At 70.4% G+C, this 445,456-nt stretch carries 434 protein-coding genes, 5 tRNA genes and 3 pseudogenes (2 of these 442 running past the window's edge); 275 read left to right on the forward strand and 167 right to left on the reverse strand.

Translation table 11 applies throughout. The features are described from left to right. The 4 genes in view from AC3ANN_RS02375 to AC3ANN_RS02390 are tightly spaced (at most 57 nt apart) and all read right to left on the reverse strand, a layout consistent with a single transcriptional unit that may run on beyond the window. Positions 1–91, reverse strand: partial view of a winged helix DNA-binding domain-containing protein gene (locus AC3ANN_RS02375; protein ID WP_488339415.1) — the 5' end (the start) only. Its footprint begins 983 nt before the window's first position; 91 of the gene's 1,074 nt are visible here — the first part of the coding sequence; it begins with the start codon at positions 89–91; the stop codon falls past the left edge of the window. A 57-nt stretch (positions 92–148) separates the two neighbouring features. Then, positions 149–712 carry a dihydrofolate reductase family protein gene (locus AC3ANN_RS02380; RefSeq protein WP_488339416.1) on the reverse strand — a complete coding sequence of 188 codons (564 nt, stop codon included), beginning with the start codon at positions 710–712 and terminating at the stop codon, positions 149–151. Position 713: 1 nt separating this feature from the next. Continuing rightward, the gene (locus AC3ANN_RS02385) at positions 714–1,532 is read right to left on the reverse strand and encodes an alpha/beta fold hydrolase (RefSeq protein ID WP_488339417.1); all 819 of its coding nucleotides are present in this window, start codon (positions 1,530–1,532) and stop codon (positions 714–716) included. A gap of 55 nt (positions 1,533–1,587) precedes the next feature. Further along, positions 1,588–2,307: an AraC family transcriptional regulator gene (locus tag AC3ANN_RS02390; RefSeq protein WP_488339418.1), complete on the reverse strand. Its 720-nt coding sequence runs from the start codon at positions 2,305–2,307 to the stop codon at positions 1,588–1,590. A gap of 180 nt (positions 2,308–2,487) precedes the next feature. Here AC3ANN_RS02390 and AC3ANN_RS02395 point away from each other — a divergent pair, with 180 nt between their 5' ends. Then, a complete protein-coding gene (locus AC3ANN_RS02395) occupies positions 2,488–2,805 on the forward strand; it encodes a hypothetical protein (RefSeq protein WP_488339419.1) in 318 nt (105 codons plus the stop codon). A gap of 178 nt (positions 2,806–2,983) precedes the next feature. Here the strand turns inward: AC3ANN_RS02395 and AC3ANN_RS02400 are convergent, their stop codons facing one another. Beyond that, the gene (locus AC3ANN_RS02400; RefSeq protein ID WP_488339420.1) at positions 2,984–4,336 is read right to left on the reverse strand and encodes an ApeA N-terminal domain 1-containing protein; all 1,353 of its coding nucleotides are present in this window, start codon (positions 4,334–4,336) and stop codon (positions 2,984–2,986) included. A 717-nt stretch (positions 4,337–5,053) separates the two neighbouring features. Next, positions 5,054–7,747 carry a LamG-like jellyroll fold domain-containing protein gene (locus AC3ANN_RS02405; RefSeq protein ID WP_488339421.1) on the reverse strand — a complete coding sequence of 898 codons (2,694 nt, stop codon included), beginning with the start codon at positions 7,745–7,747 and terminating at the stop codon, positions 5,054–5,056. 218 nt (positions 7,748–7,965) lie between these two features. Here AC3ANN_RS02405 and AC3ANN_RS02410 point away from each other — a divergent pair, with 218 nt between their 5' ends. From AC3ANN_RS02410 to AC3ANN_RS02480, 15 genes are all read left to right on the forward strand, one after another. After that, entirely contained in the window at positions 7,966–12,114 is a 4,149-nt protein-coding gene (locus AC3ANN_RS02410) for a beta-L-arabinofuranosidase domain-containing protein (protein ID WP_488339422.1), read from the forward strand. 211 nt (positions 12,115–12,325) lie between these two features. Beyond that, on the forward strand, positions 12,326–12,952 hold the full coding sequence (locus AC3ANN_RS02415) for a hypothetical protein (protein ID WP_488339423.1): 627 nt from the start codon (positions 12,326–12,328) through the stop codon (positions 12,950–12,952). 78 nt (positions 12,953–13,030) lie between these two features. Beyond that, positions 13,031–14,101, forward strand: coding sequence for a hypothetical protein (locus AC3ANN_RS02420; RefSeq protein WP_488339424.1), 1,071 nt, complete (start codon positions 13,031–13,033; stop codon positions 14,099–14,101). Continuing rightward, positions 14,098–14,685 (forward strand): hypothetical protein, encoded by a 588-nt coding sequence (locus AC3ANN_RS02425; protein ID WP_488339425.1) that lies wholly within the window; start codon positions 14,098–14,100, stop codon positions 14,683–14,685. Before AC3ANN_RS02420 ends, AC3ANN_RS02425 begins: the two co-directional genes overlap by 4 nt. A 54-nt stretch (positions 14,686–14,739) precedes the next feature. Beyond that, the gene (locus tag AC3ANN_RS02430) at positions 14,740–15,711 is read left to right on the forward strand and encodes a LacI family DNA-binding transcriptional regulator (protein WP_488339426.1); all 972 of its coding nucleotides are present in this window, start codon (positions 14,740–14,742) and stop codon (positions 15,709–15,711) included. 249 nt (positions 15,712–15,960) lie between these two features. Beyond that, positions 15,961–16,968, forward strand: a complete 1,008-nt coding sequence (locus AC3ANN_RS02435) for a substrate-binding domain-containing protein (RefSeq protein WP_488339427.1) — start codon at positions 15,961–15,963, stop codon at positions 16,966–16,968. A gap of 117 nt (positions 16,969–17,085) precedes the next feature. Further along, the gene (locus AC3ANN_RS02440) at positions 17,086–18,693 is read left to right on the forward strand and encodes a sugar ABC transporter ATP-binding protein (protein WP_488339428.1); all 1,608 of its coding nucleotides are present in this window, start codon (positions 17,086–17,088) and stop codon (positions 18,691–18,693) included. After that, a complete protein-coding gene (locus AC3ANN_RS02445) occupies positions 18,690–19,766 on the forward strand; it encodes an ABC transporter permease (RefSeq protein ID WP_488339429.1) in 1,077 nt (358 codons plus the stop codon). The genes AC3ANN_RS02440 and AC3ANN_RS02445 overlap by 4 nt, the downstream gene beginning before the upstream one ends. After that, positions 19,763–20,836, forward strand: a complete 1,074-nt coding sequence (locus AC3ANN_RS02450; protein WP_488339430.1) for an ABC transporter permease — start codon at positions 19,763–19,765, stop codon at positions 20,834–20,836. The genes AC3ANN_RS02445 and AC3ANN_RS02450 overlap by 4 nt, the downstream gene beginning before the upstream one ends. Beyond that, a complete protein-coding gene (locus AC3ANN_RS02455) occupies positions 20,833–21,540 on the forward strand; it encodes an L-ribulose-5-phosphate 4-epimerase (protein ID WP_488339431.1) in 708 nt (235 codons plus the stop codon). Before AC3ANN_RS02450 ends, AC3ANN_RS02455 begins: the two co-directional genes overlap by 4 nt. Continuing rightward, positions 21,537–23,144, forward strand: coding sequence for a xylulokinase (locus tag AC3ANN_RS02460; protein ID WP_488339432.1), 1,608 nt, complete (start codon positions 21,537–21,539; stop codon positions 23,142–23,144). Before AC3ANN_RS02455 ends, AC3ANN_RS02460 begins: the two co-directional genes overlap by 4 nt. 31 nt (positions 23,145–23,175) lie before the next feature. Continuing rightward, entirely contained in the window at positions 23,176–24,687 is a 1,512-nt protein-coding gene (araA, locus tag AC3ANN_RS02465) for an L-arabinose isomerase (RefSeq protein WP_488339433.1), read from the forward strand. Between the two features lie 31 nt (positions 24,688–24,718). Further along, complete coding sequence (locus tag AC3ANN_RS02470; protein WP_488339434.1) at positions 24,719–27,685, forward strand: immunoglobulin-like domain-containing protein; 2,967 nt, start codon at positions 24,719–24,721, stop codon at positions 27,683–27,685. Positions 27,686–27,827: 142 nt separating this feature from the next. Continuing rightward, the gene (locus AC3ANN_RS02475) at positions 27,828–28,772 is read left to right on the forward strand and encodes an aldose 1-epimerase family protein (RefSeq protein ID WP_488339435.1); all 945 of its coding nucleotides are present in this window, start codon (positions 27,828–27,830) and stop codon (positions 28,770–28,772) included. Positions 28,773–28,915: 143 nt separating this feature from the next. Then, positions 28,916–29,806: an RNA polymerase sigma-70 factor gene (locus tag AC3ANN_RS02480; RefSeq protein WP_488339436.1), complete on the forward strand. Its 891-nt coding sequence runs from the start codon at positions 28,916–28,918 to the stop codon at positions 29,804–29,806. Between the two features lie 21 nt (positions 29,807–29,827). Here AC3ANN_RS02480 and AC3ANN_RS02485 read toward each other — a convergent pair whose 3' ends face one another. The 4 genes from AC3ANN_RS02485 to AC3ANN_RS02500 all read right to left on the reverse strand — a co-directional run bounded on the left by AC3ANN_RS02485 (position 29,828) and on the right by AC3ANN_RS02500 (position 32,117). Next, positions 29,828–30,355 (reverse strand): hypothetical protein, encoded by a 528-nt coding sequence (locus AC3ANN_RS02485; RefSeq protein WP_488339437.1) that lies wholly within the window; start codon positions 30,353–30,355, stop codon positions 29,828–29,830. Between the two features lie 16 nt (positions 30,356–30,371). Then, positions 30,372–30,794: a DUF4383 domain-containing protein gene (locus AC3ANN_RS02490; RefSeq protein ID WP_488339438.1), complete on the reverse strand. Its 423-nt coding sequence runs from the start codon at positions 30,792–30,794 to the stop codon at positions 30,372–30,374. Positions 30,795–30,940: 146 nt separating this feature from the next. Continuing rightward, the gene (locus tag AC3ANN_RS02495; protein ID WP_488339439.1) at positions 30,941–31,141 is read right to left on the reverse strand and encodes a hypothetical protein; all 201 of its coding nucleotides are present in this window, start codon (positions 31,139–31,141) and stop codon (positions 30,941–30,943) included. A 127-nt stretch (positions 31,142–31,268) separates the two neighbouring features. Beyond that, a complete protein-coding gene (locus tag AC3ANN_RS02500) occupies positions 31,269–32,117 on the reverse strand; it encodes an SDR family NAD(P)-dependent oxidoreductase (RefSeq protein ID WP_488339440.1) in 849 nt (282 codons plus the stop codon). 102 nt (positions 32,118–32,219) lie between these two features. On the opposite strand from AC3ANN_RS02500, the gene AC3ANN_RS02505 reads away from it, so the two are divergent. From AC3ANN_RS02505 to AC3ANN_RS02515, 3 genes are all read left to right on the forward strand, one after another. Beyond that, positions 32,220–32,855, forward strand: a complete 636-nt coding sequence (locus AC3ANN_RS02505; RefSeq protein WP_488339441.1) for an asparagine synthase — start codon at positions 32,220–32,222, stop codon at positions 32,853–32,855. Positions 32,856–32,892: 37 nt separating this feature from the next. Beyond that, the gene (locus tag AC3ANN_RS02510) at positions 32,893–33,321 is read left to right on the forward strand and encodes an MmcQ/YjbR family DNA-binding protein (protein WP_488340893.1); all 429 of its coding nucleotides are present in this window, start codon (positions 32,893–32,895) and stop codon (positions 33,319–33,321) included. 39 nt (positions 33,322–33,360) lie between these two features. After that, positions 33,361–33,433 (forward strand) — tRNA-Arg (locus AC3ANN_RS02515). A gap of 507 nt (positions 33,434–33,940) precedes the next feature. Here AC3ANN_RS02515 and AC3ANN_RS02520 read toward each other — a convergent pair. After that, the gene (locus AC3ANN_RS02520) at positions 33,941–34,504 is read right to left on the reverse strand and encodes a TetR/AcrR family transcriptional regulator (protein WP_488339442.1); all 564 of its coding nucleotides are present in this window, start codon (positions 34,502–34,504) and stop codon (positions 33,941–33,943) included. Positions 34,505–34,797: 293 nt separating this feature from the next. Here AC3ANN_RS02520 and AC3ANN_RS02525 point away from each other — a divergent pair, with 293 nt between their 5' ends. From AC3ANN_RS02525 to AC3ANN_RS02565, 9 genes are all read left to right on the forward strand, one after another. Next, entirely contained in the window at positions 34,798–35,535 is a 738-nt protein-coding gene (locus AC3ANN_RS02525; RefSeq protein ID WP_488339443.1) for an enoyl-CoA hydratase/isomerase family protein, read from the forward strand. Next, positions 35,532–36,383 (forward strand): 3-hydroxyacyl-CoA dehydrogenase family protein, encoded by an 852-nt coding sequence (locus AC3ANN_RS02530; RefSeq protein ID WP_488339444.1) that lies wholly within the window; start codon positions 35,532–35,534, stop codon positions 36,381–36,383. Before AC3ANN_RS02525 ends, AC3ANN_RS02530 begins: the two co-directional genes overlap by 4 nt. Next, positions 36,383–38,470: a phenylacetic acid degradation bifunctional protein PaaZ gene (paaZ, locus tag AC3ANN_RS02535; protein WP_488339445.1), complete on the forward strand. Its 2,088-nt coding sequence runs from the start codon at positions 36,383–36,385 to the stop codon at positions 38,468–38,470. The genes AC3ANN_RS02530 and paaZ overlap by 1 nt, the downstream gene beginning before the upstream one ends. Positions 38,471–38,544: 74 nt before the next feature. Next, a complete protein-coding gene (paaA, locus tag AC3ANN_RS02540) occupies positions 38,545–39,516 on the forward strand; it encodes a 1,2-phenylacetyl-CoA epoxidase subunit PaaA (protein WP_488339446.1) in 972 nt (323 codons plus the stop codon). Then, complete coding sequence (gene paaB / locus AC3ANN_RS02545; RefSeq protein WP_488339447.1) at positions 39,513–39,818, forward strand: 1,2-phenylacetyl-CoA epoxidase subunit PaaB; 306 nt, start codon at positions 39,513–39,515, stop codon at positions 39,816–39,818. The genes paaA and paaB overlap by 4 nt, the downstream gene beginning before the upstream one ends. After that, positions 39,815–40,654 carry a 1,2-phenylacetyl-CoA epoxidase subunit PaaC gene (paaC, locus tag AC3ANN_RS02550; protein ID WP_488339448.1) on the forward strand — a complete coding sequence of 280 codons (840 nt, stop codon included), beginning with the start codon at positions 39,815–39,817 and terminating at the stop codon, positions 40,652–40,654. Before paaB ends, paaC begins: the two co-directional genes overlap by 4 nt. Beyond that, positions 40,648–41,139, forward strand: a complete 492-nt coding sequence (gene paaD, locus AC3ANN_RS02555; protein ID WP_488339449.1) for a 1,2-phenylacetyl-CoA epoxidase subunit PaaD — start codon at positions 40,648–40,650, stop codon at positions 41,137–41,139. The genes paaC and paaD overlap by 7 nt, the downstream gene beginning before the upstream one ends. Continuing rightward, positions 41,139–42,329 (forward strand): 1,2-phenylacetyl-CoA epoxidase subunit PaaE, encoded by a 1,191-nt coding sequence (gene paaE, locus AC3ANN_RS02560; protein WP_488339450.1) that lies wholly within the window; start codon positions 41,139–41,141, stop codon positions 42,327–42,329. The genes paaD and paaE overlap by 1 nt, the downstream gene beginning before the upstream one ends. An 8-nt stretch (positions 42,330–42,337) precedes the next feature. Then, complete coding sequence (locus AC3ANN_RS02565; RefSeq protein ID WP_488339451.1) at positions 42,338–43,108, forward strand: enoyl-CoA hydratase/isomerase family protein; 771 nt, start codon at positions 42,338–42,340, stop codon at positions 43,106–43,108. A gap of 28 nt (positions 43,109–43,136) precedes the next feature. Here AC3ANN_RS02565 and AC3ANN_RS02570 read toward each other — a convergent pair whose 3' ends face one another. From AC3ANN_RS02570 to AC3ANN_RS02585, 4 genes are all read right to left on the reverse strand, one after another. After that, positions 43,137–44,024, reverse strand: coding sequence for a zinc-ribbon domain-containing protein (locus AC3ANN_RS02570; protein ID WP_488339452.1), 888 nt, complete (start codon positions 44,022–44,024; stop codon positions 43,137–43,139). Between the two features lie 28 nt (positions 44,025–44,052). After that, the gene (gene dinB, locus AC3ANN_RS02575; RefSeq protein ID WP_488339453.1) at positions 44,053–45,249 is read right to left on the reverse strand and encodes a DNA polymerase IV; all 1,197 of its coding nucleotides are present in this window, start codon (positions 45,247–45,249) and stop codon (positions 44,053–44,055) included. 70 nt (positions 45,250–45,319) lie between these two features. Further along, complete coding sequence (locus AC3ANN_RS02580) at positions 45,320–45,706, reverse strand: MmcQ/YjbR family DNA-binding protein (RefSeq protein ID WP_488339454.1); 387 nt, start codon at positions 45,704–45,706, stop codon at positions 45,320–45,322. Between the two features lie 64 nt (positions 45,707–45,770). Further along, the gene (locus tag AC3ANN_RS02585; RefSeq protein WP_488339455.1) at positions 45,771–46,622 is read right to left on the reverse strand and encodes an SMP-30/gluconolactonase/LRE family protein; all 852 of its coding nucleotides are present in this window, start codon (positions 46,620–46,622) and stop codon (positions 45,771–45,773) included. Positions 46,623–46,753: 131 nt separating this feature from the next. Here AC3ANN_RS02585 and AC3ANN_RS02590 point away from each other — a divergent pair, with 131 nt between their 5' ends. From AC3ANN_RS02590 to AC3ANN_RS02615, 6 genes are read left to right on the forward strand one after another with little or no spacing between them, the layout of a single operon-like run. After that, complete coding sequence (locus tag AC3ANN_RS02590; protein ID WP_488339456.1) at positions 46,754–49,093, forward strand: glycoside hydrolase family 3 N-terminal domain-containing protein; 2,340 nt, start codon at positions 46,754–46,756, stop codon at positions 49,091–49,093. After that, on the forward strand, positions 49,090–50,076 hold the full coding sequence (locus AC3ANN_RS02595; RefSeq protein WP_488339457.1) for a sugar phosphate isomerase/epimerase family protein: 987 nt from the start codon (positions 49,090–49,092) through the stop codon (positions 50,074–50,076). The genes AC3ANN_RS02590 and AC3ANN_RS02595 overlap by 4 nt, the downstream gene beginning before the upstream one ends. Continuing rightward, positions 50,073–51,785 carry a dihydroxyacetone kinase family protein gene (locus AC3ANN_RS02600; protein ID WP_488339458.1) on the forward strand — a complete coding sequence of 571 codons (1,713 nt, stop codon included), beginning with the start codon at positions 50,073–50,075 and terminating at the stop codon, positions 51,783–51,785. The genes AC3ANN_RS02595 and AC3ANN_RS02600 overlap by 4 nt, the downstream gene beginning before the upstream one ends. Continuing rightward, complete coding sequence (locus tag AC3ANN_RS02605) at positions 51,782–52,276, forward strand: ribose-5-phosphate isomerase (protein WP_488339459.1); 495 nt, start codon at positions 51,782–51,784, stop codon at positions 52,274–52,276. Before AC3ANN_RS02600 ends, AC3ANN_RS02605 begins: the two co-directional genes overlap by 4 nt. Next, entirely contained in the window at positions 52,276–53,229 is a 954-nt protein-coding gene (locus tag AC3ANN_RS02610) for a 3-hydroxyacyl-CoA dehydrogenase family protein (RefSeq protein ID WP_488339460.1), read from the forward strand. Before AC3ANN_RS02605 ends, AC3ANN_RS02610 begins: the two co-directional genes overlap by 1 nt. Positions 53,230–53,240: 11 nt before the next feature. Continuing rightward, entirely contained in the window at positions 53,241–54,518 is a 1,278-nt protein-coding gene (locus AC3ANN_RS02615; RefSeq protein ID WP_488339461.1) for a D-arabinono-1,4-lactone oxidase, read from the forward strand. Between the two features lie 21 nt (positions 54,519–54,539). Here AC3ANN_RS02615 and AC3ANN_RS02620 read toward each other — a convergent pair whose 3' ends face one another. Beyond that, positions 54,540–54,725: a hypothetical protein gene (locus tag AC3ANN_RS02620; RefSeq protein ID WP_488339462.1), complete on the reverse strand. Its 186-nt coding sequence runs from the start codon at positions 54,723–54,725 to the stop codon at positions 54,540–54,542. A gap of 130 nt (positions 54,726–54,855) precedes the next feature. Here AC3ANN_RS02620 and AC3ANN_RS02625 point away from each other — a divergent pair, with 130 nt between their 5' ends. The 3 genes from AC3ANN_RS02625 to AC3ANN_RS02635 all read left to right on the forward strand — a co-directional run bounded on the left by AC3ANN_RS02625 (position 54,856) and on the right by AC3ANN_RS02635 (position 58,257). Next, complete coding sequence (locus tag AC3ANN_RS02625) at positions 54,856–55,218, forward strand: VOC family protein (protein ID WP_488339463.1); 363 nt, start codon at positions 54,856–54,858, stop codon at positions 55,216–55,218. Positions 55,219–55,314: 96 nt separating this feature from the next. Then, positions 55,315–56,550, forward strand: a complete 1,236-nt coding sequence (locus AC3ANN_RS02630; protein WP_488339464.1) for a HupE/UreJ family protein — start codon at positions 55,315–55,317, stop codon at positions 56,548–56,550. A gap of 108 nt (positions 56,551–56,658) precedes the next feature. Continuing rightward, entirely contained in the window at positions 56,659–58,257 is a 1,599-nt protein-coding gene (locus tag AC3ANN_RS02635) for an L-serine ammonia-lyase, iron-sulfur-dependent, subunit alpha (protein ID WP_488339465.1), read from the forward strand. 725 nt (positions 58,258–58,982) lie between these two features. On the opposite strand, the gene AC3ANN_RS02640 is transcribed toward AC3ANN_RS02635, so the two are convergent. After that, positions 58,983–59,951 (reverse strand): hypothetical protein, encoded by a 969-nt coding sequence (locus tag AC3ANN_RS02640; RefSeq protein WP_488339466.1) that lies wholly within the window; start codon positions 59,949–59,951, stop codon positions 58,983–58,985. A gap of 552 nt (positions 59,952–60,503) precedes the next feature. Between AC3ANN_RS02640 and AC3ANN_RS02645 the strand changes: the two genes are divergently transcribed. Continuing rightward, positions 60,504–60,959 (forward strand): Hsp20/alpha crystallin family protein, encoded by a 456-nt coding sequence (locus AC3ANN_RS02645; protein WP_488339467.1) that lies wholly within the window; start codon positions 60,504–60,506, stop codon positions 60,957–60,959. A gap of 52 nt (positions 60,960–61,011) precedes the next feature. Here the strand turns inward: AC3ANN_RS02645 and AC3ANN_RS02650 are convergent, their stop codons facing one another. Then, positions 61,012–61,602, reverse strand: a complete 591-nt coding sequence (locus AC3ANN_RS02650; protein ID WP_488339468.1) for a thymidine kinase — start codon at positions 61,600–61,602, stop codon at positions 61,012–61,014. A gap of 123 nt (positions 61,603–61,725) precedes the next feature. Further along, positions 61,726–62,166 (reverse strand): MarR family winged helix-turn-helix transcriptional regulator, encoded by a 441-nt coding sequence (locus AC3ANN_RS02655; RefSeq protein ID WP_488339469.1) that lies wholly within the window; start codon positions 62,164–62,166, stop codon positions 61,726–61,728. 42 nt (positions 62,167–62,208) lie between these two features. Between AC3ANN_RS02655 and AC3ANN_RS02660 the strand changes: the two genes are divergently transcribed. From AC3ANN_RS02660 to AC3ANN_RS02675, 4 genes are all read left to right on the forward strand, one after another. Then, the gene (locus AC3ANN_RS02660) at positions 62,209–64,023 is read left to right on the forward strand and encodes a DUF2207 domain-containing protein (RefSeq protein ID WP_488339470.1); all 1,815 of its coding nucleotides are present in this window, start codon (positions 62,209–62,211) and stop codon (positions 64,021–64,023) included. A gap of 162 nt (positions 64,024–64,185) precedes the next feature. Next, the gene (locus AC3ANN_RS02665; RefSeq protein WP_488339471.1) at positions 64,186–65,853 is read left to right on the forward strand and encodes an alpha-amylase family protein; all 1,668 of its coding nucleotides are present in this window, start codon (positions 64,186–64,188) and stop codon (positions 65,851–65,853) included. A 249-nt stretch (positions 65,854–66,102) separates the two neighbouring features. Further along, entirely contained in the window at positions 66,103–66,810 is a 708-nt protein-coding gene (locus AC3ANN_RS02670) for a DUF899 domain-containing protein (RefSeq protein ID WP_488339472.1), read from the forward strand. A gap of 28 nt (positions 66,811–66,838) precedes the next feature. Then, positions 66,839–67,969 carry a DUF4232 domain-containing protein gene (locus tag AC3ANN_RS02675; protein WP_488339473.1) on the forward strand — a complete coding sequence of 377 codons (1,131 nt, stop codon included), beginning with the start codon at positions 66,839–66,841 and terminating at the stop codon, positions 67,967–67,969. A gap of 49 nt (positions 67,970–68,018) precedes the next feature. On the opposite strand, the gene AC3ANN_RS02680 is transcribed toward AC3ANN_RS02675, so the two are convergent. Continuing rightward, on the reverse strand, positions 68,019–68,948 hold the full coding sequence (locus AC3ANN_RS02680) for an aggregation-promoting factor C-terminal-like domain-containing protein (protein WP_488339474.1): 930 nt from the start codon (positions 68,946–68,948) through the stop codon (positions 68,019–68,021). A gap of 260 nt (positions 68,949–69,208) precedes the next feature. Next, positions 69,209–70,891: a glucose-6-phosphate isomerase gene (gene pgi / locus AC3ANN_RS02685; RefSeq protein ID WP_488339475.1), complete on the reverse strand. Its 1,683-nt coding sequence runs from the start codon at positions 70,889–70,891 to the stop codon at positions 69,209–69,211. Between the two features lie 115 nt (positions 70,892–71,006). On the opposite strand from pgi, the gene AC3ANN_RS02690 reads away from it, so the two are divergent. The 3 genes from AC3ANN_RS02690 to AC3ANN_RS02700 are packed head-to-tail and all read left to right on the forward strand — an operon-like array spanning position 71,007 to position 72,046. Continuing rightward, positions 71,007–71,159, forward strand: coding sequence for a hypothetical protein (locus AC3ANN_RS02690; protein ID WP_488339476.1), 153 nt, complete (start codon positions 71,007–71,009; stop codon positions 71,157–71,159). Positions 71,160–71,210: 51 nt separating this feature from the next. Beyond that, a complete protein-coding gene (locus tag AC3ANN_RS02695) occupies positions 71,211–71,567 on the forward strand; it encodes an HNH endonuclease (protein WP_488339477.1) in 357 nt (118 codons plus the stop codon). 5 nt (positions 71,568–71,572) lie between these two features. Further along, complete coding sequence (locus AC3ANN_RS02700) at positions 71,573–72,046, forward strand: GNAT family N-acetyltransferase (protein ID WP_488339478.1); 474 nt, start codon at positions 71,573–71,575, stop codon at positions 72,044–72,046. Between the two features lie 44 nt (positions 72,047–72,090). On the opposite strand, the gene AC3ANN_RS02705 is transcribed toward AC3ANN_RS02700, so the two are convergent. Both AC3ANN_RS02705 and AC3ANN_RS02710 read right to left on the reverse strand, forming a co-directional pair. Then, positions 72,091–72,921, reverse strand: a complete 831-nt coding sequence (locus tag AC3ANN_RS02705; protein WP_488339479.1) for an esterase/lipase family protein — start codon at positions 72,919–72,921, stop codon at positions 72,091–72,093. A 47-nt stretch (positions 72,922–72,968) separates the two neighbouring features. Further along, positions 72,969–73,631: a TetR/AcrR family transcriptional regulator gene (locus tag AC3ANN_RS02710; RefSeq protein WP_488339480.1), complete on the reverse strand. Its 663-nt coding sequence runs from the start codon at positions 73,629–73,631 to the stop codon at positions 72,969–72,971. Between the two features lie 112 nt (positions 73,632–73,743). Between AC3ANN_RS02710 and AC3ANN_RS02715 the strand changes: the two genes are divergently transcribed. Further along, on the forward strand, positions 73,744–75,252 hold the full coding sequence (locus AC3ANN_RS02715) for an MFS transporter (protein WP_488339481.1): 1,509 nt from the start codon (positions 73,744–73,746) through the stop codon (positions 75,250–75,252). Positions 75,253–75,260: 8 nt separating this feature from the next. On the opposite strand, the gene AC3ANN_RS02720 is transcribed toward AC3ANN_RS02715, so the two are convergent. Together AC3ANN_RS02720 and AC3ANN_RS02725 are read right to left on the reverse strand one after the other, a co-directional pair. After that, entirely contained in the window at positions 75,261–76,994 is a 1,734-nt protein-coding gene (locus tag AC3ANN_RS02720; RefSeq protein WP_488339482.1) for an amidase, read from the reverse strand. Beyond that, positions 76,991–78,025: an agmatine deiminase family protein gene (locus AC3ANN_RS02725; RefSeq protein ID WP_488339483.1), complete on the reverse strand. Its 1,035-nt coding sequence runs from the start codon at positions 78,023–78,025 to the stop codon at positions 76,991–76,993. The genes AC3ANN_RS02720 and AC3ANN_RS02725 overlap by 4 nt, the downstream gene beginning before the upstream one ends. 74 nt (positions 78,026–78,099) lie before the next feature. Here AC3ANN_RS02725 and AC3ANN_RS02730 point away from each other — a divergent pair, with 74 nt between their 5' ends. From AC3ANN_RS02730 to AC3ANN_RS02750, 5 genes are all read left to right on the forward strand, one after another. Then, positions 78,100–78,744 carry a TetR/AcrR family transcriptional regulator gene (locus AC3ANN_RS02730; RefSeq protein WP_488339484.1) on the forward strand — a complete coding sequence of 215 codons (645 nt, stop codon included), beginning with the start codon at positions 78,100–78,102 and terminating at the stop codon, positions 78,742–78,744. Continuing rightward, positions 78,741–79,676, forward strand: a complete 936-nt coding sequence (locus tag AC3ANN_RS02735) for a phosphotransferase (protein WP_488339485.1) — start codon at positions 78,741–78,743, stop codon at positions 79,674–79,676. Before AC3ANN_RS02730 ends, AC3ANN_RS02735 begins: the two co-directional genes overlap by 4 nt. A 3-nt stretch (positions 79,677–79,679) precedes the next feature. Further along, the gene (locus tag AC3ANN_RS02740) at positions 79,680–80,387 is read left to right on the forward strand and encodes a M23 family metallopeptidase (protein WP_488339486.1); all 708 of its coding nucleotides are present in this window, start codon (positions 79,680–79,682) and stop codon (positions 80,385–80,387) included. A gap of 80 nt (positions 80,388–80,467) precedes the next feature. Beyond that, on the forward strand, positions 80,468–80,677 hold the full coding sequence (locus AC3ANN_RS02745; protein WP_488339487.1) for a hypothetical protein: 210 nt from the start codon (positions 80,468–80,470) through the stop codon (positions 80,675–80,677). 44 nt (positions 80,678–80,721) lie between these two features. Then, on the forward strand, positions 80,722–81,555 hold the full coding sequence (locus AC3ANN_RS02750) for an aldo/keto reductase (RefSeq protein WP_488339488.1): 834 nt from the start codon (positions 80,722–80,724) through the stop codon (positions 81,553–81,555). Positions 81,556–81,564: 9 nt separating this feature from the next. On the opposite strand, the gene AC3ANN_RS02755 is transcribed toward AC3ANN_RS02750, so the two are convergent. Further along, positions 81,565–82,311: an SDR family oxidoreductase gene (locus AC3ANN_RS02755; protein ID WP_488339489.1), complete on the reverse strand. Its 747-nt coding sequence runs from the start codon at positions 82,309–82,311 to the stop codon at positions 81,565–81,567. Positions 82,312–82,396: 85 nt separating this feature from the next. Beyond that, a complete protein-coding gene (locus tag AC3ANN_RS02760) occupies positions 82,397–83,170 on the reverse strand; it encodes an SDR family oxidoreductase (RefSeq protein WP_488339490.1) in 774 nt (257 codons plus the stop codon). Positions 83,171–83,259: 89 nt separating this feature from the next. On the opposite strand from AC3ANN_RS02760, the gene sigJ reads away from it, so the two are divergent. Next, positions 83,260–84,141: an RNA polymerase sigma factor SigJ gene (gene sigJ, locus AC3ANN_RS02765; RefSeq protein ID WP_488339491.1), complete on the forward strand. Its 882-nt coding sequence runs from the start codon at positions 83,260–83,262 to the stop codon at positions 84,139–84,141. Between the two features lie 15 nt (positions 84,142–84,156). Here the strand turns inward: sigJ and AC3ANN_RS02770 are convergent, their stop codons facing one another. The 7 genes from AC3ANN_RS02770 to AC3ANN_RS02800 form a co-directional block, all read right to left on the reverse strand. Continuing rightward, positions 84,157–84,942: a siderophore-interacting protein gene (locus AC3ANN_RS02770; protein ID WP_488339492.1), complete on the reverse strand. Its 786-nt coding sequence runs from the start codon at positions 84,940–84,942 to the stop codon at positions 84,157–84,159. A 29-nt stretch (positions 84,943–84,971) separates the two neighbouring features. After that, a complete protein-coding gene (locus AC3ANN_RS02775; RefSeq protein WP_488339493.1) occupies positions 84,972–85,724 on the reverse strand; it encodes an iron ABC transporter ATP-binding protein in 753 nt (250 codons plus the stop codon). Then, complete coding sequence (locus AC3ANN_RS02780; protein ID WP_488339494.1) at positions 85,724–86,716, reverse strand: iron chelate uptake ABC transporter family permease subunit; 993 nt, start codon at positions 86,714–86,716, stop codon at positions 85,724–85,726. Before AC3ANN_RS02780 ends, AC3ANN_RS02775 begins: the two co-directional genes overlap by 1 nt. After that, entirely contained in the window at positions 86,713–87,666 is a 954-nt protein-coding gene (locus AC3ANN_RS02785) for an ABC transporter permease (RefSeq protein WP_488339495.1), read from the reverse strand. The genes AC3ANN_RS02780 and AC3ANN_RS02785 overlap by 4 nt, the downstream gene beginning before the upstream one ends. An 86-nt stretch (positions 87,667–87,752) precedes the next feature. Further along, positions 87,753–88,793 (reverse strand): siderophore ABC transporter substrate-binding protein, encoded by a 1,041-nt coding sequence (locus AC3ANN_RS02790; RefSeq protein WP_488339496.1) that lies wholly within the window; start codon positions 88,791–88,793, stop codon positions 87,753–87,755. A 69-nt stretch (positions 88,794–88,862) separates the two neighbouring features. Next, on the reverse strand, positions 88,863–89,048 hold the full coding sequence (locus AC3ANN_RS02795) for a DUF1918 domain-containing protein (RefSeq protein ID WP_488340894.1): 186 nt from the start codon (positions 89,046–89,048) through the stop codon (positions 88,863–88,865). Between the two features lie 61 nt (positions 89,049–89,109). After that, entirely contained in the window at positions 89,110–89,334 is a 225-nt protein-coding gene (locus AC3ANN_RS02800) for a hypothetical protein (RefSeq protein WP_488339497.1), read from the reverse strand. Between the two features lie 88 nt (positions 89,335–89,422). Between AC3ANN_RS02800 and AC3ANN_RS02805 the strand changes: the two genes are divergently transcribed. Continuing rightward, entirely contained in the window at positions 89,423–90,340 is a 918-nt protein-coding gene (locus AC3ANN_RS02805) for an aldo/keto reductase (RefSeq protein ID WP_488339498.1), read from the forward strand. Positions 90,341–90,400: 60 nt separating this feature from the next. Here AC3ANN_RS02805 and AC3ANN_RS02810 read toward each other — a convergent pair whose 3' ends face one another. From AC3ANN_RS02810 to AC3ANN_RS02820, 3 genes are all read right to left on the reverse strand, one after another. Next, positions 90,401–90,817, reverse strand: coding sequence for a VOC family protein (locus AC3ANN_RS02810; protein ID WP_488339499.1), 417 nt, complete (start codon positions 90,815–90,817; stop codon positions 90,401–90,403). Positions 90,818–90,947: 130 nt separating this feature from the next. Beyond that, positions 90,948–91,958, reverse strand: a complete 1,011-nt coding sequence (locus AC3ANN_RS02815) for a DNA-3-methyladenine glycosylase family protein (RefSeq protein WP_488339500.1) — start codon at positions 91,956–91,958, stop codon at positions 90,948–90,950. A gap of 211 nt (positions 91,959–92,169) precedes the next feature. Next, a complete protein-coding gene (locus AC3ANN_RS02820; protein WP_488339501.1) occupies positions 92,170–92,922 on the reverse strand; it encodes a winged helix-turn-helix domain-containing protein in 753 nt (250 codons plus the stop codon). A gap of 557 nt (positions 92,923–93,479) precedes the next feature. Between AC3ANN_RS02820 and AC3ANN_RS02825 the strand changes: the two genes are divergently transcribed. Further along, positions 93,480–93,776 carry a GNAT family N-acetyltransferase gene (locus AC3ANN_RS02825; protein ID WP_488339502.1) on the forward strand — a complete coding sequence of 99 codons (297 nt, stop codon included), beginning with the start codon at positions 93,480–93,482 and terminating at the stop codon, positions 93,774–93,776. On the opposite strand, the gene AC3ANN_RS02830 is transcribed toward AC3ANN_RS02825, so the two are convergent. Beyond that, positions 93,773–94,900, reverse strand: a complete 1,128-nt coding sequence (locus AC3ANN_RS02830) for a serine hydrolase domain-containing protein (RefSeq protein WP_488339503.1) — start codon at positions 94,898–94,900, stop codon at positions 93,773–93,775. The two genes, AC3ANN_RS02825 and AC3ANN_RS02830, sit on opposite strands and share 4 nt — an antisense overlap. Positions 94,901–95,039: 139 nt before the next feature. On the opposite strand from AC3ANN_RS02830, the gene AC3ANN_RS02835 reads away from it, so the two are divergent. Together AC3ANN_RS02835 and AC3ANN_RS02840 are read left to right on the forward strand one after the other, a co-directional pair. Further along, positions 95,040–95,264, forward strand: coding sequence for a hypothetical protein (locus tag AC3ANN_RS02835; RefSeq protein WP_488339504.1), 225 nt, complete (start codon positions 95,040–95,042; stop codon positions 95,262–95,264). Positions 95,265–95,278: 14 nt separating this feature from the next. Further along, the gene (locus AC3ANN_RS02840) at positions 95,279–95,866 is read left to right on the forward strand and encodes a hypothetical protein (RefSeq protein ID WP_488339505.1); all 588 of its coding nucleotides are present in this window, start codon (positions 95,279–95,281) and stop codon (positions 95,864–95,866) included. A gap of 48 nt (positions 95,867–95,914) precedes the next feature. Here the strand turns inward: AC3ANN_RS02840 and AC3ANN_RS02845 are convergent, their stop codons facing one another. From AC3ANN_RS02845 to AC3ANN_RS02860, 4 genes are all read right to left on the reverse strand, one after another. Continuing rightward, complete coding sequence (locus AC3ANN_RS02845) at positions 95,915–96,148, reverse strand: hypothetical protein (RefSeq protein WP_488339506.1); 234 nt, start codon at positions 96,146–96,148, stop codon at positions 95,915–95,917. Positions 96,149–96,561: 413 nt separating this feature from the next. Further along, entirely contained in the window at positions 96,562–97,314 is a 753-nt protein-coding gene (locus AC3ANN_RS02850) for an alpha/beta fold hydrolase (RefSeq protein ID WP_488339507.1), read from the reverse strand. Then, positions 97,295–97,855: a hypothetical protein gene (locus tag AC3ANN_RS02855; RefSeq protein ID WP_488339508.1), complete on the reverse strand. Its 561-nt coding sequence runs from the start codon at positions 97,853–97,855 to the stop codon at positions 97,295–97,297. Before AC3ANN_RS02855 ends, AC3ANN_RS02850 begins: the two co-directional genes overlap by 20 nt. Before the next feature lie 59 nt (positions 97,856–97,914). Further along, positions 97,915–98,388 carry an 8-oxo-dGTP diphosphatase gene (locus AC3ANN_RS02860; RefSeq protein WP_488339509.1) on the reverse strand — a complete coding sequence of 158 codons (474 nt, stop codon included), beginning with the start codon at positions 98,386–98,388 and terminating at the stop codon, positions 97,915–97,917. Between the two features lie 85 nt (positions 98,389–98,473). Here AC3ANN_RS02860 and AC3ANN_RS02865 point away from each other — a divergent pair, with 85 nt between their 5' ends. Both AC3ANN_RS02865 and AC3ANN_RS02870 read left to right on the forward strand, forming a co-directional pair. Then, on the forward strand, positions 98,474–99,622 hold the full coding sequence (locus AC3ANN_RS02865) for an exonuclease SbcCD subunit D (protein ID WP_488339510.1): 1,149 nt from the start codon (positions 98,474–98,476) through the stop codon (positions 99,620–99,622). Further along, positions 99,619–102,651 carry an AAA family ATPase gene (locus tag AC3ANN_RS02870; RefSeq protein WP_488339511.1) on the forward strand — a complete coding sequence of 1,011 codons (3,033 nt, stop codon included), beginning with the start codon at positions 99,619–99,621 and terminating at the stop codon, positions 102,649–102,651. The genes AC3ANN_RS02865 and AC3ANN_RS02870 overlap by 4 nt, the downstream gene beginning before the upstream one ends. A gap of 22 nt (positions 102,652–102,673) precedes the next feature. Here the strand turns inward: AC3ANN_RS02870 and AC3ANN_RS02875 are convergent, their stop codons facing one another. Further along, entirely contained in the window at positions 102,674–103,231 is a 558-nt protein-coding gene (locus AC3ANN_RS02875; RefSeq protein ID WP_488339512.1) for a phosphorylase family protein, read from the reverse strand. 136 nt (positions 103,232–103,367) lie between these two features. Between AC3ANN_RS02875 and AC3ANN_RS02880 the strand changes: the two genes are divergently transcribed. Continuing rightward, a complete protein-coding gene (locus AC3ANN_RS02880; RefSeq protein ID WP_488339513.1) occupies positions 103,368–104,915 on the forward strand; it encodes an MFS transporter in 1,548 nt (515 codons plus the stop codon). 202 nt (positions 104,916–105,117) lie between these two features. On the opposite strand, the gene AC3ANN_RS02885 is transcribed toward AC3ANN_RS02880, so the two are convergent. Continuing rightward, entirely contained in the window at positions 105,118–106,611 is a 1,494-nt protein-coding gene (locus AC3ANN_RS02885) for a lipase maturation factor family protein (protein ID WP_488339514.1), read from the reverse strand. Between the two features lie 131 nt (positions 106,612–106,742). On the opposite strand from AC3ANN_RS02885, the gene AC3ANN_RS02890 reads away from it, so the two are divergent. Continuing rightward, on the forward strand, positions 106,743–107,321 hold the full coding sequence (locus tag AC3ANN_RS02890) for a hypothetical protein (RefSeq protein ID WP_488339515.1): 579 nt from the start codon (positions 106,743–106,745) through the stop codon (positions 107,319–107,321). 102 nt (positions 107,322–107,423) lie between these two features. Here the strand turns inward: AC3ANN_RS02890 and AC3ANN_RS02895 are convergent, their stop codons facing one another. After that, complete coding sequence (locus tag AC3ANN_RS02895) at positions 107,424–109,505, reverse strand: NAD(+) synthase (RefSeq protein WP_488339516.1); 2,082 nt, start codon at positions 109,503–109,505, stop codon at positions 107,424–107,426. 185 nt (positions 109,506–109,690) lie between these two features. Between AC3ANN_RS02895 and AC3ANN_RS02900 the strand changes: the two genes are divergently transcribed. Beyond that, entirely contained in the window at positions 109,691–113,383 is a 3,693-nt protein-coding gene (locus AC3ANN_RS02900) for a TM0106 family RecB-like putative nuclease (RefSeq protein ID WP_488339517.1), read from the forward strand. A gap of 142 nt (positions 113,384–113,525) precedes the next feature. After that, positions 113,526–113,846, forward strand: coding sequence for a DUF3467 domain-containing protein (locus AC3ANN_RS02905; RefSeq protein WP_488339518.1), 321 nt, complete (start codon positions 113,526–113,528; stop codon positions 113,844–113,846). A 219-nt stretch (positions 113,847–114,065) separates the two neighbouring features. On the opposite strand, the gene upp is transcribed toward AC3ANN_RS02905, so the two are convergent. Next, complete coding sequence (upp, locus tag AC3ANN_RS02910; RefSeq protein WP_488339519.1) at positions 114,066–114,698, reverse strand: uracil phosphoribosyltransferase; 633 nt, start codon at positions 114,696–114,698, stop codon at positions 114,066–114,068. Positions 114,699–114,785: 87 nt separating this feature from the next. Between upp and AC3ANN_RS02915 the strand changes: the two genes are divergently transcribed. Beyond that, the gene (locus tag AC3ANN_RS02915) at positions 114,786–115,217 is read left to right on the forward strand and encodes a nucleoside deaminase (protein ID WP_488340895.1); all 432 of its coding nucleotides are present in this window, start codon (positions 114,786–114,788) and stop codon (positions 115,215–115,217) included. Positions 115,218–115,300: 83 nt separating this feature from the next. Then, on the forward strand, positions 115,301–116,026 hold the full coding sequence (locus tag AC3ANN_RS02920) for a DUF2306 domain-containing protein (RefSeq protein ID WP_488339520.1): 726 nt from the start codon (positions 115,301–115,303) through the stop codon (positions 116,024–116,026). A gap of 1 nt (position 116,027) precedes the next feature. Here the strand turns inward: AC3ANN_RS02920 and AC3ANN_RS02925 are convergent, their stop codons facing one another. The 5 genes from AC3ANN_RS02925 to AC3ANN_RS02945 form a co-directional block, all read right to left on the reverse strand. Next, positions 116,028–116,957: an LLM class F420-dependent oxidoreductase gene (locus AC3ANN_RS02925; protein WP_488339521.1), complete on the reverse strand. Its 930-nt coding sequence runs from the start codon at positions 116,955–116,957 to the stop codon at positions 116,028–116,030. A 100-nt stretch (positions 116,958–117,057) separates the two neighbouring features. After that, positions 117,058–118,023: a cation diffusion facilitator family transporter gene (locus tag AC3ANN_RS02930; protein WP_488339522.1), complete on the reverse strand. Its 966-nt coding sequence runs from the start codon at positions 118,021–118,023 to the stop codon at positions 117,058–117,060. 104 nt (positions 118,024–118,127) lie between these two features. Next, complete coding sequence (locus AC3ANN_RS02935) at positions 118,128–119,240, reverse strand: alpha/beta fold hydrolase (protein WP_488339523.1); 1,113 nt, start codon at positions 119,238–119,240, stop codon at positions 118,128–118,130. A gap of 195 nt (positions 119,241–119,435) precedes the next feature. Then, complete coding sequence (locus AC3ANN_RS02940) at positions 119,436–120,110, reverse strand: SRPBCC domain-containing protein (protein ID WP_488339524.1); 675 nt, start codon at positions 120,108–120,110, stop codon at positions 119,436–119,438. A 1-nt stretch (position 120,111) separates the two neighbouring features. After that, entirely contained in the window at positions 120,112–120,525 is a 414-nt protein-coding gene (locus tag AC3ANN_RS02945; RefSeq protein WP_488339525.1) for an ArsR/SmtB family transcription factor, read from the reverse strand. A gap of 70 nt (positions 120,526–120,595) precedes the next feature. Between AC3ANN_RS02945 and proC the strand changes: the two genes are divergently transcribed. Continuing rightward, entirely contained in the window at positions 120,596–121,441 is an 846-nt protein-coding gene (gene proC, locus AC3ANN_RS02950; protein ID WP_488339526.1) for a pyrroline-5-carboxylate reductase, read from the forward strand. Between the two features lie 2 nt (positions 121,442–121,443). Here proC and AC3ANN_RS02955 read toward each other — a convergent pair whose 3' ends face one another. After that, a complete protein-coding gene (locus tag AC3ANN_RS02955) occupies positions 121,444–122,115 on the reverse strand; it encodes a potassium channel family protein (RefSeq protein ID WP_488339527.1) in 672 nt (223 codons plus the stop codon). Further along, positions 122,108–123,547, reverse strand: a complete 1,440-nt coding sequence (locus tag AC3ANN_RS02960; RefSeq protein WP_488339528.1) for a TrkH family potassium uptake protein — start codon at positions 123,545–123,547, stop codon at positions 122,108–122,110. The genes AC3ANN_RS02955 and AC3ANN_RS02960 overlap by 8 nt, the downstream gene beginning before the upstream one ends. A gap of 68 nt (positions 123,548–123,615) precedes the next feature. Between AC3ANN_RS02960 and AC3ANN_RS02965 the strand changes: the two genes are divergently transcribed. Next, on the forward strand, positions 123,616–124,023 hold the full coding sequence (locus AC3ANN_RS02965; RefSeq protein WP_488339529.1) for an ArsR/SmtB family transcription factor: 408 nt from the start codon (positions 123,616–123,618) through the stop codon (positions 124,021–124,023). Positions 124,024–124,127: 104 nt separating this feature from the next. On the opposite strand, the gene AC3ANN_RS02970 is transcribed toward AC3ANN_RS02965, so the two are convergent. Further along, on the reverse strand, positions 124,128–124,934 hold the full coding sequence (locus AC3ANN_RS02970) for an ABC transporter permease (RefSeq protein WP_488339530.1): 807 nt from the start codon (positions 124,932–124,934) through the stop codon (positions 124,128–124,130). Then, complete coding sequence (locus tag AC3ANN_RS02975) at positions 124,931–125,869, reverse strand: ATP-binding cassette domain-containing protein (RefSeq protein WP_488339531.1); 939 nt, start codon at positions 125,867–125,869, stop codon at positions 124,931–124,933. The genes AC3ANN_RS02970 and AC3ANN_RS02975 overlap by 4 nt, the downstream gene beginning before the upstream one ends. 110 nt (positions 125,870–125,979) lie before the next feature. Between AC3ANN_RS02975 and AC3ANN_RS02980 the strand changes: the two genes are divergently transcribed. From AC3ANN_RS02980 to AC3ANN_RS03000, 5 genes are all read left to right on the forward strand, one after another. Beyond that, on the forward strand, positions 125,980–126,909 hold the full coding sequence (locus tag AC3ANN_RS02980) for a TetR/AcrR family transcriptional regulator (RefSeq protein ID WP_488339532.1): 930 nt from the start codon (positions 125,980–125,982) through the stop codon (positions 126,907–126,909). 96 nt (positions 126,910–127,005) lie between these two features. Beyond that, positions 127,006–127,197 (forward strand): helix-turn-helix domain-containing protein, encoded by a 192-nt coding sequence (locus AC3ANN_RS02985; RefSeq protein WP_019182077.1) that lies wholly within the window; start codon positions 127,006–127,008, stop codon positions 127,195–127,197. 80 nt (positions 127,198–127,277) lie between these two features. Further along, positions 127,278–127,376 carry a 30S ribosomal protein bS22 gene (locus AC3ANN_RS02990; protein WP_003792170.1) on the forward strand — a complete coding sequence of 33 codons (99 nt, stop codon included), beginning with the start codon at positions 127,278–127,280 and terminating at the stop codon, positions 127,374–127,376. Positions 127,377–127,491: 115 nt separating this feature from the next. Further along, positions 127,492–127,791 carry a rhodanese-like domain-containing protein gene (locus AC3ANN_RS02995; protein WP_488339533.1) on the forward strand — a complete coding sequence of 100 codons (300 nt, stop codon included), beginning with the start codon at positions 127,492–127,494 and terminating at the stop codon, positions 127,789–127,791. Beyond that, the gene (locus AC3ANN_RS03000) at positions 127,788–128,033 is read left to right on the forward strand and encodes a glutaredoxin family protein (protein WP_488339534.1); all 246 of its coding nucleotides are present in this window, start codon (positions 127,788–127,790) and stop codon (positions 128,031–128,033) included. Before AC3ANN_RS02995 ends, AC3ANN_RS03000 begins: the two co-directional genes overlap by 4 nt. 190 nt (positions 128,034–128,223) lie before the next feature. Here AC3ANN_RS03000 and aspS read toward each other — a convergent pair whose 3' ends face one another. Further along, positions 128,224–129,567: an aspartate--tRNA(Asn) ligase gene (gene aspS / locus AC3ANN_RS03005; RefSeq protein ID WP_488339535.1), complete on the reverse strand. Its 1,344-nt coding sequence runs from the start codon at positions 129,565–129,567 to the stop codon at positions 128,224–128,226. Positions 129,568–129,601: 34 nt separating this feature from the next. Between aspS and AC3ANN_RS03010 the strand changes: the two genes are divergently transcribed. The 7 genes from AC3ANN_RS03010 to ccsB all read left to right on the forward strand — a co-directional run bounded on the left by AC3ANN_RS03010 (position 129,602) and on the right by ccsB (position 135,730). Beyond that, a complete protein-coding gene (locus AC3ANN_RS03010; protein WP_488339536.1) occupies positions 129,602–130,006 on the forward strand; it encodes a DUF6264 family protein in 405 nt (134 codons plus the stop codon). A gap of 158 nt (positions 130,007–130,164) precedes the next feature. Beyond that, a complete protein-coding gene (locus tag AC3ANN_RS03015) occupies positions 130,165–130,776 on the forward strand; it encodes a DedA family protein (protein ID WP_488340896.1) in 612 nt (203 codons plus the stop codon). A gap of 42 nt (positions 130,777–130,818) precedes the next feature. Further along, positions 130,819–131,448 (forward strand): histidine phosphatase family protein, encoded by a 630-nt coding sequence (locus AC3ANN_RS03020; RefSeq protein ID WP_488339537.1) that lies wholly within the window; start codon positions 130,819–130,821, stop codon positions 131,446–131,448. Next, positions 131,445–132,083 carry a TlpA family protein disulfide reductase gene (locus tag AC3ANN_RS03025; protein ID WP_488339538.1) on the forward strand — a complete coding sequence of 213 codons (639 nt, stop codon included), beginning with the start codon at positions 131,445–131,447 and terminating at the stop codon, positions 132,081–132,083. Before AC3ANN_RS03020 ends, AC3ANN_RS03025 begins: the two co-directional genes overlap by 4 nt. Before the next feature lie 35 nt (positions 132,084–132,118). Further along, positions 132,119–132,907, forward strand: a complete 789-nt coding sequence (locus AC3ANN_RS03030) for a cytochrome c biogenesis CcdA family protein (protein WP_488340897.1) — start codon at positions 132,119–132,121, stop codon at positions 132,905–132,907. Beyond that, positions 132,888–134,639, forward strand: coding sequence for a cytochrome c biogenesis protein ResB (gene resB, locus AC3ANN_RS03035; RefSeq protein ID WP_488339539.1), 1,752 nt, complete (start codon positions 132,888–132,890; stop codon positions 134,637–134,639). The genes AC3ANN_RS03030 and resB overlap by 20 nt, the downstream gene beginning before the upstream one ends. 5 nt (positions 134,640–134,644) lie before the next feature. Next, positions 134,645–135,730, forward strand: a complete 1,086-nt coding sequence (ccsB, locus tag AC3ANN_RS03040; RefSeq protein WP_488339540.1) for a c-type cytochrome biogenesis protein CcsB — start codon at positions 134,645–134,647, stop codon at positions 135,728–135,730. A gap of 31 nt (positions 135,731–135,761) precedes the next feature. Here the strand turns inward: ccsB and AC3ANN_RS03045 are convergent, their stop codons facing one another. The 3 genes from AC3ANN_RS03045 to AC3ANN_RS03055 all read right to left on the reverse strand — a co-directional run bounded on the left by AC3ANN_RS03045 (position 135,762) and on the right by AC3ANN_RS03055 (position 141,523). Continuing rightward, positions 135,762–136,265 carry a nitroreductase/quinone reductase family protein gene (locus tag AC3ANN_RS03045; protein WP_488339541.1) on the reverse strand — a complete coding sequence of 168 codons (504 nt, stop codon included), beginning with the start codon at positions 136,263–136,265 and terminating at the stop codon, positions 135,762–135,764. Positions 136,266–136,442: 177 nt separating this feature from the next. Beyond that, positions 136,443–138,473, reverse strand: coding sequence for a YhgE/Pip family protein (locus tag AC3ANN_RS03050; RefSeq protein ID WP_488339542.1), 2,031 nt, complete (start codon positions 138,471–138,473; stop codon positions 136,443–136,445). Further along, on the reverse strand, positions 138,470–141,523 hold the full coding sequence (locus AC3ANN_RS03055) for an MMPL family transporter (protein ID WP_488339543.1): 3,054 nt from the start codon (positions 141,521–141,523) through the stop codon (positions 138,470–138,472). The genes AC3ANN_RS03050 and AC3ANN_RS03055 overlap by 4 nt, the downstream gene beginning before the upstream one ends. Positions 141,524–141,660: 137 nt before the next feature. On the opposite strand from AC3ANN_RS03055, the gene AC3ANN_RS03060 reads away from it, so the two are divergent. Then, positions 141,661–142,302, forward strand: coding sequence for a TetR/AcrR family transcriptional regulator (locus tag AC3ANN_RS03060; RefSeq protein ID WP_488339544.1), 642 nt, complete (start codon positions 141,661–141,663; stop codon positions 142,300–142,302). Here the strand turns inward: AC3ANN_RS03060 and AC3ANN_RS03065 are convergent. Next, on the reverse strand, positions 142,280–143,287 hold the full coding sequence (locus tag AC3ANN_RS03065; protein ID WP_488339545.1) for an o-succinylbenzoate synthase: 1,008 nt from the start codon (positions 143,285–143,287) through the stop codon (positions 142,280–142,282). The genes AC3ANN_RS03060 and AC3ANN_RS03065 overlap by 23 nt on opposite strands. 135 nt (positions 143,288–143,422) lie before the next feature. On the opposite strand from AC3ANN_RS03065, the gene AC3ANN_RS03070 reads away from it, so the two are divergent. The 5 genes from AC3ANN_RS03070 (at position 143,423) to AC3ANN_RS03090 (ending at position 150,781) form a co-directional block, all read left to right on the forward strand. Next, positions 143,423–143,758, forward strand: coding sequence for a PadR family transcriptional regulator (locus tag AC3ANN_RS03070; RefSeq protein ID WP_488339546.1), 336 nt, complete (start codon positions 143,423–143,425; stop codon positions 143,756–143,758). Between the two features lies 1 nt (position 143,759). Next, a complete protein-coding gene (locus AC3ANN_RS03075) occupies positions 143,760–144,713 on the forward strand; it encodes a permease prefix domain 1-containing protein (protein WP_488339547.1) in 954 nt (317 codons plus the stop codon). A 42-nt stretch (positions 144,714–144,755) separates the two neighbouring features. After that, positions 144,756–145,700, forward strand: a complete 945-nt coding sequence (locus tag AC3ANN_RS03080; RefSeq protein ID WP_488339548.1) for a hypothetical protein — start codon at positions 144,756–144,758, stop codon at positions 145,698–145,700. 69 nt (positions 145,701–145,769) lie between these two features. Beyond that, complete coding sequence (locus tag AC3ANN_RS03085) at positions 145,770–146,570, forward strand: LLM class F420-dependent oxidoreductase (RefSeq protein WP_488339549.1); 801 nt, start codon at positions 145,770–145,772, stop codon at positions 146,568–146,570. A 482-nt stretch (positions 146,571–147,052) separates the two neighbouring features. After that, positions 147,053–150,781: a methionine synthase gene (locus AC3ANN_RS03090; protein ID WP_488339550.1), complete on the forward strand. Its 3,729-nt coding sequence runs from the start codon at positions 147,053–147,055 to the stop codon at positions 150,779–150,781. Between the two features lie 224 nt (positions 150,782–151,005). On the opposite strand, the gene AC3ANN_RS03095 is transcribed toward AC3ANN_RS03090, so the two are convergent. The 4 genes from AC3ANN_RS03095 to AC3ANN_RS03110 are packed head-to-tail and all read right to left on the reverse strand — an operon-like array spanning position 151,006 to position 155,685. Next, complete coding sequence (locus AC3ANN_RS03095) at positions 151,006–151,482, reverse strand: DUF6578 domain-containing protein (protein WP_488339551.1); 477 nt, start codon at positions 151,480–151,482, stop codon at positions 151,006–151,008. Positions 151,483–151,516: 34 nt separating this feature from the next. After that, complete coding sequence (locus AC3ANN_RS03100; protein WP_488339552.1) at positions 151,517–151,945, reverse strand: hypothetical protein; 429 nt, start codon at positions 151,943–151,945, stop codon at positions 151,517–151,519. Positions 151,946–151,970: 25 nt separating this feature from the next. Beyond that, positions 151,971–155,135 (reverse strand): ATP-binding cassette domain-containing protein, encoded by a 3,165-nt coding sequence (locus tag AC3ANN_RS03105; protein ID WP_488339553.1) that lies wholly within the window; start codon positions 155,133–155,135, stop codon positions 151,971–151,973. Position 155,136: 1 nt separating this feature from the next. Continuing rightward, positions 155,137–155,685: a hypothetical protein gene (locus AC3ANN_RS03110; RefSeq protein WP_488339554.1), complete on the reverse strand. Its 549-nt coding sequence runs from the start codon at positions 155,683–155,685 to the stop codon at positions 155,137–155,139. Positions 155,686–155,761: 76 nt separating this feature from the next. On the opposite strand from AC3ANN_RS03110, the gene AC3ANN_RS03115 reads away from it, so the two are divergent. Beyond that, positions 155,762–156,670 (forward strand): 1,4-dihydroxy-2-naphthoyl-CoA synthase, encoded by a 909-nt coding sequence (locus AC3ANN_RS03115; RefSeq protein ID WP_488339555.1) that lies wholly within the window; start codon positions 155,762–155,764, stop codon positions 156,668–156,670. 88 nt (positions 156,671–156,758) lie between these two features. Next, positions 156,759–157,913 carry an AMP-binding protein gene (locus AC3ANN_RS03120; RefSeq protein WP_488339556.1) on the forward strand — a complete coding sequence of 385 codons (1,155 nt, stop codon included), beginning with the start codon at positions 156,759–156,761 and terminating at the stop codon, positions 157,911–157,913. A 19-nt stretch (positions 157,914–157,932) separates the two neighbouring features. Here the strand turns inward: AC3ANN_RS03120 and AC3ANN_RS03125 are convergent, their stop codons facing one another. Together AC3ANN_RS03125 and AC3ANN_RS03130 are read right to left on the reverse strand one after the other, a co-directional pair. Next, the gene (locus AC3ANN_RS03125) at positions 157,933–158,208 is read right to left on the reverse strand and encodes a VOC family protein (protein WP_488340898.1); all 276 of its coding nucleotides are present in this window, start codon (positions 158,206–158,208) and stop codon (positions 157,933–157,935) included. Further along, a complete protein-coding gene (locus tag AC3ANN_RS03130; RefSeq protein WP_488340915.1) occupies positions 158,139–158,315 on the reverse strand; it encodes a VOC family protein in 177 nt (58 codons plus the stop codon). Before AC3ANN_RS03130 ends, AC3ANN_RS03125 begins: the two co-directional genes overlap by 70 nt. Positions 158,316–158,509: 194 nt before the next feature. Between AC3ANN_RS03130 and AC3ANN_RS03135 the strand changes: the two genes are divergently transcribed. Beyond that, positions 158,510–159,490 carry a 1,4-dihydroxy-2-naphthoate polyprenyltransferase gene (locus tag AC3ANN_RS03135; protein ID WP_488339557.1) on the forward strand — a complete coding sequence of 327 codons (981 nt, stop codon included), beginning with the start codon at positions 158,510–158,512 and terminating at the stop codon, positions 159,488–159,490. Positions 159,491–159,724: 234 nt separating this feature from the next. Here the strand turns inward: AC3ANN_RS03135 and AC3ANN_RS03140 are convergent, their stop codons facing one another. Continuing rightward, entirely contained in the window at positions 159,725–160,015 is a 291-nt protein-coding gene (locus tag AC3ANN_RS03140; protein WP_488339558.1) for a DUF4229 domain-containing protein, read from the reverse strand. A gap of 99 nt (positions 160,016–160,114) precedes the next feature. On the opposite strand from AC3ANN_RS03140, the gene AC3ANN_RS03145 reads away from it, so the two are divergent. The 3 genes from AC3ANN_RS03145 to AC3ANN_RS03155 all read left to right on the forward strand — a co-directional run bounded on the left by AC3ANN_RS03145 (position 160,115) and on the right by AC3ANN_RS03155 (position 163,379). Beyond that, positions 160,115–160,600: a PLDc N-terminal domain-containing protein gene (locus AC3ANN_RS03145; protein WP_488339559.1), complete on the forward strand. Its 486-nt coding sequence runs from the start codon at positions 160,115–160,117 to the stop codon at positions 160,598–160,600. 67 nt (positions 160,601–160,667) lie between these two features. Beyond that, a complete protein-coding gene (gene menD, locus AC3ANN_RS03150) occupies positions 160,668–162,476 on the forward strand; it encodes a 2-succinyl-5-enolpyruvyl-6-hydroxy-3-cyclohexene-1-carboxylic-acid synthase (RefSeq protein ID WP_488340899.1) in 1,809 nt (602 codons plus the stop codon). Positions 162,477–162,515: 39 nt separating this feature from the next. Then, entirely contained in the window at positions 162,516–163,379 is an 864-nt protein-coding gene (locus AC3ANN_RS03155) for a PPK2 family polyphosphate kinase (protein WP_488339560.1), read from the forward strand. 6 nt (positions 163,380–163,385) lie between these two features. On the opposite strand, the gene AC3ANN_RS03160 is transcribed toward AC3ANN_RS03155, so the two are convergent. Further along, positions 163,386–164,147, reverse strand: a complete 762-nt coding sequence (locus tag AC3ANN_RS03160) for a class I SAM-dependent methyltransferase (RefSeq protein WP_488339561.1) — start codon at positions 164,145–164,147, stop codon at positions 163,386–163,388. A 79-nt stretch (positions 164,148–164,226) separates the two neighbouring features. On the opposite strand from AC3ANN_RS03160, the gene AC3ANN_RS03165 reads away from it, so the two are divergent. From AC3ANN_RS03165 to AC3ANN_RS03215, 11 genes are all read left to right on the forward strand, one after another. Then, on the forward strand, positions 164,227–164,598 hold the full coding sequence (locus tag AC3ANN_RS03165) for a PadR family transcriptional regulator (RefSeq protein ID WP_488339562.1): 372 nt from the start codon (positions 164,227–164,229) through the stop codon (positions 164,596–164,598). Further along, the gene (locus tag AC3ANN_RS03170) at positions 164,595–165,521 is read left to right on the forward strand and encodes a permease prefix domain 1-containing protein (RefSeq protein WP_488339563.1); all 927 of its coding nucleotides are present in this window, start codon (positions 164,595–164,597) and stop codon (positions 165,519–165,521) included. Before AC3ANN_RS03165 ends, AC3ANN_RS03170 begins: the two co-directional genes overlap by 4 nt. A 54-nt stretch (positions 165,522–165,575) precedes the next feature. Continuing rightward, positions 165,576–166,604, forward strand: a complete 1,029-nt coding sequence (locus AC3ANN_RS03175) for an ABC transporter ATP-binding protein (RefSeq protein ID WP_488339564.1) — start codon at positions 165,576–165,578, stop codon at positions 166,602–166,604. After that, positions 166,601–167,413, forward strand: a complete 813-nt coding sequence (locus AC3ANN_RS03180) for an ABC transporter permease (RefSeq protein WP_488339565.1) — start codon at positions 166,601–166,603, stop codon at positions 167,411–167,413. The genes AC3ANN_RS03175 and AC3ANN_RS03180 overlap by 4 nt, the downstream gene beginning before the upstream one ends. Positions 167,414–167,591: 178 nt before the next feature. After that, positions 167,592–168,614, forward strand: a complete 1,023-nt coding sequence (locus AC3ANN_RS03185) for a LacI family DNA-binding transcriptional regulator (RefSeq protein ID WP_488339566.1) — start codon at positions 167,592–167,594, stop codon at positions 168,612–168,614. Positions 168,615–168,721: 107 nt separating this feature from the next. Further along, the gene (locus AC3ANN_RS03190) at positions 168,722–170,026 is read left to right on the forward strand and encodes an ABC transporter substrate-binding protein (RefSeq protein WP_488339567.1); all 1,305 of its coding nucleotides are present in this window, start codon (positions 168,722–168,724) and stop codon (positions 170,024–170,026) included. 71 nt (positions 170,027–170,097) lie between these two features. Next, entirely contained in the window at positions 170,098–171,081 is a 984-nt protein-coding gene (locus AC3ANN_RS03195; protein ID WP_488339568.1) for a carbohydrate ABC transporter permease, read from the forward strand. Further along, entirely contained in the window at positions 171,081–171,974 is an 894-nt protein-coding gene (locus tag AC3ANN_RS03200) for a carbohydrate ABC transporter permease (RefSeq protein WP_488340900.1), read from the forward strand. Before AC3ANN_RS03195 ends, AC3ANN_RS03200 begins: the two co-directional genes overlap by 1 nt. Further along, positions 171,975–174,212 (forward strand): alpha-xylosidase, encoded by a 2,238-nt coding sequence (yicI, locus tag AC3ANN_RS03205; protein ID WP_488339569.1) that lies wholly within the window; start codon positions 171,975–171,977, stop codon positions 174,210–174,212. A gap of 5 nt (positions 174,213–174,217) precedes the next feature. Next, positions 174,218–175,660: a GH1 family beta-glucosidase gene (locus tag AC3ANN_RS03210; RefSeq protein ID WP_488339570.1), complete on the forward strand. Its 1,443-nt coding sequence runs from the start codon at positions 174,218–174,220 to the stop codon at positions 175,658–175,660. A 36-nt stretch (positions 175,661–175,696) separates the two neighbouring features. Further along, positions 175,697–177,358: a DUF885 domain-containing protein gene (locus AC3ANN_RS03215; RefSeq protein WP_488339571.1), complete on the forward strand. Its 1,662-nt coding sequence runs from the start codon at positions 175,697–175,699 to the stop codon at positions 177,356–177,358. Here AC3ANN_RS03215 and AC3ANN_RS03220 read toward each other — a convergent pair whose 3' ends face one another. After that, positions 177,359–178,600, reverse strand: a complete 1,242-nt coding sequence (locus tag AC3ANN_RS03220) for an amidohydrolase family protein (RefSeq protein WP_488339572.1) — start codon at positions 178,598–178,600, stop codon at positions 177,359–177,361. It abuts the gene before it with no gap. A 76-nt stretch (positions 178,601–178,676) separates the two neighbouring features. Then, positions 178,677–179,975: an isochorismate synthase gene (locus AC3ANN_RS03225; protein ID WP_488339573.1), complete on the reverse strand. Its 1,299-nt coding sequence runs from the start codon at positions 179,973–179,975 to the stop codon at positions 178,677–178,679. Positions 179,976–179,997: 22 nt separating this feature from the next. Between AC3ANN_RS03225 and AC3ANN_RS03230 the strand changes: the two genes are divergently transcribed. From AC3ANN_RS03230 to AC3ANN_RS03260, 7 genes are all read left to right on the forward strand, one after another. Beyond that, positions 179,998–180,573: a DUF402 domain-containing protein gene (locus AC3ANN_RS03230; protein WP_488339574.1), complete on the forward strand. Its 576-nt coding sequence runs from the start codon at positions 179,998–180,000 to the stop codon at positions 180,571–180,573. Between the two features lie 253 nt (positions 180,574–180,826). Then, complete coding sequence (locus tag AC3ANN_RS03235) at positions 180,827–182,077, forward strand: hypothetical protein (RefSeq protein ID WP_488339575.1); 1,251 nt, start codon at positions 180,827–180,829, stop codon at positions 182,075–182,077. Between the two features lie 63 nt (positions 182,078–182,140). Continuing rightward, entirely contained in the window at positions 182,141–182,914 is a 774-nt protein-coding gene (gene ubiE, locus AC3ANN_RS03240; protein WP_488339576.1) for a bifunctional demethylmenaquinone methyltransferase/2-methoxy-6-polyprenyl-1,4-benzoquinol methylase UbiE, read from the forward strand. A 9-nt stretch (positions 182,915–182,923) separates the two neighbouring features. Continuing rightward, positions 182,924–183,979 (forward strand): polyprenyl synthetase family protein, encoded by a 1,056-nt coding sequence (locus tag AC3ANN_RS03245; RefSeq protein ID WP_488339577.1) that lies wholly within the window; start codon positions 182,924–182,926, stop codon positions 183,977–183,979. A gap of 81 nt (positions 183,980–184,060) precedes the next feature. After that, positions 184,061–185,434 carry an FAD-dependent oxidoreductase gene (locus tag AC3ANN_RS03250; protein WP_488339578.1) on the forward strand — a complete coding sequence of 458 codons (1,374 nt, stop codon included), beginning with the start codon at positions 184,061–184,063 and terminating at the stop codon, positions 185,432–185,434. Between the two features lie 56 nt (positions 185,435–185,490). Continuing rightward, a complete protein-coding gene (locus tag AC3ANN_RS03255; RefSeq protein WP_488339579.1) occupies positions 185,491–186,489 on the forward strand; it encodes an alpha/beta hydrolase in 999 nt (332 codons plus the stop codon). Between the two features lie 316 nt (positions 186,490–186,805). Beyond that, the gene (locus AC3ANN_RS03260; RefSeq protein WP_488339580.1) at positions 186,806–187,348 is read left to right on the forward strand and encodes a hypothetical protein; all 543 of its coding nucleotides are present in this window, start codon (positions 186,806–186,808) and stop codon (positions 187,346–187,348) included. A gap of 742 nt (positions 187,349–188,090) precedes the next feature. Here AC3ANN_RS03260 and AC3ANN_RS03265 read toward each other — a convergent pair. Beyond that, complete coding sequence (locus AC3ANN_RS03265) at positions 188,091–188,555, reverse strand: winged helix-turn-helix transcriptional regulator (protein ID WP_488339581.1); 465 nt, start codon at positions 188,553–188,555, stop codon at positions 188,091–188,093. A gap of 137 nt (positions 188,556–188,692) precedes the next feature. Between AC3ANN_RS03265 and AC3ANN_RS03270 the strand changes: the two genes are divergently transcribed. The 5 genes from AC3ANN_RS03270 to AC3ANN_RS03290 all read left to right on the forward strand — a co-directional run bounded on the left by AC3ANN_RS03270 (position 188,693) and on the right by AC3ANN_RS03290 (position 192,787). Further along, positions 188,693–189,568 (forward strand): nitrilase family protein, encoded by an 876-nt coding sequence (locus tag AC3ANN_RS03270; RefSeq protein ID WP_488339582.1) that lies wholly within the window; start codon positions 188,693–188,695, stop codon positions 189,566–189,568. A gap of 16 nt (positions 189,569–189,584) precedes the next feature. Then, positions 189,585–190,736: a hypothetical protein gene (locus tag AC3ANN_RS03275; RefSeq protein ID WP_488339583.1), complete on the forward strand. Its 1,152-nt coding sequence runs from the start codon at positions 189,585–189,587 to the stop codon at positions 190,734–190,736. After that, on the forward strand, positions 190,733–192,076 hold the full coding sequence (locus tag AC3ANN_RS03280) for an amidase (protein WP_488339584.1): 1,344 nt from the start codon (positions 190,733–190,735) through the stop codon (positions 192,074–192,076). The genes AC3ANN_RS03275 and AC3ANN_RS03280 overlap by 4 nt, the downstream gene beginning before the upstream one ends. A gap of 5 nt (positions 192,077–192,081) precedes the next feature. Beyond that, positions 192,082–192,480, forward strand: a complete 399-nt coding sequence (locus AC3ANN_RS03285) for a tautomerase family protein (protein WP_488339585.1) — start codon at positions 192,082–192,084, stop codon at positions 192,478–192,480. Positions 192,481–192,559: 79 nt separating this feature from the next. Beyond that, on the forward strand, positions 192,560–192,787 hold the full coding sequence (locus AC3ANN_RS03290; protein WP_488339586.1) for a hypothetical protein: 228 nt from the start codon (positions 192,560–192,562) through the stop codon (positions 192,785–192,787). 19 nt (positions 192,788–192,806) lie between these two features. Here AC3ANN_RS03290 and AC3ANN_RS03295 read toward each other — a convergent pair. The 6 genes and pseudogenes from AC3ANN_RS03295 to AC3ANN_RS03320 form a co-directional block, all read right to left on the reverse strand. Further along, positions 192,807–193,639: pseudogene (locus AC3ANN_RS03295) on the reverse strand (IS5 family transposase). A 382-nt stretch (positions 193,640–194,021) separates the two neighbouring features. Further along, positions 194,022–195,449 carry an MFS transporter gene (locus AC3ANN_RS03300; RefSeq protein WP_488339587.1) on the reverse strand — a complete coding sequence of 476 codons (1,428 nt, stop codon included), beginning with the start codon at positions 195,447–195,449 and terminating at the stop codon, positions 194,022–194,024. Positions 195,450–195,553: 104 nt separating this feature from the next. Beyond that, positions 195,554–196,006 (reverse strand): RrF2 family transcriptional regulator, encoded by a 453-nt coding sequence (locus AC3ANN_RS03305; RefSeq protein WP_488339588.1) that lies wholly within the window; start codon positions 196,004–196,006, stop codon positions 195,554–195,556. Positions 196,007–196,452: 446 nt separating this feature from the next. Beyond that, the gene (locus AC3ANN_RS03310) at positions 196,453–197,250 is read right to left on the reverse strand and encodes a hypothetical protein (RefSeq protein WP_488339589.1); all 798 of its coding nucleotides are present in this window, start codon (positions 197,248–197,250) and stop codon (positions 196,453–196,455) included. 466 nt (positions 197,251–197,716) lie between these two features. Continuing rightward, positions 197,717–198,280 (reverse strand): hypothetical protein, encoded by a 564-nt coding sequence (locus tag AC3ANN_RS03315; protein ID WP_488339590.1) that lies wholly within the window; start codon positions 198,278–198,280, stop codon positions 197,717–197,719. 183 nt (positions 198,281–198,463) lie between these two features. Continuing rightward, positions 198,464–199,339: an NAD(P)-dependent oxidoreductase gene (locus AC3ANN_RS03320; RefSeq protein ID WP_488339591.1), complete on the reverse strand. Its 876-nt coding sequence runs from the start codon at positions 199,337–199,339 to the stop codon at positions 198,464–198,466. 115 nt (positions 199,340–199,454) lie between these two features. Here AC3ANN_RS03320 and AC3ANN_RS03325 point away from each other — a divergent pair, with 115 nt between their 5' ends. Both AC3ANN_RS03325 and AC3ANN_RS03330 read left to right on the forward strand, forming a co-directional pair. After that, entirely contained in the window at positions 199,455–199,838 is a 384-nt protein-coding gene (locus AC3ANN_RS03325) for a winged helix-turn-helix transcriptional regulator (RefSeq protein ID WP_488339592.1), read from the forward strand. A 245-nt stretch (positions 199,839–200,083) separates the two neighbouring features. Continuing rightward, complete coding sequence (locus AC3ANN_RS03330) at positions 200,084–200,584, forward strand: imine reductase family protein (RefSeq protein ID WP_488340901.1); 501 nt, start codon at positions 200,084–200,086, stop codon at positions 200,582–200,584. 246 nt (positions 200,585–200,830) lie between these two features. Here AC3ANN_RS03330 and AC3ANN_RS03335 read toward each other — a convergent pair whose 3' ends face one another. Then, on the reverse strand, positions 200,831–201,460 hold the full coding sequence (locus tag AC3ANN_RS03335; protein WP_488339593.1) for a flavodoxin family protein: 630 nt from the start codon (positions 201,458–201,460) through the stop codon (positions 200,831–200,833). A gap of 80 nt (positions 201,461–201,540) precedes the next feature. Here AC3ANN_RS03335 and AC3ANN_RS03340 point away from each other — a divergent pair, with 80 nt between their 5' ends. Both AC3ANN_RS03340 and AC3ANN_RS03345 read left to right on the forward strand, forming a co-directional pair. Continuing rightward, positions 201,541–201,888 (forward strand): winged helix-turn-helix transcriptional regulator, encoded by a 348-nt coding sequence (locus AC3ANN_RS03340; RefSeq protein ID WP_488339594.1) that lies wholly within the window; start codon positions 201,541–201,543, stop codon positions 201,886–201,888. A gap of 714 nt (positions 201,889–202,602) precedes the next feature. Further along, on the forward strand, positions 202,603–203,256 hold the full coding sequence (locus AC3ANN_RS03345; RefSeq protein WP_488339595.1) for a phosphotransferase: 654 nt from the start codon (positions 202,603–202,605) through the stop codon (positions 203,254–203,256). A 51-nt stretch (positions 203,257–203,307) separates the two neighbouring features. On the opposite strand, the gene AC3ANN_RS03350 is transcribed toward AC3ANN_RS03345, so the two are convergent. Beyond that, the gene (locus tag AC3ANN_RS03350; protein ID WP_488339596.1) at positions 203,308–203,961 is read right to left on the reverse strand and encodes an SRPBCC family protein; all 654 of its coding nucleotides are present in this window, start codon (positions 203,959–203,961) and stop codon (positions 203,308–203,310) included. Between the two features lie 492 nt (positions 203,962–204,453). Continuing rightward, on the reverse strand, positions 204,454–204,870 hold the full coding sequence (locus tag AC3ANN_RS03355) for an ImmA/IrrE family metallo-endopeptidase (protein ID WP_488339597.1): 417 nt from the start codon (positions 204,868–204,870) through the stop codon (positions 204,454–204,456). A gap of 318 nt (positions 204,871–205,188) precedes the next feature. Here AC3ANN_RS03355 and AC3ANN_RS03360 point away from each other — a divergent pair, with 318 nt between their 5' ends. From AC3ANN_RS03360 to AC3ANN_RS03370, 3 genes and pseudogenes are all read left to right on the forward strand, one after another. Continuing rightward, positions 205,189–205,788, forward strand: a complete 600-nt coding sequence (locus AC3ANN_RS03360; RefSeq protein ID WP_488339598.1) for a helix-turn-helix domain-containing protein — start codon at positions 205,189–205,191, stop codon at positions 205,786–205,788. Then, entirely contained in the window at positions 205,763–206,455 is a 693-nt protein-coding gene (locus AC3ANN_RS03365; RefSeq protein ID WP_488339599.1) for a site-specific integrase, read from the forward strand. Before AC3ANN_RS03360 ends, AC3ANN_RS03365 begins: the two co-directional genes overlap by 26 nt. A 13-nt stretch (positions 206,456–206,468) precedes the next feature. Next, positions 206,469–206,900 (forward strand): annotated as a pseudogene (locus AC3ANN_RS03370) (tyrosine-type recombinase/integrase); the annotation flags it as partial. Here AC3ANN_RS03370 and AC3ANN_RS03375 read toward each other — a convergent pair. Further along, positions 206,887–207,375 (reverse strand): YajQ family cyclic di-GMP-binding protein, encoded by a 489-nt coding sequence (locus AC3ANN_RS03375; RefSeq protein WP_194410685.1) that lies wholly within the window; start codon positions 207,373–207,375, stop codon positions 206,887–206,889. The pseudogene AC3ANN_RS03370 and the gene AC3ANN_RS03375 overlap by 14 nt on opposite strands. 81 nt (positions 207,376–207,456) lie before the next feature. After that, positions 207,457–207,813, reverse strand: a complete 357-nt coding sequence (locus AC3ANN_RS03380) for a hypothetical protein (protein ID WP_488339600.1) — start codon at positions 207,811–207,813, stop codon at positions 207,457–207,459. A gap of 405 nt (positions 207,814–208,218) precedes the next feature. Here AC3ANN_RS03380 and AC3ANN_RS03385 point away from each other — a divergent pair, with 405 nt between their 5' ends. From AC3ANN_RS03385 to AC3ANN_RS03400, 4 genes are all read left to right on the forward strand, one after another. Continuing rightward, positions 208,219–209,460: a sugar ABC transporter substrate-binding protein gene (locus tag AC3ANN_RS03385; RefSeq protein WP_488339601.1), complete on the forward strand. Its 1,242-nt coding sequence runs from the start codon at positions 208,219–208,221 to the stop codon at positions 209,458–209,460. Positions 209,461–209,546: 86 nt separating this feature from the next. Continuing rightward, on the forward strand, positions 209,547–211,142 hold the full coding sequence (locus AC3ANN_RS03390) for an ABC transporter permease subunit (protein WP_488339602.1): 1,596 nt from the start codon (positions 209,547–209,549) through the stop codon (positions 211,140–211,142). Then, positions 211,142–212,092, forward strand: a complete 951-nt coding sequence (locus AC3ANN_RS03395) for a sugar ABC transporter permease (RefSeq protein ID WP_488339603.1) — start codon at positions 211,142–211,144, stop codon at positions 212,090–212,092. Before AC3ANN_RS03390 ends, AC3ANN_RS03395 begins: the two co-directional genes overlap by 1 nt. Positions 212,093–212,215: 123 nt before the next feature. Next, on the forward strand, positions 212,216–214,117 hold the full coding sequence (locus AC3ANN_RS03400; RefSeq protein WP_488339604.1) for an alpha-amylase family glycosyl hydrolase: 1,902 nt from the start codon (positions 212,216–212,218) through the stop codon (positions 214,115–214,117). A gap of 13 nt (positions 214,118–214,130) precedes the next feature. Here the strand turns inward: AC3ANN_RS03400 and AC3ANN_RS03405 are convergent, their stop codons facing one another. After that, entirely contained in the window at positions 214,131–214,877 is a 747-nt protein-coding gene (locus AC3ANN_RS03405) for a class I SAM-dependent methyltransferase (RefSeq protein ID WP_488339605.1), read from the reverse strand. 81 nt (positions 214,878–214,958) lie between these two features. Between AC3ANN_RS03405 and AC3ANN_RS03410 the strand changes: the two genes are divergently transcribed. From AC3ANN_RS03410 to AC3ANN_RS03425, 4 genes are all read left to right on the forward strand, one after another. Continuing rightward, complete coding sequence (locus AC3ANN_RS03410) at positions 214,959–215,870, forward strand: bile acid:sodium symporter family protein (RefSeq protein ID WP_488339606.1); 912 nt, start codon at positions 214,959–214,961, stop codon at positions 215,868–215,870. A 96-nt stretch (positions 215,871–215,966) separates the two neighbouring features. Further along, the gene (locus AC3ANN_RS03415) at positions 215,967–216,467 is read left to right on the forward strand and encodes an FBP domain-containing protein (RefSeq protein WP_488339607.1); all 501 of its coding nucleotides are present in this window, start codon (positions 215,967–215,969) and stop codon (positions 216,465–216,467) included. Further along, positions 216,464–217,375 carry a PfkB family carbohydrate kinase gene (locus AC3ANN_RS03420; RefSeq protein WP_488339608.1) on the forward strand — a complete coding sequence of 304 codons (912 nt, stop codon included), beginning with the start codon at positions 216,464–216,466 and terminating at the stop codon, positions 217,373–217,375. The genes AC3ANN_RS03415 and AC3ANN_RS03420 overlap by 4 nt, the downstream gene beginning before the upstream one ends. An 87-nt stretch (positions 217,376–217,462) precedes the next feature. Next, positions 217,463–217,544 (forward strand) — tRNA-Tyr (locus AC3ANN_RS03425). Between the two features lie 68 nt (positions 217,545–217,612). Here AC3ANN_RS03425 and AC3ANN_RS03430 read toward each other — a convergent pair. Continuing rightward, positions 217,613–218,026, reverse strand: coding sequence for an META domain-containing protein (locus tag AC3ANN_RS03430; RefSeq protein ID WP_488339609.1), 414 nt, complete (start codon positions 218,024–218,026; stop codon positions 217,613–217,615). A gap of 61 nt (positions 218,027–218,087) precedes the next feature. On the opposite strand from AC3ANN_RS03430, the gene AC3ANN_RS03435 reads away from it, so the two are divergent. After that, a complete protein-coding gene (locus tag AC3ANN_RS03435; protein WP_488339610.1) occupies positions 218,088–218,645 on the forward strand; it encodes a YbaK/EbsC family protein in 558 nt (185 codons plus the stop codon). 15 nt (positions 218,646–218,660) lie between these two features. Here the strand turns inward: AC3ANN_RS03435 and aztA are convergent, their stop codons facing one another. Then, on the reverse strand, positions 218,661–219,323 hold the full coding sequence (gene aztA / locus AC3ANN_RS03440; RefSeq protein ID WP_488339611.1) for a zinc ABC transporter ATP-binding protein AztA: 663 nt from the start codon (positions 219,321–219,323) through the stop codon (positions 218,661–218,663). 55 nt (positions 219,324–219,378) lie between these two features. Between aztA and aztB the strand changes: the two genes are divergently transcribed. The 5 genes from aztB to AC3ANN_RS03465 all read left to right on the forward strand — a co-directional run bounded on the left by aztB (position 219,379) and on the right by AC3ANN_RS03465 (position 224,808). After that, on the forward strand, positions 219,379–220,221 hold the full coding sequence (aztB, locus tag AC3ANN_RS03445; RefSeq protein ID WP_488339612.1) for a zinc ABC transporter permease AztB: 843 nt from the start codon (positions 219,379–219,381) through the stop codon (positions 220,219–220,221). Between the two features lie 34 nt (positions 220,222–220,255). Beyond that, positions 220,256–221,488: an ABC transporter gene (locus AC3ANN_RS03450; protein WP_488339613.1), complete on the forward strand. Its 1,233-nt coding sequence runs from the start codon at positions 220,256–220,258 to the stop codon at positions 221,486–221,488. After that, positions 221,488–222,396: a zinc ABC transporter substrate-binding protein AztC gene (aztC, locus tag AC3ANN_RS03455; protein WP_488340902.1), complete on the forward strand. Its 909-nt coding sequence runs from the start codon at positions 221,488–221,490 to the stop codon at positions 222,394–222,396. The genes AC3ANN_RS03450 and aztC overlap by 1 nt, the downstream gene beginning before the upstream one ends. Before the next feature lie 28 nt (positions 222,397–222,424). Beyond that, a complete protein-coding gene (gene aztD, locus AC3ANN_RS03460) occupies positions 222,425–223,636 on the forward strand; it encodes a zinc metallochaperone AztD (RefSeq protein ID WP_488339614.1) in 1,212 nt (403 codons plus the stop codon). Between the two features lie 158 nt (positions 223,637–223,794). Further along, a complete protein-coding gene (locus tag AC3ANN_RS03465) occupies positions 223,795–224,808 on the forward strand; it encodes a hypothetical protein (RefSeq protein ID WP_488339615.1) in 1,014 nt (337 codons plus the stop codon). 21 nt (positions 224,809–224,829) lie between these two features. On the opposite strand, the gene AC3ANN_RS03470 is transcribed toward AC3ANN_RS03465, so the two are convergent. Continuing rightward, complete coding sequence (locus tag AC3ANN_RS03470; RefSeq protein ID WP_488339616.1) at positions 224,830–226,428, reverse strand: phytoene desaturase family protein; 1,599 nt, start codon at positions 226,426–226,428, stop codon at positions 224,830–224,832. Positions 226,429–226,481: 53 nt separating this feature from the next. On the opposite strand from AC3ANN_RS03470, the gene AC3ANN_RS03475 reads away from it, so the two are divergent. The 7 genes from AC3ANN_RS03475 to AC3ANN_RS03505 all read left to right on the forward strand — a co-directional run bounded on the left by AC3ANN_RS03475 (position 226,482) and on the right by AC3ANN_RS03505 (position 232,616). Further along, complete coding sequence (locus AC3ANN_RS03475; RefSeq protein WP_488339617.1) at positions 226,482–227,282, forward strand: inositol monophosphatase family protein; 801 nt, start codon at positions 226,482–226,484, stop codon at positions 227,280–227,282. Positions 227,283–227,488: 206 nt separating this feature from the next. Beyond that, the gene (locus tag AC3ANN_RS03480) at positions 227,489–229,402 is read left to right on the forward strand and encodes a M23 family metallopeptidase (RefSeq protein WP_488339618.1); all 1,914 of its coding nucleotides are present in this window, start codon (positions 227,489–227,491) and stop codon (positions 229,400–229,402) included. 63 nt (positions 229,403–229,465) lie between these two features. Beyond that, a tRNA-Thr gene (locus AC3ANN_RS03485) sits at positions 229,466–229,537 on the forward strand. Positions 229,538–229,571: 34 nt separating this feature from the next. Continuing rightward, positions 229,572–229,645: transfer RNA gene (locus AC3ANN_RS03490), tRNA-Met, on the forward strand. Positions 229,646–229,791: 146 nt separating this feature from the next. Next, positions 229,792–229,989 (forward strand): hypothetical protein, encoded by a 198-nt coding sequence (locus AC3ANN_RS03495; protein WP_488339619.1) that lies wholly within the window; start codon positions 229,792–229,794, stop codon positions 229,987–229,989. Between the two features lie 124 nt (positions 229,990–230,113). Continuing rightward, positions 230,114–230,272: a hypothetical protein gene (locus AC3ANN_RS03500; protein ID WP_488339620.1), complete on the forward strand. Its 159-nt coding sequence runs from the start codon at positions 230,114–230,116 to the stop codon at positions 230,270–230,272. Between the two features lie 145 nt (positions 230,273–230,417). Then, complete coding sequence (locus AC3ANN_RS03505) at positions 230,418–232,616, forward strand: winged helix-turn-helix domain-containing protein (protein ID WP_488339621.1); 2,199 nt, start codon at positions 230,418–230,420, stop codon at positions 232,614–232,616. Here the strand turns inward: AC3ANN_RS03505 and AC3ANN_RS03510 are convergent, their stop codons facing one another. Next, positions 232,617–233,237 (reverse strand): rhomboid family intramembrane serine protease, encoded by a 621-nt coding sequence (locus AC3ANN_RS03510; protein WP_488339622.1) that lies wholly within the window; start codon positions 233,235–233,237, stop codon positions 232,617–232,619. Between the two features lie 96 nt (positions 233,238–233,333). Here AC3ANN_RS03510 and AC3ANN_RS03515 point away from each other — a divergent pair, with 96 nt between their 5' ends. From AC3ANN_RS03515 to AC3ANN_RS03545, 7 genes are all read left to right on the forward strand, one after another. Next, the gene (locus AC3ANN_RS03515; RefSeq protein ID WP_488339623.1) at positions 233,334–234,371 is read left to right on the forward strand and encodes an alpha/beta hydrolase; all 1,038 of its coding nucleotides are present in this window, start codon (positions 233,334–233,336) and stop codon (positions 234,369–234,371) included. A gap of 186 nt (positions 234,372–234,557) precedes the next feature. Then, on the forward strand, positions 234,558–236,804 hold the full coding sequence (locus AC3ANN_RS03520) for a heavy metal translocating P-type ATPase (protein ID WP_488339624.1): 2,247 nt from the start codon (positions 234,558–234,560) through the stop codon (positions 236,802–236,804). A 31-nt stretch (positions 236,805–236,835) separates the two neighbouring features. Then, complete coding sequence (locus AC3ANN_RS03525; RefSeq protein ID WP_488339625.1) at positions 236,836–237,741, forward strand: DUF2510 domain-containing protein; 906 nt, start codon at positions 236,836–236,838, stop codon at positions 237,739–237,741. 3 nt (positions 237,742–237,744) lie between these two features. After that, the gene (locus tag AC3ANN_RS03530; protein ID WP_488339626.1) at positions 237,745–238,539 is read left to right on the forward strand and encodes a sulfite exporter TauE/SafE family protein; all 795 of its coding nucleotides are present in this window, start codon (positions 237,745–237,747) and stop codon (positions 238,537–238,539) included. A gap of 50 nt (positions 238,540–238,589) precedes the next feature. Then, positions 238,590–239,039 (forward strand): FAS1-like dehydratase domain-containing protein, encoded by a 450-nt coding sequence (locus tag AC3ANN_RS03535; RefSeq protein WP_488339627.1) that lies wholly within the window; start codon positions 238,590–238,592, stop codon positions 239,037–239,039. Further along, a complete protein-coding gene (locus AC3ANN_RS03540; RefSeq protein WP_488339628.1) occupies positions 239,036–239,449 on the forward strand; it encodes a MaoC/PaaZ C-terminal domain-containing protein in 414 nt (137 codons plus the stop codon). The genes AC3ANN_RS03535 and AC3ANN_RS03540 overlap by 4 nt, the downstream gene beginning before the upstream one ends. Before the next feature lie 3 nt (positions 239,450–239,452). Then, the gene (locus AC3ANN_RS03545; RefSeq protein WP_488339629.1) at positions 239,453–240,589 is read left to right on the forward strand and encodes a UDP-N-acetylmuramate dehydrogenase; all 1,137 of its coding nucleotides are present in this window, start codon (positions 239,453–239,455) and stop codon (positions 240,587–240,589) included. Positions 240,590–240,598: 9 nt separating this feature from the next. Here the strand turns inward: AC3ANN_RS03545 and AC3ANN_RS03550 are convergent, their stop codons facing one another. Next, positions 240,599–241,819 (reverse strand): pyridoxal phosphate-dependent aminotransferase, encoded by a 1,221-nt coding sequence (locus tag AC3ANN_RS03550; RefSeq protein ID WP_488339630.1) that lies wholly within the window; start codon positions 241,817–241,819, stop codon positions 240,599–240,601. Between the two features lie 109 nt (positions 241,820–241,928). On the opposite strand from AC3ANN_RS03550, the gene AC3ANN_RS03555 reads away from it, so the two are divergent. The 5 genes from AC3ANN_RS03555 to AC3ANN_RS03575 all read left to right on the forward strand — a co-directional run bounded on the left by AC3ANN_RS03555 (position 241,929) and on the right by AC3ANN_RS03575 (position 245,914). Next, positions 241,929–242,255 (forward strand): hypothetical protein, encoded by a 327-nt coding sequence (locus AC3ANN_RS03555; protein ID WP_488339631.1) that lies wholly within the window; start codon positions 241,929–241,931, stop codon positions 242,253–242,255. A 100-nt stretch (positions 242,256–242,355) separates the two neighbouring features. Beyond that, positions 242,356–243,243 (forward strand): ABC transporter ATP-binding protein, encoded by an 888-nt coding sequence (locus tag AC3ANN_RS03560; RefSeq protein WP_488339632.1) that lies wholly within the window; start codon positions 242,356–242,358, stop codon positions 243,241–243,243. Further along, positions 243,240–244,073 (forward strand): ABC transporter permease, encoded by an 834-nt coding sequence (locus AC3ANN_RS03565; RefSeq protein ID WP_488339633.1) that lies wholly within the window; start codon positions 243,240–243,242, stop codon positions 244,071–244,073. Before AC3ANN_RS03560 ends, AC3ANN_RS03565 begins: the two co-directional genes overlap by 4 nt. Positions 244,074–244,100: 27 nt before the next feature. Next, on the forward strand, positions 244,101–245,285 hold the full coding sequence (locus AC3ANN_RS03570; protein ID WP_488339634.1) for a sensor histidine kinase: 1,185 nt from the start codon (positions 244,101–244,103) through the stop codon (positions 245,283–245,285). Further along, a complete protein-coding gene (locus AC3ANN_RS03575) occupies positions 245,282–245,914 on the forward strand; it encodes a response regulator (RefSeq protein ID WP_488339635.1) in 633 nt (210 codons plus the stop codon). The genes AC3ANN_RS03570 and AC3ANN_RS03575 overlap by 4 nt, the downstream gene beginning before the upstream one ends. Before the next feature lie 60 nt (positions 245,915–245,974). On the opposite strand, the gene AC3ANN_RS03580 is transcribed toward AC3ANN_RS03575, so the two are convergent. Continuing rightward, complete coding sequence (locus AC3ANN_RS03580; RefSeq protein WP_488339636.1) at positions 245,975–247,570, reverse strand: isocitrate lyase; 1,596 nt, start codon at positions 247,568–247,570, stop codon at positions 245,975–245,977. A 112-nt stretch (positions 247,571–247,682) separates the two neighbouring features. Beyond that, positions 247,683–249,323: a malate synthase A gene (gene aceB / locus AC3ANN_RS03585; protein WP_488340903.1), complete on the reverse strand. Its 1,641-nt coding sequence runs from the start codon at positions 249,321–249,323 to the stop codon at positions 247,683–247,685. A gap of 222 nt (positions 249,324–249,545) precedes the next feature. On the opposite strand from aceB, the gene AC3ANN_RS03590 reads away from it, so the two are divergent. From AC3ANN_RS03590 to AC3ANN_RS03600, 3 genes are all read left to right on the forward strand, one after another. After that, the gene (locus AC3ANN_RS03590) at positions 249,546–251,024 is read left to right on the forward strand and encodes a helix-turn-helix domain-containing protein (RefSeq protein WP_488339637.1); all 1,479 of its coding nucleotides are present in this window, start codon (positions 249,546–249,548) and stop codon (positions 251,022–251,024) included. A gap of 129 nt (positions 251,025–251,153) precedes the next feature. Beyond that, on the forward strand, positions 251,154–252,710 hold the full coding sequence (locus AC3ANN_RS03595; RefSeq protein WP_488339638.1) for a glucoamylase family protein: 1,557 nt from the start codon (positions 251,154–251,156) through the stop codon (positions 252,708–252,710). A 36-nt stretch (positions 252,711–252,746) separates the two neighbouring features. Beyond that, complete coding sequence (locus AC3ANN_RS03600) at positions 252,747–253,367, forward strand: TetR/AcrR family transcriptional regulator (RefSeq protein WP_488339639.1); 621 nt, start codon at positions 252,747–252,749, stop codon at positions 253,365–253,367. A gap of 126 nt (positions 253,368–253,493) precedes the next feature. On the opposite strand, the gene AC3ANN_RS03605 is transcribed toward AC3ANN_RS03600, so the two are convergent. The 6 genes from AC3ANN_RS03605 to AC3ANN_RS03630 all read right to left on the reverse strand — a co-directional run bounded on the left by AC3ANN_RS03605 (position 253,494) and on the right by AC3ANN_RS03630 (position 261,240). Next, positions 253,494–254,645 carry a glycoside hydrolase family 1 protein gene (locus AC3ANN_RS03605; protein ID WP_488339640.1) on the reverse strand — a complete coding sequence of 384 codons (1,152 nt, stop codon included), beginning with the start codon at positions 254,643–254,645 and terminating at the stop codon, positions 253,494–253,496. A 70-nt stretch (positions 254,646–254,715) separates the two neighbouring features. Beyond that, complete coding sequence (locus AC3ANN_RS03610) at positions 254,716–255,603, reverse strand: carbohydrate ABC transporter permease (protein WP_488339641.1); 888 nt, start codon at positions 255,601–255,603, stop codon at positions 254,716–254,718. A gap of 1 nt (position 255,604) precedes the next feature. After that, the gene (locus AC3ANN_RS03615; RefSeq protein WP_488339642.1) at positions 255,605–256,465 is read right to left on the reverse strand and encodes a carbohydrate ABC transporter permease; all 861 of its coding nucleotides are present in this window, start codon (positions 256,463–256,465) and stop codon (positions 255,605–255,607) included. Positions 256,466–256,551: 86 nt separating this feature from the next. Then, complete coding sequence (locus tag AC3ANN_RS03620; protein WP_488339643.1) at positions 256,552–257,853, reverse strand: sugar ABC transporter substrate-binding protein; 1,302 nt, start codon at positions 257,851–257,853, stop codon at positions 256,552–256,554. 373 nt (positions 257,854–258,226) lie between these two features. Continuing rightward, a complete protein-coding gene (locus tag AC3ANN_RS03625; RefSeq protein ID WP_488339644.1) occupies positions 258,227–259,618 on the reverse strand; it encodes an NAD(P)/FAD-dependent oxidoreductase in 1,392 nt (463 codons plus the stop codon). 77 nt (positions 259,619–259,695) lie between these two features. Further along, complete coding sequence (locus tag AC3ANN_RS03630) at positions 259,696–261,240, reverse strand: PucR family transcriptional regulator (RefSeq protein WP_488339645.1); 1,545 nt, start codon at positions 261,238–261,240, stop codon at positions 259,696–259,698. Positions 261,241–261,332: 92 nt separating this feature from the next. Here AC3ANN_RS03630 and gabT point away from each other — a divergent pair, with 92 nt between their 5' ends. From gabT to AC3ANN_RS03655, 5 genes are all read left to right on the forward strand, one after another. Then, a complete protein-coding gene (gene gabT, locus AC3ANN_RS03635; protein WP_488339646.1) occupies positions 261,333–262,709 on the forward strand; it encodes a 4-aminobutyrate--2-oxoglutarate transaminase in 1,377 nt (458 codons plus the stop codon). Between the two features lie 166 nt (positions 262,710–262,875). Continuing rightward, on the forward strand, positions 262,876–264,237 hold the full coding sequence (locus AC3ANN_RS03640) for a flavin monoamine oxidase family protein (RefSeq protein ID WP_488339647.1): 1,362 nt from the start codon (positions 262,876–262,878) through the stop codon (positions 264,235–264,237). Further along, complete coding sequence (locus tag AC3ANN_RS03645; protein ID WP_488339648.1) at positions 264,234–265,130, forward strand: universal stress protein; 897 nt, start codon at positions 264,234–264,236, stop codon at positions 265,128–265,130. Before AC3ANN_RS03640 ends, AC3ANN_RS03645 begins: the two co-directional genes overlap by 4 nt. Beyond that, a complete protein-coding gene (locus AC3ANN_RS03650; protein ID WP_488339649.1) occupies positions 265,127–266,704 on the forward strand; it encodes an APC family permease in 1,578 nt (525 codons plus the stop codon). Before AC3ANN_RS03645 ends, AC3ANN_RS03650 begins: the two co-directional genes overlap by 4 nt. Positions 266,705–266,733: 29 nt before the next feature. Further along, positions 266,734–268,098, forward strand: a complete 1,365-nt coding sequence (locus tag AC3ANN_RS03655; RefSeq protein ID WP_488339650.1) for an NAD-dependent succinate-semialdehyde dehydrogenase — start codon at positions 266,734–266,736, stop codon at positions 268,096–268,098. A 95-nt stretch (positions 268,099–268,193) separates the two neighbouring features. Here AC3ANN_RS03655 and AC3ANN_RS03660 read toward each other — a convergent pair whose 3' ends face one another. Then, on the reverse strand, positions 268,194–268,808 hold the full coding sequence (locus AC3ANN_RS03660) for a hypothetical protein (RefSeq protein ID WP_488339651.1): 615 nt from the start codon (positions 268,806–268,808) through the stop codon (positions 268,194–268,196). A 169-nt stretch (positions 268,809–268,977) separates the two neighbouring features. Between AC3ANN_RS03660 and AC3ANN_RS03665 the strand changes: the two genes are divergently transcribed. The 9 genes from AC3ANN_RS03665 to AC3ANN_RS03705 all read left to right on the forward strand — a co-directional run bounded on the left by AC3ANN_RS03665 (position 268,978) and on the right by AC3ANN_RS03705 (position 275,405). After that, a tRNA-Trp gene (locus AC3ANN_RS03665) sits at positions 268,978–269,050 on the forward strand. Positions 269,051–269,141: 91 nt separating this feature from the next. Beyond that, entirely contained in the window at positions 269,142–269,414 is a 273-nt protein-coding gene (secE, locus tag AC3ANN_RS03670) for a preprotein translocase subunit SecE (RefSeq protein WP_488340904.1), read from the forward strand. An 85-nt stretch (positions 269,415–269,499) separates the two neighbouring features. Further along, positions 269,500–270,528 (forward strand): transcription termination/antitermination protein NusG, encoded by a 1,029-nt coding sequence (gene nusG, locus AC3ANN_RS03675; protein WP_488339652.1) that lies wholly within the window; start codon positions 269,500–269,502, stop codon positions 270,526–270,528. A gap of 122 nt (positions 270,529–270,650) precedes the next feature. Then, positions 270,651–271,082 (forward strand): 50S ribosomal protein L11, encoded by a 432-nt coding sequence (gene rplK, locus AC3ANN_RS03680; protein ID WP_488339653.1) that lies wholly within the window; start codon positions 270,651–270,653, stop codon positions 271,080–271,082. A 14-nt stretch (positions 271,083–271,096) separates the two neighbouring features. Beyond that, on the forward strand, positions 271,097–271,789 hold the full coding sequence (rplA, locus tag AC3ANN_RS03685; RefSeq protein WP_488339654.1) for a 50S ribosomal protein L1: 693 nt from the start codon (positions 271,097–271,099) through the stop codon (positions 271,787–271,789). 92 nt (positions 271,790–271,881) lie between these two features. Beyond that, on the forward strand, positions 271,882–272,928 hold the full coding sequence (locus AC3ANN_RS03690) for an NAD(P)H-dependent flavin oxidoreductase (RefSeq protein ID WP_488339655.1): 1,047 nt from the start codon (positions 271,882–271,884) through the stop codon (positions 272,926–272,928). A 128-nt stretch (positions 272,929–273,056) separates the two neighbouring features. Then, on the forward strand, positions 273,057–273,863 hold the full coding sequence (locus tag AC3ANN_RS03695) for an amino acid ABC transporter substrate-binding protein (protein ID WP_488339656.1): 807 nt from the start codon (positions 273,057–273,059) through the stop codon (positions 273,861–273,863). A 68-nt stretch (positions 273,864–273,931) separates the two neighbouring features. Then, a complete protein-coding gene (locus tag AC3ANN_RS03700) occupies positions 273,932–274,600 on the forward strand; it encodes an amino acid ABC transporter permease (RefSeq protein ID WP_488339657.1) in 669 nt (222 codons plus the stop codon). Continuing rightward, the gene (locus tag AC3ANN_RS03705; protein WP_488339658.1) at positions 274,587–275,405 is read left to right on the forward strand and encodes an amino acid ABC transporter ATP-binding protein; all 819 of its coding nucleotides are present in this window, start codon (positions 274,587–274,589) and stop codon (positions 275,403–275,405) included. Before AC3ANN_RS03700 ends, AC3ANN_RS03705 begins: the two co-directional genes overlap by 14 nt. A gap of 4 nt (positions 275,406–275,409) precedes the next feature. On the opposite strand, the gene AC3ANN_RS03710 is transcribed toward AC3ANN_RS03705, so the two are convergent. Further along, positions 275,410–275,685, reverse strand: a complete 276-nt coding sequence (locus tag AC3ANN_RS03710; protein WP_488339659.1) for an acylphosphatase — start codon at positions 275,683–275,685, stop codon at positions 275,410–275,412. A gap of 59 nt (positions 275,686–275,744) precedes the next feature. On the opposite strand from AC3ANN_RS03710, the gene AC3ANN_RS03715 reads away from it, so the two are divergent. Next, positions 275,745–276,098 carry an iron chaperone gene (locus AC3ANN_RS03715; RefSeq protein ID WP_488339660.1) on the forward strand — a complete coding sequence of 118 codons (354 nt, stop codon included), beginning with the start codon at positions 275,745–275,747 and terminating at the stop codon, positions 276,096–276,098. A 13-nt stretch (positions 276,099–276,111) separates the two neighbouring features. Here AC3ANN_RS03715 and lysE read toward each other — a convergent pair whose 3' ends face one another. Continuing rightward, entirely contained in the window at positions 276,112–276,786 is a 675-nt protein-coding gene (gene lysE / locus AC3ANN_RS03720) for an L-lysine exporter (RefSeq protein WP_488340905.1), read from the reverse strand. Between the two features lie 74 nt (positions 276,787–276,860). Here lysE and AC3ANN_RS03725 point away from each other — a divergent pair, with 74 nt between their 5' ends. After that, positions 276,861–277,751, forward strand: coding sequence for a LysR family transcriptional regulator ArgP (locus tag AC3ANN_RS03725; protein ID WP_488339661.1), 891 nt, complete (start codon positions 276,861–276,863; stop codon positions 277,749–277,751). Between the two features lie 8 nt (positions 277,752–277,759). On the opposite strand, the gene AC3ANN_RS03730 is transcribed toward AC3ANN_RS03725, so the two are convergent. The 4 genes from AC3ANN_RS03730 to AC3ANN_RS03745 all read right to left on the reverse strand — a co-directional run bounded on the left by AC3ANN_RS03730 (position 277,760) and on the right by AC3ANN_RS03745 (position 282,753). Beyond that, complete coding sequence (locus AC3ANN_RS03730) at positions 277,760–278,791, reverse strand: NADP-dependent oxidoreductase (protein ID WP_488339662.1); 1,032 nt, start codon at positions 278,789–278,791, stop codon at positions 277,760–277,762. Positions 278,792–278,934: 143 nt separating this feature from the next. Next, positions 278,935–280,110, reverse strand: a complete 1,176-nt coding sequence (locus AC3ANN_RS03735; RefSeq protein ID WP_488339663.1) for an ROK family transcriptional regulator — start codon at positions 280,108–280,110, stop codon at positions 278,935–278,937. Between the two features lie 112 nt (positions 280,111–280,222). Further along, entirely contained in the window at positions 280,223–281,281 is a 1,059-nt protein-coding gene (locus tag AC3ANN_RS03740; RefSeq protein ID WP_488339664.1) for an ABC transporter permease, read from the reverse strand. Further along, complete coding sequence (locus AC3ANN_RS03745) at positions 281,278–282,753, reverse strand: sugar ABC transporter ATP-binding protein (protein ID WP_488339665.1); 1,476 nt, start codon at positions 282,751–282,753, stop codon at positions 281,278–281,280. The genes AC3ANN_RS03740 and AC3ANN_RS03745 overlap by 4 nt, the downstream gene beginning before the upstream one ends. 330 nt (positions 282,754–283,083) lie before the next feature. On the opposite strand from AC3ANN_RS03745, the gene AC3ANN_RS03750 reads away from it, so the two are divergent. From AC3ANN_RS03750 to AC3ANN_RS03760, 3 genes are all read left to right on the forward strand, one after another. Beyond that, positions 283,084–284,130 (forward strand): substrate-binding domain-containing protein, encoded by a 1,047-nt coding sequence (locus AC3ANN_RS03750; RefSeq protein ID WP_488339666.1) that lies wholly within the window; start codon positions 283,084–283,086, stop codon positions 284,128–284,130. Between the two features lie 102 nt (positions 284,131–284,232). Continuing rightward, on the forward strand, positions 284,233–285,378 hold the full coding sequence (locus AC3ANN_RS03755) for a Gfo/Idh/MocA family protein (RefSeq protein WP_488340906.1): 1,146 nt from the start codon (positions 284,233–284,235) through the stop codon (positions 285,376–285,378). A gap of 33 nt (positions 285,379–285,411) precedes the next feature. Beyond that, positions 285,412–286,413 (forward strand): sugar phosphate isomerase/epimerase family protein, encoded by a 1,002-nt coding sequence (locus AC3ANN_RS03760; RefSeq protein WP_488339667.1) that lies wholly within the window; start codon positions 285,412–285,414, stop codon positions 286,411–286,413. A 40-nt stretch (positions 286,414–286,453) separates the two neighbouring features. Here AC3ANN_RS03760 and AC3ANN_RS03765 read toward each other — a convergent pair whose 3' ends face one another. Both AC3ANN_RS03765 and AC3ANN_RS03770 read right to left on the reverse strand, forming a co-directional pair. After that, on the reverse strand, positions 286,454–286,918 hold the full coding sequence (locus AC3ANN_RS03765; protein ID WP_488339668.1) for a MarR family winged helix-turn-helix transcriptional regulator: 465 nt from the start codon (positions 286,916–286,918) through the stop codon (positions 286,454–286,456). Positions 286,919–286,929: 11 nt separating this feature from the next. Continuing rightward, on the reverse strand, positions 286,930–288,654 hold the full coding sequence (locus AC3ANN_RS03770) for an MDR family MFS transporter (RefSeq protein ID WP_488339669.1): 1,725 nt from the start codon (positions 288,652–288,654) through the stop codon (positions 286,930–286,932). A gap of 173 nt (positions 288,655–288,827) precedes the next feature. On the opposite strand from AC3ANN_RS03770, the gene AC3ANN_RS03775 reads away from it, so the two are divergent. Then, positions 288,828–289,331 carry a 2'-5' RNA ligase family protein gene (locus tag AC3ANN_RS03775; RefSeq protein ID WP_488339670.1) on the forward strand — a complete coding sequence of 168 codons (504 nt, stop codon included), beginning with the start codon at positions 288,828–288,830 and terminating at the stop codon, positions 289,329–289,331. Positions 289,332–289,363: 32 nt separating this feature from the next. Here AC3ANN_RS03775 and AC3ANN_RS03780 read toward each other — a convergent pair whose 3' ends face one another. Further along, a complete protein-coding gene (locus AC3ANN_RS03780; RefSeq protein WP_488339671.1) occupies positions 289,364–290,044 on the reverse strand; it encodes a YqaJ viral recombinase family protein in 681 nt (226 codons plus the stop codon). Positions 290,045–290,150: 106 nt separating this feature from the next. Here AC3ANN_RS03780 and AC3ANN_RS03785 point away from each other — a divergent pair, with 106 nt between their 5' ends. The 8 genes from AC3ANN_RS03785 to AC3ANN_RS03820 all read left to right on the forward strand — a co-directional run bounded on the left by AC3ANN_RS03785 (position 290,151) and on the right by AC3ANN_RS03820 (position 298,389). Continuing rightward, complete coding sequence (locus AC3ANN_RS03785; RefSeq protein WP_488339672.1) at positions 290,151–290,474, forward strand: 4a-hydroxytetrahydrobiopterin dehydratase; 324 nt, start codon at positions 290,151–290,153, stop codon at positions 290,472–290,474. A gap of 276 nt (positions 290,475–290,750) precedes the next feature. Beyond that, the gene (rplJ, locus tag AC3ANN_RS03790) at positions 290,751–291,266 is read left to right on the forward strand and encodes a 50S ribosomal protein L10 (RefSeq protein ID WP_488339673.1); all 516 of its coding nucleotides are present in this window, start codon (positions 290,751–290,753) and stop codon (positions 291,264–291,266) included. 44 nt (positions 291,267–291,310) lie between these two features. Beyond that, positions 291,311–291,700: a 50S ribosomal protein L7/L12 gene (gene rplL / locus AC3ANN_RS03795; protein WP_109211492.1), complete on the forward strand. Its 390-nt coding sequence runs from the start codon at positions 291,311–291,313 to the stop codon at positions 291,698–291,700. A 277-nt stretch (positions 291,701–291,977) separates the two neighbouring features. Continuing rightward, complete coding sequence (locus AC3ANN_RS03800) at positions 291,978–292,904, forward strand: carbohydrate ABC transporter permease (RefSeq protein WP_488339674.1); 927 nt, start codon at positions 291,978–291,980, stop codon at positions 292,902–292,904. Continuing rightward, the gene (locus AC3ANN_RS03805) at positions 292,891–293,814 is read left to right on the forward strand and encodes a carbohydrate ABC transporter permease (protein ID WP_488339675.1); all 924 of its coding nucleotides are present in this window, start codon (positions 292,891–292,893) and stop codon (positions 293,812–293,814) included. The genes AC3ANN_RS03800 and AC3ANN_RS03805 overlap by 14 nt, the downstream gene beginning before the upstream one ends. A gap of 92 nt (positions 293,815–293,906) precedes the next feature. Further along, the gene (locus tag AC3ANN_RS03810; protein WP_488339676.1) at positions 293,907–295,241 is read left to right on the forward strand and encodes an ABC transporter substrate-binding protein; all 1,335 of its coding nucleotides are present in this window, start codon (positions 293,907–293,909) and stop codon (positions 295,239–295,241) included. Positions 295,242–295,426: 185 nt separating this feature from the next. Next, positions 295,427–297,283 (forward strand): DUF6807 family protein, encoded by a 1,857-nt coding sequence (locus AC3ANN_RS03815; RefSeq protein WP_488339677.1) that lies wholly within the window; start codon positions 295,427–295,429, stop codon positions 297,281–297,283. Further along, positions 297,280–298,389 carry a Gfo/Idh/MocA family protein gene (locus AC3ANN_RS03820; protein WP_488339678.1) on the forward strand — a complete coding sequence of 370 codons (1,110 nt, stop codon included), beginning with the start codon at positions 297,280–297,282 and terminating at the stop codon, positions 298,387–298,389. The genes AC3ANN_RS03815 and AC3ANN_RS03820 overlap by 4 nt, the downstream gene beginning before the upstream one ends. Positions 298,390–298,474: 85 nt before the next feature. Here AC3ANN_RS03820 and AC3ANN_RS03825 read toward each other — a convergent pair whose 3' ends face one another. Next, positions 298,475–299,521: a LacI family DNA-binding transcriptional regulator gene (locus tag AC3ANN_RS03825; protein WP_488339679.1), complete on the reverse strand. Its 1,047-nt coding sequence runs from the start codon at positions 299,519–299,521 to the stop codon at positions 298,475–298,477. A gap of 233 nt (positions 299,522–299,754) precedes the next feature. On the opposite strand from AC3ANN_RS03825, the gene AC3ANN_RS03830 reads away from it, so the two are divergent. The 3 genes from AC3ANN_RS03830 (at position 299,755) to AC3ANN_RS03840 (ending at position 303,175) form a co-directional block, all read left to right on the forward strand. Continuing rightward, a complete protein-coding gene (locus AC3ANN_RS03830; RefSeq protein ID WP_488339680.1) occupies positions 299,755–301,110 on the forward strand; it encodes an ABC transporter substrate-binding protein in 1,356 nt (451 codons plus the stop codon). 116 nt (positions 301,111–301,226) lie between these two features. Then, on the forward strand, positions 301,227–302,195 hold the full coding sequence (locus AC3ANN_RS03835; protein WP_488339681.1) for a carbohydrate ABC transporter permease: 969 nt from the start codon (positions 301,227–301,229) through the stop codon (positions 302,193–302,195). Further along, complete coding sequence (locus AC3ANN_RS03840) at positions 302,192–303,175, forward strand: carbohydrate ABC transporter permease (protein WP_488339682.1); 984 nt, start codon at positions 302,192–302,194, stop codon at positions 303,173–303,175. The genes AC3ANN_RS03835 and AC3ANN_RS03840 overlap by 4 nt, the downstream gene beginning before the upstream one ends. Positions 303,176–303,182: 7 nt before the next feature. Here AC3ANN_RS03840 and AC3ANN_RS03845 read toward each other — a convergent pair whose 3' ends face one another. Together AC3ANN_RS03845 and AC3ANN_RS03850 are read right to left on the reverse strand one after the other, a co-directional pair. After that, positions 303,183–303,857 (reverse strand): DUF305 domain-containing protein, encoded by a 675-nt coding sequence (locus AC3ANN_RS03845; protein ID WP_488339683.1) that lies wholly within the window; start codon positions 303,855–303,857, stop codon positions 303,183–303,185. A 5-nt stretch (positions 303,858–303,862) separates the two neighbouring features. After that, complete coding sequence (locus AC3ANN_RS03850) at positions 303,863–304,570, reverse strand: thioredoxin-like domain-containing protein (protein ID WP_488339684.1); 708 nt, start codon at positions 304,568–304,570, stop codon at positions 303,863–303,865. Positions 304,571–304,703: 133 nt separating this feature from the next. Here AC3ANN_RS03850 and AC3ANN_RS03855 point away from each other — a divergent pair, with 133 nt between their 5' ends. Beyond that, positions 304,704–306,080 (forward strand): multidrug effflux MFS transporter, encoded by a 1,377-nt coding sequence (locus tag AC3ANN_RS03855; RefSeq protein WP_488339685.1) that lies wholly within the window; start codon positions 304,704–304,706, stop codon positions 306,078–306,080. Position 306,081: 1 nt separating this feature from the next. Here the strand turns inward: AC3ANN_RS03855 and AC3ANN_RS03860 are convergent, their stop codons facing one another. Continuing rightward, positions 306,082–306,579, reverse strand: coding sequence for a nitroreductase family deazaflavin-dependent oxidoreductase (locus tag AC3ANN_RS03860; RefSeq protein WP_488339686.1), 498 nt, complete (start codon positions 306,577–306,579; stop codon positions 306,082–306,084). Between the two features lie 46 nt (positions 306,580–306,625). Between AC3ANN_RS03860 and AC3ANN_RS03865 the strand changes: the two genes are divergently transcribed. From AC3ANN_RS03865 to AC3ANN_RS03875, 3 genes are read left to right on the forward strand one after another with little or no spacing between them, the layout of a single operon-like run. Continuing rightward, a complete protein-coding gene (locus tag AC3ANN_RS03865) occupies positions 306,626–307,291 on the forward strand; it encodes a phosphatase PAP2 family protein (RefSeq protein WP_488339687.1) in 666 nt (221 codons plus the stop codon). Positions 307,292–307,295: 4 nt separating this feature from the next. Beyond that, positions 307,296–309,287, forward strand: coding sequence for a helicase HerA-like domain-containing protein (locus AC3ANN_RS03870; protein ID WP_488339688.1), 1,992 nt, complete (start codon positions 307,296–307,298; stop codon positions 309,285–309,287). A gap of 43 nt (positions 309,288–309,330) precedes the next feature. Then, on the forward strand, positions 309,331–309,957 hold the full coding sequence (locus AC3ANN_RS03875) for a DUF305 domain-containing protein (RefSeq protein ID WP_488339689.1): 627 nt from the start codon (positions 309,331–309,333) through the stop codon (positions 309,955–309,957). 7 nt (positions 309,958–309,964) lie between these two features. Here the strand turns inward: AC3ANN_RS03875 and AC3ANN_RS03880 are convergent, their stop codons facing one another. After that, the gene (locus AC3ANN_RS03880) at positions 309,965–310,711 is read right to left on the reverse strand and encodes an IclR family transcriptional regulator (protein ID WP_488339690.1); all 747 of its coding nucleotides are present in this window, start codon (positions 310,709–310,711) and stop codon (positions 309,965–309,967) included. Continuing rightward, positions 310,708–312,147, reverse strand: a complete 1,440-nt coding sequence (locus AC3ANN_RS03885) for an APC family permease (protein WP_488339691.1) — start codon at positions 312,145–312,147, stop codon at positions 310,708–310,710. The genes AC3ANN_RS03880 and AC3ANN_RS03885 overlap by 4 nt, the downstream gene beginning before the upstream one ends. Positions 312,148–312,396: 249 nt before the next feature. Here AC3ANN_RS03885 and AC3ANN_RS03890 point away from each other — a divergent pair, with 249 nt between their 5' ends. From AC3ANN_RS03890 to AC3ANN_RS03920, 7 genes are all read left to right on the forward strand, one after another. After that, positions 312,397–313,239 (forward strand): hypothetical protein, encoded by an 843-nt coding sequence (locus AC3ANN_RS03890; protein ID WP_488339692.1) that lies wholly within the window; start codon positions 312,397–312,399, stop codon positions 313,237–313,239. 17 nt (positions 313,240–313,256) lie between these two features. Beyond that, positions 313,257–315,149 (forward strand): copper amine oxidase, encoded by a 1,893-nt coding sequence (locus AC3ANN_RS03895; protein WP_488339693.1) that lies wholly within the window; start codon positions 313,257–313,259, stop codon positions 315,147–315,149. Positions 315,150–315,216: 67 nt separating this feature from the next. Beyond that, positions 315,217–315,897 (forward strand): DUF305 domain-containing protein, encoded by a 681-nt coding sequence (locus AC3ANN_RS03900; protein ID WP_488339694.1) that lies wholly within the window; start codon positions 315,217–315,219, stop codon positions 315,895–315,897. Between the two features lie 86 nt (positions 315,898–315,983). After that, the gene (gene lepB / locus AC3ANN_RS03905; protein ID WP_488339695.1) at positions 315,984–316,478 is read left to right on the forward strand and encodes a signal peptidase I; all 495 of its coding nucleotides are present in this window, start codon (positions 315,984–315,986) and stop codon (positions 316,476–316,478) included. Positions 316,479–316,665: 187 nt separating this feature from the next. After that, on the forward strand, positions 316,666–318,981 hold the full coding sequence (locus AC3ANN_RS03910) for an FdhF/YdeP family oxidoreductase (RefSeq protein ID WP_488339696.1): 2,316 nt from the start codon (positions 316,666–316,668) through the stop codon (positions 318,979–318,981). A gap of 23 nt (positions 318,982–319,004) precedes the next feature. Further along, positions 319,005–319,484: a MogA/MoaB family molybdenum cofactor biosynthesis protein gene (locus AC3ANN_RS03915; RefSeq protein ID WP_488339697.1), complete on the forward strand. Its 480-nt coding sequence runs from the start codon at positions 319,005–319,007 to the stop codon at positions 319,482–319,484. Beyond that, on the forward strand, positions 319,484–319,924 hold the full coding sequence (locus AC3ANN_RS03920) for a molybdenum cofactor biosynthesis protein MoaE (RefSeq protein ID WP_488339698.1): 441 nt from the start codon (positions 319,484–319,486) through the stop codon (positions 319,922–319,924). Before AC3ANN_RS03915 ends, AC3ANN_RS03920 begins: the two co-directional genes overlap by 1 nt. A 1-nt stretch (position 319,925) precedes the next feature. Here AC3ANN_RS03920 and AC3ANN_RS03925 read toward each other — a convergent pair whose 3' ends face one another. The 7 genes and pseudogenes from AC3ANN_RS03925 to AC3ANN_RS03955 all read right to left on the reverse strand — a co-directional run. Further along, positions 319,926–320,159 carry a MoaD/ThiS family protein gene (locus AC3ANN_RS03925; protein WP_488339699.1) on the reverse strand — a complete coding sequence of 78 codons (234 nt, stop codon included), beginning with the start codon at positions 320,157–320,159 and terminating at the stop codon, positions 319,926–319,928. Next, the gene (locus AC3ANN_RS03930; RefSeq protein ID WP_488339700.1) at positions 320,159–320,428 is read right to left on the reverse strand and encodes a DUF6457 domain-containing protein; all 270 of its coding nucleotides are present in this window, start codon (positions 320,426–320,428) and stop codon (positions 320,159–320,161) included. The genes AC3ANN_RS03925 and AC3ANN_RS03930 overlap by 1 nt, the downstream gene beginning before the upstream one ends. Further along, positions 320,425–321,084, reverse strand: a complete 660-nt coding sequence (gene mobA, locus AC3ANN_RS03935; protein WP_488339701.1) for a molybdenum cofactor guanylyltransferase — start codon at positions 321,082–321,084, stop codon at positions 320,425–320,427. Before mobA ends, AC3ANN_RS03930 begins: the two co-directional genes overlap by 4 nt. Further along, positions 321,081–321,575 carry a cyclic pyranopterin monophosphate synthase MoaC gene (moaC, locus tag AC3ANN_RS03940; protein ID WP_488339702.1) on the reverse strand — a complete coding sequence of 165 codons (495 nt, stop codon included), beginning with the start codon at positions 321,573–321,575 and terminating at the stop codon, positions 321,081–321,083. The genes mobA and moaC overlap by 4 nt, the downstream gene beginning before the upstream one ends. Next, complete coding sequence (locus AC3ANN_RS03945) at positions 321,572–322,816, reverse strand: molybdopterin molybdotransferase MoeA (protein WP_488339703.1); 1,245 nt, start codon at positions 322,814–322,816, stop codon at positions 321,572–321,574. Before AC3ANN_RS03945 ends, moaC begins: the two co-directional genes overlap by 4 nt. Continuing rightward, on the reverse strand, positions 322,813–323,235 hold the full coding sequence (locus AC3ANN_RS03950; RefSeq protein WP_488340907.1) for a rhodanese-like domain-containing protein: 423 nt from the start codon (positions 323,233–323,235) through the stop codon (positions 322,813–322,815). Before AC3ANN_RS03950 ends, AC3ANN_RS03945 begins: the two co-directional genes overlap by 4 nt. Before the next feature lie 45 nt (positions 323,236–323,280). After that, positions 323,281–323,982, reverse strand: a pseudogene (locus AC3ANN_RS03955) (HesA/MoeB/ThiF family protein); the annotation flags it as partial. Positions 323,983–324,030: 48 nt separating this feature from the next. On the opposite strand from AC3ANN_RS03955, the gene pip reads away from it, so the two are divergent. Then, a complete protein-coding gene (gene pip, locus AC3ANN_RS03960) occupies positions 324,031–325,050 on the forward strand; it encodes a prolyl aminopeptidase (protein WP_488339704.1) in 1,020 nt (339 codons plus the stop codon). Between the two features lie 105 nt (positions 325,051–325,155). Here pip and AC3ANN_RS03965 read toward each other — a convergent pair whose 3' ends face one another. From AC3ANN_RS03965 to AC3ANN_RS03975, 3 genes are all read right to left on the reverse strand, one after another. Next, on the reverse strand, positions 325,156–326,589 hold the full coding sequence (locus tag AC3ANN_RS03965; RefSeq protein WP_488339705.1) for a DUF222 domain-containing protein: 1,434 nt from the start codon (positions 326,587–326,589) through the stop codon (positions 325,156–325,158). A gap of 119 nt (positions 326,590–326,708) precedes the next feature. Then, positions 326,709–326,954 (reverse strand): hypothetical protein, encoded by a 246-nt coding sequence (locus AC3ANN_RS03970; protein ID WP_488340908.1) that lies wholly within the window; start codon positions 326,952–326,954, stop codon positions 326,709–326,711. Between the two features lie 126 nt (positions 326,955–327,080). Further along, positions 327,081–327,554 carry a hypothetical protein gene (locus tag AC3ANN_RS03975; RefSeq protein WP_488339706.1) on the reverse strand — a complete coding sequence of 158 codons (474 nt, stop codon included), beginning with the start codon at positions 327,552–327,554 and terminating at the stop codon, positions 327,081–327,083. Positions 327,555–328,244: 690 nt separating this feature from the next. Between AC3ANN_RS03975 and AC3ANN_RS03980 the strand changes: the two genes are divergently transcribed. From AC3ANN_RS03980 to AC3ANN_RS04000, 5 genes are read left to right on the forward strand one after another with little or no spacing between them, the layout of a single operon-like run. Then, positions 328,245–328,637, forward strand: a complete 393-nt coding sequence (locus AC3ANN_RS03980; protein WP_488339707.1) for a TOBE domain-containing protein — start codon at positions 328,245–328,247, stop codon at positions 328,635–328,637. Between the two features lie 2 nt (positions 328,638–328,639). Next, on the forward strand, positions 328,640–329,467 hold the full coding sequence (gene modA, locus AC3ANN_RS03985) for a molybdate ABC transporter substrate-binding protein (protein WP_488339708.1): 828 nt from the start codon (positions 328,640–328,642) through the stop codon (positions 329,465–329,467). Beyond that, on the forward strand, positions 329,464–330,300 hold the full coding sequence (locus tag AC3ANN_RS03990; RefSeq protein WP_488339709.1) for an ABC transporter permease: 837 nt from the start codon (positions 329,464–329,466) through the stop codon (positions 330,298–330,300). The genes modA and AC3ANN_RS03990 overlap by 4 nt, the downstream gene beginning before the upstream one ends. Beyond that, a complete protein-coding gene (locus AC3ANN_RS03995; RefSeq protein ID WP_488339710.1) occupies positions 330,297–331,382 on the forward strand; it encodes a sulfate/molybdate ABC transporter ATP-binding protein in 1,086 nt (361 codons plus the stop codon). Before AC3ANN_RS03990 ends, AC3ANN_RS03995 begins: the two co-directional genes overlap by 4 nt. A 9-nt stretch (positions 331,383–331,391) precedes the next feature. Beyond that, positions 331,392–331,988 (forward strand): GNAT family N-acetyltransferase, encoded by a 597-nt coding sequence (locus AC3ANN_RS04000; protein ID WP_488339711.1) that lies wholly within the window; start codon positions 331,392–331,394, stop codon positions 331,986–331,988. Positions 331,989–331,998: 10 nt separating this feature from the next. Here the strand turns inward: AC3ANN_RS04000 and AC3ANN_RS04005 are convergent, their stop codons facing one another. The 5 genes from AC3ANN_RS04005 to AC3ANN_RS04025 form a co-directional block, all read right to left on the reverse strand. Beyond that, positions 331,999–332,559, reverse strand: coding sequence for a GNAT family N-acetyltransferase (locus AC3ANN_RS04005; RefSeq protein ID WP_488339712.1), 561 nt, complete (start codon positions 332,557–332,559; stop codon positions 331,999–332,001). Between the two features lie 29 nt (positions 332,560–332,588). Beyond that, complete coding sequence (gene cydC, locus AC3ANN_RS04010; RefSeq protein WP_488340909.1) at positions 332,589–334,271, reverse strand: thiol reductant ABC exporter subunit CydC; 1,683 nt, start codon at positions 334,269–334,271, stop codon at positions 332,589–332,591. Positions 334,272–334,357: 86 nt separating this feature from the next. Beyond that, on the reverse strand, positions 334,358–336,040 hold the full coding sequence (gene cydD / locus AC3ANN_RS04015) for a thiol reductant ABC exporter subunit CydD (protein WP_488339713.1): 1,683 nt from the start codon (positions 336,038–336,040) through the stop codon (positions 334,358–334,360). Positions 336,041–336,063: 23 nt separating this feature from the next. Beyond that, a complete protein-coding gene (gene cydB, locus AC3ANN_RS04020; RefSeq protein WP_488339714.1) occupies positions 336,064–337,089 on the reverse strand; it encodes a cytochrome d ubiquinol oxidase subunit II in 1,026 nt (341 codons plus the stop codon). A gap of 18 nt (positions 337,090–337,107) precedes the next feature. Then, positions 337,108–338,553 carry a cytochrome ubiquinol oxidase subunit I gene (locus tag AC3ANN_RS04025; RefSeq protein WP_488340910.1) on the reverse strand — a complete coding sequence of 482 codons (1,446 nt, stop codon included), beginning with the start codon at positions 338,551–338,553 and terminating at the stop codon, positions 337,108–337,110. Positions 338,554–338,742: 189 nt separating this feature from the next. Between AC3ANN_RS04025 and moaA the strand changes: the two genes are divergently transcribed. Beyond that, positions 338,743–339,780 (forward strand): GTP 3',8-cyclase MoaA, encoded by a 1,038-nt coding sequence (moaA, locus tag AC3ANN_RS04030; RefSeq protein ID WP_488340911.1) that lies wholly within the window; start codon positions 338,743–338,745, stop codon positions 339,778–339,780. Positions 339,781–339,783: 3 nt separating this feature from the next. Then, positions 339,784–340,698: a formate dehydrogenase accessory sulfurtransferase FdhD gene (gene fdhD, locus AC3ANN_RS04035; RefSeq protein ID WP_488339715.1), complete on the forward strand. Its 915-nt coding sequence runs from the start codon at positions 339,784–339,786 to the stop codon at positions 340,696–340,698. Here the strand turns inward: fdhD and AC3ANN_RS04040 are convergent. Continuing rightward, a complete protein-coding gene (locus tag AC3ANN_RS04040; RefSeq protein WP_488339716.1) occupies positions 340,686–341,063 on the reverse strand; it encodes a hypothetical protein in 378 nt (125 codons plus the stop codon). The two genes, fdhD and AC3ANN_RS04040, sit on opposite strands and share 13 nt — an antisense overlap. Positions 341,064–341,189: 126 nt before the next feature. Further along, on the reverse strand, positions 341,190–341,780 hold the full coding sequence (locus AC3ANN_RS04045) for a Dps family protein (protein ID WP_488339717.1): 591 nt from the start codon (positions 341,778–341,780) through the stop codon (positions 341,190–341,192). A gap of 147 nt (positions 341,781–341,927) precedes the next feature. On the opposite strand from AC3ANN_RS04045, the gene AC3ANN_RS04050 reads away from it, so the two are divergent. Both AC3ANN_RS04050 and AC3ANN_RS04055 read left to right on the forward strand, forming a co-directional pair. Further along, positions 341,928–343,334 (forward strand): amidase, encoded by a 1,407-nt coding sequence (locus AC3ANN_RS04050; protein ID WP_488339718.1) that lies wholly within the window; start codon positions 341,928–341,930, stop codon positions 343,332–343,334. An 87-nt stretch (positions 343,335–343,421) separates the two neighbouring features. Beyond that, positions 343,422–343,805, forward strand: coding sequence for a hypothetical protein (locus AC3ANN_RS04055; RefSeq protein ID WP_488339719.1), 384 nt, complete (start codon positions 343,422–343,424; stop codon positions 343,803–343,805). Between the two features lie 113 nt (positions 343,806–343,918). On the opposite strand, the gene AC3ANN_RS04060 is transcribed toward AC3ANN_RS04055, so the two are convergent. Next, complete coding sequence (locus AC3ANN_RS04060; RefSeq protein ID WP_488339720.1) at positions 343,919–344,146, reverse strand: hypothetical protein; 228 nt, start codon at positions 344,144–344,146, stop codon at positions 343,919–343,921. A 124-nt stretch (positions 344,147–344,270) separates the two neighbouring features. Between AC3ANN_RS04060 and AC3ANN_RS04065 the strand changes: the two genes are divergently transcribed. Next, the gene (locus AC3ANN_RS04065; protein ID WP_488339721.1) at positions 344,271–345,014 is read left to right on the forward strand and encodes a sulfurtransferase; all 744 of its coding nucleotides are present in this window, start codon (positions 344,271–344,273) and stop codon (positions 345,012–345,014) included. Further along, the gene (locus tag AC3ANN_RS04070; protein ID WP_488339722.1) at positions 345,011–345,586 is read left to right on the forward strand and encodes a DUF3054 domain-containing protein; all 576 of its coding nucleotides are present in this window, start codon (positions 345,011–345,013) and stop codon (positions 345,584–345,586) included. Before AC3ANN_RS04065 ends, AC3ANN_RS04070 begins: the two co-directional genes overlap by 4 nt. Here AC3ANN_RS04070 and AC3ANN_RS04075 read toward each other — a convergent pair. The 3 genes from AC3ANN_RS04075 to AC3ANN_RS04085 are packed head-to-tail and all read right to left on the reverse strand — an operon-like array spanning position 345,518 to position 347,126. Beyond that, positions 345,518–345,712, reverse strand: coding sequence for a hypothetical protein (locus AC3ANN_RS04075; RefSeq protein ID WP_488339723.1), 195 nt, complete (start codon positions 345,710–345,712; stop codon positions 345,518–345,520). The genes AC3ANN_RS04070 and AC3ANN_RS04075 overlap by 69 nt on opposite strands. Positions 345,713–345,767: 55 nt before the next feature. Then, complete coding sequence (locus tag AC3ANN_RS04080) at positions 345,768–346,562, reverse strand: hypothetical protein (RefSeq protein ID WP_488339724.1); 795 nt, start codon at positions 346,560–346,562, stop codon at positions 345,768–345,770. A 60-nt stretch (positions 346,563–346,622) separates the two neighbouring features. Then, on the reverse strand, positions 346,623–347,126 hold the full coding sequence (locus AC3ANN_RS04085) for a hypothetical protein (protein WP_488339725.1): 504 nt from the start codon (positions 347,124–347,126) through the stop codon (positions 346,623–346,625). Between AC3ANN_RS04085 and AC3ANN_RS04090 the strand changes: the two genes are divergently transcribed. Together AC3ANN_RS04090 and AC3ANN_RS04095 are read left to right on the forward strand one after the other, a co-directional pair. Beyond that, positions 347,125–347,472, forward strand: coding sequence for an OsmC family protein (locus AC3ANN_RS04090; protein ID WP_488340912.1), 348 nt, complete (start codon positions 347,125–347,127; stop codon positions 347,470–347,472). The two genes, AC3ANN_RS04085 and AC3ANN_RS04090, sit on opposite strands and share 2 nt — an antisense overlap. After that, positions 347,469–347,888: a hypothetical protein gene (locus AC3ANN_RS04095; RefSeq protein WP_488339726.1), complete on the forward strand. Its 420-nt coding sequence runs from the start codon at positions 347,469–347,471 to the stop codon at positions 347,886–347,888. The genes AC3ANN_RS04090 and AC3ANN_RS04095 overlap by 4 nt, the downstream gene beginning before the upstream one ends. 20 nt (positions 347,889–347,908) lie before the next feature. On the opposite strand, the gene AC3ANN_RS04100 is transcribed toward AC3ANN_RS04095, so the two are convergent. Both AC3ANN_RS04100 and AC3ANN_RS04105 read right to left on the reverse strand, forming a co-directional pair. Next, positions 347,909–348,364: an SRPBCC family protein gene (locus AC3ANN_RS04100; protein ID WP_488339727.1), complete on the reverse strand. Its 456-nt coding sequence runs from the start codon at positions 348,362–348,364 to the stop codon at positions 347,909–347,911. A 63-nt stretch (positions 348,365–348,427) separates the two neighbouring features. Then, positions 348,428–348,982 carry an AAA family ATPase gene (locus AC3ANN_RS04105; RefSeq protein WP_488339728.1) on the reverse strand — a complete coding sequence of 185 codons (555 nt, stop codon included), beginning with the start codon at positions 348,980–348,982 and terminating at the stop codon, positions 348,428–348,430. Positions 348,983–349,114: 132 nt separating this feature from the next. On the opposite strand from AC3ANN_RS04105, the gene AC3ANN_RS04110 reads away from it, so the two are divergent. The 4 genes from AC3ANN_RS04110 to gnd all read left to right on the forward strand — a co-directional run bounded on the left by AC3ANN_RS04110 (position 349,115) and on the right by gnd (position 353,308). Beyond that, on the forward strand, positions 349,115–349,678 hold the full coding sequence (locus AC3ANN_RS04110; RefSeq protein ID WP_488339729.1) for a PadR family transcriptional regulator: 564 nt from the start codon (positions 349,115–349,117) through the stop codon (positions 349,676–349,678). Positions 349,679–349,746: 68 nt separating this feature from the next. Further along, positions 349,747–351,441 (forward strand): ABC1 kinase family protein, encoded by a 1,695-nt coding sequence (locus AC3ANN_RS04115; RefSeq protein ID WP_488339730.1) that lies wholly within the window; start codon positions 349,747–349,749, stop codon positions 351,439–351,441. A 2-nt stretch (positions 351,442–351,443) separates the two neighbouring features. After that, entirely contained in the window at positions 351,444–352,196 is a 753-nt protein-coding gene (locus tag AC3ANN_RS04120; RefSeq protein ID WP_488339731.1) for a DUF1345 domain-containing protein, read from the forward strand. Between the two features lie 26 nt (positions 352,197–352,222). Continuing rightward, entirely contained in the window at positions 352,223–353,308 is a 1,086-nt protein-coding gene (gene gnd, locus AC3ANN_RS04125; RefSeq protein ID WP_488339732.1) for a phosphogluconate dehydrogenase (NAD(+)-dependent, decarboxylating), read from the forward strand. Between the two features lie 74 nt (positions 353,309–353,382). Here the strand turns inward: gnd and AC3ANN_RS04130 are convergent, their stop codons facing one another. The 4 genes from AC3ANN_RS04130 to AC3ANN_RS04145 all read right to left on the reverse strand — a co-directional run bounded on the left by AC3ANN_RS04130 (position 353,383) and on the right by AC3ANN_RS04145 (position 357,241). Next, a complete protein-coding gene (locus tag AC3ANN_RS04130; RefSeq protein ID WP_488339733.1) occupies positions 353,383–355,035 on the reverse strand; it encodes an MDR family MFS transporter in 1,653 nt (550 codons plus the stop codon). Further along, the gene (locus AC3ANN_RS04135; protein ID WP_488339734.1) at positions 355,032–355,706 is read right to left on the reverse strand and encodes a TetR/AcrR family transcriptional regulator; all 675 of its coding nucleotides are present in this window, start codon (positions 355,704–355,706) and stop codon (positions 355,032–355,034) included. Before AC3ANN_RS04135 ends, AC3ANN_RS04130 begins: the two co-directional genes overlap by 4 nt. 52 nt (positions 355,707–355,758) lie before the next feature. Further along, on the reverse strand, positions 355,759–356,886 hold the full coding sequence (locus AC3ANN_RS04140) for a fatty acid desaturase family protein (protein WP_488340913.1): 1,128 nt from the start codon (positions 356,884–356,886) through the stop codon (positions 355,759–355,761). Positions 356,887–357,037: 151 nt separating this feature from the next. Beyond that, entirely contained in the window at positions 357,038–357,241 is a 204-nt protein-coding gene (locus AC3ANN_RS04145) for a cold-shock protein (RefSeq protein WP_127818853.1), read from the reverse strand. 538 nt (positions 357,242–357,779) lie between these two features. On the opposite strand from AC3ANN_RS04145, the gene AC3ANN_RS04150 reads away from it, so the two are divergent. Continuing rightward, a complete protein-coding gene (locus AC3ANN_RS04150) occupies positions 357,780–358,400 on the forward strand; it encodes a GyrI-like domain-containing protein (RefSeq protein ID WP_488339735.1) in 621 nt (206 codons plus the stop codon). 7 nt (positions 358,401–358,407) lie between these two features. On the opposite strand, the gene AC3ANN_RS04155 is transcribed toward AC3ANN_RS04150, so the two are convergent. Next, the gene (locus AC3ANN_RS04155) at positions 358,408–360,204 is read right to left on the reverse strand and encodes a glycoside hydrolase family 2 protein (protein ID WP_488339736.1); all 1,797 of its coding nucleotides are present in this window, start codon (positions 360,202–360,204) and stop codon (positions 358,408–358,410) included. Further along, positions 360,201–361,205 carry a LacI family DNA-binding transcriptional regulator gene (locus tag AC3ANN_RS04160; RefSeq protein ID WP_488339737.1) on the reverse strand — a complete coding sequence of 335 codons (1,005 nt, stop codon included), beginning with the start codon at positions 361,203–361,205 and terminating at the stop codon, positions 360,201–360,203. Before AC3ANN_RS04160 ends, AC3ANN_RS04155 begins: the two co-directional genes overlap by 4 nt. 138 nt (positions 361,206–361,343) lie before the next feature. On the opposite strand from AC3ANN_RS04160, the gene AC3ANN_RS04165 reads away from it, so the two are divergent. The 4 genes from AC3ANN_RS04165 to AC3ANN_RS04180 are packed head-to-tail and all read left to right on the forward strand — an operon-like array spanning position 361,344 to position 365,819. Further along, entirely contained in the window at positions 361,344–362,666 is a 1,323-nt protein-coding gene (locus tag AC3ANN_RS04165; RefSeq protein WP_488339738.1) for an ABC transporter substrate-binding protein, read from the forward strand. Positions 362,667–362,717: 51 nt separating this feature from the next. After that, complete coding sequence (locus AC3ANN_RS04170) at positions 362,718–363,665, forward strand: carbohydrate ABC transporter permease (RefSeq protein ID WP_488339739.1); 948 nt, start codon at positions 362,718–362,720, stop codon at positions 363,663–363,665. After that, positions 363,665–364,555, forward strand: a complete 891-nt coding sequence (locus tag AC3ANN_RS04175) for a carbohydrate ABC transporter permease (RefSeq protein ID WP_488339740.1) — start codon at positions 363,665–363,667, stop codon at positions 364,553–364,555. The genes AC3ANN_RS04170 and AC3ANN_RS04175 overlap by 1 nt, the downstream gene beginning before the upstream one ends. 46 nt (positions 364,556–364,601) lie before the next feature. Continuing rightward, positions 364,602–365,819 carry a family 1 glycosylhydrolase gene (locus AC3ANN_RS04180; protein ID WP_488339741.1) on the forward strand — a complete coding sequence of 406 codons (1,218 nt, stop codon included), beginning with the start codon at positions 364,602–364,604 and terminating at the stop codon, positions 365,817–365,819. Positions 365,820–365,870: 51 nt separating this feature from the next. Here the strand turns inward: AC3ANN_RS04180 and msrA are convergent, their stop codons facing one another. Both msrA and msrB read right to left on the reverse strand, forming a co-directional pair. Next, positions 365,871–366,425, reverse strand: coding sequence for a peptide-methionine (S)-S-oxide reductase MsrA (gene msrA / locus AC3ANN_RS04185; protein WP_488339742.1), 555 nt, complete (start codon positions 366,423–366,425; stop codon positions 365,871–365,873). Then, positions 366,422–366,892, reverse strand: a complete 471-nt coding sequence (gene msrB, locus AC3ANN_RS04190) for a peptide-methionine (R)-S-oxide reductase MsrB (RefSeq protein WP_488339743.1) — start codon at positions 366,890–366,892, stop codon at positions 366,422–366,424. The genes msrA and msrB overlap by 4 nt, the downstream gene beginning before the upstream one ends. Before the next feature lie 160 nt (positions 366,893–367,052). Between msrB and AC3ANN_RS04195 the strand changes: the two genes are divergently transcribed. From AC3ANN_RS04195 to AC3ANN_RS04205, 3 genes are all read left to right on the forward strand, one after another. Further along, positions 367,053–368,015, forward strand: a complete 963-nt coding sequence (locus tag AC3ANN_RS04195) for an NAD(P)-dependent alcohol dehydrogenase (RefSeq protein ID WP_488339744.1) — start codon at positions 367,053–367,055, stop codon at positions 368,013–368,015. Between the two features lie 121 nt (positions 368,016–368,136). Then, entirely contained in the window at positions 368,137–369,282 is a 1,146-nt protein-coding gene (locus AC3ANN_RS04200; protein WP_488339745.1) for a zinc-dependent alcohol dehydrogenase, read from the forward strand. A gap of 19 nt (positions 369,283–369,301) precedes the next feature. Further along, the gene (locus AC3ANN_RS04205) at positions 369,302–369,880 is read left to right on the forward strand and encodes a hypothetical protein (RefSeq protein ID WP_488339746.1); all 579 of its coding nucleotides are present in this window, start codon (positions 369,302–369,304) and stop codon (positions 369,878–369,880) included. Here the strand turns inward: AC3ANN_RS04205 and AC3ANN_RS04210 are convergent. Then, positions 369,852–370,646, reverse strand: a complete 795-nt coding sequence (locus AC3ANN_RS04210; RefSeq protein ID WP_488339747.1) for a cytochrome c oxidase assembly protein — start codon at positions 370,644–370,646, stop codon at positions 369,852–369,854. The two genes, AC3ANN_RS04205 and AC3ANN_RS04210, sit on opposite strands and share 29 nt — an antisense overlap. An 11-nt stretch (positions 370,647–370,657) precedes the next feature. Continuing rightward, entirely contained in the window at positions 370,658–371,143 is a 486-nt protein-coding gene (locus tag AC3ANN_RS04215; protein ID WP_488339748.1) for a DUF2243 domain-containing protein, read from the reverse strand. Positions 371,144–371,310: 167 nt separating this feature from the next. Here AC3ANN_RS04215 and AC3ANN_RS04220 point away from each other — a divergent pair, with 167 nt between their 5' ends. Both AC3ANN_RS04220 and AC3ANN_RS04225 read left to right on the forward strand, forming a co-directional pair. Next, positions 371,311–373,326 (forward strand): acyltransferase family protein, encoded by a 2,016-nt coding sequence (locus AC3ANN_RS04220; RefSeq protein ID WP_488339749.1) that lies wholly within the window; start codon positions 371,311–371,313, stop codon positions 373,324–373,326. Between the two features lie 191 nt (positions 373,327–373,517). Next, positions 373,518–374,003, forward strand: a complete 486-nt coding sequence (locus AC3ANN_RS04225; RefSeq protein WP_488339750.1) for a VanZ family protein — start codon at positions 373,518–373,520, stop codon at positions 374,001–374,003. A gap of 134 nt (positions 374,004–374,137) precedes the next feature. On the opposite strand, the gene AC3ANN_RS04230 is transcribed toward AC3ANN_RS04225, so the two are convergent. Continuing rightward, positions 374,138–375,250, reverse strand: coding sequence for a sensor histidine kinase (locus tag AC3ANN_RS04230; RefSeq protein ID WP_488339751.1), 1,113 nt, complete (start codon positions 375,248–375,250; stop codon positions 374,138–374,140). After that, positions 375,247–375,906: a response regulator transcription factor gene (locus AC3ANN_RS04235; protein WP_488339752.1), complete on the reverse strand. Its 660-nt coding sequence runs from the start codon at positions 375,904–375,906 to the stop codon at positions 375,247–375,249. The genes AC3ANN_RS04230 and AC3ANN_RS04235 overlap by 4 nt, the downstream gene beginning before the upstream one ends. 87 nt (positions 375,907–375,993) lie before the next feature. Between AC3ANN_RS04235 and AC3ANN_RS04240 the strand changes: the two genes are divergently transcribed. From AC3ANN_RS04240 to AC3ANN_RS04255, 4 genes are all read left to right on the forward strand, one after another. Next, positions 375,994–376,686: a M15 family metallopeptidase gene (locus AC3ANN_RS04240; protein ID WP_488339753.1), complete on the forward strand. Its 693-nt coding sequence runs from the start codon at positions 375,994–375,996 to the stop codon at positions 376,684–376,686. Between the two features lie 64 nt (positions 376,687–376,750). Then, complete coding sequence (locus AC3ANN_RS04245; RefSeq protein WP_488339754.1) at positions 376,751–376,924, forward strand: hypothetical protein; 174 nt, start codon at positions 376,751–376,753, stop codon at positions 376,922–376,924. Between the two features lie 93 nt (positions 376,925–377,017). Further along, positions 377,018–377,509: a hypothetical protein gene (locus tag AC3ANN_RS04250; protein ID WP_488339755.1), complete on the forward strand. Its 492-nt coding sequence runs from the start codon at positions 377,018–377,020 to the stop codon at positions 377,507–377,509. Between the two features lie 38 nt (positions 377,510–377,547). Next, positions 377,548–378,042: a metallophosphoesterase family protein gene (locus AC3ANN_RS04255; RefSeq protein ID WP_488339756.1), complete on the forward strand. Its 495-nt coding sequence runs from the start codon at positions 377,548–377,550 to the stop codon at positions 378,040–378,042. A gap of 6 nt (positions 378,043–378,048) precedes the next feature. Here the strand turns inward: AC3ANN_RS04255 and AC3ANN_RS04260 are convergent, their stop codons facing one another. Next, positions 378,049–378,993: a LysR family transcriptional regulator gene (locus tag AC3ANN_RS04260; RefSeq protein ID WP_488339757.1), complete on the reverse strand. Its 945-nt coding sequence runs from the start codon at positions 378,991–378,993 to the stop codon at positions 378,049–378,051. 92 nt (positions 378,994–379,085) lie between these two features. On the opposite strand from AC3ANN_RS04260, the gene AC3ANN_RS04265 reads away from it, so the two are divergent. After that, positions 379,086–379,772, forward strand: a complete 687-nt coding sequence (locus tag AC3ANN_RS04265) for a type 1 glutamine amidotransferase domain-containing protein (RefSeq protein ID WP_488339758.1) — start codon at positions 379,086–379,088, stop codon at positions 379,770–379,772. On the opposite strand, the gene AC3ANN_RS04270 is transcribed toward AC3ANN_RS04265, so the two are convergent. Further along, a complete protein-coding gene (locus AC3ANN_RS04270) occupies positions 379,721–380,029 on the reverse strand; it encodes a hypothetical protein (protein WP_488339759.1) in 309 nt (102 codons plus the stop codon). The genes AC3ANN_RS04265 and AC3ANN_RS04270 overlap by 52 nt on opposite strands. 242 nt (positions 380,030–380,271) lie before the next feature. Here AC3ANN_RS04270 and AC3ANN_RS04275 point away from each other — a divergent pair, with 242 nt between their 5' ends. Together AC3ANN_RS04275 and AC3ANN_RS04280 are read left to right on the forward strand one after the other, a co-directional pair. Next, positions 380,272–381,240 carry an alpha/beta hydrolase gene (locus AC3ANN_RS04275; RefSeq protein WP_488339760.1) on the forward strand — a complete coding sequence of 323 codons (969 nt, stop codon included), beginning with the start codon at positions 380,272–380,274 and terminating at the stop codon, positions 381,238–381,240. Positions 381,241–381,321: 81 nt separating this feature from the next. Beyond that, a complete protein-coding gene (locus AC3ANN_RS04280; RefSeq protein WP_488339761.1) occupies positions 381,322–382,284 on the forward strand; it encodes a hypothetical protein in 963 nt (320 codons plus the stop codon). Positions 382,285–382,313: 29 nt separating this feature from the next. Here AC3ANN_RS04280 and AC3ANN_RS04285 read toward each other — a convergent pair whose 3' ends face one another. Then, positions 382,314–382,898 (reverse strand): helix-turn-helix domain-containing protein, encoded by a 585-nt coding sequence (locus tag AC3ANN_RS04285; RefSeq protein WP_488339762.1) that lies wholly within the window; start codon positions 382,896–382,898, stop codon positions 382,314–382,316. A 94-nt stretch (positions 382,899–382,992) separates the two neighbouring features. On the opposite strand from AC3ANN_RS04285, the gene speB reads away from it, so the two are divergent. Genes speB through AC3ANN_RS04310 form a run of 5 tightly spaced genes read left to right on the forward strand, consistent with a single transcriptional unit; the run spans position 382,993 to position 387,659 of the window. Next, positions 382,993–384,003, forward strand: coding sequence for an agmatinase (gene speB / locus AC3ANN_RS04290; RefSeq protein ID WP_488339763.1), 1,011 nt, complete (start codon positions 382,993–382,995; stop codon positions 384,001–384,003). Positions 384,004–384,035: 32 nt separating this feature from the next. After that, entirely contained in the window at positions 384,036–384,428 is a 393-nt protein-coding gene (locus AC3ANN_RS04295; RefSeq protein ID WP_488339764.1) for a nuclear transport factor 2 family protein, read from the forward strand. A 51-nt stretch (positions 384,429–384,479) separates the two neighbouring features. Further along, positions 384,480–385,931, forward strand: coding sequence for a purine-cytosine permease family protein (locus AC3ANN_RS04300; protein ID WP_488339765.1), 1,452 nt, complete (start codon positions 384,480–384,482; stop codon positions 385,929–385,931). A gap of 7 nt (positions 385,932–385,938) precedes the next feature. Next, the gene (locus tag AC3ANN_RS04305) at positions 385,939–386,571 is read left to right on the forward strand and encodes a cyclase family protein (RefSeq protein ID WP_488339766.1); all 633 of its coding nucleotides are present in this window, start codon (positions 385,939–385,941) and stop codon (positions 386,569–386,571) included. Positions 386,572–386,630: 59 nt separating this feature from the next. Next, positions 386,631–387,659 carry an NADPH:quinone reductase gene (locus AC3ANN_RS04310; RefSeq protein WP_488339767.1) on the forward strand — a complete coding sequence of 343 codons (1,029 nt, stop codon included), beginning with the start codon at positions 386,631–386,633 and terminating at the stop codon, positions 387,657–387,659. A 91-nt stretch (positions 387,660–387,750) separates the two neighbouring features. On the opposite strand, the gene AC3ANN_RS04315 is transcribed toward AC3ANN_RS04310, so the two are convergent. After that, positions 387,751–388,146 (reverse strand): VOC family protein, encoded by a 396-nt coding sequence (locus tag AC3ANN_RS04315; RefSeq protein WP_488339768.1) that lies wholly within the window; start codon positions 388,144–388,146, stop codon positions 387,751–387,753. Positions 388,147–388,244: 98 nt separating this feature from the next. Here AC3ANN_RS04315 and AC3ANN_RS04320 point away from each other — a divergent pair, with 98 nt between their 5' ends. Beyond that, positions 388,245–389,012, forward strand: a complete 768-nt coding sequence (locus AC3ANN_RS04320; RefSeq protein WP_488339769.1) for a TetR/AcrR family transcriptional regulator C-terminal domain-containing protein — start codon at positions 388,245–388,247, stop codon at positions 389,010–389,012. Positions 389,013–389,046: 34 nt separating this feature from the next. On the opposite strand, the gene AC3ANN_RS04325 is transcribed toward AC3ANN_RS04320, so the two are convergent. Together AC3ANN_RS04325 and AC3ANN_RS04330 are read right to left on the reverse strand one after the other, a co-directional pair. Continuing rightward, positions 389,047–390,288, reverse strand: a complete 1,242-nt coding sequence (locus AC3ANN_RS04325) for an RNA polymerase sigma factor (protein WP_488339770.1) — start codon at positions 390,286–390,288, stop codon at positions 389,047–389,049. 25 nt (positions 390,289–390,313) lie between these two features. Further along, entirely contained in the window at positions 390,314–390,733 is a 420-nt protein-coding gene (locus tag AC3ANN_RS04330) for a YciI family protein (protein WP_488339771.1), read from the reverse strand. A 161-nt stretch (positions 390,734–390,894) separates the two neighbouring features. On the opposite strand from AC3ANN_RS04330, the gene AC3ANN_RS04335 reads away from it, so the two are divergent. Then, entirely contained in the window at positions 390,895–391,383 is a 489-nt protein-coding gene (locus AC3ANN_RS04335) for a hypothetical protein (RefSeq protein ID WP_488339772.1), read from the forward strand. On the opposite strand, the gene AC3ANN_RS04340 is transcribed toward AC3ANN_RS04335, so the two are convergent. Then, positions 391,365–392,105: a GntR family transcriptional regulator gene (locus AC3ANN_RS04340; protein WP_488339773.1), complete on the reverse strand. Its 741-nt coding sequence runs from the start codon at positions 392,103–392,105 to the stop codon at positions 391,365–391,367. The genes AC3ANN_RS04335 and AC3ANN_RS04340 overlap by 19 nt on opposite strands. Positions 392,106–392,302: 197 nt before the next feature. On the opposite strand from AC3ANN_RS04340, the gene AC3ANN_RS04345 reads away from it, so the two are divergent. Genes AC3ANN_RS04345 through AC3ANN_RS04380 form a run of 8 tightly spaced genes read left to right on the forward strand, consistent with a single transcriptional unit; the run spans position 392,303 to position 403,017 of the window. Beyond that, positions 392,303–393,388, forward strand: a complete 1,086-nt coding sequence (locus AC3ANN_RS04345; protein ID WP_488339774.1) for a substrate-binding domain-containing protein — start codon at positions 392,303–392,305, stop codon at positions 393,386–393,388. A gap of 35 nt (positions 393,389–393,423) precedes the next feature. After that, entirely contained in the window at positions 393,424–394,920 is a 1,497-nt protein-coding gene (locus AC3ANN_RS04350; RefSeq protein WP_488339775.1) for a sugar ABC transporter ATP-binding protein, read from the forward strand. Then, positions 394,917–395,888, forward strand: a complete 972-nt coding sequence (locus AC3ANN_RS04355) for an ABC transporter permease (RefSeq protein WP_488339776.1) — start codon at positions 394,917–394,919, stop codon at positions 395,886–395,888. The genes AC3ANN_RS04350 and AC3ANN_RS04355 overlap by 4 nt, the downstream gene beginning before the upstream one ends. Further along, entirely contained in the window at positions 395,885–396,976 is a 1,092-nt protein-coding gene (locus AC3ANN_RS04360) for an ABC transporter permease (RefSeq protein ID WP_488339777.1), read from the forward strand. Before AC3ANN_RS04355 ends, AC3ANN_RS04360 begins: the two co-directional genes overlap by 4 nt. After that, complete coding sequence (lsrF, locus tag AC3ANN_RS04365; protein WP_488339778.1) at positions 396,969–397,841, forward strand: 3-hydroxy-5-phosphonooxypentane-2,4-dione thiolase; 873 nt, start codon at positions 396,969–396,971, stop codon at positions 397,839–397,841. The genes AC3ANN_RS04360 and lsrF overlap by 8 nt, the downstream gene beginning before the upstream one ends. Before the next feature lie 49 nt (positions 397,842–397,890). Then, positions 397,891–399,534: a glycerol-3-phosphate dehydrogenase/oxidase gene (locus tag AC3ANN_RS04370; RefSeq protein WP_488339779.1), complete on the forward strand. Its 1,644-nt coding sequence runs from the start codon at positions 397,891–397,893 to the stop codon at positions 399,532–399,534. A 49-nt stretch (positions 399,535–399,583) separates the two neighbouring features. Beyond that, positions 399,584–401,074: an FGGY-family carbohydrate kinase gene (locus AC3ANN_RS04375; protein ID WP_488339780.1), complete on the forward strand. Its 1,491-nt coding sequence runs from the start codon at positions 399,584–399,586 to the stop codon at positions 401,072–401,074. After that, on the forward strand, positions 401,071–403,017 hold the full coding sequence (locus AC3ANN_RS04380; RefSeq protein ID WP_488339781.1) for an SDR family NAD(P)-dependent oxidoreductase: 1,947 nt from the start codon (positions 401,071–401,073) through the stop codon (positions 403,015–403,017). The genes AC3ANN_RS04375 and AC3ANN_RS04380 overlap by 4 nt, the downstream gene beginning before the upstream one ends. Positions 403,018–403,220: 203 nt before the next feature. Here AC3ANN_RS04380 and AC3ANN_RS04385 read toward each other — a convergent pair whose 3' ends face one another. The 3 genes from AC3ANN_RS04385 to AC3ANN_RS04395 form a co-directional block, all read right to left on the reverse strand. After that, positions 403,221–403,748, reverse strand: coding sequence for a DUF1697 domain-containing protein (locus AC3ANN_RS04385; protein WP_488339782.1), 528 nt, complete (start codon positions 403,746–403,748; stop codon positions 403,221–403,223). Between the two features lie 67 nt (positions 403,749–403,815). Next, a complete protein-coding gene (locus tag AC3ANN_RS04390) occupies positions 403,816–404,175 on the reverse strand; it encodes a nuclear transport factor 2 family protein (RefSeq protein ID WP_488339783.1) in 360 nt (119 codons plus the stop codon). 30 nt (positions 404,176–404,205) lie between these two features. Then, a complete protein-coding gene (locus tag AC3ANN_RS04395) occupies positions 404,206–404,973 on the reverse strand; it encodes an SDR family oxidoreductase (protein WP_488339784.1) in 768 nt (255 codons plus the stop codon). A gap of 100 nt (positions 404,974–405,073) precedes the next feature. Between AC3ANN_RS04395 and AC3ANN_RS04400 the strand changes: the two genes are divergently transcribed. From AC3ANN_RS04400 to AC3ANN_RS04410, 3 genes are all read left to right on the forward strand, one after another. After that, complete coding sequence (locus AC3ANN_RS04400) at positions 405,074–405,925, forward strand: helix-turn-helix transcriptional regulator (protein WP_488339785.1); 852 nt, start codon at positions 405,074–405,076, stop codon at positions 405,923–405,925. A 388-nt stretch (positions 405,926–406,313) separates the two neighbouring features. After that, entirely contained in the window at positions 406,314–407,582 is a 1,269-nt protein-coding gene (locus tag AC3ANN_RS04405; protein ID WP_488339786.1) for an HNH endonuclease signature motif containing protein, read from the forward strand. 102 nt (positions 407,583–407,684) lie between these two features. Further along, positions 407,685–408,062, forward strand: a complete 378-nt coding sequence (locus AC3ANN_RS04410; protein WP_488339787.1) for a nuclear transport factor 2 family protein — start codon at positions 407,685–407,687, stop codon at positions 408,060–408,062. A 38-nt stretch (positions 408,063–408,100) separates the two neighbouring features. Here the strand turns inward: AC3ANN_RS04410 and AC3ANN_RS04415 are convergent, their stop codons facing one another. After that, positions 408,101–409,084 carry an aggregation-promoting factor C-terminal-like domain-containing protein gene (locus AC3ANN_RS04415; RefSeq protein ID WP_488339788.1) on the reverse strand — a complete coding sequence of 328 codons (984 nt, stop codon included), beginning with the start codon at positions 409,082–409,084 and terminating at the stop codon, positions 408,101–408,103. Positions 409,085–409,303: 219 nt separating this feature from the next. Between AC3ANN_RS04415 and AC3ANN_RS04420 the strand changes: the two genes are divergently transcribed. From AC3ANN_RS04420 to AC3ANN_RS04435, 4 genes are read left to right on the forward strand one after another with little or no spacing between them, the layout of a single operon-like run. Then, the gene (locus AC3ANN_RS04420; RefSeq protein ID WP_488339789.1) at positions 409,304–409,648 is read left to right on the forward strand and encodes a DUF2200 domain-containing protein; all 345 of its coding nucleotides are present in this window, start codon (positions 409,304–409,306) and stop codon (positions 409,646–409,648) included. A 55-nt stretch (positions 409,649–409,703) separates the two neighbouring features. Then, complete coding sequence (locus AC3ANN_RS04425; protein WP_488339790.1) at positions 409,704–411,017, forward strand: M18 family aminopeptidase; 1,314 nt, start codon at positions 409,704–409,706, stop codon at positions 411,015–411,017. A gap of 54 nt (positions 411,018–411,071) precedes the next feature. Further along, positions 411,072–411,809, forward strand: a complete 738-nt coding sequence (locus AC3ANN_RS04430; RefSeq protein ID WP_488339791.1) for an NUDIX hydrolase — start codon at positions 411,072–411,074, stop codon at positions 411,807–411,809. Positions 411,810–411,855: 46 nt separating this feature from the next. Next, positions 411,856–412,257: a PPOX class F420-dependent oxidoreductase gene (locus AC3ANN_RS04435; RefSeq protein WP_488339792.1), complete on the forward strand. Its 402-nt coding sequence runs from the start codon at positions 411,856–411,858 to the stop codon at positions 412,255–412,257. Positions 412,258–412,260: 3 nt separating this feature from the next. Here the strand turns inward: AC3ANN_RS04435 and AC3ANN_RS04440 are convergent, their stop codons facing one another. Then, on the reverse strand, positions 412,261–412,836 hold the full coding sequence (locus AC3ANN_RS04440; RefSeq protein ID WP_488339793.1) for a DUF2510 domain-containing protein: 576 nt from the start codon (positions 412,834–412,836) through the stop codon (positions 412,261–412,263). Positions 412,837–412,838: 2 nt separating this feature from the next. Further along, positions 412,839–413,966: a helix-turn-helix transcriptional regulator gene (locus tag AC3ANN_RS04445; protein ID WP_488339794.1), complete on the reverse strand. Its 1,128-nt coding sequence runs from the start codon at positions 413,964–413,966 to the stop codon at positions 412,839–412,841. Between the two features lie 143 nt (positions 413,967–414,109). Between AC3ANN_RS04445 and AC3ANN_RS04450 the strand changes: the two genes are divergently transcribed. Further along, the gene (locus tag AC3ANN_RS04450) at positions 414,110–415,489 is read left to right on the forward strand and encodes an FAD-binding oxidoreductase (RefSeq protein WP_488339795.1); all 1,380 of its coding nucleotides are present in this window, start codon (positions 414,110–414,112) and stop codon (positions 415,487–415,489) included. Positions 415,490–415,492: 3 nt separating this feature from the next. Here the strand turns inward: AC3ANN_RS04450 and AC3ANN_RS04455 are convergent, their stop codons facing one another. Together AC3ANN_RS04455 and AC3ANN_RS04460 are read right to left on the reverse strand one after the other, a co-directional pair. Continuing rightward, entirely contained in the window at positions 415,493–416,134 is a 642-nt protein-coding gene (locus tag AC3ANN_RS04455; protein WP_488339796.1) for a response regulator, read from the reverse strand. Further along, positions 416,131–417,342 carry a sensor histidine kinase gene (locus AC3ANN_RS04460; RefSeq protein WP_488339797.1) on the reverse strand — a complete coding sequence of 404 codons (1,212 nt, stop codon included), beginning with the start codon at positions 417,340–417,342 and terminating at the stop codon, positions 416,131–416,133. The genes AC3ANN_RS04455 and AC3ANN_RS04460 overlap by 4 nt, the downstream gene beginning before the upstream one ends. 122 nt (positions 417,343–417,464) lie before the next feature. Here AC3ANN_RS04460 and AC3ANN_RS04465 point away from each other — a divergent pair, with 122 nt between their 5' ends. From AC3ANN_RS04465 to AC3ANN_RS04475, 3 genes are read left to right on the forward strand one after another with little or no spacing between them, the layout of a single operon-like run. After that, positions 417,465–418,259 (forward strand): ABC transporter ATP-binding protein, encoded by a 795-nt coding sequence (locus tag AC3ANN_RS04465; RefSeq protein WP_488339798.1) that lies wholly within the window; start codon positions 417,465–417,467, stop codon positions 418,257–418,259. Continuing rightward, positions 418,244–419,950 carry a hypothetical protein gene (locus tag AC3ANN_RS04470; RefSeq protein WP_488339799.1) on the forward strand — a complete coding sequence of 569 codons (1,707 nt, stop codon included), beginning with the start codon at positions 418,244–418,246 and terminating at the stop codon, positions 419,948–419,950. Before AC3ANN_RS04465 ends, AC3ANN_RS04470 begins: the two co-directional genes overlap by 16 nt. Positions 419,951–419,959: 9 nt before the next feature. Next, positions 419,960–420,913, forward strand: a complete 954-nt coding sequence (locus AC3ANN_RS04475; RefSeq protein WP_488339800.1) for an alpha/beta hydrolase — start codon at positions 419,960–419,962, stop codon at positions 420,911–420,913. Between the two features lie 36 nt (positions 420,914–420,949). On the opposite strand, the gene AC3ANN_RS04480 is transcribed toward AC3ANN_RS04475, so the two are convergent. After that, complete coding sequence (locus tag AC3ANN_RS04480; RefSeq protein WP_488339801.1) at positions 420,950–423,685, reverse strand: ATP-binding protein; 2,736 nt, start codon at positions 423,683–423,685, stop codon at positions 420,950–420,952. A 110-nt stretch (positions 423,686–423,795) separates the two neighbouring features. On the opposite strand from AC3ANN_RS04480, the gene AC3ANN_RS04485 reads away from it, so the two are divergent. Together AC3ANN_RS04485 and erm are read left to right on the forward strand one after the other, a co-directional pair. Then, a complete protein-coding gene (locus tag AC3ANN_RS04485; RefSeq protein WP_488339802.1) occupies positions 423,796–424,923 on the forward strand; it encodes a class I SAM-dependent methyltransferase in 1,128 nt (375 codons plus the stop codon). 283 nt (positions 424,924–425,206) lie between these two features. After that, a complete protein-coding gene (gene erm, locus AC3ANN_RS04490) occupies positions 425,207–426,037 on the forward strand; it encodes a 23S ribosomal RNA methyltransferase Erm (RefSeq protein ID WP_488339803.1) in 831 nt (276 codons plus the stop codon). On the opposite strand, the gene AC3ANN_RS04495 is transcribed toward erm, so the two are convergent. Next, positions 425,985–427,142, reverse strand: coding sequence for a DUF5005 domain-containing protein (locus AC3ANN_RS04495; RefSeq protein WP_488339804.1), 1,158 nt, complete (start codon positions 427,140–427,142; stop codon positions 425,985–425,987). The two genes, erm and AC3ANN_RS04495, sit on opposite strands and share 53 nt — an antisense overlap. 43 nt (positions 427,143–427,185) lie before the next feature. On the opposite strand from AC3ANN_RS04495, the gene AC3ANN_RS04500 reads away from it, so the two are divergent. The 9 genes from AC3ANN_RS04500 to AC3ANN_RS04540 all read left to right on the forward strand — a co-directional run bounded on the left by AC3ANN_RS04500 (position 427,186) and on the right by AC3ANN_RS04540 (position 438,866). Further along, the gene (locus tag AC3ANN_RS04500) at positions 427,186–428,286 is read left to right on the forward strand and encodes a LacI family DNA-binding transcriptional regulator (protein ID WP_488339805.1); all 1,101 of its coding nucleotides are present in this window, start codon (positions 427,186–427,188) and stop codon (positions 428,284–428,286) included. Positions 428,287–428,373: 87 nt separating this feature from the next. Continuing rightward, positions 428,374–429,315 (forward strand): ROK family protein, encoded by a 942-nt coding sequence (locus tag AC3ANN_RS04505; RefSeq protein ID WP_488339806.1) that lies wholly within the window; start codon positions 428,374–428,376, stop codon positions 429,313–429,315. Between the two features lie 76 nt (positions 429,316–429,391). Further along, on the forward strand, positions 429,392–431,200 hold the full coding sequence (locus tag AC3ANN_RS04510) for a class I mannose-6-phosphate isomerase (RefSeq protein WP_488339807.1): 1,809 nt from the start codon (positions 429,392–429,394) through the stop codon (positions 431,198–431,200). A gap of 58 nt (positions 431,201–431,258) precedes the next feature. Further along, the gene (locus tag AC3ANN_RS04515) at positions 431,259–432,527 is read left to right on the forward strand and encodes an ABC transporter substrate-binding protein (protein ID WP_488339808.1); all 1,269 of its coding nucleotides are present in this window, start codon (positions 431,259–431,261) and stop codon (positions 432,525–432,527) included. Positions 432,528–432,535: 8 nt separating this feature from the next. Then, positions 432,536–433,414 carry a carbohydrate ABC transporter permease gene (locus tag AC3ANN_RS04520; RefSeq protein WP_488339809.1) on the forward strand — a complete coding sequence of 293 codons (879 nt, stop codon included), beginning with the start codon at positions 432,536–432,538 and terminating at the stop codon, positions 433,412–433,414. Positions 433,415–433,424: 10 nt separating this feature from the next. Next, positions 433,425–434,240, forward strand: a complete 816-nt coding sequence (locus AC3ANN_RS04525) for a carbohydrate ABC transporter permease (protein ID WP_488339810.1) — start codon at positions 433,425–433,427, stop codon at positions 434,238–434,240. A 13-nt stretch (positions 434,241–434,253) separates the two neighbouring features. After that, positions 434,254–436,407, forward strand: a complete 2,154-nt coding sequence (locus tag AC3ANN_RS04530) for a glucosidase family protein (RefSeq protein WP_488339811.1) — start codon at positions 434,254–434,256, stop codon at positions 436,405–436,407. Continuing rightward, positions 436,404–437,597, forward strand: a complete 1,194-nt coding sequence (locus tag AC3ANN_RS04535) for an SGNH/GDSL hydrolase family protein (protein WP_488339812.1) — start codon at positions 436,404–436,406, stop codon at positions 437,595–437,597. The genes AC3ANN_RS04530 and AC3ANN_RS04535 overlap by 4 nt, the downstream gene beginning before the upstream one ends. A gap of 42 nt (positions 437,598–437,639) precedes the next feature. Further along, entirely contained in the window at positions 437,640–438,866 is a 1,227-nt protein-coding gene (locus AC3ANN_RS04540) for a glycosyltransferase (RefSeq protein WP_488339813.1), read from the forward strand. 12 nt (positions 438,867–438,878) lie between these two features. Here AC3ANN_RS04540 and AC3ANN_RS04545 read toward each other — a convergent pair whose 3' ends face one another. Next, complete coding sequence (locus tag AC3ANN_RS04545) at positions 438,879–439,391, reverse strand: winged helix-turn-helix transcriptional regulator (protein WP_488339814.1); 513 nt, start codon at positions 439,389–439,391, stop codon at positions 438,879–438,881. Positions 439,392–439,464: 73 nt separating this feature from the next. On the opposite strand from AC3ANN_RS04545, the gene AC3ANN_RS04550 reads away from it, so the two are divergent. Next, positions 439,465–440,073: a dihydrofolate reductase family protein gene (locus AC3ANN_RS04550; protein ID WP_488339815.1), complete on the forward strand. Its 609-nt coding sequence runs from the start codon at positions 439,465–439,467 to the stop codon at positions 440,071–440,073. A gap of 52 nt (positions 440,074–440,125) precedes the next feature. After that, a complete protein-coding gene (locus AC3ANN_RS04555) occupies positions 440,126–441,214 on the forward strand; it encodes a DNA glycosylase AlkZ-like family protein (RefSeq protein ID WP_488339816.1) in 1,089 nt (362 codons plus the stop codon). A 6-nt stretch (positions 441,215–441,220) separates the two neighbouring features. On the opposite strand, the gene AC3ANN_RS04560 is transcribed toward AC3ANN_RS04555, so the two are convergent. Both AC3ANN_RS04560 and AC3ANN_RS04565 read right to left on the reverse strand, forming a co-directional pair. Next, a complete protein-coding gene (locus tag AC3ANN_RS04560) occupies positions 441,221–441,547 on the reverse strand; it encodes a DUF7882 family protein (protein WP_488339817.1) in 327 nt (108 codons plus the stop codon). 122 nt (positions 441,548–441,669) lie between these two features. Next, a complete protein-coding gene (locus AC3ANN_RS04565; protein ID WP_488339818.1) occupies positions 441,670–442,608 on the reverse strand; it encodes a helix-turn-helix domain-containing protein in 939 nt (312 codons plus the stop codon). Between the two features lie 164 nt (positions 442,609–442,772). Between AC3ANN_RS04565 and AC3ANN_RS04570 the strand changes: the two genes are divergently transcribed. The 3 genes in view from AC3ANN_RS04570 to AC3ANN_RS04580 are tightly spaced (each overlapping or abutting the next) and all read left to right on the forward strand, a layout consistent with a single transcriptional unit that may run on beyond the window. Further along, entirely contained in the window at positions 442,773–443,981 is a 1,209-nt protein-coding gene (locus AC3ANN_RS04570; RefSeq protein ID WP_488339819.1) for an ROK family protein, read from the forward strand. Continuing rightward, the gene (locus AC3ANN_RS04575) at positions 443,978–444,934 is read left to right on the forward strand and encodes a carbohydrate ABC transporter permease (protein WP_488339820.1); all 957 of its coding nucleotides are present in this window, start codon (positions 443,978–443,980) and stop codon (positions 444,932–444,934) included. Before AC3ANN_RS04570 ends, AC3ANN_RS04575 begins: the two co-directional genes overlap by 4 nt. Beyond that, a protein-coding gene (locus AC3ANN_RS04580) for a carbohydrate ABC transporter permease (RefSeq protein WP_488339821.1) crosses the window boundary here: on the forward strand, positions 444,927–445,456 show its 5' portion. It continues 286 nt past the right edge of the window; the window shows 530 of its 816 coding nt (coding positions 1–530); it begins with the start codon at positions 444,927–444,929; its stop codon lies off the right edge, out of view. Before AC3ANN_RS04575 ends, AC3ANN_RS04580 begins: the two co-directional genes overlap by 8 nt.

The following is a 445,456-nucleotide window of genomic DNA, read 5'->3' on the forward strand; positions in this document are numbered from 1 at the left end:
GGGACCGGACGACCTGCTCGGCTCCGTCGACCGGGGCAGCAAGGTGCTGCGAGCGCAGGCGCCAGCGGGCGATGTCACGATCGGTGAGCACACGACGAGCGTAGGGGGTGGCTCCGACGCCGAGGCGTGGTGGGCTCGGCTCGACCGGTCACCGCCGCCGCTGGTAGATGGTGACGAGGACGCCGTCGCCGTACGTCGTCGCCTCGGTGAGGTTCCAGGCGCTCTTGTCGGGCGTCTCACCCCAGAGGATGCGGCCGTACCCGAGAGTGACGGGGAAGGTCATCAGATGGAGTTCGTCGACCAGGTCCGCGGCGAGAAGGCTCTGGACGAGTCGGATGCTGCCGGCCACCGAGATCTCGCCCTCGATCTCGTGCGTGAGCCACGACACCTCCTCGCGCAGGTCGCCCCGAAGCACCGTCGTGTTCGTCCAGTCCGGGTTCTCGAGCGTGCTCGAGAAGACGAACTTCGGCATGCTGTTGTACTTGTCGGCGAGCTCGCCCTCGTACTGCGGCCACGCGCTTGCGAAACCCTCATAGGTGACCCGCCCGAGCAGCAGCGCCGAGGCCTGGAGCGATTCGAGTTCCTTGAAGCGCTCGCCCTCTGCGCCTCTGTCGAATTCGAAGCTCCAGTTCGGGTAGCGGAACTCTTCGCCTCCGGGCGCCTCCACGACGCCGTCGAGCGAGATGAATTCGGTGACGACGATCTTGCCCATGTCAGTTCTCCCGGATGAAGTCGCGCAACGCCTCGGCGAGGACGTCGGGGGTGGTGCTGTGGTTCTTGCCCGGCACCGCGCGCAGGGTCGCGGTCGGCAGCGCTTCCGCGACGGCACGTGCTCCCGCCTTGAGCGCCGGCCAGGTGGCGTCGCCGTGCATCACCAGGACGGGGACGTCGATACGCCCCCACAGGTCACGCGCGAGCGGATTGCCCGACATAGTGTCGCCCACCTGGCGGCCGTCGTACGCGATGGTCGGCGCGATCGCCTCGAGCTTCGCCCAGGCGTCGCGATCCTGCTGCACGCCCGGCACCATGTCTTCGGGCAGGCCGACGGCGGCCGTCAGGAACAGCGCGACCGCGTCGCCCGGCCGTCCGGCCGCGACCGCGGCATCCAGGCGTTCGACGTAGTCCGTCGGCAGGGGAGGGCGCGAGTCGTCCACCACGACGGGCGGCTCGAACACGGCCAGGCGCGCGACAGGAACGCCGGACTGAGCGGCGTTCAGCGCGAGCAGCCCGCCAGACGACCACCCGAACACGGTGGCCGGCCGGCCGCCGCCGGCCTGCTCGATGATCGCGGTCAGGTCCTCGAACTCGCGCTCGACGGCGTACGGAGCGGTGTCGCCGCTCTCACCACGACCTCGGCGGTCGTAGTTGATGACGCGGTACTCGTCGGCGAGCAGCTCCGCCGTGGCCGAGTTCTCGGGAGTGGTCGCGCGGTACGCGGTCGCGCCGTCGATGATGATGATCGGGTCGCCCTCGCCCCACGCGCTGTAGGCGATCTCGGTGCCGTCTGCCGACGTGACTGTGCCATCGAACATGGCGTCGGTTCCTTTCGGTGTGGTTCGCGCGGTGTTCCACCGCGTCGCGACCACGCTACGAAGAGGGCAGATCGCGGGTCTTGTACAGAAGCGACAGTGGGTCCGCGGCATCCGGCTTCTGCAGCTGCGTCGCGGTGCGACCGATGAATCGCTGCAGCGCCTTGGCCAGATGCGGCTGATCGAAGAACCCGAGTTCGTGCGCCACGTGCGCCGCTGGAATCCCCTCGCCGATCAGCAGCGCGGCTTGGCGTGCGCGCTCGATCTGCCGGATCGCCCCCGCCGTGAGGCCCGTCGACGCCGCGACCCGCCGCTGGACGGAGCGGGTTCCGACCCTGGCAACGCCACCCCAGACGACGTCGTCGACGAGGGGATCGCGCACGATAACGCCGGCGCGCACGAGCTTCTGCACCAGCTGCTCGGCGTTGTCGAAGTCGGGGATCTCCCACTCCGCACCCCGGAGCACGAAATGGCGCCCGTGCGTGTAGGGGCTCTCGGCTCCGGAGTCGACGAGCCCGCGGGCCGGCAGGTGCGGCATGGACGTGCCGTGGGCGAAGGTGATCCCGAACGACTCGGAGTCGCCCTCGATTTCCACCGACGTGGGCCCCGTCTCGGGGCCGCGCGCCGCGGCGTGCATGACGCCACGGTCCTCCCAGAACACCAGCTCCCACGTGGACGTCGCGACCGACGTCATCAGACCGGACCCGCTGGTGCGGCCTCGCCAGATTCGCGAGACGTACGGGGAGTCGGACTCGCGATGCTCGCTCTCGATCGCCATCCGCACCCCCTACCTCGCGAACAGCCTGCCACCACCCCCGCGAGGGTGGGGCGCTTTCGGGGAGCGTTGCGCGGTGAAGCCCCCATGCGCCCACTGGCACGATGAGGGACCCGAACGGGGGCGGCGGGGTGCGAGTTGTGGCCTCTCGCGCTCGGCCACGGCGGACACGAGGATGTCGGTATGAGCGATGAGCAGAACGTCGTCCGAATGTGGCGCGGAGTCGTCCGCACTGCGGATCGCGACGAGTATGTCGACTATGTCGAGCGCACCGGCGTCGAAGAGTACCGCTCGACGCCGGGCAATCGTGACGCGTGGACACTGACGCGCGAACTCCCGGACGGGCTGACCGAGATCATGACGGTCTCGCGCTGGGACAGTCTCGAGAGCATCCGGGGCTTCGCGGGAGACGACATCGAGAAGGCGGTGTACTACCCCGAAGACGATCGCTTCCTGGTCGAGCGGGACGACACCGTGCGCCACTACGTGCAGCGCAGCTGACCGGCGCCTCTATCGAGGATCCCGTTGCGGGCGACGCACGGAAGGGAGAGAGTGGGCTCGCCTGAGCGGCGGAGACCGGCGCCTCGACGGAGTCGAACGTTAGAGGGTCCCTGAACGAGCTAGCTGAGCCTCGACGGCGCGCGAGCGCGGCCCCCGTAGGGAAACCGTCACTGCTCGCTCAAGCGGTCACCAAGTCACCCCTCAGCGGGTCGCGGGCGAGTCGCCGACTCAGGGTCTCCGCCGCACAGCCGAGCCGCCCTGCAATCCAATATCGCAAGACGAGCGCATTCTCGCGATAGGCATTGACGAGCGTCACGATGTCGGGAGTCGGGTTGTCGGCGTGCTTCACTCCCATATAGGAGAGGCGGGATCGCTCCTTCCAGGCGTCGACGTCGGGAACTGGCACGAAGGGCATGTCAGCGAGAATCGCCTCCATCGCATCGTTGTAGGTGATCTGTCCTCGCGCGTTCAGCTTGGAGCCATTCGCACCGTCGCTGGCAAGCTGAAAACCGAGCGCCTCCAGGGCGATACCGGTCTGAGCGACACGCGTCTCCACGAATAGGCCCCTCTCGTCGATGATCCCTATGAGCGGCAGCAGAGCGCGCTCATACTTGGACCGCAGGCGCAACCAGCGCTGCACGCCGGCTGCGCCAATATCTGCGAATTTGAACAGGAATGTGACGTCCGGTGGCGCGGTCTCGGCGAGGCGAAGGCGGTGGGTGACGACCTCCGACCACACCATGATCTCGTTCCCACCGTCTGCCGGTTTTTCGTGGCGATTCGGCTGCTCTGCGACTCCAACTTCGATGCGAGAGAATCCGAACTGTTTCCACGCGGACAGCGACAGCAGGTCTTGAAGGGCCCGGTGGGGGGCAAGGAGCCCGTCCCACGCCTCGGGTCGTCTGGAGGTCGTCGCGATCTGGATGACGTCGTGGGTCGCGATGGTTCCTGGTGCTGGGACGCTGGACCGCCAACTGGGCTCGAGGGTCAGGTTCTTGTTTCTCGCGAGTGGCTGCGCCGCTGGCGAGCGCATGGTGATGGTGTACTCGAGCGTGCGATTCGCCTCGTCGCTCTTCACCTCGGCTCTGCGACTACTGATCCCAGTCCACTCAGCTAGCCCAGTCAACTCGGTGCGGACGCCGTTGACCCTCTCGAAGTTGGCCCAGCTTCGGCCTCCCAACACGGCGTACTCTGCAACGACTCGCCCGAAACCTGCCCCGTTCGAGCTGAACGATGCCGCGTCCTGTCGACACCCGATGAGGCTGACGTGTCCGCGGTGGTCGTTGAACAGCAGGCTGGAGGGCGGCGTGTAGCGAAAGCGAGTGCGGTCGGGATCGTCCCCGTACTCCACGCCCGAGGAGAACCATCGACCGTATGGGTCGTCACGCTCGAACATCCCCTTCGTCGGGATGGTGAGCTGGATCGCCTCGTCGGTGCGCTCGAGCATGACTGCAATCTCTGGAGTGTCCGGATCACCGTCCACCATCCACCCGATGCGCGGTGTCCCCTCGACGAGAATGTTGCTACTCACGAGTATCCCCTTGCTCCAGCAATCAATGACGTGAATACGGTAGCGAGCAGGGCTGACGCAACACGTCGCAGAACGACTTGGCCGCCACGAGCGGAGCGGCCAAGTCCATACCACTACTCGTATCGACCCAAGGTTTCGGTCGCTAGCGGAAAGATGTCCGTCGAGGGCATGAGCCGTCCAGTAAGAGTCCGGTTGCTCCCTACCAGCGTGCGACGGAGCATCGTCGGATCTTGGAAAGGCTGGGACGGTAAGACGATCGTGGCGTTCACAGACGGTAGTCGATGGCAGCAGTCGGAATACCACTATGAGTACCACTACGCCTACCGACCGCAAGCATTCCTTGTCGATGAAACCGTCTTCGTTGAGGAGATGTCGAAGCCGGTCCGGGTACGCCGACTCCGTTGACGCCACCCAGGCGCGTACATTGCTTTCGTGCCAGCGCTGGCGCACGAGGGACGGTGCCCAACCGCGCGGCATTCGCGTAGGCCGCTCTCGGCCAGCACGCCGCTGAACGGGATGCTCGTTTACCCCGCGCGATGGTTCCGTACTCGTCGGCGCCACAAACGAGCAGGCTCACGGACCTAGCCAACGCTGTTCGACTGATGCGACAACCCGTGACCACCTGCGAGCCCGCGGCGACCGCACCGCAAGCACAAGGAAGCGCCCCGCCGGTTCGGGTCCGGCGGGGCGCTCCTCAACGCGATGCGACCACCTCGGTCAGCCGCAGCTGGCCCCCGCGTACGACGCGGAGGCCTCGGCTGACTCCTCACCCGCGGTCGCGACCAGGTTCACGGTCCCAGCGGGAATCGACGCCATACGCGTCGCGAACGCAGCGGACGAGGTCTTCCCGGGCTGCACAGCTCCGACGTTCTTCGTGCCGTACGGCGTTGTCAGCGTCACGCTCACCGGCACGTCGGCGTCGTTCGTCGTGCGCACCACGAGCGTGACCGTGCCGGCCACGCACCGCGTGTCGACGGTCACCGTTACCGGCGGGGCAGCGGCGGTCACGACCACGTCGGCCGTCACGGTGACCGCGGTCGAGCTGTAGAGCTGCCGGTCCGGCGCATTCCACGCGGTGGATCCGCCTGCGCCCACCCACTGGTTGAGGTTCGCGCCGATCGTGCGCACCGTGCCGGTGGCCTGGTACGTGCCCGGCGCCGCGGTGTTGACGTCCGACAGGTTCCACGTGACCGGCTGCGACGAAGTGCCACGGCCGTACGCCAGCACCACCTCTGCTTCCGTGGGAAGCGCCGAGCGCACAGCGTCCTCGGTGGCACCCGCCTCGACCTCGACCGCCCCGAGGTCGCCCGAGACGGCGGACGCGGCATCCGCTGTTCTGATCTCGTCGTACTGCGCCTTCGTGAGCCCGACGATGCCGCCGTGTTTGGTGCTCGGCGCCATGAGGAAGCTGCTCGAGACCAGCTGCGTGAAGCCGGCGTCGAGGTTCGTCGTCTGCATCGGCCGGTAGCCGGTCGACGGGATGACATCGACGTAGAGGTACCACTTGTCTTCACCGTGGCGCTGGAAGATCGCAGGACCCTCGACTCCACCGGCGTTGCCGCCGGCCCACTCCGCGCCGATGCGCGTCTGCAGCTGCGTCCACGTCGCGGCGGGCTTCCACCACTCCGTTGCCGCGGTCGACTCCAGGTAGATGCCCTTGCCGGCCGAGTTGTCCTTCGTGATGCGGTACGTCTTGCCGTCGTTCTGGATGATCGTGGTGTCGATGGTGTTGCCGCCGGCGTCGATGAAGACCCCGCCGTACTCGTACGTCTCCTGGGTGAAGTCGGGCGTGGCGCCCCACAGGATGCGCGAGTACGACGAACCGGTGTGCTCGGCGTTCGTGTACAGGTTCGAGGACCAGTACACGACGAAACCGCCCTGCCCGGGACCGTAGTAGTCGGGCACCCAAGTCGCCTCGGGAGCCCACGCCATGCCGAACTCGCCGACCTTCGCGCCGCCCGAGAGGGCGACGTCGAACTGACGTAGGTCGCTCCACGTCACGAGGTCCTTCGACTCCCACACGTTCAGCTTCGTGCTGCCCTTCGAGCTCCAGTAGCACCACTCCATGCAGCCGGTGACGCCGCGGTCGCCGCCGAAGACGCGCAGGTCGGTCGCGATGATGTAGTACGTCTGGGTCTCGGGGTTGTACGTCAGGTAGGGGTCGCGGACGCCGGTCGTGCCGAGGTCGGACGCGAGGATCGGCTTGCCGCCGTTGAGCGGGTCCCACTGCTCGGGGTTGTCGCCGCGCGATACGTCGAGGTAGATCTTCTCGGCGTAGCCCGCCGAGTCCTCGATGAAGTGCACCATCGCGTAGCCGAACGCGTCGCCCGGAGCCGCCTCGGGCTTCACGGTCACGGGCACCTGGCGGGTGGCCGTCGCGCCGCGCACGGTGGCGGTGGCCGTCAGCGTAGTCTGCAGCGGCGCCTCACCCGCGGCGGGCTGCTCGGCGGTCGCGGTGACGCCGTCGGCGCCGATCGTGATCGCGGGATCGCTCGACGACCACGACACGCGGCCGCCATACGTGGGCAGGGTCGTCGTCGCCTCGTCGAACGTGATCGCTGCGACGCCGTCGGCGAGGGCCTCGGCGGCCTGCTGGTGCGAGGACGCGTGGATCGCGGCATCCGTCATCGAAACATCGTTCACCTCGGCGGCCGTGAGCGCGCGGTCGTACACGCGGAACGTCGACACCTCGCCCTTGTACATCGGGTCGGGGTAGGGGGCGCGGCCGATCGCGTTGAGCGTCTGGTTGGTGATGGATGCCGGGGTCAGGGCTGTGTTCGAACGCGCGACCTGCACGCCATCGACGTAGAACGTGATGTGCCCTGCGGCGCCGTCGATCACCGACGTCAGGCTGTACCAGCGATCGGCGTCGAGCGCCGTGCCCGAGCGGGCGTTGACCTCGCCGCCGCCACCCGTCGCAGTGATGCTCGTGCGCGGATTGTCGCGCACGGAGGCGAAGTAGTACTGGGTCGTCGAGTCGCTGCCGATGTTCCAGAGGAAGTTCCAGTTGTTCTTCATCGACGCGTCGAGCTTCGTCTCGATCGTGACGGTCGCCGACGTCTTGCCGCTGAGCACGTTGTCGGGCAGGCGCACCCAGTTCGCGGTCGTGCTGGTCTTGGCGCCGCCCGCGAAGACGAGCGACGAGCCCGTCCACTGGGCGTCTGTGCCGTTGACGACCGTGGCGGCGGCACCGCCCCCGACGCGGTTCGGGATGCTGGCGCCCGAGGTCTGATCGAAGATGTACTCGGCGAGCAGCCCGTCGGTGGGGGCGGAGGTGGTGGCGCCCGCCGCCGCGGAGCCGCCGAGTGGGACGAGGCCTGCCGCGATGAGGGCCGCGCCGACGAGCGTCGCGAGCACGCGGCGGCCGCGCGGAACGGTTTCAGCGGGTGTCGAACGAGGGGTGGGAATCACTCCAGCTCCTTTGCTGTGCGCGTCCGGATCGGTGCGCGGGGAAGCGCGGACGTCGCGCCGTTCGGTGATGTTAGCGCTCACGTAGTCGTTCCGACAAGCGTCTCTTGTCGATAACGAAGCCTTGACACGACTTCCCGGTTCGCGCTAACAATGGTCGCGACCTGATAGCGCTAACAGCATGAGCGCGGCCGGGAGCAGGACGAAGGAGCCCTGACGCCATGAAGAATCTCCGCAGAGCACTCGCGCTCGCGACCGTGGCCGCTGTGGCTGCCACCGGCCTCGCGGTCGCCACGCCGGCGGCAGCATCCGCCGCCCCTCTCTCGATCGAGTCCGCCAAGGTGCTCGACCTGCGTTTCGACGGCGATCTGACCGATGCCGGGCCCCATGCCGCAACGGTCACGATGCAGAAGGGCTCCGCCGCGTACGGCACGGGCATAGACGGGCAGGCCTTCGACCTCAACGGATCCAACGCCCTCCGACTCGGCACCGCCGCCTACCTGCAGCCCGCCGACCTCACGGTGTCGTTCTGGTTCAAGCCCCACGCGACCATGACGGGCGAGCAGGTCTTCGCCTGGAGCAAGCTCGCCTACAACTCTCCGGGGTGGTACCTCACGAGCGAGAGCGACGGCTCGCCGCTCGTGCTGTCGGTGGGCCCGGCCTCGGGCCAGCCGTACAAGGTCGCCGTCGACACCGCTCGCGCCGGGTTCTTCCCCGCCGGGCAGTGGACCCACGTCGTCGTGACCTACGACCAGGCCACGAAGGACGTGCACTTCTACCGCAACGGCGTGCGCCAGATCTCGACGGTGAAGTACCCGGCCACCGGCACGGCGACGGGCGCGATCGTCGGAGAGAGCACGACCGTGAAGACGCTCGGCTACAACGGTCCGCAGTACAACGGTGCCCACGCCAACGGCCTGCTCGACGACTACACGCTCTACAACGGCGTCGCCACGATCGCGGACGTGGTCTCGCTGACGCAGTCGAACGACCCGTCGTTCGACCCGAAGACCGTGGCGCAGAACGCACTCGACGCCGTGTCGGTGCCGACGACGGTGACCGCCGACTTCGGAGTGCCGACGGATGCCGCGAACGGCGCGACGATCTCGTGGACGTCGTCCGACCCCGACGTCATCTCGCTCGATGGTGGCGCGGCGACGGTGACCCGGCCGTCGGGGGCTGCCGCGACTGTCACGCTCACGGCCACGGCTGTGTACGGCGGGAGCGACCCGGTGACGAAGACGTTCGAGGTGGAGGTGCCGCAGGAAGGGGCATCCACCTCCATCTATCTCGAGGCGACCGAGCTCGACCAGGTGCTGCTCGAAGACCCCTACCTGGTCAACGGCAACCAGAAGATGATCGAGTACCTCCTCAGCCTCGAGCCCGAGCGCTTCCTGCACGCGTTCTACACGAACGCCGGGCTCACCTCGACGGCGACGCCCTACGGCGGATGGGAGCGCACGAGCGGCACCCGCTTCCAAGGTCACTTCTTCGGGCACTACATGTCGGCGCTGTCGCAGGCGTACGCGACGACGACGGAGCCGGCCACGAAGGCGGCGCTACTCGCGAAGCTCACGACCGCCGTCGACGGGCTCAAGCAGGCCCAGACCGCGTATGCGGCCAAGGACCCCGCCAACGCCGGGTACGTCTCGCCGTTCGCGACCACCGTGCTGCCCAGCGGCGGCGGCGGACTGCTCGTGCCGTTCTACAACCTCCACAAGGTGCTCGCCGGCCTGCTCGATGCCCACGAGTACGCACCGGCGGATGTCTCGGCCAAGGCGCTCTCGGTGGCCGGCGGCTTCGGCACGTGGGTGCGGGACTGGGCGGGACGTCAGGCGAACCCCGCGACGATCCTGGGCACCGAGTACGGCGGCATGAACGAGGCGCTCTACGAGCTGTACTCGATCACCGAGAACCCGGCGCACAAGCGCGCGGCCGAGTACTTCGACGAGACCACGCTCTTCCAGGCGCTCGCGGCGGGGCAGGACGTGCTCGACGGCAAGCACGCGAACACGACGATCCCCAAGCTCGTCGGTGCGCTCAAGCGCTACACGGTGTTCACCGACAACCCGCACCTGTACGCCACGCTGACGGCGGCAGAGAAGGCGAACCTCGGGATGTACCGCGCGGCTGCCGAGAACTTCTGGCAGATCGTCGTCGACGATCACACCTACGCCAACGGCGGCAACAGTCAGTCGGAGCACTTCCACGGGCCCGACGAGCTGCATGAGCACGCGACCAACGGCACCACCTCGGGCTACGGCGAGAACTCCACGTCCGAGATCTGCAACGAGTACAACATGCTCAAGCTGACCAAGGCGCTGTTCCAGGTCGCGCCCGATGTGAAGTACGCCGACTTCTACGAGCACGCGTACATCAACGCGATCGTCGCGCAGCAGAACCCCGAGACCGGCATGATGACGTACTTCCAGCCGATGCAGGCCGGGTACGCGAAGGTCTTCGGCCGTCCCTACGACGAGTTCTGGTGCGACCACGGCACCGCGACCGAGAGCTTCACGAAGCTCGGCGACTCGATCTACTTCCGCAAGGGCGACTCGGTCTACGTGAACATGTTCCGTTCGTCGGTCTACACCGACGAGGCGCACAACCTGCGGCTGACCCAGACGGCCGACGTCCCCGCCGATGAGACGGTCACCTACACGGTCGAGGCCATCGACGGGCAGTCGCTCGCCGGCGGCACGACGCTGCGGCTGCGCGTGCCCGGATGGGTCGCCGGCACGCCGACCCTCGAGGTGAACGGCGTCGCGCAGGACGTGGCGGCCCTGACCGAAGACGGCTACGTCGTCGTCGAGGTCGCCGCGGGCGACGAGCTCACCTACGTGCTGCCGGCCGAGGTGCGGGTGATCGACGACACCGAGAACCCGAACTGGGTGGCCTTCGCCTACGGTCCTGTGCTGCTGGCAACCGAGCTCAACCGCGAGAACGTCGACGCGACCTACGTCGCCGGCGTGCTGGTGCGCATGAGCGTCGCCGACAAGACGGTGAGCAACGACATCGTCACGGCCGACGCCGAGGGGTTCAAGTCGAACATCGCCGAGAACCTGGTGCGGATCGAGGACGGACCGAACGCGAACGGCATCGAGACGATGCGCTTCAGATTCCAGAATGCGGATGCCGCAACGAACGCGCTGACCTTCGAGCCCTGGTACTCGCTGTACGGCGCGCGCTACGCGATCTACATGGACCTCATCGAGCCGGACTCGCCGCAGGCGCAGGAGCTCATCCTCAAGCGCAAGCAGCAGCAGCGCATCGAGGAGACCACGATCGACTCGCTGACGTCGTTCGACAACAACAACAGCGAGGCCGACAAGAACCACAAGTTCAACAAGTCCGCCGTCGGCGTCTGGCTCGGCGAGCCGTACCGCGACGCCCAGACCGCGGCGGACGCGTTCTTCCAGTACGACATGATCGTCGACCCGTCGCTGCCGAAGAACCTCCTCGGGGTGCGCTACTTCGGCGGCGACAACGGCCGCACATTCGACGTCTACGTCAACGACGTGCTCCTCAAGCACGAGCGGATCACGAATGCGGCGGGGTCGAACACCTGGTACATCCAGTACGACGAGATCCCGGCATCCGTCATCGCCGGAATCGAGGCGCGCGACAGCTACAAGCGCAACCAGGCGGGGGAGTACGTGCTCGACGAGGACGGGCAGAAGATCCCGGTCGTGACGGTGCGCTTCCAGAGCAACGGCACCAGCTACGTCGGAGGCGTCTACGGCGTCTACATCGCGTCGAAGACGACATTCGACACCGAGGCGGAGCTCTCGAAGCTCGAATTCGCGGATGCCGAGCTCGAGCCGCAGCTGACCCCCGGGGTGTACGAGTACACGGCCACTGTCGCCGCCGACGCGACGACGGTGACGTTCGACGCCGATCCCGCCGTCCCGAGCGGGCTCGTGCACGTCGGCGAGGTGCTCATCGACGACACGCTGCCCCGAACGGTGGCGCTCGACGAGGGGAGCGAGCCGACGGTGCTGACGCTCCGCACGACGGCCCAGGACCACACCACGAGCGCGACGTATCGCATCGAGGTCGTGCGCGCGGCGCCGGAGCCCGCGCTCGAGGTGACCGCGACGGCGACCACGCGGTGCGTGGCGGGGAAGGCGACCCTCGTGGTGAAGACGCACAACGCGTCGGAGCACCAGGTCGCGCTGTCGATCGCGACGCCTTACGGCTCCAAGCAGGTCGGCGCCCTGGCTGCGGGTGCGACCACATCGAGCGCGTTTGCGACACGTCTCGCTCAGATCGAGGCGGGAGAAGCGTCGGTGACGGCGACCGCTGTCGTCGGCGGTCAGCAGATCGAGGCGGTCTCGACGGTCGCGTTCGCCGCCGCCTCGTGTCAGTGAAATCAACCTTGTTTCCGCTAACAGTTCTCGGTAACATCAAGCGGGAGAGCCCGTCGATCCGCAGTCGGATCCGTATGCGAAGGTGCAAGATGCTCGAGCAGATTCCCCTTTCGGCTGGGGCTGGGAAGCGTGCGAGACCCGAAGGCCGGACGGTCCGGTCGCTCGCGAATTCGGACGGCGCTGCTGCCGGCCGGGGATTGGAGAGGAACGCATGAACAAGAAGGGCCTGCTGGTCCGCACGGCGGTCGGCGTCGTCGGAAGCGTGATGCTGATCGGCGTCGCGGGTGCCGCGATCGCGGAGGAGATCGGTGAGGGCGAGGATGTCGCCGTCAACGTCGAGATCACTCCCGAGGAGCCTGTCGGCGCGCTGACCATGTCGGTCGCGAGCGACTCGACGACGCTGACCGAGGGAGAGGCGCCGGCCGAGGGCGTGCGCCAGTTCAACGGCGCGCTCCCGACCGTCACCGTCACCGACGACCGCGAGACCGTGCCCGAAGGCGTCTTCTGGTACGTGACCGGCCAGTCGTCGTCGTTCTCGACGACCGCCGGCGACACCATCACCGCGGACCACCTCGGGTGGGCGCCGCGCCTGCTCACCGAGGCCCCCGAGGGCGAGGTCGCCGAGGGTCCGGTGGTCGACACCGTGATCGACGGCGGTGCCAACGGCGTCGGCCTCACCGGCGAGGAACTCCTCGCACTGAGCCTCGACTCCGGCGACGCACGCCCGACGGGCTCCTGGTCGGCGAACGCGGACCTGTTCCTGAAGACGCCGTCCGACGTCGCGCCGGGCAGCTACTCGGCCACGCTGACGCTGACCCTGTGGGAGGACGCGTACTGACGCGCCAGCGACGGAATCGTGTTGAATCGGGTCGGGGCCGCGCACGCACGGCCCCGACCCTGACGTCTGGACCCGCACTTGCCCCAACTGCCGAACCGCACCTCTGCGATCAGCCGGCTGCTGCTCGCGGCAGCGCTCGTGACGACGCTCGCGTCGGCGAGCGCTCCGGCGTTCGCCGACGACACCGAGGGCGCCGGAGATCAGCCGACCGTCCGCTGGTCGGTCACGCCGGCCGACGAGAGTGGACCTGACGGCCGCACCGCCGTCGAGGTCGACGTCGACCCGGGCGAGACGGTGTCGGACCACTTCGCCGTGCGCAATGTCAGCGACGACGAGGTGACCTTCCAGCTGACCGCGGCGGACGGCTTCTACACCCGAACCGGCCGCTTCGACATCCTGCCCGCCGACCAGGAGTCGGTGGACTCCGGCACGTGGATCTCGATCCCCGACGAGGTCACCGTCGGCCCAGGCGCGACAGTCGTGGTGCCGTTCGAGATCGCCGTGCCCGACACCGCCGAGCCTGGTGACCACGCGGCCGGGATCACGGCGTCGGTGCTGTCGGTGCAGACCGGCGAAGGCGGCACGAGCGTCGGCGTCGAGAGTCGCGTCGGCTTCCGTGTGCTCACCCGCGTGACCGGCGAGATCGCGCCGGCGGCCGCCGTGACCGATCTCACCGCGTCGTATGCGCTGTCGTGGAACCCGTTCCGGCCCGGCGAGGTCACGGTGACCTTCGACGTCGTCAATGAGGGCAACACCCGGCTGATCGCCGAGGGCGTCGTCGAGGCCGGCGGACAGAACGTCGTCTTCCCGGCCGAGGACGGCATCCGTCAAGAACTCCTCCCCGGTGACACGCGCACGCTGACCGCCGTCGTCGAGGACGTGTGGCCCCTGTTCGTCGTGCCGGCCACCGTCACCCTCGCGCCGACCGTCGTGACGATGGACGGCGAGAGTTCGACGCTCGCCCCTGTCGTGGCGAGCGTTCCGGTGTGGGCGGTGCCGTGGCCGCAGCTCATCATCCTGGCGGGCATCGCGCTCGTGATCTGGGCCGTGCTGCGCGGGCGCGCACGCTCGCGCCGCCGGGTCGAGGCGCTCGTGGCGGAGGCGCGGGAGGCCGGTCGCCGCGAGGCCGAGAAGGTGGACGCGCCATGACGCGTCCGCGCACGTCCTTCGCGGCTCTCGTCACCGCCCTCGCCCTGGCCGGCACCACGCTCTTCGCCCCCGGGCTTCCCGCCGCCGCCGTCGAGCCCGATCCCGACCCCGACTCCGACGTGGCGATCTCGGTCGAGATCGCCCCCCTCGACTGCACGTGGCCCCCGGGCAAGCCGGACAAGCCCGGAAAGCCGGACAAGCCCGGTAAGCCGGACAAGCCGGGTAAGCCGGACAAGCCCGGCCACGCCGGCCAGCCCGGCCCGCCGACCGATCCGTGCCACCCGGGCAATCCCGACAACCACCCCGGCAAGCCGGACAAGCCCGGTAAGCCGGACAGGCCCGGTAAACCGGATAAGCCCGGAAAGCCGGATAAGCCCGGAAAGCCGGACAAGCCCGGCAAGTCCGACGCCTCGGCATCGAGGGCCGCCGCGGGAACTGCGCCCAGCGACACCTTCGTCCACGGGGCTGTCGCGGTCGGTTCGGCGCTGGCCGGTCCGTACTGGCTGCTTCTGGGTCCCGCCGTGGCGTCGTCGTTCTCGGGCGAGCCCGCCCTCTACGATGTGCACAGCGAGAGAGCGAGGTGATCGGCCGTGTCAGATCAGGCGACACGAGGCTGGCAGCGTCCCAGCATCTATGACGTGGCCAAGCAGGCCGGCGTCTCGCACATGACCGTCTCGCGGGTGCTGAACGGGCACCCGAACATCCGCGAATCGACGCGCGAGCGGGTGCTGCGCGCCATCGACGAGATGAACTACACGCGCAGCTCGATCGCTCGCGCCTTGGCCACGCGGCGCGCGATGCGCATCGGCGTGCTCGTCGACAGCCCCGTGCAGTGGGGGCCCAACAGCACGCTGCGCGCCATCGAGAGCGCCGCGCGCGACGCCGGGTATGCGATCAGCGCGTTCTCGATCTCGGACGACGAGGAGTCGCAGATCGACACCGGCGTGGTCGAGCTCGTGACGCAGGGCGTCGACGCGCTGTGCGTCATCGCACCTCGCGCGTCGTCGCTCGACCTGCTGCGCCAGCAGAGCACGGGCCTTCCGACCCTCGTCATCAAGGCGGAGCCGGATGCCGAGATGCACACGGCCGCCGTCGACCAGCGCGCCGGCGCCATGGCCGCCGTGATGCACCTCATCGAGCTCGGCCACCGCTCGATCGCGCACCTGTCGGGTCCGCTGGACTGGTACGACGCGCGAGCGCGCGAACAGGGCTGGCGCGACGCGCTCGCCGACGCCGGCCTGTCGATCGCGCCGCCGGTGGTGGGGGACTGGACATCGGACTACGGCTACACCTTCGGCAAGACGCACGACTTCTCCGACGTCACGGCGGTGTTCGCCGCGAACGACCAGATGGCGCTCGGCGTCGTCCACGGGCTGGCCGAGCGAGGCCTGCGCGTGCCCGACGACATCAGTGTCGTCGGCTTCGACGACCTGCCCGACGCCCGCCACTTCCTGCCGCCGCTGACCACCGTCCGGCAGGACTTCGCCGCCCTCGGCGCGCTCGCACTGCAGATCATCATCGCGGCGATCGAGGGCGAGGACGTCACGGAGCACGACATCATCGAGCCCCGCCTCGTCGTGCGGCGCTCCACCGCCGCGCCCCGCTCCTGAGCAGCTGTCAACAGGCCCGGCCGTTCAGGCCAGGGGCCACGATCCGCTGCGCTCCGCGGCATCCGATGTTGCCGCTCACGGAGCCGTGTAATGTTCGCGGTAACGGTGACGTAACGAATCTGAAAATGGAAGTTGCGCGCAAGGATGTTAGCGCGCACAATGGACGAGCACACCCGAGAGTGTCCCGCCTGGGGCACAGGGACTTCTCTCCGACCGGGAATGGTCGGGGAGTCTCAAGGAGGAGAAGAGATGGCAAACAAGAAGCGGATGCTCGGCCTGATCGGCTTCGTCGGTGCGGGAGCCCTCGCGCTCGGCCTGTCCGGCTGCGCCGGCGGCGACGCAGGCGGCGACTCTGGCGACGGGGGCTCGGGCGACGAGCTGACCACGGTCGGCTTCGTGGCCGTCGGCCCCGAGGGCGGCTGGCGCGACGCCAACGAGCAGGCGATCAAGGACGCGTTCAGCGAGGAGGCCGGCTTCGACCTGAAGTACGCCCCCGCAGCGAGCCCGACCGACCAGAAGTCGCAGCTCGACGCGTTCGCGACGTTCGTGAACGACGAGGTCGACGTGATCCTCCTCACCGCGACCGAGGCTTCCGGCTGGGAGGACTCGCTCGAGCTGGCTCAGGAGGCCGAGATCCCCGTCATCCTGCTCGACCGCGGTGTCGACGCCAGCGAGGACCTCTACGTCACCCGCATCGCCCCCGACAACGTGAACGTCGCCGGCACCGTGGGCGAGTGGGCCGTCGAGACGTTCCCTGAGGGCGCGAACTACTACACGCTCGAGGGTGTCCCCGGCCTCTCGGTCGTCAACGAGCGCAACGAGGGCTTCGAGGCGGCGATCGAGGGCAAGGACGGCTGGAACAAGATCGGCGCGCAGACCGCCAACTGGACCGCCGATGAGGGCAAGTCGGTCATCGAGACCGTGCTGAAGGAGAACCCCGACCTCCAGTTCATCTTCGCCCAGAACGACGAGATGGGCATCGGCGCGGCCGCTGCCGTGACCGCTGCGGGTCTGGTCCCGGGCACCGACGTCAAGATCGCCACGATCGACGGCACCACGCCGGCCCTCGAGGCGCTCGCCGCGGGTGAGCTGAGCTTCGTCGCTCAGTACAACCCCTTCTTCGGCGACCTCGCCGTCCAGGCGGTCAACGACGCCCTCGCGGGTGAGGACGTCGAGAAGACCATCATCGTCGAGGGTGAGACCTTCAACTCGCCCGAGGCCGCCCAGGCCGCGATCGAAGAGGGCAAGGGCTTCTGACCCGACCCGTCGATCGGACGAGAAGTGATGCGAGCGGGGGTTGCCGTTCCGGCGGCCCCCGCTCGTGCTCGTGTCCACCCCGTACGAGCCACGCAGTGACGAAAGAATCCAGCAGCCATGATTGAACCGATCGCGATCGTCGAGGTCCGAAACGCGTCCATCACCTTCCCGGGAGTGAAGGCGCTCGACGACGTCAGATTCCGGCTGCTTCCCGGCGAGGTCCACACCCTCATGGGCGAGAACGGCGCCGGAAAGTCCACCCTCATCAAGGCGCTGACCGGCGTCTACCAGATCGACTCCGGTGAGATCGTCGTCGCCGGAAAGGTGCGGCACTTCAACGGCACGGCGTCCGCGCAGGCCGCGGGGATCTCCACCGTCTACCAAGAGGTCAATCTGTGCACGAACCTCACCATCGGTGAGAACGTGATGCTCGGGCACGAAGTGCACGACTGGACGGGCATCAGCTGGCGCAAGACCTACGCTCGCGCCACGGAAGCCCTCGCCCGGATGGGCCTCGGCGACCTCGACCCCCGCGCCCCGCTGTCGTCGATCTCGATCGCGATGCAGCAGCTCGTCGCGATCAGCCGCGCCATGGTCACGAATTCGAAGGTGCTCATCCTCGACGAGCCCACCTCGAGCCTCGACGCGAACGAGGTCGAGGTGCTCTTCGGCGTCATTCGCCGGCTTCGCGACCAGGGCGTCGCGATCCTCTTCGTCTCGCACTTCCTCGACCAGGTCTACGCGATCAGCGACCGCATCACGGTCCTGCGCAACGGCAAGTTCGTCGGCGAGTACCTCAAGCGCGATCTCGACCGCACGCAGCTCATCTCGAAGATGATCGGCAAGGACTTCGAGGCGCTCCGTGCCCTCGGCTCCAACCGGCAGACCCAGCAGCGCGATCGCAGCGTCACCCCGCTCTTCGCCGCGGAGGACCTCGGCCGCAAGGGTGCAATCGAGCCCACCGATCTCGAGATCCACGCCGGCGAGGTCGTCGGCTTCGCGGGGCTCCTGGGTGCCGGCCGCACCGAACTCGCGAGGCTCATCGCCGGCGCCGACAAGGCCGACACCGGAACCACGCGGATCCGCGGCAAGAAGGTCTCGCTGAACTCTCCCGTCGCCGGCCTCGCGAACGGCATCGCCTACTCGACCGAGAGCCGTCGCGACGATGGCATCGTCGGCGATCTGAGCGTGCGCGAGAACATCATGCTCGCCGTGCAGGCCCGCCGAGGCTGGTTCCGCCGGGTGCCCGCTCGCGAGGTCGACCAGCTGGTGAAGACGTACATGGAGCGCTTCAGCGTCCGCCCGAACGACCCCGACCGTCCCATTCGCCTCCTCTCGGGCGGCAACCAGCAGAAGGTGCTGCTCGGCCGGTGGCTGGCCACCGACCCCGACCTGCTCCTCCTCGACGAGCCGACCCGCGGCATCGACGTCGGCGCCAAGGCCGACATCCAGGAGACCGTCGCCGAGCTCGCCGAAGGCGGGATGAGCGTCGTCTTCATCTCCTCCGAGCTGGAGGAGGTCGTTCGGCTCTCCGAGCGCGTCGTCATCCTCAAGGACCACCAGAAGGTGGGCGAGGTCGTCAACGGACCCGAAGTCACCGCCGAGAGCATCGTCTCGGTCATCGCCACCGAGTCGGGCGATGAGGCGGAGAAGACCGCGGAGGCGCTCGCCGAAGAGGTCGCCGCGGGAGAAACCGCCGCCAACCACGAAGGGAGCGCGTCATGAACCGCGTCAAGACCGCGCTGCGAACGCCCTGGTTCTGGGCGATCGTCGGCATCGCGGTGCTGCTGGTGATCAACTCGATCAAGAACCCGGCCTACCTCGCGATCAGCGTCAATCCCACGACCGGGATGCTCACGGGCAACGTGCTCGACATCCTGCGCGTCTCGGCGCCGATCATCATGATCGCGCTGGGCATGACCTTCGTCATCGCCACGGGAGGAATCGACCTCTCCGTCGGCTCGATGATGGCTGTCGGCGGTGCCGTCGCCATGCAGACCCTCTCGGGGCTGGAGGCTTCTTCGCCGGTCGGGGCGATGTTCACGGCGATCGGCCTCGCGCTCGTCCTCGCGATCGTCCTCGGCGCCATCAACGGCTTTCTCGTCGCCGTCGTCGGGCTCCAGCCATTCATCACGACGCTGATCATGATGCTCGCCGCACGCGGCATCGCCCGCGTCATCACGAGCGGACAGAACACCGACGCCACCAACGAGCCGTTCCGGCTCCTCGCGAACGGGCAGATCTTCGGCATCCCGACGAGCTTCGTGCTCGCGATCGCCATCGTCGTCCTCATCGCCCTGGCGATGCGCCGCACGGCGCTGGGACTCATGATCGAGTCGATCGGCATCAACCCTCACGCGAGCCGGCTGGCCGGCATCCGCCCTCGTCCCATCCTGATCGGCGTCTACATCCTCTCGGCCGCACTCGCTGCAGTCGGCGGCCTGTTCAGCGTCTCGGAAGTGATGACGGTGAGCGTCGGCGGCACGGGCAACCTGATGGAGCTCGACGCGATCCTCGCCGTGGTCATCGGCGGCACCTCGCTCGCCGGCGGAAAGTTCTCGATCGTGGGGTCCACGGTCGGCGCGCTCCTCATCGCGACCCTGAACAAGACCGTGCTGTTCCTCGGCATCCCCGCCGCGGCCACGCCGGCGTTCAAGGCCCTCGTCATCATCGTCCTCGTCCTGCTGCAGTCCGAGCGCGTGCGCTCGTGGGCCCTGGGTCGCGCGAAGTCGCCTGGCGCGCCCACCGCACCCGGCGCCGAGCAGGCCGCACCCGTCTCGAAGGAGGCCGTCGCATGAGCTCGTCGTCTACGCTCGCCGACGCGGTTCCCCCCGTCCCCGACCTGCCCGAGAGCAGGAACACCGCCGGCGCCGCTCGCCTGGCGCGGCTGTGGGAGCGCAATCAGACGCTCATTCCGACGCTCGCGGCGCTCGTGCTGCTGTTCGGCATGCTCATCTACGCCGAGGTCGCGTACGGCCGCGTGTTCCACGCGGGCACGATGTCGAACCTCCTCATCAGCTTCGCGCCCACGATCATCCTGGCCGTCGGCATGACGATCGTGATCGTGTCGGGCGGTATCGACCTGTCGGTCGGCGCCGTCGTCGCGTTCAGCTCGGTCGCAGGCGTGATGCTCATGGACATCGGCATCGACGGCTGGGCATCGATGCTGCTGATGATCCTGTTCGGCGCCGTCTTCGGCGTGATCGCGGGCGTCATGATCCAGTACTTCAACGTGCAGCCCTTCATCGCGACGCTCGCGATGATGTTCCTCGCGCGGGGGCTGGCGTCCATGCTCTCGACCACGCCCGTGCAGGCGCCCGAGGATTCCCCGATCCACCTGCTCGCCACGGACTGGAAGATCCTCGACGGCCCGAAGGTCAACGACCTCACCGTCACGCCGGGCCTGCTCATCGCCGTGCTCGTCGTGCTCGGCGGCATGTTCTTCATGCACCGCAGCCGCAGCGGCCGCACGGTCTACGCGATCGGTGGCAGCGAGTCCTCGGCGGGGCTCATGGGTCTGCCGGTCGCGCGGACGCGGATCGGGATCTACATCATCTCGGGCGCGCTGTCGGGCCTGGCGGCGATCGTGTACACCGCCGAGGTCGGCGGCAAGGCGCAGAACGTCACCGGCATCGGCTGGGAGCTCGACGCGATCGCGGCCGTCGTCATCGGCGGGACGCTGCTCACCGGCGGCTACGGCTATGTGCTGGGCTCGGTCGTCGGCGTGTTCGTGATCGCGGCGCTGCGGCTCATCATCACGAAGGACGGGACGATCAACCCCGAGTACCTCACGATCATCACCGGCGCCGTGCTGCTCGTCTTCGTGCTGCTGCAACGTGTTCTGACGCGACGGAGGGCGAACTCGTGACCGCGCTCACACCTGAGATCCAGGCATCCGTCGACGCCGTCCGCGCGGACGTCGCGAAGCTGCACGGCGAGCTGGTCCGGTACGGACTGGTCGTCTGGACCGGCGGCAACGTGTCGGGCCGTGTGCCCGGCGCCGACCTGTTCGTCATCAAGCCGTCGGGCGTCTCGTACGACGACCTCGCGCCCGAGAACATGATCCTGTGCGACCTGGACGGCAACGTCATCCCGGGCACGCCGGGGAGCGAGCGGTCGCCCTCGAGCGACACCGCGGCCCACGCGTACGTGTACCGGAACATGCCCGACGTCGGGGGAGTCGTCCACACGCACTCGACCTACGCGGTCGCGTGGGCGGCGCGCGGCGAGGAGATCCCGTGCGTCATCACGGCGATGGCCGACGAGTTCGGCGGACCGATCCCGATCGGCCCGTTCGCGATCATCGGCGACGACTCGATCGGGCGCGGCATCGTCGAGACGCTCCGCGGCCACCGCTCGCGCGCGGTGCTGATGCAGAACCACGGCCCGTTCACGATCGGCGTCTCGGCGAAGGACGCGGTCAAGGCCGCGGTCATGGTCGAGGACGTCGCCCGCACCGTGCACCTCGCGCGTGAGGCGGGTCCGCTCATCCCGATCCCGCAGGACGCGATCGACCGCCTGTACGACCGGTATCAGAACGTGTACGGGCAGAGCGGGGACGCGCGACGATGACCGTGATGCTGCAGAGCGATGCCGCCGCCGCGATCCGGGAGGGTCGCGCCGTGCTCGGGATCGAGCTGGGCTCGACCCGGATCAAGGCGTGCCTCGTGCTCGCCGACGACCCGTCGACCGTGCTCGCCGTCGGCAGTCACGCGTGGGAGAACCAGTTCGTCGGGCGCCTCTGGACGTATTCGCTCGAGGACGTGTGGACGGGCCTTCAGGCGGCGTACGCCGACCTCGTGTCCGACGTGCGCCGCCGCTACGAGGTCGGGCTCGAGAGGCTGGGCGCGATCGGCGTCTCGGCGATGATGCACGGCTACCTCGCCTTCGGCGAGGACGGCGAGCTGCTCACCCCGTTCCGCACGTGGCGCAACACCAACACCGACCGCGCGTCGGCTGTGCTGTCGGAGCTGTTCGGCGTCAACATCCCGCTGCGGTGGTCGATCGCGCACCTCTACCAGGCGGTGCTCGACGAGGAGCCGCACGTCGCCGACGTCCGCTTCTTCACGACGCTGGCCGGCTACGTCCACTTCATGCTCACCGGCCGCAAGGTGCTCGGCATCGGCGACGCGTCGGGCATGTTCCCGATCGATGCGGCGACACGCGACTACGACGCCGCGATGATCGGGAAGTTCGACCGGCTCGTGGCGGAGCGGGCGTACGGCCTGCAGGTATCGGAGCTGCTGCCCGAGGTGCTGGTGGCGGGACAGAGCGCCGGCGAGCTCACCGCCGAGGGCGCCGCGCTGCTCGACCCGAGCGGCGCGCTGCAGCCGGGTGCCATCTTCTGCCCGCCCGAGGGCGACGCCGGCACGGGCATGGTCGCGACGTGCTCAGTTGCCCCGCGCACCGGGAACGTGAGCGCCGGCACGAGCATCTTCGCGATGGTCGTGCTCGAGCGTCCGCTGCAGCGCGTGCACCACGAGCTGGACCTCGTGACCACGCCTGCGGGCGACCCGGTGGCGATGGTGCACTGCAACAACGGCGCGAGCGAGCTGGCGGCGTGGGTCGGCCTGTTCGAGCGGTTCGCCGGCGTGGCCGGCGGAGAGCTCGGCGCCGACGAGGTCTTCGAGGCCCTGTTCCGCGAGGCGCTGGACGGGGACCCGGATGCCGGCGGCCTGCTGGCCTACAACCACCTGGCCGGCGAGCCCATCGCGGGCCTCACCGAGGGCCGGCCGCTGTTCGTGCGCACGCCCGACAGCCGCTTCACCCTCGCCAACTTCATGCGGGCGCAGCTGTACGGCGTGTTCGGCACGCTCGCCCTCGGCATGCGCGTGCTCGATGCGGAGGGCGTCGCGCTCGACCGCATGTTCGCCCACGGCGGGATCTTCCGCACCGAAGGGGTCGCGCAGCGCTTCCTCGCGGGGGCGATCGGCGCACCGGTCGCCGTCGGCGAGACCGCCTCGGAAGGCGGCGCGTGGGGCATCGCGGTGCTCGCGGCCTACCTCCGCGCGGCGGGCGACCTCGATCTCGACGCGTATCTGCGCGAGCGCGTGTTCGGCGGCGCGGACTTCGACATCGTCGAGCCCGACCCCGAGGACGTGCCCGGCTTCGCCGCGTACCTCGCTCGCTACCGTGCCGGCCTCGCGGTCGAGGCATCCGCCGTCACGGCCCTCTGACTCTCCACCAAACCGAAGAAGGACTCCCCGCATGACCCGTCAGCCCCTTGCCACCTCCCTCGACTCGTATGAGGTGTGGTTCGTCACCGGCAGCCAGAGCCTCTACGGAGAGGAGACGCTGCGCCAGGTCGCGGAGCAGTCGCAGGCCGTCGTCGAGGGCCTGTCGGGGCTTCCCGTGAAGGTGGTGTGGAAGCCGGTCCTCAAGGACAGCGATTCGATCCGTCGCCTCGCCCTCGACGTGAACGCGCGTGACGACGTGATCGGCGTGATCGCGTGGATGCACACGTTCAGCCCGGCGAAGATGTGGATCTCGGGACTCGATGCGCTGCAGAAGCCGCTGCTGCACCTGCACACGCAGGCGAACGTCGAGCTGCCGTGGGCCGACATCGACTTCGACTTCATGAACCTGAACCAGGCGGCGCACGGCGACCGCGAGTTCGGCTACATCCAGACGCGTCTCGGCGTCGCACGCAAGACCGTCGTCGGCCACGTGTCGAACCCGGCCGTGCGGCAGCAGGTCGAGGACTGGCAGCGCGCCGCCGCCGGCTGGACGGCGGCCCGCACCCTCAAGCTCGCCCGCTTCGGCGACAACATGCGCTACGTCGCGGTCACCGAGGGCGACAAGACCGAGGCCGAGCTGCGCTTCGGCGTGCAGGTGAACACGTGGGGCGTGAACGAGCTGGTGGAGGCGGTGGATGCCGCGACCGACGCCGACATCGACGCCCTGGTCGACGAGTACGTGGCCGCGTACGACGTCGCTGCCGAGCTGCTGCCGGGCGGGGAGCGGCACCAGTCGCTGCGCGACGGCGCGGCGATCGAGCTCGGGCTGCGGTCCTTCCTCGAGGAGGGCGGATTCGGCGCCTTCACGACCTCGTTCGAAGACCTCGGCGGCCTGAAGCAGCTGCCCGGGCTCGCGGTGCAGCGGCTCATGGCCGAGGGGTACGGGTTCGGCGCCGAGGGCGACTGGAAGACCGCGATCCTGGTGCGCGTGGCGAACGTCATGGGCTCGGGCCTCCCGGGTGGTGCGAGCCTCATGGAGGACTACACCTACGACCTGGTGGCCGGCGACGAGAAGATCCTCGGCGCGCACATGCTCGAGGTCTCGCCGTCGCTGACCTCGGCGAAGCCGCGTCTCGAGATCCACCCGCTCGGCATCGGCGGCAAGGAGGACCCGGTGCGCCTGGTGTTCACCGCCGATCCCGGCCCCGCGGTCGTGGTCGCGATGAGCGACATGCGCGACCGGTTCCGGCTGGTCGCCAACGTCGTCGAGAACGTCGACGCCCCCGACCTGCCCAAGCTCCCCGTCGGCCGCGCGGTGTGGAAGCCGCAGCCCGACTTCGCCACGTCGGCCGCGTGCTGGCTGGCGGCAGGCGCCGCGCACCACACCGTCATGTCGACCGCGGTCGGCGTCGAGGTGTTCCGCGACTTCGCCGAGATCGCCGGCACCGAGCTCGTCGTGATCGACGACGACACCACGGTGCGCGGATTCCAGCGCGAGCTGCGGTGGAACCAGGCGTACTACCGACTCGCTCAGGGCCTCTGAGCGCGCGACCCCACCCGAGGAGCTCTCACCGATGAGAACGCAACTGCCCTCCCTCTCACGCGCAGCGCGCCGACGCGGCATCGCCGCCGGTGTCGCGGCATCCGTCGCCGTGTCGCTGCTGGGCGTCACGGCGCCCTTCGCGGCGAACGCGGCCGACGTCCCGGCGCCGACGGCGCACTACGACATGTCGCACGCGGGCGCCTCGCTGCTGGACGTCTCGGGCAACGGGCGGCACGCGACGCTCTCGGGGCTCACCGACGGGTCGTTCGCCGACGCGGCCGGCGATGACGTGCTGCGCTTCCGGGCCGACGGCTACGCATCGCTGCCGCAGGGGCTCGTGACCGGCGCCGACAACGACTTCACGGTCGAGTACACGGTGTCGACGCAGACCGCGGCGAACCACTTCGGCTGGGTCATCGGCGACGGCGTCGGGCCGTGGAACACCACCCAGCTCGGCAACCACATCTTCCTGAGTCCGCGGTCGGCGCAGGGCGGGTACACCAACCAGGTGCTCGCCGCGATCCGGGTGAAGTCGGGCACCGACAACGGCGAGTCGCGCATGCCCGCGGGCGGCGGCCTCAACCCGGGCTTCACGACGCTCACGATGGTCGGCTCGGGCAATACGCTGACGCTGTACCGCGACGGTGCCGTGATCTCGACTCTCACCCACACGCGCTCGCTCAGCTCGATCATCCCGAGCGGCAGCGTGCTGGGCTATCTCGGCCGGTCGCTGTATCAGGGCGATCCGCTCCTGCGCGCCGACGTCGCCGACGTGAAGGTGTGGGACGTCGCTCTCACCGCCGAGGAGGTCACCGCCAGCATGCCGACCGCCGCCGAGAAGACCGCCGCCACCGCGGCGCTGCTGCGCGGCGACGTGCTCGCCGTCATGCTGGCAGCCAACCCCTCGCTCGACAGCGTGTCGAGCAACCTCACGCTCCCGGCATCCGTCAACGGCGTCAGCCTCACGTGGGCCTCGTCGGCCCCGGACGTCGTGTCGACCACCGGCGTCGTCACCCGCGCCATCACCGAGAACGCCACCGCGACGCTCACCGCGACCACGTCGCTCGGCTCGACCCTGACGTACGAGGTCACCGTGCTCGCGCCGACGGTCTCGGCCGACCTCGACGCGATCTCGCTCGCGGCGCGCACCACCGAGAACCTGCCGCTCGCGACGACCGGCGCGGTCAACGGCGCCGCGATCACGTGGACGTCGTCCGACCCGGCGCTGGTCACGCCGACGGATGCCTCGTACACGGCGCCGGCCGCCGGTTCGGCCGATCCCTTCCGCGGCGGCGGAATCGTCTCGCGCCCGGCGTACGGCGAGGGCGACCGCGACGTGACGCTCACGGCGACGGCCACGCTCAACGGCACGACCGAGCAGCGCACGTTCGCGGTGACCGTCGCCGAGAAGGGCCGCTGGGCGCCCGACGCGGGCTACGCGGCGGCGTACTTCAAGTCCGACAGCGACGAGAAGATCTACCAGGCCGCGACGTCGGGCAACGACTTCTTCACGTTCTCGCCCGTCAACGGCGGCAACGCCGTCATCACGTCGACCACCGACACCAAGGGCCTCCGCGATCCCTACATCCTGCGCTCCAAGGACGGCGACAAGTACTACATGGTCGCCACCGACCTGTGCATCGGGTGCGGCACCGGATGGGGCCCCGCGCAGTCCAACGGCAGTCTCAAGATCGAGGTGTGGGAGTCGACCGACCTCGTGAACTGGACGCGGACCAACGGCGAGAACACCGGCATCACGGTGAACCAGCCGGCCGCGGGCATGACGTGGGCGCCCGAGGCGTACTGGGACGACGAGCTGCAGTCGTACGTGGTGTTCTTCGCGTCGCGCCTTTACTCCGACGCCACGCACACCAACACCGACAAGCTCTACGCGCGCATGTTCGCCGTGCTGACACGCGACTTCACGACATTCACGTACCCGCCGGCGACCTGGCAGGACACCGGGTACGCCCGCATCGACTCGACCGTCACGAAGATCGGCGACTACTACTACCGGTTCACCAAGAACGAGGAGAGCGGCGCAGCCGGCGTGCTCGAGGCGGGCAAGGACATCTTCCTGGAGCGGTCGAAGGTGCTCACCGCGCCGACCACCCAGTCGAGCTGGACCGCCGATCCCGAGACGACATGGCAGCTCACCGACACCCGCATGACCGGCCTCGAGACAGGTCAGGCCGGTGAGGGCCCCGAGATCGTCAAGCTCAACGAGGGCGACCCGAGCAACAGTGGCGACGGCTACGTGTTCCTCGTCGACAACTACGGCGCCGGCGGCTATCGCGCGTTCCTGACGACCGGCGAGGCGATCGCCTCGAGCCACCAGGGCGACCGGCTCTCGAAGCGCGCCGAGTGGACGGTGCGACCGGCGGGAGGCCTGCCCGCCAGCCCGCGGCACGGCGCCTTCGTGAGCGTGACGCAGTCCGTGCTCGACGCGATGCACGGCTGGACCGCGGTCGAGGCCGTGGACTCCGTCGCGGAGCTCACCGTCGACGGGCGCACCGCGACAGCACGGGTGACCGCCGCCGACGAGGGCGAGGTCGTCGGCACGGTCACGTTCTCGGGCGGCGAGTGGAGCGCCACGGTCGACCTCGAGGACCGCTCCGCGACGGTCGAGGTGCCCGAGGGCGTCTCGTCGGTCACGGCCCGCTACGACGGCTACCGCGACGGGCTCGTGGGCGCGTCGGCCTCCGAGGCGGTGTCGCTCGGTCTCGAACTCACGGCGACGGCTGCGACGCGCTGCGTCGCGGGCAAGATCGTCGAGGTCGTGAGCGTCTCGAACGCCGACGATGTGACCGCCTCCGTGACGGTCGCAGGCCGCTACGGCAGCAAGACGGTGCCGGTCGCAGCGGGCAAGACCGCCTCGGTCAGCTTCGCCACTCGCACCGCGACGATCGCCGCCGACACCGTGACGATCACCGCCACGGCAGCGGACGGCCGCACCCACGCCTCAACGGTGACGGTCGCGGCCGCCACCTGCCAATAGGCCTTCGGCAGCGTCGCGCGGCGCGGGTTCCGGTCACGGAACCGCGCCGCGCTCGCCGCCTTCTGCCGCACGGACCTCTGGGAGCGATCCCGGTAGCCTGATCTGCGGCGTACTTCACCCGATCTCCAGAGGACTCCCCGACATGGCTCGCACCCCCGCATCCGGAACCCAGCACGCGCTCCGCGCCGGAGACTACGAGGCCGTCATCGCGAGCGTCGGAGCGACGCTCCGCTCGCTCACGCACCGCGGCCGCGACCTCGTCGTGCCGTTCGACGCCGACGAGGTGCGCCCGGCGCACCGCGGGGCGACGCTGGCTCCGTGGCCGAACCGCATCGTCGATGGGAAGTACTCGTTCGGCGGGCGCGAGTTCGAGCTGGCGCTCACCGAACCTGCGCGCTCGCACGCGCTGCACGGCCTCGCGACCTGGCTCGACTTCGAGGCCGTCGACAAGGGGCCCGACCACGTCACGCTCGCGGCGGTCGTCCAGCCGCAGACGGCGTACCCGTGGCGGATCATCGTCACCACGCGCTTCGAGCTCGGCCCCGACGGGCTCACCCAGTCGGTGACCGCCCGCAACGAGAGCACCGAGCCGGCTCCCTGGGGTACCGGCCCGCACCCGTACCTCGTCGCGGGCGAGGGCCGCGTGGACGACTGGACGCTCGAACTCCCGGCGGAGCAGGTGCTCGCCGTGACGCCCGACCGCCTGATCCCGACCGAGCTCGTCGCGGTCGATGCCGACGACCCCGAGCGGTTCGACTTCCGCGCCGCGCGTCGCATCGGCACGGCCGAGATCGACCACGCCTACAGCGGGATCGCGCGCGACGCCGATGGCTTCGCCACGGTGCGGCTGACGGATGCCGGGGGCACGGGCGTCGCGATGTCGTGGGACTCCGCCTGCCCCTGGGTGCAGGTTCACACCGCCGACAAGCCCGAGCCCGCGCAGAGCCGGCTGGGCCTCGCGGTCGAGCCGATGACGTGCGCCCCCGACGCGTTCAACGCCTCCCGCTATGCGTACGACGCGGGTCTCATCGTGATCGAGCCCGAGGCATCCGCCACGGCCTCCTGGCGCATCGCCGCGATCGCCTGAGACCCGTTTCGCCGGCGGGTGTCACACCGCCGGTCCGGCCGGTGTCTCCATGTTCAAGGAACCATCTTGGAGGAGACGTGACCGGAAGCACCCCGCGCTCCGGGGGCAGAGACCGACACCCCGACCGTCGTAGGCTCGGCGGCATGAGCACTCCCGCGAGCGCCGTCGACCCCTTCGTCGAGCACCGCGGCCTGCTGTTCACGGTCGCTTACGAGATGCTGGGGTCGGCGGCCGACGCCGAAGACGTGCTGCAGGAGTCATGGCTGCGCTGGGCCGACGTCGACCGCGACACGGTGCGCGACGAGCGTGCGTACCTCGTGCGCATCGTCACGCGGCAGGCGCTCAACCACCTCCGCTCGGTGTCTCGCCGTCGCGAGGACTATGTGGGGGAGTGGCTCCCTGAGCCGCTCCTCACGAGTCCCGACGTCGCCGAGGATGTCGAGCTCGCCGAGAGCGTGTCGATCGCGATGCTCACCGTGCTCGAGACGCTGGCGCCCACCGAGCGCGCGGTGTTCGTGCTGCGGGAGGTCTTCGACGTGCCGTACGACGAGATCGCCGAAGCCGTCGACAAGTCGCCAGCCTCGGTGCGGCAGATCGCGCACCGCGCGCGCGACCACGTCGCCGCCCGGCGCCCACGCGTGCAGGTGGCGCGGTCGGAGCATGCGGAAGTGGTCGCGAAGCTGGCGCAAGCCGTCAACACGGGCGACCTGCAGGCGCTGATGGACGTGCTCGCACCCGATGTCGTCTCGGTCGCCGACGGCGGCGGTCGCGTGCGCGGAGCGGCGCGCCGGCCGGTCGTGGGCGCGGAGAAGCTCGCGAGGTACCTGATGCACGGGGTGGCGAAGTACGCCGGCCGCATGACGCTGTCGCCCATGCTCGTGAACGGGCAGCCCGGACTGCGCGTGGAGGTCGACGGCGAGATCGCCGGCGCCGTGACCGTCACGGTCGAGGACGGCAAGGTGAGCCGCATCTACTCGATCGCGAACCCCGAGAAGCTCGACCACCTCGACGCCGAGACGTTCCTCAGCCGCTGAGCCCGGTGCGTCGCCGGCGCATCACGGCTCGTGGTGTCGCGGCTCGGTGACGCCGTGGGTGCCGTGGTGCGGTGAATGCCGCGCGACCTCGGTCGCGGCGAGCGCGGGCGACGCGATCGCCGCGACGACCACCGCTGCGGCGAACAGCGCCGTGAGGCGGAGGGGCGCCTCATCCGTCGTCGTCTCCCGCGCGCGCAGGCGCATGGCGCACGCCAGTGCAGCGACGACGAGGAGAGCCGATGCCGCGGCCACCGCCACCGCGCTGATCCGGGCCGGGTCGATCGCCAGCGTCACTGCTGCCGCCCCCATCCCGGCGAGCGCCCCACCGACGCCCAGCCGCGGCACGACGGGTCGTCCGCGTGCGAGTGACGAGACGCCCCAGGCAAGGGCGCCGGCGCCGAAGGCGACGAGCGCGAGGCCGGCCCCCCGGGCGACCCCGTCGCTGTTCAGCATCCCGGCGCCGAGCGCGATCTGCAGGAGCCCCGCGCCCCACGCAGCGACCGCACCGACCGGGGTGGCGGTGGCGGCGAGCGCAGGGGCGGGGGTCACGACATCCCGCAGATGCTCAGACGGTGCGCGTGTCGCGCGTCGTCGCGCGCTCGCCGCGCTCCGCGCCCAGTCCGACACCGAGCAGCACGAGGGCGCTGACCAGATGCAGGAAGTGGTCGGCGGTGTTCAGCGCGAGGATGTTGAGCGCCGATCCTTCGATGAAGAACCCGACAATGCCGACCAGCAGGTACACGGCGCCTACCACGATGTTGACCATCTTCGCGGCCCTGACCGACCTCAGCCCTCCGATCAGCAGCGCCGCGCCGATCAGCAGATGCACGATGTTGTGCAGCGGGTTCACCTCGAAGATGCCCAGCAGCAGGCCGCCGTCGGTCGCGGCGAAGTCCACGCCGGCGCTGGCGAGGAATCCGAGTAGGCCGACGAGGAGGTAGACCGCGCCGAAGATGACTGCGACGAGGCGGTTGGGTGACGAGCTCATAAGAGTTCTCCTGTTCTGTGTGCGGCGGATGCCGCGTGCATGTGTCGATTCGGACACGTCTTCTGCGATACGCCCCGAGCGCGAAGGGCCCCGACGTATCGGAGCCCTTCGCGCTCACGGCGGTGGTCACGCCATGAGATGCGGGCTCATGTCTCGTCCCGCAGGTCTTCCTTGAGGTCGTTGCGCGCCTTCACCGAGTCGCGCTCGGCCTCGGCCTTCTTGACCTCGGACTCGGCCTTCATCTCGTCGACCTTGTCGCCGATGCGGTCGGTGGTGTCTTCCCACGTGTCCTTGACCTTCTCGCCCATGGCCTTGGCTGTCTCCTTGGCGTCGTCCATGAATCCCATGCGGTCTCTCCTCTCGTGAGGGGCGTGAGGGTGACGCTACGGAACACGCTGTCTCGCGACACGGGGCTTGCGCCGGGCGGATCCGCTTGCTAGGCGCCATCGGCCCGGCTCGGCGAGCACGCCCGCGTCAGCGGACGGGCGTCGTCGTGTCGATCGCGTCGCGCAGCGGGCGTCGCATCGCCGCCCAGTAGCGCGTCGGCGCCAGGCGCACGAGCACATCGACGAGCCGCGACTCGCGCCCGATCATGGTGCGGGGACGGCGCCGGACCGTCGCGTCGACGATCCGGGCCGCGGCATCCGTCGGTTCCGTGTGGTACATCGCCGCCTGTGCAGCGGCTGCCCGCTGCGCGATGGCGGGATCGATCGCAGCGGCGTAGCGGCCGTGCAGGATGATGCCCGTCTTGACGCCGGCGGGATAGATCGCGCCGACGGTCACCGTCGAGCGCTCCAGCTCGTGGCGCAGCGACTCGGTGAACCCGCGCACCGCGAACTTGCTCATCGCGTACGGGATGCGGCCCGCCGGCGCGGCGAGACCGTAGATCGACACGAGGTGGGTGATGTGCGCGGCGGGCGCTCGCCGCAGTGCCGGCAGGAGCGCCTGGGTGATGCTGACGGTCCCCCACAGGTTGACGTCCATCAGCCAGCGCATCTCTTCCAGGGTGAGCTGGTCGATGCTTCCGAGCATGGACGATCCGGCGCACGTGATGAGGGCCTGGAGGTGGGGGTGGGATGCCTCGAGCTCGGCGGCGACGGCGGCCACGGCGTCGTCTTCCGTGAGGTCGACGACGTGCGTCGTGTGGCCCGAACCGTCGAGCACCGCAGCGACGGCCGCGAGGCCCTCCGCGTTGCGGTCCACGAGCGCGACGCGGGCGCCCCGGGCCGCGAGCTGCTTCGCGACCTCGGCGCCCATGCCGGCCGCTGCGCCCGTGACGACGGTCGTCTTTCCGCGGACATCCAGCCGCTGCATCCTCGCCATGTCCTGCCTCTCGTCGCCCCGCGCGCCCTCGCGCCGGCCGCCGTTCGATTCTCGCCGACTCGGGAGAGCCCCGCGGACGCTAGCCTTTTCGAGGGAGGTGCGATGGGCAAGACCGCGGAGGCGATCGCCGAAGGCGTGTCCATCGCGTCCGCCGCCGCGCGCCTCACGATCCGCAACCGCATCCTCGTCGACACGATCGCCAACGACGAGCCGTTCGACGTCGCCGGGTTCGGGCCGTTCGCGCGCGAGACGCTCCTCTCGCTCGCCGAGGAGCAGGAGGCGGCGGCCGAGCTCGCCAAGCGCCAGCGCAAGAAGGCGTGGGGCAAGTTCAGCGATCCCGACGGCACCCACGATTACCGCGACCGCGACACGCGCAACCTCCGCAAGCGCCACCGGCAGTACATCGGCGTCGCCAAGGAGCTGCGCCGCATGGCCGACGACCCCCACGTGGTGCGCACCCTCGTGGAGCAGTCGCGCGACGCGGCGTGGGGCGACGTCGAGGCGAACCTGCAGCGCCGTCTGCGGGTCGAGGGCATGCGCCCCGAGCTCGATCCCGACTACGAGCGGATGCGCGCGGCCCGCATGCAGTCGATCCGCCTCGTCGACCTGCCCCGCCTCGCCTCGCACCGGCGCCGTGCGGGCGAGGGCGCTGAGACGACGGATGCCGAGCCCGCCGTGGTCGACGAGGCGCCGGCGCGTCGCGTCTCGGGCATCGACGCGAGCGAGCTCGATTCCTGACAGCGTCGGCGGTGCGGGCTACGCTCGCGGCGTGGACATGGACGCCGCCTCGGGGCACGCGATGCTGTTCCCACCCGAGCATCCGCTCGCGGTGCGGGTGCGCGAGCTCTGCGCGTCGTATCCCGAGGTTGCCGAGGTGATCTCGCACGGCCGGTGCACGTTCCGTGCCGGCAAGCGGCAGTTCGCAATCGTCGGCGCCGCGCACGACGACGCGGGGGCTGTCCTGTTCATCCCCGACGACCTCGAGCGCCCCGTGCTGCTCGACCGCGACGACGTGTTCGTGCCGCCGTACGAGGGCGCCTACGGCTGGCTCGCGTTGCGCGTGGAGGCCGACTCCGGGGACTGGGAGCTGCTCGCCGAGCTCATCGACACGTCGTACCGCCGGGTCGCGCTGCAGCGCCAGCTGCGCGCACTCGACGCCGCTGCCGGAGGCAGCGGTCCCGATTCGCGCCGGGGCCGGGCGTGAGGTATTCTGGACGACGTTGTGCGCGCGAGCGAGCAACATGCGCCCGTAGCTCAATGGATAGAGCATCTGACTACGGATCAGAAGGTTAGGGGTTCGAGTCCCTTCGGGCGCGCACTGTGTTGAGACAGTAACCGGAAGAAGCCCCCGATCGGGGGCTTCTTCTATTTCTGGGGCAGGACGTCTCGGACGACGACTCCTGCCGCTGCCGCTGCCGCCCGACCCCGGTCTCTCGCTGCTCAAGACAGTTCGCACGACGGCGAGAAATGGGATCAGGGCGACATCGTCACCTTCGGCTTCACGCGCCCCAACTCGGGCAACGTCACCGAGACCGGCGTCGTGATCACGGGCCCGATCACGAAGACACCGAGTGGCCCTGAGCCCCTCGTCGTCACGGGCGGCACGGTCGCGGCCTGGGTGCTTGTGGCAGCCGGAGGTCTCGTCGTCGTCGGCCTGAGTCCGATGGCGGTCCCACGTTGCCGGTCCAGTGGCCGAAGATGGGAGTCGACTCGCGCCGAGCCGGGGGAGCAGGGGAAGCCCGACGGCGGGCCACCACTGCGGCAGCGTCACGGGAGCGAACTCGTGCGGCCCCTCGAGACCGAGCCGCCGTCGATCGCGTCGCTCAGGTCGCCGCCGGCACCTCGGGTGAACGCAGTCCGTCCATCGCTGTCGCGAGCACGATCGAGGCCATCGCCTCGATGCCCACTTCGCCTTCGGGCCGGTACCACTCCGCGACGGAGTTCACCATTCCGAAGATCAGTCGCGTCGCGACAGCGGCGTCGATGTCGTCCCGGAGGAGATTCGCCTGCTGCGCTGTCCTGACCACTTCGGTCACCCGGTGGTCGAAAATCCTTCGTCGTTCGAGCGCCCGCATCTCGACAGGGCTGTTTCCGCGTACCCGCAGCAGCAGCGTGACATACGGAAGTTTCTCGATCAGGACGGTGACACCCCCGCGGATGACGAGCGCCAGGCGGTCGGCCGGTGACTCCGAGACGGCGTGGGAATGCTCGAGCACCCGTTCCAGCCCGGTCAGCGCCTCATCCAGTGCAAGGTCGAGGATCTGCTCCTTCGATTCGAAGTGATGGTAGAGCGCCGATTTGGTCAATCCGAGACGCTCCGCCAGATCGGCGACGGATGTCGCGTCGTACCCCTTCTCGTTGAAGAGCTGAACCGCGACGTCGAGCACCTGCGCGCGCTCGTAGCCCGGGCGTCCCCGACGCGCGCGCCCCGCGCTCACGTCATTCTGCGCAGCGGTCGTCATCGCAATCCTTCCGCCGCCCGATCGCGTGTCGGGCCGCTCGTCGGACTCCAGTCTGCCCGACGACATTGCATTGCACCCGGAGGCGTGGCATATTACTGAACGATCGGTCGGCAAAGCGGATCGATGCGTTCCTGCTCTGCGAAGCGAGAGGATGACGATGTCGGACGCGGATCTCGTCGGCGTCGGTCGAAGCGCCGCGATGCTCGTGGAGCACGCCGGTGCCTGAGCCGGTGCGCGTCGAGCGCCTGAAGGACCGGGTCGTGGTGACCCTCGACCGCCCCGAGGTGCGCAACGCGATCGACCAGGCGATGATCGACGGACTGCACCGGGTGTGCGCCGAGCTCGAAGCCTCGCCGCGCACGCTCATCCTCACGGGCGCCGGGGGCGTCTTCGCCTCGGGCGCCGACATCGCGCAGCTGCGCGACCGCACCTCGGATGATGCGCGCAGGGGCATCAACACCACCGCTTTCCGCCGCATCCGCATGCTCCCGATGCCTGTCATCGCCGCCGTCGACGGGTACGCACTCGGGGGCGGCGCCGAGCTCGCCTACGCGGCCGACATCCGCATCGGCACTCCGTCGGTCAGGTTCGGCAATCCCGAGACGGGTCTCGGAATCATCGCGGCGGCGGGCGCGACGTGGCGACTGCCCGAGATCGTCGGTGATGCCCGGGCCGCGGAGCTGCTCTTGACAGGGCGCCTGATCGGCGCTGACGAAGCCCTCGCCTGGGGGCTGCTGTCTTCCATCCACGCCTCCGACGAGGTGCTCGGTGCGGCGCACGCGATCGCCGACCGCATCGCGGCGAACGATCCCCGTGCCGTTCGATACACCAAGCGAGCCCTTCTCGCGGGCGCCGACGCGCATCCGCGCATCGAGCTGGAGCTGCAGGCCGAGCTGTTCGACTCGCCGGAGAAGCACCGTCGCATGACGGCGTTCCTCGAGAGGAAGAAGCCATGAGCGCTCCCCGGTCCGTCGGAGTCATCGGCGGGGGACGCATGGGTGCGGGGATCGCGCACGCGTTCGCGCTGGCCGGCTCGCGCGTCACGGTCATCGAGCGCGACGCCGACAGCGCAGCGGCCGCGACGGCCCGGGTACGGACGTCGCTCGCGCGCGCGGTGGAGAAGGGTGCGGCCGTGCGACCGCTGACCGCATTGACGGATGCCGTCACCACCGGGACCGATCTCGCAGCGCTGAGCGGCTCCGACCTCGTCATCGAAGCCGTCTTCGAAGACCGTGACGTCAAGATGGATGCCCTCAGCCGGGCGGAAGCGGTGCTCGACGCCGACAGCGTGCTCGCCAGCAACACCTCGTCGATCTCGATCGACGATCTCGCCTCGGCGCTCCAACGCCCGCACCGATTCCTCGGCCTGCACTTCTTCAACCCGGTCCCGGCCTCCGCCCTCGTCGAGATCGTCATCGGCTCGCGCACCGATCCCGAACTCGAGCAGGAGGCGCGGCGCTGGGTCGCCGCGCTCGAGAAGACGCCCGTCGTGGTGCGCGACTCGCCGGGCTTCGCGTCGAGCCGCCTCGGCCTCGCGCTCGCTCTCGAAGCGATCCGGATGGTGGAGGACGGTGTGGCGAGCGCGAACGACATCGACACGGCGATGGAGCTCGGCTATCGGCATCCCGTCGGCCCGCTGCGCACCACCGACATCGTCGGGCTCGACGTCCGGCTGGGGATCGCCGAGGAGCTTCACGCGACGCTCGGCGACCGCTTCGCGCCGCCGGAGCTGCTGCGGCGCATGGTCGCCGACGGTCGCCTGGGACGCAAGAGCGGCCATGGATTCTACGAATGGAGCCAGTGATGCACGACATCCTTCCCAGCTACGTGCAAGGCCGGTGGTGGAGCCCGGCCGAGGGGGCGAACGCGGTGGAGGTGCGCGACGCCTCCACGGGTGAGATCGTCACGCGCCTCAGCACCGAGGGCCTCGACCTGGGCGGGGCGCTGGACTATGCGCGCTCCGTCGGCCAGCGCAGCCTCGGCGCGCTCTCCTTCCACCAGCGCGCGGTGCTGCTCAAGCAGTTCGCCCTGGCGCTCACGGAACGCAAGGACGAGCTCTACGCACTCTCCAAGCACTCGGGTTCGACGGTTCGCGACTCGCTGAGCGACGTCGACGGCGGGATCGGCGTGCTGTTCACCTACTCCTCGAAAGGCCGCCGGGAGCTGCCGAACGGACAGGTCTACGTCGACGGTCCACCCGAGCCGCTCTCGAAGGACGGGAGCTTCCTCGGTCAGCACGTCTACACCCGCCTGCCGGGCGTGGTCGTGCAGATCAACGCGTTCAACTTCCCGATGTGGGGCGCGCTGGAGAAGTTCGCACCGGCGTTCCTCGCCGGCATGCCGACGCTCGTCAAACCCGCGAGCCCGACCGCGTACATCGCCGAGGCGTGGGTGCGCATCCTCGTGGAGACGGGCCTGCTCCCCGACGGGGCGGTGCAGCTGGTGGCAGGCGGCGTGCCCGACCTGTTCGAGAACCTCCGCCTGGGCGACCTCGTCGGCTTCACCGGCAGCGCGGCGACGGCTGAGCGACTTCAGGCACAGTGCCCCGACGGCGTCCGCTTCACGCGCGAGACCGATTCGATCAACGCCTCCATCCTCGGCACCGACGCCGTGGCGGGAACCCCCGAGTTCGATGCGTACGTCAAGCAGCTCTTCGTCGAGCTGACCACGAAGGCCGGACAGAAGTGCACGGCCATCCGTCGCGCGATCGTGCCCTCCGGTGCGGTGGAGGCGCTCGTCGCGGCTGTCGGCCAGATGATCGCCGATCGAGTGGTGCTCGGCGACCCGCACTCCGACACGGTGACCATGGGACCGCTCGTGTCCATCGCGCAGCGCGACGAGGTGCTCAGCCAGGTGGCCAGGCTCCAGGAGGCGGGCGGACGAATCCTCCTCGGCTCGACCGAGGCGCCGGAGATCACCCGAGCGGACGACTCGACCGGTCCCGCCCCCGACGGTGCTTTCGTGGCGCCGATCCTCGTCGGCTTCGACGACCCGACCGCCGCGGCGGTGCACGAGGTGGAGGCCTTCGGCCCGGTCGCGAGCATCCTGGCCTACGACACGCTCGCGGAGGCGGCCGATCTCGTCGGCCGGGGTGGCGGCTCACTCGTGACGAGTGTCGCGACGCATGATCCTGCCGTCGCGGTGGACCTGCTCGCCCGTATCGGGGCGTACAACGGCCGCGTGCTGTTCCTGAGCCGCGAGAACGCCCGCACCTCGACCGGACACGGGGCGCCCGTTCCGCACCTCGTGCACGGCGGGCCGGGACGCGCCGGCGGCGGGGAGGAGCTCGGCGGCATCCGTGCTGTGCTGCATCACATGCAGCGCACCGCGGTGCAGGGCTCGCCCGAGATGCTGACCGCTATCACCGGGGTCTGGCACGCCGGCGCCGCGGCCGACTCCACGAGTGTGCACCCGTTCCGCAAGTCGCTGGCCGACCTGCGCATCGGCGACCAGGTGCGCTCCGAGACGCGGGAAGTCACCCTGGCCGACATCGAGACGTTCGCGAACTTCACGGGCGACCTGTTCTATGCGCATATGGACGAGGAGGCGGCCGCGGCCAACCCGTTCTTCCCCGGACGCGTCGCCCACGGATACCTCCTCGTCTCGTGGGCCGCGGGCCTGTTCGTCGATCCGGCTCCGGGTCCGGTGCTGGCGAACTACGGGCTCGAGAACCTGCGATTCCTCACTCCGGTGTCGCCGGGGGATCGCATCCGCGTGACCCTGACGGCGAAGGAGATCACACCTCGTGAGACCGACGAGTACGGCGAGGTGCGGTGGGACGCGGTGATCCACAATCAGCGCGACGAGATCGTCGCGCAGTACGACGTGCTGACCCTCGTGGCGAAGCAGCCTGTCGACCGCGCCGGCGCCACCGAGCCCGTCGGTGCGTGACCGCGTGTCATTGCGACCGCGATCCGAGCGAGGTAGACTAACTGAACGAACGGTCTGTAATTGAGGAGTCGAGGATGACTGCAGCACCCGACCTCTCCGCGCCGGCGGAGGATGCCGAAGGTCAGGCCGCATTCGACGCCCTGATCGCCGCCGATCAACGCGTCGAGCCGCGGGACTGGATGCCGCCGGCCTATCGCAAGACGCTGATCCGGCAGATCTCGCAGCACGCGCATTCCGAGATCATCGGCATGCAGCCCGAGGGCAACTGGATCACGCGTGCCCCGAGCCTCAAGCGCAAGGCGATCCTGATGGCGAAGGTCCAGGACGAAGCAGGGCACGGGCTGTACCTGTACTCGGCCGCGCAGACCCTCGGCATCACGCGTGACGAGATGACGGAGCAGCTCATCGAGGGCCGTGCGAAGTACTCGTCGATCTTCAACTATCCGGCGCCGACGTGGGCCGACATGGGCGCGATCGGCTGGCTCGTCGACGGCGCCGCGATCTGCAACCAGGTGCCCCTGTGCCGCGCGTCGTACGGTCCGTACGGCCGGGCTATGGTGCGGATCTGCAAGGAGGAGTCGTTCCACCAGCGGCAGGGCTTCGAGATCCTCCTGACCCTCATGCGCGGGACGCCTGCGCAGCAGAAGATGGCTCAGGATGCCGTGAACCGCTGGTACTGGCCGAGCCTCATGATGTTCGGGCCGCCCGACGACCAGTCGCCGAACTCGGCGCAGTCCACCGCGTGGAAGATCAAGCGCTTCTCGAACGACGAGCTGCGTCAGCGCTTCGTCGGCATGCTGGTGCCGCAGGCCGAGGTGCTCGGTGTCACGCTCCCCGACCCGAACCTGCGGTGGAACGACGCCACCGGGCAGTACGAGATGAGTGAGATCGACTGGACCGAGTTCCATGACGTGCTCGCAGGACGGGGCCCCATGAACGCCGAGCGAATCCGTCATCGTCGCACCGCGCACGAGGACGGTGCGTGGGTGCGCGAGGCAGCGGCGGCGTACGCGCGCAAGCAGAGCGCCAAGGCGGTGGCGGCATGACGACGCCCGGAGCATCCGACCGCGAGACGTGGCCGCTGTACGAAGTGTTCGTGCGCCCGGGCCGCGGGCTCAGTCACGTCCACGCTGGGTCGCTGCACGCACCCGACGCCGAACTGGCGCTCCGCAACGCCCGCGACCTCTACACGCGGCGCGGCGAAGGCACTTCGGTGTGGGTCGTCCCCGCGGCCGCGATCACGACGAGCGACCCCGACGCGAAGGGCGCGTTCTTCGAGTCCCCGGCCGGCAAGAACTACCGTCACGCGAGGTACTACACCGCATCCGAGGGGGTGCCTCACCTGTGAGCACGCACCTCGAGACGGATTCCGATCCGCACGGCGACGTCACCGTCGACAGTGTCGAGCTGTCGGAGGAGCTCGCCGGCGCAGAGGGGCGCGCCACCAGCGCGGACGTGGCCGAGTACGCCCTGTGGCTCGGTGACGACGCCCTCATCCTCGCCCAGCAGCTCTCGTGGTGGATCGCCCGGGCCCCCGAGCTCGAAGAGGACCTCGCGTTGGCCAACATCGCGCTCGACATCCTGGGGCATGCCCGCTCGCTTCTGCGATACGCGGGCACCTACGACGGCCGCACCGAGGACGACCTCGCCTACTTCCGGGACGAGCCGGAGTTCCGCACCGCCTGGCTGTTCCAGCAGCCCAACGGCGACTTCGCGCAGACGATCGCGCGCCAGCTGGCGGCATCCGTCTACCAATTCGAGTTGTACACGGCGCTGCAGGCCTCCGGCGACGCCACGCTCGCAGCCATCGCGGCCAAGGCGGTGAAGGAGGTCGAGTACCACCGCGACCATGCCGTCCAATGGACGCTGCGCCTCGCCGGCGGGACGAGCGAATCGCGCGAGCGAATCATCCGCGCATTCGGCGACGTGTGGCCGTACGTGGACGAGCTCTTCCGCGACGAGGAGCTCATCGACGCGCTCGATGGCATCGCGGTACGCCCCTCATCGCTTCGAACGGCGTTCGACGCCGTCATCGACGCGGTCTTCGCCGAGGCCGAGCTCGAGCGGCCGACCGTCCCGCCCTCGATCGGCGGCGGCCGCCACGGCAGGCACTTCTCCACTCTCGGCTACATCCTCGCCGAGATGCAGGTGCTCGCCCGACAGCATCCCGGTGCGACATGGTGACCGGCATCACGACGTCTCAGCGCGCGTGGGATGTCGTCGCGGCGGTGACCGACCCGGAGGTCCCGGTCCTCACGATCGAGGACCTCGGCATCCTCCGAGACGTGGCCACGAATGAGGGACACGTCACCGTCACGATCACGCCCACCTACTCCGGGTGCCCCGCGATGGCGACGATCCGCGACGACATCACCCTCGCACTCACCGCCGCCGGATACGAGCACGTCGACGTGCTGATGACGCTCACCCCGGCGTGGACCACCGACTGGATGACCGACCAGGGCAAGCGCAAGCTGGAGCGGTACGGCATCGCTCCGCCGACCGGCACGCGTCCTGCGGGTCCGATCAAGCTGCAGCTGGCGGTCCGCTGCCCGCGATGCGGATCGCTGGAGACACGGGAGGTCTCGCGCTTCGGGTCGACGTCGTGCAAGGCGCTGTACGAGTGCCGAGCCTGCCTCGAGCCGTTCGACCACTTCAAGGTGCACTGATGCCCGCGGTGAACATCGGCCGACCCGCCGCGTCCGATTCGGCGACGCAGATCGCCGAGGCGTTCCTTCAGAGCACCGTGGGCGGTCCGGCGGGCGCGGAGCGCAAGCGCGCCGCGTTCCACTCCCTGCGTGTGGCGGAGGTGAGATCGCTGACGCCGGACTCCGTCGAGGTGACCTTCGACGTTCCCATCGAGCTGCACGACGACTACCGCTACCTCCCGGGCCAGTACGTGGCGCTGCGCACCCGGCTGGACGGTCAGGAGGTGCGCCGCTCCTATTCGCTGTGCCGGCCACCGGGGCAAGGATCGATCAGCGTCGCCATCAAGCGCGACATCGGCGGGCGGTTCTCCACGTGGGCGCAGACCGAGCTCCGGCCCGGCCAGACCCTCGACGTGATGAGCCCGCAGGGCACCTTCACCTCGTCGTTGGAGGCACTCGAGGGCGCCCGCGTCGCCGGGATCGCCGCGGGCTCGGGGATCACCCCGGTGATGGCGCTGGCGTCGACGATCCTCGCCCGCTCGGAGACGTCGATCTTCACGCTGGTCTACACGAACCGGTCGGCGCTCGACGTGATGTTCCTGGACGACTTGTCGGATCTCAAGGACCGCCACCCGACGCGGCTGGTCGTTCACCACGTGCTCTCGCGCGAGCAGCGTTCGTCGCCCGTGCTCTCCGGACGCATCGACGAGGAGAAGCTCCGGACGATCCTCGATCGCCTGGTGCTGCCCGAGACGATCGACGAATGGTTCCTGTGCGGCCCGTTCGAGCTCGTGCAGCTGTGCCGCGACACCCTCGAGGACATCGGCGTCTCGAAGGATCACGTCCGATACGAGCTCTTCACGACGGGCGCGGAGAACCGCCCGCGCGGCAACGACGGCCGACCCGTGGTGGTGCGCGCCGACGAGCCGGTCTTCACGATCGACTTCACGCTCGACGGTCAGGCGGGAACCGTGAGGAGCCCCGTGAGCGCGCGCGAGACCATCCTCAACGCCGCTCTGCGGATCCGTCCGGATGTCCCGTTCGCCTGCGCCGGCGGGGTCTGCGGCACCTGCCGAGCCCGCCTCGTCGCCGGCTCGGTGAACATGACGGAGAACTACGCGCTCGAGCCCGATGAGCTCGAACGCGGGTATGTGCTCACGTGTCAGTCACACCCGACGTCCGACAGGGTCGTCGTCGATTACGACGTCTAGGAGAACAGGTGATCGAGCTGCTCATCGACGACGCGGTCGCGCACGTCACGCTGAACAACCCCGACAAGCTCAACGCTCTCGACGAGCAGGCGGTTCGCGACCTCGGCGCCGCTTACACGGAGGCCGAGAACGCCGGCGTCCGCGCGCTCGTCCTCCGAGGCGAGGGTCGCGCGTTCTGCGCCGGCCGGGACATCTCGGGCGTGGATCCGCGCGACGACGACGTCATCGGCTACCTCGACGGGCTGGTCACCCCTGTGCTCAAGCAGATGTCCGCGTTCCCCGCGCCCACGTTCGCCGCGGCGCACGGGGCGTGTCTGGGCGTCGGCCTGGGGCTGCTCATCGCCACCGACGTCGTGTACGTCGCCGAGAACGCGAAGATCGGCTCCCCGTTCGCGGCACTGGGCGCGACCCTCGATTCCGGCGGGCACGCGCTCTTCTACGAGCGCCTCGGCGCTCACAAGACGCTCGACCTCATCTACACCGGTCGGCTGATGACCGGCGGCGAAGCCGTCCAGTCCGGGCTCTTCTCCGCTGTCTACCCCGCGGACGAGGTGAGGTCGGCCGCAGAACAGGCGGCGGCGCGCGCCGCCACCGGGGCGACGGTCGCGTTCCGGGCGAGCAAGGCGCTGATCGCACGCCTCCGGGATGAGCGGCTCGGGCTGTGGTCGTCCATGTCCGCGGAGAATGCTCTGCAAGCGCGTCTGTGCGCCACCGACGACTACCGCGAAGGATTCGCCGCGTTCCAGGAGAAGCGGACTCCCACATTCCGCGGGGTGTAGCCGACGTCTGGCCGGACGGTCGCGGAGATCACGTCAGGTACGGATCGACGAGCAGCCGGCCGCGGATACCGCGCAGCGTGTCGATGACACGCCCGAGCTGCGTGCGACTCCAGGCTGTCATCTGCAGGTCGTAGGGGCCGAGCGGTTCGAGCCTGCCGGTGCGGATGCGGATCACCTCCCACTTCGCGGCCCGCAGCACGCGGTCCTTGCGGCGATCGGCGGCCTCGCGCTTGCCGACGTGCTCGAGACCGTGGCGGCCCGTGCTGTCGTACTCGATCGCGACGCGCAGCTCCGGGAGCAGGATGTCGGGCCACACCTCGACGTGATCGAAGAACGGGCGCGCCACCCGCACCGCGTTGAGGCCCTGCGTCACCGAAAGACGTGCGAACAGGTCGGCGCGCAGCTGCGTCTCGATCGCGGAGGCGGGCTTCGGCGCGCACTCCGACACGAACGCTTCTCCGACAGGCAGATCGGGGGTCTTGGGGCACAGCTCCCGCTTCTGCCGCGGCTTCCTCGGCCTCAGAACCGTGCGCTCGATCGGGGATGCGATCGCGGCCGGGACGGGGGAGCCGGCGGGGGTTACGACGTCGCGCATCGGCAGAGCCCGGACGGGCCGCGCGAGGTCGGCGCACTCGGGGCACCACGCCGAGCGGCGGCGCTCCCGCCCCGGCCGGTTGCGCTGCTCGCCGGGAGTGGCCGCGAACTTGTGTCCTGCTTCGCACTGCCACAGCAGGAGCACGTCGGCCGCGGGCGGGATCTGACTCAGGACGATGCCGGCGTTGAGCTCGGGGTGGTACTGGCGGATCAGCGCGGGGAACGGCGCCCACGCCTCCCGATAGCTCCCGACCGGGTAGGGCACCTCGGCGCCCTTGGAGAACTGGCGGCGCGCCCACCACAGTTCCACACGCTCCGGCATGCGAGCAGGGTAAGCGTGGCCGGCGACATCACTCGTGCTCGGGCAGGACGGGCGTCGACCATCCCGGGTCGCGGCCGAGCTGCGCGGCCCGGGCGACGGAAGCGGCGCCGAACCGATCGCGCACCGCATCGAGCACTGTGTCGAGGCGGGCTCCGTCATCCCAGTCGATCGGAAGCTCCGGCTGGATGCTGTCGGCCCGACCGAGCTGCGACAGCGAGACGCCGATCAGCGTGATGCCGCGCTCCACGATCTCGGGCTGCGCGGCGGCGAGCAGCACGCGCGCGACCTCCAGCAGCATCGCCGTGCGGTCGGTCGGGAAGCGCAGGGTTCGAGACCGCGTGGCCTTCGCGTAGTCGCCATAGCGCAGGCGCAGCACGACGGTGCGGCAGACGCGGTCTCGCTCGCGCAGACGGCGGCCGAGTCGGTCGACGATCTGCGTGAGGAAGAGATCGAGCTCTTCGGCCGTGCGCGGCCGATTGCCGAGCGCCCGCTGAGAGCCGATCGATCCTCGGCGTTTCGTGGTGTCGACCGGGCGCGGATCTCGCAGTCGCGCGAGCGCGTGCAGGTGGGCGCCCGTCGCCTTTCCGAGCAGCCGTTCGGCGGTCGCTGCTTCGAGCTCGGCCAACTGACCGACGGTGCGGATGCCGAGCCCGTGCAGTTTCTCGGCGGTCGCGGCGCCCACGCCCCAGAGCCGTTCGACCGGCAGCGGGAGCAGGAACGACTCCTCCTGCTCGGGTTCGACGACGAGCAGACCGTCGGGCTTGCTCACCGCGCTCGCGACCTTGGCGAGGAACTTCGTGCGGGCGACGCCGACCGAGATGGGCAGGCCGACGTCGGCGCGGACTCTTTCACGCAGCCGCACGGCGATCTGCTCGGGCGATCCCGCGATGCGGCGGAGACCTCCGACCTCGAGGAACGCCTCATCGATGGAGAGCCCCTCCACCAGCGGCGTCGTATCGCGGAAGACCTCGAACACGGCACGGCTCGCTTCGGAGTACGCCTCCATCCGGGGCGGCACGATCACGGCATCCGGGCACAGTTCACGCGCCTGCCGGCCGCCCATCGCGGTGCGCACCCCGCGTGCCTTCGCCTCGTAGCTCGCCGCCAGCACCACGCCCCCGCCGACGATGACGGGCCGTCCACGCAGGGCCGGGGCATCCCGCTGCTCCACCGACGCGTAGAAAGAGTCGAGGTCTGCGTGCAGCACGGTCGCCTCAGCCCGCATGCCGCCCTCCCGCCGGTCCCCGTTCCCCGCGAGGATCGTCGCACGCACCACGGACACACCGGCCGCTGCGTCACCACCTGTCGCGGGCGAAGATCGCGGGATCGACAGGCCGGATGCCGCGGGGGAGTCGCTCGACGACGAGCAGGTACGAATCGGTGACCAGGTCCTCGAGGAGCGCTTCGTCGGTCGGTCCGCCGGGCCTGACGGTGATCCAGTGCCTCTTGTTCATGTGGTACCCCGGCGTGATGTCGGCGTAGGCCTCGCGGAGGGCCTTGGAATCCTCCGGGTCCGCTTTGAGCGTCACGATCGGCTCGCCGGCGAGGACCGTCAACAGCATGAAGACCCGGCCCCGCACCTTGTAGACGTCCCACTCGGGGCCGAACGGGTGCTCCAGCCCGGCACCGGGCAGTTCGTCGGCTCGCGCGCGTGCGCGGTCCTGCAACGCGTCGCCTTCCACCGGCCACCTCCGGCTCTCACGCTACCCGGCAGCGGTGGAGCGTCGTCGGCCGCGGGATGCCGTGTCAGCCGCCGAACGCGTGCACCGGCGCGCCGCGCACCCCGGTCGCGACAGCGAACAGGCCACCCGCCTCGGGCTCCGGGTCGGCGAGACCCTGGCGCGACGTCGTGATGTAGAGGGTGCGGCGGGCGGGGCCTCCGAACGCGCACGACGTGACGTTCACCGTGGGCAGGGGGATCGTGACGTCGAGCGCGCCCGACGCCGTGTACCTGCGCACCGCGCCACCGCCCCACATCGCGACCCAGACGCCGTCGTCCTCGTCGATCGACATGCCGTCCGGCATGCCACCCGTGCCGCTGAAGCGGACGAACGGGCGGCGCTCGCCGAACCGTCCCGTCGCGAGGTCGAAGTCGTAGGCCCAGATCACCCCCTCGCGGGTGTCGGCGTGGAGTGCGGTCTCGCCGGAAGCTGTCCAGACGAGCCCGTTCGGGATCGTCACGCGCTCCATGGCCACATGGATCGTGAGATCGGGATCGAGGCGGTACACACGCCCGCCGTCCGGACGGGTGTCGTACGCCATGCTCCCGCAGTAGAAGCGGCCGGCCGCGTCGCACGCGCCCTCGTTCATGCGGAAGCCGGAGTCCGAGAAGGCCGGGATCTCCTTCGTGATCGCCAGCACGTCGTCGGTGAGCGCGAAGCCGCGCTCGGTCGCGACCACGTAGCCGCCGCCCCCGCGGGCACGGATCACGGCCGCCACATCGGAGACGTGCGAGCGTCGCAGCGCGGTGCCATCCCACGACATCACGTCGCCGCGCAGCATGTCGACGAAGCGGATGCCGCCGGTCGCGGCATCCCAGAATGCGCCTTCTCCGTGGAACACACCCGCCGTGTCGTCCGACACCAGCTCGGCCTTCATGCAGTCCTCCCGGGTTGCCGCCCGAGACTCGCACGAGCCTGGTCGGGCGAGGCTTGGCAACGTTGTAAATCGAAGCTACCCTGAACTCCAGAATTGTTGCTACAGAAAACAAATAAATCGGAAGGTCGAGGATGACACAGCCGACCGAGGTCGTCACCGCGCCGGTGTGGGCCGATCCCACGGCAGACATCGAGTCTCGCGTCGAGGCGCTGATGGCTGAGATGACGGATGCCGAGAAACGGGCGCAGCTCGGCAGCCACTGGGCAGACAAGCGCGACTCGACGCAGATCATCGCGCCCATGCAGGACGTGCTGTCGAAGGGCCGGCCGCCGTTCGAGGAGGCGGTATCGGACGGCATCGGGCACCTGACCCGCGTGTTCGGCACGGCCCCGGTGACCGCGCGGGAGGGCATGGAGAAGGTGCGTGATTCGCAGCGGCACCTGCTGTCGGGCACGCGCCTCGGGATCCCGGCGATCGTGCACGAGGAGTGCCTGACCGGCTTCACGACGCTCGGCGCGACCGTCTACCCGACGCCGATGGCATGGGCGGCGACCTTCGATGCCGAGCTGGTACGCGAGATGGCGCACGCGATCGGCTCCGACATGGGCGCGGTCGGCGTGCACCACGGGCTCTCGCCCGTGCTCGACGTCGTGACGGACTACCGCTGGGGGCGCGTCGAGGAGACCCTCGGCGAAGACCCGTACGTGGTCGGCACTCTCGCCACCGCGTATGTCGAGGGCTTGCAGGACGCCGGCGTCATCGCCACCCTCAAGCATTTCGCAGGCCACGCCACCTCGCGTGGGGGTCGCAACCACGCGCCGGTGTCGATGGGGGAACGGGAACTCCGCGACCTCGTGCTGCCGCCGTTCGAGATGGCTGTGCGCGTCGGCGGCGCCAAGAGCGTCATGAACTCCTACACCGAGCTCGATCGCGTGCCCGCAGCGGCCGACCGCCGGCTGCTCACCGATCTGCTGCGCGGCGAATGGGGGTTCGACGGCACGGTCGTGTCGGATTACTGGGCGGTCGCGTTCCTCAAGTCCAAGCACGGCGTGGCCGAGACGATGGCGGATGCCGGACGTCTGGCGCTGCACGCGGGCATCGATGTCGAACTCCCCGACATCGCGGCCTACCGACTCCTCGCCGAGGCCGACCCCGACCCGGCGCGCACGCGCGCCGACATCGACACGGCTGTGCGGCGGGTGCTGCGGCAGAAGATCGAACTGGGCCTGCTCGACGATGGCTGGAGCCCGGCCGAGCCCGTCGACGTCGATCTCGACAGTGCGCACAACCGCGACATCGCCCGCCGTCTGGCCGAGGAGTCGATCGTCCTGCTCGACAATCGGCGCGGCATCCTGCCCCTCGCGCCCGGCATGAGGCGGATCGCGGTGATCGGGCCCTGCGCGGACGATCCCGGAGCGCTGATGGGCGCGTACTCGTACCCGATCCACGTGATGCCCCGTCATCCCGAAATGGGCCTCGGCATCGACGCGACGACCATCCCGGATGCGCTGCGTGCGGCCGTTCCCGGGACCGAGGTCGTCGTAGAGCACGGCTGTCCTCTCGTCGGGCCTGCGCATGAGCGGCAGATCGCGCACGCGGTCGTGGCCGCGGGATCCAGCGATGTCGTGGTCGCCGTCGTCGGAGACCGCGCGGGGATGTTCGGCAAGGGCACGTCGGGGGAGGGCTCGGACGCGCCGAGCCTCGACCTGCCGGGTGACCAGGGCCGCCTGATCGAGGCGCTGCTGGCGACGGGGAAGCCGCTCGTGCTCGTCGTGCTGTCGGGCCGCCCGTACGCCCTCGGCGCCTACGCCGGCCGTGCCGCGGCGATCGTGCAGGCGTTCCTTCCGGGCGTCGAGGGCGCGGCCGCCATCGCCGGCGTCCTCACCGGCGTGGTCAACCCGAGCGGGCATCTGCCGGTGCAGATCCCGCGCACGAACGGGGCGCTGCCGCACACCTACCTCGCTCCGCCGCTCGGTCAGGACGGCGATCGCATCAGCAGCCTGTCGATCGCGCCGGCTTTCCCGTTCGGGCACGGCCTGTCGTACACGACGTTCGAGCTCGGCGACGTCCGGGTCGACCGGCACGAGCTCCGCAGCGACGGCACGGTCGTCGCGTCGGTCACCGTTGCCAACACCGGCGATCGGGCCGGCGCGACCGTGGTGCAGCTGTACAGCGCCGACCCGGTGGCCCAGGTCACGCGTCCCGTGCAGCAGCTCGTCGGCTACGCCCGGGTGTCGCTCGAGCCGGGGGCCGAGGCATCCGTCTCGTTCGAACTGCACGCCGACCGCTTCTCGTTCACGGGACTCGCACGCCGCCGGATCGTCGAGCCCGGCATCGTGCACCTCACGGCGGGACTCTCGCTGACGGACGTGACCGCGCCGGCTTCCCTGAAGATCCTCGGGCCGGAGCGCGTGGTGGACGAACCCGTGCTGGTGACCGGGGTGCGTGTCGAACGGGGGGATGCCGCATGACCGGCCTCACCGCGGACGACTGGCCCATCGCGGCCGCCGCCCTGCCCTTCGCCGGCCGCACGCCCGACGGGCGCACGATCGCACAAGCCGGACCGGACGAGTGGGCGCGCACGCTGACCGAGATCGCCGATGCCGGCTTCGACCGCGTCGACCTCACCGACTCGTGGCTGCGGGTCGCCGACCTGGACGACGAGGGTCTGCGCGATCTCGCGGCCGTCGCCGGCGAGGCGGGAGTGACACCGACGTCGATCTCGGCGATCCGCTGCAGCGTCATCGATCACGCCCACGGCGACGAGAACCTCGCCTACAGTCACCGGACACTCGATGCCGCCGCGGCGCTCGGCATCGAGACGGTGTCGTTCGGCCTGCACCAGGCGCTGACCCCGCAGCAGCAGGAGCAGCTGTGGTTCTGGACGGTGCCCGGCCACCAGGACGACCCCGCCGACTGGGACCTCGCGGTGAGCCGGCTGCAGGAGCTCGGTCGTCACGCGGCCGAGCTCGGCATCCTCGTCTCGCTCGAGATGTACGAGGACACCTTCCTCGGCACCGCAGACTCCGCCGTCCGCCTCGTCGAGGACATCGGCCGTGACAACGTCGGGCTGAACCCCGACATCGGCAACCTCGTGCGGCTCCACCGGCCGATCGAGCCCTGGTGGGAGCTGGTCGAGAAGACCCTGCCGTACGCCAACTTCTGGCACGTGAAGAACTACGCGCGCGACGAGGACGCCGCGCGCAGCGCGTACTTCGCGGTGCCGGCGCCCATGCAGTACGGGCTGATCGACTACCGTCGCGCTTTCCGGTACGCGATCGGGCACGGGTTCCAGGGCGTCATCTGCGTCGAGAACTACGGCGGCGACGGCCTCAGCGTGTGCGCCGACAACCGGGAGTACCTGCGCCGGCACGTGCTGCCCAAGCGGGAGGGATACGCGCTCGGCACGAGCAGGGTGCGTCAGCCCCGGCACGTTCGGGGAGGGGCACGATGACGCGCCTCCACAACGACCCCGTCGACTTCGTGCCGCAGGCGCTCGCGGGCTTCGTCGCCGCGCACGGCGACCTCGTGCGCGCCGTCGACGGCGGCGTGGTGCGTGCGGCCCCCGCGGCACGAGGGGCGGTCGCCCTCGTCGTCGGCGGCGGGTCGGGCCATTACCCGGCGTTCGCGGGCGTCGTGGGCACGGGCATGGCGGCCGGGGCGGTGTGCGGCAACGTCTTCACGTCGCCGTCGGCCGGGCAGGCGTACCGCGTCGCGAAGGCGGCCCATCGGGGCGGCGGAGTGCTGTTCAGCTACGGCAACTACGCGGGCGACGTGCTGCACTTCGGAGAGGCCGAGACTCGGCTGCGCGACGAGGGCATCGATGCGCGCACGGTGCTGTGCACCGACGACATCGCGAGCGCACCTCTCGACGAGCTCGATCGGCGCCGCGGCATCGCGGGCGATTTCGTCGTCTTCAAGATCGCGGGCGCCGCGGCCGAGCGCGGCGATCCGATCGACGAGGTCGAGCGACTCGCCCGTCTCGCGAACCATCGCACGCGCACCCTCGGGGTGGCGTTCGGCGGCTGCACGTTCCCCGGCGCCGACGAGCCGCTGTTCACGGTCCCCGACGGCATGATGTCGATCGGTCTCGGCATCCATGGCGAGCCCGGCATCCGCGACGTGCCGCGCACGGACTCCGCCGAGCTCGCCGCGACGCTCGTCGGCTCGCTCCTCGCCGACGTGCCCGAGCAGCGCGGCGATCGCGTCGCCGTCATCGTCAACGGCCTCGGCACGGTCAAGTACGAGGAGCTGTTCGTGCTGTACGGGGATGTCGCGGCCGAGCTGCAGTCGGCGGGCGTCACCGTCGTGCAGCCGGAGGTCGGCGAGCTCGTGACGAGTCTCGACATGGCCGGGGCATCCGTCACCCTCTTCTGGCTCGACGACGAGCTGGAGCCCCTGTGGGCCGCCCCCGCGTACACGCCTGCCTACCGCAAGGGCTCGGTCGAGGTCACCGCCGTGGCGGATGCCGGCGGCGAGGCGTTCTCGGCCGAGCAGGTCGAGAAGGCGCCGGAGGCGACGGTGTGGTCGAAGGACGCGGCGGCGATGGCGCTCGTCTACCTCGACGCAGCTCAGGCCGCGGTCCACGAGCACGAGGCCGAGCTCGGGCGCATCGACGCCATCGCCGGCGACGGCGACCACGGGGTCGGCATGCGCACGGGCATCGACGCGGCGCGCGAGGCGGCAGACCCCGACGCGGGCCTGCGCGAGATGTTCGCCGCCGCCGGTGACGCGTGGAGCGAGCGCGCCGGCGGCACCTCCGGGGCGCTGTGGGGCTCGATGCTGGTCGCGATCGGGCGCGCGCTCGACCGCGAGGGCGACGAGCTGCGCATCACCGCCGCCGATGCCGCCCGGGCGGCGCTCGAGGCGGTGACCTCCCGCGGCGGCGCCCACGTGGGCGACAAGACCATGGTCGACGCGCTCGACCCCTTCGTGCGGACGCTCGATGAGCACCTCGCCTCGGGCGACGGGCTCGCCGACGCGCTCGCCGCGGCAGCCCGCGCCGCCACCGACGCGGCTGCGGCCACGTCCGCCCTTCGGCCCGCCCTCGGCCGCGCCCGTCCCCTGGCCGAGAAGAGCCTCGGCCACCCCGACGCCGGCGCCACGTCGCTGGCGCTGATCGCCACGGCGATCGCCGAAACCACGCGAAAGGAAGCTCGATGACCGACCTCCTGCGCATCGTCGTCGGAAGCGACGATGCCGGCTACGAGTACAAGACGGCCCTGAAGGCCCTGCTCGAGAGCGACCCGCGCGTCGCGGCGGTGTCGGACGTCGGCGTCGCCGGCGACGAGCACACCGACTATCCGCACGTCGCCGTCGAAGCCGCGCGCCGGGTCGCCGCCGGTGAGGCCGACCGCGCGCTGCTCATCTGCGGCACTGGGCTCGGCGTGGCCATCTCGGCCAACAAGGTTCCCGGCATCCGTGCCGTCACGGCGCACGACAGCTACTCGGTCGAGCGCTCGGTGCTCAGCAACAACGCGCAGGTGCTCACGATGGGGCAGCGTGTGATCGGCCTCGAGCTGGCGAAGCGTCTCGTCTCGGAGTGGCTCGGCTACCGGTTCGACCCGGCCTCGTCATCGGCCCCGAAGGTCGCGGCCATCGAGTCGTACGACCGCGCGGCCGGTGCCGGCGACGGCGACGGGGAGGCCTGCTGATGGCGCGGATCGCCGTCGTCGGCAGCGGGTACATGGGCGGCGGCATGGCGCAGGTGTTCGCACTCGCCGGGCACTCCGTCACCCTGGCGGACGTCACCGCCGAGGTCGCCGCCGCGAACCTCGACCGGGTGCGCGCCGAGACCGAGCAGTTCGAGCAGCAGGGGCTGTTCCCCGCGGGCGCCGCCGAAATGGTCGCCCGGAACCTCACCGCCGCAGCGAGCATCGAAGAGGCGGCGACGGATGCCGAGTTCATCGAAGAGGCTGTGCCCGAGCGCATCGAGATCAAGCATCAGACGCTCCGGCGCATCTCGGAGGCCAATGCCGACGCGATCATCGGCAGCAACACGTCGACCATCTCGATCACGCGCCTCGCCGAGCCCGTGGTGAAGCCCGAGCGGTTCCTCGGCGTGCACTTCTCGAACCCCGCGCCGTTCGTGCCGGGCGTCGAGATCATCCCGCACCCCACGACCGCCGAGACGGCCATCGCCGCGGTGGAGCAGCTGCTCGAGGAGAGCGGCAAGATCGGCGCCCGTGTGAAGGACGCGACCGGGTTCGTGCTCAATCGGCTGCAGTACGCGCTGTTCCACGAGGCGACGCAGCTCGTCGACGAGGGCGTCGCCACTCCGGAGGACATCGACGCGATCGTGCGCTCGACCTTCGGGTTCCGCCTGCCCTTCTTCGGGCCGTTCGCGATCGCCGACATGGCGGGGCTCGACGTCTACGCGTTCTGCTACGCGTCGCTCCAGGAGGAGTTCCCCGAGCGGTTCGCGACGCCCGCGATCCTCGCAGAGCGGGTCGAACGGGGCGAGCTGGGCACGAAGACCGGCGGGGGATTCCGTGCGATCGACCCGGCGCGGATCCCCGAGCTCGTCGCCTACCGCAACCGTGCATACGCGAAGATGAAGGAGCTCCTCGAGGAGCTCGGACCTTCACCTTTCGACGAGCCGGTATAGGAGACTCGCCTGTGACCTCGACACCGCCCGACGTGGTCGCCGCCCGCAACTGGGCGTCGAACCTGGCGTACGGCGCCACGCGCGTGGTAGCGCCGCGCTCGCTCGCGGAACTCGCCGAGATCGTGGGCTCGTCCGACCGCGTGAAGGCTCTCGGCAGCCGCCACTGCTTCAACACCATCGCCGACACCGACGGTGTGCACATCCTCTCGCACGAGCTGCCGGCCGAGATCTCGATCGACCCGGCACGCCGCGTCGTACGCGCCTCGGCTGGACTGCGGTACGGCGACCTCGCGCCGGTGCTCGACCGCGAGGGGTGGGCGCTGGCGAACCTCGCCTCGCTGCCGCACATCTCGCTCGCCGGCGCCGTCGCGACGGGAACCCACGGCTCGGGCGACGCGGTGGCCTCTCTCGCCGCCGCCGTCGCGGGCGTCGAGCTGCTGACCGCCGACGGCGACCTCCTCGCCGTCCGCCGAGGCGACCCCGCATTCGAGGGCGTCGTCGTCTCGCTGGGCGCGCTCGGCTTCGTGACCGCCCTCGAGCTCGACATCGTCCCGGCGTTCCGGATCGCCCAGACGGTGTATGAGCGCCTGCCGCTGGAGGCCGTGCTCGACGACCTCGATGCGGTCACCGGGCTCGGCTACAGCGTCTCGATGTTCCACACCTGGCGCGAGCCCGACGTCATCGACCAGCTGTGGGTGAAGCGGCGTGCTGATGCCGTCGGCCCGCTGCCGAGCGACGTGCTGGGTGCCGCGAAGGCCTCGGCCAAGCGGCATCCGCTCCCTGACGTGTCGGCCGAGAGCTGCACCGACCAGCTCGGAGCACCGGGGGCGTGGTTCGACCGTCTTCCGCACTTCAAGCTCGAGTTCACGCCGTCCAACGGCGACGAGCTGCAGTCGGAGTTCCTGGTGCCCCGGCGCCATGCGGTCGCCGCGGTCCGGGCCGTCCGCGAGCTCGCCGGGGCGGTCGCGCCGCTGCTGCAGGTGTGCGAGCTGCGCACCGTCGCCCGCGACGACCTGTGGCTGTCGCCCGCCTCCGGCACCGACGTCGTCGGCATCCATTTCACGTGGCTGCCCGATCAGCCCGGCGTCGAGCGGCTGCTGCCCGTCATCGAGGGCGCCCTCGAGCCGATGGGGGCACGCCCGCACTGGGGAAAGCTGTTCACCCTCGACGGCGCGGCCGAGCGGATGCCGAAGCTCTATCCTCGCTGGGACGACTTCGCCGCGCTGCGCCGCCGCCTCGACCCGCGCAGCGTGTTCGGCAACGACTTCCTCTCGCGGCTCGGCCTCTGATCCCGAGTGCGCGTGGCGGCGTCAGCGCCGGGCGTGCTCGTTCGGCTCGTGCTCGAGCCGCTGCGCGGCGATCGGCACCGCGACCGCCGCGGCGATGCACAGCACGCCGCCGATGAAGACGAGCCCGGGCAGGATCGGCGATGCGAACGAGATGCCGACCAGCCACATGCCGCCGATCAGCAGGATGCCGTAGAGAACGAAGAGCATGGTCCACCTCCGGTGGGATCGGTTCTTCTCCGTGATACACCCGGTTGCCGCCGACGTCGCGGGGGTTGACTTCACCCCGCGTGCCGGACTCGCCCTCGCCGAGGCATCCCGTTCGCGTCACAATGTCGGCATGAGACTCGTGCAGGTGGCCCAGCACGCCGACGACCTCGGCCGCGCGGCGGCGTTCTACTCGCGGCTGCTGGGCAGCGAGCCGACCGCCGTCTTCGACCCGCCGGGGCTGCTGTTCTTCGATCTCGAGGGCGTCCGTCTGCTGCTCGATCGCAACGCGCCGTCGTCACTCGTGTACCTCCGAGTCGACGACGTCCACCGGACGCTTGCGCGGCTCGACGACGTCGAGGTCGTCTCGCAGCCGCACGTGATCTTCCACCACGACGACGACCGCCTCGGGCCCTCGGGGCACGACGAGTGGCATGCGTTCGTCAAGGACTCCGAGGGCAACACGGTCGGGCTGATCGCGTTCCAGCCCTCCTGAGCCGGCAAGAGCGCCGGACGTCGTCGCCGGTCGTTCGCCTGGACGACCGCTCTCGTTCACACGCATTGCCGAGCATCGAGTGCCCGAAGGAGCTCGATGCCATCCCGACACCCCCGCCGTCGCACCGACCGCGTGCTCGTCCGACTCGTCTTCGCCGCCCTCGCGCTCCTCGCGGGCCTCGCCGCCCCGTCGCTCGCGGCGACACCACCCGCCGCGGCTCACGGATTCACGAGCGTGGTCTACGTACATGCCTCGGCACAGGGCGGCGACACGGTCCGCACGGTCGTCGCGCTCGAATACGACCTCCTGGTGTCGTCGGTGTCGCAGTACGCGGACGCACCCGCGTTCTACCAGGACGGCATGGACGTCTGGCAGACGGGGGAGGAGGCATCCGCTCTCAACGCGTACGCCGACCCGATCGTCGACTACGTCACCGAGCGGTTCGCCGTCACAGCCGACGGGGAGCACTGCGATCCGCGGCAGGCGCGCGAGCTCACCGCGACCGAGCGCGACGGCGTGCCCTACGCGGTCCTCACGCTGGACCACGGCTGCCCGCCGTCGGGCGTGCACGAGATCCGCAGCGCACTGTTCCCCGACGACGAGAACTACGTGCGCGACACCGTCACGGTCGTCGAGTACGAGCTCGACACGCAGGCGGGCACCGCGACGATCGACGAGGCGGCTCCGGTCTTCAGCACCGAGCAGTCGCTCGCCGAGCGGCTCGGCCACTTCTTCGTGCTCGGCGCCGAGCATCTGCTCTTCGGCATCGACCACGTGCTGTTCCTCCTGGCGCTGATCGTCGGCTCGCGGCGCCTGCGTGACATCGTGCTCGCCGCCACCGCGTTCACGCTCGCGCACTCGGTGACGTTCATCCTCGCCGCGCTGCGTGTGGTCGCGGTGCCTGCGGCGATCGTCGAGCCGGTCATCGCGCTGTCGATCGCCGTCGTCGCGAGCTGGTACCTGTGGCGCGTGTGGCGCGAGCGCGGTGCTCTTTTCGCGGAGACGCTCGTCCCCGAGAAGCGGGGCTTCACGACGACGGATGCCGCACGCCTGACAGTCGTGTTCCTCTTCGGCCTGCTGCACGGGGTCGGGTTCGCCGGAGCCCTCGGCATCGACGAGCCCTTCTCCTGGCCGCTGCTGGGATCGCTGCTCGTCTTCAACGTCGGCATCGAGGCGGTCCAGGTCGCGATCATCCTCGCGGTGTTCCCGCTCCTGCTCCTGCTGCGCCGGCGCGCTCCCCGCACGGGGCTCGTCGTGGGCGTCGCCGTCGCGGCCGGGGTGGCCGCGATGGGGCTCGTGTGGTTCGTCGAGCGCCTGCTCGGCTTCGGCTGAGACTCCGCAGCAGAGTGCCTCGCGACGGGCGATGCTGAGAGGCATCCTGCTGCTATCGAGTCGATAACGGCGCGCAGACTGCCCACCGACACCGCGTAGCCTGGACAGGTGAGCGCCTACGTCTCGGCGTTCGAGCTGTTCTCCATCGGTGTAGGACCCTCGAGCTCCCACACGGTCGGCCCCATGCGGGCCGCCCATGACTTCGTCGTGCGTCTGCGCGAGTCGGGTGTGCTGCCGCGCGTCGGCCGCGTCACCTGCACGCTGTACGGATCGCTCGGCGCCACCGGCATCGGCCACGGCACGCCCGACGCCGTGGTCGCGGGGCTGCAGGGCCTCGAGCCAGAGACGGTGGATCCGGATGCCGTGCGCGCCGCGTGGAGCGGCTGGCCCGAAGGCTCTGCGCTCGGGCTGGGCGGTGAGCGGCCGATCCCGTTCGACCGGGGCGACATCGTGTTCGCGCCGCGCACGCGCCTGCCCGGTCACCCGAACGCGATGACGCTCGAGGCGTGGGCCTCACCGGACGACGGGCCCGTGCGCGCCATCGCCGGCGCGGCGGGTGTGCGCGACACGGGTGCGGCGCTCGCCCCCGTTGCGGCTGACGCGGTCGCGACGACGGATGCCGGCCTCCTCGCCCGCGAGACCTACTACTCCGTCGGCGGAGGGTTCATCCGCCGCGAGGGCGACCCGACGACCGCGGCCGGCGCTCGGCCGTACCCGCTCGCGTTCGCGAGCGCCGAAGAGCTGCTCGCGCTGTGCGACGAGCGCAGGCTCACGATCGCCGAGGCGGCGAGGCTCAACGAGGCGACAATGCGCCGTGACGAGGAGATCGCCGAAGGACTCGACGCGATCTGGGACGCGATGGCGGGGTGCGTGAACGCCGGACTGCATGCCGAGGGCGTGCTGCCCGGGATGCTGGCGGTCAAGCGCCGCGCCGCAGCGATCCGCGTGCAGCTCGAGGCCGCCGAAGCCGACGGCCGGCGCGAGCTGCCCGGCGAGTGGCTCGGCGCGTTCGCGCTCGCCGTCAACGAGGAGAACGCCGCGGGCGGGCGCGTCGTCACCGCGCCGACGAACGGCGCCGCCGGCATCGTTCCGGCGGTGGCGATGTACTGGTGGCGGTTCCTCGCCGACTCCGGACTCGGAGCCGGCAACGCCGTGACGCCCTACGGCGAGCTCGTCGGAAGCGCCCTGCTCGGCTACCACGGTCACGCCGTCGCGCCCGAGGAGGCTGCGCACTGGGATGAGGAGCAGGTGGCCGAGGCGAACCGCCGCCGAGGCATCCGTCGCTTCCTGCTCACGGCGACCGCGCTGGGTTCGCTGTTCAAGGCGAACGCCTCGATCTCGGGCGCCGAGGGCGGATGCCAGGCCGAGGTGGGCTCGGCGTGCGCGATGGCGGCCGGCGGGCTGACCGCGGTCATGGGCGGCACCAACCGGCAGATCGAGAACGCCGCCGAGATCGCGATGGAGCACCACCTCGGTCTCACGTGCGACCCGGTCGGCGGCCTCGTGCAGATCCCCTGCATCGAGCGAAACGCCATCGCCGCGTCGACCGCCGTCACGGCCGCGCGCCTCGCGCTGCGCGGCGACGGCAGCCACTACGTCTCGCTCGACGCGGTCGTCGAGACCATGCGCCAGACCGGCATCGACATGTCGCACAAGTACAAGGAGACGAGCGAGGGCGGCCTCGCGGTGAACGTCATCGAGTGCTGACCGTCGCGTCGGACGCCGGTCGCTCAGGTGGCGCAACACGCGGAATGGTGAGATGGATGCCGCGCGTCGTGCCCCCCGGAGTCTGCGCCGTCGTGTGGGTCGGCGTGCCGAGCGTGTGTTCGAGTGGCGCAACACGCGGGGTGATGCGAGGGATGCCGCGTGTCGTGCCACCCGAGTGTGGAGCGGCGCGCCGAGGGTGTGTTCAGGTTGCGCAACATGCGGAATGGCGGGACGGATGCCGCGTGTCGTGCCCCCCGAGTGTGCGCTGTCGTGTGGGTCGGCGCGCCTAGCGTGAGTTCAGGTGGCGCAACACGCGGAATGGTGGGATGGATGCCGCGTGTCGTGCCACCCGAGTGTGCGCCGTCGTGTGGGTCGGCGTGCCTAGCGTGAGTTCGGGTGGCGCAACACGCGGAATGGCGGGGCGGATGCCGCGTGTCGTGCCCCCCGAGTGTGCGCTGTCGTGTGGGTCGGCGCGCCTAGCGTGAGTTCGGGTGGCGCAACACGCGGGGTGATGCGTTGGATGCCGCGTGTCGTGCCCCCGAGTGTGAGCGGCGTGTCTGGCGTGTGTTCGGGTGGCGCAACACGCGGAATGGCGGGGCGGATGCCGCGTGTTGTGCCACCCGAGTGTGGAGCGGCGTGTCTGGCGTGTGTTCGGGTGGCGCAACACGCGGAATGGTGGGATGGATGCCGCGTGTCGTGTCACCGGAAGCCGGGACGGGGGGCGGTCAGGGGTGCCAGCCGCGTCGTCGCAGCACCGACCGCACGATGGCGACCCCGCGTCGATCGGCACTCCGCACGTGGGCCGACGTGAGCCGGACTACCTCCCAACCCTCGGCGGTGTACGCGGCGTACTTCTCGATGTCGCGGTTCCACTGCGCGCGGTCGGTGCGGTGGTGATCGCCCTCGATCTCGACGACGGTCCGATACTCGGGAAACACGAACTCGGTGATACCCAGAAGAACTCCGCGGCCGTCGCGGATCTCGACGTCGAGCTCGGGGATCGGTAGCCCGCCAGCAGCGGCATCCAGTCGGAAATCGGTCTCGAGTGGCGAAGCACTGCCCTCCCGGACGAGCGGGAGCGCCTCGACGAGGCGTCCGATGCCGCGGCGTCTGCCGGCCGACGCGATCGCCGTGAGATCGTCGATCGTGCCGAGGCGCTCACGCGGCACGAGCCTCCCGCGCCCGTCCCGGGGGATGCGGACGATCTGGTCACCGAGTGCGATGAGCTCTCGCACGCTGAGTTCCGGGGCGAGCATCGCCCACGTCGAGGCCGCGTCAGTCGTGCGGATCCCGGCGTGCACGTGTACGTTCGCGAGCTGCGGCGAGACCTTGATGCCGCGGATGCCTCGAGCACGAGGCGCTCGAGCCGGTGCGAAGACAGCGACCTCCAGACGGGCGCCCGGGTTGATGGAAAGGCCGAGATGCACGGCGGCGCTGCGTCCCGCGAGGAACACGTGCGGACGCATCGCAGTCGCGTAGGCCCGGATCTTCCGCTGCTCTCGGCGCCGCGCGATGTCGTCGATGGACAGATCCTGGTCGGGTTCGGGATCATCCAGCGACTGCCGCACGCCGTGGAACGGAGCATCCAAGTCGCTCGCTTGCAGCCGGCCGGATGACACGCCACGGGCGCGGGCGTCGGAGACGGAGAACGCGCTTCCGAGGCGCTCGGGCAGCGGTGTCGGACGAGCAGACATCCGTCGACGATGGCGTGCGCCGAGGTCGCCAGCGGTGCGCCATCCCGAATCTGTGAGCGCTGAACGTGAGACGTCGCTTGTGGAGGAGCCGCCGCCGAGGTGCTCGACGCGCCCGGTCCCGGGTTCGGGTGGCGCGACACGCGGAGTGGTGGGGTCGATTCCGCGTGTTGCGCCACTTGAAGTAGCGGTGGCGTGGGGTTCCCGCGTGGTCGTGGGGTGGTGCATGGTTCGGGTGGCGCGACACGCGGGGTGGTGGGGTCGATTCCGCGTGTTGCGCCACTTGAAGTAGCGGTGGCGTGGGGTTCCTGCGTGGTCGTGGGGTGGTGCATGGGTTCGGGTGGCGCGACACGCGGGGTAGTGGGGTCGATTCCGCGTGTTGTGCCACCTGAAGCCAGCAGCGGCGGCGGTGGGAGGGAGTGCGTGGCGCGGAATGGGTGGATGCGTTCGTCCACAGCGAACAGCGGACCTATTAGCACTCGCCCACCGAGAGTGCTAATCTGAGCGTAGTTGAGTCGAGTGGGCTCAACTCCATGACACAGAGAGGAGATATCCATGGCCACGTACGACCCGTTCCGTGACCTCGACCGCCTCGCGTCTAGTCTCTTCGACACGCGCCGCGGCCCGCGCCGCATGCCGATGGACCTCTACCGCGACGGCGACCACTACGTGCTGACCGCCGACCTGCCGGGCGTCGACCCGGGTTCGGTCGACATCGACGTCGACGGCCAGCTACTGACGATCCGCGCTGAGCGCACGCTCACCACGGGCGAAGGCGTCAAGTGGATCACGCGCGAGCGCGAGGCCGCGAGCTTCCTGCGGCAGCTCAACCTCGGCCAGGGCATCGACACCGACCGCATCTCTGCGAGCTACAACAACGGCGTGCTCAGCGTCACGATCCCGGTGAGCGAGCAGGCCAAGCCGCGCAAGATCGAGGTGACGGCAGAGAGCAGCGCTCCGACGATCCGGGCGCACGAGTCCAGCGAGACCCCGCAGCCGATCGAGCAGTAGCGATCGACCGCGAACGGATGCCTCGTCCCTCAGGGGACGGGGCATCCGTCGTTCATGCGGCGGACGCCCGGTCGCCCGTGAAATGACGGCGGCAGCGCGCCTGGTACGACTCGATGCCGCCGACCTGCTCGCGTGTCGGGACGTTCGGGTCGCCGGCGGCTCCTGCAGCGAGACGCTGATGGAATGCGGCATCCGCTCCGCACACCGCGCACACGGCCGTGAGTTTGAGCACGTCCTCGGCCATGGCCATGAGCGATGGCATCGGCTCGAACGGGCGGCCGTCGAACGTGACGCACAGGCCTGCGACGATGACGTTCAGCCCTCCGGCGACGAGTGCGCCCACGGCAGGGACGAGCCCCGCACCGAAGAACTGCGCCTCGTCGACCGCGACGAGGTCGAGCCCCCGATCCCGCACGTGCGACACCAGCTCATCGACGTCGGCCACCGACTGCGACTCGACGCTGAGCCCCGAGTGCGAGCTCACCTGCCCCGCGCCCCTTCGGTCGTCGAGTGCATGGCTGATGACGTCGACCGACAGGCCGGCGATGCGTGCGCGACGCACACGGCGCAGGAGCTCTTCGGACTTGCCGGCGAACATCGGTCCGGCGACGACCTGCAGCCGCGCCGGCGTAGGCGTATGCATGGCGCCCACCCTACGGCGCCCTAGGATCGAATGACCCGAAAACACGGGTCAGCACAACCGCTGGTGACGACGGATGCCGCGACCGGGGACCGGTCGGGGCGCCCGCGCAGGCATCCCGACGCCTCAGCAGCCGGGCTGCTTCTTGCGGAGCTTCGCGGTGAGCTCACGGAGCTGAGCCAGCTCGTGGTCGTCGAGCACCGACATCCGCTCGGCGATGGCCCTGCCGTGCGCGCTCGCGATGCGGCGGAACAGGCCGGCTCCGGCCTCCGTCGCCCTCACGAGCGACCCGCGGCCGTCGTCGGGATCCGCGCACTTCGTGATGAGGCCACGCGCGACCATGCGGTCGACGAGCCGCGAGACGCTCGGCTGGCTGATCAGCATGTTCGCCGTGACGTCGCGCAGGCGCGCGGTCATGTCGTCGCCGCGCGTGACGGTGAGGAGCACGTCGTACTCGGCTTGGCTGAGGATGTCGTCGTGGAAGTCCTCGTTGATGTCGCCGAAGATCTCGTGCTGCGCGCGGAACAGGCTCTCCCACGTGTCGATGGCGAGACGACGATCGGTCATAGCGACAAGATTACGGTGAACGGGCACCCCTAGGCTGACCGCATGGCGACTTCTGCGATCGCCCGGTCGCGCGGGCGGATCCGCTCCGCGGCGACGCGGGTTCTGGTGGCGCTGCTCGGCGGGCTCCTGATCACGGGAGTGGGCTTCGGCGCGACACCGGCGCACGCCGATGTCGAGGACTTCGCGTTCGAGAGCCTCGACGTCGAGTATCAGCTCGGACGCACGGATGAGGGCACGAGCACCGTGACCGTCGTCGAGACGTTCGTGGCGGTGTTCCCGGAGTACGACCAGAACCGCGGCATGCGCCGTACGGTGCCCGACTCGTACCAGGGTGCGCCGCTGAACCCCGAGCTGGTCTCGATCACCGACGAGGACGGCGCGCCGCGCAACGCCGAGGTCGAGACCGACGACGGCGCGTACATGATGACTTCGCGCGCCGACGAGTACGTGCACGGGCGGCAGACCTACGTCTTCACGTACACGCTCGAGAACGTCACGCGGTTCTTCACCGACACCGACTCCGACGAGTTCTACTGGGACGTCAACGGCACCGTCTGGCCGCAGTCGTTCGGGCGCGTGACGGCGCGCGTGACGATGCCGTCGGAGCTCGAGCGGGCACGCACCGGAGAACAGGCCTGCTACGCCGGCTACCAGGACTCGACATCGCAGGATTGCACGATCGCCGACGTGGGCGGCGCGGTCGAGGCCTCCGCCGGACCGCTCGAGCCGTACCAGACCCTGACGATCGCGATCGGCTTCGAGGCCGACACGTTCACCGAGTTCGACTCGACGTATCTGGCGTCGCCGTGGGGCTGGCTGCAGGGCGCGGTCGCGCTGCTCGGCCTCGGCGGTGCCGTGACTCTCGCGGGCGTCTCGCGCCGCAGGTACCTCCGCGACGAGCCGGGCCGCCCCGTCATCATCGCCGAGTACACGCCGCCGCGCGAGATCGACGCGCTGGAGAGCGCGGTGCTGCTGGGCCTGCCGACGAAGGCGATCCCGGCCGAGGTGCTCGAGCAGGCCGTGACCGGAAGCATCCGCATCGAAGAGGGCCACCGCAAGCTGTTCGGCGGGGTGAAGCTGAAGGCCGTGCTCGTGGACCCCGCGCGCGCCGACGGCGACGGACGGATGCTGCTGGAAGGACTCTTCCCGATCGGCTCGCCGGGCGAGGAATTCGAGTTCGGCCGCTCCGACACCCGGTTCTCGGCGGCCGCGCAGAAGATCCTCAAGGCCGCGAACCAGGAGCTCGTGACGCGCGGACTGCGCCGGCCCGTTCCGGGCAAGGCGCGCCTGTGGCCGCTGCTCCTCGCGATCCTGTCGGCCGTCCTGGTCTTCCTCCTCGGGTTCGGAGCGCTGGCCGCATTCGTGGCGCCCCTGATCCCGATCGCGCTCATCTTCGTGTCGGTCGTGACGGTGTTCGTCGTGGTGGGGCTCGTCGCACGCAAGCCCCTCACCGCCGCAGGCGCGGAGGTGCGTGACCACCTCGCGGGGCTCAAGCAGTTCATCGAGTGGGCCGAGGCCGACCGCATCCGCATGCTGCAGTCACCGCAGGGAGCCGAGCGCGTTCCCGTCGACGTGTCGGATCCGCGCGTGAAGCTCAAGCTCTACGAGGCGCTGCTGCCGTATGCCGTCGTGTTCGGCCAGGAGAAGGAGTGGGCGCGCGAGCTCGCCGTGCTCTACGGCGACGGCGACTCCCCGGGCTGGTACTCCGGTGGCTCGGGGTTCAACGCCGCGGTCTTCTCGGCGGGCATCTCGAACCTGTCGTCGTCGACGGCCTCGTCGTCGTCCACGTCGGGCGGCTCGTCAGGCGGCGGCTCGGCCGGCGGCGGTGGCGGCGGAGGAGGCGGCGGCGGGGTGTGAGACGGTCCCCACGCCCCCTCAAGGCGCCGCTGACGCGTCGCCCGGAGCCTCCGGGCGCGTGGGCCCAGCCGTGCAGCACAGCACGCCCGCGCGGCTAGCGGATCGCATGCCGCGGCGGAAGGGGCTGTCGCCCCGCACGCTCGCACGGCACACTCGGACCCCATGAGGATCACCGACACCAGTGACCTGTGGTGGAAGTCGGCCGTCGTCTACTGCCTCGACGTCGAGACGTACCTCGACTCGAACGGCGACGGCGTGGGCGACCTGCAGGGCCTCGCGGCGCGCATCGACTACCTCGCGCAGCTCGGCGTGACGTGCCTGTGGCTGATGCCCTTCTACCCTTCGCCCGATCGCGACGACGGCTACGACGTCACCGACTTCTACGGCATCGACCCACGGCTCGGCAACCACGGCGCCTTCGTCGAGATGGTGCGCACGGCGAACGACCGAGGCATGCGTGTGATCGTCGACCTGGTCGTCAATCACACGTCGGATCGGCATCCGTGGTTCGTCGCCGCGAAGCGGAGCGTGAACTCGCCGTACCGCGACTTCTACGTGTGGCGCGACGACCCACCGCCCAAGGGGCAGAAGAACACCGTGTTCCCGGGAGAGGCCGACGGAATCTGGACGAAGGACGAGAAGTCGGGGCAGTGGTACCTTCACAGCTTCTACGAGCACCAGCCCGACCTCAACATCGCGAACCCGGTGGTGCGCGACGAGATCGCGCGGACGATCGGGTTCTGGCTGCAGGTGGGGGTCGCGGGCTTCCGCGTGGACGCGGTGCCGTTCCTGCTCGAGGTGCCGGAGGGCGCCGAGATGGCGAACCCGCACGACTTCCTGCGCGACGTCCGGCGGTTCATGCAGCGGCGGTCGAGCGAGGCGGTGCTGCTCGGGGAGGTCAATCTTCCGTACGAGCAGCAGGTCGCGTACTTCGGGGCGAACGACGATGGCCAGGAACTGACCATGCAGTTCGATTTCCTCGCGATGCAGCGACTGTACCTGTCGCTGGTGCGCCAGGATCCGACGCCGTTGATCGAGGCGCTGACGAAGCGGCCGAAGCTGCCGATCGAGTCTCAGTGGGCCAACTTCCTGCGCAACCACGACGAGCTCACGCTCGACCAGCTCAGCGAAGACGAACGGCAGGAGGTGTTCGAGGCGCTCGCCCCCGATGAGCGGCAGCGCGTGTTCGGGCGCGGCATCGTGCGTCGCCTCCCGACGATGCTGCAGGGCGACCCGCGCCGCATCCGCATGGCGTACAGCATGCTGTTCACCCTCCCCGGAACGCCGGTGCTCTTCTACGGAGAGGAGATCGGCATGGGCGAGAACGCCGAGATTCCGGGGCGCCAGGCCGTGCGTACGCCCATGCAGTGGTCGGCCGACCGTAACGGCGGGTTCTCGGATGCCCCGCCCTCGCGTCTCGTGTCGAAGCCACCGTCGGACGGATATGCGCCGGAGCACGTCAACGTGGCGGATCAGATCGAGGAGCGCGGATCCCTGCTGCACTTCTTCCGCGACCTCATCTCGCGCTACCGCATCTCGCCCGAGCTCGGGTGGGGCGAGTTCGAGGTGCTCTCGGAGGAGGGGTCGCGGGTGCTGGTCCACTCGCTTCGCGCCGATGTGGGGCGGATGGTGGCGGTGCACAACTTCGCCGACGTTCCTGCGCTCGTGCGGTTCGAGGTCGATGACGAGCCGGAGGGGGCGGCGCTCGTCGATCTGCTCGGAGCGCACCGGATCGACCTGACCGACGGCGGGTCGGTGGAGCTCGAGGTCGCACCGTACGGGTACCGCTGGTTCCGCGTGTCGCGTCCGGGGGACGGCCGCGTGACGTGACGGCAAGAGTAAGGGCCGGTCGGAGAGGCTTACCGACCGGCCCTTGTCCCTTGCACCAAGAGTGTCCTGCAATCACATGCCGGTAGCTGCCACAGCAAAACAACTACCGTGCATGCACTCTATAACGGCCAGGTAACGACGGCAAGGGTTTGCCGTTATCTTTTTGTGATTCGGTCCGTGGCGGCTCCCTTGACCTTCCCGTCGCGATGTGTACAGTGTGAACATATCGCCGCAGATCCGGAGGACCTCATGGGGACCACGACCAAGAACGCACTCCCGCCCGTCGTCGACGCCTCCGAGTGGCGGCGTGAGCTCGACGCCCTGCGCGTGCGCGAGAAGGCGGCGACACGCGAGCTCGATGCCATCGCCGCGCAGCGCAGGCGGCTTCCGATGGTCGAGCTGCCGGAGTACACGCTCGTCGGCAAGGACGGTCCCCTCCGCCTCGCGGAGATCTTCGAGGGAAGGTCGCAGCTCATCACGTACCACCACATGTGGTTCGAGGGGAAGGAATGGCACTGCCCCGGGTGCACCGGGTTCACGTCGCAGTTCACCCGCCTGGAGTTCCTCGAGCCGTACGACGCACGCTTCGTGATCGTCACGCAGGGCCCCATCGACGAGGCGCTCGAGTACAAGGAGCGCACCGGCAACCGGATGGAGTGGTACTCGACCGCCGGCAGCCCCTTCGGCGAAGACATGGATGCGCCCGAGGGTGGCGGCTTCGCGGTCAACGTCTTCCTGCGCGACGGCGACACGGTCTACCGCACGTGGCACACGGATGGCCGCGGCACCGAACAGCTCGCGCACACGTTCCCGCTGATCGACCTGCTGCCCTATGGGCGCCGCGAGGCGTGGCAGGACTCGCCCGAGGGCTGGCCGCAGGCCGACACGTTCGACGGGTGGCTCGGCTCCCACGATGTCGCGCGCCTCTACGGCCCGCTTTCCGCGCACGTCGACTGAGCCGCGGCCCATCCGCCAGGATGGATCGATGAGCATCAGCCGCCCCCGCCTCATCGCCTCGAGTGTCGTCGCGGGCACGCTCTGGCTCGTGATCGCCGGTATCGACGGCACGCTCCGGCAGATCCGCGGAGGACTCGGACAGGCCGCCATCGTCGTCCCGGATGTCGTCCCTGCCGGTTTGTGGATCTGGCCGGATGCGTTACCCGCGGTCGCCGTGGTCGTGGGAGCGATAGCCGTCGCGGCCTGCCACGCGCTGTACTCGACGCTGGCCGCACGCGGGGCCGGGGCATCCGTCGTCGGCGTGTGGTTCGCAGCCGTCGCCGCGGGCGCGACCGTCGGCCTCGCGATGGACGTCGCTGCCTCGTGGGACCCGCTGCTCGACTACGGACTGCGCGGGATCGTGGTCGGCGAGCCGGGTGCGACGGCGGCCGCAGGCGCCCTGTGGGGACTCGTGGTCGGGTGGATGCCGGGACTCCTGGCGGCCCGCCCGGCGCGGGGCGACGCGACCCGCCCCGTCGGTCGCGCGTGGCTCATCGGAGCCGCCGCCGTCGCGGTGGCAGCGGTCATCGTGATCGGCGTCGCCGGCGAGGAGGCGTCGCGCGCCGACATCGCCGCACGGGCGGAAGCGGCGTGGCAGGAGCAGGCCGGCACCGGCCATGGGTCGCCGCCCGACCCCGACGCGCAGGGCGATCCGGTGCCTTCGGCAGCTGCGGGCTCAGCGGAACTGGACGCGCAGTGGTGCACCGCCGACAAAGCGACGATTCTCAAGGGGGAGCCCGATGCGGCGACCGGGCACCGAGGGATGCCCATCACGTTGATGAACTTCTCGACCTCGCCGTGCGTCATCGAAGGCTACCCCGACGTCGCGTTCGGGGATCAGAACGGCCATCTGCTCGCGGTCTCGATCGAGCACTCGAGCTCCTTCATGGCTCAGGACCCCGGTCCGCAGCGCATCGAGGTGCCGCCCGGCGGGTATGCGATCACGTACCTGGGCTGGGACGCCGCCTCGACGCACAGCGGCCTCGTCACGACGACCGTCCATGCCGCGCCGACACACGGGATGCAGCGCGGTTCCTGGCCGATCGATCTCGACATCGTCGAGGGGTCGACGGTGGAGGTCACCGCCTGGCAGCTCGCGCCCGACCCGGCTGCTCAGTAACGCGGATGCCTCGGCCGCCGTTCGCACGCCGGGCCGAGGCATCCGTCGATCAGTACCAGTTCGTCGCCTGCGAGTGGCCCCACGCGGCGCACGGCGTGCCGTAGGCGCGGGCGATGTAGTCGAGGCCCCAGCGGATCTGCGTCGTGGCATTGGTCTGCCAGTCGGCGCCGGCGCTTGCCATCTTGTCGCCGGGAAGCGACTGCGGGATGCCGGTGGCACCGCTCGACGGGTTGTACGCCTGGTAATCCCAATCCGATTCCTTCGTCCACAGCGACTCGAGGCAGGAGAACTGGCCGTCGCCCCAGCCGTGGTCGGCCGCCGCGAGCTGGCGCGCGGTGGCCTTGGCTCCTTCGGGCGTGTTGGCGGCTGCGGCTGCGGCGGCTGCTGCGGCTGCCTCGGCCTCGCGCTGCGCCTGCGCCTGCGCTGCGGCCTCGGCGGCGGCGACGGCCGCCGCGGTCTCGGCAGCGCGCTGGGTGAGTCCGGCGTTGAGCCGCTCGCGCACGTCGGCCGCGCTCGCCGCGACCTTCTTCGCTGCTGTCGCGACCTCAGCGGTCGCTTCGGGGGCGAGCATGAGCGGGATGACGTCGAGGTCGGCGAGCCGCTCGACGGCGTCGCGCAGGTCGCGCGTGTGGATCTCGGTCGGCTCGGGGCCGAGGTCGAGACCGGAGTCGGTCACGGCGGCTGTCACCGCCTCGGCCTCGGCCAGCGCGATGCGCGCCTGCGCGAGCGTGGTGCGTGCCGTCGAGGTCGCATCGTCGATCGGCTCGGCCATGATGGCCTCGGCGGCCAGTGACGCGACCGACGCGGGCGAGAGCGCGGGCTCGACGGCGGCAGCGACGCTCGGCGTGGCGACGACGAAACCGGTCGTCGCGATCGTCACGGCGACCGCTCCTGCGGCGACGAGCGGGGCGAAGCGGCGGCGGGCGCGACGAGTGCGCTGGGCGCGGCGAGTGGGGGCGATCTGGGGGGAGTCCTGCATAGGGGTTGCGTTCCTTCGGGTGTTCGCGCGCACGTCAGCGCGCCCTGCGCGCACGGCGGCGGCGCAGCGCGCCCTCGGGTCGGGCGCGGCACAAGGCACACCGAGTCTGCGCGGCTCTTCTGGACGAAACCTCCGTCCTCCCTGGCAGAACCGTGTACGCGGTTCGTGCGAGAAGCCTTCGATGCGCGGCGGCGCACGCCGAAGACGACGGATGCCGTCACCCGGCGTGAGCGCCAGGTGACGGCATCCGCCGACTGCCGTCAGACCCGCCGATGTGCGGAGTAGTACGCGAGGAGAGCCCGGGTCGAGGCATCCTGCGCGCCGATCGCGTCGGGGTCCCCCTCGACCGCCGGTGCGATCTGCAGCGCGAGCTGCTTGCCGAGCTCGACACCCCACTGGTCGAACGAGTTGACGCCCCACACGACGCCCTGCGTGAAGGTGATGTGCTCGTACAGCGCGATGAGCTGGCCGAGCACCGCAGGGGTGAGCGCCGGTCCGAAGATCGAGGTGGTCGGCTTGTTGCCGGCGAACGTGCGCGCCGCCACGAGGGGCCCGGTGGTGCCCTCGGCCTCGACCTCCGACGCGGTCTTGCCGAAGGCCAGCGCCTTCGTCTGCGCGAGGAAGTTGGACAGGAACAGGCCGTGGACGTCGGTCTCGCCGTCGCGCAGCGGATAGGCCGGGTTCGCGAACGCGATGAAGTCGGCCGGGATCAGGCGCGTGCCCTGGTGGATGAGCTGGTAGAACGCGTGCTGGCCGTTCGTGCCCGGCTCGCCCCAGAACACCTCGCCGGTGTCGGTCGTCACGGGCGAGCCGTCCCAGCGGACGGACTTGCCGTTGGACTCCATGGTCAGCTGCTGCAGGTACGCGGGAAAGCGGTCCAGCTGCTGCGCGTACGGCAGCACGGCGTGCGACTGCGCGCCGAGGAGGTTGGAGTACCAGATGTTGAGGAGGCCCATGAGCACCGGGACGTTGCGCTCTAGAGGCGTCATGCGCACGTGCTCGTCGACGGCGTGGAATCCCGCGAGGAGCTCGCGGAAGACGTCCGGGCCGAGCTCGATCATGACCGACAGGCCGATCGCGGAGTCCACCGAGTAGCGGCCCCCCACCCAGTCCCAGAACCCGAACGCGTTCACGGGGTCGATGCCGAAGGCCGCGACCTTGTCGATCGCCGTCGAGACGGCGACGAAGTGGTGGGCGACGGCATCCGTCCTCTGCGCATCCGTGTCGTCGATCGCGCCGGCGGACTGTAGGCCCGACCACAGCCACTCACGGGCGAGGCGTGCGTTCGTCAGGGTCTCGAGCGTCGTGAACGTCTTGGACGCCACGATGAAAAGCGTCGTCTCGGGGTCCAGGCCCTTCGTCTTCTGTGCGATGTCGGTGGGGTCGATGTTCGAGACGAAGCGGGCCTCGATCCCTGCGGTCGAGTACGGTTCGAGCGCGGCCGACACCATCACCGGGCCGAGATCGGAGCCGCCGATCCCGATGTTGACGATGTGAGTGACATTCTTGCCCGTCACGCCCGTCCACTCGCCCGAGCGCACCCGGTCGGCGAACGCGCTCATCGCCGACAGCACCGCCTGCACGTCGTCGTCGATGTCCTGCCCGTCGACGACGAGGGCCGGTTCGGCGGCAGCCGGGCGGCGCAGCGCGGTGTGGAGCACGGCGCGGTCCTCGGTGGTGTTGATGTGCTCGCCCGAGATCATGGCGGCGTAGCGCTCCGCGACGCCGGTCTGCTCGGCCAGGCGAACGAGAGACGCGAGGATCTCATCGGTGATCAGGTTCTTCGAGAGGTCGACGTGCAGGTCGGCCAGCGGGAACGACAGCCGCTCGGCCCGGCGCGGGTCGATCGAGAACCACTCGCGGAGGTCGGGGGCGAAGCCGTCGCGGTGTGCGACGAGCTCCGCCCAGGCGGGCGTGGCGGTGGCATCGACGGGCGCAGTCATGACACCACGCTAGCGCCGGCCGCGTGCACGTTACGGGGTGAGTCGTCGGCGCGCGACCATCCACAGCCGGGGCGGGAGCGTCCCGTCGCCTCTCGCCGCTCCGTAGGGTGAGCTCATGTTCATGGGCTTCAACGGCTGGTTCGTCGTCATCCTCGTCTACGCGCTGTTCGCGGCGATCGCGTTCGGCCTCGTGTACGCGGCCGTCCGCCTCGCGGTGCTGCATGCCCTCAAGTCGCACACCCGCTGGGTGGACCGCGGCAAGCTCTGAACCCGGGCGTGCCGACGCGCCGCTGCCGGTCCCGGGCTCTAGGTTGTCGTCATGCCCGTGAGTCAGACCCGGCGCGCGCGCGCCGCACGCCGGCGGGCGCGACGCGTCGCCGCCGCCGACAACGACCTCACGGTCGACGAGTGGGAGGCGCTCGTCGAGGCGTGGGCCGCGTGCGCGTACTGCGGCGCGGCGGCCGGGCCGTTCCAGAAGGACTGCGTCCTGCCGATCTCGCGCGGAGGCCGCTACACGTTCGAGAACGTCGTTCCGGCGTGCCGCTCGTGCAACGCCAGCAAGAGCAACGACGAAGTCACGGGGTGGCTGCGGCGCAAGCGACTGGACGAGCGGGCGTTCCTCCTCCGCCACGTCGAGATCCTCGCGGCGTGGAGGGGCGCCGGCCCGGCAGAATGAGGCGCATGGCCACCGACATCCGTCCGTACGAGCCGCGCGACTGGGACGACATCTGCCGCATCCACGATGCGGCACGACTCGACGAGCTGCGCGGCGCGGGTCTGCTGGACGCGTACCTCGATCTCGCGGCCACGTATGAGAACGAGGGACTCTTCGACGACGAGGTGTGGGTGGCCGAACTCGACGGTCGCGTCGCCGGGTTCATCGCCGGCTCGGTGGGGCACGAGGGTGGCGAGATCACCTGGATCTACGTCGACCCCGAGCTGTACCGCAGAGGCGTCGGGCGAGCGCTCGTCGAGCATTTCACCGCGCGCTCCGGCGGCCCCGTCCACCTCGAGATGCTCGACGGCAACGGTGCGCTGGCGTTCTACGAGGCGCTCGGCTTCGTGCTCGAATCCACCACGACGGGCAAGCTGGCCGGCAACGAGGCGTTCGACGCGACCGGTCACACCCTGGTCTGGCGGCCGGACCCGTCGTAGCGTCCGGTCTGGCCAGGCCGCGGCATCCGTCCGCCCCTCCAGGCTCAGGATCCGTCGCTGCGGGACAGCAGCGCGACGCCGTCGATCACCGCGCGGTGGGTCGCGGACGGGCCGAGCACGCGGAAGTGCCCGGCCGTGGGCACCAGGACGTTCGTCGCCCCTTCGAGGGCGCTGCCCTCGGGGATGTGAGGGTCCCACGGTCCGAACACCGACACGATCCGGCCGTTGACCGACGTCTCGCGCCCGAGCATCACGATGATCTCGTCGTCGGGCACGAACGCGCGGATGCTCGGCACGATGAACAGGCGTGCGAGCCGCGAGCCGCCGAACGGCGTCGCCACGGCGACGAGGCCGAGGAGTCCCGACGCACGACCGCCGGAGGGAGGTGTCGCGGTGGCGGCGGCATCCGCGGGATCGCCGCCCGCCGCCGCCTCTGCGGCTGCCTCGACGGCGGCGCCCGAGGTGATGAGCGCGTGCTTGCCGATGAGCCCGCCCTTGCTGTGCGCGACGAGCACGCGTCCTGCCGCCGGCGCGGGGGTCTCGCCGAGCAGGCGCACCAGCCTCGCCGCGGTCGCGGGGATGCTCCGGCGGTTGACGCCGAGCCCGTGCACGACGCGCACGCGGTGACCGGCCGCGGCGAGGGCGTCGCCCAGCGGACGAAGGAAGGTCCAGTGTTCGTACACGCCGGGCAGCAGGAACACCTCGGGCAGGCTCGCGTCGCCGCGGTGCCAGGACGGCGGCGTCGGCCGCCGGGCGCCGATCGCCCACGGGAGGGACAGCACCGCGAGCTGGCGTCGAGCCGCGTAGGCGTAGTCCGTCGCCCACCACAGCGCCCGTCGCAGCGCGCTCGGCCGCGCCGCGGCGTCGGGTTTCATGCGTGCAGTCTAGGGGCGTCCCTCGCGAGGGCGAGCCCGCAGCGCGATCACGCGGTTCGTCCGGCCGGCGCGGCGGCCGGTGCGCCGCGCACGCCGGTGATCGCCGATTCCACGACGGCGGCGGCGAGCGCGTCGATGACGGATGCCGGCTGCCACCGCACCGGGCCGTGCACGGCGATCTCGGCGAAGCCGTGGACGGCCGACCAGCATGCCCACTCCGCGTACGGGCGGCGCTCGCTCGCGAGCGCCCCGGCCTCGACCATCGCGTCGAGCGTGTCCATGAGCACCTGGAACGGCGCGACGATCTCGTCGTCCAGCGTGACGATGCCCTCGCTGGCGTTCGCGTCCTGCGTGAAGAACGCCGTCTCGAACCAGCCGCGCTCCGCGCGCGCGAAGTCGATGTACCCGAGCCCCACGCGGCGCAGCCGCTCGATCGCGGCGTCGGCGTCGGAGAGGCCTGGGGGTGCGGCGGCGACGCGCTCGCCGATCGCCCGCGCGAGAGCGAGCTGCGCTTCGCGTGCGACGGCGCGCACGAGGTCTTCGCGGTCGGCGAAGTGCCGGTAGGCGGCATTGGGCGATACGCCGGCGGCGCGGGTCGCTTCGCGGAGAGTCACGGCCGACGGACCGCCGGTGCGGGCGAGTCCCAGGCCCACCTCGATGAGGGCACGTCGGAGGTCCCCGTGATGATAGGTGCGAACCGCGCTGGTCATTGCGTCACCCCCGGCGAGTGTGTACGGTGTGAACATCGATGTGAACGGTGTCCACATCGAGCCTACCCCTCGCCACCGCACGGTCGTCGACCCCACACGCAGAAGGAAGTCCATGAGCCACTCGTCGCCCGCTCAGGGCGCTCCGACCTCGGCCGACGAGGCCGTCCAGTACCGCCCTGACGCGCGCACGCTGCGCGCCTTCCACCAGGTGCTCGTCAACACCGCCGTCGCCAACGTCACGTCGAGCTACCTCTGGTGGGCGCTGACGTTCTGGGCGTATCTCGAGACGCGGTCGGTGCTCGCGACCGCCATCATCGGCGGGTCGTACATGCTCCTGGTCGCGCTGCTGGGCGTCGTCTTCGGCGCGATCGTCGACCACATGAAGAAGAAGGCCGTCATGGTGCTCTCGAGCGTCGTGACACTGTCGACGTATCTGATGGCCGGGGCGCTGTACCTGGCGTTCCCCGAGAGCGTGCTCGTGAACTGGGGCGGGCCGTGGTTCTGGGTGTTCGCGGGCGTGATCCTCATCGGCGGAGTGGTCGAGAACATGCGCAACATCGCGCTGTCGACGACGGTGACCCTGCTGGTGCCGGCGGATCGCCGCGACAAGGCGAACGGCCTCGTGGGCACCGTGCACGGCATCGCGTTCATGGTGACGAGCGTCTTCTCGGGACTGTCCGTCGGCCTCCTCGGCATGGGCTGGACCGTGGTGATCGCGATCGCGGCGACCGCGATCGCGCTCATCCACCTGCTGTTCGTCCCGATCCCCGAGCGCGGCGTCGCGCACGTGGAGGGCGAGGCGCCCAAGGGCTTCGGCTTCCGCGAGGTGATCCCGGCGGTCATGGTGGTGCCGGGACTGCTCGCGCTCATCCTCTTCTCGACGTTCAACAACCTCGTCGGCGGCGTCTTCATGGCGCTCATGGATCCCTACGGTCTGACCCTCTTCTCGGTCGAGATGTGGGGCATCATCCTGGGCATCACCAGCTTCGGGTTCATCATCGGTGGCGGGCTCGTCGCGAAGTTCGGTCTCGGCAGGAACCCGGTGCGCACGATGCTGCTCGTGAACATCGGCATCGCCCTGCTCGGAATGACGTTCGCCATCCGCGAGGTCTGGTGGCTCTACGCCGTGGGCATCCTCGTCTTCATGTGCCTGATGCCGATCGCCGAGGCATCCGAGCAGACGATCGTGCAGCGCGTCGTGCCCTACGAGAAGCAGGGCCGCGTGTTCGGATTCGCCGCGAGCGTGGAGTCGGCGGCGGCGCCGATCTCGGCGTTCCTCGTCGGTCCGCTCGCGCAGTTCTGGCTGATCCCGTTCATGGACTCGCAGGCCGGGCAGGACTCGCTCGGGTGGCTGCTGGGCGAGGGCGAGGCCCGAGGCATCGCCCTGGCGTTCGTCGGCGCGAGCCTGCTGCTGCTGCTCGTGGTGCTGCTCGCGTTCGTCTCGAAGCCGTACCGCGAGCTCTCAGACGCGTACGCGGCGGCGCCGCCCTCGCTCCACACCGACGACGGCGCGTCCGAAGCCGCGCCTGATGCGCCCGGTGAGGAGCCGGGCGAGACGGAGGACGGCGCCCTCGACGCGATCGACGACCCCGGCGAGGATCTGCGCTCCAGCGTTCGCTGAGGACCCGCTCAGTCCAGCTCGGGCGTGCGGGGCGGGGGAGTGCGGCGTGGCCGCAGCGCCTCGAACGCCGAGCCCCACGCGAGGAGGTCCGCGTCGGAGTATGCGCGCCCGGCGATGGTCAGGCCGACCGGCATGGCGATGTCGGCCATCGTTCCCATCGGCACGGTGACGGTCGGGATGCCGAGGTGCCGGATCGCCAGGTTGCCGTTCGCGACCCACACGCCGTTGCGCCATGCCTCCACCGCGGACTCCTCGTTCACGTCGGCGTCCGCCGGACCCACATCGGCCACCGCGGGGAAGACGACCGCGTCGAGTCCGAGCCGGGACATCCATTCGTCCAGATCGAGGCGTCGCGTCTCCTCGAGCCCGTGCACGCCGCCTTCGAGCTCGGGGATGTCGGTGAAGGAGGCGTACGGGTGCTCGCGCACCTGCGCGGGATACGTGGCGATGTCGTCGTCGAAGCCGGTGTACCGGTCGGGCAGCGCGCCATCGGGGTGGGGGAAGATCGCCGCCCCGTCGACATCGGCCAGCCCGTCGAGGGCGGGATCGCCGTTGGCGCGCAGGAAGTCGTCCCACGCCCACGCCGACAGGTCGACGATCTCCCGCCGCAGGAACTCCCGGGTCACGAGCCCGCGCGTCTTGATGGTCGGCGCGCCGGGACGATCGCCCTCATAGTTCGTCACGACGGGGAAGTCGACCTCGATCACCTCGGCTCCCGCAGCCTCGAGGTCGCGGCGGGCAGCTCGCCAGAGGTCGAGTACCGAGCCGCGCGTCTCGATGCGCGTCCCGGTCGGGCCCCCGATGCCGCCGTCCGGGTTGGTCCCGGCATCCGCGTCGGCGCCGATGTACATGCGCGGCACCCCGAAGCGGCGGCCGGCAAGGGTGGCACGTGCGCCGTCGGTGTCGTGCGAGGCCAGCGCCGGAAATGAAGCGGGGCGCGTGGCCGAGGCATCCGGGATCTCGATCCAGGGCTGCGCGCGCCAGAAGTCGCCGCGCGTCTCGGGGTCGTCGGCGACGAGCACGTCGAGGATCTCGAGCAGGTCGGCCATCGTGCGCGTGTGCGGGACGACGACGTCCATGGTCGGCACGAGCGGCCAGTTGCCGCGCACCGAGATCACCCCGCGTGACGGCGTGTACGCGCACAGGCCGTTGTTCGACGCCGGAGCGCGGCCGCTCGACCAGGTCTCCTCGCCGAGGCCGAACGCCGCGAAGGATGCCGCGGTGGCGGTTCCCGAGCCGTTGGAGGATCCCGAGCCGAAGGCCGACGTGAGGTAGCCGGCGTTGTACGGACTCTCGGCTCGGCCGTACACGCCGCGCTGCATGCCGCCGTTCGCCATCGGCGGCATGTTCGTCAGGCCGAGGAGGACGCAGCCCGCCTCGCGCAGCCGCTCGATCGAGAACGCATCGCGCTGGGCGACGAGGTCGGCGAACGCCGGCGACCCCGCGGCGACGGTGAGACCGCGCGCCATGAACGAGTCCTTGGCCGTGTAGGGGATGCCGTCGAGAGGGCCCCGCGCGCGCCCCTCGGCGCGACGGCGATCGGATGCCTCGGCCTCGGCCCGCGCGTCGGGATTGCGCACGACCACCGAGTTGAGCGCCGTCCGCGTTCCCGGCGCGTCGTACGCATCGATCCGGGCCGAATACGCGTCCACCAGCTCGACGGCGGTCACGGCCCCGGACTCGAGTGCCGCGCGGAGCTCGGCGATCGACTTCTCCACGACGGGAAAGCGGCGCGCGCTCATCGCGCCACCGCCGGCTGCTGCTGGGTGATGCAGTGGATGCCGCCACCGCCGGCGAAGATCTGTCGCGCGTCGATCGTCACGGCGCGGCGCCCGGGGTAGGCGGCCTCGAGGATCTCGCGTGCACGTGCGTCCGCGCGCTCCTCGCCGAACCCGCACGCGATGATGCCGCCGTTGACGGGCAGGTGGTTGACGTAGCTGTAGTCGACGAACCCCTCGTCGTCGCGGAGCGCCTCGGGCGCGGGCAGGTCGATGATCTCGAAGCGGCGGCCCGCGGCATCCGTCTGCCCGGCGAGGAACTCGCGCAGCGCGCGCGTCACCTCGAAGTCGGGGTGTTCGGGGTTCTGCTGCGCGTGCAGGAGCAGGCGGCCCGGGGTCGCGATGGTGGCGACGATGTCGACATGGCCGTTCGTGCCCAGATCGTCGTAGTCCCGGGTCAAGCCGCGGGGGAGCCAGACCGCCTTCGACGCGCCGATCGTGCGGAGCATCTCGGCCTCGACGCGCTCCTTGTCGGCGAACGGGTTTCGGCGCGGGTCGAGCTGCACGGTCTCGGTGAGCAGCACCGTTCCTTCGCCGTCGACGTGGATGCCGCCGCCCTCGTTCACGAGGAGGGAGCTGACCACCTCGGCGCCCACGAGGTCGGCGACGAGCCGCGCGTGCGCGGCGGACTTGCGCCACTCCGCCCAGTCCGGCGCGCCCCAGCCGTTGAAGACCCAGTCGACCGCGCCGAGCACGCCGGGGCGCTCGTCGTCGACCACGAACGTCGGGCCGTGGTCGCGGAACCAGAACTCGTCGACCGGCGCCTCGACCAGCTCGATCCCGGACGCGAGCGTGCGACGGGCACGGTCGATCTGGGAAGGGTCGATGACCATGGTGACCGGCTCGAACTCGACGATCGCGTTGGCGACCGCGCTCCACGCCGCGTAGAAGCGCTCCTGCTCGGCAGGGTCGTCGCCGAGCGTGGGGCCTTCGGTGGGGAAGGCCATCCACGTGCGCTCGTGAGGGTCGCCCTCGTGCGGCATCCTCCAGGACATTGTCGCTCCTCTGCTGCGCCGTTCTCTTATTGACCTTGCGATCAATAAGCGAACGTACCTACACTGGCGAAGTCATGTCAAGCACCGCTTCGCGTCCGCGCACCCGAATGGCACCGGCCGAGCGCGCCGCCGAGATCGTCGCGGCCGCGACCGCACTCGCCCGGGAGAACGGGCTCAGTGCGCTGACCTTGCGCGCGGTCGCAGACCGCGCGGGCGTCGCCCCCGCTCTCGTCGCCCACTACCAGCCGTCGATGGACGATCTCGTCGCGCGCGTCTACACCGACCTCGTCGACGCCGAGGTCCGCGACGTCGAGCGCGTCGTGGCATCCGTCGGGGGACCTGCCGCCCAGCTGGGCGCCCTCATCAGCACGCTCATGGACGGCGCGCGCGACGACCTGACCGTGGTGTGGGTCGAGGGCTGGGCGATGGCGCGGCGCAGCGACCCGCTCGCCGCCGCGGTGCGGGCGCAGATGGAGCGCTGGCAGGGCCTCGTGGAAGGGATCGTGATCGACGGATGCCGAGCCGGCGTCTTCGCGACCCTCGAACCTGCCGAGGTCGCGTGGGAGCTCATCGGGCTCATCGACGGGCTGAACGCGCAGTCGCTGGCGCGTGGCGCCGACACCTCCCGCTTCGCACCGCGCATGGCGCGCGCGGCGGAGGCGCTCGTGGGCGCGGCAGCCGGATCGATCGCCGGGGACCCGTGGGACTCCGCGCGATGACGCGCCTCGGGTGGCACGACCTCCCCGCGGCAGTGCGAGACCGCATCGGGGAGGTCCTGGGCAGTCCGGTCGTCGGGGCGGTGTCGCAGGCGGGCGGGTACTCGCCGGGCTCGGCCGATCGCGTCGTCACCACGGACGGGCGGCGGGCGTTCGTCAAGGCCGCCAGCCCCGCCGTCAACTCCGATACTCCGACGATCCATCGCCGCGAGGGTGCGATCACGGCCCGGCTGCCGGCCGCCGTCCCCGCACCCGCCCTGATCGGAGTGGTCGACGACGGGGAGTGGATCGCCCTGGTGCTCGAAGACGTCGAGGCGCGGCATCCGTCGACGCCCTGGCGGGCTCGCGAACTGGCGGCCGTCTTCGATGCACTGCAGCAGGTGGCCGCGGTCGACCTGCCCGCCGACGTCCCCGTGGTCGACCTCGCGGATGCGGTCGCCCGAGACACCCTGGCGCGATGGCGGGCTCTCGACCCCGATGCGATCCCGGCACTGCCGGGCGGACTCGACGCGTGGGTGCGCACGCGCCATCACGAGCTGACGGATGCAGCGGCCCAGGCCGTCGCGGACGTCCGGGGCGATCGGCTCGTCCACTTCGACACGCGCGCCGACAACATCCTGCTGCGTCCGGACGGAACCGTCGTGCTTGTCGACTGGCCGTGGGCCGCGCGTGGCGCCGGGTGGTTCGATGCGCTGACGCTGCTGATCAACGTGCTGTACTACGACCCCTCGGCGAACGTCGAAGCGCTCATCACCTGCGACGTGTTCGACGGCATGCCTCGCGATGCCGCGACCAACGTGCTGGCGGCGCTCGGCGGCATGTTCCTCGAAGCGTCCCTGCGGCCCGACCCGCCGCGCATGCCGACCTTGCGGACCTTCCAGCGCGACCAGGCCATCGTCACGCTGGACTGGGTGCGGCGACGCTGGGAAGGCTGACCGATGGGTGAGCTCGACGATCCGGTCGTGGTGGAGTTCCCGCTGCGGGGCGCCGGCTGGGTGGCGGTCACGACGCCGGCCGCCCGGGTGCCGAGCCACGGCGTCGACGTCCTCGGCCAGCGCTACGCGTTCGACTTCGTGAAGGTCGACGACCGGCCGGGCCTTCGCGTGCACCCCGCGTCGACCCTCGTCGCCTCGACGATCGGCGGCCGCACGGCCGGCTGCTACGCGCTGGGCGCAGACGTGCATGCGCCGTTCGACGGCGAGGTCGTCGCCGCATCGGACGGCATGCCCGAGCGGCGCTGGATCAACCCCTTCCGCGAGGCGGCGCGCATGATCTGGAACGGCTTCACGTTCCACCCCGGGAAGATCCCCGCGATCCTCGGCAACCACGTCATCCTGCGGACAGGCGGCGTCCACGCCGGCTTCGCGCACCTCGTCCCCGGCAGCATACGCGTGCGCGCCGGGGACCGCGTCGCGGTGGGCGAGGTCATCGGTCGGGTCGGGCACACCGGCAACTCGACGTCGCCGCACCTGCACTTCCAGCTCATGGACTCCGCAGACCTCATGACAGCGAACGGCATCCCTTGCGCGTTCGCCCGGTACGACGTGCGCGCGGGCGATGGGACGTGGTCGCCCGTCGAACGCGGCATCCCGGGCCCACGTGAGCGGATCCGATCACTCGCCGGCGGAGCCTCCACGAGCGGCTAACGCTCCGATCCGCTCTGCGCAACCCCCGTGCCGGTCGCCGCCGGACGCCTTACGTTCGCGGTGACCGAACGGAGGACACCATGTCGAACAACCCCATGCCGCCCATCGTGCCGCCGACAGGCGATGACGACGACGCCGTCGCCGACGAGGTGCTCGACACCGACGAGACCGTGATGGGTGACGACGACCACCCGCTCGACACCGACCTCGACGACGACCGCATCGACAGTGCCGCGGCCGACGAACGTGCGGCGACCGAGGGCACGATCGGCGATCAGCGCGAGACGTGACGGCACCCGGGCCCCACGTCGGCCGGCTGCACCAGGATGGAACCATGACCCCGATCCCCACCGTGAAGCTCAACGACGACACATGGTTCCCCGAGCTGGGCCTCGGAACGTACGACCTGCGCGGCGAGGAGGGGATCGAGGCGATGGTCGCCGCGATCGACTCCGGATACCGGCTGCTCGACACCGCCGTGAACTACGAGAACGAGCGCGAGGTCGGCGAGGCCGTGCGCCGCAGCGGCGTGCCGCGGGACGACATCCTCGTCGCCTCCAAGATCCCCGGCCGCCACCACGGCCGTGACCAGGCGATCGACAGCATCAAGGGGTCCCTCGACATGCTGGGCCTCGACCGCATCGACCTTCACCTGATCCACTGGCCCAACCCGAGCGTCGGCCGGTACGTCGACACCTGGCGCGGCATGATCGAGGCGCGGGACCAGGGACTCGTGCGCTCGATAGGTGTGTCGAACTTCACCGAGGACATGATCACCGAGCTCATCGAAGAGACCGGCGTCGCACCCGCGGTGAACCAGGTCGAGCTGCATCCTTACTTCCCGCAGGAGCCGCTGCGCATGTTCCACGCGCAGCACGACATCCGCACCGAGAGCTGGAGCCCGCTCGCCAAGCGCAGCGAGCTGCTCACCGAGCAGATCCTCGTCGAGCTCGCGGCCGTGTACGACGCCACGCCCACGCAGATCGTGCTGCGGTGGCACACGCAGCTCGGCAGCACGCCCATCCCGAAGTCGGCCGACGCCGATCGTCAGCGCGAGAACGCCGACGTCTTCGGGTTCACTCTGACCGACGATCAGCTCCACGCGATCAGCGCTCTCGAGCGCGGCCGGCTGTGGGGCGGCGACCCGCTCACCCACGAAGAGATGTAGGCCCCGCCGTCACGCGTCGGGAAGCGCGTCGAGCCATTCGGTGAACGTCTGCTCGCCGAGCACGGCACCCTGCCGCGGAAGCAGCGCACCGCCTCGCAGCGCGTGCCCCCAGGCGCCCGGTGCGTTCACTGCGGGGACCGGCCCGCGGTAGCCGATCGCGTGCGCGTAGCGGCGCACCATGTCGGAGAGGTCCTCCTCGCGCGGTCCGGCGAGCTCGGGCGCCCGGCCCGCCGGCGCGCGCTCGGCGAGATGGACGAGGTACGCCGCGACCTCGCGTGCGGCGACCGGCTGCACGCGCCCGCGTGGGGCGACGTGCGCGCCGGCCCGTCCGCGATGGAACACCAGCGCCGCGTACTCGTGGAACTGCGTCGCGCGCAGCACCGTCCACGGCACGTCGCCCGTGGCGATCAGTCGTTCCTGGACGAGCTTGCCGGCGTAGTAGCCGTCGGGCGCGGCATCCGCCCCCACGATCGTGAGCGCGAGGTGGTGCGGCACGTGCGCCGCGCGCTCGGCGGCGAGCAGGCTCTTCGTCGCGCCGGCGAAGAACGACACCGACACATCGGGCTTGTTCGTCGTGACGTTGGTGACGTCCACGACGGCGTCGACCCCGTCGAGCGTGCCCGCGAGTCCGGCCCCGCTCAGCAGCTCGACGCCCGTGCGTCGTGAGAGGACGACCACCTCATGCCCGTGGGCGCGGGCGATGTCTACGAGGTGGGCGCCGGTGAGCCCGGTGCCGCCGGCGACCGCGAGCTTCACGTCGTCCTCTCATCGAAGTCGTGTGCGGACCTCCATCGTCGCGGACCGCCACCGGCGAGGGAAGCGCCCGGGCGCGGATCTCGTGTCAGCCGAGTGCGTCGAGCCACTCCGCGAACGTCTGCGTCCCGAGCGTCGCGTCACGCCCCGGCAGCGCGTAACCGGCGCGCATGCCTTTCATCTGCCCGCCGGGAAGGTTGACGGAGGGGATCCAGCCGCGGTGGCCGATGTGCCGCGCGTACGCCTTCACCATGTCGTCGAGGCGTTCCTCGCGCGGTCCGCCGAGGTCGGCAGTACGGCCCTGTGCCGGGCCGGCCGCCAGCTCCGCCAGGCGCGCGCCGACCTCGCGGGCGGCGACGGGCTGCACGCGCGCACGCGGTGCCACGTGCAGCGGACCGAGCTTGGCGCGCTCGAACAGCTGCGCCGCGAACTCGTGGAACTGCGTCGCGCGCAGGATCGTCCAGGGCAAGCGCGACGCCTCGATCACGCGCTCCTGCGCGACCTTGCCGGCGTAGTAGTCGTGCGGCATCCGGTCGATCCCCACGATCGACAGCAGCACGACATGGCCGACGCCGGACCGTTCGGCGGCCACGACGAGGTTCCCGGTGGCGGTCGTGAAGAATCGCGTGGCCTCGTCGGCCGAGAGGGTCGACACGTTCGCGGTGTCGACGACGGCGTCGACGCCCTCGAGCGCGGTGTCGAGGCCTGCGCCGGTCGTGAGGTCGACGCCGGCGCGCCGGCTGAGGACGACGGCCCGGTGACCGGCGTCCCGGACGGCCTGGACGACGTGGTGGCCGACGACGCCGGTTCCGCCGGCGACGGCGATGGTGAGGGGATTCGAAGGGCTCTGCGGGATGGTCATGCTCATCCGACGACGTGGCTCGCCAGAATGTGAGGTGACGGCTCACATCCGCGCCCGCGGCGTCGTCGAACACTGCGAGGAGGCGGCGCATGGACGAGATCGACGTGCTCGAGGGCGAGCGGCGCACCCTGCTGGCCCTCGCCTACCGCATGCTCGGGACGGTCGTCGACGCCGAGGACGCCGTCCAGGAGACGTACGTCCGCTGGTATCGCATGACGGATGCCGAGCGCGCCGGGATCGAGAATCCCGGCGCGTGGCTCACCAGGGTGGCGAGCCGGGTGTGCCTCGACATGCTGGGATCGGCGCGGGCGCGCCGCGAGCGGTACGTCGGCGAGTGGCTGCCGGAGCCCGTGCCGGGGGACTCGCCGATCGCGGCATCCGTCGCCGTCGACCCCCTCGATCGCGTGACGCTCGATGATGCCGTGTCGACGGCGCTGCTCGTCGTGCTCGAGTCGCTCACTCCGGCCGAGCGTGTCGCTTTCGTGATGCACGACGTCTTCGGTGTGCCGTTCGCCGAGATCGCCGAGACGGTCGGGCGCAGTCCGGATGCCGCGCGCCAGCTGGCCTCGCAGGCTCGGCGCCACGTGCGCGAGCGTCGCGCGGGCGCCGCGAGCCGTGAGGAGCATGACGCGGTCGCGCAGGCGTTCGCCGCCGCCACCGCGACAGGTGACCTCGACGCCCTCGTGGCCCTGCTCGACCCGGGCGTCGTCGCACGCAGCGACGGCGGCGGCCGCGTGTCGGCCGCGCGGCGTCCGGTCGTCGGTGCGGACCGCGTCGCGCGGTTCCTGCTCGGACTGCCGCGGCTCGAGCCCGACGCCGTGCTCGAGCCGGTCGAGACCGCCGACGGTCTCGCATTCCTCGCGACCGTGGGAGGCCGTCCCGACACCGTCATCTCGGTCGCGGTCGCGAACGGACTCATCACCGATGTGTTCCTCGTGCGCAACCCCGACAAGCTCACCCAGTGGCGCTAGTCCGGCGATCGACGATCAGTGGGGTGCGTGGTACTCCGTCTCGCCGCGCTTCCAGTAGCCCTTGACGATGATCTGATCGGCGTCGAGGTCCCAGCGGTCGAGCAGCAGGGCGCGCCCGGGCTTGACGATCGACTGCTCCGCCGCGACGAAGCCGAACACCGACCCGTCCGGCCGTTCGTCCGCGGTGATCGCGTCCAGGCGCGCGGCGAGTGCGGACCCGGCCGCCGCGTCACCGCGGTGCACCTGCTCGACCACGATCCCCGCCGGGGCGTCGATCGGCAGCTCGTGCGCGGCATCCGTCACCTCCACGATCACGCGACCGACCGCGTCGGCGTCCATCGCGCGCGTGGAGCGGCGCATCGCGGGCACCGCGGTCTCGTCGCCGGCGAGGAACCAGGCGTCGGGACGGCCGTGCAGCACCTTCGACCCGCGGGGGCCTCCGATTCCCGCCGTCGCGCCGAGCTGCGCGGTGGCCGCCCACGCGGCGGCGACACCGGCCGTGCCTGTTGCGGGGTCCCCGTGGATCGCGAACTCCAGCTCGAGCCAGTCCTCGCCCCACGCGAGCGGCGTGTACTCGCGACTGGGCGCGGCCCGCAGCTCGTCGACCGTCTGCGGATCGCCGTCCGGGAAGAAGATGCGGAGGTGATCGTCGGCGCCGAGCGACGTGAACCCCGCCAGCTCGGCACCCTCGAGGCGCACGCGCACGTACGAATCCGTCAGCCAGTCTCGGGCCGCCAGGGTCACGCGGCGGAATCGCAGCTCGAGGCCCGCGGGCTCGAGCGTGAACGTGGAAGTGGTCATTGTGGTGTTCCTTCGGTGAGAGGTGGGAGTCATTCCCACAGCACGACGGGGCGGCGCTCGATCTCGACGACGCGCGCCGGGGTGTCGTACAGGGCGGCGAGGCGCTCCTCGGTGACGACCTCGGCGACCGGGCCGTGGTGCTCGACCCGTCCGTCGCGCATCGCCACGATGTCGTCGGCGTACTGCGCGGCGACGTTGATGTCGTGCAGCACCACGACCACCGTCATCCGTCGTTCGTGGGCAAGTCGGCGCAGCAGCCGCATGAGCGTCACCGCGTGACGCGGATCGAGGTTGTTGAGCGGCTCGTCGAGCAGCAGGTGGTCGGTGTGCTGGGCGAGCGCCATCGCGACGAACGCCCGCTGGCGCTGACCGCCCGACAGCTCGTCGAGGAACCGGCCGCGCACCGCCTCGAGGTCCAGCAACTCGATCGCGTGCTCGATCTGCGCGCGATCCTCGGCGCTGCGCCCCGATCCGCCGTGCGGGAACCGGCCGTAGGCGACGAGGTCGTCGACGCTGAGCCGGATCGCAAGGTGGTTGTCCTGCCGCAGGATCGCGAGGCGGCGCGCGAGCTCGCGCGTGCTCGTGGAGTGCACATCCCGGCCGTCTACCGAGATCGCACCGTGGTCCACGCCGACGAGCCGCCCGATCGCCGACAGCAGCGTGGACTTGCCCGCGCCGTTGGGGCCGATGATGGCGGTGAGGCCGGGACGGATGTCGAGGGTGACGTCGTCGACGGCGACGACGGCGCCGTGGCGCTTGACCACCGAGTCGATGCGGATCATCAGCGGGCCTTCCCGGACAGCACGAGGACGATGAAGAACAGGCCGCCGACGAACTCGATCACGATCGGCAGCTCGGTGCCGAACCCGAGCAGCCGGTCGAGGATGAGCTGACCGCCCACGAGCGCGATCACCCCGATCGCGATCGCGGCGGGCACGCTGCGCACGTGCCGGTGGCCGACGGCGCCGTAGGCCAGGTTCGCGACGATCAGCCCGAAGAAGGTCACCGGGCCGACGAGGGCGGTGGATGCCGCGACCATCGCGGCGATCGCCACGACGACGTGCATCACCACGCGCCGGTGTGCGACGCCCAGCGAGATCGCGGTGCTCTCGCCGAGCGAGAGCACGTCGAGCTGCCGGCGGATCGGCCACAGCGACGCGAGCGCGACCGCGACCAGCACGCCGGTGGGAACGATCAGCTCACGGTCGACCGAGGTGAAGCTGGCGAACGTCAGGTCCTGCAGGATCGCGAACGTGTCGGGGTCGAGCAGGCGCTGCAGGAACCCGGTCACCGATCGGAACAGCACGCCGAGCACGAGCCCCGCGAGCACGATCACATGCAGGTCGAGCCGGCGTCGAAGGAACAGCCACCAGTAGAGCAGGACGATCGATCCGCCCATCAGGGCCAGCTCGACGAGCCACGATGCGAGCGGGGGAGCGGACACGAGGAGGACCGGCCCGATCGCGAACGCCACGACCGTCTGGATCGCGAGGAACACCGCGTCGAAACCCATGATGCCCGGCGTGAGGATCCGGTTCGACGTGATGGTCTGGAAGAGCACGGTCGCCGCGCCGACGGCGGCCGCGGCGATGACCATGCCCGCGATGGTCCGCACGCGGAGGCCGAGCGCGTACTCCCAGCTGCCGGGCAGGCCGGTGAGCAGGTACACCATGACGATCACCACGGCGAGCGCCGTGAGGACGAGCAGGGCGCCCACGGGATGCCGGAGCGTCCGGCTCGCGACGCGTGCGCCGTCGAGGAACGTCATGGTCATCGGACCGCCTCCTGCCGCTCACGCACAGGGCGGCGACGCACCCGTGCCGCGTCGGAGGGGCGCGCGGTGCCGAGCAGCAGCCAGAGGAAGACCACGCCGCCGATCACGCCCATGACGACCGAGAGGGGAAGCTCGAATGGGAAGCGCACGACCCGCCCGATGACATCGCACAGCAGCACGATCGCCGCGCCGAGGAGCGCGACCAGCGGAACCGCGCGGCGCATGTTGTCGCCGATGAGTCGGCTGACGATGTTCGGGGCGATGAGGCCCAGGAACGGCAGCGTGCCGGTGATGACCATGAGAATGCCGGTGACCACCGCGATGATCGTCACGCCCAGGCCCATCACCGCGCGGGTGTCGAGCCCGAGCCCCCGTGCCGCGCTGTCGCCGAGACCCGCGACCGTGAAGCGGTCCGCGGCGATCCATGCGACCAGGGCCGCCGCCGCGGCGAAGAAGAGGATCTCGTAGCGACCGCGGAGGATGCCGGAGAAGTCGCCCACGCTCCAGCTCAGCAGCTCCTGCAGCATGTTCGTCCGGTACGCGATGAAAGTCGTGACCGCCGCGATGACGCCGCCGTAGAGGATCCCGACGATCGGCACGAGCACGCTCGAGCGCGAGGGGATCCGGCGTACCAGGGCGAGGAAGCCGAAGACGCCGACGAGCGCCCCGAGCGCCGCAAAGATCGCCTTTCCCCAGATCGGCAGCCCGGGGACGGACAAGAGGACGGCGAGCAGCGCCAGGCTCGCGGCATCCGTCGCCCCCGTCGTGCCCGGCTCGACGAACCGGTTGCGCACCAGCAGCTGCATGATGAGGCCGGTGATCGCGAAGGCGGCGCCCGCGAGGATGAGGGCGACGGTGCGCGGGATCCGGCTCGCGAACAGGATGAAGCCGTCGAGCTCGGCGACGCCGACGAACAGCGAGACCGTCGCGAGGGCGGCCACGGCGGCCACCCCCGCGACGATCCACGCGGTGGGTGAGAGGGAGACCCGGGTCAGTGCTCGGCGCTCCCCTCGGGGCGGACGTGCGGCATGGCGGATCAGCCCGCGATGGCGTCGGAGACCGAGGTCAGCACGTTCTCGATCGCCGTCAGGCCATTGATCACGATGTACAGCTCACCGGCGGGGAGGTACACGATGTGGTCCTCCTGCGCGGCGGTGGTCTGCGCGACGAGCTCGTTGTCGAGTGTCTCCTCGGCGCTTGAGCCTTCACCGACAGCCGCACCGCGGTCGAAGGCGAAGATCCAGTCGGGGTTCGCGGTGAGGATGAACTCGTTGGTCACCGTGTCGCCGTGCGGCGACCCTTCGGCTCCGGGCAGGTCGGCGGCGGCGACGGCGGGGGTCCATCCGAGCTCGTCGTAGAAGTACCCGAAGCGCGATCCCTCGCCGAACGCCCCGTATTCGCCGCCTGAGACCGACAGCACGAGCGCCGTGCCCTCCGCCTCCGATTCGATGGTCGAGGCGAGCTCTTCGATCTCGGCGGTGAGCGTCGCGACCTCGTCCTGCTTGCCGAAGACCTCGCCCAGCTGCGCGGCCCGCTCGAGGCCGGCGCTCGGGTCGAAGGTACCGGCGTAGGCGCCGGTGAGATCGATCGTCGTGGCGATCTCGGACAGCTCGTCGTACTGACCCGTGCTGCGAGCCGCCGTGACGATGAGGTCGGGTTCGAGCTCTGCGACCGCCTCGAAGTCGGGCTCGAACAGCGTCCCGACCTTCGGCAGGTCGGCGTACTCCGAGTGGTAGTCGGGGAGGACGACGTCCGGGACGCCGACCACGGCGTCGCCCGCGCCGATCGCGTCGAGCGTGTCGAGGGTCGCGATGTCGAACGTGACGACCGCGGTGGGGTTCGCCGCGACCTCGACGGACTCGCGTGCGGTCTCGAGGTCCTCCTGGTAGGAGGACTCGCCGCCCTCCTCGACGAGAGTGAGCGTCGGCTTGGCGTTCTCGACGACGACGGTCGCGGTCTCGCTCGTCTCGGCAGGCGTGTCGCCCGACGCAGCGGGGGACGCGCACGCGGTCAGGGCGAGAGCGGTGACGCTCAGGGCGGCGGCAGAGGGCAGGAGCAGGCGAGTTCTCTTCGGCATGTAGGTAAGCCTAACCTAATGCTCGAATCGCTCGAGAATCACGACGTCATGTGACGCCGGCTGCGGCGGTCAGGACGCGTGCCGGACTTCGCAGTCGCTGCCTGGCGACAGGATCGCCTCGTGCCCGTCGTCGTAACGGACGACCAGGAGCGGGTTGTCGGCGCTCCCGCGCACCTCGATCACCTCGCCTGCACGCTCGGCCGCTCCCACGACGCGACCGTGGATGACCACCCGGTCACCGACGCTAGCTTGCATGCGGACCACCTCCTTGGCGCTCACGATACGACGCGCGCGTGCCGAGGAACAGAGGCGTCCGTCAGAGCTGCGCGCCGTCGTCGTCGCGGTTCTCGAGTCCGACGTTGCGGCCGCGCCAGGATTCGTAGGCCATGAGCCACCCGATCGACACCGCCGCCGCCAGCACGAGGCCGAGCAGCACGTTGTTCCAGATGAGCCCGAAGACGATGCCGAGCGTGAAGATCAGCGCCGTGCCGAAGGCCCAGCCGGTGTGGCCGCGGGTCCAGCCCTTGCGAGTCGTGGTCATGGCGAAAGCCTAGGGCCGTGGCGGCCAGGTGGCGACGAGCCGGCGTCGATAGGTTGGAATCCTCGACCCGCGACACGGAACGGAAGCCATGGCACTCAACGTCAGCCCGCTCACCCTCGGATCGTCCGGTCTCGGCCGTGACACCGAACCGGGCTCGCCCGAAGAGGAGGCGGCGGTCGCGGTCGCGGTCGACCTGCTCTCGAGCAGCCATCGCTTCGTCGACACCTCGAACAACTACGCCGCAGGCCGGTCCGAGGCCGTCCTCGGCCTCGCCATCGCCCGCCTCGGCGAGGATGCCGCGACCCGCGTGATCTCGAAGGTCGACTGCGAGCCGGGAACGGGTGTCTTCGACCGCGATCGCGTCATGCGGTCGTTCGACGAGACGACGGCGCGCCTGGGCGTCGAGCGCCTGCCGCTGCTGCACCTCCACGATCCGTACACCATCACGTTCGAGGAGGCGATGGCGCCGGGCGGAGCCGTCGAGGGGCTGATCGAGCTTCGCGAGTCCGGCAGGGTCGACGCGATCGGCGTCGCGGCGGCGCCCGTGCCGCTCGTGGGCCGCTACGTCGCGACGGGCGTCTTCGACGCGGTGCTCATCCACAACCGCTTCACGGTCGTGGACCAGTCCGCAGCCTCCGTGTTCGCCGACGCGCACGAGCGAGGCATGACGGTGTTCAACGCCGCTCCGTTCGGCTCCGGCATCCTGGTCACCGGTCCTCGTCCGGGCGCGATCTACGACTACCGCCCGGCGACTCCCGAGCTCATCGGCTGGGTGGAGCGGCTCGAGCGGGTGTGCGTCGCGCACGGGATCACGCTCCCCGCCGTCGCGCTGCACTACTCCCTTCGCTCGCCGCTGGTCGACTCGACGATCGTGGGGGTGGCGACGCCAGGGCGCCGGGCGCAGCTCGACGAACTGGCGGCGACGCCGGTGCCCGACGACCTCTGGGAAGAGCTGGAGCGCCTCGGTCCCGCGCCCTCTCCGGTCGACGACTCGTCCCACGCCTGAAACCATCCGGGTCCGGGCCCACCGCCACCACGGCGGCCGGCCCGCACCCGGAGCCGGTCGCTAGCCTTCCTGCGGGTCGATCGAGATCATCCAGTCGACGCCGAACCTGTCGGTCAGCATGCCGAACTTGCCGCCCCACGGCGGGGTGTCCAGCGGCATCGTGACGGTGCCGCCCTCGGCGAGCTTGTCCCAGTAGCCCTGCAGCGACGCCTCGTCATCGCCGCTGACCGAGACCGCGAAGCCGGCCGGCTTCTCATACTCCATGCCGGTGGGTGTGTCGGCGCCCATCAGCACGAAGCCGTCGGGCGTCGACAGCTGCGCATGCATGATGAGGTCGTTCTCGGAGGGGTCCTGAACCATGCCCTCGTACTCGCCGAACGTGTTGACGTCGAGGTCGCCCCCGAACACGCTCTGGTAGAAGGTCATGGCTTCACGGGCCTCGTTCTTGAACGACAGATAGGGGTTGAGGCTGGGCATATCGATCTCCTGTATCTGGACGACGGATGCCGCGCCCGGCCGCGTGGCGCGTCCCAGTGTCGTCCTGGCCTCCGACATCCGCAACGGCCGAGGGAGGCTCCGCCGCGCCGCACGACCCGTGCGCCGACGCTTAGCGGTCGCGGTGGTCCTCGGGGTGCAGCCGCGGGCCGCGACGGGGCTCACGGACCCCGCTCGCGCCGATCAGCCGGATGACGCGCTGACGGTGCCCCGCCCAGGGCGCCAGGAGCCGCAGCATCCCGTCGTCGTCCGTCCGCCTGCCGGTCAGCGCATACCCGACCTCGTGGGCGACGTGGTAGTCGCCGACGCTCACCGCGTCCGGGTCGCCGAGCGCACGGATGCGGGTCTCGGCGGAGGTCCAGGGGCCGATGCCGGGCTGGCTCACCAGTACGCGGTCGACCGCTTCGCCGTCCTCGGCGGCCAGGACCGCACGCACGATCGCGTCGCCCCGACGCGCCGCGCGCACGACGGTCTTCGACTGCGGCGGCTCGAGGCCGGCGCGATGCCACACCCACGACGGGACGCGCTGCCAGCCCTCGATAGTCGGCGGGGCGAACATCGGCGTCGGCGTGGGCCCCGGCGCGCGGTCGCCCGCCCACGTCACCACGCGCCGCCACGCTGCGAACGCCTGCATGCCGGTGACCTTCTGCTCGAAGATCGCGCTCGCGAGGGCGTCGAAGACGAGATCGGTGCGCGAGAGCCGCAGGCCGGGGTTGCGGCGGTGCGCTTCGGCGATGAGCGGATGACGCGATGCGTCGAAGTCGCGCGGGTCGTCGGCGTCGCCGCACAGCGCCGGCACCTGGGTCAGCGCCCAATCGCGTCCCGGGCCCCATGCCGCAGCACGGATGACGCCGGGCCGGGTCTCGCGGATCGCGAGCGTCGCGACGCCGATCGGAGTGCGGCTCGCACGCCAGATGACCGAGCCCGCGACCGTCATCGTGGGGTCGCCGGCACCCCGCCGCTGGTACAGCACGGTGCGCCGCAGGTCGAGCGGGTGCCGCGGCCGGTACTCGGTCTCGAGCGGCCGTTCGTGCGCGGGCCGGGGATCGCGGGCCGGTGGGGTCCGCGCGGCGAAGCGCTCGGCATCCCTCGTCCGGGGTATGCGCGAGAGCGACGTCGTCATGCCCTCACCCTACGCGCCGGCCTCCGACATCCGCCGCCCGCGCGACTGCTCGTCGCCCGTCATCGTTCCGCAGTCGGTTTCAGCGACCCCGCGCCGGTTCACTCCCACCGTTCTGCCTGCGGAACCGAGTCCCTCGTCCCTCCGCGGTCATGAATCGCGGGTAGAGAGCGCTGAGATCCACGACTTCTGACTGCGGAACCGAGCCCCCGGGTCAGAAGCGGTCGGGCGACGGGGTGCCGTGGCCGTAGCGGATGACGACGTCGGCGTGCCGGTCGAAGCGGTAGCCGACGCCGCGCACGGTGCGGACGATGTCTTCGTACCGCCCGAGCTTGGCGCGCAGACGCCGCACGTGGACGTCGATCGTGCGCTCGCCGGGTGCCTCGTCCTCGGTGGCACCCTGCCACAGCGACGTGACGAGCTCGGTGCGCTCGATGGTGCGGCCTTCGCGCAGCACCAGGTACTGCAGCAGCTCGAACTCTTTGAACGTGAACGACGCGGACTCGCCGTCGATCAGCACCCGCTTGCGCGAGATGTCGACCACGACGCCGCCGGCGCCGCGATCCTCGTCCTCGGGCTCGTCCTGCTTCGTGCGGGCGATCGCCGACGGCTCGTGGAGGGCGAGCCGCACGACGTCGACGTCGCGGCCGCCCGCGCCGACCGGGGCGAGCGCCACGGTGGCGTACGTCTCGGCGGCGGGGGCGAGGTCGGCGAGCGTGCGGCGCAGCGCGTCGACGAGGACGCCGAGGCTCACGCCGGAGGCGGCGGCCTTCGCCTCGTCGATGCCGACGTAGAGGGCGAAGCCGCGCGGCGCGGTTCCGGCCGGAAGCGCGCGAGCCGGCTGCGCCTGCTGCGGAGCGGGGGCGGGAGTGGGTGCCGCGGGTGCCTGGACGGGCGTCGGCGCCGTGACGGCTCGGAGGTGACGGGCGGGGGCGGCGGGGCGGTCGAGAAGAGCGGAGGTCGACATGATGATGGTCCTTGCGGAAGGAACCCGGTGAACACGCGGGTTCGGGGTGTGCTGCGGCCCGATCGGCCGGGAGCCCTGTGAGGGCTGGTGCCCGACGGTGGGCGGTGTGCGAAGCAGATCCGGGTGCGCGTGATCGACGCACGAAACCGGTGCTTCGGGGGACCCCGTGCTTGCCGAGTTCAGAAGCGGAAGCGGGATCCGACGGGGGTCACCGTGCTAGTGGCACATTCGACAACACATGACAACGCGACCGGCCATCATCATGCCGGCAGTCCCGTTCGCCTCCCAGGCGGACAGAGAGCGTGCGTTGTCAGTCATGTGGCCGATTATGACGGAGTTGGTCGTAATGCGTCAAATCGCACGGATGCCGTGGCCCGATCATTGCGGAATGTGACAGATTGCTCAATCTCCGTGTGGGATCCCCGTCCGCAGGCGCGGGTGGGCGCACGCCGGGGGCAGAGCACGCGGCTGAGCGGACTCTGAAGCTCCGCCGGGCGATCGCCGCGACATCCGGTGCGCTGCGTCCTGGCGGGGGAGGCCGGGCGTACCCTGACGGGGTGAATGAGCTGCGTTTCACCCACGAGACGGATGCCTCGCGCTACACGCTCCACCGAGGCGACGACCTGGTGAGCGTCCTGGACTACCGTGACGACGGCCGCACGGTGGCGATGACGCGCGCCTACACGGTGCCGACGTTCCGCGGCCAGGGGTATGCCGGGCAGATGGTCGATCGCGCCGTCGCAGAGCTCGAGCGCCGTGGAGACCGCAAGGTGATCCCGGTGTGCTGGTACGTCGCCGACTGGTTCGACGCGAACCCCGACCGCGGCACCATCCTGGCGGAGCGACGCGGCTAGCCGGCGACGCCCTGGAGCTCGCCGAGCAGGCCCAGGATCTGCTCGTCCATCTCGACCTGTGTCATGACGATGCAGATCGTCCCGTCCGGGTCGACGTAGTAGTCGGTCCCGAAGCCGCCCGACCACCCGAAGCGCCCACGATGCGGTCCCTCGGTCGTCACGGAGACACCGAGACCCCATCCCGTGCCTTCCCAGAACCCCGGGTAGAAGCTGTCGGAGGTCTTCGCCGACGCCTCGACCTGATCGGTGCGCATCTGCGTCACCAGGTCGGGATCGATCAGCCGGCCGTCGAGGAGGGCGCGGAGGAACGCGTGGTAGTCCGCGACGGTGGAGACGAGCTCGGAGTGACTCTCGTCGAAGGGCTCCGGGCCGACGTGGAACCCGCCGCCCGCGGGCTCGACCTCGACGAGGGCGCCGTGATCACGGCGGTACGCCGGGAGGAGCCGCTCCGCGCGGTCCTCCGGCACGCGGTACGCCGTGTCGGGCATGCCCGCGGGCTCGAAGACGGCGGTTTTCAGCAGATCGGGCGTGCGCGTGCCCGCGACGCGACCCAAGAGGATCCCCAGCACGCCGAACGACAGGTGGTACCGCCAGCCGCGCCCCGGCTGATGCACGAGCGGCAGCCCTCCCAGCGCATCGAGCCAGTCCTGCGCGCCGCGATCGGCTGACGCGTTCGTCGGTTCGAGGCCGGCCGCCGTCATCGCACGCTGCAGCGGCGAGTCCACCGGGATCACCCCGTAGCCGGACTGATTGCTGAGGAGGTCGCGGAGCGTGATCGGCCGGCTCGCGGGCACAGTGTCGTCGAGAGCCGCCCCGGGGTGTCGCAGCACGCGACGATCTGCCAGCTCGGGCAGCCACGACTCGACGGACTCGTCGAGGCCGATCCTGCCGTCCTGCACGAGCTGCAGGGCTGCCACGGCGGTGACGGTCTTCGTCATGGACTGGATCCGGAAGATCGCATCGGCCCGGAGCGGCGCGCCGTCGACGGAGGCCGCTCCGACGACGATCGGGTCGAGCTCCGCGCCGATCGTCGCGACGGCTCCCGGCATGGTGCCGGATTCGACGTGGCGGGCGAGGACATCGTGGAGGCGTGCGGCAGGCGAGGAGCCTTCGTGGGTCGACACGACAACCAGCGTGCCATCTCCGGGACCGCGGCGCTCGTTCCGGACGGCGCGGCGCCCGGCATCCCCCCGTCGTCTTGTCAACCCCGTGTCGGCGGCACGTGTCGCGGGGCACGCTGGAAGCCGACGAGAGGAGCCCGCGATGGATCGCGATCTGCCCGACGGCGTCATCGACGCCGACCCGGCCGGCGGCTGGGATGAGAACGACGATTCCGAGGCGCGCGAGCGCAGCGCCGAGGCCGCCGATGCCGAGACGCTGCTGACCGATGCGGCCCTGAGCCCCGACGACCCCATCGAGGGGGAGGCGGTGCGACGAGGTGCCGACCCCGACCTCGCGACCGACGCCGAGCGGGGCGAGGAGCCCTGAGAGGAGATGCCACGATGAGCACGACGGGCAACGAGTACGAGCGGCCGGGAGTGAACTATCCCGACCGCGAGGACGCCGAGGGAGCCACCGGAACCCCCGGCGCCGACGACCCGAAGCGCGGCGAGGCACCGGCGGCGCCGCCCACCATGGGCGAGCCGAGTGCGGACGCCGGCGAGCCTCCGGCGGCGACCGAGGGCTCTTCGCAGGGCCCTGTCGCGACCGAGGGGGTCGCGCCGGCCGCCGCCGAGCCGTCGCACGAGGCGGTCGGCATCGGGGTCGTGGACGACGGCGACCACCACGGCCACGACGACGGACGCGACACGCTCACCGTGAGCGAGGCGCAGCACACGCCGGGTGCGCTCGGCACCGAGCAGGAGCAGCGCCTGCCGGCGATGGCGCAGAACAACGCGTCCGAGCTCGACAAGGTCTCGGGCATCGTCGCGCAGACGCGCGCCGATGTGGGCACCGAGCCGGTGGAGCGGATCGCCGAGGTGCTGCATCAGCGCCTGGAGCAGGCGGGCGTCGATCTGCCCGACGGCGACGTCCAGGAGCTTGCGAGGCAGGTGTCGACGGGCGACGCCGACAGTCCCGCAGGCTCCTGAACAGCGGTCACGTCGCCCCGCCCCGCGCGGGCGGGGCGACGTAAGTGTTCAGGCCGTTGCGCAGACCGTGGTGCACTCCGCCGACGAGTGCAGGCCGATCGGGCGCGCCCACGCGCGACGTGCACGCGGGGCGACCCGCTCGAGGGGTGCGGCGACGGACGCGGCGACGACCGGCTCGGGCGCGAGGCGCTCGCGGATCGAGGCCATGACGGCGATCTCGCGATCGCGCGTCCAGACGTCGTGGCGGTACTGGTGTTCGGCGGCGGTGACGAGCGAGAGCATTGTTTCCTCCGTTGGTTCCGACAGAGAGAACCTACGCGGGGGCTCCGACATTGCCGCCCGTCCCTCACATGGCAGAAATCCGCCGCGCCGCGTCAGTCTCGAGCCCGTCCCGCGTCACCGATGCTCGACGAGGGTCGCACTGCCCGTGTCGTCCGCAGGATGAATCGCGTTCCACCGGATGATGTCGCGCGAACCTCCCTGCGGAGGGCCATTCTTCCTGCCGAGCGCATGTGCGGCGTGCCGGCGCAGCCAGGTGGGGAAGCGGATGCCGCGGTTCGCGGCATCCGCTCGTCCGATGCTGCGTGAGGTCAAGGCGCCCGGTGCCGTCCGCAGGAGTATTCGCGTCCCGCAGGCCGGATCACGCCCGAACCCCCTGCGGAGGGGCGTTCCTCCCGCGGAAGGCACGCCTCCGGTCACGACGTGCGGGCGAACTCGCGGATGAGACGGGCCGCGGGCGCGGCATCCCGGATCATCGTCTCGTGACCGTGCCCCTCGACCTCCTCGAGCCGCCCTCGGGGCATCGCCGCGGCCACCTGCCGGCACCACTCCCGCGGGGCGACGACATCGTCCTCGCCGCGCAGCACGAGTGCGGGCACGTCGACGCGGGCGAACACGTCCTCGGGCCGGTGGACGAGCATCGCGCGCAGCTTCGCGCGCAGGTGCGGCCCGGCACGCAGGTACTCGCGCGCGCCGAGCGCGATCACGCGGGGATGCTCGACGGCGATGTCGCGCAGGAGCCGCCACAGCTGTCGCGGCCCGGTGCGGGCCGACGGCTCGACCGTGGGTCCGACGAGCACGATACCGCGGACCGTCTCCGGGTGGCGGGCCGCGATCTCGAGCGCCACCTGGGCGCCCATGGAATGCCCGACGACCACGGCCGGCGTCCTGACCCGCGCACGCAGGTACGCCGCGACGAGGTCGGCGTTGCGCTCGATCGTCAACACTCGCGGCGGCTCGGGCGCCTCGCCGTAGCCCGGCAGGTCGAGGGCGATCACCTCGCCGTCGTGGAGGTGCTTCGCGAGGTCGGCGAACACGGTGCGCCCCATGCCGATGCCGTGGACGAGGACGTACACCGGCGTTCCCGTTCCGCGGCGCTCGGCGACGAGCGTCGCGCCGGCGTGGCGGAACTGCTCCGGGGCCGCCACGTCAGGCGGCGCCGGGCTCATCGCGCAGGCCGACGCGGTCGGGGATGTCGAACTGCACCCTCGGCAGCCACGTCCCGGGCTCCGGCCAGGGCCGCGAGGCGGGGAGCGTCCGCAGCCGCGCGCGCAGCGCGGCACCGGATGCCTCGACCGGCAGCACGCGTGAAGGGGCGTGGTGGGCCAGGGCCCCGAGCCACCAGTGACGCCAGGTCCCCTCGATCGCCTCGGGGCCGGCGACGACGTAGTAGTCGGGCATGACCGCCTCGCCGGCGGCGAACTGTCCGAGCAGGGTCTCTACCTCGACCTCGAGCGATCCGAGGGTCGCGCGCTCCTCGTACAGCTCGACCCAGGCCGCGGCGACGTGCTCGAGCGGGTCCGCGTCATGGACGACGTAGGGCATCGGTACCGATGCCACGAGGTGGGCCGCGACCGCGGGCTCGGCCTCGCGCAGCGAGAGCGCGACGAGCGCCGGGACGTCGGCGAGAGCGGTGAGCAGCTCGTCGCTCTCGGCGCCGACGAGCGCCACGATCGTGGATCGCGGGGCGGATTCTGTGTGGTGCGCCATATTCCACGATATGCCGGACGAGCCCGACACGGCCCGACACGCCGCGGCGCGGCATCCGTCTAGTGGGCGCCCAGCACCACCGTCGTGAGGTCCGCGCCGAAGGTGTAGCGCGCATCGACGGTGCCGCCGCGCAGCACACCCGGAAGCCAGCGCGACGCGTCGTCCCACATGCGCGCGTACGGCACGGCGTCGAGCGTGTACCAGCAGGGCGTGATCTCGGGCGTCTCGACCGGCTCGCCGCGCCATCTGCGGCACACGAACACGGTGGACCGCTGAGACCACTCCGGCTTCGTCGGGAAGTGATAGTCGACCGCGCCGGCCTCGTGGAGGTCGGATGCCTCGACCCGCACGCCGATCTCTTCCGCCACTTCGCGGACCGCCGCCTCGCGGGGCGTCTCGCCGGGATCGAGCTTTCCGCCGATGCCGACGACCTTGCCTCGCCCGAGGCCGGTCCGCTTGTCGCCGAGGAGCACTTCGAGGCCGTGCGGTCCGCGCCGGAGCAGATAGACGACGCAGACCTCGGGCAAGGGCATGGCACGAGGGTACGCCGGTGCGCGGCCTGGGGCTTGCTCGGCCTGTCTCTGCCGCGATGTCGGGAGGCGAACGTAGCGTGTGAGCATGCGGATCCTGCACACGTCGGACTGGCACATCGGGCGGTCGTTCCACGGCCACGCCACGCTCGATGCGCTCCGCGGCGTGCTGGAGGCCCTCGTCGCGCAGGTGAAGGAGCATGACGTCGACGTCGTCATCGTCGCCGGCGACGTGTTCGACTCCGCGACCCCCGCCGCAGGGGCGTACACGCTGCTGTCCGACGTGCTGCGGGCCCTGGCAGACACCGGGGCGACGGTGATCGTCACGAGCGGCAACCACGACTCGGCCGCGCGGCTCGGATTCCAGGCGAGGCTGCTGCGCGACGGCGTGCACGTGATGACGGATGCGGCGGCCGTGGGCACGCCCGTGACCGTCGCGGACGAGCACGGGCCGGTCCACTTCTACGGCATCCCCTTCCTCGAGCCGGTGCTGCTGCGCAGCGAGTGGCCGGGCGTCCGGTCCCAGGCCGACGTGCTCGCACACGCGATGGACCTCGTGCGCGACGACCTCCGCGCGCGCGGAGGTCGGTCGGTCGCCATCGCGCACTGCTTCGCGGCGGGAGTGGAGCCCACGCCGCAGCTCGAGCGCGACATCCAGCAGGGCGGCCTCGACGTGGTGCCGCTGTCGACGTTCGACGACGTGGACTACATGGCGCTCGGGCACATCCACGGCCGCCAGCAGCTGTCGCCGCGCGTGCGGTACGCCGGAGCGCCGCTGCACTACAGCTTCGGCGAGGGCGACAAGCCTCGCGGCGCCTGGCTCGTCGAGCTCGACGCCGGCGGGCTGGGCGCGGTCGAGTGGCTGCCGCTGCCGGTGCCCCGAGTGCTCACGACGATCACGGGCCCCCTCGACGAGCTCCTGCACGACGAGCGCTTCGCCGAGTTCGAGGCGCACTGGGTCCGCGCGGAGTACACCGATACCCTGCCGCAGCGCGACCCGATGCGGCGGCTGCTCGCGCGCTTCCCGCACTGCGCGCAGGTCTCGCACGCACCGGCGTCGGCGCAGGCCGCCGACGCCCGCACGTACGCGCAGCGGGTGCGATCGGCGCAGAGCGAGGCGGAGCTCGTCGACGCGTTCCTCTCTCATGTGCGCGAGGGCGAAGGCGCCAGCGCCCGCGAGGCGGAGCTGATCGCCGAGCTGCTCGACGAGCGTTCACGCGTGGAGGCGACGGCGTGAGGCTGCACCGGCTCGAGCTCGCCGGATTCGGACCCTTCCGCGAGCGTCAGAGCGTCGACTTCGAGGCGTTCGAACGCGACGGGATCTTCCTCATCTCGGGACGCACCGGTGCCGGCAAGTCCAGCATCCTCGACGGCGTGTGCTTCGCGCTGTACGGCTCGGTGCCGCGCTACGACACCGGCGAGAAGCGCCTCCGCAGCGACTACTGCGAACCCGACGAGCCGACCGAGGTGCGCCTGGAGTTCACGGTGGGCGAGCGCCGGTGGCGCGTGACGCGCGCTCCCGAGTACCAGCGTCCCGCGCGGCGGGGCGGCGGGCTCACGACCGAGCCGACGCGCGCCGAGCTCGAAGAGCTCGTCGACGGCTCCTGGGTCGGCCGCGCCGCGCGGCCGCGCGACGTCGGACTGCTGCTCGACGAGGTGCTGGGCCTCAACGCCCAGCAGTTCCAGCAGGTGATCCTGCTCGCCCAGAACAAGTTCTCGCGGTTCCTCCTGGCGTCGGGCACCGAGCGGCAGTCGCTGCTGCGTGCGCTGTTCGGCACGCGGCGCTACGAGGAGTACGCCCGTGAGCTCGGCGACCGCAGCAAGGTGGCGCAGCGCGAGGTCGACGCGCTCGGCGAACGCGCTCGCACGCTTCTCGAGCAGGCCGAGCGCCTGCTCCCCGCGCTCGAGCCGGGCGACGCGACGGCCGGTGATGCCGCCGTCGACAGCGGCGACGCCGGAGGGACGCAGCAGCCCGGCGATCTCGCCTCGCGGCGCGCGGCCGTCGAGCTGGGCGAGCAGCGCGCGGCGTACCGCCTCGACACGCTCGTCCACGCACGGGAAGAGGCCGAGCGCGCCCGGGCGGCGGCCGACGCCGAGCATGCCGCCCGTGTGGCGCTCGCGAAGTCGCACGGCGAGCTGCTGCGGGCGCGAGAGCGGCTGACCGCGCTCGACGACGCGGCGGAGCGGATCGATGCGGACCGTGCGCGCGTCGAGAGGGCACGAGCGGCCGAGTCGCTGCGTGCCTCCCTCGATGCCGTGCGGCGCGCCTCCGCGGCCGCCGACGCAGCACGCGAGGCGGCCCGTGCCGCCGAGACGGCATGGGACACCGCCGCGCGTTCGGCCGGCATCGATCCCGCGCAGGATCTCGACGCGCTGATCGAGCGCCTCACCGGCGAGCTCGCGGTGTGGACGGCGGCCGCCGCGAAGGAGGCCGACCTCGCCGCGCGCGAGGTCGAGCTCGCCGAGGCATCCGCACGCGTGAGCGAACTCGAGCACGACGTCGCGACGCTCGATGCGCAGCGCCAGGGCGTCCCCGCCGAGCTCGCGCGGCTCGACGACGACCTGGTGCGCGTGCGGGACGACGCGTCGCGCGCCGGCGATGCGCGCGAGCGCCGTGACGAGCTCTCGTCGCGCCTCGCCGCCGCGCGCGAGGCCGACACGCTCGCTCTCGCCCTGCGCGACGCCGAGGCTGCGCACCGCGACGCCGCGAACGACGCCGCCGTCGCGGCCGCCGCCGTCGCGCAGCTGCTGCAGCGGCGACTCGACGGCTATGCCGGGGAGCTCGCCTCGACGCTCGTCGAGGGCGAGCCGTGCGCGGTGTGCGGATCGATCGACCACCCGCATCCCGCCCCTGCCGCAGCCGATCCGGTGACCGATGACGACCTCGCCGCCGCCGAGGCCCGCCGCGACGACGCCATCGCGCGCGAGCGGGTCGCGGCGGATGCCGCACGCGGCGCGCGCGAGCGCCACGCCGCGGCCGCCGCCCGTGCGGGAGGCGACGGCGTCGCGGCGCTCGAGGAGCAGCTCGCCGCCGCCGAGGCCCAGCATGCGGCGGCGACGGAGGCCGTGACGCGCCGCGATGCGCTCGCCGCCCAGCGAGCGCAGCTCGCGGCACTCGACGCCGAGGCGGAGGCAGCGCGCACCGCGCTCGCCGACACGCTGAACGACGCGCGCATGCGGATGTCGGCGCTGACCGCGGGCATCGAGGAATCGCGAGCCGCGGTCGACGAGGCGCGCGGCCCGTACGCGAGTGTCGCCGAACGCGTGGCCGAGGTCGTGGTGCTGCGCGACACCGCGCGCGCGTGCGCTCGGGCGGGGGCAGAGGCGCAGCGGGCGGACGCCGGCCTCGCCGAGGCTGTGGCAGACGCGGATGCGCGGCTCGAGGCATCCGTCTTCGACGACGCGTCGGAGGCGTCTGCGGCCCTGCTCGGCCCGCGCGAGGTCGACGAGCTCGCGGCCCGCATCGCCGAGCACGACGCCCAGCTGGCCGCCACCCGGAGTCGCCTGCTCGAGCTCGAGCTCGAACTGGCGGGCACCCCCGACGAGCCGGTCGACCTCGTCGCGTCGCAGGCGGCGCTCGACGCCGCCGATGCCGCACGCACGGCCGCACTCGAGGCCGAGCGAGATGCCCGGCATCTCGCCGCGGGCCTGCGTGATCTCGCGCTTCAGATCGACGAGGCATACGCCGGCGTCGCGGCGCGCGCGGCGGACGTCGCTGCGCTCACGCGCCTCGCCGACACCGTCGCGGGGCGTGCCCCCAACACGATGAAGATGGATCTCGAGACGTTCGTGCTCGCCGCCGAGCTCGAAGAGATCGTCGTGAGGGCGAACCTCCGCCTCGCCGACATGTCATCGGGGCGCTACCGCCTGCAGCACACCGACGCGCGCGCCGCGCGCGGCGCGGCATCCGGCCTCGGTCTCGAGGTGTTCGACGCCTACACGGGTCAGGCGCGTCCCGCCCAGTCGCTCTCGGGCGGTGAGACCTTCCTCGCATCGCTCGCGCTCGCGCTGGGGCTCGCCGAGGTCGTCACTTCACGAGCGGGCGGCGTGCGACTCGACACCCTGTTCATCGACGAGGGCTTCGGCTCGCTCGACGAAGAGACGCTCGAGCTCGCGATGCGCACGCTCGACGAGCTGCGTGCCGGCGGGCGCACGGTGGGTGTCATCAGCCACGTCGCCGCGATGAAGGAGCAGCTTCCGGCGCAGCTGAGCGTCGAGGCGGCCGCTCACGGGCCGAGCGTCGTCCGTCAGTTCGCGATCGTGTGATCGGGCGCAGCGGCGCCCCGGCTCACACGCCGTAGTCGGCGCGGACCCGGTCCCGCAGCTGCCTGCTGCATGCCGCGACGGTCGCATGCCAGTCCGTGATGGCGCCGTCCTGCGCGCGGTCCGACACCGCCTTGAGCACGCGGATCGGCACCCCGAACTGCTGTGCGACCCAGATGTACGCGTAGGTCTCCATGTCGACGAGTCCTGCCCCGAGCGGCCGGATCACCTCGACGGCCTCGGCGTCGTCGACGAAGTGGTCGCCGGTGGCGATCGTGACGCCGTCGCGCTCGAGGTCGACGCGCGGCGGCAGGGACACGTGCTGGCCGACGATCCCGTCGATGTCGGTGACGTCGTGCTGGATGGCCCCGTCGATCTCGTAGACGGATGCCTCCAGCAGCGGGTCGATCGCCCCCGCGGTGCCGACCACCACCACCTCGTCGTACGCCGCGGCGTCCAGCGCGCGGGTCAGGGCGTAGGCGGCCTGCAGCTTGCCGGGGCCTGTCACGAGGCGGTCGAACCCCTCGAGCTCGAGGGGGAAGGCGACCAGCTCGCTCTCGAGCGCTGCGACGAGGAGTCTCACCCCTCCATCATGTCCCGCTTTTCGCCGAACTTGTCCCGGAACCGCTCGCTCGGGCGGCCTCGTGCGGGCGAAAGCGGGACATGGATGCCGCTGCCCGCCCGCGCGAGAACCCACCGGCGGCGTTAGCCTGGGCGGGATGCCTGAGTCCGAGTCGCGATCGCCGCAGGCGACGGGAACGGTTCGCGCCGTGCCTCCGCACACGGCCGTCATTCCGTTGACGCACGCCGCGCGGTGGCGCGCCTTCTGGGTGTGCGTGTCAGTCGCCGCCATCACGATCCTCGACATGACGAAGGTCAATGTCGCGCTGCCGTCCATCGGCGAGGTGCTGGGCGCGGGCTCCACCGAGCTGCAGCTCATCGTGTCGGGCTTCGTCCTGACGTTCGGGCTCGCGCTCGTCCCGAGCGGCCGGCTCGGCGATCAGCGGTCGCGCCGCACGCTCTTCATCGTCGGACTGTCGCTGTACACCGCGACGAGCGTCCTGTGCGCGCTCGCCCCGACCGCGACCGTGCTGCTGGTCGGTCGCCTGCTGCAGGGCGTGGCCGCCGGCATCCAGATGCCCCAGGTGCTCGGCATGGCGCAGGAGCTCTTCCAGGGCAAGGAGCGCGGCCGGGCGTTCGGCCTCTTCGGTGCCACGATCGGCGTGGCCACCGCCTTCGGCCCGACGCTCGGCGGGCTCCTCATCGCCCTGGGTGGGCCGACCGACGGGTGGCGGCTCATCTTCTGGATGAACGTGCCGCTGTGCCTCGCGGCGATCGCACTGGCGCTGTGGCTGCTGCCCGACACCCGCACTCCTTCACGGCGGCCGGTGCAGCTCGACCCGGTCGGCCTCCTGCTGTTCGCCGCGAGTGTCGTATCGCTCATGTGGCCGTTCCTGTTCACGACCGGCGCGCCGACCGACGATCCCGCCCGCTGGTGGCTGCTGATCGCCTTCGCACTGTTCGTCTCCGCGTTCATCGCGTGGGAGCGGCGCTACGCGGCGCGCGGGCGCAGTCCGCTGGTGCCGCTGGCGCTCTTCCGTATCGCGTCGTATCGCAACGGCACGCTCCTGCAGACCGCGTACTTCACGGCGATGCCCGCGATGTTCCTGGTCACGACCCTGTTCCTGCAGATCGGGCTGGGCCTGGCTCCGGTCTATGCGGGCATGGTCTCGATCGGCTTCGCCCTCGCGAGCGCCGTCACGTCCTGGGTCGGCGGCAACCTCGTCGGCAGTCACGGACGCTCCGTCGTGGTCTGGGGGCTCATCGCGATGCTGGCGTGCGTGGGCGGGCTCGTGCTCGCGGCGCTCTACGCCGATCCGGCATGGACCCCGTACCTCATGGCTGCGATCATGACGCTCGGCGGGGCAGGGGGTGGGCTCGTCATCGCACCGAACCAGACGCTGACGCTCGCCGACGTCGCCGTCAAGCAGGGCGGCGTCGCCGGCTCGGTGGGCCAGCTCGGCCAGCGGGTCGGTGCGGCGGTCGGCACCGCGGTGGCGCTGTCGCTCTTCTACGCCGCGATCTACCGAGAGTCCGGCACGCACGACGACCTGGTCGTCTACCACGACGCGTACGCGTTCGGGATGCTGTCGGTCGGGGTGTTCGTGGGGCTCGCGTTCCTCGTGTCGATCATCGACCTCACAGCGCGCCGCAGGGGCCGTCTCGGCGCGGACCGCAGCGACGCGGCGGGCGCGCCCGCGCCCTGACGGCGCCGGTACGGGGTCAGGGGCGCGGGTCTGCCGGGCACCCGAAGGTCCGGCAGACCCGCCCACGCGGACCTGGACTGGGGTTGGGTCGCGTGTCCTTCACGGGCCCGCGGTAGCTGGGGACCTCGACGAGCCCGTCTGAACGCTATGGCCATCCGACTGCGGATGCGTCGTCGATTCTGCGTGATTTCGCGGATCGCGCTCAGCCCCGCAGCGTGACCGGCCCCAGGACCGGCCGCCGCCGGTCGCGCACCCAGCGCGCCCGCGTGGCCCGGAACTCGGCCCTCGTCGCGAACCGGTACCGGTACGACACCGCCCGCACCCACCGCGGCCGCTCGCCGTGGAACGGGTCCTCGGCGAGCAGGCGCAGGGTCGCGGAATCCGCCTCCAGCAGCTTTGCGAGGAATGCCGTGAACCACTCGTCGAGCGATCGGCCGAGCGGCAGGAACCACATCAGCCAGTCGAGCCGCAGGTGATAGGGCGCATACTGCCGCGGGATGCGGCGCACGTCGCCGGGCTTGCCCTTGAAGCCGTACTCGCGCCACGTCGCGGCATGAGGATCCTCGTCGGTGGTGCCTTCGACGACGATCTCGATGCGCTCCTTGGTGACCGTGCCGAACGCGCCGTACGCGTTGGCGAGCTGCCACCGGTTGAAGCTCGCGTTCATGAGCTGCCGGTGGGCGAAAAGGTTCCGCAGCGGCGCCCAGCTGATCGCCGCGTAGAGCACGCCGACCGCCCCCGTGACGACGACCCAGTACAGCGGCATCCCGTCGATGATCCCCGGCGGGTCCGAGCGCGGCCCCGAGGGTGCGGCGCCGATGCCGGGCAGCCCGATCGCCGAGCAGGCGAGCACGACCGTGATCCAGTTGAGCCACGCGAAGTTGCCGGTGACGATGAGCCACAGCTGCGTCGCGATGACGATGGCGGCGGCGACGGCGCCCACGATGGCGGGGACGGGCCCCGCCACCCACAGCCCGAGCAGCGGCGCGAAGAGGAACCACGGCACGACCAGCTGCGCGAAATGGTTGCCGACCACCTCGGCCTTGTGGAACCAGCGGGGGAGGAGATGCGCCTGGCGGCTCAGCGGGCCCGGCATCGGCTGCGTCTCGTGGTGGTAGGTCAGCGCCGTGAGGTCGCGCCACTCCCGCCCGCCGCGGATCTTGATCATCCCGGCCCCGAACTCCAGCCGGAACACGAGCCACCAGAACAGCACGACGACCACGGTCGACGGGGGCTGGTCGTCCGAGCCGAGGAACGCCGCGAGGAACCCCGCCTCGAGCAGCAGCATCTCCCACCCGAAGCCGTAGAAGGTCTGGCCGATGCTCGTGATCGACATGTATCCGACCCACAGGGCGAGGAAGCACAGCATCGGCACCCAGGGAGGTCCGAGCTGCGGGATGCCGCACACGAGCGCGGCCGCGACCACGATGCCCGCGACGCACAGGGCCACCAGGCGGCGGTCGGTGTAGCGCACGAGCCGGAACAGTGTCGGCCGGAGCAGCCGCCGGCGCGACGCCGACGAGGCGGCCCAGCCGAGCAGCTCGGGCGCCGGAAGCAGCCCCCGTTCACCGAGGAGCGGCCGGAACTGGTTCAGGGTGGACACGAAGGCGACGACGAACAGCGCGGCTATACCGCGCTGCAGCACCTGCCGCGCGAACTCGAAGTCGACCGCTGCGAAGCCGTCCACGCGCCACATCCTCGCATCGGGGCCGATGCAGGGCGAACGGGCTTGACAGCGTCCCGGTGCCGCACGGCGCACGCTCTTCCTCGTTCGGGTGCGCTTCGACAGGATGGGGGTGCGGGGCGGCCGCGGAAGAGGTGGGGACCATGGAATCGGTGCTTCTCGATACTCCGAGCGGAATCACGGCCCGGCTGGGCTGGGATCCGAAGATGGCCGAGCACGACCGCAAGCGCGCGCTCGCGCGGGAGATCGTCGCGGCGCAGCTGGGCGTCGACGCCAGGGACGTGCGTGTCGAGCGGGAGGCGCCCCGGACGTTCGGGTTCCACACGCAGCTCTTCGCCGAGGTCGGCGGCGAGGAGGTGCCGCTGAAGATCCGCAACGTCAGCTTCCGCGCGGCGACGGTCGTGGCGGTGGCAGACCCGGCGGTGCCGCTCGGCATCGATCTGCGCGACGCGCACCCCGACGAGGCGGAGCTTCATCACATGACGCGCCACTCGCACCTGCTCGAGGAGCACGATCTCGGAAAGCTCCTCGCGCACTGGACGCGGGTGCAGGCCGTCCGCGACGCTGACGGGCGCGGCGCACGGGTCGCCGCCGATCACGTGCGGCTGAACAGCCCGCTCACCAAGGGCTGGATCCCCGATCGCCGCGTGCAGTACGACCTCGCCGACCTGTCGCGTGACGGCTGGATCATCACGCTCGCCTACGGCGCGACCCCCGCGTGACGCCGGAGATGACGGATGCCTCGGGCCGAGGCTGGGCCCACGCGGCCGGAGGCTCCGCTCGACGCGCCAGCGGCGAGTGGAGGGGCCGTGAGGACCGGGATCTCACTCCTCGACGAGCTCGGGAAGGGCGGCCTTGAGCTCTGCGATCCACGCGCGGGCGTTGCCGTCCGAGGGTGCGCGCCAGTCGCCGCGGGGTGACAGCGATCCCGCCGGAGACACCTTCGGCCCGTTCGGGATCGCGGAGCGCTTGAACTGGGCGAACGCGAAATAGCGCTGCAGGAACACCTGCAGCCAGGTCACGACGGTCGGCAGGTCGTACGCGTAGCGGTCTTCGTCGGGGAAGCCGGGGGGCCAGGCTCCGGCATCCTTGTCGCCCCACGCGTGCGCCGCGAGGTAGGCGATCTTCGACGGACGGAACCCGAAGCGCAGCACGTGGTACAGCGCGAAGTCGTGCAGGGCGTACGGGCCGATGCGGTCCTCGGTGGACTGCATCCTGCCGTCCTGCCCCGCGGGGACGAGCTCAGGCGAGATCTCGGTGTCGAGCACCGACTGCAGCACCGCAGCCTCGGCGTCGTCGACGCCCTCGCGGTGCGCGATCACCCAGCGGATGACGTGCTGGATCAGCGTCTTCGGCACGCCGGCGTTGACGGCGTAGTGGCTCATGTGGTCGCCGACCCCGTAGGTCGCCCAGCCCAGCGCCAGCTCTGAGAGGTCGGACGTGCCGATCACCATGCCGCCGTTGTGGTTGGCGAGGCGGAAGAGGTAGTCGGTGCGCAGGCCGGCCTGCACGTTCTCGAACGTGACGTCGTGCACCGGCTCGCCGTCGGCGAACGGGTGCCCGATTCGTTCGAGCATCTCGGTGGCGGCGGGACGGATGTCGATCGTCTCGATCGACGCGCCGACCGACTCCGCGAGCGCGATCGCGTTGGATTTCGTATGCTCGCTGGTCGCGAAGCCGGGCATCGTGTACGCGAGGATGTCGCGACGCGGGCGGCCCATGCGGTCCATCGCGCGCGCGACCACGAGCAGCGCGTGCGTCGAGTCGAGGCCGCCGCTCAGGCCGATGACGGGCTTCGGATCGCCGATCGCGCGCAGGCGCTGCACGAGGCCAGACACCTGGATGTTGAACGCCTCGTAGCAGTCCTGCGCGAGGCGCTCGGGATCGTCGGGCACGAACGGGAAGCGGTCGAGCGCGCGGCGCAGCCCGATGTCGGCCGCCGGCGGGTCGAGCTCGAAGTGCACGGTGCGGAAGGCGCCGGGGTCGAGCTTGGTCGCGCCATGGATGGCCTCCGCGCGCCGGTTGTCGTCGAACGTTCCCTGGCGCAGGCGGTCCTGGCGCAGGCGGTCGAGGTCGACGTCGGCGACCGAGCGGCGCGGTCCGTCGGGGAAGCGCTCGGTCTCGGCGAGCAGGTTGCCGCCCTCGTAGATCATCGTCTGCCCGTCCCACGAGACGTCGTTCGTGGACTCGCCCATGCCGGCCGCCGCGTACGCGTACGCCGCGAGGCAGCGCAGCGATTGCGACTGGCACAGGTCCTTGCGGTCCTCCGCACGCGCGATGGTGATGGGGCTGCCGCTGAGGTTCAGCAGCACGGTGGCGCCGGCGAGCGCGGCGCGCGACGACGGCGGGATCGGCACCCACACGTCTTCGCAGACCTCGGCGTGCACCACGAGGCCGGGAACGTCCAGCGCCTCGAACACCAGATCGGGGCCGAACGGCGCCTCGAGCTCGCCCACGCGGATGTCCTGCCCGGCCTGGTCGTCGCCCGGCGCGTACCACCGGCGCTCGTAGAACTCGCGGTACGTCGGCAGGTACGACTTCGGCACGACGCCCAGCAGCTCGCCGCGGTGGATCACGACCGCGCAGTTGTAGAGGCGGTTGCGGTGGCGCAGCGGCGCGCCCACGACGAGCATCGGGAACAGACCGACGGATGCCTCGACCAGGCGCTCGATCGCCGCCACGACGGCGTCGATCACCGGGTCCTGCATCACGAGGTCTTCGATCGCGTACCCGGTGAGGCACAGCTCGGGGAAGAGGGCGACGGCGACCGCCTCGGCGTCGCACTCGCGCGCCGCCTCGAGGACGGCTGCGGCATTGGTCGCGGGATCGGCCACCGAGACCGGGATCGTGCAGGCCGCGACGCGGGCGAACCCGTGGCGGTACGCGCTCTCGAAGGGCAGGCTCATGCACTCCAGTCTGGCAGGTGGGTGTCGGGTGCGCGCCGATGCGATCGTCGCCGCAGGATGGTCGAGCCCTCGCACACGGTCGCATGAGCGCGCTGCGGGCGGCCACTCGTGACGGTTCGCGGGCGGCGGGGCGAGGAGGCGGGGTGTCGGATGCCGCGGCTAGGGTCGTGGGAGAAGGGCAGGGCATGCGATACATCGAGGACGAAGGCCGGATCGTCTGGAGCGCGAGCGACCTCAAGGCCGCCGCGGAATGCGAGTTCGCGTGGCTGCGCGGGATCGACGCGCGTCTCGGCCGCGTCGCCGCGGTCGAGGAACCGGAAGACCTGACGCTGGAACGCGCCGGCCGCCTCGGCACCGTGCACGAGCGTCGCGTGCTCGCCGAATACGTGGAGCGCTTCGGCGACCGTGTGGTGCAGATCCCCGAGACGCGATCGTCGGATGCCGCGGCCCTCGCAGAGGCGGTGGCGATGACGAACGCCGCCCTCGCGTCGGACGCCGAGGTGATCTATCAGGCGGCCTTCTCGACCGGCGACTTCGTCGGCTTCGCTGACTTCCTGGTGCGCGACCGCTCGGCGGACGCGAGCGCCGGCGCTCCATGGGTCGTGCAGGACACCAAGCTCGCACGACGTGCGCGCGTGACCGCGCTCATGCAGCTCGCGGCATACGTCGACCAGCTCGACCGGCTGCAGGTGCCGCGCGCCGACCGGGTCGAGCTGCTCCTGGGCGACGGCAGCGTCAGCGTGCACGAGGTCGCCGATCTGCTGCCGGTGTTCGGGCTCCGGCGCGAGCGGCTCGCGGCCCTCATCGCCGACCGGCGCCTCGAGCTCGGCGCCGCCGGCGACCCCATCGCGTGGGGCGATCCCCGCGGAGAGCTCGGCGTCATGGCGTGCGGCCGGTGCGCGACGTGCGACGCCGAGGTCGTCGCGTCCCGCGATCTGCTCCTCGTCGCGGGCATGCGGCCGGTGCAGCGCGAGCGGCTGCGCGCCGCCGGAATCCACACGATCGAGCAGCTCGCGGAGGCACCCGCCGGCCCGGCGGGGATGAACCCCGATGTGTTCGCGTCGCTGCGGACGCAGGCGCGCCTGCAGCTCGAGAGCCCGGCCGGCACGCCACCGCTCATCGCCTCCCCGCAGGCCGCGCCCGAGCTGGTGGCTGCGCAGAGCCTCGTCGCCGAGACGGCCGTTGTCGCGAGCGGTGCCGTCGCCGCACAGGCGTCGGCCGCCGTGGTCGAGACCGCGATGCCCGCTGCGCCGCCCGTGCCCGTGTACGAGGTGGTCGCGCCGACCGCGCTGGGCGCCCTGCCGCGGCCCGATCACGGCGACCTGTTCTTCGACTTCGAGGGCGACCCGCTGCACACCGAGCCGCCCGCCCCGGGCGAGCCCACTCAGTGGGGCATCGACTACCTCTTCGGCTGGGTCGACGCCAAGGAACGGTACACCGCTCTGTGGGCGCACTCGTTCGCCGACGAGAAGCGCGCGCTCGAGACGTTCCTCGACATCGTGAACCTCCGCCGTCAGCAGTTCCCGGGCATGCACATCTACCACTACGCGCCGTACGAGCCGACGCACCTTCTCGCGATGGCGGCGCGGCACGGCGTGCGCGAGACCGACGTCGACCGGCTGCTGCGCGACGGCGTGTTCGTCGACCTCTACCCGATCGTGCGGCGCGCGCTGCGCGTCGGGTCGCGCTCGTACTCGATCAAGAAGCTCGAGCCGCTCTACATGGGCGACGAGGTGCGCACGAGCGACGTGCAGAAGGGCGACGACTCGATCGTCCGATATGTCGAGGCCCGCGCGATCCGCGACGAAGGCGACGCCACCGGGGCCCAGCTCATCCTCGACGATCTCGCGGACTACAACCGTTACGACTGCGTGTCGACACGGCGACTGCGCGACTGGCTCGTCGACCGCGCGCGCGAAGCCGACCTCCGTCCTTCGCCCAACCCAGAGCCCGACGAGCAGGCCTACGAGCCGTCGCCCCGGGCGACGGTCCTCGACACGCTCGCGCTGCAGTGGCCCGACGAGTCGGTCGAGGCGCGTGCCCTCCGACTCGGCGCCGCGGCCATCGACTACTACCCGCGCGAGGCGAAGTCGTTCTGGGCGACGCACTTCCTGCGGCTGCGCGAGCCGGTGTCGCTGTGGGAGGAGACGCGCGACGTCATGGTGATCGACCCTGCCCGCAGCCGCGTGCGCGAGGACTGGCACTTCGCCGACAGCGGTCGCGGCGGCGAGCGTCGCATCGTCGAGCTGCGGGGCGAGCTCGCGCCCGGCACGAGGCTCAGCGAGGGCGCAAACCCGTTCGCACTGTACGAGCTGCCGGCGCCGTACTCGTTCGACGCGTCGCCGCGCTGGATCCACTCGTACCGCTCGGTCACGGTGCTCGAGGTGCTCGACGACGGCGCGGTCATCGAAGAGACCGCGGTCGACGGCGAGACGTGGTCGCGACTCCCGCTCGCGCTCACGCCACCCGCACCGCCGCGAGCCGGCAACCAGCAGGCGGCGATCGACGCGTGGGCGGATGCCGTGATCGAGGCGTCGCCCGAGCTTCCGGCGGACCCCGCGACCGACATCCTGTGCCGCCGCGCGCCGCGCCTGCTTCGACCGGTTGTCGAGCCCGCAGCACAGCAGCCGCGGGAAGGCGCGTTGCCGCAGGAGCCGGGCGGCGATCTCGTCGGTGCGATCTCCCGCGCCGTGCGCGACCTCGACCGCAGCTACCTCGCCGTGCAGGGTCCGCCCGGCACCGGCAAGACCTACGTCGGATCCCACGTCATCGCGCAGCTCGTACGCGACCACGGGTACAAGGTCGGCGTGGTCGCGCAGGGGCATGCCACCGTGGAGCATCTGCTCGACCGGGTCATCGCCGCCGGTGTCCCCGCGGCGCAGGTCGGCAAGGCCCCCAAGGATCCGTCGGCGACGCACTCCTTCACCGTGCTGCCCAAGAACGGCGTGGCGGCGTTCACGGCGGAGCACGAGGCATCCGGATACGTCCTCGGCGGCACCGCGTGGGACTTCAGCCACGAAGGACGCGTCCCTCGCGGCAGCCTCGACCTCCTCGTGGTCGACGAGGCCGGGCAGTTCTCACTGGCGTCGACGATCGCGGTGTCGCTTGCGGCGTCTCGGCTGCTGCTGCTGGGCGACCCGCAGCAGCTCCCGCAGGTCAGCCAGGGGACCCATCCCGCCCCGGTCGACACCTCCGCGCTCGGGTGGGTCATGGACGGCGCCGACGTCATCCCGGCCGAGCTCGGCTACTTCCTCGCCGAGACGCGGCGCATGCGCCCGGAGGTCGCCGCGCCGGTGTCGGAGCTGTCGTACCGCGGCGAGCTCGAGGCGCACGCGTCGACGCGGCTGCGCCGGATCGACGGCATCCGTCCCGGTCTCGTGCCCGTCGCGCTCCGCCATCACGGCAACGCGACGCAGTCCCTCGAAGAGGCGACCGAGGTCGCGCGGCTGGTCACCGACCTGATCGGGCGCGAGTGGACGGATGTCGAGGTCGGCGCCGACGGCGCCCCCGCGCTCGTGCCGCCCCGCCCGCTCGAGCAGAGCGACCTCATCGTCGTCACGCCGTACAACGCGCAGCAGGTGGCCGTGGAGGCGGCCCTCGCTGAAGCGGGGTTCCCGGACGTGCCGGTCGGCACGGTCGACAGGTTCCAGGGCAAGGAAGCGGCCGTGGCGATCGTCTCGCTCGCCGCGTCGAGCGGGCGGGACGCGCCGCGGGGCCTGGAGTTCCTGCTGCTGCGCAACCGGCTCAACGTCGCGATCTCGCGCGCGATGCACACGGCGTACGTCGTGTACTCGCCGGGCCTGCTCGACGACCTTCCCCACACGCCGGAAGGCGTCGCCCGGCTGAGCGGCTTCGCGCGACTCGTCGGTCACGTCTGACCCCGCGCAGACGCCGGGGCGGGCCGCACGCGAGAGGCGCCGCGTAGACTCGCGCCGAGACCCCTCGTACGACCCGCGCCGGCCGCGCGACCGCACCGCACACCCGCGTTCGCCCCCGCCGAGCGCATGGACAGGAGGCACCATGACCGACGAGGCACCGCGCCAGTTCGAGATCGACCTGCCTCCGGAGCTCATCGGCGGCTCGTATGCCGACTTCGCCAACGTGTGGCACACGCCGACGGTGTTCGTGATGGACTTCCTCACGCTCGCCCAGCCGCCGCGCGAACAGGTCGACGCCGACACCGGGCAGCGTCACACGGTGGTCCCGGCCCGCGTGGTGAGCCGCATCCGCATCCCTCCCGAGCAGGTGTTCGAGCTCGCCAAGGCGCTCACGCAGCAGCTCGAGTTCTGGGAGCAGGAGACGGGACGCCGCAATCCTCAGGGTCCGCCGCTCGCCGAGTGAGAGCGCGTCCTAGACAACCCCGCGAAGCATGTCAACCCCGTGTGGCGTGCGCTCGCCGGCTCGTAGCCTGACAGCGCGTCCGAGGGACGCGGGCGCGGCATCCGTTCGGCGAGGGGCGGGTGTCGCGCCTGAGCCCCTCGGACGCGTCACGGCTCGGGCCGCGCTCACCCGGCGGATCCGTCGCAGCGGGCGGGTGCCGTGGGATGGCGACCGTCGCCGTCAGACCGTGCCGTAGAGACGGTCGCCCGCGTCGCCGAGGCCCGGGACGATATAGCCCTTCTCGTTGAGCCGCTCGTCGAGCGCCCCGAGCACCAGCGTCACATCGCGGCCGTCGACCTGCCGTTCGATCGCCGCCACGCCCTCGGGTGCGCCCAGCAGGCAGATGGCGGTGACGTCCTGGGCCCCGCGGCGGAACAGGAACTCGATCGCCGCGCCGAGCGACCCGCCGGTCGCGAGCATCGGGTCGAGCACGAAGCACTGCCGGTCGCTCAGGTCGTCGGGCAGGCGCTCGGCGTAGGTCGTCGGCTCGAAGGTCTCCTCGTCGCGGACCATCCCGAGGAACCCGACTTCGGCGGTGGGGATGAGCTTGACCATGCCCTCGAGCATCCCGAGGCCCGCACGCAGGATCGGCACGACGATCGGCCGCGGCTCGCTGATCTTGACGCCGGTGGTCGTGGTGACCGGCGTCTGGATCTCGATCGGCGAGACGCGTACGTTGCGGGTCGCTTCGTACGCGAGGAGCGTGACCAGCTCCTCGGTGAGCTGGCGGAACACCGGTGACGACGTGCGCTGGTCGCGCAGCACCGTGAGCTTGTGGGTGATGAGGGGGTGATCGGCGACGTGCAGGCGCATACGCCCAAGGGTAGTGCGTGCAAGGCTCCGCGCCGGGGCGGAGACTACGCTCGTGCTGTGAACCTCGACCCCGCCGACCTCGCAGCGATGGAGCGCGCGCTCGCGCTCGCCGCCGCAGCGGGAGCGGCGGGGGATGTGCCGGTGGGCGCGGTGGTGACGGATGCCGCAGGGTCGGTGATCGGCGAGGGTCGCAACCTGCGCGAGGTCACGCACGACCCGACCGCGCATGCCGAGGTGGTCGCGCTCCGTGAGGCGGCGGCCGCGATCGGCTCATGGAACCTCGACGGCTGCACGCTGGTGGTGACCCTCGAACCGTGCGTCATGTGCGCAGGGGCCGTGCTGCAGTCTCGCATCTCACGACTCGTCTTCGGGGCGTGGGACGAGAAGGCCGGCGCCTCGGGGTCTGTGTACGACGTCGTGCGCGATCGGCGCCTGCCGTATCGCGCCGAGGTGGTTCCGGGCGTGCGCGAGGCCGAGGCATCCGCCCTCCTGCGGGACTTCTTCGACGCACGCCGCTGAGACTTCCGCGGGGGGCAGCCACCGCGGAAGCGGGGGGCCTGCACCCTCCCGGGCGGTGAGGCGCCAGGCCTAGCGTGACTCGCGTGACCCGCCTCATCGAACCGGTACGCACCGCGCCGGCCGTGGCGCGGCCGGGTGGCATCCGGTCCCGCATCGGCTGGACCTTCGTCCTGCTCACGGCGCTCGCGATCGTGGCGTACGCTGTCACGCCGTACCTCACGGCGTCTCTGAGCACGCTCGCGGACGACGGTGTGGGGCTCGCGTCGACGTATGCCGACGCCGGCCCGCTCGTGCAGGGCGCGTTCTACGCTCACATCGTCGGCGGCGCCGTGGCGCTCGCAGTGGGCCCGCTGCAGTTCTGGCGCCGCCTGCGCGACCGGCTGCCGCGCGTGCACCGCTGGCTCGGACGCACCTACCTGCTCGGCGTCGCCGTCGGAGCGGTCGCGGGACTGATCATCGCTCCGTCGAGCCGCGCCGGCTACGTGGGGCTGTTCGGGTTCGGGGCGCTCGCCGTGCTGTGGCTCATCACGGGGTGGCGCGCGTACCGCGCGATCCGCCGCCACGACGTTCCGAGTCACCGCGCGTGGATGATCCGCAACTACGCCCTCACGTACTCGGCCGTGACGCTGCGGATCTGGCTGCCACTGCTGCTGCTGGCCCCGCTCCTGTTCGGGCAGCCGTGGGACATGGAGAGCGCGTTCGCGAACGCGTACGCCGCGGTGCCCTTCCTCGCGTGGCTGCCCAACCTCGTGTTCGCGGAGTGGCTCATCCGCCGCCGCGGTCTTCCCTCCTACCGGCTGCCCGTCTGAGTCAGCGAGGCAGGTGGGGCAGCACCTCGGTGCCCAGGTACTCGACGTGTGCGACGTCCTGCAGGTCCATGAGCTGGAAGTACACCCGCTGCGCGCCGAGGGCCACGAGCCGCTCGACCTTCGCGACGATCTCGTCGCGTCCTCCCACGATGTTCGTGTCGCCCCGCAGCTCCGAGACGGTACGTCCGATGTTCGCGGCGCGCCGGTCGAGCTCGGCCTCGGATGCCCCGGCCAGCGTCGGCAGCGCGACCGACAGCTTGAGCGACCGGGGGTCGCGGCCCACGCGTTCGCACGCGGCGCGCACGCCCGCAAACTTCTCGGCGATCACGTCCTCGGGCTGGAAGCCGATGTTGAACTCGGTCGCGTACCGCGCCGCGAGTTCGGGCGTGCGCCTCGGCCCGGCGCCGCCCACGATCACGGGAAGCCGTGACTGGACGGGCTTGGGGAGAGCCGGGGCATCCGTCAGCTCGTAGTGCGCGCCGGCGAAGCTGTACGACTCGCCGACGGGCGTCGCCCACAGTCCGGTGACGAGCTCGAGCTGCTCCTCGAGGAGGTCGAACCGCTTCTCGGGGAACGGAATGCCGTACGCCCGGTGCTCGCGCTCGAACCACCCGGTGCCGAGGCCGAGCTCGGCCCGCCCGCCCGACATCGCGTCGACCTGGGCGACCTGGATCGCGAGGAGCCCCGGCACCCGGTACGTGACGGACGAGACGAGCGTGCCGAGCCGGATGCGCGACGTCTCGCGGGCGAGGCCGGCGAGCGTCGTCCAGGCGTCGGTCGGCCCCGGCAGCCCGTCGCCGTCTCCCATGCGCAGGTAGTGGTCGGAGCGGAAGTAGCCGTCGAATCCGAGCAGCTCGCCGGTCTGGGCGAACGCCAGCTGATCGTCGTAGCTCGCCCCCTGCTGCGGCTCGGTGAACAGGCAGTACTCCATGCGATTCCTTCCATCGTGATGGCGCTTCGACAGGCTCAGCGACCGGGACCTCGGGTCTCCGGGCCGATCGAAGCGGCGGGTCCCTGAGCTTGTCGAAGGGTCAGTCGGTGGACTTGATGACGAACTCCTCCGTCGGGGGAGTCCGGTCGGCGCCCGGACGATAGATGTCGGGTTCCAGGTAGATCACGCGCGCCGTCGGAACCGCCGCCCGGATCCGCGCCTCGATGCGGTCGATGTCGGACGCGACGTGCACGAGCGGCGAGTCCGACGAGAACCCCAGTTTGGCGGCGACGAGGAGCTCATCGGGGCCGAGGTACAGCGTCTTGATGTGGATGAGCTTCTCGACCTCGGGTCCGTCGTTGATGGCGTCGACGATGCGCTCGCGATCGGCATCCGTCGCCCCCTCCCCGACGAGGAGGCTCTTCGTCTCGATGCCGAGCGTGATCGCGACCAGGATCAGCAGCGTGCCGATCAGGAGCGTGCCGATCGCGTCGAAGAAGGGGTTGTGCGTGATCGCCGTCAGGCTCACGGCGATGAGCGCGAACACGAGACCGAGGAGCGCCGCGATGTCTTCGAGCAGCACGACCGGCAGCTCGGGCGCCTTCGCGTGCCGGACGAACGACACCCACGACTGCCCCTTCGTGCGCACGTGGTTGCTCTCGCGGATCGCGGTGCGCAGCGAGAACGACTCGAGCACGATCGCGATCAGGAGCACCGCGATCGGGATCCACACGTTCTCGAGCTCGTGCGGATGGGTGAGCTTGTCGATGCCTTCGTAGATCGAGAACAGGCCGCCGACCGAGAACAGGATGATCGAGACGACGAACGCGTACACGTAGCGCTCGCGGCCGTAGCCGAACGGGTGCTCGCGATCGGCCGCACGCTTGGCCCGCCGGCCGCCGAGCAGCAGGAGCAGCTGATTGCCGGAGTCCGCGACCGAGTGGATCGCCTCCGCGAGCATCGAGGCCGAGCCCGAGATGAACCATGCGATGAACTTCGCGATCGCGATGCCCATGTTCGCCAGGAACGCTGCGATGATCGCCTTGCCGCCGCCGGAAGCACTCATGCGTCGAGTCTACGGATCCGCGTTGACGTTCCGCGGCCACTCCTGGTGGGTGAGCCGGCACCCGGTCGCAGGGCCGGCACCCGGTCGCTGAGACCGCCGGAGCGTCAGTCGGACGACCGGATGATGATGGCCTCGGTGGGCGGCGAGGGGTTCTGCGGGTGGCCGACGTAGCCGATCACTTCGAGCAGCGCGTGACGGAACTCGACCGGGCGCTCCAGGTGCGGCGAGTGGCCTGCGCCCTCGAGGGCGAGCTCGCGGACCTGGCCGCCGGCGTCGGCGTAGCGCGCGAGCACGTCGCGGGTCTGCGACACCATCTCCTGCGGCGGCGCGACGTCGTCGCCCGGCCAGCCCGGGATGACCCCGAGCTTGCCGAGGTTGTTGAGGTCGTAGAACGACGAGTCCGACACGATCGCGTCGGCAGTGCCGTGCACCCACAGGATCGCGGGCTTGTCGGCGAGGTCGACGATGCCCGAGACGTCGAAATGCCCCGGCGTCATCGTGTTGAGGACGCCGACGGTTCCGGCGCCGAAGCCCGGCCAGCTCTCGCTGGCCACGGAGTCGCCGGGGTAGTTGCCGGTGGCGGTGGAGGTCGTCAGCATCGACTCGACCCACACGTCCTCGTGCGCGGTCTCGTAGCCCGCCGCGACGTAGCCCGAGCGGAACACGCTCCGCGGTGATGTCGGGGCGTCGGCCGAGGTGTCGCGGTCGGTCAGTCGCTGCACGAAGTCGGGATTGGCGCCGCCACCGCCGCATCCGGCGTCGTCATCGGTGAGGCGACTGCCGTCGCGCCGGGTGCCGCCGAATCCGTACGGTGAGACCGGCGCCTGAAGGGTCAGGCTCAGCGCCGCGTGGTCGATCGCGTACTGCATGATGACGCCGCCGCCCATCGACCAGCCCACGAAGTGCGCCGTCGGGATGCCGAGCGCCTCGAGCGTGGCGTGCACGTCATCGCTGAAGTCGCGGACGCCGCGGGTCGCGTCGATCGGAACGTGCTCGGTCCCGCCGAAGCCGCGCAGGTCGATCGCGAGCACGCGCAGGTCCGACGGCAGGTCGAGCATCGTCTCCTGCCAGAAGAGGGATGACGAGACGTTGCCGTGGACGAACACCACGGTGCGCTCGGGTGGTGTCGCGGCCGAGTCGCCCGCGCGCTCGAGCACGTTGACCGCGAGGCGCGGGGTTTCGACGAGTCGGGCGGTGATGCCGTCGAAGAGGGTCATTCGGGGTGCCTCCAGGATCGACGCGGGAGCCGCGTCGCCCCCGCTGCTCCGAGCATAGACCGCTCGGGGCGCGATGTGAACGACCTTTCAGGTTCAGGAGCGGAGGCCCCGGCACGCGCGCGCGGCCGTTTCCTGCTCGCGCGGCCGTGTGAACGGGTGCGCGAGCAGGAAACGACCGCGCGAGGCGGCCTTCGGTCACGCGTCGGGCATCTCCACGGCGGCCTGGCCGGTGTAGAACGCGTAGGTGTTGTCGGCGGCACGCTTCGCCGCGTCGGGGTCGGCGCCGCTCTCCGCGTGCGCGCGGCCCCACGCCGTGGCCGCGGCGCGGTGGAATGCCTTGCCCTCTTCCGAGATCGCCCACGCCTCGCTGGTCTCGGGGGTCAGGTCGCCGCTGCCCGCGAGATGCAGGGCGAGGCCGAGCAGGCCGCCGTCCCAGCCGACGCCGGTCGCGCCCGGTCCGAACTGCTCCCAGAACCCGGGCGGCACGTCGGCCGCGCGGGCGGTGTGCTCGAGTTCGAGGCGGGTCGCGTCGGCACCGACCGAGGCGAGCCGCACCACGACCCAGCTCGCGCCGCCGCCGTACTCCCACGTGATCCGGTACTGCGCCGCGCCGCCTGCCGGCGGTGCGCACTCGAGCACCTCGCCGCCCGCGTTGCCCTCGAGCTGGTAGCGCCCGCCGAGCCGCAGATCGCCGCTGACCGGAAGGAACCACCGGGGGATCCTCTCGGGGTTGGTGACGGCGTCCCACACATCGTCGATCGGGCTGGGGTACTCCTGTGCGAGCGTCTGGACGTACGACTCCTCGCCGTCCAGCTCCACGGTGTCGACGCTGCGCGTCACGGCGTCGACCTGGGCATTCACATCGACCATGTCAGTTCTCCTCTGGTTCGTCGGGGTCGGATGGGTCTTCGGGGGAGGGTGCGGCATCCGTCTGGGCCGCCTCGGCCGCCTCCGCGGCGAGCCGTCGCGCGCGTCGTCCGCGGGCGAGCTCGGTTCCCAGCGCGTCGAGGTGCGGCTGCCAGAAGCGGCGGAACGGGTCGAACCACGAAGCCGCCGTCTCGAGCGGCTCGGGGTCGATCGCGTACAGCCGGCGGGTGCCCTCGGGGCGCACGGTGGCGAAGCCGGACTCCCGCAGCACGCGCAGGTGCTGCGACACGGCGGGTTGCGAGATGCCGAACTCGCGCTGCACGACATCGCCGATCTCGCCGGCGCTGCGCTCGCCCTCCGCGAGGAGTTCGAGGATGCGTCGGCGGACCGGGTCGCCGAGGATGTCGAGCGCGTGCATGGATTGATACTTGCACCGGTGCTTATATAAGTCAAGTACGAATTACTGAGCCGCTCGTAAGATGAGCGGCATGCCTGAGACGAACGCTCCGCTCCCATCCATCGCGATCCTCGGCGCAGGCTCGATGGGCGGTGCGATCGCGCGGGGCGTGGCTCGCTCCGGCCTCGCGAGCGCGGGGGTGACGGCGACCAACCGCTCGGCGGCGAAGGCGGCCGAGCTCGCGGGCCTCGACGGCGTGACGAGCGTCGCTCTCGAAGACGCGCCGGACGGGAACACGGATGCCGCGGCCCGCGCGGACGTCGTCCTCATCGGCGTGAAGCCGGCCATGGTGCCCGACCTGCTGCGCGAGATCCGGCACGCACTGCGACCGGGAACGATCGTCGTGAGCCTCGCGGCCGGTGTCACCATCGCGACGTTCGAGCAGATCCTCGGTCCCGGCGCCGTGGTGCTGCGATCGATGCCGAACACGCCGTCGCTCGTCGGCCGCGGGGTCACCGGGCTGGCCGCAGGCACCGGCGCGGACGCCGCCGCGGTCGCGGTGGTGCGGCGCCTGTTCGAGACCGTGGGCACGGTCGTCGAGGTTCCGGAGTCGCAGATCGACGCGCTGTCGACCATCTCGGGCTCCGGGCCGGCGTACTTCTTCCTCGTCGTGGAGGAGTTCACCAAGGCCGCCATCGGCAAGGGGTTCGGCGAGGCCGAGGCGCGGCTCATGGCCGAGCAGACCTTCATCGGCGCCGCCGCGCTGCTCGAGGCATCCGGTGACGACCCCGCCGAGCTCCGCCGCCGGGTGACGAGTCCGAAGGGCACCACGGAGCGGGCCGTCGCGGTGCTGCACGAGGCCCGCCTCGACGACGTCTTCGCGCGTGCCACCGACGCGGCGCTCGCGCGGGCGAGGGAGCTGGCTTCCGGCGTCTAGCCTCAGCGGTCGAGGGCGGCGAAGCGCTCGATGTCGGAGTTCGTGCCCGACACGATGATGAGGTCGTGGTTGGTGACGACCGTGTTGGCCTCGGCGTAGCGGAACGGCTTGCCCGGGCTCTTCACGCCCACCACCGTGACGTTGTACTTCGTGCGGACGCCGGATTCGTTGAGGCCGACCCCGCGGATGAACTTCGGCGGGTAGAGCTTGGCGAGTGCGAAGTCGTCGTCGAAGCGGATGAAGTCGAGCATGCGCCCGCTCACGAGATGCGCGACGCGCTCGCCGGCCTCGCGTTCGGGGTAGATGACGTGGTTCGCGCCCACGCGGGCGAGGATCTTGCCGTGCGACTGCGAGACCGCCTTCGCCCAGATCTGCGGCACCTTCAGGTCGACGAGGTTGGCCGTGATGAGGACGGATGCCTCGATCGACGAGCCCACCGCCACCACCGCGACCTGGAAGTCCTGGGCGCCGATCTGCCGGAGCGCGTCGATGTTGCGCGCGTCGGACTGCACGGTGTGGGTCACCCGCTCCGACCACTTCTGCACCAGCTCGAGGTTCTCGTCGATCGCGAGCACCTCCCGATCGAGCCGATCGAGCTCTCCCGCACAGGCCGCGCCGAAGCGCCCCAGTCCGATCACCAGGACAGGGGCGTCGCTTCTGATCCGCTCAACCAACGATGGGCCTTTCCACGGGCAGCGAGTAGAGCTGCGAACGGGATGTCGCGGCCACGGCCGCGGCGAGTGTCACTGTACCAATGCGGCCCATGAAGATCGTCAGGGCCATGACATAGACCGCGGGGTCGGTGAGCTCCGCCGTGAGACCGGTCGAGAGGCCCACGGTGCCGAACGCCGAGATCACGTCGAACAGCACGTCGGCGATGGGCTCCTGGCTGATCTGCGCGATGACGATCGTCGACAGCGCGACGATCGTCGCGCCCCACGCGACGACCGACAGCGCGACGCGCTGGACATCGCTGGGGATGCGCCGGCCGAACGCCTCGACCGACTGACGGCCCTTCGCCTCGGACCACACGGCCAGCGCGAGCACGGCCAGCGTCGTGACCTTGATGCCGCCGGCCGTCGACGCCGAGCCGCCGCCGACGAACATGAGCATGCACCCGACGATCAGCGACGAGCCGTACAGCTCGCCGATGTCGACCACGGCGAACCCGCCCGACCTCGTCATCGCGGACAGGAAGAACGCCTGGAACGTCGTGTCCCACGCGTCCATCGATCCGAAGGTCTTCGGGTTGTTGTACTCGAGTGCGAGGAAGGCGGCCGCGCCCGCGAAGAACAGCAGCACCGTGGTGATGATCGTGAGCTTCGTGTGCAGCGGCCACCGGCGCACGTGCCAGTAGTGCTTGAAGAGGGCGTAGATCACGGGGAAGCCGATGCTTCCTAGGAACACCGCGATCATGAGGATCGTCAGCAGCACGTAGTCGTCGGCGAACGGCTCGAGGCCGCCCGGGTTCGGGGTGAATCCGGTGTTGGTGAACGCCATCGCCGCGTAGAACGGCGCCTCCCACAGCGCTTCGAGGGGGCCGATGCCGGCCAGCACCAGCGACGGATAGAGTGCGACCGCGACCACGCCCTCGATGAGCAGCGTCGAGAGGGCGACCGTGCGCAGCAGCTGGCCCACCTCGCCGAGGCGCACCGTCTGGCCCTCGTTCACCGGTCCGCCGTGGCTGCGCAGCGGGTTGGTGTCGCTGGCCGCGATGAGCTTCGCCCGCAGACCGAGGCGCTTCGAGATCACCAGGCCGAGGATCGACGCCAGCGTCAGCACGCCCATGCCGCCGATGTTCACGCCGATGAAGATCACGACCTTGCCGAACGGCGAGAACGTCGTCGCGACGTCGACGGTCGACAGTCCCGTGACGCAGATCGTCGAGACCGCCGTGAACATCGCATCGGCGAGCGGCAGGCGCCGCCCGTCCATCGAGGCGGCCGGCAGCGACAGCAGCGCGGTGAAGAGCAGGATCAGCGACACGAAGACGAGGACGGCGAATCGCGCCGGTGACGTCGTCGTCAGGTTGCGCAGTCCGTCCCACGCCTCCCGCAGCGCCGAGGGCACGCGCCGCATGAGCGACCCAGCCGGGTCCGTCGCCATGCGTCGCCCCCTTCGTTTGACAGACCCGAGTCATGGTACTCCGCAAGGGTCCCGACTAATCTGAGCACATGGCGGACATCTTCGACGTGATCGCGGACGGCACGCGTCGCGACATCCTGCGATTCCTGCTCGACCGGTCCACCGCCGGAGAACGCGGCACGAGCGTGTCGCACATCGTGCACGAGCTGGGCGCCAGCCAGCCCACCGTCTCGAAGCACCTGAAGGTTCTGCGCGACGCACACCTCGTGTCGGTGCGCGAGGAGGGGCAGCACCGCTACTACAGCCTGTCGGCCGCGCCTCTCGACGAAGTCGACGACTGGCTCGTGCCGTTCCTGGACGGCGCGACCGACGAAGGGGTCGCCGTCCCGGTGTCGCTCCCCGATTCCGCGGCGCATGCGGCCGAGGTGGTCGGCCGTGCCGCGGCATCCGCCAAGCACGCCCTCGAGAACGCCCTCAAGAAGCTTCCCGGTCGCTGAGCGAGCGCCCTTCGACAGACGCAGGAACGGCGAGCGCGACGAAACGCGCCGAGCCCACGTCGTACGCAGGCCCGGCGCGTTTTCGTCTCGCTCGATGAGGGAAGTCAGCGCCGTCCGGCCTTGCGGCGGAACAGCCAGGCGCCCCAGACGAACGACACCACGAGGATGCCGACGCACCAGGCGACCGCCCACACCGCCGTGTCGGCGACGGACGTCCCCATGAGGAGTCCGCGGATCGTCTCGATCAGCGGAGTCACGGGCTGGTACTCGGCGACGCCCTGAAGCCACTCCGGCATCGTCGAGACCGGGACGTAGGCGCTCGACAGGTACGGCAGGAACAGGATGATGAAGCCGTACCCGTTCGCGCCTTCGGGGCTGCCCGAAGCGAGCCCGATGGCTGCGAACAGGTACGTGATCGCGAGGATCCACAGCGCGATGACGGCGACGGCGCCGATCCAGCCCCACACGTCCGCGGTCGGGCGGAACCCGACGAGCAGCGCGACCCCGATGACGATCGCCGTGGCGAAGAGGTTGCGGATCAGGCTCGCCACGACGTGGCCGGTGAGCACGGCGCTCGCGCGCAGCGGCATGGTGCGGAACCGGTCGATGATGCCGGCCTTCATGTCGCCGGCGACGTACACGGCCGTCGACGCCGCGCCGAATCCGGCGCACGTGAGGATCACGCCGGGCACGACGTAGTTCACGTAGTCGCCGGATGGATCGATCGCTCCGCCGAACACCCACGTGAACATCAGCATGAGCATCACCGGGAGCAGGATCGCCATCAGCAGGGACTCGCCGTCGCGCATCGAGTGCCGCAGGCTCCGGCCGACGAAGACGCTCTCGGCGGTGAGGCCCGAGATGCGCGGGCGCAGCGCCGGGGCGGCGTTGGGTGCGGTCATGGTGGTCATGCGATCTCCTTCAGAGCGGAGGCCTGGGCATCGCGCGCGCCGGCGCGGCCGCCGCGGCCGTCGGATGAGGTGAGGGCCAGGAACACGTCGTCCAGGCTCGGGCGCCGCAGCGTCACGACGCCTTCGGCGCCGGACTCGTCGAGCACGTCCAGCGCGCGGCGGAGCCCGGTCACGGTGCCGTCGGTGGGTACCTCGCGCAGCAGATCGCCGTGGGCGTCGTGCAGCTCGACGGCGTCGCCGCCGACGCGCGCCTTCAGTGCGGAGGGGGTTCCGCTCGCCACGACGCGTCCGCCGTCGAGCACCGCGATGCGGTCGGCGAGCTGGTCGGCCTCCTCGAGGTACTGCGTGGTGAGGAACACGGTCGTGCCCGCGTCCGCGAGCGAGCGGATGACGTCCCACAGCTCGCGGCGGCTGCGTGTGTCGAGTCCTGTCGTGGGCTCGTCGAGGAAGAGCACCTCGGGCGTCACGACGAAGCTGAGCGCGAGGTCGAGCCGGCGCCGCATGCCACCGGAGTACGTGCCGACGCGCTTGGCTCCGGCATCCGTCAATGCGAAGCGCTCGAGCAGCTCGGCGGCGCGTACGCGGGCGGCACGCTTCGGCAGGCCCGAGAGGCGGGCGAGCATCACGAGGTTCTCGGTGCCGGTGAGGACGTCGTCGACCGCGGCCGACTGGCCGGTGAGGCTGATGCGCTGCTTCACCTGCTCCGGTGCACGAACGACGTCGATGCCGGCGACCGCCGCCGTGCCGGCGTCGGGCCGCACGAGGGTCGTGACGATGTTGATCGTGGTGGTCTTGCCGGCGCCGTTCGGGCCGAGGAGGGCGAAGACCTCGCCGCGCTCGACGGTGAGATCGAGGCCGTCCAGCACGGTGTGGTGTCCGAAGCCCTTGCGGAGGCCACGGACCTCGACGGCCGGTGGAGTGGGGCGACTGCTCATCGAGGCATCCCTTCATGAGTCGATGTGTGTACAACAGAAACTGTTTACGCCAGTAACTGTTTATGACGGTAACACACTGTTTACGTAATAAACAGTCCTAGACTGACGGAATGACCGACGTCGTCGAACCCGAGCTCCCGCGCGGCATCGCCCTCGCGTGGGGCGTGGCCGCCAATCCCCAGCGCGGCCCCAAGCGCGAGATGAGCGTCGAACGCATCGTCGAGGCGGCCGTCGAGATCGCCGATGCCGAGGGCCTGGGCGCCGTGTCGATGGCCGCTGTCGCCGCCAAGCTGGGCTTCACGCCGATGTCGCTCTACCGCTACGTCACCGCGAAGGACGACCTGATCCTCCTCATGCAGGAGGAGGCGACCGGACTGCCGTCGGAGGAGACCCTCGCTGCCGGCGATTGGCGCGAGCGTCTCACGGCGCTCTACCGCCAGCAGGTGCAGCACTACATCGAGCACCCCTGGGTGCTCGAGGTGCCGATCACCGGCTCACCCGCCACGCCCAACAGCGCCGCATGGATGGATGCCGGACTCGCCGCCCTCGCCGACACCCCGCTCAGCCACGAGGAGCGGCTCTCGGTGCTGCTGCTGGTCACGGGTGCGGCGAGATGGACGGGTATCGTCCTCGCCGGGTATCAGCGCGCCGAACGGGACGGCGGACTCAGCGGCGGCGACATCACCGTGCGCGAGGACGCGATGTACCGCGCGCTCATCACCGAAGACGCGTACCCCCACCTGCGCGCCGCGATCGACGCAGGGGTGTTCCTCGACGAGTCCGACCCGTTCGAGTTCGGGCTCGACCGGAGCCTGGACGGCGTCGCGGCATACATGGATGCCGTCGCCCAGGGCCGCACTCCGCAGCGGGAGCCGTGGGTGCGGCTGGAGGACGCCGACATCGTCGACGACAAGAAGTTCCGCGAGGCGCGCAAAGCGGTGCGCGAGGCCGAGAAGGCGCTGCGGGACGCCCGCAAGATCGAACGCCAAGTCGCTCGCGACGCCCGCGAGCGCCGCGCGCGCCTTCGCGGGGAAGCCTGACGCGTCCGTACCAGGTGTCTCACAGGCCACACAGGTTTACACGCGCCCCTCGCCGGTCCTAGAGTGTGGACAGCACTTCTGGGGAAGGGGATGGACATGGCGGAATTGCCGGACGTGCGCTTCCTCACCGTCGCCGAGGTCGCCGAGCTGATGCGCGTCTCGAAGATGACGGTCTATCGGCTCGTGCACTCCGGCGAGCTCCCGGCGGTCCGGTTCGGCCGCAGCTATCGCGTGCCCGAGTCCGCGGTGACCGAGGCTCTGCAACGGCCGATCGCCGACGTCGGCTAGACTGATCCGAGGCATTTTTCGAAATCTGCCGGTTCCCGGGCGCGCACACGCGTCCAGACCCCGACATAGTGAGGTTTTCCGTGGGTTCTGTCATCAAGAAGCGCCGCAAGCGCATGGCGAAGAAGAAGCACCGCAAGCTGCTTCGCAAGACTCGCCACCAGCGCCGCAACAAGAAGTAAGCGGCATCCGCACCAAGCGTCCCCCGACCGGCGCCCGCCTTCTCAGGCGCGGCACCCGGTCGAAGGGGGCGCTTCGTGTTCGGGTGCGCGCGCCGTTCCCCCGGAGAGGCGGATCATGAAGTCCATCACCGTCCACGACCTGCGAGAGCGTGCCGGAACCCCGCTCATCGACGTGCGCGAGGAGTGGGAGTTCGAGTCGGGGCACGTTCCCGGGGCCGTGAACCTGCCGATGTCGGTCATCGGCGAACGGCTCGGCGAACTCCCCGACGGCGCGTTCGATGTCATCTGCAAAGTCGGCGGACGCTCGGGGCGCGTCGTCGAGGCGCTCGTCGCGCGCGGCTACGACGCGACGAACGTCGACGGCGGCACCGACGAGTGGATCGCCGCAGGGTACCCGGTCGAGGGCGCCGCGTGACGACCCTCACGCTCATCGGCAAGCCCGACTGCCACCTCTGTGACGTGGCCCGCGAGGTCGTCGAGACCGTCGTCGCCGAGCTTCCCGAAGACGCGGTCGAGGTCGAGGAGCTCTCGATCGCCGACGATCCTGCGCTCTATGCGCAGTGGTGGGAGAAGATCCCGGTCGTGCTGATCGACGGCGAGCTGCACGGCCACTGGCGCGTGTCGCCGGACCGGCTGCGCGCTGCACTCTCCGTCTGAGCCGGGGCATCCGCCGGCGCTTCCGGCCTCGGGCCGCGAAAACACCAGTCGAATACGGTGACACGCCGGTGACGGATGCCTCAGCCCGGCGTGTCACGTCACGGACTGGTGTTTTCGCACCTCAGCCCGACCATCGGACCCCGCCTGAGCGCAGCGTCAGCGCGAGGCGCGTGGGGCCTCTGAAGAGAGGTCAGGGGGCGAGGCGCGTGGGGCCTCTGAAGAGATAAGTGACCTCGCGGATCGAGTCCTGCCCAAGCAGCAGCATCAGCAGACGGGCGAGACCCATGCCGAACCCGCCGTGGGGCGGGGCGCCGTAGCGGAAGAAGTCGAGGTAGAAGTCGAGGTGCTCGGGTTCGAGCCCCTTCTCCTTCGCCTGCTCGATGAGCACGTCGACGCGGTGCTCGCGCTGCGCGCCCGTCGTGATCTCGACGCCCTTGAACAGGAGGTCGTAGCTCTTGGTGAGCCCGGTCTCCTCGTCGCGCATGTGGTAGAACGCGCGGATCTCGGGGTGGTAGTCGGTGATGAAGACGAACTGGTGGCCGTAGGTCTCCTCGACATGGGCCGAGATCTGACGCTCGCCCTCGGGGTCGAGGTCGCCGTCGGTGCGAGGGATGTCGTAGCCGCGGCTCTTGACGATCTCGCGCGCCTCGGCGAGCGGGATGCGCGGGAACGGGATCGCCGGCACCTGAACCTCGATGCCGAACAGCTCCTCGATCTCGGCGCCGTGCTTCGCCTTGACGGCGGCGATGGCGGTGGCCAGCAGCTCCTCCTGCATGCGCGCGACGTCTTCGTGCGAGTCGATCCAGCTGATCTCGGCGTCGATCGAGGTGAACTCGGTGGCGTGGCGGCTCGTGAACGAGGGGTCTGCGCGGAAGGCCGGCGCGATCTCGAAGATCTTGCCGAAGCCGGCGACCTGCGCCATCTGCTTGAAGAACTGCGGCGACTGCGCGAGGTACGCGGTCTGGTCGCCGAAGTACTCCAGCGAGAACAGCTCGGCGTTCGACTCGGAGGCCGAGGCCATGAGCTTCGGCGAGTGCACTTCGATGTAGTCGCGCTCGATCCAGTACGAGCGCATCGCGTGCTCGAGCGTGGTCTGCACGCGGAAGATGAGGTTGTTGCGGCGCTGACGGAGATCGAGGAAGCGCCAGTCCATGCGCTTGTCGAGACCGGAGTCGGCGGCGATGGGCGTCTCGGGGAGTGCGGCGGCAGCGATCTCGAGCGAGCCGATCTTGATCTCGACGCCGCCGAGCTTGACGCGCTCGTCGTGCTTGAGCTCGCCGTGCACGGTGAGGAACGTGCCGGTGGCGAGCTCCGAGATGGTGCTGGTGAGGGCGAGGGATGCCTCGGCCTCGGCAGTTGCGTCGTCGGGCAGCTCGCGCGTGGCCGGGTTGACCAGCTGCACGGCGCCCGTCTCGTCCCGCAGGATGACGAACTGCACCTTCTTCTGATCGCGAACGGTCTCGACCCATCCGGACACCGAGACGGGTCCGTCGGAGAGACCCTGCAGCTGCTGGACGAGAACGCGTTGACTCACGAGGGACAAGTCTAGGCCCGGTACGATTCGGGGCATGACGACGCCTCAGCCCGAACCGCCGCCCACGGCGTGGCCGCCGGCGCCGCCGGCGCCGCCGGCGAAGCGGCCGGTGCGGACGCTCGACGTGGTCGTCACGATCGTGCTGCTGGTCGCCGACGGCGTGCTCGCGGCGCTCGCCTCGATGATGGGCATGTTCCTCGTGATGGCCTCCGACCCGTGCGGCGTCGTCGCGTGCAGCAGCGAGCTCATCATGATCGGGTGGCTGATGGGCATGATCCTGCCCTGGCTGGCGTTCGTGGCGACGGCGATCGTGGCGATCGTCTTCATGGTGAAGCGGCGACTGGCCTTCTGGGTGGCGCTCGTGGGCGCGGCCGTGATCGTGCTGGCGCTCGTGCTCGCGTTCGCGGTGACCGCGGCGGGCGTGCCGGGCTCGTCGTGACGCGTCCGAGCCGCTGACCCCCGGATCTGATTCGGGGGTCTGCACCCAGGAACGGTTCACGTCGCACGCCTAGCGTGGAAGGCGTGACAGAGATCAGTGCGACTGCCACCTCCGACGGCTCCTGGCTCAGCTCCCTCGCGGACTGGGCCGTCTCCCTGATGGAGGTGATCGGCCCCGCGGGCGCCGGCCTCGCCATCGCGATGGAGAACCTCTTCCCGCCCTTGCCGAGCGAGGTGATCCTGCCGATGGCGGGCCTCGCGTCGAGCCGCGGCTCGTTCACGCTCTTCGAGGCGCTGTTCTGGACGACGGCCGGCTCCATCGTCGGCGCGATGCTGCTGTACGGCCTGGGCGCGTGGCTCGGCGTGGCGCGTCTGCGGTCGTTCGCCGCGAAGATGCCGCTGCTGCGCCCCGACGACATCGACCGCACCGTCGCGTGGTTCTCGCGCCACGGCGGCAAGGCGGTGTTCTTCGGTCGCATGATCCCGATCTTCCGCAGTCTCATCTCGATCCCCGCGGGCATCACGCGCATGCCCCTGTGGCGCTTCGCGCTGCTGACGGCGGCGGGCAGCCTCATCTGGAACTCGATCTTCGTGCTGTCGGGCTTCTTCCTCGGCGAGTCGTGGCACATCGTCGAGCGCTATGCCGACATCCTCCAGTACGTCGTGATCGCTGCCGCCGCGCTCGCGGTCGCCTGGTTCGTATATGCGCGCATCCGCGCACTGCTCGCCGATCGCGGCTCGGGCTCGCGCACCGAGCCCGAGCTGGACTGACGCTCAGCGGCCCCACAGAACGAGCCGCCGTAGACTGGTCGGGTGCCCGCAGACCGCCTCCATCTCGTGCGCCACGGGGAGGTCCACAATCCTCGTCGCGTGCTCTATGGGCGACTCCCGGGTTACGGTCTGAGCGCCGACGGACGCCGCATGGCGCGACAGGCGGCGGAGTTCATCCATGCGATGCAGCGCCCGGTGTCGTCGCTCGTGTGCTCTCCGCTGCAGCGCACGCGCGAGTCGGCGGAGCCGTTCGTCGAGGTCTTCGGCATCGAGGCCGTCGTCGACGAGCGCGTGATCGAGCCGACCAACGTCTTCGAGGGCAAGCGGATGGTGCGCGCTCTCGTGAACCCGTGGAACTGGAGACACCTGCGCAAGCCGGCGCTGCCCAGCTGGGGCGAGCCGTATGCGGACGTCGTCGGTCGCATGAACGCGGCGATGACGCACGCGTGGGATGCCGCCGACTCGGGCGACGTCGTGATCGTGTCGCATCAGCTCCCGATCTGGATCACCCATCTCGCGGTGGCGGGTCTGCCGTTGCGGCACGACCCGCGCGATCGGCGCTGCGCGCTGTCGAGCGTGACGAGCTTCGAGATGGTCGACGGCAAATGGACCGAGACCGCCTACGCCGAGCCGGCGTCGACGGCGGGTGCACTGGACGTGGGGGCGGTATGACGGGGCGCGGGACGCTGAGCGGGCGAGGCAGGACGCGGCGCGGGCTGCGGGCCGCGGCATCCGTCGTCTTCGCCGCCTCCCTGATCGCCGGACTCGCGGCGTGCACGAGCGACCCGCTCGCGGAGCAGTACCGCGAGGGCGACAACAAGGGCTTCATCGCGGCGAGCGGCGTGCGCTACGTCGAGATCCCCGAGGACGAGCGCACCGAGCCGATCGCGTTCGAGGGCGTGCTCGACACCGGCGGCACGGTGACCGACGCGGACTTCGCGGGCGATGTCGTGGTCGTGAACTTCTGGTACGCGGCCTGCGCGCCGTGCCGTGTCGAAGCGCCCGAGCTGGACGAGGCGCAGGCGGCGCTCGAGGGCGAGGCGGTGTCGTTCCTCGGCGTCAACCTGTACGACGGCGCCGAGGCATCGCGGTCGTTCGCCGAGACCTACGGCATCCGGTATCCGAGTGCCCTGGCGACCGAGGACGGATCGATCAAGCTCGCCTTCGCCGGTCAGACCCCGCTCAACGCCGTGCCCTCGACGCTCGTGCTCGACAGCCAGGGCCGCGTCGCCGTGCGCATCATCGGACAGCTCGAGGACGCCTCGATCCTCGAGACGCTCGTGCGCGAGACGCTGGAGGAGGCGTGAGTCTCACCGACCTCGTCGCGGACGGGTCGCTCCTCGTGGCGATCCCGATCGCCGTGCTGGCCGGCGTCCTGTCGTTCCTCTCGCCGTGCGTGCTGCCTCTCGTGCCCGGGTACCTCGGGTTCATCGGGGGAGCGGTGGCGCCTCGCCCGGCCGCGGTCGGCGCCCGAGGCGAGCCCGTTCCGACAGCCTCCACCACCGCGGGCCAGGCAGATCGTGCCGTGGCGACGGATGCCGCACCCGAAGCCGGCCGCGGCCGCCTGGTGCTCGGGGTGCTGCTGTTCATCGCGGGGTTCACGGTGGTGTTCGTCAGCATCGCGATGCTGGGCGGAACGCTCGGCCGCTTCCTGCTGGAGTATGCCGACATCATCACGCGGGTGCTCGGGGTGGTCATCATCGCGATGGGCTTCGTGTTCATGGGATGGTTTGGCATCGCGCAGCGCATCGCGCGCCCGCAGGTGCGGAGCAGCCTCGGACTCATCGGCGCGCCGCTGCTGGGCGTCGCGCTCGGCATCGGATGGGCGCCCTGCATCGGTCCGACCCTCGGCGTGATCCTGACGATGGCGTTCGACTCGGCATCGACGGGCCGAGCCGCCCTGTTGGGTGTCGCGTACTCGCTGGGCCTCGGCATCCCGTTCCTGCTGCTCACGCTCGGGTTCGGATGGGCGACGCGTTCGGTGTCGTTCGTGCGGCGGCACATCCGCGTCGTCAACCTCATCGGCGGCGCGCTGCTGATCGTGCTCGGCCTCCTGATGGTGACCGGCGTGTGGACCGAGATCATGGCGCAGCTCCAGGGGGTGTTCCGCAGTGTCCCGACCCCGCTCTGACGCTTCGACCGCCGAACCGGTCGAAGGGACGCTGCGTCCCTCCGACCACGCCGACGCCGCCGACACTCCGGACATCTCGCAGCCGGCCCTCGGCTTCACGGGCTGGCTGCGCTGGGGCTGGCGGCAGCTGACCTCGATGCGCACCGCGCTCGTGCTGCTGCTGCTGCTCGCGATCGCGGCGGTGCCAGGCTCGCTGGTGCCCCAGCGCAGCGCCGACCCGAACGGCGTCACGCAGTACTTCCAGGACAACCCCGACCTGGCGCCGATCCTCGACAACGTCAGCATGTTCGACGTGTACACGTCGCCGTGGTTCTCGGCGATCTACATCCTGCTGTTCGTGTCGCTCGTCGGCTGCATCATCCCGCGCACCCGCCACCACTACAAGGCGCTGCGCGCGAAGCCTCCGCGCACGCCCGCGCGGCTGTCGCGCCTGGAGGCCCACCGGTCCGAGACCCTCGAGTACGCGGACGAGACGAATGCCGCGGCTGCGGCATCCGTCGCCATCGATGCCGCCCGCCAGCAGCTGCGGAAGGCGGGGTATCGCGTCGAGCGCTACGACACCCGCACGGCGCTGTCGGTCTCGGGTGAGCGCGGCTATCTGCGCGAGACGGGCAACCTCGTCTTCCACGCGTCGCTGGTCGGGGTGCTCGTCGCGGTCGGCATCGGCGGCGGCCTCACCTACACCGGCCAGACGGTGATCATCGAGGGCCGCACGTGGGTGAACACCCTGCTGGACTACACGTCGTTCAACCCGGGCCGCTTCGTCGACGAGGACACGGCCCTCACGCCCTACTCGCTCACGCTTGACCGGTTCGACGTGACCTACCAGCCGCTCGGCAGCCAGGGCCAGGGGCAGGCCGGCGACTTCGTCGCGAACCTCACCACGCAGCTCGCGGGCGGCGAGCCGTCGGCGGGCGAGGTGCGGGTCAACCAGCCGCTCGAGATGGCGGGCGACCGCATCTATCTCATGGGCAACGGCTATGCGCCGACGCTCACCGTCCGCGACGCGGATGGCGAGATCGTCTTCTCGGAGTCCGTGCCGTTCCTGCCGCAGGACACCAACATGACCTCGCTCGGCGTCGTCAAGGTGCCCGACGGGCTCGACGAGCAGATGGGCCTCGTGGGCTTCTTCTACCCGACGCAGGTGAAACGGGCGGACGGCGCCTTCGCGTCGGCGTACCCGGCCCTGACGAACCCGGTCGTGACGCTCGACGTGTACGAGGGCGATCTCGGGATCGACGGGGGCGTCCCGCGTTCGGTGTACACGCTCGACACGAGCGAGATGGACAAGCTCACCGGCCGGGGAACCGATGCCGAGTCGATCGAGCTCGCGCCCGGCGAGACCGCCGAGCTGCCCGGCGGCCGCGGCACGGTCACGTTCGAGAACGAGGCGCCGGAGGGCGCCGCCGGCTACGACGAGTCGGTGAAGCGGTATGTCTCGCTCTCGATCCATCGCGATGCCGCGGCGGCGTGGGTGCTGCTGTTCGCGATCCTCGCGACGGCGGGCCTGCTCGCGGGCCTGTTCGTCCCCCGTCGCCGCATGTGGGTCAAGGCGACCACGCGGGGCCACGTCGTGGAGGTCGAGTACGCGGGGCTCGCTCGCGGCGAGGATCCGGCGCTCGGAGCCGCCGTCGACCAGTTCGCCGAGCGCCACCTCGCATCGCTCGCCCACGGCCGGCCGGCGCCCGACCAGGCCCCGTCGGGGCCTCGATCGCGCCCCGACGTAGACTGAGAGCCATGCCCGAAGCATCCGTGTTCAGCGCTGCCGTCGTCGAGCCTCAGGGTCTCGGCCTGGAGTCGATCTCGGTGCTGCTGGTCTGGACGGCCATCGCCATCTACGCCCTCGCGTTCGCAGCGTACGCCGTCGACCTGGCGCGGCGCGGGGCGGCGGCGGCGGACGCGAAGGATGCCGCGACCCAGCGTTCGCGCGAGCTCGTGGCCGCCGGCATCGGCTACGCCGGCACGGTCGACACGATGCGCGCCGAGGAGGTCGCGTCGGAGTCCGCGCTCAACGCGCCGATCGGGCGACGCCGGCGGTTCGTGTGGGCGCGCATCGGCACGTCGCTGACGGTGCTCGCCTTCCTCTTCCACCTCGGCGCCGACGTGACGCGCGGCATCGCCGCGGGACGCGTGCCGTGGTCGAACATGTACGAGTTCGCCCTCACCGGCACCCTCCTCATCGTCGCGGTGTATCTGGCCGTGCTTCTCCGCTACGACCTGCGCTTTCTCGGCACGTTCATCACCGGGCTCGTCGCCGTGCTGCTGGGAGGGACCGCGATCTGGTTCTACACCGAGATCGTGCCCTTGATGGACCCGCTGAAGTCCGTATGGCTCGTCATCCACGTCTTCGTCGCGTCACTGTCGACGGCGCTGTTCGCCCTCGCGTTCGGCCTGTCGGTGCTGCAGCTCATGCAGGCGCGGCGCGAGCGCAAGACGACGGCAGCGACCGACCTGGCCGACGGGGGAACGGCTGTCAAGACGGGGCCGACCTTCCTGCGGACGCTCCCGAGCGCCGACGCGCTCGAGTCGCTCGCGTACCGCTTCGCGATCATCGGGTTCATCTTCTGGACCTTCACCCTGATCGCAGGATCGATCTGGGCGAACGACGCGTGGGGTCGTTACTGGGGCTTCGACACCAAGGAAGTCTGGACCTTCGTCATCTGGGTGCTGTACGCCGGCTACATCCACGCGCGCGCGACGCGCGGCTGGCGCGGCGCCCGATCGGCGTGGCTGTCGATCATCGGGTTCACCGCGGTGATCTTCAACTTCACGATCGTCAACATGTTCTTCAAGGGCCTCCACGCCTACTCCGGACTGAGCTGACCGCTGCCGGACGATCAGGCCGCCGCGGCGGTCAGCGCGCGTCGTCCGCCGGCTCGAGCACGACGATCGGGGTCTCGCGCGTGCGTCGTGCCGCGTTGGCGTCGAGGTCGTCGCCGCCTCCGAGCGTGCGGTAGACGTCCCACAGGCGTTCGCGTTCGCTCCCGTGCGCTTCTCGGGCGCGCACGCGGCGACGGCCTTCGGGCAGGTCGACGGATGCCTCGGGATGGGCCTGGAGGTTCAGCCGCCACGCCGGCGGGGGATCGCCCCAGCCGTTCATCGCCATCGTGACGACGTTTCGGCCGTCTTCGATGTACGCGACGATCGCCTGGCGGGGCTCGCCCGATCTGCGGCCGACCGTGTGCAGGCGCATCATGCCCCACACCTTCTCGGTCGGCGGGCGCAGGCCCATGCGCCCGCCCGAGACGTTGTAGATCGCGCGGTGCACCACCCACGCGGTGCGGATGAACCAGCGCGGCGGAAGACGGGTGGAACCCGCGGACGAGGATGCCGGAGTGTGGGGCGATGACGTGCTCACGTGCCGATCATGTCGGTCTCGCGGCGCGGGCGCCATCAGCCGATCGGCCGATCTTCGCGCGGCCCCGGCGCCCAGGGCTGCTCGCCCGCCGCGCGCTCCGCAGGAGAAATGCGCTTCCGCCGGAGCCTGGTGCGAAATCCGTCCTGCGGAACGCGGCTTCTCCTGCGGAACGAACGTCTACGCCGTGACGGGAGTGGCCTCCAGCAGCGCGCGAGCCGACGTGGTGCGACGGCGTACGACCGCGATCATCGTGGCCGCGAGGGCGATCAGGGTCCAGATGACGAGCCCTGCGAACGCGGTGCCGAGTCCCGACGCCGAAGTGAGCGCGGCCAGCATTCCCGCGTACGCCGGCGCGGTGGGCATGAACCCGGCGATGTCGCTCAGCGCACCCGGTGCGGTCGACACGACGCCGGTGGCGACCGCGAGCACGCCGACGAGTGCGGCGATCCAGCGACCCGCGCCGCCGAAGACCGCGACGAGCGCCTGGTTCACCGCCGCGAACGCGATGCCCGCCACGACGCTCACCGCCGCGAACGCCGACCACTCCGCCCACGAGTACGACGCAGCCAGCTGCACGACGCCCGCGACGAGCAGGCCCTGCACGGCGCCGAGCGCGGCGGCCGGAAGGTACGAGCGGAGTGCGAGCAGCGCCGACGGTGCGCGCGACGTGAGCGCTCGCCGCGACACCGCCTGCAGTGCGATGAACGTGCCCAGGCCGCCGAACCACAGCGCGAGCGTCGCGAGCAGCGGAACCGCCGACGCGCCGAAGAGCGACGTGCCGACGCCTGTCGCCTCGACCGGGTCGGCGACGACGGTGGCGAGGTCGGTCGCCTCCTCATCGGTGTACGACGGGAGGGATCCGGATGCCGTGGCCAGCCCGCTCGCGAGCTCCTGGTTGCCCGTCGCGAGCTCGGCGATGCCGTCCGCGAGGGTCGTCGCGCCGTCTGCCGCCTGGCCCGCGCCGGACGCGAGCTGCGAGGCGCCGGACGACAAGCCGCTGGCGCCATCGGAGGACTGCGTCGTCGCCGTCGCGAGCTGGTCGAGACCGGTCGCGAGCCCGCGCGCGCCGTTCGCGGCTTCGGTGAGGCCCGCGCTGGTCTCGGTCATGAGACTGCCGACCCCGCTGGCCGTCGGGACCGCGTAGCCGGCAGCGGTTCCGGCGCTCAGGGCGGCGACTCCTGCGTCCTTCGCGGCGGCCCCGACGCCGGTGGCGAGCACGCCCAGCTGATCGCAGAACTCCTTCCCCGAGACGGCGGGGTTGCACTGGGCGTAGAGCACGCCGAGCTTCTGGGCGAGCCCGGGATTCTTCTCGTCGGGGTTCCCGAGCAGCTGTGCGAGAGCCTGAGTCTGCCGCGCGGCCGCTCCGGCGTTCAGGGCCGACGCGTTCGCGGCGTCGAGCAGCTCCTGGTTCGTCACGCGGGCGGCCGCTCCATCGAGCGCGGCCCCGAGGTCGCGCGCGCCCTGGGCCGCCCCGCCGATCCCGCCAGCGATCCTTCCCAGACCGTTCGCGAGCTCGGTCGCTCCACTCGAAAGCTGCCCCGCCCCGTCGCCCAGCTGCGCGATGCCGCCGGGCAGCGCGGCCGCGCCGTCCGCTGCCTGCTGCGCACCGTCGGCGAGCTGCTGCGCGCCGTCGGCCGCGGTGCCGAGCTCGTCGCCGAGCGTCGTGAAGCCGAGGAGCACGTTCTCGAGGTAGACGCTCGAGAGCTCGGTCCCCATCGCCGAGGCGGCCGCGTTCGCGACCTGCGCCGTGATGGCGTCGTCGACGATGAGGCTGTCGGGAGGTGTCTGGACCTCGATCGTCGCCTTCTCGGGCACTTCGCCCGGCTGCGTCGAGGTCGCCGCGGCCGAGAAGTTCTCGGGGATCGTGATGACCGCGGCGTAGGTCCCGTCCGCGAGGCCGGATGCCGCGTCATCCGCGTTCGAGATCCTCCAGGTGAGGTTGCTGTCGAGGTCTTCCGAGCCCTCGACGAGGCCCGCGGTGAGCTGGCGGCCGAGCGGCACGGTCTGGCCGTCGATGGTGACCGGCTCGTCCTCGTTCACGACGGCGGCGGTCAGGCTGTCGAGGCGCTCGACGGGGTTGTAGAGCGCGGCGACGAGGATGCCGCCGATCACGACGGGCAGCAGCAGCACGCCGATGATCGTCAGCCATGTGACGGGACGGCGTGAGCGGGCGCGCTCTATGGCCAGGGCGAAGCGGTTCGTGGTCATGCGGACACCTCTGCGGTGGTGGCGGTCTGTGAGCTGCCGGAGCGCAGGCGGAGCGAGGTGAGATCCGAACGGTGCGCATCGGCGAGGAGTGCGAGGGCAGCGCCCTCAGTGCGGGCGGTGACGACGAGCGTCAGCTCGGTGCCGTCGCCGGAGCGTTCGCGGGATGTGGCGGTGGCGTCCCGCAGGACTGCGGCGGCCTGGTCTCGCTCGGCGGCGTCCAGCGCGTCGATGCCGTCCACGACGACGAGCGATGCGCGCCCGCCGAGAGCCCGGCGAAGCGCCTGCACGCGGTCCTCGGCATCCGTCAGCAGAGCGAGGCCGACGTGCGCGCGCACCCACACCGCACGCTCGGGCAGCAGGTGCCCGGCCACGCGCAGCCGGCCGTCGCTGATCGGCACGCGGCCCGCGATCGCGAGGGCGAAGGCGCGCGCGGCACGAGGGTCGCCGGTGGCGACGAGGGTGCCACCCGGCTCGACGCGGAACGCGGCATCTTCGAACAGCGTGACGTCGCCCACGGCCCGGCCGCCTTCGGCGCGCACTGCGACGCCCTCTGCCACGACGACGGCGGTCGTCGACGGCTCGGGCCAGTCGGCGAGCGACAGCTCGCGCTCGACCGCCTCACCCTCGATGTCGAAGTGCGGGAGGGTCCGCTCGAGCCAGCGCGGGATCCACCACGCCTTGTCGCCGAGCAGCGCCATGACCGCGGGCACGAGGGTCATGCGCACGAGGAACGCGTCGACCGCGATGCCGACGGCGAGGCCGAGGGCGATCGGCTTGATCGACGAGTCGCCCTCCGGCACGAACGCGGCGAACACCGCGAACATGATGACCGCCGCGGCCGTGACGACGCGCGCCGATGCCGTGAAGCCCGATCGCACCGCAGCGAGCGCGATGTCACGCGCCGAGCGCGTGCGGTGCCCGGCGGCCGCACGGCGGGCGTGGACGTAGTCCTCGCGCATGCGGCTGACGAGGAACACCTGGTAGTCCATCGCGAGCCCGAACAGCACGCCCATCAGGATGATCGGCATGAAGCTGATGACAGGGCCCGTGCGCGTCACATGCAGCAGATCGGCGAACCAGCCCCACTCGAACACGGCCGCGACGACGCCGAACGACGCCGCCACTGAGAGGAGGTAGCCCAGCGCCGCCGTGATCGGCACCCAGATCGAGCGGAACACGATCATCAGCAGGATCAGCGACAGGCCGACGACGAAGATGCCGAACGGCAGCAGTGCGGCGCCGAGCCGGTCCGAGATGTCGATGCCGACCGCCGTGAACCCGGTGACCTTGAGGTCGACGCCGTACTCGTCCTCCAGCTCGGGCGCGAGTGCGCGCAGCTCTCGCACCAGGTCCGCGGTCGCCGGGTCGTCCGGCGCGGTCTCGGGCACGATCTGGATGAGCCCCGTGTCGGCCGTCTCGTTCGGCGTCGCGAGCGCGATCTCCTTCACGCCCGGCACCTGCTCGATCTCGTCGGCCAGGTCGGCCATCAGCCCGAGCGGATCCGTCGAGGTCACGATCGTGCCGGTCATGATGAGCGGCCCGTTGGCTCCCGGACCGAAGTGCTCGGCCGTGAGATCGTACGCCTGACGCGCTTGGCTCGACTCAGGCTGGACCCCCGCGTTCGGCAGCGCGAGAGCGAGGCTCGCGGCGGGGATCGCCATGATGCCGAGGGTCAGGACGACGGCGATGGTGGTGACGAGCGGGTGGCTGGTGACGAGATTCACCCACTTGTTGGATTTCGTCTTCTTCTTCGGTTGCGTGGGTCGCGTCGGTTGAGCTGTGAGGGTGTGGTTCGGTTCGTGCGTCTCTGCGGCATCCGTCGGCGCTCCCGCGCGACCAGTGAGTTCTGCGGGGCCGGAGCCGCCCGCCGTCGGTTCCTCAGCGGGTTTGCTCGCGATTGACGGTTCATCGGACTCGGTCGTTGAGCGCCCTTCGACAAGCTCAGGGGCCGCTCCGCGAGACGAAACGTCCTGAGCCTTCGCAGACACCCGGGGGAGAGGCATCCCTCGACGCTTCCTGCCGTGGCCCCAGCCGGCCACGCGGGCCTTCGCGAAACCGAGGAGGGCGGGCGTCAGGGTGACCGCGACGACCACGGCGATCGCGACGGCCACGGCGGCGGCGACGCCCATCGTGGTCAGGAACGGGATGCCGGCGAAGCCGAGACCGATGAGCGCGATCAGCACCGTGACGCCCGCGAACACGACCGCCGAGCCCGCGGTGCCGGTCGCGCGCGCGGCGGACTCCTCCGGGCCGACGCCGGCGCGCACCTGGTCCTGATGCCGAGCCACGATGAACAGCGCGTAGTCGATGCCGACGGCGAGGCCCAGCATGATCGCGAGCATCGGCGTCGTCGACGAGATCGAGGCGAACGCGGTCGCGACGTAGATGAGCGCGATCGACAGCCCGACGCCGATGAGCGCCGACACCAGCGGGAACCACGCGACGGCGAACGAGCGGAACGTCACGATCAGGACGAAGAGGGCGATCAGCACGCCGACGGCCTCGATGAGCGACAGCGCCGGCACCGACGTCGAGAAGAGATCGCCGCCCATCGCGACCTGCGCCCCGTCGGGAAGCGATTCGCGCAGGTCGTCCGCGACGTCCTCGAGCGCGGCCTTGGTGTCGTCCGAGACGTCCGTCGCCTGGCCGTCGAACTGCAGACGGATGATGGCGGCGCTCTCGTCGTCCGACACCATGCCGGTGACCATGTCGTCGAACGGGTCGGTGACCGCGATGACACCGTCGAGGTCTTCGAGCTCGGCGACGACGTCGCCGATGCCCGACGCGTACGGGTCGACGTCGATCGCGTCGCCGCCGCCCGCGACCACGACGAGCTGCGCGCTCGTGCCGCTCGCCTGCGGGAAGCTGCGGTCGAGCAGCTCGATGCCCTCCTGTGCCTCGGTGCCGGGGATCGAGAACGAGTTGTCGGTGCCCTTCATGAACACCAGCGCGCCGCCGCCGGCGATGCCGAGCAGCAGCAGCCACGTCACCAGGACCCGCCACGGGTGGCGGTACGACCAGCGGCCGAGCGCATACAGAAGAGTCGACACAGCGCCTCCGGTTTCACGGGTGGGGGGTTCGGGAACCTTCGATACAGCGCTGTATCGGATACATGAGTGTATCGTAAAGCGGGTTGCGCTCCCGAAACTGTGTACCTCGTGTGAGACTGGCCGAAAGGAGAGACCCCATGACCGACGCCGTCGTCACAACGCGCCGCCGCGAGGCGACGCGGCAGAAGCTGCTCGATGCCGCGGCGCAGGTCTTCGCCGAGGTCGGGCTGGACGCGGCATCCGTCGAGGCGATCTGCGAACGCGCCGGGTTCACGCGGGGTGCTTTCTACTCGAACTTCGAGACCAAGGACGAGCTCTTCCTCGAGCTCGCCGCGAACGTCGCTCGCGAGCGCGTCGATGCGGTGCGCACGCGCGTGGCCGAGCTCGAGCGCGCCGGAGCGTTCAGCGGCGCACCCGATAACGCGTTCGAGATCATCCAGCAGGTGCTCGACATCTCGGCCGACGACCGCCTGGGCGTGCTGCTCATGAGCGAGATCCGCATCCACGCGCTGCGCAGCGAGACACTGGCTGCGGCGTACCTCGCGCAGGACGACGAGATGCGGCGCAGCGTCGCGCAGATCATCGACGACATCGGCCGGGCGAAGGTGCTGCGCTTCCGGCTGCCGTCGGACGAGGCCGCGCGCCTCATGCTCACCGTGTGGGAGAGCTCGGCCGTGCGGGCCGCGATGGCCGGCCTCGACTACGAGGAGATGTGCCGCCGCACCAACGCCGAGCTCGCGCGTGTGGCCGAGCTCATCATCGAGCCTCCGGCCGGCTGAGCACCGCGTAGCAGCGGGCCAGCCGCTCGAGCCACCATTCACGGCGGTCGGCGGATGCCGCGTGCGCGTCCAGCAGCGCAGGCTCCGGGCTCACGCGGCCCACGGCCAGCGCCCCGCCGTGTGGCCGCAGCGGCGGCTCGGCGACGTCGGCCGTGAACAGCGACGCGGTCCCGAGTCCGCAGTCGTAGTCGAGCTCCGGGAGCGCGGCGGCCAGCGCCACGCCCATCGCGAGGCCGACCGACGTGTCGAGCGCGCTCGAGACCACCGCCGGCAGCCCGGCCTGGGCGACGATCTCGAGCGCCCGCCGTACGCCTCCGAGCGGCTGCGCCTTCACGACCAGCAGGTCAGCCGCGCCGGCGCGCGCGACCGCGAGGGGATCGGTCGCCCTGCGCACGCTCTCGTCCGCGGCGATCGGGATTCCCATGTACTTCACGCGCCGCCGGAGTTCGGCGAGCTCGTCGACGCTCGCGCACGGCTGCTCGGCGTACTCCAGGTCGAACTCGGCGAGGGCGTGGAGCGCGCGCTCGGCCTCGTCCACGTTCCAGGCGCCGTTCGCATCGATGCGGATGCGCCCTTCGGGACCCATCGCGTCACGTACCGCGTGCACGCGATCGACGTCGTCGTTCAGCCGCTGCCCGGCCTCGGCGACTTTGACCTTCGCGGTGCGGCAGCCGTCGAAGCGCGCCAGCACGGCAGGAACGGATGCCGCGGCCACCGCCGGCACGGTGGCGTTGACGCCGATGGCCTCACGGCGGGCCGCGGGCTGCGGCATCCACCCCCAGTCGATGGCCGCGCCCAGCCACGCCGACGCCTCCGGGTCGCCGTATTCGACGAACGGCGAGAACTCCGTCCAGCCCTCCGGCCCTTCGAACAGCAGGGCTTCGCGCACGTCGACGCCGCGGAACCGCGTCGCGAGCGGCAGTGCCACGACCCGCGTCGTCTCGAGGATGTCGCTGAGCGGGGGCAGGGGCGCGTCGTTGCTCACACGCCCATCCTGCCGCTTCCCCCTGCTCACCTGTCACAAGCGCGGGGACAGCAGTGCTTCGCCACAAGCCGGCCCGAGCGGCGAACGACAATGTGCGGTTGACTATAGTGTGTGACACACAGTAACGTGTAAGGCATGAGCGAATCCGACATCCTCGAGACGCATCTGCAGGAGCTGCGGCGCGGCACCATCGTGCTCGCATGTCTCCGACTTCTCGAGAAGCCGGGCTACGGGTACGGGCTGCTCGAAGAGCTGGGGGAGCGCGGCTTCCCCACCGACGCGAACACCCTGTACCCGCTGCTGCGGCGCCTCGAGAAGCAGGGCTTCCTGACGAGCGAGTGGAACACCGACGAGGCGCGGCCCCGCAAGTTCTACCGCACCAGCACGGCCGGCGTGCAGCTGGCCGTCGCACTCACCGACGACTTCCGCGCGATCGCCACGGCGATCGACGCCCTCCCCGAGGAGAACTGACATGACTTTCCAGACCACGATGACCGACCGCTACGTCGACGCCGCGATGCGCACCGTCCCCGAGGCGCAGCGGGCCGACCTCGCCTCCGAGTTGCGCGCCTCGATCGACGACCAGATCGAGGCCCGCGTCGAACAGGGCGAGGCGCGCGATGCCGCGGAGTACGCCGTGCTCACGGATCTCGGCGATCCCGACAGGCTCGCCGCCCAGTACACGGATCGCCCGCTGTGGCTCGTCGGCCCGCGCTACTTCCTCGACTGGTGGCGGCTGCTGAAGCTGCTGCTGTGGATCGTGATCCCGTTGGCGTCGCTGGCCGTTGCGCTCGCCCAGTTGCTGTCGGGCGCCGACATCGGCGAGATCATCGCCGAGGTCGTCGTCGTCGCGATGAACGTCGCACTCCACGTGTTCTTCTGGGTGACCCTGATCTTCGTCATCCTCGAGCGCAGCGGACAGGAGTCCATGACCGCCGGCCGGTGGACGCCGGATCGCCTGCCCGAGCCGCGCCAGCGCGGGGCCGGCCTGACCGACCTCGTGGCCACACTCGTGTTCCTCGCGGCCGCCGCGGGCGCCATCCTGTGGGACCGCTTCGTCGGCGTCGTGCACGTGGACGGCGAGTGGATGTCGTTTCTCGCGCCGGGACTGTGGCCCTGGTGGATCATCGCGCTCTTCGTGCTGATGGCGCTCGAGGCGCTGCTGGCCATCTCGGTCTACGCCAAGGGTCGCTGGGACCTCGGATCCGCGACCGTCAACCTGTTCCTCAACCTCACGATCGCCGGGGGAGCGCTGCTGCTGCTCACGCAGCACCAGCTGGTGAACCGCGAGTTCCTCGCCGCCCTCGCCACGCAGACGGGAGAGACGGTCGCGACGGTCACCGCCACGATCCTCGGCTTCGTCATCGTGGCAGTCGCGGTGTGGGACACCATCGACGCCTACCTCAAGGCCGCCCGGGCACGCTGACCCCGGCCACGACGAACGCCCTCGCACGAGAAGGACACCGACATGGAACCCCTCACGAAGAACGACTACACCAACCGTTACGTGGACGCGTCGACGCAGTGGCTGCCGCGCGCCCAGCGTGGCGACCACGCCGCCGAGCTGCGCGCGTCGATCCGCGATCAGATCGAAGCCCGCATCGAACTCGGCGATGAGCCGGCCGCCGCCGAGGTCGCCGTGCTGAACGGCATGGGCGACCCTGCGGTGCTCGCCGCCGGGTATGCGGACCGGCCCCTGCAACTCCTCGGTCCGCGCTGGTACCCGGTCTACAGCCGGATCCTGCGGATCGTGCTGTGGAGCACGCTGCCGTTCGTCGCGCTCGGCGTCATCATCGCGATGGTCCTCGAGGGGCGGTCATGGTGGGGCGTGGTCGGGCCCACGCTCGGCATCACGTTCACCGCCGGCACGTGGATCTTCACGATCATGACGATCGTGTTCGTGCGGCTCGAACGCGGCGGTGCACCGCTGGGACCGTGGACGGTCGACCAGCTGCCGATCGGCGACCCGAACGAAGGCCTCCCCGCCGGTCGCGTCGAGAAGGTCGTCGGCGTCGTCGCGGTGCTGCTCGCGATCGCCGCACTCGTCTTCGTCACGGTGCCGTGGAGCGTGCCGGGGGAGGGCACGATGTCGGTGCTCAACCCCGCACTGTGGCCCTGGAGCCTCGTCGTCGGACTGGTGCTGATCCTCGTCGGATCCGTGGTGTCCTTCCTCGCCAGGACAGCCGGACGGTGGAGTCTGAGCAGCGCGCTCGCGAGCGCCGTCATCGCGATCGTCTGGGCCGGGCTCGTCGTCGGTCTGACGCTCGCTGGCATGCTCTTCGATCCGGCATTCGTCGCGCTTCTCGACCTCGACCGGGATGCCGAGCGCGTGATCGGCACCTGCCTCGTCGTGGGCACGATCGGGCTCGCCGCGTGGAGCGTCTACAACACGTTCCGCCAGGCGCTTCGGTAGCGCTGATACCGGGTGGGCGGATGCCGCGGTTCGGAGCCGCGGCATCCGCCCGCCCCTAGGCTGAAAAGCATGCCGCTTCTCGAGACACCCGTACGCCTCGGCGTGCAGTTGCAGCCCCAACACGCGACGTACCCCGCGTTCCGCGATGCCGTCCGCCGCCTCGAAGACATGGGTGTCGACATCCTGTTCAACTGGGACCACTTCTTCCCGCTGTCGGGCGACCCCGACGGGATGCACTTCGAGTCCTGGACGATGCTCGCCGCGTGGGCGGAGCAGACCGAGCGCGTCGAGTTCGGGGCTCTCGTGAACTGCAACAGCTACCGCAACCCCGACCTGCAGGCCGACATGGCGCGCACCGTCGACCACATCTCGGCCAAGGGAAGCGGGCAGGGCAGGTTCATCTTCGCGACCGGCGCCGGATGGTTCGCACGGGACTACGAGGAGTACGGCTACGAGTTCGGCACGGCGGGTTCGCGGCTCGACGACCTCGCGGCCGGTCTCGAGCGCATCGAAGCCCGGTGGGCGAAGCTCAACCCGGCCCCGACCCGCGACATCCCGGTCATGATCGGCGGAAAGGGCGAGCAGAAGACGCTCCGCCTGGTCGCACGTCACGCCGACATCTGGCACAGCTTCGTGCGTCCCGAGGAGCTGCCGCACAAGCTCGACGTGATCGAGCGCTGGGCCGAGCGTGAGCAGCGCGACACGTCCGACCTCGTGATCTCGAACGAGCTGCATCAGCGCGGCGAGGACCACGCCGACGAGCTTCACGCCGCCGGCGTGCGGCTGTTCACGCTCGCGTTCCACGGCCCCGACTGGGACTACCACCTGGTCCGCCGGTGGTTGCGCTGGCGCGACGCCAAGAACGCCTGACACCCTTCGCGCCGCGTGACCGTTCGGGTGGCGCAACACGCCGGATCGCCGGAGGGATGCCGCGTGTCGTGACACCTGAAGCGCGATGCGCTCGCGGGGTCGGGGCCTCGGGTGGCGCAACACGCCGGTTCGGACGGCGGATGCCGCGTGTTGTGACACCTGAGCGCGGTCCGCGCGCGCGTGGGGTTCGGGTCGCCGACGGATGCCGCGGGGCGTGGCCCGTTCGGGTGGCGCAACACGCCGGATCGCCGGAGGGATGCCGCGTGTCGTGACACCTGAAGCGCGGCCCGCTCGCGGGCGAGGGGTTCGGGTCGCCGACGGATGCCGCGGGGCGTGACGGTTCGGGTGGCGCAACACGCCGGATCGCCGGGCGGATGCCGCGTGTCGCGACACCCGAAGCGCCAAGGGCCGGGCTCGGGGTGAAGAGTCACGGTCGGTCACGGACGACGGCGGGGACGGATGCCGCGACTAAACTCGCGCGGGTGACCGCCGCCCCGCCGACCGCCCGCTTCGCCCTCGACATCGAGGGCGTGCCGCGCCCCACGCGCGCGCAGGCGCTGCTCGACGCGGTGCACGAGCGCGTCGTCATCGCCGACGGGGCGATGGGCACGATGCTGCAGCGGCACGACCTGTCGATCCAGGACGACTTCGCCGGGCTCGAGGGCTGCAACGAGATCCTCAACGTCACGCGGCCCGATGTGGTGGGCGCGATCCACGACGCGTACCTCGAGGTGGGCGTCGATGCGGTCGAGACGAACACGTTCGGCGCGAACTGGTCGAACCTCGGCGACTACGGCATCGACGACCGCATCGCCGAGCTCGCCGAAGCCGGTGCCCGCATCGCGCGCGAGCGCGTCGAGGCGGCTGAGACCGCCGACGGGCGGATGCGCTGGGTGCTCGGGTCGATGGGTCCCGGCACGAAGCTCCCGAGCCTCGGCCATACGACGTACGACCACCTCAAGCAGACGTTCGCGCTGCAGGCCGAGGGACTCATCGACGGCGGTGCCGACGCCTTCCTCGTCGAGACCTCGCAGGACCTGCTGCAGACCAAGGCCGCGATCAACGGGTGCCGGCAGGCGATCGTGAGCCGCGGCATCCGTCTGCCGATCTTCGTCGAGGTGACGGTCGAGACGACCGGGACCATGCTCATGGGGTCCGAGATCGGCGCCGCGCTCACCGCCCTCGAGCCGCTCGGCGTCGACGCGATCGGGCTGAACTGCGCGACAGGCCCGACCGAGATGAGCGAGCACCTGCGGCACCTGTCCAAGCACGCGTCCGTGCCGATCGCGTGCATGCCGAACGCGGGGCTGCCGGTGCTGACCTCCGACGGCGCGCACTATCCGCTGTCGCCTGCCGAGCTCGCGACGGCGCACGAGCAGTTCGTGCGCGAGTTCGGGCTGAGCCTCGTGGGCGGATGCTGCGGCACGACGCCCGAGCATCTGGCCGCGGTCGTCGAGCGGCTGCACGGCGGCGGCGTCCCTGTCGTCTCACGAGCGATTCGCGACGATCTGCCGCAGGACGACTCGATGCGGTGGACGTCGCTGGCCTCGCGCTCCCGCTCACGGATCGCCGGGGCGCCGGCCCCCGTCGTCGACCCCGACCCCGGGGTGGCGTCGCTCTACCAGCACGTGCCGTTCCGGCAGGATGCCTCGCACCTCGCGATCGGCGAGCGCACGAACGCGAACGGCTCGAAGGCGTTCCGCGAGGCGATGCTCGAGGAGCGGTGGGACGACTGCGTCGAGATCGCGCGCAATCAGATCCGCGTCGGCGCGCACCTGCTCGACGTGTGCGTCGACTATGTCGGCCGCGACGGCGCAGCCGACATCCGCGAGGTGGTCTCGCGCCTCGCCTCCGCCTCGACGCTGCCGCTCGTGATCGACTCGACCGAGCCCGCCGTGATCCAGGCGGGCCTCGAGCTCATCGGCGGGCGTCCGATCGTGAACTCGGTGAACTACGAGGACGGCGACGGCCCGGCATCCCGATTCGGCCGCATCATGCCGCTCGTGAAGGAGCACGGGACCGCCGTCATCGCCCTGACGATCGACGAGCACGGCCAGGCGCGCACGACCGAGGACAAGGTGCGCATCGCCTCGCGCCTCGTCGACGAGCTGACCAGCGCGTGGGGCATGCGCGTCGAGGACATCGTCGTCGACTGCCTGACGTTCCCGATCGCGACCGGGCAGGAGGAGACCCGCCGCGACGCGATCGAGACGATCGAGGCGATCCGCCGGATCAGCGCGAAGTACCCCGGCATCAACACGACGCTCGGCGTCTCGAACGTGTCGTTCGGGCTCAACCCGGCCGCGCGCAGCGTGCTGAACTCGGCGTTCCTGCACGAGGCTGTCGCCGCGGGCCTGACCTCGGCGATCGTCGACGCCGCCAAGATCGTGCCGCTCGCCTCGATCTCGGACGAGCAGCGCAAGGTCGCGCTCGACCTGGTGTGGGATCGCCGCGAGTACGACGCCGACGGCAACGTCACGTACGACCCGCTCGCGCGCATGCTCGACCTCTTCGCCGGCGTCGACACCGCCGCGCTGCGCGACCAGCGCGCTGCCGAGCTCGCGGCACTGCCCGTCGGCGAACGGCTGGAGCGCCGCATCATCGACGGCGAGGGCAAAGGTCTCGAGGCCGACCTCGACCTCGCCCGCGCCGGGGGCCTCGCGCCCCTGCAGATCATCAACGACCACCTGCTCGAGGGCATGAAGGTCGTCGGCGAGCGGTTCGGCGCCGGCGAGATGCAGCTGCCGTTCGTGCTGCAGTCCGCCGAGGTCATGAAGACGGCGGTCGCCCTCCTCGAGCCGCACATGGAGAAGACGGATGCCTCGGGCAAGGGCCGCATCGTCCTGGCGACGGTCCGCGGCGACGTGCACGACATCGGCAAGAACCTCGTCGACATCATCCTCACCAACAACGGCTACGACGTCATCAACCTCGGTATCAAGCAGCCGATCGCCGACATCATCGCGGCGGCGGAGGAGCACGACGCCGACGTGATCGGCATGTCGGGGCTGCTCGTGAAGTCCACCGTCGTGATGAAGGAGAACCTCGAGGAGCTGCAGTCCCGCGGCCTCGCGAAGAGGTGGCCCGTGATCCTGGGTGGCGCCGCGCTCACCCGCGCCTACGTCGAGGACGACCTCGCCTCGCTCTTCGACGGCGAGGTGCGGTACGCCCGTGACGCGTTCGAAGGGCTCGCGCTGATGGAGCCGCTCGTGAAGATCGCCCGCGGCGCGTCGCCCGACGAGGTCGGCCTGCCCGCGCTCAAGAAGCGCCGTCACGCGGCGGGCTCCAAGCTCACGCTGACCGAGCCCGAGGCCATGCCGGCGCGCTCGGACGTGGCATCCGACAATCCCGTGCCCGCCCCGCCGTTCTGGGGAACGCGCATCGTCCGCGGCATCGCTCTGCACGACTACGCCGCGTTCCTCGACGAGCGGGCGACGTTCATGGGGCAGTGGGGTCTCAAGCCCGGCCGCGGCGCGGACGGCGCGTCGTACGAGGAGCTCGTCGAGACCGAGGGCCGGCCGCGGCTGCGGTACTGGCTCGATCGCATCCTCGCCGAGGGCATGCTCGACGCTTCGGTGGCGTACGGCTACTTCCCGGTGGTGTCGGAGGGGAACGACGTCGTCGTGCTGCACCACGGCGACGACCCGGCCGGCGTGCTCGGCGCCGGCGGGCTGCTCGCGCCGGACGGTGGGTCGGGAGGCGCCGTGGGAACGGAACGACTGCGGTTCCACTTCCCGCGCCAGCGCCGCGACCGGCACCTGTGTCTCGCCGACTTCGTGCGCTCGCGCGAGTCCGGGGCGGTCGATGTCCTTCCGGTGCAGCTGGTGACCGCCGGCGCCCACATCGACTCCGTCACCGCGAAGCTCTTCGCCGAGGACCGGTACCGCGACTACTACGAGCTCAACGGGCTCGTGATGCAGCTGACCGAGGCGCTCGCCGAGTTCTGGCACGCGCGCATCCGGTCCGAGCTCGGGTTCTCGGGCGAAGACCCGACAGAGACCGCGGGTCTCTTCAAGCTCGAGTACCGCGGCGCCCGCTTCTCGCTCGGATATCCCGCGTGCCCCGACATGGAGGATCGACGCAAGGTCGTCGAGCTCCTCCGGCCCGAGCGCATGGGCGTCGAGCTCAGCGAGGAGCTGCAGCTGCACCCCGAGCAGTCCACCGACGCCTTCGTCTTCCACCACCCCGAGGCGAAGTACTTCTCGGTCTGAGCGTCCCACCCTGGGACAGCGAGTTCACGAGTACGCTCCGCAGGAGATATGCGGTCCGGCAGGACGGCTCGGGCGGGTGCGTCCTGTGGAGGGCGGGTTCTCCTGTGAGAGCGGGACAGTGAACTCGTGACGGTCCCCACGGCCCGTCCACTCGCCGCTGGCGCGTCGAGCGGAGCCTCCGGTCGCGTGGGCCCAGCCGCAAGCCGCGGCATCCGGCATCCGTCTCAGTCGGTCTCGACGTCGACCAGGTAACCGCTGAGTCCGCGTGGCGGCGGTGGGGTGGCGGGCGACTCGTCGCGCGGCCGCCACGGTACGTGCGGCGCCGGGTGCAGGCGCGCGGTGCCCGGGATGCGCTCGAAGATCGTGACGTACGGATCGCGCGCGCCCGCCGTTGCCCAGACGCCGTTGCCGAGCGAGAGCCGCTCGGGCGGCTGGTGATGGGCACGCGGCTCGCGCCGCTCCGAATGATCGATCGTGACGCCGTGGACCGCGGTCACGACGCCGGTGAGCTGCTCCGGACCGGGCTCGTCGTGGTGCGACTCGACCGCGGCGACGCTGTCCACGAGTTCGGGACCGAGCATCTCCTGAAGCCACGGGCCGGCATCCCGCCAGACGTTCAGGGTCACGTGGTCGCCGGCGGCGAGCGTGTCGCCGCAGCAGTCCCATTCCCACGAGCTGAGCCACACGCGCGTCGCGGTCATGCGGTCACGCTACGGCACTCGGCCGCGGCATCCGTCATTCCGGGGTGATCTGCACGGTGACGTTCGGCGGCGGTGCCCCGTGGACCCATGCGTCGGGCGAGCTCGTGAAGAACGCCCAGATGCTGACGATGGCCACCGCGAGCGGGAGCACCCACATCGCCGTGGCGGCGCGCGACAGGATTCGCGTGATGACTGCGGTGTCGGTCGACTTCGCCGCCCGTCCGACGGCGACGACGAACACCACCGCCATCGCGAGCCACACCAGAGGTGACGGATTCAGTGCGGCGGTGTAGCAGACGGAGTCCCCAGCGGGATCGGGGGCGAGGCATCCGCCTGCGCTGCCTCGTGCGAACAGGCCGTAGAGCACCGCCCACAGCAGCCCTCGCTTGGCGAGCGACCGGATCTCTGGCACGTAGTGCCCGATGAGGGGCGGGGGTGCTGCGACTGCGGTCGTCGTCGTCATGGTGCCCTCCGTGCCTGCTCGACTGTCACTGTAGAGCGTGCGCGTGCTGCGACGCGAGCGCGCGGCCCGCCCTGGCGAGCGGCTTCGCGCGGCGCAGCGCCGCGAGCACCGGACGGCCGACGGCCAGGATGCCGATGACCGAGGTGATCGCGCGGAGGGTGTCCCACGTCAGGGTCGAGGTCACGAGCGAGTAGAGCAGGAAGCTCGAGAGGTTCGTGCCGATCGCTCCGCCGGGCTCGTACGAGATGCCCGTGCCGTAGCCGACCGCGAAGGGCCAGAACCACAGGTTCATCAGGAGCCCGAAGGCGTACGACGCGATGACGCCGTAGACGCACAGCATCGCGATCTCGGCGTGCGGTCCGATGCGGCGGGGGAGCAGGCCGGCCCCCGCGCCCACCCACGCGCACGCGAACATCTGGAACGGCGTCCAGGGCCCGAAGGTTCCGGTGACCAGCGTCGAGAGCGCGATCGTCGCGATGCCGAGCAGCAGCCCGAACCGGGCGCCGAAGGCGCGGCCGGCCAGGATCAGCAGGATGAAGACCGCCTCGACGCCGCCGACCCCCGTGCTCGCGACCCTGACCGCCGCGCCGATCGCCGCGAGTGTGCCGAGTAGGGCGAGCATATGGGCGCTCCGCACGGTCTCGTCGAGGGTCGCGACGACGACGAGGGCGGCGAGGGGTGCGAGCGCGAGTGCGGCGACCGGCACGGCGGCGTACGCCTGCGCGGGCACCGCTGATGCGACGAGCGGCCAGCAGAACGCCGCGAGGGTCACGAGGTTGGCGGCACCCAGGGCAAGCGGCGCCAGCCCGCTCGTGGTGGCCCGCGCGCGAGCGTGCCACAGCTCCGCCCCGACTCGGCGTGCACGCGCCGTTTCTGAGGCGCTCCCGTGCGCCGCGGGGGCGTCAGCAGGAGCTGATGAAGGCCTGCTGACGGATGCCGCGTCCGACAGCGGCTGCGCCGCCACCCGCTCGCGCGGCGCCACACCTTCCGGCGGCGGCGCGACCGCGCGGCCTGGGGCGGTCCACGACTCCGCCTCAGCGTGAGGCGCGCTCGGGCGGATGCCCGGAGCCGTGGAGGTGACGGAACGGTCAGGCGGAGTTGTGGCACGAGGCGTGGCGGTACGCGCGACCGAGAGCACGCCCGCCTCCATCCGCAGGGTGCGGTCGCCCAGTGCGGCGACCTCGGGCTCGTGCGAGGCGACGAGCACCGCGGTTCCCGAGGCGGTCAGGCCGCGGAGCGCCTGCCACACGACGGCGCGCGCTGCCGGGTCGAGACCGCGCGTCGGCTCGTCCACGAGCAGCACGGCGGGGTCGCCCGCGAGCTGGAGCGCGAGTGCCAGGCACCGCCGCTCGCCGACGGAGAGATCGCGCGGATGCCGGGCCAGGCGCGCCGCGAACTGACGGCTTCCGGGGTCGAGCCCGAGGAATCCGGCGAACCGCGCCGCCGTTGCTCCCCGTCCGACGGCCTTCGACAGAGCGGGTCCCCCGAGCTGAGGAGCCGAACGGGTGGATCGGGCGTCAGCCCGGCGAGTGCCCTCGTCCGGGGGTACGCGGTGTGTCTTGGCGGCCCGGTGATCGGCCCGGCGGCATTCCGCGGCGACCGTGTCGTACACGAACAGGTCGTCCGAGGCATCCGGAACCAGCGCCACGCGCCCGGACGCCTCGATCGCCGCGTCGCGCGGAGGAAGCGCAAGCGCGGTGAGCAGACTCGACTTGCCGGCGCCGTTGTGACCGACGAGGGTGACGAGCTCGCCCGCGCTGAGGTCGAACGTGACGGATGCCACGGCCACCGTCCCCCCGTGCCGCACGGTGACGTCGCGCGCGGTGAGCACCGGTCCGGCGCCGGCGCCGGCGCCGGCGTCGGCGCGCAGGGGCATGCGCCCGGACGTGGGGGTGCCGGCCTCGACGTTCGCCCACCGCGCGTGGTGGCCCGCGGTCGGGACGGCGTCGCCTCGTTCGTCGACGTGGCGCAGCCCGAGGCTCGGCACCTCGATGACCACGCCGTCCTCGATCCGCAGCCAGCCGTCGGCGAGGGGCGCCAGGGCGTCGATGCGGTGCTCGGCGACCACGACGCACAGGCCGGCCTCGTGCGCGAGCCGGTCGAGGAGTCCGGCGACGCGGACGCGCGCGTCGGCATCGAGGTCGGCCAGCGGCTCGTCGACGAGCAGCAGGATCGGGTGCTCGACGATCGCCGCGGCGATCGCGACCAGGGTCGCCTCGCCCGCCGACAGCCCGCGTGTCGGCCGGTCGAGCAGTCCGCCCACGCCCACGCGATCCGCGATCTCGGCCACCCGGGCGGCCACGATCACGGGCGCGACGCCCCGCAGCTCGAGCGCGAGCCCGATCTCTTCGCGCACGCGCTCGGTCGCGAAGGCGTCGCGGGGATGCTGCAGCACGACGCCCACGCGCTGCGCGAGGTCCCGCGGCGGGACGGAGCCCCGGTCGTGTCCGACGACCCGCAGCGATCCGGTCGCCCACCCGCCGTCGACATGGTCGTGCAGACCGGCGATCGCGCGCAGCACCGTCGATTTTCCCGAGCCGGTCGGCCCCGACAGCAGCGTGAGCGCGCCCGGCGCGAGCAGCAGCGACGGCACGCGGACGAGGGACGCGGCATCCGTCCCTTCGAACGCCAGCTCGACGTCGTGCGCCTCGACTGCCGTCCGGCAGTCCCCGTCGAGCCCGCGCCCGGCGAAGCCCCGCAGCTCGAGGGCAGCGGCGACGTTCGCGGCCCGCTCGAGGGTGCGCTGCAGCAGCGGCATCAGCATCCGGATGCCGCCGCGCTCACCGCGCAGACGCTGGGCGAACCGCACGGCCCGGGCGCCCTCGGCGAGCGAGGGGAGCGTCGCCCACGCGATCGCCAGCGCCCGGGCGAGTCCCCGCAGCGCTCCGCGCCGCGCCGCCCGCGCGAACAGCCGCGCCACGTCGACGACCGAGTTCACCAGCCCGAACGCGAGGATGCCGAGCGCGATCGGCAGCGCGCTCGCCGCGGCATCCCACAGTCCGTCCGTCGTGACGGGCCCGAGCATCACGACGTGCGCGAAGGGCGGCGGCAGCCGCAGCTCGGGCAGCGGCAGCAGCACCGCGCCGGCGCCGTCGGCGCCGTGGAAGAGCACGCGGTACACGACCCGGACCACCACGAACCCCGCGGCGAGCACCGCCGCGGCGCGCAGGGGACCGGGCCGGAACGTCATGTCACGACGTCGGTGCGGCGGGCTCGCCGTGCAGCGTGAAGAGCAGCTCGACGGCGTCGCCGGGCTCGAGCGGCAGGGTGGGCAGGCCCTCCTGCGCGTACTCCCATTCACCGCCCGCGGGCATGACCCACAGCGACCAGTATGCGAACGCGGCCGGCATCGCCGCGCACGTCTCGAAGTAGTCCGAGCCGTCCTCGGCGGGGATCGCGGTGTCTTCGGCCGGCACGCCGTCGACCCGGCACACGACCTGGTCGCCGTACTCCTCGGTACCCTCGGTCTCGACGCCGGCGAGCAGCAGCGCGTCGGCGCCGGTGATCGGCTCGGCGGTCACGACGCACTTCTCGCTCGGTTCGCCTTCGAGCGCCGAGGCGTCGACCACCACGGTCACGCCCTCGTCACCCGTGCAGGCGCCGTCCGTGGTGACGCCGGCGCGCGCTTCGCCGGTCGGGGTGGGGCTCGGCGTCGGCGCGGGCGAGGCGCATGCGGCGAGCGAGAGCAGCAGGACGAGGGACGCCGCCGCGGCGGCGACGGTGCGAAGCTTCGAGGTCACCGATCCAGGGTAGGTCCGGGCGCGTCGCGACCGTGGCCAGATGACGCTGTCTGTCGCCTCGCCGTAGGCTGGCGGCGTGAGCGTTTCGGAGCTGTTCGACGAAGACGAGTGGGCGCCGGCGCCCGGACAGCCCGAGGGCGGCTACACCGACATCACCTCCCACGTGTCGAAGGACGGCCGCATCGCGCGCATCGCCTTCGACCGGCCGGAGGTGCGCAACGCCTTCCGCCCGCACACGGTCGACGAGCTGTACCGCGCCCTCGACCTCGCTCGGCAGGATCCCCGCATCGGCGTCGTGCTGCTGACCGGCAACGGCCCGAGCCCGAAGGACGGCGGGTGGGCGTTCTGCTCGGGCGGCGACCAGCGCATCCGCGGCCGCGACGGGTACAAGTACTCCGAGGACGAGGGATCCGTCGCCGACCCGGCGCGGGCCGGTCGCCTGCACATCCTCGAGGTGCAGCGCCTCATCCGCTTCATGCCGAAGGTCGTGATCGCGGCGATCCCGGGGTGGGCGGCCGGGGGAGGACACTCTCTGCACGTCGTGTGCGACCTGTCGATCGCGTCCGCCGAGCACGGACGGTTCAAGCAGACCGACGCCGACGTCGGCTCGTTCGACGCCGGGTACGGGTCGGCGTATTTCGCACGGCAGATCGGGCAGAAGTTCGCGCGCGAGGTGTTCTTCCTCGCGGAGGAGTACTCGGCGCAGCGCGCGTACGAGATGGGCGCGGTCAACCGCGTCGTGCCGCACGCCGGGCTCGAGCGCGAGGCCGTCGCGATGGCCCGCACGATCCTCACGAAGTCGCCCACCGCGATCCGCATGCTGAAGTTCGCGTTCAATGCCGTCGACGACGGCATGGTCGGGCAGCAGGTGTTCGCCGGCGAGGCGACGCGCCTCGCGTACGGCACAGACGAGGCGGTCGAGGGTCGCGACGCGTTCCTCGAGAAGCGCGACCCGGACTGGTCGCCCTACCCCTGGCACTTCTGATGCACACGCTCCGCGAGACTTCACGATTGTCACCGGATCCGCCGCGAAACGTCACAAACGTGAAGTCTCGCGCGCACTGGGGTCGGCGATGAAGCTCCAACCGGTGCTCGGCGACGACCCCCGCGAGATCCTGCGAGGGCTGCGCGGCGCACTGCACGGCGCCGGACCCGCGCTCGGGCTGGGGCTCGTGAGCGACCTGCCCGGGGAGGTTCGCGCCGGCACCGCGGTGGTGGTCACGACGTCGGGCTCGACGGGGATTCCCAAGAGCGTCGTCCTCAGTCGCGACGCGCTCATCGCGAGCGCGCTCGCGACCGCCGAGCGCATCGGCGACGGCGCGTGGCTGCTCGCGCTGCCGGCGAGCTACGTCGCCGGGCTCCAGGTGCTCGTGCGGTCGCTCGTGGCCGATCGAGAGCCCGCGATCCTCTCGGGTGCCTTCACGCCGCAGGCGTTCGCGGCGGCTGCGCTCATGATGGTCTCGACCGAGCACGGGGAGCGCGTGCCCACCTATACGTCTCTGGTGCCTGCGCAGTTGTCGAAGCTGCTCGACGCGGCCGAGCACGACTCGACGGTCGGGGCCGCGCTGCGCTCGTTCGAGACGATCCTGGTGGGCGGCCAGGCGCTCCCGGCGGCGACGCTCGACCGCGCCGAGGCCGCGGGCGCCCGCATCGTCCGCACCTACGGATCCACCGAGACGTGCGGCGGCTGCGTGTACGACGGCAGTCCGCTGCGCGGCGTGCGGGTGCGCATCTCGCGGGGCGAGGTGCAGATCTCGGGGCCCGTGCTCGCCGACGGCTACTTCGGCGACGCCGAGAGAACGGATGCCGCGTTCCCGCGCGATCCCGACGGCACCCGGTGGTACCGCACGGGTGACGCCGGGCTCTTCGAGGACGGCGTGCTGCGCGTGCGCGGGCGGATCGACAACGTCATCGTCTCGGGCGGCGTCAACATCTCGCTCGATCGCGTCGAGCGAATCGTCCGCACGATTCCGGGACTCGACGAGGCCGTCGTGGTCGGGGTTCCCGACGCGCGCTGGGGCGAGGCATCCGTCATCGTCGCCAGCCGTGGTGAGGCACTGCGCCGCAGCGAGGCGGTGCAGCTGGAGGAGGCGCGCGCCGCGGTGCAGCACGAGATCGGCCCGCACGCTCGCCCGTCGCGCCTCGTGCTCGTCGACGAGCTCGAGACGCTGCCCTCGGGCAAGCCCGACCGCGAGGCCATCCGCCGCGCGGTGATCGCGCTGCACTGACTCCGCGCGGACGCGCTGCTCAGGTCTGCGGGTACGGGCCCGTCTGCACGACGCAGAACCGGTTGCCCTCGGTGTCTTCGAGCACGACCCAGTCGGCGTCTTCGGGGTAGTCGTCCCAGTCGACGTCGCGCGCGCCGAGTCCACGCAGCCGCTCGATCTCGGCCGCCTGATCCTCGGCGTAGAGGTCGAGGTGGATGCGCGGCGGGTAGTGCTGCGGGTACCCCGTCACCGACAGCGCGAGGCTCGCTCCCGGCGCCGCCCAGTTCGCTTTGCCGGGGGATCGAGGATCACCCAGTCGTCGCTCGGCTCGCTGCGGTTGACGTACCCGAGTGCCGCGCGCCAGAACGCGCCCGCGCGGTCGATGTCTTCGACGGTCAGCACGATCGATCCGATGCTCAGCATGGCGTCCATCCTGCGCGGTGCCGCCGACATCCGCCACGGGGTTGTGCGTGTCCCGATCTCGCTTACTAAGGCGGTCGGAAAGCGCCTGCATCGGGACACGATCGCGAGAAACCGGGACACGGGACGGATGCCGAGGCCGGCTCTGCGCTCGCGTGATCGGGGCGCCATCGGCGCGGCGCCTATGATGTGCATTCGTGGCAGGAACCTCGAGCAAGAAGCGCAAGAACACGGGCCCCAAGAAGCAGGCTCCGCGCGGCAACCCGCAGAAGGCGCACGTGCCGCGCGACCCGGCACGAGTCCAGAAGGCGACCGCGCGCGACTGGGTCGCGGCCGCGCGGCTGCGCACGCTGCCGCTCGCGGTCACTCCCGTGCTGATCGGCACCGGCGCGGCGATCCTCGTCGAGGACCTGTTCCACTGGGTGATCGCGCTGTTCTGCCTCATCGTGTCGGTGTCGCTGCAGATCGGCGTGAACTACGCCAACGACTACAGCGACGGCATCCGCGGGACCGACGACTTCCGCGTCGGACCCGCGCGCCTCACCGCGTCGCGCAAGGCGAAGCCCCGCGCGGTGCTGTTCGTCGCGCTCGCGTTCTTCGCGATCGCCGCGCTCGCGGGGCTGGCCCTCACGGTCCGCACCCAGCAGTGGTGGCTGCTCGCGGTCGGCGCGGTCTGCATCCTGGCGGCGTGGTTCTACACCGGCGGCAAGCGGCCGTATGGCTACTACGGGCTCGGCGAGCTGTTCGTGTTCGTGTTCTTCGGGCTCGTCGCGACGCTCGGCACCACGTGGGTGCAGGCGCTCGCCCTGCCTCAGGAGGCGTGGTTCGGCGGGATCGGAGCGGGTCTCCTCGCGTGCGCGGTGCTGCTCGCCAACAACCTGCGCGACATCGATCAGGACCGCGCCGCCCGCAAGCGCACCCTCACCGTGCTGATCGGCCGCACCGCGACGCGCTGGCTGTTCACGGTGTTCGTGCTCGGTGCGTTCGGCATCGCCGTCTTCCTCGCGCTGTTCTACCCCATCGCGTGGCTGACCCTGCTGGCGCTCCTGGCCGGTCTCCCCGCGATCCTCATCGTGTGGACCTACCGCGACCCGAAGGAGCTCGTGGTCGCCCTCGGTCTCACATCGCTGACGTCGGTCGCGTACGGCGCGTTCCTCATGTGGGCCTTCATCGGCTGATCTCGCCGTCCGCCCTCCCACCCGATCGAGTCGGGGTTCCGCAGTCGCTTTCCGCGCCTCCGCGCCTACTCGCGTCGCCGTTCACGACTGCGGAAGCAAGAGCGCTTTCGTTCCGCAGTCAGGAGGTACGGGTCGCTGGACGCGCGGGTCACCGCAGGCGACTGCGGAAGCAAGAGCGCAGCGGGTGCCGTGGACGGAGGCGAGCGGATGCCTCGGCCGGCGCGCGGCGCGCGGTCAGGCCTTGTCGGGCTCGTCGTTCGCCGCGGCGTCGGCGGCGGCATCCTCGGCCTCTTCGTCGCTCGCGGCGGCGCGCGACTTCGCGCGGCGGTCGGCGAGGCCGGCCGTCACCTCGTCGAGGGGCTTGCGCAGGAAGAGGATCGACAGGCTCAGCCCGATGAGCGCGGCGAAGATCGCGGCGAGCCAGTAGTACGTCTGCATGACCGGGAACAGCATGAGGATGCCGAACGGCACGAGGAACGCCAGCAGCCGCAGCACCGAGTAGACCAGGGCCGAGCGCGCTTTCACCCGACAATCCTACGTTCACGCGGGGCCGTCCCGGCTTCGGTTCGGTCACGAGACGTCCGCGGGCGCCCGGAGGCCGCGCCCCGCGCCTAGGATGGATGAATGGCGAGGGGACTGCTGATACTGGCCCTGGTGGCGGCCGTCTTCTGGGTCTTCACCATCGTCGACTGCGCCGTGCAGCCCCCGTCGCGCCACCGCGGCGTAAGCAAGCCGGTGTGGCTCCTCATCGTCGTGCTGCTGCCGGTGCTCGGCGGCATCCTCTGGCTCGTGGTGGGCCGGACCCGCAAGTCCGCGGTCGTGGCGCGCCGGGCTCCCGACGACGACCCCGAGTTCCTCGGGCGCATCGGCACGATCAGCGATCAGGACGAGCGCATCCGCCGCCTCGAAGAGGAGCTCGCGCAGCTCGACGCCGAGGACGACGACCCGCGGAACACCCCGGGCGGCATCGGCGCATCGAACGACGCCCCGACCGACGCCGCCGCAGGTCCCGCCGCCGACGGACCCGGCACCGCTCCGCGACCCGAGCCCCCGGCGCACCCCGCCGACGGGGAGGACGACAGCCGCGGTCAGCGCGGAGCCGTCGGCTGACGTGACGTCCGAGGCGAGCGCCGACCCGAGCGGCGCGACCGATCCCGAGGGCGCGCCCGGCGCGCCGATCGACGCCGCACTGCCCGGCGGTGCTCCCGCGACCGATGCGGCCGCGGCCCTGCTGTGCCGCCTCGTGGAGCTGGGTGTGCGACACGTCGTGCTGAGCCCCGGATCTCGCTCCCAGGCCCTCGCGCTCGTCGCGGCCGAATTCGAGCGGCGCGGCTCGCTGCGCCTGCATGTCCGCGTCGACGAGCGCGTCGCGGGCTTCACAGCCCTCGGCATCGGACGAGAGACCCGGATGCCGGCTGCCGTGGTGTGCACGTCGGGCACTGCGGTCGCGAACCTGCTGCCGGCGGTGCTCGAGGCGTATCACGCCGGGGTGCCGCTGCTGCTTCTCACCGCCGACCGCCCGCCGGAGCTGCGCGGAGTGGGCGCGAACCAGACCACGCGCCAGCCGGGGATGTTCGCGCCAAACGTGCGCTGGGAGGCCGATCTTCCCGTGCCCGAAAGCCTCGACCCCGACGGGGACGCGGAGCAGAGCGCGATGCTGCGCGTCGTCGCCGAGGAGGCGGTCGCGGCCGCCCTCGGCTCGGGGCTCCGCTCGGCAGGACCCGTCCACCTCAACCTGCCGTACCGCGAGCCCCTGTCGGGCGCGCTCCCGGCGTGGATCGGCGTCCCGGCGGCGGAGCTCGCGGCGACGGCCGACGAACATCCCGACGGACCCCCCGCCGACGCACCCGGTGAGGTAGAGCCGTCCGGCGCGCTGTATCAGGGCGGCGGAGGGATCGGCGAAGCCGACGTCGCCTCCGAGCCCGACGAGGCGCCTCTGATCCTCTCGCGAGGGCCCCGCACGGTGGTGCTCGCCGGTGCCGATGCGGGCGCTGACGCCGAGGTCCTCGCCCACGCCGGCGGTTGGCCGCTCATCGCCGAGATCGTCAGCGGCGCACGGTTCGGGCGTCACCTCGTGCACGGGTACCGCGAGCTGCTGCGCGACCCTGGACTCGGCGGCCGCATCGAGCGGGTCGTCGCGCTCGGCCACCCGACCCTCAGTCGTGAGGCGGCGGCGCTGCTGTCCGACCCGGATGTCGAGATCGTGGCGCTGCGCGGGCCGGGAGAACCCCTGAACCTCAACGGCACGACGATCGCCGCCGACGCCGTCGCGGTGGCGCCGGGCGACCCTGATCGCGAATGGCTCGGCGCGTGGATGCAGGCCTCGCGTGAGGCATCCGTCGACCTGGCCCCTCCCGCGCCCGACGCCGAGGGGCTCGCGTCGGCGGTGCCGGGCGAGCGGCTCGGCGCGATCGCGAACGAGCTCGCCGCGATCCGCGCGCCCCTTGACCGCGTCGCCGTCGTCGACGCGGTGTGGCGGGCCACATGGCCGCACGACCGCCTCGTGTTCGGGTCGTCCCGGCTCGTGCGCGTGGCCGACACGGTGTTGCCGGGCAAGAAGGTGCCGGTGCACGCGAACCGCGGGCTCGCGGGGATCGATGGCACGGTCGCCACGGCGACCGGGATCGCGGCGGCGAGCCAGGCGGGCGGGCGCCCCGGGGTCACCCGGGTGCTGCTCGGCGATCTCGCGCTTCTGCACGATGTCGGCGCGCTGCTGCTGCCGCCGGACGAGGAGGAGCCGCGCCTGCAGGTGATCGTCGGCAACGACGGCGGCGGCACGATCTTCGACGCGCTCGAGGTGGCTGCCGTCGCGGGCCGCGCCGCGATGGACCGCGTGCTGTACACGCCGCAGACCGTGCGCCTCGAGCAGCTCGCGCTCGCGTACGGCTGGCAGTACCACCGGGTGACGACACGTTCCGCCCTCGACCAGGTCCTGACGTCGCCGGTCTCGGGGCGCCAGCTCATCGAGGTCCCGCTCGAACGCTGATTCCCGCGCCGGGCGCCGGGCGTCCGCCATGATGGCTCCATGATCGCCAAGAGCCAGAAGCATTGGACCGGAGACGTGCGCGACCTGCTGCGCGTCGCGGAGGGGTTCGCGCTCGCCGACGTCGACCCGCGCGCGACGCCCGGGTACGAGAGAGACAAGGTGCACGCCGCCGACGACCTCGCCGCCGGTGCGCTCCAGCTCGACGAGTACCAGGAGCGCCTCTACGCCCGCAGCCGGGTCGATGCCACGCACGCGTCCGTCCTGCTGGTGCTGCAGGCGATGGACTCGGCCGGCAAGGGCGGCATCATCCGCCACGTCGTCGGGTCGGTCGATCCGCAGGGCATCGACCTGGCGGCGTTCAAGAAGCCCACGCCGGAAGAGCTCGAGCACGACTTCCTGTGGCGCGTCGAGCGCCGGCTTCCCGAGCCCGGGATCATCGGGGTCTTCGACCGCTCCCACTACGAGGACGTGCTGATCGGCCGCGTGCGGGAGCTCGCGCCGGCCGACGAGATCGAGCGCCGCTATGGTGCGATCAACGAGTTCGAGAAGCGCGTGACGGATGCCGGAACCCGGATCGTGAAGGTGATGCTGCACATCTCGCCCGAGGAGCAGAAGGAGCGGCTCATGGAGCGGCTCGAGCGCCCCGACAAGCACTGGAAGTACAACCCGGGCGACGTCGACGAGCGGGAGCTGTGGCCGCGGTACATGGCCGCGTACCAGACCGTGTTCGAGCGCACGTCGACCGAGCACGCGCCGTGGTTCGTGGTGCCGGCCGACCGCAAGTGGTACGCGCGTCTGGCTGTGCAGCACCTGCTGCTGGAGGCCCTCGAAGACATCGACCCGCAGTGGCCGGCCGCGACGTTCGATGTCGAGGCCGAGAAGCAGCGCCTCGCCGCGAGCTGACGTCGTCTACGGCGCGACGCCGCGGGCCGCCCAGGCGGTTGCGGTCACGTCGAACGGCCCGGCCGGCAGCAGCTCGGCGCACCGCGCCCGCACGCGCTCGCGGTCGTCGGGAGAGAGCGCGGCGAGCTGGCGGCCCGCGGGGGCGACGCCGAGGGTGTACGGCTCCCACCATTCGTCGAACCCGGCGTGTGCCACGGTGACGCTGAGCTCAGTCTCGCTGACGTCGAGGCACCCGGCGTCGCGCAGCAGCTGCGCGAGATCGCCGCGGCGGGCGCCGACCCGATGGGTCTCGTCGTCGATGCCGTCGACGGTCGAGGTCAGGGCGTCGAAGAACGTGCTCTGCGGGGCCCGGTGCCCGGCGAAGTCCCACACGCACGCGGCGACCACGCCGGCGGGACGCGTGACCCGCACCATCTCGCGGGCTCCGGCCGCGGCATCCGTCATGAAATGTACGACGAGCTCGGCGAGCGCGGCCGTGAACAGGTCGTCGTCGAAGGGGAGGGCCTCGGCGGTGCCGTGACGGATGTCAGCCCACGGGAAGCGTGCGCTCGTCGCCGCGACGAACGACGCCGACGGGTCGACGCCGGCGACCTCCGTCTCGCCGTAGCGGCGGGCGAGGACGGCGGTCATCGCGCCCGTCCCGCAGCCGACGTCGAGAGCGCGTCCGCCCTCGGGCGGGGCGGCCCACTCGACGAACCGCTCGGCGAGCGGCTGCGAGAAGCGGCCCATGAATCGGTCGTACGACTCTGCGGCGACGTCGAACGTCATGCCGAGAGTGTACGCGCGGGCAGTCGATGCGGTATAGATGCTTGCGCCGTGTAGTACTTGATGTGATACAGTACTTGCCATGACACAGGACGACGCGTTCGCAGCCGATCTGCTGCGCGGCCACACCGACACGATCGTGCTCGGGCTGCTGCGTCGCGGCGACGCCTATGGGTTCGAGATCTACAAGGCCATCCGCGACGCGACCGGCGGCGAGCACGAGATCAAGGAGGCCACGCTCTACGCGACCTACCGCCGCCTCGAGAAGGACGGGCTCGTCGAGTCCTACTGGGGTGACGAGACGCAGGGCGGCCGGCGCAAGTACTACCGCATCACCGACGCCGGCCGCGCCGTCTTCCGCGGCAACGTCGCGGCCTGGGTCGCGACGCGGCGCATCATCGACTCCCTCTTGGCGGTCAAGAGCACAGACCTGAAGGGCACACAGGACCAATGACCGAGAACACCCACATCCACCGCCTCCTCGACGAGGCGTTCCTGGGCGTCCAGATGACGCCCGACGCGCAGGACCTGAAGGAGGAGGTGCGCGCCAACCTCATGGCGCGCGCCGCCGAGCTCGAGGCGTCCGGCCTGCCGCCGACCGACGCCGCGATCGAGGCCGTCGCCGAGCTGGGCGACGTGCGCGACCTCCTGTCGGACGAGACGACGGATGCCTCGGCGGCCCCCTCCTCGTCGGTCCGGGGCGCTGCGCGCCGAGACGACTTCGCCGCTCTGTACGAGCGCTACCGCGTGCGGCCCAAGCCGGGCTTCGTCGTCCGCACCGTGGTCTGGGCCGGGGTCGCCGTGCTCGGCATCACGCTCTGCGTCCTCAGCGCGGTGGGCGTCCCGCCGATCGTCCTCGGCGGGCAGATCGCCTTCCTCGGCTTCGCGTCGACGGCGCTCGGCCTGCTCGTGGGTGACTCGCTCTCGCAGGAGACGACGACGAACCATCCCATGCCCCAGCAGCGCGCGGGCGGCTACGCCCTCGCGACGTTCCTCGCCGCGTTCGGCCTGGGCATCGGCGGTCTCGTATGGGCCGGATCCATGCCGGTGTGGGGAATCGTCTTCGTCGCGCTCGGCGTGATCGCGTCGATCCTGCTCTTCGCGTTCCTGGGCTCCACCCAGACGAACCGCCACAAGGCCTGGACGCGGCACGCGCACGCGCACGAGCCGCCCAACCGGTTCGAGCGGGAGCCCGAGGCCGCCGCGCGCTTCGGCATCTACACGGTCGCGATCTGGATCCTGGCGTTCGCCGCGATCGCGGCGCTCGTCTTCACCGTCGGATGGTGGTGGGCACCGGTGGCCTTCGCTGCCGCGTTCGCGCTCTGGATGTTCGTCCTCGCGCGCATGCTCTTCGGCCCCGACAAGCGGGCGCGCTGAGCCTCCGGCTCGAACCGACTGACAACGACCCATTGAAGGAAGGGATGCTTCGCCATGCCTGAAAACCCCCTGGCCGACGGCTACGCGATCGTCGCCCGCGACCTCGTCAAGGTCTACCCGGGCCGCGGCAAGCGGCCGGCCGTGCACGCCCTCGACGGGCTCGGGTTCCGCGTCCCCGCCGGGCGCGTGTTCGGTCTCCTCGGTCCCAACGGCGCCGGGAAGTCGACCACCACGAAGATCCTCACGACCCTCTCGCGCCCCACCAGCGGCACGGCGAGCGTCGCGGGCTTCGACGTCGCCCGTGATGCCTCGTCGGTGCGCACCGCCATCGGCTACGTGTCGCAGGGCGCGAGCACCGATCCGCTCCTCACGGCGAGTGAGAACCTCGAGATCGCGGGCCGCATCCGCGGCGCCAACCGCCTCGACGCGCGGGCGAGAGCGGTGCGGCTGCTCGCCGAGTTCGGTCTGACCGACGCGGCCCACCGCCCGGTGGGCGCATTCTCGGGCGGCATGCGCCGACGGCTCGATGTCGCCGCAGCGCTCGTGCACCGGCCCCGCGTGCTGTTCCTCGACGAGCCGACGACCGGCCTCGACCCCGAGGCCCGTGCGGCGATGTGGGCCGAGATCCGGCGCCTGTCGGGCGAGGAGGCGCTGACCGTGGTCCTCACGACGCACTACATGGAGGAGGCCGACCGCCTCGCCGACGAGCTCCTGCTCGTCAACCGCGGACGCGCGGTCGTGCAGGGAACGCCCGACGATCTCAAGGCGCGGCTGCACGGCGACTCTATCCGCGTGAGCCTCATCGAACCCGATCCCGTCGTGGTGCGGGCGGCCGTCGCACGCGTCGCCGGACTCCGCGACGTCGTGATCGAGGCGTCGGGCGTCGATGGGGTGCTCGCCGCGCGCACCGACGACGCGTCGGCGGCCGTCGGCGCCGTCATCGGCGCGCTGGATGCCGCGGGCGTCCGCTACGGACAGGTCGCGGCATCCCACCCCACCCTCGACGACGTGTACCTGCACTTCGTCGGTCACACCTTCGGCGACGCACCCGCGGACGCCCCGATGACAGGAGCAGCAGCATGACGGCGCTCGCGCTTTCCACGACACCCGCCCCGTCGCCCGCGGGATGGTTCACCCAGACCGGGCAGGTGCTGCGACGATGGCTCATCGGGTCGATCCGCCAGGTGTGGGGACCCGCGATGTCGCTCATCCAGCCGGTGATCTGGATCGTGCTCTTCGGCCAGGTCTTCGCCTCGCTGGGCATGCTGCCGCAGTTCGGCGGCGCCGGCTACATCGACTACCTCGTCCCCGGGATCCTCATGATGACCGTGCTCTACTCCGGGGCATGGGCGGGAACCGGCTTCATCGACGACATGAACTCGGGCGTCATGGACCAGTACCTGACGTCGCCGGTCTCGCGGTCTGCGATCATCACGGGCCAGCTCGTGCAGCAGCTCGTGCTGAATCTCGCGCAGTCGCTCGTGGTGCTCGGCATCGGGTGGCTGGCCGGCGCCCGCTATCCGGGCGGAGTGGGAGGAGTGCTGGCAGCGCTCGGCGTCGCGACGGTGCTGGCGACGATCTTCTGCTGCGCCTCGACGGCGGTGGCTCTCATCGCCCGCAGCCAGATCGCGCTCATCAGCCTGTCGCAGCTCATCGTGCTGCCGGCGACGTTCCTCTCGACGACCATGATGCCCGCCGACCTCATGCCGCAGTGGGTGCAGGACGTCGCGCGCTGGAACCCCATGACGTGGGCGGTCGAACTCGGTCGGGGCGGTCTCTCGGGGGACTACCCCGCGGCGGGCTGGTGGCAGCTGGCGGGGCTCGTGGCGCTCGCCGCGCTCGCATTCGCGTGGGCGCTGCGGTCGATCCGGGCGTATCAGCGCTCCGTGTGAGAGAGGGCGGGCGAGCGGCGCCGGATTTGTTGGGAAAAACCACGAACCGCTTGCGCCGCTCGTCCGCATCTGCTTATCATCTTCGTCGAAGCGCTTCGCGAAGCGCTTCGACTCCTCCCGTCGGGGGAGTCCGCCAGGACAGGCGGCAACGACTGCCGCCGCGAGCGACGGAGTCGACGTGGTGAAGATCAACGAGGTGGCCAAGGCCGCCGGCGTCTCGATCAGTACCGTGTCGTACGCCCTCAGCGGCAAGCGCCCGATCTCGGCGGCGACGCGCGAGCGCATCGAGCGCGCCGTCCGCGAGCTCGGCTACAGCCCCAACGCCGGTGCCCGCATGCTCGCAGGAAGCCGTACCCACATCTTCGCCCTCACCGAGCCGCTCCGGCGCGACAGCCACGCTCCGACGCACATGTCGTTCGTGCTCGCGACCACCGTCGCGGCGCGCCGCAGCGAGTACGACATCCTCCTCCTCACCGAGGAGGACGCCTCGGCCGGCATGGCGCGCGTCGCGGCGAGCGGCCTCGTCGACGCGATCCTCGTGCTCGACGTGGCTCCCGACGACGAGCGCGTCGCACTGGCGCGATCGATCGACACGCCGACGGTGTTCATCGGCGTGCCCGATGACCACGAAGGGCTCGTGTGCGTCGACCTCGACTTCGACGCGGCCGCCGCGCGCGCGGTCGACCGTGCCGTCGAGGCCGGACACCGTTCGATCGGGCTCATCGGCCAGTCCCAGGTCGCGTACGAGAAGTCGAACTTCCCGCCGCGCGTCCGCCGGGCGTTCGAGCGTCGCGCCGACGAGCGCCGCGTCGCGCATGACTTCCGCGTGTCGGGCGACCGAGTGACCAGCGCCGAGACGACGCGCGCCGCGGTCGCCGAGCTCCTCGACGGGGGAGCGACCGCGCTCCTGGTGCATGCGGCCGACGACGTCCATGCCGTGGTGCTGGCCGAGCTGGACGAGCGGGGGCGGTCGATCCCCCACGACGTGTCGGTCATCTCGGTCGCGGCGTCGTTCGACACGTCCCGCCTCGCGCACCCGATCGACGTCATCCCGCTCGATCCCGAGCCGTCGTGCGATCTCGCCGTGTCGCTCGCAGTGCGCAGTCTGACCCCGGAGCGCCCCGAGCCGGGGCTGCACCTCATCTCGCCCACGTACGTCGATCGCGGCTCGGTCGCACCACCGCCCCGATCCGCCCACTGAACCCTCCCGACGAAGTCGCTTCCGCATACCCGTTATCGAAGCGCTTCGACAATTTCATATCGATCCCACCCTTCCCCGTCACGGGGACCGAGAAAGGAGTGCCGACGATGGCACGCATCACCCCCAGAAAGACTCTCGCGGTCGTCGGCACGCTGTCGGCCGCGGCCCTCGCGCTCGCGGCCTGCTCGGGCGGGTCCGGCGACTCGGCCGAGGACGCGAACACGCTGACGCTCTGGCACTACGAGGGCGAGGACAGCGCGATGGGCAAGGCCTGGGACGAGGCGATCAAGATCTTCGAGGAGGAGACCGGCGCGACAGTCGAGTTCGAGGCCAAGGGCTTCGAGCAGATCCGCTCGACGGCCAGCCAGGTGCTCAACTCCGACGAGGCGCCCGACCTGCTCGAGTACAACAAGGGCAACGCGACCGCAGGTCTGCTCGCGAGCCAGGGCCTTCTGTCGAGCCTCGACGACGCCGTCGAGGAGTACGGCTGGGACGACCTGCTCGCCCCGTCGCTGCAGACGACCGCGCGCTACGACGAGGACGGCATCATGGGCTCGGGCTCGTGGTACGGCATCCCGAACTACGGCGAGTTCGTCACCGTCTACTACAACAAGGACATGTTCGCGGCCGCCGGTCTCGAGGTGCCCACGACGTACGACGAGTTCGTCGGCGTGCTCGACGCGTTCGCCGCGCAGGGCATCACGCCGCTCGCCGAGGCGGGCGCCGAGTACCCGCTCGGGCAGCTCTGGTACCAGCTGGCGCTGACGCAGGCCGACCGGCAGTTCGTGAACGACTACCAGCTGTACGAGAACCCGGTCGACTGGCAGGGCGACGAGGTCACCTACGCGACCGAGACGCTCAAGGAGTACGTCGACGCGGGCTACCTCTCGCCGGACGTGTCGGGCATGAAGGCCGAGGACGCCGGCACGGCGTTCATCGCCGGCGACTACCCGATGTTCGTCTCGGGCAGCTGGTGGTACGGACGCTTCAACACCGAGATCACCGACTTCGAGTGGGGGATCTTCCCGTTCCCCGGATCGGAGCTGAGCCTCGGTTCCTCGGGCAACCTGTGGGTGGTCCCCGAGAACGCGCAGAACAAGGAGCTCGCGTACGAGTTCATCGACATCACGATGCGCCCCGAGATCCAGGCGATCATCGGCAACAACGGCGGGGTGCCCGTCGCCGCCGATCCCGCCGACATCTCCGATCCCAAGAGCCAGGAGCTCATCGGGGCGTTCAACGCGATCACCGAGCAGGACGGCCTGTCGTTCTACCCGGACTGGCCCACGCCGACGTTCTACGACGCGCTGGTCGCCGAGCTCCAGGAGCTCGTGAACGGAACGAAGCAGCCGGCCGACGTGCAGACCTCGCTCGGCGACGAGTACGAGTCGTACGTCTCGAGCATCCGCTGACGGACGTGTGACGGGGGATGCCGCGGGCGCGCGGCATCCCCCACCGAACCACCCCATGTGAGGAACCGGTCATGACCGCAGTACCCTTCGTGCGCCCCGCGCGGGCGCGCCGGGCCAAGCTCCCTCCCGAGGAGCCGCTCATCCCGCAGCGCGGGCGTGGCGGTTCGGGCGGCTACTGGCTCTATCTGATCCCGGGCCTCGTGCTGCTGACGGCGGTCGTGGTCATCCCGCTCGTGTGGAACGTGTACCTGACGTTCACCGAGTACCGCGGCATCCGCCCGCCGGAATGGATCGGCCTCGAGAACTGGAACGCGCTGTTCCAGGACGAGAAGTTCTGGACGTCGTTCGTCAACTCGGTCTGGATGATCGTGGCGATGGTCATCGTGCCGACCCTCATCGGGCTGCTGCTGGCGGCGTTCCTGTTCGACATCATCGGCACCAAGTTCGGCGGTCGCACGGCGAGCTTCCTGCGCGCCTCGTACTACCTGCCGCAGATCCTCCCCGCGGCGATCGCGGGCATCGTGATCGGCTGGATCCTGCGCCCGGAGGACGGCGCGCTGAACGAGATGCTGACGAACATCGGCCTCGGCGGCCTCACGCACAACTGGCTCGGCAGTCCCGACACCGCGCTGATCAGCATCATGGTGGTGCTGGTGTGGATCCAGATCGGCTACCCCGTCGTGATCTTCATGGCGGCCCTGCAGCGCGTCGACCCGGAGCTCTACGAAGCCGCCGAGCTCGACGGCGCGGACTGGTGGCAGCGGTTCCGCGCGATCACGGTGCCGAGCATCCGCCCGGAGGTGTACGTCGTGACCCTCACGTGCACGATCGCGGCGCTCAAGGTCTTCGGACCCGTCTACGTCCTGACGCGCGGCGGACCCGGCACGTCGACGATCGTGCCCGCCTACTACGCGTACAGCGAGTTCTTCCAGGCCCAGCAGGTGGGCTACGGCGCCACGATCGCGACAGCCCTGACCGTGGTGATCGCGATCGTCGCCGTCTTCTTCATCCGGGCGCAGAACGCCTCGGAGCGCAAGGAAAGGGCAGGTCTGTGATGGTCGCCCCCGCCGTCATCTCCGAAACGGCTCCCGCGCCCGCGCGCGCGCCGCGCAAGAACACGAGGAAGCGCCCCGGTGGCGTGGACTGGCTCGTGCTCGCCTTCGCGATCGTCGCGGCGATCCTCATCGTCGCGCCGTTCTACCTGATCGTCGTCAACTCGTTCAAATCGCCGGCGGACTACTCCAACAGCGGCCCTCTGAGCCTTCCGACGTCGTTCTACACCGACGGTCTCGTCGCATTCTGGAACCGCGTCAACTTCCCCGAGAAGGTGTGGAACTCGTTCTTCATCGCCGGCATGACCGCGGTGCTCGCCGTGCTCATCTCGGTGCTCAACGCGTTCGCGATCGGCATCGGGCGGGTGAAGGGGCGCACGTGGATCGTGCTGCTCTTCCTGCTGGCGAACCTGCTGCCGCAGGAGGCGCTGCTGTACCCGCTCTACTTCATGGCGAAGGCGGTGGGGCTCTACAACAACGTGTGGTCGGTCATCATCATCTTCACCGTCATCCAGGCGGCGTTCGGCACGTACCTGCTGTCGGCGGTCTACGGCACGTTCCCCAAGGAGGTGCTCGAGGCGGCGGCCATGGACGGGGCGTCGCGCTGGCAGATCCTGTGGCGCGTCATCTTCCCGATCAGCCGCCCGACGCTGTCGGTGCTGCTCATCTTCTTCTTCATCTGGACGTGGAACGAGTTCCTCATCCCGCTGACGTTCCTGGTGTCGAACTCGACGCAGACGGTGCCGGTCGCCATCAGCGTGCTGCAGGGCGATCGCCTCATGGACGTCACCACCACGAGCGCGTCGGCCCTGTTGGGCCTCATCCCGACGCTGCTGTTCTTCCTCATCTTCCAGCGCACACTCACACGCGGCATCACGGCAGGAGCGGTCAAGTAAATGAAGTTCACCGACGGGTTCTGGCAGCTCCGACCGGGCGTCACGGCGCTGTACGCGCAGGAGGCGTACGACATCGAGACCACGGACGCCACGGCCGACGGTCCCGGGCTCGTGGTCACGGCACCGACGAGCGTGATCGCCAAGCGCGGTGACACGCTCAACCGCCCCGTGCTCACGGTCACGCTCTCGTCGCCCCTCGAGGGGGTCGTGCGCGTGCACATCTCGCACCACCGTGGTCGAGCCTGGCACGGCGGGTTCCCGCTGCCGGGCGCCGTCGCCGGCGGAGCGGGCGAGGCATCGCTCGCCGCCGACGGCGGGGCGCTCACCACCGGTGCTCTCACCGCCCGCGTCGCGCCGGGCGCGCCGTGGTCGCTGTCGTTCGAAGCAGACGGTGTGCGGCTCACGGGGAGCGGGAGCAAGGCGCAGGGCTACATCCAGCTGGCCGAGGCGACGGATGCCGCGCACGGCGTCGCCGGCAACGCCCGCGGAGGGCTCGGCGCGCCGCGCTCGGCGACGTATGTCCACGAGCAGCTCGACCTCGGAGTGGGCGAGCTCGTCTACGGCCTCGGAGAGCGGTTCGGGCCCCTCGTCAAGAACGGGCAGACGGTCGAGATCTGGAACGCCGACGGCGGCACGTCGAGCGAGCAGGCATACAAGAACGTGCCGTTCTATCTCTCGAACCGCGGGTACGGTGTGCTCGTCAACGATCCGGGCCACGTTTCGTTCGAGATCGGATCGGAGGCCGTCGAGCGCGTGCAGTTCTCGGTCTCCGGCGAGGAGCTCGAGTACTTCGTGATCGCGGGGCCGACGCCCAAGGACGTGCTGACGCGCTACACGGCGCTCACCGGACGGCCGCCGGTCGTCCCGGCGTGGTCGTACGGGCTGTGGCTGTCGACCTCCTTCACGACCGACTACGACGAGGCGACGGTCACGTCGTTCATCGACGAGATGGCCCGGCACGAGCTGCCGGTGTCGGTGTTCCACTTCGACTGCTTCTGGATGCGCGAGTTCAACTGGTGCGACTTCGAGTGGGACCCGCGCGTCTTCCCCGATCCCGACGGCATGCTCGCGCGCCTGCACGAGAAGGATCTGCGGGTGTGCGTGTGGATCAACCCGTACATCGGGCAGCGCTCGCCGCTGTTCGATGAGGCTGCGTCGCAGGGCTTCCTCGTGAAGCGCCCCGACGGATCGGTGTGGCAGTGGGACCTGTGGCAGGCCGGCATGGGCCTCGTGGACTTCACGAACCCCGACGCGACGGCGTGGTACCAGGGCAAGCTGCGAGCCCTCGTGGCCCAAGGCGTCGACTGCTTCAAGACCGACTTCGGCGAGCGGATCCCGCTCGACGTCGCCTACTTCGACGGCTCGGACCCCGAGCGCATGCACAACCTCTACACGCAGCTGTACAACCAGGCCGTCTACGACGTGCTGGTCGAGGCCCGCGGCGAAGGCGACGCAGTGCTCTTCGCGCGCTCCGCGACCGCCGGCGGGCAGACCATGCCGGTGCACTGGGGCGGCGACTCGACGTCGACGTTCGAGTCGATGGCCGAGACGCTGCGCGGCGGCCTGTCGCTCGCGCTGTCGGGCTTCGCGCACTGGAGCCACGACATCGGCGGCTTCGAGGGGACGCCGGATGCCGCGGTCTTCAAGCGCTGGACGGCCTTCGGTCTGCTCGGCTCGCACTCGCGCTTCCACGGCTCGGGCTCGTACCGGGTGCCGTGGGCGTTCGACGAGGAGGCGGTCGAGGTCACGCGCGTCTTCACCCACCTGAAGATGCAGCTCATGCCGTACCTGTTCCAGACGGGGGTGGATGCCGCGGCCACCGGACTGCCGACGCTCCGGCCGATGCAGCTCGAGTTCCCCGACGACCCTGCTGTGGCGTACCTCGACCGGCAGTACATGCTCGGCCGCGACGTCCTGGTCGCTCCGGTGTTCACCGAGTCGGGCGACGTCGAGTTCTACCTCCCCGCGGGAACCTGGACGAACCTGCTGACCGGCGAGGAGGTGCAGGGCGGCGCGTGGCGGCGCGAGAACCACGGCTTCGATTCGCTGCCGCTGTACGTGCGTCCCGGTGCCGTCATCCCATGGGGAGCGCGCACCGACCGGCCCGACTACGACTACCTGGAGGGTCTGCGGCTGCGGGTGTTCCCGGGCGGCGAGGGCGAGGCATCCGTCACCGTCACGAACCCCGACGGGCGCTCCCAGACGTTCGCGGTCGACCTCTCGGAGGTGACAAAGTGAAGAGCGTGACTTCGATCCAGACGCAGGGGAGCTCCGACTACCGCGACTCCGGTCTCGAGTTCCCGACCGGGTTCACGTTCGGGTCGGCGACGGCCTCGTACCAGGTGGAGGGCGCGTTCGACGAGGACGGCCGCGGTCCCTCGATCTGGGACACGTTCTCGAAGACCCCGGGCAAGGTGTGGAACGGCGACACCGGCGACGTCGCGTGCGACCACTACCACCGCTGGGAGAGCGACCTCGATCTCATGAAGGAGCTCGGGCTCGGGGCCTACCGCTTCTCGATCGCGTGGCCCCGCATCCAGCCGACGGGCACCGGTGCGGCGAACCAGGCCGGCATCGACTTCTACTCGCGTCTCGTGGACGGGCTGCTCGAGCGCGGCATCCGTCCCGTCGCGACGCTGTACCACTGGGATCTTCCGCAGGCGCTCGAGGATGCCGGCGGCTGGCCGTCGCGCGCGACCGCCGACGCGTTCGAGCGCTACGCCGAGATCATGGGCGCCGCGCTCGGCGATCGCGTGCACACGTGGACGACGCTCAACGAGCCGTGGTGCTCGGCGTACCTCGGCTACGGCCAGGGCGGGCACGCGCCGGGCCGCCACGAGCCCGCAGCGGCGCTCGCCGCGGTGCACCACCTGAACCTCGCGCACGGCCGGGCGCTGCAGGCGCTGCGTGCCACGTCGACCGGCGACCCGCAGTACTCCGTCACGCTCAACTTCCACGTGCTGCGCGGGGTCGGCGACGGGGCGGACGAGGCGATGCGCCGCATCGACGGCCTCGCGAACCGCGCGTTCACGCACCCGATGCTGCGGGGCGAGTACCCGGCCGATCTGCTCGAGGACACGGCATCCGTCACCGACTGGTCGTTCGTGCAGGACGGCGACCTCGCCACGATCCACCAGCCGATCGACGTGCTCGGGGTCAACTACTACTCGACCGCGACCGTGCGGCTGTGGGACGGCGTGTCGCCCAAGCAGATGAACGACGGCCACAAGGGCGCCGCGGGAGGCACGGCGTGGCCGGGCAGCGACCAGGTCGTCGAGTTCGTCGAACAGCCCGGCCCGTACACCGCGATGGGCTGGAACATCGCGCCGGAGGGACTCGAAGAGCTGCTCGTGTCGCTGTCGGAGCAGTTCCCGGGGCAGCCGCTCATGGTGACCGAGAACGGCGCAGCCTTCGACGACGTCGTGACCGAGGACGGGTCGGTGCCCGACCCCGAGCGGCTCGACTACCTCCGCCGTCACTTCACGGCGGCCCATCGAGCGATCGAGCGCGGCGTCGACCTGCGCGGCTACTTCGTGTGGTCGCTCCTCGACAACTTCGAATGGGGCTACGGGTACGCCAAGCGGTTCGGCATCGTGCGTGTCGACTTCGACACCCTGGAACGCGCCGTCAAGGACAGCGGGCGCTGGTACAGCCGCCTCGCGCGCACCGGCGTCGTCCCGGAGTGACCGGGTCCCGACGCCCGGCGCGCCTAGGCTGAATCGGTGAGCGTTCCCGATCCCGTCCGCGTCGTCGCCGACGCCTACGTCCGCGAGCTGGCCGAGCACGAACCCGACGCTGCGATGGCCCTCGGTCTCGACGGCCCGCCACTGCCCGACCTGTCGCCGGAGTGGCTGCAGCGCAAGTACGAGCTCCAGGGCGAGACCCTCGCGGCGCTGCGGTCCGCCGGCCCCGGCGACGAGGTGCTTCGCGCAGCGCTCGGCGAGCGGCTCGAACGCGAGCGGCTGCTGTTCGACACGGGGTTCACATCGCGGCTCGCGGCGGGGCTCGCGACGCCTGTGCACCTGGTGCGGTACGCGTTCGAGGGCTTGACGGTGACTCCGGATGCCGCGGGCGCGGCGCTCGTGCGCCGGCTCGAGGCGGCGCCGGCCGCGGTGCGCCAGTACATCGCCGCGCTGCGGTGGTCGCGTGAGAACGCCGGGCGCTTCACCGGCACAGGGGTCGCCCCCGTGCGACAGCTCGACACCCTCGCCGGTCAGGTCGAGGCATGGATCTCGGCGGACTGGTTCGGATCGGTGCCCGTGGCTCCAGGCGTCGCGGAATCGGAGGCCGCGCGCGTGCGTGCCGCCGGCGAGGCCACGGCCCTGGCACTCGCGGAACTGGTCGTGGTGCTGCGTGACGAGCTGCGGCCGGCCGCGCCCGAGGCCGACGGCGTGGGCGACGCGGTGTACCCCGACCTGGCGGCGGCGATGCTCGGCGCCCGCATCGATGTCGACGACACGTACGCGTACGGCTGGGCGGAACTGGAGCGGCTCGTCGCCGAAGCCCGCGCGCTCGCGGTCGAGCTCGGCGGCGCCGGGGACGATCCGGTGCGGGCTGCGGCATCCGCTCTCGATTCCGATCCGCGGTACCGGCTCGACGGGGTCGACGCGATCCGCTCCTGGCTGACGCGACGGGTGTTCGAGACGATCGACGCGGTCGAGCCCGCGTTCGACCTGCCCGCGTCGGTGCGGGACGTCGAGTGCCTCGTGTCGGAGGCCGCGTCGGGCGTCGTGTACTACACGCCGGGAGCGCCCGACGGATCGACGCCCGGCAGGGTCGTCTGGACCATCCCGAGCGGCGTCCCCGTCGCCGCCAGCTGGCAGGAGGTGACGAGCGTCCACCACGAGGGCGTGCCCGGGCACCACCTGCAGTTCGTGCTCACCGCCGCCTACCCCGAGCTGCACCCGTGGCAGCGCCACCTCTGCCATATCCACGGGTACGCCGAGGGATGGGCGCATTACGCCGAGCAGCTCGCCGACGAGCTCGGGCTGCTCCGCGACCCCGCCGAGCGGCTCGGGCTGCTGCTCGGCCAGATCTGGCGGTCGGTGCGCATCGTCGCCGATATCGGGCTGCACACCGGCCGGGCGATCCCGCCCAACGCGCTCGTGGCCGCGGGGGCGTGGACGCCGGAGCTCGCGCGCCGCATGCTCGTCGATCTCGCACTCGTCGAGCCCACGCTCGCCGGCTTCGAGGTGGACCGCTACCTCGGCTGGCCGGGGCAGGCGCTCGCCTTCAAGGTCGGCGCCCGGCTGTGGCTCGAGGCCCGCGCCGCGCGCGAGCGCGAGCTCGGCGACGCCTTCTCGCTGCGCGACTTCCACCGCGACGCGCTGGCGCTCGGCCCGATGGGCCTCGACCCCTTGCGGGCACTCCTCACGACGACCTGATCAGTGCCCCGCCAGGCCCCGGTCGTCGCGCACCACGACGCCGGACTTCATCACGAACTCCAGCGTTCGCAGTGCGCCGATTCCCGCCGTCGGGTCTTCGCGCATCGCGATGAGGTCCGCGGCGAGGCCAGGGAGCAGCATCCCGTACCGCCCCTCGTCGCCGAGCCATCGCGCCGGAGCAGCGGTCGCCGCTTGGATGAGGTCGGCTCCCGCGAGACCGCCGGCCTCCATGTGCTCGAGCTCGCGCACGATCGCGGTGGTGCCCTCGAACGCCCAGTACGGCGGCATGTCGCTGCCGAGCAGCACCTCGACGCCGGCGTCGAGCGCGTACCGGAACGACTCGCGGTGACGCTCGCCCGCCCCCAGTGAGCGCTCCTGCATCCAGGGCGGCACGCCGAGGTCGTCGAAGAACGCCTGCGCGCGGGTGACGACGAGCGTCGGCACGAGCGCCGTCCCGTGTGCGGCCATGAGCTGCGCGACATCGGGCGTGAGCTCGTAGCCGTGCTCGACGCAGTCGAGGCCCAGCCGGACGGCCTCCGCGATGACCGGCGCGGGCCCCGCGTGCGCCGTGACCTTGCGACCCCACGCGTGGGCCGTCGTGATCGCCGCCTCCATCTCGTCCCGCGTCAGCTGCGCTGTGGCGATCTGCTCGTGCTCCCCGGCGATGCCGCCCGAGATCATCAGCTTGATGAGATCGGCGCCCAGTGCCACCTGGCTGCGCACGCCGCGGGCGAACGCGTCCGCGCCGTCGCACTCGATGGTGTCGTCGGTGTCGTGGCCGTGCCCGCCGGTGCAGCACAGCGCGCGCCCGGCGGTTCTGACCCGCGGGCCGGGCACCAGGCCGGCGTCGATCGCGCGCCGCAGCGCGAAATCGGCACCCGACTTCTCGGCGACGCATCGCACGGTCGTCACGCCGGCCAGCAGCGTCCGGCGCGCGGCATCCGCCATGTACAGCGCGAGGTCGTGCGGCCCGAGCGCGCTCACGGCGTCGCCGCCGGGTCCCGGCAGCGACAGCGAGAAGTGGTTGTGCATGTTGACGAGCCCGGGCATGACGAACGCGCCGCCCAGGTCGATCGCGCCGGTCGACACCTCTCCGGATGCCGCGGCCACGACATCGGCGATGACGCCGTCTTCGATGACCAGCGCCAGTCCCTCCTGCGGCTCCGGCGCGACGCCGTCGACGAGCCGCAGGTTCGTGAGCACCGCGCTCCCGCGCGTCGGCAGCGACGTGGGCACGCTCATGCGATCGCGTCCACGATCGGCCGGTGTCTCGATACGCGCGCAGAGCGCGCTACTCGACAACCGCCTCGCACGGCGTTCATGCGATCGCATCCACTATCGGTCGGAACTTGACACGGGTCTCGAGCAGCTCGGCCTCGGGGTCGCTGGCGGCGACGATGCCGGCTCCGGCATGTGCGACGACGGGGATCGTGTCGCGGAACTCGGCATAGCCCCGGGTCGGACCGGCGCCGATCTGCGCGCAGCGCAGCGCGATGGCCCATTCGCCGTCGCCGTCGCCGTCGACCCAGCCGACCGGCCCGGCGTAGCGGCCTCGGTCGAACGGCTCGAGCCGTCGGATCGCGTCGAGCGCGGCATCCGTCGGGGTGCCCGCCACCGCCGCGGTGGGATGCAACGCCGCGACGAGGTCGAGCGACGAGGCGTGGTCGGCGATCTCTCCCGCCACATCGGTCGCCAGGTGCCACAGGTTCGGCAGCTCGAGCGTGAACGGCTCTGCGTCGGCGCGCAGGCCCGTCACGTGCGGGCCGAGCGTGTCGAGCACGCTCTGCACGGCGTAGCGGTGCTCCTCGATGTCCTTCGCGCTGTGCGCGAGGGCCGCGGATGCCTCGACATCGTCGGCCGCGTCGGTTCCGCGCGGGATCGTCCCGGCGAGCACGCGCGCCGTCACGGCGCCGCGCGCGACCGTCACGAGCGTCTCGGGGCTCGCTCCGATGAGGCCGTCCACGGCGTACGTCCAGGTGTCGGGGTAGTCGTGCGCGAGCGCGCGGACGAGTCGCCGCAGATCAGCGCCGGCGGGGATCGTGCCGACAAGGTCGCGCGCGAGCACGACCTTGTCGAGCTCGCCTCGGACGATCGCGTCGACCGCTGCGCGCACGGCCGCCTGATACCCAGCGGGGTCGAGCGCGCCGGGGCCGAGCGTGCCCGACCAGTAGGGCCCGTACGGGATCGGCGACAGCTCGGGTTCCTCGAGTTCGGCAAGGGTCGAGCGGATGCGGGTCACCCATGAGCGGCCCTCATGCCGGCCGACGACGAGCTGCGGGATCACGAGCCGGCTCGTGGCCGTGGAGTGCGGGTCGAAGGCGAGCGTGCCGAACGCGACCAGGCCCGTGCCGGGGAGGTCCACCGGATCGTCCACCTCGGCGCCTTCGGCCAGCCATCGCCACGTATCGGCGGGCGACGGCATCCGTTCCCGGTCGAGTCCGGGCGGGAGCCGCGGGCCGTTCTCGTAGCCGCCGACCGTGCCGAGCCCGACGATGCCGTCGCCGCGGCGCAGCCACGCGAGCGGCTCGTCGGGAGACGTGAATGCGAGCAGGTCGTCGACAGGTTCGATCTCGCGAGTCTCGACCACCAGCTGAGGCGGGCGGTGCGAAGATGTCACCCTTCAACCCTAGACTCGCCGGGTGACCGCCGCCGCCGCCGACGCCGCCCCCGAACGACCACAGCCGGGCGCTCCGGTGCAGTTCCGCTGGCGCAAGTGGGACGGCAGCCCGCACTGGGTCAACGACTGCATCTACCTCGGCGACGACCGCTGGGGCGACTGGCTCGGGCAGCCCGTCGGCTGGGCGAATGTGAGGCCCGGGCGCGTGTACCCCGCCGAGACGCCGGCCGTGATGCTCGTGCCGCCGAGCGGCGATCACGTGGTCACGGTCAACAGCGGCTCGCACCGCGTGCGCATCTACATCGACCTCGCGTGGGACGTCCGCTGGGAGGCGGGCGCACCCGCCGGCATCGACATGGATCTCGACGTCGTCAAGGCGCTCGACGGTCGCGGCCTCTTCATCGACGACCGCGACGAGTGGGATGAGCATCGCGTCGCCTACGGCTACCCTCCCGAGATCGTCGAGCGGCTCGAGGCCCTCGCCGTCGACCTCGAGCGCAGGGTGGGCGCCGGCGAGGCGCCCTTCGACGACGCCACGGCGAACGCGTGGCTCGATCGGCTCGCCACGTTCGACGACTCACTCCGCCGCCGCCCGTGAACTCCCCTTCCGCCGCCAGCGAGTGATCGGCTCGCTGCCGTACCGAAGAGCGTGCCACTAAGGCCGGCGGTGCAAGCTGTCATGCAGCACTGCAGTCCGGACGGAATCAGGAAGAACGACACGTCCCTGAACCGGTGCAACTCGATCCGCAACGCCCCCGGGGAGCCGCTTGACCCGTTCACGCGCGGCGGAGGCACCTCAAGGGGCGCGGTGGCGGTATCCGCCGATCCTTCCTCTAGTGTCTGGACTGACGATGGATGAACTCGCGCTGACAGAGCCATTCGATGACGCCGCGAAGTATTGGGCGCTTCGCGATTGGGGCGTGCCTGAAGAGCTGATCCCGTTTGCGACGTGGCGAGCCACGACAGTCGATGATGTGAAGCTGCCCCCTCAGCTTGAGCTTTCGTCCGGATGGGACCCGGAGCAGGAACCACGCCTGGCCTCAATTCGGCCGCTTCTTCACGCCGGCGCGGGACTATCTGTTCGCACGGCAGCGCCGTTTCGTCTGAGTTGGTTTGCAGATGTATTGCCGCGGATATCCAGTTTGTGGTTGTACAGCGACGATCCCAGCAACTTTGTGGATCCCGAGCTGATCGAAGAAATGAGCGCGGTACGCAGCCTCATCTTGCCCAAGACAGACAGAACGCTGCGGCTCGCTCAACTGCCTGCTCTCGAGGACGTCTCCATCCAGTCGCCGAGTCAATTCGATGCGATCGGGGCACCTCGACTTCGCCGTCTGGATCTGGATGCGGGGGTGCTCCCCACCCGCTTCACCGTCCCGGAAGGGGTGGAGTTCCTGATCATCAGCGCTCGCCGGGTCGACCTCACCGCGATTGGAGACCTGACCGGACTGCGAAAGTTGATTCTGGACGGCGTCTCGACGGTGGATCTTCAACCTCTTGCGGGATCCCAGCACCTGGAATTCCTGCGCGTGTGGCGTGCCCGCTCGGTTATCGGATTGGCGGCGCTCACCACGTGCACGAATCTTGAGTCGATCGACTTCCACAACATCACCGAGGTCGACGATCTGGATGCGCTGAGACGGGTTCGCACCACCCGTCTCAGCGCGGTCGGCGCAGCTTTCGACGAGACGTTCGCAGCTGCGGTCAAGGGAACTCCCGGCTGGTGGGTCCAACCACGCCGCGGCCGAGGGCGCGCCCGGCGAAGGGAGATTTTCGAGATCAGCGAGGCCGGTGAGGAAGTGGAGGTGACGTTACGCGACTTCGGCTGGATCCAGGCCCAGCTCGGCGCCGAGGACATCGAACTGACCAGCGAAGACATCGAATCCCTGATCGCGTTCGAGCTCCGTGGACTCGGCGAACGGTGGCTGGGAGACAGCGGACTGGCGGAATTCGACTCCGAAGCGGAAGCCGTCATCATCAAGCTGCCGAACTCCAAGACCGCGAAGGAGCTGATCAGCATCCTCGACCCATTCTTCTCAAGCCGACGGCGGGTGCGCGCTGTCGCGAAGAAGCTGAGTCTGTGCGAGACGCCCGCTGGCTGAAGGTGGCGTCACCGAGCGGTGTAACCACGGCTCCCGCCGAACCTGCGGCCTAGACTCGGAGCCGTGGCATCCCACCCCTCCGCTGACGAGCCGAACCGCGCCGACCTCCGCAAGGACCCGTCGCGCGTGAGTGGCATGTTCGACCAGGTGGCGGCCGGATACGACCGCACGAACACCGTGCTCAGCATGGGCAACGACCGGTTCTGGCGGGCAGCCATGACGCGGGCCGTCGGTCCGCGGCGCGGGCAGCGCATCCTCGACCTCGCCGCGGGTACCGGCGCCTCCAGCGTCGCGCTCGCCCGCAGCGGCGCGTATGTCGTCGCAGCCGACTTCTCGCCGGGAATGATCGCCGAGGGCAGGCGCCGTCATCGCGGCGTCCCGAATCTGTCGTTCGTCGAGGCCGACGCCACCGCGCTGCCGTTCGGTGACGAGGAGTTCGACGCGGTCACGATGTCGTTCGGGCTGCGCAACGTCGACGAGCCGAAGAAGGCGCTGCGAGAGCTGCTTCGGGTGACCAAGGCCGGCGGGCGCCTGGTGATCTGCGAGTTCTCGCACCCGCCGTCGAAGGCCTTCAACAGCCTCTACCGGTTCTACAACGACCGCGTGCTGCCGGTCGTCGCCAAGACCGTGAGCTCCAACGCCGACGCCTACGACTACCTCAACGAGTCCATCCGCGACTGGCCCGACCAGCCCACGCTCTCCGCCTGGATCCGCGACGCCGGCTGGACCGACGTCGCCTACCGCAACCTCTCGATGGGCATCGTCGCCCTGCACCGCGGCACCAAGCCCCGCGTCGGCCCCGGCACCGAGCCCGGCGCGCCACCGCACCCCCGGTAGGCTGGGCACGTGACTCCGACCGCGCCGGGCTCGCATATCGCGGGCAAGCTGGGCCTCACCGACCGTGTCTTCGGGGGGCCGCGTTCGCGCAAGCTCCAGGCGACGGTCGAGGCGGGCCTCAAGCGCGTCGACAGCGCCCTCGAGCGCGAGCTGCGCGTCACCGACGCGCTCGCCGACGCCACCAGCCGCTACCTCTACGAAGCCGGCGGCAAGCGCGTGCGCCCGATGCTGGCGCTGCTGACCGCGCAGCTCGGCGACGGCATCACCGACGACGTCATCGAAGGCGCCACCGCGCTCGAGATGACGCATCTCGGCTCGCTGTACCACGACGACGTGATGGACGCGGCAGACAAGCGCCGCGGTGTGCCCAGCGCCCACGCGGTGTGGGGCAACAGCGTCGCGATCCTCACCGGCGACCTGCTCTTCTCGCGCGCCAGCCAGATCATGGCCCGCCACGGCGACCGAGCGATCCACCTGCAGGCCGACACGTTCGAGCGCCTCGTGCTGGGGCAGATGCACGAGACCGTCGGCCCTGCCGAAGGCGACGACCCAGTCGAGTTCTACCTCAAGGTGCTGTCCGACAAGACCGGCTCGCTCATCGCGGCGGCGGCGCAGGCGGGCATCATCTTCTCGAACGGCTCCAAGGAGCTCGAGGAGCCCATGATGACGTTCGGCGAGAAGGCCGGCGTCGCCTTCCAGCTCCTGGACGACGTCATCGACCTGTCGGCGGACCCCGACGAGACCGGGAAGGTGCCCGGCACCGACCTGCGTGCCGGCGTCCCGACCATGCCCTACCTCGTGCTCGGACGAAGAACGGACGCCTCGTCCCAAGACCTGCATGCGCGCATCGACGAGGGCGTCGCACGGATCGCCGACGGCGCCGATCCGGCGATCCTCGACGAGCCGCTCGCGCGGCTGCGCGAGCACGAGGCCACCGAAGCCACCCGCGAGCTCGCCCACGCGTGGTCGCAGGAGGCGATCGACGCCCTCGCCCCCGTACCCGACGGGCCCGTGCGCGAAGGGCTCACCCGGTTCGCGCAGGCCGTCGCCGACCGCTCCAGTTAGACACCGACCCTTCCGGTCGCGTTCGCCGCTGCGTTTCGACTCGCTTCGCTCGCTCCACGACCGGTGTTCGAGAGGATCCATATGACCAAGCTCCGGCTGGCGATCGTCGGCGCGGGACCGGCGGGCATCTACGCCGCCGACATCCTGCTCAAGGCCGAACGCAAATTCGACGTCTCGATCGACCTGTTCGAGCAGCTGCCGGCCCCATATGGACTCGTCCGATACGGCGTGGCGCCGGACCATCCGCGCATCAAGGGCATCATCACGGCGCTGCGCGAGGTGCTCGACCGCGGCGACATCCGGCTCTTCGGCAACGTGCGCTTCGGCGAGGACATCACCCTCGAAGACCTGAAGCGCCACTACAACGCGGTGATCTTCGCGACCGGCGCGGTCCGCGACTCCGGTCTGGACATCCCCGGCATCGACGCCCTCGGCTCGTACGGTGCCGCGGACTTCGTCAGCTGGTTCGACGGCCACCCCGACGTTCCCCGCGAGTGGCCGCTGGATGCGGCATCCGTCGCCGTCATCGGCAACGGCAACGTGGCGCTCGACATCTCGCGGATGCTCGCCAAGCACGCCGAGGACCTGCTGCCGACCGAGATCCCCGACAACGTCTACGAGGGCCTCGCCGCGTCGAAGGTCACGGACGTGCACGTGTTCGGCCGCCGAGGGCCGGCGAACGTCAAGTTCACGCCGCTCGAGCTGCGCGAGCTCGGCGAGCTGCGCGACGTCGACATGGTCGTGTACGACGAGGACTTCGACTACGACGAGGCGTCGAAGGCCGCGATCGCGAGCAACAAGCAGGTCATGGTGATCGACCGGGTGCTGCAGTCGTGGCGCAAGCGCGACTCGGTCAACAACGCCGGCGGCACGGCGTCCCGCCGCCTGCACCTGCACTTCTACGCCAAGCCCATCGAGGTGAGGACGGATGCCGAGGGCCGGGTGTCGTCGTTCGTGTACGAGCGCACGCGTCCCGACGGCGAGGGCGGCGTGGTCGGCACCGGCGAGATCCGCGAGGTGCCGATCCAGGCGCTGTACCGCGCGGTCGGGTACTTCGGCTCGCCGCTGCCGGGCGTGCCGTTCGACAAGCGGCACGGCGTGATCCCCAACCGCGAGGGCCAGGTGCTGAGCAAGGACTCGAACCAGCGCGTGAACGGCGTCTACGCGACCGGCTGGATCAAGCGCGGCCCGGTCGGCCTCATCGGCCACACCAAGTCCGACGCGATGGAGACGATCCGCCACCTCATCAACGACCAGGGCACGTGGTGGCAGCCGGCCGACCCCTCGGAGGAGGCGATCCCCGAGCTGCTCGCGTCCCGCGGCGTCGCGTGGACCGACCTCGAGGGGTGGCACCGCCTCGACGAGCACGAGATGGCCCTCGGCTCGCCGCACGAGCGGGCTCGGATCAAGGTCGTGCCGCGCGACGAGATGGTGAGCATCTCGCGCGGCGAGTGATCCGTGGCCGCTGAGCCCGGTCGCTGAGCTGGTCGAAGCGCCCCTAGGCTGAGGCCATGGCCGGGCAGCTCCGACAGTGGGTCCCCGACATCCTCGGGGCCCCGTTCGAGCAGCTGACGCTGCCGCTCGGTGTGGAGGACGACTCGGGACCGCTCGTCGCGACGCTGGTGCGCAGCATCCCGAACCCTCTCACGACGCTGTTCGCGCCGCTGCGCGACGTCGACGTGCTGGCCGTGCACGGCTGGTCTGATTACTTCTTCCAGCGCGAGGTCGCGCAGTTCTGGACGCGGCGTGGCGCGCGCTTCTACGCCCTCGACCTGCGCAGGTACGGGCGCAGCCTGCGCGACGGCGATGCGCCCGGCTACATCGACGAACTCGACGACTACGACGCCGACATCGAGGCGGCGCTCGAGGCGATGGGACAGACGGATGCCGGCACCCGGCGCCGCCTGGTGCTCCTCGGCCATTCGACCGGCGGCCTGACGCTCACGCTGTGGTCCGCCCGGCACCCGGGGCGCGCCGCCGCGCTCGTGCTCAACAGTCCGTGGCTCGAGCTGCAGCTGGGGGCGATCGGCCGTCAGGCCCTTGCGCCGCTCGTCGAGATGCGCGCGCGGCTCGACCCGCGCGGGTCGCAGCCCGCGGTCGACCTGGGCTTCTATACGCGCGCGCAGGCCGAGATCGGCAGTCTTCCGACGGGGGAGGAGCGGGCGGTGTGGCGGCCCGACCGCGGGTTCCCGACCGCCCCGGGATGGCTCGCAGCCGTGCTGGACGGTCATCGCCGGATCGCGCGGGGCGTCGAGGTCGCGTGCCCGGCCCTCGTGCTGCTGTCGGCCGAGTCGACGCCGCCGCTCGCGTGGCGGGACTCGATGACCTCGACCGACACCGTGCTGTGGGTCGACGACATCGCTCGGGCATCCACCCGCATCGGCGATCTCGTGACCATCTCGCGCATCGAGGGCGCCATCCACGACGTGTTCCTGTCCCGGCCCGAGCCCCGCGCGGCAGCGTTCGCGGCGCTGGACGGGTGGCTGCGGGGTTATGTCGCCAAGGGCTGACGGATGTCCCCCGAAGAGGGGACAGCGATGGTTCTACCAATCGGGTTATGCTTCTACACGAGGCGTCCCCAGCGCCTCAGGGAAGGCCCTCCCCAAGATCCTTCCCAATCACGTCGTCTGGTGCCGTTCGCCGGGGGGTGGATGAGCGATTTATCGACGACGACAGGCCCCGGGTGTCCCCAGCACCCGGGGCCTTTGCCTTCCACGGCCGCGTCCACACGTATCACTGCGCCCCGCCCCGGCTCAGGATCAGTGAGCGCCGAGAGCCGTCCTCACTCGGATGGACCGCTCGTCCCGGTGCGGAACGGGAGCAGTCATGACCACCATCGCTCGAACGGCGACGAAGACCTGGACCGGTGCGCAGTCCGCATCGACCGTCCTCATCTCGGTTCCCAGACAGCTGTGGTCGGGTCGCGCGTCGCTCGTCGCGCTGCGCGGAAGCGGATGGGCGCGCGTGCTCGACGGCCGATCGGCCGAGTTCTGGACACGCCCCGCCGAGTTCGCCGACCACCCCACGATGCGGGCGTTCACCGACATGCTCGTCGTCCAGTTCATGTCGGAGGACGATGCGGTCGGGTCGGCGCTGGGCGTCTTCGAATCCCAAGGCGATGTGATGTCGCCGTATCGCCCGGGCATCGCCGAAGTCCTTCGCGCGGCGACGGAATCCGCGTGGATCGGCCGTGGCGGTCCCGGCGAGGGCGTCGTCCACCGTCACGTCGTGATGGAGGGAGCGGAGCCGCCGACCGAGGAGGAGCTCGACCGCTACCTCGACCGCGTCACCGAGGGCCGAGGCGGCGTCGAGCGGCTCTCGCTCGACCCCGATGCCGTCGCACGGCGGGAGCAGTCACGCCGGCAGTGATCCTCGAGCGCGTCAGCGGTAGTTGACGGACGGCATTGAGCGGATTGAGTAGAGTGGGGCGTGGCGGTGATTCGCGGAATTACGCGGATCTCGGGTTGGCTGTGGATGCTCGCGAGAGTCCTGGAATGGGGATTCTGCGGACTTTCTGCGGACTGGACGCGACCTCGCCGGCGCGAGCGACAGCCCAGCCCTAGGCGGTTGCCTCGATTCCGTCCATTGCGTTCATTCCGTTCATTCCGGTCCACGTGCATTCCGGTGAACGTGGACTCCGGTCACGCGCATTCCGGTCAACGCGCCCGGCTTGTCATGCTTCTCCGGGGTGCACGCTCGCTGTTGCACACGTCAATGCGACGCGGCTTGTTCCCTCGGCAAGGCGCGAGCACTGTGTGGACCGTCGAGGCGGGCACCCCAGACTCGCGCCGCTCGACTCCAAGCCCAACCACTTCTTCCACCGCGATGCACGACGTGCGCACCAGCGTCACCAGCGACCCATTCGGGCGAAAATCCGGGCGAGAGGTACAACTTCGATTCTCTTCCTCAGCCGACACGACGTAACGCCGCACTCAGCGCTCGGCGGTGCGCCACGACACCGGATAGTGGTCGGCAGCCACTGGGATATCCAACAGCCATGAGACCGCTTGCGCGAGATACTGTCGTGGCCAGGGCGTCAATGCAGACTCACGCACAAATGAGAACACGCGTGGCGTGCTGGCATCCGGCCCAGTGGCGTTCCGCGCAGTTGCTACGGTCCGACCGGCTGGCTGACCTTCCGCACTCGGGTTCCCTCGGCCGTGACGGGCTTACCCTGTTCGTCAAGCACAGTCAGCTTCCGCAGTGGCCGATCGTGCAGGTTGTCGAGCAGCACGGAATGCGGCTCCTCCGGCTCGAAAAGGTTACCTTCGCCCCATTGCCGTAGAGCAACGAGCACGGTGAAGAGCTCGGCTCCGCGCGGCGTGATCGCGTACTCGTGGTACTGCGTGCCATCCGACGCAGGACGCACCTCGAGAACGCCGTTGTCAACTAGCAGCCTCAGCCGGTCGGCAAGGGTGCTCTTCGGCACCCCGAGGTTTCGCTGAAGCCCTCGAAATCGCGTGATGCCGTCGAAGATGTCGCGAACGATGAGCAGCGTCCACCGGTCACCAAGGATGTCGACCGATCGCGCGACTGGGCATTGCGCCGCGGCCAGAGCACTACGGCTTGAGGTCATCGAACCATTCCAATCATTGAGGTGGTTGCGATTTTAGACCAGTTCACCTACTCTGATCCATGCGGTTCAAAAGTTGGACCGGTATGCCAGGAGCGGAGACAATGATGTCGAATTCTGTCGGACCCGAGGACGACCGGGTGAGCCCCGTTCGAGTCGCTGTGGTGCAGTTCGAACCACGAGTCGGCGTCGAGAACCTCGGCGCCAACGCCGCGGCGGTGGAGGAAAGGATCACCGCAGCCGCGGACAACGGAGCGGACCTGATCGTCCTTCCCGAGCTGGCGACCACCGGCTACGTGTTCCTCAACCGAGCGGAAGCTTTCGCGCACGCTGAGACGGTTCCGGACGGCCCCACCGTCGACATGCTCGAGCGCCTGGCGCGCGCGCGAGGTCTCTACCTCGTTGCGTGCGTAGTCGAGCGCGACGGCGATCGTCTGTTCGACACGGCCGTACTGGTGGGGCCTGAGGGGTACATCGGTCGATACCGGAAGACGCACCTCTGGAACACCGAGAAATTGTGGTTCACACCCGGCGACGAGGGTTACGTCGTCTTCGACACGCCGATCGGGCGAATCGGTCTTCTCGTGTGCTGGGACATCTGGTTCCCCGAGACGGCCCGGATCGTGTCGCAGATGGGCGCCGACATCATCTGCATCCCGACGGGCTGGGTGTGGACACCGCCGCCGCTCTACGATGCCAGCGGCGTCTGCATGGCTGCCCACCTGACGATCACCGCCGCACACGCGAACAACGTCTTCATCGCCACCGCAGACCGCATCGGTGAAGAGCGCGGCGCAGGCTTCATGGGCAACTCGCTGATCGCGAGTACGACCGGTTGGCCCATCGATCGAATCGCCGGCCCAGATGAGGACACGATCATCTACGCCGATGTCGATCTGACCGCGGCTCGCACCGCGCCGATCTGGAATCAGCTGAACGATCTGCATCGCGACCGCCGCACCGATCTCTATGACCAGATGCTCGGCTACCGCGGCGCCTCCCCACTCCCGCGGTGATCTCATGAGCTCCCCCGTGAGCGCTCCTCGACGGAGCGCCGTAAGCCCCGCGGAGATCACGACATTCATCACGGCAGCGGTGGTGCTGGTCACCGCGACGATCTGGACCATGTCGACGCCGATGTGGCAGGGCGACTTCCGCGATGTACGCGGGTTCGTTGCCTGGACGCTGCAATCCGTTGCAGAACCACAGTTCTACGTCGCCGGCGCAGCCGGCACGGGTCTGGTTCTCGGTGGGTGGTTCGCGCACCTTGCCCACAAGGGCGTCCGCCCGTGGCGAGGGTTCCTACAGGCATGTGGCACTGGCATCTGGCCGTCAGTCGCCGGCGTCTCCCTGCTGAGCCTGGCGCTGAGCAATGTTCTCTTCGGATGGACGCTTTCCGGCGGTATGTGGCAACCCCTTTTCGTGTCGCTCGCTTCCGTGGCCCCCGCCATCACCGTCCTCTACGGACCAGGCTGGAAGACATCCGCCACGGCGGTCGTTCTCGGCACGGTGTTGGCGCCGCCGATCGCGTTGGCGCTGGTCAACCTGATGTGCCGGCCTCTCGGATTGCCGCTTGTGATCGGCGTCACGGGGGGTATGGCGATATCAGCTGTACCCGCCTTCCTCCTGTGTCGCGTCTTGCCGTGGCTTCCCGCACCGTGGGCATGGATGCCGACGCCACGAGAGGCCGACGGCGACCGCAGGTCTCGGCGCGGACTGCTGTGGGTCGTGCGGCGCGCCCTGGCCGACTTCTCGGAGGCGCAGTTTTTCGGGAACGAGTGGGCGAGCCTGGCGGTCATAGCGGGCGCCGTTGCGGCGTACCTCATTGCGCCGGCGACGCTCTCGTACGGGTCGGGTCTCTTTCCGGTGATTCTCGCCGCCCAGACGCTCACGGCGGTTGCCGCTGTCATGATCTGGCGCTCACGTTGGGAAAGGGGTTTCTATCCGACCTTCGTCCCGATCGTGTCCACGACCCCGGCCGCGGTCCTCGCGTTCGACGGCGCGTGGATACCAATTCTCGTCGTCGTCGTGCTGGGCGTCCTGATAGCTCCGCCGCTCGCAGCGTGGATCTCTGGACGTCTGCCTGCTGATTTCCATCCCTTCATCGGCAACGTCGCGTCGATGGCCTTCTCGACCCTCGTCCTGGTGCCTCCGGTAGGCCTGATCCTGGGCGGCATCGCATGATCGACACCAGCCTCGAGACCGCTGAAGCCATGTCACGTGCGCTCAGAGCCGGCGACATCACCGCGGCCGCCCTGCTGTCACGTTCCCTGGAACGCATCCGAAAGAACAACGGGCGACTGAACGCGTTCGTGTTGGTCGACACTGCCGGAGCCACCACCGCTGCGCTGGAAGCGGATGCGGAGCTCGCGGCCGGCGTAGACCGTGGCCCGCTCCATGGCGTACCCATCGCTGTCAAGGACATCTTCGACGTTCGAGGATTGCCCACCGGATGCGGTACCGCCGCCGACTTCGGCATTCCTCGTGCTCATGCGGATGCCGATGTCGTCAAGGCACTGCGAGAAGCCGGCGCGGTGATCGTCGGGAAGACGACGATGCACGAGTTCGCCTACGGAGCAACCGGCGACCGCTCCGCGCAGGGCCCGTCCCGCAACCCGGTCGATCCGGCCCGCATGTCCGGCGGAAGCAGCGGTGGCAGCGCCGTCGCCGTCGCGTCGGGAATGGTTCCACTGGCGCTGGGTACCGACACCGCGGGCTCGGTGCGCGTGCCGGCGGCGTTGTGCGGGGTGGTCGGCCTTAAGCCCACCTTGGACGAGCTCTCCACCGACGGCGTCTTTCCGCTCGCTCCATCGCTCGATCACGTCGGCCTGTTCGCACGCACGCCACGGGACGCAAGAGCGCTCTACCGGGCACTGCGACCTCGCGTCGACGAATCCGCTGCACCGGCGTCCGCGAACGGCGTTGCTTGGGTCTCGCCGGAAGTATTCGTCCGAACAGATCCTCGGGTGACGGCCACTGCCTACAACGCGGTCGCAGGCTCGGGTCTGCACATTCGGGAATGCGACGCGCTCGACGGACTTCAGCTGAGAAGCGAGCTCTTCGCCCTCTTCTCCACCATCCAGAGCCACGAGGCATACCGCGTACACGCGAATCATCTGGAGACCGACGCACACCTCATCGACGCCGAGGTCCTTGCTCGCCTTCGAGCAGGCGAGCAAGTGAGCGCGGCGGCGTACGATTCCGCAATCGCAGGGCGTGCCCGCTTCTGCGACCTCGTTGACCGTCTTCTCGGCGAGGCAGACGTGATCGCCCTGCCCACCGTGCCGGTCGCAGCGCCGCTGATCGGCGAGCGAGCGCTGCAGGTCGCTGGCGAAGCGTTGGAAGTCCGAGCCACTCTTCTCGCTCTCACCAGCCCCTGGAATCTCGCAGGAGTGCCGGCACTCTCCGTTCCCGCCGGCACGGTCGACGACCTCCCAGTCGGAGTGCAACTCGTCACCCGTCCTGGGAAGGAAGATCTGCTGTTCGATGTCGCGCGGGCAATCACCGCGCCAACAGAAGGGTGAAGAACATGCCATCCATTCAGGTCGACCTACCGCTGACGGCTACTGTCAGCGAGAAGCAGGAGCTAGCACGCCGATTCGGGCGGATCTACGCTGACATCATGCAGGTGAACGCGGATCTGCTCACCGTGTCCGTGCACGATGTCGGAGAGGGCGGCGTTTGGCGATGCCACCAAGAGACAGACCCCACCCCGTCGGCACTCATCATGTGCGATATTCGACAAGGCCGTTCGGTGGAAACGCGGGCGACATTGGCTGCAGCCCTCATCACAACATGTGCCGAGCTGTTTCCGCTCGACGACACCTGGCTGAAGGTTGAATTCACCCAGCACACCGGCGACGAGATGTACCACCCGCACCTTGGTGGCTTCAACAAGGACTGGAGTGGAGACGAACGGGATGGCTAACCGTTGTCGCAATGACATGCCCGGGGAGCTAGGACGTGTCTCCCAAAGACAGACGCAGCCGCATCGGTAACCTGGAGGTATGGCGAAGAAGATCGGACTCGCGCTCAGCGGCATCCTCCTGATTGGGCTCTTCCTTGCCTGGATGCTGTTCAAGGGGACCAGCGCGATTCAAGCGTGGATCGATCCGAACCCGCTGCTCGGCTTTGTTGCCTGGGGAATCGCATGGCTCTGCGTCCTTGGCGGAGCCGCTCTCCTCGCGCGAGTTGTGTTCCGTCGGGAGCCTGATCCGGCTGACGAGATTGATTAGCCGGTGAGGGCGGGGCTCGTCACATGAATGCCTTCAGCCAGACGGTGATCGCCCGCAACACGACACCGCCACGATAAGTGAGCGAGAGCTTGTCATAGCGGGTTGCGTTCCGCGCCACTGCTTGATTTCGTTGAAGCTTCGCGCGACGACGTCGCGGCCCTTGTAATCGTCTTGGTCGTAGCTGACAGGTCGGCCGACTCTCGCGCCGCGACGCTTACGGTGCCCCCGCTGATCTGCGGGTTCCGGGATGACCGCGACGATTCCGCGGATACGAAGATGTTGACGGATTACGCGAGAAGAACACGCCTTGTCGCCTCGCACCCGGTCGGGTCGTGAGCGGGGCCTCCCAGGGCCGCGCCGTGCGACACGCAGATGCCCCATCAAGATGGGGAACATGGGAGAGTCGCCCGCCTGCCCGGCTCCGACTAGGACCACGAGCGGCCAACCCCGGCCGTCTACAAGTTCATGGATCTTTGTGCTCAGCCCGCCACGGGAGCGTCCGACCCCGTGATCAGACGGTTCCTCGCGCAGATTCTTGTAACTCGATAGTGCCCCCTATGTCGCGCGGAAGGTTCGTCGCGTGCTGATGAGCGCGGTTGACCGTCGAATCGACGCTGACAGCCCAGTCGATCTCGGACACGAGTCCGCTTCAGAGAGCAACTCGGCATGAATCCGGTCCCACGTGCCGTCACCGGAGTAGCGGCGGTGTCGCTTCCACAATGTCTGCCACGGCCCGAATGCGCTCGGCACGTCCCGCCAGGGCGCCCCGACTCGATACCGCCAGATAATCCCTTCGATCACCTGGCGATCATCTCGAAACGGCCGTCCCCGACGCCCCGCCGAAGAGGGCAGTAACGGCCGAACTCAACCCCACTGGGCGTCCGTCAATACCGCTTCGCGAGCCACTCGCAAATCATCCCGCTGCGCCGGCCCACATGAAGGAGACACGCCCTAGACGGTATGTAGTGGCCGGCTCTGTTGAGGGGGTCCCGGGATTGGGCCTCACACAAAGCTCGTGGATTACCGGGCGGAGGTGGTCTGCCCGGTCAGTTCAAAGGCGATGCGAGCTGACGACCATGTGCGCGCGCGGCGGAGCTCCTCGACCTTGGCCACGATCTCCCGGGAGCTGCGGTCGGCAGCGTATCTCTGCCGCGACGTGGCTGATCGGGCGGGTTCTGCAGCGCTCAACGAAGGCGTCGAAGACCTTCGACAGAGCGTGGCGCGTTCGAGTGAGTCATGACGCGCCGTCGCTTGCCTGGTTGACGGCTTTGCGGAGTTGAGCGGCTGTCAGGAGGGCAAGTCCAGTGACAGCCGTAAGTGCGAGGAAAGCGACAGAGAACGCAGCGGCCGCGCCGATGTGGGAGAGACTGAGCGCCTCGTGGCCGGCGGCTTGAAGGGCCGAGAGCAGGGCGCCGAACACTACTGGGCCCGTGCCCGCGCCGAGGAACTGCGCGCCCTGGAAGATGCCGACGCCGACGCCGATCTGGTCGGATGGCAGGAGCTGGCTGGCTGCGCTGGTGGTGGCTGTGACGACGAGGGCGAAGCCAGCACCGAGCACAAGGACCGCGAGCCCCGCCACCCACGGTGACATCCCAGCGGTCGCCGACAACAGGAGGGCCGCCGCAGCGATGAGTGTGAGACCAGCAAGACTGATGCTGCCCGCGTTCACGCCGCGCTGTACGAGTCGCCCGGCCAGCGGTGCGGTCACCGCGAGGGCCAGCCCACCGGGGATCATCACCAGGCTGCCTTCGCCGGGGGTCAGGCCGTTGACCTCGATCACCAGAATCGGGACCAGTACCAGGATGGCGAGGTTGACCGTCATGGCGAGGAATATCCCCGCGACCGCGGCCACGTAACCTCGATTACCGAACAGCGCGGGCGGGACGAATGGATACGCCGTCGCACCAGTGCGCCATCCGAACAGGACCGCGGCGATCAGCCCGGCCAGCATGCCTCCCCATGAGGCCGGAGAACCGAAGCCCGACGTTATCGACTGAGTGAACCCGAACAGCACCAAGCCTGCGGCCGCCCCGAGCAACAGGCCGCCGAGTAGATCGAACGGGCGCCGGTTGTCGGGGGCGTGGCCCGGGATGACTCGCCGGATCGCCGGGATTAGGACGAGAGCGGCGGCGGTCATTAGCCAGAACAGCGAAGGCCAGCCCAGCATCTGGCCGAAGACGCCGCCCACCACTGGACCGGCCGCAGCGCCGACGCCACCGGCCGCACCGAGAAAACCGATCGCGACAGGAGCCCTATCCCCGGGGGCGAGGCTTGCGGCGGCGACGATCGCGAGCACCGGGATGGCTGCCCCTCCCGCGCCCATCAGCATCCGCCCCGCGACCAGTACAACGATGTTCGGGGCCAACGCACTCAGCAGGCTTCCGGCGGCGAACATCGCCAGCGCGATGGTGAAGAGCTTCCGGGTGCTGAAGCGGTCGGCGAACCGGCCATAGATCGGGATTCCGACCGAGCAGACCAGCAGAAAGCCGGTCACGACCCATGCCACTTGCGCCGTCGAGGCGGTGAACTGTTCGGCGATGAGTGGGAGGACGAGGGAGACCATGTCGGCCGCGATTGGGACCAGCAGCATGGCCGGAACCAACACCGCAAGCAGCTGCGGAAAGGAAACCGTGCTCGTCTCCGGTGCCGGTGAGTCGTTCATCAATAGGCCTCCAATCGTCGAAACAATGGCAACTGTGACTGCGCTGGTGACAGTTAATACCGCGCAGATCGTCGACCCGGCACTGAACCCGGGCCCGGGCTGGGCTACGTGGCGGTATCCGCGCCGGAAGGCTCGCGTTGATGGATCCGGTGCAGGATTGCGGCGATGCTCGTCGCGGCCAACCGAGCCTCCATCGCCTGCTGGGCGGCGAAGAACTCGTCCTCCAGCAGGGGTTGCATGTGTCGCCCGATCACGCAGTTTTGGTTGGGTGGATGGGCGTGGGTGGGCAGCACGGTGGGGTCGTCCTCGACGGCGGCGTAGACATCGAGGAGGGTGATCTCCTCGGCGGGCCTGGCGAGCTGCCATCCCCCGCCGCTGCCCTCCAGAGCGGTCACCAAACCTCTATCCCGCAGCAGACCGAGGACGCGCCGGACCAGGACTGGGTTGCTCTCCAGGCTTTCTGCGATCTTCGCCGAGGACTGCACGCCACCGGCCTCCCAGTAGGCGAGGAAGGTGAGGGCGTGCACACCGACCGCGGCGCGGGTGCTGACTGCCATCAAAACCTCCGCAACCCCGCGTAAGGAACGCCGATCATTCTTGAACCCCGATCATCGAGAACCCCCCGGCGCTGCGTTGCCCAATGTCTCATGGGTGAGATCCAAGAGTCGACGTGTGCCCTTAGCCTCACACCGGCCTAGCGTAAGGACCCGACCACCCGCGCGCAGACACGAGACCGCCAACGCTCGGCCGATCCCGTCAGTGCCACCCTTGACCACGGTGTTTCGCACATTTACGCCTTTCGGTGACCGCGATCAACAACTGCAACAATAGTAGTTGCAGTTTCCGAACCACGCAAACGAGGTGAGCGCGTCACTAACGTACTGACCCGCAACATCTAGGCCTCGAGCATCGCCAGATCTGACTCTCTAGCCAGGGCGGAGTGCTTCCGTTCTTCGCAAGCCGGACTCGAGTGCCCCGGGCCTGCGGCAAATATTTGATCAGGTCAGTGGAGTTGGCGATGAATCTTCGATGACTCTGTTGAGCTCGCTGGGGAGGCGTCCGAAGGTGCATCCAGCCGACCTCGGCTGCGGTTCAGGGCGGAGAGGCCGAGCCATGTTGCTGCGGGTGTGGCGAGAAGCGTCACGGCAACCAGTGTGATGTTGATGGTCGCGTCCTGGGCCAGGAGAAGCAACGTCGGACCCTGCACTGCCGCCGTGGAGCAGCCGATCCATCCCAGAACCCATCGCACGCGCGGCCGCGAGGCCTCCGTTTTGAGGAGCGCAGCGCAGCCCATGACGCTGAGAAGTGCGACGACGACCAGCACGGTACGTTGCGCAAGGGAATCCCACCCGGCGAGGCCGCGTGAGGATGGACCCAACGCCCAGACCAGCACCAACGCTGAGAATGAGCCGATTGCAGCGGCCGGGAGAGCGCGCCCCAATACTGGCTGCGGTGGTCGCGGGGCGGCAGCCAAGAGTGCCCGCCAGCGACGGTGGGCATAGTCGGCGAACAACAGCGCAAGCGCGAGGCCGTAAATTGCAAAGCCGCCGTACACAACAGCGAAGACGGCCGGCATCAGGTCGCCCTCCCCTCCAGAGGTCACCAAACCTGTGACAACGGCCTGCAACAGCAGTCCCATCGGAAGGCCGAGCGCAATAGGCGCAAGGGCTCCGGTTGCCGCGGCCGCCGGTAGGACCAGGAACCACCATGGCAGACGCTCGCCCCAGCGCTGAGCAAGGGCCAGCACAAGGATGACGCCAACACCGGCAAGACCGACGGTGACGATATTGCCGATCTCCATCCGAGCATCCTGCATGTGGGAGGTGTTTGCACCCGGAACCATCCCGATGTCCGAACCGCTGAGCCAGAGAACCTTTAGCCCTACGTAGGGGAGGAGGCTGAGTGCCGCTATCACCATGACGATCCGGCGAATAGCCGGCGACAGCATTCCATGTTGTTTAGGTCGACGCCTAGTCACGTCTTGTCATCCTTCGGTTCCGCCCGAGACGTTCATCTGCGTGCCCTCTAGTATGCGATGGCAACCCCTCGCTATTCGTCCATTTCGATCCTCGGTGTCTCCGCGCATCGGACCGGTTGCCGCTTCGGCAAGCGGATCGACCGCGCACGGTACGCTCATCACGAGTCCCTATTCGATCCCTTCTTGCTTGCCAGCGCGCCGCGACCGGTGGTCTACCGGTCGTTTTGGATGGCAGGCCGCAACGGCTGTCCCAGCACTCCATCCTTCGGGCAGCGGTCGCCGGGCAGTCCTATTGGCCGTGAGGGACGGCAATCTTGGGCAGTTCGGGGAACATGATTCGGGCGTGGTCGATGATGCACTTCTCGGCTTCAGCGCGTTGCCGACCCCCGTCTTTGAGGGGTTCTCCGACGAAGTCGGCAACGTCCTCCGCTTCAGCCGAGATGCTGTAACCCTTTCTCTCCATGCAGTTGGCAACTACGTCCGCGAGGTCGGGGTCCATCCAAGTACTTTTCAGCGAAGCCGCCACTACCACCGGAGCCCATTGACCGTCACATGCGTCGAGTTGATGTGCGGTCTTGCCTGCCGCAGTTCGAGCTTCTTCCGGGTAGGCCCACTCGAGGGTGAGATTGTCGACCGGACTCAGGACCGGCGCGGGAAGGGTGATTCCGGCTGCCGAGTAGCACTCCTGATAGCGGCGTGACGCTTCGTAGTACTCGATCACTGTCAACTCACCGTCAGAAAGTGCAGCAGCGTTCTCTTCCGAGCCCGCCGCCCTTGCCGCGTCCGCTGCCGACCGGACATCCGCACTCAGGTCAGCTTGCTGGCCAGCTGAGCAGCCGAGGAAGAGCAGCATGCCAACACTAAGGATGCCTAAAGGCACGACAGCGCGAAATCTCATGTTCCCAAGTCTCTCCACGTGTGTGCCGCCCTATGCGCGACGAGGTGCAGACCAGACCGGATCCCTCTGCGCCGCGGCAGGCGCGGGCTCGGTACGGATCCGGAGCCCTCGACCAGCGCGGCGACGCCCAAACCACGCTCAGGGCAGCGGGCGCAGCTGCTCGATGATCCGGTTGAAGTCTTCACCGCCGTGACCCGCGTCGATCTCGCGGCGCACGAGAGCGGCGACCATGTCGATCGGGACGGCGTCGACGTTAAGCTCGCGACTCGCTCGAGCGATGGTCCCGAGGGCAGTGCGAGTCCAATCGAGGGTCTGCAGAGGAGTCTCGTATGTGCGGCCGTCGACTGTGATTGCGGTAGCGGGGAAGGATGCGGTCATTGCGGAAAGAAAGGGAGCGGCGCGTTTGGCGAACTCGGCAGCCGTGATGCCCGCGGACTGGACCATCGCCGCCCCGTGGAGAAAGCCGGCGAACAAGGGATACATTCCAGCGAGAATCGCGAGATCAAACAGCGACGCCAGACCCGCGTCCTCCCCGTCATATGTGCTCGTCGCCCAAAGGTCCAAAGTCGGGCGGTGCTCGTCAAATACGGCCTGCGATCCGCTATAGAGAATGTGGCTGCCCGGTCCGCCGATCATCGGTGGTGTCGCCATAATGGCCCCATCGAGATATGCAATGCCGTGCCGCCCGGCCCACCCCGCTAGCTCCCGAGCCTCATCTGGCGTCGTTGTTGTGAGGTTGACGACGGTCCTTCCGCTCAGGCGTTCGACCAACGGATCGAGTGTTTGGTGCACCGATGCGAAATCGAAGAGGCAAACGAAGACCGGGCCGCCGGCGCCTACCGCTTCGCCTACGGTCACGGCTTCAGATGCCCCCCGCTCCACGAGGCGGTCTGCGCGCCCTGGTGTTCGGTTCCAAACCGTTACAGTTTTGCCCGCATCCAGTGCAGTCGAGGCGAGGGCGTGCCCCATCGCGCCAAGTCCGAGCAAGCTGCCAATGTGCGGAGTAGATGCCATATTCACGTTCCTTGAGCTGTAACGGGTGATGGATCCATGTTGTACATGGCCATCGAAACTCGGAAGTACCCACTATTTTCTGCGCTACGTACCTTTTGGTAAGTAGGGTGGAGGGATGAAGGAGTCTCCGCGCACCGGCCCATATATCTGCGGTATCGACGCCGCGATGGATGTGATTGGCGGCAAGTGGAAGGGGTTGATCCTCTGGGAGCTCGACGCTCATGGCACGCGGCGCTTCGCCGAATTGAGGCGAGGCCTGCCGGGGGTGAGCGAGAAGATGCTGACACAGCACCTCCGCGAGATGGAGAGCGACGGACTGCTTATCCGCACCGTGTTCGCGGAAGTACCGCCACGTGTGGAATACCGCCTCACCGACCACGGCCGAACCCTCAACCAGGCGTTGCAACCGCTCGGCCAGTGGGGGATTGGCCGGATTGCACGAGAACGCTCCGAGCTCATCGAACACGCTGAAGCCCTCAGCCTCCCGCGCCCGCGCTGACACACCTCAGCAGTGCGCGTTCACGGACATCTGAGAGATGCTTGCCTCACCGCATTGCTCAGAGTGCACGGCAGCACCGTGCCAGCCTGGCGTGAGTAGCCGGGCTATGAGAAAGACCGCTCGTGATGATCGACGCCAGATCCTGATCAGCGTCGAGCGCAGTGCCGGAGGCGAGCAGCCTGTGAATGACCAGCGCCTCGCAACTGCGTAGCGCGTCGGCACACGCCTGCTGGATTCCGGACTCAATGCCACCGGCCGCGATCCGGCGTTGGCCAGCCGGCCGCGCCAGCTTTCTACAGCGTCCTCGCGAAGTACGTGAGAAGCACCTTCCGATACTTGAGGTGGTGACCGGGCGAAAGGAGTATCGCGGAGGGGATCCAGGCTTTGCGGCCATCTCCTACCAGATCGGCATGGTGATGTTCTGGACCTCGATACTGAGCTACTGGCAGGCAATCGCACTCGCCCGGGCGAACGGCCTCACGGGGGCCGACATCCTTCCGCGCGCGACCGGTACCGTGAATTCCCTTCCTGGCCTCTTGGTGTTCTATCCCAAACGAATTGACCGCGGCGAGCACTCCGGGGACGTGGACCGCCTGCCTATGGGGTGGCCACCGTCAGCATGTCCTGCACAACAAACGTTGATGCGGGCGTCAGCACGCTCCTCCCGGCAACGGTCGGTGACCTCCTCCAACGCGGAATGGATGCCGGCCGCGGGTGCGACAGCTCCTCCACCTCTGTCGGGCTGATCGACACGCCGGCCGACAGGTACAGGTTGAGCCCTGGAAGTAGTGGACAAACCCTGGCAGAGCGAGAGCCGTGGCTTGCCACTTGACACGACCGCTGCTCTCTTTGCAGGCTCGGACTTCGTTCGGCGATGGTTGGACATCGTCGCCGCACGCCTCGGGTCACAAACGATCGTGCAGATCGTCAGAGGTTCCAACCGCCGCGAACCTGGCGCGACTGGGCTCACTAGGACGGTCAGTGCCCCGAGCTCACCACACAGCGCCGGAACGTGGGGATGCAACGGTGTAGTCGCTGACGTGCCTGGTGAATATCTCGGTCCCAAGGCGGCGAGCGGCACCAAGTGGGTCCGTGGGGTCGTTCACGATCTCGCCGCGCCGGTTACCAACGCCGTGGACGACGTCGACGAAGTCTTGTTGCAGATAGCGTGACATCTCCTGAAGCTGTGTCTTCACGCCAGCCAGTAGTCCTGGATAGCGCTCCTCACTCGAGATTAGAAGCGCTGACCGTTGGCCCTTGAGAGCTTCGATCACCTCAGTTGACCGCGGATACCCCGCGCTCACATAGCAGACCAAACGGTCGAAAAAGTTCTTGAGGCTGGCGGCGACGCCGTAGAAGTAGAGGGGGGTTACATAGACAACGGCGTCGGCGGGAAGAAGGGCTTCGTGAATCACCTTCTCGTACAAATCCTCGATTGTGCATAGCCCGTCCGAGCCGCGGCAGGCGCGGCAGTCTCGTAAGAATCCGCCCGCGGTGGTCCCGTTCAGATCGACCATCTCCACACGGTGCCCTTTGCTCAGCGCGCCCTCCCGAAACGACACAGCGAGCTTCATCGAGTTTCCATCGGGGCGGGGGCTTGCTGCCAGCATCGCGATCTTCACAAGTCTATGCTTTCCGAGATTTGACGAGCTCGGAAGTACGGTCATCCGGGGCACATACTGGCCTTATGTATAGTGCCTGTATGAGCACGACGCCCGAGATTTGTACGGTTGAGGTCGCCGTCGCGATCGTAGGCGGTAAGTGGAAGCTCGCAGCAGTGAAGGTCCTTCTTGAAGGCACTCACCGATTCAACGAACTGCATCGCAGACTGCCTGGCGTCACTCCACGCATGCTCGCTCGCCAGCTTCGAGAGCTGGAAAGTGACGGACTCATCCATCGCGAGGTGTACGCGGAAGTGCCACCCCGCGTGGAGTACTCGCTCACGCCACTGGGAGTCTCGCTCCGCGAGATCGTGCATCTCATGGAGGGCTGGGGCCATCTCTTCAACTCCGCACGTCGGGGAAGCGCAGCGCCGCGGACTCTTGATTGATTGAGCGCTGACAAACGCGCTTCATCGCGCGATCTAGGTGCCCATCAGCCTGCTGCGCGCGCAGCGGATCGTCGTACGAGGGTTGATTGCTCCATGGCGTAGCCCCGATGCAAGAGAGCGACGACTCTGCGTTCGTCCCAGAGTCCGATCGGCAATCCGGTCGACACGGATCTCGGGGCTCCATGAATACACCACCGCACCGGGCGACTTCCTCGCTCAGATCCGGCGCTGATGGACCGAGTGATTTGCTGAACCCGTGAGCGGTCAGCTGCGGCCTTAGATTTGCATGGTGACGCCCGCGAGGACGTTAGCATCCGGCCAGATCACCAACTCGACATCCCAGGGCGCCCCCATCCTCATCGAGCATCTGAACGGATACGACGCTCGGCTGGCTGTCCTCACCCCTACCAAGAGAGCCTCACGCCAAAGCCTCATCGAGGCGTCCACGGAAGGCACGGAAGAGCAGCGCGACGTAGGGCGTACGCTGGATCTCGCTAGAGAGGCATGGGGTTTATGGCGATTAGCAAATACGGCGACGGCGAGGTTCTAGTTGGCGGCGCAGCGAACGCTGGACGGATATTCCGGCACGGTGATACAGTCCGCCGACCACTGCCTCCAAATGCAGCGACATTGCATGCGCTGCTACGCCACCTCCGGGCAACCTCGACGGTTGAAGCGCCGCTGCCCAGGGGCATTGAGGGAGATCGAGAAATCGTGGAGTTCGTTCACGGCGATGTGGCGCTCGCCCCTTTCCCTGCGTGGGCGAACACTGACAAGGCGCTCGTAACGGTGGCGGTTCTGCTGCGCCAACTCCACGATGCCACCGCTTCATGGACTCCCCCCAAGAACGCAACCTGGTCCACGGCGTTCGCCGACCCTGAAGGCGGCACCATCATCTGCCACAACGACGTATGTGTTGAAAACGTCGTGTTCCGTGACGGCGCGGCGGCAGCGCTCATTGACTTCGACTTCGCCGCCCCCGGTCGGCGGATTTGGGATGTGGTGATGGCGGCGCGGTACTGGATTCCGCTCACCGCCCCGGACATGCGGGCGGCTGTTGACCGCGGCATCCAGGACCCAATCGCCCGTCTGCGCACCTTCATCGACGCATACAACCTCGAAGACGCCGAACGGCCGAGCATCGTAGAAGTGCTCCTTCAAGCAGAAGACGTCGCTCGGCGCTACGTCGAAAAACAGGCATCAAAAGGAGAGCCGGGCTTCGTTGCGGTGTGGGATGAGGATGCCCGCGTACGCTTCGACCGCAAGCTCGCGTGGATCGACCGAAACGCTACGGTGATCACCGAGGCGATGGTTCCACCAACAACCTCGACGACTAGTGAAACGTCGCGGCCCGAATCTGGTGTTTGAGCGGCTCTAGAAGCTCCGGAGACGCGCGCTGGAAAGAGCGCCTTCGAAGGGCTAGCTGCGGAGCGCTCGGGAGATGTTGTCAGCCTTGCCGCGGAGATAAGCCCGAGCCACTACCGGGAAGAGGAGCTTCCTACCCGACCGTAAGAACCAGTACGTGAGGGGCTTTGAGGCCGGCGGCGTCGCGTTGCGCACGAATGTGAGATTGACGTCGGTACCGGCCGTCTTTGGCGAGAGAGTAACCCGAAGGCTCGGAGTCGCTGGCATTCCTGTGCCCGTGAACGAACGTTCCCACTGGATGAGGTGGGGCGGCTCAAACCGGCTGACAATGTACTCCGCGATCATGAGGCGCGATTTGACGTTTCTCGGCTTCCCGGCCAAGTCCCGCGTTCGTGCGTATGCCCGAGTCACACCAGAGTCGGTGATCTCGGCTCGTTCGAATTCGAAGGAGTTCCATTCCACCCATCGGTCCGGGTCTGAGACGAGCGCCCATACCTGGTCGAGCGGGGAGGCGACAAAGCGACGGTAATCAGGCGGTCGCTCGTTCTGCGCGGGATCTTCGATTGGGTTGCCAACGACCGACGCAAGCGAGTAGGGGCTGACGGCGAGTTCCCTCAGGACTTCTCGAATGTGCCCCGAGGGTTCGCCGACCAGCGCCTCGAGGAGTGCAACGTCCTGCTCAGGACGGTTGGCAGCATCCTCAAGCATTTTGCGCACTCCGTCTCGGTACACGAGCCCACCACGGGGGGATTGCGCTCTCAGCCGCCCGACTCGATGAAGGGCCACGTCGCGATATCGGCAATTTGACGCCGCGAGCGATGTCGACCGACGACGCACCCGCGAACAAGCGGGTTTCCCGCAATGCACGCAGGCACCAACAGCAATTGTTAGTGGCGAATGACTATCGATGACAGTAGCCTCATGACATGAGAGGTGGGCTCGAACGGTGGAAGCGGGGGAGTGACTCCCGCGGTGTTCGGCAAGCCATCGGCTACGCCCTTGGTGGTACTTGCGATGCTCACCTTCAGCCCGCGGAAGGGGTGGGAGCGCTTGGCGCGTACAGCGAGACCGATCAACACGCGACGGCCGCGAGGTTCGTCGTAGAAGACGGCGAGATCCGTTCTGACGAGTTGTCGGCGGGTGGGCTTCGGCTCTGGCTGACCGGTCATGACCCGCAAACTGGGGCGGAGCGGGGTGTGGTCAGGTACCGCGATACTTCTTTGTCGCGCGTGCGGCGACCACGCGTGGACCTTTCATCTGCATCTGCGCGAACTGCTCGCTGACGCCGTAGGCGTGCGCGATCTGGGCGTTGGTCCACTTCGCGTATGCGGCCTTGAAAGCCGCGGCATCAGGGACCAGCAGCTCACCGGTCATAAAGGTCGCCTCCTTCTCCTTCGTCGGGTCGAAGAGCCGCGCGTGGTCGCCACCCATCAGAGTCGCATCGATTGCGTGCTCCAGCAGGTGATGCCCGAGCTCGTGGGCGACGCTGGCCCGACGGCGCACGTTGGTGTGGGCATCGTTGTCGATGATGATGCTTCGCTGCGAGCTCCGCTTAGCAACCGCGCTCTGCCGCGACTGCGCCACCGGCGTCCGCTTGTTGTGCTGATTGTCGGGCAAAGCTCGAAACCGGCTGTGGAGGTGCGACGTTGTGCCGCGCTCAGCCCTGCGAGTCTGCGAACGCGTCCGCGATGAACTTCTCGACATCCGACTCTCGCCAGCACCGACTGCCGGCGATCATGGCTGACTTCGGCGCCGAGCCTGTGTGCAGCATCCACCTCAACTGCGCAGGAGTGCGTCGGAGGCGCTCGGCTACTTCGTCCAGGAACAGAATGCGATCCATGTCTCACCCGCCTTGCTAGTTGAAGTCAACTGGACAGCTTAGTGAACAACATTCTCTAGTCGCTGACAATAGCGATGCGTAGTAGCATCCGAATCATGGCGACAGACGAACAGATCGGCGCGAACCTCATCCGCATCAGAAACGGCATGAGCCAGAAGGGTCTCGCCGACGCCATGCGGGCACGCGGCTTCAAGTGGTCACAGGCGACGGTGTGGGCGGTCGAGAAGGGCGAGCGACCCCTGCGCCTCACCGAAGCGGAAGGCCTCGGTGCAGTGCTGGCTATCAATCCTGATCTCCTCCTCGCGACCTCGGAGGAGTTGGACCTCCACGCCGACGTCGTCGACTTCGCCAACCTCCTCGACGAGATCGCCGAACTCGTCGATGTGGCGTTCAATGCTCAGCTGAGGCTCGCCCGTGCCATCGACGACCGACCGGAGTCCGAACGACCGAAAGACTCACTCACGATCGTCACCCGAAGCGCAATCGACGCAGCGTTGGACGGGCTCGCCCGCGCGGAGGCGAACCACCGCGGCATCAGTGAGGCAGGAGGCTGGTTGACCAGAACCCACGCCGCCTCCACCGTCCACACCGACGCCTTCCTTGCGCGCATACGCGAGGAGCTGGAGGCGGCCAAGCGCGCCCGAGGTGACCGAGCCGAAGGACAAGACGATGGCGTCGATCAAGCAGAGAGCTGACGGCGTCTGGCGAGCCCGCTATCGCGACGACGCCGGGCGCGAACACGCGCGCCACTTCACCCTCAAACGCGACGCTCAGCGGTGGCTCGACGAGATCGCTGCGGCCGTCGTCACCGGGCAGTACGTCGATCCCAAAGCGGGGCGCATCACCTGGGACGAATGGACCACGCGATGGATGGAGCGACAGTCCTGGGCGATGGGAACTCATGAGGCCGCTGCCGTAGCTGTTCAGAGCGTCCCATGGCGCGACAGCCCCATCGCCAGCGTCGAGTCGTCGCAGGTCCAAGCTTGGGTGGCCGCCGAGTCGAAGCGCGGGCTTGCGGCATCGACCATCAAGACGCGCCTCAACTACGTGCAGATGTCATTTCGCGCCGCTGTCGCCGACAAGGTCATCGCCTCCAGCCCAGCCGTCGGCATCAAAGCACCGCGGGGTCGAAAGGCCGAAGCCGCCATGCGGATCATGTCGGCGGAGGAGGTCAACGCCGCGCTGGAAGCGGCCGGCGACTTTCGCGGCTTCGTCGAGGTTTGCGTCTTCGCAGGCCTCCGCCTGGGCGAAGCCGCGGGGCTGCAGCTTCGTGACGTGAACTTCCTCGGACGGTCCATCACCGTGGCCCGTCAGGTGCAGGGCGCCACGAACAAGAGCGCTCAGATCGTGCCGCCCAAGTAACGAGTCGGAGCGCACTGTCTACGTCCCCGACGAGCTCATGGCATCACTTGCCGCGCACATCCGACGCCAGAGCATCACCGCCCACGATGAGCAGCCTTTCGTCACCCCGCTCGGCCGGCTCTGGCACCGGAACAACGCGGCGGAGGAGTGGCGCCGAATTCGCGAGACCGCCGAGCTCTCCGACGAGGTCACCCTCCACACCCTCCGGCACACGTTCGCATCGAATTTGATCGCGCGGGAATGCGACGTCGTGACCGTGCAACGCGCCCTGGGCCACTCCACTCCGTCCATCACGCTGAACGTCTACAGCCACCTCTGGCCGTCCGCCGAGGACAAGACCAGGTCTGCAATCGCGTCCTTCATGACGGAAACCCGCAATTCTGCGGACTCTGTGCGGACTGAATCAAAAAACCCCAGGTCAGAGGCTGGCGTCAGCGGTAGTTGACGAACTGCAAGTCGACGTCGAGGTCGGCGGCCTTCAGCAGGCGCTGCACCTCCTGGAGGTCGTCGCGGGACTTCGACTGCACGCGCAGCTCGTCGCCCTGGATCTGCGACTTCACCGACTTCGGGCCCTCGTCGCGGATGATCTTCGAGATCTTCTTCGCGTTCTCGGACGAGATGCCGTCCTTGATCGTCGACGTGATCCGGTACTCCTTGCCGCTGGCGACGGGCTCGCCGGACTCCAGGCTCTTCAGCGAGATGCCGCGCTTGATGAGCTTGGACTGGAACACGTCGAGCACGGCCTTCGCGCGCTCCTCCGAGTTGGCCTTGATGAGCACGGCCTCGCCGCTCCACTCGATCGAGGCGCCGGTGCCCTTGAAGTCGTAGCGCTGCTCGACCTCCTTGCGGGCCTGGTTGAGCGCGTTGTCGGCCTCCTGGTGGTCGACCTTGCTGACGATGTCGAAGGAGGAATCTGCCATGCGCGGCAGTCTATCCGCGTGCCACGCCAGATGCGGGGGACGGATGCCGCGGCTGCGGTCGTCGCCAGAACTCTCGACTGCCTACTTGTCGGCGGGGAACACCCAGGTGTGAACGGCTGGGTCGTAATGCTCGGCGCCCTTGGGCAACACGGCCCCGGGTTCGCCGAACCAAGCGCGGTAGTCGTTCGGGCAGCCCTCGGTGCCGCTACACATGAATCCTTCCGGGTAGACGATCCAGACCGTGCCGTCGCGCGCCCACTCGGGAAGCTCGGTCAACGGCGTCTCAGTCACGTTGCCCGAAGTGGGCGTCGGCACGGGGTCGGCCACAGGTGCTGGCGAGGACTCGCTGAGCTTGGAGGGAGACACGCACGCCGCGAGTGCCGCGACCGCGAGCGCGAGGCCCGCCAGTGCCGCGGTCGTCCTCGGGGCGAGATTCATGTTGGTCAGCTTGGCATGGCGCGCTGGTCCTACTCCAGTCGGCTCAGTCGTGACGTACGTGCGCCGGCTACTGGGTGAGGTCGCCGACGAGACCCCGGCAGATCCCGCTCTCGGACGCGAGATCGTGGTCCCTGATCGGTTCTGATCGTGGCGAGGTTCACGCTGGACAGTTTCGCATCGCCGCAGCCGCCGCGAGACGCGACGTGCACCGTGCAAGCGGTTCCACGACGAGGGTTAGATCACGGCCGCGTATCGAAATGTGGCGCCGTGTTGCCAGATGAGCTGGCCTGGGTCACAATGTAAGCGCTTGCAGTTTCACTGCGAGCCGAAGAACGACCTTCAACGGTGCGCTGCGCCGGCCAAGGTCGGTCGGATTCCATCAGCACTTCAGAGAGGCACACACCGATGAAGGTGAACAAGAAGGGCGTGCTGGCGATCAGCGCGCTCATCGCGGGCGGCGCGCTCGTGCTCTCCGGCTGCGCAGGCGGCGGCGGAGACAACGGCGACAACGGCGGCGACGACAACTCGACCCCCATCACCGTCTGGGTCGACATCGAGCGCAAGCCTGCGCTCGAGGAGGTCGCGGCTTCCTTCACCGAGGAGACCGGCGTCGAGGTGAAGCTCGTCACGAAAGACTTCGGCACCGTCGACCAGGACTTCATCAGCCAGGTCCCGACCGGCAAGGGCCCCGACATCATCGTCAGCCCTCACGACAAGCTCGGCGCGTACGTGTCGGCCGGCGTCGTGGCCCCGCTCGAGCTGGGCGACGTGGCCGACGGGTTCGCCGAGGCGGCCCTGCAGGCGATGACGTACGACGGCGACGTGTACGGCGTGCCGTACTCGATCGAGAACGTGGCGCTCGTGCGCAACGTCGACCTCGTGGCCGAGCCCGTCGCGACCTTCGACGAGGTCATCGCGAACGGTCGCGCCGCGGGCACGGAGTACCCCTTCCTCGTGGGTCTGTCGCCCGAGCAGGGTGACCCGTACCACCTGTACCCGCTTCAGACGTCGTTCGGCTCGCAGGTCTTCGCGCAGAACGCCGACGGCTCGTACGATCCGTCGCAGCTCGTGCTCGGTGACGCCGCGGGCGTCGAGTTCGCCACCGCGCTCAAGCAGTGGGGCGCCGAGGGCATCCTCAACGCCAACATCGACGGAGACAAGGCGCGCGAGTTCTTCGTCGCCGGCCAGTCGCCGTACTACCTCACCGGTCCGTGGAACATCCCCGCGATCGCCGAGGCCGGCATCAACTACGCCATCGACCCGCTTCCCAGCGCCGGTGGCGAGGAGGCCCGCCCGTTCGTCGGCGTCAACGGCTTCTTCCTCTCGAGCAAGTCGACCAACGCGCTGGCCGCGACCGACTTCATCGTCAACTACCTCAGCACCGAGGACGCTCAGATGAGCCTCTTCGAGGTCGGCGGACGCCCGCCGGCACTGCTCGCGGCGTACGAGACGGCTGCGGCGGAGGACCCCGACGTCGAGGCCTTCGGCAAGATCGGTCAGACCGGTGCGCCGATGCCGGCGATCCCGGAGATGGGCGCCGTGTGGTCCGACTGGGGCAACGCCGAGCTCCAGCTCATCAAGGGCGAGGGTGACCCGCAGCAGGTCTGGGAGACCGCTGCGACCAACATCCAGTCGAAGATCGGCTGACAGCCGATCCGACGGGCGGGTGGAGCCCATGCGGCTCCACCCGCCTCTTCTCCCACCGACGACCCGCGATGAAGGAGCGCCCTTCGATGGCCGATGTGAAGACCGCCGCCCCCACGGGTGCGACACCCAGCCGCTGGGGCGATGACCCGTTCCACGCACCGGCTCGGCGCCTCACCGCAGGCGGCATCCTCGCCCTCGTGGTGAAGATCGCGCTCCTCGGCATCATCGACGCGCTGACGGTCTTCGGCGTATGGGTCCTCATCGCCAAGGGCGACTGGATCGCGGCGGGCGCGCTCGCGCTCGTCGTGGCGGGAGTCAACTACGTCTACCTGCGCGCGGGGCTCCTTCCCGGCAAGTACCTGACGCCGGGGCTGGCGTTCCTCGCGGTCTTCCAGGTGTTCGTCATCGTCTACACCGGCTACATCGCGTTCACCAACGCGGGGGACCAGCACAACAGCACCAAGGAAGACGCGATCGCGCAGATCGTGCGCACGTCTCAGGACCGAGTGCCCGATTCCCCGGAGTACACCGTCGAGGTCTACAAGCAGGCCGACCAGTTCGGTCTGCTTGTGGCGGAACCCGGCGGCGACACGTCCTTCGGGACGAACGAGCAGCCGCTCCAGGACGCCGACGGCGCGCCCGCCGGCTGGGAGCAGCTGAACCTCAACCAGATCATCCGCTTCCAGGATGAGGTGCTCGCTCTCAACGTCCCAGTGAGCGACGACATCAACGACGGCACGCTGCGCACGTCCGACGGCCGCAAGGCGTTCGTCTTCGTCTCGAGCCTCCAGTACGACGAGGCCGCCGACACCTTCACCGACACGCAGACCGGTGAGATATACGTCGACGACGGCGAGGGCAACTTCCGCGCCGAGGACGGCCAGACGCTGACGCCGGGCTGGCGCGAGGTGATCGGCTTCGAGAACTTCGCATACGCGTTCACCAACGAGCAGATCCGCGACCCGCTGCTGCGCGTCACCCTCTGGACGTTCGCCTTCGCATTCTTCTCGACCGTCCTCTGCTTCGCGCTCGGGCTCTTCCTCGCACTCGTGCTCAACCATCCGACGCTGCGCGGCAAGAAGATCTACCGCGTGCTCGTCATCCTTCCGTACGCCTTCCCCGCGTACCTCACCGGACTGGTCTGGTCCGGCATGCTCAACCAGGAGTTCGGCTTCATCAACGAGGTGCTGCTGGGCGGTGCGAACATCCCGTGGCTCGCGGATCCCTGGCTGGCGCGATTCAGCGTGATCTTCGTGAACATGTGGCTCGGCTACGCGTACATGTTCCTGGTGTGCACGGGCGCGCTCCAATCCCTGCCCGACGACATCGTCGAGGCCGCCAAGATGGACGGCGCCGGGGCCTGGCGTGTCTTCCGCTCGGTGAAGCTGCCGCTGCTGTTCGTCGCCGTCGCGCCGCTGCTGATCGCGACCTTCGCCTACAACTTCAACAACTTCGGCGTGATCTACATGCTGACCGAGGGTGCACCGCGGTTCACCGACACGACCCTCGACATCGGCGCCACCGACATCATGATCACCATGGTCTACAAGGTCGCCTTCGGCGGCGGTGGTGGTCGTGACCTCGGCCTCGCCTCGGCGCTGTCGATCCTCATCTTCATCATCGTGGCGATCGTCTCGGTGATCAGCTTCCGGCAGACCAAGGCACTGGAGGACCTGAACTGATGGCCGACCTCACCGTGTCACCCGTCCCGCAGTCCGCGGCCAGGGCGCCGGGCACTGCCCGAGAGCGCACCGCGCCGCCCCCAGCTCGCCGTCGTCGCTCGTTCCGCGCGTGGTTCCTCGACACCGGGTGGAGGCACGTCATCGCGTGGGCGATGATCGTGTTCGCGCTCTTCCCGCTGCTGTACATCCTGTCGGTCTCGCTGAACCCGATCGGCACCCTCACCGGTTCGAACCAGCTGTTCCGCGCCATCGACTTCACGAACTACGCGCGGCTGTTCACCGACCCCGACATCGCGTACGCGCAGTGGTACGCCAATTCGCTCGTCATCGCGATCATCACGAGCGTGTTCACGGTGCTGCTGTGCGCGCTGGGCGCGTACGCGTTCTCGCGTATGCGCTTCACGGGCCGGCGATTCGGTCTGGTGACGCTGCTCGTGCTCCAGATGTTCCCGCAGCTGCTGGCGATCACCGCGATCTTCCTGCTGATGATCCAGATCAGCGATGTGTTCCCGGCGATCGGCCTCGGCACTCACGCGGGTCTCATCATGATCTACCTCGGCGGCGCACTGGGCGTGAACACGTTCCTCATGTACGGGTTCTTCAACACCGTCCCGACCGCGATCGACGAGGCGGCCAAGATCGACGGCGCCGGTCACGCGCGCGTGTTCTTCACGATCATGCTGCCGCTGGTCACCCCGATCCTCGTCGTCATCGGACTGCTCACGTTCATCGGGATCATCGGTGAGTTCGCGATCGCGAGCGTCATCCTCAACGACCCCAACCAGCAGACCGTCGCGATCGGCCTGTATCAGCTGGTGTCGACCTTCCAGTCGCAGAACTGGGGCGTCTTCGCGGCCGGCGCCGTGCTGGCGGCGATCCCGGTCATGGTGCTGTTCCTGTTCTCGCAGCGGTACATCGCCGGCGGCCTGGTCGCCGGCAGCGTGAAGTAGACAGGATGCCGCGGATCGCGGCATCCTGTCTCTCGTACAACTGAAGGGCTCTGTCAGGGCTTCGGCCGTGCAACCACGTCGCATCCGGCGGCGCTGCCGCCTGTCCATGGAAAGGCCAGAGCAATGACAACCCTTCTTCCTCACCACGACGGCTCGCCGCTGTACGTGTCGGATCTCGCGCCGTCGCTCGGAGACGTCGTCACCGTGCGGCTGCGGGTGCGGGCGGGGTACGGCCCGCTCGCGGCGGTCCGCACGCGCTCGAACCCCGACCACGAGCCGGAATGGACGGATGCCGTGCGCCTCGGCACGACCGACGGCTGGGAGTGGTGGGAGGCGCCGGTTACGGTGCGCAACCCGCGCCACGGCTACCGGTGGCTGCTCGTCCACGAGGACGGATGCGTGGAGTGGCTCAACCAGACCGGGCTGCACGCTCTCGAGACGCTCGACGCCGAGGACTTCGCGCTCCTCACCTACTCGCCGCCGCCGGCGTGGCTGGCGGATGCCGTGATGTACCAGGTCTTCCCCGACCGTTTCGCCCGCTCGGCGCACGCCGACGCGCATCCGACGCCGGAGTGGGCGATCGCGGCGAGCTGGGACACCCCGGTCGACCCGGTCATGCCGGGACGCTCGCGGCAGTTCTACGGCGGCGACCTCGACGGCGTCACCGAGAAGCTCGACCACCTGGTGTCGCTCGGGGTGAACCTGCTCTACCTCACGCCGATCTTCCCGGCAGCCTCCAACCACCGCTACGACGCCTCGAGCTTCGACAGCGTCGACCCCCTGCTCGGCGGGGATGAGGCCTACATCCGGCTCGTCGAGGCGGCCCATGCCCGCGGCATCCGTGTCATCGGCGATTTGACGAGCAACCACTCGGGAGATCGGCACGAGTGGTTCCAGGCGGCCTTCGGCCACCCCGGCGCGCCGGAGGAGGAGTTCTACTACTTCACCGACGATGCGAACACGCAGTACGTGTCGTGGCTCGGGACGCCGACACTGCCGAAGTTCAACTGGGCTTCGGAGGAGCTGCGCCGCCGATTCATCGACGGTCCGGACTCGGTGGTCGCCAAGTGGCTGAAGCCTCCGTACTCGACCGACGGCTGGCGCATCGACGTCGCGAACATGACCGGCCGCCTCGGCGAGATCGACCTCAACGCGGACGTGCGGCAGCTGCTGCGCAAGACGATGATCGAGATCAACCCCGACACGATCCTGCTCGGGGAGTCCACCAACGACGCGACGAGCGACCTGCAGGGCGACGGCTGGCACGGTGCCATGACGTACCCGTCGTTCACGCGTCCGCTGTGGGGTTGGCTGTCCGAGCCGACTGGAACGCCCTACCTCACGGCCGAAGGTGACGAGAAGACCGAGCCGTGGTTCTTCGGGCAGCCGATCGGCGGCATCCCGCGCTACACCGCGCGGCAGTTCGTCGACGCCGTGGTCCGCTTCACGGCCGGCATCCCGTGGCGTGTGCGTCTCGGCAACATGCAGCCGCTCGACACGCACGACACCGGGCGGTTCGCGACCAACGCGGCCCCCGGCACGATCCCGGTCGCGGTCGGTCTCATGATGACGATGCCGGGGCTGCCGGTGGTGTTCGCGGGCGACGAGTTCGGACTCGTCGGTGCCGAGGGCGAGGACAGCCGCACGCCGATCCCGTGGGGCACCGAGGCCGAGCCCGAGACGGCCGCACGCATCGCGCTGTATCGCGAACTCATCGCCCTCCGCCACGCGCACCCTGTGCTCGCGACCGGTGGCCTGCGCTGGGTGCACGTAGACGATGACACCGTGGCCTTCGTGCGCGAGTCGGCCGACGAGACGCTGCTCGTGCTCGCATCGAAGGGCGATGCGGATGCCGAGATCCCCGCGGGCGCGCTTCCAGGGGCGACCGATGCAGAGGCGCTCTTCGGCGACGCGACGCTCGCGGTCGCCGGTGACGGCGCGGTGCTGCTGTCGGCCGACGGCCCGGCCTTCGCGGTGTGGCGCCTCGCGGGTGTCGAGGTGCCCGCGCGCGGCCTCGGCACCTGACCGGGAGACGGGCTCAGCGCGGGCGCGCGGCGGCCCAGCGGAAGGCGTTGTGCAGCACGTACCCGCCCTCCGGACTGCGGAACGGGGCGGCAGCCTCGACGACGACGGCGTGCAGCTCGGCCATCGTCGCGGCGTCCTCGCCGAGCAGGATGCCGCGCACCAGCGCGGCGTCACCGGAGGCATGCCAGGGGACGTCGACGATGCCCGACGACACCACCTCGAGCCCGGCATCCGTCATCGCCTCTTCGAGCCCGCCCGCCGGGCGCAGCGGGCCGTCCGGAAGCTGCTCGTCATCGAGCGCCGCCGCGACGGCCCGCTCGATGACGTCGATGTCGTTGCGCGCGGCCTCAGCCCAGTTGGCGATCGCGATCCGCCCGCCGGGAGTGAGCACGCGCGCGAACTCCGTGAGGGCGGCGCGGGTGTCGGCGGCGAACTGGAGCGCGTTGACCGCGGTGACGACGTCGAACCGGCCGGAGTCGAAGGGCAGGTGCTCGGCGTCGGCGAGCACGACATCGGCGTGGGCGGATGCCGCGGCAACCATGAGCGGCGCGGGATCGGCGCCGACCGGCTCCGCGCCGAGCGCGCGCAGGCGGGAGAGGAACTCCCCGCTGCCGCACCCGACGTCGAGCACTGCTGTGCCGGGGCCGATGCCGCTCGCGGCGATCAGCGCGTCCTGTGCGGGCTCCGCGAACGATCCCCACAGCTCGGCCCACCCGGCGGCGACCTCCGACCAGCCGTCGGCATCCGCTCCATCCACCATCCGGCAACGATAGCGGCGCGTGCACAACGATTCGCTCTCGGCCGATGACACGGGGTCGCAGCGTCGGGCACACTGAGTCCCATGTCAGCGTTGACCACCATCGGGCTGCCCGTAGCCCTCGGCATCATCATGCTCGGCCTCGGCCTGAGCCTCACCGTGGGCGACTTCGCCCGCGTCCTCAAGCAGCCGAAGGCGGTGATCGTCGCCCTGCTGTGCCAGCTCATCCTGCTTCCTGCGATCTGCTTCGGCCTCGTCCTCGCGTTCCAGCTCCCGCCCGTGCTCGCGGTCGGCATGATGATGCTCGCCGCGTCGCCCGGCGGCACCACGGCGAACCTCTACAGCCACCTCTTCCGCGGCGACGTCGCCCTGAACATCTCGCTCACTGCGGTGAACTCGGTCATCGCCGTGTTCACGCTGCCGATCATCACGAACCTCGCGATCCTGTATTTCGACCCGTTCGACGACCAGCTCGGCCTGCAGTGGGCGAAGACCCTCGAGGTGTTCGCGATCGTCCTCCTGCCCGTGGCGGCGGGAATGGTCGTGCGCCGCTTCTGGCCGCGCTTCGCGAAGGCGATGGACAAGCCGGTCCGCATCGCCTCGGTCGTCATCCTCGTCATCGTGATCGTGGGCGCGGTCGCGCAGAACTGGACCCTGCTGATCGAGAACTTCGGACGCCTCTCGCTCATCACGATCCTGTTCTGCGTCATCAGCCTCACCGTCGGGTACTTCGCGCCGCGGCTCATCAAGGTGGGGAAGCGGCAGTCCATCGCGTCCTCGTTCGAGATCGGCATCCACAACGCGACGCTCGCGATCGTGATCGCGCAGACCGTGCTCGGCTCGGTGGAGCTGTCGCTGCCGGCCGCCGTGTACGGCGTGCTGATGTTCTTCATCGCGTTCGGCTTCGGATTCCTCATCCGCGATCGCTCCGGCACTCCGGACGACGCGGTGCAGGATCGCGCCGACGGACCTGCGGAACCCGCGATCCCCGCGTGACGCGAGGCGCCGACGGATGCCTCCGCCGCCCCGGCCGTTGTGCAAGGGGTGGCGGAGGCATCCGTCGTTCGTAGACTGGGCGGGCGAGGAGGTGCCATGCGCCCGCTGACCGAAGAGGACGTGCGTTCGTCGTTCGTGAACGCGTCGCCCGACGAGCTCCGGCTCATCACGCTGCCCGCCGATTTCGTGCTCACCGACTGGGACCACCTGGACTTCCTGGCATGGCGCGACCCGCGCACCCGAAGCCGCGGCTATCTGGTCGCCGAGCTCGATGGCGAGCCGACGGGGATCGTGCTGCGCGCCGCGGACGGCTCGTCGCGCGCGCGAGCCGCGATGTGCAACCTGTGCCACACCATGCAGCCGGCCGACCAGGTCGTGCTCTACACCGCGCGCAAGGCGGGGGAGGCCGGCGCGCACGGCGACAGCGTCGGCACGTACATCTGCGCCGACCTGTCGTGCCACGAGATGGTGCGCCTCGCCGCTCCGCTCGCGCCGAACGAGGTGCGCGCGAGCGTCGACCGGAAGATCGACGGCACGAAGCGCCGCACCGAGGCGTTCGTCGGGCGCGTGCTCGAGACGGCGGGGGTGCCGCGATGACGGTCGTCGTCGTCGGCGACGCGCTCATCGACGAGCTGCGCGACGACGTCGGCGTGCGCGAGTTCGTCGGCGGTGCCGCGCTGAACGTCGCAGTCGGCCTCACTCGTCTCGGAGTGCCGGCGACGCTCGTCGCGATGCTCGGCGACGACGAGCCCGCGTCGCGCGTGCGGCACTATCTCGAGGACTACGGCGCCGGCCTCATCGCGACGCCGTCGCTGTACGGCACCGCGCGCGCGGTGAGCACCCGCACCGGCGGCGGCGAGCCGACCTACGTCTTCAACGAGGCGGCGCAGCGGCGACGTATCCGGTTCGGCGACGCCGAGCGGGCGGCGATGACGGATGCCGACCTCGTCGTCGTCAGCTGCTTCGCGTTCGACGACGCCGAGCAGACGGCCGAGCTGGCCGATGCGATCGCCGCGGCCGAGGCATCCGTCGCCGTCGACCCCAATCCGCGGACCGGGATGCTGCACGACAAGGACGAGTTCGTGCGCGGCTTCGAGCGCCTCGCCGCCGGCGCTGCGCTGGTCAAGGTCGGCGAGGACGACGCGGCGCTGCTGTACGAGGATCGCCTCGACGCGCTGCGTTCCCGCCTCATCGACCTCGGAGCCCGCGCCGTGCTGGCGACCGAGGGTGCCGCAGGCGCGACCATCGAAGCGGACGGCGTGGTGGTGACCAGGCCCATCTCCAACCTGCCCGGACGCATCGTCGACACGATGGGAGCCGGCGACGCGGCCCTCGCGGCGACGGTCGCCGCACTCGTCACCGACGAGCCGTCCGGGGCGGATTACTGGGGCGCCGTGCTGCAGGCCGCTATGGACGCGGCGGCCGCGACCTGCCGGTTCGAAGGGGCGCTGCTGCGGACGCCGAGCTCCCTGGCTGCGGTCGATCCCGACAGCGTCGGCACGTAGTCCGGCTCGATTTTCGACCTCGCGAAAGACAGCGTAAGATTGTGGATCGCGCCTCCGGTCGACTGTACAAGCCGGGCGGGTGCGCCTGGCGAGTTACCCAAGCGGCCAAAGGGATCTGACTGTAAATCAGCTGTCATCGACTTCGGGGGTTCGAATCCCTCACTCGCCACCGGATTTCGACGAAGGGCTCCCGCGACGCGGGAGCCCTTCGTCGTTCGCAGGGTGCGTGGCTCATGCTCATTCATCGACGACGCGGGGGAGCGTCCCGCCGACCTCACCGTTCTCATCGAAGACCACCAGCGTGTCAGCGTGGACGACCGCGGTGGCGGGTCGCAGCCACCCGTCGTGGCCCGGGCATGCCATCAGGGTCATGAGGACGTCGTCGAACTCCACGACTCCCTGCTCGACGTGCCACGTCCCGCCCATGCCGTTGCAGCCGTCGTGGGCGCGCATCGTCCCGTCGGGCAGGATGGTGATGTACGTGCTGCGGTCGGCGATCTCGCCCCATTGGCCGACCGGGTCGCCTCCCGCGAAGGCGGGCGCGCCCGGTCCGATGACTCCGCCGACCGGTGCGCAAGCGGTGAGCGCGAGGCTCAGAGCTCCCGCGAGCGCGAGCGCGAGCGGAACTGTCCGTGTGCGGCGACCTGGCATGGGACATGATGGCACGACACCTCGGTGCATGCCCGCGACCCGCTCCGGTTAGTCTGGGCCGATGATGTGGACCGCGACCGGCACCCTGACCGCCCAGCCCGCGACACAGCATCCCGAACTCGTCGCAGCGCCCGTCTCAGAGGCCCTTGCCAGGCTCGCGCCCGACGTGGGCGCGACTGTGGGCGTGGCCGCGATCGACCCGGCGCTCGCCGATACGGCGGCGTTCTGCGAACGCTACGACGTGGCGCCGGACGCCTCTGCCAACTGCGTGATCGTGAAGGGGAAGCGCGGCGTTGACGTGCGGTTCGCCGCGTGCCTCGTGCTCGCCACCACGCGCGCCGACGTCAACGGCGTGGTGCGCCGGCGTCTGGACGTCCGCAGCGCGTCGTTCGCGCCGATGGACGAGGCGGTCGCGCTCACCGGCATGGAGTACGGCGGGATCACGCCGGTCGGGCTTCCCGAGGGCTGGCCGATCCTCGTGGACCCGGCGGTCGCCGACGCGTCCGAGGTGGTGATCGGCGGGGGAGTGCGCGGCAGCAAGCTGTTCCTGCCCGGCGCGACGCTGCTGGCGCTGCCGGGAGCCGAGCTCGTGGAGGGACTCGGGCGGCCGCTCGGCTGAGGCATCCGCCTGCCCTCACATCGACCTTACGGCGGCGACGATGCGGCCGGCGTCGAGCCGGATCACTCGATCCGCCCTCGCGATCACGTCCTCGTCGTGCGTCACGCACACGACGGCTGCGCCCCGCCGGGCCTCGGCGCTGATCGCCGCGTGGATGCGCTCACCGCTCTCGGTGTCGAGCGCGGCGGTGGGCTCGTCGAGCAGGAGCAAGTCGGCCCCGCGAGCGAGGCCTTGCGCCAGCAGCGCGCGCTGTCGTTGACCTCCTGACAGCTCCGAGAACGGCCGCCGCTGCAGCGTCGTGAGCGCGAGCCTCTCGAGCGCGTGGTCGACGGCGCGCCGGGCGCTCTCATCCATGCGGCGCCACGGCCCCAGCCGGCCCCACGCGCCGACGGTGACGACGTCGCGGACCGTGACGGGCAGCCGCTCCGCCACCGCCGCCCGCTGGGGAACGAAGCTCGAAGATCCGGCGGCGCGCACGACGCTACCCGCAGAGGGCCGAAGCGTGCCGGCGAGGACCTCGAGCAGTGTGGACTTGCCCGCCCCGTTGGCGCCCGTCACGACGATGAGCTGCGACCTGTGAACGACGGCGTCGACGTGGCACAGCACGTCGCGACCGCCGAGCTGGACGTGGACGCCCTCGAGTTCGGCGATCGGGGGACCGGGGGTGGCGATGCTCACCGGTTCACCCTATCGAGTTTGAGAATCGTTCTCAATAACGCTACGGTCGTCCCTCGTGACCTGGCTCGCCGAACCCTTCTCGCTCGACTTCGTGCAGCGCGCCCTCGCCGGCGGTGCACTCGTCGCGGTGCTGTGCGGCGTCGTCGGAACGTGGGTGGTCGTCCGCGGCATGGCCTTCCTGGGCGAGGCGCTCGCGCACGGAATGCTCCCCGGAGTCGCGCTCGCGACGGTGCTCGGCTTCCCGGTCGTGCTCGGCGCGACCGTGAGCGCTGTCGCGATGAGCCTCGGCATCGGGGCGCTCCAGCGCCGGGGCCGCCTGTCGTACGACACGAGCATCGGAATGCTGTTCGTCGCGATGCTCGCGCTCGGGGTCATCGTGATCTCGCATTCGGGGAGTTTCGCGACGGATGCCACGGCCATCCTCTTCGGCGACATCCTGGCGATCTCCGCAGCCGATCTCGTCATGCTCGCCGTGGCGACCGTCGCGGGTCTCGCGCTCGCAGCCGCGGCGCATCGACCGCTCGTCGCGCTCGCCATCGACCCTCGGACGGCCGCGGTGCTGGGACTCGCTCCGGGCGCGGCACAGGCGGCCCTCGTCGCGCTCGTGACGCTCGCGATCGTCGCCTCGTACCAGGCCGTGGGATCGCTGCTCGTGGTCGGGCTGCTCCTCGCACCGGCCGTCGCGGCCGCGCAGTGGACCGCCCGCATCCCGTCGAGGATGCTCCTCGCCGCCGTGCTGGGAGTGGTCGCCGTCACCGCCGGCCTACTGCTGTCGTGGCATGCGGGCACCGCGGCGGGTGCCTCCATCGCGCTCGCCGCGATCGTCCTGGCCGGCCTGTCATGGGCATTGCGCGCCACCCGCGACGCCCTCCGCGCAACCGCGCCCGCCGTGGCCTGAGTCGCACGTCCGACTGCCCGAACGAAAGGAACCTGTGCTCCGCTCCGCCCCCGCCGCCCCTGCCCTCGGGCTGCTACTCCTCGTCCTCGCCGGGTGCGCCGCCCCCGCGGCCGATGCGCCACCGGCCGCGCCCGCGGCCGATGACGGTCATGGCCACATCGACGGCGCGGCGGAGGTGAGCGAGCCGCCGCTCGGGCTGATGACCGTCGACGCGGACGGCGCCGTGCGCCATCTCGATCTGCTCGATGAGGAGCTCGCCGACCTCGGCGCGATCGCGCGGCCCTCGGCGGCGACCGGGGACGGTCGCTACCTCTTCGCTGCGGGCGTCGAAGGCGTCACGGTCGTCGACAGCGGGCGCTGGACGTGGGACCACGTCGACCACTTCCACTACTACGTCGCCGAGCCGCGCGTCGTCGGGGAGGTGTCCGGTCGCGGGCCGACGACCGTCGTCACGACCAACTCGTCGACGACCGGCGGGACCGGCGTGTTCTTCGCCGGCACCGGCGAGGCGGTGCTGCTCGACACCGAGGCGCTGTCGAAGGGCGAGATCGCCGAGCTGTTCCGCCTCGAGGTCGAGCCGCACGACGGACTGGTCGTGCCCGTTGGTTCGTTCGCGCTCGTGACCGAGCCGCGGGGAGTGGCCCCCGCGACCGTCGTCGTCCACGACCGCGACGGGATGCCGGTGCCCGGGGCGTCGGCGGAGTGCGCCGAGGCCCGCGGAACCATCGTCACCCGCGTCGGCGCGGTGATCGGCTGCGCCGACGGGGCACTGCTCGCGACGCTCGACGACGGCGAGGTCGCGATCGAGCGGATCCCCTACCCCGCAGGCACGACGGCACCACGCGCGACCGCGTTCGCCAACCGCGAGGGGCGACCGACGGTCGCGGCCCTTGCCGGAGACGCGGGCATCTGGCTGCTCGACACGCGCGAGCGCTCGTGGACGCTGCTGCCGGCGCCGGGCCCGCTCGTGCAGGTGACCGCGGTCGACGACGACGCGCAGCACGTCCTGGCTCTCGCTGCGGACGGTCGCGTGCTCGTGCTGGACGGCAGGACCGGCACGGTGCTCGCCGAGACGGCGCCGCTCGTCGCGGAATCGCTCGCCGCCGCAGCCGGCGCGCCGCTGCTCATCGCCGACCAGCAGCGCGCGTACCTCAACGCGCCGGCGGAGGGGCGCCTGTACGAGATCGACTTCGCCGACGGGGCGCGGATCGCCCGCGAGTTCGAGACTCCGACGGCGCCGGCGTTCGTCGTGGGGACGGGGCGATGATGCGACGGCTGATCGCGGCGCTCGCGACGGCGATGCTCGTGGCGACGCTCGCGGCGTGCGCCCCGGCATCCGGCGACCGGCCTCTCGTCGTGGTATCGACCAACATCCTCGGCGACGTGACGGCAGAGCTCGTCGGTGAGGAGGCCGAGGTGATGACGCTGATGCGTCCGGGCGCTGATCCGCATTCGTTCGAGATCTCGGCGAAGGAGGCGGCGCGGATGCGTTCGGCCGACCTCGTCGTCTCGAACGGGCTCGGGCTCGAGGAGGGTCTGCAGCAGCACCTCGACGCGGCGGCCGCCGACGGCGTCGACACGTTCGTCGCCGGCGAAGTGATCGACGTGCTGGACTACCAGGAGGGCGACGGCGCGGGCCTGCCCGACCCGCACTTCTGGACCGACCCGGCGCGGATGACCGACGTCGTGGAGGCGCTCGTCCCTGTCCTGTCGCGGCTGCCCGGAGTGGACGGTGACGCGATCGCCGCGAACGCCGCCGCCTACGACGACGAGCTCGCCGCGCTCGACGCCGACATGACCGAGGCGTTCGCCGCCATCCCCGACGCACGTCGAGCCCTGGTCACTAACCACCACGTCTTCGGATACCTCGCGGAGCGGTTCGGCTTCCGCGTGATCGGCGCGGTGATCCCGGGCGGCACGACCCTCGCCGCGCCGAGCGCGTCCGACCTCGCCGGTCTCGTCGCCGCGATCGAGCAGAACGGAGTGCCCGCGATCTTCGCCGAGTCGTCGTCGCCGGACCGCCTCATGCGTGCGCTCGCCGAGGAGGCCGACGTCCACGTGGACGTCGTCGAGCTGTACACCGAGTCGCTCACCGAGCCGGGCGGCGGCGCCGACACCTACCTGACCATGATGCGCGTCAACACGGAGCGCATCGCCACCGGGCTCTCGTCGTGAGGCCCCACACCAAGAAAGAGGACACCCCATGCGCATACGCACGTTGCGCCGCGCCGGTCTGACGATCGCCGCCGCCGGTGCCGTCGCCGCACTCGCGGCCTGCTCATCCACGCCCGCCGGATCGACGGATGCCGCACCGTCGGCATCGGCGGAGGCCGCGGCCGGTCCGCGAGTGGCCGTCTCGTACGAGGGCGGCATCCTCGTGCTCGACGGCGACACGCTCGAGACCGTCGCCGACCTCGACAGCGAGGAGTTCACGCGGCTCAACCCCGCCGGTGACGGGCGTCACGTGATGGTGACGATGAGCGAGGGCTTCCAAGTGCTCGACACAGCGGCGGGCACCGCTGAGGAGCCCGCGCTGACCGACCTCGTCTTCGAGGCCGACGCCCCCGGGCATGTCGTCCGTCATGGCGGCAAGACGATCCTGTACGCCGACGGCACGAGCGACACCACCATCTTCGAGACGTCCGACCTCGACACGAGCGACGGCGGACTGCCTGAGACCGAGACGATCGAGGGAGTCGAGGCACACCACGGCGTATCGGTCGTGCTGGAGGACGGCACGTTCCTCACCACGGTCGGCAATGCCGACGGGCGCACCGGGATCGTCGTGCAGGACGAGGCGGGCGAAGTGATCGCCGAGAGCGACCAGTGCCCGGGCGTGCACGGCGAGGGGACGGCCGCCGACGAGGCCGTCGTCTTCGGATGCGAGAACGGCGCGCTGCTGTACCGCGACGGCGAGATCGTGAAGCTCGACGCTCCCGACCAGCCGTACGGCCGGATGGGCAACGCGTACGTCAGCGAGACGAGCCCGCTGGTGGTCGGTGACTACAAGAGCGACCCGGATGCCGAGGGCTACCTCCTCGAAGCCGTCACGGTGATCGACACCGAAGCCGCCACGCTCGAGGTCGTCGACCTCCCCGAAGGCGTCGAGTACACGTTCCGTGACATCGCGCGGGGTCCGGGAGACCTCGCGTACATCCTCTCGGCGGACGGATCAGTCCACGTGTTCGACCCCGAGACACGTGAGCTCGTCGACGCCTTCCCGGTCGTGGAGCCGTGGGAGAGCCCCGTCGAATGGCAGGACCCGCACCCCGCGATCGTGGTCGACGGGGACATCGCCTACGTGACCGAGCCCGCGTCGAACGAGATCCATGCCGTCGATCTGACGACCGGTGAGGTCCTCGCCTCGGCGACGCTCGAGGTCACGCCCAACGAGATCGCCGTCGCGGCCGGCTGACCTGGGGGGAGGCAGGGCCGACAGGCGCCCTGCCTCCGCTCCTCCCCGTCAGGGCGCCTCGCGGCCCGTTCCCCGGCGCGCGCCGGGGAGACTCCGGCGAGCCGTGGTCGCATGCCAGGATGGGCGTGCGGATTCATCCGCCACACGAGAGGAACGCCATGACCGCGCCCGACCCGTACGCACCCACCCAGTCCCCACGCGCCGCCTCATGGCTTCGCGCCGCCATCTGGGTGGCCATCGGCGCACTGATCGCCGCGGCGATCGTCTGCGTCATCTGGGTGCTGGTCGGCGATCAGAACGACATCGTCGGGCGGGCGTTCCTCACGATCCTGCTGCTCGCGGCGTTCGCGGGCGCGGCGATCCTCGACGCGCACCTCGCGCCCCGCCGTCCCGCCTGGTTCGCGTTGGCGAGCATGGCGACGTGGATCGTGACGCTCCTTCTCGGTGCCGTCATGATCTGGATGCCGGAGCGCTACCACTGGATCGGATTCTCGCGCTTCATCCAGTTCCTGGTGATCGTCCTCGTCCTGCAGCTCGCGCTGCTGCACGTGCGGCTCTACATGAAGGCGTTCCAGCGATACGACACGGCCTTCACCCGCGTCGTCGCGATCGTCACGATCACCCTCGTGGTCGCGCTCGCCGCGCTGCTGGTCATCCCGCTCGCGTTCGGCGAGTGGCTCGACCTCCCCGACATCTACTGGCGCATCGTGGTCGCCGTGGCGATCCTCGCCGCCGTCGGCACCGCTGTGATCCCGCTGGTGAACCTGCTCTTCGCGCCGAAGAAGCCGGAGCCCGCGCCCGCGCCTTACGGCTACGGCCAGACCGCGATCCCGGCCGGCCCCTACGCGCACAACGTCGCTCAGGCCCAGGCGCCCGCCTTCGCGCAGGCGCCGGCCGCTCCCGAGCCCGCGACGCAGGAACTGCTGCCGTGGCCGACATACGTCGACGGCGCCACCCCCCTGCCGATGCTCCCCGACGGCTCGCCGGACTGGAACGCCTACTACACCGGGTACCCGTCGCCGGGCGCCCACGTGTTCGCTCCGGCGGAGGGTGCCGCTCATCCGCAGTCACGCGAGCAGACACCGGAGCCGCCCGCGGCACCGCAGGCGCCGACCGCTCCGTCCGGATACGAGGGCTACCCGCCGCCTCCGCCGCTCCCGCCGCGCGGCTGACGCCTACGCCGCACCGGGTCGTCAGCGGGCGAGGAGCTCCAGCGCCGCCATCGCGGCGTTGTGGCCGCCCAGCCCGCTGACGGCGCCACCGCGACGGGCGCCCGATCCGCACATCAGCACGTTCGCGTGCGCGGTGGCGACACCCCATCGTTCAGCCGCCGACCCGAGCGGCTCGTCGTCCTCCGCCCACGGCCACGCGAGCGCGCCGTGAAAGATGTCACCGCCCACCATCCCCAGCGAGGCTTCCAGGTCGGCGGTCGTGCGCGCCTCGATGCACGGAGCTCCCTCGGGAGTCTCGTAGAGGACGTCGGCGATGGGCTCGGCCAGCACCGCGTCGAGCGAGGCCTGGGCCGCGGCGAGGAGCGCCTGGCGCGCGGCATCCGGATCCCGCTCCGCGACGAGGCGGTGCGGCACCTGCAGACCGAACAGCGTCAGCGTGTGCGCACCCGACGCCCGAAGGTCGGGCCCGAGGATCGACGGATCGGTCAGGGAATGGCAGTAGATCTCGGCGGGAAGCGGATCCGGTATGCCACCGCCCATGGCGGTCTCATGCGCACGGTCGAGCTGCGACATCGTCTCGTTCACGTGGAAGGTCCCCGCGAACGCGGCCTCGGGCGAGACGTGCGGGTCGCGCAGCCGAGGGAGGCGGCGCACGAGCATGTTGACCTTCAGCTGCGCACCCTCCGGCACCTCCGCCTCGGGGACAGCCGTGTCGGCCCCACCTGCCGCGAGGAGGCGTGCGAGGACGGCCGGTCCGACGCCGCTCAGCACGAGCCGCCCGTGCACGGACTCCGGTGCGTCGCCGGCGATGTCCACCCGTCCGTCGGGCGACACCGCCACCACCTCGGCGCCGGCGCGCAGCACGGCTCCGGCGTCTCGGGCCGCGCGCGCGAGCTCATCGGTGACGCGGCCCATGCCGCCGACCGGCACGTCCCAGTCGCCGGTGCCGCCGCCGATCACGTGGTACAGCAGACAGCGGTTCTGGCGCAGGCTCTCGTCGTCGGCGGTGGCGAATGTGCCGATCAGCCCGTCGGTGAGCGCGATGCCCCGCGCGATGTCGGTCTCGAGCGATGCCCGCAGCATCGCGCCGAGCGGGCGTTCGACGAGGTCCCCCCACAGCCCGTCGTCGGCGAGGAGACCCCGCACCTCGCTCCGGCGCCGCAGCGGCTCGGTCATCGTCGGGAACAGCAGCCGGGCGGCCGGGCCGAGGCGCCCGGAGAAGGCCCTGAAGCGCTCGGCCTCGGCGCCGCCCCCGGTGACCCGGGCGAACGAGGCCGCGGTGGCCGCGGCATCCGCCGTGTCGACGAGGATGCCGCGCGACGGGTCGGACGGGTCGGGCGTATAGGAGGAGTAGCGCCGCCGGCGCAGCCGGATGTCGAGGCCGAGGTCGTCGACGATGCGCCGGGGCAGGAGGCTCACGAGGTACGAATAGCGCGACAGCCGTGCGTCGACGCCCGCCCACGGCCGCTCCGAGACGGCCGCGCCGCCGACGTGGTCGAGTCGCTCGAGGACGAGCACCGAGCGGCCGGCGCGCCCGAGGTAGGCGGCCGCGACGAGGGCGTTGTGTCCGCCGCCCACGATGACGACGTCGTAGGTGTGAAGACGGTCTGCGCTGGCCATGGCCCCACGGTACCGGCCGGTCCGGGGCAGCGAGTGGCGGATAGCGTGGGAGCATGAGCCTCGCACACGACCTCGAAGCCATCGCCATCGACATCGCGCGCGAGGCCGGTGACCTGGCCCGCGCCCGCCGCGACGTCGGGGTTGCGATCGCCGCGACGAAGTCGGCGCTCGCCGACATCGTCACCGAGGCCGACCGCGAGGTGGAGGCGCTGATCCGAGCGCGGCTGAAGGCCGAACGCCCTGACGACGGGTTCCTCGGCGAGGAGTCCGGCGCCGAGATCGGAGGGAGCGGCATCACGTGGGTCGTCGATCCCATCGACGGAACCGTCAACTACGCGTACGGCATCCCGACGTACGCCGTCAGCATCGCGGCCGTGAGCGGTGACCCGGCACCCGAGGCCTGGGAGGCGCTCGCCGGCGCCGTCCACAATCCCGTGACGGGAGAGATGTTCCACGCAGCGCGGGGCGAGGGCGCGTGGCTGGGCGACGTGCGGCTGGCGGTCAACACCGACGTGGGCGGTGCGGGCGCCCTCATCGGCACCGGCTTCGGCTACGACCCGGCGACGCACGCCGGCGATCTCGCCCTCGTCGAGCGCGTCATGCCGATCGCGCGCGACCTGCGTCGCGCGGGCGCCGCGTCGCTCGACCTCGCGTTCGTCGCGTCGGGGCGGCTCGACGCCTATTACGAGCGGGGTCTCCAGCCGTGGGATCTCGCCGCCGGATCGCTGCTCGTGACGGAGGCCGGCGGTCGCTTCGGGCGGGCGGCGCCCGACGGATCCCGCCGCGCACCGCTGGTGGTCGCGGCGTCGCCGGCCGTGTTCGACGAGCTCGCGGCGATCACGGGACTGGTCTGACCACGATTTCTCACGCAGACCTCACGAAACGCCCGGGCAAAACCCGAGCCGCACATGGCATTCCCAGGGCGCCCGGGGTAGGGTTTACCCGATCGTTACCTTCGTCACCCGAACGACGAGGGTCGTCATAGCCCCAGTGACCGATTCGTCGCACCCCCCGCGACACGAGCTGAAAGCCCCCAGCCGCATTGCCTTTCGACGCCCCGATGGCTGAGCCTGCGCCCACGCGCCGATCCAGCCGCACCTCCGCGACGCCCGTTCAGGCGACCTCGGAGACCGCAGGGGCCTCGCGCGCGGCGGTCCGTCGTCAGGCGGCGAGCACGGCTCCCGAGCGTCCGTCGGTCGTATGGGGCCGTCCCGCCGCGAAGACGACTCCGGATGCCGCGCCGCTCGCCCCGCGCAGCGCTGAGGCGGCTGCGGCGCCCGAGACCGTGGCGACGCCGTCCGCCACTCCCGTGACCCCCGCCGCGCCCGAGCCGCCGCGCCGTCGCCGCGCCGCGTCCGCTGCGCCCGTCGCGCACGAGACGGCGGCTCCCACCCCCGAGCCTTCCCCTCGCGACGCCGCCCCCGCCCCCGCGTCGGTCGACCTCCCCGCTGTCGTCGGGCACGTGATCGAGCCCGTCGTCCCCGCGTCGCCCGCTCCGGCGGTGGCCTCTGCCTCTGTTGCGCCGGCGGCGGCGCCGTCCGCCCCGATGAGCCGCCGTGCGCGCCGCGTGCAGACCGGCGAGCAGCCCGTGGTCGCGGTGCCGCCCATCGCTCCGATCGCTCCCGCCGAGGTGCAGCGAGCCGCGACGTCGTTCGAGGCCTCGCTGCCGACGCGGGACGAGCCCGCCCCGCTGCTCGAGACCGTCCTCGCGCCCGCAGAGCCCTTCGAGCTCCTCGAGCCCGCTCCCGAGGCGGCCGCCGAGCGGCCGGCGTTCGAGGCGCCCGCCGTCGACGCGTCGGGCGGAGCCTCTCGTCACGAAGACCCGGCCGAGCAGGCCGTCGAGGCCATCGCGAAGATCGTCGCAGCAGAGGCCGTCGCCGCAGCAGCGACGACCGCGCCGCTGGCTGAGCGCCGGCAGACCCCCGTCGCCCCGCAGCCGGAACCGCACGTCTCCTACGACGAGCGCCCGCGCACCGTGCGCGTCGAGCCCCTGACCGGCCCGATTCCCGCAGCCGCGGCATCCGACGTCGACGAGTTCGAGGCCGCGGCCCGCCTGTTCTCGTTCACGGCTGAGACTCCGGTGCAGGAAGCGGCAGCCGCCGAGGTCCCCGCCGCCGAGACCCCCGCAGCCGAGACTCCCGCGGCCGAGACCCCCACGGAGGAGTCCCCCCAGGCCACGGCCTCGAAGCCGCATGTCGCGCCGCGTCGCACCAAGGGCATCCGCGGAGCGTCGTTCAAGAGGGTCGCGACCACGTCGTTCTCGTTCGGCGTCTTCGGCATCGTCGGTCTCATGGCCGTCGGCATGACCACGCCCGTCGAGGCGGTCGCCGCCGCGAGCGGCGTCGACGCATCGATGTCGGTCGTCGCGCCGGCCGAGGGCACGGTCGTGCCCGAGATCGACGAGGACGAGATCCAGGCCTACGTCGCACCGGCGAGCGCGCAGAACGACACCCTCCAGCGCACCGAGAACTACGCCACCACGACGATGGCGGAGCTCGCCTCCGAAGCCGGCATCAAGAACTTCTCGAACCTCTTCCACAACGACCCGAACTCGAACATCCAGTGGCCCTTCGCGGTCGGTGTGACGATGTCGTACGGGTTCGGGATGCGCTCGGGCCGCATGCACCAGGGCATCGACTTCACGCCGGGTGCCGGCGCCCCGATCCAGGCCATCGCCGACGGCACCGTGCGGGTCGCGTCGGAGGCGGGCGGTGCCTACGGCGTGCACGTCATCATCGACCACATGATCGACGGTCAGCTGGTCTCGAGCCACTACGCGCACATGCAGTACGGCTCGATGCAGGTCACACCCGGTCAGCACGTCACGGTCGGCACGGTTCTCGGTCGGACCGGCAACACCGGACGCTCGTACGGTGCCCACACGCACTTCGAGATCCTGGCGAACGGCACCACCGCCATCGACCCGATGCCGTGGCTCCGCGAGCACACCGACGGCACTCACATCGTGGGCTGACCAGTTCGGAAGGATGCCGCGGCTCTGGTATCCTCTTGTAGTTGCCTGCGAGCAGGCAGCAACGCCCCGATAGCTCAGTGGCAGAGCACTTCCATGGTAAGGAAGGGGTCGTCAGTTCAATCCTGACTCGGGGCTCGCAGCATCCGTCTCAGTGACCGCGGATGAGTGCGGCAGGGTAGCTCAGTTGGTGAGAGCGCACGACTCATAATCGTGAGGTCGCGGGTTCAAGCCCCGCTCCTGCTACGGATGGCCCCGGAATCTCGCCGATTCTCCGGGGCCTTCTTCATTTCCCGCGCTCGCGCGAGCGCGGTCGTCCGAGACGACCGACGTCGGGCCTTCGAAGTTGCCCGTGGCGGGTGGAGTCCGCTTGTCCGGCGTAGCCTGGGACGATGGAACGCGACGACGTCTACACTGCTCAGTTCGACGTCGTGACCGCGGGCGGCGGACGCCGGTTCACGGTGGGCACCGAGGCGCGTGACCGCGAAGCGGACGGCGCGATCCCGACCGAGGCCTGGTTCCACGGTGAGGAGTACCGGCTCGACGTCGAGGATGACCAGGGCATCGCCATCTACGTCCGTCGGCTCTGACCTGCGCCCCGGCGTGCAGCCGGTCGACGACGTCCCGTCCCCCGTCCCGGCGGCTCTCCGGACATCTTGCGTCCCTCGTGTCAATCCCCGGTGCCGCGGAGCGGTCAGGACGTACCGTGATGCCATGTGGACTGTTCTTGTCATCCTCCTGGTCGTCTGGGCCGTGCTCGCCGTCGTGGGCTTCGCCCTCGAGGGGCTCTTGTGGCTCGGCGTCATCGGCGTCATCCTGCTGGTGGGGACGTTGATCTTCGGCCTGATCCGGCAGCGCCGTCGCAAGGCGTAGGCACTCCGGGTCTTCGCCGCGCTCATCGAGCGCCGACCGTCGGCGGACGCGCCACGCCGACGTCACACGCAGGCCGCACGCCACCCTGGGCCAATAGGATGCCGTCGTGGGGGTAGAGCTCCGCGATGACTCATCGCGTCGCGACGTGGAGAGGATTCTGCTCGCGAGCAAGACGCGCACCCCACAGCCCCGCACGGCTGCCGTCAGCCGCCGCGACATCATCGATCGGGCGCGGAGGAGCGGCGCTCCCGTGGTGTCGATCAGCGCTCCCGCGGGGTACGGCAAGTCGACGATGCTGGCCGAGTGGGCGGCGACCGAGAAGCGTGCAGTCGCGTGGGTGTCGCTCGATCGCTCCGACGACGATCCGGCGGCCCTGCTCTCGGTGATCGCAGCGGCGTGCGCCGCCTTCAACCCGCTCGCCGAAGACCTCGTGGCCGAGATGCGAGGCATCGGGTCGACGTCGCTGAGCCGGTCGGCCCCGCTGCTCGCGGACGTTCTCGCGAGCACGCCGACGAACTTCGTGCTGTTCATCGATGACCTCCATCAGGCCCAGTCGCCGGCGTGCCTGGACGCGGTCGACGTGCTGCTCGCACGCGTGCCCGGCGGCTCGCAGGTCGTGATCTCGAGCAGGCACGAGTCGCTGCTCGTCGCCCACCAGCGGGCCGCCGGGCGGTGGTGGCATGTCTCGGCGCGAGATCTCGCCCTCGACTCGCGTGCGGCGCAGGCGATCTTCGATCATGCCGGCGTTCCCGTGGATGCCGGTGACATGCACGACATCGTGGAGCGCTGCGAGGGATGGCCGACGGGGATCTTCCTGTGCGCACTGGTGGCCCGCAGCGGCGGCGAGGCCGGAGCGGTCACGGGGGAGGACCGCTTTCTCTCGGACTATCTCTACCGCGAGTGCCTGACCCGGCTTCCGGAGTCGCTGCAGTCGTTCCTGCGCCGGACGGCCGTGCTGGAGCAGCTGTCGGCCGAGAGCTGCGACGCACTGCTGGGCACCCACGACTCCGCCGATCGGCTGCGTGAGATCGAGGCGCTGAACCTCTTCCTCGTTCCGCTTGACCGGGATCGAGGCTGGTTCCGGTTCCACGCGCTCTTCCGCGAGTTCCTGCTCGCCGAGTTCGAGCGTGCGGAGGGCGCGGATGCCGTCGCAGACATGCACGCGCGAGCAGCGGCGTGGTACGAAGACCACGGCCTCCGCGTCGAGGCCGTCGAGCACTTGCTGCGCGGCGGCCGCTCCATCGACGCGGCGCGGCTCATCGGCGAGGTCGCCGTGCCGCTGTACCAAGTCGGTCAGGTGCTGACGGTCGACCGCTGGCTGTCGGCGCTCGGCGAGAGGTTCGTCCGGTCGAGCCCGCCGCTCGCGCTCTTCGCCGCCTGGATCGCGATCCTCCACGGCCGGACGCGTACGGCCGAGTCGTGGGTCCGGATCGTCGACGAGGTCGACGCCTCGTTGTTCCCCCCGGAGGCGCGCGACGTGTTCGCGTCGTCGCGGGCCATGCTGCATGCCGCGATGTGCGCGGGTGGGTATCTGCAGGTCCTCGCCGACGCGACGTTCGCCTATGAGCACGAGCCTGCCGATGGCGACTGGCGAAGCCTCGCGATCTACCTGTACGGCTCGGCGCTCCTGCTCACCGGCGACGTCGCCGCCGCCGAACCCGTGCTCGCCGAGGCCGTGGCCACACCGACGACCGCCGGCGCGTCGGACCGCGCCATCCTCGCGGAGGCGGAGCTCGCGATCCTCGCGATCGGAGAACAGGACTGGCCGGATGCCGCCGCGCATGCCCGCCGGGGAGTCGCGCTGATCGACGAGCTCCATGTCGACGGCTACGCGACCACGGCGCTGGCCCTCGCCGTCGCTGCCCGCGTAGCGTTCCATGAAGGCAGGCGCACCGACGGCGACCGCTTGCTCGCGCGGGCGATGCGAGCGCGGGTCGGGTGCACCTACCTGATGCCCTACTTGTCGATGCGGGTGCGCCTGCAGCTCGCGAAGGCGCATCTCGCGATCGACGACCGCTCCGCAACGAACCACCTGATGCGCGAGATCGACGATCTCCTTCACCGGTGTCCCGACGTGGGAGTGCTCGCCGACGAGATCGACGCGTTCCGGCGCACGCTCGAGTCGCATCCTGCCCTGGGTGGCTCGGTACCGCTCACTCCGGCGGAGCTGCGCCTGCTTCCGTACCTGCAGACGCACCTCACCGTCGCCGAGATCGGCGAGCGGCTGTTCGTCTCGCGCAACACCGTGAGCTCGCAGCTCGGATCGATCTACCGCAAGCTGGGCGCGACGACTCGCAGCGGCGCGGTCGACAGCGCGATCGCCGCGGGGCTGCTCGGTCGCTGATCAGGCGGACGTCGACGGCGGAGCGTCCCGCCTCGGGCGGGTGACGACCGCCGCGAGGCCCCCGCCGATCGCGCCGAAGAGGTGGCCTTGCCATGAGATCCCCTCGGCGGCGCCGAAGATGCCGGCCAGCATCGTGCTGCCGTAGAGCACGGCGACACCGACGGCGATTAAGGCGTACAGGATGCCGTGACCCAGCGACCGCGCGACGAACGCCCGCACGAGCAGATACCCGAAGTAGCCGAACACCAGGCCTGAGGCGCCCACCGTGACGGCGCCCGGTGCGTTGAAGACCCACGTCCCGAGCCCGCCGACGACCGCGATGACGGCGGTGACCGCCCAGAACCGGCCGATCCCGTCGAGCGCGACCAGTACGCCGAGAATGAGGAACGGCACCGTGTTCGACAGCAGGTGGGGCCACCCGCTGTGCAGGCCGGGCGCCAGCACCACGCCATCGAGACCGTCAAGCGTCCAAGACTCGATGCCGTAGGTGTGGTTCCAGCTGCCGGGGACCACGTCGTCGAGCACGCGCACCACCCACATGATCGCGAGGAGGATGAGCGGCTGGATGACGCGGGCGAGGAATCCGCCGCCCCGGCGCACCGGTGGGGTCGTACTCGTCATATGCCCATCGTCGCATTCATCGAGGTGGCGTGAGCGTTGCCGAGGATTCCAGCCGATAGCCTCATCGAGGGTGACCGCGCAGAACGGGGGACAGCGATGACGTCGGAGACCGGTGAGAAGCACAAGCGCACGCACAGGCATCGTGGACTGCTCATTACGCTCGGGGTGGTGCTGTCGGTCGTGCTGGCCGTCGTCATCGTCACCTCGCTGACCCCGTGGCCGTCGGCGATGCTCATCCGGGCCGTGTTCGAGCAGGGCGGGGCCTCGACCGCCGCCGAGATGGAGCGCCACGTGCCCGACGCGCCGTTGCGCGAGATGACGGACGTCGCGTACACCGAGGACGACGCCAGTCTGACGCTCGACGTCTATACCGCGGCGGACGAAGGGGAGGTGCGTCCCACCGTCGTGTGGATCCACGGCGGCGCGTGGATCGCGGGATCCACGGCCGACGTCGACCCGTACATGCGGATCCTCGCCGACGCCGGATACACCGCGATCGCGGTGAGCTACACGCTCGGCCCAGAGGCGACCTACCCCACGGCCGTGATCGAGATCAACGAGGCGATGGGGTACATCGACGACCACGCCGACGAGCTCTCGGTCGACTCGAGTCAGCTGGTGATCGCGGGCGACTCGGCCGGTGGCCAGCTCGCGAGCCAGATGGCCACGCTCGTGACGAACCCCGAGTATGCCGAGGTGATGGACATCGATCCCGCCTGGTCGCCCGATCAGCTCGTCGGCGCGATCCTCAACTGCGGCGTCTACGACATGAGGGCCATGACGGATCTGCCGGGGATCGCCGGGTGGGGCTTCAAGGTCGCGCTGTGGGCGTACACCGGCACCAAGGACTGGGCGGCCGAGTCGCCGGGCGCCACGATGTCGACGATCGAGTTCGTCACGTCGGACTTCCCGCCGACATACATCAGCGGCGGCAACGGCGACGGGCTGACGTGGCTCGAGGGCATTCCGATGGCGCAGCGGCTGCGCAGTCTCGACGTGCCCGTCACGGACGTGTTCTGGCCCGCCGATCACGAGCCTGCACTGCCGCACGAGTACCAGTTCCATCTCGACCTGGACGAGGCGCAGCACGCGCTCGACGAGACGCTCGCGTACCTGGACTCCGTCACCGACTGACGTCGCCCCTCGGGTGCGACGGTCCTGCTCGACCTTCATCGACACGAGCTCGGGTGAAGCTCGAGTGAGGCGCGCCCCTTCGCGGTCTCGTGGCACGCGCGACGCACGGAATAGGCGAAGACGCAAGCGGGTTGCACCGTCATACCCCCAGGGGGTACCACGGGAGTAGCGCGACAGGAGATCACGATGAGCGACCCGCACGATCACGGCACGCACGGCGTCACCCACGCCCACGACGCCCCCGACGGCGATGACCACGTCGCCATCGGCCACGCGGGCCACGCACAGGACGATCACGCCACGCACGATCACGCGGGCCACGCCCACGCCGCCCACGATCACGCCGCGCACGAGCACGCGGGCCACGATCACGTCGCGATGGAACACAGCACCCATGAGGCGGCAGGCGCTCATGCCGCCCACGGCACCCACGGTGCGCACGCGGGTCACGGCGCCGACCATGTGGGCCAGTTTCGCCGTCTGTTCTGGATCAATCTCGCGCTCGCGGTCCCGGTGGTGGCGTTCTCGGGCATGTTCGCGATGCTGCTGGCCTACTCGATCCCGGACGTTCCGCTGCTGGCATGGGTCTCGCCCGTGCTCGGCACCGTCATGTACGTGTGGGGCGGCCGGCCGTTCCTCACCGGCGCCGTCTCGGAACTCCGGTCGCGCACTCCCGGCATGATGCTGCTGATCGGGCTCGCGATCACGGTCGCGTTCGTCGCGTCGTGGGGTGCGACTCTCGGGTTGCTCGACCACCAGCTCGACTTCTGGTGGGAGCTCGCGCTGCTGATCGTGATCATGCTCCTCGGGCACTGGCTCGAGATGCGCTCACTCGCGCAGACCACGTCGGCGCTCGATTCGCTCGCGGCGCTGCTGCCCGACGAGGCCGAGCGCGTCGACGGGGACCGCACGGTCTCGGTCGCGCCTGCCGACCTCCGTGTGGGCGACGTCGTCGTGGTCCGCCCCGGCGGCAGCGTTCCCGCCGACGGCCGCATCGTCGACGGGCGCGCCGACATGGACGAGTCGATGATCACCGGCGAGTCGCGCCCGGTGGCACGGTCCGTCGGCGACGCGGTCACGGCCGGGACCGTCGCGACCGACTCGGGGCTGCGCGTCGAGGTGACCGCGACCGGCGACGACACCGCGATCGCCGGCATCCGGCGCCTGGTCGCAGAGGCGCAGAGCTCGACCTCGCGCGCGCAGCGGCTGGCCGACCGCGCCGCGGGCTGGCTGTTCTGGTTCGCGCTCGGCGCGGCGGCGATCACCGCGATCGTGTGGACGGCGTTCGGCCTGCCCGACGAGGCGGTGGTGCGCACGATCACGGTGCTCGTGATCGCGTGCCCCCACGCCCTCGGTCTCGCGATCCCGCTCGTCGTGTCGATCGCGACCGAGCGCGCCGCGCGCGGCGGCGTGCTCGTGAAGGATCGCCTGGCCCTCGAGAGCATGCGCACGATCGACGCGGTGCTCTTCGACAAGACCGGCACGCTCACCAAGGGCGAGCCGACCGTGGTCGATGTCGCCGCCGCGCCCGGCTTCGACGCCGACGCGGTGCTCGCACTGGCGGCGGCTGCCGAGGCCGACAGCGAGCACCCGCTCGCCCGGGCGATCGTGCGCGACGCCGAGAGCCGAGGCATCCGTCGCCCCGCGGCGAGCGGCTTCACGTCGTCGCCCGCGATAGGCGTGGCCGCGACGGTGGACGGACGCGAAGTGCGCGTCGGCGGCCCGCGGCTGCTCGAAGAGGTCGGCTCGACGGACGTCCCCGAAGCGGACGCGTGGCGCGCGCAGGGCTCGATCGTCCTGCATGTCGTGCGCGACGGCGCCGTCGTCGGAGGTCTCGCGCTCGCCGACGAGATCCGTCCCGAGTCGCGCGAGGCGGTCGCGGCGCTGGACGAGCTCGGTGTCGAGGTGGTCATGATCACAGGGGATGCCGAGCCTGTCGCCCGCTCCGTGGCCGAGGCCCTCGGCATCCGTCGCGTCTTCGCCGGCGTGCGTCCCGAAGACAAGGCCGCGAAGGTCGCCGAGCTGCAGGCCGAGGGCAAGAAGGTGGCGATGGTCGGCGACGGAGTGAACGACGCACCCGCTCTCGCGCGTGCCGACGTGGGGATCGCGATCGGCGCCGGAACCGACGTCGCCATCGGATCCGCCGGCGTGATCCTCGCCTCGAGCGATCCGCGGTCGGTGCTGTCGGTCATCGAGCTGTCTCGCGCGAGCTACCGCAAGATGACGCAGAACCTGTGGTGGGCCGCCGGGTACAACCTCATCTCGGTGCCGCTCGCGGCGGGCGTGCTCGCACCGATCGGCTTCGTGCTGCCGATGTCGGTCGGCGCGATCCTGATGTCGCTGTCGACGATCGTGGTCGCCCTCAACGCACAGCTGCTGCGCCGCCTCGACCTCGCTCCCGAGCGGAGCGCCCGGGCGGTGCTCGATCGCTGACCCGGCGGCGACGCGGGAGTAGGGTGTGATGGTGACGACGACTCCTCCCGGTTGGTATGACGACGGCCACGGCGCGATGCGCTGGTGGGACGGCAGCCAGTGGACGGAGCACGTCGCGCAGCCCGACCCCGAGCCGTCGGCGGATGCGCCGACCGAGGCCGAGATCGTCGCCGCCTCCGAGGCGGCCGCAACCGCCGACCACCAGGCCTACGCCGCGACCGGCGCACCCGCGCAGCCGGTGACGGATGCCGCACCCGTGGCGCACCCGGCTCAGCCTGGATACCAGGCTCAGCCCGGGTACCCGGCTCAGCCCGGCGAGGCCGCGGCCTACCCGCCGCACCCCGGCGACCCGGCGGCCTATCTCGCGGCGCACCCCGGGTACGAGACGCCGGGGTATCCGGACGGCGTTGCGCAGGCAGGCGGCTTCTCAGCCGCCACCGAGCCGCGTCGCAGCTCGAAGCTGTGGATCCTCTGGCTCGTGCTCGGACTCGTGCTGCTCGGCATCGTCATCGCGGCGGCCGTGCTGATCCCGATCCTCCTTCTGAGCGGGGCGACCTCCGGCGCGGCCGGCGGGTCGGATGACGAGCGCTCGGCGGTCGCCGCCGTCGAGCTGTACGACGAGGCGTGGCAGGACGCCGACTGCGACGCGTTCGAGACGTCGACGACCGAGGATTTCCGCGCCTCGAGCGGCATCGGCGACTGCGCGTCGTTCGAGGCCGAGGCCGAGCTGTTCGACGACTCCGTCGAGGACTATGAAGTGCGCGTCGACGACGTCGCGAGCGAGCAGGGCACGATCACCGTCACCACCACCGAGACGTACCTCACCGTCGTCGACGACGCGGGGGAGCCGCTCGAGACGCCGGAGCCGATGTCGGTGACGTTCACCTACACCGTGGTCGCGGTCGACGGCGAGTGGGCCATCGACGCGATCGACTGATCGGTGCCGGAGCTCGAGAGTCGCCCGCGCGACGCCCGCTTCTTCCTGACCTGCGTGGGCATCGGCCTCGTCGCCGGGCTGCTGTCGGGGCTGTTCGGCGTGGGCGGCGGCACGGTCATCGTGCCGTTCCTCGTGCTGTTCCTGACGTTCAACCAGCGTCTGGCCGCAGGCACGTCGCTCGCGGCGATCGTGCCGACGGCGGCGGTCGGTGTGATCTCGTACGCACTGCATGACTCCGTGGCGTGGATCCCTGCGCTGCTGCTGGCTGCGGGCGCCGTCGTCGGCGCCCAGATCGGCACGTGGATGCTGCCTCGCGTCTCGCTCACCGTGCTGCGCTGGGCGTTCGTGGGCTTTCTCGTCGCGGTGATCGTGAGCCTGTTCCTCGTGATCCCCTCGCGCGAGGCGGAGCTCGCGCTCACGTGGCTCAGCGGCAGCGGCCTCGTCGTGCTGGGAGTGGTGACCGGAGTCATCTCGGGCCTCATCGGCGTCGGCGGCGGCATCGTCGTCGTCCCGGCGCTCATGGTGCTGTTCGGAACGAGCGATCTCGTGGCCAAGGGCACGTCGCTGCTCATGATGATCCCGACGGCGGTGTCGGGCACGATCGGCAACCTGCGCCGCGGCAACGTGGATCTGACCGCAGCAGCCGTGGTCGGTGTCGCCGCGTGCACGACCACCGCGCTCGGCGCGTGGGTGGCGACGCTCGTGGACCCGTTCGTGGCGAACGTGCTGTTCGCCGCGTACCTCGTCGTGATCGCGGTGCAGCTGGCGCTGCGCGCGCTGCGCGGCCGCCGAGCCTGACGGTCGGGCCGCCCGGCGGGCGCCCGGTACCCGCTCGGTAGGATGGCCTGGTGCCAGTGAACCCCGAGCTCGTCGGACGTGAGTTCCCGCCGACGGCCCCCTACCTCGTGGGTCGCGAGAAGGTGCGCGAGTTCGCGCGCGCCGTCTTCGCCGACGACCCGCAGCACCACGACACCGGCGTCGCGCGGACGCTCGGCTATGCCGACGTGGTCGCGCCGCCGACGTTCGCGATCGTCGTCACCGACGCGACGCTGCAGCAGCTGCTGTCGGAGCCCGACTCGGGCATCGTGCTGAAGAACGTGCTGCACGCCGAGCAGAAGTTCCGCTACTCGCGCCCGATCGTCGCGGGCGACGAGCTCACCGCGAAGCTCGCCGTCACCGGCATCCGCGCGATGGGCGCCGCCGCGATGGTGACCAGCGAGTCCGAGATCACGGATGCCGCGGGTGAGCACGTCGTGACCACGACGTCCATCCTGCTCGTGGGGGAGGGTGAGGCATGAGCGGCTTCGCGGATCTCGCCGTGGGCGACGTCGTCGCCGAGCGTACGGTGCATCTCACCCGGGAGTCGCTCGTGCGCTATGCCGGGGCATCCGGGGATTTCAACCCGATCCACTACCGTGACGACGTCGCCGCCGCCGTCGGCCTGCCGGGCGTGCTGGCGCACGGCATGCTCACGATGGGGCTCGCGATCGGCACGATCGAGCCATGGCTCGGCGACACCGGCCGCATCCTCGAGTACGGGGTCCGCTTCACCAAGCCCGTCGTCGTCGATGCCGACGCGGGGGCCGCCGTCACGGTGGTCGCGAAGGTGGGCGCCGTCGACGACGAGGCCGCCCGCATCGATCTGACCGTGTCGTTCGAGGGTGCCACTGTGCTGGTCAAGGCGCAGGTGCGCGTGCGGACCGTCTGACGCATGCCCGATGTGACTCCCGTCCCGCTCGCGCGGCTGACGACGCTGCGCACCGGCGGCGCCCCGACCCGCATGATCGAGGCCGCGACGACCGACGAGCTGGTCTCGGCGCTGCGCGACGTGTGGGCGACCGGCGAGCCGTGGCTCGTGCTCGGCGGCGGGTCGAACCTGTTCGTCGGCGACGAGCCGTTCGACGGCACGGTCCTGCGCATCCTCACCGAGGGCATCGAACGGATGCCGTCACCGGTGCCGGGCCGCGCGCGGCTGAAGGTCCAGGCAGGCCACGACTGGGACGCGCTCGTCGCCTATGCCGTGAGCGAGGGCCTCGCCGGTATCGAGGCGATGTCGGGCATCCCGGGCACGGTCGGCGCGGCGCCGGTGCAGAACGTCGGCGCGTACGGGCAGGAGATCGTGCAGACGCTCGCCGAGGTCGAGCTCCTCGACGAGACGACCGGCGAGGTCTCGACGGTTCCCGCAGCCGAGCTGGGGCTCGGATTCCGCACGTCGGTGCTCAAGCACCACTACGGCTCGGCGCCCGCGCGTCGTGCCGTGATCCTCACCGTCACGCTCGATCTCGCCGAGATCGGCCATGGCGGGCGTCGTATCGCCGGCGACCAGCTGCGCACGGCGCTGCGCCTCGGCCCCGATGACGAAGTGCCGCTCGCGTGGGTGCGCGAGCGCATCCTCGACATCCGCCGCAGCAAAGGCATGGTGCTCGATCCCGACGACCCCGACACGTACAGCGCCGGGTCGTTCTTCCAGAACGCGGTGGTCTCGGCATCCTTCGCCCGTACGCTGCCCGATGAATGCCCGCGGTGGCCCGTCGCCCCCGACCTCGACCCGGTGCTGGTCATCCCGCTCGCCGCGTACGACGGCTACGTGCCGCCGCCGGCGGCCGGTGAGCCCGACGTCAAGGTGAGCGCGGGGTGGCTGATCGAGCACTCGGGACTGCGCAAGGGCTTCAAGCTGCCGCGCTCGCGTGCGGCGCTGTCGAGCAAGCACGCGCTCGCGTTGACGAACCGCGGGGCGGCGACCGCCGCCGAGCTCGCCGAGCTCGCCCGGTTCATCCAAGGGCGCGTGCAGTCCGAGTTCGGGCTGATCCTGCAGCCCGAGCCCGTGCTCGTGAACGTCGAGCTCTAGTCGGGGGTCTCAGCTCGCGAAGAGGCGCTGCAGGCGCTGCACGCCTTCGAGCAGCGCGTCGTCGCCGAGGGCGTACGACAGCCGCAGATAGCCCGAGGGGCCGAACGCCTCGCCCGGGACGACTGCGACCTCGGCCTTCTCGAGGATGAGGTCGGCGAGCTCGAGCGTCGTGGTCGGCGTGACACCCGCCCACTCGCGGCCGAGGAGGCCGCGCACGTCGGGGTAGGCGTAGAACGCGCCGAGCGGCGTCGGCACGGTCACGCCGTCGATCTTCGACAGTTCGCCCACGATCACGCGGCGGCGGCGGTCGAAGGCCTGACGCATCTGCTCGGCCTCGTCCTGCGGACCGTTCAGTGCCGCAACGGCCGCGCGCTGCGCGATGTTGTTGACGTTCGAGCAGAGGTGCGACTGCAGGTTGCCGGCGAGCTTGATCGCGTCCTTCGGGCCCACCATCCACCCCAGGCGCCAGCCGGTCATGGCGTAGGTCTTCGCGACACCGTTGACGAGGATCGTCTGGGCCGCGGCATCCGGAACCGCCTCCACGATCGAGACGGCCTTGACGGGCGCGTCCGACCCGTCGGGGGCGTAGACGAGGTTCTGGTAGATCTCGTCGGTGATGATCCAGATGCCGTGCTCGACGGCCCACTCGCCGATCGCGCGCGTCTCGTCGGCGGTGTACACCGAGCCGGTCGGGTTCGACGGCGACACGAACACGAGCGCCGTGGTCTTGCCGGTGCGCGCCGACTCGAGCTGCTCGACGGTCACCTTGTAGTCCTGGTCGGCTCCCGCGAAAACCTCGACCGGGATGCCGTCGGCCAGGGCGATCGCCTCGGGATACGTCGTCCAGTACGGGGCCGGCAGCAGCACCTCGTCGCCGGGGTTCACCACCGTCTGGAACGCCTGGTACACGGCCTGCTTGCCGCCGTTGGTCACGATGATCTGGGACGGGTCGACCTCGAGGCCGGAGTCCCGGAGCGTCTTCGCGGCGATCGCCTCGCGCAGCACGGGAAGGCCCGCCGCCGGCGTGTAGCGGAAGTTCGCCGGGTCGCGGAGCGCCTCGGCCGCGGCGTCGACGATGAACTGGGGCGTCGCGAAGTCGGGCTCGCCCGCGGCGTACGAGATGACGGGACGGCCGGCGGCCTGCAGCGACTTCGCCTTGGCGTCGACCTTGAGAGTCGCGGACTCGGCGATGGCGGAGAGTTTGCGGGAGAGCGGTGCGCGTTCGGTCACGCTTCGAGCGTAGTCGGCCGCGTCCCGGCGGTCAGCCGCCGATCGTGCACGAGTGGCCCGCTTCCGGCCGCTCTATCCGGTATCCCGCCACGGCGGTAGCCTGTGCCACGTGGATGCATGGATCTGGGGCGCCGTCGTGTTCGCGATCGTCGTCGTGTTCGCCGGCGGCGTCGCGTGGTGGCTCGCGCGCGACTGCGTCCTCACCATGATCGGAGCCACCGGCGCGATCCTCGGCGGGGTCGTGTCGCTCGTCAGCCTCGCCGTGCTGCTGGATCCCGAGGCGGGCCTGCGTGCTGCGGCGATCCTCACCATCGGCTCGGGAGCCTGGCTGCTCGCGTGGGCTCTCGCGGGAGGCATCCGCAGTCAGCGCCTGATGCGCGCCGAGGAGGCCGAGGCCGGTGGCACCGTGGTCCTTCCGGACGTGACACGGGCCTGAACCGCGCCGGAGCCGCGTGCGCGGCATCCACCGAATGGGGGATGCCTCATCCGGCGGATGACGGCTGCCGACGACATCCGCGCACCGCGAGTCTGGACTCATGAGAACTCCGGCAGTGCAGGTGCGGAACCTGCGGAAGAGCTACGGCGGGCGTGCGGTCGTCGATGACGTGTCGTTCGACATCGCTCGCGGCGAGACATTCGCCCTCCTGGGCCCCAACGGGGCGGGCAAGTCGACGACGGTCGAGATCCTCGAGGGTTACCGCCGTCGTGACAGCGGCGAGGTCGCAGTGCTGGGCGTGGACCCGGCTGCGGGGGGCCTGGACTGGAAAGCGCGGCTCGGGATCGTCCATCAGACGACCGGGCAGGCGGGGCTGGTCACCGTCCGCGAGCAACTGCGGCAGTTCGCCGGGTTCTTCCCGAACCCGCGCGACGTCGACGAGGTGATCTCGGCGGTGGGCCTCAGCGCGCAGGCGGGGACGCGCATCGGGAAGCTCTCGGGCGGACAGCAGCGACGTGTGGATGTCGCACTGGGCATCGTCGGCCGGCCCGACCTGCTGTTCCTCGACGAACCCACGACCGGTTTCGACCCCGTGGCGCGGCGCGAGTTCTGGGAGCTGATCCGGGCGCTGCAGGCCGACGGCGCCACCATCCTCCTGACCACGCACTACCTCGACGAGGCGGAGCAGCTGGCCGACCGCGCGGGGGTGATCGCCGCAGGACGCCTGCGCGCGATCGGACGCCTCGACACGCTCGGCGGACCGGGCGTGCGCGTGCCGATCGTGCGGTGGCTCGAAGCGGGTGCCGTCCGCGAGGAGCGGACCGACGACCCCCTCGCGTTCGCCACCGCGCTCGCGCAGCGCCTGGGCGGCGAGCCGGCGGAGCTCGAGATCGTGCGCCCCGGCCTGGAAGACATCTATCTGAACCTGGTGGCGGAGGCTGCGGCATCCGATCTCACCGAATCCCACGAAAAGGAGGTCGCGCGATGAGCACGATCACGGCGGGCCGCATGCCCGGAGTCCTTCCGACGGGGGTGTGGCGCGCGCGGTTCGAACTGCTGCAGTACTTCCGCTCGGGCGACACGCTCTTCTTCACGTTCCTGTTCCCGGTGCTCATGCTCGGGCTGTTCAGCGTCGCGTTCGGCTCAGAGGTCGTGCGGCCGACGCCGGACGCGCCGGCTCTCTCGATGGCGGCGCTCTATCTGCCGGGCATGCTGGCCGCGGGTCTGCTGCTGTCGGGCTTCCAGAACCTCGCGATGGACATCGCGCTCGAGCGCGCAGACGGCACCCTCGAACGCCTCGGCGGCACGCCGTTGTCGCCGGTCAGCTACTTCCTCGGCAAGATCGGCCAGGTCGCCGTGACCGGCGTGCTGCAGGCCGCGCTGCTGCTGACCGTGGCCGCGCTCGCGCTCGGCGTGGAGCTGCCGACCGAGCCGGGCCGCTGGGCCGTCTTCGCGTGGGTGTTCGTGCTCGGAATCACGACGTCGGCGCTGCTCGGCATCGCCCTGTCGGCGGTGCCGCGCAGCGCCAAGAGCGCCGCGGCCGTGGTGATCCCGATCGCGCTCATCCTGCAGTTCATCTCGGGCGTGTACTTCACCTTCTGGCAGCTGCCCGAATGGCTGCAGAGCATCGCGTCGATCTTCCCGCTGGTGTGGATGGCCCGGGGCATGCGCGCCGTCTTCCTTCCCGACCAGTACGCGGCGCTCGAGCCGGGCGGCGAGTGGGGCCTCGCGACGGTCGCGGTCGTACTCGCCGTGTGGCTCGTGGTCGGTCTGGTGCTCTCCCGGCTCACCTTCCGCTGGATCCGCCGCGACGCGTAGCGTGGGTCGCGCGGCGAAGGAGATACGGTGCTGAATCGTCGATGGTGGGACGTCGCGGTCGCGGCCGGCTCGGTCGTGATCGCGGCGGCCCTCCTCATGGAGTTCGGACCCCGCGACCCCTGGCGGCTCGCCCTCGGCGTCGCGGCCATCGCGCTGTTCGCCCTCGCGTATGTCGTCGTCGGACGCGCGGCGATCGGGCTCGAGCCCGGGTGGCGCTTCCCGGTCTTCGTCGCGCTTGCGGCGCTGTCGGTGGGGGTGGGGTCGGCAGCGGCCGGCTTCCTCGCCATGATGCAGGCGCTCGCGTACCCGCTGGCATGGGTCATCGGCGTCTCGCGCCGCCACGGGATCATCGCGTCGGCGGTGATCGCGTTCGCGACGGCGTGCGGCATCGCGGTCGGCGGGGGCCTCGACGCCGGATCGATCGTGACCGCGCTGGCGACCGGCGCCTTCTCGTTCGCCTTCTCGGTGGCCTTCGGGCTGTGGATCGCCGGCATCGCCGAATACGGGGAAGAGCGGGCGCGGCTCCTCGCGGAGCTGCAGGCGGCACAGTCCGAGGTCGAGGCGCTCAGTCGCGACCGCGGCGCCTCGCGGGAGCGCGAGCGGCTCGCGCGCGACATCCATGACACCCTCGCCCAGACGCTGGCCGGCCTGGTGATCCTCGCCGAACGGGCGGGGCGACTCTCACGGGAGGGAAGGACGGATGCCGCGGCGACTGCGATCGCAACCGTCGAGCTGACCGCACGCGAGGCGCTCGGCGAGGCGCGTGCGCTGGTCGCGCGCACGGCCGCGGTTCCGAGCGAGCCCGCTTTCGACGCCGCGGTGGAACGGCTGGTCGAGAGGTTCCGTGCCGAGGCGGGTCTCACGATCTCCGTGGACTCGCAGGGATCTGTCGCCTCCATCGCGCGGGAGGCGCAGGTCGTGCTGCTCAGGTGCCTGCAGGAGGCGCTCGCCAACGTCCGCAAGCATGCCGGAGCGACGCATGCGACGGTGCGCGTCGCGGTGACGGCCGACGGTGCGGCCGAGCTCGAGGTCGCCGACGACGGATCGGGGTTCGACACCATGGCGCCTCGGTCGGGGTTCGGCCTCGACGGAATGAGCGAACGAGTTGCGCTCGCAGGAGGAGAACTCGAGCTGGAATCGAGTCCCGCGAACGGCACGACTCTGCGTGTCCGGCTTCCTGCCACCCATGCCGCTGCGGGGAGCGAGCCGTGATCCGCCTGCTGATCGCCGACGATCATCCCGTGGTGCGCGCCGGGCTGGCCGGTCTGCTCTCGGACGAGCCCGGCCTCGAGGTCGTGGCCGAGGCGTCCGACGGCGACGAAGCCGTTCGCCTCTCTGCGGCGACCCGGCCCGACGTGGTGCTGATGGATCTGCGTATGCCGCGCGTGGACGGGGTCGAGGCGACGGCGCGGATCGCCGGGGGAGAAGCGGGCGACCCGCCCCCGCGCGTGCTCATCCTCACGACCTACGAAACGGACGACCAGATCATCGCGGCGATCGAGGCCGGAGCCGCCGGCTACCTCCTCAAGGCCGCGCCGCAGGCCGAGATCGTGGCGGGCATCCGGTCGGTCGCGGCCGGCCAGTCGGCGCTGTCGCCGCAGGTGGCGGTGCGCCTGGTCGAGCGCATGCGACGCCCCGAGCCTGCGGCCCTGCTCACGCCGCGCGAGATCGACGTGCTGCGGCTGGTCGCGTCCGGACACAGCAACAAGCAGATCGCCACGGCCCTCGGCATCGGTGAGTCGACGGTCAAGACTCACCTGCTCAAGGTCTTCGACAAGCTCGGCGTGGCCGACCGCACACGCGCCGTGACGCTCGCGATGGAGCGAGGACTGCTGTCGTGACGGAAGGATGCCCCGGACCGTCGCACGCGCTCTGGCCCGGGGCATCCGATCTCGTGGGATTCAGCTGAACTGGTTCATCGTGTTGTGCGCGCCGCCGGCCTTGAGGGCCGCGTCGCCGGCGAAGTACTCCTTGTGGGTGTCGCCGATGTCGCTTCCCGCCATGTTCTGGTGCCTGACGGTGGCGATCCCCTCGCGGATCTCGCGGCGCTGGACGCCCTCGACGTACGCGAGCATGCCCTCGTCGCCGAAGTACCCCTTGGCGAGGCTGTCGGTCGACAATGCGGCCGTGTGGTACGTCGGGAGCGTGATGAGGTGGTGGAAGATCCCGGCGCGGGCGGACCCGTCGCGCTGGAACGAGCGGATCTTGTCGTCTGCCAGCCGCCCGAGCTCGGTGTCGTCGTACTCGGCGCTCATCAGCTCGCTGCGGTCGTACCCCGAGACGTCCCCGCCCTGCTCCACGAGAAGGTCGTACGCCTGCTGTCGGAAGTTGAGCGTCCAGTTGAAGGACGGGCTGTTGTTGTAGACGAGCTTCGCGTCCGGGATCACCTCGCGGATGCGGTCCACCATGCCCGCGATCTGCTCCACGTGCGGCTTCTCGGTCTCGATCCACAGCAGGTCGGCGCCGTTCTGCAGAGACGTGATGCAGTCGAGGACGACACGGTCCTCGCCCGTGCCGGGCCGGAACTGGTACAGGTTGCTGGCCAGGCGCTTCGGGCGCAGCAGCCTGCCCTCGCGGCGGATGACCACGTCGCCGTCGCTCAAATCGGCCTCGGCGATCTCTTCGACGTCGAGGAACGAGTTGTACTGGTCGCCGAGGTCGCCGGGGCGGTGCGAGACGGCGAGCTTCTGGGTGAGCCCGGCGCCGAGCGAGTCGGTGCGGGCGACGATGATCCCGTTCTCGATGCCGAGCTCGAGGAACGCGTAGCGGACCGCGTTGAGCTTGGCGATGAAGTCCTCGTGCGGCACGGTGACCTTGCCGTCCTGATGCCCGCACTGCTTCTCGTCCGACACCTGGTTCTCGATCTGGATGGCGCACGCGCCGGCCTCGATCATCTTCTTGGCGAGGAGGTACGTCGCCTCGGGATTGCCGAAGCCCGCGTCGATGTCGGCGATGATCGGCACCACATGGGTCTCGTGGTTGTCGATCTGCGACCGGAGGAACTCGACTGCGGTCTCGTCGCCGGCCTGCCGTGCCTCGTCGAGCTGCGTGAAGAGCAGGTCGAGCTCGCGGGCGTCGGCCTGGCGCAGGAACGTGTACAGCTCCTCGATGAGCGCGGGCACGGAGGTCTTCTCGTGCATCGACTGGTCGGGGAGGGGACCGAACTCCGAGCGGAGCGCGGCGACCATCCAACCCGAGAGGTAGAGGTACCGCTTGTTCGTTGTCTTCAGGTGCTTCTTGATCGAGATCAGCTTCTGCTGGCCGATGAAGCCGTGCCACACGCCGAGCGACTGGGTGTACACCGACGAGTCGGCGTCGTACTCGGCCATGTCGCGACGCATGATGTCGGCGGTGTACTGGGCGATCTCGAGCCCGGTCCGGAACCGGTTCTGCGCCCGCATCCGGGCGACGTACTCGGGATCGATGGCGTCCCAGCTCGAGCCGTGCTGCTGCTTGAGCGCCTCGATGGCTTCGATGTCGTCTTGGTAGGCAGTCATTGTCGTGTCCTTCGCAGTGATGGTGGTGATGTCCCGAGAAGTGGTCCTGGTGTCCCGATCTCCGCCGGCTCGAAAAGTCGGATGCGGCGGAAATCGGGACACGGGTGCCGCGTCACTCGGTCTCGGCGAGGAAGCGCGAGTAGGCCGGCAGCGTGAGGAACGCGGGGAACTCCTGGCCCAGCGCCACGTCGCGGAAGATCTCGGCCGCGTCGTCGAAGCGGTCGCCGTCGCGGCGGTCGACCTCGCCGAGCACCTGGACGATGAGGCCCTCGACGTACTCGCGCGTGATCGGGGTGCCGTCCTCGGTGGTGCGGTCCTGGTGGATCCACTGCCACACCTGGCTGCGGCTGATCTCGGCGGTCGCGGCATCCTCCATGAGGTTGTCGATGGCGACGGCGCCGAGGCCCCGCAGCCACGCCTCGAGGTAGCGGATCGCGACCGACACGTTGGCATGCACCCCCGCCGCCGTGATGGGGCGGCCGATGTGGACGTCGATGAGGTCGGCGGCGCTGACCTCGACCTCGGGACGCTGACGGTCGAGCTGGTTCGGGCGGTCGCCCAGCACGGCGTCGAACTCGGCGCGCGCCACCGGGATCAGGTCGGGGTGGGCCACCCACGTACCGTCGAACCCGTCACCGGCCTCGCGCTTCTTGTCGGCGGCGACCTTCTCGAACGCGCGCTCGGTGACCTCCGGGTCGCGGCGGTTCGGGATGAACGCGCTCATGCCGCCGATCGCGAACGCCCCGCGCTTGTGGCACGTCTTCACGAGCAGCTCGGTGTACGAGCGCATGAACGGCACGGTCATCGTCACCTCGCTGCGGTCGGGCAGCACGAACCGCGCGCCGCGGCCGCGGTAGTTCTTGATGATCGAGAAGATGTAGTCCCAGCGGCCGGCGTTCAGTCCCGCGCAGTGGTCGCGCAGCTCGAACAGGATCTCCTCCATCTCGAAGGCCGCCGGCAGCGTCTCGATGAGCACCGTCGCGCGGATCGTGCCGTGCGGGATGCCGACGTACCGCTCCGAGAACGTGAAGACGTCGTCCCACAGCTTCGCTTCCTCGGCGCTCTCGAGCTTCGGCAGGTAGAAGTAGGGCCCACGTCCGTTCGCGATCAGCTGCTTCGCGTTGTGGAAGAAGTACAGCCCGAAGTCCACGAGCGACCCCGACGCGGCCATGGTGCGGCCGGCGCGATCGGTGAAGCGGAGGTGGTTCTCGGTGAGGTGCCAGCCGCGCGGTCGCATCACGATCGTGGGCGTGCGCTCGGCGGTGACCTCGTAGCGCTTCCCCTCGGGGCTGGTGAACCCGAGCTCGCCGCGGATCGCGTCGCGCAGGCTGAGCTGGCCCTCGATGACGTTCTTCCACGTGGGGCTGGTCGCGTCCTCCTGGTCGGCGAGCCACACCTTCGCGCCGGAGTTGAGCGCGTTGATCGTCATCTTCGGGTCGGTCGGTCCGGTGATCTCGACACGGCGGTCCTCGAGGCCGGGTCCCGCGCCCGCCACGCGCCAGTCGGGGTCGTTGCGGATGTGCGCGGTGTCGTCGCGGAACTGCGGGTCGTACCCGTTGCCGATCTCGAACCGGCGGCGCATGCGGTCGGCGAGCCGGTCGTGGCGGCGCCCGCCGAAGCGATGGTGCAGCTCCGTGAGGAACGCGATGGCATCCGGGGTGAGGATCTCGTCGTAGCGGGGACCGAGGCGCCCCGCGATCTCGATCGTGGGGTCCTGGGTCTGGGTGGGGATGGGCCCTGTGCGCGTGCGCATCGGGGTCGCGGTCGCAGGTGTCATGTCGATGTCCTGTCTGTGAAGTGCTGTCGTGGGGGATGCCGCGACCCGGCATTGTCGGCTGGGTGAGGCATCCGTGATCCGTGTCCTGGCGGATCGGTGGGAGCCGTGAGACCACTCTGCTGTGAAGTTCGGGGCTGGAACCGGCGAAGTGCAGTGTGAAGTTTTCGACTATTTCTGCTTTCGTGACAGAATCGCGGCATGACGACGATCTCTACCCGCGATCCGCTGGCAGAAGTCCCGGACGATGAAGAGGTGGATCCCCTCACGATCGGCCGCCGCATCCGGCAGCTGCGCACCGAGCGCGGCATGACGCTCGAAGAGCTCGCCGCCGCGGTCGATCGTGCGCCCAGCCAACTGTCGATGATCGAGAACGGCCGGCGCGAGCCGAAGCTCACCCTGCTGCAGGCGATCGCACGGGCCCTCGGCTCGTCGATCGACCAGATCCTGGAGGCCGAGCCGCTCGACGAGCGGTCCACGCTCGAGATCGCGCTCGAGCGGGCCATGCGCGGTCAGACGTTCCAGGCGCTCGGCATCCCGCCCTTCCGCATCGGCAAGACCGTGCCGACCGAGGCGCTGAAGGCGATGCTCGCGCTGCAGGGTGAGATCGAGCGCCTGCGCGACGAGCGCGCCGCGACGCCCGAGGAGGCGCGCCGCGCCAACGTGGCGCTGCGCCGGCTCATGCGCACGCAGAACAACTACTTCGAAGAGCTCGAGCAGCACGCCGCCCGCATCCTCGACGCCGTCGACCACCCGGGCGGTCCGCTCACTCAGCGCACGGCATCCGATATCGCCGCCCATCTCGGTTTCACGCTGCACTACGTGCCCGACCTGCCGCAGACGACGCGGTCGGTGGCCGATATCAAGAACGGCCGCCTTTACCTCTCGAGCCGCCTGACCGCGAAGGGCGACCCGCGCACGGCGGTGCTGCAGGCGCTGTCGAGCCGGATCCTCGGCCACCGCGAGCCCACCTCGTACGCGGAGTTCCTTCGCCAGCGCGTGGAGACCAATTACCTCACCGGGGCGCTGCTGATCCCCCAAGCGCACGCCGTGCCGTTCCTGCAGGAGGCGAAGAAGGATCGCGCGATCTCGATCGAAGACCTCCGCGACGCCTACTCGGTGTCGTACGAGACGGCCGCGCACCGCTTCACCAACCTCGCGACCGTGCACCTCGGCATCCCGGTGCACTTCCTCAAGGTGCACGAGTCGGGCACCATCACGAAGGCGTACGAGAACGACGACGTCAACTTCCCGACCGATCGCCTCGGTGCCATCGAGGGGCAGATGTGCTGCCGTCGCTGGACGTCGCGCGTCGTCTTCGACGTCGACGACCACTTCAACCCGTACTACCAGTACACCGACACCGGCAACGGCACGTACTGGTGCACGGCGCGCGTCGAGCTCTCGAGCGAGGGCGCGCACTCGGTGTCGGTGGGGGTGCGGTTCGACGACACCAAATGGTTCCTCGGGCGCGACACCCCGAACCGCGGAGTATCGAAGCACTCGGTCGAGGTGTGCTGCCGGCGGGCGCCCGCCGACCTCGAGGTCGCGTGGCGCGAGCACTCATGGCCGAACGTCCGCACTCCGCGCACGCTGCTGGCGACTCTGCCAACGGGCGCGTTCCCCGGTGTCGACTCGACGGATGTCTACGAGTTCCTCGAGGCCCACGCCCCGCGCTGACCCGCGGCCTCCTCGTGAGAACACGGTGAGAGACCGGATGCCGCATCTTCACGCGAATACCTATCGTGTGTAAGGTTTTGCGCACCGACGGTTCCGCCCGGCGGAGCCGCTTTCGACGAGGAGAGCGCGATGAAGCGATGGGTGAGCACGGTGGCGGCCGCAGGACTGGTCGCCACGGGACTGGCGCTGGCCGCCCCGACCGCCGCGAGCGGGACGGGGAAACCGGGTGAAGACCTGCTCGAGCGATGGGCGCAGGACACGTGGGTGTCGCTCGATGCGATGACGGACGAGGCCACGGGCCTGCCGTCCGACAACATCACCGGCGACCTCTCGACGGTCGGCGCGTACACGTCGCCGACCAACATCGGCGGCTACCTGTGGTCGACTGTCACCGCACGCGATCTCGGCATCATCTCGGCCGACGAGGCGCGCGAGCGTATGGCGACGACGCTCGAGACGCTGGGCACGCTGGAGCGCAACGAGGCCAGCGGCATGTTCTACAACTGGTACGACCCCGCCACGGGTGCGAAGCTCACGACGTGGCCCGACTCGGGCGACCCGGTTCACCCGTTCCTCAGCACGGTCGACAACGGCTGGCTCGCGTCGGGACTGCGGATCGTGCGAGAGGCCGAGCCCGCGCTCGCCGAGCAGGCCGACGCGCTGTACGACTCGATGGACTTCTCGGCGTTCTTCAACCCCGAGGGCGCACCAGGGCTCCCCGCCGGCACGAACCGCGGCGGGTTCTGGGAAGCGCCGCCACCGGACTGCAGCACGGCCGCGCCGATGTACAACGGATCCGGCGAGACGGTCTACTACACGTGCCATCACTACGACACGACGGTGAGCGAGAGCCGCATCGCGACCTACCTCGGCATCGCGAACGGCCAGCTGCCGCCGACCGCGCTCTACGGCACGCATCGCACGATGCCGCCCGGCTGCGACTGGGACTGGCAGGAGCAGCTGCCGACCGGCCGGTACCGCACGTACGACGGGTTCCAGGTCTGGGAGGGCGTGTACTCCTACGCCGGGATGTCGTTCGTGCCGCCGTGGGGCGGCAGCATGTTCGAGGCGCTCATGCCCGACCTGCTCGTGCCCGAGACCACGTGGGGACCGCGTTCGTGGCGCCTCAACCACCCCATCACGGTGGCCGTCCACGAGTACCACGGGCTCGAGGACGCCGGCTACGGGTACTGGGGCTTCTCGCCGGCGAGCAACCCGTTCGGCGGGTACTCCGAGTACGGCGTCGACATCGCGGGCATGCGATCCGACGGATACTTCTCGGATGCCGAGCACACGGATGTCGACATCGACCACCCCGGGTGCAGCACGGGCACGAATCCCGACCCCGAGTACGGCGACGGGGTCGTGACGCCCCACGCCGCGTTCCTCGCGCTGCCGTACGACCGCGAGGGCGCGATCGACAACCTCAGCCGCATCGAGACCGAGCTCGGCGCATACGGCCCCGGGGGCTTCTACGATTCGGTGGCGGTTCGCAGCGGCACCGTCGCGGAGCGCTACCTCTCACTCGACCAGTCCATGATCATGGCGGCGATCGGCAACGAGCTGACCGGGGATACGCTGAAGGACTACTTCGTCGATCGCGACATGGAGAAGCTCCTCCGGCCCGCGATGCGGCAGCAGGTGTTCGAGTCGTCGTGGGGCGATCGCGCACGGTCCGACCGCTGAGCGGCGGCCGGCGGGCGGGCAGGGACGGGAGGAACCGTGAGCGCTGAGCAGGAGTCCGCGTCGCCGACGGCTCGGCGCCCGCGGGGCAGCTACGCCAAGGGTCAGGCCCGACGTCAGGCGATCGTCGACGAGGCCCTCGCGGTGTTCTCGCGCACGGGGTTCCACAGCGGGTCGTTGCGCGAGATCGCCAAACGGGTGGGGCTCACACCGGCGGGTCTCATGCACCACTTCGCCGACAAGGAGGAGCTGTTCGCCGAAGTGCTCCGGCAGCGCGACGACAAGGTGCGCGAGGCCGCCGGAGACCCCGCTGAGCACACGCTCGTCCAGCAGGCCGAGAAGGTCGTCGCCTACAACCAGTCCTCGCGCGGCCTGACCTCCCTCTACGCGATCGTGTCGGCCGAGGCGACCGACTCGGAGCACCCGTCCCACCAGGACTTCGCCGAGCGCTACCGGTCGGGCGCCGCGAACGGTGAGCAGCTGCTGCGCGCGGCGCAGGAGGCGGGCGAGGTGCGCGCCGACCTCGACCCCGCTCTCGCTGCACGCCTCATCAGCGCCGTCATGGACGGCATCCAGCTGCAGTGGCTGCTCGATGAGTCGGTCGACATGGTGCCGCTCTTCGAGGAGTTCGTTCGCGGGTACCTGCGCCGGGGCGACTGATCGGCGCCACTCCCGGCTGCTCGCCGTGCGCATGACTCAGGCTCATCGTCCGAATCGGCGCGGCTGAGGCACCGCAGGCCGCATCCAGCCTGAGTCATGCGCACCTGCGGGCGTCAGATCCCTGGATCAGAGTGCGTTCGCCTGCGCCACACGGCCGAGCCAGTCGAGGCTGGGCTTGGGATGCCGCTCGAAGGTCTCGGGATCCCACCCGATGAGCCCGAACGTCGGCCGGAAGCTGCCCCACTCGTAGTTGTCGAGCGCGCTCCAGTGCAGGTAGCCGCGGACGTCGACGCCGTCCTGGATGCACGCGAGCACCGCCTCCAGCGCGCCCGTCGTATAGTCGATGCGGCGTTGGTCGTCGGCCGTCGCGATGCCGTTCTCGGTGACGTACACGGGCGCCTTCGCGCGGCGCCACGCGTTGCGGATGCCCTCGCCCACCGCGGGCGGGTAGTACTCCCACCCGGTGAGCGTGCGTTCGGCGTCGTCGGGGATGGGCAATGGTCCGTCCTGCCCGATCTTCGTGCGCGTGTACGCCTGCACGCCGACCCAGTCGTCGCCCTCGGCGGCGTCGAGGAACACGTCCTCGCGCGACGAGCCGTATTCGGCGGCGACCGCCTCGGCGCCGGGCTCGGGCTGATACGCCTGCGTCGCGACCGACCACCCCCCGCGCGCGCCGACCGAGCGCACCAGGTCGACGGCCGCACGATGCGCCGCGATCAGGCGGTCGGTGACCTCGGGCACGCCCGGCGGCAGCCCCACCGAGGGGAAGCCCACCTCGGGATCGGCGAGGACCGACACCATGTTCGGCTCGTTGATCGTGCACACGAGATCGACCCCGTCCAGCAGGGGCAGGACGCCCTCGACGTAGCGCCGGAACGCATCGACCGAGGCATCCGTCAGCCAGCCGCCGTCGCGCGCGAACCACACCGGGTTCGTGAAGTGGTGCAGCGTGATGACGGGCTCGAGGCGAAGGTCGCGCGCCGTGCCGATCATGCGCCGGTAGTGGTCGAGCGCCGCGCGCGAGAACCACCCCTTCTCGGGTTCGATGCGCGCCCATTCGATGCTGAAGCGGTAGGCGCCGAGCCCCGCCCGCGCGAGGAGCGCCATGTCTTCGGGGTAGCGGTGGTAGCTGTCGGCCGCGTCGCCCGACGGCGACTCGACGGGCGGCCCGGGCAGGTGCCCCCACTCGCGCTGCCACCAGTCCGAGTTGACGTTTCCGCCCTCGATCTGGTGCGCGGCGGTCGACGCGCCCCACAGGAAGCCTTCGGGGAAGTTCATCGTGGCGATGTCCTTTCGTTCGGGATGACGGATGCCTCGCCCGCGGCGGCGGGCGCGGCATCCGTCGACGTCACTTGATGCCGGTGAGCGCGATGCCCTGCACGAAGTAGCGCTGCAGCAGCACGAAGACGGCCAGCACCGGCACGACGACCACGACGGCGCCCGCCATCATGAGGCCGTAGCGGGCGGCGTTCTGGCCGACCGAGTACAGCGCGAGCGCGACGGGCAGCGTGTACATGTCCTCGGTCGTGGCCACGACGAGCGGCCACAGGAAGTTGTTCCAGCTGGCGAGGAACGTGAGGATCGTGAGGGTGGCGACGGCCGGCCCGCACATCGGCATGATGACGCGCAGGAAGATGCGCCATTCGCTCGCGCCGTCGATCCGCGCCGCCTCGATCAGCTCGTCGGGAAGCCCCAGCATGAACTGCCGCATGAGGAACACCCCGATGGGCGCGATGAGGAACGGCAGGATGAGTCCGGGGTACGAGTTCACCAGCCCCAGGTTCGCGGTCAGCACGAACAGCGGCACGAAGGTCACGACCCCCGGCACCATGAGCGTCGCGAGCACGAGCGTGAAGAGCAGCTTCTTGCCGCGGAACTCGAGCTTGGCCAGCGCGTACCCGATCATCGAGCAGAACACGATGTTGCCGAGCGTCACGAAGACGGCCACCACGATGCTGTTGACGAAGAAGGTCGTGAAGTCCAGCCGCCCGAACAGCGTCTCGTAGTTCTCGACCGTGGGCTCGCGGGGAAAGAACTCGGTCGGGTACTGGCGGATCTCGGCATCCGTCTTGAAGGACCCCAGGATCATCCACACGAACGGCATGATCATCGCGACGAGCCCGAGGAACAGCACGATGTAGAGCCACCACCGGGTCTTCTCGCGGTGGCGACGGCGACGGGGTGCCGGCTCGGGCGCGATGCGCGGCGCGGTCGAGGCGGGGGCGACGGTGGCCATGTCAGTCCTTCCTTCCGAGGAAGCGGAACTGGATGAGCGAGAGGACGACGATCGCGAGGAAGAGCACGTAGCTCGCGGCCGACGCATAGGCGTAGTTGCCGAATCCGAACTGCTGGTACGTGTACATCGCGGTCGACAGCGTCGCGTCGAGCGGGCCGCCGCGGGTCATGACGAACGGCTCCTCGAAGAACTGCAGGAAGCCGATGCCGGTGATGACCGCCGCGAACAGCAGCGCGGGGCGCATCGCGGGGATCGTGATGTTCCAGAACCGCTGCCACGCGTTCGCGCCGTCGACCATGGCCGCCTCGTGGTGCTCGCGCGGAACGCCCTGAAGAGCCGCGAGGAAGATCACCATGAGCGTTCCGATATTGCGCCAGACCGCCATCATGATCATCGACGGGAGCGCCCAGGTCGTCGACTGCAGCCAGTCCGGCCCCTGGATGCCGAACAGCCCCAGGAAGCCGTTGAGCAGCCCGTCGGGCTGGAGGATGAAGCGCCACACGATCGCGATCGCCACGATGCTCGTCACGACCGGCGCGTAGTAGCCGACGCGGAACACGGTGCGGAACCGGCGGATGCCCTTGTCGAGCGCGAGCGCCACCACGAGCGCCAGTCCCATCGTGAGCGGCACGGCGACGATCACGAACGTGAACGTGTTCGCGAGCGAACGCAGGAACCGCGGGTCCTGGAAGAGCCGCACGTAGTTGTCGATGCCGACGATGTTCACCTGGAACGGCGTCTGCAGGTCGCGCGTGGTCATGTCGGTGAAGCTCATCAGGAGCGAGCCGACGATCGGCCCCGCCATGAACACGACGAACAGCACCACGAACGGCAGCGCGAACATCCATGCCGTGAGAGTCATGCGCCGGCTCCGCCGCGAGGCGCGCGCCCGAGGGGCGGGGCTGCGCGGCGGAGCCGGGGTCGCGAGAGCGGTCATGACGCGGGGTCCTACTGCCCGGTGCCGATCGAGGTCGCCTGCTGCTGGATCGTGGCGATCGCGTCGGCGGGGCTCGTCTCGCCGCGCGTGGCCTTCTCGAGCTCCTGGTCGATCACGGCCGACACCTGCGCCCACGTGGGGATCGCCGGCGGAGCCTTGGAGTCCTGCAGCTGCTCGCCGAAGACGCTGAGGTAGGGGTCCTCCGCGAAGGTCGGGTCGTCCCACGCCGACTGCACGCTCGGTAGGTCGGTCGAGATGTCGTACCACGCGATCTGCGTCTCGGGCTGGCTGAGCCAGCGCACGAACTTCCACGAGGCGTCGCGGTTCTCGGTGTCCTCGAAGACGGCGAGGTTGCCGCCGCCGGTGAAGCTGGTGCGGCTGTCGGCGCCGGGCACCATCGCGACGCCGAACTGGTCGGCGAACTCCTCGCCGCCCTGGTCGAGCAGCAGGCCCACGTGGAACGGGCCGCTGTAGAACGCCCCGACCTCGCCGTTGATGAATGCCTGCTCGATCTCGCCGCCCTCCAGGCGACGCGGCTCGGCGATGCCCTCCTCGAAGAAGCTCGTGTAGAACGTGAACGCCTCTTCCCACTCGGGGGTGTCGAAGGTGAACTCGGTGCCGTCCTCGTTCAGGATGTCGCCGCCCTGCTGCCAGGCCAGGGGAGTGACGTACTGCCACGAGTCGAAGCCGCCAGGGGGGAGCGAGACGCCCCACTGCGCGCCGGCGGCCTGCAGCGCCTGCGTGAAGGACTTGTACTCCTCCCACGTCGCCGGCGGCTCGACGCCCGCCTGCTCGGCGAGGTCGGTGCGGTAGTAGAGCACGCGCGTGTCGACGTACCACGGCACGCCGTACGCCACACCGTCGACGACGGTGGTGTCCCACGAGCCCTCGAAGAACGACGACTCGTCGACGAGCCCGTCCGGTGTCGGCTCGAAGGCGCCGGTGGCGGCGAACTCGCCGACCCAGGTCGTGCCCAGCATCGTGACGTCGGGAGTCTCGCCGCCCGCGATCGCGGTGGCGATGCGGTCGTGCGCGCTCTCCCACGGCACGGCGGTCACCTCGATCGTGACGTCGGGGTTCTCCTCCTCGAACTGGGCGGCCAGCTCGTCGAGCACCTCGCCCTCGTTGCCCATCGCCCACACCTGCACCGTGCCGGTGGCGGGGGAGTCGTCGATCGCCTCGCCGCCGCCGCCGTCATCCCCGCCCCCGCCGCCGTCCGTGCGGCCGCAGCCTGCGAGCACCAACGCGCCGATGAGCGCGGTCGCTCCGGCCGCCGCCCACCGGGAAGTCCTGCGTGCACCTGGTCGTGTCATCGGTCTGACGCCTCCTTCGGTCGTCGCCGCACCCGCGCGGCGTCCTTGCCTCGGCTGTGTCGGCGCGCTTCGGCGCCTCGCCACGAATGTACGCCTAAAACCTTACACGTGAAAGGTATTGGTGATGAGAAAGGGCTCATGATGACGCAGGATGCCGCGCCTCGACGCCACGCGGAACGCCCTGGCGGCGGCATCCGTCGCGTGCTACGAGGCCGTCCGACAGCGCGCCGTGGCCGCTCCATGTCCCGCTTTCACTCGCTGGTGTCCCGATATACGCGCTCTCTTGGCGTCGATGTGCGCGAAATCGGGACACGCAGAGCGTGAGTGATGCCGCCACGGCGGCAACGGTCGGGGCCGCCGGGCGAGGCGTCGGTCAGTGGCGTCCGGCGACGACGTCGGCGATGTGCGCGGGCCACGCGGTACGGGAAGAAGGACCGGATGCCTCGAACCGGTCGGCCATGCGATACGCGGTGTAGATCGCGTTCACGGCGACCCACCGCAGCGGCTCGGGCTCCCACGTCTTGGCCCGGTGCCCGACCCACGGCAGCCGCGTGAGCTCGGTGTCGTGACCGAGCACGAGATCGGCGAGCGTGCGGCCGGCGAGGTTCGTCGCCGTGACGCCGGTTCCGACGTAGCCGCCGGCCCACCCGAGTCCGGTGGTGCGGTCGTGGCCGACGGTCGCCGCCCAGTCGCGCGGCACGCCGAGCACGCCCGCCCACGCGTGCGCGATCGGCACCGTCGAGGCATCGGGGAAGAAGTCCCGCAGCAGAGCCGTCAGCGAGCGGATCGTGCGCTCCTGCGTCGTGCCGTCGGTGTCGACCCGCGAGCCGTACCGGTACGGCACGCCGCGCCCGCCGAAGGCGATGCGGTCGTCGGCGGTGCGCTGCGCGTACATGTACACGTGGGCGAAGTCGCCGAGCGTCTCGCGGCCGTCCCAGCCGACGGAGTCCCAGAACGCCGCCGGCAGCGGCTCCGTCACGATCATCGAGGAGTTCATCGGAAGCCACGTGCGGTGCTCGGCGGCGAGGTCGGCGGTGAACCCCTCGGTCGCGCGGAGCACGTGCGCCGCGCGCACCGTGCCGCGGTCGGTGACGGCGCGGCCGGGGGCGATCTCGCGCACGTGCGTCTGCTCGTGGATCGTCACGCCCAGCCGCTCGACGGCCTCGGCGAGGCCGCGCACGAGCTTCGCCGGATGCACGCGTGCGCAATGCGGATGCCAGGCCGCACCGAGCAGGCCGTCGATGCGGATCCGGGATGCCGCGGCTGAGGCATTCAGCCACTCCACATCGGTGTGCGGCCAGGACTGCTCGCCTGCGACCGCCGTGCGAAGGCGAGCGAGCTGCGCAGGCGTGCGCGCGACGCCGAGTTCGCCGCCCTTGACGATGTCGGCGTCGATGCCCTCGCGCTCGGCGACGGCGATCACCTCGTCGACCGTCTCGTTGAGGGCGCGCTGCTGCGCGATCGCGGCGTCGCGGCCGTGCGACTCGGCGTAGCGCTCGCGGCCGCCGGTGACGGTGTTGGTGAGCCAGCCGCCGTTGCGTCCGGATGCCCCGAACCCCGCGAACCGCTGCTCGATCACGACGATCCTCAGGTCGGGCTGCGCGCGCTTGAGGTAGTAGGCCGTCCACAGTCCGGTGTACCCGGCGCCCACGATCGCGACATCGGCGTCGAGGTCGCCCGGCAGCGGCGTGCGCGGCTGGGGGGTTCCTCCCAGGCTGCGCCACCACCACGACACGTCTCCGTTGGGCACACCGGTCTCCGCCATGGGTCCATCCTCGCGTGTCAGGTGGGCCTCGCAGCCCGGCGATCTGTCGCGAACCTCGCGTGTCGGCGATGCATCCGTCAGGAGTCGAGGGCCCGCAGCGCCGCCCACAGCTCGGCGCGCGTGGCGAAGGACGCGAGGTCGCGGCCGAGGACGCGCTCGATCAGGGCGAGTCTGGTGCGCACGGTATGCCGGTGCACACCGAGGGCGCGGGCGGTCGCCTCGTGCGAGCAGTCCTCGTCGAGCCACACCCGCAGCGTCTCGACGAGGGTCGTGCCGTGGACGGCGTCGTGATCGGACAGCGGCGCGAGCTCGGCGCGGGCGAGGGCGCGCGCGTCGTCGGTCAGGGCCGACAGCACGCCACTGCGCGACACGTCGGCGAACGCCGTGATCGCGGCGGTGCCGCGGTCGCGCGCCACGCGCGCCTCGCCCAGGGCGGCCGCGAAGCCGTCGTAGCCCGTCGGGTTCGACAGCCCCACGCGGACGTCGAAGCGCTCGACGAGCTCCTGCACGGTCGCGCCGTCTGCCGCGGGAGTCACGAGCACCAGTCCGTCGTCGGTGCGGCCGAAGAACAGGCCGCCCCGGGTCTCCTCGGCCCGGAGCTCGAGAAGCTCGGCGATGCCCTCGACGCGCGCGGCCGAGGCGTCCGTGAGCCCCACGACGACCGGGGCGGACGGCAGAGGCCCCCACAGGTCGCGCGAGATGCGGCGGGCCAGCGCAGGATCGCCGGCGAGCAGGGACTGCACGAGACCTGCGCGCAGGGCGCCGCGCGCGCGGCTGAGGCCCTGCTGCTGCTCGAGCGCGAGTCCGGCCATCGCGATCACCGCGGTCACGACGACGCGTCCCTCCTGGTCGAGGTCGCCGGCGGCGATCGCGATCACGCCGCGCAGACGGCCGCCCCGGCCGAGGGTCTGCAGCGTGAACGGCGTGTCGCCGATCCGCAGCGACGATCCCGCCCGAGCGCCGCGATGCAGCACGCCGGTGACCTCGCGCCGGAGGTCCGCCGCGGTCTCGGCGTCGAGCCCTGCCGCCGGGTGCTCGCGCGAGAGCTCGCCGGCCGCGTCGAACATCCCCACCCACGTGTCGAGCTGCTTCGCGAGCTCGGCGACGGTGGCACCGAGTCCGTCGGGGCGCAGGGCCGCGAGCGCGATCGCCCGCTGCGCGGCGAGCGCCCAGCTGCGACGCGCGTACGCCTGGGCGGCGATCGCCTCGGCGTTCGCGCGCGCGACCGCGATGAACGGTGTGCGGTAGGGCACCTCGAAGAGCGGCATCCGCTCGTCGCGACAGGCGTCGACGAGCGCGGGCGGCATGCCGGCGCGCGCCACCTCGGTGCCGAAGCCGAGACCGACGACGCCCCGCGCCGCAAGCCGATGCACGTACGCGCGATACGGCTCGGGGTCGTCGGCGTCCGATGCCTCGGGAGTCGGGAACTGCGTGCCCGTCGTGAGCAGCACGAGCCCCTCCGACAGGAACGGCGTCGGGTCGGACAGGTCCGAGCTGTGCACCCACCGGATCGAGCGGTCGAGTGCGCCGGGCTCGAGCGACGGCGCGTCCGCGAGCGTCAGGCCCAGGTCGCGACGGGCGAGCAGGGCCCGCAGGGTCGGGGCGTCGGCGTCGGCGTCCATCGTCCTCCGGTGTACGGGTTGTATAGCGAGCTATAGAGAATGTACAGCGGGGAAGGTGCGAGCGTCTCCCGGCGCCGCATACGCTCGCCGCCATGAGCAGCGCAGCCGACACGCAGATCGCATCGTCGCAGGTCGACGTCCCCTTGGGCGGACCGACCCTTCCGCAGGAGCGGCGTCTCGTCACCAGCATCCCGGGTCCGCGCTCGCAGGAGCTGCTCGACCGCAAGGCCGACGCCGTCGCTGCGGGGGTCGGCCACACCGCGCCGGTCCAGGCCGTGGCCGCCGGTGGCGGCGTCGTCGTCGACGCCGACGGCAACTCCCTCATCGACCTCGGCTCGGGCATCGCGGTCACCACGATCGGCAACGCGCACCCGAAGGTCGTCGCGGCGGTGCAGGAACAGGTCGCCCAGTTCACCCACACGTGCTTCATGATCGCGCCGTACGAGTCGTACGTCGCCGTGGCCGAGGCCCTCAACCGCATCACGCCGGGCGACCATGCCAAGAAGAGCGCGCTGTTCAACTCGGGCGCCGAGGCGGTCGAGAACGCCGTCAAGATCGCGCGCAAGCACACCGGCAAGTCCGCCGTCGTCGCGTTCGACCACGGCTACCACGGCCGCACGAACCTCACGATGGCGCTCACGGCCAAGTCGATGCCGTACAAGCACGGGTTCGGCCCGTTCGCGTCGGAGATCTACCGCGCGCCGCTCTCGTACCCCTTCCGCGACGGCCTCGACGGCGTCAGCGCCGCGAAGAAGGCCATCTCGGTCATCGAGAAGCAGGTCGGCGCCGACAACCTCGCCGCCGTCATCATCGAGCCGATCCAGGGCGAGGGCGGCTTCATCGTCCCCGCCGACGGCTTCCTTCCCGAGATCGTGGAGTGGTGCCGCGCGAACGACGTGGTCTTCATCGCCGACGAGATCCAGACCGGCTTCGCGCGCACCGGCGAGATGTTCGCGAGCGAGCTGTTCGGCATCGTGCCCGACCTCATCACGACGGCCAAGGGCATCGCGGGCGGCCTGCCGCTCGCGGCGGTCACCGGCCGAGCCGAGATCATGGATGCCGCGCACGCGGGTGGACTCGGCGGCACCTATGGCGGCAACCCCATCGCCTGCGCCGCGGCGCTCGCCGCGATCGACGTGTTCGAGCACGACGGGATGGTGGAGCGCGCGCGAGAGATCGGAGTCATCCTCAAGGACCGCCTCGGCGCGCTGCAGGCCGCCGATCCGCGCGTGGGCGACGTGCGCGGCCACGGCGCGATGGTCGCCGCCGAGTTCGTCGACCCCGCGACGGGGGAGCCGGATGCCGCGCTCACCGCCGCGGTCGCGAAGGCATGCATCGCCCAGGGCGTCATCGTGCTCACGTGCGGCACGTACGGGAACGTGATCCGCTTCCTGCCCCCGCTGTCGATCGGCGACGACCTGCTCCACGAGGGCCTCGACGTCGTCGCCGCCGCGCTCGCCGTGTCCTGATCCACGCGGCATCCCGATCCCCCGGCATCCGTGTCCCGGTTTCTCGCCGCCATGTCCCGATCTCAGTCGATAGGGGCGGCGCATGTGACCGGAATCGGGACATGGATGCCGCAGCCCCGCACCTTGCGCGCTCGATGCAGCGCTCACGCCTGACGAAGGAGTCCGAATGACCGAGCTGACCCGCGACGTCGTGATCGTCGGAGCCGGCGCCGCCGGCCTCACCGCCGCCAACGAGCTGAGGAAGGCCGGCCTGTCGGTCGTCGTGCTCGAAGCCCGCGACCGTGTCGGCGGGCGCCTGTGGACCGACGTCGTCGACGGGGCGATGCTCGAGATCGGCGGGCAGTGGGTCTCGCCCGACCAGGACGCCCTGAAGGAGACGCTCGCCGAGCTCGGGCTCGAGACGTACCGCCGCTACCGCGAGGGCGACTCGGTGTACATCGGCAAGGACGGCGAGCTCAAGCGCTTCACCGGCGAGATCTTCCCGGTGGCCCCCGGCACCGAGAAGGAGATCGTGCGGCTCATCGAGCTGCTCGACCGCATGGTGGCCGAGGTCGATCCCGACCGGCCGTGGGAGCACCCCGAGGCCGAGGAGCTCGACCGGGTGTCGTTCGAGGCGTGGCTCGAGGAGCAGACCGACGACCAGGAGGCGCGCGACAACATCGCCCTCTTCATCGCGGGCGCGATGCTCACCAAGCCCGCGTACGCGTTCTCGACGCTGCAGGCGCTCCTCATGGCGGCGAGTGCCGGCAGCTTCTCGCACCTCGTCGACGCGGACTTCATCCTCGACGAGCGCGTCGTGGGCGGCCTTCAGCAGGTGCCGCTGCTGCTCGCGGAGCGCCTCGGCGACGACATCCTGCTCGGGCAGCCGGTCAACGAGGTGCACCGGTCGGACGACGGCGTGCGCGTCGTCACCGACAAGGGCCTCGAGGTGCGCGCGCGGTACGTCGTGCTCGCGCACGCGCCGATCCTGTACCCGTGGATCGAGTTCACGCCGCCGCTGCCGCGCCTCAAGCAGCAGATGCACCAGCACATCTCGATGGGCTTCGTGATCAAGGTGCACGCCGTCTACGACCGGCCGTTCTGGCGTGAGCAGGGTCTGTCGGCCACGGCCTTCAGCCCGTACGAGATCTGCCACGAGGCGTACGACAACACCAACCACGGCGACGAGCGCGGAACGCTCGTGGGATTCGTCTCGGACCGCAACGCCGACGACCTGTTCCGCGTGTCGGCGGAGGAGCGCAAGCAGCGCATCCTGGAGTCGCTGTCGCACTACTACGGCCCCGACGCGAAGAACCCGCTCGTGTACTTCGAGAGCGACTGGGGGGCCGAGGAGTGGACGCGAGGCGCCTACGCCGCGAGCTTCGACCTCGGCGGTCTCGCGCGCTACGGCGCCGACCTGCGCACTCCTGTCGGCCCGATCCACTTCGCGTGCAGCGACATGGCGGGTGTCGGCTACCAGCACGTCGACGGCGCGATCCGCATGGGCCGCCTCGTCGCGGCGAACATCCTCGAGGCGGCCGGCCGATGAGCGCGCGGATCGTGGTGGGATACACGGCCACCGACGCGGGCGCCGACGCCGTCGCACTGGGCGCCCGCCTGGCTGCGGCCACGGCGGCGTCGCTCGACCTCGTGGTCGTGCTCCCCGGCGAGGAGCGCAGCGTGATCACGCCCCCTGACGCCGGCTACGACCGCTACCTGCAGCAGCAGGCCCAGGAATGGCTGAAGGATGCCGCGGCCGCCGTCCCGGCATCCGTCACGGTCGCCACGCACGTGCGGTACGGCGAGTCATTCGCGGAAGGCCTGGTGAGCACGGCCGACGACCTCGGCGCGTCGCACATCGTGGTCGGAGCGGCGAACGGCGGCCGGCGCGGACGTCACCGCCTCGGCACCGTCGCGACCGAGCTGCTGCACTCGTCGGACGTCCCGGTCGTGCTCGCGCCGGAGGGATCGCGACGCGTCGACCCGGGCACGGGCATCAGCCGCGTGACGGCGGCGATCGGCACGCGGCCCGGCGCCGATGCGCTGCTCCACGAGAGCGTCGCGCTCGCGGCGTCGGCGGGGGCCGGACTGCGGTTGCTGTCGCTCGTGTCGGTCGACCTCCCGGCGAGCGTCGACACGGGCGTGATCCGCATCGCGGGTGCCGCCCATGCCGACGACGTGCTCGGCAAGGCGCTCACGGCGCTGCCCGAGGGCATCGACGCCGACGTCGTGGTCGCGCGCGGCGAGAGCATCGAGGACGCCGTCTCGCACCTCGGCTGGGAGCCGGGCGAGCTCGCCGTCGTCGGATCGAGCAGGCTCGCTCAGCCCCGGCGACTGTTCCTCGGCTCGACCGCGGCGAAGATGCTGCACGAGCTTCCCGTCCCCATGGTCGTCGTGCCCCGCACGCGCGACCACGACAGCAAGAACGGAGCGCGACGATGAGCGCCCAGCACGGAGTGGAGACTCCACTCGCCCCCACCGCCGGCGCCGAAGCCGGCGGCATCTCGAAGAAGGGCCTGAGCGCCGGCACGGTCGGCCTCGTCGGCGCCGTCGTGATCGGCATCTCGACGATCGCCCCCGCGTATACCCTGACGGCGTCACTCGGCCCGACCGTGTCGGAGGTCGGATTCCAGGTTCCGGCGATCATCATCGTCGGGTTCCTCCCGATGCTGCTGGTCGCGTTCGGCTATCGCGAGCTGAACACGCGCATGCCCGACTCGGGTACGTCGTTCACGTGGGCCACGCGCGCCTTCGGGCCGTGGATCGGGTGGATGGCGGGCTGGGGTCTCGTCGCGGCGACGGTCCTGGTGCTGTCGAACCTCGCCGGCATCGCGGTCGAGTTCCTGTTCCTGCTGATCGACCAGCTCGCCGGAAGCCCGGGATGGATAGCCGAGCTCGCGTTCAACCCGTTCATCAACGTCGGCGTGTGCCTGCTGTTCATGCTCGGCGCGACGATCGTGTCGTACCGCGACCTGCAGACGACGCAGAAGCTGCAGTACGTGCTGGTCGGCTTCCAGGTCGTCGTGCTCGTCATCTTCCTCGTCGCCGCGTTCGTGCACGTGGCGAACGGCACCGCTTTCGACGCGAGCCCCGTCGAGCTGTCGTGGTTCAACCCCTTCGCGGTCGGCGACTTCGGAGCCGTGGTCGCGGGCCTGTCGCTGTCGATCTTCATCTTCTGGGGCTGGGATGTCGTCCTCACCATGAACGAGGAGACGCGCAACCCCCGCAAGACGCCGGGGCGCGCAGCCACCGTGACGGTGCTGATCGTCGCGGGGCTCTACCTGCTCCTCTCGATGGCGCTGTTGTCGTTCGCGGGCGTCGGCGAAGGCGAGCTGGGACTCGGGAACCCCGACATCCAGGGCAACGTGTTCTTCTACCTGTCCGATCCGATCCTCGGGCCGCTCGCGTTCCTGGTCTCGCTCGCCGTGCTCACGAGCTCCGCGGCCTCGCTTCAGTCCACCGCCGTCGGCCCGGCACGGACCCTGCTCGCGATGGGGCACTACCGGGCCCTGCCAGAGCGGTTCGCCCGCGTGAGCCCGCGCTTCTTCACGCCGGGTTTCGCGACCATCGTCTCGGCGGTCGTGGCGAGCGTCTTCTACGCCGTGATGCGCTTCGTCAGCGAGAACGTGCTGTGGGACACCATCACCGCGCTCGGCATGATGATCTGCTTCTATTACGGGCTCACCGCGTTCGCGTGCGTGTGGTACTTCCGCAAGCAGTGGTTCGACTCGGCACGATCGTTCTTCTTCGCGTTCCTGTTCCCGCTGGTCGGCGGCGGCATCCTCGCGGTGCTGTTCGTCATCACGCTCGTCGACAGCATGGACCCGGACTACGGCAGCGGCTCCAACATCGCCGGCGTCGGCCTCGTGTTCATCCTCGGCGTCACCGTGATCCTCGCCGGCGTCGCGATCATGATCTGGCAGGCGATCAAGCGTCCGGCCTTCTTCCGCGGCGAGACACTCGGTCTCGAAGCTCCCGAAAGCCTTCGACGCACGCGCCGCGTCGCGGCAGACTGATAACACCCACCCGATCGGAGACAACTGATATGAGCGACTACGCCGTCGTCAACCCGGCCACGGGCGAGACCCTGGCCACGTATCCGACCATCACCGACGATGCCCTCGAGGCCGCGATCGCGCAGGCGGATGCCGCCTACCGCTCGTGGCGCGACACTCCGGTCGCCGAGCGCGCGGCGCGCATCCGCAAGGTTGCGGAGCTGCACCGCGAGCGCCGCGACGAGCTCGCCGCGATCATCGTGCGGGAGATGGGCAAGCCGCTGTCGGCCGCGGTGGCCGAGGTCGACTTCGCCGCCGACATCACCGAGTACTACGCCGACAATGCCGAGAAGGTCACTGCCGACCAGCCCATCGAGATCCAGGGGGAGGGCACCGCGGTCATCCGCCGCTCGCCGCTGGGCGTGCTGCTCGGCATCATGCCGTGGAACTTCCCGTACTACCAGGTCGCCCGCTTCGCGGCGCCGAACATCGTGGTCGGCAACACGATCCTGCTCAAGCACGCCCCGCAGTGCCCCGAGTCGGCGGCGGCCATCGAGAAGATGTACGCGGATGCCGGACTCGGCGACGGCGTCTACACCAACGTCTACGCGAGCAACGACCAGGCGGCGACGATCATCGCCGACCGGCGCGTGCAGGGAGTGTCGGTGACGGGTTCGGAGCGGGCGGGTTCCGCCGTCGCGGCGCTCGCCGGCCAGAACCTCAAGAAGGTCGCACTCGAGCTCGGCGGCTCGGACCCGTTCATCGTGCTGTCGACCGACGACCTCGATGCCACGGTCGCGGCCGCGGTCGAAGCCCGCATGGACAACAACGGCCAGTCCTGCAACGCGCCCAAGCGCTTCATCGTGCAGGAGGGCCTGTACGACGCGTTCCTCGAGAAGTTCACCGAGGCGATGACCGCGTCCAAGATGGGCGACCCCTTCGCCGACGACACCGTGCTCGGCCCGCTGTCGTCTCTCGCGGCGGCGGAGCGCCTGCAGGAGCAGGTCGACCGCGCGGTCGCGCAGGGCGCGAAGCTCGTGGCCGGCGGCACGCGTGACGGCGCGTTCTACGAGCCGACGGTGCTCACCGACGTCACGCCCGAGATGGACGTGTACCGCGAGGAGCTCTTCGGTCCGGCCGGGGTGGTCTACAAGGCCGCCGACGAGGACGAGGCCGTGAAGATCGCGAACGACACGAGCTACGGCCTCGGTTCGTACGTGTACACGACGGATCCGGAGCAGGCCGAGCGCATCGCGAACAAGATCGACGCCGGCATGGTCTACGTCAACATCGTGCTCGCCGACTCGCCCGAGCTGCCCTTCGGCGGCGTGAAGCGCTCCGGCACCTCGCGCGAGATGGGGCTGCTCGCGGCCGACGAGTTCGTGAACAAGAAGCTCATCCGCATCGCCGGTTAGCGGTCGAACGAGGAGAACTCGCGAAACGAGGACGCCCTCGCGGCATCCGTCCTCTGCTCGCGAGTTCTCCTCGTTTCGTGTCGGACCCGCCCGCGTCAGAGCTTCGCGCGGGCCTCGGCGATCGCCTCGTCGGCCCAGACGACCTGCTGCGGCGTGCCCCAGCGGGTCGCGGCATCCCGTGACCGCTCGAACGAGGTGAGCGCCTCGGCGAAGCGACCGGCGTCGACGTGCGCCCAGCCGGCGTTGCTGAGCAGCGACACGCGCCACCGCAGCGTGCGCGCGTCGTCGACGCCCTCGAGCACCTCGAGCGCCGCCGCGGTCCACTCCTGGGCTTGGTCGGGCTCGGCGATCGCGAGCATGTGCAGCGCGTCGACCCGGAGGAACACGTGGCCGGCAGCGGATGCCGCGTCCGCCGCCGCCAGGAAGTACGGGACGGCGCGCTCGGGGCCGCCCGCGGAGTTGTGCAGCCGACCCCTCTCGAGCGCGGCACGCGCCGCGACGACGTCGTCCGAGACGTCGATGCCGTCGAGGATCGCGTGCGCCTCGGCGAAGCGCTCCTGCAGGCCGAGCGCCCGCGCGACCTGGGTGTCGAGCTCGGCGCGGGCCGTGGGGACCGTCTGTTCGCCCGCCGCCTCCCGCAGCCGCTCCTCGGAGCCGGCGGGGTCTGAGAAGTCCCACAGCTGGTCGAGGAGCGACTGCGCGATGACCATGCCGGCATGCTAGGCGGGTTCGCGGCCCCAGCGGGCATGCCGTACACTGGATGTGCAGTTGAAGTCTGCATTCTTTCGCCGTGCCCGCCGGTTCACGACCAGCGGATCGGGGCCCCTCTCGCTCAGGTGTCAGGGGAAGAGTGCGGGTTTCAGAGACCTCCGGGTCTCTAGGGCGGTAGCTCAATTGGCAGAGCAGCGGTCTCCAAAACCGCAGGTTGCAGGTTCGATTCCTGTCCGCCCTGCGCGTCAGCGCAACACCGGCGCACCGTCTCCGGTGGTTGACAACAGTGTGCCGACTCCCGTCGGCCCACGGAAGGTAATCAGGTGGCATCGATGGTTCAGGACGAGCCGAAGGGCGAGGTCGTCCCCGCGGGGGGAGCGACCGCACCCCGCGAGAAGAAGCCGAACGTTTTCGCGCGCATCGCCCTGTTCATCCGTCAGGTCTTCGCCGAGCTCCGCAAGGTCGTCACACCGACGCGCCAGGAGCTGCTGAAGTACACGGCAGTGGTGCTCGGGTTCGTCGTCGTCATGATGGCCCTCGTCTACGGCCTGGACGTGCTGTTCGTGTGGATCACGTCGTACGTGTTCGGAGTGCCGGGCGCCTGAACGCCGACCCCTCCCGTGTGACACGAGGAGCGTGACCCGGGCGGACCTCAGGTCGCCGCGGACGAACGGAAGAGAAGAACTCAACGTGACTGAAAGATATGTCGACGACGCCGACTGGGCGACGGCAGCCGAGCAGTCCTCGGAGGACGACGAGGCGCAGGAAGGCAACGTCCTCGCGGCGGAGGAGCGGTCGGTGGAGGCCGCGGAGCACGTCGCGATCCACATCGTCGATGACAACGACGAGGACGACGCCGACGTGGACGACATCGATATCGACGACCCGGAGGCGGATGCGATCGTGAACGACGCGCTCAATCTCGACGAGACGGCCGAGACCGAGGCTGCGGCCGAGGTCATCAACGACTCCATCGCGGAGGAGGTGGCCGAACGCGAAGCCGAGGCCGCCGAAGAGGTGACCCCGTACGACGGCCCCGACGTGAACGGCGACGAGGACGAGCCGGCTGACGCCGACGACGACTCCGAGGACGACGAGGACCCCTACGAGTCCTTCCGCGCCGAGCTCCGCTCGCTCCCCGGCAAGTGGTACGTCATCCACTCGTACGCCGGCTTCGAGCGCAAGGTGAAGGCCAACATCGAGCAGCGCAAGTCGACGCTCGAGGTCGAGGAGGAGATCTACCAGATCGAGGTCCCGATGGAGGACGTCGTCGAGATCAAGAACGGGCAGCGCAAGATGGTCACGCGCGTCCGCATCCCCGGCTACGTGCTCGTGCGCATGGAGCTCAACGAAGACACCTGGTCGGTCGTGCGCCACACGCCGGGCGTCACCGGCTTCGTGGGCAACGCGCACAACCCGACGCCGCTGCGCTTCGAAGAGGCCTTCAACATGCTGAAGAGCCTCGTCGAGGTCAAGGAGGTCGCCACCGCCAAGGGCGGCGCAGCCAAGAAGGCCGGAGCCGCCACGGCCCGCGTCATCCCGGCCGAGGTCGACTTCGAGGTCGGCGAGACGATCACGATCAAGGAGGGCTCGTTCGCGGGCCTGCCCGGCACGATCAGCGAGATCAAGCCCGAGAGCGGCAAGCTCACGGTCCTCGTCTCGCTCTTCGAGCGCGAGACTCCGGTCGAGCTGAGCTTCGATCAGGTCACCAAGCTTTGACCTGGTAAGATCTACAGGTTTGCGCGCGCTCTGAGCGCGCGATCGACACCGCGTTCCGGAACGGCCGGATTCGCGGGAGAACAGGGTGCTCCGGCATCCGCTGTTCGATGAAAGGAAGAAGAATGGCACCGAAGAAGAAGGTGACCGGCCTGATCAAGCTCCAGATCAACGCCGGCGCCGCCAACCCGGCGCCGCCGATCGGCCCCGCGCTCGGTCAGCATGGCGTCAACATCATGGAGTTCTGCAAGGCGTACAACGCCGCGACCGAGTCGCAGCGCGGCAACGTCATCCCCGTGGAGATCACCGTCTACGAGGACCGCAGCTTCACGTTCATCCTGAAGACCCCGCCGGCCGCTGAGCTCATCAAGAAGGCCGCCGGCGTCCAGAAGGGCTCGCAGACCCCGCACACCGCGAAGGTCGGCAAGCTCTCGAAGGACCAGGTCCGTCAGATCGCGGAGACGAAGATGCCCGACCTCAACGCGAACGACATCGAGGCTGCCTCGGCGATCATCGCCGGCACCGCTCGTTCCATGGGCATCACGGTCGAGGACTGAGGGGGATAGGAACAATGGCTACCAAGTCCAAGGCCTACCAGGCTGCTGCCGCCAAGATCGAGGCGGACAAGTTCTACACGCCCACCGAGGCCGTCGCCCTCGCGAAGGAGACCGGGTCGGCGAAGTTCGACGCCACCGTCGAGGTCGCGCTGAAGCTCTCGGTCGACCCGCGCAAGGCGGACCAGATGGTGCGCGGCACCGTCATCCTCCCGCACGGCACCGGCAAGACCGCGCGCGTCATCGTGTTCGCGACCGGTCCGGCCGCTGAGGCCGCGATCGCCGCCGGCGCCGACGAGGTCGGCGGCGCCGAGCTCATCGAGAAGGTCGCCGGCGGCTGGACCGCGTTCGACGCGGCCGTCTCGACGCCCGAGCTCATGGGCCAGGTCGGTCGCCTGGGCAAGGTTCTGGGTCCGCGCGGCCTGATGCCGAACCCGAAGACCGGCACCGTGACGCCGAACCCGGCCAAGGCCGTGGAAGAGATCAAGGGCGGAAAGATCGAGTTCCGCGTCGACAAGCACGCCAACGTGCACTTCGTCGTCGGCAAGGCCTCGTTCTCGGAGCAGCAGCTCGACGAGAACCTCAAGGCCGCGCTCGAGGAGATCGTCCGCCTCAAGCCGTCGAGCTCGAAGGGCCGCTACATCCAGAAGGGCGCCGTGTCGACCACGTTCGGCCCCGGCATCCCGCTGGACGTCAACGCGATCGCCTGACGCTCGCGAGCATTTCGTACGAAGGCCTCACCCGCTCGGGTGGGGCCTTCGTCGTTCCCGCCGGGCGACGCGCCGGGAGTAGCGTCGAGGGCATGGTGACGACTCTCCAGGACCTGTTCGGAATCGACGAGCCGATCGTGCTCGGCCCGTTCGGAGGGCTGTCATCGGTCGAGCTCACCGCCGCAGTGAGCGACGCCGGCGGGCTCGGCTCGTACGGTCTGTACGGCTACTCCGCCGACCGCATCAGCGACACCGTCGCGGCGCTGCGCTCGGCGACGTCACGTCCGTTCGCCGTGAACCTCTGGCTGCCGACCGGCGAGGAGGTCGTGCCGGCCGATGTCGACCTGGGTCCGGCGACGGCGGCGGCCAAACCGCTGTTCGATGAGCTGGGCCTGCCGCTTCCGGCGCCGCCGACGGAGTTCCTGCCCGACCTCGACGCACAGCTGACGGCGGTGCTGGATGCCGCGCCCGCCGTGCTGAGCCTCGTCTTCGGTGTGCCCTCCCCGCGGCTCGTCGAAGCGGCGCGCAGCCGCGGCGTCCGTCTCGTGGGCACGGCGACGACCGTCGCGGAAGCCGTCGCGCTCGAAGCCGCGGGGGTCGACGCGGTCGTGGCGACCGGCGCGGAGGCCGGCGGGCACCGCGTGTCGTTCCTCCGGCCGGCGGAGCAGTCGCTCGTCGGCACGTTCGCCCTCGTGCCTCAGGTGGTCGATGCCGTGGGGGTGCCCGTGATCGCGGCCGGCGGCATCGCCGACCGGCGCGGCGTCGCGGCCGCTTTCGCGCTCGGCGCTTCGGGCGTTCAGGTCGGGTCGGCGTTCCTGCGCACGCGGCAGTCCGCCGCGACAGACGCCCACCGGCAGGCGATCGCCGGCGCCGCCGACACCGACACGGTGCTCACCCGGGCGATGAGCGGGCGGCTGGCCCGCGGCATCCCGAATCGCGCCATGCGCACGCTCGAGACGGCCGGCGTGATCGCGCCGTTCCCGGCGCAGAACTGGCTCACCGGGCAGTTCCGGGCCGAGGCCGGGCGCCGCGGCGAGGGCGACCTCGTCTCGCTGTGGGCAGGCCAGGCGGCACGTCTTGCGGTGCGCGAAGACGCCGCCGAGGTGTTCGCCGAGCTCTCCGCGGGGCTCCCCGGCTGAACGGCACCCCTCTGGGTGCCGCAGCAACGGAGCGTCACACGAGAGGGCCGCGTGGAGCGGGCCGTGTTGTACTGGAATGTCCATCGCGGTCACACCCGACCGCGGCATCCGCATCACAGGAAACATCTATGTCGCGCCGCATCACCGCTCTCGTCCTCACCGCCGCAGCCGCTCTCGCGCTCACCGCCTGCAGCAGCGGTGCACCTTCCGACCCGGCCTCGAGCGCCGAAGGGGGCGACCTGGGCCTCGTCGCCGAGGGCACGCTGACGGTGGCGACCGAGGGCACCTACCGCCCGTTCTCCTTCCACGACGAGTCGGGCGACCTCGTCGGCTTCGACGTCGAGATCGCCGAGGCGGTCGCCGACAAGCTCGGTCTCGAGATCGTCTTCCAGGAGACGCAGTGGGACGCGATCTTCGCCGGGCTGGATGCCGGACGATTCGACGTCATCGCGAACCAGGTCTCGATCAACCCCGAGCGTGAGGAGAAGTACCTCTTCAGCGAGCCGTACACGGTCTCGCCCGGCGTGATCGTCGTGCCCGAGGACGACGACTCGATCACGAGCTTCGCCGACCTCGAGGGCAAGACGACCGCGCAGTCCCTGACGAGCAACTGGTACGAGCTGGCCGTCGAGAACGGGGCCACCGTCGAGGCCGTCGAGGGATGGGCGCAGGCGGTCGCTCTGCTGCAGCAGGGCCGCGTCGACGCGACGATCAACGACAGCCTGACATTCCTCGACTACGAGAACACCGAGGGACCGACCGGACTCAAGATCGCCGCCGAGACCGACGAGCCGGGCCTCAGCGCCTTCGCCCTGACCCAGGACAAGGAGGCGCTCGTCGAGGCGATCGACGGTGCGCTCGCCGAGCTGCGCGAGGAGGGCGTCCTCGCCGAGATCAGCGAGAAGTACTTCGGCGCCGACGTCACCGCGCAGTAGACCTCGGGCCGCCGCTCGCCCTACCGTGGGCGGGCGGCGGCTTCGTCTGTCGCAAGAGAGGACCGCCCATGGACGGGAGCACCTGGTCTCTGCTCGTCGAGTCGTTCTGGCCGCTGCTGCTGGCGGCGATCACCGGCACGATCCCGCTCGCGCTGGCATCGTTCGCGCTCGGCATGGTGATCGCGATCGCGGTCGCCCTGCTGCGGCTGTCGCGCAACCCGGTGCTGTCGAATATCGCGCGCTTCTACGTGTCGGTCATCCGCGGCACGCCGCTGCTCGTGCAGCTCTTCGTGATCTTCTTCGGGATGCCGTCGGTCGGCGTCGTGATCGACCCGTGGCCGGCGGCGATCATCGCCTTCTCGCTGAACGTCGGCGGCTATGCCGCCGAGATCGTGCGCGCCGCGATCCTGTCGGTGCCGAAGGGACAATGGGAGGCCGGCCACACGGTCGGCTATTCGCACACGCAGACGCTGACCCGCGTGGTGCTTCCGCAGGCCGCGCGCGTGTCGGTGCCGCCGCTGTCGAACACCTTCATCTCGCTCGTGAAGGACACGTCGCTCGCGTCCACGATCCTCGTCACCGAGATGTTCCGAAAAGCCCAGCAGATCGCGGCGTTTTCGTTCGAGGTGCTGCCCATCTACCTCGAGGCCGCTCTCATCTACTGGTTGATCTGCCTGGTGCTCTCGACCGGCCAGAGCGCGATCGAACGGAGGCTCGACCGCTATGTCGCCCATTGACCCCGCGCACGACGACGCGCTCGCGCCTCCGGCACCCGCCGACGACCGCCCGCTCCTGCGGGTGAGCGGGCTCACCAAGAGCTTCGGCGCCAACCGCGTGCTCGACGGCGTCGAGTTCGAGGTGCGCCGCGGCGAGGTCGTGGTGCTGATCGGCCCGAGCGGGTCGGGCAAGACCACCGTGCTCCGCTCGCTCAACGGACTTGAGACGCCCGACTCGGGTGCCGTCGAGTTCGACGGCGGCCCGACGGTCGACTTCTCGGCGCGGGTGTCGAAGACCGACCGTGCCGCGCTGCGAGACCGTTCGGCGATGGTGTTCCAGCACCACAACCTCTTCCCGCACCGCACGGTGCTCCAGAACGTCATCGATGGCCCTGTCCACGCGCATCGCGTGCCGAAGGCCGAGGCGGTCGCGAACGCCGAGGCGCTCCTGGAGCGCGTCGGCCTGATCGAGAAGCGCGACGCATACCCGTTCGAGCTGTCGGGCGGTCAGCAGCAGCGCGTCGGCATCGTGCGGGCCCTCGCCCTCCGGCCGCAGCTGCTGCTCTTCGACGAGCCGACGAGCGCGCTCGACGCGGAGCTCGTGGGTGAGGTCCTCGTCGTCCTGAAGGAGCTTGCCGACGAAGGCTGGACGATGGTCATCGTGACGCACGAGCTCGGGTTCGCGCGGCAGGTGGCCGACGAGGTGCTGTTCTTCGACCACGGGGCGATCGTCGAGCGCGGCGCTCCGAAGCAGCTGTTCACGGCGCCGCAGCACGAGCGCACGCGCCGCTTCGTCGAACGCATCCTCCACCCGCTCGACGACTGATCCGTCACGCGGTCGGGCGCACCTCGAAGCCGCGGTCGCCGGCGGGCGCCGCATCCGTCACCGTCGCACTCTCGACGTGCGACCCGGGAGGCCCCTCGGCCATCCATGCGAGCACTTCGTCGACCTGTGCGGGCGTTCCCTCGACCTCGGCTTCGACGGTGCCGTCGCGGCGGTTGCGCACCCATCCCGACGCGCCGGCCCCACGCGCGACGATGCGCATCGTGTAGCGGTAGCCGACCCCCTGGACCTCGCCGCGGACGACGACGTGAACACGCCTCATCCCTCCATCGTGCCGTGCCCGGGGTGCGGTGGGCGAGGGGCGGTGCGAGGATGCCTTGCATGGGAACCGTCGACGAACTCCTCGCCGGGCTCGAGCCGGCCGATCGTCCCTCGATCGAGCGGATCTACGCGATCGCACGGGAAGAGGCGCCCGACGCCGAGCAGGGACTCGGATACGGGATGCCGGCACTCGTGTACCGCGGCAAGCCTCTGCTGTCGGTGATGCGGGCGAAGAAGCACATCGGCGTCTACCCGTTCAGTCCGGAGGCCGTCTCGGCGGTCGCCCGGTCTCTCGAGGGTCATCCGGGCATCGGCCTCGACAAGGGGACGATCCGATTCCAGCCCGAGCACCCGCTGCCCGACGATGTCGTGCGCGCGCTGGTCGTCGCGCGCAGGGAGCAGATCGACCGCTGAACGTCCGACGGCGTCAGCCCGCCGTGGGGAGGACGAGCGAGACGCCGAGCGCGATCATCACGACGGCGATGACGCCGTCGAGGACGCGCCAGGCCCGAGGGGTCGACAGCCAGCGTCCGAGCAGCCGCGCGCCGAACGCGAGGCCGAAGAACCACACGAAGCTCGCGGTCACCGCCCCCGCGGCGAACAGCCAGCGCGCGTCGCCATGCGTGTTCGCGACCGTGCCGAGCAGGAACACCGTGTCGAGATACACGTGCGGGTTGAGCCACGTCAACGCGAGGCACGTGAGGATCACCGGCAGCAGCCGTGTCCGCGTCGCGGTGGCGGTCGCGGTGCGGGGAGGGCCGCCACCGGCGTCCGCACCCGTGTCAGCCTCCGTCTCACCTGCCGCCCGGAGCGCCTCGCCGGAGGGCCGCCACGCCCGTCGCGCGGCGAGGACGCCGTAGGCCACCAGGAACACCGCGCCCGCCCACCGCACGACGTCGACGAGCCAGGGCACGGCCTGCAGCACGAGCCCGATACCCGACACTCCCAGCACGATGAGCACGGCGTCCGAGATCGCACAGATCGCCGCGACCGCGAGCACGTGCTCACGGCGCAGTCCCTGGCGCAGCACGAACAGGTTCTGGGCGCCGATCGCGACGATGAGCGAGAAGCCCAGGCCGAGGCCCGCGAGGACGGAGGAGATCACGCTTCGACGGTACGGGCCGCGACATCCGTAGTCCAGCTCACGCTTCTTCAGTACCATTAGCAACACTGAAGATGCGCATCTCATTCGAACTCGCCGAGACCCTCGCCGCCGCCGTCGACGAGGGCACGCTCGATGCGGCTGCGCGCCGCCTGCACATCACGCCGTCGGCGGTGAGCCAGCGCATCAAGGCGCTCGAGGAGCAGCTCGGGCGGCTCGTGCTCGTGCGCTCCAAGCCGGTGCGGGCGACGGATGCCGGAGCCGCCGTGATCCGCCTGGCGCGGCAGGCGGCGCTCCTCGAGCACGACACGCTCGTGGAGCTCGGTGACGACCCGGCTGCGGGCACGCGCATCAGCGTGCCGCTCGCCGTCAACGCGGACTCGCTGGCCACGTGGTTCCTCGAACCCCTCGCGCACCTGTCGCAGCGGCATCCGGTCGTCTTCGATCTTCACCGTGATGACCAGGACTTCACCGCGGGGCTGCTCGAATCCGGCACCGTGATGGGGGCGGTGACTTCGCGGGGGGCGCCGGTGGCCGGATGCCGCGTCTCGACGCTCGGCGCGATGCGCTACGAAGCCGTCGCGACACCGGGATACGTCGAGCGGTGGCTCGCAGACGGCTCGCACGAGGCGCTCGCCGACGCGCCGCTGGTCGACTTCGACCGGCGCGATGACCTGCAGAACGTGTGGCTGGCCTCGCGCGGCCTCGACCCCGCCCGCCCGCCGCGCCACTACGTGCCCGCCTCGAACGATTTCGCCACCGCGGTGCGGCTGGGCTTCGGATGGGCGATGCTGCCGCGCTTCCAGTCGCACGAGGCGATCGAGCGCGGCGAGCTCGTGCTGCTCGGCGGCGACCCCGTGGACGTCGTGCTGCACTGGCAGCAGTGGAACCTGCGCTCGCCGCTGCTCGATGCGATCGCCGACGAGATCGTCGCAGAGGGCCGGCGTGTGCTCGCGCCCCTGTGAGGGGGCGGTCAGTCGTCGCTGATCCGCAGCACGACCTTGCCGCGGGTGTGTCCCTCTTCGATCCTCCGGTGCGCGGCGGCGGCGTCGGCCAGGTCGAACACCGCGTCCACGTAGACCTGCACCGCACCGGAGTCCAGCAGCCGGGCGATCGTGGCGAGCGCTCCGCCGTCCGGGATCACCTTGAACGAGGTGGCGCGCACACCCGCCGCGGCGGCCGCGGCGGCGTATCCCGGCCAGCCGCCTGTCGGCACGAGGACGTACAGCCCGCCCGGGCGCAGCACCCGGAGCGACCGCGTGCCGGTCTCGGCGGTGAGGTCGCCGACGAGGTCGATCACGACGTCGACTTCCGCGACGACCTCCTCGAACCGCGTCGTCGTGTAGTCGATGACGACCGCCGCGCCGAGCTCGCGCAGCCACGGCGCGTTGCGTCCCGACGACGTCGCCGTCACGTGCGCGCCGAAGTACGCGGCGAGCTGCACCGCGAAGTGGCCGACTCCGCCGCTTCCGGCGTGGATGAGCATCCGCTGGCCCTCGTGCGCGTGCGCCGTCTCGACGACGAGCCCCCACGCGGTGAGGGCGGCCAGCGGCACGCCGGCCGCCTCGACGTGCGACAGCGACGCGGGCTTGCGCGCCACCGACAGCGACGGCACGACCGCGTACTCGGCGTACGTCCCGCCCGATCGGGGGAACGACGCCATCCCGAACACGGCGGTGCCCGGCGGGAAGGGGTGCGCCTCGTACGGGCTCTTCACGACGATGCCGCTGAAGTCGTAGCCGAGCGTCGCAGGATACGCGCCGATGGCGCCCGAGACGCCGGCGCCCGAGCGGGTCTTCGCGTCGATCGGGTTGACGCCCGCCGCGATCACGCGCACGAGCAGCTCGCTCAGCACGGGGGAGGGGACGGGAACGGATGCCGCGCGCAGCGCGTCGGGATCACCCGGGCCGTCGAGCACCATGGCCCGCATGGCGGACGGCGCGTCGGGCACGGTGATGCCGTCTGCGGCGGGCGCCGGCGCCGAACGCAACGGCCGGAATCTCATGAGCGCTCCCTCCGAGCGCGTGTCGTCGTCGGCGGCGCTCTTCCTCGGTGACTCCAGTCAACCGCGAGTTTGTCTCGGACGTGTTACGCGGGTGCTACCGCGTGGCAAAAGCGCGTCGTGCGCGGGCAGCGGCGAGCCCGTACTCAGCGGAAGCCGACGGCGAGCGCCTCGGGAGACAGCGCGTGCTCGACCGCGAGCATGCTGGCGCCGAGGACGGCGGCGTGCTCGGCCGTCATCGACTGCACGATCGCGAGGTGCTCGGTCGCGAGCGGCGTCGAGCGCGTGTAGACGACCTCGCGGACGCCCGCGATGAGGTGCTCGCCGACGCGCGCCATCGACCCGCCGATGGTGATGACCGACGGGTTCACCAGGCTCACGCAGGTCGTCAGGACCTCGCCGATGTCGCGGCCGGCCTGGCGCACGGCCTGGATCGCCTCGATGTTGCCGCGCTTGACCAGGTCGACGACGTCGGACCCGGTGTGCGCCTCGACGCCCTGCCCTCGCAGGGTGCGGGCGATCGCCGGACCCGCCGCGATCGCCTCGAGGCAGCCGCGGTTGCCGCAACGGCACGGCACGTCCGCAGCGCGCGCGACCTGCACGTGGCCGATGTCGCCGGCGACGCCCTGCGCGCCGCGCTGCAGGGTGCCGCCCGAGATGAGGCCCGCCCCGATGCCGGTGGCGATCTTGACGAACATGAGGTGCTCGACGCCCGGCCACGCGACGGAGCGCTCGCCGAGCGCCATGATGTTCACGTCGTTGTCGACGAGCACCGGCACCTCGAGGTGCTGATTGAGCCAGCCGGGGATGTCGAAGCGGTCCCATCCGGGCATGATCGGCGGGTTGACCGGCTGACCGGTCGAGTGCTCCACCGGGCCGGGCACGCCGATGCCGATCGCCGCGACGTGCGAGCGGTCGCGGCCGACGCGTTCGAGGAGCGTGGTGGCGCTCTCGACCAGCCAGGTCAGCACGGGAACGGGCCCGAGTGCGATGTCGAGAGGCTCGGAGTGCTCCGCGAGCACGCTCCCGGTGAGGTCCGTGATCGCCACGGTCGCGTGCGAGGCCCCGACGTCGGCCGCCACGACGACCTTGGCCGCAGGATTGAGCGCGAACTGCGACGGCGGACGCCCGCCCGTCGAGACTCCGTCGGCGACCGGTGTGATCAGGCCCATGCGCATGAGCTCGTCGACGCGGGCGGCGATGGTCGAGCGCGCGAGTCCCGTCGACTTCGCCAGCTCCGCCCGGGTGCGGGGGACGCCGTCGCGCAGCAGCTGGAACAGCTGGCTCACGCCGGCCACGTTCGTCGTCGGTTCGATGCTCATCTTCACACCTCAGAATATCGGCGCATCACAGGCGCCGGATCGCGGGTCGGACCAGGCCGCGACCCGGTCGCAGGCCGTGGAAGGCGCTGCGGGACCGGGCCGCGGCATCCGGTCATGTCGCGCGACCGGTCGGCTTGGCGAACCGCTGCTGCAGCAGCACGGCGACGACGATGATGATGCCCTTCGCCACGTTCTGCACGGAGGAGGACAGGTTGTTCTGCACGAAGACGTTCGTGAGTGTCTGGAAGATGAGGACACCGAGGACCGTGCCCGTGATGGTGCCGCGACCGCCCGCGAGCAGCGTGCCGCCGACCACGACCGCGGCGATGACATCCAGTTCGAGCAGCGTGCCGTGAGTGGAGGTTCCGGCCGTCGTCCGTCCGAGGATCATCACGGCGGCGATGCCGACGCACAGGCCGAGGATCGCGTAGAGCCACATCGTGTGCCGCTTGACGTTGATGCCCGCCAGCCGCGCCGCTTCCCGGTTCCCGCCGATCGCGACGGTACGGCGGCCGAACGTGGTCCGGTTGAGGATGACCCAGCCGAGGGCAGCCACGATCGCGAAGATCCAGATGAGCATGTCGACGCCGATGATGTCGAGATTCATGAACTCGATGAAGTCGCGGTTGCCGACCTGGAGGGTGCGGCGTTCGGCGATGATCTCGGCAAGGCCGCGTGCGGAGACGAGCATGGCGAGGGTCGCCATGAACGCGACCACCTTGCCGTACGCGATGACGATGCCGTTGATGAGGCCGGCGGCGAACCCGACGGCCAGTGCGAAGACGACCATGATGATCCAGTGGATCTGATCGGCGAGGTCTTGGACAGCCGCGATGGCGGCGACGACCGAGGCGAGCCCCATGACCGCTCCGACGGACAGGTCGATGCCGCCGGCGATGATGACCAGGGTCATGCCGATGCTGATCACGCCGACGATCGAGGCCGCTCGGAGGATCGTGAGGGTGTTGCTCACCGTGAGGAACGTGTCGGGCGCCGTGACGGCTCCGACGATCACGAGCACGATCAGCGCGAGGACGAGGCCGAGGTTGCGGCCGACGGATCCCGAAAGCAGCCGCTGCACGCCGCTCTTGCGCGGCGCCGGGGCGCCGGGGGTCGTGACATCGCCGTTCGAGGGGACGGCTTCGGCCCCCGTGGTCTTCTGCTCGCTCACGCGGCGGTTCCTTTCATGACGAGGTCGAGCACGCCGTGCTCGTCGATCTCGGGGGCGGGTAGGGTCTCGAGCACGCGGCCGTCGGCGACGACGAGGACGGTGTCGGCGAGGCCGAGCACTTCCTCGATCTCGCTGGAGACGATGACGATGGCGTTGCCGGCGGCGGCGAGGCGTCGGATGAGGGCGTAGATCTCGGCGCGGGCGCCGACGTCCACGCCTCGCGTGGGCTCGTCCAGCAGCAGCACCTTCGTGCCGTGGACCAGCCAGCGGGCGAGCAGGATCTTCTGCTGGTTGCCGCCGGAGAGGGTGATCGCCTCACGGTCGGGGTCGGCGGGGCGCAGCTCGAGGGCTTCGATCTGCTCCCGGGTGACCTTGCGCTCGGCGCGCTCGTCGAGGAAGCCGGCCTTGGCGAACCGCGACATCGACGAGAGCGTGACGTTGACGTAGATGGGCTCGTCGAGGACGAGACCCTGGCTCTTGCGCTCCTCAGGAGACAATCCGATGCCGGCGCGGACGGCGGCGACGACGGAGCCGCGGGGGAGCGGCTTTCCGCCTACCCGCACCGTGCCCGCCGTGGCACGGCGTGCGCCGTACACGGTCTCGAGGATCTCGGAGCGGCCGGAGCCGACCAGGCCCGCAAGCCCGACGATCTCGCCCGCGCGCACCGAGAACGACACGCCCTCGAACGCGCCGGCTGCCGCGAGGTCCTCGACCTCCAGCACCACCGGGGCGTCGCCCGGGATGGGCGCGGCAGGGGGGAAGACGTTCTCGACCGAGCGGCCGGTCATGAGACGGATCAGCTCGGGAGTGGGGGTGTCGGCCACCGAGAGCCCGCTGGCCATGGAGCGGCCGTCCTTGAGCACCGTGATGCGATCGCCGATCTGGCGGATCTCCTCGAGGCGGTGGGTGATGTAGACGACGGCGATCCCTGCGGAGGTGAGCTCGCGCACGACGTGGAACAGGTTCTTCACCTCTTCGCCGTCGAGCACCGCGGAGGGCTCGTCCATGATGATCAACTTGATGTCGTGCGAGAGGGCGCGCGCCATGCTGACGATCTGCTTGTTGGCGGCGCTCAGCTGCCCGACCTCGGTGTGCGGCGACAGCCCGCCGTGCCCGAGGCGGCGCAGCAGCTCGCGGGTCTGCTTGGCGGCCTCGGAGCGCTTGGTGAACCCGCCGCGCGACAGCTCGTGGCCGAGGAAGATGTTCTCGGCGATCGTGAGCCCGTCGACGACGTCCAGCTCCTGGTACATCGTCGCGATGCCGAGCTCGATCGCGGCCTCGGGGGTGGGGATCTCGACCGGTTCGCCGAGCCACGAGATCTCGCCCTCGTCGGGACGGTGGACGCCGGCCAGCGTCTTGATCAGCGTCGACTTGCCCGCACCGTTCTGACCGAGGATGCAGTGCACCTCGCCCGGCAGGATCTCCAGGTCCACGCCGCGGAGCGCCTGGACGCCCGCGAACGCCTTCGTCACGCCTCTGACATCGAGTAATGCCGATTGATGGTCAACTTTGATCACGCGATGAACATAACACGCCGATCGCGGTGGTGCCGAGCCCTGATCCGGCGGACCGGCTCGCGAGCGCGGGAAACCGCAGAAGCTGCAGTCCGGGTGACTCTGCAGTGAACTCGCGACCGACCAGGCATGACGGCGGACTTATGACGAGTGGAAATCAAAAGCTGACAACGTTCGCGACACTTCTGCTACGGTGGTCCCCGTCAGCGTGGATCCTGGAGTGCGGGCCCGTCATCCCCCTCGAAGGCAGCGCGCTGTCACCGCTGCATCACATTTCAAGGAGGAAACATGCGCTCACACCTGAAAGCGCGCACGCGGCTGGTGCTCACCGGCACCGCTGTCATCGCAGCCATCGGACTTCTCGCCGGGTGCACCGGCGGAGGCGCGGACGAGGGCGACGTCGTGGACCAGGGGACCACGACGGAGGAGAACGCCGAGTCCGGCGACACGGTCGTCATCGGCTTCTCGGGCCCCGCGGCCGACCACGGCTGGCTCGGCGCGATCAACTCGGGCGCGCAGGCCGCGGCCGACAGCTTCGACGACGTCGAGCTGCGTGTCGCGGAGGGCACCAACGACCCGATCGCGCAGATCGCGGCGGTCGAGACGTTCGTCAACGAGGGTGTCGACGCGATCGTGCTGCTCCCGTCGGACGGCGCCGCTCTGACCGAGGCGGCCATCGCGGCGATGGAGGCCGGCGTGCCGGTCATCAACGTCGACCGCGAGTTCTCGAGCCCGTTCGCCGCGCGCGCGACCGTCCTCGGCGACAACTACGGCATGGGCGTGAGCGCCGGCACCTACATCTGCGAGCAGCTCGACGGCAACACCGACGCCGTCGTCGCAGAGATCGCCGGCATCGACTCGCTGCCGCTGACGCAGGACCGCTCGCAGGGCTTCGCGGACGCACTGGAGGACTGCGGCCTGGAGGTCTCGGCCCGTGTCGCGGCGGACTTCACCGTCGCGGGCGGTGAGGCGGCGGCATCCCAGCTCCTCGCCGCGAACCCGCAGATCGACGCCATCTGGAACCACGACGACGACCAGGGCATCGGCGTCCTCGCCGCCATCGAGTCCGCGGGCCGCGACGAGTTCTTCATGATGGGCGGCGCCGGAAGCCGCAGCGCCATGGAGGCCATCCAGGCCGACGACTCGGTGCTCAAGGCGACCGTCATCTACCCGTCGACGCAGGCTGCCGACGGCGTGGCGCTCGCGCGCCTGATCGCGCAGGGCAAGACGATGGGCGACCTCATCACACCCGGCATCCCGAACCGCATCGTCCTCGACGCGCCCGTGGTGACCAAGGAGAACGTCGACCAGTACATCGACCTCTCGTTCGAGTAAGACAGAAGACGAGCACGGGGCGCCCGTCGAGACGGCGGGCGCCCCTGCTTCACCCTTCCGAGAAGTGAGGACAGCGCGTTGACCGATACGCTTCGCGTCGCCATGATCGGCCACGGCTTCATGGGCGCCGCACATTCCCAGGGGTGGCGAGTCGCCCCGCGATTCTTCGACCTTCCCCGCGAACCCGAGATGACCGTCGTGGTCGGCCGCAACGCCGAAGCGACCGCGGCATCCGCCCGCAAGTGGGGGTGGAACGAGAGCGCCACCGACTGGCGCGAGGTCATCGCGCGTGACGACATCGACATCGTCGACATCGTCACCCCCGGCGACACGCACGCCGAGATCGCCATCGCGGCGCTCGAGGCCGGCAAGCACGTGCTGTGCGAGAAGCCGCTGGCCAACACCGTCGCCGAAGCGGAGGCGATGGATCGCGCGGCTGCCGCCGCAGCCGAGCGCGGAGTCCGCTCCATGGTCGGCTTCACCTACCGCCGCGTCCCTGCCACCACGTTCGCCCGCGACCTCGTCGCCGCTGGACGGATCGGCCAGATCCGCCAGGTGCGCGCGGAGTACCTGCAGGACTGGCTCATGGACCCCGATGCGCCGCTCACGTGGCGCCTCAAGAAGGAGCAGGCGGGCTCCGGCTCTCTGGGCGACATCGGAGCCCACGCCGTCGATCTCACCGAGTACATCACCGGTCAGAAGGTGACCTCGGTGTCGGGCATCCTCGAGACCCTCGTCGCCGAGCGCCCTCTGCTCGGTGAGGGCGTCGGACTGTCGGGCACCGCATCCGCCGAGCGCGGCGAGGTCACCGTCGACGACGTGGCGCTGTTCACCGGCCGTCTCGAGTCGGGCGCGCTGGCCTCGTTCGAGGCGACGCGCTTCCGCACCGGCCGCAAGAACGCGCTGCGCATCGAGATCTCGGGGTCGAAGGGCGCGCTCGCGTTCGACCTCGAGCGCCTCAACGAGCTCGAGTTCTACGATGCGACGCAGCCGGAGCTCGAGCAGGGTTTCCGCCGTATCCTCGTCACCGAGCACGACCACCCGTACCTCGCGCCGTGGTGGCCGACCGGTCATATGCTCGGCTACGAGCACGGCTTCTCGCACCAGGTGCGGGATCTCGTCGCAGCCATCGACGAGGGCTCGCAGCCCCGCCCGTCCTTCGCCGACGGCCTCCACGTCCAGCGGGTGCTGGACGGGGTGGAGCGCAGCTCGGCGGCGGGAAGCGTCTGGACCTCCATCGCCGGCTGAGCTCCGGCATCCCTACGACGAAAGGTGTTCGCGATGACGCGACCGATCACTCTGTTCACCGGCCAGTGGGCTGATCTTCCGTTCGAGGAGGTGGCACGGCTCGCGGGCGAATGGGGGTACGACGGACTCGAGATCGCGTCGTGGGGCGACCACCTCGATGTGTCGAGGTGGGACGACGACGCCTACGTGCAGGGCCGGCTCGACATCCTCGAGCGCAACGGCCTCAAGGTCTACACGATCTCGAACCATCTCGCGGGTCAAGCGGTGTGCGACGACCCGATCGACCAGCGGCACCGCGACATCCTGAACGACCGCGTGTGGGGCGACGGCGACCCCGAGGGGGTGCGCCAGCGCGCGGCCGAGGAGATGAAGCTCACCGCCCGCATGGCCGCGAAGCTCGGCGTGAAGACGGTGACCGGCTTCACCGGCTCGTCGATCTGGAAGGCCGTGGCCATGTTCCCGCCCGCGTCGGACGAGTGGGTGGATGCCGGCTACCGCGACTTCGCGGAGCGGTTCCACCCGATCCTCGACGTGTTCGACGAGGTCGGCGTGCGCTTCGCGCACGAGGTGCACCCGTCCGAGATCGCGTACGACTACTGGAGCACCAAGCGCACGCTCGAGGCCATCGGCCACCGTGAGGCGTTCGGCCTGAACTGGGACCCGTCGCACATGGTGTGGCAGGACCTCGACCCCGTCGGGTTCCTGTGGGACTTCCAGGACCGGATCTACCACGTCCACTGCAAGGACACGAAGAAGCGTCTCAACGGCCGCAACGGCCGGCTGTCGTCGCATCTTCCGTGGGCGGATCCGCGCCGAGGCTGGGACTTCATCTCGACGGGTCACGGCGATGTGCCGTGGGAGGACGCGTTCCGCATGCTCAACGCGATCGGCTACGACGGACCGCTCTCGGTGGAGTGGGAGGACGCCGGCATGGATCGCCTGGTCGGCGCGCCGGAGGCGCTCGAGTTCGTCCGCCGGCTGTCGACCTACCGGCCCTCCGAGGCGGCATTCGACGCCGCGTTCTCGCAGCGCTGAACCGGTGCTGACCGGGCGCTGACGGGGTGTCGCCGGACTCTCAGGAGTTCGGCGACTCGCCTGCGGTGAGGGCGTGCAGCAGTCGCGTGAGGTTGAGGATGTCGTCGACCGGCCACTCCTCGAGGGCGTCGACCAGTGTGCTCTCCTGCGGCGCTCGCGCCGCGGCGAGACGCTCGAGGCCCTCGGGCGTGGGGGAGAGCAGGCTGGAGCGGCCGTCGTCGGGATCGGGCGTGCGCTGCACGAGACCCAGCTGCTCGAGCTCGCGCACCGTGCGGCTGATCTGGCCCTTGTCGGACATGAGCGTGTCGGCGAGGGCCGAGAGCGTGATCGACTCGCGCCGCACGATGGTCGTGAAGACCTTGTAGGCACCGGGCAGCATGCCCGGGCTCACGCGGTTCGCGTTCTCGAGGATGATCCGCCGGAACCGGTTGATCAGCTCGCCGAACTCCGCCTCGAGGGCGCGCACCGCCTCGGTGCGCGCCTCTCGCGTCTCGTTCGTGGGCATCGTGATCGACATTAGCGGCGTGCGGACCCCGCCTCGGCCGCCGTCTCGGCGTGGGTCGCGGCATCCGTCGTGTTCGTGGTCGTCGCAGTCGCGGTCAGCGCGTCCATGCCCTCGGCGGTCGAGACGGTCGCGAGGTCGGCCTCGCTCGCGGCGACGCGCTCGCTCGTCGTCATGCGAGTGAGCGGCACGTTCGGCAGGAACACGATCGCGATGAGGCTCACCACGGCGAGCGGCACCGCGATGAGGAACGAGTGCGCGATCGCCTGGGCGTAGATGTCCTCGAAGATCACGCGGATGCCCTCGGGCAGCTGTGCGACGTTCGGGATCGCGCCGGACTGCAGCTGCGCGGCGACGGCGGCGCCCTTCTCGCCGAGCTTCGCGATCGCCGCGGCGATATCTCCCTGGCGATCGGCGACGAGGTCGGTCGCCGAGGTGGCGAGCGCCGCGCCCATCACCGACACGCCGATCGTGCCGCCGAGGCTGCGGAAGAACGTGACGCCCGAGCTCGCGACGCCGATCTCGGAGGGCTTCGCGGTGTTCTGCACGATCAGCACGAGGTTCTGCATCGTCATGCCGACGCCCGCGCCGAGCAGGAACATGTAGAGCGAGACGAGCACGAAGTTCGTGTCGTACTCGATGGTCGACAGCAGGAACGAGCCGGCGATCAGCAGGACGCCGCCCACGACGAGATAAGGCTTCCAGTGGCCGTGCCGGGTCACGAGCCCACCGATCACGATCGACGCGATGAGCAGGCCCGCGATCATCGGAATCGTCATGAGACCGGCCTCGGTCGGAGTGGCGCCGCGTGCCATCTGCATGTACTGGCTGAGGAAGACCGACGTGCCGAACATCGCGATGCCGATCGCGATCGAGGCGACCACGGCGAGCGTGAAGGTGCGGTTGCGGAACATCGTCAGGGGGACGAGCGGCTCTTTCGAGCGCAGCTCGACGACGACGAACAGGATGATCGCCAGGAGCGCGCCGCCGACCATGAGGATGGTCTCGACACTCCACCAGTCGTAGTCCTTGCCGGCGTTCGTGATCCAGATGAGCAGCAGCGACACGGCGGTCGAGAGCAGCACGATGCCGACGTAGTCGATCCGCACCTTCGTCTTCGGCCGGGCGGGCAGGTGCAGCGTGCGCTGCATCATGACGAGCGCCGCGACCGCGAACGGCACCGCGATGAAGAAGTTCCAGCGCCAGTCGAGCGTGTCGGTGATGAACCCGCCGAGGAGCGGCCCGCCGACCGTCGCGACGGCCATGACGGCGCCGAACAGGCCCATGTAGCGGCCGCGCTCGCGGGGGCTGATGATGTCGGCCATGATCACCTGGCTGAGCGCGGCGAGGCCGCCCGCGCCGATGCCCTGCACCGCGCGGAGACCGATGAGCATGCCGGGATCCTGCGAGAAGCCGGCGGCCGCGGTCGACAGCACGAAGATCACGATCGCGATCTGGATGAGCAGCTTGCGGTTGAACAGGTCGGCGAGCTTGCCCCAGATCGGGGTCGAGATCGCCGTGGTCAGCAGCGTCGCCGTGACGACCCACGTGAACGCCGCCTGGTCGCCGCCGAGATCGTGGACGATGACGGGCAGCGACGTCGAGACGACGGTCGAAGCGAGCATCGACACGAACATGCCGAGGAGGAGGCCGGTGAGGGCTTGCAGCACGCGGCGATGCCGGCGCGCGTCGTCTTCGGCGGCGGGCGCCGCTGCGCGTGCGGGGGAGGTCGAGGCCATGAGTGTCCTTCTGGTGGAGCTGATGCGAACGAGGGACGCGACGACGGTGGCGCGGAAGATTGTTGACAGTAGTCAACAGTTGAGATCGGTCAACTATATGAGTAATCGTTGACCTGTGTCAACTATTCCCACGCTTCCTGGCGACGTGCGCGCTCGCGCGTGATGATGGGACCGTGTTCAGCGTCGAGCTGCTTCTGGACGACGCCGCCGAGCGCGCCGTGCGCGACGACTGGGCGCGGCTCCTCGATGCCGGGCTGCCGAGCTCGGGCCGCAACCCCGCTCCGACGAATCGCCCGCACATCACGGTCGCGGTGCGCGACGACATCCGCCTTGCGAGCCTCGCCGGCCTCGCCGCGGAGCTTCCGCTGCGCGTCGAGCTGAGCGGCCTGCTCGTCTTCGGGGGTGCGGCCCGGTCGGTGCTGACGCGCCATGTCGTGGCATCCGCGGCCCTGCTGGAGTTCCATCGCGCAGTCGCGGCGCGACTCGGGCCTCCTGAGCCGCGCTACTCGAATACGGCACCCGACCGCTGGTCGCCGCACATCACGCTGGCGCGCGGACTGGACGCCGGGCACCTCGCGCGTGCGGTGCACGCGATCGCCGCGCCGTTCGCCGGCGGCGAGGCGACGGGGCTGCGACTGTGGGATGCCTCGGCCAAGACTGCGACGACCCTGACCTGAGGCGCGCGGCCGGAGGGTCGGTCGGCGAGAGGTCAGTCGGCGAGTGCGAGTGCCCGGAACGGCTGCCGCGGCGCGGACGGCGGCTGCGGCATCCGGGCGTCCTGCCGCCCGCGCGTCGTGCGCAGGTAGAGCTCGTCGATGAGCGCGGTCGCGAGGCGCACGAGCTTCGCGATCTCGGCATCGTCGCGATCGACCCACGCGCAGCGCGGCTCGTCGCCGACCGGCACGAAGCCGTCGTGCTGCTCCCACGCCACGAGCGTGCGCTCGGCGCCCAGCACGTGCTGCTGCCACCACACCTGACGAAGGTAGGACCGGGGGATGCTGCGCCACGCCTTGTTGGTCGTCTTGATCTCGGCGAGCACGATGCGCCCGGCTGTATCGACCGCGATGCCGTCAGGGGTGGCCAGGTGCCGCTTCTCGACGACCGCGTGGAACAGCGCGGATGACGGCTGGATGCCGTGGGTGGCTGCCACCCACGCCGCGATCTCGGGCTCGCGTGCGCGTCCGTGCGCCGTGAAGGCGTTGCCCGAGAATCCCGAGCCCATGAGCTTGGCGTCGGCGGCGCGGGCGATCGCCCGCTCGGAGGTGAGGGTCGCGACGTCCGTCGCCGTGATGCCCCGTGAGCGGGCCCGCACCCACGCGACCCGGTCCCGCGAGTCCGCCACGATGCGGGCCGCGAGCTCAGGGGTGCGTGCGGCGAGCTCGGGGGTCACCGTTCGAGCGTAACCCCGGCGCCCGACGCCCGTCGGCAGACATGCCCGCCGACGCCGAGAGGCGTACCCCCTTGCGGCATGCGAGAGGAGTGGCATCGTCGGGGACATGGACACCATCTCCACCGACCAGTTCCACGGCTCGCCCGGCGTCGAGGAGTGGCACGCGACGGCCTCGGGGGCGTACGCGCGGTTCCGCACCGGCGACTTCGCGAAGGGTGCACGGCTGTTCGCGGCCATCGCCGAGCTCGCCGAGGAGGCGAATCACCACCCCGACGTCGACGTCCGCTACACCGCGGTGCGCGTGCGGCTCTACACCCATTCGGCCGACGGGCTGACGGCGAAGGATGCCGAGCTCGCGGCGCGGATCTCGCGCGCGGCGCGAGATCTCGGCGTCGAGGCCGACCTCGATCACCCGGAGCGCGAGATCTGACGGGCGCCGTCTCGATTTGGCCGTTCCCCCGCCATCGCGTACCCTGGACGAAGCCGAAGACCGCCGGTCATCGACGTGCGTGAAAGCGCACCGAGATCGAAGCACTGCAGACGCAGGGGCCCGCGCAGGTGTCACGAACGATTCTCCTGGATTCAGGAATCCCGCTCCGTGCGCTTGCGCCGGAGCGTTTTTGTTTGCCCGCGCCGACTCAGATGACCGGAGCCTGCGGCCGGCGCCCCGCCATCGCGGAGCGTCTCGTACACACAAGGAGTGGCCATGGCGCAGAAGGAAGCATCGGTCGCCGAGCTCACGAAGAACTTCGAGGACTCGACCGCCGTTCTGCTGACCGAGTACCGCGGTCTGACGGTTGCAGAGCTCAAGGAGCTCCGCAACACCATCCGTCAGGACGCGGAATACGCCGTGGTGAAGAACACGCTCACCAAGATCGCCGCGAACAACGCGGGGATCTCGTCGCTGGACGACGACCTCAAGGGTCCGTCGGCCATCGCGTTCGTGCACGGCGACCCGGTCGCCGTCGCGAAGGGCCTGCGTGCCTTCGCCAAGGCACACCCTCTTCTCGTGATCAAGGGCGGTTTCTTCGACGGAAACCCCCTGAGCGCTGACGAGGTCAACAAGCTCGCCGACCTCGAGAGCCGTGAAGTCCTGCTGGCGAAGCTCGCCGGTGCGATGAAGGCCTCGATGACCAAGGCGGCATACGTCTTCAATGCGCTTCCGTCGAAGGCCGTCCGCACGGTCGACGCGCTGCGCGAGAAGCAGGAGTCCGCGGCCTGACATCGGGCCCCGGCGTAGCACAACCACAATCAAGGAGAAACATCATGGCAAAGCTCAGCACTGAGGAGCTGCTCGACGCGTTCAAGGAGCTCACGCTCATCGAGCTCAGCGAGTTCGTCAAGGCGTTCGAGGAGACCTTCGACGTCACCGCCGCCGCCCCCGTGGCCGTGGCCGCTGCCGGCGCTCCCGCCGGTGGTGCCCCCGCCGAGGAGGCCGAGGAGAAGGACGCGTTCGACGTCATCCTCGAGGCCGCCGGCGACAAGAAGATCCAGGTCATCAAGGTCGTCCGCGAGCTCACCTCGCTCGGCCTCGGTGAGGCGAAGGCCGTCGTCGACGGTGCTCCCAAGGCCGTCCTCGAGGGCGCCAACAAGGAGACCGCCGACAAGGCGAAGGCCGCTCTCGAAGAGGCCGGCGCGACGGTTACCCTCAAGTAATCTCGCTCTTCTTCACGAGGGCCCCGGATGCTGCGCATCCGGGGCCCTCGTCATGTCCGGGCGTGGCTCCTCACGTTGAGCGGTGGCGCGTTTTGGGTCGGGCGGTGAATTCCCTTTCTCGAGCGGGATGACAGAAATCCTCCTGATTTCACGGTAAGGGTTGCGCTGCGGCATCCGGTCTGTCCATACTGAGAAAGCGCATTCCAGAAAGCGCATTCTCAGCTCGACGACGAGACCCGGAGGACACGGTGGCGAAGACGCACCGCGGAGCAGCCGCATGAGCGCGATCGGCGAGCTCGGCAAGCTCCGCTCCGCCAAGGCGGACGGCAAGAAGCAGAACAAGGCGGCGTACCTCTTCCTCGCGCCGTGGTTCGTCGGGCTCGTGCTCATCACGATCGGGCCGATGGTGGCCTCGTTCGGGCTGTCGTTCACGCGGTACAACCTGCTCAGCCCGCCGAAGTGGATCGGGTTCGAGAACTACGCCCGCATGTGGGAGGACGAGCGGCTGCACAGTGCGCTGCAGGTCACGTTCACGTACGTCTTCGTCTCGCTTCCGCTGCAGCTGGCCGTCGCGCTCTTCCTCGCGATCGTGCTCGACCGCGGCCTCCGAGGCCTCGCGTTCTACCGCTCCGCGTTCTACCTGCCGTCGCTGCTCGGCGCGAGCGTCGCGATCGCGATCCTGTGGCGGCAGATCTTCGGCGTCGACGGCCTCGTGAATCAGGTGCTGGCGGTCTTCGGTATCGACGGGCAGGGATGGATTTCGAACCCCGACACGGCGCTCGGGACGCTCATGATCCTGAACGTCTGGACGTTCGGCTCGCCCATGGTGATCTTCCTCGCCGGACTGCGACAGATCCCGTCGATGTACTACGAGGCGGCCGCCGTCGACGGAGCGAGCCGCCGGCAGCAGCTGTTCCGCATCACGGTGCCGCTGCTCACCCCGATCATCTTCTTCAACGCGGTGCTGCAGCTGATCGGCACGTTCCAGTCGTTCACGCAGGCGTACATCGTCTCGGGCGGCACCGGCGGCCCGGTCGACTCGACGCTCTTCTACACGCTGTACCTGTACCAGCAGGGCTTCACCAACTACAACATGGGCTACGCGTCGGCCATGGCGTGGCTGCTGCTGGTCATCATCGGCATTCTGACCGTCCTGATGTTCTGGACCTCGAGATTCTGGGTTTTCTACGATGACCAAGATTGACGACGCCGCCATGACGGCTCCGCTCGCGACCGAGACGGTCGTCACGGGCCGGCCGCCGCGCACCCCGCGGCGCAACCCGTTCCGCAGGCCCCTGACGAGCGTCATCCGTCACGCCCTCCTCATCGCGCTGGCGCTCGGGATGCTGTACCCGGTCATCTGGATGGTCGTGAGCTCGCTGCGGCCGAACAACGAGATCTTCCGGGACCCGAGCATCATCCCCGACAGCTTCGAGGTCTCGAACTACGTGGACGGCTGGACGGCGCTGGCCTATCCGTTCAACGTCTACATGTGGAACTCGGCGCTCATCGTGCTCGGGTGCATCATCGGCAACCTCGTGTCGTGCTCGATGGCGGCGTACGCGTTCGCCCGACTGCAGTTCTCGGGGAAGCGATTCTGGTTCGCGGTGATGCTGCTGAGCATCATGCTCCCGATCCACGTCATCATCGTCCCGCAGTACGTGCTCTTCTCGCAGCTGGGCTGGGTGAACACGTTCCTGCCGCTGATCGTGCCGAAGCTGCTGGCGACGGACGCGTTCTTCATCTTCCTGATGGTGCAGTTCATCCGCGGCATCCCGAAGGAGCTCGACGAGGCGGCGCGCATCGACGGGGCGGGGCATCCGCGCATCTTCCTGCAGATCATCCTGCCGCTCATGGTCCCGGCGCTGGCGACCACCGCGATCTTCACGTTCATCTGGACGTGGAACGACTTCTTCTCGCAGCTGATCTTCCTCACCAAACCCGAGCTGTACACCGTTCCCCTCGCGCTGCGGTCGTTCGAAGACGCGCAGAGCACCACCAACTACGCCCAGATGTTCGCGATGAGCGTCGTCTCGCTCATCCCGATCTTCCTGATCTTCCTGTTCGGCCAGAAGTTCCTCATCAAGGGGATCGCGACGACCGGGATCAAGTGACGCACGCGTCACGCAACACCTTCGCGGGCGCCCGCCCGTCCTCATCACACGCACCACACCACACACCGACTCCGGTCGAAAGGATGCAAGACATGCGACGCACCACAACGGCACCGCGCCGGCTGCTGACCGCCGTCGGCGCAGCGACGATGCTGACGCTGACCGCGTGCGCGGGATCGACGGATGCCCCCGCCACCGGTCCGACCCTGTCCGACGAACCCGTCACCCTCACCTTCACGTGGTGGGGCAACGACGTCCGCCACGGGATCACCGAGGAGCTCATCGCCGCCTTCGAGGCGGAGCACGACAACATCACGATCGAGCCGCAGTACACCGACTGGGCCGGCTACTGGGACAAGCTCGCGACGACGGTCGCCGCGGGCGACGCGCCCGACATCATCCAGATGGACGAGAAGCAGCTGTCGACGTACGCCGCGAACGGCGTGCTGCTCGACCTGGGCACGCTCGGCGACTCGCTGCCGACGGACGACTTCCCCGAGGCGGTGCTGGGCACCGGCGCGCTCGACGGAGTCCAGTACGGCATCCCGGTCGGCATCAACTCCTACACGTACATGGCGAACCTCGATCTGCTCGAGAGCCTGGGCATCGAGGCGCCCGACGACGAGACGTGGTCGTGGGAGGACTTCACGGCGCTCGCCGAGGAGATCACCGCCGCGAGCGGCGGCGCGGTCATCGGCTCGCAGTCGTGGGGCTTCGAGGACGGCGGACTCAACAACTGGCTCCGCCAGCACGGCGAGTCCCTGTACGCCGAGGACGGGTCGCCCGAGGTCACGGCGTCGGAGGAGACGCTCGCCGAGTGGTGGCAGCTGCTGCTCGACGTGACCGAGGCGGGCGGCACGCCCGACCCCTCCGCCACCATCGAGCGCGAGTCGGCGGGCCTTGCCGAGTCGTTCACGGCGACGAACCAGTCGGCGTTCGGGCCGTGGTGGTCGAACCAGGTCGCGGCGCTGCGCGACGCGAGCGGACAGAACCTCGTGCCGCTCATGGTGCCGACGCCCGACGAGGGCGAGAGCAAGTCGGCGTACTACAAGCCGTCGATGTTCTGGTCGGCCTCGGCCAAGACCGAGCACCCCGGCGAGGTCGCGCTCTTCCTGGACTTCCTCTCCAATAGCGAGGAGGCGGCCGACCTGCTGCTGGCCGAGCGCGGGGTGCCGGCGAACGAGAAGATCCGCGAGTACATCACGCCGAAGCTCGACGAGACGAACCAGGAGGTCGTCGGGTTCCTCGACGACATCGCGCCGCGGGTCGGCGACGCCCCGCCGGCCACGCCCCCGGGCGGCGGAGCGATCGAGACGATCATCGACCAGCACACGCAGCGGGTGCTGTTCGGCGAGCTGACGCCCGAGGACGCCGCAGCCAGCTTCATCGCCGAGCTGCAGCGGGCCCTGGATGACGCCGCCATCTAGACCCGTCCAGACAGCCGCCTAGTCAGCCGCCCGCGCCGTCCCGGACGCGGCGCCACAGACCGCACGGGGCCGGACCGAAGTGATGAGGGGTCCGGTCCCGGGCGGGCCATGCCCGAACGACTGCGGCGCGAATGCGCCGCGGGGAGGTCGTACACGCCCATGATGGGAACAGGAGGAGGATCGCGTTGACCGAGGTCACGTCGCGCCCCATCACGATGGCGCAGGTCGCACAGTACGCCGGTGTCTCGCAGGCCTCGGTGTCGCGCGTCCTGAACGGCGTCGCCACGGTGGATCCTGCGATCGTCGCCAAGGTCAATCGCGCGGTCGCCGCGTTGAACTACTCGCCGAGCGAAGCCGCGCGCAGCCTCGTGCGGGGGAGCAGCCACACGATCGCGCTGCTGGTGCCCGACCTCGAGAACCCCATGTTCCAGGGCGTGCTGAAGGGACTGACGGTCGCCGCCGCCCGTGACGGCTACCGCGTGCTGGTGGCCGACAGCGCCGAGTCGGTCGGCGTCGAGGCCGAGATCGCGAGCGAGGCTCGCAGCAAGTGCGACGCTCTCGTTCTGGTGTCGCCGCGGATGCCGGATGCCGAGCTGAGCGAGCTCATCCAGCGCACGGCCCCGGTCGTGGTGGTCAACCGCCGTGTCGAGAACGCGCGCGCGCCGCAGCTCTCGGTCGATTACGTGACGGCGGTCAAGGAGCTCGGCACCCACCTGCGCGGCTTCGGCCACCGGCGGATCGCGTACGTCGCGGGACCGGCGCTCAGCTACGCGAACGAGCAGCGCGCGCAGGGTCTCGGCGAGCTGTCGCGCGAGTACCCGGACCTGGAGTTCCTCACGATCGTCGCGGGCTCGAGCATGGAGGCCGGCTACGACGCGGCCGACGCCGTGCTCGAGACCGGCGCGACCGCGGCGATCGCGTTCAACGACCTCGTCGCCCTCGGCCTCATGTCGAGGCTGCGCGAAGTGGGCGTGGAGGTGCCGGAGCAGCTGTCGATCGTGGGGATCGACGACATCCCGCAGTCGCGCTTCGCCGCGCCGCCGCTCACCACGATGTCGGTGCCGCGCATCGAGATCGGGCGACAGGCGTGGAATCGCATGCGTCAGGCGCTGGAGGGCGAGAGCGCGGATCATCCGCTCTTCTATCGCCCGGTGCTCGTCGCCCGCCGAAGCTCGGGGCCCGCGTCGCACGCGAGCGGCTGGGTCGGCCCGGCGCGGCCGGTGCTGCGGCTCGGCTCGACGGTGGTCGCGCAGTACGAGGAGGGCGCGACCGTCGACTCGGTGCTCTCGCCCCGCCCGTACCTGGACGCGGTCATCTCGCGTGCGGGCACGCCGCTGTCGGTCACCGAGCCGACCGACCACCCGCACCACCTCGGGGTGAGCCTCGCGATCCCCGACGTCAACGGCACGTCGTACTGGGGCGGTCGCACGTACGTACGCGGTGAGGGGTCGATCATGGTGCCCAACCACGGCCGTCAGCGGCGCGACCGGCTCCACATCGACGGCCACGCGCTGGACGAGCGCCTGAGCTGGGTCGACCAGCACGGCACCACGCAGCTCGTCGAGGTGCGGGAGCTCCGCTCCGCCGAGCTCGCGAACGGGTGGGCGCTGCGGTGGCGCAGCCACCTCAAGGCGACGCTCGACGCCATCACCTTCGGCTCCCCGGCCACGAACGGCCGGGAGGGCGCCGGCTACGGCGGCATCTTCTGGCGGTTCGCGCCCGAGATCGCGCGTGTCTTCAGCCCTGCGGGCGACACCGAGCGCGACGTGCACGGAGCCGCGACGCCGTGGATCGCCTTCACGTTCCCCGAGCGCGGCACCACCGTCGTGCTCACGCAGGGCGAAGAGCGCATGCCGTGGTTCGTTCGGTTCGCCGAGTACCTCGGCGCCGGGCCCGCGATCGCCTGGGACGAGCCGCGCACGCTCCCCGAGGGCGGGGAGCTCGACCTCGAGCTGACCGCGTACGTCCTCGACGTGGAGCTGCCTGACGCCGCGGCAGTCGAGCGCGCGCTGCCCGCGCTCCGCGAGGAAGCCGGCCTGTGACCGGTCTCCTTCGCGTCGGAATCGCCGGGGTCCACGGTCACGGCCGCACGCACGTCGATGCGACGCTCGCGCTCGCAGACGGCCTCGAGCTCGTCGCCGTCGCCGACCCGCGGGGCGGAGGCGACGTCCCCGCCGCGACGCTGGTGTTCCCCGACGCCGCCGCGATGATCGACGAGGTCGGGCTCGACGTGGTGGTCCTCAGCACTCCGATCCCCACGCACACCGACCTCACGCGCCGCGCGCTCGCGCGCGGCGCCCACGTGCTCCTCGAGAAGCCGCCGGTGCCGTCCGTGGCCGACCACCTCGAACTTCTGAAGGCGACGGATGCCGCGTCCCGCGCCGTGCAGGTGGGCTTCCAGTCGCTGGGCAGCGAGGGGGTGCGCGCGACCGCCGAGGTCGCGGCATCCGGTGTCATCGGCGACGTCCTCCACTACAGCGCGGTGGGGCTGTGGTCGAGGTCGGAGGAGTACTGGCGGCGGGCACCGTGGGCGGGACACCGCGTGCGTGACGGCAGGCTCGTGGCCGACGGAGTGGTGACGAACCCGCTCGCACACGCGGTGGCGACCGCGCTCGCGATCGCGGGGGCGGCGTCGCCTGACGACGTCGTCGCGGTCGACGCCGACCTGCGTCGCGCGAACGACATCGCCACCGACGACACATCGTCGCTCATGATCGAGCTGCACGGCGGTGTCCTCGTCGCGGCGGGACTCGCGGTCACGGCGGCGCGACGGCATGAGCCGTACGTCCTGGTGCGCGGCACGCGCGGGCACCTGGTCTATCACTACACGCTCGACACGCTGCACGTCTTCCGCGACGGGCACGCGCTCCCGCGCACGTACGCATACGAGCGCACCGGGCTGCTCGCGAACCTCGCCGCGCACGCACGGGCGGGCGGAGAGCTCCTCGCTCCGCTGCATCGGACGGGCGCGTTCACCCGCGTGCTCGAGGCCGTGATCGGCGGGCCGCCCCCGGCCGTGATCGACTCGGAGCTCGTCAGCAGCGTCGAGCGCGGAGACGAGACGTTCCGCGTCGTCGCGCACGTCGAGGATGCCGTCGAGCGGGTCGCGTGGGAGGCGCGGACGTTCCGCGAGCTCGGCCTTCTCTAGCCCGTCGCCATTCCGCCGAGACTTCACGATTGTCATCGAAAGCGCCCGGATCGATGACAATCGTGAAGTCTCGGCAGGGGTCACGTCAGGTGCCGGGTGGCGCGGTGCGAACGATGGCCGAAGCCGCGTCGTCGACGGCCGCCGTGGAGCTGCGCACGACGAGCGGCGAAGACTCGTAGATGCGGTGCGTGGCTGCCTCGGGGTCGCCGAGCCGCCACATCAGCAGCTGCACCGCTGCGCGGCCCTGCTGGTGCGGGCGCTGCTGGAGGGTCGTCAGCGAGAACATCTCGGCGTACGAGTGGTCGTCGATGCCGACCACGCTGAGCCGCTCGGGCACTCGGATGCCCAGACGCCGCGCGGCGATGATCGCCCCGATGGCGACCTCGTCGCACACGCCCACGATGCCGGTGGGGCGCGTGCGGCGATCGCCCAGCACCTCCGCCGCCGCGCTGTATCCTCCTGGCAGCGTCACCTCGGACGGGACGTGGCGAGCGGATGCCGCGAGCCCGGCGTCACGCATGGCGGCGAGGTAGCCGTCGGAGCGACGTCCGTCGCCGAAGCTCGTCCGTCGGCCGTCGGGATCGCCGCCGAGGAACACGATGTCGCGGTGGCCGAGCCCCACGAGGTGCTCGGTCGCGATGCGCGCCGCCGCCTCGTCGTCGATCGAGACGGCATTGGTGCCGGCGTCGTGTCCGCCGACGCTCACCACGGGCTTGCCGAAGGCGATGAGGCGCTCGAGCTCGCGGGCGCTGGGCTCGATGCCCACGGCGATGAGGCCGTCGAACCGCTTGCGGGCGAGGAAGTGCTCGAACATCTCGCGCCTCGCCGCGGACTCCGGCGGCGCGCCGTACAGCACGAGGTCGTAGCGGTGCTCCAGGAGCGCGTCCTGGATGCCCTCGAGAACCTGGGCGAAGAACCAGCGGTCGAGCGACGGCATCACGACGCCGATCGTCTGGGTACGCCCGGTGACGAGGCTCACCGCGCTCGTGGTCGGGACGTAGCCGAGGGCGGCCGCGGCATCCTTCACCCGGGCGCGCGTCGCCGCCGAGACGTAGCCTGAGCCGGTCAGCGCCCGCGAAGCCGTCGACTTCGAGACGCCTGCCGCGCGCGCCACGTCGGCGATCCCCGCCATCGGGTCCTCCTCGTGTCCACGGACGACGCAGTCCGTGGATTGTGGAACCGGTTCCGGCCACCATTGTGCCCCGGCGCCGGGCGACGCGCCACCGGCAGTTCCCCGTTTACCGAGTTGTGACCCAGAGCGATTGTGTGACTCGGCGGCATCCCCTAGCGTGAACATGGAATCGGTTCCCGACGGAACGCGCGGAGGCCGCCACGGACGCTCCGCGATCTCGATGAGGAGGACGCATGAGGATTCACAGACGCGGTCGCGTGCTGACTGCACTGGCGGGAGCGGGCATCGCGACCCTCGCCCTGGCCGGATGCACCGGCGACATGGAGGAAGGCGGCGGAGAGGTCGACTGCTCCGACTACGAGGAGTACGGCACCTTCGAGGACGCCGCCGTCACGATCGGCGGCACGATCCTCGACCTCGAAGCGGACCGCCTGGTGGAGTCGTGGAGCGACTTCGCCGAGTGCACCGGGATCGAGATCGACTATCAGGGCTCGAGCGAGTTCGAGGCGCAGATCGCGGTGCTCGCCGAAGGCGGCAACGCCCCCGACATCGGCATCGTGCCGCAGCCCGGCCTGCTCGCGCGTCTCGCGGAAGGCGGCTGGCTGATCCCGGCCTCCGAGGCCGTCGAGGCGAATGTCGACGAGTTCTGGTCGGAGGACTGGAAGACCTACGGCACGTACGACGGCACCTTCTATGCAGCACCGCTGATGGCCAGCATCAAGGGCTACGTCTGGTACTCGCCGACCGAGTTCGAGGAGAACGGCTGGGAGATCCCCCAGACGCTCGACGAGCTGACGGCACTGTCGGAGGAGATCGCCGCGGCGGGCGACCACAAGCCCTGGTGCGTGGGTCTGGAGTCCGGTGAGGCGACCGGCTGGCCGGGCACCGACTGGATCGAGGACTACATGCTGCGGCTTCACGGCCCCGACGTCTACGACCAGTGGGTGACGCACGGCATCCCGTTCAACGACCCGCAGGTCGTGGAGGCTTTCGACGCGGTCGGGGAGTACCTCAGGAACGACGACATGGTCAACGGCGGCTTCGGCGACGTCTCGACGCAGATCAGCACGGCGTTCCAGGACGCCGGCCTGCCGATCCTCGACGGCGAGTGCTCGCTGCACCACCAGGCCTCGTTCTACGAGACGTTCTGGAACCCGGAGGGTGGTGACGAGGTCACGGTCGCCTCGAACGGAGATGTCTTCGGCTTCCTGCTGCCTCCGGTCAACGCCGACGACCCGCTGTCGGTCACCGGCGGTGGCGAGTTCCCCGTCGCGTTCCGCGACGCCGAAGAGGTGGAGGCGGTGCGCGCGTACCTGTCGAGCGACACGTGGGCGAACAACCGCGTCAGTCTCGGCGGCGTGATCAGCGCCAACACGGGCGTCGACCCCGAGAACGCCTCGAGCGAACTGCTCGTGCAGTCGATCGAGATCCTGCAGGATCCCGAGACGACGTTCCGCTTCGACGGGTCCGACCTCATGCCGGGCGCCGTGGGCGCCGCGTCGTTCTGGCAGGGCATCGTCGAGTGGGTCGGCGGCGCGGACACCCAGTCGGTGGTCGACGAGATCGAGGCGAGCTGGCCGGCGAGCTAGGTCGCAGGTGAGCGTGTCCGAGGCGGTCCCTTCCGCCTCGGACACGCTCCCACCCCTCGCGCGCCCGTCACGGGCGCCGCACGCTCCCTTCGAAGACGAAGCAAGAGAGGCGATCGATGACAACCGGTGATCTGGTCGGAAAGATCCTCCAGGTGGTGATGGGCCTGGTGATCTTCGCGGCGATCGTGGGTCTGCTGATCTTCTTGATGGGCCGTCGCATCGGCAACAGGAGGAGCTGGTGGCAGCTTCTCTGGTTCCTCCTGCCCGCGGTGGTCCTGCTGGCCGTCGGCCTCGTGTGGCCCGCGGTCCGCACGACCGTCCTGGCGTTCCAGGACAGTGCCGGCAACTTCAGCTGGACCAACTTCGTGTGGATGTTCACCCAGCCCTCGGCGATCCGCACGCTCATCAACACCGTCGTGTGGGTGCTGCTCGTGCCGACCTTCTCGACGGCGCTGGGCCTCGCGTACGCGGTGTGGATCGACAAGTCCCGCGGCGAGAAGTACTACAAGGCGCTGGTGTTCATGCCCATGGCCATCTCGTTCGTGGGCGCCGGCATCATCTGGCGGTTCGTGTACGAGTACCGGTCCGCCGGCCGCGAGCAGATCGGTCTCCTCAACGCGTTCGTGGTCGCCTTCGGCGGTGAGCCGGTGCAGTGGATGCAGGCCGACCCGATCAACACGGTGCTGCTGATCGTGGTGATGATCTGGATCCAGACCGGGTTCGCGATGGTCGTGCTGAGCGCCGCGATCAAGGGGATCCCGACCGAGCAGATAGAAGCGGCGATGCTCGACGGCACCAATCCGTGGCAGCGGTTCGCCAACGTCACCGTTCCGGGAATCCGCGGCGCGCTCGTCGTGGTGCTCACCACGATCTCGATCGCGACGCTGAAGGTCTTCGACATCGTCCGCACCATGACCGGTGGAAACTTCAACACGTCCGTCGTGGCGAACGAGATGTACGTCCAGGCGTTCCGCGCGAGCGAGATCGGCCGCGGGTCTGCGCTCGCGGTGATCCTGTTCCTCCTGGTCATCCCGATCGTCATCTACAACGTGAACGTGCTCCGCAAGCAGAGGGAGATCCGATGAGCAGCGTCGCCCCCGTCGACCTTCCGATCGAAGGCGGTCCGGACGCGTACCGCGAGGCCGCCGAAGACACCCGGCCCGCCGCGCGCGTCAAGCGACGCCTGACCTCTCCCGTGGCCACGGTCGCCGCTCTCATCATCGCGGTGCTCTGGACGATCCCGACGTTCGGCCTGTTCATCTCGTCGTTCCGTCCGGCCGAGCTGATCCAGACGACCGGGTGGTGGACGATCTTCCAGAACCCGGGGTTCACGCTCGACAACTACCGCGACGTCCTGCTCTCGCCGTCGCAGTCGTCGCCGCAGCTGGGCGCCTATTTCGTGAACTCACTGGCGATCGCGATCCCCGCGACGATCTTCCCGCTCGTGTTCGCGTCGATGGCCGCCTACGCGTTCGCGTGGATGAAGTTCCGGTTCTCGAACTGGCTGTTCATCTTCATCTTCGCGCTGCAGATCGTGCCCATCCAGATGGCGCTCGTCCCGCTGCTGCAGACCTTCGCGATCTGGCTGCGGCCGGGCCAGGAGTGGCTTCACGATGTCATCCCCATCATCCCGGTGCAGAACTACCTGCCGCTGTGGATCGCCCACACGATCTTCGCGCTGCCGCTGACGATCTTCCTGCTGCACAACTTCATCTCCGAGATTCCGGGCGAGGTGATCGAGGCTGCACGCGTCGACGGCGCGACCCACAGCCAGATCTTCTTCCGCGTCGTGGTGCCGCTCGCGACACCCGCGATCGCGTCGGTGGCGATCTTCCAGTTCCTGTGGGTGTGGAACGACCTGCTGGTCGCCCTGATCTTCTCGGGCGGCACCCAGGACGTCGCGCCACTCACGCAGCGCCTGGCGGAGATGGTGGGCACGCGCGGTCAGGACTGGCAGCGGCTGACCGCGGGCGCGTTCGTCTCGCTGGTCGTGCCGCTGATCGTCTTCTTCGGTCTGCAGCGCTACTTCGTGCGAGGCCTGCTGGCGGGAAGCACGAAGGGGTAGGAGAGGCTCAGCCCGAGCACCCCAGTCGCTCCTGGATCGACCGCATGGCGTCGATCTCGGCCGTCTGCCCGGCCTCGATGCTGCCGGCCACCTGAAGGGCCCGCGGGTCGGAGCCGAGCTCGAGGAGCGCCTCGGCCATCGGGATGGCGCCTTCGTGATGGCGGATCATGAGCTCGAGGAACAGGCAGTCGGCCTCCTGGCCCGTGGCGTCCTCGAGAGCCGCGAGCTCGGCATCCGTCGCCATGCCCATCGCCTCGCGGGCCTCTTCGTCGGTCATCGGCTCGCCGTCCGTGCCGCCGTGGGCGTGGCCTTCCCCTGCGGCCTCCATCCACTGCATCATGGGCCCGCCGGTCTGCGACAGCCCCCACTGCACGAGCCAGTCGTACATCTCGCCGCGCTGCGCGGCCTGACCGGTGGCGATGTCGTACGCGAGCACGCGCAGCTCATCGTCGTCGGTCTTCCGGTAGATCTCCATCGCCATCTGGATCGCCTGCGCGTGATGCACCTGCATGTCGCGCGAGAAGCCCGCCTCGGGGGAGTCTGTGCCCGGAGTGCCCGGCCCCTGCGACCCGAAGGTCGAGAAGCGTCCCACCGCGAAGGCGAGCGCGGCGATCGCCAGCAGGACGAGGGCGATCCCCCACCAGCGCAGCGGACGTCGCTCGGCGGTCGCGTCGCCTGACATGCCGCCTACTGCTTGCCGGGTGCGTCGAGCGCCCCCGTGCACGCGGCGCCCGGCTCGGGCACGTTCTGGCTGCGCCAGTACTCCTCGAAGAACTCGCCGATGCGCTCGTCGTCGGCCGAGTCGAGCTTGAGCTGGTGGTTCCAGCTCGACAGCACGATGGGCGAGTCGAGGCCGTCGTAGGGGGAGAGGACGACGTAGCTCGACGGCAGCTGGCTCTTGAGCGTGTCGAGCTCCTCGCCGGTGACCTCGTCGGCGTCGTAGGTGACCCACACGGCGCCGTGCTCGAGCGAGTGGACGGCGTTCTCGTTCGGAACGGGCTGGTCGTAGATGCCGCAGTTCAGCCACACGGCGTTGTGCGGTCCGCCGGCGGGCGGGTTCTGCTCGTAGTCGACGGTGCCCTCGACGTGCTCGGTGGCGTTCTCGAACGTCTCGACGCCCTCGATCTCGGCGCCGTCGCTGCCGGGCTCGTACTGCTTCGGCGGAGCCGGTGCGAAGACGATCGAGGCCACGATGAGGCCGATGATGACGACGGCCGCCGTCACGCCGACGATCCACCACACGAGCTTGCTGCGGCGGCGCTTGGCGAGCTGCTTCTGATACTCGGCGAGCTTCGCCTGGCGCTTCTGCTCACGCTGCTGCTTGACGGTGAGGTTGATCTCGGCCTGGGTGGCGGGGTTGCCGCTCTTGCGCTGGTCGGCAGGGGTCGGGGTCACCCGCCCATCCTATGCGAGCGCATGCGACGATCGGCTGTGAGGCCGCCGACTGTGTGCGGTATCATCGGAGCTTCGAATCGATTCGACCCGCCGTCGTCGACCACTGTCACGCACCCGCCGAAACCAGGAACCGTTGCTCGATACCGCGTCCGTCCCCGTCCAGCGTCCCGAAGACCTCTCCTCCTCCTCCGCCGCGTCTAAGCCGAACCAAGCCGCGCCCCACCCCACCTCGACCGGTGCGATCCGCACGCTGGGGAGCAATCCGGCCACGGCGCCGATCGTGCTGCACCCGGGCGACTCGATCCCGGCCCGCAAGCGCGTCCTCTACATCATCCTGCTCGGCGCCCTGACCGCTCTCGGCCCCTTCACGATCGACCTCTACCTGCCCGCATTCCCGGTGCTCGAGGCCGAGTTCGACACGACGGCCGCGGCCATTCAGCTCACGCTCACCGGCACGATGGTGGGCTTCGCGCTCGGCCAGCTCATCGTCGGCCCGCTCAGCGACAAGGTCGGCCGTCGCGTGCCGCTGCTCGCGGTGACCGCCCTGCACGTCCTCGCGAGCGTTGCCGCCGCCCTCGCCCCGTCGCTCGAGCTGCTCTCGGTCGCGCGCGTGCTGATGGGGGCCGGTGCCGCCGCGGGCGGTGTCGTGGCCGCCGCGATCGTGCGCGACCTGTTCGGCGGCCGGCGCCTCGTGGTGATGCTGTCACGGCTCGCCCTCGTGTCGGGCGTGGCACCCGTGCTCGCCCCGCTCGTCGGCTCGGCGCTGCTGCTGGTGATGCCGTGGCGCGGTGTCTTCGCCGTGCTGGCGGTGTATGGAGCCGTCATGCTGATCTCGGCGCTGGTGTTCCTCCCCGAGACGCTTCCCCCCGCGCGCCGCCACGAACGGGGCGCGACCACGGTCTGGCAGCGTTATCGGAGCGTCCTGAGCGACCGCGTCTTCATCGGCGTGCTGATCATCGGCGGCATGACCTTCAGCGGTCTGTTCTCGTACCTGTCGAGCTCGTCGTTCCTGTTCCAGCTCGACTACGCGCTGAGTCCGCAGGAGTACGGGCTGATGTTCGCGGTCAACTCGCTGGGCGTGGTGGTCGGCGTGCAGACGGCGTCGCGACTCGCGGCGCGCTTCGGCCCCCAGTGGGTGATGGCGTGGTCGACCGCGGTGCTCGTGGTCGCGGCAGCAGCCATCATCGTCACCGACCAGCTCGGCCTCGGGCTGTGGGGCACGGTCGTCCCGCTGTTCGTCTTCATGACGGCGTGCGGCTTCACGTTCCCGTGCGTGCAGGTGCTCGCCCTCGACCGGCACGGCAAGGCCGCCGGCACCGCGCAGTCGATCATCGGCGCATCGAACTTCGGCGTCGCGGGCCTCATCTCGCCCCTCGTCGGATGGATCGCGAGGGATGCCGGCATCACGGCGACGACGATGGCCGCGGTCATGGTCGGGTGCTCGGTGATCGCCGTGCTGTCGCTGTGGTTCATCGTCCGCCCCCGCACGGTGGAGCGGCTGACCCCCTGAGTCAGTCCCGCGGCCGGACCGGCTGCAGGCGGAAGAGGCGCACGGTGCGCCCGGACTCACGCTCGTAGTTGCGGTAGCCAGGCCACTGGCGCTCGATCGTCGCCCACGCGGCGTCGCGCTCGTCGTCGGGGATCGGTGTGGCGCGCACCGGCATGCGGCGTCCGCGCACCGTGATGTCGGCATCCGGGTTCGCGAGCAGGTTCGTCGTCCACGCCGGATGCCTCTCGCCGGCGAAGTTCGTGCCCGCGACGATCGCCCGGCCCTGGCCGTCGGGCGTGTACATGAGGGGCACGTCGCGCACGACGCCCGACTTCGCGCCGACCGTATGGAGCACGAGCGACGGCACGAGCAGCGCGCTCAGCTGGACGCGTCCGCGCGAGAGCCACGCGACGAAGCGCTCGATCGGCGGGAGGAAGACGGGCCCGATCACGCGGCGGAACACGCGCGTGCGGGTGAGGGGCGCGATCACGGCACGGACGACGTCGACGACTCGGGTCACGGCCCCATCTTCACAGATCGGCGGCCGGGCCCGGCAGAATGGGGCGATGATCGACCGGCAGCGGCGGATGAGGGCGTCCGTCATCGCGTTCCTCGTCGCAGGCGGTGTGCTCGTGGCGCTGGCGTGCCTGCTCGGCTGGTGGGTGTTCTCGCGCGGCGACCAGCCGTTCGCCGTCGACGTGTGGTGGAACGCCCTGGTCACCACGTGGTGGAACCCCGTGCTCCTCGGGTTCTCGCGCGTCATGAACTGGGTCGGCGGCGGATGGTTCGGCGTGCTCGCGGTGCCGATCGGCGCGGCGGTCGGTCTCGTCCTGCTGCGGCGGCCGTGGGCGGCGGCCTACTTCCTCGCGGCCGAAGCGGTGTCGGCGGCCGGCGTGCAGGTGCTCAAGCACCTGTTCGGGCGGGTGAGGCCCGAAGACATCCTCGTCGTGTCGGACTACGGGTCGTATCCCTCGGGGCACGTCGCCAACGCGGCGACGATCGCCGCCGCTGCGGTGGTGATCTTCCCCCGCGTGTGGGTCGGGGTCGCGGGTGCGGTGTGGGTCGTGCTGATGGCGTTCAGCCGCACGTATCTGCACGCGCACTGGCTGAGTGACACGCTCGGCGGCGCGCTGATCGGGGCGGGCGCGGCGCTGCTCGTGGCCGCCGCCTTCGCGGTGCCGATGGCACGGGAGAGAACGGATGCCCCGGCGAGAGGGGCGTGGCTAGGCTGAGCGCATGACCGCCCCCGCCACGCCCGATCCCGCCGTCGCCGCCGCCGAGGCGGAGCTCGAGCGGCTTCGCGCCGAAGCCGAGGCCGCCGAGGCGCAGCTGAAGGCCGCACAGGCGAAGGCCGCTCTCGCCGCCGCCGAGGCCGAGGCCGCGAAGGCCAAGGCCTCCGCCACCGCGGCCCCCGCGCCTCAGTCGCCTGATGGCGCGACGGATGCCGGCAACCCCGGGCGCGCGGATACAACTGCTGCGACAGCACAGGGCGAGACCCCGGCCGCGCAGTTCTCAGGGCCCGCGGGAGCGCCCACCGAGAGCTCCGCCGCGCAGGAGCAAGAATCCGACAACGCGACAGCGCGTGCGAACGTCGCCGGCCCTCTGAACGAAGAGGAGGTCCAGCAGATCACCACGGGATACACGTTCCAGGCCGCCACGCTCGATCTCGGCGCCCTTGTCAACGGCGACCCCGTGCCCCAGGCGCAGATCCGGATCCCGCTGGGCATGATGAACCGGCACGGCCTGGTGGCGGGAGCCACCGGCACGGGCAAGACCCGGACGCTGCAGGGGCTCGCCGAGCAGCTGGCGGCGAACGGCGTGCCGGTGTTCGCGGCCGACATCAAGGGCGACCTGTCGGGCGTCGCGACGCCGGGTGAGGCGAGCGAGAAGCTGCTGGCGCGCACGCAGGGGATCGGGCAGGACTGGAGGCCGGAGGCATCGGTCACCGAGTACTTCGCGCTCGGCGGCATCGGCAAGGGGGTGCCGGTGCGGGCGACCGTGTCGGGCTTCGGTCCGCTGCTGCTCAGCAAGGTGCTCGGCCTGAACGACACGCAGGAGTCGAGTCTGGGGCTGGTGTTCCACTACGCCGACCAGAACGGGCTGGCGCTGGTCGACCTGTCGGACCTTCGCGCCGTGCTGACGCATCTGACGAGCGACGAGGGCAAGGCCGAGCTCAAGGAGCTCGGTGGACTGTCGGCGGCGACGGCGGGCGTGATCCTCCGCGAGCTGATCACGTTCGCCGACCAGGGTGCCGACGTGTTCTTCGGCGAGCCCGAGTTCGACGTCACCGACTTCATCCGCACGGCGCCCGGCGGGCGCGGCGTCATCAGCCTGCTCGAGGTGCCCGGGGTCATCGACAAGCCCGCGCTGTTCTCGACTTTCCTGATGTACCTGCTGGCCGAGCTCTTCGAGATCCTCCCCGAGGTCGGCGATCCCGAGAAGCCGAAGCTGGTGTTCTTCTTCGACGAGGCGCACCTGCTGTTCAAGGACGCGTCGAAGGACTTCCTCGCCGCGATCGTGCAGACGGTGCGACTCATCCGCTCGAAGGGCGTCGGCGTCTTCTTCGTGACGCAGACTCCGAAGGACGTGCCGTCCGACGTGCTCGCCCAGCTCGGCTCTCGTGTGCAGCACGCGCTGCGCGCGTTCACACCCGACGACGCGAAGGCGCTGCGGGCGACCGTCGGCACGTATCCGAAGTCCGGCTACGACCTCGAGCGCGTGTTGCAGGAGCTCGGCACGGGCGAGGCGATCGTGACCGTGATGAGCGAGAAGGGTGCGCCCACGCCGGTCGCGTGGACGCGGCTGCGGGCGCCGCAGGGGCTCATGTCGCCGACGCCGGATCCCGCGATCGAGGCGGCGGTGAAGGCCTCGCCGCTGCTGGCGAAGTACGGCACGGCCATCGACCGCGAGTCGGCGCGCGAGATCCTCACAGCGAAGATGAAGGCCGCCGACGAGGCGGCGGCGGCCGAGCAGGCCGCGCTCGAGAAGGCGAGGATCGACGCTGAGCTCGCCAAGCAGCAGGCCGCGATCGACAAGGCGCAGGCCGCGGCGGAGAAGAAGGCGCAGCAGGAGTACGAGCGGCTGCTCAAGAAGACCGCCGGCACCACCCGCACGTCGCGATCGCGGACGGCCGAGAAGTCGCCGATCGACCAGATTCTGAACTCGAAGACGACCGAGGCGATACTGGGCGGAGTGATCCGCGGGATCTTCGGCACAGGCAGGCGCTGAAACCCACGCCCGAGCGGATCGGTCCCGTCCGGAAGGCTCCGCCGTGCGCAAGGTCGTCGCCGTCGCCGCGCTGACGCTCGCCGTGGTGACCGCGGGTGCGGCGGTGGCTCTCGCGGTGGCCGCGTCGAGCGGGGGAGGAACGGATGCCGACCCCGCGGCGTCGGCGACGGCACCGGCTCCCGTCGCCGCCGACGACTACTGCTACGTCGAGGCGATGATCTACTACCGGGTCGAGGAGTCGGAGCTCGCCGAGACCCTGCTGCGCAAGGACGGCGTCGCGCCCGACGTCCGCGCCTTCGCCGAAACGGTCGAGGAGCGCGCGACGGAGGACCTCGAGGGCCTGCGCGAGTGGTACGTGTCGTGGGCGGACGCGCGCCCCGCGACGCCGCCGACCGACGGGCCCTGCGGCGGGCACGGCGCCGATCACACCCAGATGCCCGGCATCCCGTCGTGGAGCCGGCAGGTCGCGCTCGCCGAGGCCATCCCGCCCGCGGCGGAGCGGGAGTTCACCGGGATCCTCCGCGATCAGCTCGCGGGCATGGTCGCGCTCGTGACCCTCATCCTCGACGCCGGCCCGCACCCCGAGGTGGCGGATTCGGCGCGGCGCGTGCTGGCGGATGCCGAGGCCGACCTCGCGGCGCTCGACGAGCTCGGCGTGCCGCCGGGCTGAGGCCTCGTCACCACTCGCTGAGGCTCTCCGCGGGAGCGAGCGCCCGTGCGGTGTCGCGGAGGGCGCCCACGTACCGTGCGGCGAGCGACAGGCGCGACGTGGTCGTCGCGAGGCACACCGCTCCGACGGGGCGGGAGTGCTCGTCGCGGATGGGGACGGCCAGACAGCCACGATCCGGCGCGAGCATCGCCGCCTGCTCGGCATAGCCGCGGACCGCGTACGCCTCGGCGATCGCGCGCCGCTCGTCGGCCGAGGGCGCGACGCGCCATCGGGGTGCGCGCGGAATCCTGCGCTCGGGGTGCTCGACGAGCCACAGATGCCCGGTGGCGGAGCGAATCGGATCGGACAGCAGCGCTTCGACGTCCGAGAGAGGCAGACGCGGGTCCTCGTCGAGCAGCACGAGCCCGTCGCGATGGAAGCCGAACAGGTGCACGGCCTCGCCCGTCTCGCGTCGCACTCGATCGAGGGCGTCAGCGTGATCAGGGCGCGTACGAGCGCCGACGACCGCCGCGAGCTCGAGCACGCGCGTGCCGAGCATGAAACCCGAGAAGTCCGCGCGGCGGACCAGGTACTCGTCCCGCACGAGGGAGTTGACGACGCGGTACACGGTGGCGCGCGGTGCGCCCACCGCGCGCGCGATGTCGGCGGCGGTCGCGCCGTGCTGCTCGCGCGCGACCTGTTCCAGGATCTCGAGCGCCAGCCCCAGGCCCTTCTCGGGCAGGCGCGGTTCTCGCGCGAGGCCGGCCGCGCTCACCGACGTGTCGCCCCGTCGATGCAGTCGCCGTGGACCGGCCAGTCGTGCACGCCCACACGGTCGGCGACGTTCGGATGCCGCGCCAACCGCACCGCGCCGGCCGCGGCGACCGCGCAGAGGCCGGCGAGGGCGCACATCAGGCCCGCGAGGTTGTCGCGTGAGGCCGTGACGAGATAGAAGCCGAGGACGCCCACCAGCCCCAGGAACGGCACCGCCGCGAGCACCCCGGCGCGGGCGGTGAGCTCGCCGATCCGAGCGAGGAATGCCGGGGCGGCCGCGCAGACCAGCGCGTAGGCGACCAGGAAGCCGATGATCGAGACGGGGGACGTGACGATCCGCAGGTCCTGCCGGCTGCCGCCGACTGCGAGCACGACGACGGGCACGGCGGTGACGGCGGCAGTGAGAAGCACACCGCCGATAGCGGGCACTCCGCGACGCGATACCCGCCCGAGCGCCTCCGGGAGGAGGCCCTCGCGGCTCATCGCGAAAGCGAGCCGCGTCGCCGCGTTCGTCATCGCGAGAGCGCACGCGAGGAACGAGACCGCCACGATCGCATCGATCAGGGGTGCGAGCCCGGTGACCGCGGCCAGCGACGGCGCCCCGGGCTGTTCGGCGACGATGGACAGCTGCGCGGCGGTGCCGACGAGCATCACGAGGCCGGTTGCTCCGACGCTCACGAGGATCGCGCGCGGCACCGCCGCGTACGGGCGGCGCGTCTCGGGCCCGAGCGCCGTGCCGCTCTCGAACCCGACGAACCCGATGAGCGCGAACGCGACGCCCGTCACGATCGCGTCGAGCGAGAAGTCCGCGGAGTCGGGGACGAGCAGGCCGAGGTCCCAGCGTGTCAGGCTGAGGGCAGCGATCGACAGCCCGATCACCGTCAGCACGGCGACCGACTCGAGCACGAGCAGGATGCGGGTCGAGACCCGAAGGCCGCGCGCCACGACCGCTGCGATCACGCACGCGAACCCGCCGACGAGCGCGCACACGAGCCACGGCGGGGGCTCCGGCGAGCCGGTGACGAGTTGGGCGACGCGCGACGAGCCCGACAGCAGGGTGTTCATCGCCACGGCGAGGTAGCCGGCGCCGAGAGCCGTGCCGGCGATGAGGCCGCCATGCGTGCCGAGGCCGCGTGCGGCGAACGTGTACAGCGATCCCGTGCTGGCGATCCGCCGTGCGAACATCCCGATGACGAGGGCGACGCCGATGACGAGGGCGATCGTGATCGCGATGTCAAAGAAACCGAAAGACCCGCTGCGGGCGTAGGCAGCCGCCGGGTGCACCAGGAGGACTCCGGCGGGTGCCGTGGCGGCGACCGATTGGGCGACGACGTCGATGGTCTGAGCATGCCGACGACGGAGGCCTGCGAACGGCGAGCTCGCGCCGAGGTCGCCCCTCGGGCGGGCCCTGCTGATCGCATCCGCGAGTGCGCTCACGCGTCCTCCCTCGCCACACGTCCTTCGTGCCAGACGCTAGCGCCGACGCATTGCACGCAGCCGCCGACCGTGTTTCAGGTGCGTGACGGCACGTGAGACGTCTCGCCGCCGCGCGGACATCGGTGTCTCATGGCGTTTTCGCGAGGCGTTCGAGCGAGCACACGACGGGGAAACGGCCGCAGCGAAGAATCGGCGCGATGCGAGTCGTCAGCCGCGACTCGCGACTTCGATGCCATCGAAAGGAACCCTGTGACGGAAACACAGCACTCTCCCGGAGGCGATCCACCTCCTCCGGGCCCGCAGTCCCCGCGATGGGCACGGCTCCTGACGCCCCGCGTCCTCGGCATCGGCTCGGCCGTCGCAGCCGGCGCCGCGGCGGTCGCGCTCGTGTTCGCGACGCAGACCGCGGTTCAGGCGACGTCGTCGCCCGAGGCCCCGGCTTCGACTCCGATCGCCGCCGACAGCACCGACGAGGACGCCCCCGAGAAGGCCGAAGAGGTCGCCAAGCCGACCACGATCGCTGCTGCATACGACCAGCTCAGCGGCGCCGAGGTCGAGTACGTCCGCTTCCTCGGTGCCCAGGACCCCGCGTTCTCGGCGGGACAGGACCTGTTCGGCGAACCGGGTCTGCAGTTCCTGTCGACCGATGTCGCCGACCCGCAGGCGTACGGCGACGGGCAGCGGCGGCTGCTGTCGCTCTACTACGACTACGCCGCCGAAGAGACCGTCAGCATGATCGTCAACGTCACCAGCGGAGCGATCGAGAACGTCGAGCGCGCGTCGGGCACGCAGCCGGCGCCGACCGACGCCGAGACGTCGTTCGCGTGGGAGCTGCTTCTGGACTCCGACGCGGCCCAGTCGGTCGTCGACGAGTTCGCGAGCCTCACCGGCGGCTCCGTCCTGACCGCCACGTCGGCCGAGATCGAGCTGACCGCGCATTCCTTCGTGACGGATGCCGGATCCTTCGGCGCCGAGTCGTGCGGCATCGACCGCTGCGTGCAGCTGCTCGCCCAGGTCGACGGCGGCACCTTCCTCACCACGAGCACCTTCGTCGTCAACCTGTCGACCCGAGAAGTCCTGACCATCTCATGACCATGGAGAACACCCACATGAAGCGAACCCCCCTCCGGCGGGTCCTCGGCGCCGGCCTCGCGATGGCCGTCCTCGCCGGCGGACTCGTGCTGTCCGCCCCGGTCGCAGCCTCGGCGCAGACCGTCACCGAGGCATCCTGCTCGGGCGACTCGCTCGTCTCGGAGACGCTCGAGTCCGGGTCGAGCTGGCAGATGTGCTGGCGCATCGACTCGTATCGCGGACTCGTGCTCGACAAGATCGCGTATCAGCCGCGCGATGACGCCGCGCCCATCCTCGTGCTCGACTCGATCGCGCTCGCGCAGCTGAACGTGCCGTACGACACCGGCGCCACGGAGTACAACGACGTCACGACGTACCAGGTGGGCGGACGCCGCCTCCAGGCGATCGAGGCCGTCGACTGCCCCGTCGGCGAGGTGCGCTCGTCGTGGGTCGATGCGACGCGGGGAGCGATCCCGGCCGTCTGCATCGGTGAGGAGGACTCGGGCCTCGCCTATCGCTCGAACATCACGCGGGACGCGCTGTACGCCGCGCAGGGCACCGACCTGGTGCTCCACACGGTGTCGCGCATCGGCTGGTACGAGTACCAGACCGAGTACCGGTTCCATGACGACGGCGAGATCTCGGTGCGCCTGGGCGCGACCGGCGACCTGTCGCCCAACGACTACGTCGACGTCGTCAACCAGGGCTGGCCGCTCGCGCCGGGGCAGGAGGACTTCGCGGTCAACCACTACCACTCGGCGTTCTGGCGCGTGGACTTCGGCCTCGACTCCGGCGACAGCCAGGTCGTCGAGAAGTTCGCGACGACGCCCACGGGAGAGCACGGCACGACGGGAGACACGGGTCACACGGCCATCCTCGACACCCGGATCACGCCGGTCACCACCGAGACCAAGACCATGGGGGCGAACCGCGAGGCGTACCGCGTGGTGAACCCCGAGAGCCTCAACGCGGACGGCCACGCCCGTTCGTACGAGATCATCGTGCCGCGCGATCAGGCGTACAACCTCAACCCGGAGACGGACTACGACATCGCGTTCACGAATGCGAAGTCGGACGAGCTGCACGCCAGTCACAACCTCATCCCGTCGAAGGCGGGCCAGATGGTCACGGACTACATCGCCGATGCCGAGTCGCTCACCGATCCGGTGGCGTGGGTGAACGTGGGCTTCCATCACATCAACCGCGACGAGGACCAGAGCCCGATGCCGATCCACTGGCAGGGATTCACCCTCTACCCGCGCGACTTCGCCCCGCAGAACCCGAACATCCCCGAAGGTCGCAAGTGGGTCAACGGCGACATGCGCGGGGTGCCGAACCCCAACATCACGCCCACGCCCACCGCGTCGCCGACGCCGACCCCGACGACCCAGCCGACGGCCCAGCCGACGACCGAGCCGACGACCGAGCCGACAGCGGAGCCGACGACCGAGCCGACGGCGCAGCCGACGACGGAGCCGACGGACCCGCCGACCGCGGAGCCCACGCCGGACGCCGCTCCCGTGACGTTCGGCCATGCCGAGGTCGCGCCGGGCGGGACGCAGACCGCCACAGCCGGCGGGTTCGCCCCCGGTGAGACGGTGAGCGCCGTGCTGCACTCCGAGCCGGTCGATGTCGGGACGTTCATCGCGGATGACGAGGGCGTGGTCACCGCGCAGTTCATCGTCCCGTCCGACACGCCCGCCGGCGAGCACACGCTCGTGCTGACCGGGCAGACGTCGTCGGCGGTCGCCGAGGGCACGTTCACGGTGGCGGCCGCGTCGCCGTCGGCGATCCTCGGAGCGCTCGCGACGACGGGCACCGATGCGAACCGATGGGCGCTGTCGGGCCTCGTGCTCCTGGTCGCCGGTGCCGGACTCGCGGGCACCGCGTGGTACCAGCGGCGTCAGCAGGTGGTCAAGGCGCACGCCTGAGCCCGGCTGCGGGGCGGCGTCACGTGAGGCGCCGCCCCGCAGCATCCGCTCTTCGGAAGGGATACCCATGCGCAACCGGATCGCCGCGCTCGGCGTCGTGCTCGCTGCAGCGACGGGTCTCGCGGCGGCGGGCGTCGTGACGCTCGGAACGACGACGGCGGTGGAAGCGGCTCCGCGGGCGGCGTCGGCCGATCGGGCGACGGATGCCGCGTCCACGGTCTACCCGACCCTCGAGGACCACTGCTACATCGAGGGCATGATCCCGCATCACGAGCAGGCGCTCGAGCTCAGCCGTCTCGTCCTCGGCTCGACCGGCGTGCGCGCGCGGACGCGGGCGCTGGCCGAGTTCATCGTCGCCGATCAGACCGCCGAGATCGAGACCATGCGGGCATGGCAGGAGGCGTGGCGGCGCGCAGCACCCGCGGCGGGGGCGGGTGCCGGGCACGCCGCCGGTGCCCACGGCTCCTCGCCGGCGATCGTCACCGGCTGCGGCGAACACGCCCATGTCGAGATGAAGGGGATGGCCACACCCGCCGAGCTCGCGGCTCTCGATGATGCTGTGGGCGACGCCGCGGACCGCATGTTCCTCGAGCTCATGATCGTGCACCACGAGGGTGCGCTCGAGATGGCGGAGCGGGCGGTGCGGCTCGGATCGAACGCCTTCGTGCGCTCATCGGGCAAGCACGTGCTCGTCGAACAGGAGCGCGAGGTCTCCGCGATGTCGGCGCTCCTCGCGGAAGCGCCGTGACCGCTCTCGCGGACGTGCGACGACTCCCGGCAGCCACGGGCGCGGCGGGCGCGTTGCTTCGATCGCGCGGCGCGCGACGACACCGGATGCTGCGTTCGGCCGTGGCCGTGGCCGCACCGCTCCTCGTCGCCGGGGTGCTGCTCTCGGCGTTCGGGGTGGCGACCGTGCGCAACGATTCCATGAGCCCGACGCTCCGTAGCGGCGACCTCGTCGTGTACGACCGGTGGACCGCTCCGGCGCGCGGAGACATCGTGCTGCTGAGCGACCGGCAGGGCTGGTCCGGCGAGGTCGGCGCCGTCCTCGTGAAACGGATCGTCGGCGTCGCCGGCGACGTCGTGGTGTGCTGCGAGGCCGGAAGCGGGCGGCTGCTGGTCGACGGCGAGCCGGTCGACGAGGACTATGCCGAAGGCGCGCGTCCGGGCGGCGACATCCCGTTCCGGGTCACGGTGCCTGAGGGAGCCGTGTGGGTCATGGGCGACAATCGGCCCGCATCCGCGGATTCTCGCACATCTGTGTCCGCCCCCGATCGCGGCGCCGTGGGCCGTGAGGACCTGCACGGTACGGTGCGCGCATGGTGGTGACCGCGCACCGCGGCCACGGCATCCGTCTGTTCCGTTCCAGTTCGCTCAACAGGTCAACCGGCCTTCCACAGGAGCTGTGGGAGGATTCCGTCCTGCGCGATCGCGGTTGACCTGCCGACGTGCGGCCCACTCCCGTCGAATGGGATCCGCCGACCCCGGCGGTGCCGCGCGGGAATAGCCTGGGAGCATGGCGACGAAGCCCCCGACTGCCGACATCGACGAGACCCGGGTGCACGTCACGCGGCCGAAGAAGGTCGCGGTGGGCGTGCCCGCGGTGCTGCACGCACTGCAGATCGCGAACGAGCAGATGGGCGTGGCGCGGTCGGTGCAGACCCTGCGGCAGGTCAACCAGAAGGACGGCTTCGACTGCCCGGGGTGCGCGTGGCCTGAGGAGGACCGCCGGCACGTCGCGGAGTTCTGCGAGAACGGCGCGAAGGCGGTCGCCGAGGAGGCGACGCTGCGCCGCGTCGGGCCCGAGTTCTTCGCCGCGCACTCCCTCGACGATCTCCGCGCGCACGACGACTGGTGGCTCGGGCAGCAGGGACGGCTGACGCATCCGATGATGCTCGAGGACGGGGCATCCCACTACCGGCCGATCTCGTGGGAAGACGCACTGCGCGTGATCGCCGACGAGCTGGGCACGCTCGACGATCCGGACGAGGCGGTCTTCTACACATCGGGTCGCACCTCGAACGAGGCGGCGTTCCTGTACCAGCTGCTCGTGCGCGGGCTCGGCACGAACAACCTGCCCGACTGCTCGAACATGTGCCACGAGTCCTCCGGCTCGGCGCTCACCGAGACAATCGGCATCGGCAAGGGAACCGTCTCGATCGACGACATCCACGAGGCCGACCTGCTGATCGTGGCAGGCCAGAACCCCGGCACGAACCACCCGCGCATGCTGTCGGCGCTCGAGAAGGCCAAGCAGCGCGGTGCCACGATCATCGCCGTCAATCCGCTGCCCGAGGCCGGGCTCATGCGGTTCGAGAACCCGCAGACCGTCCGCGGCGTCGCGTTCGGCGGCACCAAGCTCGCCGACGAGTTCGTGCAGATCCGCCTCGGGGGAGATCAGGCCCTGTTCCAGGCGATCGGCAAGCACCTGCTCGAGGCCGAGGCGACGCACGGCGGCGTGCTCGACCACGAGTTCATCGCGGAGCACACGAGTGGGTTCGACGCGTACCGGCAGGCGACGACGGATGCCTCGTGGCGCGAGTTCGTGGCCGCCACCGGTCTGCCCGAGCAGACGCTGCGCCGCGTCGGCGAGCTGGTGCGGCAGTCGAAGGCGACGATCGTGTGCTGGGCGATGGGGCTCACTCAGCACAAGCACTCCGTGCCGACGTTGCGCGAGATCGTGAACGTGCTGCTCCTGCAGGGCAACATCGGGCGCCGCGGCGCGGGCGTGTGCCCGGTCCGCGGACACTCCAACGTGCAGGGCGACCGCACGGTCGGCATCTACGAGAAGCCGTCGACCGCGTTCCTCGACGCCCTCGACGCCGAGTTCGCGTTCGCCGCTCCGCGCGCGCACGGGTTCGACACGGTCCAGGCGATCCGGGCGATGCGCGACGGACGCGTGCGGTTCTTCATGGGCATGGGCGGCAACTTCGTGTCGGCGACCCCCGACACGCGAGTGGTCGAGGCGGCGATGGGTCGCGTCGGCCTGACCGTCCAGGTCTCCACGAAGCTCAACCGCTCGCACGTCGTGACCGGACGGCGGGCGATCATCCTGCCGACGCTCGGCCGCACCGATCGCGACAAGCGCGGTGGTCGCGAGCAGAAGGTCACCGTCGAGGACTCCATGGGCGCCGTGCACGCCTCCCGCGGTCGTCTCGCCCCGCCGTCGGACGACCTGCTGAGCGAGGTCGCGATCGTCGCGCGGTTGTGCGCGCTGCTCTTCGGGGCGGCCGGGGAACGGAACATCCCCCACGCGGACTGGGCGGGCCTCGAGGGCGACTACGCGCTCATCCGCGCCCACATCGAGCGGGTCGTCCCGGGCTTCGACGACTATGAGGAGCGCATCGACAAGGGCCGCACGCTCCACCTTCCGAACGGGCCCCGCGATGCGCGCCGGTTCGCGACGCCGGACGGAAGGGCGCGGTTCACCGTGAACCGGCTGGAGTACCCGCGGATCCCGCGCGGACGGCTGCTGCTGCAGACGATCCGGTCGCACGACCAGTACAACACCACGATCTACGGCAAGGACGACCGCTACCGGGGCATCCACGGCGGGCGCCGGGTCGTGCTCGTGAACCCGAAGGACATCGTCGCCCTCGGGTTCGCCGAGGACGAGATCGTCGACCTGGTGTCGGAGTGGCGGCGCCCCGACGGCACGTTCGAGGAACGCCGTGCCGAGGAGTTCCGCGTCGTCGCGTACCGGACGCCTCGCGGCAACGCCGCCGCGTACTACCCCGAGACGAACGTGCTCGTGCCGCTCGACTCGGTCGCCGACGTCAGCGGCACGCCGACCTCGAAGTCCGTCATCGTTCGGCTCGAGCACCGGGCATGATCGTGCGTGCATAGGCTGGTCGCATGACCCGAGCCGCTGTGATCACCGTCTCGGACCGCTCCGCCGCGGGCGACCGAGAGGACACGAGCGGTCCGATCGCGGTCGCCGCTCTGCGGGAGGCCGGATTCGACTGCGCCGACGCCGTGGTCGTTGCCGACGGCGCCGACAGCGTTGAGCGCGCGCTCACGGTCGAGGTCGTCGCGGGCGCGAAGCTCATCCTCACGTGCGGGGGGACGGGTGTGGGGCCGCGCGACCAGACGCCCGAGGGCACGGCGCGCGTCCTCACGCGAGAGGTCCCCGGCATCGCCGAGGAGCTGCGCCGCCGCGGTGCCGCCGAGAAGCCGGCAGGCATGCTCACGCGTGGGCTCGCCGGGGTCGTCGACCCGCACGGCGCGCTCGTTGTGAACCTGCCCGGCTCGCCGTCGGGCGTGGCATCGGGCATGCCCGTGGTGCTGTCGGTCGCCCGCCACGTGCTCGACCAGCTCGGCGGAGGCGACCACTGATGGACGTCTCGGCCAGTGCGGTGCGCGTGGCGGCGATCAGTGCCGAGCCGCTCGACCTCGACGGTCACCTGCGGGCGGTCGACGACCCCCGCATGGGAGCGGTGACGACATTCGTGGGGCGCGTGCGCGATCACGATCCGGATGCCTCGACCGCCGTCGTCGCGCTGGAGTACTCCGCGCATCCCGACGCCGAGGCCGCGCTCGCCCGGCTTGCCGCCGCCGCGGTGGGTTCGACGAACGCGCTGGTGGCGGTCTCGCACCGCGTGGGGACGCTCGAGGTGGGCGACGCGGCCGTGGTGATCGCGGTCGCCTCCGCGCATCGCGCCGAGGCGTTCGACGTGTGCCGGACACTGATCGAGGCGATCAAGACCGACCTGCCGGTGTGGAAGAAGCAGGTCGAGTCCGACGGCACCGCGACCTGGCTCGGCCTCGGCGGTTAGCTCAGCCGCCGGCGAAGGGCGGGAGCACGTCGACGAGCACGTCGGCCGCGAGCGGCGTGTCGTCGTCGACGCGCGAACCGTCGACGAGCACGGCGCAGCGGGGGAGGATGCCGCCGAGTCCGGGATGCGCGACCGACACGGCTCGTCGCAGCTCGCCCAGCGTAGGTTCGGTGCGGCGCTCGGTGTCGAGGCCGGTCGCCTCCTGGGCGGCGGCGAAGTAGCGGACGACGGCCACTAGGAGTCCCACCCCTCGGCCAGTTCGGTGACGGCCGCGAGCGCAGCACGCACCTCGGCGGGATCCGCGCCGGCACGGCCGGCGGCCAGGCCCGCAACGAAGGCGCCCAGCGGGGCGGCGGGCCGCGCGACGCCGTTCGCGACATCGCGGGCGAGGTCGAGCACCGCCGCCACGGGCACGTCGGCCTCGGCGAGCCCGAACCTCTCGCGCAGCGCGGCGGCCCACGCGTCGAGCGCCTCGGGCGGAAGGGTGCGGTTCTGCTCGCTCATGATTCCTCCGATGCGGTGTCGGCCGTGTCGGCTCGCGCGTCGCCGGCGCGTGCGCGGGCCTCTTCCAGATCCTGCCACGTGTCGACGTCGCGGGTCAGGGCGTCGTCGGCGGCGACGACCGCGACGGCGAGGTCCTCGATGAGTGCCCGTACGGGTGCGTCCCGGCCGTGATCCGGCAGGACGGATGCCGCGGCCCGCAGCGCACGCGTGCGGTACGCGCCGGTCAGCCACTGGGGCCTGCTCGACGAGTCGCCGAGGCAGATGCCGTCGGTGTCGGCGGGCAGGAGGACGAGGTCGGTCACGAGCCGGCGCACCGCCGCCTCGACCGCGGGGAGGTCGCAGGCGAGCACGAGGGTCCACTCCGGGTCGTCGGTCGCAGGCCATGACGCGAGGGCGGCGGCGATCGCGGCGGCGGGGCCGCCGAACGGCGGGTCCTCCCGCACCCACGTGACGTCGAGGCCCGGGTCGAGGATCGGTGCGACGACCGTCACGGGCCGGGCTCCGGCATCCGTCGCCGCCGTCACGGCGGCCGAGAGGAGGGTGCGCCCGCCGACCTCGAAGAGCGGCTTGTTCGCGCCGTCGACGCGGGTGGCGCGGCCGCCGGCGAGCAGGATCGCGCCGAGGCCGCCCTCGAGCAGGCTGGGGACGGTCGTCATGCCTCGTCCGGCCGGTGCCAGTCGCCGCTCTTGCCGCCGGTCTTCGAGACGATGCGGACGTCGTCGATCGACGTCGCCTTGTCGAGGCCCTTCACCATGTCGACGATCGCGAGAGCCGCGACCGAGACCGCGGTGAGCGCCTCCATCTCGACTCCGGTGCGGTCGGCGGTGCGGACCGTCGCCTCGATCGCGACGCCGGCGTCTTCGATCGCGAGGTCGACCGCCGCACCGTGCACGCCGATGACGTGGGCGAGGGGCAGCAGCTCGGGTGTGCGCTTGGCGGCCTGGATACCCGAGATCCGGGCGACCGCCAGCACATCGCCCTTGGGCACGGTGCCGTCGCGCAGAGCGGTGACGACGTCGGGCGCGCAGCGCACGAAGCCCCGGGCGGTCGCCGAGCGCACGGTCGGCTGCTTGAGCGTGACGTCGACCATGCGCGCATTGCCCGATTCGTCGAGATGCGTGAACGCGGGCGGGTTCTCGGTGCTCATGAGATCAGCATGACATCGACGACGTCGCCGGCCTCGACGACGTCGACGTCGGAGGGTACCACTGCGTATGCTTCGGCGCGGCCGAGTCCGCCGGCGAGGTGCGAGCCCCCGGTCGTGGCCGGGCGCACGCTCCACGCGCGCGAGTCCGCGCGTTCGATCGTGACGGGCAGGTACTGACGGCGTCCCGGCGGGGTGCGCCAGCCGGTGGCGGCAGGCAGGGCGAAGACGGGGCGCAGGAGGTCGCGACGGCCCTGCATCTTCAGCAGCGCGGGGCGCACGAACACTTCGAACGACACGGCTGCGCTCACCGGGTTGCCGGGGAGTCCGAAGAGCAGCGTGGCGTCCGGGAGCCGCCCGAAGCCCTGCGGCTTGCCGGGCTGCATCGCGACCTTCGAGAACGCCATGCTGCCGGCGAGGCTCGTCTTGACGACCTCGTACGCTCCGGCGCTCACGCCGCCGGAGAACACCACGACGTCGGCGCGCTCGCGCGAGGACACATCGGTCACCTCCGCGAGGACTCGGTCGAGCTCGTTTCCCTCGTCGGTCACGCTCGCGCGGCGGACGACGACGGCGCCGGCCTCGGTCGCGAGGGCGCTCAGCACTCTGCTGTTCGACTCGGGGATCTGGCCGCGCCGGAGCGGCGACCCCGGCTCGGCGAGCTCGCTGCCGGTGGAGATCACGGCCACGCGCGGCTGACGCGTCACCACGACCTCTGCGACTCCCGCGGCCGCGATCGCGGCGACCTGGAGCGGGCCGAGGAGCACGCCCGCGGTGAGCACCTCGTCGCCGGCACGGGCGTCCTCGCCGGCCCGGCGGATGTGCGCGCCGGAGCCGCGCGGAGCGCGCAGCACCGTGATCGTGCCGAGCGAGTCGGCGAGGCCGCCCACGGTGTCTTCGAACGGCACGATCGCGTCGGCGCCGGCCGGCACGGGTGCGCCGGTCATGATGCGTGCGGCCTGACAGGGCGCGAGCGCAGGGTCGTCGGCCGTTCCGGCGGGCAGGTCCGCGACGACCTCGAGCGCGACGGGGGCGTCGGGCGCGGCATCCGTCACATCCGCGAAGCGCACGGCGAAGCCGTCCATGGCGGAGTTGTCGAAGGCGGGGAGGTCGACCGCCGCGAGGACCGGCTCGCGCAGCGTGCGGCCGTGGGCATTGTCGAGCGGGACCCGCTCGGCCTCGAGGAGCGCTGCGGCGGCGAGCACGGTGTCGAGATGCTGCTCGACCGTGCGCAGGTCGCTCACGCGGGCACCGTCACCGGCGCGCCGGCACGCTGCCACGCCGCCATGCCGCCGGCGAGGACGGACGCCTCGACCCCCGCCGCGCGCAGCGTCGCAGCCGCGCGCTGCGCGCGTACTCCGACCTGGCACACGACCACCACCGGTCCGCGGCCGGCGCGCTCGGGTTCGGCGAGCACGTCGGCGAGGGGGATCAGCACGGATTCCGGGATGACACCCTGTGCCGTCTCGAACGGCTCACGCACATCGAGCAGGATGGCGCCGGTGCGATGCGCGTCCGCCGCCTCTGCCGGTGTGAGCTGGCGGATGCGGGGTGCGGCATCCGTGGCCTGTGCGGTCTGGGGCGCTCGCGGGGCCAGCGTGGTCTTCGCTGCTTCGGCGGCAGGGGCGGGTGCCGGCCGGGCGCGAGTCGGCCGCAGCGGCACCTCGCTCGTACGGCCCCGGAGTGCGTCGATCACCAGCACGCGTCCGAGCAGCGGCTCTCCGACACCCGTGAGGAGCTTGATCGCCTCGGTGGCGAGCAGGGCGCCGACCTGGAGGCACAGCGCACCGAGCACGCCGACCTGTGCGCACGTGGGGACGTCGCGCGCGGCATCCGTCGGGTACAGGTCGGCGAGACGGACGGGCGTCGCGCCTGCAGGAGGCCTCGACCAGAACACGGTGGCCTGCGCGTGGAACTCCTGCACGACGCCCCACACGAGCGGGACCCCGAGCTGCTCGCACGCGGCGGCGACGGCTTCACGCGTCTCGAAGGTGTCGGTGCCGTCGACGACGACGTGCACGCCCTCGAGCAGATCGCGCGCGGACTCCGGCGTCAGACGCTCGGCGACCGCTCGCACCTGGGTCGTGGGGGAGAGGTCGGCTGCGACGCGCACGGCCGAATCGACCTTGCGCGCGCCCACGTCGGTGACGCGATGAATCACCTGGCGCTGGAGATTGGATGCCTCGACCAGGTCGTCGTCGATGATCGTGATGGTGCCGACACCGGCGGCGGCGAGTGCGAGCACCGCGGGGGAGCCGAGCCCGCCCGCGCCGACGACCGCGACATGCGCGGCCGCGAGCCGTCGCTGTGCGTCGTCGCCGAATCCCGCCAGCACGCGGTGACGCGCCGTGCGAGTCTGCTCGGCGTCGCTGAGTCGCGCGACCGGCTCGACGAGTGGGGGGAAGGTCATGCCCACAGGCTACGCCGGAGCGACAGGGGCTCGGCCTAGTATTCGACGATGCACTCGCCGATCGAACCCTTCGCGCAAGGACGCCTGCAACGCCCCGACGGAGCGGACCTGTACTGGGAGATGTCCGGGGCCGAGCGTGGCCGTGGCGCCGTCTACCTGCATGGTGGACCGGGTAGCGGCCTCGGACGCGGCGGCTATCGCCGCCGCTTCGATCCGGAGAAGTACCTCGTCGTCGGATTCGACCAGCGAGGCTGCGGTCGCAGCACCCCGTGGGCGATCGACGACCTCGCGTCACTCGACGGCAACACCACGGCGACCCTCATCGAGGACATGGAGGCGCTGCGCCAACACCTCGGAATCGATCGGTGGCTCGTGCACGGTGTCTCGTGGGGATCGACTCTGGCTCTCGCGTACGCGCTCGAGCATCCGCATCGCGTGACCGAACTCGTCCTGACCGCCGTCACCTCGGGGGCTCGCGAGGAGATCGACTGGATCACGGAGGGCGTGGGCGCCATCTTCCCCGAGGCGTGGGAGCGATTCGCGGCGGCTGCTGACGGCGCCGGAGCGACCGACGGGTCGCGGAACGGCGAGCGTGTCGTCGAGACGTATGCGCGCCTCCTGCGTGACGCCGATCCCGATGTCCGCGCGCGGGCAGCGGAGGCGTGGGACGAATGGGAGTCGACGCACGTCTCGCTCGATCCGAACTGGGAGCCGGGGTCGTCGTTCGACGACCCGCGCGAGCGGGAGAACTTCGCCACGCTCGTGACGCACTACTGGGCGCAGGACTGCTTTCTGCCGGGCCCGGCACGGATTCGCGATCGTGTGTCGGAGCTGGCGGGAATACCCGGTGTGCTCGTCCACGGCCGCTACGACGTCAGCGGCCCGGCGATCACGCCGTGGCTGCTGCATCGGGCGTGGCCAGGAAGCGAACTGCACATCGTCGAGACCGAGGGACACGGCGGGACGCGCGAGATGGAGCTCACGGCGGCTGCGATCGACCGCTTCGCGGAGCGCGACGTCGAGGGCGGGCGGGGTGCGGACGTGTTCGCGACGCCGCCGAGCCCTTGACGACGGGGTCGTTCAGGGAAGGTGCGGTCTCGCCGAGCCGATCAGCGTACGACATTCTCGCTACCCTCCCGCCGCTCGGGTCCTCCGTGACCACCTGACGACGGGTCACTCAGAAGGGTGCGGGGTCGCCGGGACCGCTGCGGGCGGTGGTGAAGGCGGGGACCCGTCGTTCGGGTGCGACGGTGTACTGGCGTCCGGTGGGCGAGGTCCACCGCACGGCGCCGCCGCTGCCAGGGACCTGCCGCACGACCCAGTCGGTGTTGTCTTTGACCACGTGGTGGCCCTTGCAGAACGGCGCGGTGTTGTCGAGCGAGGTCTCGCCGTGATCGACCCAACGGATCTGATGGTCGATCTCGCACCGGGATGCGGGCATGCCGCACCCGGGCGCCATGCACCGGTCCGCGCGCCATCGGACGAGTCGCGCAGCGGCTTCGGCGGGTTGTAGCGATCGCGCCCGACGGACAGCACGATCCCGGTCTCAGGATGGGTGAGCACCCGCATCCACGTGCCCTCTCCGCCGCACAGCTCGCGTGCCTTCGACAGCGGGATCGGCCCGACTCCTTCGACGACCGGAGGATCGATGGCCGCGCCATCCCCACTGCTCGTGGCATCCGCGCCGCTTTCCCGGGCGCGCGTGTCCGTGTAGGCCGTGCCCTCGGCGCCAGCGTCCGTGTGAGCGCCGTCGGCCGTGCCTTCGTCGAGGAGCGCGAGCACGGGCACCGTGACGACGGCCTGCGCCTTGATGCCGGACGCCGCAGCGGGGAGGTGGTCGGTGGTGCCATCGATGAGCAGGTCTGCGACGACGTCGGCACGGATCTGGTCCAGCGTCCTCGTCCCACCCTCGGCGGCGGCGATGGCCTTGGCCATCGCGGTGATGCGACCGTGGATGGCATGCACTTCCACGCCGGGGTGGTGCAGGCCCAGCAGTCCCATTCCGTCGACGCCCTGCTCGACCCATACCCGTCGCTGATTCACGGCGGCCTGGTACCGCTGCTCGAGAGTCGTCGCCTCCAGGCGGGTGATCAGGTCGCGAAGCGCTCGCCGGAACGATCCCACCGGCTCGGCTTCCGCCAACACAAGTCCCGGCACAGTGACCTGGTCGCGCAGTTCCGGGGTGACCTCGTCGACGAGGTCGACATAGATCTCGACGTGCTTCTCGGTGACCCGCCCGCCCGACAGCGCATCCAGCACGGGCGGGTACCGGTGCACCAGCGCCTCCGCCAGCATGATCAAGCGGCCCGCGGCGTACTCCGTGACGCGCATCGCTGCGGCGAGCTCCAGCCGGATCGACCGTTCCACCACATCCCGCACCCCAGCGCCTCGCCCAGCCGCCTCGGTCAGCGCCTCCTGCCGCATCGCATCCACGCGGCGCAGCCGCTGCGCGGCGAACACCGACATCATCGTCGCGGTCTCGACGACCAGATCCACTGCATCCGGCACGGGCGGAACGAAGTCCTCGACCGCGCGCATCGCCCGCTCCGACCCCTCCGGGTCGGTCGAGGATGCGATGTCGGTCATAAATCCAGTTTGAACATACATACTATGCAAGCTAGGGCAAATCAGCGCGAATATCGTATATTCGCGCAGACTACTCAGGCAGACCGCTGATACGGCGCGCGCGGCATGAAGCTCGTGGCGCGCACCGCGAACGCGCCTACCTATCGAACGAGCTCTGTGAACGAGACCGGCTTGCCAGAGGCATGGGCGTAGGCGATCTCCCTGGCGGTCGACTCGCCGATGTACCCGCCCGGGTTGACGACCAGAACCCGATCGGCCAAGTCGATCTTGCGCATGTGAAGCGCGTCGAGGACCGCCTTCTGCTCGTCTGAGATCACCTCGTCCGCTTCGCCCGGGGCGACGACGATGACACCCGCGAAGGTCAGGTCGCGGTTGACCGCACGCATCTCGTCCGCGAAGCGCGCAGAGCCGCAGATGCAGACGATCTCAGGTCTATCGAGCACGGCGTCAGTCTTCCATCGAACTCAGGGCCACGGGCGCACCCAGCTCGTCATCCTCGTCGGCAACGCCGACTAAGGGCTGTCGAGGAACACGCCCATGCGGTCGCCGTCGAGCACGAACTGCAGGGCGCTGCCGGGCGGGAAGCGGTCGCGGAGCTCTTCCGGCATCCCGCTGTCGACGGGTACTGCGACCGTGGCGGGAAAGGCGCCGACGCGGCATCCGGAGTACATCGGACCGCTCATGGACCAGCTGTTCGGGTCGGCGTCGTCGGCGGGCAGGTGCTCCGTCGGGACGGCCATGAAGCAGTCGCTGCCTGTGCCGACGTACCCGTGCGCGGATTCGAACAGCGTCAACCCGTAGAACTCGAACCCGCGCGAGCTCGGTCCCGCGCCGAACCATCCGGCTGGGACCTCGACGAGCGGAGACGGCTCGAGCGTGGCGATCTGCGGCGCCCCGCTCGACGTCGAGACAGGTGCCATGGATGTCGCCGCGTAGGTGATCCCGGACGCCAGGGCCGCGGCCGCCACGACCGAGAGACCCCACATCAGTCCGATCCGACGGGAAAACCTGTCCGTTCGCCATGTTCGGCGCGGCCACGCGGAGGATGCCGCGCGATCGTCCGGCGGGCGATCGCCCTCGGGCGTGTCCGCCTCGGCTACGCGTTCGCCCGTCGCAGGAGCGGTCTCGGGGGCCGCGCCCGGGGTGGCCTCCAGGTTCGGTGCCGACGCCGACGCTGACGCCGACGCTGACGCCGGCACCGACCCTGGCGCCGGCACCGACGCCGCCCTCGGCGATGCCCCCGATTCGCGCGCCGCCCCGGATTCCGCCTCCGAGTCGGACCCCTGCGCCTCCGCCGACCCCTCGGGCGAGAGAGTGCTGGTCACTTCGGTCGGAGCCTCGATCGGGGATCGCGTCGTCGATCCGCTGCTCAAGGCTTCGAGCTCGCGAAGGCGTCGTACGGCTCCGGGATCCTGCGCGATGTCGGCGTCCGGACCATACGCGCGAGCGCGGAGCGCGCGCAGTTCCTCGAGTGCTGCGGTGTCCATCTCGTGCATCGTCTCACGGCACCTGCCGGCCCGGTGTGCGCTCTCCACAGTTCTCGATCGGCCGCCCGCCGCTCGACGGCGCCCCGACTGTTCGAAGGCGAAGAGAGGCGCTCATCGGTCAGCTCGGAACGCCGTGGCTGCGGCGGATCCGTCGTGCTATGTCCGCATCTGCGGTGATACGTTGCTGTCATGCCCAGTTACCGGATATCCGAGGCCGCGCGCCTGCTCGGTGTGAGCGATGACACCGTCCGCCGCTGGGTCGACGCGGGCGCACTCCCGACGACCGATTCATCGCCCACGCGCATCCCCGGCGACGCACTCGCGGCCAGGGCGGTCGAGCTCGCGGCCACCCCCGCCGATCCGTCCGATGTGCTCTCGAGCGCCCGCAACCGCTTCGTCGGCCTCGTGACGCGCATCCAGCGCGACGGGCTCATGGCGCAGATCGACATCCAGTCGGGGCCCCACCGCGTCGTCTCACTGATGTCTGCCGAGGCCGCCGACGACCTCGGCCTCGAGGTCGGGTCGCTGGCGTCGGCGGTCGTGAAGGCGACGCACGTCATCGTCGAGACGCCGAAGGGCTGAGGATGCCTCGTCCCCGCCGCTCCGCGCCGGTCTTCGCCGCCCTCCTCGTGGCCGCCGCGCTCGTCGCACCCGCGTGCACCGCCGACCGCGCGCCGGCCGGAGGCACGCCTGAGCCTGGCACCGCGCAGCCCGGGCACGCCGATCCGGAGGCCGAGCTCACCGGCGAGCTCAGGATCTTCGCGGCGGCGTCGCTGCGAAGCGCGTTCGACGAGCTGGCGACCCGGTTCGAGCAGAGGCATCCGTCGCTCGAGGTGCTGCCGATCTCGTACGACGGATCGAGCACGCTGGCGACGCAGCTCATCGAGGGCGCGCCCGCCGACGTGTTCGCAGCGGCGGACGAGGCCACGATGACCCGCGTCGCCGACGCCGGCGTCGCGACCGCCCTGCGCGTCTTCGCGAGCAACACGCTCGTGATCGCCGTTCCGCGCGACAACCCCGGCGGAGTGCAGGCGATCGACGACCTGGCGGACCCCGCGCTGACGGTCGTCCTGTGCGCTCCCGAGGTGCCGTGCGGCGCGGCATCCGTCACCCTCCTCGCCGACAATGCGGTCACAGTCACGCCGGCGAGCCTCGAGCAGAACGTCACGGCCGTGCTCACCAAGGTCGCCACGGGGGAAGCCGACGCGGGACTCGTGTACGCCACCGATGTGCGGGGCGTCGACGCCGTCACCGCGGTCGCCGCTGCCGGCTCCGACCGCGTCGTCAACCGATATCCCATCGCCGCCCTCGAGGAGGCGGCGAATCCCGAGGCCGCCGAGGCGTTCGTCGCGTTCGTCGCGTCGGACGACGGGCGGGCAGTGCTCGCCGAGCGGGGATTCGGGGCGCCATGAGCGCCTCGACGGTCGAAGGAGCACGCGCCGATCGCGGCGAACGCGAGGGTTTCGTGCCACGGGTGCTCGCGGTGCCGGCGGTCGTCGGCATCGCTCTCCTCGTGCTGCCGCTCGGGGCGCTCGTCGCACGCGTCGAGTGGGCGACGCTGTGGAGCGACATCTCCTCTCCGCAGGCGCTGTCGGCCCTCGGCCTCTCGCTGGCGACCGGCGCGATCGCGACGCTCGCGTGCGTTGTGCTGGGCATTCCGCTCGCACTCCTCATCGCCCGCAGCACTGCGCGCACCGCGGCTGTGCTGCGCGCCGTCGTGACGGTGCCGCTCGTGCTGCCGCCGATGGTCGGCGGCGTGGCGATGCTGTTCCTCTTCGGGCGTACCAGCGTGCTGGGCGGCGCGCTCGCCGAATGGGGCATCCGCATCCCGTTCACCACGGCCGCCGTCGTGCTGGCGCAGACGTTCGTCGCGCTGCCGTTCCTCGTGCTCGCGCTCGAGGGCTCGCTGCGGGCGACGGGCGTCGGGTACGAGCAGGCTGCTGCAGGACTCGGCGCCGGCCGCTGGACGATCCTCGCGCGCGTCACACTGCCGCTCGCGGCGCCGGGACTGATCGCAGGCATCGTGCTGTGCTTCGCCCGCGCCATCGGCGAGTTCGGCGCGACCGCCCTCTTCGCCGGCAACGCCCCCGGGGTCACGCAGACCATGCCGCTCGCGATCTACACCGCGTTCAACGGCGCCGGCGTGTCGCAGGGCACCGCCGTGGCACTGTCGCTGCTGCTGCTCGTCACGGCGGTCGGCGTGCTGCTGCTGGTCCGCGCGTGGCGGGCCGAGGCGCCGCGATGACCGCTGTTGCGCCGGCCGCTTCCGCTGACGGGCACGTCGGCCTGGACGCCCACGTCGTGGTCGAGCGGCCGGGGTTCCTTCTCGACGCGTCGCTGCGGGCCGCTCACGGCGACGTGCTGGCGCTCATGGGGCCGAGCGGCGCGGGCAAGTCGACGCTCCTGGCGGTGCTCGCCGGACTTCTGCGTCTGGATGACGGGCACGTGCGCCTCGGCACGCGCACGCTCGATGCGCGGGGCGTGCACAGCGTGCCACCCGCGCGGCGCGGCGTCGTCCTGCTCGGGCAGGACCCGCGGCTGTTCCCGCACCTGACCGCTCGCGCGAACGTCGCGTTCGGTCTGCGCGCGCACGGGATGACGAAGACGGATGCCGCGGCCGCCGCCGACGAGTGGCTCGGTCGCGTCGGACTCGCGGCCTTCGCCGAGCGCCGCCCGGCACAGCTGTCGGGAGGGCAGCAGCAGCGGGTCGCGCTCGCGCGCGCCCTGGCGACGAGTCCGGACGTGCTGCTGCTCGACGAGCCGCTGACCTCTCTCGACACCGAGACCGCGGGCGACGTGCGCGCGCTCGTGCACGAGCAGCTGTCGGCGACGCGCACCACCGCGATCGTCGCGACGCACGACGCGGTCGATGCCGTCGCCCTCGCGAGTGGGCTCGTGGTGCTCGAGGAGGGGCGCGTGACTCAGTCCGGACCCGTGCGCGACGTGCTCGCGGGCCCGGCGACGCGCTTCGCCGCGGCCGTGGCCGGCCTCAATCGCGTGCCCGGCGTCGTGCGCGACGGGCGGTGGCGCAGCGGCGGCCTCGTGCTCGAGCCGGCGCCCGAGGGGGAGTCCGCCGCGGTGTTCGCGCCGTCGGCGGTGCATCTCGACCGCGTCGATGCCGCAGCACCGGGCGACGGCGCGTGGACCGCCCGCATCACACGGCTCGAGCAGACGCCCGCCGGTGTGCGCGTGCGCACGGCCGATCCTGACGTCGCCGTCGACGTCGCGGCCGACCGGGCCGCGGCGCTCGGCCTTGCGCGGGGCGTCGAGGTGGCACTGCGCGTCGCCCCGGACGGCGTGCGGTTCACACCCGTCGAGCCGCACTAGACTCGGCCGGTGCCACGCATCCGACCGTTCCGAGCGGGCGACGAGCCCGCCCTCGCCGACGTCTGCCTGAAGACCGCGGATGCCGGCGCCGACGCCACCGGCGTCCTGCAGGACGACGACCTCTGGGCCGAGATCTTCGTCCTCCCGTATGCGGCGCGGCATCCGGAGTTCGCCTTCGTCGTCGAGGCCGATGACGGGCGCGTCGTGGGCTACATCGTGAGCGCGCCCGACACGGCCGCGTTCGAGGAGTGGTTCGCCACGCAGTGGTGGCCGCGGTTCGCCACCCGCTGGCCCCGCCCGGGCGACGGCGGGTCGCGCCAGGACGGCATCCTCCGCTACGCGTACGGACGCGCCGGCGCCGGCCAGCCGTTCGGTGAGGAGTATCCCGCGCATCTGCACATCGACCTGCTGCCCGAGGCCCAGGGCCAGGGGCTCGGTCGGCGGCTCATCGAGACGCTCGAGCAGGCGCTCCGAGACGCCGGCGTGCCAGGCCTGCACCTCGTGGCGACGGCCGAGAACGCCGGCGCGATCGCGTTCTACCCTCGCGTGGGCTTCTCGCCGCTCGCCTCGCCGCCCGGGACGCAGGCGTTCGGCAAGCGACTCTGAGCACCGCGGCTCAGCCCGTCCCCCCGCCGCCCGGCGACGACAGGTCGCGCACGCGGCGCCGCTCGTGCAGCGTGTACGGCGTGTGGCCGCCGATGACGCGCTCGTCGACCATCACGCCGCCGTCCTCGCGCCAGCCGTGGCGCTCGTAGAACGCCGCGGCGCGATCGTTGCCCTCGAGCACCCACAGATGCGCATGGCGGAAGCCCGCCGCCCGCAAGCGCTCCTCGACCGCGGTCATGAGCGCGTGCCCGACGCCGTGCGACCATTCCGACGGGACCGCGTACAGCGCGAACAGCTGACCGTTGCGCTCGAGCTCGCGATCGATCGACGGACCGAACGCCGCCCACCCGACCGCGGACCCGTCGCGTTCGGCGAGCAGCTCCCGGCTGCGCGGGTCGGCATGCACCTGGTCCCACCGCTCCGCCCGGCGGCGCGTCTCGCTGACGGGATCGAGCCGGTCGAGCACTTCACGGTCGATGAGCCCCGCATAGGCGGCGCGCCACGTCTCGATGCGGATGCGGGTGATGGCCGCGGCATCCTCCCGCGTCGCCAGCCGGATCGTGAGCGCCACGTGCACGACCATATCGGCCCGCGGGCCCGTCAAGGGGCGGCAGCCTGCACGATCTGCCCGCCGACGATCCGCCCGTCCTCGATCCTGACCGTGCGGTCGACCAGGCCGTCCGGCACGGCGACGTGCGAGATCAGCACCACGGCCTGATCATCGCGTACCGCGCTCAGCAGGTCGACGAGCAGGCGATCGGATGCCGCGGGATCGACGCCCGCAGTCGGCTCGTCGAGCACGAGCACGGGAAAGCCGCGCAGCAGCGCGCGCGCGAGGGCGATGCGCTGTGCCTGTCCGCCCGAGACGAGCGCCCCGCGCTCGCCGACCCGCGCATCGAGCCCGCCGCGCTCGCGCAGCCACGGTCCGAGGCCCACGCGTTCGAGGACCGCCTCGAGTTCGCCGTCGCTCGCGGTGTCGCGCGCGAAGAGCAGGTTCTGGCGCACGTCCTCGTCGAAGAGCATCGGATGCTGCTCGCACAGGCCGACGGTCAGCCGCACGTCGTCCGCCGCGAGGTCGTGCACGGAGCTTCCGCCGAGGTCGTAGCCGCCGTCGGTCTCGAGGAAGCGCACGAGCGCGTGCGCCAGCGTGGACTTGCCTGCGCCGCTCGGGCCGATGACCAGCACTCGCTCGCCCGGCCGGATGCCGAAGTCGATGTCGCGCAGCGACGCCGTTGCCGCACCGGGCCACCGCACGGACGCGCCGGTGAGACGCAGGCCTTCGCCGAGCGGCGGGGCGACGCCGGTCGGTGCGAAGCGCTCGTGCACGACCTCGGCGGGCGGCTCCGCGGGCAGCGAACCCGCGATGCGCTCGGCGGACGCGCGCACCTGGCGCCACGCCGACGCGGCGAGGGGCACCGTCGCGAAGACGTCGAACACGGCCATGGGCACGAGCACCGCGATCGCGAACGCGGGCCCGCCGAGGTCGCCGCCGGCCAGTGCGGGGCTCGCCACGACGACCGCGAGGAGGGATGCCGCGCCCGCGAGCAGCGCGACGAGCGCGGTGGTGCCTGACTGGGCGCCGGCGCGGCGCACGACGGCGCGGCGCAGGTGGGCGTCCGCGGCCGCGATGCGCGCGCGACTCCGGGCCTCGGCGCCGAACGCCTCGAGCACCTCCAGGCTGCCGAGGTGGTCGAGGATGGCGTCGGCGAGACGGCCGCGCAGCGGCGCGATGTCGCGCTCGGCACGCGCGCCCGACGCCCAGCCCCACAGGGCGGCGACGGCGGCCGCGAGCACGAGGCATCCCAGCAGCGTGAGCGCGGCCGGCCACCACACGAACGCGACGAGCACGACGGCGCCGAGCGCCACGAGCGCCGACGAGACGAGCGGCTGCACCACCCGCAGCGGCAGGTTCTGCAGCTCGTCGACGTCGTCGACCAGCGCGCCCAGCACCGACCCGCGACGCGTGCGGGCCAGTCCGTCCGGCGCGAGCGGCACGAGCCGCCGCACCAGGTCGGCGCGTGTGGTCGCCAGCTGCCGCAGCGCGGCGTCGTGGCCCGTGAGCCGCTCGAGGTAGCGGAACGTCGCCCGCGAGATCGCGAAGAACCGCACCCCGACGACCGCGGCCGACAGGTACAGCACGGGCGGCTGCTCGCTCGCGCGCACGATGAGCCACGCGCTCACCGCGAGCAGCGCGACGGCGGAGCCCTCCGACGCGAAACCCGCCGCGAGCGACCACCAGAACCGTCGCGCCGGCGGCAGCGCCCCGCGCAGCACGGAGCCCACGGTGGCTCTGCTCGGGTGGTCGCCTGTCGCGTCGTGTCGATCGAGGCGACCTGCGACACGTGAGCCGTCGGAGAAGAGGGCGGGGATCACGCGGGCACCTCCGCCGGGTCGAGCCGCACGACGAGGTCGGCGATGGCGCGGGCCGACTCGCGATGCGAGATCAGCAGCACGGTCGCCCCTTCATCGGCGAGTCGGCGGATGCCGCACCACAGGCGCCCCTCGGTCTCGGGATCGAGTGCTGAGCTCGGCTCATCGAGAGCGATGACCGGCGTCTGGCCACGGAGGTGGCGGTAGAACGCGCGCGCGACGGCGACCCGCTGCGCCTGCCCGCCTGAAAGCCCTGCACCCTGCACGCCGAGTTCCTGCGCGGGGTCGAGCCTGCCGGCGCACGCGAGATCGAGGGCCCGGCGCACCGTCACCTCGTCCGGCGACGGGTCGCCGAGCGAGACGTTGGCCCTGATCGTGCCGGCGAGCAGCCCGGGCTGCTGCCCGGCCCACGCGAGCCATTCCGGCGTCGCGAGGCTTCGCACGTCCACGCCCCGCCACGTCGCCGTGCCGTCGAACGCGGCCGCGCCGCGCAGCGCCGCGAACAGGCTGGACTTGCCGGCGCCGCTCGGTCCCTCGATGAGCGTGACGGTGCCCGGGTTTGCGTCGAGGTCGACGGGGTCCAACCTCCGTTCCCCTCGCCACACCCGCGCCCCCCGAAGCACCAGACCCTCGTCGGCTCGAACCCCGGCGCCCGAGGAAGAGACGCCCCGACCCTGCGGGATCGCGCGGCGCGCCGCGTCGAGCACCTCGAACACGTCGTCGGTCGCGGCGACGCCCTCGGCGGCAGCATGGAACTGCACCCCGACCTGACGGAGCGGAAGATACGCCTCGGGGGCGAGCAGCAGCACGAACAGGCCGACGGCGAGCACGAGCGACCCGTCGATCAGGCGGAACCCGATCGACACCGCGACGATCGCGACCGAGATGCTCGCGAGGAACTCCAGCGCGAACCCCGACAGGAAAGACACCCGCAGCACCCGCATCGTCTCGCGCCGATAGTCGCCGGTGACGTGCTCGATGGATGCCGCGGCCCGGTGCTGGCGGCCGAAGACCTTGAGCGTCGAGAGCCCCTGCACGGTGTCGGCGAAGCGCGCGGCGAGGCGCTGCAGGGTGCTCCACTGCCGCTGTTGCACGGCGCGCGTCGCGAGCCCGATCAGCACCATGAAGACGGGGATGAGCGGGAGAGTCAGCAGCACCGTGAGTCCCGAGATCCAGTCCTGCCACCACATCACGGCGACGATGATCGGCGTCGCGACGACGGTCTGCACGAGCTGGGGCAGGTACCTGCCGAAGTACGCCTCGAGCGCGTCGAGCCCGCGCCCCGCGGTCACAGCCAGCCGCGCCGAGTTGCGAGCGCCGAGCCACTCCGGCCCGAGCGTGCCGATCGCGTCGAAGAGCCGCGCGCGCAGCTGCGTCTGCACGCGCGCGGCGGCACGCGCGGCGACGGCGTCGCGCCCCCACACCAGCACGGCGCGCACCGCCACCACGGCGGCGAGGGCCCCGAGCGTCGGCGCCAGCTCGCGCAGCGGCATCCCATCGATCGCCCCCGTGACGGCGCCCGTCAGCAGCCACGCGAACGCGACGATGACGAGCGTCTGCGCGAAGGCGATCGCGCCGATCGCGACGAAGAAGCCGCGCGACGCCGTCGCATGACGAAGCAGCCTGGGGTCGACGGGTCTCCCCGACATGCCGCCGGGGCCGTCGTCGCGCGTGTCGTCCATCGCGGGGCCGCGTCCGGAGATCGTCAGTGCGCCACCGCCGCCTCGATGTGCGACCGGGTGATGCGCTTGCGGAAGATCCAGTACGTCCACCCCTGGTACAGCAGCACGAGCGGCAGGAAGACGAGCGCCGCCCACGACATGATCGTCAGGGTGTAGTCGGTGCTCGAGGCGTTCTCGATCGTGAGGCTGTAGGCCGGGTCGGTCGTCGACGGCATCACGTACGGGAACAGCGCGAACCACAGGGCGAGCACCGCCGACACGATCGTGAACGAGCCGAGGCCGAAGGCCCAGCCCTCACGTCCTCGGGCGTTAACGATCCACGAGCCGAGCAGGAGCACAGCGGCGATCCCGGCGAGCACCGTCGTGACGACCGCGAGCTCGCGTCCTTGCGTGAAGGCCATGACGACCGTCCACACGAGGAACGCGGCCGCGACGAGGATCGTCAGGGCCCCGCCGCGCGCGGCCAGGCGGCGGGCGTCGGCCGACACCTGCCCGTCGGTCTTGAGCGCCACGAAGTACACGCCGTGCGTGAAGAACAGCAGCAGCGTCGTGGCACCGCCCAGCAGACCGTACGGATTGAGGAGCGTCAGGAGCGACCCGGTGAACTCCATGTGCTGATCGATCGGCACGCCCTGCACGATGTTCGCGACCGCGACGCCCCACAGGAACGCGGGGACCGCGGAACCGATCACGATCATCCGGTCGAAGGACTTCTTCCACCGCAGGCCTTCGCGCTGGTGGCGGTACTCGAACGACACGCCCCGCGCGATGAGCGCGAGCAGGATCATCAAGAGGGCGAGGTAGAAGCCGCTGAAGAGCGTCGCGTACCAGTGCGGGAATGCCGCGAACAGGCACGCGCCGGCGACGATGATCCACGTCTCGTTGAGGTCCCACACGGGGCCGATGGTGTTGATGACCTGGCGACGACTGACGTCGTCCTTGCCGAGGAACGGTAGCGACATGCCGACGCCGAAGTCGAAGCCGTCGAGCACGAAGTAGCCGACGAACAGGAAGCCGACGATCCAGAACCAGAGGTAGGCGAGATCCATGACGTTTCTCCGAGACTCCTAGTAGACCGTGGTCGGGGTGTCGGCGACGGCCACGTCGCGCGGATCGGGGTCGTCGGGCCCGGGAAGCGGATCGGGGCCCTTCTTCGCCGTCTTCACGATGAGGCCGAACTCGACGACGGCCAGCGCGGCGTAGATGAGCGTGAACGCGGTCAGCGAGATCAGCACCGTCCAGCCCGGCACGTTGGGCGAGACGCCGTCCTCGGTGAGCATCAGCCCGAAGACGATCCACGGCTGCCGGCCCATCTCGGTGAAGACCCAGCCGACGAGGATCGCGAACAGCGACGCGGGCCACGCCCAGATCGCCAGCCGCCACGCCCACGCGGGCACGTCACGCTTGGCCTTCTTGCGGGTCAGCCACAGGCCGACGACCGCGGTGAGGGCGGCGATGGAGCCGAGGCCGATCATCCAGCGGAACGACCAGTACGTCACCCACACGATCGGTGCGAAGTTGCCGTCGACGCGGTCGGCGAACTCGGGGAACATCTCCGTCGTGTAGGCGAGATTGAGATCGTTGATGCCCTCGACGCAGCCGTCGATCGAGTGCGTCGAGAGGAACGCCAGGAGGTAGGGCACGCGGATCGAGAACAGCTCGGTCGAGCCGTCGGGCGTTCCGAGCGTGAACACCGAGAACGAGGCATCCGCCCCGCACGCGCTGTCGAACATGGCCTCGGCCGCCGCCATCTTCATCGGCTGCGTCGCCACCATGACGAGGCTGAGCTGATCGCCCGACAGCGCGACGCCGCCGAACGCGACGACCATGCCCCACAAGCCGTACTTCAGCGAAGACCGCATCATCTCGATGTTCTGCCCCCGCAGCAGGTGCCAGGCCGAGATCGAGATGATGACGCCGGCCGTCATCATGAACGCCGCGAACAGGGTGTGGGGGAGCGCGGCGAGGGCGACGGGGTTCGAGAGCACCGCGAAGAAGTCGGTCATCTCGGCGCGCGAGCCGTCGTCGGCCATGCGGAAGCCCACGGGGTTCTGCATGAAGGCATTCGCCGCGAGGATGAAGTACGCCGAGAACCAGGCCCCGATCGTCGCGATCCAGATGCTCGCGAGATGCAGCGCCCGGGGCAGCTTGTCCCAACCGAAGATCCACAGGCCGATGAACGTCGCCTCGAAGAAGAAGGCCATCAGGCCCTCGAAGGCCAGCGGTGCGCCGAACACGTCGCCGACGAAGCGCGAGTACGCCGACCAGTTCATGCCGAACTGGAACTCCTGCACGATGCCGGTGACGACGCCCATCGCGAAGTTGATCAGGAAGATCTTGCCGAAGAACCGCGTGAGGTGCAGCCACTTCACGTTGCCGGTGCGGAACCACGCCGTCTGGAAGATCGCCACCGTCAGCGCCATGCCGAGCGTGAGGGGCACGAACAGGAAGTGGTACAGCGTCGTGAGGCCGAACTGCCAGCGGGCGAGCAGCAGCGGGTCCAGCAGATCCATCATGCGCTTCCGATCGTTACCGGGGACCGTGTGGTCTGACCACAATAACATGTGGTCAGACCACAAGTGCGAACACCGTCGTCCGCGCCTCCGGGCGCCGGGGCGGGGTTACTCTCGGAACATGGCCAACAGGGCACGACGATCGGCGACGCGCGCGTGAACGCGATCCCGATCACGATCGGGCGACGGATGCCGGAGACCCTGGCACCCGGAGCGTTCGGTGCCCCGCTCGTAGACACGCACGGCCGAGTGCACCGCGATCTGCGCATCTCGCTCACCGATCGCTGCTCGCTGCGGTGCACCTACTGCATGCCCGAGCAGGGCAACGAGTGGCTCGCGAAGACGAGCATCCTGACGCTCGACGAGATCGAGCACGTCGCGCGCGTCGCCGCGGCCGACGGCATCACCACGTTCCGGCTCACAGGCGGCGAGCCGCTGCTGCGCACCGACATCGTGGACGTCGTGCGCCGGCTCTCCCTGATCAAGGGCCCGGACGGGCGCCCGGTCGAGATCGCCATGACGACGAACGGCATCCGCCTGCCCGAGGTGCTCCCGGCACTCATCGACGCGGGACTCGGGCGCCTCAACATCTCGCTCGACACGCTGCGACCCGACCGATTCCGCGAGCTCACGCGCCGCGATCGGCTCGACGACGTGCTCGACGGGATCGCGGCGGCAGCGGCGTCGGGACTGCGTCCCTTGAAGCTCAACGCGGTCGCGATGCGCGACGTCAACGACGACGAGCTCGTCGATCTCGTCGAGTTCGCGATCGCGCACGACGCGCAGATGCGATTCATCGAGCAGATGCCGCTGGACGCCGGGCACACGTGGGACCGCGCACGCATGGTGACGCAGGACGAGATCCTCGCGGCGCTCGGCCGGCGCTGGCGACTCACTCCTGTCCCGGGCCGCGGGGGAGCGCCCGCCGCCCGCTGGACGCTCGACGACGGCCCGCACTCGGTCGGCGTCATCGCGTCGGTGACGGCGCCGTTCTGCGGCGACTGCGACCGGCTGCGGCTGACCGCCGACGGACAGCTGCGCAACTGCCTCTTCTCGACGACCGAGTACGACCTGCTGCCGGTGCTGCGGGGCGACGGTGCACTCGACCTCGACGCGGGGATCGACCGGATGCTGCGGGCCTGCGTGCGCGGCAAGCTGCCCGGCCACGCGATCAACGACCCCGCGTTCCTGCAGCCCGCCCGCGGGATGAACGCGATCGGTGGCTGAATCGTGGGACGCATCACCGCACGCAGCCCCGTCACCCGCATCTCGCTCGACGGCGGGGTGCCGAGCGTGCGCCGGCGGGCTGACACGCTCGTTGTCGAGGAGCCGCTCGAGATCCGCGTCGGCGGCGAGCCGCTCACGGTGACGATGCGCACGCCCGGTCACGACATCGAGCTGGCGGCAGGGTTCCTCGTGTCGGAGGGCGTCATCGCGCGGGGCGGCGATTTCCGTTCGGCGATCCATTGCGGCGGCCCCGGCACGGCGGCGGCCGGCGCCGCGACCGTGGGGCCGAGCCTCCTCGGCATCGGCGCGACCGAGAACACCTACAACATCCTCGACGTCTCGCTCGCCCCCGGCGTCGAGCTGCCGCTCACCGACATCACCCGCAACTTCTACACGACGAGCTCGTGCGGCGTGTGCGGCACGTCGTCGATCGAGGCGATCGAGAAGGCGTCCCGCTACGTCGTCGAGACGGATGCCGCGACCGTCGACGCAGCCGTGCTCGCGGACCTTCCCGACGCGCTGCGCGCGGGGCAGACGGTCTTCGAGAAGACCGGCGGGCTCCACGCCGCGGCGATCTTCGACGCGGCGAGCGGCGAGCTGCTGGTGCTGCGCGAAGACGTCGGGCGCCACAACGCCGTCGACAAGGTCGTCGGCTGGGCACTGCTCGAAGACCGGCTGCCGCTCACCGGCACGGTGCTCCAGGTGTCGGGCCGGGCGAGCTTCGAGCTCGTGCAGAAAGCCGTGATGGCCGGCATCCCGATCCTGTCGGCGGTGTCGGCGCCGTCGTCTCTCGCCGTGGAGCTGGCCGCGGCATCGGGACTCACCCTGGCGGGGTTCGTGCGCGGCAGCTCGCTCAACGTGTACTCACGCCCCGAGCGCGTGCTGACCGGCGCCGAGGTCGCCGATCAGAAGACGTAGAGGTGGCCGAGGACGATCGTCGCGACGAAGAAGACCCCGACGATCACGGCGATGATCGCGAGCGTCTTGCCCGAGAGCTTCGCGACGCCCCAGCCGACGAGGAACGGCAGCGCGATGAGGAAGATCGCGACGATCCACCAGAACGCGACGTAGCCGCCGGTCGTCGCCTCCGACAGGCGCCCCGCGAACAGCTGCTGCGTGGCGGGGTGTGTCGCGAACCGCAGCGCGGCACCCGCCGGGACCGCGACGAACGCGAAGACGATGAGCCCGATGAGGGCTCCCCACAGTCCGGGGCTGCCGTTGCCGCTGAGAACCCCGCCGTGCATCTCGGGTTCGTGCCGCTGCTGCTGTGTGCGTGATGCCATGGCCCGACCTTAGCGGCGGCGCGGCCCGCGCGCGTCGCGCGATCCGCGTGAACCGCAGGAATCCCGACGCGGCGCTGCCCGCCGGTCCTGGGGTGGGACGGGCGGGCAGCGTCAGGGCGCCTGGGATCACCGCTGCGGGGTGCGGTTCTCCGCGCTCACCATCCACGAGAGCTGTTCCACCCGCTCCAGAATGGCGTGGAGGATGTCGGCACTCGTGGGGTCTTCCTCGTCGACGGCGTCGTGCACCTCACGGCACGTACCGGCGACGGCGTCCAGCCGTTCGGTCATGAGGTCGACGACCTCGGTCGTCGCGATCTCGCCCTGCGGGAACTCGGGCAGGGTCGTGGTCTCTGCGACCACGTCGCTGCGGCCATCGGGAAGGGCGTGCAGCGAACGCATGCGCTCGGCGACCGTGTCGGCGAACCCTCTGGCGGCCTCGATGATCTCGTCGAGCTGCAGGTGCGTGTCGCGGAAGTTGCGCCCGACGACGTTCCAGTGCGCCTGCTTGCCCTGCAGTGCCAGCTCGATCAGATCGACGAGCACCTTCTGCAGGTTCTCGCTGAGGCTCTCGGATGCCGTGAACCCCCGCTCCGCATTCTGCTCGGGTGTGAGCTCCGCGCCCGTTCCGCCGCGCGCCGTGCGCCGCTTGCCGCGTGTCGCGCCGGTCGAGGTGGAACTGCTTCGCGAGCTGGTCTTCTTCGCCGTCGTCGTGGCCACGTCTGCTCCTTCGATGGGGTCGCCTCGACGCTAGCGAGCGATCGGGATCCGTGCCGGGGGATTGCCCTCCCGACGTCGCCGTGCTAGCGCTGCCGGTGTCGCGGCAATCGCGCGCCGGGCGCCCGCTCGTGGTGGGATGGGAAGGCCATGGGTCCGCTCTCCGAAACGTCGACCGCGGTCGACATCGCCGCCGCCGTCCGACGACGCGAGGTCAGCGCGCTGGCCGTCACCGAGGCGCACCTCGAGCGCATCGCACGGGTCAATCCCGGTCTCAACGCCCTCACCGTGGTGTTCGACGATCGAGCTCGCGACGCCGCCGAGGCGGTCGACGCGGCGCTCGCCGCCGGACGCGACCCCGGTCCGCTCGCGGGCGTGCCGATATCGGTGAAGGAGAACATCGACCTCACCTGGTCGGCCACCACGAACGGGTGGGCGGGTCTCGCCGACGCCGTCCCGGCGCGGGACGCCACCATCGTCCGTCGCATCCGCGAGGCGGGCGCGATCCCGGTGGGACGCGGCAACATGCCCGACTTCGGCATGCGGTGGGACACAGACAACGACCTCTTCGGTCGCACCCTGAACCCGTGGGATCCGGCTCGCAGCGCCGGCGGCTCCAGCGGCGGCGATGCCGTGGCCGTCGCGTCCGGCATGGCCGCGGTCGGGCTCGGCAACGACTTCGGCGGTTCGCTGCGGCTGCCCGCCTACGCCGCCGGCGTCTGCGGGCTGCGCCCGTCGCACGGCCGGGTGCCGCGCGCGGCCGTGCAGGGGCATCCGGTCGCCCTCACGCTCCAGCAGTTCTCCGTCAACGGACCGCTCGCGCGGACGGTCGACGACGTCGCGCTCGCGCTGGGCGTGCTGAAGGGATGGGATGCCGACGACCCGGTGTCGATCGACGTCGGCGCGGTGCGGCCCGACGATGTGCCCCGTCGAGCCGGCGTCGTGCGCGACCCTCTCGGGGACGGCGTGGACGCCGACGTCGCAGCCGGGATCGAGCGCGCGGCCGAAGCCCTGCGCCGCGCCGGCTGGGATGTCTTCGAGGTCGACGTCCCGATGCTCGAGGAGGCGGCGCTGCTGTGGCGACGTCTGTCGTGCACCGACATGCTGATCTCGCTCGACCCCGCGGCGCTCGGCCGGCCCTTGGGCGGTTCGGCGACGGCGTTCCTGCGCGACAGCACGGCGGCGGCGCGGCCCTACGAGTCGGCGCGCGACTATGCCGAGGCGTGGGCGCGCCGTGCCGTGATCGCGGCCGCGTGGCGCCGCCTGCAGGTCGACGTTCCGGTGGTGCTGGGGCCGGTGTCGGCTTCGCGCATGCGCGGGCCCGACTACGACCTGGGTGGCACGGAGGCCGCGGACCGCGCGTGGCGCGACCTCGGGCTCACCGTCGTCGCGAACTTCCTCGGGCTCCCGGCACTGGCTCTGCCGACGGGCCTCGGCTCGGATGCGATGCCGACCGGCGTCCAGGTGATCGGACTCCCGCTCGGCGAGGATGTGGTGCTGGCGGCCGGGCGTGACATCGAGGCGGGCGTCGCGCCGCTTCCCGCGCCGCCCGCGTGACCGAGGCGCGGCCCGGCGGGATGTCAACCCCGCGGCGCGACGCGCCACCTCGCGCAAGAGTGGACGCGACCGGCGAAGGAGGATGCCGTGAGCGACCCCCGAGACGACCCCCACGGGCCCGAACAGCTGCCCGACCGTCAGCCCGTCCCGCAGCCGACCGATGTGACGGCGCAGCCCGCGCTGCAGAAGGGGGCGAGCTCGCGCTGGCTCGTGCCGTCCGCCGTGCTCGCCCTGGTCGCGATCGCGCTGTTCGTATGGGCCTTCTCGCTGCAGCTCATCCTGCCCATCATCGGCATCGTCTACGTCGTCATGATGTGGGTCGTGATGGTCCTGGTCTCGCGCGCCCCGGGCGAACCGCGCATGCGCAACCGCCGGCTCGCGTGGTTCATGGGCGCGCTCGCGGTCGGCGCTCTGGTGGTGTTCCTCGGGATCTACATCGTCGAGATCACGCGCGTCTCGCAGCTGCAGTAGCCGGAGCAGAACGGTGCGCACGGGGGTCGTGTCCCGATCGCGCGCCGTCGTGTCCCACTTTCCGTCGTTCCTGGGGCCGGGAGTGACGGAAAGTGGGACACGCTCGCGAGAAGCTACGGCAGCGGGGTCTCGGGAGGCCGAGGGAACGTCGGCTCCTCCGGATTCGGCGCGAGCGGCTCGTCGGGATACGGCGCCAGAGGCTCGTCAGGACCTGCCGGACGCTCCGGCGAAGGCGCACCGGGTCCGCCCGGCGGCATCTCTCCCGGCGTCGGCTGCCCCGGCTGTCCCGGCCCGGGAGGCATCTGGCCCGGCATCGGCTCGGGGATCGTGGGGTCGGTCATGGCTGCTCCTTCCGCAGCGCCGGCGTGTGCGACGACACCTTCAGCCTCCGCGCGGCGGCCCGGCGCCACCACCCCCTTGACCCTGGTGGAGGGCGGCAGTAGCGCAGGTCCGTAGGCTTGAGGCGTGGCATCCGTTCTCAACATCTCGGCGTATCTCTTCACTCGCCTCGGCGATGCCCATGACCTCCGGCCGGTGCTGCGCGACCGGGCGGTCGCGGCGGGGATCAAGGGCACGATCCTGCTCGCCGAGGAGGGCGTCAACATGTTCCTCGCCGGCGACGCGGAGGCGGTGCGGGGCTTCGTCGCGGCCCTGCGGGAGGACTCGAGGTTCGCAGCGCTGGCCACGAAGGAGAGCTGGTCCGACGCGCAGCCGTTCGGTCGTCTCGTCGTGAAGGTCAAGCGCGAGATCATCCGGATGGACCATCCCACCATCCGCCCCGGCACCGACCGCGCGCCCGCCGTCGCGCCCGCGACGCTGCGCCGCTGGCTCGATGCCGGCCGCGATGACGACGGGCGCGAGGTCGTGCTCCTCGACACGCGCAACGCGTTCGAGGTCGGCTACGGCTCGTTCGAGGGCGCCATGGACCTGCGCCTGGAGCGGTTCACGCAGTTCCCGGATGCCGCGGCCGCCGCCGCTGCGGATCTTCGCGGCAAGACCGTGGTGAGCTACTGCACGGGCGGCATCCGCTGCGAGAAGGCCGCGATCTACCTGCGCGAGGTGGGTGTCGACGCGTACCAGCTGGACGGCGGCATCCTCGGCTACTTCGAGCAGGTGGGCGGCGCCCATTGGAGCGGCGAGTGCTTCGTGTTCGACGAGCGGGAGGCTCTGACCCCCGACCTCTCCCCGGCGGTGGCGGCGAGCCGATGAGCGACCTGCGGCGCCGGCCCGACGCGAAGGTGCGGATAGCGACCGCTGCGGCGATCGATGTGTTCCTGGTGCTGGCGTTCGCGGCGATCGGGCGCGCGAGCCATGGCGAGGACCCGGCGGGGCTGCTGGTGACGGCGTGGCCGTTCCTCGTGGGTCTCGCGGCCGGCTGGCTCGTCACGCTGGCGTGGCGCGCGCCCGCAGCGCCGGTGCGCACGGGCCTCGGCGTCTGGGCGGCGACCGTCGCGGGCGGGATGCTGCTGCGCGCCGCAGCCGGTCAGGGCATCGCGTTCGCGTTCATCGTCGTCGCGACCGTGACGCTGCTGGTGCTGCTGGTGGGCTGGCGGGTCATCGCCGCGGTCGTCCGGCGGCGCCCGCGCTCGTCGCTGCCGCGCTCGTCATCGCACGGTCTTGCGCAGTCCCGTCTCGATGACGATGCGGTTGCCCTCGATGACGCCCGGGCCGTCGCCCGGAGTGGGCGCGGGGGCCGGGGTGATCTGCTCGGCCTACCACACCGCGCGCGCCGCCTCGGCCGTCGGCTGGTAGAGGATGTCGATCCCGAGCAGTCCGCCTGACGAATGCGCGACGCTCTCACCACGGCGGCGTCGCCGGTGGGTGTCCCACGCGATCCACAGGAACACGACCGGCAGCACCACGAGCATCGCGAGGAATCCCCACGCCATCACGCCGCCGATGTCCACGCGATCATCGTAGGCCGCGGCTCTGTCCGCTGGATCCCCCGGAAGGGGGAAATCGTCAGCTGCCGGGAGCCTGCGAGCGGCCGCGCCGGCGACGCCGGATCGCAGGGATCGTCCAGAGCAGGATGACGCCCACGACGAGCGCACGGACGATCCAGAGCCCGGCCTCCCAGGTCACTTCGTACGACCCGGGTATGCCGAGCAGAGCCATGAGCAGCTGACCGGTCGCCATCTTCCCGGGCAGGAGACCGTCGAGTGAGAACGCCCCGACGAGGATGATCGCGGTCAGCGGCAGCAGGAACAGCGGCGCGCCGAAGTGGCCGCCGCCGCGCTTCTCTCCGCGAGTCATCGCCACGATGCCGAGCACCAGCTCGACCACGGGGAACACGACGAAGAACCACAGCAGCGCGCCGCACAGGATGCCGGCATAGCAGAAGAGCAGCATCCCGGTCACGCTGCCGACGCCGCTCCAGAACGTCTCGACGACGAAGTACGCCGGGTGGGCCATCATCGCCGGGATGAGACACAGCATGATGCCGGCCGGCATGACGAGCAGCGGCCACCACAGCGCGCCGCGCGCGGTCATCCGCACGGTGCCGCGACGCATGACCAGCGAGATCATCGCGGCGGAGGCGAGCATCGGCACGCCGAACACGCCGACGATCACCGCCGCGCCCTCGTACTCGGTCGGGTCGATCAGCAGCAGAGGCACCGCCGCCACGGCGATCGCGAGGATCGATACGAGCGCGATCGACCGCGTCACGCTCTGGCCGCGGTCCGCGGAGCCCGCCTCCTCGGCGGCGAGACGCTCGTGCCGAGCAGTGCCGGCGTCCCGTTCGGCGCGGGTGTTCATCGGACTCCTCTGATCGGGCGGGCGGAGATCGCGGCGGCGCGCGAGTGGGCTACCCGTAACCTAGCCAATCGTCTCGGCGATCCGCGCCCGCCATTCGTCGCGCAATGCCGTCGCACCGGCATCCGTGATCCGCAGCCCGCGGTCCTGCGCTCGCCGCACCGCCCAGCCGCGGTCGAGGAACAGCGTGGCGACCGCCGCGCCGAGCGCGCCCGCCAGGTGCGGGCGACGCTCGGTCCAGTCGGGGCAGGGCCGTGCCAGCTGGCGGCGTCCCGACCGAAGCGCGGACACGTCGATGCCGAGCTCTGCGAGCCGGGTCTCGCCGAGCGAGGTCGGCGCCGCCAGAGCGGCATCCATCCACCCCTCGTCGACCATCGCCTCGGTCACGGCGATGCCCAGACGGCCGGCGAGGTGGTCGTAGCAGAGGCGCGCGTCGACGAGGTCGCGCGCGGCGGCGCTCTGGCGGTACGTCACTGCCGGGGCGGGCGGGCACAGGTGGCCGAGTTGCTCGAGGGCCACGGCTTCGCGGTCGCACACCGCCGCCGCGCCGCCCGCGCAGGCTGCCATCGAGCTCAGCGCCGATGCGGCGTTCCGCGGAGACGAACGCCTCGCCAACCCCGAGCAGCTGCTCGTGATGGCGGCAAGCTCGTGCCAGCTGCTGTCGTTCCTCGGTGAGGCGGCTCGGCGCGGCATCGACGTCCGGGCGTACTCCGATCGGGCGGAGGGGCTGATGGATGCCGCGGCACGGCCCGCCATGATCTCGCATGTCGTGCTGCGGCCCGAGATCGTCGTGGCCCCGGGGACCGACCGAGCCTCGGTGGTCGCGGCGGCGGAGGCCGCCCACGAAGGCTGCTTCATCGCCAACTCGCTGCGCTCCGACGTGCGCCTGGACGTGACGGTCGTGGTCGCGTGACCGGCCCGCGCGACATCGAGGTGCAGCTGCCGCATCGTCCGGGAGCCCTCGCCGACTTGGGCGAGACACTGGGTGCCGCCGGCGTGAGCCTCGAGGGCGGCGGCGTCTTCACGCATGCCGGCGTCGGAGTCGCCCACTTCCTCGTCGACGACGCCGACCGGGCCCGGACGGCGCTCGAAGCGCGGGGGATCGGCCCGGTGGTCGTCCACGAGGTCGTGACTCTGCGGCTCGATCAGGAGGTTCCCGGTCAGCTCGGCACGCTCGCTCGCACGATGGCGGACGCGGGCATCGGAATCCTGGTCCAGTACAGCGACCACGACAACCGGCTCGTGCTCGTCGTCGCGCCGCACCAGCATGCGGCGTGCGCGCGCCTCGCCCGCGAGTGGGATGCCGCGCGCGAGGCACGACGGGGGTGAGGAGCCGCGGTGCGGTCGCGTCAGCGTTCGACGTCGCCGCGCCAGGCACCGGTCTCGTGCCCACTGCGCTCGATGAACTCCTTGAAGTTCTGGAGGTCCTTCTTCACCGCGTGACTCCCGGCGCCGACGAGCGATCCGAGCTTCTCGAGGGCGTCGGTCGGCTCCCAATCGATCTGCACCGTGACCCGTGACGTGGTGTCGGTGAGCTTGTGGAACGTCACGACGCCGGCGTGCGCGGTGTCGCCGCCGGTGCTCCGCCACGCCACCCGTTCGTCGGGGTGCTGCTCGGTGATCTCGGCGTCGAATTCGCGCGTGAACATGCCGACGCGCACTTTCCAGTGCGTGTGCGTGTCGTCCAGCTGCGTGATCGACTCGACCTCGTCGAGGAAGTTCGGAAAGCTCTCGAACTGGGTCCACTGGTTGTACGCCGTCGTCACCGGGACGTCGACGTCGATGCTCTCGATGATCTGCGTCATGGCGACAGCTTCTCCGCAGCCGTCGCGGGACGCCCACCCCCTTGACCGGGGTGGATGCACGCGCTATCGCGCGGCGCGCAGGGCGTCGACGGCGGCTTCGAGCTGTGCCAGGCGGCCGGCGGGATCGCCGGTGATCTCGACGACCCTGACGTCGCCGACGAGGTCCGGCTCGTCGACGAGATCGAGCAGAGCGTCGTTCATCGCTTCCCGAAGCTCGGGGTCCTCGTCGTCGGGAACGTCGATCCGGGGGGTCGCGGTCAGCGGCAGCAGCACGAGAAGGTCCACGTTCGCCATCGCGGAGGCCGTGATGCTCGTCGCATGCGGGCGCAGACCGGGCGCTCGGCCAGGGCGTCGAAGAACGTCCAGCGCGTCGAGGTACGCCACGAAGTCGAGAGGACCGCGCTCGGCGATGACGTGCTCGCCCGGCGCGAGTGGGCGGAGGCGGCCGGCCGCGATGCGGAGCTGGGCGAAGAACAAGCCGGCCTCGGACTCCTCCCCAGCGGCATCGATGAACTCGAACGGGTCGGGAAGCACCTCGAACACTCGGCGCGCGGCGGCGAAGTCTCCGATCAGAGTGCTCTTCCCGCTCGCGTGCGTCCCCGACACCACGATCCGCATGCGGGCGAGACTATCGCCTCCCGAAGCGCGGCGACATCGACGGCTGCGATTCCTCCTGGCGACATACCTCTTGCTGAGCGATATATCGGTATGTATCGTCGGGGTATCGGCAACGATCGTCAGGAGGTCGTCATGAGCGGTTCATTCATGGGTGGGGACTTCGGTCCGAAGCACCGCGGGCAGGGGCCCGGATTCCCGGGCCTGTGGGAGGCGATGGATCAGTTGCGGGATGCGTTCGAGCGAGGATTCTCCCCGCGGGTCGGCCGCGGGGACGTGCGCGCCGCGGTGCTCGCGATCCTCGCCGAGAAGCCGATGCACGGATATCAGATCATCCAGGAGATCGAGACCCGCAGCGACGGAGCATGGAAGCCCAGCCCGGGCTCGGTGTACCCCACGCTGCAGATGCTCGCCGACGAGGGCCTGATCACGGCGGAGGAGTCCGGCGGCAAGAAGACCTACTCGCTCACCGAGGCGGGTCGCGCGGAGGCCGAGGCGAGCAGCGAGCGCTCGGCGCCGTGGGAGGCCTTCGGCGCTCGCGACACCGGCCGTGGTACGGCGCTGCCGAAGGCCGGCATGAAGCTGGCCCAGGCAGCGGCCCAGGTCGGCCGCACGGGGACGCCCGAGCAGGTGGCTCAGGCGGTCGAGGTGCTCGACGAGGCGCGGCGTAGGCTCTACTCCATCCTCGCCCAGGACTGACCGTCCGGATGCCCTCGCACGTCGGCCCTGCGCACGCCGGCACTCCGCACACCGTCAGGGGGGATCCGATGGCCGACGCGGCGAGTTCGCGCGCCCGGTACCGCCGGATCCTGCGGTTCGCCGCCCGCTACATGGTGCAGGCCTGGTGGTACGAGCTCTTGCTCCCGCGGGTGGGTCTCGGCCGCCTCGCCGCCCGCGGCCGGTCGAAGCGGCTGCGCGCCATCGCCCGCAGCTTCCACGGGCTCGCGGTGCGCCTCGGCGGCCTCATGATCAAGGTCGGCCAGTTCATGTCGTCGCGCCTGGACGTGCTGCCGCCCGAGATCACGAAAGAGCTCGAGGGCCTGCAGGACGAGGTGCCGCCGGTCGGCTTCCCGGCGATCCGGGCGCTCGCCGAAGCCGAGCTCGGCGTCCCGCTCGAGCGCGCGTACGAATGGGTCGACGAGACGCCGGTGGCCGCGGCATCCCTCGGCCAAGCCCACCGGGCCCGCCTCACGCCCGCCGACGCGGCGGATGCGGGCTTCGCGGACGTCGTCGTCAAGGTGCAGCGACCCGGGATCGACGCGATCGTCGACACCGACCTCGCCGCGCTGCGGCGCGTCGCGGGCTGGCTGACCCGGGTCAAGATCGTGAGGGACCACGTCGACCTCCCCGAGCTCATCGAGGAGTTCGCGCACACCAGCCTGGACGAGATCGACTATCTCCACGAGGCGCAGAACGCCGAGCGGTTCGCCGCGAATTTCGCGGCCGACGCTCGCGTCGCGGTTCCCGACATCGCGTGGGAGCGGACCACGCGGCGCGTGCTGACGCTCGCCGACGTGACCGCGATCAAGATCAACGACGTCGACGGGCTGCGGGCCGCGGGCATCGACCCGTCGGCCGTCGCCATCGAGTTCGCGCACGTCATGTTCGACCAGCTCTTCGTCGACGGGTTCTTCCACGCCGACCCCCACCCCGGGAACATCTTCGTCACCCCGTTGGCGCCGGGTGCGGACGGCGGTCGCCCGTGGCGGCTGACCTTCATCGACTTCGGCATGATGGGCGAGGTCCCCGACAGCCTCCGCCACGGCCTGCAGCGGCTCATCATCGCCGTCGCGTCGCGCAACAGCCGGCAGATGATCGACAGCATCCGAGATGTCGGCATGCTGCTGCCCTCGGCCGACACCGCCGAGCTCGAGCGGGCCATGACGGCGCTGTTCGCGCGCTTCGGCGGCATGGGCTTCGCCGAGCTGCAGCAGGTCGACCCGCGGGAGTTCCGCGACTTCGCGGTCGAGTTCGGCGATGTCGTGCGGTCGCTGCCGTTCCAGCTGCCCGAGAACTTCCTGCTGATCGTGCGGGCGATCTCGCTGACATCGGGCATGTGCAGCTCGCTCGACCCGCAGTTCAACATCTGGAACGCGGTCGAACCGTACGCCGATCAGCTGCTGCGCGACGAGCGCGGAAACCTGGTGCAGGCCGTCGCACGCGAGGCTGCGTCGACCGCAGGCGTGCTCGCGCGGCTGCCGCGGCGGCTCGATGACCTCGTCACCCGCGTCGAGGAGGGACGCGTGGCGGTCGAGGCGCCGCGCGTCGACGCCCGCCTGCGCGTGCTCGAGCGCCTCGGACGACGCGTCGTGTCGGCGGTCGTGTTCGCGGGACTGCTGGTCGCGGGTGCTGTGCTGCGGCCCGAGGACGAGGTGTTCGGCACCGTGCTCATGGTTGCTTCGGCGATTCCCCTGCTCCATGCGCTCTTCGCGGGCTTCGCGGGGCGACGTCCGCGCGACTGAGCATGTCGGCGACGGATGCCGGGGCCGCGGGCGTCTCGCCGGCGCGGGTGACGGCATCCGCCCGCAGCCGCTACCGTGGCACGCAACGGACGAACCCGGGGGTGCGCGTGGTCGGTGCGGTGGTCGTGCGGATCGCGGATCTGCTCGTGCAGCTGACGATGATCGGGCTCGGACTGGCGATCATCCTCGTCGAGGACGACGACAGCATCGTCCTGCTGCTCGCGTTGTGGTGCGTGATCGCCGGACTGTACTGGCTGGCATCGGTCATCGCGGTGGCGGTGAGCGTTCGCCGGCCCCGCGGCCGCGCACCGCGCTGGATCGAGAAGGCCGACCTGCATCCGATCGTCGCCGTGATCTCGACCACCGCGACCTTCATCATGAGCGTCGTCGGCCTCGCCGCGGCCACCGAGATGCTGGTGCTTCGGGACGACCCCAAGTGGGCGGGGTGGGTCGAGCCCGTCGCCATACTCGCGATGCTGCTGTCGTGGGCGCTCTTCCACTGGGGATACGCGCGCATCTACGACCGCCGCTGCCGTCGCGCCGACACCCCGCCGCTGCTCTTCCCCCGCACCGGCGAACCGCGCCTCGCGGACTTCGTGTACTTCTCGTTCACGAACGCCACCAACTTCTCGGTGTCGGACGTGCAGGTCATGACGACGCGCATGCGGTGGACCGTGGTGTGGCACACGACGCTGAGCTTCTTCCTGAACGCGCTCATCATCGTGCTGGCGTTCAGCACGATCATCAACTCGTAAGATCACCGACGACCGAAGGAGCGAGTATGCAGCTGGGAATGGTGGGCCTCGGCCGGATGGGCGGCAACATCGTCCGGCGACTGATGCGGGACGAGCACGAATGCGTCGTCTTCGACGTGAATCCGGATGCCGTCACCGCACTCGCCGCGGAAGGCGCGGTCGGCGCCGACGGCCTGGCCGACCTGGTCGCGAAGCTCGAGACCCCGCGCGCGATCTGGCTCATGATCCCGGCGGGCCTCACCGGCACGGTCGTGGATGAGCTGACCCCGCTCCTCGAGCCGGGCGACATCGTCATCGACGGCGGCAACTCGAACTACCGCGACGACGTGCGCCGCGCCGCCGCGCTCAAGGGCACCGGCATCCACTACGTCGACGTCGGCACGAGCGGTGGCGTGTTCGGTCTCGAGCGCGGCTACTGCCTCATGGTCGGGGGACCCGAGGAGGCGTTCCGCCGGATCGAGCCGATCCTGAGGACCATCTCTCCCGGCAACGGCGAGGTCTCGCGCACTCCGGGACGCTCCGGCGACTTCGCGCCGGAGGAGCTCGGGTACCTGCACTGCGGTCCGTCCGGCGCGGGGCACTTCGTGAAGATGGTGCACAACGGCATCGAGTACGGCGTGATGGCCGCGCTCGCCGAAGGACTCAACATCCTCGAGCACGCAGATGCGGGTGTGGTGGAGGCCGAGCACTCGGCCGAGGTCGCCCCACTCGAGGAGCCCGAGTTCTACCAGTTCACGATCGACACCCCGAAGGTCGCAGAGCTCTGGCGGCGCGGGTCCGTGATCTCGTCGTGGCTGCTCGACCTCACGGCGGCGGCGCTGCACCAGAACCCGACGCTCGACGGGCTCGCCGGACGTGTCTCGGACTCGGGCGAGGGACGCTGGACGGTGAAGGCCGCCGTCGACACGGGCGTGCCCGCGCCGGTGCTCGCGGCATCCCTCTTCGAGCGGTTCGCCTCGCGCGGAGAGGACCAGTTCGCCAACCAGGTGCTCTCGGCGATGCGGCTTCAGTTCGGCGGACACCAGGAGCTTCCCGCGGGCGACGTGCTCGAGGCGGGCGGGCGCAAGTCCGAGTCGTCGTCGGGCGGGCAGTCCGAGACCGCGGCGGAGTAGAGCCGGCACAGCGTCAGACGGCGAAGGCCGCCCGGCGGGTCCTGATCCGCCGGGCGGCCTTTCGGACTCGGCCGCTAGCGCTCCGCGCGGAGACCGCGGTCCGTCGCGGTCGCGGCGCGCTGCTCGGCCTCGAGACGCTCGGCCTCCTCGCCTCCGATCGCCTCACCGCGCGCGACCAGCCCGGCGACGTCCGAGAGCGGGATCTCCTTCAGGAACAGCGACAGCACGAAGGCCACCGCCATGAACGGCACGAGGTACCAGAACACCGGAGCCAGCGCGTCGGCGTACGCCGACACGATCGACTCGCGCACCGGCTCAGGCAGGTCGTTCAGCACGGCGGGATCGATGGATGACGCAGCCTGGGACGCCTGATCGGCCGAGGCTCCGGCATCCGTGAACGCCGCCAGCAGATTGTCGGTCAGACGGCTGGTGAAGATCGCGCCGAAGGCGGCGATGCCCAGGGCCGCACCCGCCTCGCGGAAGTAGTTGTTCGAGCTCGTCGCGGTGCCCACCTGCGTCGCGGGCACGGAGTTCTGCGCGACGAGGACGACGACCTGCATGACGAGCCCCAGTCCCGCGCCGAAGAGGAACAGGTAGCCGCAGATCACCCAGATCGGCGTGTCGGCGCTGAGCGTCGTCATCAGCACCATCGTGATGCCGGTGATGAGGGTGCCGAGGACCGGGAAGATCCGGTACCTGCCGGTCCTGGTGATGAGGAGTCCTGACGCGATCGAGGTGCCCATGACGCCCACCATCATCGGCAGCATGAGCAGGCCGGATGCCGCGGCCGACGTGCCCGAGGACATCTGGAGGAACGTGGGCACGAAAGCGAGCGCCGCGAACATGCCGATGCCGATCACGAACCCGATGAGCGTGGTGTTGACGAAGACGGGGTTCTTGAACAGCGTCAGCGGCATGACGGGATCGGCTGCCCGCGACTCGACGAACACGAACATCGCGATGGCGGCGACAAGGCCGAGGCCCCACGCCCAGGTCGCCGGCGAGTCCCAGCCGTGGTCGCGATCGCCGCCGAAGTCGGTGAAGAAGATGAGGCACGTCGTGGCGGCCGAGAGGAACACCACGCCAAGCCAGTCGATCGGCAGCGTGGCCTTCTTGCTCGGGAGGCGGAGGGCGAAGACCGCGATGAGGAACGCCGCGATGCCCACCGGGATGTTGATGTAGAACGCCCACTGCCACGTGAGGTGGTCGACGAAGAACCCGCCGAGCAGCGGGCCCGCGACGGCCGCGAGGCCGAAGATCGCGCCGAGAGGGCCCAGGTACTTGCCCCGCTCGGACGCGGGGACGATATCGGCGATGATCGCCTGCGACAGGATCATGAGCCCACCGCCGCCGAGGCCCTGGACGGCGCGGAAGACGACGAACATCCAGAAGTCCGTCGCGAACGCGCAGCCGATCGAGGCGAGCGTGAAGATGGCGATCGCGACGAGGAAGAGGTTGCGGCGCCCGAGCACGTCGCCGAACTTGCCGTAGATGGGCATGACGATCGTGGTCGCGAGGATGTAGGCGCTGGTGATCCAGACCTGATGCTCGACGCCGCCGAGCTCGCCGACGAGGGTCGGCATCGCCGTCGACACGATGGTCTGGTCGAGGCTCGAGAGCAGCATGCCCGCGATGAGCGCGGAGAAGATGATCCAGATGCGCCGCTTGGTCAGGAGCATCGGGGTGTCGCCCGGGGCGACGGTCGGGGTCGGCGAGGTGGCGGTCATCGAGGGGGCTCCGGGTCGGTGGTGGTCGTGCGGGGGAAGGTGGGGCGCATCTGCGTGGTGAAGAGCTCGCGCGCGGCGTCGAGCGCGCCGTCGAGCGCCTCGGGGAACGTACGCGGATCATCGGGATCCAGCGAGGCGGGCACGGCCATGCGGGCGAGATGCCCGACGATCTGAACGGCCGCGATCACGCGCGGGTCATCGGGAGGGAGACCCTCGCGCTCGGCGACGAGCGCGATGTCGTCTTGTTCCTCGCGGTGATGCCGGTCGAGCATGTGGGCGATGAGCCGCGGCTCGCGATCCGCGGCCGCCATGAGCTCCTCGGCCGATGGCCGGTCGAGCATCAGCGCCGCCCAGCGGCCCGCCGCGAGGGCTGCGAGATCCGTGAGCAGCGTCGCCGAGATCCGCCCGTGGGGCGTGCGCGGGCGCATGCGCACGAACAGCTCGTCGGCGCTGCGGTCGCGGTGCAGGGGGACGCCGAGGACGGCGTCCTCTTTCGAGGCGAAGTAATTGAAGAACGTCCGGCGCGAGATGCCCGCCCGCTCGCACAGCTCCTCGATCGTGAAGCCCGCGAGGCCCCCCGCGGCGGTGGCTCGTCGCGCGAGCGAGACCAGGGTCCGCGTCGTCTCGGCGCGGCGGCGGTCGCGCAATGCACTTTCAGTCACGAAGTGCATTATTGCACTTCTCGCTAGAGAGTGCAGAATGCCCGGAAGTGCAGCGTCGCGGTCACGCCCTCCGCAGCGTTGCTCCGGTGGGGCAGTCGAACGGGTCGCGGGCGGCGAGGCCGACGCGGTTGAGGTAGTCGATCACGATGCCGTACGACTGCAGCAGCGTCGTCTCGGTGTAGGGGACGCCGAGTGCGCGGCAGTGGTCGATGACGATCGCGCGCGCCTTCGCGAGCTGCGGCCGGGCCATGCTCGGGAACAGGTGGTGCTCGATCTGGTAGTTCAGCCCGCCCATGAGCGAGGTCGCCCACCAGCCGCCCGAGATGTTGCGCGAGGTGCGCACCTGCTTGCTGAAGAAATCGAGCTTGGCGTCCTTCGCGATGACCGGCATGCCCTTGTGGTTCGGGGCGAACGAGGCCCCCATGTACACGCCGAAGACGGCGAGCTGCACGGCGAGGAACGCGAACGCCAGGCCGAGGGGCAGGAAGAAGAAGATCGGGATCAGCACGACGGCGAACCGCGCCGTCAGCAGGGCCAGCTCCGTGTACCGGCCCTTCGCCCCGTCGGGGCCGAACAGGTGGCGGACCGCCAGGACGTGCAGGTTGAGGCCCTCGAGAGTGAGCAGCGGGAAGAACAGCCACCCCTGGCGGCGCGTGATGAGCCTGCGCAGACCACGCGCGTCCGCGGCATCCGTCTCGAGGAACGAGACAGTGTCGACCTCGATGTCGGGATCCTTGCCGACGCGGTTGGGGTTGCCGTGGTGGCGCGTGTGCTTGCCGGTCCACCAGGAGAAGCTGATGCCCACGATGCCGCCGGCGAGGATTCGTGCGAGGCGGTCGTTCGCGGGGCCGGACGAGAGGATCTGCCGGTGCCCGGCCTCGTGCGCGAGGAACGCGACCTGCGTGAAGAGGATGCCCAGCGCAGCGGCGATGAGCAGCTGGAACCAGGAGTCGCCCAGCATGATGAAGCCGGTGATCGCACCGGCGAAGCCGACGGCGATCGCCGCGCCGACGACGCCGTAGAACCACGGCGTGCGTCGCATGAGCCCGGTCTCGCGGACGACCTGGGCGATGTCGGTGTAGGCCCGCGTGAGGGGCGGGAACTCATCGGTGCCGGCGTAGGTCTGTCGAATGGGACCGAGACGCGGCTCGAGTACGGTGGCGGAGATGGGGACACCCCGGGTTTCGATCGTGACCGCTTGTGGCCGTGAAGCCAAAGGCGGATGCCGATCGCTGTGCCCAGGCTACGTGCCCCGGTATGGCCTGGGCGGCATACGCGAGGACTCCCAGGCACTGATCAGCCGGGGGCGCCGATGGCACCCCCGGCTGATGGGAGAGAGATCAGAGGGGGCGGATGTTCGCCGCCTGCAGACCCTTGGGGCCGCGCTCGGTGTCGAACTCGACCTTCTGGTCCTCGCGGAGCTCCTTGAAGCCGTCGCCCGAGATCGCGCTGAAATGCGCGAAGAGGTCGGCGGTGCCGTCATCGGGGGCGATGAAGCCGTAGCCCTTCTCGGAGTTGAACCATTTCACGGTGCCAGTGGCCATCGTGTCTTTCCTTTTTCTTCGTGGGCCGTGTGAACGGCCGGGGGTGCCGCCCCGACGTGTGCGGAGCGGACGTGTGAGGCGCATGTGGTGCGCGGGTTCGGGGGCGAGTGAGGCGACGGATGCCTCGACCGCGGTCGACGCGAGGTCGCGGGTGGCGTGATCGCCGAGATGGGCCCCGTGCGCGCTGTGCGCCTCGAAGCCGCGAGATGTGACCGAGACGAACCCGGCGTACTCGCCGGCGAGAGTCGCGACGAACACGTCGTCGTCGGCCTGTCGCCAGCCGAGCGCCAGCCGGGGTGCAGCGGCGGAAGAGAGAATCAAGAGAACCTTAGGAGGATGCGCTCGAGAACGATGTCGTCGGGGGCGCGGGAAGTGGATAGGAGACCGCAGGTGGCGGTGGGTGTCGGAAGCTCTGCGTATCCTCGTTGAGGCAGGAGGTCGACGAAAAGCCCGATCGGGCATCGCCACTGTAGCACGCCCGCCTGAACGCAGGTTCCGGCGGGCTCCCCCGACGACTCGCACATCGTGGAGACAGGACATGAAGGCCGACCTCAAGAAGCAGATCCCCGCCTACACCGCGCCCCGCGGTTCGTTCGAGATCGTGGACGTGCCGCCGCTGCGCTATCTGATGGCCGACGGCCACGGCGACCCGAACACGTCGGAGCTCTACGGCGAGGTCGTCTCTGCGATCTTCGGCGTCGCGTACAAGGTGAAGTTCTTCAGCAAGGTCGAGCTCGGCCGGGACTACGTCGTGATGCCGCTCGAGGGCCTGTGGTGGTCCGACGACATGGCGGCGTTCACGACCCAGCGCGACAAGTCGCGCTGGAGCTGGACGATGATGAGCCTCGTGCCCGACTGGATCGAGCCCGAGCACGTCGAGCAGGCTCGCGAGGCGGTGCGTTCGAAGGGCGGTTCACCCGCTCTCGAAGCCCTCCGGTTCGAGGAGCTGGCCGAGGGCCGCTGCGTTCAGACGCTGCACGTCGGCTCCTACGACGACGAGGCGCCGGTTCTCGACGAGATGCACCGCCGGTTCATCCCCGACGCCGGTCTGCGCATGACCGGCCGTCATCACGAGATCTACCTCACGGACCCGCGCCGCTCCGCGCCGGAGCGGCTGCGGACGATCCTCCGACAGCCGGTCGAGCCGGTGGGGGAGTAGAGGCGGCTCACCCGCGCCCGAGTACGGCGGCTCGGATGCTCTCGACGGGGATCTTCGGCGTCCGGTCCGCGGCGAGCAGTCCGTTCGTCTCCTGGCCCGTGTCGGTGAGCTGCGTGTAGCAGAAGCCGGCGAGGGGTGTCGCGGTGGCGATCGCCCGTACGATCGCCGTGACGCTGCGCTCGAAGGTCGCGGGATCGTTCGCCGTCGAGTAGCCCCAGTCGTTCTCGTTGCCGGTGCGCAGGCTGACGCCGCCGAACTCGGTCACCATGACCGGAAGCTCGGTGGGTCCACCGCCGAGCGCGAGGCGGCGGCCGGCGGGTCCGAACCCGTCGATCATCCGGCGGAGGCGCACCTCATCGCCGTAGCGCGCGGCGAGGACGGCGGGGTCGGACTCGTAGTCGTGGATCGTGAGGATGTCCGACGCCACGTGCTCCCAGCCGTCGTTCGAGATGACGGGCCGGGTGCCGTCCAGCGCCCTGGTGAGGTCGGCGATCGCGCGGCTGAACGCCTGCTGCCGAGGGTCGTGAGAGATGTGCTGCACACCCCAGCTCTCGTTGAGAGGCACCCACGCCACGATCGACGGGTGCGACTGATCGCGCGCGACGATGGCTGTCCATTCGTCCACGAGGCTCGTCACCGCCCGCGTGTCGAACGAGTACGCGCTCGCCGTCTCACCCCACACCATGAGTCCGAGGCGGTCGGCCCAGTAGAGGAATCGCGGATCCTCGGCCTTCTGATGCACGCGTGCCGTGTTGAAGCCCAGGTCGAGAATGAGCTCCACCTCTCGCCGCAGCATGTCGGTCGTCGCGGCGAGGTGGGTCTCGGGCCAGTAGTTCTGGGCGAGGACCGCGCGGACGGTCGTCGGACGATCGTTCAGCAGGAACGCCTCGCGCGAGACGGCGACGCTGCGCAGTCCCGCGTAGCTCGCGATGCGGTCGAGCGTGGTTCCGTCTGCCGCCTCGAGTGCGATCGATACGGGCAGGAGGGTCGGGCGATCGGGCGTCCACAGCAGCTCTTCGTACTGCTGCCCGTTCAGCTGGCGCGGAATCACCAGCCTGACGTTCGCGGCGGCGCCCACGGCGCGGACGGTGCCCTCGGCGATCGTCTCGCTGTCGTGCGTCACCGTGACACGCACCCGGGCGCCGTCCTGCGGGACGCCGTCCACGCGGACGTCGACCTCGATGCTCGCGGCCGCGAGGTCGGCGCGGATCGCGATGCTGCCGATCGATGTGTCGGGCACGCACTCCAGCCACACGGGCTGCCAGATGCCCGTCGTGCGGTGGTACCAGATCGAGTGCGGGACTTCACGCCAGTCCTGCTTGCCGCGCAGCACCGACACGTCGGTCGGGAGGTCGACGGCGCGCACCACGAGGACGTTGTCACCGTCGGCATCGACCGCGTCGGTGATGTCGGCCGTGAAAGGCGACTGCCCGCCTCGGTGCGTGGCGACCAGCTGCCCGTTCAGCCACACCGTGGCGGTGTGATCGACGGCGCCGAAATGGAGCAGCACCCGCCGTGCCCCGTCGCCGAAGCCGGCAGCGTCGAGCTCGTCCCGGCCGAACCGGCGCCGATACCACACACACGGCAGGAATCCGGTCTCGTGGATGCCGGACGCAGGCGACTCCGGGGGAAACGGCACGACGATCGTACGGTCGAACCGCACATCGCCGAGGCGCGCGGCGAGGGCATCGTCGCGGGCGAAGTCCCATTCGCCCGACAGGTCGCACCACGCGCGGCGCACGAGCTGCGGACGCGGATACGCCCCGTCGAGAGTGGTCGCATCCAGTCCGGCGGAGTCGGTCATCGGATGGGTCCTTTCGTGCTCGCGCGGTGCGCGATGGTGAATCCGACGGTGTGGATTCCGGGGTCCGCAGGCGCGTCGAACAGGAGGTCGATCGCCTTGCGCGCGAGCGCAGCGGTGTCCGGTGACACCGAGGTGAGGGCCGGGGTGCTGTACCGCGACTCCTCGATGTCGTCGAAGCCGATGATCGCGAGATCGTCCGGCACGTCTATCCCGGCCGTCACGAACACGTGCAGCGCGCCCAGCGCGAGGAGGTCGTTGAAGGCGAAGACGCCGTCGGGCTCGAGGCCGGACTCGAGGATCGCGCGGGCGGCCGCGGCGCCGTCGGCGCGGTGAAACTCGTCGACATGCAGGATCAGCCGCTCATCGACCTCGATCCCGGCATCGCGCAGAGCCTCGCGGTACCCGGCGAGCCGCAGTTCCGAGGTCTCGTTCGGACCGGAGTCCTGGGCGCCGATGGCTGCGATGCGCCGACGACCGAGCGAGAGGAGGTGCTCGGTGGCCGCCTTCGCGGCCGCGGTGTTGTCGACCGTGACGTGCGGGAACGGGCTCTCGCCGATGTGCTCGCCCAGGAGCACGAGGGGCGTCGTGTCGAGCCGGCCCTCGAGGTCCTTGGCGCCGAGCGCGAGAGGGCTGAGGATGAGGCCGTCGACGGCAGGGGCGTCCAGGCCGTCGCTGATCCGCCGTTCCGCGTCGGCTCGTCCGTCGGTCTGGTTCACGAGCACGGTGATCGAGCGCTCCTGGGCGGCACGCACCAGTTCCGCCGCCAGCTCGGCGAAGTAGGGCTGGCTGAGCTCGGGCAGGGCGAGCGCGATCATGCCGCTGCGACCGCTGCGCAGCTGGCGAGCGGCGGCGTTCGGGCGATAGCCGAGCTCGACGAGCGCGGCGCGGACGCGGGCGGCGAGGTCCTCGGTGACCCAGCCCGTGCCGTTGACGACGTTGGAGACGGTCTTGGCCGATACGCCGACGTGCGCGGCGACATCCTTCAGCGTCGTGCGAGGCATCCGTTCCCCGTCCCTTCTGCGTCGTCGCGTCGATCAGGTTGTCACAGCATCGTGTCTTGTTCAACGATTACCGGTCATGTATAACAGTTCTCGATCCGTTCGTTCAACGTTGAACGGTACTCGAAGGGGAATTGATCGATGAATACACAGCACATCAATCTGCGCGGTCGGTCACGACGGGTCGCCGTCGCGACCGCGGCAGTGTCGGCATTCGTCCTCGCACTGAGCGGATGCGCCGGCCAGGGATCCGGCGGCGGCGACGAGACCACGTCGGACGGAAAGATCGTCCTCGACTTCTGGAACGGCTTCACCGGACCGGACGGCCCTGCGCTCGAGCAGGTGATCGACGACTTCAACGCGTCGCAGGACGAGATCGAGGTCAAGGCGAACATCATGCCGTGGGACACCCTCTACCAGAAGGTGCTCACCTCGGTCGCGGGCAACGACGGACCCGACATCATCGCGATGTCGGCATCGCGCATCCCCCAGTTCGCCGACGAGGGCCTCTTCATGCCGGTGGACGACTTCTACGAAGACGCGGCGAACGAGACGGATGCCATCACCCCGGCGGCCGTCGAGGCGTCGATGTACGACGGCGCGAACTACGGCGTCCCCGTCAACTACGCGCCCATGATGATGTACTACAACAAGGACCTGTTCACGGCGGCCGGACTCGATCCCGAGGCTCCGCCGACGACGTGGGACGAGTTCGCGGCCATGGTTCCGCAGCTCACGGTGGACGAGAACGGCGATGGCAAGCCGGAGCAGTACGCCATCGCGCTCGCCGATCACGAGACCGTTCCGATCTTCCCGTCGCTGCTGTGGGGAACCGGGGGAGCGATCGTGTCGGAGGACGGCACCACGTCCGAGCTCGACAGCCCGGAGTCGCTCGAGGCGCTCGAGTTCTGGATCGACCTGGTCCGCAACCAGCAGGCGAGCCCCGTCGGGCTCTCGGGGGCGGATGCCGACAAGCTGTTCCAGACCGGCAAGGCCGCCATCGAGATCGTCGGCCCGTGGATGACGACCGGTTTCGAGGAGGCGGGCCTGAACTTCGGTCTGGCCAAGCCGTTCGCCGGCCCCTCGAGCGACGCCATCCTGGCCGACGTCGTGTCGATGGGTCTCCCGTCGAATGCGAGCGACGAGGTCAAGCAGGCCGCGTACGAGTTCTTCGCGTACTGGAACTCGCCCGAGGGTCAGATCACGTGGGCCAACGGATCAGGCTTCCCGCCCACGCGGGCGGACGTCGCCGACCAGATCACCGAGAGCCCGTACCCCGCGATCTTCGGCGCCCCCGATGTGGCCGAGAGCTCCCGCGTGCTGCTGCCGGGCATCGCCGCGGGCGGTCCGATCATCGAGACGATCTTCAACCCGTCCGTGCAGCGCGCGCTGAACGGGGAGGGGACGGTGCAGGAGATCTTCACCGACGCCTCCGCCCAGGTGCAGGCCGAACTCGACAAGTAACCCACCATGAGGCGGGCGGCAGCGGTGCCGCCCGCCTCCGGAAGGCTCCCCATGACGACGACGACCGTCGACCCGCCGGCGCGGCGCGCCGAGCGGGCACCCGCACCGCGCCGGAGGCGCACGAGCGCCGAAGCCCGTCGCGCCCGCACGGCGTGGCTGTTCCTCTCACCGGCGATCATCATCCTCGTCGCGTTCACGCTGTACCCGATGGTGCAGGCGGTGTACCTCTCGTTCACCGAGTACAACCTCATCCGGGCCGCTGAGTGGATCGGGCTCGACAACTACGTCGAGCTGCTGCAGGACGGCGCCTTCTGGAACGCGTTCGGCAACACCGTGCTGTATGCACTGGTCGTCACGCCGGTGACGGTGATCCTCGCCCTCGTGTTCGCGATCATGCTCAACCAGCGCTTCGCGGGCAGGGCGTTCTCTCGCACCGCCATCTTCCTGCCGTTCATCGTCTCGCTCGGCATCATCGCGATCGCGTGGGCGTTCCTGCTCGACCCGAACATCGGCCTGCTGTCGTACTGGTTGAGCTTCATCGGCATCGTTCCCGAGCAGGGCTGGCTGAGCGATCCGCGGTACGCGATGGCGGCCGTCATGATCGTCGGCGTGTGGAAGAACGTCGGCTTCTACATGGTCATCTACCTCGCCGGCCTCCAGTCGATCCCGGTGGACATGTACGAGGCGGCTCGCCTCGACGGTGCCGGGGCGTGGCAGCGGTTCCGAAGCATCACGCTTCCGCTGCTGTCGAACCAGACCCTGCTCGTCTCGGTGCTCGCCCTCATCGCGACCCTGCAGGCGTTCGACCAGATCTACGTCATGACGCACGGCGGCCCGTTCTTCCGCACCGAGACCCTCGTGATGCTGATCTACCGCGAGGGATTCCAGGACCTTCGATTCGGCTACGCGTCGGCGATCTCGTTCGTGCTGCTGATCTTCGTCTTCCTCCTGTCCATGATCCAGTTCGGATACCTCCGCCGTAAGCAGGTGACCTACTGATGGCCGTGACCACGCTCCCGCCCACCGAGCCGGCCGTCGCCGACCCGACGATCTCGCGTCGTCGCGGTTCGAATGCGTCGCGCGCAGCCACATGGCTGCTCGCGATCATGTCGATCCTCGTCGGGCTGCTGATGCTGCTGCCGATCATCTGGATGGTCTTCACGGCGTTCAAGCCCGAGGCCGACATCGTGACGTACCCGCCCACGCTATGGCCGCGCGAGCTGACGCTCGAGCACTTCGTGGAGGTGTGGGAGCGCATCCCCTTCGCTCGCCTCTACGTGAACACGATCATCTTCGCCGGCGGCGTGACGCTCATCTCGCTGCTGTTCGATTCGATGGCTGCCTACGCGCTGGCCCGCATCCCCTTCAAGGGCCGCGGATTCGTGTTCGTCGGCATACTGCTGCTTCTGATGCTGCCGTTCCAGGTGACGCTCATCCCGCTGTACGACATGCTCAACGGCATGGGGCTGACCAACACGCTCCCCGGGATGATCATCCCGCGAATGACGAACGCGTTCGGCATCTTCTTCCTCACGCAGTTCTTCCTGTCGCTCCCGAAGGATCTCGAGGAGGCCGCACGCGTGGACGGCGCCTCGGAGTGGCGGATCTACTGGGGCATCATCATGCCGCTCGCGCGTCCCGCACTGCTGACGCTCGGGCTCTTCCACTTCCAGTACAACTGGAACGACCTGCTGTGGCCGCTCGTGATGTCGTCGTCGGTCGAGTCCTCGACGCTTCCCGCGGGCCTCGCGCTCTTCATGGGACAGCACGTCGTCGAGTACGGACTGCTCATGGCCGGGTCGCTGCTGGCGCTGCTGCCCGTCGTGATCTTCTTCCTGCTGATCCAGCGCAGCTTCGTCTCCGGCATCGCGACGACCGGTCTGAAGTGACGCCTCGCGCGCCCGTGAGCCACTGTCGAAAGAGAAAGGATGCCGCGTGAGCGACACCCCCTGGTACCGTGACGGCCGCCTGCATTACGGCGTCGGCATCGAGGACACCTTCATCCCGCACGAGAAGCCCGGGCATCGCAAGCTCGACGAGTACGAGCTGACCCAGCACTACTCGCGGTGGCGCGAGGATCTCGAGCTCGTCGCCGAGAGCGGCGCGGAGTTCCTGAGGTGGGGTGTGCCCTGGTACCTGGTGGAGCCGCGCCCCGGTGAGTTCGACTGGTCGTGGACGGACGAGGTCGCGGCGAGGATGAGCGAGCTCGGCATCCGCTGCATCGTCGATCTCATGCACTACGGCACGCCGCTGTGGCTCGAGAACTCGTTCCTGAACGCGTCGTACCCCGAGCGCGTCGCGTCGTACGCGCGCGCGGTCGCGGAGCGCTACCGAGACGTGTGGACCGACTACACGCCGTTGAACGAGCCCGTCGTGAACGCCGAGTGGTGCGGGCAGAACGGCTTGTGGCCCCCCTATCTCACCGGGCAGGACGGGTTCGTCAAGGTGATCGTCGCGCTCGCGCGCGGCATGGTGCGGACACAGCAGGAGATCGCTGCGGTGCAGCCGGCGGCGACCTTCGTGCACGTCGACGCGGGCTTCCTCTATGACGGCGAGACGTCCCCGCTTCCGCGGGAGCTGCTCGAGGAGCGGCGGTTCCTGGCGCTCGACCTCATCCAGGGTCGTATCGACGCGGGCTCCCGCATCCGGCCGTACCTGGCCGAGCACGGCGTGACCGACGCGGATCTCGAGTGGTTCCGTCAGAACGCCGTCACACCGGATGTGGTCGGGGTGAACTACTACCCGCACTTCTCGATGGGGCGGGTCGACGAAGGCGTGTGGACGCCGCTGCACGCGGGTGCCCGCGGTCTGCGCTCCCTGCTCGAGGCCTATGCCGACCGATACGACAAGCCCATCATCGTCACCGAGACGTCGCTCGTGGGCACTCCGCAGGAGAAGATCGCGTGGCTGCGCGAGTCCGCCGCCGAGCTCGCCGCGATGCGCGACGAGGGGCGAGACATCGTCGGGTACACGTGGTTCCCGTTCTTCACAATGGTCGACTGGCTCTACCGGTTCGATCAGCAGACGCCGGACGGGTGGTTCATGGAGTTCGGTCTCGTCGATCTTCGGCGAGGCGCCGACCGGGGCCTCGAGCGTGTGCGCAATGAGTCGTTCGACGTCTTCCAGGAGCTGGCGCGGCCCGCACGGCGATGAAACGCAGGATGCCGCGACCCGGCCGGGTCGCGGCATCCTTCTCGATCGTCGTCACGCAGTCGCGTCGGCGCGCTTGGGCAGCACCCATCCCGCGCGCGGGAAGTGGCAGGTGTAGCCGTCGGGGTAGGTGATCAGGTAGTCCTGGTGCTCGGGCTCGGCCTCCCAGAACGGGCCGGCGGGCTCGATCGTGGTGACGGCCTTGCCGGGCCACAGGCCCGACGCATCGACGTCGGCGATCGTGTCGCGCGCGACCTCCTCCTGCTCGGGGCTGAGCGGGAAGATCGCGGAACGGTAGCTCGTGCCGATGTCGTTGCCCTGACGGTTCAGGGTCGACGGGTCGTGGATCTGGAAGAAGAACGCCAGGATGTCGCGATACGACGTCTGGGCCGGGTCGAAGACGATCTCGACCGCCTCCGCGTGACCCGGGTGGTTGCGGTAGGTCGCGTGCGCGTTCTCGCCGCCGGTGTAGCCGACGCGGGTCGACAGGACGCCGGGCTGGCGGCGGATCAGGTCCTCCATCCCCCAGAAGCAGCCGCCCGCGAGGACGGCCGTCTCGGTGCCGGGGGTGCGGGTGATCTCACCGGTGTCGAAGGGTCCGCTGGTCATGAGGTGTGCTCCTGGTTCTCGGTGGTGAAGAGGTGTCGGTAGTCGCCGTAGCCCTCGGCCTCGAGCGAGGCGGCGGGCACGAAGCGCAGTGCAGCCGAATTCATGCAGTATCTCAGGCCTCCGGCATCCCGTGGCCCGTCCGGGAAGACGTGGCCGAGGTGGCTGTCGGCCCCCGACGACCGCACCTCCGTGCGGGGAAGGATCAGCTTCCAGTCCCTCTTGGTCGTGACCGCGTCGGCCTCGATGGGCTTGGTGAAGCTCGGCCATCCGGTGCCGCTGTCGTACTTGTCGGCGGACGAGAAGAGCGGCTGCCCCGAGACGATGTCGACGTAGATGCCGGGCTCGTGGTTGTTCCAGTACTCGTTGCGGAAGGCGGGCTCGGTGCCGTCCTCCTGCGTGACGCGGTACTGCGCGTCGGTGAGGCGGCTGACCGCCTCAGGGGTCTTGCGATAGTCGGTGGGGTTCACGTGGTTCCTCCTCGGGCGACGTCGCTGGCTGCGCCGTCGTAGAAGAGAACGGATGCCTCGTCTCATTTGGTCCCGCGAACCTGGGAACGCGCTCTGAGTTCGAGGACCCGGTCGCCGGCGACGACAACACAGGACCGCCGCCCGCCTCTAGGGTGAACCCGTGCGAGCAGTGGTGTACGAACGGTACGGCGGGCCCGAGGAGCTCGAGTTGCGCGACGTCCCGCAGCCGGCCCCCGGCCCGGGCGAGGTGCTCGTCGAGGTCGTCGCGACCTCGGTCAACCTCTCGGACTGGGAGAACCTCCACGGCTCACCCGCCTACGCGCGGATCGGCGGACTGCGCCGGCCGCGGCACCCGATCCTGGGATCCGACATCGCAGGCCGAGTCGTCGCCGTCGGTGAGGGCGCGACGCGGTTCGCCGTCGGAGACGCCGTGTACGGCGACACCCTTTCGCATGGCAGCGGCGGCTTCGCCGAGTATGTCGCGGCGCCCGAAGCCGCGTTCGCGCCGAAGCCTGCCCAGCTGTCCTTCGCCGAGGCATCCGCCCTCCCGCAAGCGGGCGCCATCGCCGCGCAGGCGGTCGCGCTCGCCCACCCGGGATCGAGGATGCTGATCAACGGCGCCGGCGGAGGCTCGGGCTCGCTCGCGATCCAGCTCGCCGTGGCGGAGGGCGTGCGCGTCACGGCGGTCGACAACGCGGGGAAGCTCGACTACCTGCGTGAGCTGGGCGCCGAGGGCGCGATCGACTACCGGCGCGAGGACTTCACGCGCTCCGGCCGGTACGACGTGGTCGTCGACATGGTCGCGCGGCGCTCGATCTTCGCGTACCGGCGCGCGCTCGCGAGGGGCGGGCGCTACATGATGGTGGGCGGGACCGCCCGGACCCTCGTGCGGATGCTGACGGTCGGCCCGCTGCTCGGCCTCCTCACCGGCGCGCATCTCGGCGTGCTGTTCGTGCGGCAGGGGCCGAAGCAGTTCGAGCCGGTCGCGAAGCGCGCCGCGGCCGGCGAGATCGGCGTGCGGATCGATCGCGTGTTCCCGCTCGACGAGGCGCCCGAGGCCCTCGCCTGGCACGGCGAGGGCAAGGCGCTCGGCAAGGTCGTGGTCGCGGTCGCGGAGGCCTGACCGCAGTCCGCGGCACCCGCCACGTGCTGGCGCGCACTGTGAGGGTCTCGGTGCGTTCGCGCAACCCCCTCTCGCATCGCCGACCCCTCGGGGAGGGTGGGTCAGGACCCTGGAGGACCACATGAAGGCAATGACCTATCGCGGACCGTACAAGCTCCGTGTCGAGAGCAAGCCCGAGCCGGTGATCGAGCATCCGAACGACGCGATCGTGCGCGTGGAGCTGGCGGCGATCTGCGGATCCGATCTGCATCTGTATCACGGCATGATGCCGGACACGCGAATCGGGCACACGTTCGGTCACGAGTTCATCGGCCGCGTCGAGCAGGTCGGTTCATCGGTGCAGGACATCTCCGTCGGCGACCGCGTGATGGTGCCGTTCAACATCTACTGCGGCTCGTGCTTCTTCTGTGCGCGCGGGCTGTTCTCGAACTGTCACAACGTGAACGCGAACGCCACCGCGGTCGGCGGCATCTACGGCTACTCGCATACGACGGGCGGCTACGACGGCGGGCAGGCGGAACTCGTGCGGGTGCCTTTCGCCGACGTGGGTCCCTCGGTGATCCCCGACGACATCGCCGACGAAGACGCCCTCATGCTCACCGACGCGTTCTCGACCGGCTACTTCGGTGCACAGCTCGCCGACATCGTTGAGGGCGACACGGCCGTCGTGTTCGGTGCGGGACCCGTGGGGCTCGCCGCGGCGCGGTCGTGCTGGCTCATGGGAGCCGGGCGGGTCATCGTCGTCGACCATCTCGACTATCGCCTGCGCAAGGCCGAGGAGTTCGCGTTCGCAGAGACGATCAATTTCGGTGAGGTCGGCGACATCGTGCGCGAGCTGAAGAAGGCCACCTTCGGACTCGGCGCGGACGTCGTCATCGACGCCGTCGGCGCCGAAGCCGACGGTCATGTGATCCAGCACGTGACGGCGGCGAAGCTGAAGTTTCAGGGCGGCTCGCCGGTGGCGCTGAACTGGGCGATCGACGCGGTGCGCAAAGGCGGCACCGTCTCGGTCATGGGCGCCTACGGACCGCTGTTCAGCGCGGTCAAGTTCGGCGATGCGATGAACAAGGGCCTCACGATCCGCACCAACCAGGCGCCGGTCAAGCGGCAGTGGCCGCGGCTGTTCGAGCACATCCGCGCGGGTTTCGTGAAGCCGAGCGACCTCATCACCCATCGCTTCCCCCTGGATGACATCGCCGAGGCCTACCACGTCTTCTCGGCGAAGCTCGATGACATCGTCAAGCCCGTCATCACGCCCACGGCGTGACCCCTTGAAGGAGGACCACATGCCGTACACCGCGAACAAGCCCGGCGCTCCCGACACCGAGGCGCTGCGCGCACGCATCCCCGGATGGGGGGCCGATCTGGACCCCGTCGACCGGCCGGCCTTTCCCCGCGAGCAGCCGGGCATCCCGACAGGCGCCCACTGGGCGCTGCCCGCGCAGCAGGCCGCGAAGGGTCGCGAGCGAGAGCGATCCGTCGAACACGAGCGGCTCACGCCCGTGTTCGGCACGGCACAGCCCCTGCACGGCCTCAGCGGCGCGATCCGGCGCTACGCATACGACCGCTACAGCGAGGGCCAGGCCGCGCATTGGTTGCTGCTCGTCGTCGGCGACCGGGTCGAGTCGGCCGGCGCACACGCGAGGTCCATGTTCAGCAGGCGTCCCGACGACCCGATCACGCAGTCGGGCGTCCTGGGCGAACGTGGCCGTCGTCCCATCGCGTCACGCATGCGGCCGGGTCGCATCGACATGAAGCACGCGTGGATGGACCCGATCCTGGTCCTGGGTCCGTGGGTGCTGGCAGGCGTGCTCGTGTTCCGTGCGGGTCGGGCGGTCATGCGCCCCGCGAAGCGGCGCCGCTGAGATTCCTGCCCCGAGGGGCGGTCGCTCGGTACCAGCGAGCGCAGAACACCACGACGACCACCGCCTCGACCCACGCCCCGACGTAGTACATGAGCTGAGCTCCCGCCCGCACGTCGGCGAATCCCGCCGGCGGGTGGGCGTAGAGGTGCTTCGCGAGGATCCCGTGCGCTGCGATCGCGAGCACGAGCACGATGGCCACGAGTATGCGTGCCGGCGGGTGCGGTCGGGGATCGAGCCCGATCACAGCCGCGGTGAAGAGGTATCCCGCCAGCAGCAGGTGGGCGTGCACGGCGACGTGCACCAACGGCGCCTCGCGCATCACCGGGACGACGGGGCCGACGTAGATCAGCCAGAGTCCGCCGACGCTGACAAGCGCAGCCGTCACCGGGTGCGCGACGAGCCTGCCGAGGCTGCTCGCGAGCAGTCGTGCGAGCCGCCGGGCGGGTGTCACAGGGAGCGCACGCAGCGCGAGGGTCACCGGCGCTGCAAGCACCAGCATCACAGGTGCGATCATCCCGGCCGCCAGATGGGCGGTCATGTGAGCCACGAAGCTCTCGTGCGCGGCCGTCGCGAGCGGCCCGACGACGGATGCCGCTGCCACGACGATTCCCGTGCACCACAGCGCCACCCGGTGCCAGGGCCACTCTCTCCCTCGCCGGCGCGAGATGCGGACCCCGCCCAGGTATGCGCCGATGGCGGCGACCGCGGCGACCGCCACCAGCAGGTCGAGGACCGAGCCGCTGCTCGAGGCGTGGGAGGCGTGCAACGTGGGTCCTGTCACGTCTTCGGGAGGTCAGCGGATGCCGGACGGCGCGACCGTACGACCAGCACGACACCCATCACCACGATGACGGCCGCGACGGCGTTCCACACGAGGTCGTAGATCCACACGTCCTCGACGTAGCGGATCTCATGGATGCCGAGCAGCTTGTGGTGCACCGTGCCGTCGTACAGCTGGAACGCTCCGGCGCCGACCAGAGCACCGCCTGACCATCGCCGCAGATCGAGGCAATGCCGCCGACGCAGGTCGGCGAACAGGAACAGCCCGGCGATGGTCGCGAACCAGCTCAGAGCGTGGAAGAAACCGTCCGAGACGAGACCCATCTCGGTGGTCGAAAGATCGTAGAAGTGGTGCCAGTGGAGCAGCTGGTGGAAGACCGCCTCGTCGACGAAGGCGACCGCGCCCACGCCGAACAGCACGCCCGACCACACGTTGCGGGCGTGGAACCGCCTCGTCGCGGCATCCGTCGGGGTCTCGCGCATGCGCCGCAGTCCACTCGCGTCGGAGCCGGGTGCAAAGGGGGTTGACCGTTCGCCTCTGCGGGGGCAACCGGCCGCGGATCGCACCGTCGTCCCTGGCGCCTTGCGTGGTTCGAACGCCTGAGTCAAGGGGATCCCGGATGTCATCTCGCCCACCTAGACTCCCGACCGTGGAAGAGCGAGCCCGCGCCCAGCCCGTCCACACGGGCTTTCGCGCCGACATCCAGGGACTGCGTGCCATCGCGGTCGGTGCTGTGCTGCTCTATCACGCGGGGCTGCCGTTCCTCCCTGGCGGGTACGTCGGCGTCGACGTCTTCTTCGTCATCTCAGGGTTCCTCATCACCTCGCACCTGCTCGATCAGCTGGAACGGCACGGCAGGCTGCGCTTCGGCGAGTTCTACGCGCGCCGTGCCCGCCGCATCCTCCCCGCCTCGTTCGCGGTGCTGATCCTGTCGGTCATCGCGGCGTACATCTGGTACCCACCGCTGCTCATGGGCGACGTGTGGGCGGGCGCGGTCGCGACGGCCCTGTACGTGCCGAACTACGCCTTCGCCGCTGCCGACGCGGACTACCTCGCCGAGGTGTCGACGCCGTCGCTGTTCCAGCACTACTGGTCGCTCGGCGTCGAGGAGCAGTTCTACCTGCTGTGGCCGGCACTGCTCGCTCTCGCCTGGGCGCTCGTGCGAACCCGTCGCGCGCTCGTCGCGGTGCTCATCGCGGTGGTGGTGACGTCGTTCGCTCTGTGCGTGTGGCTCACCTTCCAGTCGCAGCCGTGGGCGTTCTTCTCACTGCCGACGCGTGCGTGGGAACTCGGCGCCGGCGGCATCGTCGCCGTGATGCTGCAGCACCGGGCGCGCGCGATACCCGAGCGCTTCGCCCCGGTGCTCGGGTGGGCGGGGATCGCGGCGGTCGCGGCATCCGTCTTCTTCTTCTCGTCCGAGACGTTCTTCCCGGGGGCCGCCGCGGTGCTCCCGGTGCTCGGCACGGCCGCGGTGATCGCTGCGGGCGAGACCGCGGGCGGGCCGACGCGCATGCTGTCGCTACCCGCGATGACGTTCGTGGGGCTGATCTCGTACTCGCTGTACCTCGTGCACTGGCCGGCGATGGTGCTGCCCGAGGCGGCGATCCCGGGGCGCCTGCCGCTGTGGGCCACGCTGCTCATCGCGGTCGCGTGCGTGCCGGCAGCGTGGCTGCTGTACCGGTACGTCGAGGATCCGGTGCGAAAGGCCCCCGTGCTCACGCGGGCTCGCGCGCGCGTCACGCTCGCGGGCGCGGCCGCGGGCTCGGTCGCGTGCCTCGCCGTCGCGACCGGTGCGTTCGCCCTTGCCGACTCGCGGCCGCTCAACGTCGAGCAGGCCGCCGCCGAGACGGTCATCAGCGACTCGCCGCGCGGCACCGACTACGTGCCCGAGAACCTCGATCCCGAGCTGCGCGAGGCGCGCGAGAGCCTTCCCGAGATCTACGACGACGGCTGCAACCGGGGGACGGGGGTAACGGATGCCGACGGCTGCGTCTACGGAGACCCCGAAGCACCCCGCATCGTGCTGTTCGGAGACTCGCACGCCGCGCACTGGTTCCCGGCCGTCGAAGGTTTCGCGACCGCGGCGGGATACGCGGTCGAGGTGCACACGAAGAGCTCGTGCCCGGCCGCCGACATCGACACGCTGCGGCAGGGGAGCCCTTACCCGGAGTGCCCGAAGTGGCGAGACGCCGTGATCGAGCGCGTCAACGAGTCGCAGCCGGCGCTCGTGCTGCTCGCGAGCTTCTCGGACGCCGAGCTCGCGCCCGACGTCGAGGACGAACCCGCGATGTGGGATGCCGCGCTCGGCCGCACTCTCGACGCCCTGGACGTGCCGGCCGCAGTGCTCGCGGACACCCCCGACATGCTCGAGGACCCGGCGCCGTGCCTGTCGGCGAACCTCGCCCAGGCCGAGGCGTGCGGACAGCCCCGCGAGCGCGCTCTCGAGGGGGCAGCGCGTGAGGCGCAGATCTCGGCGACCGCGGCGCGCGGCGTTGCGCTCATCGACCTGAACGAGTACCTGTGCGACGACGACTGGTGCCCGCCGATCATCGGCAACACGCTCGTGTACCGCGACTCGCACCACCTCACCGCCGAGATCAGCGCCGACCTCGCCGACGTGCTCGGCGAGGCCTTGCGCCCGGTGCTCTCACGAGCAACCAGCTGATCGGGTTCGGGTGTCACGCGGTGTCGCTTCGAGCCGGGTTGCGGCGCTTCGCGACACCTGAGTGAGGCGCGCACCAGGCCAGCGGGCGGGGAACGGATGCCGCGGGCCGGGGCGTTCGCATACGCTCGCGCAACATCGGCTCGCGTGGAATGGGCGTGCAGGCTCACCCGAGGCCTGCGGAAAGGCGCCTCATGACCGACATCTCCACGAGCCGGGGCAGCGGCATCCGTGTCTTCGCCGCCCTCGTCGTGCTCGCCGTCGTAGCGGGGCTCACGCTCGCGCCGCCGTCGATCGCCGCGCCCGCGCGGCGCGTGTTCATCCAGGCGGTGGTGGCGCTCGCCGAGCCGCTCGTGCTGTGGATTCCCGGGGGCCTCACCGAGCGCGTGCTCAACACCCTCCTCTTCGTGCCCCTCGGCGCGACCGTCGCGCTGCTGCTGAGCCTACGGCTGTGGCCCGTCGCGATCTTCGCCGGGTTCGCCCTGTCGGCGACCGTGGAATTCGCGCAGGAGTCGATCCCCGGTCGGGTGCCCGACGCCTCTGACGTGCTCTGGAACACCGTCGGCGCGGCGATCGGCGTGCTGCTGGTGACAGTTCCGCGGTTGGTCGCCGCAGCCGTGCGCCGCTCGGCAAGGCCCTCTCCGCGCACGGCACCGGCCCGTCCCGTGCGCAACTCCTGAGAACCGGGGCAGCGGCCCCCCGACGCCCGCGGAAACCTGCCGCGCGCGGTGCGCGCGCGAGCGCCATCTCAGGAGTTTGCGCACACCGACCGCCGAAGCAGCGGCTGCCGCGGCGGACTCCGAGCCCGAGCGGATCAGCCGCCCACGGTGACGCGCGAGAACTCGCCCGGCAGCGTCACCCGCGCCTGGAGCCCGCCCTCGGGCAGCGCGGTGAGGTCGAGCGTCCCGCCGTGGGCGCGCACGATCGACGCGACGATCGCGAGCCCGAGCCCGGATCCGCCGTCGGCGCTGCGAGTGCGCCCGGCCGCCCGTACGAACGGCTCCGTGAGCGTCTGGACCATCATCGGATCCAGGACGGCGCCGCTGTTGGCGACCACGAGCTCCGCCGGCGACGTCGACACCGACACCCGCACCCATCCGCCGTCGACGTTGTGCACGACGGCGTTGTGCACGAGGTTCGCCGCGAGCTGTGCCAGCAGGGAGCGGTTGCCGTGCACGACCGCCGGGGCGAGGGCGGAGTCGACGCGGATGCCACGAGCCGAGGCATCCGTGCTCTCCTCGTCGACCGCCTCGGCGACGAGACTCGCGAGGTCGACCGGAGACCGGTCGAGCTCGGTGCCGCGCCCGGCGCGAGCGAGGGTCAGGAGTGCCTCGGTCGTCGCGATGGCCCTCTCGTTGGTCGTGCCGATGCGCTGGAGCAGCACGTCGACATCGCGCCCGCTCGGATCGGCCTGGGCGACCTCGACCATCGTGCGGATGATCGCGTGCGGGGTGCGCAGCTCGTGCGAGGCGTTGGCGGCGAACCGGCGCTCCTCGTGGATCGTGTGCTCGACCCGGTCGAGCATCGCGTCGACCGTGTCGGCGAGATCGGTGAGCTCGTCGCGGGGACCGGGCAGCGCGATGCGGTGCGAGAGCTGGCCGTCGCGCGCACGGCGGGCCACTTCGGTGATGCGGCCGAGCGGACGCAGCATGACGCCGGCGAGCAGCCAGCCTCCGACGAGCCCGAACACGACGAGCCCTGCCATCGCCCACCATGCGTAGCGCACGAAGACCTCGATGAGGTCGCCGCGGTTGGGCGCCCAGCCGCCGCCCGAGACGAAGATCGCGCCGGTCGGCACGAACCGCAGCAGCAGAAATCCGACCGCGAACAGGGCCACACCGGCGACGATGAGGAACCCGGCGTAGCTCAGGGCGAGCTTGATCCGCACCGAGAGTCCGGGCGGGCGCTGGGATGCGCGGCCCGTCACGTCGACATCCGGTAGCCGACGCCGGGAACCGTCTCGATGACCCACGGCTCCCCCAGGCGCTTGCGCAGCGTCGAGATCGTGATGCGGACGGCGTTGGTGAACGGGTCGGCGTTCTCGTCCCACGCGCGCTCGAGCAGGTCCTCGGCGCTGACGACTCCGCCGCCCGCGGTCATGAGCACGTCGAGCACGGCGAACTGCTTGCGCGTGAGGGCGATGTAGCGTTCGTCGCGGTAGACCTCGCGGCGGAAGCGGTCCAGTCGCACCCCCGCGACCTCCACGACCGGGGGAGTGCCGGCGGCCGGCCGGCGGCCGAGCGCACGCAGTCGCAGCACCAGCTCGCGCAGGGCGAAGGGCTTGGTGAGGTAGTCGTCGGCGCCGCTCTCGAATCCGCTCGCCTTGTCGTCGAGGCGGTCGGCCGCGGTGAGCATCAGGATGCGGGGGCTCTCGGGTGCGCCGGCGAGGTGCCGGGCGATCTCGTCGCCGTTGGGACCGGGGATGTCGCGATCGAGCACGACGACGTCGTACGAGTTGACCGCGAGCTGTTCGAGCGCGGTGTCGCCGTCGCCCGCGATGTCGGCCGCGATCGCCTCGAGTCGCAGCCCGTCGCGGATCGCCTCGGCGAGATAGAGCTCGTCCTCGACGATCAGCACGCGCATGCGCCCAGCCTAGGCGCGAGGGCATATCGCCGACGTATGCGATTGCGCGTACGCCCTTGCAACACGCGCTCGCGTGAGATCGAGAGCATGCAGCGACCCGTCCTCTTCGCCTCGCCCGTCGTCCCGACCCGTCACCGTGCCCGGCGGCTGGCCGTCCTCACCGCCGCGGCCGCGGCCGCCGCGCTCCTGGCCGTGCTCACCGTCATCGTCGTCCAGGCGAGCTTCGCTTCGCTCACGCTTCCCACCGCGCCGGCCGCCGGCGCGGAGACGACGGGCGTCACCCGCGAGGCGGCCACGCCGGGAACCGCGCCGGCGGGTCGCGACCAGCCATTCCATCCCACCTCGGAAGACGGGCTCATCCCCGAGGGAACCGTGGTGACACCGGACGACGATCAGGTGCCGGCGATCGCGCGGATGGATCCGGCACTTCTCGACGCGCTGCGTGATGCCGAGACGGACGCCGCGGCCGACGGCATCCCGTACTTCCCGGTGACGAGCGGCTGGCGCAACGAGGCGTACCAGCGCTGGCTGCTCGACGACGCGATCGAGCGCTACGGCAGCGAGGAGGTCGCGCGCCAATACGTCGCGACACCCGAGCGGTCGCCGCACGTCACGGGCGACGCGGTCGACATCGGATCGCTCGAGGCGCAGGTCTGGCTCATCGAGCACGGCTCGCGCTACGGCATCTGCCAGACCTACGCGAACGAGCGCTGGCACTTCGAGCTCGCCACCGAGCCCGGCGGCGTGTGCCCCGAGATGAAAGCGGATGCCACGGCCTGACCCATGCGCCGGGTCGCTGTCAAGCCGGTCGCGGCCCCGCGCGTCGCGCGGCGAGGCTGATCCCATGGACAGCGAACGAGACAGCCGCACAGAACGCGACGACGACGCGCTCGCCGGCGGCGACTTCACAGGCGAGCTGAGCGAGGGTCAGGTCGAGGCGGACGCGGAGAGCGGCAGCACCGACGCCACCGCGGGCGCACGTGCGACGGGCGAGACCGAGCCGCCGTCGCGCGAGTGACGAGCTCGCTTGCGGGGAGCGGGGGCTGACCCCCAGGCGGATTGCGGGGTCGGCAGGATTCGCCGCGCGACCTGTGGTTTCTACCGTGGAGGCATGTCTACTCCACACCTGCCGGCCGACGCGCCCGCGCGAGCCTCTCATCCTCTCGGCCTTCCTGCGCTCGTGGTCCTCGGACTCGCGGCAATCGCCGTGCCACGCGCGCTCGTGCACGACTTCGCGCCCGACGCGGCGGCTGTCCTGAGTCCGCTGCTGGCGATCGTCCCCATGCTCGCGTGGATCGTCGTGGCAGTGCTGTGGTCGCGGCGCCCGCTGCTGTCACTCGTCGTCGTCGGCGGCATCTACGGCGTCGCGCTCGCCGTCGTGCACAATCTCGCGTGGTCGACCGTTTTCGCCGGGGGCTCGCCGCGCCTCGGCGGTGCGCTCACCGGCGCGCTGTCACCCGTGGCCGAAGAGGCGATCGGGCGCAGTGCCGGCACGATCAGCAGCATCCTCACCGGCGTCGGCACCGGTCTGGTGTGCGGACTGATCGCGTGGGGTGCGCAGGCGATCGCGCAGCGCGCCGGCGCGAAGGTGCCGCGCGGCTGAGGCAGACGCATTGCACGCGCCCGATGGAGGATGGGTGCATGGCGACGCGGCTGCTGCTCATCTCCGACACCCACATCCCGGGCCGGGCACGGCGGCTGCCCGATGCGGTGCTTCATGCGGCGGATGCCGCGGACCTGGTGATCCACGCGGGCGACTGGGTGTCGGCATCCGTCCTCGACGACCTGGAGGGCCACACCGAGGTGCTGGGCGTGTGGGGCAACAACGACGGCGCGGAGCTGCGGGCTCGGCTGCCCGAGGTGGCACGGCGCACGGTCGAGGGGGTGAGGCTCGCGGTGGTGCACGAGACGGGCGCCGCAGCGCGCCGCGAGAAGCGGATGGATGCCGAGCACCCGGGCATCGACGTGCTGGTGTTCGGTCACAGCCACATTCCGTGGGACACCGTGACACCGAGCGGCATGCGCCTGCTGAACCCCGGCTCGCCGACCGACCGCCGGCGGCAGCCGGCGTGCACGATGATGACGGCCGTGGTGGACGACGGCGAAGTGCGTGAGCTGCGCCTCGTCGCGCTCTGAACCGCCTCACCCCGGAGTCGCGGCATCCTCCACGGCCACCGTGATCCGCTCGGCCAGCACCCGCCGCACGCGTTCGACATGTGGACGGCTGAGATCGCCTGGGCGCGTGACGAGGTAGAGCGTGTTGATCGGCGGGTCATCGGTGGGAAGCAGGTCGACGAGCCGCCCGGAGTCGAGCGCCGCGCGGCACAGGTAGGTGGGAAGCGCCGTGGCGCCGGCTCCCGCGATGACGGCATCGCGCAGCGCGCGCAGATCGGGGAAGGTCAGCGCCGGCTCGCGCTCGAGCCGCACGCCGAAGACATGCCGCCAGTACCGGCGAAGGATCGGAAAGTCGCGCGCGTACGCGAGGAGTGGCGTGTCGTCGAGCGCGTCGGGGCCGTCGGTCGCCAGCGGTGCGATGAGGCGCGGCGCGAGCTCGGGTGCGGCGACGAGCACGAACGTCTCGTCGACGAGCGGCGTCGCGACGAGAGTGCGTCCGCGCGGACGTTCGGATGCGATCACGAGGTCGAGCGCTCCGGTGCGGAGGGCGTCGGTGAGTGCGCCCGTGAGTCCGGGCTGCACCTGTGCGCGGACACCGTCCGCGATGAGCGGCGCAAGCGCGGGGGCCACGACCTCGGCGAGCAGTTCGGCTGCGCCGCCGATGCGGACGGGTGGTTGAACGGCGGCGGCGTCGGGATCGATGATCGCAAGAGCCCCGGCGAGCGTCGCGAACGGCCCGGCGAGGCGGGCCGCCAGCTCGTCTGCGCGGAGCGTCGGGGTCACACCACGCGCTCCGCGCACGAACAGGCGCTCGCCGAGCGCGCGTTCGAGCGCCTGCAGCTGTGCCGACACCGCCGGCTGTGTCACACCCATCGTGCGGGCAGCGGCCGAGAGCGACCCGGTGGCGTGCACCGCGAGGAACGCGCGCCACCGCGCGAGATCCTCCAGACCATCAGAATTCTTATGGCTCACATCGCGAAGATATCGGAACTCTTGGGTGAGTGCCGTCGTTCCCCTCAAGTGCCGCCGGAGCGACGGCCCATCACCGAACTCGAGGAGTCCACATGTCCACAGTCCTGTTCGTCGTCACGAGCGCCCGCACCCTGACGCTCTCTGACGGCACCGCGCACGCCACCGGCTACTGGGCCGAGGAGCTGCTCGAGCCGCATCGCGTCCTCACCGGCGCCGGGCATCGCGTCGAGTTCGCGACCCCGGGCGGCATCGCCCCTGCGGTCGACGAGGCATCGCTCGGCGCCGACGACGCCGCGCGCGCACAACTGCGTGCCGCACTCGCCGCGATCGACGGCCTCTCAGCGCCGCAGCGCCTGGACGAGGTCGATCTCGCGCGGTACGACGCGGTGTTCTACCCGGGCGGTCACGGGCCCATGGCCGACCTCGCCGCCGACGAGACCTCTGGCGCGCTCATCACGAACGCACTGGATCGCGACCTTCCGCTCGCTGTCGTCTGCCATGGAGTCGCCGCGCTGCTCGCGGCGAAGCGCGCCGATGGCACGCTGGCCGCCGCCGGACGCACCGTCGCGGCGTTCACCGATGCGGAGGAGCTGCAGGGCGGACTGGGCGATCGCTCGCCGTGGCTGCTCGAGTCGGTGCTGCGTTCGGGCGGTCTGACCGTGGACGTGGCCGAGCCGTGGGCCGACCACGTCGTGGAGGACGGCAACCTCATCAGCGGCCAGAACCCTCAGTCCTCGGAATCGGTGGCGCAGGCGCTGCTTTCCGTCCTCGATCGTTGAGCCCGCGCGGAGGGATTCGCGAGGTCGACGAATGAGTAGACCGCGGCGCCTGCGCCGAAGATCAGCAGCGCGGCGAGGAAGGTCATCATGACGGCGCCGAGCGGTTCCCCGCCCGACCAGTACTCGACGACGCCGATGACGACGAACGGAACGAGAGCGGCACAGAACGCGAAGACGACGGACGTCCAGAGCATCCGGCGCAGCCGCGTCCGCGGAGGCTTCGAGCGTCCGTAGGCGAAGAGGGCCCAGGGAGACACGCGCTTCCTTTCCCGACGTCGAGCGATGCCTGGCAAGTATGACAGTCGAGGTGCCCGGCTCGGACGCGCGGGGAGCGCCGGGTCGCGGCATCCGTCGTCCTCTTCTGGAGGTGGTGCTGAACGCGCCCGGCCGGATGGCGGGTGAGGAGAGCTCAAAGAGCCGCGTTCGGCGGTCGTGTGGCAGGGGAGTGGAACGGATGCTGTAGACAACACTGCAACGACTGGAGAACGAGGGAGTTCCCATGAGCACAACCGTCGCACGACCGCCGTTCGATCCCGAGCTGGAAGCGGTGCTTGCCGTGCTGGCCGATCAGATGCCGTCGTCCATCACGGTCGAGATGATCCCGGCGATGCGGCAAGGTCTGCCGATCGCGGTCAGCGTCGACGAGCTCCTCGCCGAGGCGGGCGTCGAGCGTATCGACCACACGGTTCCGGGCTATCGTGGCGATTCGATCGAGGTGACGGTGCTGCGCCGCATCGGTCGCACCGGCGTCGGACCCGGGATCTATCACACGCACGGGGGCGGCATGATCGTCGGCGACCGCTTCGTCGGTCTCGGGCAGATCCTGCCGTGGATCGTGCAGCACGACGCCGTCGCGGTGACCGTCGAGTACCGCCTCGCGCCGGAGTTCCCCGACCCGTACCCGGTCGAGGACTGCTACGCGGGACTGGTGTGGGTCGCCGAGCATGCCGACGAGCTCGGCATCGACCCAGCGCACCTCATCATCGCCGGCGCGAGCGCCGGCGGTGGCCTCGCCGCGGGCACCGCACTGCTTGCGCGCGACCGGCAGGGGCCGGCGCTCGCGGGGCAGGTGCTGATCTACCCGATGCTCGATGATCGCGACGCGACGGTGTCGACGGCGCAGATCGACGGCATCGGCGTGTGGGACCGCACCAGCAACCTCACCGGCTGGACGGCGCTGCTCGGCGAGCGCCGGGGCACCGACGACGTGTCGATCTACGCCGCACCCGCGCGTGCGACCGACCTGTCAGGCCTGCCGCCGGCGTTCATCGACTGCGGTTCGGCGGAGGTGTTCCGCGACGAGGATGTCGCGTACGCCACGGCGCTGTGGCACGCCGGAGTCCAGGCCGAGCTTCACGTGTGGCCGGGCGGATTCCACGGGTTCGACATGATGGCCCCGCACACCGCGCTCGCGCAGGCGATGACCGCGGCCCGCGATGCGTGGGTCGCCCGCATCCTCGGCGCCTAGCCGTCGCGGTCGTGGCCCCGCGCTCGCCCGCAGAGTTAGGGTGAACGCGGGGCTTCGCCGCAGAATGCCCCGAGGCGGTGGATGCTCATGCAGGAGCTCGTCGGGCGACTCACGGCGCTCGATCCCGAGGCGAGCGAGACGCTCAAGGTGATCACGTACTTCGACGCGCTCGTCGGCGCCGGCGCCGGCATCGACGCGCTGCTGCGTGCCGCGGCGACCCTGTCGGGCGTGACCGCGGGCGCGCGGCTGCGGGACCGGGTGCAGCGGCGTGAGCCCGGCGGTCGCAGGGTCGAGGGCGATGCGGGGGTCCGATCGCCCCGTCGCGAGATCGCAGGCGGCGAAGTGTGGCTCGAGCGTGGTGCCGACCACTTCGTGAACGACGAGATGGTCGTCGAGCGCCTCGCGCTCGCCGTGACGCTGACCGAGGCTCGTCGCCGGCCGGAGGCGGCGCTGGAAGTCGCGGTCGATGCAGCTTCCCCGCTGGCCGAGCGTCTCGCCGCGCTGGCCCGGCTGCGGATCGACGCGACGGCGTGCGTGCGGGCGATCGCGGTTCCGCTCGAGGCGGCCGAGCCCGGTTCGGTGCCTGTGGCTGCGGGCGCGCGCATGGTCCGTGCGCTGGTCGACGACGGCAGCCGCTCGCTGCCCGTGCGCGGCGGCGCGGGAACGTGGGTGCGCGCGGATCGTCTGCCGGAGTCGTGGGATGCCGCGACCACGGCGCTGCGCCTCACCGATGCGGCGCATCCGGTCGTCGACGCCGCCGAACTCGGGGCGCTCCTGCTGGTGGCGCGTGGCTTCGACCCCGCCGCTCCGCCTGAGGACGTCCGCGCGCTCGCGTCGCTCGGCGAGCGCTCGCGTGAGGTGCTCCACGCGCTGGTGAAGCACGAGAGCCTGCGTTCGGCATCCGCTGCTCTCGGCATGCATCACTCGACCGTGCAGGCCCGCCACGAGGCGCTCACCCGCGAACTCGGCTACGACCCGCGCTCGGCGCTGGGCAGGGCTCGGTATCTCGCGTCTGAGCTGCTGCTGCGGCTGGACGGGCGCTGAGAAGCGCTTGACGTCCGCCCAGGGTTGCGTCAGGCGGAACCGCTCCACGGTGCCGGCACGATGACCCACACGACCGTCGCGGGCCTGCCGCCCTCGACGTGCCACGTGTGCGGCTCGCGACCGGGGAAGGTCAGGGCGTCCCCGGCGCTGAGGGGGACCGAGCGGTCCGCGAACCGCACGGTCACCTGCCCGTCGATCACGTGCAGCACCTCGACGTCGCAGTTGATCGTGTACAGGTCCGTTCCGCCGTGGGCGTCGGGTTCGAGCTCCGAGCGCAGCAGCTGCACCCGATGCTCTCCACGCGGCGACATCAGGCGCTCATCGGCGTGCACGCCGCCGAGGTTGATGCGCGGCGCGTCGACGAATGACACCCTCTGCACTTCGGGCTCGGTGAAGAGAGCTCCGACAGGGAGCGACAGCACCTGACACAGCTGCACGAGCGTGGAGACGCTGGGCGACGTCTCGTCGCGCTCGACGCGGCTGAGGAACCCCTTCGACAGCCCGGTGGTCTCGGCGAGCTGCCCGAGCGACATGCCCTGGCTCGTGCGCGCGGCGCGCAGCTTCGCACCGATCGGCGTGGCGTTGGCGTCGGCGTCAGGATGGATGGCGCGCATGTCGGCTCCTTGAGCGGCGCAGTACTTGACGCCGCGTAGGCGTGGGCGTAGTTTGACGGCAGAGTTTCCTAGAGAGTATCGAAAGTTGTCAAATATGCAACAGTCCACGCCCGACGGCGCCGACGGCGGCCCCGCCGCCGATGCGTCCGTCGGCTCGTCGCCAGAGCAAGCGGAACCGCGCGGTCCCGTCGACGCGAGCGTCGTGCCGCGCTTCGCCGGTATCGCGACGTTCGCGCGCCTGCCGCGCCTCGACGACCTCGACAGGGCGGATGTCGCGGTCGCGGGCGTGCCGTTCGACAGCGGTGTGAGCTACCGCTCGGGCGCGCGGTTCGGCCCGTCGCACGTGCGCGAGGCGTCGCGGCTGCTGCGTCCGTACAACCCCGCACAGGACGTCTTCCCGTTCGGCGCTCAGCAGGTCGCGGATGCCGGAGACATCGTCGCGAACCCGTTCGACATCTCCGCCGCCGTCGCCGAGATCGAGGCCGGCGCCCGCGAGCTGCGCGAGCGCGCCGACCGGCTCGTCGCGATCGGCGGCGACCACACGATTGCGCTGCCACTGCTGCGCGAGGTCACGAGCCGGCACGGACCCGTCGCGGTGCTGCACTTCGACGCCCACCTCGACACGTGGGACACCTACTTCGGCGCCCCGACCACGCACGGAACGCCGTTCCGCCGCGCATCGGAGGAGGGACTCATCGACCTGACGGCGAGCATGCACGTCGGCATCCGCGGTCCGCTCTACGCCAAGAGCGACCTCGAGGACGACGCGCGCCTCGGCTTCGCGATCGTCACGAGCGAGTTCGTCGAAGAACACGGCGTTCCGGCCGCCGTCGAGCGCATCCGTGCACGCGTCGGCGACAAGCCGCTCTACATCTCCATCGACATCGACGTGCTCGACCCCGCGCATGCGCCCGGCACCGGCACGCCCGAGGCGGGCGGTCTCACGAGCCGTGAGCTGCTCCGGATGCTGCGTTCCCTGGCCGACCTGCGCATCGTCGGGGCCGACGTGGTCGAGGTCGCGCCGGCGTACGACCACGCGCAGCTCACCGCGGTCGCGGCGAGCCATGTCGTGTACGAGCTGCTGAGCGCGATGGCGCCGCGGTAGCGGCATCCGTTCTCGACTTCGAAGGAGAAGCCATGACAACCCCCGACCCGGCCGCCGTCGAAGCGGCGGCGTCCGCCATCGTCGACGCGTTCGCCGCCACCGACGGCGAACGGTACTTCGCGGCGTTCGCGCCCGACGCGACGTTCGTCTTCCACCCCGAGCCGCGCCGCCTCGAAGACCGCGCGGAGTACGAGCGGCTGTGGGCGGAGTGGGTGGCGAGCGGCTGGCGCGTCACCTCGTGCACGTCGAGCGATGCGCGCGTGCAGGTGTTCGACGGCGGCGCGGTGTTCACGCACACCGTCGACACGTCCGTCGAGACCGGCGACAGCCCCGAGTCGTACCGCGAGCGCGAATCCATCGTCTTCGCGCTGGACGGCGACCGCCTCGTTGCGGTCCACGAGCATCTCTCGCCCTTCGCCGGCTGAACCCGCGCCCACCCGAACAACCGAAGACCCGAACCTCGAAGGAGCCCGATGATGTCGCTCTACACTCGCCTCGAACAACGACTCGAGGCCCAATCCGACGACGCCGGCCCGGTGCGCGGCTCGTACTCCACCGGTCGCCTGTTCATGATCTGGCTGGCCGCGAACCTCGTCGTCACCACGCTGCTCACCGGCACACTGTTCATCCCGGACGTGCCGTACGGTCTCGTGCTGCTGCTCATCGTGGGCGGCACGGTCGCAGGTGCCGCCGTCCTGGTCGCGGTCGGCACGATCGGCCGCCGCACGGGCCTGCCGACCATGGCGCTCACGCGTGGTCCGTTCGGCACACGGGGGAGCCTGCTTCCCGTCGCGGCGAACGTGATCATCCTGATGGGGTGGAGCTGGGTGCAGGCGATGCTCGCCGGCATCGCGCTCGACTACATCGTGATGACCTTCACGGGGTTCTCGAACCCGGTGATCTTCGCGGTGCTGTGCCAGACGATCGTGGTGGTCCTCGCGATCTTCGGTCACGCCGGCGTCGCGCGCGTCGAACCGTGGTTCGCGGTGGTGATCCTCGCGATCGCCGCGTACATCTTCGTCGTCGCGTTCATGTCGTTCGGTCCGGGCGAGTTCGGCACGATCGAGGCTCCCGCCGAGCCGTTCTACTCGCCGGGCCTGGTGTTCGACGTCGTGCTGGCGACCGCGATCTCGTGGACCGTGCTCGCCGCCGACTTCAACCGCTTCGCAGGCAGCACGCGCGCGAGTATCGTCGGCTCGGGTGTCGGCTACTCGCTGTCCACCGTGATCTCGATGTCGCTCGGTGCGACCGCGATGGGCTACGTCATCCTGAGCGGCGGCGAGGCGATCCCGTTCGACCCGGTGACGATCATCGCGCCGTTCGGCTGGCTGTTCGGTCTCGCGATCTTCCTGTCGGTGATGGCGACCAACACGATGGTCGTCTACGGCATGGTCACGACGGTCGTGAACGCGATGCCGGGCACACGCATCAAGTTCCTGCCAGCCGCGATCGTGCTCGGCCTCATCTCGATCGTCGGTGCCACGTTCTTCGGGCTGCTCACGCAGTTCACGACGTTCCTCGTGACGATCGGCGCGCTGTTCGCCCCGATCTTCGCGATCATGATCGTCGACTACTACGTGATCAAGCGCAGCTCGTACGACCGCGACATCCTGCGGCCGACCGGCGGCCGCTACTGGTACACCGCCGGCATCAACTGGCTCGCGATCGGCGCGTGGGCGATCGGCGCGGTGCTCGCGTATGTGTGGGCCTACGTGTGGCCGCTGCCGTTCGGCTCGACCGCTCCGGCGTTCCTCGTGACGTTCGTGGTGTACCTGGCGGTCTCGTGGCCGTCGCGTCCAAAGGGCCCGATCACGCCGGTCGGCAACCTTTCCGATGAGACGCTCCCCACGCCCCCTCCAGGCGCCGCTGGCGCGTCGCCCGGAGCCTCCGGGCGCGTGGGCCCAGCGTCGGACACGGCGAAGGCATGATCAGAGGATGCTGCGAGATCTGAGCCACCCCGTCCGCGGCGGAATGATGGTCTACCCCGGGGATCCCGGGGTGTCCATCGGCCCCGCACTGTCCTTGGAATCGGACGGGGTTGCTGTTGCGCGGATCGACATGGGATCGCACACCGGCACCCACGTCGACGCCCCGGCTCACACCGTGCCCGGCGGCCGGACGATGGCTTCGGTCTCGCTGGACGAGCTGGTGGGTGATGCGCTGGTGGTTCGCGTCCCCGGTGCTTCGGAGAGTCAGTCATACGGGTGGGAGGACTTCGTCGTCGACGGCGGCGTGCCGGGGTCGCTGCCGCCGATCGTGATCATCGACACCGGCTGGGCGCGGTGGTTCGGCACCGAGCGAGCGTTGCGGCATCCGTTCTTGCACGCGGACGCGGCGCGCGAGCTGATGCGCCGCGGGTTGCGCGTGCTGGCGGTGGACACGCTGAGTCCCGATGCGACGGATGCCGCGGACGGGGGCTTTCCGGTGCATGAGGTCGTGCTGGGTGCGGACGGGCTGATCGTCGAAAACGTGTGCGGTTTGGACGGGCTGCCGGCACGGTCGCGGGTGGGATTCTTCCCGCTGCGCCTCGAGGGCGACGGGGCGCCGGTCAGGGCAGTCGCGTTCTGAGAGTGTGCGAGAGCGGCCGAACGGAAATGTGACGCGCCCTCCACGCGTTGGCCTGTCGCATGCGATCGATCGTCTATTCCCGCACCGGCAGCTCCTCCGTCCTCTCGCTCGAAGACCGCGAACCGGCCACTCCCGGACCCGGCGAGGTCCGCGTGAAGGTCGCCGTCTCCGGCGTCAATCCGACTGATTGGAAGGCGCGCGCGGGCGGCGGAGCGACGCCGGGGTTCGACGAGGTCGTGCCGAACCAGGACGGAGCAGGCGTGATCGACGCCGTCGGCGACGGTGTCACCGATCTCACCGTCGGGGACCGCGTGTGGCTCTACCTCGCCCAGCATCAGCGCCCCACCGGCACTGCGCAGGAGTACACGGTCGTCCCGGCGGAGCGGGCGGTGAAGCTGCCCGAGAACGTCGGCTTCGATGTCGCCGCGAGCCTGGGCGTGCCCGCGATGACGGCGCATCGGGCGCTGACGGTGCACGAGTTCGGGCCCGCGCGGCTGTCGCGTCGGTCGCTCGACGGCCGCGTCGTGCTGGTCGCCGGGGGAGCGGGTGCTGTCGGTCACGCCGCCATCCAGCTCGCGGTGTGGGCCGGCGCGACTGTCATCGCCACGGTCTCGAGCGACGAGAAGGCAGCTCTCGCGAAGGCGGCCGGCGCGCACCACACGGTGAACTACCGCGACGACGACGCCGCCGGCCAGATCGCCGCGCTCGCGCCCGCGGGCGTCGACCACATCGTCGAAGTGTCGATCGCGCAGAACGCGGACCTCGACGGACAGGTCGTCGCCAACCACGGCTCCATCGCCTACTACGCCACCGATGGTGGGGAGACGGCCGCCATCCCCGTCTGGCCGACCTTCGCGAAGAACGTGCGGATCCAGGGCCTGCTGCTGTACACCGTGGGGGATGCCGCCCTGTCGGCTGCCGCCCAAGACATCACCGCCGCGCTGCGTGACGGCGCACTTCCGGTCGGTGGGCAGGCTGGGCTGCCGCTGACCTGGTATCCGCTGGAGCACACGGCGGCGGCCCACGACGCCGTCGAGCAGGGCGCCGTGGGCAAGGTGCTCATCGACGTCGCCGGCGACAACCACTAGGGCGAGTCGCCCGATACCCGGTCGTCGATTCTTGCCCGCGGCGTCGTCGAGGGGCGGGGGCGGCGTGCGTCGGCCCGCCGCCCCCATCACGTCACTGCTGTTCGTCGGTGGGAGTCACCCACTGTACGAGCTGGTAGATGACGCCGTTGGGGTCGGCCATCTGGAAGTAGCGCTCGCCCCACGGCTCGGTCTCGATCGGCGTCACGATCTCGACCCCGGCGTCGCGCAGACGTGCGTACTCGGCGTCGATGTCGTCGACCGTGAAGACCACGAGCAGGCCGCCGGCGTGGCCGGCCGTCGATTCGGGCTTGAAGGTCGGCAGCCCGCTGCGCAGGTAGATCAGGTTGAACCCCGCCTCCGGGTGGGACAGCGACGAGAACCCATCGGCCTCCATCGCGACGCGGAAGCCCAAGTGCTCCTGGACCCACGCGGCTGAGGACTCGACGTCGGTGACGTTCAGCGAGATCGCGGAATCGGTGATGTGCATGCAGTCCTCCTGTGGGTCGGTCGCAGGGGTATGCCCAAGGGTAACCCTGTACGCCGTACAATATACAACGTAAGGAGAAATGATGCAACAATGGACCCATGACGACGGACCGGACCGGCTCGGGTGAGCCCAGCGCGACCCTCGCCTTGCTGTGGGGCGCGCCGGATGCCGTGCGGCGCAAGGGTCCTGCGCGATCGGTGACCGTGCCGCAGATCGTCGATGCCGCGCTTGCACTCGCCGACGCGGAGGGCCTGGCCGCGCTGACGATGCGCGCGGTCGCCGACAAGGTCGGCATCTCGCCGATGTCGGTCTACACGTACGTGCCCGGCAAGCCCGAACTGCTCGACCTCATGGTCGACGCGCTCTACGCCCGCATGGACCGCCCGGAGTGGGGCGCGCAAGGCTGGCGAGAGCGCGTCACGACGATCGCGGAGACGAACCGGATGCTGCTCGCAGAGCACGCCTGGTTGACCGAGGTCGCCGCGCTCAGCCGTCCGCCCCTCGGCCCCGGCCTCATGGCGAAGTACGAGCACGAGCTCGCCGCGTTCGACGGGGCCGGAATGACGGATGCCGACACCGACGCGGCGCTGACCTTCGTGCTCGGCTTCGTCCAGTCCCATGGCCGCGCCGCGCACGACGCGCGTCGCGCGACCACGGACACCGCGATGAGCGACGAGGACTGGTGGGCGGCGAACCAGCCGATCCTCGAGCGTGCCTTCGACCCGGCCGTGTACCCGCGCGCCGTGCGCATCGGCGCCGCCGCAGGGGAGGCCCAGGGTTCGGCGTGGAGCGAAGAGCGCGCGTGGGAGTTCGGCCTCCCGCGCGTGCTCGACGGGCTTGCTGCGCTGATCGACGGGGCGACTTGAAGGCGCGTCAACGGCGCAGCGATCGGGGAGAGGGCTATCTCAGCCGCTCGGCCTTGTCCCGCAGCACCTTCTGCTGCGCCACATTCGCGGTCAGCCCCGCCGCGGTCAGCAGCTCCGACCGTGCCTCCTCCGCGCGGCCGAGCCGGGCGAGCAGCTCACCCCGCACGCTCGGCACGAGGTGCGAGCCGCGCAGCGCCCCCGACGCCTCGAGGCCATCGACGATTCGCAGCGCGTCGGCCGGACCGTACGCCATCGACACCGCCACCGCACGGTTGAGCTCGACGACGGGGCTGGGGGCGATGCGTCCGAGCACCTCGTAGTGCAGCACGATCCGCTGCCAGTCCGTCTTCTCGACGCTCGGTGCGACCGCATGGCACTGCGCGATCGCGGCCTGAAGCGCGTACGAACCCCGACCGATCCCGCGAGCCTGAGCCAAGCCATCCGACGCCTTCAAGAGCGCCACCGCGCGAGCGATCTGCCCGCGATCCCAGCGTGAGCGGTCCTGGTCGGCGAGCAGCACCGGCTCGCCGGTGCGCGACTCGCGGGCGGCGAACCGCGAACGCTGGAACTCCATGAGCGCCACCAGCGCGAGCGGCTCGGGCTCGCGCGGGAGGAGTCCCGCGACGATGCGGCCGAGACGCAGCGCCTCGTCGGCGAGATCCGGTCGCACCCACCGGTCGCCGGCGGTGGCTGCATAGCCCTCGGTGAACACGAGGTAGACCACTCCCAGCACGGCCGACAGGCGGTCCTTCCATTCGGACGGGTCGGGTGTCTCGAAGGGCACGCGCGCGGCGGCCAGCGACTTCTTGGCCCGGGTGATGCGGGCCTGCACGGTCGGAACCGTGGTCAGCAGCATCCGTGCGATCTCTTCCGTCGACAGGCCCGCAACGACCCGCAGCGTCAGCGCCACCTGCGATTCGCGCGACAGCGCGGGGTGGCACGCCGTGAAGATGAGCCGCATCACATCGTCATCGATCGGGCGCCACTCGTCGTCGGTCGTCTCGTCGAGCGTGTGCGCGATCGCCGCGTACCGCTCGTCGAGCCGCTCGCGCCGCCGCCACGCGTCGATCACGCGACGCTTCGCGACCGCGGTCAGCCACGCGCCGGGATTCGACGGGATGCCGTCCCTCGGCCACGAACCGAGGGCTTCGAGCAGCGCCTCCTGGGCGACATCCTCGGCGAGGCCGAGGTCGCCGGTCATCTTGGCGACGGATGCCACGATCCGAAGGCCCTCGATGCGCCAGACGGCCTCGACCGTGCGCCGGGTGTCGTTCATGCTTCGTTCGTTCCGGGGTGGCGGATCACTCGGTGCCGAGCTCCTTGCGCCACTCCTTCTCCTTCTCGATGTACTCGTTGCCCTCGAAGCCCGCGAAGTCGGTCTCGTCGGTCACGCGACGCACCTCGAGCTTGTTCCCGGGAGTGAGCGGAGCGCGCTTCGCCCACTCGATCGCCTCCTCGGCGGTCGCGGTCTGGATGATCCAGAAGCCGTTGAACAGCTCGTGCACCTCGCCGTAGGGGCCGTCGCTCACGATCGGGGCCTCGCCTGCGAAGTCCACGACGTATCCCGGCTCGTTCGCGAGGCCTTCGCCGGCGACCATGACGCCTGCCTTCATCAGGGACTCGTTGTAGGCGCCCATCGCGTTGATGATGGCCTCGAAGTCCATGTTCTCGTAGTCCTCGACGGCCTGCTCGGTGGCCCGCATGATCAGCATGTGCTTCATTTCCCGCTCCTTGTTCCGGTTGCTTCGGAGTGACCGTTCGTCCCTCTCACTATCGCGTCGAACGGGCGCGGAGGAAATCGACATGGGGGGAAGAACCTTTTCAAACCCGGTTCGCGGGCGGTCGCGATCCCGGTCCGGCTCTCTCGGGTTAGGGTCGGCGCATGGCCGAGGCACCCGACCGCTGGCGAGACGCGGGCATCATCCTGGGCTGGAATCCGAGCCTGTGGGACGAGTGGCCGGGCGGCTTCGCGGGCGTCGTGGCGCGCGTCGCGGGAGGTGAGCAGTACGTGACGCAGTGGTCGGTGGGATCGAGGCGCGAGGTCGAGCCCGGCACGGACGCATGGCTGCTGCGTCAAGGCGGGTCGTACGGGCTCATCGGCCACGGCACCGTGCTGACGCATCCTTATGAGGATGTGCACTTCGCCGATCCGCGGCGCACCGCGAGCTTCGTCGACGTGGCGTTCGACGAACTGGTGGTCGAGAGCGACCGTGTGCCGCGCGACGTGCTCGAGGTCGTCGTGCCGGAGGTCGCGTGGCGGTTCCAGTTCCGTTCGGGCAACCGCATCGCGCCCGAGCCGAATCTGCGCCTGCGGGAGCTGTGGCGCGAGGCACTGGAGGGGCTCGACGACGGTCAGCGGATGCCGACGTAGAAGCGGGACTCGTCGCTTCGGTGCAGTGCGTGATAGCGCTCGAACGGCGTGCCATCGGCATCCCACGCGAGCGACTCGATCGACAGCACCGGCTGGCCCGGCTCGAGTTCGAGCAGCTCGGCGTCCTCGCGCGACGGGATGACCGCGCTCAGCCAGCGGTCGGCGCCGCTCGGCTGCACGCCGAAGTGCCGGCGCAGATGCTCGTACAGCGAACGGTTCTCGAGGTTCGCGCGGGCGAGCGTCGGGAAGCGCTCGTACGGCAGGACGGTGTCGACGAGCAGCCATGGGGTGCCGTCGACGCGGCGCAGACGCCGCAGCCGCACGACGGGACTGCCCTCGGGGATGCGCAGCGCTTCGGCGTCAGCGGCGTCGGCGGTGCCGACCGCGAAGTCCAGGACGCGCGTCGTGACCTGGCGACCGGTCGCCACCAGGTCGTCGGACGAACCCGTCGTCGACCCGATGAAGCGCAGCTCGGGACGCTGTGGGGCGACGAACGAGCCGCGCGCGCGGACCTTGTAAATGAGTCCCGCCCGGACGAGGTCCGCGAGAGCCTCACGGACGACGGTGCGCGAGACGCCGTAGCGATCGATCAGCTCGGACTCTGAGGGGAGTGCCTGGTCGGGCCGCAGCAGACCGGACTCGATCTCGCCGCGCAGAGTCCGCGAGAGCTGCTGCCACAACGGAACATCCGCGGTGCGATCGAGCGTGGCCCCGTTCGTCATCGACGGCCCTCCTTCTTCGGATCCGAGTCTGCCGCGTTCGTGTGCCGACAGTCCGGTTGACATGCCGCGAGCGCATCCCTATCTTAGTCATCACCAACTAGTCATGACAGGTTAGTGGTAACAGGTTGACCCGAGAAGCACCGGATCGACGAGTGCCCGCAGGCACATCGCGATGGAGCGAACCAGGAGGCAAATCAATGAAGTTTTCGACCACCCGCCGCGCGCTGAGCGCGGCCGCTGCCGCAGCCGCGGCGGCACTCGTGCTCGCGGGCTGCGCGGGCGGACCCAGCGACGCGGCCACCTCGAACGGCGAGGAGCCGCAGGGGCTCAAGATCGCCCTCTCGAACGGCTTCGTCAACGGCTGGCGACTGACGCTGATCGACAAGTTCGAGACCGAGGCCGAGAAGCTCAAGAGCGAGGGCATCGTCTCGGAGTACTCGGTCGTGAACGCGCCCGGTGAGAACAGCGCCACCGAGCAGGCGTCGCAGATCCGCAGCCTCATGCTGCAGAACCCCGACGTGCTGATGGTGATCCCGGCATCGTCGACGGCGCTCGTGCCGGTCGTCGAAGAGGCCTGCTCGGCGGGCATCAACGTGATCATCCTCGACGCCGACATGGAGACCAGCTGCGGCACCGTCGTTCGCAACGACTATGCCAAGTGGGGCGAGGACTCGCTGCTGCCCGCGCTCGACGCGATCGGCGGCGAGGGCAACATCATCCTCAACCGCGGTGTCATCGGCTCGCAGCCCGACGAGGAGTTCTACGCCCGCCAGCAGGAGATCCTCGCCGACTACCCCGACGTCACCGTCGCGGCCGAGGTGAACGGCTTCTGCGACGCCGCGACCGCACAGAAGGAGATCGTGGCGATCCTCGGGTCCATGCCCGAGATCGCCGCCGTTCCCGGCTGCATCGGCGGCATGGGCGTCGTGCAGGCGTTCGAGTCCGCGGGACGCGAGGCGCCCGTGGTGGTCTTCGACACCGACGGCAAGTCGCTGTCGTTCTGGAAGGAGAGCGGCATCGACAACGGGTCGTTCGCTGCACTGACCGACCCGGGCCAGGTCGTTGCGGCGATCTACGTCGCCCTCGCCAAGGAGCGCGGCGAAGAGGTTCCCGACGAGGTCGTGCTGCCGCTCGTGCAGGTGCCGCAGGAGGACCTCGACTACTGGGTCGAGAGCCTCGCCACCGACGAGTACGCCGCCAACGCGTGGGACGAGAAGTCCACGCAGGCCGCGATCGAGGCCCTGCTGAACGACGAGGACGTTCCGGTTCCGGCCCTGCCGTGACCCGTGCGGCCGACCGGTCCGAAGGAGAACCACCGATGACAACCGTGTCGCAGAGCACCGACTCTGCCATCGCCGCCCCGACCGACGTGGTGCTGCGCGCCGACGCCGTCACGAAGCGCTACGGCAACACCACAGCGCTCGCCGGCATCGACATCGCGGTGGGCTCGGGGGAGATCCTCGGGCTGGTCGGCCACAACGGCGCGGGCAAGAGCACCCTCATGCGGGTGCTCGCCGGACGCGAAGCCCCTGACACCGGCCAGGTCGTCTGGCACCGCCGCGGCGCGTGGGACCAGCGCGCGGCCGCGCGGGCCGGAGTCCGCATGGTGTACCAGGAGCTCGCGCTCTGCCCCGACCTCACCGTCGCCGAGAACATCGCGCTCTCGGACCGCTCCGCCCGCGGCTGGCGCTGGCGGGGCATCGCCGAGCGACGCGTCGCCGAGACCCTCGATCGCGTGTTCCCCGGTCACGGCATCAGCATCGTCCGGCGCACGAGCGACCTCACGATGGCGCAGCGCCAGATGGTCGAGATCGCTCGTGCGCTGTGCACTCCCGAGCTGTCGGTGCTGATCCTCGACGAGCCGACCGAGTCGCTGAGCGTGGACGCCACCCGGCAGCTCTACACCGCACTCCACGAACTCGCCAGGACCGGCGTGGCGATGGTGTTGATCTCGCACCGCATGCAAGAGGTCCTCGCGAATGCCGATCGCATCGCCGTGATGAAGGACGGGCGGCTCGTCGATGTCGTGGCGGCCGCCGACACCTCGGAGGATGCGCTGCTGGCGGCGATGGGCGGCGACGTCCACGCCGACACCGCGACCATGCGTCGCGTCACGAGCCGCGACCACGGCGACATCGACAGCCACGGCGTCCTCGCCCGGATCGACGGCGGCGACGTCCCCTTCACGGTCGACGCGGGAGAGATCGTCGGGCTCGCCGGGCTGGCCGGCCATGGGCAGGACGTCGTCCTCCGGCGGCTCTGGTCCAACGCCCGCGGAGTGCGGGTCGCGCGTCGCCGCGCCTACGTGCCGGGGGACCGCCAGACCAGCGGCATCTTCCCGCTGTGGTCGGTCGCCGACAACCTCACCGTCTCGGCGACCAGGCAGCTCTCCGTCGCCGGTGTCGTGCCGTCGCGTGCGAAGAAGACCCTCGCGGCGGAATGGGTGCAGCGTCTGAGCGTGAAGGGCGGCGCCCGTGCCCCCATCACTTCGCTGTCCGGCGGGAACCAGCAGAAGGTCCTCGTCGCCCGCGCGTTCGCGACCGATGCGCCGCTGGTGCTCCTCGACGACCCGTTCCGCGGCGTCGACGTCACGACCAAGAACGAGCTCTACGCCCTGATGCGGGTCGAGGCATCCCGCGGCCGCGCCATCGTCTGGTACTCCACCGAGAACAGCGAGATGGCCCACTGCGACCGCGTCTACGTCTTCCAGTCCGGCCGCATCGTCAGCGAGCTCGCCGGCGACGAGATCACCGAGGAGCGCATCATCGCCGACTCGTTCGTCGCCGATCACACCACCTCTCAGGAGAACCGATGAGCACCGTCATCCTCTCTCGCCCATCCACCGGGCAGCGCCTGCGCGCGAGCGCGGTGAACGGCTCCCCGGCGCTGCTCGCGCTCATCGCCCTCATCGCGATCTTCGTGATCACCGCGACCCTGCAGCCCGGCATCCTGAGCGTCCCCGGCCTCACCCTCATGCTGATGTCGTCCGTGCCGCTCGTGCTGGCGGCGCAGGCGCAGATGATCATCATGAGCGTCGGCGACATCGACCTCAGCGTCGGCTACCTCGTCGGGCTGGTCACCGTCATCGCGGCGACGCTGTTCATCGACACCCCATGGCTCGGCGCGATCCTCATCGTCGGCATCCTCGTGGTGTACGCGGGCATGGCGTGGGTCGTGCAGAAGCGCGGGGTGCCGTCGATCATCATCACGCTCGGCATGTCGTTCGTCTGGCTGGGCATTGGACTGCAGATCCGACCCACGCCGGGCGGCCAGACGCCGGACTGGCTCTCGGCGATCTCGGCATGGCGGCCCACGTGGTTCCCCGCGCCGGTGATCCTCATCGTGCTGGCCACTCTGATCGGCTGGTTCGTGATGAGGCGCTCGCAGGCGGGAGCCCGCATGCGCGCGCTCGGCTCGCAGGCGGCGACGCTCGAGAAGACGGGCGCCTCGCTCGTCGGCACCCGTGTGCTCGCGTACACGCTCGCCGCGGGACTCCTCGTGCTGTCGGGCCTGATGCTCGCGTCGCAGACGTGGTCGGGCGACATCAACGCGGCGGGCGAGTACACGCTGATGACGATCGCCGCGGTGATCCTCGGCGGCGGGACGTTCTCGGGCGGGCGCGCGCTGCCGATCGGCACGACCCTCGGGGCAGTCACCCTCGGCCTCATCACGGTCCTGCTGAGCCTCATCAACCTCCCGTCCAGCCTCCAGTCCGCCGCGCAGGGCCTGATCGTCATCGCCGTGCTGGCCGGTCGTCTCATCACCGAAAGGTTCGCGCGATGAGTGCTGCATCTTCTTCCATCGACGCCCGCCGCCGTCTGAGCTGGCCTGCCTGGGGCTGGTCGCTGCTGGGCGTGCTGGCGGTCTGGGCCGTCATCGTCGTGGTGCGGCCGGGTTCCGCCCTCGACCCGCTGGCGCAGGCTCTGTCGCTCGCGCCTTTCCTCGTGCTCGTCGCGCTCGGCCAGATGATCGTCATCACCCTCGGCCCCGGCAACATCGACGTGTCGGTCGGGACCGTCATCTCGATGGCCTCCTACGTGTCGGTCGCGGTGGGCGCCCAAGCCGGTCCGCTGGGCGGGCTCGCGGCCGGCGTCGGTGCGGGGCTGCTCGCCGGCGCGGTGAGCGTCGCGGCCATCCTGCTGCTGCGCGTCCCGCCGATCATCGCCACCCTCGCGACCAGCCTCATCGTCACGAGCGTCACGCTGCTGCTCGCCGGCTCGGCGCGCGGGGGAGCGGATGCCGCGCTGCGGGGCTTCGTGAACGCCAAGGTCCTCGGAATCCCGGTCATCGCCCTCGCCGTCGCAGCGCTCACGGTCGTCGTATGGTTCGTGCTGATCCACACACGCCTCGGGATCGCGATCATCGCGGTCGGCCAGAGCCAGCGCGCGGCCGAACGCGCCGGACTCCCCGTGGCCGGGGTCACGGCGACGGCCTATCTCGTGTCCGCCGGCCTCGCCGGTCTCGCCGGCGGCCTCCTCGCCGCGTACATCTCGCCCAGCACCGTGCTCGGCACGTCGTACATGCTCGACTCGATCGCCGTCGTGGTGATCGGCGGAACCCTTATCTCGGGCGGCCGGCCGGTCCCCGTCGGCGCGTGGACCGGTGCGCTGTTCTTCGTGCTGCTGTCGGGCCTGCTGAACCTCGTCGGCTGGTCGGTCGGCGCCCAGAACGTGCTCAAGGGCGTCCTCGTCGTACTGGTCGTCGTGATCGCCTCCGCCGCCACCGGCACCGGACGCTCGACTCTGCGACGACTGCACGACTCACTCGGTCGGCCGAGCGACCCGTCGCCGGCGGCGGCGCAGCAGACGACTGCGCCCGAAGCCGCGACGCCTCAGACCATCACCCAACAGAAGGAGAACATCCATGGCTGATACCGACGACCTCCGCGAGGGCACCGACTACTCGGGCGGCGCCGCGACCCAAGCCGGCTTCCACCTGAAGGGGCAGTCCGGGCAGGACTGGGGATTGCGCGCCCGGCTGTCGCGCGTCTTCGACCCCTCGGACGGCAAGACGGTCATGCTCGCGTTCGACCACGGCTACTTCCAGGGCCCGACATCGGGCCTCGAGCGCCTGGATCGCTCCATCCTTCCGCTGGTGCCGCAGGCCGACGCGCTCATGTGCACGCGCGGCGCGCTGCGCACGACGATTCCCGCCGACAACGGCAAGGGCATCGTGCTGCGCGCCTCGGGCGGCCCGAGCGTCCTGAAGGAGCTGTCCGACGAGGAGCTCGCGGTCTCGATCGACGACGCGGTGCGACTGGATGCCGCGGCCCTGGCCGTGCAGGTCTTCGTGGGCGGCGAGAACGAGACGAAGTCCATCAAGAACATGACGACGCTCGTCGACCAGGGGCAGGCCACCGGCATCCCGGTGCTCGCCGTCACGGCGGTCGGTCGCGACATGGTGCGCGACGCGCGCTACTTCCGCCTCGCGACGCGCATCAGCGCCGAGCTCGGCGCGGCCTTCGTGAAGACGTACTACGTCGAGGAGGGCTTCGAGACCGTGACGAGCGCGTGCCCCGTGCCGATCGTCATCGCCGGCGGCAAGAAGGTCGAAGAGAAGGAGGCGCTGCGCGTCGCGTACCGCGCCATCCAGGAGGGCGCCGCGGGCGTCGACATGGGACGCAACGTGTTCCAGTCCGAGCACCCTTCGGCCATGCTCTCCGCGGTCCGCGGGGTCGTCCACGACGGACTGAACCCTGAGGAGGCGTTCGACCTCTACCAGTCCCTCTCCCACTGACCCCTCCGCGGGCGCCCTTCGGGGCGCCCGCGGCCCCGAAGGATGCAGAATGTCCACGCTTCGTACCTACGCCGCACCCACGTCGGCCGACGTCATCGTCATCGGCGCCGGCATCAACGGTCTCGCCATCGCACGTGAGGCCGCGTGCCGAGGCTTGCACGTCGTCATGATCGACCAGGACGACATCGCCGCACGCACGTCCGCAATCTCGACCCGGCTCATCCACGGCGGTCTCAAGTACCTCGAGCGGCTCGAGCTGCCGCTCGTGTTCGAGTCGATCCGCGAGCGGAACATCCTGCTGCGCACGGCGCCGCACCTCGTGCGCCCCTATCCGATGCTCATCCCCTTCTCGCGCACGGCATCGCGGCCCGGCTGGCTGCTCGCGTGCGGCCTGATGCTGCACGATGTGCTGGCCTTCGGCAAGAAGCTCCCGTGGAACCGCATCGTGTTCTCCAAGCGCCTCCGGCGCGAGTGGCCCTCGGTCGCCGACGGCGGCGTGCGGTGGGGCGGGCTCTTCCACGACGCCCACGTGCCGGTCACGGAGCGCTTCGGCACGGAGCTCGCGATCGACGCGAACCGCCACGGTGCCGACATCCTCACGCATACGCCCGTGGTGTCGCTGCTGCGGGAGCAGGGACGCATCGCCGGAGTCATCTACCGCGATCGCGAGACCGGCGAGGAGCGCGCTCTGCGAGCCCCCATCGTGGTGAACTCCGCGGGCCCATGGGTCGACGCCGTGCTGGACCTCGGTGGTCCCCACGAGCGCCGCATCGGGCCGACGAAGGGCAGCCACCTCGTGGTCGACGCGTTCCCCGGCGCGCCTCACACCTGCATCTTCTTCGAGTCGCCCGACGACCAGCGCCCGATGTTCGTGCTGCCCTGGTGGGACGGCAAGTACATGATCGGCACGACGGATCTGCCGTACGACGGCTCGATCGACGAGATCGTGATCGACGACGACGAGACCGAATACCTGCTCCGGGCCGTCAACCAGCTGATCCCGCAGGCATCGCTGCGCCCCGACGACGTGCTCTGGTCGTTCTCGGGCGTCCGACCGCTGCCGTATGTCGCCGACCTCACCAACCCGGCGTCGGTCAGCCGTGACAGCGAGATCGTGGAACACGACGGCGAGGCTCAGGGACTCATGACGGTGATCGGCGGCAAGTACACCACCCACCGCGCTCTCGGCGAGCAGGTGCTGCGTCGCATCGAGACGGTGCTCGAGCTCGACCACCGGCCCTCGGTGACACGATCCGCGCCGCTGCCCGGTGCTCCGGCGCCGAGCCTCGCGCGCTTCCGCCGCGAGTTCGTCGCCCGCAGCGTGCTGCCCGAGCGCAGCGCGCGTCGCGTCGCGGATGTGTACGGCGCGCTCGCGCGCGGCATCGACGCGCTCGCCGCAGCCGACCCGGCGCTCGCCGAGGTGATCGACGACGAGACGGGCGCCGTCGCCGCCGAGGTCGTCTACGCTGTGCGGGAGGAGGGCGCGGTGACCCTCGAGGACATCCTGATCCGCCGTACCGCCATCGCCCTCAACAGCGACGTCGCTCTCTCGTGCGCGCCGCGCGCGGCCGCGCTACTCGTCGCCCATGCCGGATGGGACGCCGCGCACGCGGACGCCGAGGTGGAGCGCTACCGTGACGCGGTGCGCCGCTTCGCGCCGCGCACGCAGCGGGTGCCGGCGACGGCGGAGTGAGACGGAACACCCCGGGCGACGACCGCCCGAGACAGAACGAGAAGGATCGATGAAGACCTGTGTGATCGGCATCGACGTCGGACTGACGTCGGCCAAGGCAGCCGCCTTCGACGCGGACGGAGTGGAGATCCGCTCCGTCTCGGCTCCCAACCCTCGCGTGGCCGTCTCGCGCGAGTGGCAGGAGATCGGCATGGACGAGCTCTGGGATGTCGTTGCGGACGTGCTGCGCGATCTCACCGGAGAACTCGTGCGTCAAGGCTGGACGATCGCTTCGGTCGGTGCGACGGGGCACGGCAACGGCCTGTACCTCGTGGATGACGAGCTCCGCCCCGTGCGCGCGGCGATCGCCTCGACCGACAGCCGCGCCGAAGGGATCGTCGCGTCGCTCGATGCCGAGACGGTCGAGCGCGTGCGGCTGGTGACAGGATCGATGCCGTGGGCGGCGCAGCCGGGCGTGCTGCTGAGGTGGCTGCACGACAACGAGCCTGAGACGCTGGAACGCGCGCGGTGGGCGCTGACGTGCAAGGACTGGATCACGACGTGTCTGATCGGAGCCCCGAGTGCCGATCTGTCCGACTCGTCGGGGTGCGGCCTGGTGAACCTGCGCAGCCGCGAGTACGAGCCCGAGGTGTTCGAAATGCTCGGCCTGCCGCGCACCTTCATCGACCTGCTGCCGCCGCTCCGCCGCTCGGACGACATCGTCGGCGCGGTGAGCGCGGAAGCGGCCGCGCGGTCCGGCCTTCCCGAGGGAACGGCCGTGGTCGCAGGCTGCATGGACTGCGTCGCGAGCCCGCTCGGCGCGGGGTCCACCGGCCGCGGTGATGTCACGGTGATCGTGGGCACGTGGGCCATCAACAGCGTCGTCGTGCCGGCTGACCGCGAGCCGCCGCGCGTCACGATCAACGCGCTGCTGCCCGATCCCGACCTCATGCTCGCGATGGAGGTCGCGCCGACCTCGGCGGCGAGCATCGAGTGGGCCGCAGCGCTCCTCGGCGCCCGTGCGCAGCGGCCCGTCACGCCCCGCGATCTGCTCGAGGCCGCCCAGTCCGCGCCGCCGCTGGCGGACGGTCTCATCTTCCTTCCGTTCATCCACGGCGCCCCCGAGCACCTCGGCGCCTCGGGCACGTTCCTCGGGATCAAGGGCGGCCACGGCTTCCCTCACGTCGCCCGAGCGGTGTCGGAGGGCATCACGCAGTACCACCGCGTGCAGCTCGAGAAGGTCATGGCTACCGGGACTCACGTGTCCGAGGGCCCGTGGACTCTCGCCGGCGGCGGCGCCAAGAACCCGCAGTGGGCGCAGATGTTCGCCGACATCGTCGGCCACCCGATGCGGCGTCAGCTCGGCACCGAGCTGGGCGCGCGCGGCGTGGCGTCGCTCGCGGCGAGCGGCATCGGCCTCGACATGGAGCGGTGGCGGGTCGATCCCGACCCCGCGCTCGTGGTCTCGCCCGGACCCAGTCGCCCCGCGTACGCGGAGCAGGCGCAGACCTTCGACCGCGTCATCGGGGCCATGACCTCGGTGTGGGAGGTGTACGCGTGAGCCTGGCCCACGGCATCCCTTCGACCGCCGTCGACGAGATCGTCCGCGTGAGTCGCGCGCTCGGCGCGGACCCGGCGTTCGTGCTGCACGGCGGCGGCAACACGTCGATCAAGACGACCGGCGTCGACACCACCGGCGATCCGGTGGACCTCGTCCTCGTCAAGGGCAGCGGGTGGGACCTCGCCACGATCGAGCCCGCCGGCTTCGCACCGCTCCGGCGCCGCCGGCTGCGCGAGCTGCTGCAGCGGGAGTCGATGGACGATCTCACGATGGTCAACGAGCTGCGTCAGGCCTCGATGGACGCGTCCGCGCCCACCGCCTCGATCGAAGCGCTCCTGCACGCGCACCTCCCTGGCCGCGTCGTGCTGCACACGCACGCCGACGCGATCGTCGCGCTGACGAACCGCGACGTCGAGGATGACGACATCAGGCGGGCGCTCGGCGAAGGCGTGGCGGTGCTGCCCTACGTCATGCCCGGCTTCCCGCTCGCGCGTCGCGTCGCCGACGCCGATTCGGCGGGCGTCGACGCGCTCGTGCTGCGCAACCACGGCCTGTTCACGTTCGGAGACGACCCCGAAGCCGTGCTCGCGCGCCATCGCGAACTGGTCGCGCGCGCCACCGAGCTCACCGGAGCGGGGATCGAGACGGATGCCGCGACCCGCCGCTCGTCAGGCACAGACGCGGCGACCGGCTCGGTGCCCGACATCGCCGCGCTGCGACGGGCCGTTGCGGACGCGGCCGGCCGGCCCATGCTCGTGCGGCAGTCGGCGTCGGCGCGGGCCCAGGAGTATGCGCGCCGTGACGGGCTCGAGGCCTCCACGTCTCGCGGCACCGCGACGCCCGAGCACGTGCTCTACACGAAGCGCTCGCCGCTGATCGGGCGCGACGTCGCGGCGTACGCGGAGCGCTATCGCGACTACGTCGATCGGCACCGCGAACGCGTCGCCGGCCCGCTCGCCGAGCTCGATCCCGCCCCGCGGGTCGTGCTCGATGCCGAACTCGGCATGCTTGTCGCCGGCGACACCGTTCGCGACCTCCGCGTCGTCGAGGACGTCGCACTGCACACCATCGACGTGATCGACGCCGCCGACAGGCTGGGCGGCTACCGCTCGCTCGACGAAGCCCGCACCTTCGACATCGAGTACTGGTCACTCGAGCAGGCCAAGCTCGCGGGACGCACCCGCAAGCCGCTGTCCGGCGAGGTCGCGATCGTCACGGGCGCCGCGTCGGGCATCGGCCGGGCGGTCGCCGAGCGACTCCTGGATGACGGCGCCGCAGTGGTCGGGATCGACCTGAACCCCGACATCGTGTCGGTCTCGCGGACGGACGCGTGGCGTGGCGTGGTCGGCGACGTGAGCTCGCCGGACGTGCTCCGCGACGCCGTCGAGCTCGCGGGGCGCGAGTACGGCGGCGTCGACATGGTCGTCATCGCGGCAGGCATCTTCCCACCGAGCCAGCCGATCGCGGAGCTCGATGACGATGTGTGGGACCGCGCCCTCCGCGTCAACGTGACCGCCATGGCACGCCTGCTGCGCGAGGCACATCCGTTCCTCGCGCTCGCCCCGCGCGGCGGCCGCGTCGTGCTGGTCTCGACCAAGAACGTGGCGGCACCCGGCCCCGGCGTCGCGGCGTACTCGGCGAGCAAGGCGGCCGCCGCGCAGCTCGCTCGTGTCGCCGCACTGGAGTGGGCAGGTGACGGCATCAGGGTCAACCAGGTGGAACCGGACGCCGTCTTCGACACCGCGATCTGGACTCCCGAGCTGCTGCGCGCGCGAGCGGCCCACTACGGTCTGACCGAGGAGGAGTACCGCACGCGCAACCTCCTGCACGTCGAGGTGCGAAGTGCGATGGTCGCGGAGGCGGTGGCGACGTTCTGTCAGGGGTTGCCGGCCACGACCGGCGCCCACCTCAGCGTGGACGGGGGCAATGACCGCGTGATCTGACCTGCACACCCCCGGAGGGGCTCAGCCGGTGACGCGGGCTCCCGGGCTCGGTGACGATGCGCAGGGCTCCCCAGTGCTGCTCGAGCACGCCGCGCACCTCCTCGCGACTCACGACCGGACGGGCGGGTGGGGTGTGCGACATTCCTACCGCGACGACAGGCGTGAGGCGCTTCGACGGGCGCAGCAAGGGGGGACGGGCGGCGTCAGGCGGGCTCGGCGAAGCGGCCGACCAGCCTGACGAGCGTCGGCAGGCCCCGGGAGGTCGCGCGGCCACGAGTGATCCGCTCGATCACGGGCGTCGCATTGCCCTCGCCGTCGCGCTCGTTGCGGATCAGCGTCCAGCCCGTGCCGGAGCCGACGATCTCGCAGCGGCGGGACACGGCCTCGTTCACGACGTCGGGGTCGGTCGGGTCGATCGTGCCGCCGCCGTGGAGCGTGAACTCGTGTCGACGGGGATCCGGCGTCGCGCCGTGCGCCTCGACGACCGCGACGAGGCTGTCGAATGGCATCCAGAATGCCTCGCGCTCCAGCCCCGTGCGCGCGGCGATCGACGCCACGACCGTCTCGGTCACGGCGGCAGGGTCGTCGGCTTCGAACACGACCGTGCCGTTGCTCTGGAAGGGCACCGCGTCGCGGCATCCGGCGTCCGCGAACGCGGCCAGGATGTCGGCGGTCGACGGGTGACCGCGCTGACCCTGGTTGACATTTCGCAGGAACGCGACGCAGCGCATGCGTCGACGCTAGCGCGTCGCACGGACAGCACGACCCCGCCGCGGCTGCCGCGGCGGGGTCGTCCCGTCACTCCACGGGCGGGATCGTGAAGCCCGCGATGCGGTCGCCGTCGAGCTCGACGATGGCGTCGGACTCGCCGTTGAAGACGCGGCTGCGCCAGTCGAAGTGGATCCGGACAGTGCTTCCGTCGACGGATGCCGAGAGCATCGTCATGCGCGCCCCTGCGCCGATCGCATCGGAATCGGCCCAGCTGCGCACTCCGGTGTGACCGCGCAGCACGCGACCCCAATCGTCGACGAAGCCGTCCTCGGTGAACGCCTCGACGAACGCGTCGGTGTCAGCGGCATTGACGGCGTCCACGAACGCCCGGACGGGGGCGGGCAGCACCTCTGCGCCGCCGGCGGAAGGGGATTCGGCATCCGTCATCGTCGGTCCTCTCGTGGGATCGGGCCCAGGCTACGCCGCAGCGTGCGGGTCGAGGCGGTTGAGGGTCTCCACCACGCTCGCGTAGTCGCCGCGCGCCTCGCCGTAGCGCAGGAACTTCACGCGCTCGACCTGCACCTCGTTCGCGTCGGGCTCGTCGCGCAGGATCTGCATGACCTCGTCGGCGAACTCGTCGAGCGGCATCGCGAAGGGGCTCTGGCGCTGCCCGGCCATGAGGTCGGTGGCGACCGACGGCGGCTCGAGCTCGACGACGCGTACCGACGTGCCCGCCAGCTGCAGCCGGATCGACTCGCTCAGCATGTGGATCGCGGCCTTGGTCGCGTTGTAGGTCGGCGTCACACGCAGCGGCGCGAACGCGAGGCCCGACGAGACCGTCATGATCGTGGCGTCCGGCTGCGACCGCAGCTGCTCGATGAACGCGCCGATGAGGCGGATCGGTCCGAGGAGGTTGGTCGTCACCGTCGCCTCAGCGGTCTCGACGAAGCCCTGCGGGGTCGTCCAGTCCTCGACGCGCATGATGCCCGCCATCGTCACGAGCACGTTGAGCTCGGGGTGGCGCTCTGACACCAGTGACGCGGCTGCGGCGATGGATGCGGCATCCGTCGTGTCGATCTCGACCGTGTCGATTCCCGGATGCCGCGCCGCGATGTCGTCGAGCAGCTCACGCCGGCGCCCGCCGACGATGACGGTGTTGCCGGCTTCGTGCAGACGCTCGGCGAGGGCCAGGCCGATGCCGCTGGTCGCGCCAGGGATGAAGATGGTGTTTCCGTTGATTCGCATGCTTCGAGTGTTCGGTCATCGCGAGCGGCGTGGCAGAGAGCGCTTATCGGGGGAGCGGGAGTCCCTGGATGCCCCGGCCCGGCGCGCGCATGATGGATCCATGGATCGCGAAGCGCTCGCCGAGTTCCTCCGCAGCCGCCGCGAAGGGCTGCAGCCGGCCGACGTCGGGCTGACTGCCGGCGTTCGTCGGCGTGCCCCGGGACTGCGGCGCGAGGAGGTGGCGCAGCTCGCGCTGATGTCGACCGACTACTACACGCGACTCGAGCAGCAGCGCGGACCGCAGCCGAGCACGCAGATGCTCGCGTCGCTCGCCCGGGCCCTGCGGCTCACCGCCGACGAGCGCGACTACCTGTACCGGATGGCGGGGCACGCGGTCCCCGACCGCCTCGGGTCGACGGGCCATGTCGCACCGCCGCTGCAGCGCGTGTTCGACCGCCTCTCCGACACGCCCGCGCTCGTCATCTCGGCGCTCGGCGAGACGCTCGTGCAGAACGCGCTCGCCGTCGCGCTGCTCGGCGACCACGTCGGCGCGACCGGCTGGGACCGCTACGAGCCGTGGCGCTGGTTCGTGCACCCTGAGTCCGAGCGCGCCCACTACCCCGAGAACGACCACCCCCGGCACAGCCGCGCGCTCGTCGCCGGACTCCGGGCGGCGTACGGGACGCTGGGGCCGTCGTCGCAGGCGGGGGAGCTCGTGGCGGAGCTCCTGCGGCGAAGCCCCGAGTTCGGCGACCTGTGGGAGCGGCAGGAGGTCGCGCAGCGGTTCGCCGACCACAAGGTGCTGATCCATCCCGAGGTCGGCGAGATCGAGATCGACTGCCAGGTGCTCTTCACCGAGGACCGGTCGCAGGCGCTCCTCGTGCTCACCCCCGAGCCGCGCAGCGAGGCCGAGGAGAAGATCCGGCTGCTCGGAGTGCTGGGCGTTCAGCAGTTCTCGGACAGCGGGCGCTGAGTCGCGGGAACGTCAGGCCACGGTCTCGTCGATCGCCCTCCCCACGACCCCGATCACGGGCCACGCGCCTGTGGGCGCGGGCGCACACCGCGCGCCAGTCTGCGGTTACCACTGCGGGTGTGGAGAAGTCAAGGGTCACGGGAGAATCCGCGCCGGTTCCTAGGCTGGCAGCGCAGGAAACACACACAACGCGAGACGGTAGAGGATCGGCGGTCGGGTCGCCGTACAGACTCCCGTGGTCGCGCGATGGTCCCGGTGGGAGGGCTACCCACCGGGACCATCACTCTGCGCCGGTCGTGTTCAGCATTCGGACAGACGACCGATCTGCGGACCCGTGTGATCCGATGAAACTCGAAGCAATGTCGGAGGGCCGCCGTACTCTGTAGTCATGTCGATCGACGCCGTTCCCGAGGTCCCGGTGCCCGATGCGCTGGACCTCGTGGTCGAGGTCGCCGACATGATGTCGGTCTTCGCGGCGCAGCGACTGGCGCGCGTGGACGCGATGCGCCGCGAAGCGCTGGAGGATGCCGCACGGCATGGCCGCGAGCTGACCGATGTGATCGAGCGAGGCCTACGCCTCGAACTCGCAGCCGCGTTGCGGATCACCGAGCACGCCGCCGGGGATCTGATCTGCCAGGCCGAGGCGCTGGTGCACCGCTACCCGACGGTGTTGGCATCACTGGGGCGGGCCGCGATGACCGAGCGTCACGCCGAGATCCTGGTGAACGGCCTGGACGAGGTGGAGCCCGAACTGCGCGACGCGTTGCTGCCGCAAGCGGTGGAGCTGGCCGAGACACACCAGGTCGGCACCTTTCGTCGTGCGTTGCGCATGCTCGTCGACCGGGCGCGGTCCGTCACTCTGGCTGAACGTCACGAGGCGGCTCTCGCGCAACGGCGAGCCGTGATCGAACAGGTGGACGACGCAATGGCTTGGGTGAGCCTCTTCGTACCCGCTGTCGAGGCACGCGCGATTCATGCGCGTGCGACCGCGATGGCGAAGGCGATCGTCGCTCAGGAAGGCGAGACTCGCACGCTCGCCCAAGTGCGCGCCGACGTCATGTGCGATCTCCTCATCGAGGGGCGCACCGATCTGCAGCCCGACGAGGTGCGCGGCATCCGGGCCACGGTTGCGGTGACCGTCCCGGCACTTGCGCTCCTCGCAGAGGACGATGCCGAGCGCGCCAGGGCCGGGCTCGACCCGGCGGTGGTCGAGGGCATCGGGCCGATCCCGCTCCAGCGGGCGCGCGAGCTGTGCGGCGGAGCAGACGGTTGGATGCGGATCCTCATCCATCCCGAGACGGGAGCGGTGCTGTCGGTCGGCCGCGATCTCTACCGGACTCCGCCGTCGCTCCGGCGGATCGTCATGTGGCGGGCCGATCGATGCATGGGGCCAGGCTGCGGTATGCCGGCCTCGCGGTGCGAGATCGACCACACCCTCGCGTGGGAAGACGGCGGGACCACGTCGCTCGGCAACCTGGCGCCGATCTGCCGAGGGCATCACCGTGTGAAACATCACGGTGGGTGGCAGGTGAGACAAGTGCCCGGCAGCGGGGGCGCCCTGGAGTGGACGTCCCCGGCAGGCAGACAGTACGTGGTACAACCCGAACGACGGGTACCGGTGTTCCGTCCATCGCTGGATGGGGACGCCCCGTTCTGATGCGGTCGGTGCCGGCCCGGCGCCCCGGCTGATGCGGTGGTCTCGGCTCGATCCACCGCAAGCCCCTTGCCCCTCCGACGTCGCGTGGCAGACGCTCGACGCATGACGACTCTCATGACCGAACTGCTGCGACTCGAACAGGCCGGGTGGACGTCGTTGTGCGACGGCTCCGGCGACGCCTTCTACGGACGACTGATGACGGATGACGGGATGATGCTCCTCGCCGATGGTTCCGCGCTGAACCGTGACGCGGTCGTGGAGTCCCTGCGCGACGCGCCCGCGTGGAGCAGCTACGAGATCAGTGAGGAGCGGCTCATCGCCTTGGGAGCGGACGCCGCCGCGCTGGTCTACACCGGTCGGGCGTTCCGTGCCGCCGGCGGTCCCGCGTTCGTCGCCCTCATGTCGAGCGTGTACGTCCGTGACAGCAGCGGCTGGCGTCTCGCGCTGTACCAGCAGACGCCGGTCCCCGAGGCGGAGTAGACGGGAGCGTCACTCCGCCTCGGCGATCGTCGAGTCGCTCAGTACCAGCCGACCGACTGCGAGTGACCCCACGCGCCGCACGGCGAGCCGTAGCGACCCGAGATGTACCCGAGGCCCCACGCGATCTGCGTCGCAGGGTTGGTCTGCCAGTCGGCGCCGGCCGTCGACATCTTGCTGCCGGGCAGGGCCTGCGGGATGCCGAACGCACCGCTCGAGCGGTTGTACGCCTGGTAGTTCCAGCCGGACTCCTTGTCCCACAGCGACACGAGGCACGCGAACTGATCGTCGCCCCAGCCGTAGCCGCCGATCATGCCTCGTGCCGTCGCCTGGGCGTCGGCGGGGCTCGTGCCGCCCACAGCACCACCCGTCGCGTACACCGGGTTCGGCGCGGAAGGGCGTGCGCTCGCCTTCTTCGCCGCCTCGGCCGCTGCGGCCGCTGCGGCCTCCGCCTCGCGGCGGGCCTTCTCCTCGGCCTCCTGCTGGGCCTTCAGCGCGATCGCGGCGTCGAGCTTGCCGCGCAGTCCGCTGACCTGCTCGCTGACGGCGGCGGTCTCTGTCGTCACGACTTCTGCGTAGTCCGCCACGTACGCGGCGGGGAGGTTCTCGGCACGGTCGAGCCCCTGCAGGGCGACCTCGAGCGCAGCCGTGTCGACCGTGACGACGGGCACGCCGATGTCGAGGCCCGACGCCGTGATGTCGGCCGTCACGGTCTGTGCGGCGCTGATCGCGGCATCCGCCGCGGCGCGCACGTCCTCCGGCGCGGCGGGTGCGTCTGACTCCTCGGCTTGCGCGGCCGGCGTCTGCACGGGCGTCGTGTACGACGCGAGCGCAAAGCCGCTGAGCCGCTCGGTGGAAGCCGCCGATGCCTCGGCCTGCGCCGTCGGCGCGGCCGTGGTGAAGCTCGCCGCCGCCAGGATGCCGACGGCGAGCGTCGAGGCGATCAGGACAGGGCGGCGGCGGAGGCGGCGTTCGGCGCGGCGGAGCGAGCGACGCGAGGGCAGGATGGACGACTGGGTGCGCATGAATAGACCGGGTTCCGTATCGACGAGGCGCCGTCGCGGCGCGCTGTACCCGTTCGGGCGGGCACAAGTCCCCGAGTCTGGTAGCCCTGTCTGGGCGCTTCCGGTGCGTTACCTGAACGTTACATGGGAGCGGTGGACGCCAACGCGCCCGCGAAAAGGCCAGATCACGGGGCTGCGTGCCCAGCGACATCGCTTGCCGCGCCGCGTTACGCTGGCGACGTGCACCGCATCTTCACCACGAGCTTCGCCGCCGTCTACCCGCTCTACGTGACGAAGGTGGAGCGCAAGGGACGCACGACCGCAGAGCTCGACCGCGCAATCGAGTGGCTCACCGGGTTCGACGATGCCGAGCTGCGACGCCACCTCGACGAGCACACCACGTTCGAGGACTTCTTCGCCGACGCGAAGCTCAACCCGAACGCATCGCTCATCACCGGCGTCGTCTGCGGCATGCGCGTCGAGAGCATCGAAGACCCGCTCATGCAGAAGATCCGCTATCTCGACAAGCTCGTCGACGAGCTCGCGAAGGGCAGGCCCATGGAGAAGGTGCTCCGGAGCGCGTAGCCGCTCCCGAACTACGATCGAAGCACCGCCCGCCCCACCCGGAGGAGACTCGTCCGTGCCCGAAGCGCCCGCGCCCGCAGCATCCGTCACCGCCACGGCCGCGCTCGCGCACGCCGAGGATCTCGCCGCATTCGTCGCAGCGTCGCCGTCGAGCTTCCACGCGGCGGCCGAGGTCGCACGGCGTCTCGAAGCCGCCGGGTTCACCCGCCTGGATGAAGGGGAATCGTGGTCAGCACCGGCCGCCGGGCGGTTCGTGGTCGTGCGCGACGGCGCCGCGATCGCGTGGGTCGTGCCCGCGACGGCGACCGCCGCGACAGGCGTGCGCATCTTCGGCGCCCACAGCGACTCACCGGGCTTCAAGCTCAAGCCCAAGCCGACGACCGGTCGACTGGGCTGGCTGCAGGCCGGGGTCGAGATCTACGGCGGCCCGCTGCTGAACTCGTGGCTCGACCGCGAGCTGCGCCTCGCCGGACGCCTCGCGCTCGACGACGGAACGACGGTGCTCACGGCGACCGGACCGCTGCTGCGCCTGCCGCAGCTCGCGATCCACCTCGACCGCGACGCCAACGACCACCTCGCGCTCGACAAGCAGTCGCAGACGCAGCCGGTGTGGGGCCTCGGCCAGGCCGATTCCGCGGACATCCTCGGCGAGCTCGCCCGCGAGGCGGGGGTGGATCCCGCGCGCATCCGCGGCTACGACATCGTCACCGCCGACGCCGCCCGCGGTGCGACCTTCGGCCTCGACGACGTGTTCTTCGCATCGGGCCGCCTCGACGACCTCGCCTCGGTGCACGCGGGCGTCGTCGCACTCGAGCGTGCTTCCGCCGACCTCGACGCCGACCACATCGCGATGCTCGCGGTGTTCGACCACGAAGAGGTCGGCTCCGGCACCCGGTCAGGCGCGGCAGGACCCTTCCTCTCCGACGTGCTCGAACGCGTCTGGATGTCGCTCGGCGCCGACCGCGAGCAGCAGCTGCGTTCGCTCGCCGCGTCGTGGTGCGTCTCGAGCGACGTCGGCCACTCCGTCCACCCCAACTACGCCGAGAAGCACGATCCGGTCGTGCAGCCCGTGCTCGGGTCGGGTCCGATCCTCAAGATCAACGCGAACCAGCGCTACGCGACGGATGCCGCGGGCGCTGCCGCCTGGAACGCCTGGTGCTCCGCCGCCGGCGTCACGAGTCAGGAGTTCGTCTCGAACAACTCCGTGCCGTGCGGCTCGACGATCGGACCGATCACCGCGACCCGTCTCGGGATCCGCACCGTGGACGTCGGCATCCCGATCCTGTCGATGCACTCCGCGCGTGAGCTCGCCGGCGTCAGCGACCTGTGGGACCTCGCACGGGTCGCCGAGGTGTACTTCCGCGGCTGAGGAGGTCTGGCACCATCGCGACCCCGTGTCGGCGGGCGGGCGTACCCTGAACGGATGCCGGTGCCTTCCTCCTCGCCGACACACCGCCTCCTCAGCGCGCGGTCGCAACTGGTCGCGCTCGCCGAAGCGGCGGCGGCTGCACGGGGGAGTGATGGATTCCCGGCGTTCGCCGGCGTGCCGACGCCCGCGGACTCCCGCCCGGCCGCGGTGCTGATCCTGTTCGGTGTGCTCGACTCGCTGCCGAGCGACCACGACGCGCAGTCCCGCGCCGTCTCGCGCGACCTCGACGTGCTGATGCTGGCTCGCGCCACGACGCTCCGCTCGCATCCCGGCCAGGTCGCCTTCCCCGGAGGTCGTGTCGACCCCGGCGACGACGGACCCGTGTCGGCCGCCCTCCGCGAAGCGCGCGAAGAGACGGGACTCGACACCGCCGGCGTCGACGTGCTCGGCACGCTCGAGAACATCCCTCTGGTGTATTCGCAGCACCTCGTGACTCCGGTGCTCGCGTGGTGGCGGCATCCGTCGCCCGTCCGCGTGGTCGACGAGGCCGAGTCCGCCGCGGTGTTCCGCGCGCCGGTCGCCGATCTCCTCGACCCTGCGAACCGCGGCTCGACGGTGATCCGCCGCGACGGCCAGGAATGGAGAGGGCCCGGGTTCCTCGTGCGGCACGCGAGCGGTGAGCACCTCGTGTGGGGCTTCACCGGCATGGTGCTCGACGGGCTGTTCGACCGCCTCGGCTGGACCGAGCCGTGGGATCCCGATCGCGAGATCCCGCTCGACCTGCCCGAGTGACCCGTGACGCGGCTGGGTGCCGCCGCGTCACGGCAGGATGGAACACATGCCTTCTGTCGATGACATCGTCCCCGCTGACCGTCGCCATCTGCTCGACCTCCCCGTCTACGGCCACCTCGGAACCATCCGTCCGAACGACACCGTGCAGGTCAACCCGATGTGGTTCGAGTTCGACGGCGAGCACATCCGGTTCACGCACACCAACTACCGCCAGAAGTACCGCAACCTGCAGCACAACCCGTCGATGTCGCTGTCGATCCTCGACCCCGGCAACCCGTTCCACTATCTCGAGGTCGCGGGACGCCTCGTCGACGAGATCCTCGACCCGGAGGGCGCGTTCTACGTGCGACTGCAGAACCGGTACGGCAACCCCAGCTCGACGCCTCCGCGCGACAAGGCCGACCGCGTGATCCTCGTGATGTCGATCGAACGCGCGACGAAGCAGTAGGCCTCAGCCGTAGCGGTAGTGCTGCGCGCTCGCGTTGACCCATCCGGCGAAGCGCCGGGCCTCGGCATCATCTCCCGGCGGTACGGGCGCCACCCACACCTGCGGCCCCGCGATCACGAGGTGGAGCGCGCTCCGCGCGATCGCGCGGTTCAGCGTGCGCGGAGTGACCGGTCCGCCCGGTCCGAACAGGCGTCGCTCGACCGCGGTGCGCGTGAAGTCCGGGCGCCGGAGCAGCGCATCGCCCGTGTCGACGGATGCCGCGACCTCGCCGACCGGCTGGCTCAGGTCGCCGAAGTGGATCCAGCGGCCGTCGATGACGACGCCCGAGAGCTGCTGCTCCTGGCCGCTGTAGCGGACCGCGCTCGTCCAGCGCCGTCCGTCCCACCATCGCCGCCGCCCGCGATGGTCGTCGTACCAGCCGGGCCCCGCCGTGCCCGCGGCGGCGGGGCCGGCATCCGTCCGCAGTTCGGTGCGGGGATCACGCAGGTCGACGAACTGCTCGGTCCAGCGCGAGCCGTCCCACCAGCGCTGCTTGCCGGTGCCGTCGTCGTACCACCCGGGTGGCGGCTGATCGGCCACGGTCAGCCCGCGTACCAGCCGCTCGGACCGATCCCGGATCCGATCCGGGGAACGTACTGGTCGAAGTACACGCGCGCGACGAGCTCGCGGCGGCTCGCGACCCCGGCCTTGTCGAAGATCGACTTGAGGTGGTCCTGAACGGTGTAGGGCGACAGATGCAGCTCGGCCGCGATCTCGCGGGTGTCGGCGCCGCGCAGCACGATCGCCACGACGTCACGCTCGCGCATGGTGAGCTCGAACGCCGCCGCGACGAGGTCGATCACCTCCTGCGGCCGCGCCTCCTCGATCGTCACCACGACGTCACCGGCGCGCTCGCCGGCGCCGCCGAGCGGCGAGGCATGCAGCACGAGCCACACGCCGTCGTCCGTGCGGGCGCGGATCCGCGGCATCCGCTCGATCTCTCCTCGTGCGTAGCGGCGCGCACCGCTGACGAGCGCCTGCACCGACGTCAGCGGATCACCCATGCCCGGCGCCGAGGCCATCTGCGCGAGGTGCGCCTGTGCGCCCGGCGTCGACTGCACGATGCGGTCGTGCGCATCGAACACGATCACGGCCGGACCCGACTGGGAGGCGGCATCCGTCCTGTCGAGCTGGGCGAGCAGCCCGGTGCGGAAGCCACGGGTGAACGCGGGCGCCACCGCGGAGAGGAAGTCGAGCTCGTCGACACCGAACGCCGGATCGTCGTCGCCGCGGAACAGCGAGATGTGCCCCCACGCGCCGTTGCGGTCGCTGAAGACGACGCGCGCCTCGTCGCGGAAGTCGAAGTGCGGCACGAGGAGTTCCGACATGCGCACCGAGCGGTCCAGCACGCCGCGCGTGACGCGATGCACGCCGATCGCGATCTGACCTGCTGCGACCATCGCCGTGATCGACGTCGGGTCGTCGCTGCCGTACTCGATCTGCGACCACGCGATGTCTCGCTCGTTGCGGCCGTCGAGCTCGCCGAGCTTGCGTGCACTCGACACCATCGTCGTCGCCGGATCCAGCGTCGAGATGCACGCGGCGACGAACGGCACGACGTTCTGCAGCGTGGCGGCCGCCTCATCCATGAAGCTGTGCAGCGGCAGTCCGGCGCGCGAGATCACGTCGATGTCGCTGCGCGCGCGACCGACCGCCAGTGCCGAGGCCATGGCATCAGTGTGCTCCTGCCGCGCCGTCCGCCGCTATCCCAGGTATCTGGGAGGGCCGGAATCCCTCATGACCTGGGATGGTCTCCCGCGCCGACACCGGCCAGAGTGACGGAGGCCCATTCGACTCAGAACCAGGAGCCCCCATGACTCTCTCCGACATCACCACCACGACCGACGAGCGTGCTGCCTCGCTGCGGGCGGCCCTCGGCGACCGCGTCCTCCTCGCCGGCGACGCGGGCTACGACCCGGCGCGCGTGCCGTGGAACGTCGCCGTCGACCAGCGTCCGTTCGCCGTCGTCCGCCCCGAGACCGCTGAAGAGGTCGTCGAGGCCGTGCGTGCGGCTGTGGCATCCGGACTCCGCGTCGCGCCGCAGTCCACCGGCCACGCCGCGCTCGCGCTCGCCGACACCGACCTGTCGGACGTCGTGCTCATCTCGCTCGCGGGGCTCCGCGGCGTGACCGTCGACCCCGCCACCCGCACGGCACGCGTGCTCGGCGGGTCCCTCTGGAACGATGTCGTCGAAGCGGCGGCCCCGCACGGGCTGACCGCGCTCCACGGCAGCGCGGGCGACGTCTCGGTCGCCGGCTACGCCCTGAGCGGCGGACTGTCGTTCTACGCCCGCACGCACGGACTCGCCGTCAACACCGTGCGTGCCGTGCAGCTGGTCACCGCCGACGGCAGCCTCGTGCGCGCCAGCGCAGACGAGAACGCCGACCTGTTCTGGGCGGCGCGCGGGGGGTCGGGCGCCTTCGGCGTCGTCGTGTCGCTCGAGCTCGACCTGCTGCCCTACGCCGACGTGTTCGCGGGCATGCTGCTGTGGGACGCATCGCGTGCCGCGGACGTCTCGCACGCGTGGGCGGCGTGGACCGCCACGGCGCCCGAGTCGGCGACGACGACCCTGCGCATCATGAACTTCCCGCCGATGCCCGAGCTGCCCCCGTTCCTGTCGGGCCGCTCGGTCGTCGTGATCGACGGAGCCATCCTCGAGACGGATGCCGCGGCATCCGCCCTTCTCGAGCCGCTCCGTGCGCTCGCACCCGAGATGGACACGTTCGCGCGCATCCCGGCCGCTGGCCTCGTCGCGGTGCACATGGACCCGCCCGGACCGACCCCGGCGGTCACGGCGCACTCCGTGCTGGCCGAACTCCCGCCCGCAGCCGTCGACGGGTTCCTGGCGGCAGGAGCAACGCCGGGGGTCTTCTTCGCCGAGCTGCGTCATCTCGGCGGTGCGATCGGGCGGCGTCCCGAGCACGCCGGCGCCGTCGGCTCGGCCACGGGGGCGTACCTCGCCCACACCGTGGCGATGGTGCCGGTTCCCGAGGCGATGCCGGGCGCGGATGCCGCGGTCAAGGCAGGTCTTGCTGCTTTCGAGCCATGGGAGGCGGGCAACCTGCTGCTCACCTTCATCGACGGTGCCGGCGCGGACCGCACCGCCGGTTTCGGCGAGGCGGCGGGGCGCCTGCGTGAACTCAAGCGCCGGTTCGACCCGAGCGACACCTTCGCGGCGGCGCAGGCGCTCTGACCGTCAGCCGCGCGACTCGTGCGCGGCGATCGCGAGCTGCACGCGGTTATCGAGGCCCAGCTTCGACAGCGCGCTCGAGATATGCGCCTTGACGCTCCCCACCGACAGGTAGAGCCGCTCGGCGATCTCGGCGTTGCCGAGCCCGTCTGCTACGGCGAGCGCCACCTCGCGCTCGCGCTCGCTCAGCCCCGCGAGCGAGTCCTTCGGAGGGGCCGGGACCCCGCCGGCGACCTGCTCTATGAGCTGCTTCAGCACGGCCGGCGACACCGCCGCCTCGCCGGTCGAGGCGGCATGGATCGCCGAGATGATGCGGTCCGGCGGCGTGTGCTTCAGCAGGAATCCGGAGGCTCCGGCCCGGAGCGCGTCGAGCACGACGGGCTCCGCTCCGAACGTGGTGAGCATGATGACCGCGGGGTGCGGGCCGGGACCGGCGCGCAGGTCACGCAGCGCGGCGATGCCGTCGAGGCGCGGCATCCGGATATCCATCAGCACGACATCAGGACGAGTGTCCGCGACCTGGACCGCGACCTCATCGCCGTCGGACGCCTCGGCGACGACGTCGATGCCCGGGTCGCCGGCGAGCAGCATGCGCAGGCCCGCGAGCACGAGCGGGTCGTCGTCGACGAGGAGGACGCGGACCGTCATGAGGCTCCTGTCGGCAGCTCGGCGCGCAGCACGAACTCGCCGCCCCGGATCGTCGTGTCGAACCACCCGCCGTCGAGTCGCACCCGCTCGTGGAGGCCGACCAGCCCGTTGCCGTCGCGCGGCAGATCGTGGATGGTCACGCCGGGAGGCACCGGGTTCGACGCCATCACCGTCACCTGGGAGCGGTCCTGCGTGAGCCGCACCGTCACCGGAGCATGCGGCGCGTGCTTGCGCGCGTTCGTGAGGGCCTCCTGCACGACCCGGTAGACCGTCCGCTGCGTCGTGTCGCGCAAGCGGTCGGCGCGCACGTCGTTGATGAACTGCACACGCTGCCCCGCGGCGACGGCGGCGTCGATCAGACGGGGCAGATCCGTCAGGCGCGGCTGGGGCGCGCCGGTGGCGAGCTCGTCGTCGCTGCGCAGAAGCCCGAGCAGCTCGCGGAGGTCCTCGACGGCGGCCTGCGCGTTCTCGCGGATGACGCGCGCCGCGTCCCGCAACTCTGCCGGCGTGGGAGCGGCGGGCGACGTCGCGCGAAACTCCAGCGCGCCCGCGTGCATCGACAGCAGCGAGATGCGGTGGGCGAGCACGTCGTGCATCTCGCGGGCGATGCGCTGGCGCTCGTCTCGGCGGATGGTCGCGAGGCGCTCCTCGTACCGCTCGCGGTCGCGGGCGGCCGACGCCCGCAGACCCACGATCAGCTGCCGGCGCGCACGGCCCAGCAGTCCGATGCAGACGCACAGCGCGTAGAGCAGTGGGATCAGCGCAACCCACACCTGCCACGGCATCCCCGGCAGCGGCAGGAAGAGGTGGTACGGCAGAGCGGTCAGGATGTGCACGGCCGTGACGATGAGCGCGGCGCCGATCGGCGCGAGCAGTCCCATGCGGTACACCGACACCAGAGCGCCCGCACCCGCTGCGATCGCGAGTGCGCCCGGCACGACCATGAGCAGGCCGATCGCGAGCGGGTAGCGGCGGGTCCACCAGACCGATGCCGTCGCGATCGCACCGAGGGCGAGATCCCACGTCCGCCACCAGTCCGGCAGCTGGGGGTTCGTCGCGGGGACCGCGACCTGGATCCACAGGAGAACCGCGATCCCGAACAGAACCGAGTCGGTCACCCACTCCAGTTTCGTCCGCCCCACCGCGGGAGACAGCACGGCGGCCGACCGGCGCCATGCGGGCGCCGGCGCCTCGGTCGTGGCGGACATGCCTCGATGATACGAACCGCCGCAGCCGCGGCATCCGTGCGGCGTTCATCGCTGGCCGATCGGCCACGGATCGTGGCCGATCGGCGGTGGCGGCGGGCGGCAGCCGCCGATGGAGTGGAGGCATGCCACTCATCGAAGACAACTCGCCGTCGCCCGACGTCCCCGCGCTCGAGCTGCGCGCGCTGCGTCGCGACTTCGGAGACAAGACCGCCGTCGACGACATCGACCTCCAGGTGCCGATGGGATCGTTCTTCGGCCTCGTCGGGCCCAACGGCGCCGGCAAGACCACCGCCCTGTCGATGGCGGTCGGGCTCCTGCGACCCTCGTCGGGACACGCGTTCGTGCAGGGCATCGACGTGTGGGCCGATCCGGTCGAGGCCAAGCGACGCCTCGGAGTCCTGCCCGACGGGCTCGCGCTGCCCGAACGCCTCACCGGCGGCGAGCTGCTGACCTACTGGGGCCGGTTCCGCGGCATGCCGAGCGACATCGTGGCCTCGCGCAGCGCCGAGCTGCTGCGCATCCTCGAGCTCGACGAGGCCGAGAGCCTGGGAACGCTCGTCGGCGAGTACTCCACGGGCATGCGCAAGAAGATCGGGCTCGCGACCGCGCTCCTACACACGCCGAAGGTGCTCGTGCTCGACGAGCCGTACGAGGCGGTCGACCCGGTCAGCGCGCGCGTGCTGACGCGGATCCTGCGCCGCTTCACCGAGACCGGGGGCTCGGTGATCATCTCGAGCCATGTCATGGCGCTCGTCGAGCAGCTGTGCGATCGCGTCGCGATCGTCGCGCAGGGCCGGGTCGCCGCACAGGGGACCCTCGACGAGGTGCGCGCGGGTGCGAGCCTCGAGGACCGCTTCGTGGAGCTCGTCGGGGCGCCCGACGTCGACGAGGAGGAGCTGGCATGGATCGGGGGCTGATCTCGCTCAAGTTCGCGATGCTGCGCAACACCTCCGCGGGGCTGCGCAAGGTCGGGTGGGTCATCGGCGGGGCGCTCGTGCTCGCCACGTGGGCGGGTGTCGCGGTCGCCCCCGATGCGGCGGTACGCCACTCGGTGCTGACGCTCGTCTTCGCCATGTGGCTCGTCGGCGCCCTCGTCGGTCCGGTGCTCATGAGCGGCGCAGGGGTCGTCCGCGCCGACTACTTCGCGCTCCTCCCGGTCTCGCGCTCGGCCCTGGGCCGAGGGCTGCTCGCGACGGTGTTCGTGGGCGTCGCCGCCGCGTATGTCCTGGTGGCGCTGCTGGCGAACGTGTGGCACACCGCGGCGCTCGGTGCCGTCGCGGTGGCGGTCGCGGTCCTGGGAGCGGTGCTCACGTGGGTGTTCGTCATCGCGATGTCGCGGCTCGTCTACGGCGCGCTGGGGGCCGCGATGCGCACGAGGCTCGGCATCGAGATCGCCGGCGTGCAATGGGGCCTGTTCTTCGCCGCCATGTTCGCAGGGTGGATGGTCGTCTCGGTCGCCTTCCAGTCCATCCCGCAGCTGCTGCGGGAAGGTCTGCCGGCCGGGCCCATCACCACCGTGCTCGACGCGATCCCGACCTCATGGTCGGTGCTCGCGGCGGAGGCGGCCGGACAGGGAGACGTCGCACGCGCGGCTCTGCTGCTGCTGGCGCTGCTCGCGCTCGATGCCGTCGTCATCGCTGCCGCCCTCCCGCTGCTCGTGCCGCGCGAACAGCGCACGCAGCGCCGCCGGGGCCGCGCCCGATCGGCGGGACTCGTCGCCGGCGGGGGCATCCTTCCCGCGACGCCCACGGGCGCCGTGGTCATGAAGGAGCTGCGCCAGTGGCGCCGAGACGCATGGCGGGCCCTCGAATCGAGCACGGCCGTGTGGTCGGGCATCGCGATCGGCGTGTTCGCGCTCCTCGGCGGGTACACGGCTCCCGTCGCCGCCTTCTCGGGTGTGATCGTCGCAGTGATGGTGTCGCTGGCCGGGTGCAACCTCTACGGCCAGGACGGCTCCGCGGTGTGGCAGAACGTGGTCGGACAGAGCCCATGGTCGGTGCGGGCGGACGTCCGCGGACGCCAGTGGGCGATGGTGCTCGTGTTCCTGCCGCGCGCGCTCGTCGTGTCGGCCATCTTCGTGGTGCTCGCGCAGGCGTGGTGGTCGATCCCGTTCGTCGTGGCGGCGCTGCCCGCCACGGTCGGTGCGGCGTGCGGCGCCGCGATCCTCACCTCCGCGATCGGCGTCTCGCCCGGTGTCGACCCGCGTCGCCGCGTGGGCCCGAACGACGCCAACGGCAACATCAGCATCCACGTGTGGGTCGCACTCATCCTCACCGCGATCGGCGTGCTGCCCACGGTCGGCATGATCCTCTGGACCGCCGCTGCGCCGTCGGCCTGGACCATCGGGCTCACCGCCGTCGTCGGCATCCTCAACGGCTTCGCGGCGGCCTGGCTGCTGGGGCGGATCGCGATCGGGTACCTCGACGGGGCGATGGTCGACGTCTTCAGCCGCATCCGCTACGCGCGGGTCTTCCGCGAGACGAGTGGGGGAGTGCTCGACGGCATCGCCGCCGCGACCCTCAAGGGCGAGCTGCAGGCTGCCGAGGCCAAGCAGAAGGAGCGCGACAGGAAGCTCGCGAAGGCGCGGGGAGCCGGCATCTCCGGATAGCATCGTCCGGTGCAGCGAAGGACTCCGCCCGAGCCGTTCCACCCCGACCTGAGGGCCGCGCGGTGGCTGCCACTGGTGAGCGCCGGACCGCGGACGCTGTGGATGTTCCGCCTGAGCCCGCCGCGCATGCGGCCCGACCCGGGCATCGACGTGACGACGGTGCCGTTCGCGGGCCCGGCAGGCGCGATGCCGTACCGGGTGTTCCGGCCCGTGCGGTCGGATCGCGCACCGGTCCCTGCCCTGCTGTGGATCCACGGCGGCGGCCTCATCCTCGGGACGCCGGAGCAGGACGACGTGAGCAACCTCACGCTCTCGCGCGAGCTGGGGATCGCTGTGTTCTCGGCCGCGTACCGCCTTGCGCCCGATCACCCCGCGCCGGCGGCGCTCGACGACCTCGTCGCCGGCTTCCGCGAACTGGTCGCCCGCGCCGACGAGTTCGGCATCGACCCCGGGCGCATCGCGATCGGCGGCGCGAGCGCGGGCGGCGGCCTCGCGGCGGCACTCGCGCAGCGGCTCCTCGACGAGGGCGGGCCTCAGCCCGTCTTCCAGCTGCTCGTCTACCCGATGCTCGACGATCGCACCGCCCTGCGCGACGACGTCGACGCGCGCCATATGCGCATGTGGTCGCCCGCGAGCAATCGTTTCGCGTGGTCGGCCTATCTGGGAACGGATGCCTCGGCCACCGGCATCCGCTCGGCGGTCGTGCCCGCGCGGCGAGAAGACCTGAGTGGACTGCCGCCCGCATGGATCGGAGTCGGCACTCTCGACCTGTTCCACGACGAGGACCTCGAGTACGCCCGTCGGCTCCGGGCGGCCGGCGTGCCATGCGACCTGACCGTCGTGCCCGGCGCGTTCCACGGCTTCGACGCGGTGTTCTGGAGGGCCGGTGTCTCCCGCGCGTTCCACGCCGAGTGGATGCGCGTGCTGCGGCCCGCGCTCGGCTTGACGACTGCTGCCGCGTAGCTCCGGCGGCGGACGTCGCCGGAGCCGGCACCGAGTTCACTCGGCCATCGCGACGAGGACGGCGGCGAGCTCGGCACGCGAGCCGATGCCGAGCTTCGTGTACACCTTGCGGAGGTGGTACTCGACCGTCTTGGGGCTGAGGAACAGCGCTGCGGCGGCCTCTCGCGTCGTTCGGCCGTCGGCGAGGAGCAATGCGACCTGCAGCTCCTGCGGCGTGAGCGCGGCGATCGCGCGATCGCCGGCGGCTCGAACGTGCTCGCCGGTCGCGCTCAGCTCGGCGGCGGCCCGGCCGCACCAGAGAGCGGCACCGAGCTCCGAGAAGGCGTCGAACGCCTCTCTCAGCTGCACGCGCGCATCGATACGACGGCCTGACCTGCGCAGCCGCTCTCCGTACGCGAGCCGGGTTCGCGCGACCTCGAATCGGTCGAGGGTCTGCGCATGCCAGCTGAGCGCCGAATCGAACCAGCCGTCGAACTCCCCCTCCGCTGCCGTCAGCCCCATCGCGCGGTGCGCCCGCGCGCGGGCCCACGGCTGCCCCTTCCGCTCGGCGCGAGCGCGATAGTCGCGTGCAGCGGCTGCCGCTTCGTCATCGCGACCGAGGCGTACCAGCGCGTCCGCCAGCTCGGGACCGGGTGCGAGATCGACGTCGGACAGCGCGAGGTCCTCGAGCAGCGCCACCAGCTCCGCGAAGCGCTCGGCGGCGACGTGGGGATGACCGAGCGACAGCTCCAGGTCCCCGCGCGCGTGCGCCACCCAGACCGAGCCCACATGGATGTCGCGGGCAGCGCACAACTCCTGCGCCCGTGTGCAGTGCGCCTGGCACGCCTCGATCCGCCCGGCGCGTGCGTCCAGCCGCGCCAGCCCGGCGAGTGACATCGCCAGCTCGGTCGCCTGTCCGGTCTCGGTCGCGAGGCGGATCGCCTCGCTGAAGTCGGCTTCTGCCCGCAGCCACGAAGCGCCGGTGGTGGACTCGTCCACCGCGACGTGGAAGAGCACAGCGGGAAGCGTTCCGACTCCGGCGCCGTCGCGCACCTCGTCGACGAGCGCACGCAGTCGGGTCCCGGTGGTCGCGTCGCGCAGGAAGAGGGGCGCAAGGAGCAGCCATGACAGCCGCCGCGGATCATGGCTCAGGTCGGGATCGGTCTCGAGCAGCGGAACCGCCGCCCGGATCTCGTCGCCGCCGCCATGACCATCGAGGGTCCGCGCCATCCCCGTCGCCATCAGCCCCAGCGCCCGCGCGCGCGGGTCCCGCACGCGCGGGCGGAGCGTGTCCAGCCGGTCGGCGAGTGACGCCGCCGTCCGCGCGTCGCCGAGGTAGAACGTCGCGTGAACGGCGTCGGCGAGAGCCATCGTCTCGGCGTCCGCGGTCGGCGCGCAAGCGGCGGCGACGAGCAGCAGCTCGAGGGCCGCGCGCAGCGAGCCGCTCCGTGCCGCGATCGACGCCCGCAGCTCGACTTCGCGCACACCGCCCGGCGTGTGCGCCTCGTCGTCGAGCAGCGCGAGGGCGCGCTCGCCATCACCCGACATCCATGCGGCGTCGGCAGCGCGCAGAAGCCGGTCGCTCCGATCGACTGCATCGGGGGAGAGGCGGGCGGAGCGCTCGAACGCCCCCGACGCGACCGAGTGCGCGGAGCGGGCGATGGCGTGCTCGCCTGCCTCGGCGAGCAGGTCGGCGACGGCGGCGTCCGGATGCCAGACCGCCTCCGAGAGGTGCCACGCGCGCCGGTCCACATCGGCAGGCGGCGTCGCGCCTGCGGCTGCCCGGTGTGCGGCACGCCGCTCCTGCATCGATGCGCCCGAGTACACCGCAGCGCGCACGAGCGGATGGCGGAACTCCACCCGCCCCCGCACCATGGACAGGAGCCCGGCGTCCTCGCCCTCGCTGAGCCGCGTCACGTCGATCCCGAGATCGGCGCACGCATCGGCGACCAGGCGGATGTCGCCACCACACACCGCCGCGACCAGCAGCACCGCTCGGGTCTCGGCATCCATCCCGTCGACCCGCCTGCCGAAGGCTGCGACGAGAGCGGGTGGGACCCGCAGCGGCAGTCCGGTCTCGAGACTCTCGACGACGTCGCGGTCGGCGCTGCCGAGCTCCAGCAGTGCGAGCGGATTGCCCGCGGTCGCGCGATGCAGCCGGCGCACGTGCTCATCGGACTCCTCGTGCCCCCGTGCGCGGGCGATCAGCAGGCGTGCCGCCTCGAGGTCCACACCGCCCACCGGCAGGATGGGGAGCCCTGCGACGACGTGATCGCCCTCGGGACTGCGCACGCCGAACAGAGCGATCACCGCGTCGGCGGCGAGCCGGCGTGCGGCGAACAGGAGCGCGTGCGCGGACGGCGTGTCGGCCAGGTGCAGGTCGTCGACGACGACAGCGGCCGGGCCGTCCTCGGCGTAGCGGCAGATGAGGCTCAGCACCGCGGCGCCGATGGTGAACCGGTCGCGGCCGTCCTTCGATCCTGCTGTCGAGGCGTGAGGGAGGGCGAGAGCCGCCGAAAGAGCATCCGCCTGCACCGGCGGGATGCCGTCGAGCGCCGTCAGCGCCGGGCGCACGAGCTGCAGCAGCATGGCGAACGGGATCTCGCGCTCGGACTCGAGGCCGGTCGCCCGCAGCACCCGCATATCGGGGTACGCCGCGATCGCGTGGTCGAGCAGCGCCGTCTTGCCGACACCGGCCTCTCCGGTGAGCGCGAGGACGCCGCTCGTTCCCAGGCGGGCAGCGGCGACCAGACGATCGATCGCCTGCTGCTCGGGCTGCCGACCCACCAGCATGCCCCGAGTGTAGGACTGCGCGGCAGGACTAGGGAGGCCCCCGGATGCGGCATCCGTCTCCTGCTCCCTACCGTCGAGAGATCCGCACGCTTCCGACGAAGGAGACAATGATGTCCACCACTGCCGATACCAGCGCCGAAACCCACGAACCCGCTGCGAGCGCGAATGTCGCCATCGACACCGACAAGCTCATGGGCTTCGTCTTCAAAGCGGTCGACGAGGTCGGCGCGACGCTCAACGCGGCGCTCGTCGTCATGGGTGACAAGCTCGGCTATTACCGTGACCTCGCCGCCCACGGGCCGACGACGCCGGCGCAGCTCGCCGCGCGCACGCAGACCGCCGAGCCGTATGCCCGCGAGTGGCTGAATGCCCAGGCGGCCGGCGGCTACGTGACGTACGACGCGGCGACGCGGCGCTACACGCTGCCGCCCGAGCATGCGCTGGCGATGACGGATGCCGACAGCCCGGCGTTCCTGCCGGGCTTCTTCCAGATCGCGCTCGGCACCGTCCATGACACGCAGCACATCGTCGACGCTGCGCGCAGCGGAGCCGGCTATGGCTGGCACCAGCACGACACCGATGTGCACGTCGGGTGCGAGCGCTTCTTCCGCCCCAGCTACCACGCCAACCTCGTCGACTCATGGATCCCCGCGCTCGACGGTGTGCGGGAGAAGCTCGAGGCCGGCGCGCTCGTCGCCGACGTCGGCTGCGGGCACGGGGCATCCACGATCCTGCTGGCCCAGGCGTTCCCGAACTCGCGCTTCATCGGCTCCGACTACCACGCGGAGTCCATCGAGACCGCTCGGGCGCGCGCGGCCGAGGCAGGCGTCGAGGATCGCGTTCGCTTCGACGTCGCCTCGGCGCAGGAGTTCGGCCCGGCACCCGACGGTGCGAAGTATGACCTGATTGCGATGTTCGACTGCCTGCACGACATGGGCGATCCCGTCGGCGCCGCGCGGCACGTTCGCGAGACGATCGCCGACGACGGCACCTGGATGATCGTGGAGCCGATGGCCGGCGACCACGTGGAGGACAACCTCAACCCGGTCGGACGCGCGTACTACGGCTTCTCGACGCTGCTGTGCACTCCGTCGTCCTTGTCACAGGATGTCGGACTCGCGCTCGGCACCCAGGCCGGGCCCGCCCGCATCCGCGATGTCACGGCCGCCGGCGGGTTCACCCGCTTCCGCAGCGTCGCCGAGACGCCGTTCAACCGGGTGATCGAGGCGAGGCCCTGACGGCCGCGCTGACATTTCCGCCGCCGGGACTGCGACCCTCCGGGGCGAGTGCTACGGGTTAGGATGGCGGGATGGGAACGATCTGCAGCGCGCCGATGACGGCGTGCGCCTTCTACATCCGCGACCGCCGCGCCTGACGGCGCGTTCGCTGGTCCTCGCGTAACCGCGCCGTCATCCGGGAGTCCCCGCACCCCGGACGCGCGTCCCCTTCTCCGCCGGTTCCCGGCTCGTCGATCGACGCCCGCGTCGGGGTGCTCCAACCCTCGTTTCCTGGAGCGCTCGCATGCGAAACCACCCTCACCGTTCCGTTCACGGCGGCCGCCACGAACTCGGCCAGAACTTCCTCACCCACCGCCCCACGATCCGCGGCATCGTCGATCTCGTCGCCGCCACCGAGGGGCCCATCCTCGAGATCGGCGCCGGCGACGGCGCGCTCACGATCCCGCTCGCCGGGCTCGGGCGCGATCTCGTCGCCATCGACATCGACGAGCACCGCGTCCGCACGCTGCGCCGGCGCCTGCCGCGCGTTCGCGTGCAGCACGCCGATGCGATGCGGCACCCGCTCGATCGTCCCGTCCTCGTCGGCAACGTGCCGTATCACCTCACCACGCCGATCCTGCGACGGATGCTGTCGCGTCGCGGCTGGCGGCACGCCATCCTGCTCACGCAATGGGAGGTCGCGCGCAAGCGCGCCGGCGTCGGCGGCGGCACCATGCTGAGCGCCCAGGCGGCGCCGTGGTTCGAGTTCGCGCTGCACGGCCGCGTGCCCGCACGGCACTTCCGTCCGATGCCGAGCGTGGACGGCGGCATCCTGAGCATCGCGCGCCGGGGCTCGCCGCTGGTCGACCCGCGCGAACGGGCCGCGTACGAGCGGTTCGTGCGCGACATGTTCACCGGCCCCGGGAACGGGCTCGTCGCCCTCGTGCAGCGCAGCGGCGGCCTGACCCGCGCGCAGGCGCGAGCGGTGGTCGGCGAGCTGGGGATCGCCGACCACCGCCTGCCGCGCGACCTGCGGCCCGAGCAGTGGGCCGCGCTGTGGCGTGGCGTCGCGACGAACGCGGCTACGGCGTCACGGTCAGTTGAACGTCGACGAAGCGCGGACGGTAGATCGTGACGTCGTCGTACAGCTCGTCGCTGTCGAAGCTGTTGACGTTGTACGTGACGAGCAGCGAGTCGCCTTCGCGGTCCTCCGGGTGCTCGTGCGCGTTGTACGTGAAGATGTTCGCGTTGCCATATGAGCCCCACAGGCCCGTTTCGGGCGTCCGGTAGAGCTCGGCGGCGACCTCGAACGGGCCCGTCGGCGAGCACGACACCTGAGCCACGATGCGGGTGCTGAAGACCTCGCTGGTGTCCTGCGTGACCATGAGGTACCCGTCGCGGTAAGGGGCGACGCTGAACTCGTTCGCGACGTACGAGGCGACCGGCACGGCGTCGGCCTCGCGGGGCGACCAGGCCGCGCCGCTCCAGAACATCCAGCGCTTCGACAGGTCGCCGCCGGCCGCGCGGGCGAGGAACGCGGACCGCACGCCTTCGATGTCCTTGATGCCGTAGATGTAGGTGGTGTTGCCCTCGGCAAGCGTCCACGAGCCCCAGTTGATGCCGGCGCTCGAGGGCAGCTCGGTGATCGACTGCAGCTCGAGCGTCGAGCCGTCCAGGGTCGCGAGCCGGTTGCTCTTCCAGCCCCAGTCCCACATGCCGGGACCGAACTTCTCGAACTGGAGCAGCGGGATCTGCACGTCGCCCCGCTTGGTGAGCTCGGGATCGCCCACCCAGTGCCAGTTGCCCTCGGGCGTCGGGCCGACGATCGATTCGGGCGCGTCCGGCGTCCCGCCGGTGACGGTCGAGAGCGCGCCGCCGTCGTCCACGACGATCGAGTTGTTGAGGAACGGTGTCGACGTCGGCCGGCCGAGGTCGGCGTCGACCGGTCCGAGGAAGGTGTCGGAGAAGAACCAGGCCTGTCTGCCGTCTTCGAGCTCGAGCGAGTACGTGCTGTCGCCGCCGGTCCAGCCGACGCCGGAGTCGCCGTACTCGGCGAACGCCGCCGTGCGCTCCTGGTCGACCGCGGCGGTCGCGGTGATCGTGCTGTCGACGAGGCCGCAGCCCGAGGTCGGCGCCGCGGTGTCGTCGGCGGTCGCGGGGGATGCCGCGAGCAGTGCGCCGACCGTCGCGGCGACGACGATCGGCACGGCCCCGCACCGCAGGGGGATGGGTGAACGCATATCTCGCTCCTTCGCGTGACTGGTAACGTTAACAATCGCATGAGTGCCCGTCCCCACTCAACCCTCCGCCGCCACGCTGGTAGTCTCCGAGCACGGCGTCGGAAGGATGGGAATGGTCGGCAGCCCGGATGCTGCGCCGGTCACCGTGCGCGACGTCGCAGCTCGTGCCGGAGTGAGTCCGATGACCGTCTCGCGCACGCTCGCGGGCGGCAAGAACGTGCGCCCCGAGATGCAGGACCTCGTCTGGAAGGCCGTCGCCGAGCTCGGCTACCGGCGCAACGAGAACGCACGCAGCCTTCGTCGCCAGTCGAGCGGGCTCATCGGCGTCGCGATCACGAACCTCGCGAACCCGTACTACGGCGAATTCGCGATCGGGGTCGAAGAGGTCGCCGCTCGCTACGGCCGTCGCATCCTGCTCGGCAACTCGGGCGAAGACACCGAGCGCGAACGTCAGCTCGTCGCGGACTTCCTCGGCCGTCAGGTCGAGGGGCTCATCGTCGTGCCTGCCAGCGGCGGCACGGGCGAGTCCGCGCATCTGCGACGGGATGCGCTGGCCGGAACGCCGCTCGTGCTCGCGTCGCGCCTCGTGCCCGATGTCGACGCCCGGGCCGTCGTGCTCGACGACGACGGCGGAGCGTGGGCCGGCACGCGTCGCCTGATCCAGGCCGGTCACCGCCGCATCGCGTACCTCGGCAATCTGTCGTCGGTGTTCACCGGGCAGCGACGGTTCGACGGCTACTCCCGGGCCATGGCCGATGCGGGCCTGACGATCGATCCGCTGCTCGTGAAGCGGGAACAGCAGGACGTCCCATCCGCACGGGATGCGATGGCGGCGATGCTGGCGCTGCCCGATCCGCCCACCGCAGTGTTCGCCGCCAACAACCGCAACGCGATCGGCGCCATGACCGCGATCGGAGAGCATCTCGCCGCCGGGGGGTCGCAACGGCCCTCGATCGTCGGGTTCGACGGCTTCGACCTCGCCGAGCTGTCGCCGGTGCCTCTGACGCTCGTCGAGCATGACGCCCGCGCGCTCGGGATGCGAGCCGCCGAGATGCTCTTCGACGAAGAGCACGATGACGGCGGCGGCGAGCACATCGAGACGATGCCGGTGCACGTGCACGTCGTTCGCGACGAACCGCGCTGACGTCGCACCCGTTCGTATAGACCCCGGCGATCGATTCTGGTATCGATATCAACCGACGCCCCGGTCGCGGGGCAGGAGGAGGGACGGATGCCGCGTCTGTGCGTCGACTTCGGCGGGACCAACATCAAGATGGGCGTCGCCGTCGCGGATGAGATCGTCGACAGCACCGAGTTCCCGGTGACCGGCAGTGCGGCCGACCTCGACGCGATCGGGGCGGCGGCCCGGCGTCTCGGTGTGGAGGCCCAGGGTGTCGACGCGGTGGCCATGGCGGTTCCGGGCCTCATCGACGCGGAGCGATCGCGTCTCGTGCTCGCCCACGGCAAGTACGACTGGATGATGGGGGCGGACCTGACTGCGTGGGCCGCCGCCGCCTTCGGCGCGGCGGCGATCGTCGAGAACGACGCCCGGGCCGCACTTCTGGGCGAGGCGACGTCCGGTGCTGCCCGCGGTGCCGCAGACGCCGCCATCCTGGTCCTCGGGACCGGCATCGGCACAGCGGTCATGGTCGGCGGTGGCCTTCTCCTCGGGCCGAGCGGTGCGGGCGGGAACCTCGCAGGCCACACCACGATCGACTGGGACGGGCCGGTCTGCAACTGCGGCAACGTCGGCTGCGCCGAGGTCTTCGGGGGCAGCTGGGCGCTGCGCGACCGCATCGCGGACCGCGTGGATGCCGGTGTCGGGGGTGCGTCCGCGACGCGCTGGCGCGAACGGCTCGATGCCACCGTGAGCTTGGGTGAAGCCATCGGGTTCGCCGAGGTGTTCGACCTCGCGGCCGCGGGGGACGCGGTGGCCGTCGCCGTGCGGGACGATGCGATCCGCGCGTGGAGCGTCGTCGCCGTGACGTACTGCCACGTCGTCGCCCCCGAGGTCATCGTGATCGCGGGAGGCGTCGCGCGCGCCGCGGACGCCGTGATCCCGGCGATGCAGGCCTACGTGCGCGAGCACATCTGGCGCGTGCTCGACGTCCCGCGGTTCGTCGTCGCCGACGATCCCGCGATCTCGGTGCTGCGCGGGCTCGCCGTGCTGTAGAAGGCGCGGATGCCGCATGCTTCGCCGCGATCTCCTGCTATGGTAACGATACCAAGCATGAAGGAGAGTCGCTGGCATGACGAAGCAGATGGTGGACCGATGGGCGCAGCGGCGTGCACGCGCACCGCACAACTACGACCACCAGCCCACGATCCGCCTCGCAGACGGCGCCGCCGTCCTGGACGCCGAGCAGTTCTGGGCGGCCGTGGCGGCGACGGACGACCCCACCTCGGTCATCGCGATCGACACGTACCCCGGGGTCGAGCTCGGCGAGCTTCGCGCCGAGGCACGGCGCCGGCTGCCGCATCACCGCATCGTCGACGTCGAGGAGGCCGCCCTGCCGGTCGCCGAGATCGACGCGCTCATCGCATCCCACCTCACCGACGACCGCGTGTTCGGGCGCATGAGCCACTTCACCCTCGACGAGTTCTACGACGCCGGCAAGCTCGACGCCGTGCGCCACGACATCGCGATCCGCACCGGGCCGGTGCTCGTCATCGGATGGGGGGCGGCACTCGCGGTCGACGATGACGCCGTGCTCGTGCTCGCCGACATGGCGCGCTGGGAGATCCAGCAGCGACAGCGGCGAGGCCAGCCGAACTGGCGCGCGGCGAACGGCTCCGAGGACCAGCTGCGCAAGTACAAGCGGTCGTTCTTCGTGGAATGGCGCGTCGCCGATCGGCACAAGCGCGACCTCTTCGACGACCTCGACTTCGTCCTCGACACCAACCGCGGCATCGCCGCCGCCACGGCACTCACGGGCGACGACTTCCGGTCGGCGCTCGATGCGGCATCCCGACGCCCCTTCCGCGTCGTGCCGTACTTCGACCCCGGCGTGTGGGGTGGGCAGTGGATGGAGGAGCTGCTCGACCTCGAGCCGCAGGATCGCAACTACGCGTGGTGCTTCGACTGCGTGCCCGAGGAGAACTCGCTGCTGTTCATGGGCGCGGACGGCCCGCTCATCGAGCTTCCTGCGATGGATCTCGTGCTGCGCGAGCCCCGACGGCTGCTCGGCGAGAAGACGTACGCGCGGTTCGGCGCAGAGTTCCCGATCCGTTTCGACTTCCTCGACACGATGGGCGGCGGCAACCTCTCGCTGCAGGTGCACCCGCTGACCGACTACATCCAGCAGGTCTTCGGGATGCCGTACACGCAGGACGAGAGCTACTACATGCTCGACTGCGACGACGACGCGGTCGTGTACCTCGGCACGAAGGACGGCGTCGACCCGGACGCGATGATCGAAGCGCTGCGCGTCGCGCAGACGGGAGAGGAGCCGTTCCCCGCAGAGGACTTCGTGAACGTCTTCCCGGTGCGCAAGCACGACCATTTCCCCATCCCCGCCGGAACCGTGCACTGCTCGGGCGCGAACTCGATGGTGCTCGAGATCTCCGCGACGCCGTACATCTTCACCTTCAAGCTGTGGGACTGGGGGAGGGTCGGGATCGACGGCATCCCGCGGCCCATCCACCTAGAGCACGGCGCCGCGAACATCCAGTGGGAGCGCGACACCGCCTGGGTCGAGGAGAATCTCGTCGGGCGCGTCGACGTGCTGCACGACGAACCGGGCCATCGCATCGAGCGGACCGGTCTGCACGAGCTCGAGTTCATCGAGGTGCAGCGGCACTGGTTCGAGCGGCCCGTGACGCTCGACACGCGCGGAACCGTGAACGTGCTCAATCTCGTAGAGGGGGCCGCGGCCACGGTCGTGAGTCCATCCGGCGCGTTCGCGCCGTTCGAGGTGCACTACGCCGAGACCTTCATCGTGCCGGCGTCCGTCGGCGCGTACGAGCTGCACCCGGTGGACGGGGCAGACCGCCCGCTCGGCGTGGTGGTCGCGAGCGTGCGGGGCACCGAGGCCGTTGCGGCGCCCGGGCCGCGCTGATACATTGACTGACGCACAGCCTGGTAACGATACCAACCAAGAGAACGAAGGGGTTCACATGAAATTCGGACGCAGACTCGCCGCACTCGGCTCCGTCCTGGCCGCGGGCGCGCTCCTGGTGAGCTGCTCGGGTGGAGGCGGCGGCTCCTCCGCGGGCGAGGTCGAGGGAACGCTCGACTTCTACACCAACAAGGGCGCGTGGGAGCCCGACTTCGAAGCCCTCAACCCGCTCTCGGAGGAGGAGATCGGCGTCGATCTCGACATCGCGAGCTACTCCGACCAGCCGCAGTACGAGGCATTCATCCGGCAGTCGTTCCGCACCGACGAGAGCCCGGGCCTGTTCACGTGGGCGACCGGTCCTCAGCTGAAGGAGCTCGTCGACGAGGGCCTCATCGCCGAGACCACCGACATCTGGAACGAGGCGATCGAAGAGGGCTGGGTCAGCGAGGACCTCAAGGAGTACTACACGTACGACGACAAGCAGTACTGCGTCCCGCTCAACATCGCCTACTGGGTGATGTACTACAACATCCCGATCTTCGAAGAGAACGGCATCGAGGTGCCCACGACGTGGGACGAGCTGATGGATGCCGCCGCCACTCTCAGCGAGAACGGCGTGACGCCGTTCTACACGACCTCGACGCTCTTCACCTTCGTGTGGTTCGAGACGCTCGTCGCCGGCACCGACCCCGAGCTGTACAAGGGGCTCGAGACGGGCGAGGTGTCGTACACCGACCCGCGGATCGTCGAGATCATGAACACGTGGCTCGAGCAGGAGGAAGCCGGCTGGTTCACCGATCCCGGCAGCACCACCGACCCCGCCGCGATGCTCAACAACGGCGAGATGGCGATGATCAACTTCGGCACCTTCTTCAGCGGGTCGCTCAAGGGCGTCGGCATGGAGCCGGGCGTCGACTACGGCACGTTCATCATCCCCGCGGTCGACGCGAGCCTCGGCAAGACGCCCGTCCCGGTCGAGACCGGACCCCTGTGCACGGCCGAGAACTCGCCGCAGCGAGAGCGCGGGCTCGAGTACGCGCGGTGGTGGATGGGTCCCGAGGCGCAGGGCGCCTGGAACTCCGCGCGTGGCGACGTCCCCTTCAACCCGCAGGCCGAGGTCTCGGACGAGGGACTGGCGCAGCTGGGCGAAGAGATCGCCGGCGGCGACTACGAGCTCGTGACGCGCTACTTCGAAGCGGCCCCGCCGCCCGTACTGACGGTCGCGCTCGAGCAGCTCGGCGCCTTCATCGCCAACCCCGGCGACCCGCTGCCGTACCTGCAGACCATCCAGGACGCGGCGGACGCCTACTGGGCCGAGCAGGAGTGAGCTGAACCGTGACGACTGTCCGCAAGGACACGTACCGGTGGAGCGCCCGGGGCTTCATCGCCCCGGGCGTTCTCCTGGTCGCCGTGCTCCTGTACCTTCCGCTGCTGTGGACCATCTACCTCAGCTTCACCGAGTACAACGGTCTCGGCGACCCTGACTGGGTCGGCTTCGCGAACTACATCGACATGTGGCGCGACCCCGCCATGATCGGCTCGGTGCTGAACACCCTGCTGTGGGTGGTCGGCACGCTGATCATCCCCGTCGGTCTCGGCCTGCTGCTGGCCGTCCTGACGTTCGATCTCAAGGGCGGGGTGTGGCTGCGTCTTCCCTTCCTCATCCCGTACGCCGTGTCGGGCATCGGGGTGGGACTCGTGTGGTCGTTCGTGCTGCAGAGCAACGGGGCCCTCGACCAGGCGCTCGCGATGTTCGGCGTCACGGATCCGCCGCGATGGCTGCTCGACGTGCCGCTGAACACGGTCGTGATGATCTGCGCCGCCGCGTGGCAGGGCGTGGGCGTCAACGCGCTCCTGTTCACGATCGGGCTGCAGTCCATTCCCAAGGAACCGCTCGAAGCCGCCCGGCTGGACGGCGCGGGTCCGATCCGCCTTTTCGGCAGCATCATGTGGCCGATGCTCGCGCCGCTGACCACCGTGGTCGTCGGTCTCAGCATCGTGGGAAGCCTCAAGACCTTCGACATCGTCATGGGCATGACGAAGGGAGGTCCCGGCCGTCAGTCCGAGACGCTCGCTGTCACGATGTACCGCGACGCGTTCGTCAACGCCAACTACGGGTCGGGCTCGGCGATCGCGGTGTTCCTCATGATCGTCACCCTGCTCGCGTCGATGCTGTACCTGCGACGCCAGCTGTCCGCGAAGCACGAGTTCTGAGGAGGTCGCCATGGTTTCCCGCATCATCCGCACCGTCGTCCTGGCGATCGCCGGCATCATCTGGCTTGCGCCGGTCTACCTGCTCATCGTCAACGCCGCCAAGGCGCCCTCCGCCTACAACCCGCGTCAGTCCTGGATCCCCGACGGCGGTGCGCTGCTCGAGAACTTCGCGGAGGCGATCCGGCTCTCGGGACTCGGCGACAGTGTGGTCAGCACCCTGATCTACGCGACCGTTGCGCCCGCGGTCGCGGTGATCGTGGGCGCCTCGGCCGGCTTCGCTATCGTCGCGCTGCGGCTCAGGCACGGGTTCTGGTGGTTCGTGTTCCTCTTCGGCGGGTCGATCTTCCCGCTGCAGATGATCATCCTGCCGCTGTTCGACGGGTACTCCCGCACAGGTCTGTACGACGAGCGCATCGGCATGATCCTCATCTACACCGCCATCTCGGTGCCGTTCTCGGCGTTCGTCATGCGCAACTTCTTCACCGGCGTCTCCTACAACACCTTCGAGGCGGCTGTCATCGACGGCGCCAACACGTGGCGCATCTTCACGCGCATGTACCTGCCCATGTCGGCCAGCGCGCTCGTGGCGATCTTCATCCTGCAGGCGACGTTCATCTGGAACGACCTGCTGCTGGGCCTCACCCTGTCGCAGTCCGACGAGGTCCGCCCGATCGTGACGACGCTCGCCGGCATGCAGAACACGTACGGCGGCGCGCAGCTGCCCACCGTGCTCGCCGCCGGCATCATCGTGTCACTGCCCACGGTGATCCTGTTCCTGTTCACCCAGCGCTTCTTCGCCCGCGGCCTCGCCCTCGGCCAGTACTGAACCCGGAGACGTCATGCCCACGCGTACGACCCTGAGCACGATCCCCACGGTGGACGATCTCGCCGCCGATCCCATCACGCACCACTTCGACGACATGGTCGCGCCGTCGGGCCTGACCAACATGCACGGCACGGTCGTGGTCGGCCACGACCTCACCGGCATCCGGGGTGTCTCGTTCCCGCCGATCGCGCAGGGGGGCGCGGCGACGGCGGCCCTCTTCGTCGACGGACGACTCTTCGAGTCATACGGCGCCCCCGTCACGCACGAGTGGCGGCCCGACCGGGTCGTGCGCCGCGCCCGCGTCGCGGACCTCGAGATCGAGACGACGACGGTCTGCGTTCCCGGTGAGACCGCGGTGGCGATCGACATCGCGGTGCGCACGTCGTCGCCGGACCGGCGTCAGGTGACGCTCACCCTGTCGCTCGGCGCGCGCGTGACACGCAAGACGACGGGGTGGGATGCCGCCGAGCTGCCCGATGCGCTCAACTCGGCGCATCTCGACCCCGAGCGCAACCGCATCGCGTTCGCCGACGACGCATCGGACGCCTGGTCGGTGCAGGGGCTCGACACGCCCGCCGTCGTGCGGGGGAGCGGAGTCGCCCCGACGACCGACGAGTACGAGGTCGGGATCGGCGGAATGGGCAGGGGCGGCGACGTGTCGGCCACACTCGTGCTCGCACCCGGCGCGACGGCGCGCATCGGCTACGTGCACGCGATCGGCGCGACGCGCGCCGAAGCCGAGTCGGTCTTCGACCGGGTCAGCGGCGACGTGGGGGAAGCGGTCGTATCGGCCGAGCAGTTCTGGACCCGTCAGCTCGAGGCGATGTTCGGAGGCAGCGATGAGTACGCGGGTCGCCTCCCCGTGCTCGAGACGTCGTCCGAAGCGCTCCGCAGGCTCTACTGGTGGGGCGCGTTCGGCGTCGTCTGGTTCCGCCGCGAGTGGCAGGGCAACGTCCTCGGGCGCACCTACGACACGCTCATGCCCAACTACTGGGCGACGAACACGTTCATCTGGGACTACAGCCTGAGCTCCGTGGTCCACGCGATGCTCGACCCCGACGAGATGAAGCGGCAGCTTCGCGTATGGATCAGCAGCGACATCCACACGATGTTCGCGACCTCTGCCGTGGATGGATCGCCGATCGGCCGCTGGTACTCGGTCAACGATTTCGCCATGACCCGCCTCGTGACCGACTACCTCCGCATCACCGGCGACGAGGCCTTCCTCGACGAGCGGATCGCGGCCGGCACCGGTGACGAGCTGACGGTCGCCGAGCACCTGGTGCACTGGGCCGAGGCCTGGCGGGGCCTGCGACGGGCGGGCGCCCTCGCCGACTACGGCGAGATCGACAACCTGCTCGAGTGCGTCAGCTCGTACACGCACGAGGTGGCGAGTCTCAACGCCGCGAACGTGTGGTGCCTGCGCACGGTGGCCGGGATCGTCGCCCGCCGCGGCGACGACGCGACGGCCGCACGGCTGCGGGCCGAGGCCGACGAGGTGGCCTCGGCGGTGCTCGACCTGTACATCGACGGTGCGGGGTACTTCGCGGCGGGTCAGCCGGACGGCACGCGCCTTCCGGTGCGGCACTGCTATGACTTCAGCATCGTCGGCACCACGATCGCCGCCGATCTGCCGGAACGGGTGCGGCGCGAGATGGTGGACTTCTTCCGCCGCGAGCTGCAGACCGAGAACTGGATGCGAGCGCTGTCGCCGTGGGATCCCGACGCGAGCTACAGCGTGCGGCCCGACCACCAGTGGAATGGCGCATACCCGGCGTGGCCCGCGGACGCGGGCAGGGCCCTTGCGGCCCTCGGAGCCCACGATGTCGCCGCCGAATGGATCGAGGGGCTGGCGCGGTCGGCCAACCAGGGACCCACCGGGCAGGCGCACTTCGTCGAGGAGGCCGTGCCCGGCATCAACGGCGGCGCGCGCAAGGCGCCGCCGCAGCTGCCGTACATCAACGACTGGGCATGCTCCTCGTCGGGTGCCTGGGTGCAGTTCGTGATCGAGGGGCTCTTCGGGCTCGACGCGCCTCTGGGCGAGGCCCCCACCGCGACGGGTGCGCTCGCCGCACTCGATCCCGGCGCCGTGTTGCGAGGAGTCGTGATGCAGGGCCGCGCGTACGATGTCCACGCCGACGGCCGCGTGGAGGAGAGTGAAGGGTGACCGACAGGACGATCGAGGGAGCGACCGGAAGCGTGGTGGGCGGCATGATCGATGTGCCGCTGACCGGCGGGCCGGTGCAGCTACGCGGCGCTGTGTGGATCGAGCCGACGGCACGAGGCATCCGTCCCCGCCGGTTCGCCCCGGAGGCGTCGCGCCGCATCGTCGATGACTTCATGCGCGCCTCGATGACGCAGTCGGCCGGAGTCCGGATCGCCTTCCGGACGGCCGCGACGCGGATCGTGCTGCGTGTGCACGCGGTGAAGCTCGCCGAGTCGGCGGACGCGCCGCTGCCGTCGGCGATCTACGACCTGTGCGCCGACGGCGAGGTCATCGCGACGGCGGCGTCGGACGCCGGCTCCCGGTTCCTGTTCTCCTTCGACGACCCGGTCCGCGGTACGGTCGTCGGCGACGACGCGGCAATCGAGTTCGCCCTCGACGGCGTCGAGCGCGACTACGAGCTGTGGCTTCCCTACACCGACGAGGTCGAAGTGCTCGGGCTGAGCGCCGATGCTGCGGTGCGGCCCCCCGCCGAGGGCGGCCGCCGCTGGGTGCACCACGGCAGCTCGATCAGTCACGGCTACCTCGCGTCGCGCACGACGCGCACGTGGCCGGTGATCGCGGCGCACAGCATGGGTGTCGAACTCGTGAACCTCGCATATTCGGGCAATGCCCTGCTCGATCAGTCGACGGCGCGGACGATCCGCGACACGCCGGCCGACCTGCTGAGCGTCAAGCTCGGCATCAACGTCGTGAACGGAGACATGATGCGGCTGCGGATCTTCCGCAGCGCCGTGCACGGCTTTCTCGACACGATCCGCGACGGACACCCCGACACCCCGCTGCTCGTGGTGTCGCCCGTCTCGTGCCCGCCCGTCGAGGACCTTCCCGGGCCCACGATCTTCGACTCCACGCGCAGCGACAAGTGGGTGACGACGGCCGGCACCCGCGAACAGCTCGCCGAAGGCAAGCTCAGCCTGTCGGTGATCCGGCGCGAGCTCGAGGAGATCGTGGCCTCCCGCAGAGACGAGGATCCCCGGATCGACTACCTGGACGGCTCGCTGCTGTACAGCGCCGCCGACAGCGCGGGCATGCCGATGCCCGACAACCTGCATCCGGGCGACGACGTCAACGCCCTGATCGCGGAGCGCTTCGCGCAGCGTGCGTTCGTGCGCGAGCGCGACGCCGTCTGAGCCGTTCGCGGCGGCGCCGGACCCTGCGCCAAGGTGGATGACATGGCGACTGTGCTGTTCTGCCCGATCACCTTCAACCTCGCCGAGGTGACGCGCGCGATCGAGGTCGCGCGCGCCCTCGACCCGCGGCACGACGCGGTGTTCATGGGGTACGAGACGGAATTCGCGCACCTCATCACCGACGCGGGATTCGACTACCGGGCATGCGAGCCGGCCTTCACGAGGGCCGAGCGCGAGCAGGCGCTGAAGTACGACCAGGGCAAGACGTTCCGCAATCCCTACACCGAGACCCTGGTGGCGGCGCGGGTCGCGATCGAGCGGCAGCTGATCCGGTCGACGGATGCCGCGGCCGTCGTCAACGGCACCAATCCCACGTCGATGATCTCGGCGCGGGCGGAGGGGGTGCCGCTCTTCTATCCGGTCCCGTTCGCGCTGACCAGGCCTCAGGTCGAGCAGACGAGGCGGCTCGGGCTGGTCCGCGGATCGAGCTGGGCCGCGCACCGGCTCGACCGAATCGCGACGAGCGCTCTGCGGTGGGCGTACAACCACGCGCCGCTCGCCCCTCGCGCGTTCGCGAGCGTCGCGGAGGCGAACGGCGTGCGACCGCTGAAGACGGTGGTATCCCTGCTCGAAGCCGACCGCAATCTCCTGACGGTCATGCCGTGGGAGCTCGACGGGTACGCGCTGCCCGACGGCTACGAGCGGGTCGGCCCGATCTTCGCGCGACTGGACGCACCGTTGCCGTCCATCGTCACGGAACTCGCCGGGCGTGACGAGCCGCTCGTGTACCTCGGGCTCGGTTCCTCGGCCAGTCGCGAACTCACCCTGGCGGCCGCGGCGCAGTTGGCGACGCTGCCGGTGAACGTCATCGCGCCTGTCCGGCATTACCTCCGGCCCGGCGACGAGCTGCCCGCCAACGTCCACGTGACCGACCTGCTCCCCGCCCACCGGCTCGGCGGCCTCGTCGACGCGGCCGTGCTCCACGGCGGACAGGGGACCGTCCAGACCGCATGCGCGGCCGGCATCCCGTTCGTCGGAATGGGACTGCAGCCCGAGCAGGTGTGGAACGTCGATCAGTGCGTGAAGCAGGGCAACGCGCTGGCACTCGCACCGAAGCAGGCGGGAACGGCGGCGCTCGCCGAGGCCGTGCGACGGCTGCTCGCCGACGACGCGATGCGCGCCGCCGCGGCGCGCGTGCGGGACGCGTACGCGCAGGAGGACGGCGCCGCCGCGACCGCGAGGGTCATCGAGGCGACGATCGGGGCGTGAACCGCGCTGCAGCTACGCGGACTCTCGCGCGCGTGCTGTCTCGACCTCGGCGAGGTACGCCTCGGTGAGGTCGGCGAGCACCGAGCGAGCGCCCGCGTCGCGCTGGATGCCGAGGTGCAGCTCGCGAAGCTCGTCCATGAACGCATCCCACAGCTCGGGGCCGCCGCGCTCGAGCAGCTCGGCGCGGATCGACAGCTCGCGCGACACGGGCAGGTGCCGCCGGCCCCACGAGCCGAGCGCGGCCATGACGGGGACGAGCTGGATCGCGGGCTCGGTGAGGCTGTAGAGGACCTTCTGCTTGTGCGTCGGGTCGGGCGCGCGGGAGACGAGCCCGGCCTCGACGAGGCGCTGCAGCCGGTCGGCGAGGATGTTCGACGCGATCCCCTCGTCGGACTTCGTCAGCAGCTCGCGGAAGTGCCGGCGATCGCCGAACATCATGTCGCGGATGACCAGCAGCGACCATTTGTCACCGATCACCTCGAGCGAGAGATTGATCGGGCATCCGGAGCGCTGCGATTCTTTCATACTGCTTGCATTCTACAACCAGTTAGAGCTACGGTGTAAACCAGTTGCAATCCACAATCAGTCGGAGGATGCCATGTCACTCGTGATCGCCACCATGTCGCTGACGCTCGACGGCGTCGGCGCCGGGCACAACCAGACCCGGGAGCGCCCGTTCGGCGACATCGCGGAGCACGCCCTGCACCGCTGGATGAACGAGACGCCCGAGGAGAACCTCGCCGAGATGGACGCGATCGTCTCGGCCGGCGCCTACATCATGGGCCGCAACATGTTCGGTCCCGTCCGCGGCGAATGGAGCGGCGACTGGCGCGGCTGGTGGGGTCCGAACCCGCCGTACCACACGCCGGTCTTCGTGCTCACGCATCACCCGCGGGAATCGATCGAGATGGAGGGCGGCACGACGTTCCACTTCGTCACCGACGGCATCCACGCGGCGCTCGAGCGGGCCCGCGGCGCGGCGGGCGATCGCAACGTGCACATCGCCGGCGGCCCGACCACCCTCAACGAATACCTCGCTGCCGGGCTCGTCGACGAGCTCATGCTGCAGATCTCGCCGAGCATCGCCGGAGACGGGCTGCGGCCGTTCGACGGTCTCGAGCCGCTCGACCTCGAGCAACTCACCGTGCGGCCGGTGTCGCTGGCGACGCACGTGCGCTACCGCGTGCGCCGCCCCGACGCCGGCTGAACCGCGAGGGGAACGGGATGCCGTGGCCTCGGCATCCCGCTACCGTCGAAGCGTGACCCCGCACCGGCTGACACGCGATGAGGCGCGACGGATCGTCGTGAGGGCGCAGCTGCTCGACGCGAACCGCCCCGGCGATGTCGTCGAGGTCGCAGAGCAGCTCGGGTACGTCAAGATCGACCCGACCGCGACCATCGCACCCTGTGAGCAGACGATGCTGTGGTCGCGCATCGGCTGGTCGTACGAGCCGGGACAGCTGACGAAGGCGGTCGAGCTCGACCGGCTGCTCTTCGAGTTCGACGGTGCGTACCGGCCGATGAGCCTGCTGCCGCTCATGCTCCCCTCGATGCGGCGGTGGCCGCAGCGCGAGAGCAGCCGGCAGTGGCTCGAGGCGAATTCGGGCTTTCGCGCCGACGTACTCGCGCGCCTCCGTGCCGAGGGACCGCTCCTGGCACGCGACATCCCCGACACGGCGCAGGCCAGCCGCCCGCCCGACGGCTGGTCGGGGTCGAACCAGGTGCCGCACATGCTCGAGTTCCTCATGCGGCAGGGAGAGGTGGCGGTCGCATCGCGCGAGGGACGACACCGCCGCTGGGACCTCGCCGAGCGCGTGTACCCGCGAGACCTGCCCGAGTACGGCGAAGACGAGGCGGAGGACATGCTCCGCGCGCGCCGGCTGCAGGCGGCGGGCATCGCGAAGCAAGGCGATCGCTGGTGGAACGCGGTCGGCACGGCGGGGGAGCCCGCCGTGGTCGAGGGCAGCTCGTGGAAGTTCCGGATCGACCCGGAGGCGCTTGCGGCGCTGCGCACCGAGGACGACGGCGGCCGGGTCGCGTTCCTCAACCCGTACGACAGCCTGCTGTTCGACAGGCCGCGGCTCGAGGAGGTCTTCGGGTTCACGTACGTGCTCGAGCAGTTCAAGCCCAAGCCGCAGCGCCGTTACGGGTTCTTCGCGCACCCGATCCTGATGAGGGATCGATTCGTCGGGATGCTGGATGCCGAGGTCGACCGCGGGAACGACGTGCTGCGGGTCAACGCCGTGCACGAATTCATGCCGTTCGAGCCCGAGGAGGCCGACATGGTCCGCGCCGAGCTCACGGAGCTCGCGGAGTGGCTCGGCGTCGGCATCGCAGGGATGTCGTGAGGCGGATCAGCCGACGGCCGGCTCGCTCTCGCCGACGTCCGGCGGCTCGGGAACGACCTGCAGCCCGCTCGGGGAGTTGGCCGTCTGCATCAGCGCCTCGAGCCACGTGCGGTTGATGCCCGCTTGGCGCTTGCCGTAGTACCCGAACACGATGTTCGCGCCGGAGTGCACCCACACCGTCGTGCGGCCTCCGCCGGTGCTGACCTCGCCGTGCCACGTGAAGAAGAACGGCTCGCCGCGACGGAGCTTGTTGCCGATGACCACTTGAAGATGAGTGAGCGCGCGGTCGTCGAACTCCGCGCGCACGGCCCCCTCGTAGACGAACTTTCCCAACCTGTCTCCTTCTGGGTCCACCCGGGCCGGACGCCCTCAGTGAGACTCTGCGGGAGAGGTCCTCGCACGACCGCTCCGCGGACCCTTGCGCGAAACGCGTGCATCGCGAAACGAAGCGCCCGTCAGCCGTGCAGAGTCTGCCGAGGGCTGCGGCCGTAGGCATCTCGGTAGTGCTTGGCGAAGCGCGAACGGCTCGCGAACCCCCAGCGTCGAGCGACCTCGGCCACCGGCATCCGTGTTCCCTCCCGCAGTTCGGCGTGCGCCCGCGCCAGCCGTTCGTTGCGCAGGTACTCGCTCGGGGTGAGGCCCAGCGCGCGACGGAACGCGTACTGCAGGCCGCGCGTCGAGATGCCGGCCGCCCGAGCCACGTCGTCGACCGTGATCGGCTCGTGCGCATGGGTCTCGATGTAGGCGATCGCCCGCCGCACGGTGCGCGGGGCGGCGATCCGCTGAGCCGCGCGGTCAAGCGCTTCGGCGAAGGCGGGGGAGAACACGGTGAGCGTCGTGTGCAGCGCGTGCCGGCGCAGCTCGGCCTCGATGAGGGGCGCCACGCCGCCTGCGCCGAAGAACGAGCCCGCGACGTGCAGGAACACGCGTTCCCAGTGGGAGGCCAGGTCGCGGCTCTGCGGCGACGCGGTGAAGCCGCCGGCGCGCAGCGAGAAGCGGTCGTCGCCGGTGAGCTGTCGGCCGGCGCCCTCGGCGAACGCGCGGTCGAAGACGAACGCGCGGACCTCGGCCCGCTCCGTCCAGCGTGCCCTCGTCGGTCCGTCGACCGCGAGCCACGGCATTCCGGCGTTCAGATCCCCACGCGGCGTGCCGACCCACGCCCCGCGCGAGGCCACGCGACACGCCATGATCTGGTCGACGGGGTCGATGGCCGACTGCACAGAGGCGGTGAGCTCGTACCGCACCAGGGAGAAGTCCTGCACAGCCGCCGAGCTCCAGGCGAAGCGGAACGTCCGGGGATCGACGTGCTGCAACGCCGCCGACGGCACGAACGCGCGCCAGGTCTCCTCGACGTCCGCGACCTGGCGTGACTCGAATGTGAGCAGCTCGCCCATCCTGCCTCCCCGGGCTGCCTGATCCGTGCCCGCGGCGATGCGGCGGATTGGTCATACCTTAACCCGGCGACGAGCCGAGACGGGCCGTTGGTCGGAAGGTGCGCTTGACGTCGTCCATGTGGGCCGTCTATGGTTTCTTCACGACTAAACAAAGGGGTGAAGTAATGCCGCCAGCGCGACCGCAGACCGACGTGAACCGCACGGCGATCCTGGCGCACCTCGGTGCCCACGGGCCGGCCTCGCGCGCCGACCTGGCCCGCGCGCTCGACGTGTCGCCCGCGCTCGTCACGCAGCTCACGCGGGATCTGCTCGCCGACGGACTGCTCGAAGAACTGGAGCAGTCCAACAGCAACGGCGGTCGCCCCGCCCGGCTCCTCGGGCTCGTGTCTCAGGACGCCACCGCCGTCGGCGTCAAGGTCGCCCCCGACCATCTCGCCCTGGTCGAGGTCGGCATCGACGGGGCGGTGCGGCGGTCCGAGACCACCCCATTCGACGCGGTCTCGCCGCTGGCCACCTCCGCCCTCGTCGACCGCGTGCGCACGTTCGTCGAGAGCCCCGACGCGGGGCGCATCCTCGGCGTCGGCGTCGGTCTTCCGGGCACGGTCGCCGAGCGCGGGATCGGCGTGGTCGACTCCACCCAGCTCGGCTGGAACCAGGTGCCGCTGGGCGAGCTGCTGCGCCGCGCCCTCGACCTGCCCGTCGTGGTCGAGAACAACGTCAACGCGCTCTCGGTCGCCGAGCAGCTGTTCGGTCAGGGTCGTTCCTTCCGGAACGTGCTCGTCGTGACGATCGGCAACGGCGTCGGCGCGGGCGTGATCGCGGACGGCGTCATGGTGCGCGGACGCGCGGGCGGAGCCGGCGACCTCGGTCACATCCCCGTCGAGGAGGACGGCCCCCTCTGCCAGTGCGGGAACCACGGCTGCCTCGAGGCGCTCATCGGGCAGGGAGCACTGGTCGACGCGGCACGTGCCGGCGGGCTCCTCGCCGGCCGCGATGGCATCGACGTCCTCCGCAGGCTGGCCGACGGCGGATCGAGCGGCGCCCGCGAGATCTTCGCGCGGGCGGGCCGCCGCCTCGGCCGCGCGCTCGCCGGCGCGGTGAACCTGATCGATCCCGAGATCGTGGTGCTCCTCGGCGAAGGCGTCGAGGCATGGAACCACTGGGCGCCCGCGTTCGACCGCGCGCTGCGCAGCTCGCTGGTGCCGGGCAAGCGGGGGACGCCGGTCGTGGTCGAGCGCTGGCAGGACGACCGGTGGGCGCAGGGTGCCGCCGCCCTCGTGCTGGCCACCCCCTTCGACGCCCAGGGTGTCGCCGGCGACCAGGGCCGGCTCATGCGCGAGCGTCTCGTCGCCTCGATCGAGGCCCGCCCGTGACAGCCGCCGTGCTCGCCGCCGAGGCATCCGTCGCCGCCGCGCAGCACCCCACGCCGGCAGGCCGGCGCCCGCGGACACGCCGTCGCCGGATCTCGTACGGCCTCACGGTCGCGGTCTTCCTGCTGCCGAGCCTCATCCCGCTGCTGGCGTTCGTGATCGGGCCCATGATCTCGGCCGCGTGGACGAGCCTGCACTCGTGGAACCTGATCGGCCCGATGGAGTGGGTCGGCCTGGACAACTACGCCCACCTGCTCACCGACCCGGCCACCCATCAGGCGTTCCTGCACACGCTGTACTACATCGTCGGCTACCTGCCGCTGGTGTACGTCGGCGGTCTGGCTCTCGCGCTGGCGCTCAACGCGAAACTCCGCGGGCGCGGACTCCTGCGCGGCGTGTACTTCCTGCCCGTGATCACCAGCTGGGTGGTCGTCGCACTGGTGTGGCGCTGGCTGCTCAATCCCAGCACCGGAATCGTGAACACCGTGCTGGCATGGTTCGGCATCGAGGGGCCGGGCTGGTGGGCCGACCCCGCGTGGTCGATGCCGTCGATCATCCTCGCGTCGGCCTGGAAGGACCTCGGGTTCGTCATGGTGATCCTGCTCGCGGGGCTCCAGGCCATCAATCCGGACCTCTACGAAGCAGCCGAGATCGACGGGGCCGGCTGGTGGCGGCGCCTCTTCGGCATCACGCTGCCGATGCTGTCGCCGTCGACGTTCTTCGTCATCGTGCTGTCGCTCATCAACGGATTCCAGGTGTTCGACCAGGTCTTCGTCATGACCGGCGGCGGCCCGAACAACTCCAGCCAGGTCGTCGTCCAGCAGGTCTACGACCTGACCTTCCGCTACGGGCAGGCCGGCATGGCCTCCGCCCTGTCATGGCTGCTGTTCTTCGTGATCCTCGTCGTGACGCTCATCCAGTTCTACGGGCAGCGCAGGTGGGTGAACTATGACTAAGCCGCTGCGCACCGGGGTGCTCTACGCCGTGCTGGTCGCGGGAGCCCTCATCATGGTGTTCCCGTTCGTGTGGACGGTCGTGACGTCGATCACGCCGGGCGCGACGCTGACGACCACCCCGCGCCTCATCCCCGAGAGCCCGTCGCTGTCGCCGTACTTCGAGCTGTTCGATCGGGTGCCGTTCGGGCAGGTGATCGTCAACTCGCTCATCATCGCCGTCGTCGGCACGATCCTGCAGCTCGTCACGAGCGCCATGGCGGCATACGTGTTCTCACGGATGCCGTTCCCCGGGCGCGGCGCGGTGTTCGTGCTGTATCTCGCGACGATGATGATCCCGTTCCAGGTGCTCATCGTGCCGCTGTTCGCCGAGATGAAGGCGCTCGGCCTCATCAACACCTATCTCGGGGCGATCCTCCCCACGGTCGCGTCCGCGTTCGGCGTGTTCCTGCTGCGCCAGGCGATGAACACGGTGCCGTACGACCTCGACCAGGCGGCGACGCTCGACGGCGCCGGCCACTTCCG

This window comes from Microbacterium sp. STRO-2N (genome assembly GCF_057747775.1).

What these genes read in the sequence shown, in the direction of transcription:
- AC3ANN_RS02380 (WP_488339416.1), bottom strand. Translation starts at nt 712, where the DNA reads ATGGGCAAGATCGTCGTCACCGAATTCATCTCGCTCGACGGCGTCGTG.
- AC3ANN_RS02385 (WP_488339417.1), bottom strand. Translation starts at nt 1,532, where the DNA reads ATGTTCGATGGCACAGTCACGTCGGCAGACGGCACCGAGATCGCCTAC.
- AC3ANN_RS02390 (WP_488339418.1), bottom strand. Translation starts at nt 2,307, where the DNA reads ATGGCGATCGAGAGCGAGCATCGCGAGTCCGACTCCCCGTACGTCTCG.
- AC3ANN_RS02395 (WP_488339419.1), top strand. Translation starts at nt 2,488, where the DNA reads ATGAGCGATGAGCAGAACGTCGTCCGAATGTGGCGCGGAGTCGTCCGC.
- AC3ANN_RS02410 (WP_488339422.1), top strand. Translation starts at nt 7,966, where the DNA reads ATGAAGAATCTCCGCAGAGCACTCGCGCTCGCGACCGTGGCCGCTGTG.
- AC3ANN_RS02415 (WP_488339423.1), top strand. Translation starts at nt 12,326, where the DNA reads ATGAACAAGAAGGGCCTGCTGGTCCGCACGGCGGTCGGCGTCGTCGGA.
- AC3ANN_RS02425 (WP_488339425.1), top strand. Translation starts at nt 14,098, where the DNA reads ATGACGCGTCCGCGCACGTCCTTCGCGGCTCTCGTCACCGCCCTCGCC.
- AC3ANN_RS02435 (WP_488339427.1), top strand. Translation starts at nt 15,961, where the DNA reads ATGGCAAACAAGAAGCGGATGCTCGGCCTGATCGGCTTCGTCGGTGCG.
- AC3ANN_RS02440 (WP_488339428.1), top strand. Translation starts at nt 17,086, where the DNA reads ATGATTGAACCGATCGCGATCGTCGAGGTCCGAAACGCGTCCATCACC.
- AC3ANN_RS02445 (WP_488339429.1), top strand. Translation starts at nt 18,690, where the DNA reads ATGAACCGCGTCAAGACCGCGCTGCGAACGCCCTGGTTCTGGGCGATC.
- AC3ANN_RS02450 (WP_488339430.1), top strand. Translation starts at nt 19,763, where the DNA reads ATGAGCTCGTCGTCTACGCTCGCCGACGCGGTTCCCCCCGTCCCCGAC.
- AC3ANN_RS02460 (WP_488339432.1), top strand. Translation starts at nt 21,537, where the DNA reads ATGACCGTGATGCTGCAGAGCGATGCCGCCGCCGCGATCCGGGAGGGT.
- araA (WP_488339433.1), top strand. Translation starts at nt 23,176, where the DNA reads ATGACCCGTCAGCCCCTTGCCACCTCCCTCGACTCGTATGAGGTGTGG.
- AC3ANN_RS02470 (WP_488339434.1), top strand. Translation starts at nt 24,719, where the DNA reads ATGAGAACGCAACTGCCCTCCCTCTCACGCGCAGCGCGCCGACGCGGC.
- AC3ANN_RS02475 (WP_488339435.1), top strand. Translation starts at nt 27,828, where the DNA reads ATGGCTCGCACCCCCGCATCCGGAACCCAGCACGCGCTCCGCGCCGGA.
- AC3ANN_RS02480 (WP_488339436.1), top strand. Translation starts at nt 28,916, where the DNA reads ATGAGCACTCCCGCGAGCGCCGTCGACCCCTTCGTCGAGCACCGCGGC.
- AC3ANN_RS02490 (WP_488339438.1), bottom strand. Translation starts at nt 30,794, where the DNA reads ATGAGCTCGTCACCCAACCGCCTCGTCGCAGTCATCTTCGGCGCGGTC.
- AC3ANN_RS02495 (WP_488339439.1), bottom strand. Translation starts at nt 31,141, where the DNA reads ATGGGATTCATGGACGACGCCAAGGAGACAGCCAAGGCCATGGGCGAG.
- AC3ANN_RS02500 (WP_488339440.1), bottom strand. Translation starts at nt 32,117, where the DNA reads ATGGCGAGGATGCAGCGGCTGGATGTCCGCGGAAAGACGACCGTCGTC.
- AC3ANN_RS02505 (WP_488339441.1), top strand. Translation starts at nt 32,220, where the DNA reads ATGGGCAAGACCGCGGAGGCGATCGCCGAAGGCGTGTCCATCGCGTCC.
- AC3ANN_RS02510 (WP_488340893.1), top strand. Translation starts at nt 32,893, where the DNA reads ATGGACGCCGCCTCGGGGCACGCGATGCTGTTCCCACCCGAGCATCCG.
- AC3ANN_RS02530 (WP_488339444.1), top strand. Translation starts at nt 35,532, where the DNA reads ATGAGCGCTCCCCGGTCCGTCGGAGTCATCGGCGGGGGACGCATGGGT.
- paaZ (WP_488339445.1), top strand. Translation starts at nt 36,383, where the DNA reads ATGCACGACATCCTTCCCAGCTACGTGCAAGGCCGGTGGTGGAGCCCG.
- paaA (WP_488339446.1), top strand. Translation starts at nt 38,545, where the DNA reads ATGACTGCAGCACCCGACCTCTCCGCGCCGGCGGAGGATGCCGAAGGT.
- paaB (WP_488339447.1), top strand. Translation starts at nt 39,513, where the DNA reads ATGACGACGCCCGGAGCATCCGACCGCGAGACGTGGCCGCTGTACGAA.
- paaD (WP_488339449.1), top strand. Translation starts at nt 40,648, where the DNA reads ATGGTGACCGGCATCACGACGTCTCAGCGCGCGTGGGATGTCGTCGCG.
- paaE (WP_488339450.1), top strand. Translation starts at nt 41,139, where the DNA reads ATGCCCGCGGTGAACATCGGCCGACCCGCCGCGTCCGATTCGGCGACG.
- AC3ANN_RS02570 (WP_488339452.1), bottom strand. Translation starts at nt 44,024, where the DNA reads ATGCCGGAGCGTGTGGAACTGTGGTGGGCGCGCCGCCAGTTCTCCAAG.
- dinB (WP_488339453.1), bottom strand. Translation starts at nt 45,249, where the DNA reads ATGCGGGCTGAGGCGACCGTGCTGCACGCAGACCTCGACTCTTTCTAC.
- AC3ANN_RS02585 (WP_488339455.1), bottom strand. Translation starts at nt 46,622, where the DNA reads ATGAAGGCCGAGCTGGTGTCGGACGACACGGCGGGTGTGTTCCACGGA.
- AC3ANN_RS02590 (WP_488339456.1), top strand. Translation starts at nt 46,754, where the DNA reads ATGACACAGCCGACCGAGGTCGTCACCGCGCCGGTGTGGGCCGATCCC.
- AC3ANN_RS02595 (WP_488339457.1), top strand. Translation starts at nt 49,090, where the DNA reads ATGACCGGCCTCACCGCGGACGACTGGCCCATCGCGGCCGCCGCCCTG.
- AC3ANN_RS02600 (WP_488339458.1), top strand. Translation starts at nt 50,073, where the DNA reads ATGACGCGCCTCCACAACGACCCCGTCGACTTCGTGCCGCAGGCGCTC.
- AC3ANN_RS02605 (WP_488339459.1), top strand. Translation starts at nt 51,782, where the DNA reads ATGACCGACCTCCTGCGCATCGTCGTCGGAAGCGACGATGCCGGCTAC.
- AC3ANN_RS02610 (WP_488339460.1), top strand. Translation starts at nt 52,276, where the DNA reads ATGGCGCGGATCGCCGTCGTCGGCAGCGGGTACATGGGCGGCGGCATG.
- AC3ANN_RS02620 (WP_488339462.1), bottom strand. Translation starts at nt 54,725, where the DNA reads ATGCTCTTCGTTCTCTACGGCATCCTGCTGATCGGCGGCATGTGGCTG.
- AC3ANN_RS02625 (WP_488339463.1), top strand. Translation starts at nt 54,856, where the DNA reads ATGAGACTCGTGCAGGTGGCCCAGCACGCCGACGACCTCGGCCGCGCG.
- AC3ANN_RS02630 (WP_488339464.1), top strand. Translation starts at nt 55,315, where the DNA reads ATGCCATCCCGACACCCCCGCCGTCGCACCGACCGCGTGCTCGTCCGA.
- AC3ANN_RS02640 (WP_488339466.1), bottom strand. Translation starts at nt 59,951, where the DNA reads ATGTCTGCTCGTCCGACACCGCTGCCCGAGCGCCTCGGAAGCGCGTTC.
- AC3ANN_RS02645 (WP_488339467.1), top strand. Translation starts at nt 60,504, where the DNA reads ATGGCCACGTACGACCCGTTCCGTGACCTCGACCGCCTCGCGTCTAGT.
- AC3ANN_RS02650 (WP_488339468.1), bottom strand. Translation starts at nt 61,602, where the DNA reads ATGCATACGCCTACGCCGGCGCGGCTGCAGGTCGTCGCCGGACCGATG.
- AC3ANN_RS02655 (WP_488339469.1), bottom strand. Translation starts at nt 62,166, where the DNA reads ATGACCGATCGTCGTCTCGCCATCGACACGTGGGAGAGCCTGTTCCGC.
- AC3ANN_RS02660 (WP_488339470.1), top strand. Translation starts at nt 62,209, where the DNA reads ATGGCGACTTCTGCGATCGCCCGGTCGCGCGGGCGGATCCGCTCCGCG.
- AC3ANN_RS02665 (WP_488339471.1), top strand. Translation starts at nt 64,186, where the DNA reads ATGAGGATCACCGACACCAGTGACCTGTGGTGGAAGTCGGCCGTCGTC.
- AC3ANN_RS02670 (WP_488339472.1), top strand. Translation starts at nt 66,103, where the DNA reads ATGGGGACCACGACCAAGAACGCACTCCCGCCCGTCGTCGACGCCTCC.
- AC3ANN_RS02675 (WP_488339473.1), top strand. Translation starts at nt 66,839, where the DNA reads ATGAGCATCAGCCGCCCCCGCCTCATCGCCTCGAGTGTCGTCGCGGGC.
- AC3ANN_RS02680 (WP_488339474.1), bottom strand. Translation starts at nt 68,948, where the DNA reads ATGCAGGACTCCCCCCAGATCGCCCCCACTCGCCGCGCCCAGCGCACT.
- pgi (WP_488339475.1), bottom strand. Translation starts at nt 70,891, where the DNA reads ATGACTGCGCCCGTCGATGCCACCGCCACGCCCGCCTGGGCGGAGCTC.
- AC3ANN_RS02690 (WP_488339476.1), top strand. Translation starts at nt 71,007, where the DNA reads ATGTTCATGGGCTTCAACGGCTGGTTCGTCGTCATCCTCGTCTACGCG.
- AC3ANN_RS02695 (WP_488339477.1), top strand. Translation starts at nt 71,211, where the DNA reads ATGCCCGTGAGTCAGACCCGGCGCGCGCGCGCCGCACGCCGGCGGGCG.
- AC3ANN_RS02700 (WP_488339478.1), top strand. Translation starts at nt 71,573, where the DNA reads ATGGCCACCGACATCCGTCCGTACGAGCCGCGCGACTGGGACGACATC.
- AC3ANN_RS02705 (WP_488339479.1), bottom strand. Translation starts at nt 72,921, where the DNA reads ATGAAACCCGACGCCGCGGCGCGGCCGAGCGCGCTGCGACGGGCGCTG.
- AC3ANN_RS02710 (WP_488339480.1), bottom strand. Translation starts at nt 73,631, where the DNA reads ATGACCAGCGCGGTTCGCACCTATCATCACGGGGACCTCCGACGTGCC.
- AC3ANN_RS02715 (WP_488339481.1), top strand. Translation starts at nt 73,744, where the DNA reads ATGAGCCACTCGTCGCCCGCTCAGGGCGCTCCGACCTCGGCCGACGAG.
- AC3ANN_RS02720 (WP_488339482.1), bottom strand. Translation starts at nt 76,994, where the DNA reads ATGAGCGCGCGCCGCTTTCCCGTCGTGGAGAAGTCGATCGCCGAGCTC.
- AC3ANN_RS02725 (WP_488339483.1), bottom strand. Translation starts at nt 78,025, where the DNA reads ATGTCCTGGAGGATGCCGCACGAGGGCGACCCTCACGAGCGCACGTGG.
- AC3ANN_RS02730 (WP_488339484.1), top strand. Translation starts at nt 78,100, where the DNA reads ATGTCAAGCACCGCTTCGCGTCCGCGCACCCGAATGGCACCGGCCGAG.
- AC3ANN_RS02735 (WP_488339485.1), top strand. Translation starts at nt 78,741, where the DNA reads ATGACGCGCCTCGGGTGGCACGACCTCCCCGCGGCAGTGCGAGACCGC.
- AC3ANN_RS02740 (WP_488339486.1), top strand. Translation starts at nt 79,680, where the DNA reads ATGGGTGAGCTCGACGATCCGGTCGTGGTGGAGTTCCCGCTGCGGGGC.
- AC3ANN_RS02745 (WP_488339487.1), top strand. Translation starts at nt 80,468, where the DNA reads ATGTCGAACAACCCCATGCCGCCCATCGTGCCGCCGACAGGCGATGAC.
- AC3ANN_RS02750 (WP_488339488.1), top strand. Translation starts at nt 80,722, where the DNA reads ATGACCCCGATCCCCACCGTGAAGCTCAACGACGACACATGGTTCCCC.
- AC3ANN_RS02760 (WP_488339490.1), bottom strand. Translation starts at nt 83,170, where the DNA reads ATGACCATCCCGCAGAGCCCTTCGAATCCCCTCACCATCGCCGTCGCC.
- sigJ (WP_488339491.1), top strand. Translation starts at nt 83,260, where the DNA reads ATGGACGAGATCGACGTGCTCGAGGGCGAGCGGCGCACCCTGCTGGCC.
- AC3ANN_RS02770 (WP_488339492.1), bottom strand. Translation starts at nt 84,942, where the DNA reads ATGACCACTTCCACGTTCACGCTCGAGCCCGCGGGCCTCGAGCTGCGA.
- AC3ANN_RS02775 (WP_488339493.1), bottom strand. Translation starts at nt 85,724, where the DNA reads ATGATCCGCATCGACTCGGTGGTCAAGCGCCACGGCGCCGTCGTCGCC.
- AC3ANN_RS02780 (WP_488339494.1), bottom strand. Translation starts at nt 86,716, where the DNA reads ATGACCATGACGTTCCTCGACGGCGCACGCGTCGCGAGCCGGACGCTC.
- AC3ANN_RS02790 (WP_488339496.1), bottom strand. Translation starts at nt 88,793, where the DNA reads ATGCCGAAGAGAACTCGCCTGCTCCTGCCCTCTGCCGCCGCCCTGAGC.
- AC3ANN_RS02795 (WP_488340894.1), bottom strand. Translation starts at nt 89,048, where the DNA reads ATGCAAGCTAGCGTCGGTGACCGGGTGGTCATCCACGGTCGCGTCGTG.
- AC3ANN_RS02800 (WP_488339497.1), bottom strand. Translation starts at nt 89,334, where the DNA reads ATGACCACGACTCGCAAGGGCTGGACCCGCGGCCACACCGGCTGGGCC.
- AC3ANN_RS02805 (WP_488339498.1), top strand. Translation starts at nt 89,423, where the DNA reads ATGGCACTCAACGTCAGCCCGCTCACCCTCGGATCGTCCGGTCTCGGC.
- AC3ANN_RS02810 (WP_488339499.1), bottom strand. Translation starts at nt 90,817, where the DNA reads ATGCCCAGCCTCAACCCCTATCTGTCGTTCAAGAACGAGGCCCGTGAA.
- AC3ANN_RS02815 (WP_488339500.1), bottom strand. Translation starts at nt 91,958, where the DNA reads ATGACGACGTCGCTCTCGCGCATACCCCGGACGAGGGATGCCGAGCGC.
- AC3ANN_RS02820 (WP_488339501.1), bottom strand. Translation starts at nt 92,922, where the DNA reads ATGTCGACCTCCGCTCTTCTCGACCGCCCCGCCGCCCCCGCCCGTCAC.
- AC3ANN_RS02835 (WP_488339504.1), top strand. Translation starts at nt 95,040, where the DNA reads ATGGATCGCGATCTGCCCGACGGCGTCATCGACGCCGACCCGGCCGGC.
- AC3ANN_RS02840 (WP_488339505.1), top strand. Translation starts at nt 95,279, where the DNA reads ATGAGCACGACGGGCAACGAGTACGAGCGGCCGGGAGTGAACTATCCC.
- AC3ANN_RS02845 (WP_488339506.1), bottom strand. Translation starts at nt 96,148, where the DNA reads ATGCTCTCGCTCGTCACCGCCGCCGAACACCAGTACCGCCACGACGTC.
- AC3ANN_RS02850 (WP_488339507.1), bottom strand. Translation starts at nt 97,314, where the DNA reads ATGAGCCCGGCGCCGCCTGACGTGGCGGCCCCGGAGCAGTTCCGCCAC.
- AC3ANN_RS02855 (WP_488339508.1), bottom strand. Translation starts at nt 97,855, where the DNA reads ATGGCGCACCACACAGAATCCGCCCCGCGATCCACGATCGTGGCGCTC.
- AC3ANN_RS02860 (WP_488339509.1), bottom strand. Translation starts at nt 98,388, where the DNA reads ATGCCCTTGCCCGAGGTCTGCGTCGTCTATCTGCTCCGGCGCGGACCG.
- AC3ANN_RS02865 (WP_488339510.1), top strand. Translation starts at nt 98,474, where the DNA reads ATGCGGATCCTGCACACGTCGGACTGGCACATCGGGCGGTCGTTCCAC.
- AC3ANN_RS02880 (WP_488339513.1), top strand. Translation starts at nt 103,368, where the DNA reads ATGCCTGAGTCCGAGTCGCGATCGCCGCAGGCGACGGGAACGGTTCGC.
- AC3ANN_RS02885 (WP_488339514.1), bottom strand. Translation starts at nt 106,611, where the DNA reads ATGTGGCGCGTGGACGGCTTCGCAGCGGTCGACTTCGAGTTCGCGCGG.
- AC3ANN_RS02890 (WP_488339515.1), top strand. Translation starts at nt 106,743, where the DNA reads ATGGAATCGGTGCTTCTCGATACTCCGAGCGGAATCACGGCCCGGCTG.
- AC3ANN_RS02895 (WP_488339516.1), bottom strand. Translation starts at nt 109,505, where the DNA reads ATGAGCCTGCCCTTCGAGAGCGCGTACCGCCACGGGTTCGCCCGCGTC.
- AC3ANN_RS02900 (WP_488339517.1), top strand. Translation starts at nt 109,691, where the DNA reads ATGCGATACATCGAGGACGAAGGCCGGATCGTCTGGAGCGCGAGCGAC.
- AC3ANN_RS02905 (WP_488339518.1), top strand. Translation starts at nt 113,526, where the DNA reads ATGACCGACGAGGCACCGCGCCAGTTCGAGATCGACCTGCCTCCGGAG.
- upp (WP_488339519.1), bottom strand. Translation starts at nt 114,698, where the DNA reads ATGCGCCTGCACGTCGCCGATCACCCCCTCATCACCCACAAGCTCACG.
- AC3ANN_RS02915 (WP_488340895.1), top strand. Translation starts at nt 114,786, where the DNA reads ATGGAGCGCGCGCTCGCGCTCGCCGCCGCAGCGGGAGCGGCGGGGGAT.
- AC3ANN_RS02925 (WP_488339521.1), bottom strand. Translation starts at nt 116,957, where the DNA reads ATGGAGTACTGCCTGTTCACCGAGCCGCAGCAGGGGGCGAGCTACGAC.
- AC3ANN_RS02930 (WP_488339522.1), bottom strand. Translation starts at nt 118,023, where the DNA reads ATGAGTGCTTCCGGCGGCGGCAAGGCGATCATCGCAGCGTTCCTGGCG.
- AC3ANN_RS02935 (WP_488339523.1), bottom strand. Translation starts at nt 119,240, where the DNA reads ATGACCCTCTTCGACGGCATCACCGCCCGACTCGTCGAAACCCCGCGC.
- AC3ANN_RS02940 (WP_488339524.1), bottom strand. Translation starts at nt 120,110, where the DNA reads ATGGTCGATGTGAATGCCCAGGTCGACGCCGTGACGCGCAGCGTCGAC.
- AC3ANN_RS02945 (WP_488339525.1), bottom strand. Translation starts at nt 120,525, where the DNA reads ATGCACGCGCTCGACATCCTCGGCGACCCGGTCCGCCGACGCATCCTC.
- proC (WP_488339526.1), top strand. Translation starts at nt 120,596, where the DNA reads ATGCCTGAGACGAACGCTCCGCTCCCATCCATCGCGATCCTCGGCGCA.
- AC3ANN_RS02960 (WP_488339528.1), bottom strand. Translation starts at nt 123,547, where the DNA reads ATGGCGACGGACCCGGCTGGGTCGCTCATGCGGCGCGTGCCCTCGGCG.
- AC3ANN_RS02965 (WP_488339529.1), top strand. Translation starts at nt 123,616, where the DNA reads ATGGCGGACATCTTCGACGTGATCGCGGACGGCACGCGTCGCGACATC.
- AC3ANN_RS02970 (WP_488339530.1), bottom strand. Translation starts at nt 124,934, where the DNA reads ATGACCACCATGACCGCACCCAACGCCGCCCCGGCGCTGCGCCCGCGC.
- AC3ANN_RS02975 (WP_488339531.1), bottom strand. Translation starts at nt 125,869, where the DNA reads ATGAGCAGTCGCCCCACTCCACCGGCCGTCGAGGTCCGTGGCCTCCGC.
- AC3ANN_RS02980 (WP_488339532.1), top strand. Translation starts at nt 125,980, where the DNA reads ATGACCGACGTCGTCGAACCCGAGCTCCCGCGCGGCATCGCCCTCGCG.
- AC3ANN_RS02985 (WP_019182077.1), top strand. Translation starts at nt 127,006, where the DNA reads ATGGCGGAATTGCCGGACGTGCGCTTCCTCACCGTCGCCGAGGTCGCC.
- AC3ANN_RS02995 (WP_488339533.1), top strand. Translation starts at nt 127,492, where the DNA reads ATGAAGTCCATCACCGTCCACGACCTGCGAGAGCGTGCCGGAACCCCG.
- AC3ANN_RS03010 (WP_488339536.1), top strand. Translation starts at nt 129,602, where the DNA reads ATGACGACGCCTCAGCCCGAACCGCCGCCCACGGCGTGGCCGCCGGCG.
- AC3ANN_RS03015 (WP_488340896.1), top strand. Translation starts at nt 130,165, where the DNA reads ATGGAGGTGATCGGCCCCGCGGGCGCCGGCCTCGCCATCGCGATGGAG.
- AC3ANN_RS03025 (WP_488339538.1), top strand. Translation starts at nt 131,445, where the DNA reads ATGACGGGGCGCGGGACGCTGAGCGGGCGAGGCAGGACGCGGCGCGGG.
- ccsB (WP_488339540.1), top strand. Translation starts at nt 134,645, where the DNA reads ATGCCCGAAGCATCCGTGTTCAGCGCTGCCGTCGTCGAGCCTCAGGGT.
- AC3ANN_RS03050 (WP_488339542.1), bottom strand. Translation starts at nt 138,473, where the DNA reads ATGACCACGAACCGCTTCGCCCTGGCCATAGAGCGCGCCCGCTCACGC.
- AC3ANN_RS03060 (WP_488339544.1), top strand. Translation starts at nt 141,661, where the DNA reads ATGACCGACGCCGTCGTCACAACGCGCCGCCGCGAGGCGACGCGGCAG.
- AC3ANN_RS03070 (WP_488339546.1), top strand. Translation starts at nt 143,423, where the DNA reads ATGAGCGAATCCGACATCCTCGAGACGCATCTGCAGGAGCTGCGGCGC.
- AC3ANN_RS03075 (WP_488339547.1), top strand. Translation starts at nt 143,760, where the DNA reads ATGACTTTCCAGACCACGATGACCGACCGCTACGTCGACGCCGCGATG.
- AC3ANN_RS03080 (WP_488339548.1), top strand. Translation starts at nt 144,756, where the DNA reads ATGGAACCCCTCACGAAGAACGACTACACCAACCGTTACGTGGACGCG.
- AC3ANN_RS03085 (WP_488339549.1), top strand. Translation starts at nt 145,770, where the DNA reads ATGCCGCTTCTCGAGACACCCGTACGCCTCGGCGTGCAGTTGCAGCCC.
- AC3ANN_RS03095 (WP_488339551.1), bottom strand. Translation starts at nt 151,482, where the DNA reads ATGACCGCGACGCGCGTGTGGCTCAGCTCGTGGGAATGGGACTGCTGC.
- AC3ANN_RS03100 (WP_488339552.1), bottom strand. Translation starts at nt 151,945, where the DNA reads ATGACGACGACGACCGCAGTCGCAGCACCCCCGCCCCTCATCGGGCAC.
- AC3ANN_RS03105 (WP_488339553.1), bottom strand. Translation starts at nt 155,135, where the DNA reads ATGACGTTCCGGCCCGGTCCCCTGCGCGCCGCGGCGGTGCTCGCCGCG.
- AC3ANN_RS03120 (WP_488339556.1), top strand. Translation starts at nt 156,759, where the DNA reads ATGAAGCTCCAACCGGTGCTCGGCGACGACCCCCGCGAGATCCTGCGA.
- AC3ANN_RS03130 (WP_488340915.1), bottom strand. Translation starts at nt 158,315, where the DNA reads ATGCTGAGCATCGGATCGATCGTGCTGACCGTCGAAGACATCGACCGC.
- AC3ANN_RS03145 (WP_488339559.1), top strand. Translation starts at nt 160,115, where the DNA reads ATGGCGAGGGGACTGCTGATACTGGCCCTGGTGGCGGCCGTCTTCTGG.
- AC3ANN_RS03155 (WP_488339560.1), top strand. Translation starts at nt 162,516, where the DNA reads ATGATCGCCAAGAGCCAGAAGCATTGGACCGGAGACGTGCGCGACCTG.
- AC3ANN_RS03160 (WP_488339561.1), bottom strand. Translation starts at nt 164,147, where the DNA reads ATGACGTTCGACGTCGCCGCAGAGTCGTACGACCGATTCATGGGCCGC.
- AC3ANN_RS03165 (WP_488339562.1), top strand. Translation starts at nt 164,227, where the DNA reads ATGACACAGGACGACGCGTTCGCAGCCGATCTGCTGCGCGGCCACACC.
- AC3ANN_RS03170 (WP_488339563.1), top strand. Translation starts at nt 164,595, where the DNA reads ATGACCGAGAACACCCACATCCACCGCCTCCTCGACGAGGCGTTCCTG.
- AC3ANN_RS03175 (WP_488339564.1), top strand. Translation starts at nt 165,576, where the DNA reads ATGCCTGAAAACCCCCTGGCCGACGGCTACGCGATCGTCGCCCGCGAC.
- AC3ANN_RS03180 (WP_488339565.1), top strand. Translation starts at nt 166,601, where the DNA reads ATGACGGCGCTCGCGCTTTCCACGACACCCGCCCCGTCGCCCGCGGGA.
- AC3ANN_RS03190 (WP_488339567.1), top strand. Translation starts at nt 168,722, where the DNA reads ATGGCACGCATCACCCCCAGAAAGACTCTCGCGGTCGTCGGCACGCTG.
- AC3ANN_RS03195 (WP_488339568.1), top strand. Translation starts at nt 170,098, where the DNA reads ATGACCGCAGTACCCTTCGTGCGCCCCGCGCGGGCGCGCCGGGCCAAG.
- AC3ANN_RS03200 (WP_488340900.1), top strand. Translation starts at nt 171,081, where the DNA reads ATGGTCGCCCCCGCCGTCATCTCCGAAACGGCTCCCGCGCCCGCGCGC.
- yicI (WP_488339569.1), top strand. Translation starts at nt 171,975, where the DNA reads ATGAAGTTCACCGACGGGTTCTGGCAGCTCCGACCGGGCGTCACGGCG.
- AC3ANN_RS03220 (WP_488339572.1), bottom strand. Translation starts at nt 178,600, where the DNA reads ATGAGCGTGCCCACGTCGCTGCCGACGCGCGGGAGCGCGGTGCTCACG.
- AC3ANN_RS03235 (WP_488339575.1), top strand. Translation starts at nt 180,827, where the DNA reads ATGGATGAACTCGCGCTGACAGAGCCATTCGATGACGCCGCGAAGTAT.
- AC3ANN_RS03250 (WP_488339578.1), top strand. Translation starts at nt 184,061, where the DNA reads ATGACCAAGCTCCGGCTGGCGATCGTCGGCGCGGGACCGGCGGGCATC.
- AC3ANN_RS03255 (WP_488339579.1), top strand. Translation starts at nt 185,491, where the DNA reads ATGGCCGGGCAGCTCCGACAGTGGGTCCCCGACATCCTCGGGGCCCCG.
- AC3ANN_RS03260 (WP_488339580.1), top strand. Translation starts at nt 186,806, where the DNA reads ATGACCACCATCGCTCGAACGGCGACGAAGACCTGGACCGGTGCGCAG.
- AC3ANN_RS03265 (WP_488339581.1), bottom strand. Translation starts at nt 188,555, where the DNA reads ATGACCTCAAGCCGTAGTGCTCTGGCCGCGGCGCAATGCCCAGTCGCG.
- AC3ANN_RS03280 (WP_488339584.1), top strand. Translation starts at nt 190,733, where the DNA reads ATGATCGACACCAGCCTCGAGACCGCTGAAGCCATGTCACGTGCGCTC.
- AC3ANN_RS03285 (WP_488339585.1), top strand. Translation starts at nt 192,082, where the DNA reads ATGCCATCCATTCAGGTCGACCTACCGCTGACGGCTACTGTCAGCGAG.
- AC3ANN_RS03290 (WP_488339586.1), top strand. Translation starts at nt 192,560, where the DNA reads ATGGCGAAGAAGATCGGACTCGCGCTCAGCGGCATCCTCCTGATTGGG.
- AC3ANN_RS03300 (WP_488339587.1), bottom strand. Translation starts at nt 195,449, where the DNA reads ATGAACGACTCACCGGCACCGGAGACGAGCACGGTTTCCTTTCCGCAG.
- AC3ANN_RS03305 (WP_488339588.1), bottom strand. Translation starts at nt 196,006, where the DNA reads ATGGCAGTCAGCACCCGCGCCGCGGTCGGTGTGCACGCCCTCACCTTC.
- AC3ANN_RS03310 (WP_488339589.1), bottom strand. Translation starts at nt 197,250, where the DNA reads ATGGAGATCGGCAATATCGTCACCGTCGGTCTTGCCGGTGTTGGCGTC.
- AC3ANN_RS03315 (WP_488339590.1), bottom strand. Translation starts at nt 198,280, where the DNA reads ATGCTGCTCTTCCTCGGCTGCTCAGCTGGCCAGCAAGCTGACCTGAGT.
- AC3ANN_RS03320 (WP_488339591.1), bottom strand. Translation starts at nt 199,339, where the DNA reads ATGGCATCTACTCCGCACATTGGCAGCTTGCTCGGACTTGGCGCGATG.
- AC3ANN_RS03325 (WP_488339592.1), top strand. Translation starts at nt 199,455, where the DNA reads ATGAAGGAGTCTCCGCGCACCGGCCCATATATCTGCGGTATCGACGCC.
- AC3ANN_RS03330 (WP_488340901.1), top strand. Translation starts at nt 200,084, where the DNA reads ATGCCACCGGCCGCGATCCGGCGTTGGCCAGCCGGCCGCGCCAGCTTT.
- AC3ANN_RS03340 (WP_488339594.1), top strand. Translation starts at nt 201,541, where the DNA reads ATGAGCACGACGCCCGAGATTTGTACGGTTGAGGTCGCCGTCGCGATC.
- AC3ANN_RS03350 (WP_488339596.1), bottom strand. Translation starts at nt 203,961, where the DNA reads ATGCTTGAGGATGCTGCCAACCGTCCTGAGCAGGACGTTGCACTCCTC.
- AC3ANN_RS03360 (WP_488339598.1), top strand. Translation starts at nt 205,189, where the DNA reads ATGGCGACAGACGAACAGATCGGCGCGAACCTCATCCGCATCAGAAAC.
- AC3ANN_RS03365 (WP_488339599.1), top strand. Translation starts at nt 205,763, where the DNA reads ATGGCGTCGATCAAGCAGAGAGCTGACGGCGTCTGGCGAGCCCGCTAT.
- AC3ANN_RS03375 (WP_194410685.1), bottom strand. Translation starts at nt 207,375, where the DNA reads ATGGCAGATTCCTCCTTCGACATCGTCAGCAAGGTCGACCACCAGGAG.
- AC3ANN_RS03380 (WP_488339600.1), bottom strand. Translation starts at nt 207,813, where the DNA reads ATGAATCTCGCCCCGAGGACGACCGCGGCACTGGCGGGCCTCGCGCTC.
- AC3ANN_RS03385 (WP_488339601.1), top strand. Translation starts at nt 208,219, where the DNA reads ATGAAGGTGAACAAGAAGGGCGTGCTGGCGATCAGCGCGCTCATCGCG.
- AC3ANN_RS03390 (WP_488339602.1), top strand. Translation starts at nt 209,547, where the DNA reads ATGGCCGATGTGAAGACCGCCGCCCCCACGGGTGCGACACCCAGCCGC.
- AC3ANN_RS03395 (WP_488339603.1), top strand. Translation starts at nt 211,142, where the DNA reads ATGGCCGACCTCACCGTGTCACCCGTCCCGCAGTCCGCGGCCAGGGCG.
- AC3ANN_RS03400 (WP_488339604.1), top strand. Translation starts at nt 212,216, where the DNA reads ATGACAACCCTTCTTCCTCACCACGACGGCTCGCCGCTGTACGTGTCG.
- AC3ANN_RS03405 (WP_488339605.1), bottom strand. Translation starts at nt 214,877, where the DNA reads ATGGTGGATGGAGCGGATGCCGACGGCTGGTCGGAGGTCGCCGCCGGG.
- AC3ANN_RS03410 (WP_488339606.1), top strand. Translation starts at nt 214,959, where the DNA reads ATGTCAGCGTTGACCACCATCGGGCTGCCCGTAGCCCTCGGCATCATC.
- AC3ANN_RS03415 (WP_488339607.1), top strand. Translation starts at nt 215,967, where the DNA reads ATGCGCCCGCTGACCGAAGAGGACGTGCGTTCGTCGTTCGTGAACGCG.
- AC3ANN_RS03420 (WP_488339608.1), top strand. Translation starts at nt 216,464, where the DNA reads ATGACGGTCGTCGTCGTCGGCGACGCGCTCATCGACGAGCTGCGCGAC.
- AC3ANN_RS03430 (WP_488339609.1), bottom strand. Translation starts at nt 218,026, where the DNA reads ATGCCAGGTCGCCGCACACGGACAGTTCCGCTCGCGCTCGCGCTCGCG.
- AC3ANN_RS03435 (WP_488339610.1), top strand. Translation starts at nt 218,088, where the DNA reads ATGATGTGGACCGCGACCGGCACCCTGACCGCCCAGCCCGCGACACAG.
- aztC (WP_488340902.1), top strand. Translation starts at nt 221,488, where the DNA reads ATGCGACGGCTGATCGCGGCGCTCGCGACGGCGATGCTCGTGGCGACG.
- aztD (WP_488339614.1), top strand. Translation starts at nt 222,425, where the DNA reads ATGCGCATACGCACGTTGCGCCGCGCCGGTCTGACGATCGCCGCCGCC.
- AC3ANN_RS03465 (WP_488339615.1), top strand. Translation starts at nt 223,795, where the DNA reads ATGACCGCGCCCGACCCGTACGCACCCACCCAGTCCCCACGCGCCGCC.
- AC3ANN_RS03470 (WP_488339616.1), bottom strand. Translation starts at nt 226,428, where the DNA reads ATGGCCAGCGCAGACCGTCTTCACACCTACGACGTCGTCATCGTGGGC.
- AC3ANN_RS03475 (WP_488339617.1), top strand. Translation starts at nt 226,482, where the DNA reads ATGAGCCTCGCACACGACCTCGAAGCCATCGCCATCGACATCGCGCGC.
- AC3ANN_RS03480 (WP_488339618.1), top strand. Translation starts at nt 227,489, where the DNA reads ATGGCTGAGCCTGCGCCCACGCGCCGATCCAGCCGCACCTCCGCGACG.
- AC3ANN_RS03495 (WP_488339619.1), top strand. Translation starts at nt 229,792, where the DNA reads ATGGAACGCGACGACGTCTACACTGCTCAGTTCGACGTCGTGACCGCG.
- AC3ANN_RS03500 (WP_488339620.1), top strand. Translation starts at nt 230,114, where the DNA reads ATGTGGACTGTTCTTGTCATCCTCCTGGTCGTCTGGGCCGTGCTCGCC.
- AC3ANN_RS03510 (WP_488339622.1), bottom strand. Translation starts at nt 233,237, where the DNA reads ATGACGAGTACGACCCCACCGGTGCGCCGGGGCGGCGGATTCCTCGCC.
- AC3ANN_RS03515 (WP_488339623.1), top strand. Translation starts at nt 233,334, where the DNA reads ATGACGTCGGAGACCGGTGAGAAGCACAAGCGCACGCACAGGCATCGT.
- AC3ANN_RS03520 (WP_488339624.1), top strand. Translation starts at nt 234,558, where the DNA reads ATGAGCGACCCGCACGATCACGGCACGCACGGCGTCACCCACGCCCAC.
- AC3ANN_RS03540 (WP_488339628.1), top strand. Translation starts at nt 239,036, where the DNA reads ATGAGCGGCTTCGCGGATCTCGCCGTGGGCGACGTCGTCGCCGAGCGT.
- AC3ANN_RS03545 (WP_488339629.1), top strand. Translation starts at nt 239,453, where the DNA reads ATGCCCGATGTGACTCCCGTCCCGCTCGCGCGGCTGACGACGCTGCGC.
- AC3ANN_RS03560 (WP_488339632.1), top strand. Translation starts at nt 242,356, where the DNA reads ATGAGAACTCCGGCAGTGCAGGTGCGGAACCTGCGGAAGAGCTACGGC.
- AC3ANN_RS03565 (WP_488339633.1), top strand. Translation starts at nt 243,240, where the DNA reads ATGAGCACGATCACGGCGGGCCGCATGCCCGGAGTCCTTCCGACGGGG.
- AC3ANN_RS03580 (WP_488339636.1), bottom strand. Translation starts at nt 247,570, where the DNA reads ATGACTGCCTACCAAGACGACATCGAAGCCATCGAGGCGCTCAAGCAG.
- aceB (WP_488340903.1), bottom strand. Translation starts at nt 249,323, where the DNA reads ATGCGCACGCGCACAGGGCCCATCCCCACCCAGACCCAGGACCCCACG.
- AC3ANN_RS03590 (WP_488339637.1), top strand. Translation starts at nt 249,546, where the DNA reads ATGACGACGATCTCTACCCGCGATCCGCTGGCAGAAGTCCCGGACGAT.
- AC3ANN_RS03595 (WP_488339638.1), top strand. Translation starts at nt 251,154, where the DNA reads ATGAAGCGATGGGTGAGCACGGTGGCGGCCGCAGGACTGGTCGCCACG.
- AC3ANN_RS03605 (WP_488339640.1), bottom strand. Translation starts at nt 254,645, where the DNA reads ATGAACTTCCCCGAAGGCTTCCTGTGGGGCGCGTCGACCGCCGCGCAC.
- AC3ANN_RS03610 (WP_488339641.1), bottom strand. Translation starts at nt 255,603, where the DNA reads ATGGCCACCGTCGCCCCCGCCTCGACCGCGCCGCGCATCGCGCCCGAG.
- AC3ANN_RS03615 (WP_488339642.1), bottom strand. Translation starts at nt 256,465, where the DNA reads ATGACTCTCACGGCATGGATGTTCGCGCTGCCGTTCGTGGTGCTGTTC.
- AC3ANN_RS03620 (WP_488339643.1), bottom strand. Translation starts at nt 257,853, where the DNA reads ATGACACGACCAGGTGCACGCAGGACTTCCCGGTGGGCGGCGGCCGGA.
- AC3ANN_RS03625 (WP_488339644.1), bottom strand. Translation starts at nt 259,618, where the DNA reads ATGGCGGAGACCGGTGTGCCCAACGGAGACGTGTCGTGGTGGTGGCGC.
- AC3ANN_RS03630 (WP_488339645.1), bottom strand. Translation starts at nt 261,240, where the DNA reads ATGGACGCCGACGCCGACGCCCCGACCCTGCGGGCCCTGCTCGCCCGT.
- gabT (WP_488339646.1), top strand. Translation starts at nt 261,333, where the DNA reads ATGAGCAGCGCAGCCGACACGCAGATCGCATCGTCGCAGGTCGACGTC.
- AC3ANN_RS03640 (WP_488339647.1), top strand. Translation starts at nt 262,876, where the DNA reads ATGACCGAGCTGACCCGCGACGTCGTGATCGTCGGAGCCGGCGCCGCC.
- AC3ANN_RS03645 (WP_488339648.1), top strand. Translation starts at nt 264,234, where the DNA reads ATGAGCGCGCGGATCGTGGTGGGATACACGGCCACCGACGCGGGCGCC.
- AC3ANN_RS03650 (WP_488339649.1), top strand. Translation starts at nt 265,127, where the DNA reads ATGAGCGCCCAGCACGGAGTGGAGACTCCACTCGCCCCCACCGCCGGC.
- AC3ANN_RS03655 (WP_488339650.1), top strand. Translation starts at nt 266,734, where the DNA reads ATGAGCGACTACGCCGTCGTCAACCCGGCCACGGGCGAGACCCTGGCC.
- AC3ANN_RS03660 (WP_488339651.1), bottom strand. Translation starts at nt 268,808, where the DNA reads ATGGTCATCGCGCAGTCGCTCCTCGACCAGCTGTGGGACTTCTCAGAC.
- secE (WP_488340904.1), top strand. Translation starts at nt 269,142, where the DNA reads ATGGTTCAGGACGAGCCGAAGGGCGAGGTCGTCCCCGCGGGGGGAGCG.
- rplK (WP_488339653.1), top strand. Translation starts at nt 270,651, where the DNA reads ATGGCACCGAAGAAGAAGGTGACCGGCCTGATCAAGCTCCAGATCAAC.
- rplA (WP_488339654.1), top strand. Translation starts at nt 271,097, where the DNA reads ATGGCTACCAAGTCCAAGGCCTACCAGGCTGCTGCCGCCAAGATCGAG.
- AC3ANN_RS03690 (WP_488339655.1), top strand. Translation starts at nt 271,882, where the DNA reads ATGGTGACGACTCTCCAGGACCTGTTCGGAATCGACGAGCCGATCGTG.
- AC3ANN_RS03695 (WP_488339656.1), top strand. Translation starts at nt 273,057, where the DNA reads ATGTCGCGCCGCATCACCGCTCTCGTCCTCACCGCCGCAGCCGCTCTC.
- AC3ANN_RS03700 (WP_488339657.1), top strand. Translation starts at nt 273,932, where the DNA reads ATGGACGGGAGCACCTGGTCTCTGCTCGTCGAGTCGTTCTGGCCGCTG.
- AC3ANN_RS03705 (WP_488339658.1), top strand. Translation starts at nt 274,587, where the DNA reads ATGTCGCCCATTGACCCCGCGCACGACGACGCGCTCGCGCCTCCGGCA.
- AC3ANN_RS03710 (WP_488339659.1), bottom strand. Translation starts at nt 275,685, where the DNA reads ATGAGGCGTGTTCACGTCGTCGTCCGCGGCGAGGTCCAGGGGGTCGGC.
- AC3ANN_RS03715 (WP_488339660.1), top strand. Translation starts at nt 275,745, where the DNA reads ATGGGAACCGTCGACGAACTCCTCGCCGGGCTCGAGCCGGCCGATCGT.
- AC3ANN_RS03725 (WP_488339661.1), top strand. Translation starts at nt 276,861, where the DNA reads ATGCGCATCTCATTCGAACTCGCCGAGACCCTCGCCGCCGCCGTCGAC.
- AC3ANN_RS03730 (WP_488339662.1), bottom strand. Translation starts at nt 278,791, where the DNA reads ATGAGATTCCGGCCGTTGCGTTCGGCGCCGGCGCCCGCCGCAGACGGC.
- AC3ANN_RS03735 (WP_488339663.1), bottom strand. Translation starts at nt 280,110, where the DNA reads ATGAGCATCGAACCGACGACGAACGTGGCCGGCGTGAGCCAGCTGTTC.
- AC3ANN_RS03750 (WP_488339666.1), top strand. Translation starts at nt 283,084, where the DNA reads ATGCGCTCACACCTGAAAGCGCGCACGCGGCTGGTGCTCACCGGCACC.
- AC3ANN_RS03755 (WP_488340906.1), top strand. Translation starts at nt 284,233, where the DNA reads ATGATCGGCCACGGCTTCATGGGCGCCGCACATTCCCAGGGGTGGCGA.
- AC3ANN_RS03760 (WP_488339667.1), top strand. Translation starts at nt 285,412, where the DNA reads ATGACGCGACCGATCACTCTGTTCACCGGCCAGTGGGCTGATCTTCCG.
- AC3ANN_RS03765 (WP_488339668.1), bottom strand. Translation starts at nt 286,918, where the DNA reads ATGCCCACGAACGAGACGCGAGAGGCGCGCACCGAGGCGGTGCGCGCC.
- AC3ANN_RS03770 (WP_488339669.1), bottom strand. Translation starts at nt 288,654, where the DNA reads ATGGCCTCGACCTCCCCCGCACGCGCAGCGGCGCCCGCCGCCGAAGAC.
- AC3ANN_RS03785 (WP_488339672.1), top strand. Translation starts at nt 290,151, where the DNA reads ATGGACACCATCTCCACCGACCAGTTCCACGGCTCGCCCGGCGTCGAG.
- rplJ (WP_488339673.1), top strand. Translation starts at nt 290,751, where the DNA reads ATGGCGCAGAAGGAAGCATCGGTCGCCGAGCTCACGAAGAACTTCGAG.
- rplL (WP_109211492.1), top strand. Translation starts at nt 291,311, where the DNA reads ATGGCAAAGCTCAGCACTGAGGAGCTGCTCGACGCGTTCAAGGAGCTC.
- AC3ANN_RS03800 (WP_488339674.1), top strand. Translation starts at nt 291,978, where the DNA reads ATGAGCGCGATCGGCGAGCTCGGCAAGCTCCGCTCCGCCAAGGCGGAC.
- AC3ANN_RS03805 (WP_488339675.1), top strand. Translation starts at nt 292,891, where the DNA reads ATGACCAAGATTGACGACGCCGCCATGACGGCTCCGCTCGCGACCGAG.
- AC3ANN_RS03810 (WP_488339676.1), top strand. Translation starts at nt 293,907, where the DNA reads ATGCGACGCACCACAACGGCACCGCGCCGGCTGCTGACCGCCGTCGGC.
- AC3ANN_RS03825 (WP_488339679.1), bottom strand. Translation starts at nt 299,521, where the DNA reads ATGGCGGGGATCGCCGACGTGGCGCGCGCGGCAGGCGTCTCGAAGTCG.
- AC3ANN_RS03830 (WP_488339680.1), top strand. Translation starts at nt 299,755, where the DNA reads ATGAGGATTCACAGACGCGGTCGCGTGCTGACTGCACTGGCGGGAGCG.
- AC3ANN_RS03835 (WP_488339681.1), top strand. Translation starts at nt 301,227, where the DNA reads ATGACAACCGGTGATCTGGTCGGAAAGATCCTCCAGGTGGTGATGGGC.
- AC3ANN_RS03840 (WP_488339682.1), top strand. Translation starts at nt 302,192, where the DNA reads ATGAGCAGCGTCGCCCCCGTCGACCTTCCGATCGAAGGCGGTCCGGAC.
- AC3ANN_RS03845 (WP_488339683.1), bottom strand. Translation starts at nt 303,857, where the DNA reads ATGTCAGGCGACGCGACCGCCGAGCGACGTCCGCTGCGCTGGTGGGGG.
- AC3ANN_RS03865 (WP_488339687.1), top strand. Translation starts at nt 306,626, where the DNA reads ATGATCGACCGGCAGCGGCGGATGAGGGCGTCCGTCATCGCGTTCCTC.
- AC3ANN_RS03870 (WP_488339688.1), top strand. Translation starts at nt 307,296, where the DNA reads ATGACCGCCCCCGCCACGCCCGATCCCGCCGTCGCCGCCGCCGAGGCG.
- AC3ANN_RS03895 (WP_488339693.1), top strand. Translation starts at nt 313,257, where the DNA reads ATGAAGCGAACCCCCCTCCGGCGGGTCCTCGGCGCCGGCCTCGCGATG.
- AC3ANN_RS03900 (WP_488339694.1), top strand. Translation starts at nt 315,217, where the DNA reads ATGCGCAACCGGATCGCCGCGCTCGGCGTCGTGCTCGCTGCAGCGACG.
- lepB (WP_488339695.1), top strand. Translation starts at nt 315,984, where the DNA reads ATGCTGCGTTCGGCCGTGGCCGTGGCCGCACCGCTCCTCGTCGCCGGG.
- AC3ANN_RS03910 (WP_488339696.1), top strand. Translation starts at nt 316,666, where the DNA reads ATGGCGACGAAGCCCCCGACTGCCGACATCGACGAGACCCGGGTGCAC.
- AC3ANN_RS03915 (WP_488339697.1), top strand. Translation starts at nt 319,005, where the DNA reads ATGACCCGAGCCGCTGTGATCACCGTCTCGGACCGCTCCGCCGCGGGC.
- AC3ANN_RS03920 (WP_488339698.1), top strand. Translation starts at nt 319,484, where the DNA reads ATGGACGTCTCGGCCAGTGCGGTGCGCGTGGCGGCGATCAGTGCCGAG.
- AC3ANN_RS03930 (WP_488339700.1), bottom strand. Translation starts at nt 320,428, where the DNA reads ATGAGCGAGCAGAACCGCACCCTTCCGCCCGAGGCGCTCGACGCGTGG.
- mobA (WP_488339701.1), bottom strand. Translation starts at nt 321,084, where the DNA reads ATGACGACCGTCCCCAGCCTGCTCGAGGGCGGCCTCGGCGCGATCCTG.
- moaC (WP_488339702.1), bottom strand. Translation starts at nt 321,575, where the DNA reads ATGAGCACCGAGAACCCGCCCGCGTTCACGCATCTCGACGAATCGGGC.
- pip (WP_488339704.1), top strand. Translation starts at nt 324,031, where the DNA reads ATGCACTCGCCGATCGAACCCTTCGCGCAAGGACGCCTGCAACGCCCC.
- AC3ANN_RS03965 (WP_488339705.1), bottom strand. Translation starts at nt 326,589, where the DNA reads ATGTATGTTCAAACTGGATTTATGACCGACATCGCATCCTCGACCGAC.
- AC3ANN_RS03970 (WP_488340908.1), bottom strand. Translation starts at nt 326,954, where the DNA reads ATGCGTGCGGTCAACCGCGACCTGACCTTCGCGGGTGTCATCGTCGTC.
- AC3ANN_RS03975 (WP_488339706.1), bottom strand. Translation starts at nt 327,554, where the DNA reads ATGTGGGGTCTCTCGGTCGTGGCGGCCGCGGCCCTGGCGTCCGGGATC.
- AC3ANN_RS03980 (WP_488339707.1), top strand. Translation starts at nt 328,245, where the DNA reads ATGCCCAGTTACCGGATATCCGAGGCCGCGCGCCTGCTCGGTGTGAGC.
- modA (WP_488339708.1), top strand. Translation starts at nt 328,640, where the DNA reads ATGCCTCGTCCCCGCCGCTCCGCGCCGGTCTTCGCCGCCCTCCTCGTG.
- AC3ANN_RS03990 (WP_488339709.1), top strand. Translation starts at nt 329,464, where the DNA reads ATGAGCGCCTCGACGGTCGAAGGAGCACGCGCCGATCGCGGCGAACGC.
- AC3ANN_RS03995 (WP_488339710.1), top strand. Translation starts at nt 330,297, where the DNA reads ATGACCGCTGTTGCGCCGGCCGCTTCCGCTGACGGGCACGTCGGCCTG.
- cydD (WP_488339713.1), bottom strand. Translation starts at nt 336,040, where the DNA reads ATGGACGACACGCGCGACGACGGCCCCGGCGGCATGTCGGGGAGACCC.
- cydB (WP_488339714.1), bottom strand. Translation starts at nt 337,089, where the DNA reads ATGGATCTCGCCTACCTCTGGTTCTGGATCGTCGGCTTCCTGTTCGTC.
- AC3ANN_RS04025 (WP_488340910.1), bottom strand. Translation starts at nt 338,553, where the DNA reads ATGGATCTGCTGGACCCGCTGCTGCTCGCCCGCTGGCAGTTCGGCCTC.
- moaA (WP_488340911.1), top strand. Translation starts at nt 338,743, where the DNA reads ATGCCGGAGACCCTGGCACCCGGAGCGTTCGGTGCCCCGCTCGTAGAC.
- AC3ANN_RS04040 (WP_488339716.1), bottom strand. Translation starts at nt 341,063, where the DNA reads ATGGCATCACGCACACAGCAGCAGCGGCACGAACCCGAGATGCACGGC.
- AC3ANN_RS04050 (WP_488339718.1), top strand. Translation starts at nt 341,928, where the DNA reads ATGGGTCCGCTCTCCGAAACGTCGACCGCGGTCGACATCGCCGCCGCC.
- AC3ANN_RS04060 (WP_488339720.1), bottom strand. Translation starts at nt 344,146, where the DNA reads ATGACCGACCCCACGATCCCCGAGCCGATGCCGGGCCAGATGCCTCCC.
- AC3ANN_RS04070 (WP_488339722.1), top strand. Translation starts at nt 345,011, where the DNA reads ATGAGCGACCTGCGGCGCCGGCCCGACGCGAAGGTGCGGATAGCGACC.
- AC3ANN_RS04080 (WP_488339724.1), bottom strand. Translation starts at nt 346,562, where the DNA reads ATGAACACCCGCGCCGAACGGGACGCCGGCACTGCTCGGCACGAGCGT.
- AC3ANN_RS04085 (WP_488339725.1), bottom strand. Translation starts at nt 347,126, where the DNA reads ATGGCAGCCTGCGCGGGCGGCGCGGCGGCGGTGTGCGACCGCGAAGCC.
- AC3ANN_RS04100 (WP_488339727.1), bottom strand. Translation starts at nt 348,364, where the DNA reads ATGACGCAGATCATCGAGAGCATCGACGTCGACGTCCCGGTGACGACG.
- AC3ANN_RS04105 (WP_488339728.1), bottom strand. Translation starts at nt 348,982, where the DNA reads ATGCGGATCGTGGTGTCGGGGACGCACGCGAGCGGGAAGAGCACTCTG.
- AC3ANN_RS04110 (WP_488339729.1), top strand. Translation starts at nt 349,115, where the DNA reads ATGAGCGGTTCATTCATGGGTGGGGACTTCGGTCCGAAGCACCGCGGG.
- AC3ANN_RS04115 (WP_488339730.1), top strand. Translation starts at nt 349,747, where the DNA reads ATGGCCGACGCGGCGAGTTCGCGCGCCCGGTACCGCCGGATCCTGCGG.
- AC3ANN_RS04120 (WP_488339731.1), top strand. Translation starts at nt 351,444, where the DNA reads ATGTCGGCGACGGATGCCGGGGCCGCGGGCGTCTCGCCGGCGCGGGTG.
- gnd (WP_488339732.1), top strand. Translation starts at nt 352,223, where the DNA reads ATGCAGCTGGGAATGGTGGGCCTCGGCCGGATGGGCGGCAACATCGTC.
- AC3ANN_RS04130 (WP_488339733.1), bottom strand. Translation starts at nt 355,035, where the DNA reads ATGACCGCCACCTCGCCGACCCCGACCGTCGCCCCGGGCGACACCCCG.
- AC3ANN_RS04135 (WP_488339734.1), bottom strand. Translation starts at nt 355,706, where the DNA reads ATGCACTTCGTGACTGAAAGTGCATTGCGCGACCGCCGCCGCGCCGAG.
- AC3ANN_RS04145 (WP_127818853.1), bottom strand. Translation starts at nt 357,241, where the DNA reads ATGGCCACTGGCACCGTGAAATGGTTCAACTCCGAGAAGGGCTACGGC.
- AC3ANN_RS04150 (WP_488339735.1), top strand. Translation starts at nt 357,780, where the DNA reads ATGAAGGCCGACCTCAAGAAGCAGATCCCCGCCTACACCGCGCCCCGC.
- AC3ANN_RS04155 (WP_488339736.1), bottom strand. Translation starts at nt 360,204, where the DNA reads ATGACCGACTCCGCCGGACTGGATGCGACCACTCTCGACGGGGCGTAT.
- AC3ANN_RS04160 (WP_488339737.1), bottom strand. Translation starts at nt 361,205, where the DNA reads ATGCCTCGCACGACGCTGAAGGATGTCGCCGCGCACGTCGGCGTATCG.
- AC3ANN_RS04165 (WP_488339738.1), top strand. Translation starts at nt 361,344, where the DNA reads ATGAATACACAGCACATCAATCTGCGCGGTCGGTCACGACGGGTCGCC.
- AC3ANN_RS04170 (WP_488339739.1), top strand. Translation starts at nt 362,718, where the DNA reads ATGACGACGACGACCGTCGACCCGCCGGCGCGGCGCGCCGAGCGGGCA.
- AC3ANN_RS04175 (WP_488339740.1), top strand. Translation starts at nt 363,665, where the DNA reads ATGGCCGTGACCACGCTCCCGCCCACCGAGCCGGCCGTCGCCGACCCG.
- msrA (WP_488339742.1), bottom strand. Translation starts at nt 366,425, where the DNA reads ATGACCAGCGGACCCTTCGACACCGGTGAGATCACCCGCACCCCCGGC.
- AC3ANN_RS04200 (WP_488339745.1), top strand. Translation starts at nt 368,137, where the DNA reads ATGAAGGCAATGACCTATCGCGGACCGTACAAGCTCCGTGTCGAGAGC.
- AC3ANN_RS04205 (WP_488339746.1), top strand. Translation starts at nt 369,302, where the DNA reads ATGCCGTACACCGCGAACAAGCCCGGCGCTCCCGACACCGAGGCGCTG.
- AC3ANN_RS04215 (WP_488339748.1), bottom strand. Translation starts at nt 371,143, where the DNA reads ATGCGCGAGACCCCGACGGATGCCGCGACGAGGCGGTTCCACGCCCGC.
- AC3ANN_RS04225 (WP_488339750.1), top strand. Translation starts at nt 373,518, where the DNA reads ATGACCGACATCTCCACGAGCCGGGGCAGCGGCATCCGTGTCTTCGCC.
- AC3ANN_RS04235 (WP_488339752.1), bottom strand. Translation starts at nt 375,906, where the DNA reads ATGCGCGTGCTGATCGTCGAGGACGAGCTCTATCTCGCCGAGGCGATC.
- AC3ANN_RS04240 (WP_488339753.1), top strand. Translation starts at nt 375,994, where the DNA reads ATGCAGCGACCCGTCCTCTTCGCCTCGCCCGTCGTCCCGACCCGTCAC.
- AC3ANN_RS04245 (WP_488339754.1), top strand. Translation starts at nt 376,751, where the DNA reads ATGGACAGCGAACGAGACAGCCGCACAGAACGCGACGACGACGCGCTC.
- AC3ANN_RS04250 (WP_488339755.1), top strand. Translation starts at nt 377,018, where the DNA reads ATGTCTACTCCACACCTGCCGGCCGACGCGCCCGCGCGAGCCTCTCAT.
- AC3ANN_RS04255 (WP_488339756.1), top strand. Translation starts at nt 377,548, where the DNA reads ATGGCGACGCGGCTGCTGCTCATCTCCGACACCCACATCCCGGGCCGG.
- AC3ANN_RS04265 (WP_488339758.1), top strand. Translation starts at nt 379,086, where the DNA reads ATGTCCACAGTCCTGTTCGTCGTCACGAGCGCCCGCACCCTGACGCTC.
- AC3ANN_RS04275 (WP_488339760.1), top strand. Translation starts at nt 380,272, where the DNA reads ATGAGCACAACCGTCGCACGACCGCCGTTCGATCCCGAGCTGGAAGCG.
- AC3ANN_RS04280 (WP_488339761.1), top strand. Translation starts at nt 381,322, where the DNA reads ATGCTCATGCAGGAGCTCGTCGGGCGACTCACGGCGCTCGATCCCGAG.
- AC3ANN_RS04285 (WP_488339762.1), bottom strand. Translation starts at nt 382,898, where the DNA reads ATGCGCGCCATCCATCCTGACGCCGACGCCAACGCCACGCCGATCGGT.
- speB (WP_488339763.1), top strand. Translation starts at nt 382,993, where the DNA reads ATGCAACAGTCCACGCCCGACGGCGCCGACGGCGGCCCCGCCGCCGAT.
- AC3ANN_RS04295 (WP_488339764.1), top strand. Translation starts at nt 384,036, where the DNA reads ATGACAACCCCCGACCCGGCCGCCGTCGAAGCGGCGGCGTCCGCCATC.
- AC3ANN_RS04300 (WP_488339765.1), top strand. Translation starts at nt 384,480, where the DNA reads ATGTCGCTCTACACTCGCCTCGAACAACGACTCGAGGCCCAATCCGAC.
- AC3ANN_RS04305 (WP_488339766.1), top strand. Translation starts at nt 385,939, where the DNA reads ATGCTGCGAGATCTGAGCCACCCCGTCCGCGGCGGAATGATGGTCTAC.
- AC3ANN_RS04310 (WP_488339767.1), top strand. Translation starts at nt 386,631, where the DNA reads ATGCGATCGATCGTCTATTCCCGCACCGGCAGCTCCTCCGTCCTCTCG.
- AC3ANN_RS04315 (WP_488339768.1), bottom strand. Translation starts at nt 388,146, where the DNA reads ATGCACATCACCGATTCCGCGATCTCGCTGAACGTCACCGACGTCGAG.
- AC3ANN_RS04320 (WP_488339769.1), top strand. Translation starts at nt 388,245, where the DNA reads ATGACGACGGACCGGACCGGCTCGGGTGAGCCCAGCGCGACCCTCGCC.
- AC3ANN_RS04325 (WP_488339770.1), bottom strand. Translation starts at nt 390,288, where the DNA reads ATGAACGACACCCGGCGCACGGTCGAGGCCGTCTGGCGCATCGAGGGC.
- AC3ANN_RS04330 (WP_488339771.1), bottom strand. Translation starts at nt 390,733, where the DNA reads ATGAAGCACATGCTGATCATGCGGGCCACCGAGCAGGCCGTCGAGGAC.
- AC3ANN_RS04335 (WP_488339772.1), top strand. Translation starts at nt 390,895, where the DNA reads ATGGCCGAGGCACCCGACCGCTGGCGAGACGCGGGCATCATCCTGGGC.
- AC3ANN_RS04340 (WP_488339773.1), bottom strand. Translation starts at nt 392,105, where the DNA reads ATGACGAACGGGGCCACGCTCGATCGCACCGCGGATGTTCCGTTGTGG.
- AC3ANN_RS04345 (WP_488339774.1), top strand. Translation starts at nt 392,303, where the DNA reads ATGAAGTTTTCGACCACCCGCCGCGCGCTGAGCGCGGCCGCTGCCGCA.
- AC3ANN_RS04350 (WP_488339775.1), top strand. Translation starts at nt 393,424, where the DNA reads ATGACAACCGTGTCGCAGAGCACCGACTCTGCCATCGCCGCCCCGACC.
- AC3ANN_RS04355 (WP_488339776.1), top strand. Translation starts at nt 394,917, where the DNA reads ATGAGCACCGTCATCCTCTCTCGCCCATCCACCGGGCAGCGCCTGCGC.
- AC3ANN_RS04360 (WP_488339777.1), top strand. Translation starts at nt 395,885, where the DNA reads ATGAGTGCTGCATCTTCTTCCATCGACGCCCGCCGCCGTCTGAGCTGG.
- lsrF (WP_488339778.1), top strand. Translation starts at nt 396,969, where the DNA reads ATGGCTGATACCGACGACCTCCGCGAGGGCACCGACTACTCGGGCGGC.
- AC3ANN_RS04370 (WP_488339779.1), top strand. Translation starts at nt 397,891, where the DNA reads ATGTCCACGCTTCGTACCTACGCCGCACCCACGTCGGCCGACGTCATC.
- AC3ANN_RS04375 (WP_488339780.1), top strand. Translation starts at nt 399,584, where the DNA reads ATGAAGACCTGTGTGATCGGCATCGACGTCGGACTGACGTCGGCCAAG.
- AC3ANN_RS04385 (WP_488339782.1), bottom strand. Translation starts at nt 403,748, where the DNA reads ATGCGCTGCGTCGCGTTCCTGCGAAATGTCAACCAGGGTCAGCGCGGT.
- AC3ANN_RS04390 (WP_488339783.1), bottom strand. Translation starts at nt 404,175, where the DNA reads ATGACGGATGCCGAATCCCCTTCCGCCGGCGGCGCAGAGGTGCTGCCC.
- AC3ANN_RS04395 (WP_488339784.1), bottom strand. Translation starts at nt 404,973, where the DNA reads ATGCGAATCAACGGAAACACCATCTTCATCCCTGGCGCGACCAGCGGC.
- AC3ANN_RS04400 (WP_488339785.1), top strand. Translation starts at nt 405,074, where the DNA reads ATGGATCGCGAAGCGCTCGCCGAGTTCCTCCGCAGCCGCCGCGAAGGG.
- AC3ANN_RS04405 (WP_488339786.1), top strand. Translation starts at nt 406,314, where the DNA reads ATGTCGATCGACGCCGTTCCCGAGGTCCCGGTGCCCGATGCGCTGGAC.
- AC3ANN_RS04410 (WP_488339787.1), top strand. Translation starts at nt 407,685, where the DNA reads ATGACGACTCTCATGACCGAACTGCTGCGACTCGAACAGGCCGGGTGG.
- AC3ANN_RS04415 (WP_488339788.1), bottom strand. Translation starts at nt 409,084, where the DNA reads ATGCGCACCCAGTCGTCCATCCTGCCCTCGCGTCGCTCGCTCCGCCGC.
- AC3ANN_RS04430 (WP_488339791.1), top strand. Translation starts at nt 411,072, where the DNA reads ATGCCGGTGCCTTCCTCCTCGCCGACACACCGCCTCCTCAGCGCGCGG.
- AC3ANN_RS04435 (WP_488339792.1), top strand. Translation starts at nt 411,856, where the DNA reads ATGCCTTCTGTCGATGACATCGTCCCCGCTGACCGTCGCCATCTGCTC.
- AC3ANN_RS04445 (WP_488339794.1), bottom strand. Translation starts at nt 413,966, where the DNA reads ATGGCCTCGGCACTGGCGGTCGGTCGCGCGCGCAGCGACATCGACGTG.
- AC3ANN_RS04450 (WP_488339795.1), top strand. Translation starts at nt 414,110, where the DNA reads ATGACTCTCTCCGACATCACCACCACGACCGACGAGCGTGCTGCCTCG.
- AC3ANN_RS04455 (WP_488339796.1), bottom strand. Translation starts at nt 416,134, where the DNA reads ATGACGGTCCGCGTCCTCCTCGTCGACGACGACCCGCTCGTGCTCGCG.
- AC3ANN_RS04460 (WP_488339797.1), bottom strand. Translation starts at nt 417,342, where the DNA reads ATGTCCGCCACGACCGAGGCGCCGGCGCCCGCATGGCGCCGGTCGGCC.
- AC3ANN_RS04465 (WP_488339798.1), top strand. Translation starts at nt 417,465, where the DNA reads ATGCCACTCATCGAAGACAACTCGCCGTCGCCCGACGTCCCCGCGCTC.
- AC3ANN_RS04470 (WP_488339799.1), top strand. Translation starts at nt 418,244, where the DNA reads ATGGATCGGGGGCTGATCTCGCTCAAGTTCGCGATGCTGCGCAACACC.
- AC3ANN_RS04480 (WP_488339801.1), bottom strand. Translation starts at nt 423,685, where the DNA reads ATGCTGGTGGGTCGGCAGCCCGAGCAGCAGGCGATCGATCGTCTGGTC.
- AC3ANN_RS04485 (WP_488339802.1), top strand. Translation starts at nt 423,796, where the DNA reads ATGTCCACCACTGCCGATACCAGCGCCGAAACCCACGAACCCGCTGCG.
- erm (WP_488339803.1), top strand. Translation starts at nt 425,207, where the DNA reads ATGCGAAACCACCCTCACCGTTCCGTTCACGGCGGCCGCCACGAACTC.
- AC3ANN_RS04495 (WP_488339804.1), bottom strand. Translation starts at nt 427,142, where the DNA reads ATGCGTTCACCCATCCCCCTGCGGTGCGGGGCCGTGCCGATCGTCGTC.
- AC3ANN_RS04505 (WP_488339806.1), top strand. Translation starts at nt 428,374, where the DNA reads ATGCCGCGTCTGTGCGTCGACTTCGGCGGGACCAACATCAAGATGGGC.
- AC3ANN_RS04510 (WP_488339807.1), top strand. Translation starts at nt 429,392, where the DNA reads ATGACGAAGCAGATGGTGGACCGATGGGCGCAGCGGCGTGCACGCGCA.
- AC3ANN_RS04515 (WP_488339808.1), top strand. Translation starts at nt 431,259, where the DNA reads ATGAAATTCGGACGCAGACTCGCCGCACTCGGCTCCGTCCTGGCCGCG.
- AC3ANN_RS04525 (WP_488339810.1), top strand. Translation starts at nt 433,425, where the DNA reads ATGGTTTCCCGCATCATCCGCACCGTCGTCCTGGCGATCGCCGGCATC.
- AC3ANN_RS04530 (WP_488339811.1), top strand. Translation starts at nt 434,254, where the DNA reads ATGCCCACGCGTACGACCCTGAGCACGATCCCCACGGTGGACGATCTC.
- AC3ANN_RS04540 (WP_488339813.1), top strand. Translation starts at nt 437,640, where the DNA reads ATGGCGACTGTGCTGTTCTGCCCGATCACCTTCAACCTCGCCGAGGTG.
- AC3ANN_RS04545 (WP_488339814.1), bottom strand. Translation starts at nt 439,391, where the DNA reads ATGAAAGAATCGCAGCGCTCCGGATGCCCGATCAATCTCTCGCTCGAG.
- AC3ANN_RS04550 (WP_488339815.1), top strand. Translation starts at nt 439,465, where the DNA reads ATGTCACTCGTGATCGCCACCATGTCGCTGACGCTCGACGGCGTCGGC.
- AC3ANN_RS04565 (WP_488339818.1), bottom strand. Translation starts at nt 442,608, where the DNA reads ATGGGCGAGCTGCTCACATTCGAGTCACGCCAGGTCGCGGACGTCGAG.
- AC3ANN_RS04570 (WP_488339819.1), top strand. Translation starts at nt 442,773, where the DNA reads ATGCCGCCAGCGCGACCGCAGACCGACGTGAACCGCACGGCGATCCTG.